A 450,034-nucleotide genomic window follows, 5' to 3' on the forward strand; every position below is an offset into this window, starting at 1 on the left:
ACGTCCGCGCCAACGGCCATGTCACCCAGCACGGCGTCAACAACGCCGCCGGTATCGCCCAGGGCTCCACCGATCAGGCGATCATCCATCAGGAAGGCGCGGGCCACACCGGCACGATCGCGCAACAGGGCGGCAACAACGCCTATGGCCTCTTCCAGTTCGGCCAGAACACCAACGCCGCCGTCGCCCAGAACGGCGGACAAACCGGCCTCACCCTGCAATTCGGCTGGTGAAGGCCAAACGTCAGACGATCAATTTTTCACCCCATGAAAGGACTTATCCCATGCCCCGCATTGCTTCCCTCTCGACCCTCGCCCTGATTGCCGTGGCCCTGACCGGCTCGATGGCCAGCGCCACCACGATCATCACCACCTCAAACACCACCCCGCTTGCCATGACCGCGATGGAAAGTGACGGGCTGGGCAGCGCCCGCGCCACGATGCGTCATACCCTGCGCCATCGCTCGGCCACTGGTGGCAACGTGACGATCATCAGCAGCACCGAGCCCGTCATCGTGACGCGACGCGAAGGTCTGTTCTCGGGCTTCTTTGCCTTCCTCAGCCCGTTGTTCGGGGGCTATCACCGCGACGCGCCGACGCATCATGCCGATGTTGAACCCCTTGTGGCGCATCGTGGTTCGGCCTTGATGCAAGCGGATACGCACGACGACCGCGCCAACAGCTTGATGAGTACGCTCACGCGGCGTCTGTCGCGCTGACCGCAGACTGAGTTGAAAGCGGGGCCCCTCGGGGCCTCGTTTTCATTGCAATAGCAATGATATTGACAGGCGGGCCTGATTCGTGGTTGATGGCCATAACGTTGCAAGTGCAATGAAATGGAGGAGCCCCGATGACCGCACCCGTCCTGAAGATCGACCAGATGCACCACGTCGCCTATCGTTGCCGCGATGCGAAAGAGACAGTGACCTGGTACACCCAAATGCTGAACATGGATTTCGTGCTGGCGATTGCCGAGGATCAGGTGCCCTCAACCCACGAACCCGATCCCTACATGCATATCTTCCTCGATGCCGGGATGGGCAATATTCTGGCGTTCTTCGAGCTGCCGACCAAGCCCGAGATGGGCCGCGATCCCAACACACCCGCCTGGGTGCAGCACATCGCGTTCAAGGTGAAAGACCGTGATACGTTGGTGGCGTTCAAGGCGCATCTCGAAGCGCAGGGCGTCGCGGTGCTGGGCGTGACCGACCACGCCATTTTCCATTCGATCTATTTCTTCGATCCCAACGGCCACCGGGTCGAACTGGCTTGCCCCGATCCTGAGGAAGAGGCGATGCTGGCGCGGCTGGATGCGGTGAAATGGGAGATGCTGGAAGAATGGTCGCGCACCAAACGCGCGCCGCAGCACGCGGCCTGGATGCACGCCAAGGAATTGGGCAAAGAATCAGTCTGACGTCACGCGCCTGTCGCACAGGGCGTGCAGTCTTCCGGTGATTTCAGCACCTAATTGTCTCGGCTCAAAAGGGGAGTAAGCCATGCGCTTGCTCCCCTTCTTTTAAGCGCGCAGCGGCCGTAGCAGAGTCAGCGCAAAGGGGCAGGCATGAGACTTTCTCACATCAGCCTGACGGCGCGCGATGCTGACGCCCTCGCCGCATTCTATCGCCGGGTTTTCGGCTGCACCGAACTGCGGGCGCGGCGGCGTCTGAGAGGCGCGGTGGTCTGGCGCGGGAACGGGTTGCCGGGAACCGCAATCGACTCGCTCTGGCTGGGCCTGCCGGGGGCAGCAGGGGTATTTCTGGAGATCCTGGAATACAGCGAGACTCAGCATGGTGTTGCCCCTGCAGTCAACTCGCCCGGCTATGGCCATCTGTCCTTTGTGGTCGAGGATCTTGAGGCGACGATGGCCGCGATTCTTGCGGCGGGCGGGCAGACGCAGGGCGAGATTACCAATTTCGGCAGCGCTGCGGCCCCGTTCCTGATCGTCTATGTGCGCGACCCCGAGGGCAATGTGATCGAGTTGGAACAGCCTGACTGACCCTTAGTCAGCCACACGCCACCGCTCTTCCAGCACCTCGATCGCCCGTACCCGATCGACCGTCTTGGGGTGCGAGGCAAGCCAGACCGGCGGCGCACCGCGCATGCCGGCCAGCCCCTCGAGCCGCGACAGCAGCGCCTTTTGCGGTTCGGTGCCGATCCCGGCCTTGGTCAGCAGGGCGGCGGCGTATTCGTCGGCCTCGTATTCGTCCTTGCGGCTGAGCCCTGCGGCGAGCATCGACACCAGCGCGTTGGCGATCCAGATGCCGACCCCCGGCAAGAGCCGACCCAGAACAGCCGCCAGCGCCACGCGCACCGCGTTCTGGCCGGAAAAGTCGATCATCCGCCGCCGTGTATGCCCCAGCGCCACATGGCCCAACTCATGGGCGATGACCGAGGCCAGTTCTTCGGCGCTGACCTCTCCGGCGCGGTAGCGGTCCAGAAACCCGCGGGTCAGAAAGATCCGGCCATCGGGGGCGGCAAGGCCGTTGATCGTAGGAATTTCATAGACATACACGCTGATCTTTTGCAGCCCCAAGGCCCGCGCCATGCGGTCCGTCAGCGTTTTCAACCCCGCGTCGGCCAGCGGGGTCGAGTTGCTGTCCAGCTCACGCGCCGTCCGCCAGGCAGAGAAATGCCAGTAGACCAGACCGTAAGCGAGGGCGAGCAGAAGGGGGGCGAGGCGCAGCATCCCTGAGATATGGACGTCCGCGCCGCGCGTGACAAGGTCAGGCGGTCAGTCCCGCCAGATGCGAGGCACAGCCGAGCAGGGCGGCATAGTCATCCTCGACCATTGCGACCGGGAAGGATTGCACCAGCGATGAAAAGCGCCCCATCTCGGAATAGGCCGCGCCCATGCCCAGATCGGCCAGATGCGGCGACATGGCGCGCGCCACGCTGCCGATCAGGAAGATGCCGCCGAACGGCAGATGCACCAGCGCCAGCGTTGCCAGCGTCCGGCCCATGATCGACGCGTAGAGCGCGCCGGTTTCGCGCGCCCGCGGATCGCCGGCGGCGATCGCGGCAGTCAGGTGCGCGCCGGACAGGTCCTGCCCGCTCACCCAGCGGTGCAGCGCTTCCAGCCCGCGCCCGCAGAGCACTTCCTCGACCGTGGCGATACCGTGCAGCGCGGCCAGATGCCGCGCCAGCGCCTCTTCGCGCTCGCCGTGGCGGGGCAGGTGGATATGCCCGCATTCCGAGGCCGCCACCTGCGTCCCGCTGCTGAAATGGTAGACCGGTGCCGCGTTGAACCCGGTTCCGGCCCCCACAACCAGTTGCGTGCCACCGTCAATGGCCGGGCCGGTCGGCAAGAGCTGACGCACATGGCGCGGGTCCAGCGATCTGAGCGCATAGCCCTGCGCCTGAAGATCGTTCAGGATCGCCACCCGGTGGGTGCCGCCCACGTCGGCCAGATCCTCGGCGGTGATCGTCCAGTCCAGATTGGTCATCTGCGCCACGCCGTCACGGACCGGCCCGGCGACGGCGACGCAGACACCCGCGCAGTCGGTGGTCGCCGTCTCACGCAGGTATTGCTGCAAGATTTCGGTCAGCGAGCCGCGTCCCTTGTTGGGAAACTTGCGGATCGAACCCTGCCGTGGCACGCCGCCATCGGCCAGCGCGACGCGGGTGTTGGTGCCGCCGATATCGGCCACCAGATCGGGGGCAGGGGTATAGGGCCAGGATTTGAGCGGTCTGTCGGGCATAGGGCTCTCGTGCTTACCTCACCTTCATAGCGACAAGTGCGGCGCGGCTCCACGCCCTTTCAACACCCCAGCGCGACTCCCTGTCCTCTTGCGCCGGGATGGCTGCGGGCGTTCAGTGCATTACCGCCGCAGGAGGCCGATGATGTCCGACAAACCGCGCCACTTTCCGCCGCCACCGCCGTTGGTGCAAAAGACCCCCGGGCTTTGGCGTCGCACGCCGCCTGCGATCTTTCCCCCCTGATGGGGCTTCTCGGGCTGGGTCTGGCCTGGCGGGTGATTGCGCTGCAGCCGGGGCTGATGCCGCTGCAGCCGGTAGGCGAGGCTGTCTTGGGCGCGGTGCTGCTGCTGACGCTGTTTTCGCTGGTGGCGTGGCTCTCCAAACCGCTGCGCCGCCCGGGCGTTGTGATCGACGAGATCGCCGTCCTGCCGGGCCGCGCCGGGCTCGTCGCTCTGGTGCTGTCGGTGGTTCTGGCAGCCTCGGCGCTGCGGCCCTATGCCCCCGGACCGGCGCTGGGGTTGGCTCTGGGCGGGCTTGTCGCCCTCGCAGCCTTGGGCGCGCTGATCGGCTACAGGCTGCTCACCGGGCCGCAAGAGGGCCGCTCCGTGAACCCTGTCTTCCACCTCACCTATGTCGGCTACATCCTTGCGCCGCAAACGCTGATCCCGCTGGGCTACACCGGGCTTTCCAACGCGATACTCTGGGTCACGATGCCGATTGCGCTGGTGATCTGGCTTGCCAGCCTGCGTCAGCTCCTCACCCGCATTCCGCCCGCGCCGCTACGCCCGCTGATGGCGATCCATGTATCGCCCGCCGCACTGCTTGCATCGGTCAGTGTCCTGCTCGGCTACCCGCTGCTCGGCGCCGCTTTCGCGCTTCTGGCTCTGGCGCTGCTGGCCAGCCTCGCCGCCTCTGTCCGCTGGCTGCTGGCCTCGGGCTTCTCGCCGATGTGGGGTGCATTGACCTTTCCGCTGGCCGCCACCTCGACCGCGGCGATCCTCGCTCTGGGCACCCCCGGCCTGTGGATCGGCGCAGTGCTCCTTCTCGCCGCCACCGCCCTCAACCCCTGGGTCGCCTTCCGCATCTTCAAGAGCTGGGCCAAAGGCGACCTCGCCGCGAAAACCAACGCCGCAACCGCCTGATCATTTTCTGTCGGGAAATATCCACGGGAGGAGTCCAGAGGAGGGGGCGTGCCCCCTCCTCTGGCGGGGGAGCGCGAGGGGCGAGCAGCCCCTCGCACCCCGCTCACCGAAAGTGCTTGGCCAGCTTCAGCCCCTGGCCTTGATAGTTCGACGCAATCCCCGCGCCATAGAGCAGGTCCGGCACCTCGGCCATCCGCTCGTAGACCAGCCGCCCGACGATCTGCCCGTGCTCCAGCACGAAAGGCGCTTCATGGCAGCGCACCTCCAGCACCCCGCGCGCGCCGACACCACCCGCCGCCGCATGGCCGAAACCGGGGTCGAAGAACCCGGCGTAATGCACGCGGAACTCGCCAACCATCGCCAGATAGGGCGCCATTTCAGCGGCATAGCCGGGGGATGCACACGGCCTCGCGGCTCACCAGAATATAGAAGGCACCCGGATCGAGGATCAGCTGGCCATTGCTGGCGTGCAGCTCTTCCCAGAAATCCGCCGGATCATAGGCGCCGATCTTGTCCAGATCGATCACGCCCGCATGGGGCTTGGCGCGGTAGCCCAGCAGATCGCCCGACGCAGGCTTCAGATCGACCGAAAAGCCCAGACCTTGCGAAATCACCGCCGTGCCTGAAACCAGCGGCACCTCGGCATTCAGCGCGATCAGTTCGGCGTCCGACAGCACCGCCTGACCTTGCCGCAGGCGCAGCTGGTTCAGCCGCATGCCGGGCCGCACCAGCACCGAGAACGAGCGCGGGCAGATCTCGGCATAGAGCTTGCCGGTATAGCCTTGCGGCACACGGTCGAATTCCACGCCCTCATCGGTGATCACGCGCACCAGCAGGTCCAGCCGTCCGGTCGAGCTTTTGGCGTTGGTGACGGCGCTCAGGCCCGCAGGCAGGGCCAGCTGCTCCCTCAGTTCGACGACATAGACGCAGCCCTTTTCCAGCACCATGCCGGTGCCCAGATCGAACCGGTGCATCTCGAATTCTGCCAGCCGTTCCGCGACCTTGCGGCCCTTGCCGGGCAGGAACGAGGCGCGCAGGCGCACGGCAGTCGCACCAAGCCTGAGGTCCAGACTGGCAGGCTGCACCTGTTCGGGCAGCACGGCGGGCGTGGCGTGAATGACGCCTTGCTCGATCAGGGAACGCAGTGTCTGTGAGGGGATCACGCCGGGCAGATCGGTCATCTCGCCTCCTGAGTTAAGCAAACGGCCCGCAGCCAAAAAGACTGCGGGCCGTGCATGAAGTGGTCGGGCTGGCGAGATTCGAACTCACGACCTTCCGTCCCCCAGACGGACGCGCTAACCAAGCTGCGCCACAGCCCGACGAGGTGCCTTCTACCGCTTTTCACGCCGGGGGCAAGCGCCAAAATGCGCCATCCGGTGCGAAAGTCGGCCAAGGCGTTCCGACTCACCAGCGACCGGCGCCCGAGGCTTCGGACATACGCTCCAGCAGGCCGTCGATCCGACGCGCCAGCAGCTCGGCATGGTCGCGGTTCGGGCCCAGACCATTGCGCGCCAGCGACCGCAGACGACGCGCGATAAGCGCGCGCTCGGACGGTTCCATGATCTCGGCAAGCTCGGCGGTCGAGCCGGTGTCCTCAGGCACGTCAGGCTGCTGCGCACGCGCTGCTACGGGCTCGGGGTGAGGATCAGCCACGCCGGGCGCGTCATCCTCAGGCTGGGCGGCTGCGGGGGCAGCCGTTTGGGCAGTTTCCGGCTCATCCCACGGTGCCTCGGGGAGCGCGACTTCCGGTTCCTCGACCTGAGCGGGCTCAGCCGGGGGTGAGGCGGCGACAAAAGGCAAGACCACAGACGGCTCTGAGTCAAGGTCAGCGGGGGGCGAGCGCCGGTTCGGGCGCGGTCCAGCTGCCCGCCGACTCGGCATTTTCTTCGGCTTCCTCATCCGGCAGAGCGCCGACAGCGGCGTCGTCCGTCTCGCTCGCGCTGTCCTCGAGCGACTCGTCATAGGCGTCGTCTTCCGGGGCCGAGGCAAGACTCGGCAGGGGCATGCCCAGCCCGGCGACATGCTTGACGCCTTGCTCTTGCAGCACACGCTGCACGCCGCGAATGGTCATGCCCTGATCTTGCAACAGCACCTTGATACCGTTGATCAGCGCAACATCATCGGGCCGGTAATACCGGCGCCCCCCGGCGCGTTTGACCGGTCTGATCTGATAGAATTTGCTTTCCCAGAACCGCAGCACATGGGCCGGGGTTTCAAGGATTTCAGCCACTTCGCTAATGGTGCGAAAGGCCTCGGGCGCCTTTTTCATGCGTTACGCCTTGTTGCGCAGATTCCCGCGCGACACGCGTTCCTTCATCAGATGCGACGGACGGAACGACAGAACACGACGGGGGCTGATGGGCACCTCTTCGCCGGTCTTGGGATTGCGGCCCAGTCGCTCGGACTTGGCGCGCACGCTGAAGGTTCCGAAAGAGGAAATCTTGACCTGTTCGCCCTCAACCAGGGCGTCGGACATGTATTGAATCACGGATTCGACAAGCGCCGCAGATTCGTTCCGCGAGAGGCCAACCTCCCGGAAAACGGCTTCGCTCAGATCCATCCGCGTCAGAGTCTTCTCGCTCATGTCAAACTCCCACTGTTCACACGCCGTGTGTCAGAAGATGCGGCAAGGAAATTCTGCTGTCAACACCGGGGTTTGCGCTGCGTTGTTTGCATGGGCTGCGAAGGTCGCCCCGTAGGCGCTTACCAGCGCAAAACAACCGAGCCCCACGCCAGCCCGCCGCCAATCGCTTCGGTCACGATCAGGTCACCCTGTTTGAGCTTGCCCTGATCCGCGCCGACTGACAGCGCCAGCGGGATCGAGGCCGCCGAGGTATTGCCGTGGTCCTGAACGGTGACGATGACATTGTCCATCGACAGGCCCATTTTCTTGGCCGTGCCCTGAATGATGCGGATATTGGCCTGATGCGGCACGATCCAGTCAACCTGAGCCGAGGTGAGACCGGCGCGTTCCAGCGCGGTTTCCGCCGTCGACGTCAGTTTCTCAACCGCTTGACGAAACAGCGGGTTGCCCTGCATGCGCAGCTTGCCCGAGGTGCCGGTCGAGGACACGCCACCGTCGACGTAGAGCATCTCGCGGAAGCGACCGTCCGAGTTCAGATCCGCCGACAGGATACCGCGATCCGAGGTCTCGCCGGTGCCCGGCTGCCCCTCAAGGATCAGCGCACCGGCGCCGTCACCGAACAGCACGCAGGTCGAGCGGTCGGTCCAGTCCATGATCCGGCTGAACGTTTCTGCGCCGATCACCATGATCCGTTTGGCCTGACCGGCGACGATCAGCGCGTTGGCATTGGCCAGCGCAAAGACGAAACCGGCGCAAACGGCCTGCACGTCAAAGCCGAACGCCCGGTTCGCGCCGATTTCGGCCTGAACCATCGTGGCGACAGAGGGGAAGGTCAGATCGGGCGTCGAGGTCGCAACCAGAATCGCGTCCAGATCGTCAGCCTCGATCCCGGCATTGGCCAGGGCGGACCGGGCGGCGTTGATCGCCAGATGCGAGGTGAACTCGCCCTCAGCCGCGAAATGACGCCGCTCGATTCCCGACCGGCTGACGATCCAGTCATCCGATGTATCCAGCGTCGCCGCAAATTCTGCATTCGGCACCACGCGTTCGGGCAGGTAGTGACCATAGCCGATCACCACGGCGCGCGTGACGGTCTTCTGTGTCATGCCGTGTCTCCGTTGGGCTCTGCAGCTTGGGACGATTGCGCCGCAATCACAAGCCGTTCGGCCATCCGACCCCGATAACCGGACTGTGCCAGCTTGGCAGCCAGTCCGATCGCGGCAGCGATGCCGGTGGCATCCGCCGAGCCGTGCGATTTGACCACGGTGCCGTTCAGCCCCAGAAACACACCACCATTGACCCGGCGCGGATCAATGCGGGTGCTCAACCGTTTGAGAGCACCGCGGGCGAGCAGGGCACCCAGCATGGCCAGCGGGCCGGATTTGAACGATTCGCGCAGGAAATCGCCGACCAGCTTGGCCGTGCCTTCACCGGTTTTCAGCGCGATATTGCCGGTAAAGCCGTCGGTGACGATCACGTCGACGCGGTCCGAGGGAATGTCGGACCCTTCGACGAAGCCAACGTATTCATAGCGGCCGGTTTCCTGATGCCGCGCGATGAGTTCATGCGCGGCTTTGATCTCGGCCCGGCCCTTGTGTTCTTCGGTGCCCACATTGAGCAGGCCGACACGCGGGCGCGGTTCGCCAAAACCATTGCGGAAATAGGTCACGCCCATGATCGCATAGGCAAGAAGGTCCACCGCCTCGGCCTTAATGTCCGCGCCGACATCGAGCATGGTGTTGAACCCATGCCGACCCCGCGCCGGCCACAGACAGGCGATGGCAGGGCGGTTTACCCCGTCCATCCGGCGCAGCTGCAACATCGACACGGCCATCAGCGCCCCGGTATTGCCGCAGCTGACAGCTGCCGAGGCCTCGCCGGATTTCAGCGCGGTGATGGCGGACCACATCGACGTGTCCTTGCCATGACGCATGACATGGCTGGGCTTGTCATCCATGGTCACGGCGCGGTCGGCATGAACTACGGACAAGCGGCCCGCGAGCGCGGGCTCGCGGGCTACGAGCGGCTCAAGAGCCGCCTTGTCGCCATGCAGAATGATATCGACACGCGGGTCGGATTGCACCGAAAGGGCGCATCCCGCAACCACGGCCGCCGGTCCACGATCCCCGCCCATGGCGTCAACCGATATGACCAGACGGTCCGTAGAGGACGTTGCCGAGCTTTGCCCGGCGTGCAGATGTTCCTGCTCGGAAGCCATCATTGCGCCGCCGGACTTATCAATCAGGCCGCGTCGTCGTCCAGGTCGACCTCGGCGCGCGCGATAACCTCGCGGCTGTCGTAGTGGCCGCAGGACGGGCACACATGGTGCGGGCGCTTCAGCTCACCGCAGCTCGGGCATTCATTCGGGTTCCCGGCAACCAGAGCATCGTGCGAACGACGCATGTTACGACGGGAACGGGTCACGCGGTTCTGTTGAACGGCCATGTCAACCTCTGATATTTCGGCGGGAACGACAAAGCGGCCCGTTTAGGTGGAAACTTCTGTGCGATGCGCCTTTACACCGCCTGAGCGGCAGGGGAAAGACCCACCCTGCATGAAGCGCGGAACATAGAAGGTTTTTGCCAGCGCGCAAGGGGGGATTTGGCTTATTCGGGATCCCGTTTTAGCGCAGCCAGTGCGGCAAAGGGATTGGGACGGATGTCTTCCATTTCAGCGACAGCCGAGTCGGGGACTTCGGCACCGTCTGCGCGCGGATAGTCGGGCAGAGCCAGGGCCAGCGCCTCAACCATGATGGCACCCGGGTCGATCACCGGACCCAGCGGTTCGAGCGAGTCGTCCTCGGGGATCTCGTATTCCGCGCCGGTCGGTTCGGGCATGTCGCGCACGAAGTGGCGTGAGACCGGGGTGTCGATCCGCGTCGAGACCGGCTCGGCCGAGACGACGCAGGCCTGCACGACCGTGGCGCCCAGCGTGCCCTCAAGCAGCCAGTCATTGCGGCCATCTGCGCGCAAACTGCCCTGAAAGCTCAGCTTGCGGATCTTGAGGATGCCCAGTTCCTGCGCCAGGGCTGCGCGGACCTCGGGTGTGGGGGTCAGGCGAAAGCTCAGACCGCCGCGGGCCGAAAGATCGCTTACCCGCAACGGCATTGCCGCCGCGTCGGTTTCGCGGACCGGGCCTTGCCCGGATGCGGTCTCGGGTGTGCTCTGTGTCATACTGTGGCCTCCTGCCTGTCTGGCTGCCTGTCTGGCCGCGCGCGCCGCACAATCGTGCGAGCATGGCGGGGTCGGATGTTCCTTCCTTGAACACCGCCCGTGCTTTTAGTAATCCAAAGGCGGTGCAGGGTTCCAGACCTTGTCGTGATGCCGCCCAGCCGATTGGCGGCGCGAACAGGCAAATCAGCCACAATGCAAGCCAGGAGACGGGCATGATGGATCGCGCGAACCAGACGGGCAAGAGCCTTGGACGTTGGGCTTTGGTGCCGGTGATGGCTGTGTTCGTCGCGGCGTGCTCGCCGATGATGGAATATCATGGCTACGCACCGACCGACACCGATCTGGCCGAAGTCACCATTGGTCAGGATACCCGCGAAACCGTTGCGCAAAAGGTCGGTCAGCCCGGCATGGGCGGCGTGATGGAAGGGTCTGGCTGGTTCTACGTGCAGTCCGACTGGCGTCGTCGCGGCTGGCGTGCGCCCGAGGAAACTGACCGCCAGGTCGTGGCGATCAGCTTCGATCTGCGTGATCGGGTCAGCAATATCGAGCGTTTCGGTCTGGAAGACGGCGAAGTCATCAGCCTGTCGCGTCGCGTCACCGATTCCGGCCCGCGGCCCGGCGTTCTCAGCCAGGTGTTCCGCGTGCTGGGTCAGTTCTCGGCCGCCTCGCTCGGCGGCTGAGATCATTCTTCCGGTTTGAAGTCGAGCGCCACGCCGTTGATGCAGTAGCGCAGACCCGTGGGTTGCGGGCCATCGGGGAACACATGCCCCAGATGCGCCTCGCAGCGCGCGCAATGCACCTCGGTGCGGCGCATGAAGAAGCTGCGATCCTCGTGCGTTTCGACCTCGGCATCGTCGGCCGGGGCCCAGAAACTGGGCCAACCCGAACCCGAATCAAATTTCTTCGCGGTGTCGAACAACGGCGCCCCGCAGCACACACAGGTGAACAGACCCGGTTCCTTGGGAAAGTCTTCGTGGGTGAAGGCGCGCTCGGTCCCGTGCTTGCGCGTGACCTTGTAGGCCAGGGGCGAAAGCTGGGCCTGCCATTCGGCGTCTGATTTGGTTACCTTGTCGGTCATCGTGTACCTCTGCTGATCGTCCCAAAGTTAGGAGCTTGCCGCCCCATGTCCAGCCCCCAGCACCGCCCTGAACACTCGATGGTGTTCGGTGCACCGATCTCGGCGGGCGCTTTGCAGGTCCGGCTGGCGGACGCACAGGACATGCCCGCGCTGCTGGACCTGCGCGCGCGGGCGTTCCGGCGCGGGGCGCAGGACGTCGACAGCTATGACGCGGACAGCCTGCATCTGTGGGTAGGTGCGCCCGGTGGCGCGCCGCGCGCAACGTTGCGCCTGCGTCGGCATGGCGACGCAGGCGCGCTTCTGAGCGGGTATGTCGCACAACACTATGACCTACACGCGCTGGCGGCAAAGGGCGGCGAATCGCTGGAACTGGGGCGGCTGTGCACCGAGCCGGGGGCAGGGGACGCCGATCTGCTGCGCCTGCTCTGGGCCGGGGTGGCGCGGCTGGCGTTGCAGACGGGGGCGGCGCGGCTGGTCGGTTGCACGTCATTTCATACCACCGAGGCAGCGACGCTGGATCCGGCATGGGCGTTGCTGGCGTCGCGCAATCTTGGGCCTGCGGACACGCGCCCGGGGCGAATCGCACCGGAACTGCGCGGCTTTGAAGCGGCAACCACCCCGGCCGAGCCGGGTGCGGCGGCCCTGTTGCCGCCGTTGCTGCGCGCATATCTGGCGTTGGGCGGCTGGGTGTCGGATCACGCGGTCATCGACCGTGATCTGGGAACCTGTCATGTCTTTACCTGCGTCGAGATCGACCGCCTGCCCGAAGGCCGCAAGCGGGCGCTGGCCCAGATGGCAGGAACCGCGTTACCCTGACGTCTCATTCCTCTTGCGCCATGCGCCGGGACGCGGTAATGGGCGCGCACTTCACAGGTGGGGCAGGGCCTTTGCGGGGAGACATCCCGTGACGGTCCACCGGTTGGGCGCATGCCCTGAATGTCCCACCCTAGGCGCAAACCGGAAAAGGAAAACGATATGGCGCTTCCCGATTTCTCCATGCGTCAGCTGCTTGAAGCTGGCGTTCACTATGGTCACCAAACCCAGCGCTGGAACCCGCGCATGGGGCCGTATATCTATGGCGACCGCAACGGCATTCACATCGTCGATCTGACGCAAACCGTCCCGATGCTGGACCAGGCGCTCAAGGTCATCCGCGAGACCGTCGCCAAGGGCGGCCGCGTGCTGTTCGTCGGCACCAAGCGTCAGGCTTCCAAGCAGGTCGCTGAAGCCGCTGAAAAATGCGCTCAGTACTACATGAACCACCGCTGGCTGGGTGGCACGCTGACCAACTGGAAAACCGTTTCCCAGTCGATCCAGCGCCTCAAGCAGATCGATGAAGTCATGGAGCGCGGCGCTGCCGGCCTGACCAAAAAAGAGCGCCTGCAGATGGAGCGCGAGCAGACCAAACTGCAAGCCTCGCTCGGTGGGATCCGCGAAATGGGCGGTCTGCCGGACCTGCTGTTCGTGATCGACGTGAACAAAGAAGACCTGGCCATCCTGGAAGCCCGCAAACTGGGTATCCCGGTTGTCGCCGTTGTCGACACCAACTGCTCGCCCGATGGCGTTGATTACGTCATCCCCGGCAACGACGACGCAGCGCGCGCCATCGCTCTCTACTGTGATCTGGTCGCCCGTGCGGCTCTCGACGGCATGTCGGCGCAACTGGGTGCCGCTGGTGTCGACCTTGGCGAGCTGGAAGAAGCTCCTGCCGAGGAAACGATCGCCGAGAACGCCGAGGCCTGATCCAGCGCTGCCCATTTAGGGACGCGACTGACACAGGTTTGACATCGGGCAGGGGCAACCCTGCCCGCATCCCAATCAAGGAGTTTGACCCATGGCGATTACCGCTGCGATGGTGAAGGAACTGCGCGAGACGACTGGCGCTGGCATGATGGACGCCAAGAAGGCTCTGGTCGAGAACGACGGCAACATGGAAGCCTCGATCGACTGGCTGCGCACCAAAGGCCTGGCCAAGGCCGCCAAGAAATCCGACCGTGTTGCCGCTGAAGGCCTGATCGGCGTTGCCGTCGACGGTGGCCGTGGCGTGGCGATCGAGATCAACTCGGAAACCGACTTCGTTGCCAAGAACGAAGACTTCCAGCAACTGGTCCGCGACGTTGCCCGCATCGCCCTGCAAACCGGCGAGTCGGTCGAGGTGGTCAAGGCTGCCGATCTGAACGGCGACACCGTCGAGAACGTCATCAACGGTACCATCGCGCGTATCGGCGAAAACATGACCTTCCGCCGCATGCACCTGCTCGAAGGCACGACCGTTGTGTCCTATGTGCACAACGCAGCTGCCGAAGGCATGGGCAAAATCGGTGTGCTGGTCGCGCTGAACGGCCCGGCTGACAAGGCACAGGAAATCGGCAAGCAGTTCGCGATGCACATCGCTGCAACCGCACCGCTGTCGCTGTCCGAAGCCACCATGGACGCCACCGTCGCCGAACGCGAGCTGCAGGTGCAGACCGCCAAGGCGCTGGAAGAAAACGCAACGGCCGACAAGCCGAAGCCCGATCAGGTGATCCATAACAACATCATCCCGGGCCGCATGAAGCGATTCCTGGCGGAAAACACGCTGTTGGGCCAGGCCTTCGTGATCAATCCCGACCTGACGGTCGAGCAGGCCGCGAAAGAGGCTGGCGTCGAGATCACCGGCTTTGCGCGCGTCGCCGTTGGCGAAGGCGTCGAGAAGAAGGAAGAGGATTTCGCCGCCGAGGTTGCCAAGACCCTCGCTGGCTGAGCCAACATCCATTGTCACATCCAAAGGGGCGGCGCATCAAGCGCCGCCCCTTTTTCGTTGCTCCGGTCCCGGCGGTCGGGCGTCTTTTGTTCGCGATCTCGCGACAGCGCAGCGTGTGGCGGTATCGCTAACGGCGAAAAGCCGCCATTGATCAAGGGAGAGAGTAAGAGGTTATAGTCTCAACAATGGGTCATAATTATCTGATAATAAATAATAATACTCGATCCGGCGATTCTCCGCTCGTCTCGACCCGCGCCATAAAGGCGCTTAATTGTGCGCATTTTTCCTGTGCCGCTCGACATTCCCTGAAAATTCAGACAGCAATTCTCATATGGAAATAAAATGAAGCGGACGAGTGGCATGGAGCACCAAGCGATCAGTCAAACGTCGGGCAGGGCGCCTCTCTCGGACAGTGGAACCAAACCACGCGCCTTGCCGGGAATTGCAACGTTCCTGACGGCGATTCTGACCGCAACTGACCGCGAGATCCTCTGGTCGCTTCTCTGCCGCTTCTTTGCCGACCTCGGTTTTGATCACGTGATCTACGGCTATTCACCGGATCTGCGCGGCCCGGTCATGTCGGCACCCGACGAATACGTCGTTTTATCAACGCTGGCCGATGACGTTATCACCACGCTGATTGAAAAGCAGTATTACCGGATGAATGCCAGCTTTGGCTGGGCGCTGGAGAATGCGGGAATTGCCAGCTGGTCCATGACGGAACAAGAATCGGGGATTGCGCTTGAACGTCAAGTAACCGATGAGGCGCTTGGTTTTTTCGAGCGCAACAATTTGAGTGTCGGTTGCACAATCGGTTTTCCCCAAGAACGCACGCGCGGGCGGGCGGTGATGGGTTTGGCTGCGCGGCGGGGGATCAGTCAGGTCAAGGTCGACGCGCAGCTCGAGGTTAATCGTGACGTGATCTTCACCGCGGCTTCGGTGGCGCATCTGTGCCTTGTCAGCCTGCCGTATCACATCCCGGGCCGCCGCCTTACGGTGCGACAACGTGAGGTTCTGGAATGGGTTGGCAACGGGAAGACAACGGCCGATATCGCGCAGATCATGGGCATCACGCCGCCGACAGTCGAAAAGCACCTGCGGCTTGCGCGCGAGACGTTGGGTGTCGAAACCACAGCTCATGCGTTGATAAAAGCTGCATTTCTGAATCAGGTTTTCCTGCCAGTCCGTTTGCCCGCTGAAAGGAATGGGATCGTTACGCCGCTTCGCCGCTGACGCGCGGCAAGACGTGACTTCTTGATGAAATTTCGTAAAATTGCGTGGCTGCAAGGTATGGTTTAACATACTGCCACAAACTCTGAATCAAACGTATAAATATGTTATTAACGAGTGATCGAACAGCAAGCTCCTGATCCATCCAACCGGGATTGGGGGTCTTTCTCTGCGCGTTCGAAGGGCGTGTTTCTTGCCGTATCTCTACCCAACCCGATGCAGCAAGGATTTCCGGTGCGGTCGCTGCCGCACCGGATTTCTATGCTCTCCAAGACCCTGGGGCTCAGGCCAGCTGCGCGCCCGTCGCCCGTTCCGCGGCCTCGCGGATGGCGCGGATATTGGCACCGTACGGGGCGGGGTTCGCCACCGATCCACCTTTGAACACCGCCGAGCCAGCGACCAGCACATCGGCACCGGCAGCGGCAACCAGCGGCGCGGTTTGCGGCGTTACGCCACCGTCGATCTCGATATGGATGGGGCGGTCACCGATCATCGCCCGCAGGGCGCGGACTTTTGCCGTCATGTCGATAAAGCTCTGCCCGCCAAAACCGGGATTGACCGTCATCACGCAAACCAGATCCGTCAGATCCAGCAGATGCGCCACCGCGTCTGCCGGTGTGCCGGGGTTGAGCGCAACACCAGCCTTTTTTCCTGTCGCGCGAATGGCTTGCAGGGTGCGGTGAATATGCGGCCCGGCTTCGACATGGGCGGTGATGATATCCGCGCCCGCGGTCGCAAAGGCCTCGATATACGGATCAACCGGCGCGATCATCAGATGCACGTCCATCACGGTCTTCACATGTTTGCGAAAGGCGGCGACGGCGGGCGGGCCAAAGGTCAGGTTGGGCACAAAATGCCCGTCCATCACGTCAACATGCACCCAGTCTGCGCCTTGCGCTTCGATGGCTTGAATCTCGCGGCCGAAATCCGCGAAGTCGGCGCTGAGAATCGAAGGAGCGATCTTGATCTGATGAGAAAAAGTCATGTCGCGCGGGGTCCGTCTATGGCAGGGTTTTCGCCTCTGGCCCTAAGCCATCGCTCGGCTTGCGTCCACCAATATTGGAGATCTCGGCGTGTTTGAGACGCTCACCTTTGTCATTGCCCTGTTCGCAGCCGGGTTGGTGTGGCTGGCGCTGCAACGCCTGCGCAGGCTGAGCGATCGGGTTGCGCAGCTTGAGGCGCACCTGGGGCAGGGTGGCGAGCAGCCAACGGCGCCACCGGCCTCCAAAGCACCGTGGCGCCCTGTTCCAGCCGCGAAGGCCCCGACGCCGACGGTCGAAACCGTGCCGAAGCGGGATTTTGCCGCGCCACTGAATTCGTTTGCCGCGTGGATGCGCGCCAACTGGATCTATCCCGTGGCCGGCCTCGCGCTGGTGATGGCCGGGATCTATCTGGTGCAATATTCCATTGACAAAGGTCTGTTGTCCCCCAAGGCCCGCATCGGTTTGACGCTGGCGTCGGGGGCAGCGCTGATACTTGCCGCTGAGGGCCTGCGCCGCCGCTGGGGCGCGCGTGCGCATCAAGTTCCCGCGACGCTGGCAGGGGGCGGTATCGCCGCGCTGCTGGCGGGCGTGCTGGCCGCGCATCACCTGTATGATCTGCTGAGCCCCGAGGCTACGCTGATCGCGCTGTGCCTGATCTCGGCGCTCTCGATGGCGCTGGGTTGGATGCATGGTCCGATACTGGCCGCGATGGGCGTTCTGGCCGGGGCGGCGGCGCCGTTCCTGCTGGGCGAAGGGGCGCGCCGCGCCCGATCCTTTATGGCTATTTCGCGCTCATCGCCACCATGGGGCTGGCCATCGACGGGTTGCGGCGCTGGGGGTGGATCTCGGCACTGGCCGTGGTTGCGCCGCTGGCCGGAGGCGTGCTTATTCATGCGGCAAACGCCCCTGCGGACGGGTTGGCGCTGCTCACGCTCTTTGTGGTGTTTCTGGCACTGGCGCTTCCCGGCGGCGCGCTGATCCCGCGCGCAACGGGGCCGATGGTACAACAGTGGCGCAAAGCGCGCCCGAAACCTGAGGTTCTGGTCGCCGCGCTGGCTGTTGTCGTCGGGGCAGGGATCATCGTGACCCGGATCAAGGCCCCCGAAGGCATCCTCGCCGCAGGGGCACTGGCGCTGCTGGTGCCGCTCTGGACCCGGCGCGCCCCGGCGCTCGACAGCCTGTCGCTGGTCGCCGCTCTGACGCTGCCGTTGGTCGTGGCCAGCAGTCTGACAACGACGCCGCTGCTGCTGGCTTTCGTGCTCAACGCCTATGGATGGCTGCCGCAAACAGCTGTTGCCTTCGCCGCGCTGGCCGGGCTGGCGATGGTCGCACGCAGCGACGCTGCCGAAGCGCCGCGCCGGACATTGTGGGCGCTGCTGGCCGTCGCAACACCCGGCGCGACGGCTATTGCGGTCGAACTGTTCTGGCAGCCGCAAACCTTGCTGGGCTTTGGCTGGCCCGCGACAATCATGGCGCTGGCCGCCGGGTTGACGGCGCTGACACTGTGGTTTGCGCGCCGTGATGACGGGCAGGGCGGCCGTCTGGGCGTTGCCGGGGCAGCGGCCATCACGATGATCGCACTGGCGCTGATGTTGGTGCTGAGTGCGGCGGCGCTGACTGTCGCTCTGGCTGTTCTGATGGTCGCCAGCGCCGCGATGGACCGGCGCTTCAAGATCCCCAGTCTGGGCTGGGTGCTGGGTCTGGGCGCGATGACGATGGGCTGGCGGTTGGTCGTCGATCCGGGGCTGCAACCGTTGATGACGGGCAGCTACGACGCCGTCGACACCGGCCTTACACTGCTGGCGGTTCTGGCGGGGCCTCTGGTTTCAGTGGCGCTGATCCGCGCGATGCCAGCCCATGCCGCGCGCGATTGGGGCCGGATCATCTGCGAAACGGCACTGTCGGGGATCATTCCGATCGTCGTGACCGTGCTGCTGGCACGGATGTTTTCCAACATCACCGACCACGCGACGCTTGGCATTCAAACCGCGACCCTGATTGCGCTGAGCCGGGTGCAGCTTTTGCGGGCACAGCGTTTGCAGGGTAGTGTGGCGATGACCCGTGTGCGCAAACTCCTGGCGCTGTTGCTGGCCTTGGCTGCGGCTGCGTGGAGTGTCGTGCTCTGTACGCTGGTGTCGCCATTGCTTGGCGGCGGCTTGTTCGGCAACGATTTTGTGGTCGGCTGGCCGATCCTGAATGACCTGATGCTGGCCTATGGTCTGCCGGCGCTGATGGTGTGGATCGCGGCACGGCATGGAACCGGACGGCTGGCTAAGGCGGGGCGTGTCATTGCGGTACTTCTGGGCGCGGTCTGGTGCGGCCATATGATCCGCCATCTGTGGCAAGGCGCCAGCGGCATGCAACTGCGGCACGGCTTTGCCCAGGGCGAGATTTATGCCTATACCGTCGCGCTGCTCGTTGCCGGCGCTGTCGTCATGGCGATGGCGCTGTACCATGGCCGCGTGCAGTATCGCCGGCTGGGACTTGTGCTGATCGCTCTTGCCGCGGCCAAAGCCTTCTTGATTGATGCAGCGGGACTGAGCGGATTGATGCGCGCAGGGGCCTTTCTGGGGCTGGGCTTGTCACTGGCCGGTTTGGCGTGGCTCAACGCCTGGATCAGCGCTCGAATGGATGGGCGCGATGCTGCTGAGGGGCCGGAATGATCGGGGCATGCATTAGTCCAATAATCTGTATTATGTAATATATGGACACTTGCAGGCCGAGGTTGTGGCAAGGAAACTGCCATAAATACAAAGCTTTGCCGGAAGATGCTGAGACGCGCTGAAAATACGGCGACTGGCGCTACCGTGGCAACACAAGGACTCGGTCGATCTTGTTGGTTAATTTAGTTTCGAATTCTTTATACGATCGTAATCTGTTTGGACTGTAATTGCCCCAAGCTGTATAATGGCTTGCAAGATATGCCCCGGCAGGAGTTGGTCGGCATGATACACAGCAAAGCCCCTGCGCCGGATAAGTCCGCGCCGGTGGCGTTTTCCGGTGAGTTGGCCGATGCGCGGACGATCCTTGTGGTCGACGCGCAGCAAGCGATGAGTGTCCTCACACCAAACCCGCGACGGCAGAGCGTCATTCTGACGCGCAAATCGATGCTTGGTCACAAGATGCTTGCCTCGGTCCGCCCGGACGTCATCATCGGACCGCTGATGACCCAGGATTGGGACATCGTCGATCTGGCGTTGATGCTTGAGGCACTCGGGTATCGCGGTGACCTTTTTGCGGTCACCAAACCCTTGCCCCGTGCGGAACTGGTGCTGCGCGAGGTCAGCGCAGTCTGCACGCACCTGCGCGTGCGACTGCTGGAACTGCCCTGACTTAAGCGCCGCGCGGAAAGCGCTGGCCATCCTCCAGCACATTCAGGTCCATGTGGTTGCGCATGTAGCGTTCGGCAGCATTGCGGTAAGGCTGATAGTCCCAATCGGTGTACGTGCCTTGGCGCAACGCCTCATACACCACCCAACGGCGTGCCTGGCTGGCGCGAACTTCAGCATCGAAGTCCTTGAGATTCCAGCGCGTTTTGGCCATGGCGCGCAATCTCTCCAGCACCGGCGCATAGGCCGGATCCGTGGCAAGATTGTCGCGTTCGCCCGGATCGCTGTCCAGATTGAACAGCAGTTCCGGGTCCGCTGCACAGGCGATGTATTTCCACGGCCCGTCCACCAGTCCGACCATCGGTGCCACGGTGCCCTCGGCGGCATATTCCATCGGCACCGGCCCCCGTCCGCCAGTGCCATTCATCAGCGGCAACAGGCTTTCACCATCTGTCCAGGGTGCAATCTTCGCCATGTCGATGCCCGCCAGATCACACAGGGTCGGCAGCATATCCAGCGTCGAGACCGGCTGATCCACGCGCCCTGCCCCCAGACCCGGCGCCGCGATATAGAACGGTACCCGGCCCGAGTTCTCGTAGAAGTTCATCTTGAACCACAGCCCCCGGTCGCCCAGCATCTCGCCATGGTCGGACAGGAAAACGATCACCGCCTCCTGTTGCGTGCGTTCAAGCACATCAAGGATCTCGCCGATTTTATCGTCGATATAGGAAATATTTGCGAAATATCCGCGTCTTGCGCGGCGAACTTGTTCTTCGCTCGCCTCGAAGTTCTGGTAATCGAAGCTCTCCAGCAGGCGCTTGCCATGGGCATCCTGCTCCTCCCATGCCAGCCCCTCGGGCGGGTTCAGTTCGGCGCAGCCCTCATACAGATCCCAGTATTTCCGCCGTGCCACAAACGGGTCATGCGGGTGCGTGAAACTGGCCGTCAGGCACCATGGCCGCGCATCATGGCCGCGCGCCAGATCGAACAGCTTCTGACAGGTCAGATGGGCCACGTCATCGTCGTATTCCATCTGGTTGGTGATCTCGGCAACCCCCGCGCCGGTCACCGATCCGAGGTTGTGATACCACCAGTCGATCCGCTCGCCGGGCTTGCGGTAGTCCGGGGTCCAGCCAAAATCGGCGGGGTAGATATCCGTGGTCAGACGCTCCTCAAACCCGTGCAGCTGGTCCGGCCCGACGAAATGCATCTTTCCCGACAGCGTGGTCTGATACCCGGCGCTGCGCAGATGATGGGTGAAGCACGGGATGTCTGAGGCAAAGGGGGCCGCGTTGTCATAAACCCCGGTCCGGCGGGGCAATTGCCCGGCCATGACACTGGCGCGCGCCGGCGAGCACAGCGGGCTGGGGCAATAGGCCCGGGTAAAGCGCTGCGATCGCGCGGCCAGCCGCCTGAGGTTCGGTGCGTGCAAGAACGCCGCAGGGCCATCCGCCATCAGCGTACCGGTCAGCTGGTCGACCATCAGGATCAGGATGTTGGGGGTGCTCATCACGGGCCTTTATTCAAGAGGTTGCGCGGTGATGTTGACCCATGTCAGCCCCGCCTGCCAGCACAATAGCGACCATACCCCACCCGCTTTGCGACGGCTGGCGTCTCGGGACGCCCTGACATAGTCTGCGCTCAGTTTCAGACAAAAGGTGCCCCCATGGACCGCAAACTGCTGCTCATTATCCTCGACGGCGTGCCCTATGCCAACTGGCGGCGCTACTTTGGCTGCCTTGAGGGCTGGGTCGCCAATGGCGACGCGCGCGTCTGGCGCATCCGCGCGATGCTGCCATCGATGTCGGGGCCGTGTTATGCGTCGATCCATTCCGGCGTGGCGCCTCAGGTGCATGGCGTCTTGTCCAACGGGCATATCCAACGCGTCGACATGCCCGATGTGTTCAGCGAAACCCGCAAGGCAGGTGGCGTCACCGGGGCCGTGACGCACAGCTGGTGGAGCGAGTTCTTCAACCGCCACCCCTTTGATTATATTCGCGATATCGAGTATGATGAACCGGAAAGCCCGACCATCAACCACGGGCGCTTTCACACGATGACAGGGTATGATCACATCAACCAGGCGACGCCGTCGGATGTCGATCTCTTCGCCACGTTAAGCTCGCTCTGTCAGCGTTTTTCGCTGAACTACGGCATCCTGCACACCTGCACGCTCGACAGCATGGGGCACCGGTTTGGCCATGACTGCACCGAAATGGACCACGGCTGCGCGTTGCTCGATGCAATGCTGGCCAAGTTCCTGCCGGGCTGGCTGGCAATGGGCTATGAGGTGATCGTTACCGCTGATCACGGCCAGTCACAGCGCGGGCACCATGGCGGCACCGGCGCGGACCAGCAGGACGCGGCGCTGTATTACTTCGGCCCCGCCGACGGACCAGCACCGGACACTCTGATTGACCAGCGCCAGCTCGCGCCGACCATCCTCAGCCGTCTGGGGGCCGCCATCCCCGAGACGATGAAACACCCCGCGTTCCTCAGCTGAAAAGACAAAGCGCGGTTAACACCCTGTTAACCGCACCCCATTTTCTGTCTGGAAATATCCCGGGGGTGAATGCGCGGCACGCGCAGAGGGGGCTGGCCCCCCTGCCCGGTCCACCAATGCGCTCAGATACCCAGCTCGCGCAGCGTCGCAACCAGCGCCGCGGTCGAGCCATCGCGCCCTTCGGCAGACGCGGTCCCGTCGATCATCGGCAACAGCTGCACTGCCAGCTCCTTGCCCAGCTCGACACCCCATTGGTCAAACGAGTTGATGCCCAGCACCACCCCTTCGACAAACACCCGGTGCTCGTACAAGGCGACGATCGCCCCCAGCATCGCCGGGGTCAGCCGGGGGTACAGCAGCAGGGTTGACGGGCGGTTACCCGGGAAGACCCGGTGCAGCGCCTGACGCTCCAGCTCTTTGCCCTTCAGCCCTTTGGCTTTCATTAGCGCCCGCGCCTCATCCAACGAGCGGCCCCGCATCAGCGCCTCGGCCTGCGCCAGACAATTGGCCGCCAGCAAGCGGTGCTGGTGGGCCATGGCGGGTTCTTGTCCCTGACCCGCGAGCAGAAATTCGCACGGCACGACATCGGTGCCTTGGTGGATCAACTGGTAAAACGCGTGCTGGCCATTGGTGCCCGGTTCGCCAAAGACGATGGGTCCGGCGGCTGTGGTCAGCGCGCTGCCATCCATCGCCACGCTCTTGCCGTTCGATTCCATCTCAAGCTGTTGCAGATAGGCCGGCAGCCGCGCAAGACGCTGATCATAGGGCAGCACGGCGCGCGCGCCATAACCGCAGATCTGGCGGTGCCAGACCCCGACCATGGCCAGCATCACCGGCATGTTGTCGACCAGCGGCGCGTCGCGGAAATGCTGATCCATCGCCGCGGCCCCGGCCAGAAAGGCGCGGAAATCCTCGGGGCCGATGGCGATCATCAGGCTCAGGCCGATCGGCCCCCACATCGAATAGCGCCCGCCGACCCAGTCAGCGAAGCCAAAGACGCGGGCGGGATCGATGCCAAAGGCCGAGGTCTTGTCCAGCGCCGTCGACAGCGCGACAAACTGCCGGGTCGGTTCGGCGACGGCGCGCGACATCCAGGCCTTGGCGGTCTGCGCGTTGGTCATCGTCTCGATGGTGGTAAAGGTCTTCGAGGCGACGATCACCAGCGTCGTCTCAGGATTCAGCGCTTCCAGCGTGTCATGGATATGCGCGCCATCGACGTTGGACACGTAATGACAGCGCGGCCCGTCGGCATAGGTCGCCAGCGCCCGCGCCGCCATCGCCGGGCCCAGATCCGAGCCGCCGATGCCGATATTCACCACATCGGTAATGCGCCCGCCGACGCCGCGAATACGCCCGTCGCGCAGATCGCGCGCGAAGGTTTCCATGCGGGCCAGCGTCGCGCGCACCTCAGGCATGACATCCACGCCGTCGACGGCAACGCTGCCCTCAAGGTTGCGCAGCGCGGTGTGCAGCACAGCACGATCTTCGGTTTCGTTGATCTTTTCGCCGGCGAACATGGCATCGCGACGGCCCTCGACATCGCAGCTGCGGGCCAGATCCAGCAGCAGATCCCGGGTTTCGGTATCAAGATTGGTCTTTGAATAATCGAACAGAACTGGACCCGTCGCAGGGGTCTCCAAAGTCACGGAAAACGCCTTGGCGCGGGATTCCGCGTCAAAAAGCGCGGTGATCGGTCGTTGTGCAACGTCGCGCTGGCGATCGCTCAGTGCGGCCCAATAGTTCATCAATACACTTCCAGAGATGTTTCCCTTGCCCTTTCATGCCAAGAACGGAATGCCTTGCCCAGAGCAAAAGCGTTCTGGTTGAGCGTGGCGCCGTTTTCGACTCGGGTGTGACGTGATCATGCAACAGCCGGGGGCTTGCCGCGCCGGTTCTGGCGTGCAGTATACGCCGCATGACACCGCGTATTCTGTTCAGCGACGCCTGTATGGCCGAGGGTGCCGACTGGCTCGCCGCGGCAGAGCCGCGCTTTGCCGCGGTGCTTGATCTGTGCGGCCCGCCGCCGCTGCGCAGGCGCGGCGACGGGTTCGAGGCGCTGGTCAGCGCCATTGTCAGCCAGCAGGTTTCGGTCGCCTCGGCCCGCGCGATCATGGGCAAACTGGAGGCCGCCGCGCTGGTGAGCGCAGAACAGTTCGCCGCCGCCAGCGATGAGACCCTGCGCGCCAACGGCTTGTCGCGGCAAAAGGCGCGCTATATCAAGGCACTGGCCGAGGCGGGGATTGATTTCGACGCGCTGCGCGATGCGCCTGAGGTCCATATCGTCGAGACCCTGACCGCCGTGCCGGGCATTGGTCGCTGGACTGCCGAGATCTACGTGATGTTCAGCCTAGGCCGCGCCGATACCTTCGCGCCCAACGATCTGGCGCTGCAAGAGGCTGCGCGCCTGCTGTTCGATCTGAATGAGCGCCCGCGCGAGAAGCCGATGCGCGCGATGTCCGAGGCCTGGACGCCCTGGCGCACGGTTGCAGCGGGGATGCTGTGGCACTACTACCATCACGCGAAAAGCCGTGAAGGCGTTACCTGAAAGGAGCTGCCATGCCCCCTCGTCCGTTGACCTCTGCCCGCAAGGGCGCGCCCAAGGGCACGGCGACCTCGGTCGTGATCTTCGTGCATGGCTACGGCGCCAATGGGGCCGACCTGCTGGGTCTGGCCGATCCGCTGGCACCGCATCTGCGCAAGACCGCCTTCTATGCCCCCGACGCGCCTGAGAATTGTCAGGGCAATCCGTTCGGCTATCAGTGGTTTCCGATCCCGTGGCTTGATGGCTCCGAGGAAAGCAAGGCGCTGGCGGGACAACAGCAGGCGGCGCATGATCTCAACGCCTTCATCGACAAGGTTCTGGCCGATGAGGGGCTGGAGCCCTCGGCGCTGGCGCTTGTCGGCTTTTCCCAAGGCACGATGATGAGCCTTCACATCGCCCCTCGCCGCCCTGCCCCGCTGGCCGCACTGGTCGGTTTCTCGGGCCGGTTGCTGCAACCGGAAACGCTGGCCGCTGAAACCGTCAGCAAGCTGCCGATCCTGTTGATTCATGGCGATGCCGACCCGATGGTCCCGGTGCAAAGCCTACCCGAAGCTGCCGACGCACTGGTCGCTGCCGGGTTCGAAACCTTTGCCCATGTCTGCAAGGGGCTGGGCCATTCCATCGACAATGAAGGCCTGTCGCTGGCGCTGGGATTCCTGCGCGAAAAGCTGCCGCAATAGGCAGCGCGCGGCCTCGCGTCGCAGAGCTGTCACGCAATCACGTCATCCTGTCCCCGTCCCGCATTTCGCGGGGTTGTCAGGGGTAAAACACCGGATATAGTCGGGGCATCGGCAGCCTCGACGGGTCCCGGACGGGAGAGACGTAAAGATGGACGGCGATTTCAGACAAGCGTTTGTGCATGAGCCAGCGGCACTCAAGCAGTTCCCGGCTTTGGTGCTGAATGCGGATTATAGACCCCTTTCGTACTACCCTCTGTCGCTGTGGCCGTGGCAAGAGGCGGTCAAGGCTGTCTGGATGGACCGCGTGACCATCGCCGCCGAGTATGAGCAGACCGTGCACTCGCAGCGCATGGAGATGCGAATACCCTCGGTCGTGGTGCTGAAAGACTACGTCAAACCCCGAAAGCGCGTGGCCTTCACGCGCTTTAATCTTTTCTTGCGCGATGAATTCGTCTGCCAGTATTGCGGTTCGCGTCACGATCTGACCTTTGACCATGTTGTGCCCCGCGCCCATGGCGGCATCACTAGCTGGGAAAATGTCGTCGCCGCCTGCGCGCCCTGCAACCTGAGCAAAGGCTCCAAAACCCTGCGCAACTCGGGCCTCAAGCTGCAGCGCACGCCGCGTCGCCCCATGGCGTCCGAGCTGATCGAGCGCGGCCGCCGCTTTCCGCCCAACCACTTGCATGAAAGCTGGGCGGATTATCTCTATTGGGACACCGAGCTTGACGCCTGAGACCCGCTGCGCTTGACTCGCGGGCAAGAGGCTGGACTTTGCCGCCAGACACCTCTATCTGCACCCGTAGTTAACGCTAACATCCGCAGGAGCCGACATGGTCGCCCGCGTCATACCCGTCGAGCCTTTCGATCTGGTCATTTTCGGTGCCACCGGCGATCTTGCCCGGCGCAAGATTTTGCCTGCCCTCTGCCGTCGCTATGCCGAGGGGCAAATGCCCCCCGAAGGCCGCATCATTGGTGCCGCCCGTACCGAGCTTTCGCGCGAAGACTTCCACACCATGGTGTCCGAGGCTTTTGACGAGTTCCTCGGCGCTTCGGCCCCCGATGCCGCCCTGCGCGCCGAATTCTTCGAGCGGCTCGATTACATCACCATCGACGCGCTGGGGGATGACGGCTGGAGCGATCTGTCAGGCCGTTTGCGCGATGACGTCGTGCGGGCGTTCTATTTCTCGGTCGGCCCGTCGCTGTTTGGTCCGCTGGCCACCGGCCTTGGCCGCTTTGGTCTGGTGACGCCGGAAACCCGGATCGTGGTCGAAAAGCCCTTCGGCAACGATCTGGAAACCGCGCGTGCGCTGAACCAGACGCTGGCGGCGCATTTCAACGAAACGCAGATCTACCGGATCGACCACTATCTGGGCAAAGAGACCGTGCAGAACCTGATGGCGGTGCGCTTCGCCAACATCCTGTTCGAGCCGCTGTGGAACGCCCGCTTCGTTGACCACGTCCAGATCACGGTGGCCGAAACCGTCGGCGTCGGCGGTCGCGGGGCCTATTACGACAAATCCGGCGCGATGCGCGATATGGTGCAAAACCATATGATGCAACTTCTTTGCCTCATCGCGATGGAACCGCCCTACAGTTTCGAGCCTGACGCCGTGCGCGACGAAAAGCTCAAGGTTATCCATGCCTTGGATCCGGTCGAGCCGCGTCAGGTGGTGCGTGGGCAATATGGCGGCGGTGCCGACACGGCCTCCTATGCGGAGGAAGTCGAGACACCGGATTCGAACACCGAAAGCTATATCGCGCTCAAGGTCGGGATTTCCAACTGGCGCTGGAAGGGCACGCCCTTTTACCTGCGCACCGGCAAACGCCTGCGCGCCCGCACGTCCGAGATCGCCGTCACCTTCCGCGACCCGCCGCATTCGATCTTTGGCGAGGATGCGCCGTGGAAGGCCAATATTCTGGTCATCCGCCTGCAGCCCGATGAAGGCATGACGCTGAAGGTGATGATCAAGGAACCCGGCCCCGGTGGGATGCGTCTGAAGGATGTGGCGCTGGACATGTCCTTTGCCGACGCATTGGGCGAAGACATGCATATTCCCGATGCTTATGAGCGCCTGATCATGGATGTCATTCGCGGCAACCAGACGCTGTTCATGCGTGGCGACGAGGTCGAGGCGGCCTGGGCCTGGACCGATCCGATCATTGCCGCGTGGCAAAAAACGGCTGATACGCCAAAACCCTACGATCCGGGGTCGTCGGGACCCGATGAGGCGCTTAAGTTGATCCATCTGGATGGTAGAAGCTGGCGCGAGATCCGTTGATGGACTTTATCGAATATTCCGACAGCGACATGATGATGTTGTCGCTGGCCCGACAATTATCGCGCGATCTGCGCGAGGCATTGGTGCGGCGCGACCGGGCACTGTTTGCGGTGCCGGGGGGCAACACGCCGGGACCGGTGTTTGACATGCTGGCCGCCGTCGATCTGGACTGGGACCGTGTCGATATTGTGCCCGGCGACGAGCGCTGGCTCCCCGAGGATCACCCCCGCTCGAACGCAGGCCAGATCCGTGCGCGGCTGATGCGCGGCAAGGCCTCGGCGGCGCGGCTGATCTCGCTGTGGCGCGATGTGCCCACCCCCGAGGAAGGCGCGGCCGAGATCGCCGACACACTCGACGCCCTGCTGCCGGTCGATGTGGCTTTGGTCGGAATGGGCGCGGACATGCACACGGCCTCGCTGTTTCCGGGAGCCAACAACCTTGAGGCGGCGCTGGCGGCCCATGCGCCCTCGGTGCTGCCGATCACCGCACCCGGCGCGCCCGAGCCGCGTGTCACGCTCAGCGCGCGGGTGTTGAAAGACGCCTTTGCCCTGCATGTGCTGATTACCGGTGCCGAGAAGCGCGCGGCACTGGAACAGGCGCAGAAATTGTCACCGATGGACGCGCCGATTGCCGCGCTGCTGCACAACGCCACGGTTCACTGGGCGCCGTAAGTCCTTGTCTGAAAAGGTTTAATCGCGCATCACCCCGTCGGGCAACCGCTGGACCAGCGCAGATTTTACAGCAGCCTCGCAATGGCGGGCCAGGTCTTTGCGATTGGGAAAATCCGAGACCTTGACCGGCGGATGGAACACCACCTCGACCCGCCCTTGCCGGGGCTGGGCCGCCACGCGCAGCAGATGCCCAAAGAACGACAGATCGCCCCACCAACCGTAGAACCGCGGATCGCGGTTATTGGGACCGATATAGACCAGCGAAACGGGCTGAACCGATAGAAAGTCGATCAGCTCTTCTGTGAAGAACGCCGCAAAGAGCGTTGGTTTGAAAGGTAAAACCCGTGCGCCGTCCGAGCTGGTTCCTTCGGGGAAGAAGCACAGATGATGCCCCGCACGCAGCCGTGCCTCGAAGACCATCTTCTGCAAGCGGGCATCGCGCGCATCGCGGCGGATGAATACCGTCCCCGTTGCCCGCGCAAGCCAGCCGATCGCCGGCCAGCGCGCGACTTCATGCTTGGCGACAAAGTAGATACGCTGCGGCGCGTTCAGCGTGAAAATATCCAACCATCCTGCATGGTTGGCGACCACAGCGCCACGCTCTTGCATGCGCTTTCCCGCGACCTTCAGCCCGATCCCCAGCACCAAGAGCGCGGCTTTGCAGACGCCCTGCGTCACAAAAGGCGTCACCGGGCGGCGCAGGCCAAAGAACGGCCGCTCGATGAGCCGCAGCAGCAAATGCACGGCCAACCCGCCGAACACGACCGCCACCAACAGCGGCACCCGCCACGCCAGCATCAGCCAGCCCAACGGGCCGATGCGGACCGCGGGCGGCTCGCCTTCTGGCGAGACCCAGGTCAGCTCAGCGGCGGGGCGTTTTGCGGGCGTAGAAGTCAACGGCTCTCTCGGACATGCGGGACGTGTCCATGATCAGACAGACGTCGGTGGTGTTGAAGTCGGTGTCGATATAGGCACCCTCGCCGACGAAACCACCCAGCCGCAGATAGGCGCGGATCAAAGGCGGAATCGCCGCCGTCGCGCGCGCGCGGTCCACCGTGTCCGGGTCCAGCAGATCCATCCGCTGGGCGTGCACGCCGGGCCGCACGGCGACGCGCAAGGCATCTGGCGCCAGATGGTGTGCATGCAGATAGCTCAGCGCTTCGGCATGCCCGGCGGGGTCTGTCCCGTGGAAAGAGGCCACGCCGAACAGGATTTCGATCCCGCGTTCCAGCACATATTCCGCCACGCCGTTCCAAAGCAGCAGCATGACCGGCCCCCGCCGATGCGCGGGATGGACGCAGCTGCGCCCCAGTTCGACCAGTTTGCGGCCCGAGGCGCGCAACGGCGCCAGGTCATATTCGGCATCCGAATAGAACCGCCCCAGTTCCCGCGCGCGTTCTTGCGGCATCAGCCGGTAGACGCCCACCACATGCGCCAGCGTCGTCGGATCGATCGAGCGGTCCACCAGAAGCAGATGGTCGAAATAGGGGTCCAGCGCATCCCTTTCCAGACGCCGCGCGTGATCAGCGCCTGCGCAGACCGCGCCCAACTCGTCGACGAACACATCATAGCGCAGACGCTGAGCGCCCAGCAGATCAGCGTCATCACGGGCCAGCCGCACTTCATAGGCCTGTTCTTTGTGCGTCGCAGAGGTGGTGCGTGCGTCGTTCATCGCTGTCTCGCTTCAGCAAAGAGGCGGGCAATTGACACAGCCGCAAGTTGCGCCCTACCCTTTTGGCAGGGTCTGCCTGCCCGATGCGGGATCACTGGCCCGGCATCCATTCAAGGTCAATTACCCGTGTATCCACCACCACCTTGCCCGCTTCCTCAAAGTTTACCGTCACGCGCGGGCCAACGACGGACTGCACCTGCCCCAGTCCCCAGTCCGGCTGGGTGGGATGGCGGACGAACATACCGGGTTCAAGCAACTGAGACATCGGGTCTTCCCTTTCTGCCGGGGGCACAGTGATGCCCGAGGTGCGCGATCTTGCAGCCTTGGTCAGCTCGCGGCTTTGCCATGATCTCGTAAGCCCTCTCGGCGCGATCGGCAACGGGGTCGAGCTGATGCGGATGATGCAACTCGACTCGCCCGAGCTGGATCTGATCGAACAGGCCGCCAAGGCGGCGCAGGCGCGGGTGCAACTGTTTCGCCTCGCCTTTGGCGTCGCGCAAGACGGGCAAGAGGTTCGCGCTGCCGAACTGACACAGGCGCTGGACGGCATTGCGATACAGGGCCGCATCACGCTGCGCAGCGCCTTCACAGCGCCAGTGCCCCGCCTGCTGGCCAAGCGCCTGACCTTGGCTGCCCTGTGTGCTGACAGCGCCCTGCCCTACGGTGGTGAGATCGTGGTCGAGCCGGGCGGCGTTGTCGCCACGTCCCCGCGCCTGACCCTCGATGCCGCGTTGTGGGATCCGCTCGGTCAAGGGGAGATCCCGGCCGAGCTTTCTGCCAAATCGGTGCATTTCGGACTGCTGGTCACGCTGGGTCCCGTCGAGATCGAACGGGACGAGACCCAGGTGACGCTTCGGCTGTAGTCAGGGCCGGATCGTACCGTCGCCGGTGACCAGATACTTGAAGCTGGTCAATTGCTCGGCCCCGACCGGCCCACGTGCGTGCATCTTGCCGGTCGCGATGCCGATCTCTGCCCCCATGCCGAATTCGCCGCCATCGGCAAACTGGGTTGAGGCATTCTGCATCAGGATCGCGCTGTCCAGCCGGGCGAAAAAACGATCCGCCGTGGTCTGGTTCTCGGTCAGGATCGATTCCGTGTGCTGGCTGCCGTGTTTGCGGATATGCGCAATGGCCCCGTCCACGCCATCGACCAGCTTGGCGGCGATGATCATGTCCAGAAACTCGCGGCCAAAATCCTCGGGCGTGGCTTTCACCGTGCCTTTGACCGTCAGCAACTCACCCTCTGTCCGCACTTCGACCCCGGCCTTGAGCAGATCCTCGATCAGCACCGCGCCGTGCCGGGCGTAGAAGCTGCGATCAATCAGCAGCGTCTCGGCCGAGCCACAGATCCCCGTGCGCCGGGTCTTGGCGTTCAGCACCACGCGGCGCGCCTTGGCCAGATCGGCGTCGCCGTCGGCGTAGACGTGGCAGATGCCTTCAAGATGCGCGAAAACCGGCACGCGTGCCTCGGCCTGCACCAGCCCGACCAGCCCCTTGCCACCGCGCGGCACGATCACGTCGATGTATTTCACCATCCGCAGCATCTCGGCCACGGCCTCGCGGTCGCGGGTCGGCACCATCTGGATCGCGGCCTCGGGCAGACCGGCAGCCTTCAGCCCCGCCACCATGCACCCCAGCAGTGTCATCGAGGAATGATAGCTCTCGCTGCCGCCGCGCAGGATCACCGCATTGCCCGATTTCAGGCACAGCGCGGCGGCGTCGGCGGTCACGTTCGGGCGGCTCTCATAGATCACGCCGATGACACCCAAAGGCGTGCGCACCCGGCGGATATGCAGGCCCGAAGGCATGTCCCATTCCGCCAGCACCGCCCCGACCGGGTCATCCTGCGCCGCCACCGCCCGCAACCCCGCCACGATCGACGCGATCCGCGCGTCGTCCAGTTCCAGCCGGTCCAGCATCGCCGGGCTCAGGCCCTTGTCGCGACCAAACGCCATGTCCTTGGCATTCGCTGCCAGAATCGCCGGGACGCTATCGGCCACCGCGTCTGCCGCCGCCAGCAGCGCGGCCGTCTTGGCCTCGGCACTGGCAAAGCCCAACTCGGCCGAGGCGTCGCGCGCCTGCCTGCCGATGTCTTCCATCATCACCGCGATATCGCTCATCCGTCTCACCCTCATCTGTCCCCAAATATCCACGGGGGTGTCCAGAGGGGGAGCGTGCTCCCCCTCGGCGAGGGGGTCCGGGGGCGAGCAGCCCCCCGGCTTTCCTCTCACAACACCATATCATCGCGATGGACCAGCGCAGCCCGGCCCGAATAGCCCAACACCTGCGCAATCGCATCCGACCGCTTACCTTTGATCTTGCGGGCCTCATCCGCCGTATAGCGGACCAGACCCAGCCCCAGAGCACCCGCAGGCCCCTGAATCGCCACTGGTTCGCCGCGGCCAAATTGGCCAACCACCTCCGTGACTCCTGCGGGCAGCAGGGATTTCCCCTGTCCCAGCGCCTGAGCGGCGCCTGCGTCGATCATCAGCACACCGCGCGGTTTCATCGCTGCGATCCAGCGTTTGCGGGCGGCTTGCGGATCACCCAGCGCGGCGAACCACGTGCAATTCGCGCCGTCCTCGATGGCACTGAGCGGCCGCAACGGGCTGCCCGCCGCGATCACCATCGCGCAGCCACCATGCGTCGCGGTGCGCGCGGCCATGACCTTGGTTTTCATCCCGCCCTTGGACAGGCCCGACACGGGATCGCCCGCCATCGCCTCGATCTCGGGCGTGATGTCATCGACGAACGCGAGCCGACGCGCTGTCGGATCGGTATGCGGATTGCCAGTGTAGAGTCCATCGACGTCCGACAACAGCGCCAGCTGATCCGCGCCGATGGTGATGGCGATCTGCGCGGCAAGGCGGTCGTTGTCGCCGTAGCGGATTTCATCCGTCGCGACTGTGTCATTCTCGTTGACGATGGGCACCACGCCCAAGCCGAGCAGCGTTTCCATCGTCGCGCGGGTGTTCAGGTACCGGCGGCGGTCTTCGGTATCCTCCAGCGTCACCAGCACCTGCGCGGTGGTAATGCCGTGGGGCTGCAAGACCTCTTCATAGGCGCGCGCCAGACGGATCTGACCGACAGCCGCAGCGGCCTGTGACTGCTCCAGCGGCAAGTCGCCCACAGGCAGGCCCAGCACCCGGCGCCCCAGCGCGATCGAGCCGGACGAGACCAGCACAACATCGGCCCCGCGCGCCTTGGCTGCAGCCACGTCCAACGCCAGCGCGGCCAGCCAGTCCGATTTCAGCTGTCCCGACGCCGCATCCACCAGCAGCGCCGAGCCGATCTTGATGACCAGCCGCCGTGCCTGTGTCAGCGAGAGCCGCGTGTCGGTCAGGGTTGCCACGGCGCGTCATCCTCGTCTTCGCGCGCGGCCTCCGCCCGTTGCGCAGTGATCTCGGTCCACAGCGCGCGCAACACTTCGGTCGTGCCCTTGCCGGTCGCTGCCGACAGCACATAGACCCGCCCGCCGCTGGCCACTTCCAGTGCCGCGCGCTTCTCGGCGATCTCTTCGTCGGTCAGCGCATCCGATTTGTTCAGCCCGACGACGCGGGCTTTCTGGTGGACGATCTCGCTGTAATTCTTCAGCTCGTGGTCGATGATGCGGAAATCCTCGGCAACGTCTTCCGCCGTTCCATCAACCAGTTGCAACAGCACCGCGCACCGCTCGATATGGCCCAGAAACTGGTCGCCCAGCCCCCTGCCCTCGCTGGCGCCCTCGATCAGGCCGGGGATATCGGCCAGCACGAATTCGCGCTGGTCGATGCCGACGACGCCCAGATTGGGGTGCAGCGTGGTGAAGGGATAATCGGCAATCTTGGGCCGCGCGTTCGAGGTCGCGGCAAGGAAGGTCGACTTTCCGGCATTGGGCAGACCGGCCAGACCGGCGTCGGCGATCAGCTTCAGGCGCAGCCACAGGATACGCTCGACCCCGTCCTGCCCCGGATTGCCCTTGCGCGGCGACTGGTTGGTCGAGGATTTGAAGCGCAGGTTGCCCCAACCGCCATTGCCGCCCTTTGCCAGCATGATGCGCTGGCCGATGGTGGTCAGGTCGGCAACGACGGTTTCGCCGTCCTCTTCCAGAATCTCGGTCCCGGCGGGCACTTTGAGGATGATGTCATCGCCATCCTTGCCGGTGCGCTGTTTGCCCATGCCCGGGCGGCCATTCTCGGCAAAGAAATGCTGCTGATAGCGGAAATCGATCAGCGTGTTCAGCGCGGGCACGCATTCGACCCACACATCGCCACCGGTGCCGCCATCGCCGCCATCCGGCCCGCCGTATTCGATGAACTTCTCGCGACGGAAGCTGACGCAACCGCCGCCGCCCGAACCCGAGCGAATGGTGACTTTGGCGAGATCGAGGAATTTCATGGCAGTGTCCCGGGGTGGCGCACTGTCAGGCGATAGCCGTTCGCACGCAGAGGATCAAGGCCCGCGCATGAGGCGCGGGCCGGAGGAAGGGCGCGACAGGGGCCGGTCAGGCCAGCTTGCGCAGATAGGTCCAGGTTGGCACGGTGGCGTGGCGCGCCAGCGAGTGCGCCTCGGCATCGCCGATATAGTCAAACCCGGCATTGGTCAGCACCCGGGCAGACACAGGATTGTCCTGGAATACCTCGGCGAAGACCGTTTTGTTGCGGTGCGGATTGGTGTCCAGCAGCGCCTTGACTGCCGACGAGGCAATACCGGCATGCCAGAAATCAGGCGCGACCCAATAGCCGATCTGGCTCTGGTTGCGATCCAGCGACTTGAGCGACACAACCCCCAGAAACGACGGCGCACCCTGCGGTCTGCCGTCAATCGCCCAGACATCCTCGTCCCGGTCCTCGGCCACTGCGGCGTCGATATACGCCTGCGTGGCCGCCGCCGTCAGCGGATGCGGAATCGAACGCGTTCCCTCGGCCACCCGTCGGTCGCTGGTATAGATGTGCAACAGGGCAGCATCCTGACGGCCCAGCGGACGCAGGATCAGATGATCTGCCTCGATGCTGGGTTGAGTCCGGCTGACAGCGGGGGTCTTGGTGAAGCGGATCGTCATAAGGATCGTCCTGGTCTTCTGCCACAAAAACGCACGGCAGACAAAAGAATGGGGGCCGACAGCGTTCTGTCGGCCCCCGTGTAACGTGCAAATGTAAAGCCTTTGCGTTACTCGGCAGCCTCACTCACCACTGGAACGATCGACACAAAGCTGCGCCCCTTGAACCCTTTGGTGAAGGTGACGCGACCATCGGTCGTGGCGAACAGAGTGTGATCACGGCCCATGCCGACGCCGGTACCAGCGAAGTGCTTGGTGCCGCGCTGGCGCACGATGATGTTGCCGGCGATGCAGACTTGGCCGCCGTAGATCTTCACACCAAGGCGGCGACCAGCAGAGTCGCGACCGTTGCGGGATGAACCGCCTGCTTTTTTGTGTGCCATGGGTGTTACTCCTTGTCAGCGGCCAGCGTGGCGGCCTGTTCGAGCCAGTTGTCACGGGCGATACGGCCCTTGAACGACAGCTGGTCATCCATGTACGCGATTTCCGACTCGGTCCAGGCAGCGATCTGGTCGAAGTGGAACACGCCGTTCTGGTGCAGCAGGCCTTCCAGCTTGGGGCCAACGCCCGAGATCTTTTTCAGATCGTCGGCTTTGCCGCCACGGGCTTCGGTCAGCAGGTTTGCCGGACGGGTGCCCGACACCTCGCCTGCCACAGCCGGAGCCGCTGCTGCCATCGATGCGCCCGAAACCGAACCCGAACCGATAGCCGCCTTGACGCCCGACGCATCAGCGCCCGAGGCCAGGATGTCCGTCACGCGGACCAGCGTCAGCTTCTGACGGTGGCCTTTGGTACGCTGCGAGCTGTGCTTGCGGCGACGCTTGACGAAGTGGATGACCTTGTCACCCTTGATCTGGTCGATGACTTCGGCCTGCACGGCAGCGCCCGCGACGAGCGGCGCACCGATGACCGGCGAGTCGCCGCCCAGCATCAGAATGTCATTGAACTGGATTTTCTCGCCGGCATCAGCCGCGAGACGTTCGACGCGCAGCACGTCGCCCGCTTGGACGCGATACTGTTTACCGCCGGTCTTGAGGACTGCGAACATGTCCTGTCTTTCCTTATGCTTCCGCGTTCTGTGGCCGCCCTTGCGGGTGTTGATGGCATTCGCCGCCTCGAACTGCGCCCCCGTTCGGGAGTATGAAAACGAACCGTGCCCCGGTCGGCCTTTGGACCGATACGGGGCACGGGGTGGGCATTACCGCCTTAAGGGGCAGTAAGTCAAGCGCCGGAGGCCCAGACGCGCGCGGAAAAGCGCATCAGACCGTGGCGCAAGACGGGTTTAGGTCGGAAGCGGCGTGCACGTGTAAGAGCCGTGCGTCCGCCGCGACAGGCGGCAGAACTGGTTGAACAGTTCCAGGAAGTTATTGGCATTGCTCACGCCGCTCAGCGGCGAGGCACCCTGGATCTTGATATCCCCGCCACTATAGCCCCACGAGGTCACAGCCATGACCACGTTGCGCGACGGCATTTGCGAGGCCTGCCGGGCCGAGTCGCTGATTTCGCCCATGTTCAGGATGTGGGGCCCACCGCTCGACCCGCCTTCCATGCCCGATCCATACACGTAATCAAGGCCGATCCGACCCCACAGCGGAATGGTTTGTCCGGTGACCTCGAGATGTTGGCCAACGGTCATTTCCTCGCCGTTATAATAGTTGCCGGGATACCCCAGTTGCGTCAGGAAGTTATAGTCCAGACGGCAATTGAGATAGCAGAACGGCAGATACCCAAGCCGAAAGCCGGGCAGCGAGTTGTTGACATAGGTCCACCGTGCGTCTGTCAGGCGACCGCATAACGCCATGCCAACGTCGTAGCCGCCGTTCAGTCCCTCTGACTCGCTGGCGACGTTGCGCCATTGGGTCGTGGTGCCCCAGCGCAGAACCTCGCACGATCCGTACCGCTGGCTGACCCCCATTTCACCCGAATAACCCGGATAGAAGATACCTTGGGTGTTCCAGCCCTCCTCGCCTCCCCGGTCGGGGTTGTAGACGCAGTGCCCCGCCGTCAGCAGGATTGCCCGGTCAATCAGCGTCGCCGTGCACGTGTACCACAAGCCGCCGTTCATGAAATACAGCTTTCCTACCGACCGCTGCGGGGCGAAATACGGTGCCGGATACTGCAGCGCGTCGGAATAATGGTAGATCGTGCCACGATTGCCCGACCCGTAATCCTGTGTGTCAGGCGCGTTGCTGTTCGCCGACGGCGCGCTTTCGCTGAGTTCGCGGTAGAGGCTTTCGTCGATCGTGGCCCGCACGGCGCGACCGGCGGTGCCCGGGCGGATAAGCGGCACACCCGAGCCCATGTCAGCGGCCGGCGGCACGGCCCGAGCCGTCGCCATGGGGCCGCTGCCCTCATAGATCTGTTCCATCGGGATCGCCGTCGCCATGATCTGGGCAAGATCGACATCACCCATGGTCGAGGGCCCCATCGGCGGCGACAGAACCTGTGCCAGTGCGGGCTGGGACATCAGCGCACACACAGCAGCAACTGCCAGCGTGCTCCGAGTGAAAAAGGAATAGGATGTATGTGCAGACGTCACTGAAATCTCCCTGAACCAAGCACCCGAAGGCACCCAAAATCAACACAGCCGCACCCCAGATGCGCGACCCTAATCACGGCAGAGTAAGGCGAATCGATCCGTGCGGCAACTGTCGGTATGCCACGTCTATTTCGGGATGGAACGCTTATCAGGCTTGGACTAGGGTGATCGCGCAGCGCAGCCGCGCGCCGTACAGACAAACGGTTTCAACACAGTATGTCCTCACTTTCTCCTCGCGTTGGTGTGGTGATCCGCACCAAGGATCGACCAGGCTTTGTCACGCGCGCCCTGCGCAGCGTGATGGATCAGACCTATCCCGGCTGGCGCGTCATGCTGGTCAACGACGGCGGCGATCAGCCCGCGCTGGAGGCCGCGATTGCAGCCGACGGCCTGGCGCCCTTGTTCGCCAGCGACGCAATGCAGGCGTTGCACTTGCCGGCGTCAATCGGGCGGTCTGATGCCTTCAACCTCGGGGCGCAAACGCTGGACACCGAGTTTGTGTGCTGCCTGGACGACGACGACACCTGGGCACCGGGCTTTCTGGAGGCTCTGCTCGACCTGCATGACCGCACCCTGCCGCTGGCCCCTGATCTGGGCGGCGTGGCGGCGCTGGTCACGGCGGTGCGCGAGGATCTGGTAACGCTCGACGGAACGGAAACCCTGATCACCCTGGGCGAGGATGAGCTGTCGCACGCGTTCCGGCGCACGGATTTCTTTCTGAACCCCATCGCCTATGCCACCTATCGGCATGACCTTTACCCGGTGCAATGGATGCTCAACCGTCAGGCTGTACTGGCGGCGGGCGGGTTCCCGTCGGCGTTCAACGTGATGGAAGACCGCGCCTTCATGACGCTCTTCCTGCAACGCTGGCGGGTGGCGATCCTTGATCAGAAGCTGGCCTTTCACCACCGGCGCACCCGGCGCAAAGGCGACACACAGCAAAGCATCGTGCTCAACACGCTGGACAACCCGTCCTATGACTGGCGGCTGTTTTCGGATCTGGCCAAGATCCCGCTCAATTCCCTGCCTGATGACGAAGGCGACGGCGCATCGACCAGCGAACGCGCCGGTGCCTTGTTGCGGGCCACGGCGGCCACCATCATCAAAGAGCTGAACGATGAGACCAGCGGGCTGTGGCACAAGATCAACGGCGAGACCGCGACGCTGAAGGCCCGCCTCGAAGCGCTCGATGCGCGGGTCGGCGGCGTGGCGGCGGTGCCCGAGGCCGCGACCCCACCCGAGGCGCAGGTCTGGTCGCTTTGGACCGAACTGGGCGCGCAGGACGCGGGCTTTGGTCTGGGCGTGGATACGCCGTTCCTGTCGCGGCTCTCGCTGTCGATGGCCGATGCGCAACCGGGGCTGATGATGCATGCCTCGCAGGCACAGAACCGCATGGTCGTTCAGATCCCCTGCACGCATGACTGGGCCGCGCTGGAGCTGTCGCTGGACGGGCTTGTCAAACGCGGCCACGGGCTGCGCTGCGAACTGATCGTCAGCCATCCGACCGGCTATCTGTTCGAAACCGCGCTGTCAGTCACCCAGCGCGACCGTCGCGGGCGCGTGTCGCAGGCGCTTGAGGTCGGCCATGTCCACTCGTGCCCGCCCGGTGGCTCGGTCCGTGTGGTGCGCGATTTTCCCGTCGAGGCGTTCGAACGCGACGCGCGGTGCAAATTCTCGGTTGCGTTGCCGCGCCAAGCCAGTGATTTTCGGCTGATCCTGCACGATCTGGTGGTCAGTCTGCTGTGAAGCATCGGTGTGCCCATGTTTGACGACGCCTTGCCCGACTTCGCCCTTCGCGGCGAGGCAGGCATCGACCTGTTCGCGCGCAGCGACGACGATGCCCATCGTCGCGCGCGGTTCCGCTGCGTGGCCACGCTGGGGGATGACGGCACGCTCGTCGATCATATGCCCGATGCCAAGCGCGATCTGACCGCGTTGCGGGCAACGGCCGAGGCGTTGGCCGCGGATCCGCTGTTGACGCCCTTTGTGCTGGCCGACGTGACCAGTTGGCCCAAAGCCTCGGATCTGGGCAATCCGATCCGGTTGTTTCTGTATCTCGACTTTCTGCGCGCCTGGCAGGTTGCCGATATGGCTGCCGCCCGGTTCGAAGCCGGTTTGCGCCGCGCTGCTGGCACCCTGCCCCCCGAGGCGGCCCGCTTGCCGACGGTGATCCTGCCGATCCTCGATTTCAACCAGCTGAGCCGCGGCAGCCGAGTGGCCCGCGCGCTGCTGCCCTTGCTGAATGCACAGCTTGCAGATCCTGCGTTTCGCAAACCCAAGAACGGCGGCGGCACGGGCTATGCCTTGCGCATGCTGGGCGATCTGTGCCTGCGCGGCAAGGATGCCGCTCTGGCGCTGCAATGCTATGAAACCGCTGTCGCATCGGGCGACAACCCGTTTCGCCGCCGCAGGGCGATCGAAGCAGCCCGCGCCGCGAAAGATGCCGAGGCGCTGGCCAGACACCGCGCGGCGTATGCGCAACGCTGGCGGCTACCCGCCGATCTCGCTGAAGACAAGGATACAGAATGACCCGCACCAATGCCGTCGATATTCTATGCATCGGGGCACAACGCGCGATGACCTCGTGGCTGCATCAGGCCGTCTCGGCCCATCCCGGAACCTGGGCCTTTCCCGCCTTTGACCCGCTCACCTCGACCAGCAAGGAAGCGCATTACTGGGACTGGAACCACAAGCGCGGGCGGGACTGGTACCGTGTGCTCACCCGCCCTTTGGACGATGCGCTGCTCAGTCTGGATTTCACGCCGGAATACGCCTTCCTCAACGAGGCGCAGCTGACCGAATGCAAGCACCTGAACCCCCAGGCAAAGGTGATCTACATCCTGCGCGATCCCCTCGCGCGGGCAATCTCGGCGCTGCGCATGCACACGGTCTGGGCAACCAAACACGCGGCAGCCGACGCCGCCAGCCTGACCTATGACAAGACCTTTCTCGAGCGCTGTCGCAAGGCCCGGATCTGGGATCATGGCGCTTATGCCGCCAATCTCGCCCGGTGGCGACGGTACTACCCTGACATGCTGGTGCTGAATTTCGAGGCGCTCGGGGCCGATCCGCTTGCCGGTCTGCGTCAGGTCTACGACCACTGCGGGCTGGACTGGGACGGGCTGGACGACGAAACCCGCGCCGCCCTTTCCGAACGCGCGCAGCGTCACGTCTGGGCAACCCCGCGCTATGCGCTCGACGCCGATTGCGTTAACTTTCTTAGCGGGACGCTCTGGACCGCACGCGCAGAGATCGAGGCCGAAACCGGCTTTGCCTTCACCGAGGCCAACCCCTATCTGGAGGCCGCACGATGACGCGTGAAAACATCACCGATATTCTGTGCATCGGCTGTCAGAAAGGCTCGACCAGCTGGCTGCATTCGGTGCTCAATTCGCACCCGATGACGCATTCCTTCCCCAGCAGCGGACCGCTGACCTCGACCGACAAAGAGGCGCATTTCTGGGACTGGAACCACGAGCGCGGCGTCGACTGGTATCGCACGCTGGTGACGCCGCCGAACCCGGCGAAGCTGTCGATGGATTTCACGCCGGAATACGCTTTCCTGCCCGCCGAGCACATCGCCGAGTGCAAGGCGCTCAACCCTACGGCCAAGGTGATCTATATCCTGCGCGATCCGATGGCGCGGGCCGTTTCGGCGCTGCGGATGCATATGCTTTGGCGCTATGGCAAGGACCATGCCGAACCCCTGCACCACGATGACGAGTTCCTGACGCTGGTGCGCAATTCGCGGATCACCCTGCACGGCGCTTTCTTGCAAAACCTGCGGGCGTGGCAAAAGCACTATCCCGATATGATGGTGCTGAATTACGAGGATTTCCATAACGACCGCGCCGCCAGCGTGGCGCGGATCTTTGCCGCGCTGGGTCTGGATACCAACGAGATGGATGAAGGGTCGCAGCGCCGGGTTGACCGGCTGATTGACGGCGGGCGTGTCTGGGAATCCGAGAAGTTTCCGATGGACCGTTCCGTGCTGATGTTCCTGCAGGGCCTGACATGGCGCGTCCGGCAGGCCTGTGAGAGCGAATTGACCATGCGCTTCGCCGAGGGCGAGCAACTGTTGAACGGCTGAGGATGGCCTCGCTTGCGCGTCAGCTCTGGACCGGGCCGCTTGACGATCCTGCCGCGCCCGGACAGGCGTTTGGCGCGCGGCTTGCAGGGCTGGATTACGGCCCGGCCCTGACCGAGCTGCGCGTGCTGGCGGGTTTCGGTCTGCCCGTCGATTTGCGCGCCGCACAGGCCCGCTGGCCTTGGTCGATTGATCTCGGCCTGCTGATCGCCCAGATCGAAGGCGATACCAGCCCGCTGGCTGCCGCTGTTCGCGCCCAGAACCGCCGGTTTGGCACCTTGGCCTGGACGCTGTGGACACAGGCGCAGCCCGAAGCGGCGCTCGACACGCTGAGTGATCTGGACCCGACATCGGGCAGTTATGCCGATGACTGCACCCGCCGCGCCGAGCTGCTCATCCTGTCGGATCTGCCCGCCGATCCGACTGTCGACCCGATCCCAGGCCCGCGCGGCACGCAGCTGTCCTTGTTACAAACATGGCGGCGTGAGGGGGCAGCGGCGCTTGTCCGCCGCGCCACGCTCGAAGACGCCGCCCTTCCCGCGCATCCGCCCTTGTGGGCGTGGCTGATCGAAACCCTGACGCAAGAGCGCGACTTCGACGCAGCCCGCGCGGCGCTTGGCAGCTTTGCCTTGCGTTGCCCCGATCACCCCGAGCTGACCGCGCAACGCATCCGGCTGGCACTGGAATCCGAGGCGACGGCACAGGCCCGCGCCCTGCTCGACAGTTTGCCCAACCCTGACGCCCCGTGGCGCTGGCCTGCCCGGCGGCATGTCCAGCATCTGCGCTGCCTTGCCGATGAAATCGCCGCCAATCCCTTGCCCGACTACGCACCCTTGCGGTCAGGGGTCGAGGCTGCGCTGCGGCTCTTTCCGCGCAACACGATGCTGCAAACCCTGCACCTGATGGCCCGTGAGTTGACCGAGGATTGGGACAGCTTCGCCCATGACCTTGTCACGCATCCCGACCCTCGTGCCGCCGCCGGTGCGTTCTTGCGGTTGGGCTTGCCCGATCAGGCTTTGGTCGCGCTGGACCGCGCGCCTGCGGCGCTGCCAGACGATGCGTTCCGCCTGCGCCTGCGCCGGGCCGAGGCGCTGATGCGACGGGGCCAGCTCGATGCCGCCCGCACCGCGCTCGGCCCGGTGCCAATCGCCGCGCCCCTCGCTGCCGATCACGCCTATTGGGCCGCCGAAATCGCCAGCGCGGCCCGCGATTTCCCACGGGCTCAGGCAGCGCTCGCCCCGGCGATGGCCACAAGCCCCACGCGCATGGGCCTGCGTCTGACCGCCGCCCGTGTCGCGTTTCTGTCGGGTGATGCGGCTACCGCGCAGGCGCATCTCGACAGGTTTCGCGCCCTGAAGACAGCGCAGCTTGGCCAGACGCCCTCGTTCGATCTGCGCGACCTCATCGTTGCTGATGCCGTCACCGGTCATCCCGGCCCCGCGCAGGCCGCGCGCGCTTTTGCCTGCGCCACGCCCGTGTTCGTACCGGACACCGGCCCGCCGATCCCGCTGACCATCGCGCATTACTGGGAGGGGCCGCGCAGCCCGGCGCTGGAGCGCAGCCTGCGCGCGTGGCGCACGCAGTTCGCGCAGACCGTTTTTGACGCCGCAACCGCCCGCGCGTGGCTTGCTGACCACACCGACCTTGCCCCCCTGTTCGACCGGCTGACCCAGCCCGCCACCCGTGCCGATCTGTTCCGCGTGGCGCTGATTGCGCAAGAGGGCGGGGTTTTCACCGATCTCGACGAATACCCGCGCGCACCGGTCGCGCCCTGGCTCGATCAGGCCGCCGCTGTGCTGGTCATTGAAGAGGGTCATGGAACGCTGGCCAACAATTTCCTTGCCGCCCGCCCCGGACTGGCGCTGTTCACCCGCCTGCAGACGCGGATCGCGCAGACGCTGCACCAAACCGACACGCCCTATGCGTGGTGGGACACCGGCCCTGCGCAACTGAGCTATGTCGCCCACGAGACGCCCACCACAGGCCTGCGCTTTCTGACGCAAGCCGAGTACGACGCCCGTGTCTCGACCAACCTGCCCTTTGCCCATAAGCGCGGTCCGGGCCATTGGCGCTAAGGGGTGGACTCTCGGGCCTTGCCATGGCCCAATCGACCCATGCAGCCCCCTGACCTTTCCAACGCCTACGCCCTCAACGGTGCCGAGGATTGCCAGCGGCTCTATGCCGATTGGGCGCAGAGCTATGACACCGACTTCGCGGCAGGCATGGACTATCGCCTGCCCGCGGAAACCGCCGCCGCCTTCTTGCGGGCAGGCCCGCTTGCCGGGCCGGTGCTGGATGTCGGCGCGGGCACCGGGCTGCTGGCCGCCGCCCTGCGCGCAATGGGGCATGAGGGCGCGATCGACGCGCTGGATCTGTCCGACGCCATGTTGGCGCAGGCCGGATCCAAGGGCCTCTACCGCAGGCTGACCAAGGCCGACGTGACCCAACCCCTGCCCATGTCCGGCTATACCGGGATCGTCAGCTCGGGCACCTTCACCCACGGCCATGTCGGCCCCGAGGCCCTGCCCAACCTGATCGCCGCCGCCCTGCCGGGCGCCGTTTTTGCCCTTTCGATCAACGCTGCCGTCTGGGATGATCTCGGCTTTGACCCCGCGTTTCGCGCGCTGGGCACCATCACCGACCTTGACCGCTCCGAGGTTGCGATCTACGGGCAGGCAGCGCAGGCACGCGACCCTGCGCATGCCACCGATACCGCCCTGATCGTTACCTTCCGGAAATCATGACCTCACCCGACATCCTCTGCATCGGCTCGGTCCTGTGGGACATCATCGGCCGCACCGACACCTCCCTGCGCGCGCGCGGCGATGTCGCCGGGCGCATCACCCGCATTCCGGGCGGCGTGGCCATGAACATCGCCATGACGCTGGCCCGCTTTGGCCTGCGCCCGGCGGTGCTGACCGCGCTGGGCACGGATGGCGAAGGCGATGAGCTGATCGCCGCCGCGCAATCGCTGGGCGTTGCGACCGAGTTCGCGCTGCGCACCCCCGATCTGCCCACCGATTGCTACATGGCGATCGAGGACGCGACCGGGCTGATCGCCGCCATCGCCGACGCTCACTCGCTGGAAGCTGCCGGTGACGCGATCCTTCTGCCGCTGGCCGACGGGCGGCTGGCCACGCCTGCCGCCCCGTGGGCCGGACCCATCGCGCTGGACGGCAACCTGACCGCCGAGCTGCTGACCGAGATCGCCACTTCGCCCCTGTTCACCGCCGCCGATCTGCGCATTGCGCCCGCCAGCCCCGGCAAGGCCGAGCGGCTGATCCCGGTCATGCGCCACCCGCGCGCCACGCTCTACGTCAACCGGCAAGAGGCCGGGCTGATCACCGGCCATACCCACGCCAGCGCCGCCGAGGCTGCCGAGGCACTGGTCGCTGCCGGGGCTGCGCGCGCGCTGGTCACCGATGGCGCGCATCCTGCTGCCGACGCTGCGCGCGCAGCACCCGTCCTTATCCACGCGGCCCGCCCCGTTCAGGCCCGCCGCATCACCGGTGCGGGGGACACGTTCATGGCCGCGCATCTGTTCGCTGAAACCCGCGGTGCCACGCGCGACGAGGCGCTTGCCCGCGCCCAGGCCGCCGCCGCCGCTTATGTCGCCTTCGAGGATTTCCAACCGTGACCCTGCCCCTGATCTATTCTGCTGAAGTTGCCGACGCGCGCGCCCAAGGCCGCCCCATCGTCGCGCTGGAATCGACGATCATCACCCATGGCATGCCCTTCCCGCAGAACGTCGAAACCGCCCGCGCGGTCGAGGCGGAAATCCGCGCCGCCGGGGCTGTTCCTGCCACCATCGCGGTGATGGACGGCCAGATCCTGATCGGACTGGAAGACGCGCAGCTCGACCGGCTGGGCCGGGCTGAGCATGTGATGAAACTCTCGCGCGCCGACCTCGCGGTTTGCGTGGCAACGGGCGGTATCGGCGCGACCACCGTCGCCGCGACGATGATCTGCGCGCATCTGGCCGGGATCAGTGTCTTTGCCACCGGCGGCATCGGCGGCGTGCATCGCGGGGCCGAGCTGAGCTTTGATATCTCGGCTGATCTGCAGGAACTGGCGCAGACCCCGGTGACTGTGGTTGCGGCCGGGGCCAAGGCGATCCTTGATCTGCCCAAGACGCTGGAAGTGCTGGAAACGCTGGGTGTGCCGGTGATTGCGGTGGGACAAGACGACCTTCCCGCCTTCTGGTCGCGCGCCTCGGGGCTGAAAGCGCCCTTGCGGCTGGACAGCGCGGCGGAAATCGCCGCGGCGCACAAGATGCGCGGCACGCTGGGGATCAAGGGCGGTCAGTTGGTCACCAACCCGATCCCGGTCGAGGCGGAAATTCCCCTTGCCGTTATGATGCCGGTGGTCGAGGCCGCTTTGGCGCAGGCCGAGGCACAAAAGATCAGCGCAAAAGAGGTCACGCCCTTCCTGCTGTCGGCGATCTTTGACGCTACCGAAGGCCGTTCGCTGGACGCCAACATCGCGCTGGTGTTGAACAATGCGCGTCTGGCGGCACAGATTGCGGCGGAATTAGTCTGACATTATGACGGCGATTCCGCCCGATTTCTGTCTGACATTTTAGATCCGGGATCAGAGCCCCTTGAGCGCCCCTTGCAAGCGCTCAGGCCTCACCCTAAGTAAATCGACAGTTAATCCCAGCAGGCAGTGCGCCCATGTCGCCGACCCCCGACCGCATCGCCGCGGTTTCTTTGCCGGTCTGCGGGCCTCGTTCCTGACCGGGCTGGTGATCGTCGCCCCGGCTGTGCTGACGATCTGGATGATCCGTGCGGTGGTCGATTTCGTCGATTCCAAGGTCATGCCGCTGATCCCGGCAGATCTGTTGCACGGCATCCTGCCCGACCGGCTCACACAGCTGAATTTGCCCAATATTCCCGGTCTTGGGCTGATCATCGCGCTGATGTTCACGCTGATCGTCGGCTGGCTGGCCAAGGGGTATATCGGGAAATCGCTGATCGGCTGGGGCGAGGATATCGTCGCGCGCATGCCGGTTGTGCGCTCGGTCTACAACGCGCTCAAGCAGATCGCCGAGACCGTCTTCTCGCAAAGCTCGACGTCGTTCAACCGCGCCTGTCTGGTTGAATACCCGCGCCCCGGTCTGTGGGCCGTCGCCTTTGTCTCGACCGAAACCAAGGGAGAGATCGCGCAGAAGCTGGACGGAGAGAAACTGATCTCGGTGTTTTTGCCGACCACGCCGAACCCGACCTCGGGCTTCTTGTTGTTCGTGCCCGAGAGCGACGTCAAATACCTCGACATGACCATCGAGGAAGCCGCCAAGCTGATCATCTCGGCGGGCCTTGTTGCCCCTGACCCCGATCGCCCGGTGCAGAATGGCAACCGGCGGCGCAAGGATCTGCCCAAGCCGCCGGTCGTCGGTTAACTGAACATCTCGACCAGATCGACCGAACCGCGCTCGCCGATACAGTCGCCGTGCTTATCCAGAAACGTGCCCGCAGCCACCCGGCCCGCGTCGAACAGCGTGTCCAGCAGCGTCGGCGTCGGCGCCATCTTGCTGCGCGCCGACAGGCTCTGCATGAGCGGTTCGTCCCCGATCATATGCACCAGCACATCCTTCATCGCGCCCTTCCTGATCGAACCGTCGGCGAGCAGACGCTTGACGAAAGCAATCGCCCGCAGGTCGCGCAACAGCGCGGCGTTGAAGCTTATCTCGTTGATCCGGTTCATGATTTCCTGAGCTGAATCCGGCACCTCGGGCCGATGCTGCGGGTTCAGCGACACGATCACGATGTCGTCGGGCAAATCCTGCGCATAAAGCGGATGCAGCGCCGGGTTGGCCGAATAGCCGCCGTCCCAATAGGATTGGCCGTCAATCTCGACCGCTTGCGCCACCGTGGGCAGGCAGGCGGAGGCCAGAATCGCCTCGCGCGTTACCTCGGCATCGCCGAACACCCGTACCTTGCCGTCATGCACATTGGTCGCAGCCACGAACAGGCGCGGCCCTGCGGCGGCTTGCACATGGTCGATATCCAGAGCCATCACCATCGGCTCCAGCGGGTTGCGCCAGAACGGGCCCCAGTCATAGGGGCTGACCATCTGCGACGCGATCTCGGCTGGCGAGACAGGCATGAAGGCCTCGGTCAGCTTGGCGGCATAGTCGAAGCCCGGCAGAAACGGCTTGAGCCAATCGCTGCCCGGCACACTGTCGAATCCACTGACGCCTTCCCACAGGCTGCGCAGGGCGGCACGGGCGCCTTCGCGGCCGCCCTCACCATAGCCAGACTTGAACGCGGCGCCGTTCAGCGCCCCGGCGGACGTGCCCGAAATCGCGGCGATCTCGAGCCAGTCCTCATCCAGAAGGCGGTCCAGAACGCCCCAGGTAAACGCGCCATGCGCGCCGCCGCCCTGTAGGGCCAGATTGATCCGCCGGGTCTTTTGAGTCACGCGGGGGGTATCCTGTCTCAGAGAACCGCCAAGTCGACGCGGGCGCGGATCACCCGGTCGCCGCTTGGCGCTTGATGAGCCCCAGTGTCGGCCAGGGCAGTGTGCTGCATGCGGAACATAGACTTCGACGATGCGATGGCCAGAACGAAAAAAACGCCCGCGCAAGGCGGGCGTCAGTCGTTGAGGCAGGTTTCATACAGGCAAGAAACCTATCGAGCAGTGAGACACTTATAGCCCTTTGTTCAGATCTATCCAAGCTTAAAGTTTGCAGTGGCTTAGCGGGCGGTTTAGTCAGAAAGCGGGCCCAACAGCCGAAAGGATTGTTTCCGCCATGACCCTGATTCAGTGCTCGTACCGGTCGTTTTTCTCAATACTCACTACTGTAACAGTGATCTGCCTACAGGCCACCGCCGGGGCGCAGACGCCGGTCACGCATGGTATCGCTATGTATGGTGAGCCTGCCCTACCACAAGATTTCGCGTCCCTCCCCTATGTGAACCCCGATGCGCCACAGGGCGGACGAGATCGTTTTGGCCGAAGTCGGCGGCTTCGATTCGCTCAATCCGTTCATCTTGCGCGGCTCGGCCCCCTGGGGCGTCAACTTGCTGACGGTTCAGAGTCTTCTGGGCCGTAGCTATGATGAACCCTTCGCGCTTTATGGCGCACTGGCCGAAACGGTCGAGACCGATTCGGCCCGCTCTTACGTCGACTTTACCCTGCGCGACGGCATCCGATTCTCGGATGGCAGCCCCGTCACGCTCGATGATGTGATGTGGTCCTTCGAGACCATGGGGCTTGAGGGCCACCCCCGCTATCGCAACGCCTGGACCAAGGTCGCCACGATGGAGGCCACCGGTCCCCGAACCCTGCGCCTGACCTTCACCGAACCGGACCGCGAGATGCCGCTGATTCTGGGTCTGCGACCCATCGTGCAGCGGGCTCAATTTGATGTGACCGCCGGTGGGCGAAGCTTTGCCGACAGCTCGCTTCAGCCGGTGATCGGCTCGGGGCCCTATGTTGTCTCGCGGGTCGATCCGGGTCGTTCGATTACCTTTGAGCGCGTGGCAGACTGGTGGGGCAATGACCTGCCGCTGTTTCGGGGGCAGTATAATCTGCAAGAGATCCGCTACGAGTATTACAGCGATCTCTCGGTTGCCTTCGAGGGATTCAAGGCCGGGGTGATCTCGGTCTGGCGCGAGCCGAACGCGGCGCGTTGGCGCGACAGCTATGACTTTCCCGCCATGACCGATGGCCGGATGCAGCAGATCGAGATCCCGCATGAACGCCCCTCGGGAATGTCTGGCTTTTACTTCAACACCCGCCGCCCGATCTTTGCCGACTGGCGCGTCCGTCAGGCGCTGATCTCTGCCTTCGATTTCGAGCAGATCAACACCACCATCAACGACGGCGCCGAACCCCGCATCACATCGTATTTCGGCAACTCGGTCCTGGGCTTGCAACCCGGCCCGGCCGAGGGGCGTGTCGCCGCCCTGCTGGCCCCCTATGCCGACAGCCTGCCCCCCGGTGCGATCGACGGTTATACCCTGCCGGTCAGCGACGGGCGCTCGAACCGGCGCAATCTGCGGGCGGCAGCGCGTCTTCTCAACGACGCCGGTTGGCACGCGGATGCGCAGGGCGTGTTACGCAATGAACAGGGGCAGGCGTTCGACCTCGAGATCCTGCTGTTGCAGGGTCAGACCGAGATCCAGACCGCAGCGGCCAGTTTCATCGGTGCGCTGCACAATCTGGGGATCAATGCCCGCGTGTCGCTGATCGATTCCGCGCAATATGTGCAGCGGACCAACGAATACAACTTCGACATGACCTATACGCAGCGGCTGATGTCGCTGTCGCCGGGCAATGAACAGGTGTTGTACTGGGGCTCGCAGGGGGTGACACAGCCCGGCTCGCGCAATTGGGCGGGGGTGGATCAGCCCGCTGTCGATGCCCTGATCGAGACCATGTTGTCCTCGCAGACCACTGAAGACTTCACTGCTGCCGTGCGCGCGCTGGACCGCGTGCTGATGGCCGGTCGCTATGCGATTCCCTTCTGGTTTTCGCCGGTCAGCCGATTGGCGGCGTCACGAACCTTGCACTTTCCGCAACATTTGCCGATATACGGTGACTGGACCGGCTTCATGCCCGAGGTATGGTGGTATCAGGAATGACCAAGACACTAACACTGGTGCTCGCGCTGCTCACGCTCACCGCCTGCAATACGGTTGAGGGTGTCGGTGCAGACATCTCTGGCGGTGCCAATATCGTGCGCGGCTGGATCGGGCGCTGAGCGCCTGATCTGCGCCGTTCAATCCAGCGATGTGACCCACAGGATTGTTGCATCCTCAGGGCTCAGGCTGACCACATTGTGCCCCATCGACGCGTCGTAATAGGCGCTGTCGCCGCGCTTCATGTCGATGGGCGCGTAGAATTCGGTAAACAGCCGGATCTGACCGGTCAGCACATAGAGAAACTCTTCGCCATCATGGCGCACCCAGCCGTTGAAATCCTCGAACGCGCGGGCATGGACCGTCGCGCGGTAGGGCAGCATCGCCTTGCGCGTCAGCCCGCCCGAGAGCAGCTCGTGCTCATAGGTGGTGGTCACATGCGCTTCGCCCTCACCCGCACGGGTCATGGTCATGCGGCCCCCGGGGGCGGCATGGCGCGGCGGGGTGAACAGCTGCGGGACGGTGATCCCCAGCCCTTCGGCCAGCTTCTTGAGCCCGTCATAGGTCGGCGACATCTGGCCGTTTTCGATCTTGGACAGGGTCGAGCGCGCCAGACCGGCTGCCTGCGCGGCCTGCTCCAGCGTCCAGCCACGGTCCTTGCGCAAATTGCGCACGCGCTCGGCCAGATCGATGGGGGACGCCAGCGCCTCTTCGCCATCGGCGCGGGCGATACGGATGATCGAGGGGTTGGTCAGATCGCTCATGATGGCCTTACCGTTGCGGAGCCGCCTTCTGCGCCAAAATCACGGATTTGTCGAGCCATCGTGATCTGTGTACGCTGCCCCTTGCCCCCGGCGGTTTGCGAGGTTAGCTCGATTTCATGCACGCGTTAATTGATTCAGGTCCTTTCGACCCCTGCCCCGCTCCGTTCAATCTGGCGGCCTATGTGTTGGCCGCAGGGCAACTGACGCCCGACAAGATCGCGTTGCAGATCGTTGGTCTGACCGGGGCCGAACGGTGGTCGTATGACGCGCTGACCAAGGCCGTGCGCGGGATTGGCACGGGACTGCTGGAAAGCGGCTTGCAGCCCGGCGACCGGGTGCTTTTGCGGCTGGGCAACACGGTGGATTTCCCGCTGGCTTTCTTGGGCGCGATTGCCGTTGGCCTGGTGCCGGTGCCGACCTCGTCGCAACTGACGGCCGCCGAGATTACGGTGATGGCCCGCCAGATCACCCCCGCCGCCGTGATTGCCGCGCCCGAAATCGCGCTGCCCGAGGGCGACGCGCTGGTGATCCCCTCCGAGACGCTGCACCACTGGCGGCGCAACGCGCCCTGTGACTGGGCGATGGGCGACCCTGACCGGCTGGCCTATCTGATCTTCACCTCTGGCACCTCGGGCAACCCCCGCGCCGTCATGCATGCGCATCGCGCCGTCTGGGCGCGGCGGATGATGTGGGCGGGGTGGTACGGACTGAAAGCGGACGACCGGTTGATGCACGCCGGTGCGTTCAACTGGACCTATACGCTGGGCACCGGGTTGATGGACCCTTGGGCAATGGGCGCGACGGCGCTGATCCCCAACAAACTGGTCCACGTCCCGCAACTGCCGCTTCTGCTCAAGCGCTTCGATGCCACGATCTTTGCGGCTGCTCCGGGTGTTTACCGGCAGATGCTGCGCGAGAAGATCCTGACGATGCCCAAGCTGCGCCACGGGTTGTCAGCGGGCGAGAAACTGCCCGAGCAGACCCGCCAAAGCTGGACCGAGGCCACCGGTACGCCGATTTTCGAGGCACTGGGGATGTCCGAAGTCTCGACCTATATCTCGGCCTCGCCCGACCGCCCGGCGCTTGACGGTGCCTCGGGTTATCCGCAGCCGGGTCGCAAGGTGGCCGTGCTGGGTGAAGACGGCCAGCCCGTTGCGCGCGATCAGGGGGGCGTCATGGCCGTGGGTCGCGACGACCCCGGGCTGTTTCTGGGCTACTGGGGACAACCCGATGAAACCGCCGCCAAATTTACCGGCGAGTGGTTTGTAACCGGGGATACAGTAAGCATGGATAGTAACGGCGGGATCCACTATCTCGGCCGCGACGATGACATGATGAACGCGGGCGGTTTCCGTGTCTCGCCGCTCGAGGTGGAAAAGGCGATGAACGCCCATCCCGAGATCGTCGAAACGGCTGCGATCGAGGCACAGGTCAGTCCCACGCTCTCGATCATCGTGCTGTATTACGTGCCGACCACGCCCGATCCCGATGTGCAGTCCATCGTCCGTCATGCGCATCACAACCTTGCGCGCTACAAGCAGCCGCACCAGTTCGTCCCGCTCGACGCCCTGCCCAAGGGTGCCAACAACAAGATCAATCGCCGCGCGCTGCGCGAAGGATACACGCCATGAGCACCAAACTCGACATTTTCTCTGATCCCGTCTGCCCGTGGTGCTATATCGGCAAAGCCCGGCTTGAGCGCGCGCTGGAACAGCGCCCTGACCATCCGCTGATCATCGAATGGCACCCGTTCATGCTGAACCCCACCATGCCGCCCGAAGGTATGGACCGGCGCGAATACCTGCAGGCCAAATTCGGCCCGCCCGATGAAGTGGTGCGCGTGCATCTTCCCATCGTGCAGGCCTGCGAAGAACTGGGCCTGCCGCTGGAACTGGAAAAGATGGAGCGCAACCCGTCGACGCTGAACGCGCAGCGGCTGATCCATTGGGCCGGGCTTGAGGGGCACCAGAACGCCGTGGTCAGCGCCCTCTTCCGCGCCAATTTCGCCGAAGGCCGCGACATTGGCGAGCGTGATACCCTGCTCGACATCGCCGAGCGCGCGGGTATGGACCGCGCCGTCACCGCGCGCTTGCTTGACAGCGACGCCGATGCCGATGACATCCGCGCCCGTGACGCCGACATCCGCGCGCGTGGGTTGCAAGGTGTACCAGCCTTCATTCTGGGCCGCCAATACGTGCTGAACGGCGCGCAGCCGGTCGACACCTGGCTCAACATCCTCGATCAATTGGCGGCTGCATGACCCCTCCGACAAAGACGCTACCGTTCCCCGAGTTTATCGGCCTTCTTGCGCTGCTGATGGCCACCGTCGCGTATTCCGTCGACGCCATGCTCCCGCTGCTGACCCCGATCAGCGAGGAGCTTGCCCAAGGCTCGATGGCGCAGGCGCAGCAGGTCATTACCGTTTTCATGATCGGTCTGGGCACGGGCACCTTTATCATGGGGCCGCTGTCAGACCGCCTGGGCCGCAAGACCGTCATCCTGTGCGGGATCGTCCTTTACATGATCGCAGCCGCCATTGCCGCGACTTCGCAAGACATCACCATGCTGCTGGTCGCACGCTTCCTGCAGGGCTTTGGCGCTGCGGCGCCGCGTGTGGTCAGTCAGGCCTTGGTGCGCGATCTCTATTCGGGCCGGATGATGGCGCGGGTCGTGTCTTTCTCGATGACCGTCTTCACGCTGGTTCCCGCCATCGCCCCGTTCATGGGGGCCGAATTGGGCGCGCTGTTCGGCTGGCGCGCGATTTTCTGGAGCTTCATGGCTTTTGGCACGGTGTCCGGCCTCTGGCTTTTGCTGCGCCAACCCGAAACGCTGAGCGCCGAGAACCGCCGCCCGCTGGCCATCGCCCCGCTATGGCTGGCGCTCAAGACGGTGCTGGGCCATTCGCTTGTGCGGCTGTACCTGTTGGCACTGACCTTTGTGTTCACCACGATGCTGTGCTGGATCAGCGGCGTCGCGGCGATCTTCGAGCAGAGCTTTGACCGCACCGCGCAATTCCCCGCGTGGTTCGCCTTTGTTGCGATCCTGTCGGCCCCGGCCAGCCTGATCAACGCGCGGCTGGTGGTCAAGGTCGGGATGCGGCGGATGGTGGCGATTGCGTTGACCTGGCAGATTGCCATCAGCGTGATCGCGCTGATCGGCTTTCAGTACCCGCTGGGGGACTGGGGGTTCGAGCTGTTCATCCTGTTCATGCTGATGCAGTTCTTCTCGATCGGTTTCCTGATCGGCAACCTGAACGCGCTGGTGCTTGAGCCGATGGGCCATGTTGCGGGCATGGCCGCGTCGGTCGTTGGCGGGTTCTCGACGGTGATCTCGGCGCTGCTGGCAGCGACGGCGGCGACCTTCATGAACGGCACACCAGTCCCACTGGCGGTCTCGTCCCTGCTCTGCCTTGTGCTGGCCTCGGCCTGCATGATCTGGGCCCGCCAGCTGCGCGCGGATTAAGCCCCGGCGCGCAGCCGCTCACGGTTCAGCGCGAGCCATTGTGCTGTGATGATCAACGGCCCGTTCGACACCTCACCGCTGTCAATCAGCGCCATGAGACGGTCGAACGGGATGACGTGCGAGCGAATATTCTCGTTCTCGCTGGCCAGCCCGTGCACGCCTTGCACGCTGTCAGGCAGGTCTGCGATGCCGATATACGAAAACAGGTACTCGCTGACCGCGCCCGGGCTGACGTAATATTGCCCGACCTTGTGCATGGCGCGCATCTCCAGATGCGCCTCTTCGACGGATTCGCGGCGTGCGGCCTCTTCAGGCGCTTCGCCCGCGTCGATGCGCCCGGCGATGGGTTCCAGCAGCCAGGGATTCTGATCACCACGAACATAGGGGCCAAAGCGGAATTGTTCGACCAGCATGACGGTGTCGCGAACGGGATCATACGGCATCACGGTCACGGCGTCTGCCATCACAAAGCCTGCCCGGTTGATCGTGTCGCTGAGCGTGCCGTCAAACCGACGGTACTGCATGTCCGCTTCCTCGACGCCGAAAAACCACGTGTAGGGCGTGTGATAGCGCACGATCTTCACGTCGTCTGGGTGCGCGGCTCGACGCAGGGTCGCTTCGGGCGGGGCGGCCTTGGCACGCCTGCGACTGGCAACACGAGCGGCGAGCATGCTGATATGGTGGCGCACCTGAGCGGGTGACGCCTCGCACAGCAGGGCCATCATATCGGCCGCAATCTCAGTTGTGAGCGCGCCGTGCTTCGCGGCCCAGCGATCCAGTGACCAGCCTTCACCGGCTGTAAAGCGACCGGGATGGGGCTGATAAATCAGCGCCTCGACCCTGCCGGAGCTCGCCGCGACGCGGATGGCCGAGGGCACATAGTCGAACAGCTGCTCATACGCATCCAGCCGCGCGCGGGCGGCAGCATCCGGGCGGATCAACAGCCCTTTGGTCACCTGACCCGGCTGGGCCACGCACAGCGGAAACACCTGCACATCGCCATGGGCGTCGACGGCATGGCGCACCGCATGGTCGGCCAGATCGGCGCTTTGGGCAGTCAGCGCCGAGCCGGCAACGGCGGCGTAGAGGGGTTCATGTTGAAGTGTTCCGAACAGGAACAAGGGCTTATCGGTCATTCCGTCGCCTTTCGAGCGCGCTCATCAGTGCATGCAGGACAAGGCCCAAAACGACACCGCCGGCCCCCAACAGGATCAGAAAATCCCGGTCGAGCGCCTTGCCGAACCAGTCGGCCAGAATGTCAAAATACCCGTTGATGGCATCCATGACCTCAGGATAGCGTCGGCGATAGCCTAGGATGAACACCTCACGGACGCCCATCACGGCGCCGATGGTCAGCGCAGCAAGGCCGACCGACTGCACACCGACATAGATCGAAAACCACAAGGCCCGCCCTATCCGGCCACCCAGAAAGACCCAGCCGACAACGAATGCGATCGCCGCCGCCCAGATCGGAAAATTGCCCAGATTGGCGTCTGGCCGGTAGAGCGGTTCATAGACCGTTGCGCAATAGCCCGCGAAAACGGCCAGCAGAAGACCGGCCAAGGGCCTGATAAGCGTGAACATCGCGCCTCCGTCTGTGCGGCGCGCGCTGGGATCAGGCCGGGCGGCGCAGGGTGATCTGGGTCACGCCACAGATACCCGTGTGAAACGCGCCAGCGCAAGAGGTGAGGTAATAGTCCCACATCCGCCGGAAGCGTTCGTCATAGCCCATGGCATGGATCTTGTCCCACGTCTGGGTAAAGGTTTCGTGCCAACGACGCAGTGTCTGGCTGTAACTTTCGCCAAACTCGATGGAGGACAGGAACGCAAGCCCGGCGCGCTGCGCCTCTTGTGTGAAGCGTGCAGGCGAGATCAGCATGCCGCCTGGGAAGATATATTTCTGAATGAAATCAACATTCTTTTTGTAGAGGTTAAAGCGCTCATCCGGCACCGTGATGACCTGAATCGTCGCCTTTGCCCCCGCTTTGAGCCGTCCGCGCACCGCGTCGAAATACGTCGGCCAATAGGCTTCGCCCACCGCTTCGAACATCTCGATCGAGGCGATGCCATCGTACAGGCCTTGTTCGTCGCGGTAGTCCTGCATCTTGATTTCGACCTTGTCGGACAGTCCCGCCCGCTCCATCCGGGCCACGGCGTAATCGTGCTGCGCCTTGCTGATCGTCAGACCCGTGACCTTCAGCCCCCGCTTGCCCGCCGCGTATTCGGCAAACCCGCCCCAGCCGCAGCCGATTTCCAGCACGTGATCGCCGGGCTTCAGCTCGAGCGAGTCCACAAGGGCTGCGTATTTCTGCTCCTGCGCGCGCTCCAGACTTTCCTGCCCGGTTTTGAACAGGGCCGAGGAATAGGTCATGCTGTCATCCAGCCACAGCGAATAAAATTCATTCCCCAAATCATAGTGATGCGCGATGTTCTTGCGTGCCTGCGTCTTCGAGTTTCCGCGCAGCCAGTGCCGCACGCGCTCATAGGCACGCACCAAGGCCATGCCGGTGAATTCGTCCAGCAAGGCCGGATTGTCGGTGAAGATCACGTCCATCAGCGCCTGCAGGTCCGGCGTGGACCACCAGCCTTCCAGATAGGCATCGGCAAAGCCCAGATCGCCTTCGCGGATCAGTCGCGCGAAGGCGTCGGGATTGTGTACCGTGACCTCGACGGCCTGTCCGGCCTTTGGTCCCTGCGCGCGAAAGCGGCGACCGTCGGGCAGGATCACATCCAGCCGTCCATAGGTCATCCGGCCAAGTTGGGCGAAAACCGGTTTGAAATACCGCGGCAAACCGCTTTGCCCTTGTGTCGTGGTCAGGATGTCCATGATCCCCCCTGTGCTAAGTTCTTCCTTTCTTTACGAAAGACTAGCCAAGATGGATGAGCGGTCAAACCAGAATTTTAACCTTTCCGCAACGACTCGTAAGCCGCGAGCGCACGTTCGCGGCCCTTGGACAGGGTGATCAGCGGATCGGGATAGGGTTTTGCCGGGTCCAGACCCCAACTGCGCGGCACGGCATCGAAGTACGACAGAGCAGTCTTGCCGGGCTTTGCACTGAGTTCGGCGATGTACGTTTTGCGATACGTCGCTGATTTATCGAATTTTTCGGCCTGAGTGGCGGGGTTGAAAACGCGAAAATACGGTGCGGCATCGGGGCCGGAACCCGCCACCCATTGCCACCCCATCGCGTTTGACGCAGGGTCCCAGTCGGTCAGACTCTCGGCGAACCAGTCCAGACCGATTTTCCAGTCCGTCATCAGATGTTTGGTCAGATAACTGGCGACAATCATGCGTACGCGGTTGTGCATCGTGCCTGTGACGAACATCTCGCGCAGTCCGGCATCCACGAAGGGCTCGCCGGTCAGGCCGCGGCGCCATCGCTCGGCGCTCGCCGTGTCGCCCTGCCACGCGAACCCGTTCCATTCGTCGCGCCAATTGCTGTCCAGCAAATGCGGCGTGTGGAACATCAGGTGATGGGCAAAGTCGCGCCATGCCAGTTCCTTGCGAAAATGCGTTGCACCCTCGCCGGAAAATCCCTTGGCGGCGTGCCAGATCCGGCGCGGGCCGATCTCGCCATAGGTCAGGTTCTCCGACAGGCCCGAGACCGCCTTCAACGCTGGAAAGTCGCGGTCGCTCCGGTAGCTTTGCACGGTTTCAGCCAGAAAATGGTCCAGCCGATCCCGTGCTGCCGCCTCACCGGCGACGGCATGAGAGGCCAGTACCGGCGCGCCCCGGTTCATGGCCGCACCCAGCCGCCAGCCTGCCAGGTCTTCGCTGCCCGGCCAGTCGGACGGCGCGACAAGGCGTTCGGGCGCTGGCACCGCTTCTGCCACACCCTGTGCATCAAGCGATTTCCAGAACGGGGTATAGACCCTGTAGGGTCCACCGGTCTGCGTGGCCACATCCCAGGGTTCTGCCAAGGTGTGCCCGTGAAAGCTGCGCGCCTCAAGCCCTTGGGATTTCAGGTGATCCTTGATGTCGGTGTCGCGCTCGCGCGCGAACGGATCGTAAAGCCGCGTCCACCAGACGCCGCCCGCACCGCTCTGGCTGATCAGCTCCAGCAGCACCGGCAGTGCCGACCCGCGCCGCAGGATCAGGCGCGAGCCCTGCCCGGCCAGACGCTTGCCGAAACTCTCGACCGCCTCGCCCATCCGCCAGCGCGCCGCGGCACCGATCCCGGTCACCGACCGGTCGGCGATGAACACGGGGATCAGCGGTCGGCCCGTCGCGGCAGCGGCGGCGAGCATCGGGTTGTCATCAAGCCGCAGGTCGCGGCGGAACCAAAGGATCAGGGGCTTCATAGCACCCGATCTAGCGCGCCGATCAATTGGTCAACCTCGGCTGCGGTGGTGTAATGCACAAAGCTCATGCGCAGCACACCCCGGTCCAGATCGACCCCCTGCGCGTGCAGCGCGCGGTCGGCGTAAAACGTGCCGCCGCCCACCATCACGTCCTGCTCGGCCAAGGCCCGTGCCAACTCGTGCCCAGTCTCGCCCGCCTGGACTGAGACCGTCGGCGCGCGCCGCACCGCCGATTTCGGCCCCAGCAAGCGCAGTTCATTTCGGGTGCCAAGGTAATCGAGCAACGGCTGCAGGATTGTCGCCTCATGCGCGCGCATCAGGTCATGCACCATCGCCGCGCGGGCCTTGGGGATCAGATCACCGGCCCCGTGGTGTTCGGCCAGCGCATCGACGTAATCGGCCATGCCAGCGCAAGCGGCGATCTGCGCGTGGTCCGGCCCGGCGGGGGTGAAGCGTTTGTAGAGCACCTCGCCGTTGAAATAATGCCCCTGATTGGGCAGCGCCATGCCCAGCGGGCGGCGGATCACCATGATGCCCTGATGCGGACCATAGGTTTTATAGGCAGAGAACAGATAGATATCGGCCCCCAGCGCCCCGACATCGGCAAAGCCATGCGGCGCGTAGCTGACCCCATCAACGCAGGTTGCGGCGCCCTCTGCCTGCGCCATCGCGCAGATCTCGGCCACCGGGTTGATCTCACCAACCACGTTCGAACAATGCGGGAAGCAGAGCAGCTTTGCCCCTTTGAGCAGCTCAGGCAGCCGGTCCAGCGGCAAATGCCCGGTCGCCGGATCGATCTGCCACTCGCGCACCTCGATCCCCGCGTCAGCCAGCCGCCGCCACGGGCCGGTGTTGGCCTCGTGGTCCTGATTGGTCACGATGATCGCATCGCCGGGCGCCAGATGCTGCCGAAATGCCTGCGCCAGAACATAGGTATTCGCGCTGGTCGAGGGGCCAAAGCTGACCTCGTCCGTGGCCACGCCCAGCATCAGCGCCAGACGCCCGCGCGCTTCGTCCATTTCCTCACCGCCAAGGCGGCTGGCCTCGAACGGATAGTACGGCTGCACCTTGCGTTGATGGTAAAACCGCGTCAGCCGGTCGATCACCGGTTTGCAGGTATAACTGCCGCCCGCATTCTCGAAAAACGCCTGCCCCGCCAGCGATGGCTCGGCAAAAGCCGGGAACTGCGCCCGCACGAAATCCATATCCAGCTGCATAACGAATCCTTTCCGTTTGAGACAGCCTAACTGTGTCGCAAACCGCCCACCAGAGAGCGTTGCACTCGCCTTGCGATTGACAGTGGCAAGCGCCTCTGGCATCCTATTGCCAGACAATAAAAAAGCACCAAAAGCAGTGGGTTGATGGTATGAGCAGCGTTCCGGCCCGTGATGGGCGTGCCCCAGACCGCGCGAGCGCCATCGCGACGCTTTTGCAAGACAACATCGTGTCGGGCCATTACGCCCCCGGCGACCGCCTGCCATCCGAGGCGGATCTGTGTGCCCATTTCAAGGTCTCGCGGCCCACGCTGCGTGAAGCCTTGGGTCGCTTGACCGCGCGCGGGCTGATCACGTCGCGCCGGGGTGCCGGTGGCGGGGCTTTCGTCACCCGCCCCAGCCCCGAGATCGCGGGCGAGCAGATCGCCGCGCTGATCGCGCTGTCCACCCGGGCCGAGGATAACGCGCATCGTCCCCTGCTGACCGAAGCGCGCATCCAGCTGCAACTGGGCTGTGCCGAACTGGCAACGCTGCGCAAGGCCGATATCACCGATCTGCGCGCCGAGATTGACCAGCAGTCGGATTTCGCCATTTCGGATGCCGATTTCATCGCCTCGGTGCGACGGATGAATCTGGCGCTGGCGCTGGCCTCGGGCAATCCGGCACTGGCGATGCTGACCCAAGGGCTGATCGACGCAGAATTCGCGATTACCGCCGACACCGGCTATCCCACCCGCATCCGCGCGCGGTTCCTGTCCTACCATGTGCGCGTTGCCAACGGCATCGCCGGGGGCCGGACCGATGATACCCGCGCGGCCTTGATGGAACTGTGGACCTTTGAGTCCGAGCGCAGCAACGGTACACCCGATGACGCGCAACCTGTCGAACGCCCCCCGGATGCGCGATCTGCGCCTGCCGCCGGTTCAGCGTCTGACCCCGCTGAGCGAGTAACCCCGATACAGCCGGATCACATGACCCGACCCTTGCGCCACCGCATCTCTGCCGCCATCGATCCCGAGATGCGCGAAGGCCCGGGCCTGTCGCTCTTCAACCGTCTCGTTGTCGCCGGCATTCTGCTGCTGATCGTTGCGGCTGTGGTTGAAACCGAGGTCCATGTCATCCGGCGCTACGATTGGGCGATGGGCACGCTCAAGGCTGTGCTCTTTGTCTTCTTTGCCGTCGAGTTTCTGCTACGGGTGTGGGTGGCCACGCTGAATCCGAAGGTGCGCAGCGTCTGGTCGTATCTTGTCTCGGTTTCGGCCCTTGTGGATCTGGCGGTGCTGGTGACCTTTCTTCTGCCGTCTTTCGGATTTGAGGCACTGGTGTTTCGCTTGTTGCAGATCACCCGCATCCTGCGGCTGACGCGGCTGGGGCGCTATAGCCGGGCGCTGAACCTGCTCTTCGATGCTTTTCGCTCGCGCGCGACCGAACTGATGCTTAGCGCCATGCTCGCCCTCGCGCTGATGCTCGCCGCCGCGACGCTGCTTTACGTGGTCGAAGCCGACGCGCAGCCCGAAGCCTTCGGCTCGATCCCGCGCGCGATGTGGTGGGCAGTCGAGACGCTGACAACGGTGGGCTACGGCGATGTTGTGCCGATCACGCCGCTGGGCAGGTGTCTGGCCGCGCTGACGGCGTTGTGTGGCATTGGCATCATCGCCTTGCCGACCGGCGTGCTGGCGGGTGCCTTTTCCGAAGCGATCCGCCGCGCGCGCGATGAGCGTCAGCCGACCAGGAACCGCGACTGACCCGCCCCGACAAAGCCCCCTTGAGATGCCCGGCGCCCGGCCCTATATAGAAGGTGTTCCCGGCAACGGGATCTATGGACATAAACGCGCTCGTAATAATCGGATCGGACCCGGGGGCGGTACCCGGCGGCTCCACCAAACACCCGTATTGGCGGGTCATGGGGCCGAAACAGGATCGACGAACGTCTAAAGGGGTTTGCTTTGTCTCGGTGAGCTACCACCGTTACCGGTGCAAAACGTACAGTTGCCAATGACAACCGTGCTCCGGCAATGGCTCTGGCTGCGTAAGCAGTTCGAGTCGCCGAACTTAAGCCCTTGCGCCTAGCAGCGTAAGGCGGGGTCCGCAGGCACCTGGCAACAGAAGCCTGCACTTCCTCCCCCTCATGCAAGGCCACCGGGACACGTATGGCGTGAATCCGTTTGACTGGCGTCGTGCCGCTGCTAACGTCAGCCTCACTGACCCCTTTTCTCACATTTTCCCATGAGGTTCCCATGGTCTTGCGCGCCCGGCTCGCGGCCTCGTTGTGTGGTCTTTTCGTTGCGCTGTCTTCGCCGGCTGTGGCCGAGGACGCACTGCCCAAACTCGGCCCGAATGCGGTGCCGCTCAGCACAGACAGCGCCTATCTGCGCGAGGCTCCGGCGCCCGATTACTGGGCCTTGTCGCCGTTTGCGCGCGCGCAGTTCACCAGCTCGGCCTGCTCGATCGCTGCCGTGACCGCTGCCGTGAACGGGCTGGCCGGTCTGCCTGCGCTGGCCACCGACACCATCCTGTCGCAGCCGGATTTGCTGGAAGCGACGGGCGTTCCGCTTTGGGCCGAGCTGTCCGCCGAAGGCGGCGATGGGGTGACCTTTGACCAGCTTGCCGACTTTACCGCCGCCGCCTTTACCGCGCGCGAGATGCCTTACAGCGTCACCACGATGCACCCGTCAACCGACGATGCCGCCACCCTCGATGCGCTGCGCGCGGCACTGGCTGCGAATGAGGCCAGCGCCGATGATGCCGTGCTGGTCTATTTCAACCAGGGCGTTGTCACCGGCGACTGGGACGGCCCGCATGTCTCGCCCATCGGAGCCTATGATGCGGCGCGCGACCGGGTGTTGATTCTGGAGGTCGATCAGGACTGGTACACGCCCTACTGGACGCCCGTTCCGGTGCTGTTGCAGGCGATGTTGCGCCCTGCTCCGGCGGATCAGGGCGTGCTTGAAGGACAGACCGGCGGCTTGGTGATCATCCAGCCGCAGGGATAATCACGGCTTCGTGATGTCGGGTGCCAGTGTGCTGTGCCACGCTGGCGTGATGAAAGGGATCCTGTGCTTGACCCTGGCAGCCCTGCTCGCGCATCCGGCGCGGGGCTGCGACATCGCGCTGGTTCTGGCGATGGATGTCTCGGGCTCGGTGGATGCCTATGAATTCCAGCTACAGGCGCAGGGCGTCGCCAATGCCCTGCGCGACCCCGATGTTGCCGACGCGCTGTTGCGCGGGCGTGTGGCTTTGGCAGTGGTGCAATGGTCAGGCGCGCTGGAGCAAAGCGTCTCGGTGCCCTGGACCCGCCTGTCCGAACCGGCCGAGGTCAGCCGACTGGCAGGCCGGATCAGCGGGATGACCCGTGCCCATGCAGGCGGCAACACGGCGGTGGGCGATGCGATGCAGGTCTCGGTCGATCTGTTCGCGCAGGTGCCCGATTGTGCGCATTGGGTCATCGACATGTCCGGCGACGGCGATGAGAACGAGGGGTTCACCGTCGGGCGCGAGCGCAGCGCTGCGTTTGCGCGGGGAATCACCATCAACGGGCTGGCGATCGAGGGCGCGGCAACCGGCCAAAGCATCACCAATTTCTACCGCCGCCACGTCGTCACACCCGGCGGATCTCGTCATAACGGCCCAGCAACACGATGATTTTGAACGCGCCATGCGCGACAAACTGCTGCGCGAGCTGATCCCTCCCGTGGCCTTTGAGGACAGCGTTCACCCAGAGCCTGAGCAGACGCAGCTCGCCGGGCTGCCGGGTTTTCTGCACATGCAAACGCGCTGAAGGCTTTTCATCGCCGACGAAAACCCTATGCTGCGCGTAAGGAACCGAAGGGTAGCGAGGGCTGGCATGGACCGCGGAATCGACTATGGCAATCTGATGCATCAGGCCATGCGCAGCCTGATCCGCGAGGTGCTGACCCGAGTCGGTGCCGACGGGTTGCCCGGCGAGCACCATTTCTTCATCACCCTGACCACCCAGCATCCGGGCGTGACAATGGCCGACTGGCTGCGCGCGCGCTATCCCGATGAGATCACCATCGTGGTGCAGCACTGGTTTGAAAACCTTGAGGTTGACGAAAACGGCTTTGCCATCACGCTCAACTTTGGCAACCAGCCCGAGCCGCTGTATATCCCGTTCGATGCCATCTCGACCTTTGTCGATCCGTCGGTCGAATTCGGTCTCAAGTTCGAGACGCATTCTGATGATGATGACGAGGATGACGACGACGACGAAGAAGCGCCGATGATCCATACCGACACAGACCCCGAGCCGCGCAAGGCCGGTGAGGTTGTCAGCCTGGACCAGTTCCGCAAGTAAGGCGCCGTGCGGCTGCACAAACATCCCGCGCGGGCTTGAGTCCGCGGCCGTCTCTGCCCATCTTGGCCGGGACTGGAGGACGATATGAGCAAATCCCTGGCGCGCGTCGCCAAAGCCATCGACGACATTGGGCTTGTCGCCGAAATCCTGAACCCAGGCGCCAGCCGCACGGCTGAGGACGCTGCCAAGGCCTGTGGCTGTGAACTGGATCAGATTGCCAAGTCCTTGATCTTTCAAGGCGAAAGCGGCGTGATCTATCTGTTCCTCACCGCTGGCGGCAATCGGTTGGACGGCGACAAGGCCGCCGTGGTCGCCGGTGAAACCCTGCACCGCGCCGATGCCGGCACCGTGCGCAAAGTTACCGGCTTCGCCATTGGCGGTGTTTCGCCGCTGGGTCATCTGACCGCGCCGGTAATCTTTGCCGACCCCCGCCTCAAGGATTTCCAGACCGTCTATGCCGCTGCCGGAACGCCCGACCATGTGTTCGCCGTCGCTCCGGGCGCGCTGTTCATGGCCTGCGGCGCACAAGAAGCGGATTTCACCGCATGAGACTGCCCGATCCGGTCGAGAACCCTGACTTCTACGATCACCTCGTCGCCAAGCGCCTGTTGGCATGGGTCATTGACCTCATTGTCACCTTGGGGCTGATGCTGGTGGTGCTGATCGGCACAGCGTTTCTGGCGATCTTCATCTTTCCGCTGGTCTGGAGCGCGATTGCCATCGCCTATCGCACCGTGATGCTGACGCGCTACGGCGCGACGCTGGGGATGATGGTTGCCTCGGTCCAGTTGCGCCAGCTCAATGGTCGCGCCCCAAGCCGTGAAATCGCCCTGACGCATTCGATCCTGTACGCGCTGTCGATGGTCTTCGTGCTGCCGCAGATCGGCTCGGTCGCGATGATGATGCTCACGCCCTACCGGCAGGGGTTGAATGACTGGATCTTGGGAACCACGATCATCAACAAATATATGGAAGACTGATGCCCGCCAAAGCTTTGCAGAACCCTTGCACAAGCTCTTGGCGGATGGCGTTAGCCTTGTTACCTTACCGTCGTGCGGCAACTGACAGTGCCGCCATTTTGTTGATTTGCATGCCAGCCAGAAGGACGGGCGCCCATCATGCGCCATACGCTGCCCATAGCGCCGCAGTTCTACGTAACGGCGCCGCAGCCCTGCCCTTATCTGGCCGGGCAAAGCGAGCGAAAGCTGTTCACGGCTCTGACCGGGGATTCCGCGCGCGCGCTCAATGATACCTTGTCCAAACAGGGCTTCCGGCGCTCGCAGAATGTGCTCTATCGGCCGGCGTGCTCGGAATGCGCCGCCTGCCTGTCGGCGCGCATTCGCGTTGCCGATTTCGAGCCCTCGCGCAGCCAGCGCCGAAACCTCAAGCGCAACGGCCACCTGAACCGCGAGGCGACGAGCCCCTGGGCAACCGACGAACAGTTCAGCCTGTTCCGGCGCTATCTGGACAGCCGCCACGCCGATGGTGGCATGGCGGACATGGACATCTTCGAATTCGCCGCGATGATCGAGGAAACGCCGGTCCGCTCACGCGTGATCGAGTATACCGAGAAGCCGGAAAAGCCCGCGCCCGGCACCAAAGGTTCGGGTCGCACGCTGGCCGCTGTCTGCCTGACCGATGTTCTCGAAGACGGGTTGAGCCTGGTCTATTCCTTTTATGACCCTGACCGGATCAAGGATGGTTTGGGCACGTATATGATCCTCGACCATGTCGCGCTGGCCCGCCAGGTGGGCCTTCCTTACGTCTATCTGGGCTATTGGGTGCCGGGCAGCGTCAAGATGGCTTACAAGGCCAGCTTTGGTGCGCTTGAGGTTTACCGCGATGGCGAATGGCGCGAACTGGGCGATCCGGCGGAATATGGCCGCCAGCCGCACCCGCTGTCCGTGCGCCCGATCACCGAGCAGGTGGCCGCGATCACCTTGCCCCCGACCGAGTCGAAAAACGGGCGCGGGTGACTGGACTCGTCGGAGTGCCCTCCCTGAAATCCGCTCTGATTTCCGAAAATTGCGATAGATCGACTGTTGCGGCAATATTCGCAAAGAAAATCGCCGTTTTGCGACCGGAATCTCTGCCGTTCCCTGTTGACGCTGCTCTGCGGCGCACGTAATGTCCGCTCGGAAGCGAAAGGATCAGCGATGAACGCGGTACTTATCAGTTCTGGGGTTGGTAACGGATCGGTCTGAGACCGGCACCGAACAACCCCCATGGCCCCCCTGACCGGGGGTTTTTTGTTGCCCAATTGGCTGGCCTGGGGCAAAGGCTGGCGCGAGATAGAGGTGGAGAAGATCATGTCCCAGCAGATGACCGGTGCGAAAATGGTCGTTCAGGCGCTTAAGGACCAGGGTGTCGAGGTTGTCTTCGGCTATCCCGGCGGCGCCGTGCTGCCGATTTATGATGAGCTGTTCCAGCAAAACGAGATCCGCCATATCCTCGTGCGGCACGAACAGGGCGCGACGCATATGGCCGAAGGCTATGCGCGCTCGACCGGCAAACCCGGCGTTGTTCTGGTGACCTCGGGCCCCGGCGCGACCAATGCCGTCACCGGCATGACCGACGCGCTGATGGATTCCATCCCGCTGGTCGTGCTGTCGGGTCAGGTGCCGACCTTCCTGATCGGCAATGATGCGTTCCAGGAGGCCGATACCGTCGGCATCACCCGCCCCTGCACCAAGCACAACTGGCTGGTCAAGGATCCCGACAAGCTGGCCGAGACCATCCATCAGGCCTTCCATGTCGCCACCACGGGCCGCCCCGGCCCAGTTCTGGTCGATATCCCCAAGGACGTCCAGTTCGCCGACGGCACCTATACCCCGCCGCAAAAGGCCCGCACGTCGCATTACGCGCCCAAGGTGAAGGGCGATATCGAGGCGATCACCCAGCTGGTCGAAATGCTGGAAGTGGCCGAGCGCCCGGTGTTCTACACCGGCGGCGGCGTGATCAACTCGGGCCCGGCTGCCGGTCAGTTGCTGACCGAACTGGCCGAGGCCACGGGGATTCCCGTCACCTCGACCCTGATGGGTCTGGGGGCCTATCCCGCCAAGGGCAAGATGTGGATCGGCATGCTGGGCATGCACGGTCTTTATGAAGCCAACATGGCAATGCATGATTGTGACCTGATGGTGAACATCGGTGCGCGCTTTGACGACCGGATCACTGGCCGCGTCAACGCCTTCAGCCCCGGCTCGCGCAAGGTGCATATCGACATCGACCCGTCATCAGTGAACAAGGTGATCCGCGTCGATCTGCCGATCATCGGCGATGTCGGCCATGTGCTGGAAGACCTGCTCAAGATCTGGAAATCGCGCGGTCGCAAGACCAACTCCCCGGCGCTGGCCGCGTGGTGGAAACAGATCGAGGAATGGCGCGCGGTTAAGTGTCTGTCCTACCGTCAGGAAGGCCCGATCATCAAACCGCAATACGCGCTGCAACGGCTCGAAGCGCTGACCCGCGACTATGATCGCTACATCACCACCGAGGTGGGCCAACACCAGATGTGGGCCGCGCAATACCTGAACTTCGACGGCCCGAACCGCTGGATGACGTCGGGCGGTCTGGGGACGATGGGCTACGGGTTGCCCGCCTCGATCGGTGTGCAGATCGCGCATCCCGACGCGCTGGTGATCAACGTCGCCGGTGAGGCGTCTTGGCTGATGAACATGCAGGAAATGGGCACGGCGGTTCAGTTCCGCGCGCCGGTCAAGCAGTTCATCCTGAACAACGAGCGTCTGGGGATGGTTCGCCAATGGCAGCAACTGCTGCACGGCGAGCGGTATTCGCAGTCTTGGTCCGAAAGCCTGCCTGACTTCGTCAAGCTGGCCGAGGCCTTTGGCTGCAAGGGTATCCGCGTCGATCACCCTGACGATCTGGACGAGGCAATCAAGGAAATGCTGGCCTACAATGGGCCGGTGATCATGGATTGCATGGTTGAAAAGCACGAGAACTGCCTGCCGATGATCCCCTCGGGCAATGCGCATAACGAGATGCTGCTGCCCGACGGCGATGTCGGCAATGCCATCCAGGGTGCCGGCGGCGCGCTGGTCTGAGGCTGGGCCACGGGGTCGGCGCGGGACACCGCGCTGACCTGCTCGACGTCAAACATCTATCAGGCGCGGCCGATCTGCCCGCCGCACAGAGTGAAGGGTTCCCCATGTCCCCGCTACACATCTCGCAAGGCTCGTCCAAGCATTCCGCCTATGAACTCCGCGATCCCTATGCCGAAGTGATCGAATCCCACACGCTGGCCGTCATCGTCGATAACGAGCCGGGCGTTCTGGCGCGGGTGATCGGGCTGTTTTCCGGGCGCGGTTACAACATCGAAAGTCTCACGGTCGCGGAAACCGACCACAAGGGCCACCGCTCGCGCATCACCATTGTCACGACCGGCACGCCGCAGGTCATCGACCAGATCAAGGCGCAGCTGGGCCGGATTGTCCCGGTGCACGAGGTCCACGACCTGACGGTCGAGGGCTCGGCGGTCGAGCGGGAACTGGCGCTGCTGAAAGTGTCGGGCAAGGGCGATGCGCGGATCGAAGCATTGCGTCTGGCCGAGATTTTCCGCGCCAATGTCGTTGATTCCACACTGGAAAGCTTCGTGTTCGAGATGACCGGCGCGCCGTCCAAGATCGACGCTTTCGCCGAATTGATGCGCCCGCTGGGCCTGAGCGAAATCGCCCGCACCGGCGTGGCGGCGCTGGCGCGCGGGGCCTGAATGGCCCCGACGCTGGCCTCGACTCTGGCCCCATTGACGCGGATCGCAGGCCATGACGTGCTTTTCGTCATGGCCGCCCGCGCCGAATATGGGCCGGCGCTGCAGGCGCGGATCACGCCCCTGATCACCGGCGTCGGGCCGGTTGAGGCGGCGGCTGTCACCGCCGCAGCGCTCACCCGGCTGGCCATCGCCGGTAGCCTGCCCGATCTGGTGGTGTCGCTCGGCTCGGCCGGGTCAGCCCGGCTCGATCATTGCGGGCTGTATCAAGCCAGCCACGTCGCCTGGCGCGACATTGACGCCTCGCCGTTGGGGTTTGCGAAGGGCACAGTGCCCTTCCTTGATCTGCCCGAAACCATCGCCCTGCCCCATACCCTGCCCGGCATTCCCGTCGCGACACTGTCGACCGGCGGCAATATCGTCAGCGGCGCGGCCTATGACCGCATCGCGCAGGATATGGTGGATATGGAGACCTACGCCGTGCTGCGCGCCTGCATGCTGGCGGATGTGCCGCTGGTTGCGCTGCGCGGAATTTCGGACGGCAAGGCGGATCTGACCGGGTTGCACGACTGGACTGGCTACCTGCACATCATCGACGAAAAACTGGCAAGCGCGCTGGACCCGTTGGCCAGCGCGCTTGAGAGGGGTTTGCTGCGTCAGATGTGAATCGCGCGGCCGTAGGCTTCCAGCACGCTTTCGTGCATCATTTCGCTCAGCGTTGGATGCGGGAAGACCGTGTTCATCAGGTCTTCCTCGGTCGTTTCCAGCGTCCGGCCAATCACATAGCCCTGAATCAACTCGGTCACTTCCGCCCCGATCATATGTGCGCCCAACAGCTCGCCGGTCTTGGCGTCGAAAACGGTTTTCACAAAGCCCTCGGCCTCGCCCAAGGCAACCGCCTTGCCGTTGCCGATGAACGGGAAGCGCCCGACCTTCAGCTCATAACCCGCTTCTTTCGCCTTGGCTTCGGTCAGTCCGACCGAGGCGACTTGCGGATGGCAATAGGTGCAGCCGGCAATCGAGTTCGGCTTGATCGCATGCGGATGCCCGCCCGCGATCAGCTCGGCAACCATCACGCCCTCATGGCTGGCCTTGTGCGCAAGCCAGGGTGCCCCGGCGATATCGCCGATGGCAAAGATCCCCTCAACCCCGGTGCGGCAGTATTCGTCGGTCACCACATGGGTGCGGTCGATCTTGATGCCCAGCTCTTCCAGCCCCAGCCCTTCGACATTGCCCACGATGCCGACGGCCGAAATCACCGTGTCGAAATCTTCGGTCGTGGTCTTGCCACCGGCTTCCAGATGCGCGGTGACCTTCCCCTTGGCGCGGTCGAGTTTCTTGACCGTGGTCTTCTCGCGGATCACCATGCCTTGCTTGGTGAATTGCTTCTTGGCGAAGGCCGATACCTCGGCATCCTCGACCGGCAGCACGCGGTCCATGACCTCAACCACCGTGGTCTTGGCCCCCAGTGTGTTGAAGAAGCTGGCAAATTCAATGCCGATCGCGCCCGAGCCGATGACCAGCAGGTTCTTGGGCATCCGTTTGGGGACCAGCGCATCGCGGTAGGTCCAGACCAGATCGCCGTCGCCCTCAAGCCCGGGCAATTCGCGGGCCCGCGCGCCGGTGGCCAGAATGATGTTCTTGGCGCTCAGTTCTTGCGTCCCGGCCTGCGTCTTGACCGAGACCTTGCCCTTGGCCGGGATGCTGGCCGTGCCCATGACGACCTCAACCTTGTTCTTCTTGAGCAGGTGCTTGACCCCGCCCTCCATCTGCTTGGCAACCCCGCGCGAGCGTTTCACCACCGCGTCCAGATCATAGCCGATCTTGTCGGCGCTCAGGCCATAGTCTTTGGCCCGCTCCATCAGATGAAAGACCTCGGCCGAGCGCAGCAGCGCCTTGGTCGGAATGCAGCCCCAGTTCAGGCAAATCCCGCCAAGATTCTCACGCTCGACAATGGCGACTTTCTTGCCCAGCTGCGCGGCGCGGATTGCGGCCACATAGCCACCGGGACCGGCGCCGATAACGACGACGTCAAAGCTCTGATCTGCCATGGAGACCTCCCACTGAAAATATAGTTGAGCACTAAACTACTTTTGGCCGAAACGCAATCACCCAGCCCTTGAATCCCGGTTCAGAGGCTCATCCGCCCAGCGAGCGCACGATCTCACCATAGCCACCGTTCTCAAGGAAGGCGATTTCATCTGGCGAGCTTTCCCGGCTCAGTGCTTCATTGCGGAAAGGAAAGCGGCGGAACTTGCGGATGATGTCGCGGTGCGCGCAGGCATGAAGCACGTTGCTGGCGCCGGTTTCAGGCAGTCGCGAAATCATCAGCGCGACCGCGCGGTCCTGATCGAACGAGCTTTCGGAATGCATCAGCGGCAGGTAGAAAAACTGCCGAACCGGCTCGTCGATGCGCAGGTCAGCCTTGTTCTGCCAGGCGTAATGAGCGACCCGGCGCGCGCGCTTGTCGGTGGCAAAGGCCTTGGCCTTGCCGCGGAACATGTTGCGCGGGAACTGGTCGGTCAGCAGCAGATAGGCAAGGATACCCTCAGGACACGACATCCATTCGATCAGCGCCCCGGCGTCAGCCTTGTCCCAGTCCCCCTCGAACTGATCGCGGATTTCGGCATCCAGCGCCTCGCCGCCGGCATACCAACCTTCGGGGCCAAGATCGTTCCAGTATTGCAAAATGGCGTCGGCGCGGGGGCTGGTTGTCATAGCGGTCTCCTTTCGCTCAAGCCTGCGACGGGTGCTGCGGGTGGGTCAACCCCCACCCGCCCTGCTCAGCTGGATTCCGCGTCGTTTTCATGCCGTTCAAGCGCTGCCTCAACCGTGACCGCCGACGCGGTCGGCGACAAGGCCGTGTAGGTACTGCTCGCATCCGGCGTGACCCGGCGCTGCGTCATCCGCCAGGCGGCATAGCTTGCCAGCACGGCAAAAATGATCGCCATGAACAGGAAGAATCCCGACGGCCCGATCGCGCCCATCATCCAGCCGGTAATGATCGGCCCGGAGATCGCCCCCAACCCGTTGATGAACATCAACCCGGCCGATGCCGAGGCCATGTCGGATTTATCCAGATAGTCGTTCACGTATGCCAGCAGCAGCGAATAGAGCGGGTTGGAAATCCCGCCCATCAGCACGCCGACGACCAGCAAGAACAGGTACGGCACGTCGATCACCACCGGCACCGTCAGCACAACAGCCCCGGCGGCAGACAGCCCCAGGATCAGCTTGCGGCGGTCCATGCGGTCGCTCAACCAGCCGATGGGGAATTGCAGCACCAGCCCGCCGACATAGATCGAGGCAACAAAAACCGACAGGTCGCGGATGTTCAGCTCGGCCTGCGTGCCCCAGACCGCCGCCATGCCGAACTGCGCCGAAAACACCCCGCCCAGCAGGAACATGCCCACGCAGCCCAGCGGCGAGGCGCGGTAAAGCTGCTTGAAGTTCAGCGGCTTGGTCGACTCGAACGCCGGCGCGGGCGAAATCGCCAGCAGGATCGGCGTGAACGCCAGTGACACCAGCACCGAGGGAATGACGAACAGGATATAGCCCGACGGGTCGGCGAAGTTCAGCAAGACCTGCGCGGCAATGATGCCGATCATCTGCACGATCAGGTAGAGCGACAGCGCCTGCCCGCGTGTCTCGTTGGTCGAGGCGTTGTTCAGCCAGCTTTCAGCGGTGATATAGACGCCCGAAAAGGAAAAGCCGATCACCACACGCATCAGCGTCCAGGCCATCCAGTCCGGAACGGCGGCGTACAGGATCAGCACGGCCGAGATCATCGACCCCAGCGCCGCAAACACCCGCACATGCCCGACGCGCCGAATCATCTCAGGCGCAAGGCGCGAGCCGAACAGAAAGCCAAGGAAATAAGCCGACATCACGATCGACATCTGCGTCGTGGTGAAATGCTCTATGGCGCCCCGGATACCCAGCAGCGTGCCCTGCATGCCGTTGCCGAGCATGAGCAGCATGAGACCCAGCAGCAGCGCCCAGGTTGAGGAAAATACTTTAATCATCGGGTCATTCCGCTTAGGTCGGCCATTTGGGCGTGACCTAACACGTACCCGGCTTGGGCAGGTTGCGAAAGCGGCATGTTCGTGTCGGAATAAGCCGTTTGCCGCTCATTCGATAAAACCTGTCGGCAAGGGGCTGCCCCTGCGCTTGGCTCAGGCCATCGTCACGCCTGCCGCCGCCCGGCCTGTCACACAGCGTCACGACCAGGGTCTTGCGGCATTGCAGCATGAATTCTGTGCCGCAGCGGCGGTTTACGTTTTGTTCTTACTTTCGCATTGGAGACTCGAGACAAACGCACTATGTTCTGCGCCAAAGGGCCTTTCGCGCCGGGTGAGAGATATGGCTGAGCAGAAGTTCATCGAGATCAGAGGCGCGCGAGAGCACAACCTCAAGGGCATTGACGTCGATATTCCACGCGACCAGCTGGTTGTGTTGACCGGGCTTTCGGGCTCGGGCAAATCATCGCTGGCGTTCGACACGATCTATGCCGAGGGGCAGCGACGCTACGTCGAAAGTCTGAGCGCCTATGCTCGGCAATTCCTTGATATGATGCAAAAACCCGATGTGGATCATATCGCGGGGCTCAGCCCGGCGATCTCCATCGAGCAAAAGACCACCTCCAAGAACCCGCGCTCGACCGTCGGCACGGCGACCGAAATCCACGACTATCTGCGCCTGCTTTTCGCCCGCGCCGGCACGCCCTACTCCCCTGCAACCGGCCTGCCGATTGAAGCGCAGCAGGTGCAGGATATGGTCGACCGCGTGCTCGCGCTTGAGGAAGGCACGCGTGCTTTCCTGCTCGCCCCCATCGTCCGCGACCGCAAGGGCGAGTACAAGAAAGAGATGCTGGAACTGCGCAAGCAGGGTTTCCAGCGCGTCAAGGTTGACGGCGTGTTCCACGATCTGGATACGCCGCCCGATCTGGACAAGAAATTTCGCCATGACATCGACGTGGTCGTTGACCGCATCGTCGTGCGTCCGGGGACTGAAACGCGCCTTGCCGACAGTTTCCGCACCGCACTGGATCTGGCGGATGGAATTGCGCTGCTGGAAATGGCCTCGGCCCCTGAGGGCGAAGCACCGGAACGGATTACGTTTTCCGAGAAATTCGCCTGCCCGGTCAGCGGCTTCACCATCCCCGAGATTGAACCGCGCCTGTTCTCCTTCAACGCGCCCAACGGTGCCTGCCCGGCCTGCGACGGTCTGGGGGTTGAGCTGTTCTTCGATGAACGCCTCGTCGTCCCCGATGCCATGCTGCGGCTGGAAGACGGGGCCATCGCGCCCTGGCGCAAAGGCAAGACGCCTTATTTCCTGCAAACGATCGAGGCGCTGGCCAAGCACTATAAGTTCAGCGCCAAGAAACCGTGGCGCGACTTGCCGGATACGGTCAAGAACGTCTTGCTGCACGGTTCGGACGGCGAAGAAATCCCCTTCCGTTATGACGATTCCGGCCGCGTCTATTCGGTGACCCGCGCCTTTGAAGGCGTCATCCCGAACATGATGCGCCGTTACAAGGAAACCGACAGCAACTTCATCCGCGAAGAATTCGAGCGCTATCAGAACAACCGTCCCTGCTCGACCTGCGGCGGCGCGCGGCTCAAGCCCGAGGCGCTGGCGGTCAAGATCGGCGGCGACCACATCTCGCATGTGTCGGAACTGTCGATCCGCGATGCCCTTACGTGGATCACGGCGGCACCGGACCATCTGAGTGTGCAGAAAGGCCAGATCGCCGTCGCGATCCTGAAAGAAATCCGCGAACGGCTTGGTTTTCTGGTCAATGTCGGCCTCGACTACCTGACCCTCAGCCGCGCAGCGGGCACGCTTTCGGGCGGCGAAAGCCAGCGGATCAGGCTCGCCTCGCAGATCGGTTCCGGCCTGACCGGCGTGCTCTATGTGCTGGACGAGCCGTCCATCGGCCTGCACCAGCGCGACAATGACCGCCTGCTGGTGACCCTGCGCAACCTGCGCGACCAAGGCAACAGTGTGCTGGTTGTCGAGCATGACGAGGACGCCATCCGCAGCGCCGATTACGTGCTCGACATCGGACCGGGTGCTGGCGTCCACGGCGGGCGCATCGTGTCTCAAGGCACGCCCGACCAGATCGCCGCCGACCCCGGCAGCCTGACCGGCCAATACCTGTCCGGCGCGCGCCGGATCGAGGTTCCCGGCCAGCGGCGTGCGGGCAATGGCAAGACGATCACCATCGTCAAGGCCACCGGCAACAACCTGCAAGACGTCACCGTGGATTTCCCGCTGGGCAAATTCGTCTGCGTGACCGGCGTGTCGGGCGGCGGCAAATCCACGCTGACCATCGAGACGCTGTTCAAGACCGCCTCGATGCGCCTGAATGGCGCGCGCCAGACCCCGGCGCCTTGCGAAACCGTGCAGGGGCTGCAGCACCTCGACAAGGTTATCGACATCGACCAGCGCGCCATCGGCCGAACCCCGCGTTCGAACCCGGCCACCTATACCGGCGCCTTTGGTCCGATCCGCGACTGGTTCGCCGGCCTGCCCGAATCCAAAGCGCGCGGCTATAAGCCGGGTCGCTTCAGCTTCAACGTCAAGGGCGGGCGTTGCGAGGCCTGTCAGGGCGACGGCGTGCTGAAAATCGAGATGAACTTCCTGCCCGACGCCTATGTCACCTGCGAAACCTGCAAGGGCAAACGCTATAACCGCGAAACGCTCGAAGTATTGTTCAAGGGTAAATCAATTTCCGACGTGCTCGACATGACGGTCGAGGAAGCGCAGGGATTCTTCACCGCCGTCCCCTCGATCCGCGAAAAGATGGACGCGCTGATGCATGTCGGGCTCGGCTATATCAAGGTCGGCCAACAGGCGACCACGCTGTCTGGCGGCGAGGCGCAGCGCGTCAAACTCTCCAAGGAACTCGCCCGCCGCTCGACCGGCCGCACGCTCTACATCCTTGATGAGCCAACCACCGGCCTGCATTTCGAGGATGTGCGCAAACTGCTCGACGTGCTGCACGAACTGGTCGATCAGGGCAACACGGTGATCGTCATCGAGCATAACCTCGACGTGGTCAAAACCGCCGACTGGGTGATCGACATCGGGCCCGAGGGTGGCGATGGCGGCGGCAAGGTCGTGGCCGAAGGCACGCCCGAGGACATCGCCAAGGTCGCCGGCTCCCACACCGGCCACTATCTTGCGCCCCTCCTCAAGCGCCGCCGCTCCGCGGCCGAATAGTCCCCTCACCTTGCCTCAAATACGCAACAAAATGGCGCGCCCAGCAGGACGCGCCGTTTTTCATCTTGCCCGAAATACGTACGGGGGGATTTTCAAGGGGGAGCGTGCTCCCCCTTGAAGCAGGGGGCCCGGGGGCGGCAGCCCCCGTTCTAACAGTAATCTTGGGGCGCCTGTCCACCCGTCAGAAAAACGCCTGCAACCCGGTCTGCGCCCGACCTAGGATCAGCGCGTGCACGTCATGCGTGCCTTCATAGGTGTTCACCGTCTCCAGGTTCACCATGTGGCGAATGACCTGAAATTCCTCGGAAATCCCGTTGCCGCCATGCATATCCCGCGACACCCGCGCGATATCCAGCGCTTTGCCACAGTTGTTGCGCTTGATCAGGCTGATCATCTCGGGCGCCGCCTGCGCCTCGTCCATCAGCCGCCCGACCTGCAACGCCGCCTGCAGACCCAGCGTGATCTCAGTCTGCATATCGGCCAGCTTCTTCTGGTACAGTTGCGTCCCGGCCAGCGGCTTGTCGAACTGCTTGCGGTCCAGCCCGTATTGCCGCGCCGCGTGCCAGCAGAATTCAGCCGACCCCATCACGCCCCAGGCAATGCCATAGCGCGCGCGGTTCAGGCAGCCGAAGGGCCCTTTCAGCCCCTCGACATAAGGCAGCAGCGCGTCCTCGCCGACCTCGACGCCGTCCATGACGATCTCACCCGTCGCCGAGGCGCGCAGCGAAAGCTTGCCCTCGATCTTCGGCGCGCTCAGCCCGGGCATGCCCTTATCCAGAACAAAGCCGCGAATGCGCCCGCCATGAGCCTCGGACTTCGCCCAGATGACAAAGACATCGGCGAACGGCGCGTTCGAGATCCACATTTTCGAGCCGGTCAGCCTGTAGCCGGTCTCGGTCTTCGCGGCCCGTGTTTTCATCCCGGCGGGGTCCGAACCGGCATCGGGTTCGGTCAGGCCAAAGCAGCCGATCAGATCGCCCGAGGCCAGCCCCGGCAGATATTTCATCCGCTGCGCTTCCGACCCGTAGGCATAGATTGGATACATCACCAGCGAACTTTGCACCGACATCATGCTGCGATAACCGGAATCGACCCGCTCGATCTCCCGCGCGACCAGCCCATAGGTCACATAGCCCGCGCCCAGCCCACCGTATTCCTCAGGGATCGTCGTGCCCAACAGGCCCGCATCGCCCATCAGCTTGAACACGCCCGGGTCCGACAGTTCTTCGCGGTAGGCCTTGATCACGCGCGGCTGCAGCACCGACTGCGCAAATTCGCGCGCGGCGTCGCGCAGCATGCGCTCGTCTTCGCTCAGCTGGCTGTCCAGACGCAGCGCGTCATCCCATTGGAAACGGCCCAGATCGGGGGCGTCCTTGGCTTTCAGTGTCGGGCGGTCGGTCATGGGCTTCTCCTGTCGTTGCACCCGAAATACCATGCGACAGCGGGGCGAAAAACCGCTATATCGGCATAAAATCATGCGGAAATGGAATGATACAGCGCCGCCTTCTGCCCAACACCCCCGCACTTCTGGCCTTCGATGCGCTGGCCCGAACCGGCAGCTTCACCGCCGCCGCGCGCGATCTCGGCCAGACGCAGGGGGCCATCTCGCGGCAGGTGGCGCAGCTCGAAGGTCAGCTCGGCGTGCCGCTCGTCGACCGCAGCTCCCGCGCCGCCGGCCTGACCGAAGCCGGCACCGCCTATGCCCGCGCTGCGCGCGCCGCCCTCGATGTGCTGGGCCGTGGCGCGATGGAAGCGCTGGGGCGCACGCAGGAACAAGGCCTGCGCCTTGCCATCCTGCCGACCTTCGGCACCCGCTGGCTGATGCCCCGCATCCCCCGCTTCGTGCGCCGCCACCCTGAGGTCACGCTGCATTTCACCACCCGCATCGGCCGCTTCGATCTGCGCGCCGAGGGCATCGACGCCGCCATCCACTCCGGTCGCGGCGACTGGCCCGGTGCGCGCCTCACCTTGCTGATGGCCGAGCACCTGCTTCCCGTCGCCGCCCCCGGCACCCCTGCCGTGCTCGGCCAGCCGCTGCTCGCCCTGACCAGCCGCCCGCAAGCCTGGCCTGACTGGTGGGCGCACGAAACCATGCTCGGCCCCCTGCCCGCGCCCTCGATGCGTCTGGAACATGTGGCGACGCTGGCGCAGGCCGCAGCCTCGGGTATGGGCGTCGCCCTCATGCCCGCATTTCTCATCCGCCCCGAACTCGACAGCGGCGCGCTCATCGCGCTTGGCCCCGAAACGCCGTCAGGTTTCGGCTATTACTTCGCCGAACCCGAACCCACCCTAGGCCACAAACCCAATCCTGCCGTCGCGCAGCTCCGCGACTGGCTGCTCACCGAGACCGACCGCGACACCGTCGCCTGATCCTCACCTTGCCCCAAATACGCAACTTTTTCTGGTGAACGGGGAGGTCCGGAGGGGGAGCCTGCTTCCCCTCCGGGCGGGTGCGGGTGGCAACCCGCGCGGGCGCGAGGGGGGTCAATCCCCCCGAGCGCCCGCCCTGCCCGGGATCAGCAACGACGCATCGCCATAGGAAAAGAACCGGTAGCGCGCTTCGATCGCATGCGCATAGATCGCCCTCACCGTCTCGAACCCCATCAGGGCCGCGACCAGCATCAGCAGCGTCGACTTTGGCAGATGGAAATTGGTCATCAACCCGTCGACCGCGTGGAAGGTGAACCCCGGATAGATGAAAATATCCGTCTCACCCCGCCACGGCTCGACCACGCCCGACCGCGCGGCGCTTTCGATCAGCCGCAGCGCTGTGGTCCCCACGGCGATCACCCGCCCGCCTGCCGCTTTCGTCGCGTTGATCTCGGCGGCGGCCTGTTCTGTCACCTCGCCCCATTCGGCATGCATCCGGTGGGTTGTCACATCCTCGACCTTGACCGGCAGGAACGTCCCCGCGCCGACATGCAGCGTCACTTCGGTGAAGGACACACCCTTGGCGCGCAGCGCTGCCAGCAACGCTCCATCGAAATGCAGGCTGGCCGTGGGGGCCGCGACAGCACCCCGCTCGCGGGCAAAGACCGTCTGGTAATCCTCGGCGTCCTGCGCATCGGCGGGGCGGCGGCTCTCGATATAGGGCGGCAGCGGCATGCGCCCCGCCAGATCGACCGCCGCGTCAAAGTCGGCGCCGGTCAGATCGAAGGCCAGCACCGCCTCGGTCTCTTCCTTGCGCGAAACCGTTGCGTCCAGCCCCTGCCCGAACGACACCCGGTCGCCCACCGCCAGCTTGCGCAGCGGGCGGGCCAGCACGCGCCAGCCGCCGTCGGGCTCGGGGTTGAGCAGTGTCGCCTCGATCCGCGCGCGGCCTGAGCCGTCTTTTGTGTCGCGCACCCGCTCGCCGAACAGGCGCGCGGGGATCACCCGCGTGTTGTTCAGGATCAGCCGGTCACCGGGTTGCAGGATCTCCAGCAGGTCCGACACCTGCCGGTCGTGCATCGCGTCGCCGTCAACATGCAGCAACCGGGCCGTCGGGCGGGGTTTGACCGGCCGCGTTGCGATCAGTTCTTCGGGCAGGTCGAAGTCGAAATCACTGAGTTTCACGCGCGCCACACTCCAAGATTGACCAGATGATCATAAACCGTTTCCGTGCCGCTGCTTTCCAGATGTAGGCTACAGTTTCAACCCGAAGCGACACAGGCTGCACCATGCACCCCACCATCCAAGCCTTCCACGACGCGGTTCTGGCCAAGGACGATACGGGCCTCTTGCCGCTCTTTGCTCAGGATATCCGCTTCTTGCCGCCGACCTACTGGAAGACATGGACCGGTAACCGCGCCGTGGCCGCCGTGCTCGGCCATGTGACTGCGATCTTCACCGATTTCACCTATCGCCGTGTCCTGGGTGACGGGCGCGACTGGATGCTGGAGTTTCACTGCAAGGTTGAGGGGCTCGATGCCGTCGGGGTTGATCTGATCACGCTGAACGATGACGGTTTGATGCAGGAATTCGAGGTGGTCATGCGGCCCTACAAGACAGTCGGCGCGCTGCGCGCGGCGATGATGGCCCGTATCGCAAAAGACCCGGGCTTCGCCGCCTTCCGCGATGCACTGCGCTAGGCGGAAACCCGACGCTTTGCGCTTAAAGTGCGCGGCTACCCCTTTAACCCTGACCCGCAGGCACTAAAATTAAGCCCAAGGCAACAGGAGTTCCCCCATGATTATCGGCGAAACCGCCCCCGACTTTACCGCCCCCACGCAGAATGGCGAGGATCTGACCCTGTCGGATCTGCGCGGCCAGCCTGTGGTGCTTTACTTCTATCCCAAGGACGACACCCCCGGCTGCACCCAGGAAGCCAAGGATTTCACCGAACTGGGCCACCAGTTCGAGGCCGCCGGCGCCAAGGTCATCGGCATCAGCAAGGACACCGTCGCCAAGCACGAGAAGTTCGCGCTGAAATACGATCTGGGCGTCACGCTGGTCTCGGATGCCGAGGGTGAGATCTGCGAGCAATACGGCGTCTGGGGCGAAAAGAAGAACTACGGCAAGACCTATATGGGCATCACCCGCGCCACTTTCCTGATCGACGGCGAAGGGCGCCTCGCGCGTGAGTGGCCCAAGGTCAAGGTTGCGGGCCACGCCGAAGAGGTGCTGGACGCCGTCAAGGAGATGGTCAGCCCCGCCTGATCCCCCTGCCCACCCTTGCCTGCACAGCAAGGGCACGATATCAGACCGAGCAACGTGTGGGGGCCAAATCGGCCCCCTCCGCTTTGAGATACAGGTGACCGAATGCGCGCAGAAACCCAGACCACCATCGAGGCGATCCGCAAGTCTCTGAACCTGCTGGCGCAGCGTATGGACTGGGACACGGCCAAGCACCGGCTTGAAGAATTCGACGCGATGATCGAAGACCCGAACCTGTGGAACGATCAGGAGCGGGCACAAAAGCTGATGCGCGACCGCCAGCAGCTGATGGAGGCGCTTGGCACCTATGAGAGCATCGCCCGTGATCTCAGCGACAACATGGAGCTGATCGAGCTGGGCGAGATGGAGGACGACGACGCGGTCGTCGCCGAGGCCGAGGCGGCGCTCAAGGTTCTGGGTGAGAAAGCGGCGGCAAAAGAGCTGGAAGCCCTGCTCGACGGCGAGGCCGACAGCAACGACACCTTCTTGGAAATCAACGCCGGTGCCGGTGGGACAGAAGCCTGCGACTGGGCCTCGATGCTGCAACGGATGTATGTGCGGTGGGCTGAGAAACGCGGCTACAAGGTCGAACTGCAATCCGAGGAAGCCGGGTCCGAGGCCGGGACAAAATCCTGCGCCTACAAGATTTCCGGGCATAACGCCTATGGCTGGCTGAAATCCGAAAGCGGCGTGCACCGGCTGGTGCGGATCTCGCCCTTTGGCAAAGGCACGCGCGAGACGTCCTTTGCGTCGGTCTGGGTCTATCCGGTGGTCGATGACAACATCGAGATCGAAGTTGCCCCCAACGACATCCGTATCGACACGTATCGCTCATCCGGTGCGGGCGGCCAGCACGTCAACACCACCGACTCGGCGGTGCGGATCACCCACCATCCCACCGGGATTGTCGTTACCAGTTCGGAAAAGTCACAGCACCAGAACCGGGACATCGCCATGAAGGCGCTGAAGTCGCGGCTTTATCAGATGGAGCTGGACAAGCGGAACGCGGCGATCAACGAGGCGCATGAGAGCAAAGGCAGCGCGGGCTGGGGCAACCAGATCCGCAGTTATGTCCTGCAGCCCTATCAGATGGTCAAGGATCTGCGGACCAATCACGAGACGTCGGATACCCAAGGCGTTCTCGATGGCGCTCTGGACGGCTTCATGGCCGCCACGCTGGCGCAGCAGGTCTCAGGCAAAAGCCGGGCCGACGCGCGCGACGCCGACTAAGGCACGCTTACAGCTTGATGCCGGGCAGATGACGGGCAAGGCGCGAGTAGTCTTGCACTTTGGGAGCCTTGCGGCGGTCGCCCAGCGTGATCGTGGCTTCAATGCGGGTGATGGCCATCAGGTCATCATACAGGTCCAAAGCGGGGCGGGCGGTGTCTTGGCGAAACATGGCAGCGTCTCCGATTTTGGCGCCACCAATCTGGCGCTTGTACCGTAAGAACGTTTGAGAACGCCAAAAGGTTCAAAAAAACTGCCCCATCGGCGTCAAGGTCTTGTGCGCCCTGCCCGTCAGACCCCCAACATCCCCCGGATATCCGGCAGTAACGACGCCGCGATAGCACCGATCACCACCCCCAAAATGATCCGCACCATCCCCGAGCGCAGCCTGCCCGCCGCAAAGCTCAAGGCTGCACAGATCGTCGCGTAGTACACGGCGGTGACGGGATCCATCGGCACTCTCCCTGAAACGGTGACGCTGCTCAGCTTGCCACGCCCTGCCCCGTCGGCAAAGCTGATTGCGCCGTCTCGGCGCTGTGGTAGCCTTCTGCCGCGCGCGACTGACCGAGGGAGGCTTCCATGACCGACACCCCACACCCCGACCCCGAGCTGCGGCCTGTCGAGGCGTCCACCATCCCCGACCCCGAACGCATCACGCTGGCCACCCTGCGCGACGTGCTGGCGCTGGGGTGGCGCGATTTCGCCCGTGCGCCGCTGTACGGCCTACTGTTCAGCGCGTTCTATGTGCTGGGCGGGATCATCCTGTACACGATCTTTTACGCCTCGGCGGCGGAATACTGGTTCATCCCTATCGCCGTCGGCTTTCCCATCCTCGCCCCCTTCGCCGCAACGGGGCTCTATGAGGTCAGTCGCAGGCTGGACGCGGGCGAGGCACTCGGCCTGAGCTCGGTCGCGTTGATCGTCTTTGCGCAAAAGGACCGGCAGGTGCCGTCGATGGCAATGTTCATCCTGTTGGTGTTCATGTTCTGGGTGTTCATGGCGCACACGATCTTTGCGCTGTTCTTTGGTCTGTCACCGATCACCGGCTCGACGTTGAGCATGCTGTTCAGCGGCAACGGGTTGATGATGCTGCTGGTCGGGTCGGCCGTCGGCGGGGTGATGGCCTCGCTGTTCTTTGCGCTGACCGTGGTCAGCCTGCCGCTGCTCTTGGACCGCGAGGTGGATTTCATCAGCGCGATGATCGCCAGCTTTGCCTGCGTAACGACCAATCCGCTGGTGATGGCCCTGTGGGCGGCAATCATAGCGGCATCGCTGTTCCTCAGCATGGTGCCGCTGTTCCTGGGCCTGTTCATCGCCCTGCCGGTGTTTGGCCACGCGACGTGGCATCTCTACCGGCGATTGCTGCCGCAAGACGCCTGAACCCATGCAAAACGGGGGGCCACAAGGCCCCCCGCTTCAAATTCTGCATCCGGTAATTACTGGCCCGGTTTGGCATCCATCGGCGCCTTGGGGGCTGCCGGGCGCGACGATTCAGCCGGGGCCTGCGGGCGCGACTGCGGTGCGGCAGCGGGCTGCGGTGCCTGCGCTGCAGGGCGCGGCGCTGCCGATTGCGCGGACGAGGCCGACGACTGCGAGCCTGCGGCCAGCGGATCGTCCTGACGCTGCACGGAACCCTCGAAATGGGCACCCGATTCGATGGCGATGGTCTTGTGGATGATGTCGCCCTCGACCCGAGCAGTCGAGGTCAGACGCACCTTGAGGCCGCGCACGCGGCCAATGACGCGGCCGTTGATCACGATGTCATCGGCGACGATCTCACCGCGGATCGTGGCGCTTTCGCCCACGGTCAGCAGATGGGCGCGGATGTCGCCATCAACGACACCCTCGATAACCACGTCACCCGAGGTGCGCATGTTGCCCGAGATCTGCAAATCAGCCGACAGGACAGACGCCGCGGGCTTGGGTTTCGGTGCAGACGCGCTACCGGCATTGCTGCCCATCTCCATCGAGGGACGCGGAACCGGCGTCGAGGTCGGCGCGGGGCCAGCCTCTGGCGCGCGGGCATTGTCGCTGCGACCCGTGGATTCGTTGATCCTGCTCTTAGAAAACATTCTGTGCTGCCCTTATGTAAGTCATGGGGTTTATGGGGTTGCCGGCAACGCGGATCTCATAGTGCAGGTGCACACCCGTGGATCGGCCCGTGTTTCCCATAGCACCAACCCGCTCCCCGCGCGAGACCCTTTGGCCAACGCTCACGGCGATACTACTCATATGCGCATAGCGCGTCTCAAAACCAAAGTCGTGCTGGACGATGACGATATTGCCGTACCCGCTCTGACGCCCGGCGAAACTGACCGTGCCGTCGGCGGTGCTATGGATCGGCGTCCCGCGCGAGCCCCCGAAATCCTGACCCGCGTGCAACCGGCGACCGCCGGTGATCGGATCACGCCGATAGCCATAGGGCGAGTTGACGCGAACATGGTCCACCGGCAGCGCAAAAGGCGTGCGTCGCAAGGCGATGCGGTAGGTATCAATCTCTTCGAGCGCGGCCAGAACCGAGTTGGCGCGCACCTCATCCGACAGCGGATCCAGCGTTCCCGATGTCGAGATCGAGATCGGCCGCAGCGATGCCGAGCGCGTCTGATAGCCCGCGCGCACCTGCCGCAACAGGGTTTCGGTGGACAGTCCCGCCGCGCTGAACATGCGTTCCAGCGGCTGCATGGATGTCTCGACGGCCTGCTCAAGTTGCGTAAAAATGCGCGTATTACGATCCTGGATCAGGCGGTATTCCATCGCCAGATGCTGGGCTTCGCGCGTAGCATCATCGGCAACCGCGCCCATCGATTCGCGTTCAAGCGCGGTGCGGTCCAGTGCGGCCAGCACGAAGTCGAGCGTCTGCTCGACCTCTTCCAGATGCGCGGTTGTGTCTTCCAGTTCGGAATCCGCATCGCGGGCTTCCAGCTCGGCCAGTTCGGTCGTCGCCGCATCGCGCTGTTCATTCGTCGTGCGCAGGGTCGCTTGCAACGCGTCGATACCGCGTGCCAGTTCCGCATTGCGCTGCTCGCCTTCCAGCAAGCTGGTCTGCATGTGCCCGACGCGGTCCATCGCTTCGCCAAAACGCTGATGGGCCGCCTGCGCTTCGGACAGGGCCCGGTCACGCTGCGCGGCCATATCGTTCAGCCGGGTTTCGAAATAGCTTTGTTCGCGCCGTGCGTTTTCGCGCAGATCGTTCGATCCGACCACTGAATAGAACAAGATCGAGGTCGCGATCAGGCTCCACGCCATATAGCCCGCCGTCCCGGTCAAGATCACGGCCTGGGCGGCGGGTTTCAATCGGACAAAGCGCGTGCTCGTTTCCGAACGCAGGAACAGCCGTTTTTCAGGCAGATACCGCTCCAGCGTGAGGTTAAGACGGTCGATAAAGGCCCTCACGGGTCCCCCTACAGCTTGTTCGCCATTGACAATCCCCCGCAGTCACGGCGCGGGTTATTTCGCGTTTTTGTTAACGACCGCACCACCCGCAGGCAACAACTTAACCCCCGGGTTCCCTGCTCGTCGGCGAATGATCGCCGTATCGGCAAAAAACCGCCGACTTTGAGTCCCTTACGGGCGATCACGCAGGTGTCAGACCTGCACGGTGGTTAACGGGTGAGTCGCGCGGCGTTGGCGGGGTGCTCGTCGGCAAGGGGCCAGTAAAAGTCCGGGGGGATCCCGGCCTCGGCGCGCTTTTCCTCGTTGAACGGCGGCTTCAGCGCGCCGTGGAAATAGCGCCGGACCAGATCATGGAAGGCTTCCTTGGGGTCGATGTCGGCACGGCCGCACAAAAAGTGGAACCACTTTGACCCATAGGCAACGTGGCTGACCTCCTCGGCATAGATGGTTTCCAGCGCGGCAACGGCAGACTCGACACCCGCCTTTCGGAAGATTTCGATCATGCCGGGGGTCACATCCAGACCGCGCGCTTCCAGCACCATCGGCACCACAGCAAGCCGCCCCAGAAAGTCATCCTTGGTATCCGCCGCCGCGCGCCACATGGAAGCATGGGCAGGCAACGCGCCATAATGGCTGCCAAGGCTTTCCAGAACATCACAGACAAGGTTGTAATGCTTTGACTCTTCCGCCGCCGACTTCACCCAGTCATCATAGAACCCCATCGGCATCTTGGTGCCCGTGAAGCGTGCGATGATGTCCCAGTGCAGATCGACCGCGTTCAGCTCGATATGCGCAACCGCATGCAGCAGCGCGATCCGCCCGGCAAGCGAGCCTGTCCGGCGGCGCGGCATGTCGCGCGGGTCCAGCAGTTCGGGCTGCGCGGGCCGCGCCGGGTTGAGCGGCGGGTTGCCCTGCCCAATGGGCATCGGCGTGCCTGCCGCGCGCGCGGCGAACCATGCCTCGGCGCAGCGTTTTGACAGCGCGGTTTTCTCGCGCCCTTCGGCGGTGTTCAGCACCGCATCGGCGCAGGCAGCGAGGGTCTGCGGCAGGTCGGTCATTCTTCGTCGGCCAGCGCGATCAGGGCAGCCCCGGCTTCGACCTGCTGGCCGGCCTTGGCCAGCACTTCGGCCACTGTGCCGTCGCGGCCTGCGGTCAGGGTGTGTTCCATCTTCATCGCCTCCAGAATCGCCAGTCGCGCGCCCTTTTCCACCACATCGCCCGCGTTGACAAACACCGCCTTCACCATGCCCGGCATCGGCGCCAGCACGACGCCGGCCCCTGCCCCGGCGTCGGCATCCACGGCCAGCGGATCAGGCCGGGTGAACTGCACGGTATGAGCGCCAAAGACCGAGACAGCAGGGCCAACCACCTGCGCATCGCTGGCGGCGCGCTGGCCGTTGATCCACCACGCCCCGGCGCGGCGTTCTGCGGTCAGCGTGGCGTCGCCGACGCGCACGGCCCACTCCTTCCCGACGCGCGCCACAGCGCAGTCCCAACGCGCCTCGCCGCGTTCCAGAACGACGGCCTGCCAGAGCGGTGTCCACAGCGCAAAGCCCTGCAGATCGCCCTGCCCCGCGCCCATCGCCGCCAGCGCGGCCAAGGCCACGGTCGCATCGGCAACCGCGGGTTCGGCGGTCAGGGCGTCCAGATCGCGCCCGATCAGCCCGGTATCCACCTCACCCGCGCAGAACCCTTCGTGCCGGGTCAGCGCGCCCAGAAACGCGAGGTTCGTCACGGACCCCGCCACCTGCGTACCCTCCAGCGCCGCACGCAGTTTCGACAAAGCGATGGCCCGCGTCGCGCCATGGGTAATCACCTTGGCGATCATCGGATCGTACCACGGGCTGATCGTATCGCCCTCGCGCACACCGCTGTCGATACGCGCGCCCTCAGGGAAACGCAGATGCGCGAGCGTGCCGGTGGCGGGCAGGAAACCGGCTGGGACGTCTTCGGCATAGAGCCGCGCCTCGAACGCGTGGCCGGTGATCGTCAGATCTTCCTGGGCGCAAGGCAGGCTTTCGCCCGATGCCACCCGCAGCTGCCATTCCACCAGATCGACGCCGGTGATCGCCTCGGTCACCGGATGCTCAACCTGCAGACGGGTGTTCATCTCCATGAACCAGAACCCGTCGGGCCGCAGGCCGTTCGAGCCATCGACGATGAACTCGACCGTGCCCGCGCCCTTGTAGCCAATCGCTTCGGCCGCGCGCACGGCGGCGGTGCCCATGGCCAAGCGCATCTCGGCGGTCATGCTGGGGGCTGGCGCTTCCTCGATCACCTTCTGGTGGCGGCGTTGCAGCGAGCAGTCGCGCTCGAACAGGTGCACCGCGCTTGTGCCGTCGCCAAACACCTGCACCTCGATGTGGCGCGGCTGCTGGATGTATTTCTCGATCAGCACGGCGGAATTGCCGAACGCAGTCGCAGCCTCACCCTGCGCGCTGGCCAGTGCGTCGGCGAAGTCCTTCGACCGCTCGACCAGCCGCATGCCCTTGCCACCACCGCCCGCGACGGCCTTGATCAGCACCGGATAGCCGATCTCATCCGCCGCCGCCTGCAGGTGGGCGGGGTCCTGATTGGCTCCCATATAGCCCGGCACAATCGGCACGCCCGCTTTTTCCATCAGCGCCTTGGCGGCATCCTTGAGCCCCATGGCCCGGATCGCACTGGCCGAGGGGCCAATGAAGACGAGCCCCGCCGCCTCGACCGCGTCGACGAACTCGGGGTTCTCGGACAAGAACCCATAGCCGGGATGGATCGCCTGCGCACCGGTATCGAGTGCGGCCTGAATGATCCGCTCGCCGCGCAGATAGCTGTCAGCCGGGCGCGGCCCGCCGATGAGCACGGCCTGATCGGCCATCGCCACATGCGCGGCCCCGGCGTCGGCCTCGGAATACACGGCGACGCTGCGCAGGCCGAGGGCACGGGCGCTGCGGATCACGCGGCAGGCGATTTCACCCCGGTTGGCGATCAGGATCGTGTCGAACATGGCGTTGCTCCTTGGCGGATACCGGACAAAAGGGCATTGCCCCCCGGCGCTGTGACGCCGTGGTCCGTGCGGGATGTGTCAGGGGAAAAGACGCGCGACGGCGCGGTGCAGCGGCTTAACCCGCGCAGTGATCGCGGGACGTGCGGCGCAGAGCGTGATTGACCGAGTGCCCGTCGACATAGGCGATCGCGACATTGGCATTGGGCCGGATGGTGAAATCCAGATCGTCCGCGAACCAGACGCGCAAGCGCAGCGCCGTTTGGGCGCGAAGCCCCGCCCAGGCCTCGGGCAGGCAGCGTGCGCCCAGAATAGGCGCTGCAGGCACACCCAGAAGCTGGACTGTCATCACGGCATTCGTCAGCTCCTGCGGCTGTTCGCGCGGCGGTGCGACGATGGAGGCAAGGCTGATATCGGTCCGCGTCGCAGGCTCGGGTTCGCCGCATTGCACCAGCAGCGTATTGCCGTTGACCACTGACAGCAGACGGCACTCCCGCCCGGTCGATCCGCGCAGTCCGGCCATGAGGTCCAGCAAGGGCGGTGCCACCAACAGCAACACAGGGACCAGCAGCAACCAGCGTCGCGACGGTCGCCAGCGATGAAAGCGCAGCCTTTGGTCCTGACGGGAGTAGCCTTGTCCTGCTGCACCGCCGCGCGGATCGAAGGGATCGCCCCGCCCGACAAGCCGGGGTTTTGAGCGTTTCCAAAAGAAGCGGGGCACAAGGGTCATGTTCCCCTTGCTGCCGTGAGTCTTCGGCGAAAATACGGCGCAAAGAGCCTGAATTTCCGAATGAGTCACTCTTTGTCGATAAGTCCAGGACAGAGGGCGACCCTTCCGAGGAATTAACCACGTTTGCGCGTGGAACGTGGTCGCGCCACTGTCCGGTGCGCGGCGCGGCAGAGGCGCTTGCAAAGCTATCGGTCCATCGGAAGCGAGGCTGCGCCATGCCCCGTCCCTTACATGCGGAACACGCCAAAGCGCGTCTCCTCGATCGGTGCATTCAGCGCGGCGCTCAGCGACAGCGAAAGCACATCGCGCGTGCGGCGCGGGTCGATGATCCCGTCGTCCCACAACCGGGCCGAGGCATAGAGCGGGTGGCTTTGGCGCTCGAACATCTCGATGGTGGGGCGCTTGAACTCGGCCTCTTCCTCGGCGCTCCAACTGTTGCCCGCGCGCTCGATCCCTTCGCGTCGCACCGTCGCCAACACCCCCGCCGCCTGCTCGCCGCCCATCACCGAAATGCGGCTGTTGGGCCAGCTCCAAAGGAAACGCGGCTGATAGGCGCGCCCGGACATGCCATAGTTCCCCGCCCCGAACGAGCCGCCGACCATCAGCGTGATCTTGGGCACCGAGGTTGTCGCCACTGCCGTCACCAGTTTGGCCCCGTGGCGCGCGATGCCCTCGTTTTCGTATTTCCGGCCGACCATGAAGCCGGTGATGTTCTGCAAGAACACCAAGGGGATCTTGCGCTGCGAGCACAGTTCGACGAAATGCGCACCCTTCACGGCGGCTTCCGAGAACAGCACGCCGTTGTTGGCGATGATGCCGACCGGGCAGCCCTTCACATGGGCAAAGCCGGTGACCAGCGTCTCGCCAAAGCGCGGCTTGAACTCGTCAAAGCGCGAGCCGTCGACCGTGCGGGCAATGATTTCGCGGATGTCATAGGGCGTGCGCAGGTCGGCGGGCACGGCGCCGAGGATCTCGTCAGGATCATAGGCCGGCTCTTCAACGCTCGCCCATTGCACCGTCTCGGGCTTGCGGCGGTTCAGATGGCCGATGGCGCGGCGCGCCAGCGCCAGCGCATGCGCGTCATCCTCGGCCAGATAATCCGCCACGCCCGACAGCCGGGTGTGCACATCGCCACCGCCCAGATCCTCGGCTGTGACCACCTCACCGGTCGCCGCCTTGACCAGCGGCGGCCCGGCCAGAAAGATCGTGCCCTGATTTTTAACGATGATCGTCACGTCCGACATCGCGGGCACATAGGCCCCGCCCGCGGTACACGAGCCCATCACCACCGCGATCTGCGGAATGCCGCGCGCCGACATGTTGGCTTGGTTATAGAAGATGCGGCCAAAATGGTCGCGGTCGGGGAACACCTCGTCCTGATTGGGCAGGTTCGCGCCGCCGCTGTCGACCAGATAGACGCAAGGCAGATTGTTCTCGGCGGCGATCTCCTGTGCACGCAGGTGTTTCTTGACGGTCATCGGGTAATAGGTGCCGCCCTTCACCGTGGCATCGTTGCACACCACCATGACCTCATGGCCCATCACCCGGCCGATCCCGGCGATCACCCCGGCACCGGGGGCAGCCCCATCGTAAAGCCCATGCGCTGCCGTCGCGCCGATCTCAAGGAAGGGCGAGCCGGGGTCAAGCAGGTTGGCCACCCGGTCGCGCGGCAACATCTTGCCCCGGCTGACATGGCGGGCGCGGGCCTTGTCGCCGCCGCCCTGCCCTGCGGCCTCGGCGGCCTGTTGCACCAGCGCCAGCGCGTCGAGATGCGCGGCACGGTTGGATTTAAAGGCATCGGAGCCGGTGAGGATGTGGGATGTGATCTTCATATGTTTGCCCCAGCAATGGACCATGCGCCGAATATTATAGCGAAGAGGCTAAGCAAACCAAAAGCATGAGAAAATACAAACGTGAGTGAGATAAATTTTGAAGCAGCACCATGGTCGCTTGGCGGCAAAACTGTATCATCTCCTTTAATAAAAACTGCTTGATAGTATCGGTGCCGAGCACCTCTTTGCGTCTCGAGACTCCTTATGATGTATTGAAAATTAATATGAGCTAAGTATATCGAAGCACTGGCGAATACCAAGCCGAAAATAAAACACTTTGCAGAGGAAAGAAGAAGTGAAGGTGGAATGGCGGTGATATTGCTAAAAAGTGTTGGAACCAATAGCAAGCCTCCGCCGCTGAATAGGAAAAGATTCCGGTAGATTATCTTTCCGTATTCAATGCTTTCTGAAGTAAATAACGAAATCTGATTTTCGAAAATCTCTCGGTCATCACGAACCGCTTTTTCGAATAATTCCTGCATGTTATTTCGGTCCGGCGTCATTCTCTAATCTCCCTTTCCGCTTGCAACTTCAAGTTCCTGCGGATGATCTTTCCGGTCAGCGTCATTGGCAGTTCATTCACAAACCTAACCTCGCGCGGGACCAGATGGGCGGACAGGCGCGTGCGGATATGGGTTTGCAACTCGACTTCGGTCACCTCGGCCCCCTCGTTGAGCACAACATGCGCACGGATGCGTTCGGTGCGCTCGGGGTCGGGCACGCCGATCACGGCGGCCATGGCAACGGCGGGGTGACGCAGCAGGCAATCCTCGATCTCGGCCGGGCCGATGCGGTAACCGGCCGAGGTGATCACGTCATCCTCGCGCCCGACAAAGCGCAGATAGCCCTGCTCCCAAAGCCCCCGGTCGCCGGTCAGCATCCAGTCGCCGCGGAATTTCTCGGCGGTGGCTTCGGGCCGGTTCCAGTAGCCCAGAAACATCGATGCCGAGCCGCGCTTCACCGCGATATCGCCCTCAACCCCGTCGCCCAACGGGCCGTCCCGCCCCAGCACGGCCAGCGCATGCCCCGGCACCGGTTTGCCGATGCAGCCGGGGCGCGGTGGGAACAAAGACCCGGCGGAGGAGGCAATCATATTGCCCTCGGTCTGGCCGTAGAATTCGTTGATCTGCAAGCCGAACGCCCGCTGGCCCCAGTCCAGCATCTCGGCCCCCAGCGGCTCGCCGCCCGAAGCAACCGAGCGCAGCCCCGGCAACGCCATATCCGCCGAGCGCAGCAGTTTCAGCGCGGTTGGCGGGAAGAACACGTTGCGCACACCGCCCTCGCGGATCACTTCGCGCGCGGCTTGTGCGGTGAATTTGGGCAAGCGCGCAGCGACCACCGGCACCCCCAGCGCCAGCCCCGGCATCAGCACATCGAACAACCCGCCGATCCACGCCCAGTCGGCAGGGGTCCAGAGCACGTCGCCGGGCTGGCCCAGCCGGTCGTGGCTGATCTCGACGCCGGGCAGATGGCCGGACAGCACGCGGTGACCGTGCAGCGCGCCCTTGGGCGCGCCCGTGGTGCCCGAGGTGTAGATCAGCACGGCAGGGTCTTCGGGGCCGGTGTCGACGGGTTCAAGATCGGTGTCGTGCAGCGAAACCAGTTCGGGGATATGCGCGGTGACAGCAAGCGCGCTCAGCAGCGCCGCCCCTTCGCCGTCGGTGATCACATGGGTCACACCCGAATCGCCCAGCCTTGAGTGCAGCGCGTCGGGGCCAAAGAGCTTGAACAGCGGCAGGCTGATCGCGCCCAGCGTCCAGATCGCCAGATGCGCGGCGGCGGTCCACGGGTCTTGCGCGCGCAGCACGCCAACCCGGTCGCCACGCGTGACGCCCCGGTCGGCCAGATAGCCCGCCAGCGCCCGCACCCGCCACGCCAGATCGCCATAGCTGACATCGCGCCGCTCGCCCTGTGACAGGTCAATGATCGCCAGCCGGTTCGGCTGGTCAAGCCAGTCGAAGCACGCCTGCCGCGCCATGTTCAGGCGCGCGGGCAAGGCCCAGTCGAAACCGGCACAAAGGGCGTCATAGCCGCCGACAGCCGGAAGCGTCGGACCCCGGCTCATCCTGCCTGCTCACTCAGCCACGCGGCGCGCATTGCCCTGTCACCCTTCGGTCAGCATCTGGCGAAGGCTGCGCAACTGAATCGTGCGCTCGGCGGTCATCTGCATCTGGCAATCCGCCCCGGAAATCTGGCGCATCGACCCGGCACCATAGACCGCGTAGCTCATCGCGCAATTGGTATCGCGAAAGGCAATCCACGCGCGCTGCGCCTCGCGCAAGCGATCCGCGCGCACGGCGAATTCCGGGCTTTGATCGCGCTCGGCGTCATCCATCGTGGCGGCTGCGGCACGGGCGCTCTGGTATTCGGCGTTCAGCAGCGTGTCCCAGGCGTCTCGCTCGGCGAGAAGGCATGACATCATGCCGACCGTGGTCTCTCCATCGGGTGCGCCTTCAAAACACGCAGCGGCGCCGTTCCCGATGCAGGCGTTGTCACCCGATGCAAGGCACTCGGGGACGCCGTTCATGTAGCTGTCATAGGGGGCCTGCGCGCTGGCGGGTGCAGCCAGCAGGATCAACAGAGCAAACAGTTTCATGGCATTCCCTCTTCAAGTCGCTTGCGTAGCCGCTTGACGACAGTGTCGCGGGCTTTCGCGGTTAGAAATTCGGTCGGAATCCGCGACAGAAAGCTTGCGCGCTCGCCGGTGCGATAGTCCTTCGCAGGCAGGCGTCTCCGGTCGTCACCCTCGATGAACTCTAACAAATCCTCAGCGGTCGAGCGAGACGGTGCCCACAAGGCCTTTCCCCTGTAGTCAATCTGAAAGAAATACTCGGCAGGCAGATCAACAAAACGCGCCTCGACCGTCCCGCAGCGCAAGCAGGTCACCACTGCTTCAGTGGCTTCGCCGGTTGCGGTCTGTCTCGTGTTTGCCCGCCAGGGAGCATGGTTCCACCTGTAGGTCAGCGGCAAGTCCAGATCGTGGATCGACGGCGCGCCGCGTCCCGGCTGATACCGCACCCGAACGTCAGCTTCGGTTTCAGGAATCCGCTGGACCGTCAGCCATGGCTTCTGGTCGAACAAGGAAACATCGTCAGGCTTGATCGGGCAATAATAGGTTGTGTCGTGCAGCGCCGGTCCACGGCACGCGCTGCACGACACAACAGGATCATGACGCCGTGATGAGGTGTCCTGGCCCATGGCTCAGCTCATTGATCCCATCAGTTCACGACCCACCAGCATGCGGCGGATTTCCGACGTGCCCGCACCGATCTCCATCAGCTTGGCATCGCGGAACAAGCGGCTGACGGCGCTGTCATTCATGAACCCCGCCCCACCCATCGCCTGCACCGCCTGATGCGCCTGCACCATCGCCTGTTCGCTGGCGTAAAGGCAGCAGGCGGCGGCATCGGCGCGGGTGACTTCGCCGCGATCGCAGGCCTTGGCGACCTCGTACACATAGGCGCGCGCCGAGTTCAGCGCGGTGTACATATCCGCGATCTTGCCCTGCATCAGCTGGAAATTCCCGATGGGCTGGCCGAATTGCTTGCGCTCGGTCACATAGGGCATGACCTCATCGAGACAGGCCGCCATGATCCCCGGCCCGATGGCGGCCAGCACCACGCGCTCATAGTCCAGCCCCGACATCAGCACGCGCACGCCGCGCCCTTCTTCGCCGAGGATGTTCTCGAACGGCACCTCGACGTCTTCAAACACCAGCTCGGCGGTGTTCGAGCCGCGCATGCCCAGCTTGTCGAAATGCGCGCTGGTCGAGAAGCCCTTCATGGTTTTCTCGATCAGGAAGGCCGTGATCCCCTTGGATCCCGCCGCCGGATCGGTCTTGGCATAGACGACCAGCGTGTCGGCATCGGGGCCGTTGGTGATCCAGTATTTCGTACCGTTCAGCACGAAGCGGTCGTTCTTTTTCTCGGCCCGCAGGGTCATCGAGACCACATCCGACCCCGCCCCCGCTTCAGACATCGCCAAGGCACCGACGTGCTTGCCGCTGACCAGACCGGGCAGGTATTTCGCCTTCTGCTCGTCCGAGCCGTTCAGTTTGATCTGGTTCACACACAGATTGGAATGCGCGCCATAGCTCAAGCTGATCGAAGCCGAGGCACGGGCGATTTCCTCGACCGCGACGGCGTGGGCCAGATAGCCCATACCCGCGCCGCCGTACTCCTCGGACACGGTGATGCCCAGCAGACCCATGTCGCCCAGTTCGGTCCACAGCGCGTTGGGGAAGGCGTTGGTGCGGTCGGTCTCGGCCGCCAGCGGCTTGATGCGGTCTTGCGCGAAACGGTGCACGGCGTCGCGCAGCGCGTTCACATCCTCGCCCAGGTCGAATTTCATTGATGCGGTGAACATGGTCGCTTCCCTCCCCGGAATTGAACGCTTGTTCATTAAATACCGGGATGCCCGGATTCGGTCAAACTAATTCCCGTCGCCCTCGGCGGATGGCACGCCGTGACGTAGCGACGCGCGGCGGCGTCCGGGGCGTTCGCCCTCGCCAATCGGGGTGGCATCAAGCCACGCACGCTCATCCGCGCGATCAGCCCGGCGCACGGCGGCGTTGTCGGTGCCCCATGGGCGGGGCCGGGTTTTCAGACCTTCGGGCTGCAGCGCCGCGTCTTCCGGGGCGAGTGCCAGCGCCGCCTTGTCCAGCCGCCTGAGGCTGCGGTTGCCCGCCGCCTTGATCCGAGGTGCGTTCTTGCGCGAGGCCTTGTCGGACGAATTGGAACAGATCTTGCGCTGGCGGGCGTTGGTCTTGGCCTTTTCGCGGGCCGGATCGCGGGGTTTGTCACGCATTCTTGTGCCTCCTCGCCGCTCAAAAAGCCACGCGCTGCGTGACGGTGCAACCAACGATTGCGTCAGCGGAAGATCAGCAGCGTCGTGACCGCCAGCAACACCGCCATGATGCGCAAGAACACTTTCCACGCCGTGGGTGCGGCCAGAAGCGCGGTCAGCAGCGATCCGGCGGCGGTCCAGAACAGGCAGACCATAAGGTTGAGCGACGAAAACGCCGTGGCAAGGCGCGCGGCCTCGAACCACGCTTCCTGCCCCGCGCCGTAACCGGCTGAAGCGGCGAAGGCGACGGCCCAGACCTTGGGGTTGATCCACTGGAACAGCACCGCCCCAAAGAATGACAGCGGCTTGTCGTCCGGATCAGCGGCCTTGCGCGGCTTGGACGAGGCTTGCCAGAGACCCCAGGCCATCCACAGGATGAAACCGCCTGCCCCCAGTCGCAGCAATAGGTTGAGCAGCGATGACGCCTGCACCGCCGCGCCCACGCCCATCGCCGTGACCCCGGCGGTGATGCCGACGCCGACCACGACACCGAACAGATGCGGCAGCGTGCGCAGGAAACCAAACCGCGCGCCCGAGGCGGTGAGCATGATCACATTCGGCCCCGGCGTGAACAGGCCAAGAAAGACGAAGCCATAGAGCAGCGGATCGAAAAACATGGCAGGCTCCATGGAAAAACGGGCGGCAGGGTCTCTGCCGCCCGGATACTGCGTTCAGTGCCTTAGGTTCTATTCGCCAAGGACGAAACTTGGCAACCACAGAACGATATGCGGGAAGATCACACACAGGATAAGCCCCAGGACCTGAAGCATCACGAAGGGGATGATGCCTTTGTAGATCATCTGGATCTTGACCTCGGGCGGTGCGACACCTTTGAGGTAGAACAGCGCAAAGCCAAACGGTGGTGTCAGGAAGCTGGTCTGCAGGTTCACCGCGACAAGGATCAGGAACCAGATCACGATCGGCTCGGAAATCCCCGGCCACGCACCGACATGCCCGCCGAAATCGAGCAAGGCCACGATGGGCGCAAAGATCGGCAGCACGATCAGCGTGATCTCGATCCAGTCAAAGAAGAACCCCAGTGCAAACACCATGGCCATCAGCACGAAGAGGATCGACCACGGGCCCGCCGACGAGTTCTGGATGAACTCGACGATCAGATGCTCGCCGCCGGTCGCCTTGAACACAAAGCTGAACGCGGTGGCGCCGACGAAGATGCCGAACAGCATCGCCCCGGTCAGGGACGAGCGGTAGCACACATCCTTGAACGTCTCCCAGGTCAGGCGGCGGTTGAACGCGGCCAGCACCACCGACCCTGCCGCGCCCACGCCCGAGGCTTCGGTCGGTGTGGCGAGCCCGGCAAAGATCGAACCCAGCACCGCCGTGATCAACAGGATCGGCGGCAGGAACGAGCGGAAGATCATCTTCCACAGCTCGGCCCGCGTCGAAGGGCCAATGTCATCGGGCATCGGCGGGGCCAGATGCGGCTTCCAGCGGCAGAGCAGAAAGATATAGACGGTGTAGAGCACCGCCAGCATCAACCCCGGCAGGACGGCGGCAATGAACACCGTGCCGACCGGCACCGACAGCAGGTCGGACATGATGACCAGCATGATCGACGGCGGGATCAGGATGCCCAGCGTGCCCGAGGCGGCAATGGTGCCGGTGGCCAGCGGGATCGAGTAATTCGCCTTCATCATCACCGGCAGCGCCATCAGCGTCATCATCACGACCGAAGCCCCGATAATCCCCGTGGTGGCCGCCATGATCGTGCCCATCAGCGTGACCGACAGCGCCAGACCACCCGGCACCCGGCGCAAAAGCACTTGCAGCGCTTCCAGCAGGTCCGCCGCGACGCCGGATTTCTCCAGCATCGTGCCCATGAAGGTGAACATCGGGATCGCCACCAGCACCAGACTGGCCATCGTCCCGCCGTAGATCCTGAGCGGGATCAGCTGGATCTGGTCCAGCCGGAAGACCCCGGCCCAGTCGCCCAGCACCGCAAAGAGCAGGGCGACGCCACCAAGGATGAAGGCGACCGGGTAGCCGCTGAAAAGCACCAGAGCCAGCACGCCGAACATGATCAGCGGCATGAGGTAAATGAGAGTGTCCATGCGTTTCCCCGATCAGGCCTCGGCCGCCTGGCCGTGTTGGGTGTCACCCGCGTATTGCCCCGACTCGGCGCGCATACTGGCCGGGCCGAACAGATAGACCACGCATTTCAGCGCCGCCGACAGGCCCGCGAGAGCCACGAAGACGAAGCCGAGCGGCAGCATCCCCTTGATGATGAAGCGATACGGCAAGCCGGTCAGCGCATCCGACCCCTCGCCGATGTTATAGGCGCGCAGGGCGTTCTCGCTGCCGTATTCGATGACGACATAGCAATAGGGCACCATGAACAAGAGCGCGCCGAACAGCTCGATCCACGCCCGTGTGCGCGGGCGCAGCGTGTCGCGCACCAGCTCGATGCGCACATGCGCGTCATGGACATAGCCATAACCCAACGCCAGCAGGAACAGCGTGGCGTGCAAGTGCCACTCCATTTCCTGCAAACGGGTCGAGGTGAAGGTCTTGTACCAGTCGGTGTTGGTGAAATCCGGGCTCCAGCCCAGATATTTCCGCTGGATGACGTCATAGAGGATGATCAGCATCATCGGCAGGAACAAAAACGCCGCCGCCTTGCCGACGGTCGTGCAGGCCGCTGCCAGCCCGCGCGAGGCGTCCATCATGTAGCGAAACGCGCCCACCGCTGCGCCGCGCAGGGCCAGCACGGCAAGCACCAGAAAGAACACCGTCGCCGCGATCAAGAGCGGTTTGGCATAGGGCACCAGCGGTTCGAAGAAATCGAGCGTGACCTGCGCCTCTTCCCAACCATCGCGCTGTCGGCGCACCAGTCGGGCCAGCTGGTTCAGCTGTGTCGTGGTCAGGGCCAGCGGCGTGGAAAACATGATGGATGACCAGCCCAGCAGCGATGCCGCCATAAACCAGCCCGGTCCCGACTTGAGCAGCCAGGCTCCGATATGCGAAACGATGATCACACCCAGCGCGTAAAACACCAGCATCGGCGTCGGATCGAGGACGACGATGACGGCGGATGCCATCAGGGTAATGATCGACAGTAGCGTGCCCATGGCGTGCCTGCCCCTTCGATGTCTGCAGAACAGTCAGGGCGTCCCGTGACCGGGACGCCCCTTGGTGTCAGATCGTCAGGCGATCAGTCCAGATAGGCCAGATCGCGCCAGCGGACATAGTTCTGGCGGAAGGTGGTGTAGCTCTCGTAGACGCGGGCGAAATCTTCGTCCTCGGCGACCAGCTCGGCGGCAACCTCGTCCCAGGCAGCTTGCAGCCCGGCCAGTTCCTCATCCGTCCAGCGGTGGATCTGCACGCCGTGCTCTTCCTCCAGCTCGCGCAGCGCGTCGACCTGAATCGCTTCGCCCTCGGCCAGACCATAGGCGATGTTGGCGTCGCACACGGTGTTGATCATCAGCTGCGTGCGCTCGTCCAGGCTTTCCCACAGGTCGAGGTTGATCATCAGATCAAAGAAGGTCGACTGCTGGTGCCAGCCCGGGAAGTAGTAGTGCGACGCAACCTGATAGAAGCCGAGGTTAAGGTCGATGGCGGGCATCGAGAACTCGGTCGCATCAATGGTGCCCAGTTCCAGCGCCGGGAAGATGTCGCCACCGGCCAAGAGCTGCGTCGACACGCCCATGCGCTCCATGACCTTGGCGCCAAGGCCAAAGAAACGCATGCTCAGACCGCGCAGATCCTCAAGCGAGGTGATCTCTTCGCGGAACCAGCCCGAGGCTTCGGGCGCGATGACGGCGCAGATGATCGACTTGATGTTGTGGGGCTCGTACAGCTCTTCAAGGAACTGCTCGCCGCCGCCGAACTTCAGCCATGCCAGATATTCCGAGGCGCGCGGACCAAAGGGCACAGCCGCCAAGAGCTGCAGCGCAGGCACACGACCCGCCCAGTAACCGGGGGTGGACCAACCGGCTTCCACCGCGCCCGAACCCACAGCGTCAAACACTTCGAGCGCCGGCACAACGCCGCCCGGATTCTGGAAGGTCACGGTGATGTCGCCGCCGGTGATCGCGGTGATCTGCTCGGCAATGCGGATGCCCAACGTGCCCAGTTGCGGCAGCGAGCCGGGATAGGTGGATTGCAGGTTCCAGGTCTGCTGAGCCTGCGCGCCACCGGCGAACAGGCTGGCGACCAAGGCAGAAGTGGTCAGAATTTTTTTCATGTCTCTCTCCCTGAGAGCGGTCATTGTCCAGGCGGAGTTCCCTTCTCCGTCCCGGCGGCCGCCTTTTTTAACGACTGTGAAGGCAAACCTTGTGTGATCACCGCCGTGCCCCTCCTCAGGGTGCGCCCGCGTCACAGCCGTCCTCCACACTCAAAGAGGTAAAACTTTCTTACCAATCTGTCCAAGAAAAAATTGGCCGCGGTCAGGCTTTCTGACTCAACGGTCGCGTGGCGTCAGCGACAGCCAGATCCCGTCTTGCGAGCGGACGGTCAACTGCGCCACCGGGCGGGGGTTTTGCCCTCGACCGTCGCCACACGCAGCGCCCGCACGATCATTGCCAGCAACAGCGGTCCCTCGACCATGGCGAACCCTGCCCCCGGACAGGCGCGTGGACCCGATGAAAACGGGATGAACCCGTCCCGCGCCGCGGCCCGCCCTTCAGGCGTTTGCCAGCGATGAGGGCAAAACGCGTCGGCATCCTTCCAGATCGTCGGATTTCGCCCCAGATGCCACGGGCTGAGGACCACCTGCGCCCCCGCCTCGACCTTGCGCCCGCGAAATTCAACCGGGCACGCGGCCTCACGCACCATCATCGGGACTGGCGGATACAGGCGGAGCGCCTCGCGGAACACATCACGCGCCAGTTTCAGGCGGCTGACCGCGCTGAAATCTTCGCGGCCGCCCAGCTCTCGCGCTGCTTCCTCGGCCAGACGGTCCTGCAAGCCTGGGTCCAATGCCAGCAGATACAGCGCCCAGCCAAGGGCCGAGGCCGAGGTCTCGTACCCGGCCAGAAAGAACACTGCCACCTGATCGACCATCTCGGCATCATCGAAGGGCTTGCCGTCGACCGGGTCTACGGTGGTCATGATCTTGGTCGCCAGATCATCGGGTGCCACCCCCGCCGCAATCGCGGCGCGGCGGGCCGAGACCAGATCGCGGATCAGCGCGCGGATACGCTGCGCTGCTTTCACCGTCGCACGGCGGTGAAACTTCGGCATCCAGCGCGGCAGGGGCAGAAAGGCCGCAAGGTTCAGCAGCGGCTGCGTGCCCTGATAGGCACGGAACGCCTGAAAGACGGCTGTGGCCGTGGTGTCCTCGATCGGCACCGAAAACAGCGTGCGAAAGACCACATCCGCCGTCGAATGGCTCATCTGCGCTTCGATATCGAGCGGCCCCTGCCCGGCCAGCGCGTGCAACCGCGTCACCGTTGCCGCGCCCGCCGCCCGGATCGCCGGGTAGGTATCGCGCAGCCGACCGCCTTCGAACGCCGGGTCGATGATGCGGCGCTGACGCTGCCACGCGGCTCCGTTGGTCAGAAAGACACCCTGCCCCAGCAACGGCTCCAACCCCGCCACCATGCGCGGCGACTTGGGGAAGTTGAGCGGCTCTTCGCTCAGAACCCGCCGCCACAGGGAGGGCTCGTTTACCAGAAACGTGTGCAGGAACGGGATGCGAAACTCGGCCATCTTGGCGCGGTACAGGCGCTCGGGGTTCGCCGACAGAATATCGCGCCGGAACGAGCGCAGATAGCGCCAGAAGGCAAACCGCCCTTCGCGCGCGGGCGGCTTGGGCGGGATGATCGGGCTCACGCAACGCTCCGATGCGGCGAGAACGCGCGGCGCTCCACCTGTGGCGAGGGTGCGCGGTCCCGGTAACGGTCGGCCAGCAGCACGGGGCCTGCCGTGATCTGGAAATAGTCGTAGTCGCGGGGCCGGTCGAAGGCGGCAAGGTACTGGAAATGCACCTGAAAGAACTTGCGCCGGATGCGGTGCCACTTCTCGGCGCTCAACGCTTCCGAGAACGCGGCCGAGAAGACCAGTGGCTGATGCGTCTGGGCGTTGGCCACGCCGCAAACCCCCGCCGGATCGGTCAGCCAGAAACACACGCCATCGCCTTTGGCACTCACATCGACCCAGGTGATCGCGGAACTTCCGGCCACCTGCTGCACATCCGCCCGCAACCGCTGCGCATCGGGCAGGAAAGCCTGCATCGGGATCGCCTGACCCAGCGTGAGCAGCGCCAGTTTCGCGCCGCTGACGGGAACCCCCCGCCGCTCGACCGCCGCCGCCAGCGTCACCGCCAGCGCGGCACCCGAGGAATGGCCGATGATCAACACCTCCTCCGCGCCGTCGGTCAGCGCCTCGGTGACCAGATCGGCGAAATGGTCGAGCCGGGCCTGCAGTTCCGGGCTGTACGCGCCGTTGTGCGCCGCGACCTCGGCAAAATCATAAAGCAGGTAATAGGCGTAGAATTTGGCATCCAACCGACGGAACGCCGCCAGAAAGCCGCCGACAATCCCCACGCCCAGAACCGCGCCCATAAGATGCGCAGCCCAGCCACCGACAAACGCTGCAAGCCCCCACCACACCATCCCCGCCACAAACAGCGCAAGCAGCAACTGCCCCAGCAACATCCCCACGGGCCAGGCGGCCGTGAGCATCGACAAGGGCCGGAACCGCAGCATCGCCGGGATCGCGCCGGTGCGCAGGAAGGTCCACAAGGTGCGAACGAGCAGCAGGTAGGTCGCAACGATTCCGCGCTCCATGCTGGCACGGACCAGATCGGCCCAGACCAAGACGTCGATCTGCGCCTCGGTTTCGAGACCGTCGATGGCGGTGTGGACCTGCCAGGCATAGCGCCCCTCGGCCTTGGGGGCTGGCTGCAGGGTCAAGGTATAGCCCGAGATTGCCGCCTGCGCCGGCCCCTCGCGGCGATACAGCTCGCGGTAGCGCCGGGGTGGGAACGGGTCGTACCCGGGCACGTAAAACACCCGCCGTCTGCGCACTTGTCCCACCGTGCCGCTCATACTCGCCCCACCGTTTTGACAGCTACGCTACGCCAAAGGCCTGCCGCTGGGAACCCGGAAGCGAAGCGAGGGGGCCAGCCCCCTCTGCGCTGACGCGCATTCACCCCCGGGATATTTCAAGAGCAAAGAGGCGCATGGTTAACAGGTCGCTAATTAGCATTTTCTGTCTGAAAATATCCACGGGAGGAGTCCAGAGGTGGGGGCGTGCCCCCTCCTCTGGCGCGGGGGCGCGGGGGGCGAGCAGCCCCCCGCCTTACCCGATCTGGCCGAGGAACGGGAACACATCCAGCAGCCAGAACGAGAACGAGGCCATCGCGCCGGTAATCAATGCGATCCCGACCACCACCAGCAACACGCCCATGACCTTTTCGATCATCCCCATCCACGGCTTGATCCGGTTCATCAGCCCGATCGCGCGGGTGATGAAGATCGCGGCCAGCAGGAACGGCAGGCCGAGGCCCACCGCATACGCCGCGAGCAGCGCGGTGCCACGGGTGACCGACCCTTCGCTCGCGGCCAGCGAGATGATCATGCCCAGAATCGGCCCGATGCACGGCGTCCAGCCAAACGCGAAGGCCAGGCCCAGCACATAGGCTCCAAAGGCCGATCCCCCGCGATTACCGGCCTCGAGCCGAGCCTCGCGCATCAGGAAGCCGATCCTGAACAGCCCGAGAAAATGCAGCCCCATGACGATCACCACGACCCCGGCGATCTGGGCGAAGGTCTCGCGGTATTCCAGAAACAGCCGGCCAAGGCTGGACGCCGTGAAGCCCAGCAGCAGGAACACCGTGCTCAGGCCCATGACGAAGAACAGCGCGGGCACGGTCGCGGCACTGGGGCCCTTCTTGCCATCGGTCAGCTCGCGCATCGAGATGCCCGACATATAGGCCAGATAAGGCGGCACGATGGGCAGCACGCAGGGGCTGAGAAACGACAACAGCCCGGCCAGCAGCGCGACGATCAGTGAGGGCAACAGGGCCGCGTCGAAAAGGTCGATGCCGAACATGGGCCAGACTCCGCTTGTGGCTTTCACCAATAAAGACGCGCCCCCCATTCGTCACGGGGGGCGCGGCTCACGTTCGTATCAGTGCGTCACCGCGTCGCGGATCAGCTCTTGCGGGCCCACCAGCCCGCACGGCGCGGGCGCGACGGGTCGGTCGCAGGCTCTTCGGCAGCCTCGGCCGGTATCGGCTCGGCGTCGGCTCCCTTGGCGACCGGCGCCTCGACGGCGACTTCCACTGCAGGTGCCTCGACAACTGGCACTTCGACAACGGTCGTTGCCGGTGCCTCAACGGGCGCTTCCGCTGGCACCTCGACCGGCGTTTCCACAGGGGCCTCCGTCGGCGCTTCAACGGGCGCCTCGACGGGCGTTTCGCTGGGCGCTTCAACCGGGGTTTCCACGGGCGTTTCGACCGGTGCTTCAGGCGCTGCGGCTACGGCCTCTGCCGCTTCCGTCTCTGCCTTGGGCTTGCGGCGCGTGCGCGTCCGTTTGCGCGGCGCAGCGGCCTCGGCTTCTGCGGTGACGTCAGCCGGGGCGGCGTCGGCAGCCGGTGCTTCGACCGCGCTCTCGACGGCGGCTTCACCCTCCGCCTCGTCCGCCTTGGGTTTACGGGCCCGCGACCGGCGCTTGCGCACGGGCTTTTCAGCCTCGGCCGGTGCCTCAGCTTCAGCCGGAGCGGCCTCGACGGCCTCTGCCGGTTCCTCAGCCGCTACCGGCTCATCGCCCGTATCGTCCGCGCTCTCGGCGTTGCCCGACTCGTCGTCACCGTTCGACTCATCGTCACCAGTCGACTCGCCGTTCTGACCCCCGCGCCGACGACGCCGACGGCGACGCTTGCGCTTGCTGCCGTCACCCTCGCCCCGGGTATCGCCCGAGTCGTCCGATGCCTCTTCGCGGGTTTCCACGACCGCCTCGGTTTCACCCTCGGCCTCGATCTCGTCTTCGACGTAATCCGCCATGGCGTCATCAACCGAGGACATCGTCTGCGCGTCCAGCGATACCACCGGCGTCGAGGGAACACTCACGATCCGCGTGGCGGTCTTGAACTTCTCGATCGCGTAATCCGGGCTGACCAGCGACGCGTCGCCCTCGATCCGGATCGCCATGCCATAGCGCAGCTCGATCTGCGCCAGATGTTCGCGCTTGGCGTTGAACAGATAGTTCACGATGCCATAGGGCGCCTTGACCAGCACTTCCTTCGAGCGGTTGCGCGTGCCCTCTTCTTCCAGCGCGCGCAGGATCTGCAGCGCCAGAGAATTGTCCGAACGGATCAGGCCGGTGCCGTGGCAATGCGGGCACGGCTGGGTCGTCGCTTCGATCATGCCGGGGCGCAGACGCTGGCGGCTCATCTCCATCAGGCCGAAGCCCGAGATGCGGCCGACCTGAATGCGCGCCCGGTCACTGCGCAGCGCGTCTTTCAGACGCTTCTCGACGGCGGCGTTGTTCTTGCGCTCTTCCATGTCGATGAAATCGATCACGATCAGACCGGCAAGGTCACGCAAACGCAACTGGCGCGCCACTTCGTCCGAGGCTTCGAGGTTGGTCTTCAGCGCGGTATCCTCGATGGACCCTTCACGCGTCGACTTGCCCGAGTTGACGTCGATGGCGACCAGCGCCTCGGTCACGCCGATGACGATGTAACCGCCCGATTTCAGCTGAACCGTCGGATTGAACATCGCCGCCAGATAGCTTTCGACCTGGAAACGCGCAAAGAGCGGCATCGCTTCCTGATAGTGAACGACGCTTTTCGCGTGGGACGGCATGATCATCTGCATGAAGTCCTGCGCGGTGCGGTAGCCCGCCTCGCCTTCAACCAGAACCTCGTCGATGTCCTTGTTATAGAGATCGCGGATCGACCGCTTGATGAGGTTGCCCTCTTCATAGATCGGTGCCGGGGCGATCGAGCGCAGGGTCAGATCGCGGATCTGCTCCCAGACGCGGAACAGGTATTCATAGTCGCGCTTGATCTCGGGCTTGGTGCGGTTGGCACCGGCCGTGCGGATGATCAGGCCCGCGCCCTCGGGCACGTCGAACTCGCCGGCGATTTCCTTGAGCTTCTTGCGATCCGCTGCGTTGGTGATCTTGCGGCTGATGCCACCGCCGCGCGCGGTGTTGGGCATGAGCACGCAATAGCGACCGGCCAGCGACAGATAAGTCGTGAGGGCAGCGCCTTTGTTGCCGCGCTCTTCCTTGACCACCTGGACCAGCATGATCTGCCGGACCTTGATGACTTCCTGGATCTTGTAGCGGCGCGCGCGCGAGCGGCGCTGCGGGCGCACCTCGTCCGAGACATCCTCATCGGCGACCGATTCGATCTGGTCGTCGCGGTCGCTGGCGTTGTCCGCGGCGCGGAACGGCTTCTCGTCGTCGTCGTCGCTGTGGTCTTCGTCGTCGCCGTCGGCCTCTTCTTCCAGCTCGACGATATCCATCGCGCCATAGGTGCGCAGCTCGGTGCCTTCGGCTTGAGCCGCCATCGGTGCCCTGGGCTCTACGTCAGTGGCAGGCGTTTCAGCCGCCGGGGCGTCAACGGCAGCGGGCTCGGCGACCGGGGCCTCTTCAACCACCGGCGCTTGCGCTGCGTCCGCAGTGTTGTCGATGGCAGACCCGGACAGAGCCTCCTGTTGGGCATCCGCGGCGGGCTGATCCTCGGCCTGATCTTCGGTGGTGGCGTCGCTGTTGGCTTCGCCTTTGGCGGGCTTGTCATCGCCACGGCGGCGGCGCGACGAGCGGCGGTTGCCCTCATCGTCTTGATCGCGGGCCATGGCGCGCTCTTCTTCAAGCAGCGCTTTGCGGTCCGCGACGGGGATCTGATAGTAATCCGGGTGGATCTCGGCAAAGGCCAGAAAGCCGTGACGGTTGCCGCCGTAATCGACGAACGCCGCCTGCAACGAGGGTTCGACCCGCGTGACCTTGGCTAGATAGATGTTACCGGCAAGTTGCCGTTTGTGGATGGTTTCAAAATCAAATTCCTCGACTTTGTTGCCGTCCAGAACCACGACGCGGGTTTCTTCCGCGTGCGTGGCGTCGATGAGGAGTTTCTTTCCCATGGTGTCTCGCTGCCCCGCGCGCCACATCGCCCGGTCCGGAGGGACCGCGCGCCTGAGCATCGGGGGGTAAGGTGGGGGCAATGCCATGCGACAGCGGACGGAGGGCGGCGATTTCGCGCGTCCCGTTCACGTTCCAAGCTGATGCACAGTCTGGCATCGCGGTTGCAGGCTCCGACGCTGCCTGTTGCAGGCAGCGCCCTTTAAAGTCCGGGCCGACACGAGGGTCTGACCGGGCAATCCGACGGCTTTGAGGGCCGATCCCGCCCAAATCTCACCTTGCGGGAGAGTTGAGCCATGAATTTCGCGCAACAGTCGCGTGACAGGTTGCTAACTTAGCATAGGGGGGAAGCGGACTACTGTTCAATGGGTAAAATGCGACAGGTCCTGATGAGGCCACGCGTCCCTCGTCACGCCAGCCAAGAAAAAGAAGGGGGGCCAGCCCCCTCTGCGCCAGGGCGCATTCACCCCCGGGATACTTGGAGACAGAAAATGAGCATGGTTAACGAAACGTTAAGCACATTGTCTGTCTGAAAATATCAACGGGGGGGTGTCCAGAGGGGGCGCCATTGGAACGCCATTGATCCGAGAGACAATGGCGACGGGGGCCGGAAGCCCCCCGCCTTACGTGCTCAGACGTAGTCAGCCCGGCTGAGGCCGTATTTCGCCATCTTCTCGTTCAGCGTCCGGCGCGGCAGGCAGAGTTCTTCCATCACCGCGACGATCGAGCCCTTGTGGCGCCGCATCGTGTTGTCGATCAGCGTACGCTCGAACGCTTCCACATAGTCCTTCAGCGGCTTGCCTTCGGTGGTCAGCGCGCCGCCGGATGCCTCGTTCTCGGCCATCACCAAAGACACCACCGAGCCCGACCCACGCCGGTTCTGCAACACCGCCTGTTCGGCGATCGAGATCAGCTGGCGGATGTTTCCCGGCCAGGGTGCCTGCAGCAGATAAGCCGCGTCCTGTGCGCTCAGGTCCGGCGACGGACAGCCGTATTCTTCCGAATAATCCGTGGCATAGCTTTTGAACAGCGCCAGGATATCCTCACCGCGGGTGCGCAGGGGCGGCAGGGTCAGTTTCATCGCGGCCAGCCGGTAGTACAGATCCGGGCGCAGCACGTCTTCCAGCGTTCGTCCCGGCCCGTGGTCGTTACAGATCGCCACGATTCGCGTCGCGGGCGGTGCGGGCTGGTCATTGATGAAGGTCAGAAGCCGCCCTTGCAGCGCCGGGCTCAGCGCCTCGACGTCCTCAAGGCAGAGCGTACCGCCGCGGGCTTCTTCAACCAGCGGCAACCCTCCCAGCGCAACCGGGCCGAACAGCCGCGCGGCCAGCGCGTCATCCTCGACCCCGGCGCAGGAGACGCTGACGAACTTGCGCCCGGCGCGCGGGCCGACAGCGTGCAGCGCATGCGCCACCAGCGTCTTGCCGGTGCCGGTTTCACCGTCGATCAGCACGTGACCATCGGCCTGCCCGTAATCCAGCAGATCTTCACGCAGGCGCACCATTTCCGACGAGTTGCCGACGAGGCGGCGCATCAGCGTGCTGCCATCGGCCAATTCGTTGCGCAGCGCCCGGCTTTCCAGCGCCAGCGCGCGCGCCTTCAGGGCGGCGCGGGCCAGATCGGCCATGCGTTCGGGATCAAAGGGTTTCTCCAGAAAATCCCACGCCCCCAGCCGCATCGCCTCGACCGCCATCGGCACGTCGCCATGCCCGGTGATCAGGATCACCGGCAGCGTCGCGTCCAGCCCCATCAGCCTCTTGAGCAGCGCCATGCCGTCCATGCCGGGCATGCGGATGTCGCTGACCACGATGCCGGGGAAATCCGGCCCCAGAACCGACAGGGCCTCTTCGGCGCTGGCGTAGGTTTCGGGCTGGAATCCCGACAACGACAGCCATTGGCTGATCGAGGCGCGCATGTCCTGTTCGTCGTCGATGATGACAATCCGCGTGGGGCTGCGCAGGGCCTGGGCCGTGGCGGGCGCGACGGCGCTCTCTGGGGCGCTCATGAAAGGTCTCCGTGTGATCTCAAATTCATAGTCTCTCTGTCGGTCAGTGCGTGCAGGGTGCAGCGCACAGGCTGCGTGTATACCACGTCATGCAACGGTTTGTCCGGCGTTCACCAGCACGGGTAACGCAATCTCGAACGCGGCGCCGCCTTCGGGCAGGTTATGAGCGGTCAGCCGACCGCCATGGTCGGCGATAATGCCCGACGAAATGGCCAGCCCAAGGCCGACCCCCTCGCCCGGTTTCTTGGACGTGTAGAAGGGCTCGAAGATCTTTTCGATCTCGGCGATCCCTGCCCCGTTGTCGCGGATGGTCAGCGTGACGGTGTCGCCCTGCGTCAGCAGGATCTCGATCTGCGGCGCATTGGCCTGACGGGTTGCATCGACGGCGTTGCGCATCAGGTTGATGATCACCTGTTCCAGCCGCAGCCGGTCGCCCATCACCATGGTCGGGTCTTTGGGCAGCGTGCGCACCACCAGCACCCGGCGTTCGCGCAGGCGCGGTTCCATCATCGCCAGGGCCTCGGTCACCGAGGACCGCAGGTCCAGGGGCGCAAAGGCGTCGCCCCCCTTGCGCGCAAAGCTTTTCAGCTGGCGGGTGATCGCGCCCATGCGGTCGATCAGGTCATCGATGCGCTGGAAACTGACCAGCGCCTCTTCCGAGCGCCGCCGGGTCAGCAACAGCCGCGCCCCGGCCAGATAGGTCTTCATTGCCGCAAGCGGTTGATTGAGCTCATGGCTGACCGCGGCCGACATCTCGCCCAGCACCGCCAGTTTCGAGGATTGCACCAGCGTCTGTTCCGCAACATGCAGTTCTTCCTGCACCTTTTCGCGCGCCGCAATCTCGCGTTGCAGGCGCAGGTTCAGCTGGCGCAGCTCGACCGATTCCTGCTCGAACCGCGCGGATTGCGACCACGCGCGGCGCGAGAAGATATAGAACACCATCGCCAGCAGCAGTGCGAGATCCCATGATGATCAGCGCCAGAACGCCGTTCACCTTCTCGCGCACGCCGTCATAGGTGGTGAAGCTGATCAGCCGCCAGCCGCGATGCTGCACGCGGCTCTCGGACCGCAGAACCGCTTCGTTCGACAAGAACGCATCCGGCCCGCGCCCGGCCAGATCGGCCGTGTAGCGCAGCGCCCATTCGATGGCCGAAGGCGCGTCGCGCAGCTCAAGGGCTTCGCCCTCGGTCCGGCCGCGCCAGCGCGGCTCGGTTGCCAGAATGATCCGGCCTTCGCTGTCCAGAAGTGCGACGGCATCCGAGAACCCGGCCCACGAGCGTTCGAACTTGGCCAGATCGACCTCGACCGTGACCACGCCCAGCACCTGCCCGTTCGCGCGCAAAGCCCGCGAGTAGCCAAAGCCATAGCCACCGGAATCGCGGGGCTGAACGGCAAAGATCGTGTCATTGGCGCGGCGTGCTTCGATGAACAGCGATTCCGAGGTGCGGGTCACGCCAAGCCGGTTGCGGTCCGTCGCAGCAACAACCCGGCCCGAGATATCGAGAAGTTCGATCGATGCGGCACCAACCTCGGATTGCAGGCCGATCAGCAGCTGCGAGATCGAGGCGTAATTGCCATTCTGCAGGGCTTCGCGCAGGACCGGGTCGCGGGCCAGCAGGATCGGCACGATCTGCGTGCGCTGCATTTCGGCTTCGATGTTGCCTGCGTACAAGACCAGCCGCAATTCGGCCCGGTTGCGCGTGTCGACGGTAAAGCTTTCGCTCAACCAGTCGTCCATGACCCAGACAACGGCGACGGCGATCACCAGCAATACACCAACGACAGCCTTGCCCCATGCTGGCATGCCGCTGCGCAATGCTGCCAAGGGGGCAGATAGTCGGGTCTCGTCCGTCATGGCGCCAATCTATGCGGCGAAACGGGCGGCCTCAAGCCGCGCCGGGGCGCGCGCACGTCAGGTAAGCGCCAAGGCGCCCATCAAGCCGTCAAACATCGCCATGCCATCCGTGCCGCCGTGCTCAGCGCTGATCGCGCGCTCAGGGTGCGGCATCAGGCCCAGCACGCGACGGTTTTCCGACAGAATGCCGGCGATGCTGTCCATGGACCCGTTGATGTTCTGCGCATACCGGAACGCCACGCGATCCTCGCCTGACAGGCGCAGCAGCGTTTCGGGGTCAGCCTGATAGTTGCCGTCATGGTGGGCAACCGGGATCACTGCCGTGTCGCCAAGGCTGTAGCCCCGGGTAAAGGCACTGTCGGTGGTGGTCACCCGCAGCTCTACGGGCTTGCAGATGAACTTGAGCCCGGCATTGCGCATCAGCACACCCGGCAGCAGGCCGGTTTCCACCAGCACCTGAAAGCCGTTGCAGACGCCCAGAACATAGCCGCCACGCTCGGCGTGTTTGATCACGGCCTTGGCGATGGGCGAATGCGCCGCAATCGCACCGCAGCGCAGGTAGTCGCCAAACGAGAAGCCGCCGGGGATGCCGACGATATCGATGCCCTCGGGCAGCGCGGCATCCTTGTGCCAGACCCGCGTGACCTCGGCCCCTGCCGCCTCGAAGGCAACGGCAAGGTCGCGGTCGCAGTTGGAGCCCGGAAAGGTGATGACGGCAGCTTTCATGCGCGCCTCCGCTGGTGTGATGATGGCCTTCCTTACTGCGCCGGGACGCCGGGGGAAAGAGGCTTTGGCCGGCTTTGCTCAGGCACCAGCACACCCTGCCCTGCAGTTTCCCTGTGTGGCAGGCATATCAGTGTGACTGTCACGTTGCGAACGCGTCAGATAGTCCTAAGGTGGCATATCGCCACTTTTTGCAGCGTGCTTACATGCTGCCATCCTAAGGGAGGGATTCATGACCAAGGTTACTTTGACCGTGAACGGCAAGTCGATGTCGGGCGAGGCCGAAGGCCGCACGCTGCTCGCCTCGTTTCTGCGCGACACGCTGGGCCTGACCGGTACCCATATCGGCTGCGACACCAGCCAATGCGGCGCGTGCGTCGTGCATCTGGACGGCAAGGCGGTGAAAAGCTGCACCCTGCTGGCGATGGATGCCGATGGCGGCACTGTCACTACGATCGAGGGCATGGCCAACGCCGATGGCTCGCTGAACACGATCCAGCAGGCGTTTCAGGACCACCACGGCCTGCAATGCGGCTTTTGCACGCCGGGCATGGTGATGTCGGCCTCGGCCCTGCTGGCAGAGAACCCCAAACCGACTGAATCCGAGATCCGTCATTACCTCGAAGGCAACATCTGTCGCTGCACGGGCTACCACAACATCGTCAAGGCGGTGCTAGCAGCGTCAGGACAGGATGCCAACGTCATGGCCGCCGAGTGACCGCCCTGCGCAAACTCGCCCTTGCCGCAGCGCTTGCCTGTCTGCCTGCGCTGGCACAGGCCGATGGGTTTTACACCAGCGACATGGGCGAAGGCGGTGCACCGGACGCCTGCATCGCGCGGGCCGAGCGTTCGTTGAGCGGCTATATCAGGGAAGCGCAGAACGCCGGGGCGACGATGGCCACGGGTTCGTGGTCGGTGGATGCCTACCATCTGCAACCCGGCGACGTGTCGGTGCAGATCGCCTGCCCTTACCGCGATTCGCATGTCTCGGCTGCGCTGGTAACCGCGTTCAGCACCGGGCCGGAATCCGACCGCATCGCAGCCGTTGAGGCCATTGTGCAGCGCTGGAATACGCCCGGTCAGCAAGGCGACGTGCGCGATCCGGGTTCACCGGGCAAATGATCCCGGCCCCGGCTGCGCCCCACGCGGGAAGGCCGGAGCCGACAAGACGTGAACCGTAGGCCGCAGGCCTGCACGCAGAGTTTCAGGGAGGAAACTATGCCCAAAGACGGTGGCATTGGCGCCAGCTCCAAGCGGCGCGAGGATATTCGCTTTTTGACCGGTCGCGGCAACTATACCGACGATCTCAGCCTGCACGGCCAGACCTATGCCGTGTTCTGCCGCTCGACCGTGGCGCATGGGCGTATCGTGTCCATAGACACGAAAGCCACGGCAGAGATGCCCGGCGTGCTCGCAGTCTTCACGGGGGAGGATTTCAAGGACGTCGGCGGGAACCCTGCGGGCTGGCTGATCAACAGCCGCGACGGCACGCCGATGCGCGAGCCCAAGCGCCCGGTTCTGGCCCATGGCAAGGTCCGCCACGTCGGTGACGCCTATGCCGCCGTGATCGCCGAGACCTACGCCCAGGCCAAGGACGCCGCCGAGCAACTGGCCGCCGATACCGAGATCGAAGAACTCTCGCCCATCGTCGACATGGCACGCGCCGTCGCCAATGCGGACAACCGGGTGCATGACGAAATCCCCGACAACCTGTGCTTCGACTGGGGCTGGATCGAGGATAACCGCGCCGCCGTGGACGCTGCCATCAAGGCCGCCCCCCATGTCACCACGCTGGAGCTGATCAACAACCGTCTGGTCCCCAACGCGATGGAGCCGCGCGCCTCGATCGGCGAGTATTTCCCCGGCACCGGCGATTACAAACTGACCACCACGTCGCAGAACCCGCACCTGACGCGGCTTCTGGTCTCGGCCTTTGTCATGGGTATCCCCGAGAACAAGCTGACCGTGATCGCCCCCGATGTGGGCGGTGGTTTTGGGTCCAAGATCTATCACTACGGCGAAGAAGCGCTGGTTCTGGCCGCCGCGCGCAAACTGGCCCGCCCGGTGCGCTGGACAGCGGAACGTTCGGAAAGCTTTCTGTCCGACGCGCATGGCCGCGACCACCTGACCAAGATCGAACTGGCGACGGATCTCGAGGGCAATTTCCTTGCCATCCGCACCGAAACGCTGGCCAATGTCGGCGCGTATCTGTCGAACTTCTCGACCGCCACGCCGACGTTCCTGCATGGCACGCTGATGGCCGGACCCTACACGGTGCCGAATGTCTATGTGAACGTGAAAGCCGTGTTCACCAACACCGCCCCCGTCGACGCCTATCGCGGCGCGGGCCGGCCCGAGGCGACCTACTCGCTGGAGCGCGTCATCGACAAGATGTGCCGCGAGCTGAACCTCAATCCGTTCGAGGTCCGCCGCAAAAATTTCATCACGCCGGACATGTTCCCCTACGCCACCCCGGTCGGGCTGAACTATGACACCGGCAACCACGGCGCGACGCTCGACAAGGCCATGCAGATGGCCAATGTCGCCGGGTTCGAGGCCCGCGTCGCCGACAGCGCCAAACGCGGCAAGCTGCGCGGCATGGGGCTGTCGACCTGGGTCGAGGCCTGCGGACTGGCACCGTCTCATCTGGCGGGTGTGCTGGGATCGCGGGTTGGCCTCTATGAGGCCGCCACTGTGCGCGTCAACGCCACCGGCAACATCAGCGTGATGACCGGTGCCCATAGCCACGGGCAAGGGCATGAGACGGTCTTCGCGCAGCTGGTGTCCGAGCGGCTGGGCATTCCCGAATCGTCGATCGAGATTGTCCACGGCGATACGTCGAAGATCCCGTTCGGCATGGGCTCGTATGGCTCGCGTTCGCTGTCGGTCGGCGGCTCGGCCATCGACCGGGCGGTCGACAAGATCGTCGCCAAGGGCAAGAAGATCGCCGCCCATATGCTCGAAGCCGCCGAGGACGACATCGTCTTTGCCAACGGCAACTTCACCGTGGCGGGCACCGACAAGGCGAAAAGCTTTGGCGAAATCGCCTTCTCGGCCTATGTCCCGCACAACTACCCGCTGGAAACGCTGGAACCGGGGCTGGAAGAGACCGCCTTCTACGATCCGGGCAACTTCACCTATCCTGCCGGGGCCTATCTGTGCGAGGTCGAGGTCGACGCCGATACCGGCCGCGTCGAGGTCGCCGAATTCATCTGCGCCGATGATTTCGGCAATGTGGTCAACCCGATGATCGTTGAAGGTCAGGTGCATGGCGGCGTCGGTCAGGGCATCGGCCAGGCGCTGTGCGAGAACACGACCTATGACGAGAACGGTCAGCTCGTCTCGGCGTCCTATATGGACTACGCCATGCCGCGCGCCGATGATGTGCCGTTCTACACTGTCGATCACAGCTGCCAGACGCCCTGCACCCATAACCCGCTAGGGGTGAAGGGCTGCGGCGAGGCTGGGGCGATCGGATCGCCCCCCGCAGTGGTCAACGCGGTTATCGACGCGCTGCACCGGGGCGGTTACAGTCACGTCAAACACATCGACATGCCCGTGACGCCGTCGCGCGTCTGGGCCGCCATGCAGGCGAAATAAGGGAGCCACGGCATGTATAATTTTGACTTTGTGAAACCATCCAGTGTTGCGGAAGCCGTCAAGGCGCTCAGCGATGACGAGGCGCAGCCGCTCTCGGGCGGGCAAACCCTGCTGCCGTCGATGAAACAGCGCCTCAACGCGCCCGGGACGCTGGTCTCGCTGACCGGCATCGCCGAGCTGAAGGGCGTCAAGCGTGAGGGCGACACGCTGGTGATCGGCGCGGCCACGCTGCACGCCACCGTGGCGAAAGAGGCCGCCGCGCATTACCCGGCGCTGGCGGAACTGGCGGGGCAGATCGGCGACCCGGCCGTGCGCAACCGCGGCACCATCGGCGGCTCGCTGGCCAACAATGACCCCTCGGCCTGCTATCCGGCGGCGGTGCTGGCCTCGGGCGCAACGATTGTCACGTCGAACCGCGAGATTGCGGCGGATGATTATTTTCAGGGCATGTTCACCACGGCGCTGGAACCCGGCGAGATCATCACCGCTGTCCGCTTCCCGATCCCGCAGAAGGCGGCCTATGCCAAGTTCCTGCAACCGGCCTCACGTTTCGCGCTGACCGGGGCGTTCGTCGCGCAATACGCCGATGGCGTGCGCGTCGCGATCACGGGTGCCTCCGAGGGCGGCGTGTTCCGCTGGTCCGAGGGTGAGGCGGCGCTGTCGTCCAACTTCTCGGCCGATGCGCTCAAAGGCATGGCGGGTGAGGCTGACGGCATGATCGGCGACCTGCACGGCACGCCTGCCTACCGCGCGCATCTGGTGGGCGTCATGACGCGCCGGGCAGTGTCGGCGGCGCACTGACCGGCGGGTATCGCACCCTGCAGGTGCGGCGCTCGGGGGCATCGAGCCCCCTCGCGCCGCGTGGGTTGCCACCCACGCCCGCTTCAAGGGGGACGCACGCGCCCCCTTGAAAATCCCCCGTGGATATTTGCAGACAGATGATGAGGCGTGGTTAACGAACCCTTATCATCTGTCCTTAAATATCCTGGGGGGTGAATTGGCCGTCAGGCCAAGAGGGGGGCAAGGCCCCCCTTCCCGGTTTCCATCGGTGCTGGCGACGCAGGCTTTCCGCCACGGCGACGCCTCATTCCGGTCCCTCACTGTCGCTAGTGCAACCATGCAACGCCACCGACTTGGGGAGCGTTAGCGCCCACACGCGCTTGTGAAATAATCTTGCGCGGGGTATGCAGCAACGGCACGAAAACATCGGGCGGCGCCTCGCCCGGCCCTTGCAATGGAGGACCAACGTGAAGATCGGGGCACCGAGAGAAATTTACCCGGGTGAAAACCGGGTCGCCATGACGCCGGATTCGGCGTTACTGCTGCAAAAGCTGGGGCATAGCTGCATCATCGAGGCCGGAGCGGGTGCCGCTTCGGGCTTTGAAGACGCCGCGTATGCTGCCGCCGGGGTTGAGATTGTCCCCACGGCCGAGGCCCTTTTCGAGACCGCGGATGTGGTCGTCAAGGTCCGCGAGGCGAAGATCGAAGAGCTCGGCCGTCTGCGCGCCGACCAGACGCTGATCGCGTTCTTCTGGCCAGCCCAGAACCCTGAAATGCTGGACCTGGCCAAGCAGCGCGGCACCACCGTCGTTGCGATGGACATGGTCCCGCGGATCAGCCGCGCGCAGAAGATGGATGCGCTGTCGTCGATGGCCAATATCGCCGGCTACCGCGCGGTGATCGAGGCGGGCAACAACTTTGGCCGCTTCTTCACCGGTCAGGTGACCGCTGCGGGCAAGGTCCCCCCCGCCAAGGTGCTGATCGTCGGCGCCGGTGTTGCCGGTCTGGCGGCCATCGGTACTGCGACCTCGCTGGGCGCGATCACCATGGCGTTCGACGTTCGCCCCGAAGTGGCCGAGCAGATCGAATCGATGGGTGCGTCCTTCGTCTATCTGGACTTTGAAGAGGCTCAGGACGGCGCTGCGACCGGCGGGTATGCCGCCCCCTCCAGCCCTGAGTTCCGCGAAAAGCAGTTGGCGAAATTTCGCGAACTGGCTCCCGACGTCGACATCGTCATCACCACCGCCCTGATCCCCGGACGCCCGGCCCCCAAGCTGTGGACCGAGGACATGGTGGCGCTGATGAAGCGCGGCTCGGTCGTGGTTGACCTTGCCGCCGAGCGTGGCGGCAACTGCGATCTGACGGTGCCGGACGAGAAGATCGTCAGCGCCAATGGCGTGACGATCATCGGCTACACCGACTTCCCCAGCCGGATGGGCACACAGGCCTCGACGCTTTATTCCAACAATATCCGTCACATGCTGGCTGATCTTACGCCCGGAAAAGACGGCGTCATCGTTCATAACATGGAAGATGACGTGATCCGCGGCGCGACCGTGGCGCATGGGGGTGAGATCACCTTCCCGCCGCCGCCGCCCAAGGTGAAGGCCATCGCGGCGGCCAAGCCCAAGGAGAAGGCCAAGGAGCTGACCGTTGAAGAACGGCGCGCTGCCGAGGTTGCGGCGTTCAAGGCGCAGACCAAGAGCCAGTTCACGCTGCTTGGCGTCGGTGGTGGCCTTCTGCTGCTTGCCGGGTTCTTTGCCCCCGCCAGCTTCATGTCGCACTTCATCGTCTTCGTGCTGGCCTGCTTCGTCGGTTTTCAGGTCATCTGGAATGTCAGTCATTCGCTGCACACGCCGCTGATGGCCGTGACCAATGCGATCTCGTCGATCATCATTCTGGGTGCCCTGATGCAGATCGGTTCGGGCAGCTGGCTGGTGGTGATCCTTGCGGCGCTGGCGGTGTTCATGGCCGGGATCAACATCTTTGGTGGCTTCATGGTCACCCGGCGCATGCTTGCCATGTTCCAGAAATCGTAAGGAGAGGCAGCCATGGAATACGGTTTTACCACGGCAGCCTATGTCGTTGCCGCCGTTCTGTTCATTCTCAGCCTCGGCGGGCTGTCCGGGCAGGAAAGCGCCAAGCGCGCGGTCTGGTACGGGATTGTGGGCATGGGGCTGGCGGTACTCGCCACGCTTTATGGACCCGGTGCCGGAAACTGGCTGATCTCGGTCATCATGATCGCGGTTGGGGGCGGGATCGGCTGGGTCGTTGCGCAGCGCGTGCAGATGACCGAGATGCCGCAGCTTGTGGCCGCGATGCACAGCCTCGTCGGTCTGGCGGCGGTGTTCATCGGCTTCAACGGCCATATCGAGATGGTCCGCGTCGCTGGTCTGCACGACGATCCGGCGGCGCTGGCAGCACTGACCGGGTTTGCGGCGACGGTTGCCCACAAGACGGCAGCCGAGATCGCGGTGCTGAAGATCGAGGTGTTCCTCGGGGTCTTCATTGGCGCGGTGACCTTCACCGGATCGGTCATTGCTTACGGCAAGCTGGCGGGCAAGGTTGACGGCAAGGCGGCCAAGCTGCCCGGCGGGCACATGCTCAACGCCGGTGCGGCGCTGATCTCGGCCATCCTGCTGGTGCTCTACTTCCAGGGCGCGGGCAGCTGGTCGCTCTTGTTGATGACGCTCTTGGCGTTCTTCATCGGCTATCACCTGATCATGGGCATCGGCGGCGCCGATATGCCGGTGGTCGTGTCGATGCTCAACAGCTACTCGGGCTGGGCCGCCGCGGCGATCGGCTTCTCGCTGTCCAACGATCTGCTGATCGTGGTCGGCGCGCTGGTCGGCTCGTCGGGCGCGATCCTGTCCTACATCATGTGCAAGGCGATGAACCGTTCGTTCATCTCGGTGATCCTGGGCGGCTTTGGCGGCACCACGGGCCCGGCGATGGAGATCGAGGGCGAACAGATCGCCATCGACGCCGACGGTGTGGCGGCGGCGCTGAATGAGGCGGACAGCATCATCATCGTGCCGGGCTATGGCATGGCGGTGGCGCAGGCCCAGCAGGCGGTCAGCGAACTGACCCGCAAGCTGCGCGCCAAGGGCAAGAACGTCCGTTTCGCCATCCACCCGGTGGCGGGCCGCCTGCCCGGCCATATGAACGTGCTGCTGGCCGAAGCCAAGGTTCCCTATGACATCGTTCTGGAAATGGACGAGATCAACGAGGACTTCCCGACCACCGACGTGGTGATCGTGATCGGCTCGAACGACATCGTGAACCCCGCCGCGCAGGAAGACCCCAACAGTCCGATCGCCGGGATGCCGGTGCTCGAAGTCTGGCGCGCCAAGCAGGTCTTTGTGTCCAAGCGCGGTCAGGGCACGGGCTATTCGGGCATCGAGAACCCGCTGTTCTATAAAGAGAACACGCGCATGTTCTACGGCGACGCGAAGAAGTCATTGGATGGCCTGATGCCGATGATCGACTGATCTGGCTGACAAACCGAAAAAGGGGGGCAATCGCCCCCCTTTTTTAGGTGCTGTCAGTTGCGGTCAGGCCAGCGTGATCCCCACGATCACCAGCATCAGCCCCAGCACCGACACGAACAGCGACGCCATGTTCCAGACGACACCCTTTTGCAGCGCCTTGCGCAGCGTCGCGTCGTCCAGTCCCGAGCGGCGCACGCGCAGCACGTAGACCACGCAGGCGATCAGCCCGACAACGCCCAGCAGTGTCACCACCGCCCCTGCCCAGATCATCAGATCGCCCATTGCCATCGCCGTCTCCTTTTCGCTCGCCGCCCCTTACCGCGCCCGGCCCGGCCCGGCAAGCATCTTGCCCCGCCTCCGGTGCAAGGCTAGGAACAACGGGTCCAAAGACCGATCCAAAGAGGCAAGACATGAGCAGCTCCGATACCGCCTATGACGTGACCGCCGACGAACTGCGCCAGTTCGTCGAGCGCTACGAACATCTTGAGGCGGAAAAGAAAGACATCACCGAGCAGCAGAAGGAAGTGATGGCCGAGGCCAAGGGCCGTGGCTATGACACCAAGGTGCTGCGCAAGATCATCGCCCTGCGCAAGCGCGAGCCTGACGATATCGCGGAAGAAGAGGCGATTCTGGATCTGTATAAAGCCGCGCTCGGCATGCAGTGAGCTAAGCCGCCGGTGGGTCACGGCTCGAGCAGCGTGACCCCCGGCATCGATCCGATCAGATCGAGGTCATCATCGTATAGCGCGCTCAGCCGGTCGACCGTCTCGACGGTCCAGCCCGGTAGCAGCGCGTCCTGCTCCAGCTCTTCAGGCTTGGCAAAGCGTTCCAGCAACACGCTGAGCATTTTGCGCCGCGCATGGTCATCGGGCGGCGGGTTGGTTTCAAACCAGCGGCGCAGGGCCGCGTGGCCTTTCGGCGTTACCAGATCCCAATACCACGCGAGCCACCCCGCCATCTCGTTCTCTGGCGCATGACCCGAGACGACGCGCAGGACTTCGGGCCAGATGAGCGGCGTATCCTCATAGCTCCACACCGTGATCGGCGCGTCGGGGACGGCTTCGGACAGACGGGCCAGCAGCGATGACCAGCGAAGCGCGCCCGGATCACTGTCCGTGATCTGGGTCAGGATCGACCCCGTCTTGTCGGCCTTGACCATCGCCGGCAGAAAGCTGGCCGGGTTGCGGATCGCCAGAAACAGCTCGATCCGGGCGTCGGGAAACAGGTTGCGCAGCAGCGAGACGCGCTCGGCTGCGGCATGATAGAGCCGACCGTGGCTGACCGCCCATTTCGGCAGGGACAGAAAGCTGTCAGAGGAAAATACCACCCGGCGCACATCGTCGTCGTCCAGAATGCCGTCCAGCAGCATTTCTTGCGTTTCCGCCGTCGTGTCGCGTCCGCGCATCGCAAAGGAAAGCTGCCGCAGTTGCTGGCGGTAGCGCGCCGGACCGGGAATCGCGATACCCTGTTTGCCCAGAACGGCACGGTTGCGCATCAGGCAACGGACCAGATGGTCGTTGTCTGTCTCGTGCACGCCTAGATGCAGGGCAATTTCCATACCAGCGATCTAGCGCGGGGTGCGATCAGGTGGCAAGCCCTGGCGGCATGTGTAGCACGCACAAGGCATTGAGCATGCGGCCTGTTGCCGGGGTTCGTGCTGCGACGGTGACCAAAACCCTTCTCGTGCGCGTCGGAACGCGCTTGAGCGGCGCGCGCAATGACGCTATCACGACGCCACGCCGGTGTAGCTCAGTTGGTAGAGCAACGCTCTTGTAAAGCGAAGGTCGGGGGTTCGAGTCCCTTTACCGGCACCACCCATTCTTCGGGCACTTTGATGTCCCTCAGGACTGGGAACTGAGGCGCGCCTTGCACCGCGCCGGGTGTGCCCGAAACTGATTGCGGTTCGTTGCGCGGCCTTCGGGTCAGTTTCTAGAACTGCCTTGAAATTTACCTCAGTTTCGGCTGGCAGGATGTTCCCGATCGGCTCAAGAAGACGGCGATTGTTGAACCAGTCCACCTCTTTGAGCGTCGCGTATTCCACGGCTTCTAAGCCGCGCCCTGGGCCGCGGCGGTGGTTGACCTCTGCCTTGAACAGGCCATTGATCGTCTCGGCTAGGGCGTTGTCGCACCTGTCGCCGACGCTGCCCTTCGAGGGTTCGATACCGGTTTCCGCCAGGCGCTCGGTGTCGCGCATAGACAGGTATTGCGAGCCCCTGTCGCTGTGGTGAACCAGCCCGATGCCCTTTCCGGGGCGCGATCATGCACCGCCTGTTCCACGGCATCGAGAAGGAACCCCGCATGCGCGGAGCTGCTGACGCGCCAGCCAACGATCCTGCGGGCATACGCATCGATGACGAAGGAGACATAGGTGAAATCCTTCCAGGCGGCGACATACGTGAAATCCGACACCCCCAGCATGTTCGGTGTCGGAACACGGAAATGGCGGTTCACCTTGTCCAGCGGACACGGCGTCTTCTTGTCCGGAATCGTCGTCCGATGCGGCTTGCCCCTGATAATGCCTTGAATACCCATGCTCTTCATTCGCCGTGCCACAGGGCATCGGGCACCATCGAAATCTTCGCGGCCAGGCTGCCGCCAAACCTTCCGGACGCCATGGACTCGCCAGTTCTCTTCGAAGACCCGAAGAATCTACGGGCGCAACGCCTTGTCCCGACGTGACCGATCCGACAGCCGGGACGGATCGGCCCGCTTCGCACGATGATCACAAAAGGGGGACGAGGCGATCGGCCGCATCGAGCCATGGGAACGCCACTGGTCCGCGAGGCCATGGCGAGGGCACAGCGGCTCGACCCCATGCGCATCCCGGTGAGCGTCGATGAAACCCACCATCACTTCGGCCGGCAGTCGAGCTCCGCCATCGCGAAATACGCTGACGCCGCGAAGGATCCCGTTCGCTAAGCGCAACTCGCGGTTCTCGCCTTCCAGCGCCTTCATCGTCTCGACCATCTCGCTGGAGACGCCCGCACGTTTGCCGCTCTCAACCTCGGCCTTCTTGGCCCAATCGTTCAGGGTCTGCGGCGCACAGCCGATCATAGCCGAGATCGACATGACCGCCTGCCACCGAGATCCCTGTTGACCCTCATTATCCAGGACCAGACGCACCCCGCGTTCACGCACTTCCGGGGAGAACTGGTCGCTGACTCGCTCATGAGGCTCCACCTTGCTCAGGAGTTGGAGCCTCCGGCAACCTAGGCGCGGTTCCTATCGCTCAACGTAGACATTCTGGTGCGGTTTCCCGGCATGGATGTGGGTCAGCGCAATGCCCGGCTTCTCGGCCCAGATCATCAGCGTGGAACTGATCTATTCCCGGCCATTGTCCACCCTAATCGCCAGAGGCTTCCCGCGCCACTCGATGATCTGGTTCAGCGACCGGACCACGCGCTTGGCTCGGAGCGAGAAGTCGACCTTGATGCCCAAGCCCTCACATGCGCTGCAGCCCCTTAACCATGGGGAGGATTACGTTTCGGGAGAAAGCGATCCCGTGCCTTCGGGCACTTTGAGTGTCTCTTCGTACTCAAAGTTGCTCCCAGCCAGTTGAGCGTTGCGCAAAGCCCCTGTTTCAGCTGGTCAGGTTTTCAGGTGTCAGCGCCCCTTTATGCGACGGCGCGGCGGGGAACTGGGATCATGCGATCACCGGTGCGCGACCGTGATCCGTTGTCCAGCTGGAACTTGCGCAGGAGATCCGCAAGATCAAGGGATTGCTGGCGCAGCACGTGAATGGCGGCCGTCGTTTCCTGCACCATTGCGGCGTTTTGTTGGGTAACGCTGTCGAGCTGACTGACACCGACATTGATCTCGGTGACGCTATGTGCCTGATCGTCGGCCGCTTGTGCCACAACCGACATCAGACCGGCGATATCATCGACCTCGCTGGCGAACTCGGACAGGACGGCGCCCGACCGGCGGACCAGATCCACCCCGTGATTTACCTGCTCGGTGCTGCCCGTAACCAGTTCCTTGATTTCGCGGGCGGCATCGGACGAGCGCTGGGCAAGCGCGCGCACTTCGGTTGCAACCACGGCAAACCCGCGACCAGACTCGCCGGCGCGCGCCGCCTCAACCCCCGCGTTCAGGGCCAAGAGGTTCGTCTGGAACGAGATGTCGTCAATCAGGGTGATGATCTGCGCGATCTGCGATGATGTTTTTTCCAGCAACGCCATGGCTTCGATGGCCTCGCGCACAATCGGTTCGCTGACCTGCGCCTTTTGCTGTGCTGCGCGGGCTATCTCTTCGGCTTTGCGCGCATTGGTTGCAGTTTCAGTGACGCGCGTGTTGATCTGCTGGATGGCGGCGGCGGTCTGTTCGAGGGTAGCGGCCTGTGTTTCGGTCCGCTGGGACAGGTTGTCGGCCGACCCGGCCATCTCATCTGCGCCTTGGCGCATTTCGCCGACCGAACTGATCACGTTGACAACCGTCTCGTGCAGCGCGGCGACGGTGGCGTTGTAATCCGTGCGCAGCGCTTCGTACTGCGGGTCGAAAGGCGTCATGATACTGTTGGTAAGATCCTGATTGGCGAGCGCCGTAAGCCCGTCACGCAGCGCAGAGACAACACGCATCTGCATCTCGCGGTCGCGTTCGCGCGCGCGTTCTTCCTCATGCGCAATGCGCAATCCTTCGCGCAGATCCCCGATATGGCGGGCGAAGTCGCCGATCTCGTCGCCGCGGCCCAACTCTGGGAGGGGTTGATCGTAGTCGCCGCGTGCGATGTCAGCCAGCGACAGCCCCAAACGCTCCATCGGCCGAGCAATGGTTTGGCGGACGGCGAACACCGAGATCGCCATCATCACGGCCAGAATTGCAGCCGCCGTCGAATAGATCTGCCAGTCGTTGCTATGGGCGCGCGCCAAAGCTTCTTGCGTGGACCAGACCGTGACGACAGCGCCGACGTGATTGTCACGGTTCGATCCGGAATAGATCGGCGTGGCAACTGTCAAAGTCCCGTCATCGCGCAGGTTCATCTGCACCCCGTCGGCGGCAAAGGCAGTTCTGGCGAGTTGATCAAGTTGTGCCTGGGACACAGTGCCCTCGGTCGAGAGAACGTTCCCTTCGGTGTCGGTGACCACGACGACCAGCAGTTCACCGTTTTGCGCCTCACTCATTTCCTCTTCAAACGCTTGAATACTCGCCGTGTCGCCGAAGCGGATCGCGTTGGCGACACCAAAGGCAAAGCTGTTCACACTGGCTTCGGCATTCTGTTGGAGATTGAGCATGCCCAGATGGTTGGTCGTCCGAAAGCCGAACGCAAGGTTCGCGGCGACGACCGTGACGGTCGCCAATGCGATCATCGCCGTAATCTTGATGAAGAGCGAGACACGCAGGTTGCGGACTCCAGCAAGCGAGATTTTAACAGATGAGCGCATTAGGCGACCCCCAGGTTCAGAGATGATCACATCAGAAGTTCAGCATCGACGCCGACGGTCATCGCGCCGACCAGCTCACCGTTTGCGGGATCGACCACGCTGAAAGATATCTGGCCCTGATAGTGACCCGTCGATTCATCAAGCGCGATGTTGCTGAAATGAACGGCGTCTGGGCCGACCTGGAAGGTGGCGGAATATTTTTCCTCATCACCCTGCCAATAGTCCGAGGTGATCGTCGTGACGGCGACATTGAGCCCGATCGCGTCCATCAGAATGACTTCCGTGATCCGATTACGCGACGCTTCGACCTGCTGTCGCAGGAAATCGGCGGTAGCGTTATTGAGCACGGGTTCGACAGTGGGCATGGAGGGAAGGCCCACTTCACTTTGCCAGTTCCGGTCAAGCGCCGCGACCTGATCCGCCGAATAGGTGCTGGTCAGCGCGTTCTGCGCGCGCAGCGCAGCGATGATCACCGGGTCTTGCGTCCAGAGTTGCAGATGCTCCTGATAATACGTGCGCATCGCTTGGTTCAGATCCTGTGCCGCTGCGGGCAGCGCCCAGGTGGCGGCGCAAAGGGCGAGTACGATATGTTTCATGCCGGTAGTTCCTTCCACGCAACGCCCCGCCATCCGGAGCGATTCGCAGCCTAGGACCGAACACTTGCCGAGCCGTTAATTCGCACCATCCTTCTGGGGACACGGCACGATCCTCAGGGCAAGCGCCGCGCATCAGCGCGAGAACAAAGGGGTTAACGGACGAACCGGCACCGCAGCGGAATCGCCCCCGGACACTGGCGCGATTGCCCTTCGGTTCAGCGACAATCGCGAAATTGCGCCGGTCTTTTGCCCTTGGTCAGACGCGCCGCAAGTGCCCACAATACAGGCGGACACTGGTCATTATTCAATCAAAACAAGCTGACTTCGCCTAATTTTCACGCCTTATCCGGCCATTTCGCTTCAGAAATCGCCGCAATGACTAACCATTGCCGCCGACGAAGGATCGTCTAAGGTTATGGGCAAAGGGGACACCGAACATGACAGCCTACTTCAATGAGATGGTGAACCAGGGAACGGTTCGTTTGCCCTATGCGCAGCTGCAAAACTGGGTCGACCAGATGCCGGCAGACCTGCGCAATTTGAAACAAGCCGAGGCCGAGGCGCTGTTTCGACGGATCGGCATCACCTTCGCGGTCTATGGCGAGGGCGGCGATCCCGACCGGTTGATCCCCTTCGACATGTTCCCGCGCGTGTTCAGCGGGCAGGAATGGTCGCGGCTGGAACGCGGCATCAAACAGCGCGCCCGTGCCCTGAACGCCTTTCTGGCGGACGTCTATGACCGGGGCGAAATCGTGCGCGCCGGGCGCATCCCCGCGAAGCTGGTCTATCTGAACGAAGCCTATGAGAAGGCCGTCGCCGGCATCCGTCCGCCCAAGGGGGTTTACAGCCATATCGTCGGCATTGATCTGGTGCGCACGGGGCCAGATGATTTCTTCGTGCTGGAGGACAACTGCCGCACGCCGTCTGGCGTCAGCTATATGCTGGAAAACCGCGAGATCATGATGCGGATGTTCCCTGACCTGTTCGTGGAAAACCGCATTCAGCCGGTCGAGGCCTATCCCGAACTCTTGCGCCGGACGCTGGCCTCGGTCGCGCCGCTGCGCTGCCCGGATGAGCCGAATGTGGTGATCCTGACGCCGGGACATTTCAACTCGGCCTATTACGAGCACAGCTTTCTGGCTGACATGATGGGAGTCGAACTGGTCGAGGGGCAGGATCTGTTCGTCGAGGGCGACTATGTCTGGATGCGCACGACCGAAGGCCCGCGCCGGGTGGATGTGATCTATCGCCGCCTTGATGACGCATATCTGGACCCGCTGTGCTTCAGGCCGGACTCGATGCTGGGCGTGCCCGGACTGATGGATGTCTACCGCTCGGGCGGGGTGGCGATCTGCTCGGCGCCGGGCGCCGGGGTTGCGGATGACAAGGCGGTTTATACCTACGTGCCGGAAATGGTGCGCTTCTACCTCGGCGAGGAGCCGATCTTGCAGAACGTACCGACCTGGCAATGCGCCAAAGAGGACGAGTGCAAATACGTGCTCGAGAACCTTGGCGATCTGGTGGTCAAAGAGGTCCACGGGTCGGGCGGCTATGGCATGCTGGTCGGGCCGAAATCGACCAAGGAACAGATCGAGGTCTTCCGCCACAAGATCATCGACGATCCCGACAACTATATCGCGCAACCGACGCTGGCGCTGTCCACCGTCCCGTCTTTCGTTGAGGAAGGCGTCGCACCAAGGCACGTCGATCTGAGGCCCTATTGTCTGGTCGGTGAACGGATCGAGCTGGTCCCGGGCGGGCTGACCCGCGTGGCGCTGCGCGAAGGCTCGCTGGTGGTCAACTCGTCGCAGGGCGGCGGGGTCAAGGACACCTGGGTGCTGGCGGAATGAGCGGGGGAGTGAACGCATGCTGAGCAGAACCGCTGACAATCTTTTCTGGCTGGCCCGCTACATGGAGCGCGCCGAAACCGCCGCCCGTCTGCTGGAAGTGGGCGCGCGCATCGCGATGCTGCCCAACTCGGAACAAGGGTATCGCAACGAATGGGAAGCGTTGCTGCACGCCGGCGGCACCGCCGACGCCTTCAAGACGAAATACGGCGACCCGGTGCAGCGCAACATCGAGAGCCATCTGTTCTTTGACCACGAGAACCCTTCGTCGGTCGCGTCCTGCATCGTGGCCGCGCGCGAAAACGGCCGCATCGTGCGCACCGCGCTGACCACGCAGGTCTGGGACGCGCTCAACACCGCGTTTCAGGAGCTGCGCCAGATCGAACGCGAGGCGCGCTCGGAACAGTCATTGAGCCGGTTGACCGAATGGACACGCCGCCATTGCGCCCAAGTGCGCGGGGCGATCGAAACGACGCTGCTGCGCAACGATGGCTGGGATTTCCTCAACATCGGCTATTATCTGGAACGGGCGGATTCCACCGCGCGCCTGCTCGACGTGAAGTATTACGTCCTGCTGCCCAGTGTGGGTTTCATCGGCTCGGGTCTGGACAATTACCAGTGGCGCACCCTGTTGCGCGCGATGTCGCTGAACCGCGCCTTCCACTGGGCGTATGGTGGTGAAGTGACCGCCGCCAAGATCGCGCATTTCCTGATCCTGAACCCGCAGACGCCGCGTGGCCTGATCACCTGTGTCGAGGAATTGAACAAGCATCTTGACCGCCTCGCGCGCGCCTACCGGCGCTCGACCCCGGCGCAGACGGCAGCGCGCAACATGCTGGCGCGCATATCCGAGACCAATACCGAAATCATCTTTGACGAGGGACTGCACGAATTCCTGACCCGCTTTATCGGCGAGGCAGGCGATCTGGCACTGAAGGTCCATGAGTCGTATCTGAGCGGGGACACGCGATGAGATTGCTCGTAAACCACGTCACCACCTATCTCTATGACCAGCCGGTCCGCGCCGTCGTGCAAAGCCACCGGCTGCGCCCTACGGTCTGTCTGAACCAGGTCGAGAATGCCTGGAAGGTCGAGGTCAGCGACGGCCTGCGCGGCGGGTGTTTCCGCGACGGTGCGGGCGATGAGATACAGGCCTGGACCGTTCAGGGGCCGGTCGATCAGATCACAGTCACGGTCACCGGCGATATCACCACCACCGACCAGTCCGGCATCCTGCGCGGGCAGCGCGAGATGATCCCGCCGGTCGCGTGGCTGGGCGACACCTTTGCCACCAGCCCGGACTCCGCCCTGCGCGATCTTGCCCGGACAGCCAGCGGCAGCAGCCCGCTGGCCTTGGCGCATGATCTGTCGCGCGTGGTCTCCGAGGCCATCGCCTATACCCCCGGCTCGACCAGCTCCGCGACCACAGCAGCAGAGGCGTTGGCGCTGGGCACGGGCGTGTGTCAGGATCAGGCACATGCGCTGATCACCTGCGCCCGCCTGCGTGACCTGCCAGCGCGCTATGTGTCGGGGTATCTGTTCACCGATGCCAAGGGCGAGAGCCACGAGGCCGCGCATGCCTGGGCCGAGATCTGGGTCGACAGTCTGGGCTGGGTCGGCTTCGATCCGGCCAATGAATGCTGCCCTGATGAACGGTATATCCGGCTGGGCAGCGGCAGTGACGCGGTTATGGCCGCCCCGATCCGGGGCATCGCCCGGGGTCCGGGCACCGAGACAATGGAGATCGCCGTTGCGATTGCGCAAGCGCAGCAGTAAGCACGGCTGACCGCCCCCGGCTGGGGGCGGACTCTCGTCTAGAAGGAACGCGTCGGACACATGACGTATTGCGTCGGATTGCTGCTCAAGGCTGGCATGGTTCTGCTGTCGGACACGCGCACCAACGCGGGGCTCGACAATATCGCGACCTACCGCAAGATGTTCGTGTTCGAAGAACCGGGCGAGCGCTGCATCACCGTGTTGACCGCTGGAAGCCTGTCGGTCACGCAAACCACCATCGCCCGTCTGCGCGAAGCGATCGAGCATCCCGATACCGCCGAGGATGCCTCGATCATGGCCGCGCATACGATGCTGGACGTGGCCGAGATCGTTGGCGCGACGCTGGCCTCGGTCCGGCACGACATCAATTCCAAGATGGAAATGAGCAAGGTCTCGACCGCCGCGTCGATGATCCTGGCCGGGCAGCGCAAGGGCGGCGCGATGCGCATGTTCCTGATCTATCCCGAGGGCAATTTCATCGAAGCGACCGAAGACACGCCCTATCTGCAGATCGGCGAGCATAAATACGGCAAGCCGATTCTGGACCGCGTCGTGACCCCCGACACCACGCTGGAAGACGCCCGCAAGGCGGTGCTGTTGTCGATGGATTCGACTCTGCGCTCGAACCTGTCGGTTGGCATGCCGCTCGACTTCGCCGTGATCGCCAAGGACGCGTGCCGGATCAGCGACCAGCAGCGGATCGAGCCGAATGACGAGGATTTCCGCGCCATGTCGCAGGCATGGTCCAACGCGCTGCGCGACGGGTTCCTCAAGATCACGATCTGAGGCCAGCCTGCCAGACGCTCAATCCGTGTGCGGGGGCGCTCCTGACCTCTGCCGTGTCGGAGATGGCATTGCCCTGCCCCATCTGCCCCGCCTAGGATGCTGAAAACCGATCAGCGAGGGCGCCATGCAGACCGAGCGTTTCTATATCAACGGCGAGTGGATGGTCCCCTTGGGCACGGGCCGCCTGCCGATCGAAAACCCGGCCACTGAAGAGATCCTTGGACAGTTGGCGCTTGGCTCGACTGCCGATGCTGACGCCGCCGTCGCTGCCGCCCGCGCCGCCTTCCCCGCCTGGACCGTCACCCCTGTTGCCGAGCGGATCGCCACCGTTGCGCGCCTGCTTGCCACCTATAACGCGCGCTACGAAGAGATCGCGCTGGCCATGTCGCTGGAAATGGGCGCGCCGATCACCTGGGCGCGCGAGGCGCAGGCCTGGGCAGGTCAGGTCCATCTGGAAAGCACGCTCAAAGCCGCCGAAAGTTTTCCGTGGGAAGAAATGCGCGGCAGCACGCGGATCGTGCACGAAGGGATTGGCGTCTGCGCGCTGATCACCCCGTGGAACTGGCCGATGAACCAGATCGTGTGCAAGGTCGCGCCCGCGCTGATCGCCGGGTGTACGATGGTGCTGAAACCCTCGGAAATCGCGCCGCTGTCCGCGCTGCTGTTCGCCGAACTATGCCACGAGGCAGGCGTTCCCACTGGCGTTTTCAACCTGATCAACGGCTTGGGCACCGATGTTGGCGCGCATCTGTCAGCGCACCCGGATGTCGATATGGTCAGCTTCACCGGCTCGACCCGCGCGGGAACTGCCGTTGCCGCAGCGGCCGCGCCCACCGTCAAACGCGTGGCGCAAGAGCTGGGCGGCAAATCCCCCAACATCATTCTGCCGCATGACAATTTCGACGCCGCCGTGAAAGCCGGGGCCGAGGCCGTCTTTGCCAACACCGGCCAAAGCTGCGACGCGCCGACCCGAATGCTGGTCCCGCGCGCGCTGCACGACCGCGCCGCCGCCATGGCGGCTGAGGCCGCTGCCGAGGTCATCACCGGTAATCCGGGCGACGAGGCCACCACCATGGGCCCGCTGGTCTCGCAGCAGCACTGGGACAAGGTGCAGCGGCTCATTCAGGCGGGCATCGACGAGGGCGCGCAGCTCGCCGCGGGCGGAACGGGCCGCCCGGAAACCCTGAACCGCGGCTGGTTCGTGCGCCCCACGGTCTTTGCGGGCGTCACCAATGACATGACCATCGCGCAAGAGGAAATCTTCGGCCCGGTGCTGTCGATCCTGCCCTATGACGACATTGACCATGCCGTGACCATGGCCAATGACACGCCTTATGGCCTTGCTGCCTATATCTCGGGCCCGCAGGAACCCGCGCGTGGACTGGCGCGTTTGCTCAGGGCTGGCACCGTGAACCTCAACGGGCCTGACTGGGACACTTTTGCCCCCTTTGGCGGATACAAACAGTCGGGCAATGGCCGCGAATACGCCGATTGGGGTATCCGCGACTTTTGTGAGGTGAAGGGTATCGTCGGCTGGGAATGACCCTGTCGGTGCCTCTGCCTGCGGTTGACGATACCGCGCGGCACGGGCATCACTCAGGCGTACAGGCAAAGGAGCAGATCATGGGCTGGAAAACCCTCGACTCACTGAATTTCGCGGGAAAAACCGCGCTGGTGCGCGTCGACATCAACGTGCCGTTCGAGAACGGCGAGGTCAGCGACTTTACCCGCATCGACGCCGTTCTGCCGACCATCCGCGATCTGAGCGAGGCAGGCGCGAAAGTGGTGCTGATGGCGCATTTTGGCCGCCCGAAAGGACAGGTCGTGCCTGAGATGTCGCTGGAAGCCGTCCGCCCCGCTTTGAGCGCGCGACTGGGCAAGCCGGTAAGTTTTGCCAGCGATTGCATCGGAAAACCGGCCAAGGACGCCATTCTGGCGCTGCAGCCGGGCGATGTTTTGCTGCTTGAGAACACCCGCTTCCACGCAGGCGAGGAAAAGAACGACCCGATGATGGCCGCTTCGCTCGCCGCGCTGGGCGACGTCTATGTCAACGACGCCTTTTCCGCCGCGCACCGCGCGCATGCCTCGACCGAAGGCATCGCCAAACTGCTGCCCGCCTTCGCCGGTCGGCTGATGGCGGCTGAACTGAAAGCGCTCGATGCCGCGCTCGGCAATCCGCAACGTCCGGTTGTGGCGGTCGTTGGTGGGGCCAAGGTTTCGACCAAGCTGGAACTGCTGGGCAATCTGGTCAGCAAGGTCGACTATCTGGTGATCGGCGGCGGGATGGCAAACACCTTCCTTGCCGCGCAGGGTCATCCGGTCGGAAGATCGCTGTGCGAACATGATCTGGCCGACACCGCGCGCGAGATCCTTGAGAAAGCCGACGTGGTCGGTTGCCGCATCGTGCTGCCCGTCGATCTGGTCGTCGCGCGCGAATTCAGGGCGAATGCGCCGCATGAGGTCGTCACCCAGTGCCCCGATGACGCGATGATCCTTGACGCCGGTCCCGCCAGTGTCGCGGCCTTGGCCGATATCTTTGCCGACGCGCATACGCTGATCTGGAACGGCCCGCTCGGTGCGTTCGAGATGGAACCCTTTGATGCCGCCACCAACGCCGCCGCGCGCACGGCGGCGGATCTGACCAAGGCGGGCAAGCTCGTATCGGTCGCCGGCGGCGGCGATACAGTGGCCGCGCTGAACCGCGCCGGGGCGGCGGACGACTTCACCTATATCTCAACCGCTGGCGGTGCCTTCCTTGAATGGATGGAAGGCAAAGAACTGCCCGGCGTCAAAGCTCTGGAGGACTGATGGAAAACCGGGATCCCGACGACCCCAAAGGCCTGATCCGTGAAGCCTATAAGATCGACGGGATCTCGGACGGTGAATGCCGGTCGATTCTTGTCGACTGGGCGCTCAGCCTGCCGCCCGAGGCCGACCAGCCTGCGGTCGCGGCGCGTCTGAGCGGGCGGCCTGGCTACCCGGTCGACCACCCGATGAGCATCCTGCTTGCTGCGGCGGCAACGCCCGGTGCGGGCGGCACGGGCAGGCGCGGCGGGCGCGCGGGGCGTCTTGCCTCCTGACAGTGCCGCTCTCAGACTGGAAGCGGGGCGGCCCTGCGCTAAGTGAAACTCGCGGGGCCGATCCTCGTATCAGTCCCGTAGCCCACCGCCAATGTCGAGTTCCTGCATGCCCTTTCCTGCCTCCGTTACGACCGTCACCACGCTTGTCGCCGTCATAGCCCTTGCTGGCTGCGCCGCGCTGGTCGACAACCGCGCCGACCGGCGTGAAAGCGAGTGGATGCAGGAATTCCCGCCGCTGGGCCAGTTTGTCGAGGTTGAGGGGCACCGCATCCATATCCTCGTCACCGGGCGTGCCCGGGGCACGGCGCCGGATCTGGTGCTGATCCACGGTGCGAACGGCAATTTGCGCGATTTCACCTTTGATCTGGTCGCGCTGCTGGAAGATGACTATCGCATCATCGCGGTGGACCGTCCCGGCCTTGGCTGGTCCGACAGTTGGGGGGACGCGGACAGCGACCCGCGCCTTCAGGCCCGCGTGCTGCACGAAGCAGTCGAGCAAATCGGCGTGCGGCGCCCCCTAGTGCTGGGCCATTCCTATGGCGGCGCTGTCGCACTGGCCTGGGCGCTGCAAAATCAGCGCGACACCGCCGGGCTGGTGCTGGTTGCCGCCGCGAGTGAGCCGTGGGAGGGCGGGCTGAGCTTTTGGTACGGGCTGAACGAGACACCGCTTGGCACCCCTGCCCGCGCCATTGTCACCGCATTCGCCACCGAAAGCGCGATCAACGCGGCGCTGGACAAGGTGTTCGAGCCGGACTCCGTCCCTGCCGGGTACAGTGAAGAATTCGGCGTGGGCCTGTCCCTGCGCCGTGAATCGCAGGAAAACAACAACCGTCAGGTCAACGCCTTGCGCGACTATATCGTGCAGATGCAGCCCGACTACCCCTCGCTTACCCTGCCGATCGAGATGCTGCACGGCGATGCCGACACCATCGTCGGCCTCGACATCCACAGCCGCCGTTTTGTCGGCGAGGTCGCCAGCGCCAACCTGACCGTCATCCCCGGCGCAGGCCACATGCTGCACCACACACACCCGCAGGCGGTGATCGACGCCATCAACCGGGTCCGGCGGCGCTCGGGGCGCTGAGGCTCAGCCGCCCAGCAACCCCGCCAGCCCCTCATAAACCAGCTTGATGCCGACCAGCGTGATCATCACATAGGTGAAGGGGTAAAACACTTCCGGCCGCATCCGTTTGATGATCGCCGCGCCGATGCGCACGGTGACCACCGCCAGCGGCAGCATGATCAGCGCCGACCACAGCACGCGCGTCTCAAAAAAGCCCAAAGCGGCATAGGGAACCACCTTGACCGCGTTAAGCACGGCGAAAAAGATCACCGAGGTGCCGGTGTACACCTTGGGGTCCAGCTTTTTGGGCAGCACCTGCACCTGAAACGGCGGCCCCCCGGCATGGGCCACGAACGAGGTAAACCCGGCAACCGTTCCCCACAGCCAGCCGGTGGCTGCCCGGTAGCTTGGCGCGCCGCCGATGAACCGGCCAAACACCGCGCGCGCGACAAAAGCCAGCGCCACGCTGCCCACCAGCAGCCGGACCATCGCATCCGATGTCACCGCCGCCAACGCCCAGGCCGCGCCCACCCCGATCAGCGAGGCCGGGATCATCACCTTGAGCACGCTCCAGTCACGCCAGCCGCGCCATGTCCACAGGCTGACCGCATCCATCATGATCAGGATCGGCAACAAGACCGCCGCCGCCAGAACCGGCGGCATCACCAGCGACATGATCGGCACACCCGCCAGCGCGAAGGCCCCGCCCAGCCCGCCTTTGGACAGGCCCACCAACCCCACGGCCAGCAAGGTTACCCACAGCATCGTCGGCGTTGCAAAAATCGTCCAGTCCGCCACGCTCAGCGCTCCTCGGTCAGGGCCCGCCGGCGATCGTGGCGCTGCGCCTCGGCGCGGGCCAGGGCGCGACCGGCCTCGGTCAGCGACAGGCGCGCGCCGTCGCGGCGGATCACCCCGCGCTCCAGCGCCGTTACCAGCACCGTTTGCGCCTGATCAGGCGACCAGCGCAAGTGCCCAACCAGCGCTTCGGGCGTGCATTCCTCGGCCGCGCGCGCGGTGCCTTCATGCGCGGCCAGATGGGCGAGCAGCACGGCGACCAGCGATTCCTCACGGATTGCCCGTCGCCGGATCAGCGCTGCCACCATGCCCGACCGGGGCGAGGCCACCAGCGCCAGCGCCAGCCCCAATCCCGTCGCCACCGCCATCGAGCCACCCAGCGACACGTCCCAATGCACCGCCCCGACATAGCCGATGCCCACAGCGACCACCCCGCTGAGCACCGCCAATCCCATCATCCCGCCGGTTGAGGCCGCGACCAGCCGTCCGGTCACAGCGGGGACGATCAGGAAGGCCAGAAACAGCACCACGCCGACCGCGTCGAACGAGGCCACTGCCGTCGCCGCCGTCAGCGCCAGCAACCCCAGCCCCAGCAGTGCAGGCCTGAACCCCAGGGCCTGCGCCAGCCCTGGATCGAAAGCCGCCAGTTTCAGCTCTTTCCAGAACAACCCGACGAACAGCAGGTTCACCAGCCCCACGGCTGCCAGCGTCACCCCGGCCACCGGCCAGTCCACGCCCAGCAGCGTCACCGTATCGAGCCAGACAAAGCCGATCTCGCCCAACAGCACGGTGTCGGGGTCCAGATGCAGGTTGCGCGCGTTCAGGTTGATCAGCAGCACGCCCAAGGCGAACATGGCCGGAAACACGATCCCGGTCGCGGCGTCATGGCCCAGCAGCCGGCTGCGCGCCAACAGTTGCGCACCAAACACCGCCGCCACCCCGGCCAAAACCGCGCCGCCCACGGCCAGCGGGCCCGAGCGTGCGCCGGTCAGCATCCAGGCCAGCACGATGCCCAGCACGATGGCATGGCTGATCGCATCGCCCGCCATCGCCTCGCCCCGCAGCACCAGAAACGTGCCCAGCAGCGCACCCGACACCGCCACCAGCGCCCCGGTGCCGAGGATCATCAGCGCCACGGAATCAAGCATGCTGGCCGCCTTCTTCGACACGCAGGCGCCCGGCCTCGGTCAGCTCCCAGCGCCGCGCCGCAGCCTCGGGGGCCAGACGCGCCGCCGGCCGGATCAACCCGTCGCGATAGAGCCGCGCCAGCGCAGGCCCGGCGTCGGTGCCCAGATAGGCCTGCAACATCGCCTCGTCGCTGGCATAATCGGGCGTGGCGTGATCGCCCTCCAACCCGCGCAGCGCCGCCAGCACCTGCCGCCCGCGCAAGGCCTGCCGCGCCGCGCCCTGCCGCCGCCACCGTGCCACGAGGCCCCGCTCAGGCGCCAGCAGCAGCGACAGCGCGGTCAGCGCCACGGCAGCCAGCACCATCACCGGCCCCGTCGCCACACCCTGCCCCATGGCCGAGATCACCGCCCCGCCGCTCCCGGCCAGCGCGCCGATCAGCGCCGCCAGCCAGACCATCGGTGCCAGCCCCCGCACCCATTGGCGCGCCGCCACGGCTGGCGCAATAAGCAACGCCACCATCAGCACAACGCCCGCCAGCGACAGGCCCAGCACGATGGTCACGGCGGTCAGCAGGGTCAGCAGCACCTCCAGCCGTTCCACCGGCAGGCCCTGTGCCCGCGCGGCCTCGCGGTCAAAGGCAACCAGTTGAAATTCCTTCCACAGCAGCACCAGAACCAGCAGAACCGTCCCGCCCACCACCGCCATCGGCAGCAGATCCGCCCGCAGGACCGACGCCGCCTGCCCGAACAAGAACATCGTCAGCCCTGCCGACCCGCCCTGCGACTGTGCCACGGTCAGCAGGACCACCCCCAGCGCAAAGAACAGGCTCAGCACGCTGCCCAAGGCGGCGTCCGACTTCACCCCGGCCCCGCGCCTGAGCAATTGCACCGACAGCCCGGCCAGCGCGCCCGACACCAGCGCCCCGGCCAGAATCGGCACGAACCCCCGCTCGCCCGAGATCAGGAACCCGGCAACCACGCCCGGCAGGGACGCATGCGCGATCACATCCCCCAGCAGGCTCTGCCCGCGCAGCACAAGGAAGGTGCCCAGCACCCCGGCCAAAGCGCCGATCATCGCGGCTGCCAGCGCAACGGTGATCAGCGTCGGGCTAAGCATCCGGGCTCTCCGTGGTGCGCAAGGTGCCGATTAGCGCCAGTTGCCCGCCATAGGCCGCGCGCAGATTGGCCTCGGTATAGACCTCGGCCACCGGGCCTTGCGCGATGATCCGCTGGTTCAGCATCACCAGCCAGTCGAAATACCGCGCAACGGTCTGCAAGTCGTGATGCACCACCACCACCGTGTGCCCGGCATCGCGCTGCGCCTTGAGCAGCGCAACAATCGCCGCCTCGGTCACCGCGTCCACCCCCGCCATCGGCTCGTCCAGAAACAGCAGATCTGCCTCCTGGATCAGGGCCCGCGCGATGAAAACCCGCTGCTGCTGCCCGCCCGACAACTGGCTGATCGGCCGGGCGGCGTAGTCCTGCATGCCGACCTGTTCCAGCGCCGCCATCGCCTTGGCCTTCTCGGCCCGCCCCGGTCGGCGCAGCCAACCGAGCTGACCGTACAGCCCCATCAGCACCACATCGCGCACAGTGGCGGGGAAATCCCAGTCTACCGACTGGCGCTGCGGCACATAGGCAATCCGCCGCCGCGCCTTGGCCACCGGCAGCCCGAAGATCCGCACATGCCCCGCCACCGGCGGCACCAGCCCCAGCACCGCCTTGATCAGCGTCGATTTGCCCGCCCCGTTGGGTCCGACAATCGCCGCCATCACGCCGGGCGGAATATCCAGATCGATATCCCACAGCACCGGCCGCTCGCGGTAGCTGACGGTCAGATCCTCGACATGGCAGGCAATATGGGGTTCGTGCAGATCGGTCATGCGCGCTCCGGGTTCGGCGCGAGGCTAGTCAAGCGCTTGCCGGAAGGAAAGCGGCTAAAGCGCGCGCCTGTCATCTGTCTGAAAATATCCTGGGGGGTGAATTTGCGCAGCAAAGAGGGGGGCAACGCCCCCTTCCCGGTCGCCCGACGGCGTGGCGCTGCAAGCGCTAAAGCCCAAGGGCGAAACCCCTCACCCGCCGGTATGGCTCATGTGGCGGCTCATCTGCCCAACGACGCCCTGACGCGAGTAGTCAAAGTCATGCCCTTTGGGCTTGCGCGCAATCGCGGCGCGGATCGCGCCCTCGATCACCGCCGGATCCTCCGAGGCCCGCAACGGCGCGCGCAGATCGGCCATGTCTTCCTGCCCCAGGCACATGTACAGCTCGCCCGTGCAGGTCAGCCGCACCCGGTTGCAGCTTTCGCAGAAATTATGCGTCAGCGGCGTGATGAAGCCGATCTTCTGCCCCGTCTCTTCCAGCCGCACATAGCGCGCCGGTCCCCCGGTGCGCTCGGCCAGATCGGTCAGGGTGAAGCGCTCGGCCAGCCGCGCGCGCAGATCCTTGAGCGGCCAGTATTGATCGAGCCGGGTTTCCTCGCTCATGTCGCCCATCGGCATGACCTCGATAAAGGTCAGATCGTGCCCTTCGGTCGCGCACCAGTCGACGATCGAGAAAAGCTCGCTCTCGTTGAAGCCCTTCAGCGCCACGACGTTGATCTTCACCCGCAATCCCGCCGCGCGCGCCGCGTCGATCCCGGTCAGCACTTGCGGCAACCGGCCCCAGCGGGTGATCTGCGCGAATTTCGCGTCATCCAGCGTATCGAGCGACACATTCACCCGCCGCACCCCGACATCCGCCAAAGGCTGCGCAAATTTCGCCAGTTGCGAGCCGTTGGTGGTCAGCGTCAGTTCTTTCAGCGCACCGCTTTCCAGATGCCGCGCCATGCCCTCGAAGAAGGTCATGATCCCCTTGCGCACCAAAGGCTCACCGCCCGTGATGCGCAGTTTCTCGACCCCCATGCCGACAAAAGCGGTGCACAGCCGGTCCAGTTCTTCCAGCGTCAGCAGCTCTTTCTTGGGTAGAAAGGTCATGTGTTCCGCCATGCAATAGGTGCAGCGGAAATCGCAGCGGTCGGTGACCGAGACGCGCAAATACTGGATGGCGCGGGCGAAGGGGTCGATGAGGGGGGCTGGCTGTCCATGCGGCAAAGCTAGTGCGCGTCTGCGTGACTGGCAAGGGACGCGCCTTGCCGCAGGCCCCTGTCAGCGCTACTCTTTACCCCATGCGTACCTTGCCCCTGATCCTGTTACTCTCCGCCTGCTCTCTGGCCCGTCCAGACAGCGCAGCCATGCCTGATGTCATGGTCACCGAAGCCCCCGGCGATGAGGTCTTGCGCCCTCAGATGCGCCCCGGCGCAGGCATGACGGATGCCACGGTGGTCGAGGCTCCGGCCCCTGCCGCCGACGGCTTTCTGGGTGAAACCCTTGCCGGCCTCGGCGTAGCCGGCGGTCAGGGCCTTTGGGTCCAGACCGGGCTTGTTGCCAGCGCGCGCGCCGGTCGCGTCGTGGCCACGTCTGGCGCAACGGCAGAGGTCGAGCTGCGCCCCAGCGGGGCCGCCGCCTCGTCGGGCAGCCAGATCTCGCTTCAGGCCATGCAACGTCTGGGTCTGCCGCTCGGCACTTTGGCGACGCTGCGGGTCTACGTCAACTGAACCAACCGGTCCGGCGCGTAGGGATCCAACAGCGGATCGCGCGCGCCGGTCAGCATTTCCGTCGCCAGCATCGCGCCAATCGCCGGGGCCAGCGTCACGCCTGAGTGGCTGAGGGCCAGCCACAACCCCGGCATTGCCAACGCCCCGACCGCAGGCCGCCCGTCTCCGGGTGTGGGGCGTCCGGCAAGGGTAACGTGGTTGAAGACCAGCGTCGGCCCGTGCAGACGCTGCGAGGCCAGCGCCAGCAACGCCCGCCCCTTCTCCTCGGGGTCCATCCCGGGATCGGTGCCGCCGTAATCCTCGCCCAGCACAATCCGGCCTTCATCGGTCTGGCGGATGTGCATGTCGGGCATCATCACCAAGCCGTTGAGCCGGCGCGCGACCGGGCGCGACCATGCCAGCATCCCCAAAGGTGCGTGCATCGACAGCGCCATCCCGAGCGGCGCCAGCAGCGCGGCGCTGGCCGCACCCGCCGCCAGAACCACCGCGTCGAAACTCCGCACGGCCCCGGCCACCCGCAGCGCCGCACGCCCCTTGGCCTCTACCAACGTGACCTCGGACCGCACAACCTCCAAACCCCGGCGCAACGCAGCGGCAGCGGCGACGGGCTCGGCCATCCCCTCGCCCGCCGCATGCACCGCCAGCGCGGGCGGGTGGCGCAAGGCTGGCTCCAGCCCCTGCGCCTCGGCGGCCCCGACCAGACGCAGCGGATAGTTCTCGGCCTCAGCCACATAGGCGCGCAACTCGGCCTCGGGCGCGTCCCACATCAGACCGCCGCAAGCCTGAAAACCGGTGCCTGGCGCGGCCGCGGCCAATCCCGGCCACGCGGCCATCGAAGCCACACGCAACCGGCGATAGGCCGGATCATTGCCCAGACTGGCGTTAATCCAAGCAAACGAGCCCTCGGTCGCACCGGGCGCTGCCGCGTGGAATACCGTCACCCGCGCGCCCCCCTGCGCCAGATGCCAGCCCACCGACGCGCCCAGAATACCGCCGCCGATCACCGCGATTCGCATGACAACCGTCCGTTACCGCCCCCAAGACTTGCACGCCTCGCGCGTGGGGTCTATCAGGCCGCCAAGCCCGCAAAACCGATAAGGATTGCCCATGATCCCCCGCTATTCCCGCCCCGAGATGGTCGCCATCTGGTCACCCGAGACCAAGTTCAAGATCTGGTACGAGATCGAGGCCCATGCCTGCGACGCGCAAGCCGCCATCGGCGTGATCCCCAAGGCCAATGCCGAGGCCGTGTGGAAAGCCAAGGACGTGGAATTCAACGTCGCACGCATCGACGAGATCGAAGCGGTCACCAAGCATGACGTCATCGCTTTCCTGACCCATCTGGCCGAGCATATCGGCGCGGATGACGCGCGCTTCGTGCATCAGGGCATGACCTCGTCGGATGTGCTGGACACCACGCTGAACGTGCAGCTGGTGCGCGCTGCGGACATCCTGCTGAGCGGTATGGACCGCGTGCTGGCCGCGCTGAAAACCCGCGCGTTCGAGCATAAGGACACGGTTCGCATCGGCCGCAGCCACGGCATTCACGCCGAACCGACGACGATGGGCCTGACCTTCGCCCGCTTCTACGCTGAGATGGCGCGCGGCAAGGCGCGGCTGGAAGCGGCGCGGGCGGAAATCGCCACGGGCGCGATTTCCGGCGCTGTGGGGACGTTTGCCAACATTGACCCCTCGGTCGAAGAGCATGTCTGCAAGATGCTGGGCCTGACGCCCGAGCCGATCTCGACCCAAGTGATCCCGCGCGACCGTCACGCGATGTTCTTTGCCACGCTGGGGGTGATCGCGTCGAGCATCGAAAACGTCGCCATCGAGATCCGCCACATGCAGCGGACTGAAGTGCTGGAAGCCGAAGAATTCTTCAGCGCGGGCCAGAAAGGCTCGTCCGCGATGCCGCACAAGCGCAACCCGGTGCTGACCGAGAACCTGACGGGTCTGGCCCGTCTGGTGCGCATGGCGGTCATCCCGGCGATGGAGAACGTGGCGCTGTGGCACGAGCGCGACATCTCGCACTCGTCCGTCGAGCGCGCGATTGGCCCCGACACCACGATCACGCTGGATTTCGCGCTGAACCGTCTGGCGGGCGTGATTGAAAAGCTGGTGATCTATCCCGACAACATGCTGGCCAATATGAACAAGTTCAAGGGCTTGGTCATGTCGCAGCGCGTGCTGCTGGCGCTGACGCAAGCCGGTGTATCGCGTGAGGACAGCTACCGTCTGGTCCAGCGCAACGCGATGAAGGTCTGGGAACAGGGCAAGGATTTCCGCGAGGAACTGCTGGCGGATGCCGAGGTCACGGCAGCGCTGAGCCCCGAGGAGATCAACGAAAAGTTCGACCTTGGCTATCACACCAAGCATGTCGACACGATCTTCAAGCGCGTCTTCGGGTAAACAGATGGCGCGGCTCGGGGGCATCGAGCCCCCTCGCCGCGCGCAGGGGGCGCTGCCCCCTACGGCCTGTCGGCCTACCCCCGGGATATTTATCGAGCAAAGAAAGGTGTCCGCGGTGTGCGGGCCCTTTTGGTTCGGGCCCAGTCTTGTTCAGGCCCAGTCGGGTTTGCGCTTTTCGATGAAGGCGGTGATGCCTTCATCGGTGTCGCGCAAGAGCATGTTCTCGACCATCACGGCACCAGTATGGGCATAGGCCTGATCGAGCGGCAGGGTGATCTGGTCGTAGAAGGCGCGTTTGCCGATGCGCACAGCCGCGCCGAGCTTGGCGGCGACGGTTTGGGCAAGGGTCAGGGTTGCGGCCTCGAGGTCCTCGGGCGGAGCGATGCGGTTGATCAGGCCGAGATCGAGGGCGCGCGGGGCGGTGATGAATTCGCCCGTAGTCAGCATCTCGAGGGCCTGTTTGCGTGGCAGGTTGCGGGTGAGCGCGACCATGGGCGTCGAGCAGAAAAGCCCGATGTTCACGCCGTTCACGCCAAACCGGGTATCCTCAGCCGCGACGGCCATGTCGCAACTGGCGACCAGCTGACAGCCCGCTGCCGTGGCGATGCCATGGACCTGCGCGATGACCGGCTGCGGCAAGGTCGGGATCAGCTGCATCAGCGTGCCGCAGCGGGTGAAGAGATCGGCGAAATAGGCGGCACCCTTGTCGGGTGCGCCGCGGCCCGCCTGCATTTCCTTCAGATCATGCCCGGCGCAGAACGCCTTGCCCGCACCGCGGATCACCACGGCCTTGACGTCCTCGCGGGTGCCAAGCGCCGAGAGCGTCCCGGTCAGCGCCGCCAGCAGCCCGTCCGAAAGCGCGTTCAGCGCCTGAGGGCGGTTCATCGTCACCACCGCCACCTGTTCCGCTACGTCACACAGCACCAGATCATCGCGCATTCTTGCCCTCCTCTTGGCTTTGCCTGACCTTAGGCCCTGCCGAACCGGGAGGAAAGCATGACACCAGTGATGGACGCCGCGTCGCTCAACAGCTTGATGGCCGAGATATTTCCGCAGGTCGCGGCCGATTTCCGCGTTGAGCGTGTCGCCTCGATGGAGGCCGATGTGCGGCTGCTGGTCGGTGACGCGCATCTGCGGCCCGGCGGTACGGTCAGCGGCCCGAGCATGTTCGCGCTGGCCGATCTGGCGATGTATGCCGTGCTGCTGGCAATGATCGGGCCGGTGGCGCTGGCGGTGACGACCAATGCCTCGATCGACTTCATGCGCAAGCCGGAAGCGGGGCGCGACCTGATCGGGCGCGCCCGGCTGCACAAGCTGGGCAAGGTGCTGGCGGTGGGCGATGTGCTGATCACCAACGATGGCGCCGAGGCCGTGCTGGCGCGGTCAAGCATGACCTACGCCATCCCGCCCGAGCGTTAGTCGCGGCGACGCACCTCGACCTGCGCGCCGTTGCGGCGCAACTCATAGCGGCCAGCTTTCTCGACCAGATCCGAGAGTTTGGAGCAGCCGAATGACCGGCTGTCGAAATCGGGATGCGTAGCCTGAATGGTCTGGCCGATCAGACCCAGCTGGAACCATTCACCTTCAGGATCAAGCGCTTGCATGGCGGCATTGATCATAGGCACGGCGGCAGTTGCGTTGGTCGCAGCGCGCGGGGCTTCACGCGGCTCGGGCTCGCGGATCAGGTTTTCGACAAAGATGAACCGCTTGCAGGCCTTGCGGAACGCCTCGGGCGTTTTTTGCTGGCCGATGCCATAGACGTCGAGACCCTGCTCGCGGATGCGGCTGGCCAGACGGGTGAAATCACTGTCCGAGGAGACCAGCACAAAACCGTCAAAGCGACCCGAATGCAGCAGGTCCATCGCGTCGATGACCAGCGCGATATCCGAGGAGTTCTTGCCGACGGTATTGGCCGGCTGGTGGTGCGGGACCAACGCGAGGCCCGGCAGACGCTCTTGCCAGCCCGACATCTGCTGGCGCGAAAAATCGCCGTAGATGCGGCGGACCGAGGCCTCGCCAAGGCTGGCGATCTCTTCGAAAATGGCTTCGGCCCATTTGGGGGACGAATTGTCGGCGTCGACGAGGACGGCGAGGATGGGAGTTCCGTTGCGGGCCATGATGGCTCCTTGTGGTACGGTTGGCAGAGGGGCCTTGCCCCTCTTGGTGCCTGCAACCCGTCAGCGCCGAGTGTCGGACAGGGTGACGGCGCGGGCGAGTGTGGGGTGAGCGCGCCGTTGGCGCAAGAGCTCAGATCGTGGCCTTTTCGGCCAGATCGCGGGCGACAGAGAACGCGCCGCGCAGTTTTTCTTTCTCGTTCGACCAGTCGCGCGGCAGCACAAGCTTGTTGTCGCGGATCTTTGCGCCGGGGCCCTGCGTGTGAAGAAACTCGACCAAGCCTTTGGGGTTGGGGAATTTATCCTGGTGAAACTGAACAGTCGCACCCTTGGGTCCGGCGTCGAGCCGGGCGATATGAGCCTTCTTGCACATCGCCTTGATGCGCACAACGACCAAGAGCGTGTTGACCTCTTTGGGCAACGGGCCGAAGCGGTCGATGAGTTCGGCGGCGAAGCCTTCGAACTCGACCTTGCGCTCCAGCGTGGCGAGGCGGCGGTAAAGGCCGAGACGGACGTCCAGATCGGTGACATAGGCCTCGGGGATGAGCACCGGCACGCCGAGGTTGATTTGCGGCGCCCATTGGCCATCGGTCAGGTCGGCCAGTTCGCCCGAGCGCAGCTTGGCGATGGTGTCTTCGAGCATGGATTGGTAAAGTTCGTAGCCTACCTCGTTGATATGGCCCGATTGTTCCTCACCCAAGATATTGCCCGCGCCGCGCAGGTCCATGTCCTGACTGGCGATGTTGAACCCGGCGCCGAGGCTGTCAATGGACCCCAAGACCTTGAGCCGTCGCTGTGCTTGCGGGGTCAGCGGCATGCGCGGTTTGGTGGTCAGGTAGCAATAGGCGCGGGTTTTCGAGCGCCCGACGCGGCCCCGGATCTGGTAGAGCTGCGACAGGCCGAACATATCGGCGCGGTGCACGATCATCGTATTGGCGCGCGGGATATCCAGACCGGATTCGACAATCGTGGTGGCCAGCAACACGTCGTGCTTGCCGTCGTAGAAGGCGTTCATGCGCTCGTCCAGCTCACCCGCCGCCATCTGGCCATGGGCGACCAGCACGGAAACCTCGGGCACCTGATCGCGCAAGAAGGCTTCAATATCAGGCAGATCCGCGACGCGCGGCACGACAAAGAACGACTGCCCGCCCCGGAACCGCTCGCGCAGCAGGGCCTCGCGGATGGTCACGGTGTCGAATTCCGACACATAGGTGCGGATCGCCAGACGGTCGATCGGCGGGGTCGAGATCAGCGACAGATCGCGCACCCCGGTCAGCGACAACTGCAGCGTGCGCGGGATCGGCGTGGCGGTCAGGGTCAGGACGTGGACGTCCGAGCGCATCTCTTTCAGACGCTCCTTATGCCCCACGCCGAAGTGTTGCTCTTCGTCGATGACCATCAGACCCAGATTGCGGAACTTGATCGATTTGGCCAGCAGCGCATGGGTGCCGACGACAATATCGACCGTGCCATCGGTGATCCCGGCGCGGGTGGCGGTGGCTTCCTTGGCTGGAACAAAGCGCGACAACTGTTTGACGATCAAGGGGAAACCCCGAAACCGCTCGGCAAAGCTGTGGTAGTGCTGGCGCGCCAGCAGCGTGGTCGGGCAGACCACGGCGACCTGAAGGCCGGACATCGCGGCGATGAAGGCAGCGCGCATCGCCACTTCGGTCTTGCCGAAACCCACGTCGCCAACGACCAGCCGGTCCATCGGGCGGCCGCGGTCGAAATCGTCGATGATGTCCTCGATCGCGCGCAGCTGATCGTCTGTCTCGGCATAGGGGAAGCGCGCGGCGAAGGCGTCCCACAACCCCTCGGGCGGGTTCAGCACCGGGGCCTTGCGCAGCTCGCGCTCGGCGGCGATGCGGATCAGCTTGTCGGCCATCTCGCGGATGCGGGCCTTGAGCTTGGACTTCTTGGCCTGCCACGCCCCGCCGCCCAGCTTGTCGAGCAAGCCTTCCTCATGCCCGTAACGGCTGAGAAGTTCGATGTTTTCCACCGGCAGGAACAGCCGGTCACCGCCGGCGTATTCCAGCGCCAGACATTCATGCGGCGCGCCCATCGCGGTAATGGTTTCCAGCCCCGTGTAGCGCCCGACGCCGTGATCGACATGGACCACCAGATCGCCGGGCGAGAGGCTTTGCGCCTCGGACAGGAAATTCTCGGCCTTGCGCTTGCGCTGGGTGCGCACCAGTCGCTCGCCCAGCACGTCCTGTTCCGAGATCACCGTCAGATCGGGGGTGACGAACCCTGCCTCGAGCGGCCAGACCACCAGCGCGACAGTGCCCTTGCCCTTGAGCGCGCGGGCGTCGGCGGCAGGTTTGGCGTCGGTCAGGCCGTGCTCGGCCAGAAGCCCCTCTAGCCGCTCGCGCGCGCCCTCGGACCACGAGGCGATGACGACGCTGCGTTGTTCACGTTCCGTCTGAACATGATCGCGCAGTGATTTGAAGATGTTTACATTTTCCTGCTGGCGCTCCAGCGAGAAACTGCGCCCGGCGCGACCTTGGGCGTCCAGCACCCCCGGTCCGGGCGGCTGCGGCAAGGGCGAGAGCTGGACCACCCGCAGGCGGGCCAGCGCCGCATCCCACGCCGCGTCATCCAGATACAAGAGCTGCGGTGCGGCGGGTTTATAGACCGTATCGACCCGCGCCTTGACCGCCAGCGCCTCGCGCCGGTTGTCGTATTGGTCGGCGATGGTTTCCCAGCGCGCGGCACGGGCGGCGTCGGTCTGGTCGTCCAGCATCACCGACGCACCGGGCAGATAGTCGAAGACGGTTTCCAGATCGGGCTGGAAGAACCCCAGCCAGTGCTCCATCCCCTGATGCTTGCGCCCCGCGCTGACCGCCTCATAGAGCGGATCATCAGTGCCCGCCGCGCCGAACTCGATGCGATAGCTCTGGCGGAACCGGGTGATCGCGGCGTCGTCGAGGATCACTTCGGACGCGGGGGCCAGTTCCAGCCGGGTCAGTTTGCCGGTGGTGCGCTGGGTGCCGGGATCGAAACGGCGCAACCCGTCGAGCACATCGCCGAAAAGATCCAGCCGCACCGGCTCGGTATCGCCGGGCGGGAAGATGTCGATAATGCCGCCGCGAATGGCGAAATCGCCGGGCTCGGTCACTGTCGGGCTGGGCGAATAGCCCATGCGGGTCAGGTAGCTGCGCAGCCCCTCCTCGTTCACCTGCCGCCCGACATCGGCGACAAAGCTGGACCCGGCAATCGTGCTGCGGGCGGGCAGCTTTTGCATCGCCGCGCTCAGCGTGGTCAGCAGGACGAACGGCCCCGGCACGCCCTGCGCCAGCGCGGCCAGCGTGGCCATGCGGCGCGCCAGAATATCGGGGTTGGGCGAGACGCGGTCATAGGGCAGACAATCCCATGCCGGCAGCGTCAGAACCGCCAGATCGGGCGCAAAGAACGCCAGCGCATTGCGCATGGCCTCAAGCCGCTTGTCATCGCGCGCGACATGGATCACCGGCGCGCCGCGCTTGGCGATCTCGCGGCGCAGCAGTTCGGCGTCAAAGCCTTCGGGCGCGCCGCCCAGCAAGATGCGTTCTGCCGCCATGTGCTCAGCCACCCAGAACCCGGACCGACAGGTTTTGCCACATGCCCCACATCGTGGTGACCAGAATGGTCAGCAGGCCAATTGACTGCACCCCGACGCGGTACCAGGTGATTTTCTTGACCAGGGGCAGATCGCTCAGGGTGCCGGTTTCCAGCTTGGCGGCCAGCCGCAAGCCCATCCACGCAGCCAGCGTCAACGGACCCAGCAACAGAACCAGCGCCTGCGCCAGTTGGAAGCCATAATAGAACCCGAGCGAGGCCAGAAACGTGATGATCGAGATCCAGAACGCCAGCAGCCATGGCCCAGAGCTGCGCAGGATCGCCATCCGCCGCCGCGCCTGAATCATCGCCAGCGTGTTCAGATCTTCCATGTCCTGACCGCCCTTGCGCTTGGCGCGCACGACCAGATCAAAGGGCACACCCATGACAAAATGGGTCGCGTTCGACCACGCGACGGCAAGGATGATCCAGAACCAGAGGTTGGAAAAAGACCCCAGATCGATCGTAGAAATTAGCGAGTCCGACAGATTCACCCGCGCGCCCCCTGTTTGACGTCCCTGACTACTGGGGTTTCGCGCCGGGGCCAAGCGTCGAAAAGCCACATGCCCTTGAGCTTGCCCGCAGTGCATGGCACCTAAGCCTCCAGATCTGGGAGATTGCCGATGCCCGTCCACACCCCCGCCGCCTTTCCTGCCGCCCGTTTGCGCCGCCTGCGCCGTACCTCTGCACTGCGCGATCTGGTCGCCGAAACCGCCGTCACCGCCGCTGATCTGATCTGGCCGGTGTTTATCCGTGAGGGTCGCGGCGTTGAGGAACCGATCCCGTCAATGCCCGGTGTCAGCCGGTTGTCACTGGACGTGATGCTGCGCAAGGCGGCTGAGGCGCATGCCGCGGGCGTGGGCGCGATCTGCCTGTTTCCCTATACAGACCAATCCCTGCGCACCGAGGATTGCGCCGAGGCCTGGAACCCCGAGAACCTGACCAACCGCGCGATCCGGTTGCTCAAGGCCGAACTGCCGGACATGGCGGTGATGACGGATATCGCGCTCGACCCGTATAATGCCAACGGCCATGACGGGTTTGTCGTGGGCCAAGAGATCGTCAACGACGAGACGGTCGCGGCGCTGGTCAAGATGGCGCTGGCACAATGCGAGGCCGGGGCGGATATTCTGGGGCCGTCGGACATGATGGATGGTCGCATCGGCGCGATCCGGCACGCGGTGGAAAGTGCCGGATATCAGAAGGTTGCGATCCTGTCTTACGCGGCGAAATTCGCCAGCGGCTTCTATGGCCCGTTCCGCGATGCGGTCGGAGCCTCGGGTCGTCTGGTCGGCGACAAGAAGACCTATCAGGTGAACCCGGCCAACCGGCTTGAGGCCCTGCGCTGCGTTGCGCGCGATCTCGATGAGGGCGCGGATATGGTCATGGTCAAGCCGGGCATGCCCTATCTCGACATCTGCCGCGCGGTGAAGGACGAATTCGGCGTGCCAACCTTCGCCTATCAGGTCAGCGGCGAATACGCGATGCTGGCGGGCGCAATCGAGCGGGGCTGGCTGGGCGAGGCGGTGATGCTGGAAAGCCTTCTGGCCTTCAAACGCGCCGGCTGCGACGGGGTTCTGACCTATTTCGCCCCGGCCGCCGCCAAGGCGTTGCGGGGTTGATGACCGCAAGGGCAAGCTTTCGCGCAACCGGCGGCTGCGGGCGTGACAACGGCCTGTCGCTGTCCTATACTCAACAAACACAGGCTTTTTCGGTGACCGGAGCACAAGACTCTGGACCGCGTATATGAGGATGAGCATGACCCAGATTTCGCGCCTTACGCGCCCCGTTTCGCACAGCATTTCGCGGCGGGGCCTTTTGGTCGGTGGCGCTGCCACCTCGCTCTTGGCAGCCTGCGGCAACCCGGTTGGCAATTTCAACGCCGAACGGCTGGACTCGCGCGTTGATGCGACGCGCGACTTCCTGCGCCAGAACCATCCCGAACTGAACGAACTGTTCGCGAACGCGCAGGGCATGCTTTACATGCCACTGGTGACCGAGGCCGGGTTCTTCCTGGGCGGATCCTTCGGTCAGGGTGCGCTGCGCATCAACGATGCAACGGTCGATTACTACTCGGCCACCCGTGTCAGCGCCGGTCTGCAAATCGGCGCGCAGCAGTATGCGCATGTGCTGTTCTTCATGACGCCGCAAGCGCTCAGCGATTTCCGCGCTGGTGAAGGCTGGGCCGCCTCAGCCGATCTGCGCTATGCCACGCCCGAACAGGGCGGCTCGGCCGGGGTGCAGACCACGACGATGTTCTCGCCGGTGATCGCGGTTGTCTTCGGTCAGGCCGGGCTGATCGCCGGGGCCTCGCTGGCGGGCGTGCGCTATCAGCGCATCATTCCCTGAGCCGCAGAAATCCGGAAAGTTTCCGATGGGCGCACCGCAAGGTGCGCCCTTTTCCGATCCGCGACATGCGCGCGGCAAGGGCCCGCAGATTAAATCGTTTCCATGGAAAATGCCCATGGACGACCCCTGCCCGCCTGCTAGCCTGCCCGCAAGGAAACGCGAGGGAGGAACCGCATGATTATCGTGAGTGGCGAAGGGCTGGGGCTGGACGAGATTGTCGCCGTCTCGAAGGGGGCGAAGATTGCGCTGTCGACAGACGCCGCCGTGCTGGGCCGGATCGAGGCGTCACAGGGCCGGATCGAAGCCGCCGTCAACAAGGGCGAACAAGTTTACGGCGTGACCACGCTCTATGGCGGCATGGCCGACCAGTATGTCCCGGTCGAGCGCATGGTCGAGCTGCAGCATATCGCGCTGTGGCATCACAAGACCGCCACCGGCCCGCGCCTGCCCGCCGAGGATGTGCGCGCCGCGATGCTGTTGCGCATCAACAGCCTGATGAAGGGCTATTCTGGCGTCCGGCTGGAACTGATCGAGCGCTATGTCACCTTCCTGAATGCCGGTGTCACGCCGCACGCCTTCCAGCGCGGCTCGATCGGGGCGTCGGGCGATCTGGTGCCGCTCAGCTATATCGGCGCGTCGGTGATCGGGCTGGACCCGGCGTTTCTGGTCGATTGGGGCGATGAGGTGCTCGATTGCGTCACCGCGCTGAAGCGGCTGGGGCTGGAGCCGCTGACCCTGCGGCCCAAGGAAGGGCTGGCGATGAACAACGGCACCACCGCCTCGACCGGGGTGGCGGCCAATGCGATGGGCCGCGCCACGACCGTTCTGGCGCTGGGGCTGAACGTGCAGGCGCTGCTGGCCGAGGCGCTCTTGGCCACCAACCAGTCCTTCCACGCCACCATTCAGGCGATCAAGCCGCACGCGGGTCAGGTGTTCATCGGCAAGCTGTTCCGCGACCTGCTCGAGGGCTCGTCGCTGATCCGCTCGGAAGCCGCAGGCGAACGCGGTCACCGCAGCGGCAAGCTGATCCAGGACCGCTATTCCCTGCGCTGCCTGCCGCAATACACCGGCCCCATCGTCGACATGATGGCAGTCGCCGCGCAGCAGATCACGGTCGAGGCCAACAGCGCCAACGACAACCCGCTGGTCGATCCCGAGACGGGCGAGGTCTATCACACCGGCAACTTCCTGGCGCAATACACCGGCGTGGCGATGGACACGCTGCGCGCGCAACTGGCGATGTTGCTCAAGCATCTGGATGTGCAGATCGCCATGCTGGTCACGCCCGAGTTCAACAACGGCCTGCCGGCGTCCTTGGTCGGCAACACCGCGCACGGACTGAACATGGGCCTGAAATCGCTGCAGCTGACCTGCAATTCGGTTGCACCCCTGGTGCAGTTCTATGGCCGCTCGATGGTGGATCTGTATCCAAGCCATGCCGAGCAGTTCAACCAGAACATCAACTCTCAGGCGATGAACGCCGCCAATCTGGCGCGGGACTCGGTCGATGCCTGCGAGCATTTCCTTGCCGCCGCCTTGGTCTTCGCCGTGCAAGCGGTCGAGCTGCGCGCCAATACCGTGCGGCCAGGCTTTGACGCCTCGGACATGCTGTCGACGCGCAACCGGGCGGTTTATGCCGCCGCGCGCACGGCGGCTCTGGGCGCGCCGGATGCTGAAAAACCGCTGCTGTGGAACGACACCGAAGGGTTCATTCAGGACAAGGTCGAAGGCATCCTGACCGACCTGCGCAGCGGCAGCCTGATCCGCGACGCGATGGCACCGACGCTGTCTGAGGTCAACGCCTTCCTGAACGGCTGAGACGATTAACCTTGCCTCCGGTGTGCCCACGGCCCAAGCTTTCGCAAGGGTTGTGGGGCCCGGGGGAAGTACCATGAAATCGCTGATCACCGCTGTGGCGGTCGTTGTTGCCTTGGGCGGCAGCGCCGTGGCTGCCGAAACGCCATCGACGGCAAATCTGTGGGGCTATCTGGTTACCCATGGCTCAGAGGCCGTCGTGCAACCGGCGTCATGCTGCCGGGTCTGCCGCACCGGTTACGCCTGCGGAAATTCCTGCATCAGCCGGTCATATCGCTGCCACCAGCCGCGCGGTTGCGCCTGCGACGGCTGACTTATTCCGCTGCCACACCGATCAACCGGCGCAGCCCCACCAGTGCGCCCACCGCGATGGCGGCCAGCGTTACCGGGGCGGACCACGCCAGCGTCGAAAAGGCGCTGACGCCCTGCCCGACCGAGCAGCCCATGGCGATCACCCCGCCGATGCCCATCAGGGCCGCGCCGCCGACCTGACGGCCCAGTTCGCGCGGGTCTTCGCAGGCTTCCCAGCGGAACATCCCGCGCCAGAGCGATCCGGCCAAGGCACCGGCCATGACGCCCAGCACCGAACCGACAGAAAAGTTGATGCCCCCGGCGGTCGAGGTCATCAGAAACACGATGGTCCGGCCGACGGGCGCGGTAAAGGACAGCCCCTCAACCCCGATCTCGCCGAAGCTTTCATGGTTGACCCAACTGGTGCCCCAGAGCGCAAACACCACCGCCAGCCCCGCCACGACGCCCCACGCGATCTCTCCCGGTGCGCGGCGCAGCGGCCCATAGGCCAGCGCCCAGACCAGAAACCCAGCCGCGATGATCAGCGCGGTAACCAGCGGTGGCAGACCGATCAGCGCCTCTAGCGTGGCCGAGATGCCTTGCGGCTCGCGGGCTGGTTCCTGCGCGAAAAGCGCCACGCGCAGGGGTGCCAACGGGCCGGACAGCGTGATGAAGCCAAAAACGCCCATCACCACGACCACCACCAGCGAGCGCAGATCACCGCCGCCAAACCGCACCAGCGCGCCAAAGCCGCAGTTCCCGGCCAACGCCATGCCATAGCCAAAGATCAACCCGCCCGCGACCGAGGCCAGCGGGTTCCAGACGATCTGATGGTAAAACGTCTCGCTCAGGGTGATCTGCCCCAGCGCGACGCCAACAAAGGTGCCAACAATCGCCACCGCCAGCACAATACCCCACAGCCGCAACCGCCGCTGGTCACCGCCATACGCGGCAGATTCCAGCGCCCCAAGCGTGCAGAAATTGCCCAACCGGGCCGACAGCCCCAGCACAACGCCCGCGATCAGGCCAACCAGCGCGGCCATCACACCATAGGAAATGCCATCCATCTTTGCCTCTGGTTTGCTGAAAATTCAGGCGGTGGGTAAACTCGGCCCAGACTCCGGTTTTGCCCTGCAAATTGCAAGCGCGGATTGGCCGGCGATCAAAGCGTCGCGGCGGTGGGGTCTTTGCTTTCTTCGCAAGACCGCCTAAATATGGGGAAGGTCACGGCGTGTTCTCCCACCGCTCGGGCCTGCCACACAGACCCGCCGCTCGGCGGGCGACAGACCATGGGAGCCATCATGACCATCACCAGACGAGCCTTCACCCTTGGCGCAACCGCTTTGACCGCGGGCGGCCTGCTGACACGCCGCGCCCGCGCGCAGACTACGGCCGAATTCGGTGCGATGCGGGTCGAGATGTTGTCCGACGGCAACCTGTCCCTGCCGCGCGATTTCACGCTGGGCACCATGCCGCAGCCCGACGCGGACGCGATCCTTGCGCGCTATGGCCTTGGCGACGGCCCGCTGACCCCGCCCTGCAATGTGACGCTGCTGCGCCATGAAGACCGGGTTATCCTGTTCGATATCGGCGCTGGCCCTGATTTCCAGCCGAGCGCCGGGATGTTGCCCGATACGCTCGACGCTGCCGGGATCTCGCCGGACGAGATCACGCATCTGGTCATCACCCACGGTCACCCCGATCACATCTGGGGTCTGCTGGATGATTTTGATGAGCCCTACCTGCCCAACGCGCAGATCCTGATGGGCCGGGGCGAGTTTGACTACTGGATGGATGACAATACCGTCTCGACCATCGATTCCGGACGCCAGACCTTTGCTGTGGGCGCGCAGCGGCGCTTGGCGACGGTGGCGGATCTGGTGACCTTCTTCGAGGACGGGCAAGAGATCCTGCCGGGCATCGCCGCCCGCGCCACCTATGGCCACACGCCGGGTCACATGGCGTTCGAACTGCGCGACGGATCGGACAGCCTGATGGTCGTCGGCGATCTCGCTGGGTAACCATCATCTGGCGTTCGAGCGGCCGGAATGGGAGTCGGGCTCGGATCAGGATGCGCCGGCGGCGGCGGCAACGCGGGTGCTGCTGCTGGATCAACTGGCGCACGCGCAGATGCTGATCGCCGGGTTCCATTTGCCCGGTGGTCTGGGCCGGGTCGAGCGTGCCGACAGCGGTTATCGCTTCGTTCCCGCCTGAGGTTCAGGCGAGTAGCGGGGCCCTGCGCTGATCGACCAACAGGTCGGTCAGCATCGCGCCCACCCACATGCACAGCAGCGCCAGCCACGCTGTTGCCGCAAAGATCGAGCCGCCCGTGACGCCCGCGCCAATCGCGCAGCCCCCGGCCAGCATCCCGCCGAACCCCATCAGGACAGCGCCCGCCATCGAGCGGCGCATGCTGCGTTCGCCCTCGAACCCCTGAAACCGGAACTCTCTGGCAAAGAGCGACGCCAGAAACGCCCCAAGGAACACGCCGGGCACCAGACCGATGTCGAAATTGAGCACAGGCGCGGAGTCGAGAAAGAACATCAACGTGTTGGCCGAGGGTCCGGTAAAGGTGGCCGAGGTCACATTGACCGGCTCCCACGCCGTTTGCGCCAGCGTCCATGTGCTCACCCAGCCCACCGCCACGGCAAATCCGACGCCCGAGGCAAAGACCAGCACCCGCGCGCCAATCTGCGCGCGCAGCGCCACGATCAGCGCCACCGCCGCCAGTCCCAGCCCAAGCAGCAGCCCGGTGACCTCCGGCAATCCCACCATCGTCAGCAGGTTCAGGTTGCGCCCGTTCGGCGTGACCCACAGCGCCGCCAGCCCGTTGCGCAGTGGGGCCAGCCAGCCGTGCAGGCTCATCTGCGCGACCACCGCAAAGATCAGCCCGGACACCACGCTGCGCAGGTTGCCCGTCGCCGCCAGCACCAAGAGCCGCCCCGAACAGCCGCGCGCCATGACCATGCCGACACCGAACATCAGCCCGCCGATGATCGCGCCGGACCACGAGCCCGCCACCGACATCATCCGCGCGTCGCTGGCATCGAACAGGCCAAGCCGTTGCGCCAGTTGCACCCAGACCACGGCGGTCGAGAAGGTCAGCAACCACACCGCCACCCTGCCGCCGATGATCCCGCGCGCGAATTCCACCGTCGCGGCGCGCAGGCAAAAGGACGAGCGTTGCGCGGCGACGCCAAAGATCGTGCCGGTCAGAAGACCGAGCAACGCTCCGGCGACGGGCTCGCCCATGGCTTCCACGAATACGGTGAACAGATCCAGCAGCCAGTCCATCGACAGCCCTCCTCAGCCTATTGCACAGGGCAATATGCGAGAAATCGAATATGGACCTTGATTCAGATCACGCTTTCACCTTAGCGGCGAAACAGCCGGTGGATCATTTCGACCATCTCGCGCACGCGGTTATCGGCCAGCGAATAGATGATCTGGTTACCGTCACGCCGCGTGGTGACCAGCTTTTCATGCCGCAGCCGGGCAAGCTGCTGGCTGACCGCAGCCTGCCGCGACATGATCAGCTGCTCAAGTTCGGTCACCGTGTGGTCACGCTCGCACAGATGATAGAGCATCATCAGGCGGCCATCATGGCCCAGAGCCTTGAGGAAATCGGCAGCGGCGCGGGCCTCGATTGCCAGCGCTTCGGGCGGGATTGACGATGCATCGCAGCTGCGGTCGCGCATCACCGGCGCGCGCGTCACTGCCCGCCGCTCCGGGTTCGGATCGACTGACCGGTCGGCGTTTTGCCCGTCTGGCGCCATGCGCTCTCCACCCTGCTTCGCGCTCCGACGAAACAGCCCCTGCTTCTTTCACAGAACCCTACCACGCGGCGCTGACCGAATCGAGCACCCGTGCGGGTTTTGCTTCAAGGGTGTGACACCACGTCCTGCGCGCTTAGCCGGTGGTGTCTGCCAGCGCGTTGTCGATCATCTGATTGAGATACGGCCAGAAGAAATCCTGCCCGGGAAAGCCGATCAGCCGGTCAACCTCGGTCCCTGAGGCATCGAGCAGGATGAAAGTGGGCGTCACGAAGGGACGCGAGGTCAGGGTGACCCCCTCAGGCAGTGGACCGCGCAGATCGGCGCGGATCAGGGGCGCGAACTGCGCTTCGGGCGACGCCTCATAGGCCGGGGCGACATCGCGGTTGAAGGCGGCGCAGATGTAGCAGCCGACCTGCTCGATCATCAGCAGGCGCAGCTCTTGCGCCGAAGCCGCGCTGATCGACAGCAGTGACAGGGCCAGCGCGCCAATGCCGCCAAAAACCGCCGTGCGAAATCCAAGTGCCATCGTCGTTTTCCCTTGCGGCCTGTCAGGCCCGATCTGTCGTCAGCTTACGCAGGATTCAACCCCAAGGGTACGAAAACCTGATTGACGACAACTGAGATACATATGAAGATTGTAATGTTTTCGATCCCCGCAAACAAGACCCGCCTTCGGGTCGGTTTGACGGGTACGCCAGGGAGGGCGTCATCTATGCTGGATATCACGTTCGGCGGGGCCGCGTTGGCGGGCATCCTGTCGTTCCTGTCGCCGTGCATCCTGCCGATGGTGCCGTTTTACCTGTGCTACATGGCCGGTCTGTCGATGGCCGAACTGCGCTCGGATCACGGGCTTGCACCGGGTGCACAGCGGCGGCTGGTGCTGTCGTCCATCGCGTTCTCGTTTGGCGTGACCACGATCTTCATGTTGCTGGGCCTTGGGGCCACGGCGCTGGGGCAAGCGTTCATCCAGTGGCAGGACACGCTGCGCTGGATCGCGGCCGCCGTCCTGCTGGTGTTCGGCCTGCATTTTCTGGGGGTCATCAAGATCTCCTTGCTCTACCGCCAGGCGCGGATCGAAAACGCCGGGTCACCCAAATCGGTCCTCGGCAGCTATGTGATGGGTCTGGCCTTTGGCTTTGGCTGGACGCCCTGCGTCGGCCCGGCGCTGGCGGCGATCCTGATGATCGCATCGGGCATGGGCGATCTGACGCGCGGCACGGCGCTGCTGGCGGTCTACGGGCTGGCGATGACCCTGCCCTTCGTGATCGCCGCGCTCTTTGCCCGGCCGTTCCTGAACTGGGTCGCCCGGCACCGCCACAAGCTGCAATACGTCGAGAAAGTCATGGGCGCGATGCTGATCGTCTTTGCGGTCCTGATCGCGACCAATACGCTGAACTATATTGCCCAATGGATGATCGAGACCATGCCCTGGCTGGCCACGATCGGTTGAGATCTGGAGGTTCCGATGATTGCCACCCGCCGTACGCTGCTGACCGGCCTTGCCCTGACGCTGGCCGCCCCTGCCCTGATCCGCCCCGCTCGCGCTGACGAAGCGGTGCCGCCTTTGGGCGAGGACGGGCTGCACAAGCCCGACTGGATCGTCGAAACCTTCCGCGACATGCGCGACGACCTTGACGAAGCGCGCGCCAATGGCAAGCGGCTGCTGATCATGGTCGAGCAGCGCGGCTGCATCTATTGCACCCGGATGCACGAGCATGTCTTTACCGATGACGCCATCGCGCGCACCCTGCGTGAGGATTACATGGTCGTGCAGATGAACCTGTTCGGCGATATTCCCGTCACCGATTTCGACGGCGAGGAACTGGGCGAACGCGACATGATGCGCCGCTGGGGCGTGGTGTTCACGCCGACCATGCTGTTCATGCCCGAAGAGGTGCCCGAGTCGGGCACGGCGGCGCAGAATGCGGTGATGATGATGCCGGGCGCGTTCGAACGCGGCACGACCGGGCTGATGCTGCGCTGGGTTCTTGAGCGTGGGTATGAGGGCGACGAGCATTTCCAGCACTACGTCGCCCGGATGCTGAATGAAGGTTGACCTTGACCTCGGACGTGGCAAAAGCCATTGTTTTACGAAGGTTTGCGACGACAAGCTCACAGCCCCAGGAAACGGGGACCCGTGCGGTCGCAAGCTATATGCAAATAAATGAATTTTCTATTGCTCACCCGGCCCCGCATCGACTATCATGCCTTTGTGATGCGTTTGGGAGAGCGCAAACCCATCTGCTGAATGTCAGGGAGGACATCCATGAAGCTGAAAGCTGTGACCGGCCTTATCGCCGCCGGAATCGCGCTGGCTGGCACCGCCATCGCCGAAGTCGCGCCCGGCGACATCACCTGGGTTGACGACGTGATGATCCCGACCTCGCTGACCGGCATGCCGGGCAGCGTCGACGCAGGTGTCTCGGTTGTGTCGAGCCGTTCGGCGGGCAATTGTGTGGCCTGCCACGGGATCTCGGCCCTGCCCGACGCCGCGTTTCAGGGCAATGTCGGCCCGTCGCTGGACGGTGTCGGCAGCCGCTGGACTGAAGCGGAGCTGCGCGGCATTCTGGTGGATGCCAAGCACATGTTCCCCGACACGCGCATGCCGTCTTTCTACCGCGTCGATGGCTTTACCCGGCCGGGTGACGCCTATACCGGGCGCGCCGCTGACCCCGCCACCTTCGGTCCGCTGCTGAGCGCAGTGCAGATCGAAGACACCATCGCCTATCTCATGACGCTGACCGACTGATCCGGTCCGCCCCGTCCCCTTGATAAGGAGCTTCCCCATGCTGACAAGACGCGACACCCTCGCGATCGGTCTGGGCGCCTCGGCCGTGGCAATGCTGCCCGTAGCCGCCGCCGCGACCCCGGTTGACGACGCGATTGCTGCCTATACCGGCGGCGCTGCCATTGCCGAGGGCGGTGTGACCATCACCGCGCCCGAGATCGCTGAGAACGGCAACACCGTGCCGATCACGATCGAAGCCCCCGGCGCGGTCGAGATCATGCTGATCGCCACCGGCAACCCGACGCCCAACGTGGGCAAGTTCACCTTTGGCCCCGGTTCTGGCGCACCGATGATCGCCACCCGCATGCGTCTGGGCCGGACCCAGGATGTGCTGGCGATTGCCAAGATGGAAGACGGCAGCTTTGCCTCGACCGCGGTCGAAGTGAAAGTCACCATCGGCGGCTGTGGCGGCTGATCCCGTCAGGGTTTCGCCGTTCCATCCAGTTTCAGGAGTTTCATCATGACCGAAGTCAGACCCCGCATCCGCCTTCCCCGCAGCGCCTCGGCCGGCGAGTCGATCGTCGTCAAGACGCTGATCAACCACGACATGGAATCAGGCCAGCGCCGCAATTCGGCCGGCGAGACGATTCCGCGCCAGATCATCAACCGTTTCACCTGTGAATTCAACGGTGTGATGGTTCTGGACGCCGCCCTTGAACCCGCCATTTCGGCAAACCCGTATATGGAATTCGAGGCCGTCGTGCCCGAATCCGGCGAATTCGTCTTCACCTGGTACGACGACAATGGCGAAGTTTATACCGCCACTGAAACGTTCGAAGTCAGCTGAGCATACGGCGCAACAGAAGTCTGGGAGGAGACACTATGCAGCACCTGAAGCCTGCGAAAACGCTGGCGCTGGCCTCGGCCTGCGTCGCGGCGCTGTGGTCCGGCGCGGCCTTGGCCGACCCTGATCTGTCGGCTGACCTGATGATCGATGGCGAATTGCACATCGTGACCCGGGCCCCGGCGGACGACATCGTTCCGAACCTGTCCGAGCGGTATTCGGGCTGGCTGTTCCGCGATCCTGCCACCCGCGACATGCAGGCCGACGACTTCGAGAACCCGGCGATGCTGGCCGTCGATCAGGGCGCCGAACTGTGGGAAACCGCAGAGGGCACCGCTGGCCAGTCGTGCCAGGATTGCCACGGCGATGCCGAGGAAAGCATGGCCGGCGTTCGTGCCCGGATGCCACACGTCAACGCTGACGGTGAGCTGTGGTCGATGGAGAACTACGTCAACAACTGTCGCACCGAACGCATGGGCGCCGAAGAATGGCGTTGGAGCGGTGGCGAGATGACCTCGATGACCGCGTTCCTGTCGATGCAGTCGCGCGGCATGCCGGTGGCGGTGCAGATCGACGGTCCCGCCGCCCCCTATTGGGAGCAGGGCCGCGATATGTACTACACGCGCTATGGCCAGTTGGAGCTGTCGTGCTCCAGCTGCCATGAGGAAAGCACGGGCATGATGATCCGCGCCGACCACCTCAGCCAGGGCCAGATCAGCGGCTTCCCGACCTACCGGTTGAAGAATGCCGGCATCGTGTCGATCCACAACCGCTTCCGCGGCTGTATCCGCGACACGCGCGCCGAAACCTTCGCCGAAGGGTCGGAAGAGTTCCGCGCGCTGGAACTCTATGTCGCCTCGCGCGGCATGGGTCTGGACGTCGAAGGCGTCTCGGTTCGTCCGTAAGCGTTTTGGGGGCACGGTCGTCCGTGCCCCCTTCCCCTACTCCGTTCGGATCATTCGGTGCTGTGCCGAAATTTTTTGTCCGAACAACATTCATTCCTTTGAAGATTGGCATGTAACGCCTCCCCGTCGTGCCCGCTTCAACTGACCGAGTTTCGGCTCCAAGGAGACTGATCATGATTTCCCGGCGCGAATTCCTGCAGGCTTCGGTGGCTGCATCTGCCCTTTACGGTGTGTCCGGCTTTGGCAACTGGTCCAGGCTGGCGGCACAACAGGTGCTGACGCAAGACGATCTGCTGCGCTTTGAGAGCTTCGGCAACGTGTCGCTGATCCACGTCACCGATATTCACGCCCAGCTCAAGCCGATCTGGTTCCGCGAGCCCGAATTCAACTTTGGCGTCGGTGATGTCCGCGGCGTGCCTCCTCACGTCGTAGGGCGTGAGTTCATCGACATGTTCAACCTGACGCCCGGCTCAGCCGATGCCTATGCGCTGACCTATCCCGATTTTGTCGCGCTGGGTCAGGCTTACGGCAAGATGGGCGGCATGGACCGTGTGGCGACCGTGATCAAGGCGATCCGCGCCGAACGGCCCGAGGCGATCCTTCTGGACGGCGGCGATACGTGGCACGGTTCGATGTCGTCGTATCTGTCGCGCGGTCAGGACATGGTCAACGTGATGAACGCGCTGGGCGTCGAGGCGATGACCTCGCACTGGGAATGGACGCTGGGCACCGACCGGGTGCTGGAACTGGTCGATCAGTTGAATTTCCCCTTCCTTGGCCAGAACATCTTTGACGCCGAGTGGAACGAGCCGTCCGAAGATTTCCCCTCCTACACCTGGTTCGAGCGGGGCGGCGCCAAGGTCGCGGTGATCGGTCAGGCCTTCCCCTATACGCCCATCGCCAACCCCGGCTGGATGTTCCCCGAGTTCAGCTTCGGCATCCGCGACGAGCGCATGCAGGAGATGGTCAACGAGGTGAAAGCCCAAGGGGCCGATCTGGTGGTCGTACTGTCGCACAACGGCTTTGATGTGGACCGCAAGATGGCCAGCCGCGTGCAGGGCATCGACGTGATCCTGACCGGCCATACCCATGACGCCCTGCCCGAGCCTGTGCTGGTCGGCACCACGCTGCTGATCGCCTCGGGCAGCCATGGCAAGTTCGTCACCCGTCTGGATCTGGATGTGCGTGACGGTCAGCTGATGGGTTTCCGTCACAAGCTGATCCCGATCTTTGCGGACGTCATCACGCCGGACGCCGAGATGGCCGCCGTCATCGACGCCGAGCGCGCGCCCTATGCCGCGCAGATGGAAGAGGTGATCGGCCACACCGACAGCCTGCTTTACCGCCGGGGCAACTTTGCGGGCACGTGGGACAACCTGATCTGCGACGCCGTGATGTCCGAGCGGGACACTGAAATCGCCCTGTCGCCCGGCGTGCGCTGGGGGGCCAGCCTGATGCCCGGCGACGCGATCACCCGCGAGGATATCCACGCCGTCACCACGATGACCTATGGTCAGGTCTACCGCTCGGAAATGACCGGCGAGACGATCCACGCCATTCTCGAGGATGTCGCCGACAACCTGTTCAACACCGACCCCTACTATCAGCAGGGCGGCGACATGGTGCGTCTGGGCGGCCTTGGCTATGCCATCGACATCACCAAACCCATCGGCGAGCGCATCACCGGATTGACGCTGTTGCGCACCGGCGAGGCGCTGGACCCCGCGCAGACCTATACGGTCGGCGGCTGGGCCTCGGTCAACGAGGGCACCGAGGGGCCGATGATCTGGGATGTCGTCGAGGAACACATTCGCAAACTGGGCCGCGTGAGCGCCGAGCCGAACGGCTCGGTCATCGTGTCCGGCATTTGAGACTATTGAGGGAGCACGCATCATGACCGATCTGTCTGATGACGACACGCACAAGCCCGCCGGCGTCAGCCGCCGTGGCTTTCTGCGCACCGCCAGCCTTGCTGCCGGGGGGCCGCTTTGGGCGGCGCTGCCAGCGCGCAACAAGCCGACCCGCTGATCACGCAAGTGCAGGACTGGGCGTCGATGACCGGCGAAGGCGTCGATGCCACGCCCTACGGCATGCCGATCCGCTTTGAGGATGACGTGGTGCGCCGCACGGTGTCGTGGCTGACCGCCGATCCGATCAGCTCGATCAACTTCACGCCGATTCACGCGCTGGATGGCACCATCACCCCGCAGGGCTGCGCGTTCGAGCGCCACCATTCCGGCGCGATCGAGCTGTCGAAAGACGATTACCGCCTGATGATCACCGGGCTGGTCGACCGCCCGCTGGTGTTCACCTGGGAAGACCTCCAACGCTTCCCGCGCGAAAACCACGTGTATTTCTGCGAATGCGCGGCCAACTCAGGCATGGAATGGGCCGGTGCGCAGCTCAATGGCGCGCAGTTCACCCATGGCATGATCCACAACATGGAATATTCCGGCATCCCACTGCGCTTGCTGCTGGAAGAGGCCGGGGTCCAGGCTGAGGGCCGTTGGGTGTTTGTCGAGGGGGCCGATGCCTCGTCGAACGGGCGCTCGATCCCCTTGGAAAAAGCGATGGATGACGTGCTGGTCGCCTTCAGCGCCAATGGCGAGGCGCTGCGCAAGGAGCACGGCTATCCGGTGCGGCTGGTGGTGCCGGGCTGGGAAGGCAACATGTGGGTCAAGTGGGTGCGCCGGATCGGCGTGAACCACTCGGCGGTCGAGGCGCGCGAGGAGACCTCGAAATACACCGACCTGATGCCTGACGGGCGCGCGCGCAAATGGACGTGGGAGATGGACACGAAATCTGTCATCACCTCGCCCTCGCCGCAAAAGCCGATCACCCACGGCTCTGGCCCCTTGGTGATCACCGGGCTGGCGTGGTCGGGCCGTGGCATGATTGACCGCGTGGACGTGTCGCTGGACGGCGGCGTCAACTGGCAGCCCGCGCGTCTGGGCACGCAGGGCGGGCGCTATGCCCTGTCGCGCTTTTATCTGGAAATCGACTGGGACGGATCGCCGATGCTGCTGCAATCGCGCGCGGTGGATGAGCACGGCTATGTTCAGCCGACCAAGGACGCGCTGCGCGAAATCCGGGGCCTGAATTCGGTCTACCACAATAACGGTATCCAGACCTGGGCCGTCTACGAGAATGGAGCGGTGGAAAATGTCGAAGTCAGTTCTTAAGATCCTCGCGTCCACCGCGTTGGCCGGTCTCATCGCCGCTCCGGCGCTGGCGCAGACGCTTGGTCTGGGCCGCGCGGCGCTGCCTGAGGAGATTGCCGCCTGGGATGTCGCGGTCGAGCCTGACGGCACCGGCCTGCCCGTCGGCTCGGGCGACGTGTTCACCGGTGAAGACCTGTGGGTCGAAAACTGCGCCAGCTGCCATGGTGACTTTGGCGAGGGTGCCGGGGCCTATCCGGTGATCGCAGGCGGCGAAGACACGCTGACCAACCGCCGCCCGGTCAAGACAGTGGGCAGCTACTGGCCGTATCTGTCGACGGTGTTCGACTACGTCCACCGCTCGATGCCCTTTGGCAATGCGCAGATCCTGTCGGCCGACGACACCTACGCCATCGTCGCCTATATCCTGTACTCGAACGCCATCGTTGAGGATGACTTCACCCTGTCGAACGAGAATTTCGCCGACGTCGTGATGCCCAACGCCGACGGCTTCTATGTCGATGACCGGGTTGAAACCGAGTTCCCGATTTTCGTGCACGACGTCTGCATGAGCGACTGCACCGCGCCGGTGCACATCACCCGCCGCGCCACCGATCTACAATCGACGCCCGAGGGCGCGGTGACGGTCTTCGCACCGGATCGGCCCAGCGGCGTCATGGACGGTGCCGGTGCGCCTGAGGGTGGCGAGGGTGCCGCCCCGGCTGAGGCGCCGGTACAGGAAGCCGCAGCCGAGCCTGCAATGCCCGCGCTCGACCCCGAATTGGTCGCTGCCGGTGAAGGTCTGTGGCGTCAGTGCCGCAGCTGTCACCAGATCGGCGAGGGCGCGCGCAATGGCACGGGTCCGTTGCTGACGGATGTGCTGGGTCGCCATGCCGGTGGGGTTGAAGGCTTCCGCTATTCCAACCCGATGACTCAGGCCGGCGAAGAGGGGCTGATCTGGACGCCCGAGACGCTGGACGCCTTCCTTGCCGATCCGCGCGGTTACATGCGCGGCACGCGGATGTCGTTCCGGGGGCTGCGCGACGAGGCTGATCGTCAGGCGATGATCGCCTATCTGCAAAGCCAGTCGCAGTAAGCGACAGTGACAAGGAAATAGGACGGGGCGCAGCGATGCGCCCCGTTTTGCTGCGTCACCCCTCGCCCCGGTCGCTGAGCAGCCGGTCGATGGGCGCGAAATCGTCGGTGAAGGTGACGGGCGTGCGCCCATCGAGGATCGCCTGCAGAGAGCTGGCGGCGATCCGCACCGCCGCCCCGTCCGGCCCGCCGATCTGCGAGCGTGGTGACGGCGCGTCCCCGGCGACCAGCACGAACACCCGGCGGTTCTCGGATGCGTCATGCGCGGGATCGGCCCAGACCTCGACCGAGGGCCAGACCGCACGCGCGGTGGTGACGATCGAGGCCAGCACGTCCAACCGGTCCATGTGGTCGATGACGTTCATCAGGTAGACGCCGCCGGGGTTCAGGCGCGCATCGACCAGCGCGAAGAATTCCCGCGTGATCAGGTGTTGCGGCACGGCGATGTCGCCGAAAGCGTCGCCGATGATCACGTCATAGGCCGCAGGCTCCCACGCCAGCGTGCGGCGCGCGTCGGCATGGATGATCCGGTCCTCGCCCGGGTCGTACCAGAAATAGTCGATGGCGGCACGGGTCACGGCCGGGTCCACCTCGGCCACCGTCACCGCCACCGGTGTGCCCCGCGCATGCCACGCGCGCGGCACGGTATAGGTGCCGCCGCCGATCAGGAACGCCGACCAGCCCTCGCGGCCTTCCATCCGCAGGCGCGGCAGGCCCTCCAGCATCACGCCATGCGGCGTCAGCATCGCGGTGGGGTCCAGCCCGTCCGCCGCGCCATGCACCAGATGGTCCAGCACCATCAGCCGAACCGGCGCCTGCGTGGTGCCCTCGTCAATCACGCGGATGCAGAAATAGTCACTCTCGACCGTGCAGGGGTTCGGCAGAGATAACCCGCCCAGCACCAGCCCGAACGGCACCAGCGCAGCCGCCGCGCCCGCCACGATCCCGCGCAGCCCGCTGGCCGAGGCCAGCGACATCAGCCCCAGCACCGCATAAACCGCCGCCACCACGGCCAGCGTGCCCACCGAGCCCAGCCACGAGATGAACACGAACCCCGCCGCCAGCGTGCCCAGGATCGCGCCCCATGCCCCGGCCGCGAACATCGCGCCCAGGGCCCGGCCCTTGCGCTCGGGATGACGCAGCACGGCGATCATCGACAGAATGGGTGCGGGGATACCGGCAAAGAAGGACGGCAGGAAGAACACCAGCGAAGTCAGCACCACGATGGATGCCACCGGGCTTTGCAGCGCGGGGATCACCGTCCCGGCGACACCGCGCAGGATGAACACCGCCGCCGCCGTGCTGGCCGCCGCGCCCAGCATCGCCCAGCCGTTCCCCTTGAGCGCAGCCTCGGGCGACCATTCCGCCATGCGCCCGCCCGCCCAATGCCCCACCGAAAAGCCGGCCAGCACCACGGCAATCACCGAGGTCCACGTATAAAGCGACATCCCCACATAGGGAGCCAGCATCCGTCCCGCCACAATTTCGACAATCAGGCTTGCCGCGGCGACCGTTGCCTGAATGGTCACCAACCCCCAAAGTCTTTGCATTCCTCGCCTCATTCCTCAGTTTTATTTCCGATAGCACGACAACACGCGCGCATTTCCAGAATCTAACGCAATTCCGGCAACGAAACTGCCATTATTGAACACGATAAGGAAACGACCCTTGCACGCTATTGAAACGGTAACATTTTGTTTTTCTTTGATTTCTTTCAGCGATTGTGGCATGTTTTAGGCAGATTTGGTCATAATTGAGTTCGACAACCCGCCTTCGATCCGGGTCAGTCTCGACGCAAAAGGGGATAGCATGTTTTTCAGATTCGGTGGAACGCTCGGCAATCTTGGGTCCGCTTGCAAAGGTGTGATCAACAACGTGGTAATGAAAAGTCATTTCGGACGGCACGACGACAAGGACGATCACCACGGATGGGGTCGTGGTCATGGCCGCGACAAGGATGACCACGACAAGGATCATCACGGGAACCATGGCGGCCACCACGGCGGCAAGGATTGCGACGACGACAATGATGACGATTGCGGCGGCGCTGCTGACGGCGTTGACATCACCATCCCGGCGAATGCCCATTCCGCCATCTTGGTGATCGAGAACAACGACGACAACGATGACGACTACGACGATTACGTCCGCGTCTACGCGGACGATCTCGAAGATCCCAGCAATGTGGACGACTATGTCGCTGCCGCCGAAGAAGAATACGCAGCCCGCGGCGACGATCTGGACTCGTGCGATGAGGTGCTCAAGGTTGTGGTCGAGGACGCCGATGGCAAGGTCATCAAGGTGCTCTACAAGGACGGCGACGGCAACTACACCGACAAAGACCCGCGTGCGGAAAACGACAGCGATGACGCGGGCGACGACGGTGACAACAGTGACGACGACGACAATAACGATGATGACGACGACAAGGACTGCGGTGGCATCGGCAAGTTCCTGAAGGTCATCCACGGCCGTCACGACCGCGACGACGACCGCAATGATCACAACGACGATGACGACGACCATGGTCACGGCGGCCACCACTACCAGATGGCCTGCTAAGCCTCAGGCGTATCGCAGCGATCAACAAACGGCGGGCCTCAGGCCCGCCGTTTTGCTGTCTCAGGGTCGGGGCAAGCTGCGCTGCACCTTGACCGGACGCAGCACCAGATGGGTCTGCACCTGCGCGATGCCCTCTTGCCGGAAGAGGCTGCGCTCCATGAAGTCGTTGAACGCCTGCAGATCGCGGCACTGCACGCGCAGGTGGTAGTCCATCGCCCCCGTTGTGGCGTAGCAATCCAGCACCTCATCGTGGCGCATCACCTCTTGGGTGAAGCGTTCGACCACCGCGCCCGAATGCCGGGTCAGGGTAATGTGGATGATGGCGTGAAAGCCCAAACCGGCCTTGGCCGCGTCTACCTCGGCCCGGTAGGCACGAATGATCCCGGCCTCCTCCAACGCCTTGACCCGACGCCAGCACGAGCTCGCCGACAGCCCCACCCGCTCGGCCAGTTCCTGATTGGACAGGCGCGCGTCGGCCTGCAGCAGATCCAGCAGTTTCCAGTCGATCTCTTCCAGCATCGGCGCGCACCCTGACAGGATTATCCAGAATTCAGGGTTAGCGCGGAACATCCGTGAAAGAAACCCCCGTCAAAGGGGTAACTCTGGCACCGCTTTTCGTCCGCGCTACGTTATCCTTGTCCAAACAGCATGAGGATAGCCATGAACGCCCCCCTCCGCCCGCTTGACGACTACGCCCTCGATGACCGCTACACCCGCCCCTCGGGCCGGGTCTTTCTGACCGGCACACAGGCGCTGGTGCGCGCGGTGCTGGATCAGGCGCGGCGCGACAAGGCGGCGGGGCTGAACACCGCCGGGCTGGTCAGCGGCTATCGCGGCTCACCCCTGGGCGGTGTCGATCTTGAGATGTGGCGGCAGTCCAGGCGGCTGAAAGCGGCGCAGGTCGAGTTCCTGCCCGCCGTCAACGAAGACCTCGCCGCCACCGCCATTCTGGGCAGCCAGCAGGTGGAAAGCGATCCGCTCAAAGAGGTGCAGGGCGTTTTTGGCCTGTGGTACGGCAAGGGCCCGGGCGTTGACCGCGCCGGTGATGCGCTCAAGCACGGCAATGCTTACGGCTCCAGCCAGCACGGCGGCGTACTGGTCGTGGCGGGTGATGACCACGGCTGCGTCAGCTCGTCGATGTCGCACCAGTCGGATGTGGCTTTCATGGCGTGGTTCATGCCCTGCCTGAACCCGGCCTCGGTCGCGGAATTCCTGCCCTTCGCCGAATGGGGCTATGCCCTGTCGCGCGCCACCGGCATGTGGGTTGGCTTCAAGGCGGTCTCGGACGTGGTGGAAAGTGCCATGTCGGTCGAGCTGCCCGCCGACCGCGTGTTCCGCGCGCCCGAACTGGACGCGTATCCCGGCGGGCTGCACTACCGCTGGCCCGACCTGCCCGGCATGCAGATCGAAGAACGCATGGAAGCCAAGAAACGCGCCGTCGCCGCCTTTGCCGAGGCCAACCCCATCGACCGCGCCGAATACGACCTGCCCGAGGCGCGCTTTGGCTTTGTCACCACCGGCAAGGCGCATCTGGACCTGATCGAGGCGCTGCGCCTGCTGGGTCTGGACGAGGCTGCTTGCCGCCGTCTCGGCATTGATTTGTACAAGGTCGGCATGGTCTGGCCGCTGGCCCGCCGCGACGCCCTGCGCTTTGTCGAGGGCAAGGACGAGGTGATGATCGTCGAGGAAAAGCGCGGCATCATCGAAAGCCAGCTGAAAGAGTATTTCTACGACTGGGACGGCCGCAAACCGCGCCACATGACCGGCAAGAATGACGAGCTGGGCGAGCGGCTGGTGCCCTGGACCAGCGAGCTGACCCCGCGCCTCCTGCTGCCGCTGATCGCCAGGCGCCTGCACCGCCTGTTCCCGGACGAGGGCTTTCCAGCCCGCGCCGATGCCATCCTCGGCCACAAGCCGCAGGTGCTGCAGATCCCCGGCGCCACCCGCACGCCCTATTTCTGCTCGGGCTGCCCGCACAATACCTCGACCCGCGTGCCCGAGGGGTCCAAGGCGTTGGCGGGCATCGGCTGTCACTTCATGGCCAGTTGGATGGGCCGCGAGACGACCAGCCTGATCCAGATGGGCGGCGAAGGGGTGAACCACGCGGCCTCCAGCCGGTTTACCGGGAAAAACCATGTTTTCCAAAATCTTGGCGAGGGAACTTGGTATCATTCGGGCAGCATGGCGATCCGGCAATCCATCGCTGCGGGCGCGAATATCACCTACAAGATCCTCTACAATGATGCCGTCGCCATGACCGGCGGCCAGCCCGTCGACGGCCCGGTCAGCGTGCAGGCCATCGCCGCCGTCTGCCGCGCCGAGGGGGTAACGCGGATCGCGCTGGTCTCGGATGACATCAGCAAGTTCAGTAAATCCGACTATCCCGCCGGCACCAGCTTTCACGACCGCGACGAGATGGACGCCGTGCAGCGCGAGCTGCGCGAGATCGAGGGCGTTACCGTCCTGATCTACGAACAAACCTGCGCCACCGAAAAGCGCCGCCGCCGCAAGCGTGGCACCCTGCCCGATCCGCAGAAATTCGCCGTGATCAACCCGGCGGTCTGCGAAGGCTGCGGCGATTGCTCGGTCGCCTCGAACTGCCTGTCGGTCGAGCCCATTGAAACGGATCTGGGCCCCAAGCGCCGCGTCAACCTGTCGACCTGCAACAAGGATTTCTCCTGCCTCGACGGTTTCTGCCCCTCCTTCGTCACCGTTGAGGGCGCAGACCGCCGCAAACCCGCGCCGCAAGCCCGGCCCGAGGTCGAAGCCGCCCTCGCCACCCTGCCCCTGCCCGCGCTGCCCGAGGCGGACAGCTGGGATCTGCTGGTCACCGGTGTTGGCGGCACCGGCGTGGTCACGGTCGGCCAGATCACCGCCATGGCGGCGCATCTGGAGGGGCGCGGCGTGTCGGTGCTCGATTTCACCGGCTTTGCGCAGAAATTCGGCCCGGTGCTCAGCTACCTGCGGCTGGCCCGTACGCCCGCCCTGCTGACGCAGGTGCGCATCGACAGCGCCAGCGCCGACGCGCTGATCGGCTGCGATATCGTCGTGTCCTCGTCGCCCAAAGCCTCGACCTGCCTGAACCCGCAAACCCGTGCCGTGGTGAACCTCGCCGAGATGCCCACCGGCGACATCGTGCTGAACCGCGACGCTTCGCTCAAGGTGCCCGCCCGGCTGCGCGCTCTGGATGGCGCTGTCGGCGATCTGGGCGCGCTGAACGCCGGACGGGTGGCCGAAGAGCTTCTGGGCGACATGGTCTTCGCCAATATGCTGATGCTGGGCTTTGCCTGGCAACGCGGGCTGGTGCCGGTGGGGCTGGACGCGCTGCTGCGCGCGATCACCCTGAACGGCGTGGCGATTGCCGCCAACACCCGCGCCTTTGCGCTGGGGCGGCTGGCGGCGGTGAACCCGGATCTGTTCCGCGAAAAGACCCCTGAGGTCGAGCCGGTCGAACACCTGATCAACCGACGCGCCGACGCGCTGACCACCTACCAGAACGCCGCCTATGCCGCGCGCTTCCGCAAGGCGCTGGCGCCGGTGATGGGCGATGAGGCGCGCGCGCGTCTGGCCGCCAACTCGCTGTTCAAGCTGATGGCCTACAAGGACGAATACGAGGTCGCCCGTCTGCACCGCGATCCCGCCTTCGCCCAGCAGATCGCCCGGGACTTTGGCGACGGGGCCAAGCTGAGCTATCACCTCGCCCCGCCGATGCTGCCCGGCACCGACGGGCGCGGTCGCCCCAAGAAGCGCCGCTTCCCCGGCTGGGCGATGCGCCCGGCCTATGCGGTGCTGGTGCGCATGAAACCCCTGCGCGGCACGGCGCTGGACCCGTTTGGCCGGACCGAAGAGCGGCGCATGGAGCGCGGGCTGATCGACTGGTTCGAGGGGCTGATCCAGACAGCGGCAACCCGCGACGAAAGCACCGCGCGCGCGCTTTTGTCCGCCCCGATGGGGATTCGCGGCTACGGTCCGGTGAAAGAGGCTGCGGTAGTCAAGGTGAAGGCCGAGGTCGACTCGCTTCTTTCCCAGAAATAACCCACAGCCGCGCCTGTGCATAACTTTTGTGGACAGGCGCGGCTGTGGATTGTCGAAAAATCGCGGGCTGCGGCGCGGAGAAGCGTCCTGGAAAACTTGCGGCGCAGCCCTTTTTCCGCGATGTTATTTTTCAACAAGTTACGACGATTTCTTAAGCGTTTTGGCGTGCTTGGCACGGCCATAAACGCGTCCGGTGCACCGCATCGAGAGCCCCTGTTTTATTGCCTTACATTTACAGACCTGTGGATAGATTCGTGTATGAAATTCGCCGCGAGCACGCTCAATCAGCGTCGATATGCACAGGGTAAACCCGTCTGTCTCCGTAAATGTCTGGCAAATAAGGTGATGCCGCCAGCAGTCACGGCACACCCCGTGTTAGCGGAACCATTTGCTTTTCGGCCCTGAAGCCTCTATCGCAAAAACCACATGTCGAATGAGGCCGCCGATGAATCCTGCCCTGCAAAGTCACGCCACACGCAGCCTGTGCGATCTTGCGCCGGTGATCCCGGTTCTGGTGATCGAGGATGTCGCTCATGCCGAACCGCTCGCGCGGGCGCTCGTCGCGGGCGGTTTGCCCGTGCTCGAAGTCACGCTGCGCACCGACTGCGCGCTTGAAGCCATGGCGGCGATGGCGACCGTGCCGGGCGCTCGGGTCGGTGCGGGAACGGTGCTCAGCGCACATGACGTGAAGCGGGCCAAGGCGGCGGGCGCAACCTTTGCCGTGTCGCCCGGTGCAACGCCCGCGCTGATCGCCGCCTGTGCCGCGCAGGGCCTGCCTTTGCTGCCGGGCGCGGCCACGGCGAGCGAGGTCATGGCGCTCTTGGAACTCGGGTATCGGACAATGAAATTCTTCCCCGCCGGTCCCGCCGGTGGTCCGGCTCTGCTCAAGGGACTCTATGGTCCGCTACCGCAAGCGACCTTCTGCCCGACCGGTGGCGTCAGCCCGCAGAATGCCGCTGACTATCTGTCGCTGCCCAACGTCGCCTGCGTCGGCGGTAGCTGGGTTGCTCCGGCGAAGATGATGGCGGCAGGCGATTGGGACGGCATCACGGCGCTGGCGCGGCAAGCGGCAAGCCTGAGCCGTTAATCGAACGACCCGCCGCGCCCGGCCCCTTGGGCAAAGCGCGTCGCCCCGGCGATACCCTCGGCCAGCACCATTCCGGCGCTCACCCATTCGCGCTTGAGCGCTGCGGCCAGATCCGCCGGGGCCATGCGGGCCGAGAGAAAATCGGCGCGCAGGCAGCCCTGCGGAAACCGCGTGAGGCTTTCGGCCAGCGCCAACGCGGTCTCAAGCGCCGCGCCCGGCGCGGTCACGCGGTCGGCCAATCCGATCCGCGACGCTTCATCCGCCCCCACCGGCCGGCCCGTCAGGATCAGGTCATTCGCCCGGCCTTGGCCCACGACGCGCGGCAGTCGAACCGTACCGCCGTCAATCAACGGCACGCCCCAGCGGCGACAGAACACGCCAAACGTCGCGTCCTGCGCCATGACGCGCAGATCGCACCACAGCGCCAGTTCCATCCCACCCGCGACGGCGGGGCCTTCAACGGCAGCGATCACTGGCTTGGACAGCATCAGCCGCGAAGGCCCCATCGGACCGGGGCGCGGATCGTTCACCGGATCGCGCCAGTCAGCGGGCAAATCCAGCCCGCCGATCCAGTCCGCCCCGTCCCCAGTTGAGGCCGACTTCAGATCAAACCCCGCACAGAACGCCCCGTCCGCGCCGGTCAGGATGGCCACATCGACCGTTTCATCTGCGTCAAACGCCAGCGCCGCGTCGTAAAGCGCACGCGCCAGCGCAGGGTTCACCGCATTGCGGGCCTCGGGCCGTGAAAGGGTCCAGACCCGTATCCGCCCCTGCGTTGTGAGTGTCAGCACATCAGACCTCCTCGATTGCGAGCACGCCCTCAATCGCCCGGACCTGCTGTTTGAGCAGCGGCGTCACCGGGACCTGACGGCCTGCGTCGATCTCGATCTCGCCGCCGGTCAGCGGGTCGGGCACGCAGAACCGCAGCGGGCCGAAGGCCTTGCGCGGCGCGTTGGGCGGCAGGTTGTCGAAGACGTCAAGCAATTCGCTCAGCGCACCGGGGGCTTCCAGCCGCACGCGCAAACCGGCGGCCCCGGCATCGGCGACCACATCGTCAATCGGCGCCGCCCCGCGCGCCAGCAGTTTGAGCGTATCGCCCTCGAGCGTGGCCTCGACCGTCAGCACGACATTCATCCCGGTTTCCAGATGCTGGCGCGATGCTTCCAGCGTTTCGGAGAACACCGTGACCTCAAAAAGCCCGGTCGGATCAGAGAGTTGCACGAAGGCAAAGCGGTTGCCGCGCGCCGATTTACGCTCTTGCCGCGAGCTGACCGAACCCGCGATCCGCGCCACCAGCGCGCCGCCTTGCGCCTTGCGGGTCAGCTCGGCCAGCGTCACCACGTCCTTGCGTTTGAGCGCGCCTGCGTAGTCATCCAGCGGATGACCCGACAGGTAGAAGCCGATCGCCGCGTGTTCATGCGTCAGCTTGTCGGTCGGCAGCCAGTCCCCGGCCTTGCCCAGACGCGGCGGCGGCAGGTCGTCACCGCCCGCGAACAGCGAGTTCTGGCCGGAACTGGCCGCCTCGAACACCGCCGCCGAATAGGCGACCAGCCCGTCGAGGCTGTCGAACACCCGCTTGCGGCTTTTTTCCAGCGTGTCGAACGCCCCGGCACGCGCCAGCATTTCCAAGGGCCGCTTGCCGACTTTCTTCATGTCCACGCGCCGGGCGAAATCGGTCAGATCGCGGAACGGCGTGTCGCCGCGCGCCTCGACCAGCAGGCGCATGACCTCCATCCCGACGTTCTTCAACGCGCCCAAGGCATAGACCAGACGCCCCTCAACCACGCTGAACGTCGCCAGTGAACGGTTGACGCAAGGAGGGACAATCTCGATCCCCATGCGGTCGACTTCGCGTTTATAGACCGCCAGCTTGTCGGTCAGATGGATATCGCAGTTCATCACCGCGGCCATGAATTCGACCGGGTGATTGGCCTTCAGCCAGCCGGTCTGATAGCTGACCACAGCATAGGCGGCGGCGTGGGATTTGTTGAAGCCGTAGTTGGCGAATTTTTCCAGAAGGTCAAAGACTTCCCCGGCTTTCTTCGCGTCGATTCCATGCGTCGCCTTGGCCCCGTCAATGAACTTGGGCCGCTCTTTCGCCATTTCCTCGGCGATCTTCTTACCCATCGCCCGGCGCAGCAGATCCGCCCCGCCCAGCGTGTAGCCGCCCATCACCTGAGCGATCTGCATCACCTGTTCCTGATAGACGATGATGCCTTGGGTTTCGGCCAGAATGGGGTCAATCGTCGGGTGCAGGGACTCCAGTTTCTTGGTGCCGTGCTTGACCTCGCAATAGGTCGGGATGTTCTCCATCGGGCCGGGACGATACAGCGCCACCAGCGCCACGATATCCTCGATACAGGTCGGTTTCATCCGCCGCAGCGCGTCCATCATGCCCGAGGATTCCACCTGGAACACGGCGACGGTCTTGGCTTCAGCGTAGAGGCGATAGGTGCGCGGATCGTCGAGCGGGATCAGGTTGATCTCGTTCTCGGTTCCGGCGGGCGGCTCATACAGCATCTCGCCGTTCGGGGCGATGTGCAGATCGCGGCCCGAGGTGCGGATCAGGTCGATGGCGTTCTGGATCACGGTCAGGGTTTTCAGACCCAGAAAGTCGAACTTGACCAGACCGGCCTGCTCGACCCATTTCATGTTGAACTGCGTGGCCGGCATGTCCGAGCGCGGATCGCGGTAGAGCGGCACCAGCGCATCCAGCGGCCGGTCGCCGATCACCACCCCGGCGGCGTGGGTCGAGGCGTTGCGCAGCAGACCTTCAACCTTTTCGGCAAAATCGAGCAGCCGCCCGACAACCTCTTCCTTGGCCGCTTCGCGCAGGCGCGGCTCATCGGCCAGCGCCTTGGTGATCGAGACCGGCTTGACCCCCTCGACCGGGATCATCTTGGAAAGCTTGTCGACCTGCCCATAGGACATCTGCAACACGCGGCCCACGTCGCGCACCGCCGCCTTGGACAAAAGCGCACCGAAGGTGATGATCTGTCCCACTTTTTCGCGGCCGTATTTCTCTTGCACATAGCGGATCACCTCTTCGCGGCGGTCCATGCAAAAGTCGATGTCGAAGTCGGGCATCGACACCCGTTCAGGGTTCAGGAAGCGCTCGAACAGCAGCGCATAACGCAGCGGGTCAAGATCGGTGATGGTCAGCGCATAAGCCACCAGCGACCCTGCACCCGAGCCCCGGCCCGGTCCGACCGGAATGCCCTGATCCTTGCCCCATTTGATAAAATCGGCAACGATCAGGAAGTAGCCCGGGAACCCCATCTTCTCGATGATCCCCAGCTCGAAATCGAGCCGCGCCTGATATTCCTCAGGCGTCACCGCATGCGGGATCACCTTGAGCCGGTTTTGCAGCCCCTCATTGGCCTGACGACGCAATTCCTGCACCTCGTCATCCGCGAACTTGGGCAGGATCGGGTTGCGTTTGTAGGTCGCAAAGGCGCAGCGTCTGGCAATCTCGACGGTGTTTTCCAGCGCCTCCGGCAGATCGGCGAACAGCGCGGCCATCTCGTCCGGGGTTTTGAGATAATGCTGCGGCGTCAGGTGGCGGCGCGGTTCCTGCTGGTCAACATAGGCGCCTTCCTTGATGCACAAAAGCGCGTCATGGGCCTCGTACATCTTGGCGTCGGGGAAATAGACATCGTTGGTGGCAACGATCGGCAGATCCATCGCATAGGCCATCTCAAGAAACGGGCGCTCGGTGCGCTGCTCGGCCTCGGTCAGCGCGCCCCCTTCGCCGGGGTGGCGCTGGAGTTCGACGTAGAAGCGCTCTGCATAGATCTCGGCAAAGAATGCCATCAACTCACGGGCCCGCGCGCCCTGCCCCTCACGGATCAGCCGCCCGACCACGCCATCCGGGCCGCCCGACAGGCAGATCAGCCCCTCGGCGTGCTGGGCCAGATCGTCAGGGGTGACATGGGGAAGCGAGCCATCCGTGCGCAAATAGAGGCACGAGTTCAGCTTCATCAGGTTCTCATAGCCACGCTCGGTCTGCGCCAGCAGCACCAGCGGCGCGGCAGGCCGGGGTTTTTCGCCCGTTTGCTGCACCGGCAGCTGGACGTCGATCTGACATCCCACAATCGGCTGAATGCCAGCCCCTTTGGCCAGCACGGAAAATTCCAGCGCGGCGAACAGCGCGTTTGTATCGGTAATCGCCACGGCGGGCATGTCGCGCTTGGTGCAGGTCTTGATTAGTGCCTTGACCGGAACCGCGCCTTCCAGCAACGAGTATTCGGTATGCACACGCAGGTGGATGAATCGAGGGTTGGCCATGGTTCCAGCTTATCCGGCAGGCAGTCGCGCGCAAGGGCGGCGCTATTTTCAACAGATGGGCGAAAATGCTTCTCAGGGCCGCAGCAAGTCTGTGCTTGCCTGAAAAGCCCGGTCACTGTTCACTGAACGATAAGAACAAGGGGCACCCCCGGCGCTTTACGCCGCATCGGGCGCAGGGAAAAGCCCTCTCGGGGAGAAAGCGGCGGATCGACGCATGACCAGTATCAGGTTTGTTCTCAACGGAACGGACGTGGAGGTTGCAGGGCAACCGGCCACGCGCACGCTGGTGGACTGGCTGCGCGAAGACCGCGGCCTGAAAGGCACCAAGGAAGGCTGCAACGAGGGCGATTGCGGGGCCTGCACGGTCATGCTGTCGGATGAGCGCGGCAGCCGGGCGGTGAATGCCTGCATCCTGTTCCTCCCGCAACTGCATGGCAAAGTCGTGCATACGGTTGAGGGACTGCGCAGCCCTGACGGCGCGCTGCACCCGGTGCAGACGGCGATGGTGGCCGAGCATGGCAGCCAATGCGGTTTCTGCACCCCCGGTTTCATCATGTCGATGGCGACGGGCCATCTGAACGGCGAGACGGACCACGACACGCATCTGGCGGGCAACCTGTGCCGCTGCACCGGCTATGCGCCCATCGTGCGCGCGGCTGAGGCGGCGGCGAAAGAGCCGGTGCCAGCGTGGTTGGCGGCGCAAGCGGCAGCACTGCCGGACGTTGATGCGCCCGAGGGCGTGGCCCTGCCCCGCAGCTCGGACGAACTGGCGGCGTGGTACAGCGCCAACCCCGAGGGCCGCTTGATCGCCGGGGCTACGGATGTCGGTCTGTGGGTGACCAAGCAGTTGCGCGACCTCGGCCCGGTCGCGTTTCTCGCCGGTGTCGAGGACATGCGCGGCATCGAGATCACCGAGGACGCCATCCACATCGGCGCGGTCACCACGCTGGCCGAGCTTCTCCCCGCCATTGCCCCTTTCTACCCCGGCTTCGCCGCGATGATCCGCCGCTATGGCTCGGCGCAGGTCCGCGCCGCTGCCACGCTGGGCGGCAATATCGCCAACGGTTCCCCCATCGGCGACAGCCCGCCCGCGCTGATCGCGCTGGGGGCCACGCTCTATCTGCGCAAGGGGGATGAACGGCGGTCGATGCCGATCGAGGCGTTCTTCCTTGACTACGGCAAGCAGGACCGCGCGCCGGGCGAATTCGTCGAGGCGGTCAGCATTCCGCGCGGCCCTGACCGGCTGAAATGCTACAAGATCTCCAAGCGGTTTGATCAGGACATCTCGGCTTTGCTTGGGTGCTTCAACCTCACCATTGAGGGCGGCACCGTCACCGCCGCGCGCATCGCCTACGGCGGCATGGCGGGCATTCCCAAACGTGCCGCTGCGGTCGAGGCCGCGCTGATCGGCCAGCCGTGGTCCGAGGCGACGGTGCAAGCTGCCCTGCCCGCGTTCAAACACGATTTCCAGCCGATGTCGGACATGCGTGCCTCGGCGGACTACCGGATGCAGGCCGCGCAGAACCTTCTCTTGCGCTATTTCCTTGAAGATCAGGGCCTTGCCACCGATGTGCTGGAGGTTTCAGCATGAGCGCGATCCACAAACCCGTCCCGCATGACGCGGCCCCTCTGCACGTCACCGGTGAAGCGCGCTATGTCGATGACATCCCCACGCCCGCAGGCACGCTGCATCTGGCCTTTGGCCTGTCGACCGTCGCGCGCGGCGCGATCACCGCGATGGACCTTGCGGCGGTGCGGTCCGCACCCGGCGTTGTGGCGGTGCTCAGCGCCGAGGACATCGGCGATGCCGATTGTTCACCCTCAAACAATGACGAACCGCTGTTGGCCACGGGCACGGTTCACTATGTCGGCCAGCCGGTGTTTCTGGTCATCGCCGACACGCATCTGAACGCCCGCAAGGCGGCGCGCAAAGCGACGATTGCCTACGCCGAGGAACCGGCGATCCTGACGGTCGATCAGGCCCTTGCTGCCGAGTCGTACTTTGAGGGCGGACCGCGCATCTGGGCGCGCGGCGAACCCGCTGACGCCATCGCCAAAGCCCCCCGCACCCTCGAGGGACGGATCGAGATGGGCGGGCAAGAGCATTTCTACCTTGAAGGTCAGGCCGCGCTGGCCAGCCCGCAAGAGGGCGGCGACATGCATGTGGTCTCCTCGACCCAGCACCCGACCGAGATCCAGCACAAGGTCGCCCATGCGCTGCATCTGCCGATGCACGCGGTGCGCGTGGAAACCCGGCGCATGGGCGGCGGGTTTGGCGGCAAGGAGAGCCAGGGCAACGCTTTGGCCGTCGCCTGCGCACTGGCTGCGCGGCACACGGGCAAGGCCTGCAAGATGCGCTATGACCGCGATGACGACATGGTCATCACCGGCAAGCGCCATGATTTCCGCATTGATTACACCGTCGGCGTGGACGGCGAGGGCAAGGTTCTGGGGATCGAGTTTCGCCACTACACCCGCGCGGGCTGGTCACTGGACCTGACCCCGCCGGTTGCCGACCGGGCAATGCTGCACGCCGACAACGCCTATTGGCTGCCGAATGTGCGGATTGAGAGCCACCGTTTGCGCACCAACATGTGCTCGGCAACGGCGTATCGCGGTTTCGGTGGCCCGCAGGGGATGCTGGGCATCGAGCGGGTGATGGACCACATCGCCGCCGAGCTGAAGCTTGAACCGCTCAGCGTGCGCAAGGCCAACTTCTACCGCGCGGCGACGCCGCCCAAGACCGGCCCGGGCACAGCCAAGCGGTTTGGCGGCGCGCATAGCCCCATGCAGCCCGAGGATACCGGCCCGCAGACCACGCCCTACGGCCAGCCGGTCGAGGATTTCATCCTGCACGAACTGGTCGCGCAGCTGGAGAAATCGAGCAATTACGCCGCGCGCAAGGCCAAGGTTGCTGAGTGGAACGCCGCCAATCCCGTGCTGAAAAAGGGCATCGCGCTGACGCCGGTCAAGTTTGGCATCAGCTTCACCCTGACCCATCTCAATCAGGCGGGCGCGCTGGTGCATGTGTATCAGGACGGCTCGATCCACCTGAACCATGGTGGCACGGAAATGGGTCAGGGCCTGTTCCAGAAGGTAGCCCAAGTGGCCGCCGCCGCCTTTGGCGTACCGCTTGAGGCTATCAAGATCACGGCGACGGATACCGCCAAGGTGCCGAATACCTCCGCCACGGCCGCGTCGTCGGGGTCGGATCTGAACGGGATGGCGGTGAAAGCCGCCTGCGACACGATCCGCGACCGCATGGCCGAGCATCTGGCGCACCTGCACCAGACCACGCCCGACGCGGTGGTGTTCGAGGACGGCATCGTCAGGGTCGGTGGCGCCGAGATGAGCTTCGCCGAGGCCGCCACTTCCGCCTATTCCAACCGCGTCAGCCTGTCCTCGACCGGGTTTTACGCCACGCCCAAGCTTTCGTGGGACCGCGTTGCGGGTCAGGGACGCCCGTTTTTCTACTTCGCCTATGGCGCAGCCTGCGTCGAGGTGGTGATCGACACGCTGACCGGTGAGAACCGCATGCTGCGCGCCGATATCCTGCATGACGCGGGGGCCTCGCTGAACCCGGCGCTGGACAAGGGTCAGGTCGAGGGCGGCTTCATTCAGGGCGCGGGCTGGCTGACCACCGAGGAACTGGTCTGGGACGACAAGGGCCGGTTGCGCACCCACGCACCCAGCACCTACAAGATCCCCGCCTGTGGCGACCGTCCGCGCGTGTTCAACGTCGATCTGTGGATCGGCGCGAACCCTGAAGAGACGATCCACAAATCCAAAGCCGTCGGCGAGCCGCCCTTCATGCATGGCATCGCCACGCTGCTGGCGCTCAGCGATGCGGTGGCGGCCTGCGGCGACGGGTCCGAATACGTCAATCTCGACGCGCCCGCGACGGCGGAATGCATTCTGGCCGCGGTGGTTCGCCAGCGGGGCGGGTATGTTTGACCGCGCCGGGCTTGCGCAGGCGGTGGCCAGCCACGGCGCGGTGACGCGGGTGGTGATCTGCGGTCATCAGGGCTCGTCCCCGCGCGAAGCCGGGGCGGCGATGCTGGTCTGGGCGGACGGGCAGTCGGGCACGATTGGCGGCGGCGCGCTGGAGTTTGACGCAACAACGAAGGCGCGGGCGATGCTGGCGGGCGGCGCGGCGCGGGTCGAGAAAACGGCACTGGGCCCGGCCTTGGGGCAATGTTGCGGCGGGGCGGTGACCCTGGGGTTTGAGCGCTTCGATGCGTCGGTATTAAGGGAAGTGCCGGAAACGGGTCTCTTTGCCCGCCCGGTGGCCCGCGATGCGGCAGCAGAGCCCCCGCTGGCCATCCTGCGCGCGCTCAAAGCTACGCGCAATCAAGGCACGGACACCCCCGCCCTGCGCTACCTCAACGGCTGGCTGGCCGAACCCGTCTCACCCCCCGCCCGTGATCTGTGGATCTGGGGCGCGGGCCATGTCGGGCGGGCGCTGGTGAACACGCTGCATCCCCTGCCCGGCCTGCGCCTGACGTGGATCGACACCGACTCGGGCCGTTTCCCCGACACCATCCCCGCAGGCGTCACCGCCCTGACCGCCGCCAACCCCGCCACGTTGACCCCACAAGCGCCGCCCGACGCCGAACACCTGATCCTCACCTTCAGCCACGCGCTCGACCTCGACCTGTGCCACCGCCTGCTGACCCACGGCTTCGCCGCCTGTGGCCTCATCGGCTCGGCCTCGAAATGGGCACGGTTCCGTTCCCGCTTGCAGGCGCTGGGCCATGCGCCCGTGCAAATCGACCGCATCCGCTGCCCCATTGGCGATCCGTCTTTCGGCAAACACCCCCAAGCCATCGCCATTTCCGTCGCCGCCGAGATGCTCGCGCGGCCCCTCGCCCTTGCCCCAGCCAGAGAGATCGCCCGTTGAGCACACCCCTCTTGTCCCTACAGGGCCTGACCAAGGTCTACCCCGGCGTCGTCGCCAACAGTGACGTCAGTTTTGATATTGGCGAGGGCGAGGTCCACGCCCTGTTGGGCGAGAATGGCGCGGGCAAATCCACGCTGGTCAAGGCGATCTACGGGTTGATCCGGCCCAATGAGGGACAGATGCTGTGGCGCGGCGAGGTCTATGCACCGACCGCCCCGGCGCAGGCGCGGGCCACCGGTGTGGCGATGGTGTTCCAGCATTTCAGCCTGTTCGACGCGATGGACGTGGCCGAGAATGTGGCGCTGGGCATGGACAATCCGCCCCCCATCGGCGCGCTGTCGGCCAGGATCACCGAGGTGTCGAACAACTACGGCCTGCCGCTGGACCCGCACCGCATGGTGGGTGATCTGTCCGCCGGTGAGCGTCAGCGGGTCGAGATCATCCGCTGCCTGCTGCAAAACCCGCAACTGCTGATCATGGACGAGCCGACATCGGTGCTGACCCCGCAAGAGGTGGACATCCTGTTCCGCACCCTGCGGCAGCTCAGGTCCGAGGGGAAATCCATCCTTTATATTTCGCATAAACTCGAAGAGATCCGGGCGCTGTGCGAGAATGCCACCGTGCTGCGGCTGGGCAAGGTGGTGGGCCGCGCCGATCCGCGCAAGGAAAGTGCCCGCTCGCTGGCCGAGCTGATGGTCGGGCAAGTGCTGCACACGCCCTCACGCGAAGCGGGCACGCCGGGGAAGATGCTGCTCAAGGTGACGGATCTGTCGGTCGCATCGCCTTCGGCCTTTGGCACCTCGCTCAAAGGCGTCAACCTGTCGGTGCGCGCGGGTGAGGTGCTGGGGATCGGTGGCGTCGCGGGCAATGGACAGGATGAGCTTTTGGGCGCGCTGTCGGGCGAGATCCGCGCGGATAGCGCGGCGGTGCAGATGGACAGCACCCCCGTCGGGCACTTCGGGCCGACGGCCCGCCGCGCCATGGGGCTGCTGTGCGCGCCCGAAGAACGGCTGGGCCACGCCGCCGCGCCTGATATGAGCCTGACCGAGAACGCCCTGCTGACCGGGGCGTACCGTGAGAAACTGGTGAGCCGGGGCTTTGTCCGCTGGAGCAAGGCCAAGACCTTTGCCGAAACGGTGATCAAGCGTTTCGACGTGCGCACCCCCGGCCCGCATGTGGCCGCGCGCGCGCTGTCCGGCGGCAACCTGCAGAAATTCGTCATCGGCCGCGAGATCCTGCAGCGCCCCTCGGTGCTGGTGGTCAACCAGCCGACATGGGGCGTCGATGCCTCGGCCGCCGCGCAGATCCGGCAGGCCATTCTCGATCTGGCCCAAGCCGGGGCCGCCGTGGTGGTGATCAGTCAGGATCTGGATGAATTGCTTGAAGTCGCAGACAATTTCGCTGCCCTCAATGGCGGACGGCTCAGCGCGCCAAAACCTGTGCAAGGCCTGACCATGGACCAGATCGGCCTGATGCTGGGCGGCGCCGAAGGAGAAACCCATGCTGCGGCTTGAAAAACGTCCCTCACCGTCGAAACTGTGGAACTACGCCACGCCCGTGGTGGCCGTCCTGGCAACCATGATCGCGGGCGGCATCCTGTTCATGGCGCTGGGCAAGAACCCGTTCGAGGCGATCAAGCTGATCTTCTGGGATCCGCTGTTCAGCGAACAATTCGCCAGCTATTCGCGCCCGCAACTCTTGATCAAGGCCGGGCCGCTGATCCTGATCGCCGTCGGCCTGTCGGTCGGTTTCCGCGCCGGGATCTGGAACATCGGGGCCGAGGGGCAATACATCATCGGCGCGCTCTGCGCCGCTGCCGTGGCGCTGGCCTTCTATCCGGCGGAAAGCTGGCTGGTGTTCCCGCTGATGATCATCGCGGGTGCCGCGGGCGGCTGGGCCTGGGCGATGGTCCCGGCGATCCTGAAGACGCGGTTCAACACCAACGAGATCCTCGTCTCACTGTTGATGGTCTATATCGCCGAAAAGCTTCTGGCGGCGGCCGCGACGGGCTTCATGCGCAACCCGCAAGGCGCGGGCTTTCCCGGGTCGCGCAACATCCACAACTATGCCTCGGCCTCGAACCAGGAGCTGATCGCCAATACCGGGATGCACTGGGGCGTGGTCGCGGCGCTGATCGCGGTGATCTTTACCTATGTGCTGCTGCAACGGCATATTCTGGGCTTTCACGTGCAGCTTGCCGGTCAGGCCCCGCGCGCGGCGCGCTTTGCGGGTGTGGCACCGGCGCGGCTGGTGCTGATGTGTCTGGGGCTGTCAGGAGCCTTCGCCGGAATGGCGGGCATGTTCGAGGTCGCGGGCCCTGCCCGCCTGATCACCATCGATTTCAACGCAGGCTATGGCTTCACCGCGATCATCGTCGCGTTTCTGGGCCGGTTGCATCCGGTGGGCATCGTGCTGGCCGGGTTGCTTCTGGCACTGACGTATATTGGCGGGGAGCTGGCGCAGTTCATGCTGAACCTGCCTGCCGCGGCCATTCAGGTGTTTCAGGGCATGCTCTTGTTCTTCCTGCTCGCCCTTGACGTCTTGTCCAATTATCGCGTCCGGCTGAGCTTTCCCAGCCGCAGCTCGGAGGCCGTGTGATGGATTTCGGATCAATCAACCCTGTTATCCTAATCGCCTCGCTGATGGTGGCGGCGACCCCGATCCTGCTGGCCGCGATTGGCGAGTTGGTGGTGGAAAAGGCCGGTGTCCTGAACCTTGGGGTTGAGGGCATGATGATCACCGGGGCCGTCGCTGGCTTTGCCATCGCCGTAACCACGCAGAACCCCTATCTGGGGATGCTCGGCGCGGTTGTTGCGGGAGCGCTGGTGTCGATGCTCTTTGCGGTGCTGACGCAGCTGCTGATGGCCAATCAGGTCGCCTCGGGCCTTGCGCTGACGCTGTTCGGGCTGGGGTTCTCGGCCCTGCTGGGACAAAGCTATGTCGGCATCGTGCCGCCCCGGACGCCCAAACTGGATTTCGGCCCGTTGACTGATCTGCCGGTGGTCGGTCCGATCCTGTTCAACCATGACATCCTCGTCTACGTCTCGATCGCGCTGGTCGCGGCGGTCTGGTACTGGCTGAACTATTCGCGCGGCGGACGGGTGCTGCGCGCGGTGGGCGAGAACCACGATTCAGCCCATGCGCTTGGCTACAAGGTCACCCGCGTGCGCATTCTGGCCATCGCGTTCGGCGGGGCCTGCGCGGGCCTTGGCGGTGCGTATCTGAGCCTTGTGCGCGTGCCGCAATGGACCGAAGGCATGACAGCCGGTGCAGGCTGGATCGCCCTCGCTTTGGTCGTTTTTGCATCATGGAGGCCCTGGCGTGCCCTGGCAGGTGCTTATCTTTTCGGCGGAATCATGGTGTTGCAGTTGAATCTGCAGGCAGCGGGCTTCCGTATCCCGGTGGAATATCTTGCCATGTCGCCGTACATCATCACCATCCTTGTGCTTGTGATCATGTCGTCGAATCGGGCACGCCGCAGCATGGCCGCGCCGGGTTCGCTGGGTCGGTCTTTTCACGCCGCCGGATAAACCGGCGCTTTCATTCCGGGCCTTGGGCCCACCAACACGGAGGCTATTTATGAAACGCAGAGAACTTCTTGCCACGTCGGCGGCCGCGCTCGGCCTGGCGGCGATCGGCACCGGCGCACGCGCGCAGAGCCCGCTGAAAGTCGGCTATATCTACATCGGCCCTCCGGGTGACTTTGGCTGGACCTATGCCCATGATCAGGCCCGCCTGACGGCGCAAGAGCATTTCGGCGCGGCGGTCGAGACGTCCTATGTCGAGAACGTCCCCGAAGGCCCGGATGCCGAGCGTATCATGACGCAGATGGCGCTGTCGGGCGCCGACATGATCGTTGCCACCTCGTTCGGCTACGGCCCCTCGATCAACGCCGTGGCGCAACGCTTCCCCAACATCGCCTTCGAGCATGCAACCGGTTACCTGCAGGAAGCGCCGAACGTGTCGCTGTATGGCGCACGCTTCTATGAGGGCCGCGCGGTCATCGGCACGATTGCCGGCCGCATGACGACCAGCAACAAGATCGGCTATATCGCCTCGTTCCCGATCCCCGAGGTCATCCGCGGCATCAACGCGGCGTATATCCATGCCAAGAAGGTCAACCCCGATGTCGAATTCAGCGTCGTCTGGGTGTTCTCGTGGTTCGACCCGGCGCAAGAGGCCGCCGCGGCACAGGCGCTGATCGAACAGGGCTGCGACATCCTCATGCAGCACACCGACTCGACCGCGCCCTTGAGCGTGGCGCAAGAGCGCGGCGCGCTGGCCTTCGGTCAGGCGTCGGACATGACGCAATTCGCCCCCGACGTGCACCTGACCGCGATCATCGACAACTGGGCCCCGTATTACATCGAGCGCATTCAGGCCAAGCTTGACGGCACCTGGGCCGCCGAGAACGTCTGGCTGGGCATCGGGGCAGGCGAAGTCGCCTTTGCGCCCTTCAACGACCGGATCCCGGCCGAGGTACAAGACGAAGCCAATGCCATGATCGAAGCGATCGGCAGCGGCGCGTATCACCCGTTCACCGGCCCGTTGAACAAACAGGACGGCTCGGCCTGGCTGGCCGAGGGCGAGATCGCCGATGACGGCACGCTGCTGGGCATGAGCTTTTACGTAGAAGGCATCACCGGCGAAATCCCGGGCTGATCCCATCGCGACCACGTAAAAGAGAGGGGGCTTTCTGCCCCCCTCTTCGCTTTCAGCGAATTCACCCCCCGAGGATACTTTCAGACAGAAAATGCGCGTTAACCCTTCGTTAACGCCCCTCTTTGCACCTTAAACATCCCGGGGCGGGCCGTGGCCCGGCGGGGGGCAGCGCCCCGAGCGCCTTACCCCGTCTCTAGTCGCCATCGCGCGCCGCCCGCCAATCTGCGAGCGCCGGATTTTCGGAAGCGGCGGTCGGCGTCTCTGTCGGTAATGGTCCGGCGACCGGCTCTGGTGCCACTGTTCGACCGCCGCGCATATAATGCGTCTCGCGCGCGCCGAAGTAAAAGGCCACCACCGCGCCGAGCAGCCACCACAACGGTTCCGGCACCGCCTGTAGACCCTGCATCCGCACAGAAAACCCAGACGGATCAACCATCGCGTAGCCAAACAGTGCCGGGGTCGCCAGCGCCAGGATCGGGCGCGGCAGGCGGTTCAGCCCGTTGACCAACCCGTCGAACCATCCCCCCGGCGCGCGGCGAAACTCGCTGGCATAGGACGCTTGCGCGGCAGCATAAGCGTTATGACCCAGCTCAAGCTGGCGTGTCGCGTTGGGGCGAAAAACCTCGGCCACCTCAACGCCGACACGCCCCAGTTCCGCCGCGCCACCGCGTGAAAACAGCGCGCGCACCAGTCCCATGATCACCCCCATGCTGCCACCCTCGCCTGATGTTGCGCCTCGCTCAGGCGGTAGCGCGGTGAGAGGAACGTTTCGGCCCGCAGGATCCAGCCGCCTTTGCCGCCGTCGCGCCGTCGCGCATAGCGGCGCGAGGCCGGGCGACGGTCGGCCAGCGCGTAGTAATAGTCGCGCCGGGCAATCCCGTAGGCATCGGCGATATGGTCGGGCGCGATCTGTGCCGCCGCCTCGGCCGCGCGGCGGGTCTGCGGCCCGATGGCACCGTCCACCGCCACGTCATAGCCCATCGCCACCAGCAGCCGTTGCAAAATGCGCACCGCGTTGGACCCGGCATTGACATACATGTCGAAGACCGGAGGTTGCAGCACCTCGGGCAAGCCGGCAATGCCGGGGCGCTGGTAGTAGTGTTCAAGGAAGATCTCGACCGCCTGCCCACGGGTCAGCGCGCGGACATCGGTCTCGCTCACCTGCCCGTCGCCGGTCAGATCCAGCCCCATCCGCCGCATTGTGTGGATTGTGACACCGAAATTGGTCGCGCCGCCCGGATCGGACGGATCATTCACAAAGCCACCCTCACGGGCGACGATCTCTTCGGCCAGCTCGCGCACATCGCGCATGGTGCCCTCCGTTCACTGGGAAACGGCGGCAGGATGCTCAGACGGGGTTCAGATCAGGTGTTGGAAGCGGGCGTTGCGTAGTCGCCATGGTATTCGCACTCCGGGTTCTCGCCCGCCGCTGCCGCGTTCGGACTGCCCTCGGCCCCCATTGCAGCGGCAACTTCGCGTGGCATGTAGGTCTCGTCATGCTTGGCGAGGATCTCGCTGGCCTCGAACACATCGCCGACCAGACGCCCCGTCGCGACGGTGCCCTCGTTTTCGCCAAAGAGGTCGGGCAGGATGCCGCGATAGGTCACGGAGACGGTCGCGCAGAAATCGGTAACGGTAAAGCTGATCAGCTCACCCTGCCCGCGCTGGAGCGAGCCTTCGGCGACCATGCCACCCAGCCGGAACACCTCGCTTGGCGACGGCGGATCGGCGCGGACCTGACTGGGCGAGCGGAAATAGTTGATCCCGTCGCGCATCGCATAGCCGATCAACACCGTCGACAGCGCCAGTGCCACCACCGCGACGGTGATGATCTGCACGCGGCGTTGCTTTTTCAGGCTCTTCATGCCGGCCATCGGGTCCTCCTGTGGTCCGTGCCAGACATAGGCAGTGCGGACCCGTCTGGCAATCGGCGCAATTGCCGCATCACGCGGCGCGGAACGGAATGCGGCGGCGCAGGAACAGCGTGGCTTTGTGGCCCACGGCGACGGGTTCGCCGGTGGTGAGGAACGTGCTTTCGGTGCCCGGCCCGATCAGCTCGGGGTGGCGCGCGAGGTAATCGGCGAGGCTGGCGGCGACCAGTTCGGGCTGCGAGTAGACCTGCACATCGGGGCCCAAAGCGGCGCGGAAGGCGTCTTCCATCAGCGGGTAATGCGTGCAGCCCAGCACGGCGGCCTCGGGCTTGGGCATGCGGCGGTGCAACGCCTCGACGTGGCTGTGCACCAGCGCTTCGGCAAGGATCATGTCGCCCTGCTCGATCGCATCGACCACGCCGCCGCAAGGCTGTGCCTCGACATCGACGCCGATCGCGCGGAAGGCCAGTTCGCGCTGGAAGGCGCGGCTGGCGACGGTCGCGGGGGTGGCGAACAGCGCCACATGCTGCACGGCGACTTCGCGCGGCGGCGAGTTGTCGCCCCACTGGCGCTCGGTCAGCGCCTCGATCAGCGGAACGAACACGCCCAGCACGCGCTTGCCCTCAGGGATCCAGCCGTCCTGCATGCGCCGCAGCGCCGCCGCCGAGGCGGTGTTGCACGCAAGGATCACCAGATCGCAGCCCTCATCAAACAGGCGCTGCACGCCCTGCGTGGTCAGATTGTAGATGTCATCGGCATCGCGCACGCCGTAGGGCGTGTTGGCGTTGTCACCGAAATAAACAAAGGGCACGTCGGGCAGCTTGCGCACCAGTGCATCGAGAACGGTCAGACCACCGAGACCCGAATCGAAGACGCCAACTGCCATACATTGCCTCTATCGCCGATATTGCTCCTCGAACTCATACCCCATGCGGGCAGGATCCAAGGCTTTCGGCGACAATTCATACGTCTTGCGCCGCAGGAAATCCATCACCTGTTTGGAGTCTCGCGCCTGTGTGACCAGTTCCTCTGACGGGATCGGCCGCCCTACGGCCAGCCGCACCGGACCGTCCGTCCGGGTGGCAAATTCGCGCACCAGCAGGCCCATGCGCAGGGTATAGCTGAGGTGGCTGGTCAGCTGGAACAGGCGCGAATTCTCCCCCTCGAACCAGATCGGCACGACGGTTGCCCCGGATTTGGCGATCATCTTGGCGGTGAAGCCGCGCCAGACCGGGTCCATCGCGCTTTCAAACGGCTTGGCCCCCGTCGCCACGGTGCCGCCCGGAAAGATCCCCACCGCCCCGCCGCCCTGCAGATAGCGGATGGCCTCGGCGCGGCAGGCGATGTTGGCGGCCTGCGCCGCGCGGGTGCCCGAGAAGTCGATGGGCAGGATCACCCGGTTCACATCCTCGGCGCGCTGAAACACCTGATGCGCGATGATGCGGAAATCGCCGCCCCGCACGGCGGACAGGATATGGCCCATGACCAACCCGTCAAGGATGCCGAACGGGTGGTTGGCGACCAGCACCAGCGGGCCTTTGGACGGTATCTCGCCCAGCGAGCCCTTGATGACATCCAGCCGCAGCCCGAAACGCTCCATCATCACCCGCCAGAAATCCCGGCCCTGCGCGATGTCGTCCTGATACCCCGCCGCGCGGCGCATCAGCGCCAGCCGCCCGGTGGCGTTCTCGATCGAGCGGATCAGAAGTCGGCCCGGCTTGGTGCTGGCCGAATGGGCGTAGGTGATCTCGCGGGTGCCGTCACGCAGCGGCAGCGACGGGCGGCGCAAGGGTTCGGGAGCATCGAGAATCGCAAGGGACATGGGGACAAGCCTGTATCGGTTTGTCCCCCGTCCTAGCGTCTCAGCGTGACAGAACCGCGACGATCATTCAGCGGCCATGCGCGTCGGCGTACCGCCGGCAGCGATGGTTGCCAGCAGTTCCTCACGGCGTTTGGCGGCAGCCTTGGCGGCGGCCTCCTTGACCGGTCCGTAACCACGGATCGACAGCGGCAGCAGCGCAAGCTCCATCACCGCATCGCGGGTCTGCGCAGTCAGCTTGGGCAGAACCGTCGCAAGATCGCCCTCGAACTGCTTGATAAGGCTGCGTTCCATCTTGCGCTCAACCGAATAGCCGAAAGGATCGAGCGGCGTGCCGCGCAGGCCTTTCATCCGGGCCAGCAGCGCAAAGCCATTCAGCATCCACGCGCCGAACTCGCGCTTCTTCGGACGCCCCTGCGCATCCTTGCCGGTCAAAAGCGGCGGGGCCAGATGGAAGGTCATCGCGAAATCGCCGTCAAACGTCTCGCGCGCCTTGGCGGCCGAGGACAGGTGCATGCGCGCGACCTCGTATTCGTCCTTGTAGGCCAGCAGCTTGAAATAGCCCTTGGCCACCGCCTCGCGCAGCGCGCGATCCTCGATGGCATCGACCTGCTTGCGGAAACGTTTGGCCAGCCGCTTGCCCTGATACTCGACCAGCCGGGCCTCACGGTATGCGATCGGATCAACCGGAACCGTGGAAAAACTCTCGGGCTGGATGACCTTGGCCGCCTCGTCGGGGTGCAGCACCGCCCAACGGCCAATGTCAAAGGCGCGCAGGTTGCGGTCCACAGCGGCCTTGTTCAGGCGGATCGCCTCTTGAATGGCCTCAAGGCTGAGCGGGATCAGGCCTTTCTGCCAGGCACCGCCCAACACCATCATGTTGGAATAGATGGAATCCCCCAGCGCCACCCGCGCCAGTTCCGAGGCATCGAACAGCGCCAGCCGGTCGCGCAGCCGCGCCTCAAGAGAGACCTCCAGATCATTGACCGGAATACGGAATTCGGTGTTGCGGGTGAAGTCGCCGGTGACGATATCATGGCTGTTGACCACAGCGCCCGTCTGGCCCGTCGCCATCAGGCCAATCGTCTTGGCCCCCGCCGTCACCACCAGATCGCCGCCAATCACCGCGTGGGCTTCGCCCACGGCGACGCGCACGGCGCTGATATCCTCGGGCTTGTTCGCCAGACGCAGGTGGATGTGCACCGCGCCGCCTTTCTGGGCCAGCCCCGCCATCTCCATCATGCCGGCACCCATGCCGTCGATCTGCGCCGCCTGCGCCAGTACGGCCCCGACGGTCACCACGCCCGTACCACCGACGCCGGTGATGATGACGTTATGCGTGCCCTTGATCACTGGCAGCTCGGCCAGCGGCAGGTCCGGCAGATCCAGCGCGCGGGTCGGCGATTTCTTCACCGTCGCGCCTTGCAGCGTGACAAAGGACGGGCAGAAGCCTTTGACGCAGCTGAAATCCTTGTTGCACGACGACTGGTCGATGCCGCGCTTGCGGCCTAGCTCGGTCTCGACCGGCACGATGGAAACACAGTTCGACTGCACGCCACAATCGCCGCAGCCCTCGCAGACATCGGTGTTGATGAACACGCGCTTGTCGATATCCGGGAACTCGCCGCGCTTGCGACGGCGGCGTTTTTCGGCGGCGCAGGTCTGCACGTAGATGATCGCTGAAACGCCCGGCGTTTCCGCCATGCGCTTTTGCACGGTCGGCAGCTCGGCGCGCTCGAATTTCTCGATCCCGGCCGGAAACTTGGCGAAATCAATGTCTTCCTTGGCGTCGTAGACCAGCACGATCGGCTTTACGCCCATCGCGTGGATCTCATGCGCGATGTGGTCGGCGGTCAGCCCGCCCTCGTTCTTTTGCCCGCCGGTCATGGCGACGGCGTCGTTGAACAGGATCTTGTAGGTGATTGTCGTCTTCGCGGCGATGGCCGCCCGGATCGCCTGCAGGCCCGAGTGGTTATAGGTGCCGTCGCCAAGGTTCTGGAACACATGCTTGCGGGTTGAGAACTGGCTCTCACCGATCCAGTTCGCCCCTTCACCGCCCATATGGGTGAAACCCAGCGTCGAGCGGTCCATCCACTGCACCATGTAGTGACAGCCGATCCCGGCATAGGCACGGCTGCCGTCGGGCACTTTGGTCGACGAGTTATGCGGGCAGCCCGAACAGAAATACGGCACCCGCGCCGCGATATCGCGGGCGTTGTCGGCGCGGCGGGCTTCGCCCAGACGGGTCAGGCCGGTCTTGATCGCGTCGGTATCACGGCCCTCTTCGATCAGGATCTCGCCCAGCTTTTCCGCGATCATCACCGGATCAAGCGCATAGCGCGTCGGGAACAGTTCGACCTGACGGCCATGCTCCCACGTATCGCCCTTGTGCCAGCCATAGACGCGCCGACCGTTGCGGTCATCGAACAGCGTCTCCTTGACCTGCACCTCGATCAGTTTGCGCTTTTCCTCGACCACGATGATCAGATCGAGCCCGTCAGCCCAGTCGTGGAACGTCTCCATGTCCAGCGGCCACGGTTGGCCGACCTTGTAGGTGGTGATGCCCAGCCGCTCGCATTCCTCGGCGTCCAGCCCCAGCAGACCCAGCGCGTGCACCAGATCCAGCCAGTTCTTGCCCGAGGCGACCAGACCGATCTTGGCCCCGGCCCGGCCCCAGACCCGCTTGTCCATCTTGTTCGCGCGCGAGAAGGCCTCGGCGGCAAAGCGCTTGTAGTCGATCATCCGTGCCTCTTGGGCGACGGGCGTGTCCTGCAGGCGGATGTTCAGCCCGCCGTCGGGCATCTTGAAGTCGGGACGCACAAAGCTGAGCCGGTGGGGGTTGGCGTCGACAACAGCCGTGGCTTCAACCGTGTCCTTCATCGTTTTCAGGCCCACCCATAGCCCGGAAAACCGGCTGAGTTCATAGGCATAGTGACCGTAGTCAAGGATCTCCTGCACGCCCGCCGGCGACACGATCGGCATATAGGCATCAACCATCGCCCAATCGGACTGGTGCAGGACGGTCGAGGATTCACCGGTGTGGTCATCGCCCATCGCCATGATCACGCCGCCCTTGGCGCTGCTCCCGGCCATGTTGCCGTGCTTCATCACGTCGCCCGAGCGGTCCACACCGGGGCCCTTGCCGTACCACAGGCAGAAGACACCGTCATATTTGCCCTCGCCGCGCAGCTCGGCCTGCTGGGTGCCCCAGATGGCGGTTGCGGCGAGGTCTTCGTTCAGGCCTTCCTGAAACGTGACATGGGCAGCATCAAGGAAGGGTTTTGCCTTGGCCATCTGCAGATCGACGGCGCCCAGCGGCGAGCCACGGTAGCCCGTCACATAACCAGCCGTGTTCATTCCAGCGGCTTTGTCCCGTGCGGCTTGCTGCAGCATGAGGCGGACCAGCGCCTGGGTGCCGTTCAACAGAACCGGCGACTTTTCGAGGTCAAACCTATCGTTCAGAGATACTGTCTGCTTACCCATCGGGCACCCTCCCAAGTGCTTGCCGTTTCGCTGGCGTTTCGCCGATTATAGGTCAAAAAGACTGACCTTAATAGGGGCGTTCAACAATTCTTTCCTTTTCCGCGTCAGGGTTCTGCCTTACAGACAAAAAGCGCCCTCAACCTTCCCCAAGACACCAGATATAACCACAATGGACTGGGACAAGCTCAGAATCTTCCACGCGGTGGCCGATGCCGGCAGCCTGACCCATGCTGGCGATACGCTGGGGCTGAGCCAGTCGGCTGTCAGCCGCCAGATCCGCGGCCTTGAAGAAGGTTTGGGGTCGACCCTGTTCCACCGCCACGCGCGGGGGTTGATTCTGACCGAACAGGGCGAGCTGCTGTTCGACGCCACCCGCGCGATGACCAAACGGCTGGATACCGCCGCCGCGCGCATCCGCGACAGCGAGGAAGAGGCCTATGGCGAGCTGCGGGTGACCACCACCACGGCCTTTGGGACGCTCTGGCTGGCCCCGCGCCTGCCGACGCTCTATGCCAAGTACCCTGAGATGAAGATCGACCTGATGCTGGAAGAGCGCGTGCTCGACCTGCCCATGCGCGAAGCCGACGTGGCGATCCGCATGAAAGAGCCCAGTCAGGCCGACCTGATCCGCAAGCGGCTGATGTCGGTGCGCATGCGGCTGTACGCATCGACCGAATACCTGCGCCAGAACGGCACGCCGCAAAGCCTGCCCGAGATGTCCGACCACCGGCTCGTCTGCCAGCACGCGAACGCCAATCAGGTCGCCGCGGGCGCGGCATTGGTGCGCGAGCTGATGACCCATGCAATCAGGACAACCTTTACCGTCAATAACTATTTTGGCGTCCTGCAGGCGGTGATCAATCATCTGGGCATCGGCGTGCTGCCGGACTACCTGACCGAAGACTTCCCGCAACTGGTACGCGTCCTGCCCGATGTCGAAAGTGCTGAGGTTCCGGTGTTCCTCGCCTATCCCGAAGAGCTGCGGCACTCCAAGCGCGTCTCGGCCTTTCGGGACTTCGTGCTTGAAGGCGTGATCGCCTATCGGCGCAACCGTTCGAACATTAACAGCGAGTAAAACGCGCCGCGGTTGTGTTGACGTAGGGTGAGGCATGCGCGCAACGCATCACGGTTATGTCGCATGTGCAGCGAAGAATATATTGAACGCGTGCAACGATCTCGACTATTTGGGACGGGAAGATACATGTTTCGTCATGTACCTTCACCTCCCTGTTGGACTTGGGCCGAGCTTTGCTCGGCCTCTTTTTTTGTCAAATCGCCTTCCAGATCCGCTAACCGTGCGCGCAAAAAGGCAGTTTCCGCCTCATTCCCCGACAGATTGATCGCACGCACATACGCTTGTGCCGCTTTTTTCAGGCGTCCGGTGCGCGAAAGCAGCGCAGCATGCGCGGCGTGAAACGGCTGATACGTGGCAAGAACAACCGCCAAAGTCTCAACCTGCGCGAGCGCCGCCTCGGGCGCGCCGACCTCGGACAGCGCCACGGCGCGGTTCAGACGCACCACAGGCGTCGGCTCGAACCGCAAGAGGGACTCATAGAGCAACAGCACCTGCGCCCGGTCGACCGGATCGCCCAGATGCAGCGCGGCGATGGCAGCCTTGATCTGGAACGGCCCCGGCGCGCGCCGGGTCAGCGCCTGTTCGATCAGCGCCTCGCCTTCGCCGATCTGCCCTCGGTCCCACACGCTGCGGTCCTGCGCGTCCAGCGGCACCAGCGCGCCCGCATCAAGCCGCGCGGCGCGGCGCGCATCGGTCAGCAGCATCAGCGCCAGAAGCCCCTGCACCTCGGGCTCGCGGGGGCGTTGCTCATTCAGCATCCTCGCCAGAAAGATCGCCTCGGCACACAGATCCACCCGCACCGGCGCATGACCGGCGGTGACCGCGTAACCTTCGTTGAAAATCAGATAGATAACCGTCAGCACGGACTCAAGCCGCGCCGCCCAATCCGCAGGCCCCGGCACCACGAAGGGAATCCCGGCCCGCGCGATCTTGGCTTTGGTGCGGCTCAGACGCTGGCCCATCGCCGTCTCACTGTCCAGAAACGCGCGGGCGATTTCGACCGTCGCCAGCCCGCCCAGCGTGCGCAGGGTCAGTGCGACACGGCTTTTGGGGTCCAGCGCCGGGTGGCAGCAGGTGAAGATAAGCCGCAGGCGTTCGTCGGGGATCTCGGGCGTGTCGGCGCTGCTGAACTCTTCGGCCAGCAGCGCCACTGTCGGCGACGCCGCCCCGGCACGCTGAACGCGCCGCAAGCGGTCCAGCGCCTTGCGCCGCGCCACGGTGAGCAGCCATGCACGGGGCTGGTCGGGTACGCCCGACCGGCCCCAATGCGTGAGCGCCGCTTCCGTTGCCTCGGACAGCGCCTCTTCGGCAAGATCAAAGTCGCGGAACTGCGCGACGAGGGCGGCCATCAGCCGCCCCCGGTCTTCGGCCAGCACGCGTGCCAGTGCCTCTATTGTCATTCAAACACGACCAGCGGCCGCACCTCGATGGCACCCACCTGCGCCGAGGGGATCTGCGCCGCCCAGGCCAGCGCCGCATCCAGATCCGGACAGTCAAAGATGTAATAACCGCCGAGCTGCTCTTTGGTGTCGGCAAAGGGGCCGTCCATTGTCTCGGTCCGTCCGCCGCGCACGCGCAGCGTGGTGGCCGTGGCGGGCGGGTGCAGCGCGTCCCCGGCGACCAGAACACCGGCCTCGACGGCGCGGCGGTTCAGGTCAAAATACGCGTCGTTCATCGACGCGCCCGATTGCGGAACCTGAGCGGGATCATAATAGATGAGGGCAATGTATTTCATCGGGGTCTCCTGGGTTGGGGTCAGTGTCGCTGCAACAGATCAACCGGGCAAGCCGTCTGCCTGCTGCCGACACCCCAAGGACGCTTGAGCGGGCAGGTTTTCGACACGGCCGCGAAAATTTTTCGCAGGCAGCCCGTGTGGCCTTTCCCTCATCCCCCCTTGCTTCTAAAAGACGCCGCAACCGCCAAGCCCGGGGGACGGAATGCTCGAACCTGAAATCACCGCTGAACTGATCGCTGCGCACGGTCTGAAACCAGACGAGTACGAGCGCATCCTCGAGATCATCGGCCGCGTGCCCAGCTTTACCGAGCTGGGGATCTTCAGCGCGATGTGGAACGAGCATTGCTCGTACAAATCGTCGAAGAAATGGCTGCGTACCCTGCCGACCAGTGGCCCGCAGGTCATCTGCGGCCCCGGCGAAAACGCCGGTGTGGTCGATATCGGCGACGGTCAGGCGCTGATCTTCAAGATGGAGAGCCACAACCACCCGTCCTATATCGAGCCGCATCAAGGTGCGGCGACGGGCGTTGGCGGCATCCTGCGCGACGTCTTCACGATGGGCGCGCGCCCGGTTGCGGCGATGAACGCGCTCAGCTTCGGCCTGCCCTCGCATCCCAAGACCGCGCATATCGTCAAGGGCGTGGTTGAAGGCATCGGCAGCTATGGCAACTGCTTTGGCGTGCCCAATGTCGGCGGCGAAGTGCGCTTTCACGCCAGCTATAACGGCAACTGTCTGGTCAACGCCTTCGCGGCGGGGCTGGCGGATACCGACAAGATTTTCTACTCGGCGGCCTCGGGCGTCGGCATGCCGGTGGTGTATCTGGGCGCCAAGACCGGACGCGACGGGGTTGGCGGCGCGACCATGGCCTCGGCCGAGTTCGACGACACCATCGAGGACAAGCGCCCCACGGTGCAGGTCGGTGACCCCTTCACCGAAAAGCGCCTGATGGAAGCGACGCTGGAGCTGATGCAGACCGGTGCGGTGATCTCCATTCAGGATATGGGGGCGGCGGGTCTGACCTGCTCGGCGGTGGAAATGGGCGACAAGGGCGGCTTGGGCATCAAGCTGCAGCTTGACGATGTGCCGCAGCGCGAAACCAACATGACCGCCTATGAGATGATGCTGTCGGAAAGCCAGGAGCGCATGCTCATGGTCCTGCATCCCGAAAAAGAAGCCGTCGCCCGCGCCGTGTTCGAAAAATGGGATCTCGATTTCGCCATCGTCGGTGAAACCATCCCCGAGGATCGCTTCCTGATCCTGCACGGCAATGACATCAAAGCCGACCTGCCGCTGTCCAAGCTGTCCTCGGAGGCGCCGGAATACGACCGCCCGTGGGTTCCGACCCCCGCCGCAGCGGACATGGAGCCGGTGCCGCAGGTTGATCCGATCGACGCGCTCAAGGCGCTGATCGGCAGCCCGAATTATGCCCATAAATCATGGGTATGGGAGCAATACGACCACATGGTCATGGGCGACACGGTGCGCGTGCCGGGTCTGGGCGCGGGCGTGATCCGCGTCCACGGCACGCCCAAGGCCATCGCCTTTACCAGCGATGTGACCCCGCGCTACGTCAAGGCCAACCCGGTTGAGGGCGGCAAGCAAGCCGTGGCGGAAGCCTATCGCAACCTCACCGCCTGCGGGGCCCTGCCCCTTGCCACCACCGATAACCTGAACTTCGGCAACCCCGAAAAGCCCGAGATCATGGGCCAGCTGGTCGGTGCGATTCAAGGGATCGGCGAGGCTGTGGCGGCGCTGGACATGCCCATCGTGTCGGGCAACGTCTCGCTCTACAACGAGACCGACGGCACCGGCATCCTGCCGACACCGACGATTGGCGCGGTCGGCCTGCTCAACTCGCTTGATGAGCTGATCGCGGGCCAACCCTCGGCGGGTGACTTCGCCATCGTCATCGGCGCGACCGCTGGGCATCTGGGCCAATCCGCCCTGCTGGCCGAAGTCTTCCACCGCGAAGATGGCGACGCGCCGCATGTCGATCTGGTGGCCGAACGCCGCAACGGCGAATTCCTGCGTGCCAACCGCGCGCTGATCAAGGCCGCGACCGATCTGGCCGATGGCGGTCTGGCGCTGGCGGCGTTCGAGATGGCCGAAGCGGCGGGCATGGGCGTCTCGCTCGATGAAGGTGACAGCGCCTTCCTGTTTGGCGAGGATCAGGCGCGCTATCTGGTCGCCTGTAGCTTCGATCAGGCCGAGGCGCTGATGGTCGCCGCGTCCGCCGCCGGTGTGCCGATGAACACGGTCGGCAAATTCGGCGGTGACACGGTGTCGATGGGCGCGTCCTCGGCCCCGTTGGCCGAACTGTCCGCGCGCTATCGCTCGGCCTTTGAAGAGGCGATCGCCTGAGGCCGCTGCCCGAGCTTAAAGCCCGGTGCAGCGCCTGCACGGCGCTGTGCTGCATGGCTCTGCCCTTCGACAAGGGCGACGAGTTCGCGCTCGACAAGCCGGCACTGCACCCCTGCCCCCATCTTGCGGGCCACGCCTGCCAGATCCACGACCGGCTGGAAGCCTCGGGCTTTTCCGGTTGCCGGGGCTATGATTGCCTCGGTGCCGGGCAGCGCCTGATGGCCGAGGTGTTTCCGGGGCAGGACTGGCGGCAAGACGCGACTCTGCGCCGCCCGATGGCCGACGGCTTTGCCGTCCTGCGCCGCATCCACGCCGGGCTGGAGCTTTTGCTTGCCACGCAAAAGCTCGACCTTCCCGACACGCTGGCGCAGGAACGCGCTGCCCTTCTGGACTCCTATCACCCCGCGACCGGCTGGACGCTCGCAACCTTGCAAAGCTTTGACGCACAAGGCCTGCCGCGCCGCTTTTCAACGTTCATGGCGGCACTCAGGCCCTACGTCTGAGCTGCCGCCCCTTGCACCGCGCGGCCCTGCGATTTACATCAAGCTCAGGATCAAGGAGACCCCCAACCATGGCCATCTCGGCGACCGAACTCGAAACCCTGCTGCGCGAGTCCTTCCCGGCGGCCAAGATCACCATCACCGACCTTGCCGGTGACGGCAATCATTATGCGGCCGAGGTGATCGATGCCAGCTTTGCGGGCAAGAACCGTGTGCAGCAACAGCGCGACGTCTATGCCGCCCTCAAAGGCAAGATGGACGGCGCGCAGGGCGATCTGCACGCGCTTGCGCTGACCACCAAAGCCCCCGACTGAACCGGACCACTGCCGTGCGCCCCAGAATCGAACTGTCAAACTGGGCCAGCGCGATGATCATCGCGGCGGCGGCTGTTGTGCTTGGCGTCATCTCGTACCGGCGCGGGCCCGAGCCTGACGCCGGAACCGCGATCACCGCCATGGCCTTCATCTTTCACGCCGTCATTCTGGGGGCGCTGGTGATGATGGCGCTGCGGTTCTCGTCACTGGTTGAAGGGCGCGGTGCGCGCAAAATCGTGACGTTTCTGGCGCTGGCCCTTGGAATTCTGTCGTGCCTGGGCCTTCTCGCGCGCGATTTCGGGATTATCTGACGTAGCAAATACCAGCCAGCCCGACCGGGCGGCGATGACAAAGGGACCAGCGATGAGCGCTCAGGACACGATCCGCCAGACCGTCGAAGCCAATGATGTGGTGCTTTTCATGAAAGGCACCAAGACCATGCCGCAATGCGGATTTTCCAGCCGCGTCGCCGGCGTGCTGAACTTCATGGGCATCGAGTATGCCGATGTGAACGTGCTGGCCGATGCCGAGATCCGTCAAGGGATCAAGGACTTCTCGGACTGGCCGACCATTCCGCAGCTCTACGTGAAGGGCGAGTTCGTCGGCGGCTGCGACATCATCACCGAGATGACCCTGTCGGGTGAGCTGGACCAGTTGTTCGAAGCCAAGGGCGTCGCCTATGACAAGGACGCCGCCGAGAAAATCCGCGAAGCCAACGCCTGATCGCAGGGTTGCTTCGTCACAAAGGCCGGTGCCACGCGCACCGGCCTTTTTTCATGCGCCGACGGATTTCTGTGAACCTTTTGACGGCTCAGCCGACCTATGGCTATCAACGCCACAGGTAATCGCCATGTCCCTGCTCATCGCCGTCCAATTCCTTGCTCTCGTGATCGCCACCGCCACCCTGCGCGCTGTTGTTCAGCGAAACCGCACGGTCAGCGCTCGCCGGCTTGCCGCGCTAGAGGCTTTCGCCGAAGGGCGCGGTCTGGCAGGCTATGTCCGCGGCACCGTGGCCTGACGCGTCGCACAGGGTGATTCAACTTTTGCGCAAGGTGCCTTCATGACCGACGCCCTCCCCGTCTTGTTGTTCATCGCTGCGGTCATGGTCGGCGTCGGTGTTCTGATCTGGCGCAGCCAGCAGATCGAAAAGCGCCGCCGGGCCGCCTATCAGGTCTTTGCGGATCAGCGCGGCCTGACTTACACGCAGAGCAAGGCGCGCGGTGGCCCGACCGTCTTCACCTTCGCTGATGGTGCGCGCGGCCTGACCCTGACCGTCACCCGCAGCTACAGCAAGTCATCGAACGGCAAGAGCCGGTCGTCGCCGGGCCATACCAAGATCCAGATGGCCGACCCGCGCCTTCCCGGTGGCATCGCGCTCTATACGCCCGAAATGGCGGCAGGTGTGGCGGATGCAGCCAGCAAGGTGATGGGGATCTTCGACAATTCGCTGTCAAAGATGCTGCTGGGCAAACTGCTGGGCGACGACATCGGCGCCTATCTGGGCGAGATGCACGACCAGCCAGCCCCTGAGGGCGTGGCGCTGACGATCATGGCAACCGTCAACCCGAACCCCCTGTTCGACGCCCGGTTGATCGAGCATGCCCTGTCGGAAATCCCCGCCGCCCGCAATGCGGAGCGCAAGACCATGGTGCTGATCACCGAAAACGGTCTGCAAATCCGCGCCGGGCGCGACTTCCGCGAGGTGGCCGAGATCGAGCGCTTCCTCGACATCGCCCAGACCCTTCAGGCCGCGCTGCGCCGCTGACGCGGCTCAGCCGCGGGTTTCGAACTGCTCGGCCAGATACTCGGCACGCGCCGCCAGATCCGACATCCGCTCGACCGTGCCCGCCGGGATCGCCGGGGCTGCACTTTGCGCCGGCAGCGCGCGCAGGCGTTCGACCTCGGCCCGCGCAGCACCCAGTTCAGCCTCAAGCTGCTTGACCCGGTCTTCGGCCCCTGCGGTCTTGTCGGCCAGCATCAGACCGGACATCAGCAGCATCTTGGATTCCGGCAGACGGCCGATCTGGCCGATCAGCGTGGTGGCTTCGGCATCCAGCATCGCGGCTGCCGAGCGCAGGTAATGCTCTTCACCCGGAGAGCAGGCGACCTCGAAATTCTTGCCACCGATCGAAACTGTTTCCGTGGGCATCGTCGCCTCCTGTTCAGCGCGATTCAGCCGCAATCAGCGGCTTCAACTCGGCAAGGATTTCTTCCATTTCGGCCATTTCGGCCCGGCGCTCGGCCTGCAACGCTTCCAGCTCGGCCGAGATCGACCGGTTGATCAGCGTCGCATCCGGGAACGCCTCGATCTGCGCATCGCGCAGGCTGGTGTTTGACTCGATCAGCTTCGAATTGGCCCGTTTCAGCCGCAGCATCTCAAGGCTTTGCAGATCGAGCTGCTCGGTCAGCCGCGCCAGACGGCGCTCAAGCTGCGCGATCGTGGTTTCCTGACGCTGCTTGACCTGATGCACCCGCTCGCTCAGTTGGGCATTCGCGGCGCGCTCTTTCTCAAGCGCCTCGCGCAGGCTGGCGATGGTCGCCGTCTGCTCGGGGTCGGGGGCGGCTTCGGCCCGCGCGCCCAAACCAAAGACCGAAGGCTTGGCTGGTTTCGTCGGTGCCCTCTCCAACTGCTGCGAGATCCGCTCGAGCGCGGCCGACAGCCTACGTTCCACCGGGGCCAGATCGCTCATCATACACTCCTCGACTGTGCCCGTCCTCGCGACGCGAATCATGCGCGCATACCCGGAGGGTCATTTTGTTTGTAAGAATACGTTGAAAATCCGCCCTTTCCAACCGATCCGCCGTTGATGCCGCGCCAGTACGCTTGAACTCGAACCGAACCCTGCTATGACGCCCGATAACACCCCCTTTTTATGAGGAACGCTGTCTTGGATATCGCCACGCTCCGCGCCCAGAACCCCGACCACTGGCGTCTCGCCACCGCCATCCGCGTTTTGGCAATGGATGCCGTCGCCGCCGCCAATTCGGGCCACTCCGGCATGCCGATGGGCATGGCTGATGTCGCGACGGTGCTGTTCCAGAACCACCTCAAGTTCGACGCCTCGGCACCCGACTGGGCGGACCGCGACCGGTTCATCCTGTCGGCGGGCCATGGATCGATGCTCATCTACGCGCTGCTGCATCTGACCGGCTATGCCGACATGACGCTCGAGCAGATCAAGAACTTCCGCCAGTGGGGCGCGATCACCGCCGGTCACCCGGAATACGGCCATGTGAAGGGCGTCGAGACCACCACCGGCCCGCTCGGTCAGGGCATCGCCAACTCGGTCGGTTTCGCCATGGCCGAAGAGCATCTGCGCGCCCGCTGGGGTGCCAAGATCCAGAGCCATTACACCTATGTCATCGCCGGGGACGGCTGCCTGATGGAAGGTGTGAGCCAGGAAGCCATCGGCATCGCCGGTCGCCAGAAGCTGTCCCGCCTGATCGTGCTGTGGGATGACAACGGCATCACCATTGACGGCAAGGTCTCGCTGTCGGACGTGACTGACCAGAAGGCCCGCTTCGCCGCCTCGGGTTGGGATGTGTTCGAATGCGACGGCCATGATCCGGCGGATATCGACCGCGCGATCACCGCCGCCAAAGCCTCGCCCCATCCGGCGATGGTCGCCTGCAAGACCCATATCGCCATCGGCTCGTCGGCGCAGGACACCTCCAAGGGCCACGGCGCGCTGACCGACGCCAAACTGATCGCTGACACCCGCGCCGCCTATGGCTGGGAGCATGGCGCCTTCGTCATCCCCGCCGAGATCAAGGCCGCCTGGGAAGCCATCGGTGCCAAGGGCCGCGCCGCGCGCACCGAGTGGGAAGCGCAGATCGCTGCCCTCGCCCCGGCCAAACGCGCCGAGTTCGAGCGGATCTTTGCCCGCGAACTGCCCGCCCGTCTGGCCGCCGCGATCCGCAAGGTCAAGAAAACCGCCGTCGACGAGCCCAAGAAAATGGCCTCGCGCTCAGCCTCTGAAGTGGCGCTCAAGGCGATCAATCCGATCGTCACCGACACCTTCGGTGGCTCGGCCGACCTGACCGGCTCGAACAACACCAAGACCGCCGATCTGGGCGCCTTCGACATCGACAGCCGCAAGGGCCGTTACATGTACTGGGGCATCCGCGAGCACGGCATGTCCTCGGCGATGAACGGCATGGCGCTGCACGGCGGCGTGCGCCCCTACTCGGGCACCTTCATGGCCTTCACCGACTACGCCCGCCCCGCCATGCGGCTGAGCGCGCTGATGGGCATTCCGGTGACCTATGTCATGACCCATGACAGCATCGGTCTGGGCGAAGACGGCCCGACCCACCAGCCGGTCGAGCATCTTGCGATCAGCCGCGCCACCCCCAACACGCTGGTGTTCCGCCCCGCCGATCTGGTCGAAACGGCCGAAGCCTGGGAAGTCGCCCTACAGCAGAAAACCACGCCCTCGGTGATCTCGCTCAGCCGCCAGAACCTGTCGCCCGCGCGCACCACGCACACGGCCAAGAACCTTGTCGCTCAGGGCGGCTATGTGCTGGCCGACTCCGAAGGCAAGCGTCAGGCGATCCTGATCGCCACCGGCTCCGAGGTCGAGATCGCCCTCAAGGCCCGCGAGCTGCTGCAGGCCGAGGGCATCGGCACCCGCGTCGTCTCGCTGCCCTGCATGGAGCTGTTCGCGCAGGCCGATGAAGCCTACCGCAAGCGCGTGCTGCCCGCTGGCCCCGTGCGCATCGGCGTCGAAGCAGGCGTGCGCGCCGGGGGCTGGGATCGCTGGCTGCTGGGCGAGCGCGCCAGAAAGTCCGATTTCGTCGGCATGACCGGTTTCGGTGCCTCGGCCCCGGCCGAGCGGCTCTATCAGGAATTCGGCATCACCGCCGAGGCAATCGTGGCCAAGGTCAAAGCCCTGCTCTGACCCCCCACGCCCCCTGCAAATGTACAACGCCGCCCCTGACCCGGGGCGGCGTTTGTCATTCACCGTGCCTCACATACGCAAAGAGGCTGACAGCACCGGAGGCTTACAGAAAGCTGCGCTCGTCCAAGGCCTTGGCGATCTCGGCCCGCACCAGCTTGCGCACCTGTGCGGTGATCCGCTCGCCCAGTTGCCCATGCAGCTCTTCGCGCACGATCTGCGCAATCATCGCCCGCAGAGCGTCCTCGTCAAGGATACCCTCTTCAAGACCTGCCTCTTCCCTGTCGGAAAGGTCTGGCTGCACGCTCAACGCCTCTGTCGCCACCGGATCGGCCTCGGTTTCGGTCTCGGTCGCAGGCTCGGCCAAGGGCTCGGCTGGCTCTGCCGGTGCAGCCGCAAGGGAGCCGACTGCCGGGACGGGTTCATCCGCCCGCGCAACCTCATCGGCGCGGTGGACGAAACTCAACCGGCCATACAGTTCGGTTACATTCGAGGCTTTCGGATTTTCATCGACCGAGTCGCTCTCCCAACTCCCGCCTGTCGCCGATACCGCCGCCTCAAGCTCGGCGATGGTGGCTTCGAGCTTGCCGAAATCCGGGGCAGGCAGGTCATGCTCCGAGGTCGGCTCATCCCCGTCCAGATCGTCAGCTTTCGCGCCCAGCGTCAGGACCAGCGGCGGTGCCGTGATCCGCTGGGCCTCGGTCAGCACCAGACGCCCGGTGTCGCCACGCGGAGCACCTTCTTGCGCAACCAGACGGCGGATCGACGTCAGAACGTCTTCAATCTCGCGATTGGTCATAGCGTCCGACATGCCTGCACCCCTGCTCATTTTGGGATCAAGGATACCCAAGGATGGCTACGTTAACAACCTTGCATCACATCGCCCGTCAACAGGCGTTCAGCGATAGCGATCCATGATGCGATCCAGCGCCTGACCTTGGGTCGAGGGCGTGACCCGCGCCGGGCCTTGCCGCATGGTGCTGGAATAGGCGCTGACGTCATAGGTCGGGATGCCAAGGTTCAGCGCGGTGACGGTCAACTGACCCATCGAGTTGAGCAAGGCATAGGCCGCCAGCTGCACATTGGCCGCCGCCAGAATGCGCGACGAACGGGCGTCGAGCAGTTCCTGTTCGGCGTTCAGCACATCCAGCGTGGTGCGCGACCCCAGTTCCGCCTCGGCGCTCACGGCGTCATAGGCCGATTGCGCAGCACGGATCTGCTGATCGCCCGCCAGCAAGGTGGCCCGCGCAACGCTCAGCCGTGCCCAGTTCGACGCGACTGACTGCTGCACGGTTGCAACCGTCTGATGCAGCGAGGCGCGCTGCGCCTCGGTCCCGGCAAGTGCCTGACGTTCAACAGAACTCAGCCGCCCGGCCGTGAACAGCGGCACCTGATAGCTGAGCGATGCACTGACCGAATTAGAGTTGCTCGACGGACCCTGCGTTCCCGTCAGTCCGGCGGACAGTGAGCCCGACACCTCACCCAGCCGCTGACGACGGGCGACTTCCATACCGATTTCCGACGACGCGACAAGATGCTGCGCCTGAGTGATCGCCGGGTGATTGCGGCGCGCCAGATCCTGCGCCGCCTCCAGCGAGGCGGGCAGCTGAGGCAGTCGCGGCGGGGCCGAGATCGACGCCGGATAGGCCCCGACGGCGAAATTGTACTGTTCACGCGCGATGGCAACGTCGCCTTCGGCCGACGCCAATGCCGAGCGCGAGGCCGCGAGCCGGGCTTCGGCCAGTGCCACATCGGTACGCGTGGAATCGCCCAGCTCAAAACGTTCGCGTGCAGCGCGCAGTTGTTCGCTGATGACCGAAACGTTGTTGCGCTGCAACTGCACCGTTTGCAGCTGGTTATACAGGTCCAGATAGGCTTGCACTGCCCCCAGAATGACGTTCTGCTCGATGCCGACCAGCGCGGCGCGCGTCGCCAGAACACTCTCGCGCGTCATGTCCAGACTGCGGCGGTTGCGGCCAAAGTCGATCAGCGTCATCGACGCGGTCAGTCCCGCGTTGATGCTGGAATCGGTCAGACCTGTTGTGCCGGCCGTTGCGCTGACCGCGAAACTGACCACCGGATAGAGCGCGGCAATCGCTTGTTGGACGTCTTCATCCGCGGCCCGCAGAAGGGCGCGGTTCTGTTCCAACAGGTTCGAGGTCCGATACGCCCCGACCATGGCATCGGCCAGCGTATCAGCGTTGACCATCAGCGGCGTCGCCAAACCGGCCACCAGCGCAATCCCGGCCACCGCCGAGCGAATCCGTGTCAGTACGCCCATCGCGCCCTCCAAATCTGGTTTCGGCACGCGCCCGCCGGGCGTGGGCCCTGCGCGCCGCCCGCAGGGGCGGCGCACCGCATCAGAGCGCGAAAGCGCGCGTCGCGGCAAAGCCTTCCAGGATCGGCGCCGTTGCGTTGAACGAGTCGCGCCAGCGGATCACGCCGCCATGCTTGACCCCGACACGCACCGTGCCCAAGGCTGCTTCCATGAAAATGGCTGCAACCCGGCCGCCGTCTTTCAGTTGATCGACCAGGGCGGCCGGAAACACTTCAACCCCGCCCTGCACGACAATCGCGTCATAGGGCCCATGGGCCGCAGCACCCGCCGTCGCCACGCCGCGCTCGACAACCACATTGGTGGCACCGATGGATTGCAGCGATGCTTCGGCGTCATCGGCCAGCGACGAATCGGCTTCGAGCGCGACAACCGCCTGCGCCAGATGCGCGATCACGGCTGAGGAATAGCCGGTCCCTGCCGCCACATCGAGCACCAGCTCGTCTTGCTTGATGTCCAGCGCGTCGAGCATTTTGGCCAGCGTACGCGGGTCAAGCAGAACGCGCCCCGCGCCCAGTTGGATATTCTCGCCGACATAGGCGGCTTCGCTCAGCGTTCCGGGCACGAAGCGTTCGCGCGGAATGGCCAGCATGGCCTGAATGATGGTCAGCTTGGTGACGTCGGACGGGCGCACCTGAGTGTCGACCATCATCGTCCTGCGGGTGGCAAAATCGGGCATGGATCAGGCTCCGTCTGGATCTCTGCGCCCCTCTTGCCACAGGGGCCGGGAGCTTGGCAATGCCGCCCCCCTGTCACAGGCGAACTAGGGGGCCATTATGTGGCTTGATGGCACGCAGGCCGAGGGCGTTCAAGCGCAATGTTCAGTTTCGACTGAACATTGCGCCCTGCCCGCGTGCGTGCTCAGGATTCGGGCGGAACGGTGAGGCCGCGCTGGACCGCCGGGCGCGCCAGAAAACGCTCCAGCCAGCCCGGAACGTTGCGCAAGGACTCCCATCCCACCAACGGTTTTGCGTCATAAAACCCGATAACAGTGTTGACCCAGGGGGCGACGGCGATATCGGCGATCGAGTAGTCCCCGACGATCCAGTCACGCCCGTCAAGCTGCTGGTCCAGCACCTTGAGCAGCCGTTCACTTTCCGCGCGATACCGCTCGAAAGGGCGCTTGTCCTCGATATCCTTGCCGGCGAATTTGTGGAAAAACCCTAGCTGGCCGAACATCGGGCCGGCCCCGCCCATCTGCCACATCAGCCATTGCACCGCCTGCCAGCGCAGCGCGGGGTCTTGCGGCAACAGTTTGCCGGTTTTCTCGGCCAGATACATCAGGATCGCGCCACTTTCGAACAGGGCGAGCGGCTGACCGCCCGGCCCGTTCGGGTCGACGATTGCGGGGATCTTGTTGTTGGGGTTCAGCGCCAGAAACTCTGGTGTCATCTGGTCGTTGTCGGCGAAACTGATGCGATGGCCCTCATAGGGCAGCTCCAGCTCTTCCAGCGCCACGCTGACCTTGACGCCATTCGGCGTCGGCAGCGAATACAGCTGCAGGCGATCGGGGTGTTGGGCGGGCCAGCGGCGGGTGACGGGGTGGTCGGCGAGTGTCGGCATGATCGCTCCGGGTGAAAGGGTCAGACAACGGGCTGGTCAAAATACAACTTGATAAGCCGCCATTTGCAGGCATGACTCATACGTCTAATCGAGGTAAACGCCGCAGCGACCCGCTTCAAGATGCAGGGCAAAGGTGAACAAAGGGACAAGAAGGTATGCTTAAAGAATTTCGCGACTTTATCGCCCGCGGTAATGTCATGGACATGGCAGTCGGTATCATTGTCGGCGCCGCGTTTACCGCGATCGTCAGTTCGCTGGTGGCCGATCTGATCAACCCGATCATCGGACTTTTCACCGGTGGCGTCGATTTCACCAACAATTATTTCGTTCTGTCGGGCGAGGTTCCAGCCGACGCCAGCCTGACCGCCGCGCGCGACTCCGGGGCATCGGTCTTTGCCTATGGGTCCTTCATCATGGCGATCATCAATTTCCTGATCATCGCCTGGGTGGTGTTCATGCTGGTCAAGGGCGTCAACAAGGTCAAGGACTCGGCCCTGCGCAAAGAGGCTGAGGCAGCACCTGCCGCCGCCGAACCCGCCGCGCCCCCGCCGCCCTCGCCCGAGGCGCTGCTGACCGAGATCCGCGATCTGCTGGCCGCCCGGGCCTGACCAACACGCCAGCGCTAGCCATGATGGGGCGGGTCTGTCGAGGCCCGCCCTTTTTCAGTGGCACGGCCTGCGGTCACGCGGAGGAACCAAACACCTCATCGCCGGCGCTCCACAGCGCAATCAGGTCGGTCAAGGTGTCGCGGCCATCACCGGCCATCCGCAAGGCCAGTGCATCGGTTCCGATCAGCGCGGCGACGCGCCATGCGTCCTGCGCGGCTGCCAAAGCCGGGGGGCCCGCGCCGAGCATCTCTTCAATCGCATTCGCCGCAAGGGTGAAGGGCAGCGCCAGCGTCAGCGCCGGAATCGTCGGCGATCCGGCGACCAGTTGGTGCGCCAGATCCACAACAACGACTCGCGCCGCTGCCTGCTCGACCAGAAGCCGCGTCACCACGGTTTCGGTCAAGGCGTCGATTACGTCCGTGGTTAACACCCGGAACAGTCCCCACGTCCCCGCGCCGAAACGGCACGCACCCGACGTTTTCATAGCGCAATCGAAAGGATACGCAAACGCCGGGGTTCGGTTAGTCAGGTGTTTTGGTCGGGCTCGGTGTCCGGCAGCGGCGAAAGATCGCGCACACCGCGCGCCGGGCCATCCGCCGTGAAGCTGGCCCACCCCGCCCCGTCGCGCGGCTCGGGCAGCGTATCCGGCCGCTCGTTCAGGTGGATATGAACCTTGGCGATGAACAGCGCGGTAATCGGCGAGGTCAGGAACAAGAACAGCGAAATCAGCAGCTCATGCGCCGAAAACCGCCCTTCGGTGGCAAATACAAAGATCATCGAACCGATCAGCACGCCGCCGACGCCCAGCGTCGTGGCCTTGGTCGGCGCGTGCAGCCGGGTCATGGCATCTGGCAGCCGGATCAGGCCATACGAGCCGACAAGCCCAAAGAAGGCCGCGATCAGCAGGAAAGCCGAGACAGCGATATCGGCCCACAGGGGAAGGTCATAGTCCATGCGCTTGCTCCCTTACTCGATGATATCGCCGCGCAGAAGAAAGCGGCAGTAGCTGACGGTCGAGATAAAGCCGACCAGGGCAAAGAGCATCGACACTTCAAAGAAGATCGACGATCCCAGCGCGATCCCGAGCAGGATCAGCAGGGCGATGGCGTTGATCACCATGGTATCCAGCGCCAGAATCCGGTCGCTGATGTTGGGACCGGTGGCCACGCGCCACAGGTTCAGCAGCAACCCCAGTGAGAAGGCACCGATGGCGATGGTCAGGGCATAACCGATCATTCGAAGATCTCCTTCAGACGGCGTTCATAGCGGGCCTTGATGTCATCCCGCACAGCCGCCGGATCGGGCGCGTGCAGGCAATGCACCAGAATGGCGTGACCATCAGCGGCCAGATCGCACGATACCGTGCCCGGCGTCAGCGTGATCGTCACCCCCAGCACGGTGATCGCTTCGGGCGAGGTGATGTCGAGCGGCACACAGATCCACGCCGGTTGCAGCGACTTGCTGGGCTTGAACAGCACGATCAGCGCGACCTCGGCGTTGGCCTTGACGATGTCATAGAGCACGATCAGGCCGTATTCGATGACAACCAGTGGCCGGCTGAGCCGGGGCATATCAGGCCAATAGGGCCGGATCAGCATCGGCACGAGAAGCCCCAGCAGCACGGCGAAAACAATCGAGTTGATCGCGACGGTATTGACCAGCAAGAGCCAGCAAATCGCCAGAACCACCGACAAAACCGGATGGGGCAGCAAACGCGACAGCATGTCAGTGTCCCTCTTCTTGCGGTGCGTGGCTTTGCGCCGGGGCACCGTGGTCTGCACCGTGCAGCGCGTCGGCAAGCTCTTCTTCCTGCTCGGCGCGCGCGATGCGCTCCTCGGGCGTGCCCAGCACGGCATAGATATACTCGGACGCGTTATAGAGCTGCGCCGCCGTCGCCGTCGTGTAGCGCGACACCGGCCCCGCCGCGACGGTCAGGGCGACAACCAGCGCCAGCAACGCGCCCAGTGCGGCAAGGCCCCAGCCTGAGGTGCTGCCCGGCGCAACCTCGAAGCCGTCGGATGCCGGGGCGACATTGTCGTAGGGCTTCCAGAACAGCTGCGAGCCAGCACGGGAAAAACCCACCACCGCGATCAGCGAGGTGACCAGCACAAACGCCCAGCCCCAGACCCACCAATCCTCGGCCCGAATGGCTTGCAGCACCATCAGCTTGCCCAGAAAACCCGACAGCGGCGGCATACCCGCCGAGGCAATCGCGGCCATGAAGAACAGGGCCGAAATCAACCCGCCCCCGACAATCGGGGCCTGCAGACGCAGCGCCGAATTCCCGCGCCGGGCGCGGACCTGATCGACGACCAGAAACAGCGCAGCCCCGGCGAGGGTCGAGTGAATGAGGTAGTAGAGCGCCGCGCCCGTCGAGGCTTCGGTAAACGCGCCCACCGCCAGAAACAGCGTGCCCATCGAACCAATGGCCGAGAACGATGCCACCCGTGCCAACGTCCCGCCACCCAGCACGCCGATCATGCCGATCGCCAGCGTGACCATCGCCGCAGGCGCAATCACGTCGCTGACCAGCCCGCCCATCGAGGCCAGTGTCGTCGGGAAGATCAGCGTGAACACGCGGATCACCGAATAGGCGCCGACCTTGGTCATCACGGCAAACAACGCAGCCACCGGCGCAGGCGCCAGCGCATAGGTGTTGGGCAGCCAGAAATGCATCGGCAGCAGCGCGCCCTTGAGCACGAAGACCAAGAGCAGCAGCGCCGCCGTCACCCGCACCAGTGCCGCGTCGCCGTCAGGTAACTGCGTGGCGCGCTCAGCCAGATCGGCCATGTTGAGCGAGCCGAAGACGGCATAGAGCGTCCCCAGCGCGAACAGGAACAGCGTCGATCCGGCGAGGTTGTACATCACATACTGAACGCCGCCGCGCAGCCGCATCCGCCCGCCGCCATGGGTCATCAGACCGTACGAGGCGATCAGCAGGATCTCGAAGAACACGAACAGGTTGAAGATGTCACCGGTCAGCATTGCGCCGAACAGGCCCATCAGCTGGAACTGATACAGCGCATGGAAGTTCTTGCCGCGCTGATCCCAGCCGGTGCCCGTCGCATAGGCCAGCACCACCAGCCCCAGCACGGCGGTCAGCGTGACCATCAGCGCGCTCAACCGGTCCAGCACCAGCACGATCCCAAAGGGCGCGGGCCATGAGCCCAACTCGTAGCTTTCCACAGCCCCGCTTTGCGCCGCGACCAGCAGCGCCAGCGTCATGGCGACCATCAGCACAGACGAGGTGAGTCCCGCCACGCGTTGCAGCACGACATCGTGGCGCATCGTGAGAATGATCAGCGCACCGATGAAGGTGGGCAGCAGAATGGGGGCGATAATCCAGTGTTCCATGTCGGCCCCTTAGTTCCCGGTCTCTGGCTGTTCGCCGGGTTTCTCGATGTCGATCGCATCGGTTCCGGCGTTCAGATACGACCCCAGCGCCAGGATCACCACCAGAGCGGTCATCCCGAACGAGATCACGATGGCCGTCAGCACCAGCGCCTGCGGCAGCGGGTCGGTCATCACCTCGGCCGCGCCCAGGATCGCCGGGGCTCCGGCCACCAGGCGGCCCGAGGTGAAGATGAAGACGTTCACCGCATAGGTGAGCATCGACAGCCCAAGAACGACCGGAAAGGTCCGCAGCCGCAGCATCAGATAGATGCCCGCCGCCGTCATCGAGCCGATAGCAATGGCAACCAGTGCTTCCATGTCAGCGGGCCTCTTCAATCTTGGCGACCAGATTGGCGCGCGGGTCAATGTCCATGGGGGTCAGGTTCACCCCCTCGCCGGCCCGCACACCGATCCGGCTGAGGCTGGCCAGCGCCAGCATCACGGCGCCCACGACCGTCAGGAACACGCCCAGATCGAAGGCCGCAGCACTGGCAAGGTGGATCTTGTCCAGCGGCCAGATCTCGACGTAGACGCTGCTCGAGGTCAGGAAATTCCAGCCCAGCACCATGCTGACCAGCCCGGTCACCACAGCGATCAGCACGCCGGTGGCGATCACGCCGTGATAGGCAACCTTCTGACGCTCCTGCGTCCAGGCGAAACCGGACGCCATGTACTGCATCAGCAAGGCGATGGCGACGACCAGACCGGCGATGAACCCGCCGCCCGGCTCGTTATGGCCGCGCAGGAAGATATAGATCCCCACCACCAGCGAAATCGGCAGCGCGACGCGGGTCGCCACCACCATCATCAGCGGGTGGCGGTCCCGCGCCTGTGCCATATCGGGCACCCAGTTCATCAACCGGCGCGAAGCGGGGCCGACAAGGATCACCTCGACCAGCGCATAGATCACCAGCGCGCCGATCCCGAGCACGGTGATCTCGCCCATGGTATCAAAGCCCCGGAAGTCGACGAGGATCACGTTGACCACGTTATTGCCGCCGCCGCCGATATACGAGTTGGCGACATGGTAGTCGGCAATCGTCGGCAGGCTCATGTCGCGGGTCAGGATGGCGAACGCCAGCGCGCCCACACCGCCGCCCGCAACCAGCGCGATAACGCCGTCACGGATCCGGCGCGCGGGTGACGATCTCGCGCGGGGTTTCCTTGGGCAGATAGTTCAGCGCCAACAGCAGCAGGATGACCGTCACCACCTCGACCGTAAGCTGCGTCAGGGCCAGATCGGGGGCCGAGAAGCGCACAAAGGTCATCGACACCACCAGCCCGCAGATCGAAATCACGATCAGCGACACAAAGCGCATCCGGTGGACCGCGACCACACCGATAGACGCGACCATGATCAGCACGAAGAAGATCAGCTCGACCGGACCCACCGGCAGCATCGCCCGCGTCCCCGGCGTGAACGACCCGCCCCAGAACGCCCAGGCGCCATAGGCGACGACGACCACGGTAAAGATCCCCAGATAGCGCGAGATCGCCCCGTCATGCAGCGCCAGCGTCAGCTCATCCGTGCCGCGCGCGGCAGCCTCGACGATGGCGTCAAAGATCGACTTGGCCTCGGGCCGCGGGGCGTTGTCCCAGAAGGGTGCGAGGCCACGCTGGAAGGCCAGCAGCACGATGCCCACGGCAACCGCGATGCCCGACATGATCAGCGCCGGCGTCACGCCATGCCACAGCGCCAGATGCTCGTGCACCGTCTCGCCGGTCACCGCACTGGCGACGACATCAACAAAGCTGCCGACGGTCTGCGCGGGGAAAATGCCGATCACCAGCACCAGCACCGCCAGAATCGCCGGGGATACCCACATGCCGAAGCCCGGATCATGCGGGTGGTGCGGGTAGTCGTTGCGCACCGGGCCAAGGAAGGTGTGGAAGATGAAACGCAGCGAATAGGCGACCGAGAAGATCGCGCCGATCGTGGCAATCACCGCAAACCAGGTGCCGGTGTCATGCGCGGCCTCCAGCATCATTTCCTTGGACAGAAAGCCGTTGAAGAATGGAATCCCGGCCATCGACAGCGCCGCAATCGTGCCGATGGTAAACGTCACCGGCATCAGTTTGCGCAACCCGCCCAGCAGGCGGATGTTGCGGGTATGCGCCTCGTGATCGACGATCCCGGCAGTCATGAACAGCGCGGCCTTGAAGGTCGCGTGGTTGATGATGTGGAACACCGCCGCCGTCGCCGCATACTCGGTGCCCAGCCCCAGAAGCAGCGTGATCAGGCCCAGATGCGAGACCGTCGAGAACGCCAGCAGCGCCTTGAGGTCATCCTTGAAGAGCGCAATCACCGCGCCCAGCACCATGGTGATCAGCCCTGCCCCGGCGACCAGCCAGAACCACTCGGGCGTGCCCGACAGCACCGGCCAGAGCCGCGCCATCAGGAACAGCCCGGCTTTCACCATCGTGGCCGAATGCAGATAGGCCGACACCGGCGTCGGCGCGGCCATGGCATGCGGCAGCCAGAAGTGAAACGGGAATTGCGCCGATTTGGTGAACGCGCCCAGCAGGATCAGGATCAGCGCGGGCAGGTAGTATTCCGACGACCGGATCGCGTCGCCCTGCTGCAGGATTTCGTGGATGTTGTAGCTGCCCGCGATCTGACCCAGAATCAGCATCCCGCCAATCATCGCCAGCCCGCCGAGGCCGGTCACGGCCAGCGCCATCCGGGCGCCTTGGCGACCTTCGGGCAGATGCTTCCAAAAGCCGATCAGCAGGAAAGACGAAAGCGAGGTCAGCTCCCAGAAGATCAGCAAAAGCAGGATGTTATCGGATAGAACGATCCCCACCATCGCGCCCTGAAAGAGCAGCAGATAGGTGAAGAAATTGCCCATCGGGTCGTCTTTGGACAGGTAGAACCGCGCATAGACGATGATCAGCAGACCGATGCCCAGGATCATCGACGCGAACAACAGACCCAGCCCGTCGAGCATGAAGGTCACGTTCAGACCGATGACCGGCAACCAGTCCCAGCCTTGGGTGATCACCTCGCCGCGCATCACCGCAGGGGCGTTCAGCAGCAGGCCGATCAGCGCCAGGGCGGTGACGGAAAAGGTGACGCTGGCGCAGGTGTTGCGACCCGCGCGGATCATCAGACCGGGAAGAAGAGCGCCAAGAAAAGGCAGCGCCGCGATCAGGGCAAGGGACATGCAGGTTCCTTTGTCCGAGGGCAGCCTTGCAGGGCGCCGTTGGGGTGGGACGGGCTCACTCCAACCCGCGGCCTTAACATTGAAATCACAGACAGGAAGTCAAGCAAAACCGACGCGATCACAGGGCCGTGAGGCCCCCTTGAAAATTAAACGGGCGGCCCGTTTCGGGGCCGCCCAACCGCACCGCAAAGGTGCGAAACCGACTTAGGCCAGCGCGAGGTTGGTCGCCGACTGGCGGCCGTCACGGCTGGTTTCCAGATCGAAGGTCACTTTCTGACCGTCGTCCAGGCCACGCAGACCAGCACGCTCCAGCGCGGTGATGTGCACGAAGATGTCTTTCTGACCGCCTTCGGGCTGGATGAAACCAAAACCCTTGGTGGCGTTGAACCATTTCACGGTGCCAGTGGCCATCGTGATACTCCTGTTTAGCGCTGCCCACAGAATGTGACAGCCCGGCTCAGTCAAATCGGGATCGAGCGCAGGGTGCCCGTTGCGGGGCCTAGACAGGTCGATAGAGATAACGTCGCTTGCCTGATTTGCCCTAAAACCGCCCCTGACTCAAGGAAATTCGCGGTGAGAGGCCAAAGAGCGGGCCATGTTCCGCTGCCGGGGGGTCGTGGCAGGCGTCAATCTTTCATCAACCACACGCGGTCTAGGGTGCTCACGGGAGAACCCGGAACCTGCGATGAAAACGCCTCAGCTGCTGCTTGCCCTCATGTGTCTCTATGCCGCACCCCTGCCCGCCCGCGCGGTGCCGGAATTATGCAGAATCCGCCGCCGTCACGGCGGCGAGAGAGGCAAACGTGCCCGTCGATGTGCTGCTCGCCATCGCGTTGACGGAATCAGGGCGGCAGGCTGACGGGCGGATGCGACCCTGGCCCTGGACCGCCAATGCCGAGGGGCGCGGCTACTGGTTTGACACACGGCAAGAGGCGGTGGATTTCGCCCACCGCTTGCTGGCGCGCGGCCAGCGGCTGTTCGATCTGGGCTGCTTTCAGATCAACTGGTACTGGCATGGTGAGCATTTCACCCGCCCTGACGACCTGCTCGATCCCCTGACCGCCGCCCGCTATGCCGCCCGGTTCCTGGCAACGCTCCATGACGAGTTCGGCTCGTGGGAAGGCGCGGCAGGCGCCTATCACTCGCGCAACCCGCAGTTCGCCAACCGCTACCGCGCCCGCTTCAGCACCCTGCGCGCGGGCTTGAGCGTCAGCGCCCCGACCATCCCCGACCCGCCCGCGGTCCGTGTGAACACCTTCCCCCTGTTGGCGGGTGCCCTGACCCAAGGCGCCTCGCTGGTGCCCTTGGCCCTGCCCAACGTCCGCCCGCTGTTCGAGGCCGCTCCATGAACCTTTCGCTCAAGAACTTCTTCCAGCCCACTGTCCTGCTGGCCCTCGCCCTGATGGCGGTGATCGTGATGATGATCCTGCCGATGCCTGCGTGGATGCTCGATATCGGTCTCGCCGCGTCCTTTGCGCTGGCGATCCTGATGTTCACCATCACCCTGTTCATCGAACGCCCGCTGGATTTCTCGATCTTCCCCACCGTCCTGCTCGCGTCCCTCATGTTGCGGCTCTCGCTCAACGTCTCGTCGACCCGGCTGATTATCGGCGAGGGTCACACCGGGCCCCAGGCGGCAGGCAGCGTGATTCAGGGGTTCTCCAGCTTCATCATGGGCGGCAGCGTGTTTCTCGGCGTCGTGGTGTTCTGCGTGCTGTTGATCGTCAATTTCATCGTCATCACCAAAGGCGCGGGGCGCATGGCCGAAGTCGGCGCACGCTTCGCGCTCGACGGGATGCCGGGCAAACAGCTGGCCATCGACAGCGACATGTCCGCCGGGGCCATCACCCATGCCGAGGCCAAGGCGCGGCGCGAGCAGGAACAGGCCGAGACTACCTTCTTCGGCTCGCTCGACGGCGCCTCGAAATTCGTCAAGGGAGACGCCGTCGCCGGGCTGTTGATCACTCTGCTCAACATCGCCGTCGGGCTGATGATGGGCACGCTGATGCACGGCATGCCCCTTGGGGAAGCCTTTGAAACCTATGCGATCCTCACCGTCGGCGACGGTCTTGTCAGCCAGATCCCCGCCGTCATCATCTCCATCGCCGCCGCGTTGCTGCTCGCCCGCGGCGGGGCCAGCGGCGCGACCGACAGCGCGCTGGTGACCCAACTGGGCCGCTACCCTTCGGCCCTGCTCACCGTCGCCTTTCTGATGGGTCTTCTGGCGCTGATCCCCGGCCTGCCCTTTGTCCCCTTCGTCAGCGGGGCCGCCCTGCTCGGCGTGTCGGCCTGGGCTGCCCGCCACGCCGCAGCCGCCAGAAAGACGGCAGCCGAAGCCCCCCTGCGCGCGAAGACCAGGGCACGTCGCTGGGCGATGTGCTGGACCTCGATGAGATCCACGTCACCTTTGCCCCCGATCTGGTGCCGATGGTGCTGGACCCGGCCACCGGCCTCGACGCGCGCATCATGAACATGCGCAACCATGTCGCGCGCAATTTCGGCCTGCTGTTACCTGAGATCCGGCTGACCGATGACCACGGCCTTGCGCCGGGCGAATATGCCATCCTCATTCAAGGCGTCGAACAGGGCCGCGACCGGTTGCGCCCCGACCGCCGCCTTGCCCTGTTGCCCGATGGCGGCGGCGCGCGCGCCCCGGACGGGATCGACGTCAAGGAGCCCGTCTATGCCGCTCCCGCCCGCTGGATCAGTGCCGAGGATGAAGAGACCGCGGCGCTGAGCGGCCTCACCGTCGTTGGCCCGGCCGAAGTGCTGGCGACGCACCTGCTCGAAGTGCTGAAAACCAACTTTGCCCGCCTGCTGACCCTGCGCGGCCTGCGCCGCATGCTCGACGAGATGACCAACCTCACCGACCGTGCCCGCGCCGACTCGAACCGCCGCCTGATCGACGAGCTGATCCCCGACAAGGTGCCTATCGACACCCTGCTCGCCGTGCTGCGTCTTCTGCTGGACGAGCGGGTCTCGATCCGCAACCTGCCGATGATTCTGGAAAGCATCGCCGAACTGCGCGTCCAGCATCTGGGCCCCGAGGCCGTCTGCGAACATGTCCGCCAGCGCATGGGCTTTCAGCTGGTTGCCGGGCTCAAGCGCGCCGACGGCACGCTGCCGCTGGTGCAGCTGGACCCGGCCTGGGAAGAGGTCTTCACCCGCTACCAGATCGACGGCGAGCGTGGCAGCCTGGACATCGCCCTGCCCCCGGCCGATTTTGGCCGCCTCGCCAATGCACTGGCCGAGACCTTCTCGAATCTGGCCGAGATCGGCACCAACGCCGCCCTCGTCTCGCCCGCCCGCCGCCGCCGCTTTTTGCGAACGGTCATGGCGGCGCGCGACGTCGCCGCCCCGGTGCTGGCGTTTGAGGAAATCGGCATGGAAGCGCGCCCCGCTCTGGTCGGTCAGGTCGCCGCATGACCGCCGAGATGTTCAGCGCCCTGATGGCGCTGGTCACGCAGGTGCAGGCCTATCTGGCGGCGGGCGGTCTGGTCTTTGCCCGTATCGGCCCGCTCTTTGCGCTGGTTCCCGCCTTCGGTGAACGCGTGGTCCCCGCCCGTATCCGGCTGATCGCCGCCCTCGCCACCACCGTGGTGATCGCCCCCGCTGTCGTCGACCTGCTCCCGGTCCCGCGCGCCAATCCGGTCTCGGTGGCGCTGTTTCTCGGCTCGGAATCCCTGATCGGGCTGATCCTGGGCATGGCGCTGCGCCTGATGGTCATGGTGCTGCAGATGGCAGGCACCAAGGCGGCGCAGGCCACCTCGCTGGCGCAGGCCTTCGGCGGCGCGGGCGTCGATCCGCAGCCCGCCATTTCGCAGGTTCTTGTCATGGCCGGGCTCTGCGCGGCGGCAATGGCGGGCCTGCCCGAGCGTCTCGTGCAGTATCTGGTCCTGTCCTATGACCTTTTCCCGCCCGGTCAGTGGCCCAGCCCCTCGGCGCTGGCGCAATGGGGCGTGGCGCAGGTCTCGCATGCGTTCGCGCTGGCCTTCTCGCTGGCCGCCCCCTTCGTGATCGGTGCCGGCCTCTACAACCTCGCCCTCGGCGTGATCAACCGCGCCATGCCGCAGCTGATGGTGGCTTTTGTCGGCGCACCCGCCCTCACACTGGGCGGCCTGATCCTGCTGCTCCTCGCCGCCCCCGTCATGCTGCGCTTCTGGCTCCCCGCCTTCCTGACAGTGCTCACGGACCCGCTGAGCATCGCGCCATGAGCGAGGATGACGGCGCCGACCGCCCGCACGAGGCCACCCCGCGAAAGCTCGACGAAGCGCGGCGCAAGGGCGATATGCCCCGCACCACCGACCTCACCGCTGCGGCGGCAGCGGCGGGGTTTCTGGCGCTGGTCCTGCTGCCGGGCGGCTGGGTGCCGCCCCGGATCGGCACGATCGGCGCGAACCTGCTGGACCGCGCCGACAGCATCGCCCCCGTGCTCTTGGGCGGCGGCAGCGCGCTCGGCGGCACGCTGCTTTCCGGCATCGGCGCGGCGATGGCCCCGGCGATGCTGATCCCCGGCCTGTGCGCGCTCGCCGTGCTCTTCGCCCTGCGCGGCATCGTTTTTGCCCCCGAGAAACTCTCGCCCAAGCTGTCGCGCATCTCGCCGCTGTCGAATGCCAAGAACAAGTTCGGCCTTTCGGGTCTGATGGAATTCGCCAAATCCGCCCTCAAGCTGCTTATCTACGCCACACTCCTGTGGCTCTTTCTGACCGCCCGCCTGCCCGAACTGATGCTGACCATCGGCCAAAGCCCCGGACAGGCCACCGTGGCGATGCTGAGCCTGATGGCGGAATTCTGGACGCTTGTGGTGGTGATCATGGTGGCCATCGGCGCGCTGGATCACCTGTGGCAGGTCTTCGACCATTCCCGCAAACAGCGCATGTCGCATCAGGAACTGCGCGAGGATCACAAGCAGGCGGAAGGCGATCCCCATGTCAAACAACAGCGCCGCCAGCGCGCGCATGAAATCGCCACCAACCAGATGCTCGCCGCCGTTCCCACCGCCGCCGTGGTCGTCGTGAACCCGACGCATTACGCCGTCGCGCTGGCCTGGACCCCCGGCAGCACCGGCGCGCCGGTTTGCGTCGCCAAAGGCGTCGACGAAATCGCTGCGCGCATCCGCGAGGCCGCGCAAGAGGCCGGCGTGCCCATCCATTCCGACCCGCCCACCGCCCGCGCGCTGCACGCCACCGTCGAGCTGGGACGAGAGATCAGCCCTGATCACTACCGCCCCGTTGCCGCCGCCATCCGCTTCGCCGACGCCATGCGCAGCAAGGTCCGCGCCCGCCAGGGGTCGCGCTGATGGACCGCCGCCGCGCCCAATCCCTCGCCCGGCTCGCCCAACTCGCTGCGCTCACGCGCGCAGCCGAACTGGCCAAACTCGCCGCCGTCGCCCAGTCGCGCGCCCGGCTGAAAGCCGCGCTCGACACTGTGCGCCAGACCGAGGCCCCGCTCGACCCGGCCGAGGCCATCGCCGATCCCGCGATGATCGGTGCCCGCCTCGCCCATCGCCGCTGGAGCGAGGTCCAGCAACGCCGCCTCAACCAGCAACTCGCGCTGGTTTCCGCCGACTGGCTGCGCCAGAAACCCGCCGCCGCTCGCGCTTTCGGCCGCGCCGCCGTGCTCGAGGAGCTCAGCCAAAAGGCTCACACCGACCTGCACAACGACAAAGAGCGCAAGACGTGAACCCTGCGCCCCTCATCTGTCCCAAAATATCCCGGGGGAGGCCGCCAGGCCGTGGGGGGCAGCGCCCCCCGCGCGCGCTGAGGGGGCTCGATGCCCCCGAAGCGCGCCACCCCTTATGCCGGCATCCGCTGCTCGACGACTTCCGCCCACCACGAACATCCCGCAGGGATCGCATTATCATCGAAATCATAGGCCGGATGGTGCACCATCGCCGTGTCACCATTGCCGACCAGAATATACGCGCCCGGCCGCTCCTCGAGCATGAAGGCGAAATCCTCGCCGCCCATGATCAGCGGCGCAGGCGCGCAGGCTCCGGCGACCTTCTCGGCCACCCGCGCCGCAAATTCGGTCTGCTCGGGGCTGTTCACCATCACCGGGTAGCCCTTGTTATACGTCACATCCGCCTTGGCGCCGAAGCCCGAACAGATCCCCTCGGCCAGCGCCTTGATGCGAACCTCGGCCATCAACCGGGTATCGGCATCCATCGTGCGCACTGTCCCGCGCAACTCGACATGCTGCGGGATCACGTTGAAGGCCTCGGATTCGGTGCGGAACGACGTCACCGACACCACCAGATTCTTCACCGGATCATGGTTGCGGCTGGCGACGGTCTGCAGCGCCGTCACCAGTTGCGCCGCCACCACCGTGGTATCCACCGTCTCATGCGGCTTGGCGGCATGCCCGCCCTTGCCCTCGACATGGATGGTAAACGTATCGGTCCCGGCAAAGAACGCCCCCTCGCGGATCGCGAAGCTGCCCAGCGGCAGGCCGGGCATGTTGTGCATGCCGTAGACCTCCTGAATGCCCCAACGATCCATCAGCCCGTCGTCGCACATCACCTTGCCGCCCGCGCCGCCCTCTTCAGCGGGTTGGAAAATGATCACCGCCGTGCCGTCGAAATTGCGCGTCTCGGCCAGATATTGCGCCGCCCCCAGCAGCATGGCGGTGTGCCCGTCATGGCCGCAGGCGTGCATCTTGCCCGGCGTCTTCGACGCATGCGGCGCGCCCGTCGCCTCAAAGATCGGCAGCGCGTCCATGTCGGCGCGCAGCCCGATCACCTTGCCCGATGCCGTGGCGCGCCCCTTGATCACCGCCACCACGCCGGTGCGCCCGATCCCCTCGACCACCTCGTCGCACCCAAAGCCGCGCAGCTTTTCGGCGACGATCCCGGCGGTGCGGTTCACATCGAACAGCAGCTCCGGGTTTTCATGAAAGTCGCGCCGCCACGCGGTGATTTCGGGCAGCAATTCGGCAAAACGGTTCTTGACCGGCATTCTGTCTCTCCTCGCTCAGGCGTTCAGCGGCATGCGCTGTTCGGCCAGCGTGGCGAACCAACTGCAGCCGGCAGGGATCGCCTCGTCGTTGAATTCATACTCCGGGTGGTGCAGATCGGCCGAGGCCCCGTTGCCCAGCAGGATGAATGCCCCCGGACGCTCGGCCAGCATTTCCGAGAAATCCTCGCCGCCCATCGAGGGCACGACGTCGGTTTTCACCGCCCCCGCCACCAGCTGCGCCGCCGCCATCGCGTGGTCGGTCTGGTCCTCGGCGTTGATCGTCGGCAAGACGCCGTCGACATACAGGAATTCGACCGTCGCACCATATGCCGCCGCCGTCGACTCCGCGATCACCTTCATGCGGTCGCGGATCATTTCCTTGGTCGGCACATCGAAGGTGCGCACGGTGCCGGTCAGCTTGACCGAGGCCGGGATGACGTTATGCGCCATCGTATCGGTGGCAAAGCCGGTAACGGAAACCACCGCCGGTTGCTGCGGGTCGACGTTGCGCGCCACCACCTGCTGCATCGCCATCACGATGGCCGAGGCCGCCAGCGTCGAGATCGTAGCTGACATGCGGCTGCGCGCCATGGCCGCCCTTGCCCTTGACGGTGATCTCGAAGAAATCCGCCGCCGCCAGCAGCGGCCCCGATTTGATCGCGAACTGACCGGCGGGCAGGCCGGGCATGTTGTGCAGCCCGTAAACCTCCTGAATGCCCCAACGGTCCATCAAGCCGTCCTTGAGCATCGCGCGCGCCCCGCCGCCGCCCTCTTCGGCGGGCTGGAAAGCCAGCACAACGGTGCCGTCGAAATTGCGCGTCTCGGCCAGATATTTCGCCGCACCCAGCAGGATCGACGTATGCCCGTCATGCCCGCAGGCGTGCATCTTGCCCGCCTCGGTCGAGGCATGGGCGAGGCCCGTTTGCTCGATGATCGGCAGCGCGTCCATGTCGGCGCGGAACCCCAGCACCTTGCCCGATCCGCTCTGCCGCCCCTTGATCACCGCGACGATGCCCGACTGGCCGACGCCCTCGGTCACCTCATCGACGCCGAAGTCGCGCAGCAGAGCCGCGACCTTGGCCGTTGTGCGGGGAAGATCGAAACGCAGTTCGGGATGGGCATGCAGATCCTGACGCCAACCGGCGATCTCAGGCAGCAGTTCGGCGAAACGGTTCTTGACGGGCATCAGTTGATCTCCAACGGCATACGACGTTCAGCGAGGGTGACGAACCAGCTGCAACCGACCGGAATGATCGCGTCGTCGAACTGATAGGCGGGGTGATGGCACATCGGCGTGTCGCCGTTGCCGAGGAACAGATACGCGCCGGGCCGCGCTTCAAGCATGAAGGCGAAATCCTCGGCCGGCATCACCGGCGCGATATCGCGGATCACCGAGCCCGAGACTTCTTCGGCACAATCGGCAGCGAAATCGGTCTGGTCGGGGTGGTTCACCGTCACCGGATAGCCCAGCCGGTAATCCACCGCCGCCACCGCGCCATAAGCCTGCGCCGTCGCGGGCACCAGCGCCTCGATCCGTTGCTGCGCCAGAATGCGCAGCGCCGGGTCCAGCGTACGCACGGTGCCTTTCAGCGTGACCTCATGCGCGATCACGTTCGACGCGACGGAATCGGTGCGGAAGCTGCCGACGCTGACCACGACGCTGCCCAAGGGGTCGATGTTGCGCGAGACGATGCTCTGCAGCGCGATGACGATATGGCTGGCGACCAGCGTGGTGTCGATGGTCTGATGCGGCATCGCGGCATGGCCGCCCTTGCCGGTCACGGTGATCTCGAATTCATCCGCCGAGGCCATCAGCGGGCCAGTCCGCGTGGCGAATTGCCCGACCGGAAAGCCGGGCATGTTGTGCAGGCCATAGATCTCCTGCACGCCCCAGCGGTCCATCAGCCCGTCATCGACCATCGCCTTGCCCCCCGCGCCGCCCTCTTCGGCGGGCTGAAAGGCCAGCACCACGGTGCCGTTGAAATTGCGCGTCTCGGCAAGGTATTTCGCCGCGCCCAGCAGGATCGAGGTGTGCCCGTCATGCCCGCAGGCGTGCATCTTGCCGGGTGTCTTGCTGGCGAACGCCAGCCCCGTGGCCTCGTTGATCGGCAGCGCGTCCATGTCGGCACGAAAGCCGATCACTTTGCCCGAGTCGGTGCGATTGCCCCGGATCACCCCGACCACGCCGGAAATGCCGATGCCACTGACCACCTCATCGCAGCCAAAGCCCTTGAGTTTGTCGGCGACGATGCCCGAGGTGCGCGGCAGGTCGTACATCAATTCGGGGTTTTCGTGCAGATCATGCCGCCAGGCGGTGATCTCGGGGTGCATCTCAGCGAGACGATTGCGGACGGGCATCGGCGACTCCTTGAGTTTCTTCACCTGTGAACTTGGCGCGGAAAATCGAGGGTAGCAAGGCTTGTCACAGGGCCGGCCCCGGCGTCACCCTGCTACCATCCGAAAACCGCCCAAATCTGAAGCGGCTGAGGTCATGGCCCGGATCATTGCCGGTCACCAGATCGGCCAGCACCCGGCCCACGGCCGGGCCGATGCCAAAGCCGTGCCCGGACAGGCCGGTGCCCAGCACCAGACCGGGCAGCGCCGGGACGTGGTCGAGCACGGGCACCACATCGGGCATGGTGTCGATCATCCCGGCCCAGCTGGCGGCTAGTTCGGGTTTTCCCAAAGCAGGGAACGCCTGCGCAAACGACTCCCGCGCCGCCTCGATCGCCTTCCTGTCCGGCGCGGGGTTGAGCACGCGCATCGCTTCAAACGGGCTGGGCTGATCGGCGGACCAGCGGCGCGGGGTTGTCCAGCCGTCGGGGTAGCCGCGGGGTGCGGCGGGGCGCAGTTTGGTGCGCCGCCAGTCGGCTTTCAGAAGGGTGAGATACGCGCTGAAGTGCCGGAACGCGTCGGGGCCGACAAACATCACCGGCCGGGTGCCGGGGGCCAGCGTATAGCCGCCATCCGCCCGCCGCCGGATCGCGAAGTCCTCATCCGCCGCCGCGCCCGAGGCGATATCGGGCAGCGGCACCGTGGCCGATACCGACGACAGGACCGCCAACTGCGGCAGCGACACCCCTTCTGAGCGCAGCAGGAGCGAGGACCACACGCCCCCGGCCAGCACCACCGCATCGGCCATGATGCGCCCGTGCTCGGTGATCACCCCGGTCACCCGCCCCGCCTGAATATCCAGCGCACGCACCGCGCAGCTTTCGCGGATCACCACGCCGCCCGCCTGCGCCACGGCGCGCGCGATCATCGGCACTGCGACCCAGGGTTCGGCCCGGCAATCCGACGCCGTGTGCATCCCGCCGATCCACGTCCCCGGTGCCGCCTTGATCAGGCGCTCGGTCTCGGCGGCGGTGATCATCCGGCTGTCGAGATCATGGGCACGGGCCTTGGTCAGCCAAGCCTCGTACCCGGCCATCTCGGCCTCGGTCTTGGCCATGTAGGTCACGCCGACACGGCGGTAGCCCAGATCCGGCCCCAGCCGATCAGACCAGCGCTGCCACAGCGCGCGGGCCTCGATCGCCAGCGGGATCTCGGCCGGATCGCGGCCCTGCACCCGGATCCAGCCCCAGTTGCGGCCCGATTGCTCGGCCGCCACCCTGCCCTTTTCGCACACCACCACCGACAGCCCCTTGCCTGCCAGCTCCCACGCCGTGCTGATCCCGGCGATGCCGCCGCCGATCACCACGACATCGGCAGCCTTGGGCAAAGCCGCCTGATGCTCGACGGCCAGAGGCCCGGCGAAGGGGAAGCCAGTCATGCAAAGAACTCCGCCAGAAACCCGTTGAACCAACGATCAATCGCCGGGTCATGCGCGGCCATAAGCGCCTGTTGCTCGGCCAGCGTCTGCGCGCCGGGGGCGCCCCAAGGGGCCATGTCGAGCCCTTGCCAGAAGCGCATCACCTCGGGCGTGACCTCGGGGTGAAACTGGAACCCCCAGGCCGAGCCCAGCCGGTACGCCTGATTGGAGAATAGCTCGCTTGAGGCGAGCAGCTCGGCCCCCTCGGGCAGCACCGCATTGTGCCAGTGCCACTGCGGCATCACCGTAGGCGCATCGCCAAACAGCGCGCGCCCGGCTTCGGTCGGCGCAACCGGGTAGTAGCCGAATTCATAGGCTTCATCCGTGCGCGTCCGGACCTCGGCCCCATGCGCAAAGGCGATGTTCTGAGCGCCCAGACAGATCCCCAGCAGCGGCACATCCGCCGCAACAGCATGGCGGATAAAGGTGTGTTCATCGGCCAGATAGGGGTACAGTTCAGTCTGATACGCCTCTTGCGCGCCGCCGTAGATCACGACGGCGCCGATGTCCGCCAGATCGTCCGGCAGCGTATCCCCGGCAAACGGGCGCAGCACCTCATAGCGCCGCCCGGTCCGGTCCAGAAACAGCCGCACCCGGTCAGGGGGCGGCGTGTCGTCCAGATGCTCGACCAGCAGAATCCGGCTCATTGGCAGAGGTCGTCGATCAGCCGGTCCATGAACTCTTGCCCCGCCGCGAATTGCTCCAGCGTCAGGAATTCGTCGGGCTGGTGCGCCTGCGCGATGTCGCCGGGACCGCAGACGACGGCGGAATAGCCGCGCACCTGAAACTGCCCGCCTTCGGTGCCATAGCTCACCACATGCTCGCCATTGTCGCCGGTCAGACGACGCGAAAGCGTTTCAGCCGGGCCGCCATGCTCGGGTGCCAGCGCGGGCACGCCAAAGGTGCTCGACAGCTCGATCGACGTTTCGGGTCGGATGGCTTTCATCCCGGCTTCGATCTCGCGCGCGGCGGCGATGATCTTGTCACCCCAGCCGGTATCGCCCGGCACCTGACGCACCGAGATCAGGAATTCGCAGTCCTTGGCGGTGATGTTATGCGCCGTGCCCCCGCTGATCATGCCGACATGCAGGGTGGAAAACGGCGGATCGAACGGGGCGGCCAGCGTGCTGGGTTCTGCCAAGGCATTGGCTGCGTTCTGCTGGTTGGCCCAGTCGATCAGCCGCGCCGCCTCCATCACCGCGCTGACGCCGTAGGGCTGCATCGAGGAATGGACCTCAAACCCGTGGATATGCACGTTCAGGCCGACGCCACCCTTGTGGCCGGTGACCACCTTCATCATCGACGGCTCGCCCACGATCACCGATTCGGCGCGCGGCAGGTCGGAACCGACCATCGCCTCGACCAGATCGGCCACGGCCATGCAGCCGACCTCTTCGTCATAGCTGAGCGCCAGTTGCAGCGGCTTTTTCAGCGGTGCTTTCGTCGCGGCAACCATCGCGGCAATCGCCAGCGCATCGAAACCCTTCATGTCGCAGGTGCCGCGCCCGAACAGCGCGCCGTCCTTTTCGGTCAGCACCCAGGGGTCGGTCGTCCAGGCCTGCCCATCCACCGGAACCACATCGGTGTGACCCGACAGAATCACCCCGCCCGCCGCGTCCGGGCCGACCTGCGCATAGAGATGCGCCTTGGTCCCACAGGGCGACAGGATCCGCTCAGAGCTGATTCCCTGCGACGCCAGATAGTCCTGAACCCAGTCAACCAAAGGCAGGTTGGTATCCCGGCTCACCGTGGGAAAGGCGATCAGCCGTTCCAGAATTTCGCGTGCCGTAAGGGTCGTCTGTTGGGGGGTCTGCATCTGTTTCTCCGGGGTGTCGCACAGTCATTTCTCGCCGTGCCTGAATAGAAAGGTCATGCGGCGCATAGCAGCAAGTCTATGGCGCAAGTCCAAGCAAATTCGGCCTCTCTGGGCCGCATAGTGCACAATGTTTGCGCAAACCGGGGGTTAGACACCTGTATAGCTACACGGATTTAGGCTTGCTAGGTCGTTTGAATGTTGCCAAGCTCATCGAAACAACAGCCGATTCAGACCTACTGAACGGGATAATAACAAACAGGGAGATGCGCATGCCCGATGGGGCTACGCCGGTTCTTGACGTCAAGGACCTCAAGACCGTTTTCAGCACACGCTCCGGCGAAGTGCATGCCGTCAACTCCGTCAGCTTCGATCTTCGCCCCGGTGAACTTCTGGGTGTTGTCGGCGAGATCCGGCTCGGGTAAATCCGTGACCATGATGTCCCTGCTGGGGCTTCTCCCTTCCCCTCCGGCAGAAGTGCGTGAAGGCACGGTCATGCTGGGGGACATCGACCTCCTCGCCATCGGTGAAGACAAGCTGCGCGCGATCCGGGGGCGGGATGTGGGGTTTGTGTTTCAAGACCCGATGACCTCGCTCAACCCGGTTTTCACCGTGGGTTTTCAGATCTGCGAGCCGCTGCGCAAGCATATGGGCCTGTCCAAGGCCAAGGCGCGCGACCGGGCGGTGGAACTGCTGGAACTGGTCGGCATCCCCGATGCCCGCCGCCGTCTGAGCGACTATCCGCACCAGTTTTCCGGCGGCATGCGCCAACGCGTGATGATCGCCATCGCGCTGGCCTGTGATCCCAAGGTGCTGATCGCCGACGAGCCGACGACAGCACTGGACGTCACCATTCAGGCGCAAATTCTGGAACTGGTGAAAGAGCTGCGCGAGAAGCTGGGCATGGCGATCATCTGGATCACCCATGATCTGGGCGTCATTGCGGGCATCGCCGACCGGGTGATGGTGATGTACGGCGGACAGGTTGCCGAACACGGCCCGGTGCGCGAGATTTTCGCCGACCCGGCGCACCCCTACACGCGCGCCCTGCTGCGCACGATGCCCAAGCTGACCGGCACGCGCGATGCCAAGCTGCGCGTGATCGAAGGCCAGCCGCCCATTCTGGGCCGCCACCCCACCGCCTGCCCGTTCATGGCGCGCTGCGCGCATGCCTTTGAGCGCTGCGGCACCGAAAACCCGCAGCGCCGTGACATCGGCCATGGCCATGACGTGGCCTGCCACTGGGATCACCAAGGGGTACCGGTATGAGCGAGCGCAAGAAACTGCTGCAAGTCATCGACCTGAAGCTGCATTTCCCGATCTATGGCGGGCTGTTGCGGCGGCAGGTCGGGGCGGTCAAGGCGGTCGATGGCGTGACGTTCGACATCTATGAGGGCGAAACGCTGGGGATCGTTGGCGAATCGGGCTGCGGCAAATCCACCGCCGGGCGCGCCGTTCTGCGGCTGTATGAGACCACGGCGGGCTCGATCCTGATCGACGGCGTCGATATCGCCACCCTGTCGCAGGAAGAGCTGCGCAAGAAACGCCCGGCCATGCAGATGGTGTTTCAGGACCCGCAGGCCAGCCTCAACCCGCGCATGACGGTGGCGGGCATCATTGGTGAACCGCTGGACGAGCACACCAACTGGCCGCGCGCCAAGAAGCTCGAGCGCATCTATGAGCTGATGGATGCCGTGGGCCTGAACCGTGATTTCGCCAACCGCTATCCGCATGCGTTTTCGGGCGGCCAGCGCCAGCGCATCGGCATTGCGCGCGCTCTGGCGCTGAACCCGCGCTTTATCGTCTGTGACGAGCCTATCGCGGCGCTGGATGTGTCGATTCAGGCGCAGGTCGTCAACCTGCTGGAAGAGCTGCAGGAACAGTTCGGCCTGACCTACATGTTCATCAGCCACGATCTGAGCATGGTGCGTCACATCGCCGACCGCGTGGCGGTGATGTATCTGGGCAAGATTGTCGAGCTGGCGCCGGTGTCGCGGCTCTATGACCACCCGGCGCATCCCTATACCGAGGCGCTGCTGTCGGCGGTGCCCGAACCGGACCCCTCATTGGAACGCCGCAAGGATCGCATCGTTCTGCAAGGCGACGTGCCCTCACCGGCCAACCCGCCCAAAGGGTGCAACTTCTGCACCCGCTGCCCAAAGGTGATGGATATCTGCCGCGAGACCGAGCCTGTGACCGTAGAAGTCGCACCCGGTCATTTCGCAGCGTGCCATCTTATACCCCAGACCGCCGGACAAACCGGTGGCACCGAGGTCGAGCACAATCAAACACGAGATCCAACAAGGAGAGGTTGTATGAAACGCAGAATAGCCCTGATGGGGGCGGCTGCCGCAGTTGCGCTGATGCCCCTGGCGGCATCGGCCGATCGCGGAGACAGCGGGCACCTGAACCTGATCTACTGGCAAGCGCCGTCGATCATGAACGTGTACCTGTCGGGCGGCACCAAGGAACAGGAAGCGTCCAGCATCGTGCTGGAGCCTCTGGCGCGCTATGACGCAGAAGGCGTCCTGACGCCGTGGCTGGTTGACGAGATCCCGACCGTTGAAAACGGCGGCGTGTCCGAAGATCTGATGTCGATCACCTGGCGCATCACCCCGGGCCTGCTGTGGTCCGACGGCACGCCGCTGACCTCGGCGGACGTGGCCTTCACCGCCGAATACTGCATGCACCCCGAAGGCGGCTGCGCCCAGCTGCGCAACTTCAACGACATCGAGTCGGTTGAAGTGGTCGACGACCTGACGGTGACTGTGCACTTTACCGTGCCCAAGCCGGTTCCGTATGGTCCGTTCGTGTCGGCAGCCTCGCCGATCATCCAGCGCGCCCAGTTCGAGAACTGCCTCGGCGCCCGTGCGCCGGAATGCACCGAAGCGAACTTCTCGCCCATCGGCACCGGCCCGTTCCGCGTGACGGATTTCCGTCCCAATGACGTGATCCAGCTGGAAGCCAACCCGAACTTCCGCGATCCGATGCTGCCGAACTTCGCGACGGTGACCCTGAAAGGCGGCGGCGACGCAGCCTCGGCCGGTCGTGCCGTCATGGAAACCGGCGAGATGGACTACGCCTGGAACCTGCAGCTGGCCCCCGATGTCATCGCGACGATGGCCCAAGGCGGTCAGGGCGTGCCGGTCTCGGCTTTCGGTACGCTGGTTGAGCGGATCGAAATGAACCTCACCGATCCGTCGCCGAGCCTGGCGCCGGAAATTCGCTCGACCCGCGAAGCACCGCACCCGATCCTGTCGGACATCCGCGTTCGTGAAGCGCTGAGCCGCGCCATCGACCGTGAGCTGCTGGTGGAAATCGGCTATGGCACGGCGGGTCGTCCGGCCTGCAACATCGTTCCGAACCCGCCGGTCTTTGCGTCGGAAGCCAACGACAACTGCATCCCGCAGGATCTGGACCGCGCCCGTGCGCTGCTGGATGAAGCGGGCTGGGTTCCCGGTCCCGACGGCATCCGCGTGAAAGATGGCGTGCGGCTGGTGATGGATTACCAATCCTCGACCAACGCTGTGCGTCAGGACTTCCAGGCGCTGATCCAGCAGTGGTGGCGTGAGATTGGCGTCGAAGCCAACCTGCGCAACGTGAACGCTTCGGTGTTCTTCGGCGGTGATCCGGGTTCGCCCGACACGTTCCAGAAGTTCTATGCCGACGTGGAAATGTACGCCAACAACTTCACCGGCACCGACCCCGAAAGCTATCTGGGCGCCTGGCGTTGTGGTCTGGAACCGCGCCCGTCGACCCAATGGCAGGGTGAGAACATCAACCGCTTCTGCGATCCCGAGTATGATGCCCTGCACCATGAACTGGCGCAGACCGCAGCCATCGAAGATCGCGGTCGCATCGCGCGTGAGCTGAACGACATCCTGGTTCAGAACTTCGTCGTTGTGCCGCTGGTTGACCGTGGTCGCGTCGATGCCCACGCCAACAGCCTTGGCGGCGTGCAGCTGAACGTCTGGGATTCGGGTCTGTGGAACATCGCAGACTGGTACCGCATCCAGTAACGGCCGAACACGTCGGGCCCGCCTCTCGGGCGGGCCCTTCCTTCCTGGAACGCTGAACCAAGGCGCCGCTCCCCATGTTCAACTACACCCTTCGACGATTGCTGCTGGCAATCCCGACGCTTTTGTTCATCGCTCTGACGATCTTCCTGCTGCTCGAGCTGTCGCCGGGCGATCCGATGTCCGACATGCCGCTGACCATCCCGCCCGAAGTGCGCGAGCAGATGCGTATCGCCCTCGGTCTGGGCGAGGCCTGGTACATCCGCTTCTTCAAATGGCTCTACCTGTTCTCGGTCGTCGAACCCAGCCATGTGCTGGCCAACCTGACCGGCATCCAGAGCCTTGCGATCGAGGGGCAACGGATCATCTCGTTCCAGAGCCGCTCGCCCGTCGCCGATATCATCGCGCAGCGCCTGCCGCAGACGCTGTGGGTCGTCGGTCTAAGCTATATCTTCGGTATCCTGCTGGCCCTGCCGATCGGGATCTATTCGGCCTACAAGCAATATTCGTGGTTCGATCAGGCCGGGACGTTCATTTCGATGGTCGGGTTCTCGCTGCCCACCTTCTTCACCGGGCCGCTTCTGATCCTGATCTTCTCGATCTGGCTGGGCTGGTTCCCGATCATCTATGACACCACCCTCGTCGTCGATAGCTGGTATGATTTCGCCTTGCAGCTCAGACAGATGGCGATGCCGGTGTTTGTGCTGACGCTGTACAACGCGGCCCAGATCACCCGCTTCATGCGCGCTTCGATGCTCGACAACATGATGCAGGACTATGTCCGCACAGCCCGCGCCAAGGGCATGACCGAGCGGGTCACCATCCTTGTCCACGTCCTGCGCAACTCGATGATCCCGGTGGTCACGGTCATCGCTCTGGGGATCCCGACGGTATTCACCGGCGCGATCATCACCGAACAGGTGTTCCGCGTGAACGGGCTGGGTCAGCTGTTGATCATTGCCATCTATGCCTCGGACTTTCCGATGGTGCTGACGCTCTCGGTCGTCTTTGCCATCCTGATCGTTCTCTTCAACCTCATCGCCGACATTCTCTATGCCGTGCTTGACCCGAGGATCCGTTATGACTGACGTCGGCACAATCCGCCCGCCCCGCAACCAATGGTGGGACGTCTGGGATCAGTTCAAGACCCACCGCGGCGCCGTTATCGGCAGCATCGTGTTCCTGCTGATCTGCGCGTTCTGCTTTATCGGGCCGTTCCTGTGGGAGTACAGCGCGACCTACATCGACATCCGGTCGCGCAATCAGGGCCCCTCATGGGCGCATCCCTTTGGCACGGATCAGCTGGGCCGGGATATCTTTGCCCGGATGATGAAGGGCGGGCAGGTCTCTCTGGCCGTCGGCATCGCCGCGATGGTGCTGTCGGTCTTCCTTGGCGCGCTGATCGGTGTGCTGGCAGGGTATTTCCGCCGGCTCGATGGCCCGCTGATGCGCCTGACCGACCTGTTCCTCGCCCTGCCCCTGTTGCCGCTCTTGCTGGTCATGTCGATGCTGTTTCGCCAGAAGCTGTCAGCGATGTTCGGGGTTGAGACGGGCATGTTCCTGATGATCGTCACCGCGATTGCGATCACCTCCTGGATGCGCACCGCGCGGGTCGTGAGGGGTGACGTGCTGGCGCTGAAAGAACGCGAATACGTTCTGGCCGCGCGGTCCATCGGCACGCCGAACCGGCGGCTGATCACGCGGCACATCCTGCCCAACGTGCTGTCGCCGGTGATGGTCTCGGCCACGCTGATGATCGCCACCGCCATCATCACCGAAAGCGCGCTCAGCTTTCTGGGCATGGGCTTTCCGCCGGACTTTCCCACCTGGGGCCGGCTGGTGAGCGACGGCATCGACTATCTGCAGCAATACCCTTCGCGGGCGATGCTGCCGGGTGTGTTCATCTCGCTGGTGGTGCTGAGCGTGAACTACATCGGTGACGGGTTGCGCGACGCGCTCGATCCCCGGATCCGGGGGCGCTGAAACGACAAAGGGGGCCGCGAGGCCCCTTTTTCAATCCACTTCCAAAGCGCGGCCCAGTCTGGGCAGATCCGCCTTCTTCATCGCGTTGCGCAGCGCCCGCCCCGACAGGCCCGGCCAGACCCGCGCCACCTCGGCCTCAACCGTCTCGCGCCCCGCCAGCCACAGCTCCATCACCCAATCATCCGGCGACACCGCCCGGATCCCGTGATGCGCCAGCGCCCGGCGGGGAAAGTCGCGCAAGTTCAGCGTCAGCAACACATCCGCCCCCGCCGCAATCGCCGCCGCCAGCACATGCCGGTCGGCGGCATCGGGCAGGTCGAGCAGGCTCAGATCCCCCGCCGCACCCTGCCCCTCTGGCCAGCGCGCGCGCATCCGCGCCAGCGCCTCGGCCGCGCCCGGCTCGCCCTTGCGCGCCGTGACGTGCAGCCATTCCGCCGCGACCCCTTCGGACCACAGCGGCACGAACAGCCCGGCATCGGCAAGCCCCAGCAGCAGATCACGCAGGATCGGCGGAAACAGAACGCAGGTGTCGAGGAAGACCTTAGTCAAGCCGGAACGTCAGCGCCTTCAGGTAACCGCTTTCGGCCAGCTGCGGCAGCATCGGGTGGTCCGGCCCGGCAAAACCGGTGCGGATCAACTGCCCCTGACGCTGGCCCTTGCCGATCCCGCGCGTGCAGGCGGCGCGGAAATTCGCGAGGTCCGCGGCGTGCGAGCACGAGCACAGCACCAGATACCCGCCGGGTGCGACCAGCGGTGCCGCCATGCGCGCCAGCCGCTCATAGGCGCGCAGGCCTGCGTCCAGCGATTTGCGGCTGGGCGCGAAGGCGGGCGGATCGCAGACGACCAGCTCGAATTGCGCGCCGTCGGTGGCCATCGTCTCCAGCGCCTCGAACGCATCGGACTGGCGGGTTTCGAACCGATCCGACGCGCCCATCGCCGCCGCACCCTTGGCGGCCAGCGTCAGCGCAGGCTCGGACCCGTCCACCGCCAGCGCAGAGACAGCGCCACCAGCGAGCGCCGCCAGCCCGAAGCCGCCGACATGGCTGAACACGTCCAGCACCCGGCCACCCTTGGCGAGACGCGCCGCGAAAGCATGGTTGTCGCGCTGATCGTAGAAGATGCCGGTTTTCTGGCCGCCCAGCAGATCCGCCATGTAGACGGCGTTGTTCATGTGCACCGGCACCGGGCCATCCAGCGCGCCGGTCATGGCGACGGTTTCCTCGGACAGACCTTCCAGCGAGCGCGCACGGCCCGTCGCGTTCTTGACCACCGTTTTCACCCCCGTCACCGCCTGAAGCGCGGCAACCAGCGTATCGAGATGGGTCTCGGCCCAGGCCGCGTTCGGCTGGATCACGGCGACATCGCCGAAACGGTCGATGACCACACCGGGGAAGCGGTCGGCCTCGGCATGGATCAGACGGTAGAACGGCTGATCATAGAGCGCCTCGCGCAGCGCCAGCGCGTGCCGGATGCGCTCTTCGAACCACGCGGCGTCAAGCTGCGCCTCGTGGTCGCGGTCGAGCATCCGCGCGACGATCTTGGATTTGGGATTGACGGTGACCAGCCCCATCTCGCGGCGCTCGGCGTCTTCGAGCACGGCCAAAGCGCCGGGCTCAAGCCCTGCGGTGCGGCGGTCGAGCACCAGTTCGTCGGCATAGACCCACGGAAATCCGTGGCGCACGGCGCGGGCTTCGGCCTTGGGGCGCAGGCGGACAATAGGGCGGCTGGGGGGAGCGAGGTCATGGCGGGCTTTCTGAAACGGTTCCCCTCCCATACCTCTGCCGGGCGCGCGGCAAAAGCCAAAACCGACAGTGCATAAACTGACACCGCCCCGTGCCGGAGGGAGCGGCACAGGGCGGGGATTGTCGATCAGATGCTGACGTCTGAGCGATCAGGGCCGGATGACCGGATGATCGCGACCTGTAAGGTCTCAGGCAGTGTGCGCCTGGCCACCGCGAGCGAACAGGGCAACAACGCCGCGACGCAGCGACTTGAACATGTCCGCAACGGCGCGCGCTTGCATGGCGCGGGCTTCACGCTCCAGCGTCAGCAGATCGAATTCTTTGATTTCGTACAGGTTTTGAGTGTTCTCGGTCACGGCCTTGGCTCCTTGCCAGTGCGGGTCCAATCCCGCTTTGCATGAGACATACCTATGCCGCAACGCAGCAAAACACCAGTGATGTATACACAAAGCAGCCTTGCGTTGGATGCAAGGCTGGCCGGACCCCTGCCTGCAATGCGGGCGGGTATGCCCGAAACCTGTGCAGCGATGGTTTCACCGCGCCCCTTGCGGCCCTCACTCTTGCAGCGTTAGCGATAACGAGGTATCAGACGCGCAGATCCCTCCCCCGCATCCAAAGGCAGAGGCATTCTCACAATGACCCTCGACCCCCGCATCCGCACCGTCACCGAGCGTATCATCGAGCGCTCGCGTCCGACCCGCAGCCTGTATCTTGAGCGACTCGCCAAAGCCGCCGAACAAGGCCCGGCCCGCGCGCATCTGGGCTGCTCGAACGCCGCCCATGCCTATGCAGCGATGGGACAGGACAAGGACGCATTGGCAGCGGCGCGTCAGCCCAATCTCGGCATCGTCACCGCGTATAATGACATGCTCAGCGCGCACCAGCCGTTCGAGATGTACCCGCAACTGATCCGCGACGCCGCGCGCGACGCCGGTGCCACCGCGCAGGTCGCGGGCGGTGTGCCGGCGATGTGCGACGGGGTCACGCAGGGTCGCGCGGGCATGGAATTGTCGCTGATGTCGCGCGACACCATCGCGCTGGCGGCGGGCGTGGCGATGAGCCACGACTGTTTCGACGCCGCGCTCTGGCTGGGGGTCTGCGACAAGATCGTGCCGGGTCTGGTGATGGCGGCGGCCAGCTTTGGCCATGTGCCGGCTGTGTTCGTACCCGCCGGGCCAATGGTCTCGGGCCTGCCGAATGACGAGAAAGCCAAGGTTCGTCAGGCCTTTGCACAAGGAAAGGCCACGCGCGAAGAGCTGATGGCGGCCGAGATGGCCAGCTATCACGGGCCGGGCACCTGCACCTTCTACGGCACCGCCAACACCAACCAGATGCTGATGGAGATCATGGGGCTGATGCTGCCGGGTGCCGCCTTCGTCAATCCGGGCACCCAGATGCGCGAGGCGCTGACCAAGGCGGCCGTCGCCCGCGCGGCGGCGATCACCCATCTGGGCAATGACTGGCGGCCTGCCGGGCATGTGCTGGACGAGAAGGCCTTTGTGAACGGCATGGTCGGGCTGATGGCGACCGGCGGGTCCACCAACCTGATCCTGCACCTGCCCGCCATGGCGCGCGCGGCGGGGATCCGGCTGGAGCTGGAAGATTTCGACGCCGTCGCGCAGGCGGTGCCGCTGATGGCCAAGGTCTATCCCAATGGGCTGGCCGACGTGAACCATTTCCACGCGGCGGGCGGCTTGGGCTATATGGTCGGCGATCTGCTGGACGCCGGGCTGTTGCACGAGGATGTCGAGACGGTCGCGGGCACGGGTCTGGCGCGCTATGCGCAAGAGCCCAAGCTGATCGACGGTGCGCTGACCTGGGTCGACGGACCGGGCGAAAGCCTGAACGACCGCATCCTGCGCTCGACCCGCGACCCGTTTCAGGCGACCGGCGGGTTGAAGCAGTTGAGCGGCAATCTGGGGCGTGGCGTGATCAAGATCTCGGCGGTGGACCCGTCGCGCCATGTGATCGAGGCGAAAGCGCGGGTGTTTTCCGATCAGGCGCAGGTCAAGACGGCGTTTCAGGCCGGCGAATTCACCGAGGACACGATTGTCGTCGTGCGCTTTCAGGGGCCGCGCGCCAATGGCATGCCCGAGCTTCACTCGCTGACGCCGGTGCTGGCGGTGCTGCAGGACCGCGGGCTGAAGATGGCTCTGGTGACGGATGGGCGGATGTCGGGGGCTTCGGGCAAGGTTCCGGCGGCGATCCATGTCGCGCCCGAAGCGGCAGCGGGCGGCCCGATCGCCAAGCTGCGCGACGGGGATCTGGTCCGGCTGGACGCGGTAACCGGGGCGCTGGAGGTGCTGGAAGACGGGTTTGCGGCGCGCGAAACGGTCAGCGCCGACCTGAGCGCCAATGACTGGGGTTGCGGGCGCGATCTGTTCGCCCGGCTGCGCGGCGGGGCGACCGATGCGACCGAGGGCGCGTCGATCCTGTTTTGAGGGCTGGGTCTAAAAGGGTGGCGGGTTTCGCCCTCGGCCGAGACGGCTGACGCCGCCGCGCCCTTGGGCGACCCGGCGCGCCGCTTTCGCGGCGCGCAAGAAGGGGGCCTCGGCCCCCTCTGCGGCTGACGCCGCATTCACCCCCTGAGGATATTTCTAGACAGAAAATGTCTCAGCCCTGATGGGCGGCTGCGCGGATTGACAGGGCGCGGGCGGCGAGGAGAGCGAGCGCCAGGACGCCGGCGATCAGCGCGAAAGAGGTGCGCAGCCCGGCAAGTTCGGCGGCGAGGCCGAGGGCGGGCGGGCCGAGGAAATAGCCGCCGTAGCCGATCACCGTCGCGCGGGCGATGGCCCGGCTGCGCGATTGCGGATCCGACAGGCGCCCGGTCATCGCCAGCGCGGTGGGGACCACGACCGACGCCCCAAAACCCAAGACCACAAAGCCCGCATAGGCCATCAGCGGACCAATGGCGACGACCACGATCAGCACACCGCAGACCGACACGATCAGCCCGCCCGACAGCAGGCGACGCTCAGGCAGACGCATCGAGAGCCCCTGCCCGGCCAGCCGCCCCAACCCCATTGTCAACCCCATCAGCGCCGGCGCGAGCGAGCCCGAGCCGACCGCGCCGCCGAGATCGCGTTCGATATAGAGCGCCGACCACGCCTCGACCGCGTTTTCGCTCATCAGGCCTGCGAGGATCAACGCGCCGCCCAGATAAGGCACCAGCCCGAGCACGGCGCGTCCGCCGGGGCTGGAACGGCCGCCAAGCCCCTCGATCCGCCCGTCACGCTCGATGGCGATGAGCGATAACAGCAGCACCAGCCCGGCCGTGACGCTCAGCGTGGTGACCGCCCCCGCCCCGGCGGCGCGGGCCACGCCGGTCAGGGCGGCGGCAGCGGCGAAGGCCAGCGAATAGAGCGCGTGGTTGAGGTTCATCAGGCTTTGGCCGCGCGCCGCCTCGATCGCCGAGAGCCGCGCGTTCATGAACACATCCAGCGCGCCGCTGGCGATGCCCATGGTCATCAGCGCCAACACAAAGCCCAAAGGCGTGCTCATCGCCCCCATAAGCGCCACCGACAGCCCCATCAGCGCCGCAAAGCCGGGCAGCGCCAGGCGCCCCAGCGCGGTGCCGATGCGCGGCGCGAGGGTCATCATGGTGATCGCCGCGACCGAGCCCCAGATCAGCAGCAGACCCAGCGTGCCATCGTCCACGCCCAGCCCCGCCTTGATGTCGGGCATCGCCGCCATGAACGCGCCCCAGACCAGCCCCATGGCGACGAAGCAGGCGGCAGGACCGCGCGAGGCAGAGAGTTGGGCAAAGGAGGGCATGGCTGTCTCGTGGTTGGATCTGCGCGCACCCGATCACGCCCGCGCGGCAAGGTCCAGCGCGACGCGGCGCAAGAATGCGCTTTCCTTTGAGCGGAGCATGGGCTATGGCGGCGCGGCTGCGCATCCACCCTTGGAGGGGCGTGGCGAGTGAAACAGATATTTAGGAGAACCGATATGGCTGGTGAGATCCCTGATCTGATCGCCGAGGTCCGGACGGGGACAGGCAAGGGGGCCGCTCGTCAATCTCGTCGTGACGGCAAAGTTCCGGGTGTGGTCTATGGGGGCGGCGCAGAGCCGATCTCGATCGACTTCAACTATAACTACCTTCTCAAGCGCCTCAAAGAGGGCCGCTTCCTGTCCAAGCTCTGGAACCTCAAAGTCGAGGGCCAGGAAGACGTGCGCGTCATCGCGCGCGCCGTTCAGCGGGACGTTGTGAAGGATCTGCCGACGCACGTCGACCTGATGCGCCTTCGCCGCACCTCGCGGATCAACCTGTTCGTGCATGTCGAATTCGAAAACCACGCGGCGGCCCCCGGCCTGAAGCGTGGCGGCACGATGGTTGTGGTCCGTCCCGAGGTCGAACTGAACGTTCTGGCCGGTGACATCCCCGAGAAGCTGGTGGTCGATCTGACCGGCAAGAACATCGGTGACGTTATCCACATCGAAGACATCACCCTGCCCGAAGGCGCGAAAGCGACCATCGCGCGGAACTTCGTCATCGCCAACATCGCGGCACCCTCGGGTCTGCGGTCGGCCGATGCTGAAGACGGTGACGCAGAAGAAGACGCCGCCGAGGCCTGATCCTCGACCGTGGCACGTTCTTGAAACCCCGCCCTTTCGGGCGGGGTTTTTTGTTGCTGGTCAGAGAGTTGACAGTGCCGTGCCCACTGTTTCCCAGTTTTGATTTGCCACGGCCCTGCATCTTTGCAACCCTTGCGTTACCCGTGTTCGCGCCCGTCCGCGCGACAGACGCGCCCCTGAGTACCGGAGATTTGCGCATGGCATCCCACGCCCGTCTGGCCGCTGCCCTCAAACCCGTGCTGGCGTTTGCCTCTGCGCTCGCCCTCGCCCTGCCCGCTCTGGCGCAAGGCAAGCCCGATCCCGGCCCGCTGGTCTTTCCCAACCCCGGAACCCGTCCGGATGTGCGCGTTGACGGCCCCGAGGCGCTGACCTGTGCGGCGCTGTTCAATTGGATCGAGCGGCGCGGCCCCGAGCTGACCGTGCAGCAAGCCAATCGGCTGGCCGAGATGCTTTCGACCATCACCACCCCCGGCGTCTACGCCGTCCCGCCGCCGGCCGATTGTGATCAGGTCATGCTCAGAATGGCCCGCGAGGGTTTCAGCGTCGGGGACATGACCCTGTTGCCGGTCGCCGGCGTATCCGCCGATTGCGCGACGCTGGTGCCGTTGGTGCAAAGCCGCCTCCCTGGGCTCGAGCCCGAACAACAGCTGAACCTGCGCCGCGTCATGGCCCGCGTTCACATGCCCCAGCAGGGTGCCACCAACGACGTGATGGCCTGCGCCATTGTGCATGGCGCGTTGGAGCGGCTCAACCTGATCGACCAAATGCGATGACGCGGCGCGCCCGAATGGACAGCCCTGCGGCGGCGCGCTAGAACCGCGCGCATGAAACTTATCATCGGCCTTGGCAATCCCGGCGCGCAATACGCGCGCAACCGTCACAACATCGGCTTCATGGCGCTGGACCGTATCGCCGCGGACCACGGCTTTACCTCGTGGAAAGCGCGCTTTCAGGGCCAGATCGCCGAGGGGCGGCTGGGCGGCGACAAGGCGCTGCTGCTCAAGCCGCAGACTTTCATGAACCTGTCGGGCCAGTCCGTCGGCGAGGCGATGCGCTATCTCAAGCTGACGCCCGACGATGTGATCGTGCTGCATGACGAGCTGGACCTTGCACCCGGCAAGCTGCGCCTGAAACAGGGAGGCGGGCATGCCGGGCATAACGGGTTGCGCTCGATCCATCAGCATATCGGCGAAGCTTACGCGCGTGTCCGGCTGGGCATTGGCCATCCGGGGAACAAGGATGCCGTGGCGGGCTATGTGCTGCACGACTTCGCCAAGGCGGATGAGGACTGGCTGGACGATCTGATGCGGGGGATCTCGGACGGGGCGGATCACCTGGCAGCGGGCGACGGGGCCAAGTTCCAGAACGCTGTGGCGCAACGCACCGCGCCGCCGCGCAACGCCGGGCGGCCTGCGCCGGTGGCGAAAACCCCGCCTGCACCCGAAGCGCCGGTTGAGGATACCCGCTCGGCCCTGCAACGCCTCGCGGATCGCTTCAAATGAGTGACCGTCTGCGCCATGCCCTGCGGCAGCAGGCCGACGCCTGCGCGGGCCTCGGCTCGCCTTTCATGGCGCAGCTTTGCACGCTGCTGGCCGAGCGTCTGGAACCAGACACGGCCCTCACCCGGCGCCTGTTCGACTGGCCCGGTGATCTGACGTCGAACGCGGCTTCGGTCTCGCTGCGGTTGGCCGGTGCCCTGCACGCGCTGGTGCTGCAAGGGCATGCGGGGCTGGCGGCGGTGTATCCGCCCAACGCCTGCGACGATGACACGCTCTGGCAGGCCGTGCACGCCGCGTTGGCGTCCGACGCGGCGTTCATCGACGGCTTTATCGACAGCGCGCCGCAAACCAACGAGGTCCGCCGCTCTGCCGTGCTGATCGCCACCGGTCACTGGCTCGCCGCGCGCTATCCGTTGCCGCTTGTGTTCAGCGAGCTGGGGGCCAGCGCCGGGCTCAACCTGAACTGGGACCGTTTCGCGCTCGACCTGGGCACCACGACGCTCGGCCCCACCGATCCGGCTCTCACCCTGACGCCCGACTGGCGCGGCCCGCACCCTGCCCCGTCAACGGTGCGCGTTACCGAGCGCGCCGGCGTCGATCTCAACCCGATCGACCTTACCGACCCGGCGCAGCGCCTCCGCCTGCTGGCTTATCTCTGGCCCGACCAGCCCCACCGCAAGGCGCTGACCGAAGCGGCCATCGCCGCCAGCCCGCCGCGCCCGGCCAAAGCGGACGCCATCGACTGGCTTGAGCCCCGCCTGACCCCGCGCCCCGGCCAGTTGCACCTGATCTGGAGCACCATCGCCTGGCAATACTTCCCCGCCGCCGTGCAGGCGCGCGGTACGGCCCTGATCGCGGCCGCCGGTGCCACAGCCACCCCCGACGCCCCGCTCGCCTGGCTCAGCTACGAGGCCGACGGGCAATCCCTCGGCGCAGGCCTCACCCTGCGCCTCTGGCCCGGCGATCAGACCATCGACCTCGGCCGCGCCGACTTCCACGGCCGGTGGGTCGACTGGCGCGCGCCCTGAGCTTCATCTTGCCCTCAATACGCCCTTCGCCCGCGACCTCCCGGCGCTTCCGCCGGGCATCCGGGCACCCCAAACCATCCCCGACAGGGAGAGCCGCATGACCGATTTCGACACCCGCAAAACTCAGGCCGCCGACTGGTTCCGCAGCCTGCGTGACACGATCACCGCGCGTTTCGAGGCGCTTGAGGACAGCACCGACAGCGACCTGCCACCGGGCCGGTTCGAGGTCACGCCCACCACCCGCGACGAAGGCCGCGGCGGGGGCGGCATCATGTCAGTGATGCGCGGCGGGCGGCTGTTCGAGAAGGTCGGGGTGAACTGGTCCGCCGTGCACGGCACGCTGGGCGAGCGCGCGCAAAAGGCCATGGCGGCGCGCGGCGTGCCGGGGATGGCGGATGATCCGCGCTTCTGGGCCTCGGGGATCAGCCTTGTCGCCCATATGCGCAACCCGCATTGCCCGGCGGTGCATATGAACACGCGGATGTTCTGGACGCCGGGGGCGTGGTGGTTCGGCGGCGGGGCCGACCTGAACCCCTGTCTTGAGTACCCCGACGATACCGCGCATTTCCACGCCGAAATGCACCGCGCCTGCGACGCGCATGACCCGGCCTATTACCCAAGGTTCAAATCCTGGGCGGATGAGTATTTCTTCATCCCCCACCGAGGCCGCGCGCGCGGGGTCGGCGGGATCTTCTATGACGACCTGAATTCGGGCGGCAGCGATCACGACAGCTGGGACGCCGATTTCGCCTTTACCCGCGCGGTGGGCGACGCCTTCCTGCCCGCCTTCGCCCCCTTGTGCGAAAAGCGCCGGACCAGCCCCTGGACCGATGCCGACCGCGAAGCGCAACTGATCCACCGCGGGCTCTATGCCGAGTATAACCTCGTCTACGACAGGGGCACCAAGTTCGGTCTGGAAACCGGCCACGACGCGAACGCCGTGCTGATGAGCCTGCCGCCGCTGGCAAAATGGATCTGAGGATCAAGGCGGCGCGCGCGGGCACGCCCGCGCGCAGGTCTTTGCGTGTGTTTCAGGGGGCCTTCAGCCCCCTCTTCGGCTGACGCCGAATTCACCCCGGAGGATATTTGAAGAGCAAAGAGCGGCATTAACGTTTTGTTAACCGCGCCTCTTTGCTCTTCAAATATCCCGGGGGCGGGCCGGAACGGCCCGGCGGGGGGCAGCGCCCCCTCGACCTGCGGTTTTTTCACCACACCAGAGGTTAGGCGCTCATCACACAGGCACTCACGGAACGCACCGGCACCAAGTCAGGCCGCAGCGCTTTACGGCTGAGGTATAGGCGATAGACTCCTGTGGAAAACCCGAGGAGCAGACCGATCGCCGCCCCCACCGACGCCCCCAGCCTTCGCACCCGTCTCTCAACCCTGTTGCGCGGGCTCTATCCCGGGCAGGATCCGCTGGCCCTGACCCGCGACGTCATCACCGCCTTCTGGCCCGATGCCCGTCCACGCCGTCAGCGTCCGCGCCGCCCGTCCAACAACCTGTGGTCCGAGCGCGATGCGCTGGTCATCACCTATGGCAACTCGATCATCGACGGGCAGCACAAGCCGCTGGATCTGCTGCTGGATTTCGTCGAGGGCAATCTCAAGGGCGCGGTGAACGGCGTGCATATCCTGCCGTTCTTCCCCTATACCTCGGACGATGGCTTTGCCGTCACCGATTACTACAAGGTCGATCCGACGCTGGGCGACTGGCCCGACATCGCGCGGATCGGGTCCGAGTTCATGTTGATGTCGGATATGGTGCTCAACCATGTCTCGTCGCAGGGCACATGGTTCAACGACTACCGGCAGGGCAAGGCCCCCTTCGACCGGTTCTTCATGGAAGCCTCGCCCGAGGATGACCTGAGCGCCGTCGTCCGCCCCCGCACCACCCCGCTGTTGCGGAAGGTCGACACCACCATGGGCCCCCGTCATGTCTGGTGCACCTTCAGCCATGATCAGGTTGACCTCGATTTCCGCAACCCAGCCGTCTTGATGGAGATCCTGCGCATCCTGCGCTTTCACATCGATCAGGGCGTGCGCATCATCCGGCTGGATGCCGTGGCCTTTGTGTGGAAGATACCCGGCTCGCCCTCGATCCACCTGCCGCAGACCCATGCCATCGTCAAACTGATGCGGGTGCTGGCCGATTTCGCCACGGAAAAGGTCATCCTGCTGACCGAAACCAACGTCCCCAAGGCCGAGAACCTCAGCTATTTCGGCCGCCGGGACGAGGCGCATATGGTCTATAATTTCCCGCTGCCGCCCTTGGTGCTGCACGCCGTTCTGGCCAGCAATGTGCGCTATCTGCGCCGCTGGCTGCGCACCATGCCGCCCGCCCCGCTGGGCTGCGCCTATTTCAACTTTTCCGCCAGCCATGATGGCATCGGCATGCGCCCGGTCGAAGGCATTCTGCCGCAGGACGAGATCGGCCAGATGATCACCGCCGTGCAGGACGCAGGCGGTTTGGTATCGATGCGCTCGTTGCCCGGCGGCGCACAGGCCCCCTATGAGATCAACTGCACCTTCTTCGACGCGATGAGCCGCACCTTTGCGGGTGACGAAGCGCTCAAGATCCCGCGCTTTTTGTGCTCGCAAACCGTCGCCATGTCGCTTGAAGGCATCCCGGCTTTCTACCTGCATTCCCTGCTCGCCACGCCCAATGACCATGAGGCCGTCTCAAGGCGCGGCATGAACCGGGCGATCAACCGGCATCGCTGGCACTATCCCGATCTGCGCGCGGCGCTGGCCGATCCGGCCAGCGACCAGGCGCAGGTCTTGGGTGAAATGCGGCGCCGCCTCAAGATCCGCGCGCGGCAGGCGGCGTTCCATCCCAACGCCACGCAGTTGACGTTGCAGATCGACGACCGGTTGCTGGGCGTCTGGCGTCAGTCGCTGGACCGCCGCCAGTCGATCTTTGCGCTGCACAATGTCTCGGCCGAGAATATCGAGCTGGACGCCTATGACCTCAACCTGATCGACGACGAAGACTGGCGCGATCTGCTGAGTGATGAGGCGATCATCGCCGACGGGGTGATCCCGATGGCGCCCTATCAGTGCCGCTGGATAACCAACACCGGTTGAGGCTCTATGCGGGGGCGCTGTCGGCCATGTCCGCTGCCACCGCCGCTTTGAAGTCACTCAGGAAACTCGGGTCCGCCGCGTGGACGAGGTTCCAGTTCGGAATGAACGGCAGCTCTTGCGGGTTTTCCAGAAAGATCTGGCCCGCCTGAATGATATTCTCGGCAAAAAGGGTGATCGAGCGTTCCTCGGCCGGGCGGTCGAAGGTCAGACCGTTCATCTGCGCCTCGTGCGAGTAGACCTCCAGCATATCGAGTGCCCGGCGATAGTATGTCGCCTTGAGCGTGCGGAAGATGTTGGGCGACAGCACCACGCCATCGGCGGCCATCTTGCGGAAGATCGCCTTGCAGATGTCCATCGACATCCGGTTCAGGCCCCCCAGCGCGTCCTCGGCTGACAGATCCTGATGCTTGTGGTCGTAAAGATCGGCGATCTCGACCTGACAGACCGCGCGCGGCCCCAGATTGCGCCAGGCCTCGGACAGCACGCCGATTTCCAGCCCCCAGTCCGAGGGCATGCGCAGATCGGGCAGCGTCGCGGTGCGCACGGCGAATTCGCCTGACAACGGGTAGCGAAAGGCGCGCAAATAGTCGATGTAATCGCTGGGGCCCAGCACCTTGCGCAATGAGATCAGCAAGGGGCTGACGAGGTTGCGCGTCACGCGCCCGCCCAGCCGGTCATTGCCGACGCGGGCATAAAACCCTTTGGACAGGTGATAGGGAAACGCCGGATGCGCCACCGGATACACCAGCCGCGACAGCATCTCGCGGTGATAGGTGACGATGTCGCAATCGTGGATCGCCATCACCGCGCTGTCGGCGCAGGCGATCAGGTAGCCCAGACAGCCCCAGACATTGCGCCCCTTGCCCGGCTCGATCGGCCCCAGCCCGTGCGGCTCCAGCCGCTCCATCAGCGCCTTCATGCGCGGGCCGTCGTTCCAGATCACCACATGGTTCTGCGGCAACCGGGCAAAGAAACGGCGGGCGTGCAGGTATTGCGCGTGGCTGGCGGCGTCCAGACCGATGATGATGCGGTGCAGGTATTTCACCTTTGACAGCTCACCCAGGATGTTCTGCAGCGCATCGCCTTCCAGTTCTGAGAACAGCGACGGCAGAATCAGGCTGATCTTGCGCGTCTGGGCGAAGGTTTCGAGCCGGTATTCCAGCTCTTCCAGCGAGCGGGTGCGCAGGTTGTGGAACTGCGCGATATTGCCGTTCTGGTGAAAGTCAGCCATCGAGCCGGTCTCCTTGTGTCATCACGCCGAGCCCGCGCAGCACGGCCTCCAGCCCTTCGCGCCAGCCCGCAGGCCCCTCGGCTTGGGTGCGCAGAATTCGCCCCGCGTCTTCGCCGGGCAGCGGCGGCAGGCCCGGCCCGTGGGTGTTGCGCACCACGACGCCGTGGTCGGCGGCGCAGAGAAGTTCGGCGTCGTTGGGTGCATCGCCCAACGCAATCGTCACGTCAGGCCGCACCTGCGCTTTGAGGTCAGCCAGACGCCCGGCCTTGGTGCCGCCAAAGGACAGCGTCAGGAACCGCCCGCCGCGCCGGGCGCTGATGCCGCGTGTTTCGAGCGCCGTCAGGAACCCGGCCAACCCGGCGTCATCCCCCAGCCACAACCCCGGCTCGGAATAAGCGCGGGTCTGCGCCAGCGCGGCCTCGGCGGGTGGCAGGCTGGTGACAGCGGACACCTCGGCCACGCTCATATCGCCAAAGCCCTGAAACGGCGCGTCAATCCCGGCCAGTGCCGCGCGCAGCCGCCGGTAGGGCGTGTCGTCGAACCGCCCGTCAAACACCGCCGCGCCATTCTCGACAATCGCCGGCCAGCGCTGCAGGCCCAGCCGCTCTTGCCACATGGCAATCTCGGCCCCGGTCTTGGAGGACGCCAACACCACCGGCACATTATGCGCCGCCAGCCAGTCCAGCATCGGTTGCGCCGGGGCGAAAGAATAGGTCGCGTGATCGAGCAACGTCCCGTCGAGATCACTCACGATCATCAGCCGCATGATTGCTCCTGTCTTTACAGGATCAACCTAGGACCGCTGCCCGGGCTTGGCCATGCAGCAGCGCCTCCCACCCCTCAGCCGTTCGTGAAGTGCCTCATTTGCGGGCAGTGCGTCAGGCCAGCCCGCGCGTGAACCGCCGCTCAAGCCAGCGGAACCCCAGCGCGATCAGCCCGGCGATGATCAGGTAGATCAGCGCCAGCAACAACAGCGGCTCGTAGATCACGAATGTGTCCTGCCGCACCCGGCTGGCGACCGCGTAAATGTCGATCACCGTGATCGTCGCCACCAGCGGCGTCGCTTTCAGCTGCAACACCGTCTCGCCGCCCAAGGTCGGCAGCGCGCGCGCCAGCGCCTGCGGCAACCAGATGCGCCGGAAAACAGCAAAGCGCGACAGGCCATAGGCCCGCGCGGCCTCTAGCTGGCCATGCGGCACCGATTTGAACGCGCCGCGCATCACCTCGCCCTCGTATCCCGCATAGCTGAGCGACAGCGCCAGCAGCGCATAGGGCCAGGCCTGCCGCAGGTAGGGCCACAGCTCGGACTGGCGGATCCACGGGTATTGCGGGAACAGGCTGCCCAGCCCGTAGTAAATCAGCCAGATCTGCAACAAGAGCGGCGTGCCCCGGATCAGCGTGCAGAACCAGCGCGCGGGCGCGGCCAGCCAGAACGGCCCCGCCGCCTGCGCCAGTCCCAGCGGCAGGGCCATGCTGAAGCCGATGAGCAGCGACAGGGCCAGCAGCCAGAGCGTGCGCCACAGGCCCTGCGCGCCCAGCTCGGCATAGCGCGGGATCCAGTCCCAGCGCATCGCCAGCCCGGCCCAGACCATCACCCCCAGCGCAACGGCGATCAGCCCCACGCGATGCGGTTGCAGCCAGTCACGCCTCATGCCCGCGCCCCCGCCTGTCCACGCCGGAACCGCGTCTCAAGCCACCCGAACAGGCGGCCAGACAGCAGCGTCATCAACAGGTACAAAGCCCCGGCGGCAAGGAAAAACGTGAAATACGCGCGGGTTGAGCCGGCAGCCTGCCGCGTCTCCAGCGTCAGCTCGCTGAAGCCGACGATGGCCAGCAACGCCGTGTCCTTGGTCGCAATCAGCCACAGGTTCGACAGCCCCGGCAGCGCCAGCGGCAACATCGCCGGAAAGGTCACCCGCCGGAACGTCTGCACCGGCCCCATGCCATAGGCGCGCGCCGCCTCCAGCTGACCGCGCGGCACCGACTGGATCGCCCCGCGCAGCACCTCGGTCGCATAGGCGCCCTGCACGATGCCCAGCACGCCGATCCCGGCAGCAAGGCCGGAAATCTCGATCGGCCGCTGGCCCAGAAGTTGCAGGAGCTGGTTCAGCAGATCCGTGCCTGCATAATAAAGCAGCAAGATCAGGATGAGCTCGGGCACCGCGCGCACCACGGTCGTATAGACCGCCAGCAGATCGCGCGTCACCGGCCCGCCACCCAGCTTGCCCAAGGCCCCCAGCGTGCCGATGAAGCACCCGACGGCAAAGGCCCCCAGCGCGATGATCAGCGAATTTGCGGCCCCACGCAAAAGGTTGCCCCCCAGCCCGGAGGCTCGAGCGACAAGAGCGTGACCGAGGCTTCAAGCCCCGGCCACACCGAATAAAGCCAGTCAAGCAACGCTTACTGGCCGTAGATCGACGTTGCGAAGTACCGCGCGGTGATCTCGTCATAAACGCCATTCGCCACGATGGCGGCGATCCCGGCGTTGAACTGCTCGCGCAGCGCATCGTCCCCTTTGCGCAGCCCCACGCCAACGCCCGAGCCCAGGATCGCCTCGTCATGCGCCACGGCCCCTTTCAGCTCGCAGCACGCCCCGGCGTCCGAGCTGAGGAATTCGTCCAGCGCCAGACTGTCGGCCTGCGTCGCGTCGATCCGGCCCGAGGCGAGATCCTGATTGGCCTCATCCTGCGTCTGATAGGTGCGGATCTCGGTCTCGCCTTCGAAATACTGCTGCGCATAGGTCTGGTGCACGGTCGAGACCTGAACACCCAGCACCATGCCAGCCATGCCTTCGGGCGACGCGTCCATTTCCATGTCGCGCTGACCGACGATCACGGTCGGCGTGTTGTAGTAAGGGTCCGAAAAATCAATGGTCTGCAGCCGGTCTTCGGTGATCGACATCGAGGCCATGATCGCGTCGATCCGGTTCGAGACCAGCGCGGGGATGATCCCGTCCCACGCGGTCGGGGTGATCTCGCATTCCATCGCGGCGGCTTCGCAGACGGCGTTGATGATATCGACTTCCCAGCCCACCCAGTTGCCCGCCGCATCGGGGGCAGCAAAGGGCGGATAGGGTTCAGCGGCAATGCCAATGCGCACGGGGTCAGCGGCGGCGGCACCGGCAAGCAAAGCCAGAGCGGACGCGGTCAGGAGAATGGATTTCATGGGTACCTCTTCTGTTGCGGCACTGTTGGTCGCGCCTGTGTTTGTTCTTGTAGAAGGCCAAAACTTTGGTAATTGTGCAAGTGTATAATTACTGCACGAAGGGCTCTCGCATGACCTATGGCGCCGAAGACCGCACGAAACCCCTCGCCCGCGTCCTGATGCGTGCGCCCGGTCCGGCCATGGCAGCCGCCAAGGCTGAACAATGGCACTATGGCCTTGGCTTCAATCCACAGCGCGCCGAGTCCCAGCACGCCGAGCTTGCCCGTATCGTCGCCGCATCGGGCGCAGAAATCCACTGGATTCCGTCCGAGGATGACGGGATGTCAGACGCGGTCTTCGTGCAGGATCCGTCTTTCGTCACCCGCGCGGGCGCCGTCGTGCTCAACATGGGCAAGGCCCTGCGCCGTGGCGAACCCGCTCTGCACGTGGCCACCTATGAGGCCCTTGGCGTGCCGGTCATCGGCCAGTTGAGCGGCGACGCGACGGTCGAATCGGGCGATTGCGTCTGGATCGACCCCGACACGCTGGCGATCGGCCGGGGTGCGCGCTCAACCCAGGCCGGCATCGACGCCGTTGCCGCCATCCTTGCGCCGCACGGGATCTCCGTCGCCGCCTATGACCTGCCCTATTGGACCGGCCCCGAGGCCTGCCTGCACCTGATGTCGCTGATCTCGCCGCTCGGGCCCAAGCTGGCACTGATCCATGCGCCGCTTCTGCCCTATGCGCTCTGGGCCGATCTGACCGCGCGCGGCTGGACGCTGCTGCACGCGCCTGCCGATGAATTTGCGGCCTCGAACGGGCTCAGCCTGAATGTGCTGATGCTTAGCCCGCAAGATGTGGTGATGGTCGCGGGCTTTCCCAAAACCCGCAAACTGATGGAGGACGCGGGCTGCCGCGTGCAAACCTTCGACGGCGATGCGCTCTGTATCGCCTGCGAGGGCGGGCCGACCTGCCTGACCCGCCCGGTCCTGCGGCAATGACCGAGCGCCGCTCATTCGTTCGTGCGGGCGAAGAGACCCGCCGCGCCGCGCTGATCGACGCCACGCTCGACCTGATCGCCGAGGGGGGCCGCAAGCCGCCACCGTCCGCGCCATTGCGCTGCGGGCCGGTGTCACCCCGGGACTGATCCGGCATTACTTCGACACCAAAGAAGACCTCGTCGCCGCCGCGCATGAAACCCTGATGAACGGCCTGACCGAGGCCAGTGCAGCGCAGCTCGACGAACTTCCCGACGACCCGCTGGCCCGGCTGGCTGGCTTTGTCGGCAACGCGGTCTCACCCCTGTCACCGACCCGCGCGGCGTGGCGCTCTGGGCGGCGTCGATGCAGCTGGTGCCGCGTGACCCGGCGATGCGCGCGGTTCACGAGGCGACCTATCTGGGCTTTCGCGGACGGCTTGAAGACATGATCTGCGAGGCGCTGCGCGCGGCGGGTCGCCCGACGCAAAGCAGCCGTGCGCTGGCCATCGCGGGAAACGCGTTGCTTGACGGTCTGTGGATCGAGGCCGGCGCCCTGCCCGACCACTTCGCGCCAGGAGAGCTGAAATCCATTGCGATCAATGCCTTCTCGCGCCTTCTTGAACTTGAACTGCCTGAGGGTTGAGATGAAATACGCCACCGTCACCCAAGATCTTGCCGGGCTCGGCTCGGACAAATGGGCCCTTGTCGCCGCCGCCCATGCGCGCGCGAAGGCCGGACACAAGGTCATCAACCTGACCATCGGCGAGCCGGATGTGCCGACGCCCGAGGCCCTGATCGAAACCGCCTGCGCCTCGATGCGCGCGGGGCGGACCGGCTATTCCAACGGGCGTGGCGAGGACGTTCTTTTAACTGCCCTTTCAAAGCGTTACAGCGAAGACCTCAAGCGGCCCTTTGGCAAGGAACGCTTCCTGTGCCTGCCCGGAACGCAGACCTCGCTCTATCTGGTGCTGCGCAGCCTGTGCGATGCAGGCAGCGAAGTGATCATCGGTGATCCGATGTATGCCACGTACGAAGGACTGATCCGCGCCGCGGGTGCCGTTCCTGTGCCCGTTCTCTTGCGGCCGGAAGATAACTTCCGCCTGCAAGCAGCTGATGTTGCCGGGAAAATAACGCCCGCCACGCGCGCGATCTTCCTCAACACGCCCCACAACCCGACCGGCGCGATCTTGCAGCCAGGCGACCTTCGCGCCCTCGGTGAGTTGGCACAAAAGCACGACCTGTGGATCATCTCGGATGAGGTTTACGGCGAACTCACCCATAACGGCCGCCCCTTTACCTCGGCGCTCACCGATCCCGCGTTTGAAGAGCGCACGGTGATTACCGCCTCGATCTCGAAAAGCCACGCTTCGCCGGGTTTCCGCTCTGGCTGGGCCGTTGGTCCCGCCGCTTTCACCGCCCGCGCCCTGCCGCTGTCCGAGACGATGCTGTTTGGCTCGCAGCCCTTCATCGCCGACATGACCGCGCAGGCGGTCAGCGCGCCCTCGGTGCTGGCGCAGGGCATGGCTGCGCGCATGGCCAACCGGGCGCAGATCATCTTTGATGAACTCGATGGCACCGCCGGTCTGCACGTCCACCGGCCCGAGGCCGGGATGTTCGCGCTGATAGACATTCGCACCCTGTCGCGCGACTCGCTTGCTTTTGCGCTGGACCTGCTGGACAACACCGGTGTGGCGATGATGCCCGGCGCCTCGTTCGGCGTGGCGCTTGAAGGCTGGCTGCGCGTTGCGCTGAACGCCTCGGACGCCGACACGCGCGAGGCCTGCAAGCGTCTGGCCGGGTATGCCCAACTGAAGGCCGCATGAAGAGCGTCGCGCAAACCCTTGTAGACTGGCTGAAACTCGAAGGCGTCGAGGTGATCTTTGGTATCCCCGGCGTCCACACCATCGAGCTGTATCGCGCCCTCGCCGGGTCCGGCATCCGCCATGTGACCCCCCGGCACGAGGCCAGCGCGGGCTTCATGGCCGACGGCTATGCGCGCGTTTCGGGCCGCTTTGGCGTGGCGCTGGTGATCACCGGGCCGGGCGTGACCAACATCCTGACGCCCATGGCGCAGGCGCGCGCGGACAGTGTGCCGATCCTTGTCATCTCGGGCGTCAACCGGCGTGACACGCTGGGCAAGGGGCTGGGCTACCTGCACGAGCTGCCCGACCAGCGCGCCGTGACCCGTGTGCTGGGGCCTGCGCTGCATCTTGAAGACCCGCACGCCCTGCCCGGTCTGCTGGCCCATGCCGGGCGTGCCCTGACCACCGGGCGCGGCGGACCGGTGCATCTGGAGATCCCGCTGGATCTGATGGCGGCGAAATCACCCCCCGCGACCGCGCTGGCGATGCCCGTCGTGACGCCGTCCGACCCCGCCAAGGCCCGCGCGCGCCTGCGCCAGTCCAAGCGCCCGCTGATCCTTGCCGGTGGCGGCTGCGCCAAGGCAGGACCGCAGTTGCAGGCGCTGGCCGAAGCTCTTGGCGCGCCCGTCGTGCTGACCGCCAACGCGCGCGGTTTGATGCACGCGCATCCGCTGGCTGTCCCGGCTTCGCCCAGCCTGGGCCCCATCCGCGAGCTGATCCGGGGTGCCGATCAGCTTTTGGTCGTCGGCTCGGAACTGGGGCCCACCGATTACGACATGTACGCCACCGGCCAGATGCCTGACCTGTCTGGCATGATCCGCATCGACATCGACGGCGCGCAACTGGCCCGCCATTTCGCCGCGCTGACCCTGCAGGGCGATGCGGCCACAATCCTGCCCCGGCTGCACCCACTTGCCGCCGCGCCTGACGGTGCCGAGCGCGCCGCCGCCGCCCGGCAGGCCGCCTTCGCCGCGCTCGAGCCCGACTATCAGGACGAAACCCGTCTGCTTCAGGCCCTCCGCGACGCGGTGCCGGAGGCGATCTTTGTCGGCGATTCCACACAGATCGCCTATGCTGGCAACCTCTACTACAGCCACGACCGTGTCGGCGGCTGGTTCAACGCCGCCACTGGCTATGGCGCTTTGGGCTACGGTATCGGCGCTGCCGTCGGCGCTGCACTGGCCGCGCCCGGCACGCGGGTGATCTGCCTGACCGGCGACGGCGGGCTGATGTTCCACCCCGGCGAGTTGCGCACAGCGCGCGATGAAGGGCTGGATGTGACCTTTGTCGTTTTCAACAACGAAGGCTATGGAGAGATCGCGCTGGCAATGAAAGAAGCGGGGGCCGAGGTGATCGGCTGCACGCCGACTGCCCCGGACATGGAGGCATTGGCCACGGCGATGGGTCTGCCGTTTGCGCGCGGCACGGACGCCGATCTGCCCGCGCTGGTGGCCAGTGGAAAAGGTCCGCGGCTGATCGAAATTACGCGCAAGAATGTCAAAGATTTATGAGGGTTGCGAGATCCGTCAAATGACTGACGTTTGAATGTCAGACATCGCATCCCTACCCCAGAACAACCACGCCACCCAAAGAAAAGCGCCCCGAGACATCTCTCGGGGCGCTTTCTATTGCATACGGGAAACGATTAGCCCGCCGATGACGTCGCGGCTTGGGCCTTGGCATCGGTATAGATCAGCAGAGGGCGGGCACCGGCGGTGACAGCCTCATCGTTGACCACAACCTCTTCGACATTCTCCATGCCCGGCAGTTCGAACATGGTGTCGAGCAGGATGTCTTCCATGATCGAGCGAAGCCCGCGCGCGCCGGTTTTGCGCGCGATGGCACGGCGCGAGATCGAGCGCAGAGCATCGTCGGTAAAGGTCAGATCCGCGCCTTCGATCTCGAACAGACGCTGGTATTGCTTGACCAGCGCGTTCTTGGGCTCGGTCAGGATGGTGACCAGCGCGTCTTCGTCCAGATCGGTCAGCGTGGCGATCACCGGCAGACGGCCGACGAATTCCGGGATCAGACCGAACTTGAGCAGATCTTCTGGCTCCAGCTTGACCAGCGCCTCGCCGACGGTGGTCTGGCTTTCGTCCTTGACGTCTGCGCCAAAGCCGATGCCCGTGCCCTTGCTGCGCTGCGCGATGATCCGCTCCAGCCCGGCGAACGCGCCGCCGCAGATGAACAGGATGTTGGTCGTATCCACTTGCAGGAATTCCTGCTGCGGATGCTTGCGGCCACCCTGCGGCGGCACCGAGGCAACGGTGCCTTCCATCAGCTTCAGCAGCGCCTGCTGAACACCCTCACCCGACACGTCGCGGGTGATCGAGGGATTGTCCGACTTGCGGGTGATCTTGTCGACTTCGTCGATATAGACGATGCCGCGCTGCGCCCGCTCGACGTTGTATTCCGACGACTGCAGCAGCTTGAGGATGATGTTTTCCACATCCTCACCCACGTAGCCGGCTTCGGTCAGCGTGGTCGCATCCGCCATCGTGAAGGGCACATCCAGAATGCGCGCCAGCGTCTGCGCCAGCAGCGTCTTGCCGCAGCCCGTCGGGCCGATCAGCAGGATGTTGGATTTGGACAATTCGATCTCGCCGCCCTTGCCGGCTTTGCCCGAATACCCAAGACGTTTGTAATGGTTATGAACCGCGACCGAGAGGACACGCTTGGCGCGCTCCTGCCCGATAACATAGTCATCCAGAACCTGGCAGATCTCGCGCGGCGTCGGAACGCCGTCGGTGGTCTTGAACCCGCTGCCCTTGGTCTCCTCGCGGATGATGTCCATGCACAGCTCGACGCATTCATCACAGATGAAAACGGTCGGGCCCGCGATCAGCTTGCGTACCTCGTGCTGGCTTTTGCCGCAAAAGGAACAATACAGCGTATTTTTGCTGTCATTGCCGGAGGAATGAGCCATTCGACACCTCGTGCTCGTAATCGGTTCTGACCTTCTGACGGGCCTTTATTGCAAGGTTAGGCCAGCCAGCGGGCGGGAACAATGCCAAAGTGCACTGCCCCGCCCGCCCTTCAGGCTTAGGAAGCAGCGGCAGTTGCGTCGCGGCTTTCGAGAATATTGTCGATCAGACCCCAGTCCTTGGCGGCTTCGGGCGTCATGAAGTTGTCACGCTCGAGCGCCGCTTCGACCTTTTTCAGGGTCTGGCCGCAGTGTTTCACATAAATCTGATTCAGACGCTCGCGCAGTTCGAGGATCTCACGCGCGTGGATCGAGATGTCCGAAGCCTGGCCCTGGAACCCGCCCGAGGGCTGGTGCACCATGATCCGGCTGTTGGGCAGCGAGAAGCGCATGTCCTTCTGGCCCGCCGCCAGCAGCAGCGACCCCATCGAGGCCGCCTGACCGATCACCAGCGTCGAAACCTTGGGCTTGATGTATTGCATCGTATCATAGATCGACAGACCCGAGGTCACCACGCCACCGGGCGAGTTGATGTACATCGAGATTTCTTTCGACGGGTTTTCCGCCTCAAGGTGGAGCAGCTGCGCCACGATCAGGGTCGCCATCGAGTCGTGGACGGGTCCGGTGACAAAGATCACCCGCTCTTTGAGAAGGCGCGAGAAGATGTCATAGGCCCGCTCGCCCCGGCTGGTCTGTTCCACGACCATGGGAACGAGGTTCATGTAGGTTTCAATCGGATCGCGCATCGCTCGGGCCTCGCTGCTGGCGTCTGGTGCCACATTAGGGGTCAAATCTTGCCCAAGACTTAGCCTTCCGAACAGACCCCCGCAAGGGCAGGCTCCGGCGCTTTTTCGTCACCTGCGTTTTCACCGCCGCGCCCCGGGCAAGCCGTCACGGGCTTTGCCCGCGCCTTGGACTGACCCGCCAGGCCAAACTGGCACTACCGGGCCGCCGGTTCAGCGGGCTAGAACGGCATGGAATTCCATGCCACAACGTTGGCGAGACAGGTTTTTGGCCAAACACCGCTTTGGCCAGCCCCCCGAGAAAGCCCGCCATGAATCGCCAGCCCATCGTCGATCTGTCGCCTCCCGTCTCGGACGAGATCCGCAAAACCACCTGCTACATGTGCGCCTGCCGTTGCGGCATCAACGTGCATCTCAAGCAGGGTCAGGTCGCGTATATCGAAGGAAACCGTGACCATCCGGTTAACAAGGGTGTGCTCTGCGCCAAGGGCTCGGCGGGGATCATGCAACACCTCAGCCCCGCCCGGCTGCGCAAGCCGCTCAAGCGCGTCGGGCCGCGCGGATCGGGTGAATTCAAGGAAATCGAGTGGGAGGAAGCGCTGTCGCTGGCGACATCGTGGCTCAAGCCGCTGCGCGATACCGCCCCTGAGAAGCTCGCCTTCTTCACGGGACGCGATCAGTCGCAAAGCTTCACCTCATGGTGGGCACAAAGCTATGGCACGCCCAACTACGCCGCGCATGGCGGGTTTTGCAGCGTCAACATGGCGGCGGCGGGCATCTACACCATGGGCGGCGCGTTCTGGGAGTTCGGCCAGCCTGACTGGGACCGCACCAAGCTGTTCATGATTTTCGGCGTGGCCGAGGATCACGATTCCAACCCGATCAAGATGGGTCTGGGCAAACTCAAGGCGCGCGGCGCACGGGTGATCGCGGTCAATCCGGTGCGCACGGGTTACAACGCCATTGCCGATGACTGGCTGGCGGTGACGCCGGGCACCGACGGGCTGCTCATTCTGGCGCTGGTGCACGAGCTGTTCCGATTGGGCAAGATCGACCTCGACTATCTCATCCGCTACACCAACGCGCCGTTTCTGGTGAACGCCGCCGAGGGGGCGGAAAAGGGCCTGTTCCTGCGCGACGGCACCGGCGCGCCGCTGGTGCTGGACCGCCGCACCGGCAAACCGGCCGCGTGGAACGCCCCCGGCGTGCAACCCGACCCCGCCGCCGAATGGCAGGGCCACAAAACCGTCCTGCGCTTGATGGCCGCGCGCTACCTCGACCCCGCCCACGCGCCCGAGGCCGTGGCCGAGCGCTGCGGCATCCCCGCCGGGCGCATCCGCGCCGTCGCGGCCGAGATCGCCCGCGTGGCGTTTGATGAGGAAATCACCCTCAACCAGCCCTGGACCGATTTTCGCGGCCAGCGGCATGAAACCATGGTCGGCCGCCCGGTCAGTTTCCACGCCATGCGCGGTATCAGCGCGCATTCCAACGGTTTCCAGACCTGCCGCGCCCTGCATATGCTGCAAATCCTGCTGGGCAGCGTCGAGACCCCCGGCGGCTACCGCTTCAAGCCGCCCTACCCCAAACCGCCCGAGGCTCACCCCCGCCCGCACGCTGGCGTCACCCCCGGCCAGCCGCTCGACGGCCCGCATCTGGGCTACCCGCTGGGGCCGGAACACTTGCTGATCAATGACGATGGCAGCGCCAAACGCATCGACAAGGCCTTCACCTGGGAAAACCCGCTGTCTGCGCATGGGCTGATGCACATGGTCATCTCGAATGCCCACGCCGGTGACCCCTACAAGATCGACACGCTGTTTCTCTATATGGCGAACATGGCGTGGAACTCGTCGATGAACACGGCGCAGGTGATGCAGATGCTCACCGATACCGACGACAGCGGTGCTTACGTGATCCCGCGGATCATCTATTCCGACAGCTATTCGTCCGAGATGGTCGCCTATGCCGATCTGGTGTTGCCCGACACGACCTATCTTGAGCGCCATGACTGCATCAGCCTGCTCGACCGCCCGATCAGCGAACCCGACGCCATGGCCGACGCGATCCGCTGGCCGGTGGTCGAGCCTGACCGCGACGTGCGCGGCTTCCAGTCGGTGCTGCTGGATCTGGGCGTGCGGCTGGGCCTGCCGGGGATGGTGCGCGAGGATGGCAGCGCACGCTACCGCGACTACGCTGATTACATGACCAACCACGAGCGCCGCCCCGGCGTCGGCCCGCTGGCCGGCTGGCGGGGCGATGGCACCGGCAAGGGTCGCGGCGCGCCCAACCCGGACCAGATCCAGCGCTACATCGACAATGGCGGCTTCTTTACCGCGCATGTCCCGCAGAACGCGCAATTTTTCAAACCGTGGAACGCCGCCTATCAGGAATGGATCGTCGCACGCGGGCTGGTCGATGCGCCGATGCCCTATCTGTTCAACCTCTACGTCGAACCCCTGCGCCGCTTCCAACTGGCCGCCGAAGGCCACGGCGACCGGCAACCGCCCGAGCCTCTGCGCGCGCGCATCAGACAGACCCTCGACCCGCTGCCCCTGTGGTATCCGCCCTTCGAGGACACGCTCAGCGACCCCGCCGAGTACCCGCTGCACGCGCTCACCCAGCGCCCGGCGGCGATGTACCACTCGTGGGGCTCGCAGAACGCGTGGCTGAGGCAGATCCACGGCATGAACCCGCTGTTTGTGCCGCGCAAGCTGTGGGAGGAACACGGGTTTGCCGAGGGCGACTGGGCATGGCTTACCTCACCGCATGGGCGCATCAAGCTGCCCGTGGCGCGGATGGATGCGCTCAACCCGCACACCGTCTGGACCTGGAACGCCATCGGCAAGCGGCGCGGCGCCTGGGCGCTGGACCCCAAGGCACCCGAGGCAGAAAAGGGCTTCCTGCTCAACCACCTGATCAGCGAGCTGCTGCCTGAAAAAGGCGACGGCCAACGCTGGAGCAACTCGGACCCGGTCACCGGTCAGGCGGCATGGTTCGACCTGCGCGTGCGGATCGAAAAAGCCCCGGCGCACGGCCCCGCGGAACCCGCCCTGCCGCCGCAGGCCTCGCCCGTGGGGCGCGGCCCCGCCACTGTCAGCCGTCAGACCGGAGCCAAAGCATGACAGCCCTGCCCCCACCCTCAGCCGTCAAGCTGGGTCTGGTCATCGACCTCGACACCTGCGTGGGCTGCCATGCCTGCGTGGTGTCGTGCAAAGGCTGGAACACCGAGAATTACGGCGCGCCATTGTCGGATACCGACGCGTATGGCGCGGACCCCTCGGGCACCTTCCTGAACCGCGTGCATTCTTATGAAGTGACGCCGGATCTGGGCGCGCCGGTCACCGTGCATTTCCCCAAATCCTGCCTGCATTGCGAGGATGCGCCCTGCGTGCCCGTCTGCCCCACCGGTGCCAGCTACAAACGCGCCGAGGATGGCATCGTGCTGGTGAACGAAGACGCCTGCATCGGCTGTGGTCTCTGCGCCTGGGCCTGCCCCTACGGCGCGCGCGAACTGGATGCGATGGCCGGGGTGATGAAAAAATGCACGCTTTGCGTCGACCGGATCTATAATGACAACCTGCCCGAGGAAGACCGTGAACCCGCCTGCGTGCGGACCTGCCCCGCCGGCGCGCGCCACTTTGGCGATCTGGGCGATCCGGACAGCGATGTGTCGCAACTGGTGCTGGCGCGCGGCGGCATGGACCTGATGCCGGAACTGGGCACGCGCCCGGTCAATAAATACCTGCCGCCCCGGCCCCGCGACACGTTGCAGGAACCGCCCGCCACTCTGGCCGCGCTCTGCGAGCCGACACCTGTCGCCCTGACCGGCTTTCTGGGTTGGGTCGACCGCACCTTGTCGAGGTTCTGATGCATCCCGCCCCCTCGATCATCGCCTTTACCACGCTGTCCGGCCTCGGCCTTGGGCTGCTGGCGTTCCTCGGCTTCGGCGCTGTCGTGCCGCGCGGGCTGGTGGCCTTTCTCTGGTTCGGTCTGGGGTACGGGCTGACCTTGGCCGGGCTCGCCGCCTCGGCCCTTCACCTCGGCCACCCCGAACGCGCGCTCAGGGCCTTCACCCAGTGGCAGACCAGCTGGCTGTCGCGCGAGGCGGTGCTTTCGGCGGCCGCCTTGCTGGTCATGGCACCCTATGCGGCGGGGCTGGTGTTCTGGGGCCACGCGCTGCCGGTCGTCGGCAGCGTGGCGGCGGTGCTGTGCCTGCTGACGGTGCTGGCCACCGCGATGATCTACGCCCAGCTGCGCACCGTGCCGCGCTGGAACCACTGGACGACGCCGCTGGTCTTCCTGACTGCGGCGCTGACCGGCGGCGCGCTGCTCAGCGTGCAGGTGCTGGTGGCGCAACTGCTGCTCCCGTGGCTGGCGGTGGCACTGGCGCTGCACTGGATGCTCGGCGACCGCCAGTTTGCCCGGCGCGGATCGACCCTGGGCACGGCAACCGGACTGGGCGCGCTCGGCAGCCCCCGCCTGCTGGAGCCGCCGCATACCGGCAGCAACTATCTGCTCAGGGAAATGGTCTATGTCGTGGCCCGTCGCCACGCGCTGAAACTGCGGGGGATCGCGCTGGTGCTGGCCTGCATTCTGCCCGCGCTGCTGCTCTGGACGCTGCCGGGCTGGCCCGCCCTGATCGCGGCGCTGCTCTGCCATGGCGCCGGCATGCTCACCGCCCGCTGGCTGTTCTTCGCCGAAGCCGAGCATACCGTTGGGCTCTACTACGGCCAGCGTTGAGCTGAGTGGGTATGACGCAAGGGGGGTCCTCGGACCCCCCTCTGCGCTGACGCGCATTCACCCCCCGAGGATATTTCAAGAGCAAAGAAGGCATAGTTAACAAAAGGTTAACGCGCCCTCTTTGCTCTGTCAAATATCCCGGGGGCGGGCCGGAACGGCCCGGCGGGGGCAGCGCCCCCGTCCGCGTTCAACGCCCCTCGAACTTGGCCGGGCGCTTTTCCAGAAACGCCATGACGCCTTCGCGGAAGTCCCGCGTCGCGCCCATTTCGCCCTGCAGCCGCGCCTCGGTATCGAGCTGGGCGTCCAGATCATTCACCAGGCTTTCGCGCAGCGCGCGTTTCACCGCGCCGTAAGCCAGCGTCGGCCCTTTGGCGAGCTGGGTCGCGCGCTTCTTCCATTCGTCGGCGAACTGATCATCGGGGATCGACGCCCAGATCAGCCCCATCTCGGCTGCCTTGTCCGCGCTCACCGGCTCGGCGAACAGCGCCTGCCCCATCGCCCGCGCAAAGCCCACCAGCCGGGGCAGCCAATAGGTGCCGCCCGCGTCAGGGATAAGGCCGATCCGCGTAAACGCCTGCAGGAACACCGCCGATTGCGTTGCGATCACCACATCCGCGGCCAGCGCCAGATTGGCCCCCGCTCCTGCCGCTGCACCATTGACCGCCGAGATCACCGGCACCGGGCAGTCCTGAATGGCGCGCAGCATCGGCTCGTATTCCTCGCGCAGGATACGCCCCAGATCGAGATCATCGACCGAAGCCCCGTCCCCCAGATCCTGCCCCGAGCAGAAAGCCCGCCCTTCGCCGGTCAGCACCAGCACCCGCATCCGCGCGCCCAGATCGCGCACCGCATGGGTAATTTCGGCGCGCATCTGCGCGTTGAGGGCGTTCATCAACGTCGGGCGGTTCATCGTGATGATGCCGATACCGCCCTCGTCGCTGACACTCAGGGTTTTGTAGATCATAGCCGGCCTCCCTTGGGCATGTTGCGCGCAGACTAGCCGCAGCACGCCCTGCGCGCCTAGCCACAACCTTGCGTCAGTCGCGCAGCAGGTCTTTCAGCCGGGCTTCTTCTTCGGCGCTGAGCACCTCGGTCGCCGGTTTGCGCCGCCGAGATCGCGACAAAGGCGATGCCCAGCCCGGCCAGCAGCAGCACCGGCCCCGAGATCCACAGGATCAGATTCGTCCCGCTGGCGCGCGGGTTCAGCAGGATATACTCGCCGAACCGGTCGACCATGTATTGGATGGCCTCGGGGTTGGTATCGCCCGCCACCAACCGCTCACGCACCATCAGCCGGACGTCGCGCGCGATGTCGGCGGTGGAATCGTCGACGCTCTCGTTGCGGCACACCACGCAGCGCAGTTCCGAGGTGATCTCCCGCGCCCGCGCTTCAAGCACCGGGTCCGAGAGAACCTCATCGGGTTGCACCGCCAGCGCCGGCCCCGCGATCAGCGGAGCCGCCAGTGCCAGCATCACCGTCAGGACAAACGCGCGCATCCCCGTCACTCCGCCGGTGTCGCGGCCAGCGGCGCCTTGCGCGCCCCTGCCGCGATGCGGAACCGGCGGTCTGACAGCGACACCAGCCCGCCCAGCCCCATGATGATCGCCCCGGCCCAGAGCCAGAACGCGAACGGCTTCACATACGTCCGCAGTGCCCAGCCGCCGTTTTCCTGCGGATCCCCCAGCGCGATATACAGATCACGGGTCAGCGACACGTCGATCGCCGCCTCGGTCGTGGGCATGCCCGCTGCCGGATAGACGCGCTTTTCGGGGTCCAGCAGTGTCACCAGCCGGTCGCCGTCGCGGACTTCGACATGGCCGGTGGTCGAGATGTAGTTCGGGCCTGCCACCCGTTCGACGCCGGTCAGCGTGATGGTGTAGCCGCCATGCTCGAAGCTCTCGCCGACATGGGCCACGCGGATATCCTCGCTCGACCAGCCCAGCACTGCAGACACCGCGAAGAAGGTGATCCCCAGCCCGGAATGCGAAATCGCCTTGCCCCAATCGGCGCGCGGCAGGCGCAGCATGCGGCGCACCCGGTCGCCAAAACCCTGTCGCCCGCTGCGCATCCACAGATCGACCAGCGAGCCGGTGACCAGCCAGACACCCAGCGTCAGGCCGATGGGTGCCAGAACGCTGCGCCCGGTCTGCAGGGTGAAGGCGAGCGCACCCAGCGCAATAGCCAGGACCGCAGGGCCGACCATGCTGCGCGCCGCCCGGGCCAGCTTGCCGCGTTTCCACGGCAGGACCGCCCCGATGGGCAGTGCTATGGCCAGCGCCACCATGAAGGGCGTGAAGGCGGCATCGAAGAACGGCGCGCCGACCGAGAGCACGCGGTCAAAGGCCATCTCCGAGATCAGCGGCCACATGGTGCCGACGAAGACGACGAAAGACGCCACCGCCAGCAGCACATTGTTGAGCACCAGCGCGGATTCGCGGCTGACCAGCCCGAAGACGCCCTTGGCCTCAAGCGCCGAGCTGCGGATCGCAAAGAGCGTCAGCGAGCCGCCGACGAAGACGGCGAAGATCAGCAGGATGACAATGCCGCGCTCGGGGTCGCTGGCGAAAGCGTGGACCGAGGTGATCAGGCCCGAGCGGACGATGAACGTGCCCATCAGCGAGAAGCCAAAGCCGAGGATCGCCAGCAATACCGTCCAGGCCTTGAGCGTTTCACGCTTTTCAACCACGATGGCCGAATGCAGCAGCGCGGTGGCGAAAAGCCACGGCATGAAGCTGGCGTTCTCGACCGGGTCCCAGAACCAGAAACCGCCCCAGCCAAGTTCGTAATACGCCCACCACGATCCCAGCGCGATGCCGATGGTCAGGCAGATCCATGCGGCCAGCGTCCATGGCCGCACCCAGCGGCCCCAGGCGGCGTCAACCTTGCCCTCGATCAGCGCGGCAACGGCGAAGGAGAACGCCATGCTCAGGCCGACATAGCCGAGGTAGAGGAACGGCGGGTGAAAGGCGAGGCCGGGGTCCTGCAGCAGCGGGTTCAGATCGTGGCCGTCAAAGGGCGGGAACGGCGTGCGCAGGAACGGGTTCGAGGTGAAGATCATGAAGGCCATGAAGGCCGCGCCGATCGAGCCCTGAACCGCCAGCACCCGCGCTTGCAGGGTCGCGGGAAGATTGCCGCCGAACCACGCCGCACAGGCGCCAAACAGCGCCAGAATCAGCACCCAGAGCAGCAACGAGCCCTCGTGATTGCCCCAAACGCCCGAGATCTTGTAGATCAGGGGTTTGAGCGTGTGCGAATTGTCGACCACCAGCACAACGGAGAAATCCGAGGTGACAAAGGCATAGGTCAGCGCCCCGAAACTGAGCGCGATCAGCACGAATTGCGTGCTGGCGATGGGACTGGCAGCCGCCATCCAATCGGCCCAGCCCCGCTGCGCGCCGACCAGCGGCACCACGGTTTGCAACAGTGACAGGCCAAAGGCCAGGAGGAGGGCGAAGTGTCCGAGTTCTACGATCATGGCTCAGCTATAGCCTGCCCGGAAGGTCTCGCAAAGCACGAAGGCGTGCGGCACCTGCGACACCGGCGCGCGGGGGAGCCGGGCAAGGGGGCCTTCTGCCCCCTCTTTGCTGCGCAAATTCACCCCCGAGGATATTTTCAGAGCAAAGAAGAGGCGGCGTTTACGATCCGTTAACCTTGAGCTTCATCTTGCCCGAAATACGCCGGGGGAGTCGCCGTGGCGACGGGGGGCTGGCCCCCCTGCCCGGTCTCAGGCCGGGTACACCGCCGCCTCGTAGAGCGCGCGGATGCGGTCGGTCATGGCGCCCGGCACGCCCGTGCCGATCACCCGGCCATCGATCCGCGTCACCGGCGTGACGCCGCCCAGCGTGCCGGTGACGAACGCCTCCTCCGCCGCATAGACCTGCGCCAGCGTGTAGTCGCCTTCGCGCACGGTGATGCCCGCGGCGCGGGCGGCGTCGATAACGGCTTGCTGGGTGATGCCCTTGAACGAGTAGCTGCCGGTCGAGGTCCACAGCGCGCCCTTGCGCACAATAAAGAAGTTGGTCGAGTTGCACGATGCCACGAACCCGCGCGGGTCGAGCATCAGCGCCTCGTCCGCGCCCGCATTGATCGCCTGGATCAACGCCTGGATCAGGTTCAGGCGCGAGTGCGAGTTGAGATGCAGGTCGAACACATCGGGCTGCGAGGTGCGGAAGGTCGAGGTAAAGAGCGTCAGGCCTTTGGCTTTGCTCTCGGGCCGGGGGGTCTTGTATTCGGCCGTGATCACCACCGTTGGTCCGCTCAGGATAAAGCGCGGGTCCTGATTGGCCGTCGCCTTGATCCCCCGTGTCACCATCAGCCGCAGATGGGCGCCGTCACTCATCCCGTTCGCCGCGAGCACACCGTCGATGGCGGCGTTGATGCCTTCCCGCCCCTGCGGGATCTCCAGCGCAATCGCGCGCGCGCCCTCGAACAGCCGGTCGAGATGCGCCTCGCGTTGCAGGATGCGTCCGCGCACCAGTCGCAGCCCCTCCCACACCCCATCGCCAAAGCCGAAGCCCGCGTCGAACACGCTGACCATGGCCTGCGCCTTGGGCACAAGGTTACCGTTGACCCAGACGAGCACGGCTTCATTGCGGGGATCGGGGATATACCCTTGGGCGGCAGTGGTGGTTGTATCGGTCATGGCATTCCTCAAAGCTGCCCGATCCGAGCCGGGCGGCGAAGGAATGTCAATCCAGCGAATAGCCCGCGCCGCGCACCGTGCGGATCGGATCGTCGCCGCCCTGCGCCATCAGCGCCTTGCGCAGACGCCCGATATGCACGTCCACCGTGCGGGTGTCGACATAGATGTCACGCCCCCAGACCCGGTCGAGCAGCGCCTCACGCGTCCACACACGCCCCGGCTTTTCCATCAGCGCCGACAGCAGGCGGAACTCGGTCGGGCCCAGATGCAGCTCGGCTTCCGAGCGGTGGACGCGGTGCGCCTCGGGGTCCAGCGTCAGATCGCCGACCGCCAGCACCTGCCCCGCCCGGGCGGGACGCACACGGCGCAGGTTGGCGCGCACGCGGGCCAGCAGCTCGTTCACCGAATAGGGCTTGGTGATATAGTCATCCGCGCCCGTCTCCAGCCCCCGCACCCGGTCGCTTTCATCCGAACGGGCCGAGACCATGATGATCGCCGCATCCGCGCCGCCGCGCTGCGCCTTGAGCTGGCGGCAGACCTCGATCCCCGAGACACGGGGCAGCATCCAGTCGAGCAGGATCACATCGGGCGCCTCTTCCGAGACGACCAGCAAGGCCTCCTCGCCATCCGAGGCTGTGGCAACGCGGAACCCTGCGGCTTCGAGGTTGTACGACAGAAGCGCGCGCTGTGCGGGTTCGTCATCGACGACCAACACCAGCGGGGTATCGCTGCGGCTCATGAGATTTCCTTAGTCGGGTTGAACGTGAATGGTGGCGGTCGAATCGCCCTTGGGACGGTCGCCCGGACGCTCACCGGTCGCCAGGAAGATCACCTGTTCGGCGGCCCCGGTCACCAGATCGCCCATGCGTTCCACGTTCTTGGCAATGAAAGTATAATGCAGGCAGGCCGAGATGTTGCGCGGGTCTTCCATCATGTGGGTGATGAATTCGCGAAACAGCGCGTTGGTCATGTGATCGACTTCCACGTCGCGGTGGATCACATCCTCGGCCAGCGCCACGTCGAGACGGGCAAAGGCGTCGAGCATGTCCTTTAGCATCTGCCCGACCTGACGCGCCTGACGACGGATCGCCGAGCCAGCACCCTCAATGCGGGGATCCGCCGACAGCACCGGCACACGCTTGGCCATGTTCTTGGCATAATCGCCCAGCCGCTCGATATCGGCGGCCATCTTCATCACCGCGATCACCGCGCGCAGATCGCCCGCCTGCGGCTGACGCAGCGCCAGCAGGCGCACAACCTGGCTGTCGATTTCTTCTTCCAGCTTGTCGATGGCGCGGTCGCCGGCGACCACTTGCTGGGCCAGATCCTCGTCGCGCTCATCCAGAGCACGGGCCGAGAGCGTAATCGCTTCCTCGACCCGTCCGCCCATGGCGAGCATCAGGTCGCGGATGCGTTCGAGGTCATCATCAAAGGCTGAGTCGATATGAAGGCGGGTCATGGGCATTCTCGGTTGTTTGCGCGAAGCCTAACGGCATTCTGTGACGGTTCGGTGACGAGGTCCAGCGGGGCGGGCCTCAGCTGATCGGCAGCGAGACAACAAAGGTGCTGCCCTCGCCGCGGGTCGAGCGGATCGACAGGCGTCCGCGGTGACGGTTGACGATATGCTTGCAGATGGCGAGGCCCAGACCGGTCCCCCCCATCGCGCGGCTGCGATGGCCATCGACACGGTAGAACCGCTCGGTCAGGCGCGGCAGGTGGATCGCGTCGATGCCGTCGCCGAAATCGCGGATACAGACCTTGAGCACCGGGCCGGGCAGTCCGGGCAGCGACTCGACCCGGTTCAGGCTGATCTCGATCTTGTCGCCCGAGGCACCGTATTTCAACGCGTTCTCGATCAGGTTGTGGAACACCTGCACAAGCTGATCGCGGTCTCCGGGGATGGTGGGCGCGTCGGGAAGATCCTGAAAGTCGACGGAAAGCCCGGCATCCTCGACCTGCGGGCGCAGCGCGGCCAGCGTCGCCCGCAGCACTTCGGACAGCGAAACCTGCGTCCGGGGGCGCACGCGCTCTTCCGATTCGACACGCGAGAGCGACAACAGGTCGCTCACCAGCCGCGTCATCCGCTGCGCCTCGCGCTCCATGATGTCCAGAAACGTCTCGGTCGCCGCCAGATCGCCCTTGGCCGGGCCTTTCAGCGTCTCGATGAACCCGGCCAGCACGGTCAGCGGCGAGCGCATCTCATGGCTGACATTGGCCACGAAATCGCGGCGCTGCTGCTCGGCCTCTTCGACCTGACTGATATCGCGCAAGGTCACCAGAATCGCCGGCAGGATCCCGGCGGCAAGCAAGGGCGCGACACTCACGCGCAGGATCGTCTCGCCGGTGGGGGTGGTCTGGATCATCCGCGCCTCGATCGGGGCGGCGGGACGGCCGGCGGGTGGTTGCCCTGCACCCATCTGCGCCCAGCCGCGCTCCAGCGCGGCGGCAGGCTCGGGCTGGCGGATATAGCTAAGCGCCGAGGCCCCGACCAACGGCGCCGCAAACAGCTCGCGCGCCGCCGGGTTGGCCATCACGATGCGGCGGTCCGGCCCGACCAGCAGCGCGGGGTCGGGCATCGCGTCAAGCAGCGCGCTGCAAGGGGCAAGGTCTGCGGTCATGGCGGTGCGCGTCGATCTGCTGTCAGGGCTGGGGGTCAAGGTCATCGGCGGGTGTTGCTGGGTTGTCGCAGCGGGTTGTAACAGAACCATGACGCCCCGTCACAGGGCGGGATCACAATCCGGGCAGATCCAGCACCAGCGCTGCATGGTCGCTGGCATGCGGCCGCGCCGCGCCGACATCCGCCAGTCGCGGCTGCGTGCCCCCCGCGTCCCGGCTCATCCCGATGCGGAGCGCCTGCGGCACGGCATCCGGCCAGCGCGCGGCCAGGGCCGGGGACGCGATCATCGCATCCGGGCAGCCACGCCCCCCGGCGCTTGCCACCATGTCCAGCGCTCGGCCTTGGGCATCCGCTCTGTCAGGTCAACGCCAAACGGTGCCAGCAGCGGCGCAACCGCCCGCTCGGGGTCGGTGCGCGGATCGTTCAGATCGCCCAGCACCAGCCACAAGGCCGTGGCCGGGTCATCGAACCGCCGCTCGATCAGCCGCCGCACACCCAGCGCCTCGGCCCGTCGCCGCGCCCAGGCGGTGTCGAGATCGGCCACCGGCGCCTTGAAATGCACGCCGTACAGCGCCACCCTGCCCAACGCGAGTGCCAGACAATCGCGGCTGAACACCGGCAGATCCGCCCGCGTCCCTGCTTCACCCTGCAACCCCAGATCGGCGGGCAACAACTGCGCATGGCTCTGCGCGGCAAACGGCCGCCGCGCCAGCACCGCCAGATCGCGCCCGGCGCCGTCATTGCCGGGCAGACAGGCACGCCAGGGCCAGGGCGCTGCCCCTGCCCTGCGTAACAGATGATCGTGGAAATACGCCAGCGAGGCGCTGTCGAACACCTCTTGCAACAGGCAGAAATCCGCATCCGCCTGCGCCAGGACAGCCGCCGTCAGGCGACGGTCGGCATAGTCCAACGGGTCTTGCGGATCGCCCCCGTCGCGCGCCCCGTCAAGGCGCTCGGCCCCGCCGGGCGTGCGCAGGCGCAGGTTCTGCACGTTGAAGCTCAGAACCCGCATGAGCGTTCAGCGGAACTTGGCCGCAAGGTTGCGCAGCCCCTGCGCCAACAGCACCACATCGATGCCGACAGCGGCAAAATTCGCCCCCTGCGCCATCCAGTCGCGCACCTGCGCCTCATTGCCCGACAGGATGCCCGCCGCCTTGCCCGCCGCGCGGATACGCGCCAAGGCGTCCTTGATCGCCGCCAGAACCTCGGGCGCATCCAGCTGCCCCGGAAAACCCATATCCGCCGACAGATCCGCCGGACCGATGAACACCCCGTCCACCCCCTCGACCGCCAGAATAGCGTCCAGCGCCTCCAGCCCGGCGACCGTCTCGACCTGCACCAGCAGACAGGCCTCGGCATTCGCCTTGGTCGCGTAGCCGGCAATGCCCCCAAACCGCGAGGCCCGCGCCAGCGCCGCCCCCATGCCGCGCATCCCCTCGGGCGGATAGCGCATCGCCCGCGCCAGCTCGGCCGCCTGCGCGCCACTCTCGACCATCGGGATCAGCAGCGTCTGCGCGCCGATATCCATCGCCTGCTTGATCAGCCAGGTCTCGCCCATCGGCAAGCGCACCACCGGGTGCGAGTCCGACCGCCCCAGCGCCGCGATCTGCGCCGAGATCGAGCGGATGTCATTGGGCGCATGCTCCCCGTCGATCAGCAGCCAGTCAAACCCCGCCTCCCCGGCAATCTCCGCCGCATAGGCATCCGCCAGACCGACCCAGCAGCCGATCTGCGTCTGCCCCGCCGCCAGCGCCGCCTTGAACCTGTTCGTCTCCATCGCGTGTCCCTTCCTCATCTGTCCAAAAATATCCCGGGGGTAGGCCGCAAGGCCGTAGGGGGCAGCGCCCCCTGCGCGGCGCGAGGGGCTCGATGCCCCCGAGCGCCGCCCTACCCGGCCAGCTCTTTGAGCACATCCCCGGCCAGCACCACATCCGCCTCGGTGCAGGCAAAACTCCCTACCGTGAAGCGCACCACGATCCGCCCCGCGGTCTTTCCCTGCGTCACATAGATCCGCCCGTCGTCATTGATCCGGTTGACGAAATCGATCATCGCCGCATCATCCGCCCCCTTCAGCGCGAAGGTGAACAGCGACAGCACCGGCTCGGTTACGATCTCGAACCGCGCATCGCCGCGCAGCACCTCGGCCAGCGCCTGCGACCAGGCCACATGACCGCGCAGCACCGCGCGCAGCCCCTCCAGCCCATAGGCTTTAAGCACGAACCACAGTTTGAGCGCCCGGAACCGCCGCCCCAAGGGCACCGACCATTCCGAGTAATTGACGAACCCGTCCTTGCCATGGGTCTTCAGATACTCGGGCTGGATCGCCAGCGTTTTCACCAAGGGTTCGGGGTCGCGCAGGTAATGGGCCGAGAAGTCGAACTGCACCCCCATCCATTTATGCGGGTTCAGCACCACCGAATCCGCCAGTTCCACGCCTTCCCACAGCGTGCGGAACTCGGGGCAGATCATCGCCGCGCCCGCCCAGGCTGCGTCGACATGGCTATACAGCCCCTCGTCACGCGCCACGGCCAAGACCGCGCGCAGATCGTCGCAGGCCCCGGTCCCGGTGCCCCCGGTACAGGCCACCACGCCCGCAGTCAGATAGCCCGCCGCGCGGTCCGCCGCGATGGCCGCTTTCAGCGCAACGGGGTCCATCGCCCGCAACGGCCCCTGCGTCGGAATGCGAACCAGATTCTCGGCCCCGATCCCGGCGACCCAGATCGCCCGGTCGACCGAGGTATGCACCTCATTCGAGGCATAGACCCGCACCCGCGCCTGCCCCGGCAGCCCCTCGCGGTTGCCCGCCCAGTTCAGCGCCCGCTCGCGCATGGTCAGCACCGCTGCCAGCGTGGCCGACGAGGCCGAATCCTGAATGACCCCGTGAAACCCCTGGGGCAGCCCCAGGCCCTGCCGCAACCAGTCCAGCATCAGGGTTTCAACCTCGGTCCCGGCGGGCGAGGTCTGCCAGAGCATGCATTGCTGTGCGACAATCGAGGCGACGAAATCGGCCAGCATCGACGGCGGCGTGGCGTTGGAGGGGAAATAGGCGAAAAAGCGCGGGTGCTGCCAATGGGTCAGGCCGGGGACGATCTTCTCATCAAGCTCGGCCAGTATGCCGTCCAGCCCCTCGCCCTGCTCGGGCGGGGATTGGGGAAACGTGCCGCCACCGCGCCGGGGGTCAGCGGCGCGCGCACCGGGCGCTCGGCCAGACCGCGGTGATACTTGGCCCCCCAGTGCGCAATCTCGGCCCCCAGCCGGGTGAATTCGTCCCAATCGAGCCGTGGCTTCTGATCGCTCATCCGTCGGTTCCTCCTGTCCCCGTGTTGCCGGGACACAACCACAAAATACTGAACAAAGCAATCATTCAGACAGGGAGATCTGCACCGGCAATCCCAGCGCCATGAGCCGTGCAAGCGGCGCAGGCGTCAACAGCGAAACGCGCGCATCGGGGGCTGGTGCGGGGGTGTACCCGTCGAAAGACCAGCGCCACCAACCGGACCCGGCGCGCAACACCGGCACCCCTTCGTGCAGGACCATCGCGCCTTTGGGCACAGTCTCGCTTGCCACCGCGACCAGACGCCGCGCGCGCCCGTGCCGCCGCGCGACATCCAGCCGCGCGTCGATCTCATCTGCCCGGCGCTCGCCATACTCAGCCTCCCACAGCGCCCGAAAACGCAGCCAATCGGCATGGCGACACTCGGCACAGGGCCGGTGCCCCGCCGCATAGGCCGTAGCCTCGTCAAAGAAAAACAACTCGGTATACCGCCCCGGCTGCACCAGAGTCCGCCTGCGCCCTTTGAAGTCGGTCACGCAGGTGATCCAGCGCCTGACCTGATGCGCGCGCCGGATCTTGCCGCCCGCGTCATGCAGACAGCCCCGGTTGCCGAACCACAGCCCCCGCTGGGGCACGGCATGAATCTGGCCCAATGGATCGACGCGGTTCTGATACGGCATCTTTCACGCCCTCGTGAAACCAGCGACGGGCTCTTGCGAAGCGCGCGAAAAAGGCGCTGGGTTTCTGACTGTTCGACTCAACCGGTGTCCCCCATGATGACGCAACTGCTGCGTCTTGTCCCGCTGGCTCTGCTGGTGCTGCTGATGGCAGCGCCCGGACGCTTCGCGCCGGGGTCCGAGGCACAGGCGCTGATCGCACCGCTGACGGCAATCACGGTTGCCGATGCGTCCGACAAACACCCGACACCCTCAACCCCCACGCCGCCCGCGCTTGCGCCGGCCGCGATAACCGCGCCGATCCCGGCCCCTGGCGCACGCCCGAGCCTGCCGCCGCACCCCGCAGAACCCGTTCTCGACATCCCCTACGCGCGCGCCTTTGCCCGTGCGCCACCGCTGCCTGTCCTTCGCCAGACCCCCACTCATTCTCTTGCGAGGACAGCATGTTCAAATACCCCGGACTCACCATCTTCCTGGCGTGTATCGCGCTTTTCATGATCTACGCCGTCACGTCCCTGATCATTCACCCGGCGTGAACCACCCCGCGACGGTGCGCTGAAGCGCACCCTACCGGCACCTCGGGCGTGGCGTTGCAACCGGTGTAGGGTGCGCTTCAGCGCACCCTCGCTCACACCATCCCGGCGATCCGGTCGCGCAGCACCGCAACCCCCGTCTCAACCTCTGGACGCACCACGCCCGCGCGCGGGGCGTCCAGCAGCGTCTCGAACCACGCCCGTGGCGGGTTGCGCCCGGCTGCGCGGCGCGGCCAGACCAGCGCGTCCATCAGCGCCACGGCGTCCGGCGGCAGGCGATCCGGCACGTCGAACCCGTTGAGCGTGGCCCAGACCCCGGTCCAGCAGCGCGCCACCGACCACGGGTTATAACCCCCGCCCCCGGTCACGATCAGCCGGTCCGTCATTCCCTGGACCGCCTTCACCACCGCCAGATGCGCGCCATTTGACAGCGCCAGCCGAGACAGCGGATCTTCCAGCACGGCATCCGCGCCGCATTGCAGCACGATGGCCTCGGGCCGGAACGCTTCAAGCGCTGGCAGGATCAGCCGGTCGCGCACATGCGCCATCTCGCTGTCATTGAACCCACGTGGCACCGGCAGGTTCAGCGCATTGCCGCCGCCGTCATCCTCAAGCGCGCCGGTGAACGGCCAGCGCCCGGCCTCGTGCACCGAGATCAGCAGCATGTCGCGATCCCCGCCCAGTCCGGCCTGCACCCCGTCGCAATGATGCGCGTCGATATCGACATAGGCCAGCCGCCGCAGCCCCAGCCGCCGCAGGTGAAGCAGCGCCAGCACCACGTCATTGAGGTAGCAAAACCCGTTCGCCCGCGCAGCCATCGCATGATGCGTCCCGGCGCCCGGCACATGCACCACACCGCCGCCCCGCACCATCTCGGCCGCCAGCATCGCGCCACCCGCGCTGGTCGCCGGGCGGCGGTACATCAGCGCATGCACGGGGTTCGACAGCGTGCCCAGCCCGTAAGTCACGCGCGTCGGCTCATCCACCACGCCCTCGGCCTCGGCCCTCAGCAGCGCCTGCACATAGTCCGGCGTGTGAAACCCCATCAGCGCCGCTGGGCGCGCGCGCGGGCTGTTGACATAGACCGACCCCGGCAGCCACCCCACCACCCGCGCCAGATCCATCACCGTCGAGACCCGCGGTATCGCCAGCGGATGATGCCCGCCAAAGGGCGCGGCGCGGTAGATCTCGGACCCGATGAAGCGCGGAGCGGTCACTCCGGCAGAGCGGCCTCGATCACCTGCGTCATCCGACCGCTGGTCGGCCGCGTCGTCGCGCCCCAGAAGCCCAACAGTGAGCCGTCCGGCCCAATCAGCGCCTTGTTGAAATTCCACGTCGGTTCAACCCCGTGTTCCTGTGCCAGCCAGCGGTAAAACGGATGCGCCTCCGGCCCGGTCACCGGGGTGATGCGCGTCAGCGGCACGTCCACTCCCAGCTCGACCCGGCAGTATTGCTCGACCGCGTGGTCATCGTCCAGTTCCTGACGAAAATCATCCGAGGGCACCGCCAGCACCACCAACCCGCGCGGGGCATACCTCTCGTGCAGCGCCTGAAGGTCGGCAAATTGCGGCGTGAAGCCGCACAGCGAGGCCGTGTTGACCACCAGCACCGGCTGGCCGCGCCAGTCGTCCAGATCATAGGTGGCACCATCAATGGCGGTGAAGGTGAAGGCCTGCGCCGGAAACCCCAGCAACAGCAGAAAGAAACCCACAAGCAAACGCATGACGAGAACCATTGCAAACCCGGGCCGCACACGTCGCCCGCGGTCAAAGGGTAGAGCGTCGAAGGCCCCGGACAAGCCAGAACCCCGCGCCAGAAGGCCGCCGCAGAAAAAATGGTGAAAAAATTCCCGTCCCTGAAACTTGTGCGGAAATCCTTACGTACCTTCCTCACACGATCGCAAAATGGTCCAAACAAAGGAAGCACCGATGAAACTCTTCACCCTTGCCACCCTCGCCACGACCCTTGCTGCGACCCCCCTGCTGGCCGATGATCACATGGCGCCGATGGTTGAAGCCTCGAACCAGAGCGTTGCCAATGGCGTGGTGAGCGCGACCAAGATCGTCGCACCCGCGAATGGCTGGATGGTCGTGCACCGCACCGATGCCGAAATGCGCCCCGGCCCGGTCGTTGCCTATGCCCCGATCCGCGAAGGCGAGACCACGGATGTCGCCGCGATCCTGACCGAAGCTGTCGCCCCCGGCGATATGCTGATGCTCATGGTCCATGGCGAAGCGGGCGGCATGTCGACCGGCATCTTTGAATACACCCTCGGCGCGTCCGAGGATGGCCCTCTGCGCATTGACGGCAATCTGGTGATGACGGTGATCACCGCCGAATAAAGATTATGACCGCCAGGTCAGCGGCGGTTTGCTTGCGTAACGAGTGATTGATCACGAGTGAATGTCCCGTACCGAGTATCACCGGGCCGCCCCAAAGCGGCCCGGTATTTTCGTGCCCAACCGGGTGCACAACCGCCTCGTTCAGACTGCGACGCGCAGGGCTTGTGGCAACAGCCTTGCCACGCCGATGGTGTCGAAGGCGTCCCACCCGGCATCCGGGCGCACCCCCACCCGCTCGAGCGCAGCATTGATGCTGGCGAGCCCTGCGCTCACCGGCATGGTACGCTCGCAACCGTGATACACCGTTGCCCATTGGGCGCTGTCGTCGTCCAGATCCTCGGTATGGATCAAGGCGACCGGCTCCAGCCCCAGTTCCGACGCAAAGCGCAGCGTGACGGGTTTGTCAGGGGCCATGTCAGACAGCTGACGATCCTCGACCCCCAGCCTGCGCGCGCTGGCGCGTGCCAGATCGGGGTCCAGCGCCACGATCACGAAATCACCCGCCTCGAGCAAGGTGAGACCCAGTTTAGCGGCGGCCACGGCATCGCCGGGTCCGCGCGCAACCAGAGCCGAAAGACTGTGCGCCATGCCGTGTCACTCCCGCCTTGTGCTACCGCTCGATGCTGCACTGCGGCACATCGAGCGGTCAAGCGCGAGACGGGCGTTGCCCCGGCAACGCCGCACAATGAGACAGACGTGCCGAAAGGTTAACCAAATCTGAAACGCAGCGCGGGGTTTACCCGGCGTAGTCCGCGTCGGACACGTGCTCTTGCCAGTCGACGCTGATCCCGTCGATGGCCTCCTGAAACGCGATATGGGTCATCGCCGTGTCCGGCCCTGCCCCGTGCCAATGCCGTTCGCCCGCCGCAAACCACACAACATCGCCCGGGCGGATCTCTTCGATCGGGCCCCCCTCGCGCTGGACACGGCCACAGCCTTCGGTGACGATCAGGGTTTGGCCCGCCGGATGGGTGTGCCACGCCGTGCGCGCGCCCGGCTCGAACGTCACCCGGACGCTGATCACCGTACCCGGAGCGTCGGCGGTGTTCAGGGGATCAAGGCGCACGGCGCCGGTGAAATAACCCTCTGGCCCCGCTTTCGACGGGGCGGTTCCGGCGCGCATGATACGCATGGGGGTCTCCTGCTGATTGGGGCGAGCCTGCCAGCTCACGGCGGCTGCCAGTGTGTGCAAGCCTTGCGCGAATGTCCATCGGCGGCTTCCACCGGCTCGTGAGCCGTTTCAAACCCGTCACCGACCTGCCGGACCATAACCCTGGATCGAGGTCCAAGCCGAGGCCGCGACAGCGTCAGCCTGACCTAACCGCCGCCACCGGGGCAGAGCGCCCGGACGACGGATCAAACCACCAAAACCCGCTTTATGCCTCTTACATTGATATAAGAAAAAACCACCGGCTGCGCCGCAGCCGGTGGTCATTCGGTCCGTGCCGAAGGGTTACATCACCCCGGAAATGGCCAATTTACTGTGGGTCCAGCATTCGCCAGTCCCCACCTTCACCCGCATTTCGAATGCCCGCAGGCGCGGCAGGTCATGCAGCCTTCGATCATCACCAGCTCATAGGCCCCGCAAGACGGGCACGAGGCCGGACGTACGGTGCTGGTCACCGGTCCGGCCTTGGGGTCGGACTTCAGCCCCAAGCCCTGCCCTTCGATAAAGCCGATGGCGATCAGGTGTTCTTCGATCACGCCGCCAATCGCGGCCAGAATCGAGGGGATGTATTTGCCCTGCATCCACGCCCCGCCACGCGGATCGAAAACGGCCTTCAGCTCTTCAACCACAAAGGACACATCGCCCCCACGCCGGAACACCGCACTGATCATCCGCGTCAGGGCGACGGTCCAGGCATAATGCTCCATGTTCTTGGAGTTGATGAACACCTCGAACGGCTGCCTGCGCCCGCCGACGATGATGTCATTGACGGTGATATAGATCGCGTGCTCGCTCACCGGCCATTTCAGCTTGTAGGTCTGGCCCTCCAGCGCCTCGGGGCGGTCCAGCGGCTCGCTGAGATAGATCACCTCGGCCCCGGTATCGGTCTGGGGCGCCTTATCGCTGGTCTCGGAAACGGTCAGCACCGAACCGGTCACGGCATTGGGCCGGTAGGTCGTGCAGCCCTTGCAGCCCATATCCCAGGCCGCCATGTAGACATCCTTGAAGGATTGAAAATCAATGTCTTCCGGGCAGTTGATGGTCTTCGAGATACTCGAATCCACCCATTTCTGCGCTGCGGCCTGCATGCGCACATGGTCCATCGGGGCAAGGGTCTGGGCGCTGACGAAATACTCGGGCAAAGGCGCATCGCCGTTCTTTTCACGCCACAGGGCGACGGCGTAATCGACGACCTCTTCCTCGGTCCGCGAGCCGTCTTTCTGCAAGACCTTGCGGTTATAGGCATAGGCAAACACCGGCTCGATCCCCGAACTGACATTCCCGGCATAGAGACTGATCGTCCCCGTCGGCGCGATCGAGGTCAGCAGCGCGTTGCGGATGCCATGCGCGCGCACGGCTTCGCGCACATCGTCATCCATCGCCTGCATCGTGCCGGAGGCGAGGTATTTCTCGGCGTCAAACAGCGGGAAGGCCCCCTTCTCGCGCGCCAGATCGACCGAGGCGAGATAGGCCGCCCGCGCAATCGCCCGCATCCACGCGTCGGTCTGCACAACGGCGTCATCCGAGCCATAGCGCAACCCCATCATCAGCAGCGCATCGGCCAGACCGGTGACGCCCAGACCGATGCGACGTTTGGCCTCAGCCTCAGCCGCCTGCTGCGGCAGCGGGAATTTCGACGCGTCGACCACGTTATCCATCATCCGCACAGCCGTGCGCACCAGCGCGTCCAGCTCTGCCGCATCAATGCCGGCATCGCGCTCGAACGGTGCCTTGACCAGCCGGGCCAGATTGATCGACCCCAGCAGACACGCGCCGTAAGGCGGCAGGGGCTGCTCTCCGCAGGGGTTGGTGGCGGCAATCGTCTCGACGTAAGCAAGGTTGTTGGCGGTGTTGATCCGGTCGATGAAGATCACACCCGGCTCGGCATAGTCATAGGTCCCGCGCATGATGCGGTTCCACAGATCCAGCGCCTGCACGGTGCGGTAGACGCGGCCATTGAACTGCAGATCCCACGGACCGTCGGCCTTGACCGCCTCCATGAACGGATCGGTCACCAGAACCGACAGGTTGAACATCCGCAGCCGGGCGGAATCCTGCTTGGCGGCGATGAAATCCTCGATATCGGGGTGATCGCAGCGCATCGTCGCCATCATCGCACCCCGGCGGCTGCCCGCCGACATGATCGTCCGGCACATCGCATCCCAGACATCCATGAAGCTCAGCGGCCCCGAGGCATCGGCCGCCACCCCATGCACCACAGCGCCCTTGGGGCGAATGGTGCTGAAATCATACCCGATGCCGCCGCCCTGCTGCATGGTCAGCGCGGCCTCTTTCAGCATCTCGAAAATGCCGCCCATGCTGTCGGGGATCGTGCCCATGACGAAGCAGTTGAACAGGGTGACAGCGCGGCCCGTCCCGGCCCCGGCCAGAATACGCCCGGCGGGCAGAAAACGGAAATCTTCAAGCGCAGCGTAGAAGCGATCCTCCCACAGCGCCGAATCGCTCTCGACCGAGGCCAGATCACGCGCCACGCGCCGCCAGCTGTCTTCCAGCGTGGCATCGAGGGGGGCACCACCGGCATCCTTGAGCCGGTACTTCATGTCCCAGATCTGCTCGGCAATGGGGGCGGAGAAACGGCTCATCGGGCGTCCTGACGGCAAGTGTTTGGCTGTAGGGAGAGCGACGGAAGATAGTCTGCCGCCACGCCGGGGTCAACGCATTGAACCGCGACGGAACGGCGGGATCGCGCCTTGAACTTGCGGGGCTTCGGGGCACATATGGGGTCATGACCGTTCATATCCTCAAACTCTGCGTCGGCTGCAGATCGATTGAGGATCTCGCCGACTGGCAGATCCAGCGCGCCAGCGAGCGGCCCGACGGGCTGCCGCGCCATGTTACCCGCATGTGGCCAAAACGCGCGGATGAGATCACCGATGGCGGCTCGATCTACTGGATCATCAAAGGCCAGGTGTGCGTGCGCCAACGCATTGTCCGGCTGGACGAGGTGGTCGGCGATGACGGCATCCGCCGCTGTGCGCTGGTGCTCGACCCCGAACTGGTGCGCCTCCAACCCGCGCCCCGCCGCCCCTTCCAGGGCTGGCGCTACCTGTCACCGGAAGACGCCCCGCGCGACCTGCCCCAATACCGCGCCGGCGATGATGAACTACCGCCCGAGCTGGCCGAAGCGCTGGCGGAATTCGGCCTGAGGTAGGCGCGGCTCGGACCCCATCGAGGGGTCCTCGCCGCGGCGGGTTGCCACCCGCACCCGCTTCAAGGGACGCACGCGCCCCTTGAAAATCCCCGTGGATATTTGGAGCATAAAGTTGAACAAAAAGCGGCACGCATCCCGGGGACACGCGCCGCCAACTTCATGCACGGTCATCGGCATCCCTGCCTGTACCGTGCGATGACACTCGCCGCAAAGCGTTAACAAAGGCTGAACGCCGCCCCAACTTTATGCCCTAAATATCCTGGGGGGTGAATTTGGCTTTAGCCAAAGAGGGGGGCTAGCCCCCTTACCCGCTCTCAGCCTTGCGCACGCAACAGCAAGGGCATCATCGCTGCCACCAGCGCCCGCGCGCCATTGGGCTCGTAATCCCACCCCAGCCAGCCGCGCTTTTCGGCGGCGGCGATGTTGGCGGCGGTGTCGTCGATGAACAGGATCTCGAAGGGCGCCATGTCCAGCGCTTTCTCCACCGCCTCGAACGCCGCCGGGTTCGGCTTCATCAGCCCCGTCTCGCCCGACGCGAAGAACGCATCCACGCGTTCGGCCCAGCCGGCATCCTGCGCGATCCAGCGGGCGCGGCGGGTTTCATTGTTGGTAAAGATCGCCTGCACGATCCCGCCCTGCGCCAGCATCTCGACGATGCGTTCCAGTTCAGGATCCGGGTCGTGATCGGTCTCGAACCACAGCTCCAGCACATCCTCGGGCGCAAGCTCCACACCCGTGCTTTCTGCCCAGTCCGCCAACCGGTCCATCACGTCGTCCTTGCCGGTGAACAGCGCCGCCTTGTCGCGCCCGAACACCGCCTTGCCCATCGCCGCCGCGTCGATGCCAAGCTCACGACCAACCAGCGCCTGCCACGGGAATATCCCCTGCGCATCGGGCCGCCCGGCGCGGTTGAGCACGCCGTCGAAATCCCAGACCACGGCACGCACGGCCTCGAGTCCCTCGATCACCTCGCTCATGCCAGACGCTCCCGCAGTGCCTGCATCGCGGCGGTTTCGCCCGCATCCAGCGCCGCAGCACGCGTTGCATACAGCGTCGCCTGTGACAGCAGGATCGGCTCGGTATCAAGGATTTTCAAATGGTTGGCGCGCAAGGTCTCCCCGGTCGAGGTGATATCCGCCACCGCCTCGGCCGTCAGATTGCAGAATCGTGCCCTCGGTCGCGCCCTGGCTGTCGACCAGCTGATAATCCGCCACCCCATGCGCGCGCAGGAAGTCGCGCACCAGCCGATGATACTTCGTCGCGATCCGCAGCCGGAACCCGTGATCGGCGCGGAACGCCGAGGCCGCCGCGTCCAGATCATCCAGCGTTTCGACATCGACCCAGCACTCGGGCACCGCAATGATCAGGTCGGCATGGCCAAATCCCATCGGTGCGATTTCCTCGACCACCGCCTGCCAGTCCGCCAGCTTCTCGCGCACCAGATCGGTGCCGGTGACGCCCAGATGGATGCGCCCCGCCGCCAGTTCGCGCGGGATCTCGCTGGCCGAAAGCAGCACCAGCGAGACGCCCTCGACCCCTTCGACAGCGCCCGAATACTCGCGTTCAGCGCCGGTGCGCTTCATGGTGATGCCGCGCTCGGCGAACCACTCGAACGTCTTCTCCATCAACCGGCCCTTCGAGGGCACGCCAATCTTCACGCTCATGCCGGGTCTCCCAGTTCGACCAGCAGCGCGGGCCGGATCACCCCACCCACCGCCGGGATCGAGCGCCCCTGCCCCAGCACCGCCGTCAGCGCGTCATAGCGCCCGCCCGTGGCCACAGGGGCCAGGTCGGGCCGCGCCTCGGCATAGAAGCCAAAGACGAAACCGTCGTAATATTCCAGCGTGGTGCGCCCATAGGCGGCTTCGAAATCCAGATCCTCGACCGCGACACCATGCGCCGACAGCACCACCAGCCGTTGCTCGAACAGGTCGAGCGCCGGGGCGATCCACGGCATCTGCCCGGCCAGCCCGCGCATCGCCACCAGCGCCTTGGGCGCCTTGTCGGCCACCGCCACCAGCGCCTCCAGCGCATCGACCACCGCGCCGGGGATCGCCGGCGTCGCCGCATCCTCGGCCAGTCGCGCCATCCGTGTCTCGATCTCGGCGCGCGAGCGCAGACCGATCTGCGGCGCCAAACTCTCCACCGGATCGCCCGCCGCCAACCGTTCCAGCAGCGCCGCGCGCCCCTTGGGCAGCGGCGCACGGTCCGCAAACCGCTCCAGCAACGCGCGGAACCGTGAAGGCCGCCACAGGTGCCGCATCAGCGCCGCCTTGCGCGTGGCGCTTGTCGGCAACCCCCGCACCGCCGCGATCAGCACGCCAATGTCGCCCGTAGCTGCGCGCAACCCCTTGCCCGCCAACATGCGGGAAAACAACGCGAAAACCTCGGCATCGGCGCGCAGAGGCTGGTCGCGGTCAAAGACCTCGTACCCTACCTGCAGATACTCCGAGGCCCGGCTCCTGCCGCCCTCCTGCTTGCGAAACACCTCGCCGCTGTAGCAATAGCGCGCCGGTTCCGCCCCCAGCGCCATATGCGCCTGCACCACCGGCACGGTAAAATCCGGGCGCAGCATCATCTCGCCCTGCACCGGATCGGTGGTCACATAGGCGCGCGCGCGGATATCCTCGCCATACAGGTCCAGCAGCGTTTCCGCCGGTTGCAGCACCGCCGCCTCGACCGGCACCGCGCCCCAGCTCTGGAACGCGCTGAACAGACGCTGCGCTTCGGCGCGGGCGACGGGTGACGGCGTGCTCACGATGCCTCCAGCATGGCCTTGACGGTGGCCACCAGCTCACTGAGCGGCACCTCGACCTGCGCGGGCCGCTCTTTCCATTCCTCCAGCGTCGCACTCTCGGCGATCTTGGCGCCCAGCACCAGATCCTTGATCTGCACCACCCCGCGCGCCGCCTCATCCGAGCCCTGGATGATTGCCACCGGAGAGTTGCGTTTATCGGCGTATTTCAACTGGTTGCCAAAGTTCTTGGGGTTCCCGAGATAGACCTCGGCCCGAATGCCCGCGCGGCGCAGATCGCGCACCATCGCCTGATAATCGGCCATCCGCGTGCGGTCCATCACCGTCACCACCACCGGCCCCGCCGTATCTGCCACGACGCGCCCCTTGGCGGTCAGTGCGGCCAGCAGACGGTCCACGCCGATGCTGACGCCGGTTGCCGGCACGGCTTGACCCGTGAAGCGCTTGACCAGATCGTCATAGCGCCCGCCCCCGGCCACCGAGCCGAACTGCCGCTTGCGGCCCTTCTCGTCGAGGATCTCGAAGGTCAGCTCGGCCTCATAGACCGGCCCGGTGTAGTAGCCAAGCCCGCGCACAACCGAGGGGTCAATCACCACCCGGTCCGCGCCATAGCCCTGCGCGGCGAGCAGCGCGGCCATCTCTTCCAGTTCGGCCACGCCTTCCGCACCCGTCACCGAGTCCCCGACCAGCCGCCGCAACTCGGCGCAGGTCTCGGCACCGCTGTCGCGGCGGGCAGCGGTGAAGGCCAGCACGATATCCGCCGAGGCGTCCGGCAGCCCCGCCCCCTTGGTGAAATCGCCGCTGTCATCCTTGCGGCCTTCGCCAATCAGCGCGCGCACCCCGGCCTCGCCCAGCCGGTCCAGCTTGTCGATGGCCCGCAGCACAATCCCGCGCTCCTCGGCAAAGCGCTCCGGGTCCGTCGGGTCCAGCACCCCCGCCGCCTCCATCACGCCGTTCAAAACCTTGCGGTTGTTGATGCGCACGATGAAATCGCCGCCCAGCCCCAAATCCTCGAACACATCGGCCAGCATGGCGCAGATCTCGGCATCGGCGGCCACCGTCGAGGCCCCCACCGTATCCGCATCGCATTGATAGAACTGCCGGAACCGCCCCGGACCGGGCTTTTCATTGCGCCAGACCGGGCCCATGGCATAACGCCGGTACGGCGACGGCAGATCATTGCGATACTGCGCCGCAACCCGCGCCAGCGGCGCGGTCAGATCATAGCGCAGCGCCACCCAGTCCTTCTCGTCCTCCTGCCAGGCGAAAACCCCCTCATTCGGGCGGTCCACATCCGGCAGGAACTTGCCCAGGGCTTCGACCGTCTCGACCGCACTGGTCTCCAAAGGATCAAAGCCATAGCGATGATACACCCGGGCAATCCGGTCCAGCATCTCTTTGCGCGCGGTTACCTCGGCGCCGAAATAATCGCGAAATCCCTTGGGCGTTTCGGCCTGGGGGCGGCGTTGCTTGGTCTTGCTCATGGATCACCCGTTCTGCTCGCGCGAGGTCTACCCCAAGGGGCGCGGCACGACAAGAAGGCGGGCACCTGCCCGCGCCCGCACCCGAACACCCGATTGACGCCGCCATGGCTCCCGGCGCATTGTGGGCCATGACCAACACCGACGCTCTTGAAGAACGCATCGCCCACCTGACCCGCGCGGTCGAGGATCTGTCGGATATCGTCCGCGCGCAGGGGCTGCAACTGGACCGCATGACCCACCGCGTCCGCATGCTGACCGAGCGCGAGGCTGAACGCGACGCCGCCGATGGCGTGCAGATCCCTCTGACCGACCAACGGCCACCGCATTACTGAACCGCCTACGCGTCGGCGCAACCAACGTCTCGGCGCCAGCGATCATTGCGACACCTGCTCGCCCCTGTACCGTCGATAACCGGCGAAGCAGCGCGCGCGCCGGGAAGTGCCTTGATCTGGTGCGAACATCCCACCGGCAGGTGTGACATGCGCCCCTGCTCGGCCAATCCCCACGCAGCACCGCGCCCAACAACAAAGATCAGCAGCGGCACGCCGCCAGAACACGGCTAAGGCCCCCGCACAGCCGCGCCGCAAAAGCCGTCCATCGCCCACCGCTCCCGCCCCCTCGGACAGCGGAACGTCTACCGCATAGGTCCGCAAAGCACCACGCGCCAGCACCGCCCGGCCCCTCACCTTGCCCCACATCCGCACCCACCAGTGCCGCATCCCCGCGGCTCACCGGCTGCACCTGCCCTTTCATCTTGCCCCAAATACGCACGCGCCGCTCCCGCAGCACCCCGGCCTGAACCGCGCGCAACAGCCGGGCCGCCCGCGGCACGCGGGCAGGTCCGGGCGGGGGGCGCCGGGGGGCCCTGGCCCTCCGGCGCCCCCCGCCATTCCCGTTCACCAAAGAAAAAGGGCGACCCGAAGGCCGCCCTTTCCCGTCTGTGCGTTTCCGCGGCAGATTACATCATGCCGCCCATGCCGCCCATGCCACCCATGTCGGGCATGCCGCCGCCAGCGCCTTTCGGCTCCGGCTTGTCAGCGATCATGGCTTCGGTGGTGATCAAGAGGCCCGCGATCGAGGCTGCATCTTCCAGCGCGGTGCGAACCACTTTGGCCGGGTCAATGACGCCGAACTTGAACATGTCGCCATATTCTTCGGTCTGCGCGTTGAAGCCAAAGGTCTTGTCGTTCGATTCGCGGATCTTGCCCGCCACGACAGCGCCGTCGACGCCGGCGTTTTCAGCGATCTGACGCATCGGCGCTTCCAGAGCGCGGCGCACGATGGCGATACCGGCTTGCTGGTCGCTGTTCGCACCCACCAGATCGGCCAGGATCTTCGCACCCTGAACCAGCGCCACGCCACCACCGACAACGATGCCTTCTTGCACGGCAGCGCGGGTCGCGTTCAGCGCGTCATCGACGCGGTCCTTGCGCTCTTTGACTTCGATCTCGGTCATGCCGCCGACGCGGATAACGGCAACACCACCGGCCAGTTTGGCCAGACGCTCTTGCAGTTTCTCTTTGTCGTAATCCGACGAGGTCTCTTCGATCTGCTGACGGATCTGGGTGACCCGGGCTTCGATCTCGGCCTTGTCGCCAGCGCCATCAACGATGGTGGTGGTGTCTTTGTTGATGGTGATCTTCTTGGCCACGCCCAGCATGTCCATGCCGACGCTTTCCAGCTTCATGCCCAGATCTTCCGAGATCACCTGACCACCGGTCAGGATCGCGATGTCCTGCAGCATGGCCTTGCGGCGATCGCCAAAGCCCGGGGCTTTGACCGCAGCGATTTTCAGACCGCCGCGCAGCTTGTTGACCACCAGCGTCGCCAGGGCTTCGCCCTCGACGTCTTCGGCGATGATCAAGAGCGGCTTTTGCGACTGGATCACTTGCTCGAGCAGCGGCACCATCGGCTGCAGCGACGAGAGTTTTTTCTCGTGCAGCAGGATGTAGCAATCTTCCAGATCCGCGATCATCTTGTCGGGGTTGGTCACGAAGTACGGCGACAGGAAGCCGCGATCGAACTGCATGCCCTCGACAACTTCGACCTCGGTCTCCATGCCTTTGTTTTCTTCGACGGTGATCACACCCTCGTTGCCGACTTTCTGCATCGCGTCAGCGATGAAGCGGCCGATGTTGGCTTCGCCGTTGGCCGAGATCGTGCCGACCTGCGCCACTTCATCCGAGTCAGCGACCGGACGGGCAGCAGCCTTGATCGACTCGACGACTTTCAGGGTCGCCATGTCGATGCCGCGCTTCAGATCCATCGGGTTCATGCCGGCGGCGACGGCTTTCATGCCCTCGCGCACGATGGCCTGAGCCAGAACCGTCGCGGTCGTCGTGCCGTCACCGGCTTCGTCATTGGTGCGGGAAGCGACTTCCTTCACCATCTGCGCGCCCATGTTCTCGAACTTGTCGCTCAGCTCGATCTCTTTGGCGACCGTCACACCGTCTTTGGTGATGCGCGGGGCGCCGAAGGACTTGTCGATGACCACGTTGCGGCCTTTGGGACCCAGCGTGGTTTTCACAGCGTCGGCCAGGATGTTCACGCCGCGCAGCATGCGGTCGCGGGCGTCGGTGCCGAATTTGACTTCTTTAGCAGCCATGTGTGGTGCTCCAATGTCTGAAGGTGGGTGTAGGGTGCGCGGATCGGCGCACCGTTACCGGAAAGTCGAAATCAGGCGATAACGCCCAGGATGTCGCTTTCTTTCATGATCAGCAGCTCTTCGCCGTCGACCGTCACTTCGGTGCCCGACCATTTGCCGAACAGGACGCGGTCGCCGGTTTTGACAGCCATGGCGATCAGCTCGCCCGAGATCCTTGCGCGCGCCTTCGCCGCAGGAAACGATCTCGCCTTCAGCGGGTTTTTCTTTCGCCGAATCGGGGATGATCAGTCCGCCTTTGGTCTTTTCTTCGCCTTGGACGCGGCGCACCAGCACACGGTCGTGGAGGGGTTTGAAAGCCATCTGTGAACACTCCCTAGGTTCCAGGTTCTATTCTCTTAGCACTCGCCGTTGGTGAGTGCTAACGACCCCGAGATAGGCAACCTGACCCAGCCTGTCAACAGCCGCTTGGCGGGAAATTTTACGCGTCCTGCCCGCGGGCCGATTGCGCGAACTGCCCCCAGACATCGGGCGCCAGCGCCTCGATCTCGGCGCGGCTCAGAACCCCGCCGTCAGGCGCAAAAGCCGCGATGCCGTCCGGCCCGGCGATCAGGATCGCGACAGGGTCCTTGCGGCCCCAACCGACGATCCGCTCGCCCATCATCTGGGCACCCGCCCCGCTGCGTGCAAGGGCGGCGACCCGAAATCCTTTTGCCATCATGACCTTACCCAGCGAAACTTCGCTCATCGCAGCGCCCAGACCAGCCGCGCCGCCAAGGGCAGCAACCGCGCGGGCACCAGCGACACCGCTAGCTCGGCCTCACCCTCCAGCGTCTCGCGGTCAAAAACCGGCACCAGCCGCAGCCAGCGCCCGCCCCCCAGCGCGGCCAGAGGTGCCGCGAGCCGACCGTAAAGCTCGCCCGTCATCGCCGGGTCTTCCAGCCCGAACCACAGCGCCCCCCGGCAGGTCTCAACCCTGATCTTGCCCAAGGCCTCCAGCGCCGCGCCCGGCAACAGCCGCAGGAACTGTTTCGGCGGTCGCCAGCTCCCCGCCTTTGCCTTGGCCTTCGGGGCTTCGCGCCGGGGCTTGCGCGGTCGCGCGCTGTCCAGCAGCGCAAACCGTACCAGCCCCCACAACAGCCCCAGCTCCACCCGGACCCGCGCCGGGGTGCTGTTTACCTCGGCCCGCAGACGGACCGGCGCGACCACGATCACCGCCAGCACCGCGCCCAGCCCCAAGAGCATCCACGCCACAACGGCCAAGCGCTTACTCCGCGTCGGCAGCCTTTTCGGCCGCCTTGCCGCCGCGCGCTTTGATCACCTTGGCCACGGTCGAGCCGATCGCCTCGGCCATCGTCGCCGCATCGCCACGGATCGCCTCGACCCGCGCGCCGCCGTCGTCGATGATGATCGCGCCGACCGGCCGAATCCCACCGCCCGCAGCCGTACCCATGCCGCTGCCCTGCGCAGCAGCCGGGCCGGTGCCGCTGCCCGCACCAAAGCCGAAGCCGTAGCTGACAATCGGGATCACCGTCGCCCCGTCACGGTCTATCGGCGTGCCCAGTACATTCTTGGCGTTCAGCAGTTTATCCAGCTCGTCCACCGTGCTCTGCAGCAGTTTTGCGACGTCATCCATGATCCGACTCCCTTGCGTTTGGGATATCATCGCGCAAAGCGCAGGCCTTCGCCATGACTTGGATCACTTGCGCGAAACCCGGCGCGCGGCTACGCCAATGCCATGCGTTTCACCATCTCCCCCTGCCCCTGCGCCACGGCACGCTGGCCCTCTGCGCCGTGCCCGCCGGAACTGACGCGCGCGCGGCCCTCGCCGCGTTTGCGCCTTCGCTGGTCGTCTCGATGACCGAGCCGGACGAGATGGAAAATTTAGGCGCAGGCGACCTCCCCGACTGGCTCACCGCCCAAGGCATCCTCTGGCGCGGCTTCCCCATCCCCGATTTCGGCACGCCACCGCCGGGGGCTGACTGGGCTGCGCTTGCCCGCGACGCCGCCCGGATCCTCGACGCCAAAGGCCGCGTCTTGCTGCACTGTCGTGGCGGCCTCGGCCGGTCCGGCATGATCGCCCTGCGCCTGATGATCGAGGCGGGCGAAGAACCCGACGCGGCCCTGAAACGGCTGCGCCTCGCGCGCCCTGGCGCGGTCGAGACCGAGGCGCAAGAACACTGGGCGACCGCGGGACAGTGTTAAGATTTCCTGAATAGTACCACCTAAGTGGTTGATTTATATAAATCTGCGAAATGTCCCATCGTGGGACACCCTACTCCGGCAGCGCCCCGTCCCAGTCCGCCAGCCCCTTGCGGCCCGCTGTCGTCAGCCCGTAAACGCCTGTCGAGACCCGCTCGAACCACCCATAGTGATTATCCGCCATGATCCGCGTCGCCACCGGCACACCGGTATCGCGCGCCACCGCCGCCCCCTTGGCCGCCCCGTATTCCGCCAGATACGCCGCACATCTGAGCGCATCCTGCCGATACCCCGTCACCAACCCGTGCCGCGTCGCCCCGCCCGCGTTCGGATCGCCCTGACGGCGGGCAAACTCGGCCTCCAGCTTGCCCCGCTTTACCTTCGACCCGCGCGGCGCATACGGCCCCGGCTCGGCCAGCACCTCGACAAACCCGTCGCGCCCCCGCACCGTGATCAACCCCAGCCCCAGCCTGCGGCACAGCGCCGTGTTCTCCTTGATCATCCGCCGCGCCGCCGCCCCCTCAGGCCGCAACACCGCCAGATAGACCTGCGGGCTCAGCGCCAGCCGCGCGATGCCCTGATGATAGAGCGCCAGCGAGAACTTCAGCTTCATCTCGACGATGACCGGGTCCGCACCCCCCATCGCCACCAGATCCGCAGCCCCGATCTCGCCCTTCACGGTCAGACCGCGGGCCTCGAAATGCGCCTTCAGCGGCGGGTACAGATCAGCTTCGCGGGTGACGGTCATGATCGCTTCTAGCGCGCCCCGGAACCCGGGGGAACCGGCAGCGTCAAGGCTGCGTGCTGATGATCCCGCTCGTCCTCGCGCGTGTCGCCGCCGCCCTGTTGATCGCGGCTGCCTGGAGCCTGCTTGCCCCGCTTCCCGACCGGCTTGAGGGCTTCCTGATCGCGCTGGCGGGCGGTGCGCTGATCGTGTCGATCATGTCCGACCCGGTCGACCGCGCCGCACCCCTCTCCCCTAACTGGTACTGGCCCTGTCCCTGCTGGCGGGTGCTGGCGCCTTCATGCGCCTCGACCGGCTGGTCAAACGCCGGAGGGGGCCGGGTCCGGCACCGCCCTGCTGCTCTCGCTGGCCGCGCCGATCGGCACGCTGACGCTTGCCGAGCTCAGCGGCACAGCCCTTGCCATCATCCGCGTCTTTGCCGCCGGGGTCGTCGCGGCCTCGCTGGCGACCGAGGTCTTTTCCAAGGCCTACAACCAAGACAGCCTCGCCACCGGCTTTGCCATCGCGCTGGGACGGGTCGCGGCGCAAGGGCTGGGGCCGCTGGGGGGATAGGCGCTGCGACCTTGGTGACTAGTGACATCCCTCAGGGCTTTGCCTATAACCCGCGCGAAAATTCGCCGCAGCGCACGGGACACTTCACATGACGATTCAGGTTTTTGGCCACAAATCCCCCGACACCGACTCGACCGGTTCGCCCATCGCCTGGGCCTGGTATCTGAGCGAGATCAAGGGCACCCCCGCCAAGCCCGTGCTGCTGGGCGAGCCGAACACCGAAGCGGCCTTTGTCCTCAAGCATTGGGACCTGCCCAAACCCGAGATCATCGCCGGTATCGAGGCCGGTGCACCGGTAGTGATCGTCGACACCAACAACCCGGCAGAGCTGCCCGAGGGGATCAACAAGGCCGATATCCTTGCCATCATCGACCACCATAAACTGGTCGGCGGTCTGGAAACCAACGGGCCGATCGAGATCACCGTGCGCCCGTTGGCCTGCACGGCGACGATCCTGCATGACCTGATGGGCGACGACCTCGCCCGCGCCCCGCGCGGCATCAAGGGCGCGATGCTGTCGTGCATCCTGTCCGACACGCTGGAATTCCGCTCGCCCACCACGACGGCGCATGACCGCGCGGTGGCAGAGAAGCTGGGCGCGGATCTGGGCGTTAACCTGAATGAGCTGGCGACGGAGATGTTCGAAGCGAAATCGGATGTCTCGGCCTTCTCCGACGCCGCCCTGCTGCGCATGGACAGCAAGGAATACACCGTCGCGGGCAAGGAGCTGCGCATCTCGGTGCTGGAAACCACGGCGCCCAAATTGATCCTTGATCGCAAAGCCAGCCTGATGGCCTCGATGATCGACGTCGCCAAGGAAGACGGCGCGGATCAGGTGCTGCTGTTCGTGATCGACATCCTGAACGAAGAAGCCACGCTGCTGGTGCCCAATGCGCTGGTCAAGGACATGGCCGAGAAAAGCTTCGGTGCGACCGTTACCGGCGATACCGTCGTGCTGCCAGGCATCATGAGCCGCAAGAAACAGATCATCCCCTCGCTGTCGCTGTAAGCGCAGGCAGGTGCGGCGCTCAGGGGCATCGAGCCCCTTCGCGCCGCCGGGGGCGCTGCCCCCCACGCGCTGACGCGCTCCCCCGGGATATTGAGAGAGCAAAGAAACAGGGGGCGGGCGCGAACCGGCCCTTTTTCTTTGCTCTGTCAAATATCCACGGGAGGAGTCCAGAGGAGGGGGCGTGCCCCCTCCTCTGGGCGGGGAGTCCGGGGGCGGCAGCCCCCGGCCCTGCGTCACGCCCATTCGCCCTTGCGCATCACCGGCACGCGCTCGCCGCTTTGGCTGATGCCGTCGATGTCGATCTGACCCGAGCCGATCATCCAGTCGATATGGATCGCCGAGGCATTGCCGCCGCGGCGCGCGACCTCGTCGGTGTCCATCTTGTCGCCGCCGTGGAAACAGGTGGAATAGCACTGCCCCAGCGCGATATGCGAGGCGGCGTTTTCGTCGAAGAGCGTGTTGTAGAACAGCATGCCCGATTGCGAGATCGGCGAGCCATGCGGCACCAGCGCCACCTCGCCCAGACGCCGTGCACCCTCGTCGGTATCGAGCACTTTCTGCAGCACCGCCTCGCCCTTGGTTGCCTTGGCCTCGACGATGCGGCCCTCTTCGAACCGCACGGCGATATTCTCGATCAGCGTGCCCTGATGCGACAGCGGTTTCGTCGCGCAAACCGTGCCGCTCACCCGCAGCCGGTGCGGCGTGGTGAAGACTTCTTCGGTAGGGATATTGGGGTTGCACAGGATGCCGCTGGTGGTCTGCGTCGCGCCAGCCACCCATTTGTGCCCATCGGCCAGACCGATTGTCAGATCGGTCCCCGGCCCGGAATACTGCAGTGCGGAAAAGTTCTGGCCATCCAGCCACGCCGACCGGCGCCCCAGTTCCGCGTTATGGCTCAGCCAGTTCTCCACAGCGCCGTCGTCCTCGACGCGCGACGCAGCAAAGATCGCCTCGGCCAGACGCCGCTGCGCGTCATGCGCGCTCAGCTCGGGCGAGACCAGCCGCGCCCAGGCTGCGTCCGGCCAGGCGACAATCGTCCAGTTCGTCGCAAAGCGGGTGATCCGGTCGCGCGCCCCCGAATAGGCCATCGCCATCGCCCGGTTGGCGCGGGCGACCTTGTCGGGGTCTTGTTCGGACAGCAGCATCGGGTCGCCCCCGGCAATTGCCAGCCGTGCCGCGCCCTTGTCATAGGCCGCAGCCATGCCGTCAAACAGCCAGCCCGCCGCCGCATCAAACGAGTCGTCACGCGCCTGGGCATAGCGCGCCAGAGTCACCTGATCGTCCGACAGGATCGGCGTGACCAGCCCCGCGCCCGCCTTGTAGGCGTGCTCGGCGATGCGCCGCACCAGCGGCAGCGCGCCGACCGGCGCCGTCAGGACCAAATCCTGCCCCGGTTGAAGGTTGAGCCCGACGCGCACGGCCACTTCGGCCAGCCTGTCGAGTTTGACGGGATCTATCGGGTCTTGCATTGCGTTACCTTGTTCCTTGATGGGGCAAAGCTGAGCCGTTGCCCCGATGTGTCGCTGAGGATAAACCCACCCTGCCTGCCGTCAATGCCAGCGCCCGGTGCTCTGCGCCGAAACCGTGAAAGGACTGCCCGTGACTGATGTGATCGCCTCGCTTTCTGAGATTTCGGCACCGTATGATGTGCTTTACTGCGATCTCTGGGGGTGCCTGCACAATGGCAAGGCCTTGTTCCCGCAGGCGGTTTCCGCCCTGCAGACGTTCCGGGCCAAAGGCGGCGCCGTGGTTTTGCTGACCAACGCGCCACGCACCAAGCACGCCGTCAAGCGTCGGCTTGACCAGATGGGCCTGCCCGAGGATGCCTATGACGCCATCGCGGCGTCCGGCGATGCGACGCAGATCGCGATGCTGCAAGGCGCTGCCGGGCGCAAGCTGTGGCATCTGGGGCCGGGCAAGGATGAGGATCTGTTTTCCATCATCCCCGACTGGCTGCAGGACCAGCCTGCCATCGAGCGCGTCCCGTTCGAGGAAGCCGAGGGCATCATCTGCACCGGACCGTTCGACGAATTCAACGACACGCCCGAGGATTACCGCGGTCGCTTCCTTGCCGCCAAGACGCGCGGCCTGAAGATGCTGTGCGCCAACCCCGATCTGGTGGTGGATCTGGGCGAGCAGCGCATCATTTGCGCCGGGGCCCTTGCGCAGCTCTATGAAGAGATGGGCGGCGAGGTTCTGTCCTTCGGCAAGCCGCATCCCCCGGTCTATGACGTCGCGCGCAACGCGCTGGCGGCCAAGGGTATCACCTATGAGAACGACGCGATCCTTGCCATCGGCGACGGGATCCGCACCGATCTGCGCGGCGCACAGGGCGAAGGCATCGACGCGCTCTTCGTCACCGGCGGGCTGGAGGCCGATCGCTTTGGCCCTGATGTCGAGTACCCCGATCCCGCACTGCTGACCGCCTGGCTCAAGGCCGAAGACCTGCACCCGCGCTACACCATCGGGCGTTTGCGCTAAGCACCGCCTGCAGCGCTTGAGACCATACGTAAACGGCCTATCTCGTCCTGTGCAGGCGCTGCTTTTTCAGTGCCTCTGACCTTTTCTGACTCTGGAGCCCCCATGACCCCTACCCTCAAGATCATCCTCGGATCGACCCGCCCCGGCCGCAAAGGCCCCGTCGTGGCGCAATGGTTCGAAACCGTCGCGCGTGCGCATGGCGCGTTTGACGTCAGCCTTGTCGATCTTGCCGACATGGACCTGCCGCTGCTCGATGAGCCCAAGCATCCGGCGATGCAGGACTACCAGCACGACCACACCAAACGCTGGAGCGCGGTGATCGGTGAGGCCGACGCCTTTGTCTTCGTGACGCCGGAATACGATTTCTTTGCCCCTGCCTCGCTGGTCAACGCGATCCAGTGCCTGAGCCGCGAATGGAAGTACAAGGCCGCTGGCGTCGTCAGCTATGGCGGCATCTCGGGCGGCCTGCGCTCGATGGAGGTGCTGCGCGGCCTGCTGGTCAACAAGAGCGTCATGCCGCTGGCCCAAAGCGTTCCGCTTCCCTTGTTCACCAACCACATCACCGATGATGGCCGCTTTGACGCCAACGAAAAGATGGTCGAAGGCGCAAATCTGATGCTGGACGAACTGGCCAAATGGACCGGCGCGCTCAAAACCCTGCGCGGTTAACCCGGAACGTCTGACGGCGGGCGCAAGCGGCCCAGCAGGATGCCGCCCACCGCCGTCAGCGCGCAAAAGCCCATCATCGGCCCCAGCGCAAAGACCCAGTTGCCGCCGCCGAACGACACCGCGGCGGCAACCAGCGGTGCGCCGATGAACTGCCCCATCGACGAGCCCTGCATCAGCATGCCATTGCCCGCACTGATATGGCGCAGGCTGGGCGTATAGCGCGGCACGCAGGTGAACAGGGCGGGCGGGATCAGCCCGCCTGCGAACGAGAACGCCAGACACAGCGCCACCCGCAGGCCCACCGACGGGCCGGGCAGGAAGATCCCCAACGTACTCACCGCCATGACCCCGGTGGCGATCAGGATCATCGGACCGGGTTTCCAGCCCCGGCGGATCAACGCACCGCCGAACAGGCAACCGGGCACGTTGATCAGCACCACCAGCGCGGTCATCAGCGCGGCGAAACCAAGATCGGCGTTGAAGCTCTCGGTCAGGAAGGTCGGCAGCCAGGCCATCAGCGTGACCCACTGGAACGCATAAGCAAAGAATACCAGCGCAATCAGCTGAAAGCCGCGCGTGCGCAGCGCCTCAAGCGCCAGCGGCAGGAACGGCGCGCGGTTGGGCGCGGGCAGGTCCAGCCGCTTCATCTGACGCAGCGCGGCCCAGGCAACGAACGGGCACAGCGCCGCGATCAGCCACCAGACGCCGCGCCAGCCGAAGAGATGCAGCAGGACCGGTGAGGCGAGCATGGTCAGCGCCATGCCGAAGGGGTGGTAAATGCTCCAGATCCCCAGCACCATGCCCTGATCGCGCGGGGCTGCCGCAGAAACCATCGCATAGGGCAGTGATACGGTCACGGCGACAAATCCGACGCCCTCGACCAGACGGCTGACCATCAGCCAGACCAGATTGGGCGATAGCGCGCCCAGAATGCCGCCCGCGACGATGCAGCCAAACCCCAGGGCCACCAGACGCTGCCTGCCTGCCTGCTCGGCCAAGCCGCCAAGAAGCACGGCAATGGTCATGCCCAGCACGTTGAACAGCGACAGCACGAACCCGCCAGCGATCAGCCCGAAACCCATGTCAGACCGCATCAGTGGCAGTGCCGGCGGCAGCTTGCCCACCTGCGCCGAGGCCATGGCCCCGGCCAGCGTGATGATCGCCACGGCGCCCCAGGCTGTCTTGTCTCGGCTGGTCACGGGCCCCTCCCTGCTCGGTCTGCCGGATGGCTAGCGGGAATGACCGGCAAAGGCCACAGGGCGCGGGCTTGCTTCACCTATTAAGTAAAGCGGCCAGAATCGTCGCGCAATTAAATTGCCCTTCTTTCTTTCCATGCGCACTATAATTACCTTAAGACTTGCGCCAACCCGCCAAACCGGCTATGCTGCACTGCAACATCCCCTTTTGAGACCCGGAAATGGGACACAACAACGGAACCCGCGCCATGCTCGACAGTCGTCCCAAGGATAACCTGCCCCGCGGCACGATCTGCATCGAGGATCTTGAGGTCGGCCTGATGCGCTATTTGCGCAAGGAAATCACCGACCGCGACATCGCGCTGTTTGCCGAGGTCTCGACCGACCACAATCCGGTGCATCTGGATGACGCCTACGCCCGCGACACGATTTTCGAGGGACGCATCGCGCATGGCATGCTGACGGCGGGCCTGATTTCAGCGGTGATTGGCGAACAATTGCCGGGACATGGCACCATCTACATGGGCCAGAACCTAAAGTTCCTTGCCCCTGTGCGCCCCGGCGATGTGGTGCTGGCCGAAGTCACGGTGCGCGAGATCGACTACGCCAAGCGCCGGGTTACCCTTGATTGTCGGTGCTCGGTGGGCAATACCACCGTTCTGAAAGGCGACGCGCTGGTTCTGGCGCCAAGCCGCAAATTCGACTGACGCCGCGACCGCGCGGCAAGCGCCGCGGGGCAGCATGAAACACATCACCACCTGGAGCGGATTGGACGCGGCGCTGAAAGGCGCCTCGGTCGCGATGGGCAATTTCGACGGGGTTCACCGGGGCCATCAGGCCGTGATCGACGCCGCCCGCCGCCCTGACATGCCGCTGGGCATCGTGACGTTCGAGCCGCACCCGCGTCAGGTCTTTGCCCCCGATGCGCCCCCCTTCCGGCTGATGAACGCCGAGGCGCGCTCCAACCGGCTGGCCAAGCTGGGGGTCGCCTTCCTGTACGAGCTGCCTTTTACCCGCGCTCTCGCTTCGCTCACGCCCGAGGACTTCGCGCGGTACGTGCTGGCCGAAGGGCTGGGCATCAGGCATGTCGTTGTCGGTGCCGATTTCTGCTTCGGCAAAGGCCGCGCCGGTACTGCCCAAACGCTGCGCGAGGATGGCGAACGCTTTGGCTTCGAGGTGACGATTCAACCGCTGGTCGGCGGGGATGAGGGCGCGATTTCCTCGACCGCGATCCGCGCGGCCCTGGGCGACGGCCGGGTGCGCGACGCCGCCGACATGCTGGGCCATTACCACCGCATCGACGGCGAGGTTCTGCACGGCGAGAAGCGCGGCCGCGCGCTGGGCTATCCGACCGCGAATATGGCCGTCGAGGGCCTGCACCTGCCCAAGCTGGGGGTTTACGCCGTCAAGGTCGAGGTGCTGAGCGGCGACCATCGCGGGTTCTATGACGGCGTGGCCAGTCTGGGCGTGCGCCCGATGTTCGGCGAAAACACGCCGAACTTCGAGGTCCATCTCTTTGATTTCGCCGGGGATCTCTACGGTCAGCACCTGAGCGTCGCGCTGGTCGAATACCTGCGGTCCGAGGCCAAATTCGACGGGCTGGACGCGCTGATCGCCCAGATGGACGCTGACAGCGAACAAGCGCGCGCGATCCTGATCAACGGTTGACAGAAACAGCGCACAAGGGAACACTTGCGGAACATTGCGCAAGAGGTGCCCCTATGTCCAATGCCCTTGTCATCCGCCCGTTGACGCCCAATCTGTCTGACGATTTCAAGACGGTCATGGGCCCCTCGGGGGCCTGTTACGGCTGCTGGTGCACCGCGTTCATGATGCGCCCGAAGGTGCGGCAGGCCAGCACGCCGGATGAACGGCGCGATCTGTTCCTGAACATTGTCGCTGAAGGCCCGCCGCCCGGCCTGATCCTCTACCGTGACGGCGCACCGGTCGGCTGGATGCAGATCGGCCCGCGCGCGCTGGTGCCCGAATGGAACAACCCGCGCCGCAGTTCTACCCCGCTGCCCGACGCGCCCGCCGATGATCCGGGCGTCTGGGCGATCACCTGCTTCTTCCTGCACACCAGGCACCGCGGCCAGGGTCTGTCGCACGCGCTTGTCGCCGCCGGGATCGACCATGCCCGCGACAACGGCGCGCGGGTGCTTGAGGCCAGCCCGATGGATCAGGCGAAGCGGTCCAAAAGCATCGGGCTGTTTGTCGGCTCGACCTCGGTGTTCGAGAAAGCCGGGTTCGAGACCGTCGCGCGGCAAAAACCCAACCGCCCGCTGATGCGCTTCACCCTCTGAGGCCCCCTTTCCTTTCGCGCGTGAAACGTTAGGGTCGCGGCATGAACACGCCCTCTGCCCTGCGCCCCAAATTCTGGGAAACCGAGCCCCTGTCCAAGATGACGCTGCCCGAATGGGAAGCGCTGTGTGATGGCTGTGGCAAATGCTGTCTGAACAAGCTCGAGGACGCCGACACCGGCGAGGTGTTCTTCACCCGCATCGCCTGCCGCCTGTTCGACGACAAAAGCTGCCAATGCGGCAATTACGCGAATCGCAAATCCATCGTGCCGGAATGCGTCATGCTGACCCCCGACACGCTGAAAGACATCAGCTACTGGATGCCGCGGAGCTGCGCCTACCGCCGCCTGAATGAGGGCCGCCCGCTGGAAGCCTGGCATCCGCTGATCAGTGGCGATCCGGAATCGGTTCACCGGGCGGGGATTTCGGTGCGCGAAGAGACGGTCAGCGAATACGACGTCGCCGACGACGATTGGGAAGATTACATCATCGACGAGGAGATCTGATGTTTCTGGCATCCGACAACACTTCGGGCGTGCCCGAGCAGGTTCTGGCCGCTCTGGGTCGCGTTAATGACGGGTTCTCATTGGGCTATGGCGCCGATGATCTGATGCAGCAGGTGCAGGCCAAGATCCGCACGCTGTTTGAAGCGCCCGATGCGGCGGTGTTTCTGGTTGCCACCGGCACCAGCGCCAATTCGCTGGCCATCGCCACCTATGTGCAGCCGTGGAGCGCGGTCTACTGCCACCGCCACGCGCATATCGAGGAAGACGAGTGCAACGCGCCCGAGTTCTACAGCAACGCCAAGCTGTCGCTGCTGGACGGCGATCACGCCAAGATCGACGCACAAGCCCTTGAAACTACACTGACGAACGCCGCCGAAGGGGTGCATCATGTGCAGCCCGGCCTGCTCAGCCTGACCAACCTGACCGAACGCGGCGCGCGCTATACGGTGGCCGAGGTGACGCGGCTGGCCGCTATCGCCAAGGCCAAAGGCCTGCCCGTCCACATGGACGGCGCGCGCTTTGCCAATGCGCTGGTGGCCGAGGGCTGCACGCCTGCCGAGATGACGTGGAAAGCGGGCGTCGACGTGCTCAGCTTCGGCGGCACCAAGAACGGGTTGCTGGGCGTCGAGGCGGTGATCTTTTTCGACCCCGCCAAGGCCTGGGAATTCGAACTGCGGCGCAAGCGCGGCGGGCATCTGTTCTCGAAACACCGCTTCCTGTCGGCGCAGATGGACGCCTATCTGACCGACGATCTGTGGCTGGATCTGGCCCGCACCGCCAACGCGCGGGCCGAGGCGCTGGAAGCCGGTCTAACGAAAGCCGGTGTGCGACTGCTGCACCCGCGCGGCGGCAACATGCTGTTCGCCGAATTCCCGCTCAAGGCGCACGACGCGCTGCGCGCTGCCGGAGCCGTCTATTACGACTGGCCCGCCCCGCCGCCGCAGGGCGCGGGTGGCGATCATCCGCATCAGTGTCGTCTGGTGGCGTCCTGGTCAACGACCGAGGCGGATATTGCCCGCTTCATCGAAGTGCTGACAGCCGCGCTGTAACACCGGCAGGCGCGCCGTCACTCTGGCCGTCACTCAGCCCGCCAGATACGAGATCGAGTAGATCGCGGCCATGGCGACGATCTGGACCGCAAGGATGCCGTTAAGCTGCTGGCGAAACGGCTCTTTGCGGATCTTGTGACGCAGGGCCATCTGGGCGATCTTTGCCCCGATAGAGCCGCCCAGAAACGCCAGCGCCAGCAGCCTGTCCTCGGAAATACGGCGTGCCCCGGCAATCGCCGCGGCCTTGTCGCGCGCGAAGGCGACATAGGCGGCGATGTTGACCACGCATAAATACAATCCGACGAGGATTTCAAACACAGCGCGTCCGTCGCTTCTTTGATTTTCACTTCGTGCGCCGTCTTAGGAGACGCCCGCGCACAATGCAATGCGGTCGCGGTACGGGTGTTGCGGCCGCGCCCGGAAAATCGTTATCGCAAACACCCGCAGATTTGCGATGGTTTGCGCTAACGCCTTGCGAAGTATCGCTTTTCGCCCTTTCTATGACATCTTTGGGCAGGTATACATGGCGCAGCACCATATGCGGACTCGTACCCGGGTTGCCTTTCTGCTCGCGCCTTCGCACCCGGTTCGACACCAGACGGAGACAGATCCATGACCATCACCATCGGCATCAACGGTTTCGGTCGCATTGGCCGTTGCACGCTGGCCCATATTGCCGAAAGTGCGCGCAACGATGTGGAGGTCGTCGCCATCAACGCGACCGGCCCGATCGAGACCAATGCGCATCTGCTGAAGTATGACAGTGTGCATGGCCGCTTCCCCGGCACCGTCCGGGTTGAGGGCAACACGCTGGATCTGGGTCGGGGTCCGATCCGCGTCATGTCGACCTACAATCCGCAAGAGCTGGACTGGGAAGGCGTTGACATCGTTCTGGAATGCACCGGCAATTTCAACGACCGCGATCAGGCCGCCGTGCACATGACCCGGGGCGCCAAGCGCGTGCTGATCTCGGCCCCGGCCAAGAACGCCGACAAGACCATCGTCTACGGCGTCAACCACCGCACCCTGACCAATGAGCATCTGGTGATCTCGAACGGGTCGTGCACGACGAACTGTCTGGCCCCGCTGGCCAAGGTGCTCAACGACGCCGTTGGCATCGAATCGGGCATCATGACCACGATCCACAGCTACACCGGCGATCAGCCGACGCTGGACCGCCGCCACAAGGATCTCTACCGCGCCCGCGCCGCTGCCATGGCGATGATCCCCACCTCGACCGGGGCTGCCAAGGCAATCGGCGAGGTGCTGCCGGAGCTCAAGGGCAAGCTGGACGGCTCGTCGATCCGCGTCCCCACGCCGAACGTCTCGGCGGTGGACCTGACCTTTGTCGCAGGCAAGGATGTGACGGTTGCAGACATCAACGAGATCATGCGCGAAGCGGCTGCCGGCCCGATGGGTGCGGTGCTGTCCTATGATCCCGAGCCGAAAGTCTCCATCGACTTCAACCACACGCCCTATTCGTCGATCTTCGCCCCCGACCAGACCAAGGTTATCGGTGGCCGCACGGTGCGCGTGCTGGCGTGGTATGACAACGAGTGGGGCTTCTCGTGCCGCATGGCCGATGTCGCCGGCGCGATGGGTCGCCTGATCTGACCCGATACCGCTTGCAGACCAGACAGGCCCGTCCCTCACCGGACGGGCCTTTGCCTTTTCGGGTGCAGGGCACTAGGTGTGGGGCCGACCCGCCTTGCCTGTGAGACCGCGATCATGACCATCACCCAAGAAGACGAACTCGACGGCCTGAAGGAAATCGGCCGTATCGTGGCCAACACCATGCACGCCATGGCCAAAGCGATGGAGCCGGGCATGACCACGGCCGAGCTGGACGCCATCGGGCGCGGGCTGCTGGAGCGGGACGGCGCGGTGTCGGCCCCTGAGAGCACCTATGATTTCCCCGGCGCGACCTGCATCAGCGTCAATGAAGAGATCGCGCATGGCATCCCGGGCGAGCGGGTTCTGGTGGCGGGCGATCTGGTGAACATTGACGTCTCGGCCTCGAAGAACGGGTTCTTTGCCGATACCGGCGCGACCTTTCGCCTGCTGCCCGTCAAACCCTCGCTCGACCAGTTGTGCCGCGATGGCAAGCGCGCCATGCAGATCGGCATCGCGCAGGTCGGCAGTGGCAAGCCGCTGGCCGGGATCGGCAATGCCATCGGCAAGTTTGCCGAACAGCGCGGCTATACGCTGATCCGCAACCTTGCCAGCCACGGCGTCGGGCGCAGCCTGCACGAATACCCCGAAGAGATCGCCACCTGGCCCACGCGCGACAAGCGGCGGATCACCAAGGGGCTGGTGCTGACGGTCGAGCCGTTCTTGTCCAAGGGCGGGCTCTGGGCCGAGCAGGGCGATGACGCCTGGACGCTCTACAGCGATCCGCGCGCGCCGGTGGTGCAGTATGAACACACCGTGGTGGCAACGGATCGCGGCGCGATCATCGTCACGCAACCGCGCTGATTTTGCGGGCACCCTGACCTGAGGACCCCGGCTGCGGCCATCATGACCTTGACTTTTGCGGCGTTCTGTGTTGTTAGCGCAAACAAAGGCCCTGGCTTGCTCAACCCCGGGGACCGAGGAGTTGCACCATGACCACCACCCTCGCCATCAACGGTTTCGGCCGCATCGGCCGCCTCGTCCTGCGCGCCCTGATGGACCAGAAGCGCACCGATCTTGAGGTCGTTGCCATCAACGATCTGGGCCCGGTCGAAACCAACGCCCATCTGATCCGCTTTGACAGCGTCCATGGCCGCTATGACGGCGAGATCACCACCGGCGACGACTGGATGGATCTGGGCGCCGGCCCGATCAAGGTCACCGCGATCCGCAACCCGGCCGAACTGCCGTGGAAGCATGTGGATGTCGTGCTTGAATGCACCGGCATTTTCTCGGACGCCGACAAGGCCAAGGTGCACCTTGAGAACGGCGCAACCCGCGTGCTGGTCTCGGCCCCGTCGAAAGGCGCTGACGCCACCATCGTTTACGGCGTCAACCACCTTACGCTGACGGCTGAGCACAAGATCATCTCGAACGCGTCCTGCACCACCAACTGTCTGGCACCCGTGGCCAAGGTGCTCAATGACACCGTCGGCATCACCAAGGGCTTCATGACGACGATCCACAGCTACACCGGCGATCAGCCGACGCTGGACACGATGCACAAGGATCTCTACCGCGCCCGCGCCGCCGCGCTGTCGATGATCCCCACCTCGACCGGTGCGGCCAAAGCCGTCGGGCTGGTCCTGCCCGAGCTGAACGGCAAGCTGGACGGCGTGGCGATCCGCGTGCCGACGCCCAACGTCTCGGCGGTGGATCTGACCTTTGAAGCCGCGCGCGAGACGACGGTCGAGGAAATCAACGCAGCCATCAGCGCCGCGGCCGCCGACGGCCCGCTGAAGGGCATTCTGGGCGTCACAGATTTCAAGAATGTCTCGATCGACTTCAACCATGACCGCCGCTCGTCCATCGTCGCGCTGGACCAGACCAAGGTGATGGGCGGCACCATGGTGCGCATTCTGGCGTGGTACGATAACGAGTGGGGCTTCTCTAACCGGATGCTCGATACGGCGGCAGCGATCGGGAAACTTGCCTGATCCGCAATTGTTGCAGAACTTGTCCTAAATTTGACCCCCCGGCCACTGTGCGCCGGGGGTTTTGCTTTTATCTTAAGGACATGGACCTCGTTGCCGTTGTAGCCCTCACCGCCATTCTTTTTGCGATCATCGGCCTGTCCGAGCCGGTCGCCAACCGTCTGCGCCTGCCCGCCACGGTGGTTCTGGCGCTGATGGGCATTGCCATCGGCGCGGTTTCCGCCTCGGTGCTGGCCCTGCCGGATTCGCCGATGCTCGAGGCCGCGGGCGAGATGATCCAGAACCTGCCGATCCGCTCGAACCTGTTCCTTTATGTCTTCCTGCCGACGCTGATCTTTCAGGTCTCGCTGACCATTGATCTGCGCCGGATGTTGGATGACTGGGTGCCGATCCTGCTGCTGGCCGTCGTCGCCGTGGTGGTCAGCACCATGGCCGTGGGCTGGGCGCTGTTCCCGCTGTCGGGCTTGCCGATCATGGCCTGCCTGATGATCGGCGCGATCGTGTCGACCACGGACCCGTCGGCCGTTGTCGGCATCTTCCGCGCAACACCTGCGCCCCAGCGACTGGCGCGGATCGTCGAGGGCGAAAGCCTGCTCAACGACGCCGCCGCCATTGCGTTGTTCTCCCTGTTCTTTGCCTTTGTCGCCTACGGCATTCCCAACCCGCGCCTCAGCGATGTCGCCGTGCAATTCCCGTGGCTGGTGGTCGGCGGTGCGGTGACCGGCTGGGTCGCGGGGCGGCTGGCACTGGCCGGGCTCGCACCGCTTGATGATCACCCGCTGGGGCAAGTCTCGCTGTCGGTCGCGCTGCCGTATCTGACGTATATCATTGCCGAAACGCTGCTGGGTGTGTCCGGCGTGATCGCCGTGGTGGCTGCCGGGCTGGCGCTGAACTTCCACGCGCCCGGCTCGCTGTCGCCTCCCAGCCGCGCCAAGCTCGAGGATACATGGGATCTGCTCGGCTACTGGTCCGGAGGCCTGATCTTCGTGCTGGCCGCCATCCTGATCCCGCGCCTGTTGTCGGATGTGCGGCCCTTCGATCTGGTGCTGGTCGCCGTCACCGTGCTGGCCTCGCTGGCCGCGCGGGCGCTGATATTGTTCGGCCTGCTGCCGCTGCTGGGCAAGTTGAAACTGTCACCCAAGGTCGAGCGCCGACAACGCGCAGCGATCCTGTGGGGCGGTCTGCGCGGTGCGGTGACGCTGGCGCTGGCCCTGGCGGTGACCGAGAGTTTCCGCATTCCCGTCGATATCAAGCGGCAGGTCGGCATCATCGCCACCGGCTTCACGCTTTATACCCTGATGGTGCAGGGTACGACGCTGCGCTGGGTGATCAACCGGCTGGGGCTGGACAAACTGTCGGCCATCGATGTCGCGCTCTCGGCGCAGGTCGTCGCGGTTGCGCTGCAATCGGTGCGCGAGACGGTCAGCGACACGGCGCGCGATTTCGGACTGGCACCGCAAACGGTGCGTGATGAGGCCAAACGCTTTGCCGAACGCGTGGACGAAGCGGTCAAGGCCGCCGATGCCGGGGCCGAGATCGCCGACCGTGACCGCATCACGCTGGGGCTGGTGGCGCTGGCCGGGCGCGAGCGTGATCTGGTGCTGGAAGGCTTCCGCGACGGGATGCTGCCCGCGCGGCTGGCGACGCAAATGGTGGCCGACGCGGACCGCCTGATCGAAGGCACGCGCACCGGGGGCCGTCTGGGCTATCTGACCACGGCGCGTCTGACCCAACGCTCGGGGCGCGCGCAGGCGCTGGCGACCTTCCTGCACAACCGGCTGCGCATCACCGGCCCGCTGGCCCGCCAGACGGCTGATCGCTTTGAGCATCTCGTCGCCCTTGCCCCGACCCTGCGCGAACTGCACGGCTTCATCGATACCCGCATCCGCCGCATTCACGGCAAGCGCGTGGGCGACCTGCTGCACGATCTGCTCGAACGCCGGATGGACGAAGCGGATCGCGCGCTGGACGGGTTGCGCCTGCAGTTCCCCGGCTACGCCGAGGAACTGGAACGCCGCCTGATCCGTCAGATGGTTCTGGCGCAAGAGGAACGCGAATACGCCGCACTGGTCGATGACGGGCTGGTCGGGCCCGAGCTGCGCCATTCGCTGGCCAATGGCATCGCCAAACGCCGCAGTGCGCAATCGCAGCGGCCCACGCTGGACCTTGCCATTCAGCGCATGGCGCTGGTCGCAACCTTCCCGCTGTTCGCCGAAATGCCGGTGGACCGCCGCAAGATGTTGATGCGCGAGATGCGCACGATCTATGCCGCGCCGGGCACCGTGCTGCTCAAACGCGACGAGATCCCGCGCAAGGTCTGGTTCATCTCATCGGGTGCGGTCGAGCAGGTGCGCGCCGGTCAGGTGCTGCGGCTGGGACCGGGCGAGATGTTCGGGCATCTGGCCATGCTCAAACGCGGCTTGCGGCGCGGTCAGACCACGGCAATCACCCGCTGCACCCTGCTGACGCTGGACGAGGCGCAGTTTATCAAGATGATGAAAGCTGACAAAGGCCTGCGTCAGGCCGTCATCGACAGTGCCGCCAAACGCGGCGTGGCCCTCGACCCCGACGCGCTGACGACAGAGTGATGCCTAGGGTGCAGGGGCGCGTTCGATGGCCGGGCCAAACCGCTCACGCAGGGCGGTATTGACCGGCGCGGGCACGAATTTGCTGACCTCGCCGCCCAGTCGGGCGATTTCCTTGACCAGCTTCGAGGCAATCGCCTGACGGCGGGCGTCGGCCATCAGGAACACGGTCTCGACCTTGTCGTCGAGCGCGCGGTTCATGCCAACCATCTGGAACTCGTACTCAAAATCCGCCACGGCACGCAGTCCGCGGATGATGATTCCCGCGCCCACATCGCGGGCGCAATCGATCAGCAGGTTCTCGAACGGATGCACGACGATCTCGACGCCGGTGCTCTTGATCAGCGCCGCCGTCTCACCCTCGACCATTGCCACCCGCTCATCCAGTGAGAACAGCGGGCTCTTGTCGCGGTTGATCGCCACGCCGATCACCAACCTGTCCACCATAGGGCAAGCACGCGTAATGATGTCCATATGTCCCAAGGTGAGTGGGTCAAATGTCCCCGGATAAAGCCCAATACGCATCGCGTCCCCCTTGCGGATGTGTGTGCGACGCCACGCAACAATATTGCGTGAAAAGATGCAAGCGCAGAAAAACCACCGACGCGCCCGGCGTCACCCTGCCACGGGCGCGTCGGCTAGGGCTCAATTGCCCATGATCATCCCGGTCAGCGCGTCTTTTTCCATTTGCAACTCGCTCAATCGGGCCGCGACCACATCCCCGATCGAGATGAAGCCGACCATCAGGTTGTCCTGCATGACGGGCATATGGCGAAAGCGGCGGGTGGTCATGGTTTCCAGCACGGAATCCGTCGAGATCTGCGGGCGCGCAACCATAGATCGCCCGGGTCATCACCTTGTCGACTTTCTCGTCCAGACAGGCGGGGCCAGAGCGGCCCAGTTCGCGCACGATATCGCGCTCGGACACGATTCCCTTGACCTTTTTGCCATCACTGGACACCACCACCGCGCCGATCCGCCGGGTCGAGAGCAGCTCGACAACCTCGCGCAGCGTGGCATTGGGGGCGACGGTCACGACCCCCTCAGCCTTGGATTTCAGGATTTGACTGACAAGCATGGGGCACCTCCTTGTCCCTGTTTGTCCTTTACAGTCGGCACTTTGCACGGGATTCTGTCAAGACTTGTTTTCCAGCAGAATCTTTTGGACCGGTCAGGATTTAGAGGACGTCATGCGCGCCAAATTTCTGAGCATCGCGGTGCTTGTCGCTTCCTCTGTGCCCGCTCAGGCGCAAGACGTCATGCTGGCGCGCGAACAGCTTTATGGTCAGGTGCTGGAACATCCCCTTGTCTTTGGCGTCGAACCCGCCTTTCACGCCGAGCGCGCTGACGGGTTCTACCTGATGGAATGGGTGCCCGAGGGGCAAAGCGTTGAAGACTGGCAGCAAATGCAGACGATCACCGCGCACCGGGCCGTCGGCTCCAACCATGGGGATGATCAGGCCGCCGCACTGGGTGAAAACATCGCGGTGAATTTCCTGACCGGCTACCGCGACAATTGCGCGACCGAGGTGGACGCCCTGCCCTTGCCGATCACCGGCGCGCAGGGCGCCCGCGCGGCCTTCGCCGCCTATATGGGCTGTTCGCAGGTGCGCGGGACCGACCATGCCGAGGAAATGGTGATCCTTGTGATGGTCGGCGCGTCCGACAGCTACACGCTGCAATGGGCCGAACGCTCGCCCGCGCGCGCTGCCTTCGACCGCGAGGCTTTCTCGCGCTGGCGGCCCCGGATCGAGGCGCTGACGCTAGCCCATCTGTGCACCGTCCCCGACGGCGAAGAGCCGCCCTACCCGTCCTGCAACTGACCTTCCAAAGCCCGCATCTCGGCCCGCATTCCGGCGACCAGCGCAGCGGCGAACCGCTCGATACGCGGCAGTTTGCGGTCATCAGCGTGACGGATCAGCCAGAAAGCGCGGGTCAGGCTGAAGTCTGAGGTCAAAACCCGCCGCACCCCTGCCGCCGCAGGCAGCGCGAAATCATGCGCCACGCCGACGCCAGCACCCTGCCGGATCAGGTTCAGCTGCACCGAGACGGAATTCGACGCCATCGGCGGTTGCTCGACCCCCAGATCGGCCAGATAATCCAGTTCGCGGTCAAAGATCATATCGGGAATATAGCCGATCACCCGATGCGCGCGCAGATCCGCCAGCGTCTTTAGCGGCGGTGCCTCGCGCAGATAGCGGTCCGAGGCCGCCAGATGCAGGTGATAGTCGGTGATCTTGGTGGCGATGACCCGGCCCTGTTCCGGCTTCGACACCGCGATGACCATATCCGCCTCGCGCCGGGACAGGTTGAACACGCGCGGCAGGGCGACGATCTGCACCTCAAGCCCCGGATTTTGCGCGACAATCCCGGCGACCACCTGCGGCAACAGGTAATTGGCGCAGCCATCCGGCGCGCCGATGCGGATCTGGCCGCTGATCCCCTCGGACGGACCCGCCAGCGCCTCGGCCGCGCGTTCCATGGCGGTTTCGATCGCTTCGGCATGCGCAACCAGTCGCCCGCCCTCATCCGTCAGCACATAGCCCTGCGGTGAGCGGGTAAAGAGCCGCGCGTCCAGCGCCTGCTCAAGCCGTGCGACGCGGCGGCCCACGGTGGCGGCGTCAAGCTTGAGTACCCGGCCCGCCCGCGACAGGCTTTCGCCGCGCGCCACGGCCAGAAACACCTTCAGATCGTCCCAGTCGGCCACAGGCGTACTTTCAGAGGGCTTTGCATCCTTGCAAAACGGCTTTTGGGAAACTGCCTCTGTTCAGTTGATTTTTGCAAGCCTATTGTGCGCGCAAAGCCACAGGAGGACGCTATGAAAGAACTCGGACACTGGATCGACGGCAAAATGGTCGCGGGCACGTCGGGCCGCTTCGCCGATGTCTACAACCCGGCGACGGGCGAGGTTCAGGCCAAGGTCGCGCTGGCCTCGAAGGCTGAACTCGACGCCGCCATTGCATCCGCCGCCAAGGCGCAGGTCGCCTGGGGCGCCACCAACCCGCAGCGCCGCGCCCGCGTGATGATGGCGCTGGTTGGCCTTCTGAACCGTGACATGGACAAGCTGGCCGAGGCGCTGTCGTCCGAGCACGGCAAGACCTTCCCCGATGCCAAGGGCGACGTGCAGCGCGGGCTGGAAGTGATCGAATACTGCATCGGCGCGCCGCAGATGCTCAAAGGTGACTACACCGACAACGCCGGCCCCGGCATCGACATGTATTCCATGCGCCAGCCGCTGGGCGTGGTTGCCGGCATCACGCCGTTCAACTTCCCCGCGATGATCCCGCTGTGGAAAATGGGTCCGGCGCTGTCCTCGGGCAACGCGATGATCCTGAAACCGTCCGAGCGCGACCCCTCGGTCCCCTTGATGATCGCGGCGCTGTGCAAGGAAGCCGGTCTGCCCGATGGCATCCTGCAGGTGGTCAACGGCGACAAGGAAGCCGTCGACGGCATTCTGGACAGCGAGATCGTTCAGGCCGTAGGCTTCGTTGGCTCGACCCCGATTGCGCAATACATCTATTCCCGCGCGGCCGCGACCGGCAAGCGCGCGCAGTGCTTCGGCGGTGCCAAGAACCACATGATCATCATGCCGGACGCCGACATGGATCAGGCCGCCGACGCGCTGGTCGGTGCGGGCTTTGGCGCTGCGGGCGAACGCTGCATGGCGATCTCGGTCGCGGTGCCGGTGGGTGAAGGCACGGCGGAAGCCCTGCGCGAACGGCTGGTGCCCAAGATCGAGGCGCTGAAAGTCGGACCCTGGACCGCGGGCAATGATGTGGACTATGGCCCGGTCGTCACCGCGGCTGCCAAGGCCAACATCCTGCGGCTGGTGGAAACCGGCGTGGCACAGGGTGCCGATCTGGTTGTCGACGGGCGCGACTTCAAGCTGCAGGGCTATGAGGACGGCTTCTTCGTCGGCGCGCATCTGTTCGACCACGTGACCACCGACATGGACATCTACAAGACCGAGATCTTCGGCCCGGTCCTGTCGATGGTGCGCGCGCAGACCTATGAAGAGGCGATCCAGATGGCGATCGACCACGAGTATGGCAACGGCACGGCGATCTTCACCCGCGACGGCGACACCGCGCGCGATTTCGCCAACCGGATCAACATCGGCATGGTCGGCATCAACGTGCCGATCCCGGTGCCGCTGGCCTACCACACCTTTGGCGGCTGGAAGAAATCGGGCTTCGGCGATCTGAACCAGCACGGGCCGGACGGGTTCCGCTTTTACACGCGCACCAAGACGATCACCGCGCGCTGGCCGAGCGGGATCAAGGAAGGCGCTGCCTTCAACTTCAAAGCGATGGACTGACATTGCTTTTATCCGGGCCGCTCAATCGGCGGCCCGGATACCCAAGTGAAAGATCCCTGCGCTCAGCGACCGGGAACTTCCACAATCGGGCTGGGCACCTGACCTCGGCTTCGAACGAAAAAGCCGCAGTCCCCCCGCCGGCATCGAACGCGCATATCGTAAGTGGCGTTGTAGATCTCGGCCGCAATGGCCAACAGGCAAAGCACGATGACGTTGATGATAATAGGTACGAGGTTGATGAACTGCGGCGACGGCTCACCCGTCGATGGCGCAGAGGCCGAGCCCTCAATCGTCTGATCGCCATTTCTCAGGCTGAAGCTGACGGTCTGCCCCGATTGCCGCAACGCCACCTCGGCTTCGACGCGTGTTCTGCCCTGCTCGAACGTCACACCAATTCTGCCTTCCTCGACCATCGCCCGCGCCGCGCTATCAGCGCCCGATGGGATCTCGATGAGCTGCCAGACCTCGTCGCGGCCGCGACGGGTCATCACATAGAGCTCATTGGCACTGGGTCCGGCGTAAACCTCGGCCTGCACGCGCCCCCGCGCGTCAGCGAGGCGGTAGCGAGCGGTGTGAGCGCGGCCCGCTCCGCGCGGGCGGGGCGCGGGCTGAGCGTGGTCACGCTCAGGCCGGTGACGCCCAAAGCGGCAGCAAGTGCGTGGGTGGTGAAACTGCGACGGTCCATAAATCCTCCAGGAACAGGGCAAGTCGCGACACGTCGCCACAGTGTTCAGACAGCCGCATCACCCAAACGGTCTAAGCCGCTCAGAACGAGGCGCGGCGCTGGCATCACAACCGCGCAACCCGCATCAAAGTGCCGTGATGGCAGCGGAAATCGCGCCCGTTGCGTTTATATGAGGAGTACTTGATGATGGAGCCACGTGAGCCGACCCGGTAGGGCAAAGAATCTCAGGGCTGTTCCCCGGGGAACTGTAACGACGCCCGTGCTGGCGCAAGATGCATCGACGGCCTGTACAAGGCAGTGCCGTTTCTTCCATGGAGGCTTTCTATGACCACGATGACCCGCCGCTCGACGCTGGCCCTTTTCGCTGCCACGCCGCTGGCTCTTGCCCTTGCCGGACGCGCGCAAGCGGCCACCCATGCCATCGCCATCGAAGGCATGGCGTTTTCACCGGCCGAAATCACCATCGCGCGCGGTGACAGCATCACCTTTACCAACAATGACTCGATGCCGCACACCGCCACGTTCCGTTCCGCCGGCATGGACACCGGGCGTCTGTCGCAGGGCCAGACCGCGTCTTTGACCTTCGCGAATGCCGGTACGTTTGACTATTTCTGCGCCGTTCACCCGTCGATGCGCGCCCGGGTCATCGTTGCCGGTTAAAAACCTGACGTCGCGGTCAAGTTGGCGCTCGCGCCGGGGGATTTTCGCGATACGCTGAGCGAAAGCCACCGGCTGCCGGAGTGCAACTTGTCCGCGACGTATCGTATCCTGCCCGACCGCGCGCTGGTCTATGTGCGCTATGAGGGCTTCGTGACGCTTGACGAAAGCGTCGCGGTGATCGGCGAGTACATCCACGATCCGCAGCGACGTCCCGGACAGATGCAGCTGGTGGACCTTTCGGCGGTGACGGGGTTCGAATTTGACTTTGTCCGTCTGATGGCCCTGCAGGCGCAAAAAGCGGCGATCTTTCGGCCCGCCGACGGTATCCAGACCTTGCTGGTCTACTATGCCCCCCATGATGAAGGCTATGAGATGGCCAAGCTGGTGCTGCGTTCGTGGCAGGGCGTCCCTTCGGTCATGGCCACCATCCAGCGCCACGAATCCGACGCGCTGGATATTCTGGGCCAGCCCGAGCGGCGGATGGACGAGTTGCTCTCGGCGGCGGGCTGACGGGCCACTGCCGGCGGCACTTCTCAACGTGACGCTGCGCCAAAACCTGCCTCCCCTTGCGCTTGTCCCGGTGCGCTGCAAAACTCGTGCAACATTCAAGAATTAAACATGCGTTCAATTCTTGGGGGAGAGAGGACCGCGCATGGATTTTGCACTAAGCGACGAGCAAACCGCCATTTTTGATATGGCCCATGCCTTTGGGCAGGAACACATCGCGCCCTTTGCCCGACAATGGGAAGCCGAGGGCGTAATCCCGCGCGATCTGTGGCCGAAGCTGGCCGAACTGGGTCTGGGCGGGCTTTATGTCAGCGAAGAGAATGGCGGAACCGGGCTGACCCGGCTGGATGCGACGCTGGTGTTTGAAGCGCTGAGCATGGCCTGCCCCTCGGTCGCGTCCTTCCTGTCGATCCACAACATGTGCGCGGCGATGCTGGACAAGTTCGGCTCGGAAGATGTGAAGGCCCGCATCCTGGCCCCCGCCGTGACAATGGAAAAACTGCTGTCGTATTGCCTGACCGAACCCGGCGCGGGCTCGGACGCGGCGGCGCTGAGCACGCGGGCCGAAAAGACCAACGCGGGCTACCGGCTCAACGGCACCAAGGCCTTCATCTCGGGCGGCGGGTATTCCGACGCCTATGTCGTCATGTGCCGCACCGGCGATGCGGGGGCCAAGGGCATCTCGACCGTGGTGGTCGAGCAGGGCACACCCGGGCTCAGCTTTGGCGGGCTTGAGGACAAGATGGGCTGGCGCAGCCAGCCGACCCGACAGGTGCAGTTTGATGATTGCGTGACTTCGCTCGACAACCTCGTCGGGGGCGAGGGCGACGGGTTCAAATACGCGATGATCGGATTGGATGGCGGGCGGCTGAACATCTCGGCCTGCAGCCTTGGCGGCGCGCAGGCGGCGCTGAACCAGACGCTGGCCTATATGGGTGAGCGCAAGGCGTTTGGCAAAAGCATCGACCAGTTTCAGGCGCTGCAATTCCGCCTTGCCGATATGGAGATCGAACTGCAGGCGGCGCGGGTCTTCCTGCGGCAGGCGGCGTGGAAGCTGGACACCAAAGCCCCCGACGCGACCAAGTTCTGCGCCATGGCGAAGAAATTCGTCACCGAAGCCGGCAGCCGCATCGCCGATCAGTGCCTGCAATTGCATGGCGGCTATGGCTATCTGGCCGATTATGGCATCGAAAAGCTTGTGCGGGATCTGCGTGTGCATCAGATCCTCGAAGGCACCAATGAAATCATGCGCCTGATCACCGTCCGGGCGCTGCTGGCCGAACGCGGCTAAGGGAAATCCATGTCTGAACCCGAAGTGATCGTGCGCAAAGAGGGCCGTGCCGGTCGTCTGACGCTGAACCGCCCGCAGGCGCTGAACGCGCTGACGCATGGCATCTGCCTGCAGACCACGCAGGCGCTGCGCGACTGGGCCGATGACCCCGAGGTGTCGGTGATCCTTCTCGACGGCGCCGGCGAGCGGGCGTTTTGCTCGGGCGGCGATATCGCGCAGGTGACGGCGGCGGGCAAGCGCGGCGACTACGCCGCCGGGCGCGATTTCTGGCGTGATGAATACCGCATGAACTGCCTGATGGCCGCCTATGCCAAGCCCGTGGTCAGCTTCATGCACGGCTTCGTCATGGGCGGCGGTGTCGGCTATGGCTGCCACACGCGCAACCGGATCGTCGGCGAGAGCACGCAGATGGCGATGCCCGAATGCGGCATCGGCATGATCCCCGATGTCGGCGGCACCTGGCTGCTGGGTCAGGCCCCCGGCGAGCTGGGGGTGTATCTTGCGCTGACCGCCGCGCGCATGGGACCGGGCGACGCGATCCATGCCGGTTTCGCCGACCGCTTCGTGCCTGAGGCCGCCTGGGACAGCGCCAAGGCCGCGCTGATCGAGACCGGCGATGTCGGCACCCTGCCCCGGCACGCCGATCCGGCCAGCCCGATGGCGGTTGAGCAATCGCGGATCAACCGGCTGTTTGCGCCCTCGACCGTGACCGAGATCATCGACAATCTGCGCAGCGACCCCAGCGCCATCGCGCAAGCGGCGCTCAAGGCGATCGGCCGCAACTCGCCACTGTCGATGGCCAGTACGCTGGCTTTGCTGCGCCCCTCGCCCCGTTCGCTGGAAGAGGCGCTCAAGCAGGAATACCGCTGGACCTGGCGCGCCATGGAAAAATCCGACTTCATCGAGGGCGTGCGCGCGCAGATCATCGACAAGGACCGCACCCCGCACTGGAAGCACGCCGCCCCCGCCGATGTCACCATCGCCGAGGTCGCCGCCCTGCTGGCCACGCTGGGCCGCGACGAGCTGAGTTTTGGCTGAGATCCGGCTGAGCCCACGCTCGGCCCCCCGCTTTTGAGGAGGAGCATCATGAACATCGCCTTTATCGGTCTGGGCAATATGGGCGCGCCCATGGCCGCCAATCTGATCAAGGCCGGGCACAGCGTCACCGGCTTTGACACTCAGGCCACGCCCGCGGGCGTGACGATGGCCGCGTCGGCCGCCGAGGCGGCCACGGGCGCCGATGTGGTCATCACCATGCTGCCCAATGGCGCGATCCTGCGCGCCGTGGCCGACCAGATCATCGCGGCGATGAAACCGGGTGCGGTGCTCTGCGACTGCTCGACCGTCGATGTCGACAGCGCCAAAGCCGTCGCCGCGCAGGCCGAGGCCGCCGGTCTGGGCGCGCTGGATGCGCCGGTCTCGGGCGGCACGGGCGGGGCGACCAACGGCACGCTGACCTTCATGGTCGGCGGCAGCGATGCGGCCTTCGCCACTGTGCAGCCGTTGTTCGAGATCATGGGCCAGAAGGCCGTGCATTGCGGCGCGGCGGGCGCGGGCCAGTCGGCCAAGATCTGCAACAACATGATCCTTGGCGTCACCATGATCGCCACCTGCGAGGCCTTCGCGCTGGCCGACAAGCTGGGGCTGGACCGGCAGAAGATGTTCGATGTGGTCTCGACCTCGTCGGGCTACAGCTGGTCGATGAACGCCTATTGCCCCGCGCCGGGCGTTGGCCCGCAATCGCCCGCCGACAACGGCTACAAACCCGGTTTCGCCGCCGAGCTGATGCTCAAGGACCTGCGCCTGAGCCAGCAAGCGGCGGAAAGCGCCGATGCCGACACGCCTATGGGTCAGCTGGCCGCCGCGCTCTATCAGCAGTTCGTGGAAGCCGAGGACGGCAAAGGCATGGACTTCTCGGCCATGCTCCCCCGCTTTGAGAAGCGCGGGCGCGCCTGATGGGATGGGCAGGCACCGCGCTCCCCGGACTGGATGCCGAGGACCGCGCGCGGCTTGACGCCCTACCCGTTCAGGTGCTGCCAAACGGTGCGCATCTGTTTTCCCCCGGCGACCGTCCGCAGGGCTTTGCCATGGTGCTCTCGGGCCGGATCGAGGTCAGCCTCACCGGCCCCAACGGGCGCGAGATCCTGCTCTACGCCGTCGAGCCGGGCCAGAGCTGCATCCAGACCACGCTGGGGCTTCTGGGCGATGACGCCTATTCCGGCGAAGCGGTCTGTGTCGGCCCGGTGCGCGTCTCGGTGATCCCCGCTGCGCTGTTCCACGCGCTCATGGCCCGGTCCGAGGCGTTTCGCGGCTTCGTCTTCCACGCGCTGGCGACGCGGATGAACGACATGACCCAGCTGCTCGAGCGCGTCGCTTTCACCCGAGTCGAGGCGCGGCTGGCCGGGGCCTTGCTGGATCTGGGCGGGCATGGCGGTATCGTCGAGGCCACCCATGCCGAGCTCGCCGCGCGCATCGGCTCGGCGCGCGAGGTGGTCTCGCGCAGGCTGGAAGCGATGGCCAGACGCGGGATGGTCAGCACGGATCGCGGACGCGTCGCGCTGCTCGATCCCGCTGCGCTGCGCCGTCTTGCTGTGGCGCTTTAAGCGCTCAGCGCGGTGATCAGGTCACAGACCCGCTGCGGTCAGCGGTGCTATTTTCGATGTGGCACAAATCTGGAAAGGGTTTCCCCATGTTCTCGCGCAATGTCGGCACAATCGACCGCGGTCTTCGCATCGTCCTGGGTCTGGCCCTGCTGGCCGGGTTCTTCCTGAACCCCGACGCCAGCCTGCGCTGGCTGTATCTGGTGGGGATCATCCCGCTGGTCACCGGGTTGATGGGCACCTGCCCGCTCTACCGGATATTCGGCGTCTCGACCTGCCCGATTTCGCGCAGCTGACCCACAAAGCGCCGGAGGGGCAAAGCCCCGACACGCCGCGCGAAGGCTCCCCTTGCGGGGGCCTGAGCGCGGCGTTTTCGCGCCCGCTCAGAGCGGGGTGCTCACGCTGACATGCGAGCTGCCCTCATGCGACTGGCGCGCCCACATCGCCGCATAGCGCTGCCCCAGCGCCAGAAGCTGCGCATGGGTGCCCTCTTCGATCACCTCGCCCGCCTCCAGCACCACGATCCGGTCGGCATCGACCACCGTGGACAACCGGTGCGCGATGGTGATCACCGTGCGCCCCTTGCCCATCGCGGCCAGCGCGTCCTGAATGTCATGCTCGGTCTGCGTATCCAGCGCCGAGGTCGCCTCATCCAGCAGCAGGATCGCCGGGTTCTTCAGCAGCGTCCGGGCAATCCCCACCCGCTGCTTTTCGCCGCCCGACAGCTTCAACCCGCGCTCGCCGACCTGCGTTTCATAACCCTGCGGCAAGCTGATGATGAAGTCATGGATCCTGGCCGAGCGCGCCGCCGCCTCGACCTCGTCGCGCGTCGCGTGGTCCTTGCCATAGGCGATGTTGTAATAGATCGTATCGTTGAACAGCACGGTATCCTGCGGCACCACGCCAATCGCCGCGTGCAAGCTGTCCAGCGTCACGTCGCGCACATCCTGCCCGTCGATGGTCAGCGCCCCGCCGCTCACGTCATAAAAGCGGAACAACAGCCGCCCGATGGTCGATTTGCCGCTGCCCGAATGCCCGACCAGCGCGACGGTCTGCCCGGCGGGCACGTCGATGCTCACGCCTTTCAGGATCGCGCGCTCGGTCTCATAGGAAAATGTCACATCGTCCAGCCGCACATGCCCACCGGCCAGCCGCAGCGGTACAGCACCGGGTTTCTCGACCACATCGGGCGCCTGATTGAGCAGCCCGAACATCTGCCCCATATCGACCAGCGCCTGCCGGATCTCGCGGTACACCGTGCCCAGAAAGTTCAGCGGCATGGTGATCTGGATCATGTAGGCGTTGACCATGACGAAATCGCCCACGGTCAGCGTGTTGTTCTGCACCCCGATGGCCGCCATCACCATGACCACCACCAACCCGGTGGTGATCAGCGCGGCCTGCCCGAAGTTGAGCAGCGTCAGCGAATAGGCGGTACGCAAAGCGGCGCTCTCGTACCCTTCCATCGCCCTGTCATAGCGTTGCGCCTCGCGGTTCTCGGCGTTGAAATACTTGACGGTTTCAAAGTTGAGCAGGCTGTCGATGGCCTTCTGGTTGGCGTCGGTATCCTGCTCGTTCATCTCGCGCCGGATCTTCACCCGCCATTCGGTCACCGTGAAGGTGAACCAGACATAGAGCGCGATGGTGACCATGATCACCGTCAGATACCAGGCGTCGAACAGCACCAGCATGACGATGCCGATCATCAGCAGTTCCAGCACCAGCGGTCCGATGGAGAACAGCAGGAAGCGCAGCAGGAAATCGACGCCCTTCACCCCGCGCTCGATCACCCGGCTGAGGCCCCCGGTCTTGCGCGTCAGGTGATAGCGCAGGCTCAGGCGGTGGATATGCGTGAACGTCTCCAGCGCCAGTTGCCGCAGCGCACGTTGACCCACGGCAGCAAAGAACGCGTCGCGCAATTGCTGGAAGCCGTTGGTCATCAGCCGCGCCATGCCGTAGGCGATGGTCAGCCCCACCGCGCCGACGCCCACCAGCCACCCTGCATCGAGCGGGTTTGGCGCCAGCGCATCGACGGCGGCCTTGTAGATCATCGGCGTTCCCACCGCGATCAGCTTGGACGCCATCAGCGCCACCATTGCCAGCACGACGCGGATTTTCAGCCCGTTCTCGCCCTCGGGCCACAGATACGGCGCGACTTTGGCGATGGTCGAACGGCCCGAAGCCTCGGTTTCCAAAGGGTCGGAGGGCAGCGCGGTCGAGCTGGGACGGTTTCGCATACGGGACATTGGGCTCGCTGTCTGGGCTGGCGTGGGAGAGAGACGTAATCCCTTCACGCAGGCTTTACCAGCCTGACACAAGCGCCTTGTGCACCGGGGGCTTATTCCGTCGGCAAGGTAAAGATCTGCCCCGGGTAGATCAGATCGGGATCACGGATCTGGCTGCGGTTGGCGTTGTAGATGATGACATAGCGCTCCCCCTCGCCGTAACGCTCACGCGAGATATGCCACAGCGTGTTGCCCGGCTGCACGGTGATCAGTGACACCTGCGGCGCGGCAACGGTCGGCGGCGCGCTGGCCGGTGCCGTGGCGGTGACGCCCGGCGTCTGGGTTGCCACGACGGCGAGGGATGGCTCGGCAGGTGCCGCCTCAGGGGTTTCCTGCACGAGCGGCGTCGCCACGGGGGGCGTCACATCGGCGGCAGGCGCGTCGGATTCCTGCACACTCGCGGCAGCGGTGCTGGACGTGCTGGCCTCCGGCGCAGTCGTCGCGGCGCTCTCAACCGGGCGCGCGGCTCCGGGGGTCGCGACGGACGCCTCAGGCTCAACCGCCGCCGTCCTTGTCACGGGTTGCTCAACGGGCGCCGCCTGTTGCGCGCGGGCTTGCGCGGCGGCGACGATCTCAGGGGCTTCGCGCTGGAACGGGGTCTCAAAGCGCGAAACCACCCGCCCGTCAGTGCCGACCTGATCGACCCGCAACGTGTAGACGCCCGGATCAATCGACGGCAGGTCCGAAGCCCAATCGCCACTCTCGGCCTGCGCCACGGCGATGGGCCGGTTGTCCAGATAGATGCGCAGATTGGCGTCAGGATTGGCCCGCGCCGCGCGGCCTGCGATCTGCACATCCCCCGCCGAAGAATAGCTGATCGAGTCGATGATCACATTGTCCATCACACTGGGGGCGCGGTCCAGAACCGTGACCTGCCCGTCGCCGCGCAGCAAGAAGGCCGAGGGCATGCGGCTGGACTCGGGCGCACTCTCGGCACTGGCGACCATGGTCGGCTCAGAGGCAGCCTCGGGCGCGGTACGGTCCGGCACCGGCACAGGATCCGCTTGCGCAGGCTCGGCGCTGGCCACGGCCGTTTGAGCGGCCTGCGGCGTGTCAGCACCCGCTTCAGACGGCGCAGCGCCGGTCGGGCGCGTCGCGGCTTCTGCCGAGGCGACCTCTTGCGGCGCGGCCTCGGCCGGGTCAGCGGCAGGCACGCCCGGAACGGGTGCCTGCGCTGCCGGTTGGTCGTTAGTGGATTGATCCGCGTCGGACGCGATGCGCTGACCGTCGATGCCCGGCGCGCTGTCGTCTGGCGTGGCGCTTGCACTCTCGGTCCCTGCGACGGGGCTGCTCTGCAAACTCTCGGGCGCAGGAGTGTCAGTCGCGACCTCGGCCGCCGGTTCATCGCGGGCCGGGGGTGCCGACGGTTCCGCTTCAAGCGCGGAGGCCACCTCGACCGGTGCGGGCTCTGTCGCCGCCTCTTCGGAAACGCCCTGCGCCTGCACTGCCGCGGCACCGGCGCTGGCCGGGTCCGCAGCCTCACCGGAGGTCGCGACGTCTGACAGGGCGGTCAAAGGCTCGGCTTGGGATTCGGTCGTGGGCAGACCGTCAACCGCAGTTTGCTGTCCCACCGCATCCGCTGCCGGCTGATCGACTGCCGCGATCTGCACCGGCATGTCTGCCGGACGCGGGGTCAGGATCACCGTATCCTCGCCGACAATCACCTGCCCCGCAGCATCGAGCATCTCAAGCGTCATGACCTGCGGCACGTCCGACGGCTCCAGCGAAAAGATCGCCACGAACTGCCCGGCTGAATCCGCCGAGGTCTGCGCCCGTTCGACACCATCGACCCGCAGGACCACCGCCGCACCCGGCGCTGCCGATCCGGCCACCAGCGCCGCGCCGTCGCGTGCGACGCGCACGACGCCAAAACCGGGGGGAACGGGGGCGACAACGGGCGGCTCTTCGGCCACCGGCGGCGTGCTTGGCTCGGGCGCAACCGAGGGGGTGGCCGGCGTCGCGTCCGGCGCAACAGCGACCCGATCGTCCTGCATGCCCATGGCCAGCCACACGGCAACCGCGCTGCCTGCGACCAGTGTACCACTGCCCAGGATCCATACCAGGTAACGCGACATCAACCTTGTCTCCCCGTGTCGGGACCGCTCTTGTTCCCTTCATACAACGCCCGTATCTATGGGTGAACACTTATTCTTGCCCCAAGGTCTTGCGAAAGGACACCCATGCCAGCCTTCCCTCCCTCGGTCTGCGTGTTCTGCGGCTCGCGGCCCGGCAACGATCCCGCCATGATGCAGGCCGCCCATGATACCGGCACGATGCTGGCGCGGCGCGGGTGGCGGCTGGTCTATGGCGCGGGCGATATCGGGCTGATGGGCGAGACGGCGCGCACGACGCAAGCGGCGGGCGGCAAGACCTTCGGGGTAATCCCGACGCATCTGATGCAGGGCGAGGTGGCGCGGGCCGATCTGGATACGCTGGTGATCACCGAGACGATGCACGAGCGCAAGAAGGTGATGTTCGCCAACTCGCACGCGATTGTCGTGCTGCCGGGCGGTGCGGGCACGCTGGACGAGTTCTTCGAGGTCGTCACCTGGGCGCAGATCGGGCTGCACAAGAAACCGGTGGTGCTGGTGGATCAGAACGGGTTCTGGCAGCCACTGATGGCGCTGGTCGAGCATGTGATCGCGCAGGGCTTCGCGCCGGATTTTCTGCGCGATCTGATCACCGTGGTGCCGGATGTGGCGATGCTGGAGGTCGCTCTGGCGGCCTATCTGCCTGCGTAACGCCGGGTGTCCCTTGATGGGACATTTTGAAAACTAAGCAAAATCAACGGATAAAGGGCGGGGATTAACCCGCCCTTTACCAATACAGCACCTGACGCGTGGCTTGGCGCGATCAGACCCGCTTGAGCAAGCAGCCGCCCGCCAGCACGACATAGCCCGCAACAACGATCCAGAACGCGGAAACCGGCAAGGCCGGGATGACCGCCAGCGCGACAAGCACGCCGATGAGTGTGAGGGCGAGGGAAATCAGAAAAATGACTTGGGTCGGCGCGCTGAGTTTCATGAGACACCTGTGACTGGGGGAATGGCCCGGAGCCTTGGACTGCGACGGAGCCTGCCTGCGCGATCCATACCGCGCGACACGGAAACGCTAGAGCGGATGCGGTGGGATAACAAGGCAGCGTCGAACGTGGCGGCGCAGCGTCTACAGCTCTATCGAGACAGCCCTCATTGGGTCGAGACGGTCAGGGTTGGCGACCAATCACCCGCCGTCAAAGCCGGGTTACGTTTCACCGCCGGTGAATGACCTGACGCATGCTCAAGCCGTGACGTGTCGGTTCGACAGCGCCATTCGCATGTGTATCGTGTTGATCAGGACGGCTGATGAACGCCGAAAGCTGCCATTTGCGCCAGAGTTTGCCTTTTCATCGCCGAGCAACCAGCAATCCTTCGGCGAGCACGCAGAACGCGAGCTTCGCCTTTGGCAGCGTTTGCGACGGATTTTCACTGGCCGCGACCCAAAGTGCCGCGTTGAGGGCGGCACCGTTGAGCAGCCGCGATGCGGCCTCGATATCGACGGGTCGGATGATACCGTCGGCCAGCAGTTGCGTGACGGCCTCGCGGGTGGCCTCAAGGCAGCGGTTCTGGCTGGGCCATTGGGATGGGTCGCCAAGGAAAGCGGGTCCATCAAGCAACACGATGCGCTGAACCTCGGGATCGAGCGCCATCTCGATATAGGCCGCACCTTCGGCCAGCAATCCGTCCCACAATGTTGCAGACGAGTCGGCCTGACGTCGCGCATGCGCTGCCATTTCCGCGTCGATCTGATCCACGACGGCCGCCAGAAGCCCCCGTTTATCGCCAAAATTGTGATACAGCGCGCCGCGCGTCAGCCCGGCAGCAGCGGTCAGGTCGTCCATCGACGTCGCGGAAAATCCCTTTTCAGCGAAGGCTTTACGCGCCGATTCCATCAGCTTTGTCCGGGTTTCTTCCATCATCGCGGCCCGTGTTCTTGCGGCCATTCGCGCCTCCCTTTGGCATACGGAGCGTATGTGTGTTGACATACGCACCGTATGCCAGCAGAAATAACATACGACTTGTATGTCAGATCTCACCCCTCACGGTAAGCCCAATGCGCCCTGCATTGGCGCTTCTCTCGATCCACGCATGCCCGAAACAATCGGGCAGAAAGGCCTGTCATGGCACAGAGCGAACCCATCTTTCCGAAAAACCGCCACGCACTTTATGAGGCCCACGGGTATTCCGCAGCAATCCGCTCTGGTGATCTGTTGTTCATATCCGGGCAGGTCGGCAGCCGCGAGGACGGCACCCCCGAGCCGAGCTATGCCGCGCAGGTGTCGCGGGCCTTCGCCAATCTCGAAGCCGTGCTGTCGGCGGCCGGGTGCGGCTTTGCGGATATCATCGACGTCACCAGCTTTCACACCGACCCCGACGCACAGTTCGCAGCGTTCATGGCGGAAAAGCAGCGTGTATTTCCGACGGCACCCTATCCGAACTGGACCGCCATAGGCGTCAACTGGCTTGCGGGATTTGACTTTGAGATCAAGGTTATAGCCCGCATTCCCTCGTAAGAGAGCTTGGTCGGGCGTGATCACCTTGCGCCCGGCACTGCGCACAATGCCGGGGGTGACACTGAACCGGCATGAGGCCCGCCGCGCAGGCAGATACAGACAGCGGCGCGCCCCAAAACCGGGGCCTTACAGCCCCAGCTTCGCCATCACCAGCGCGTTGACCGCCGCCGGGTTGGCCTTGCCGCCGGTCGATTTCATCACCTGACCGACGAACCAGCCCGCCAGTTTCGGGTTCTGCTTGGCCTTTTCGACCTGCGCCGGGTTGGCGGCGATGATCTCGTCGACCGCGGCTTCAATCGCGCCGGTGTCGGTGACCTGCTTCATGCCGCGGTCTTCAACGATCTGCGCCGGGTCGCCGCCTTCCGTCCACAGGATCTCGAACAGATCCTTGGCCAGTTTGCCCGAAATGACCTGGCTGCTGATCAGATCGACCACGCCGCCCAGCTGCTGCGCCGAAACGGGGCTGGCGTCGATGCTCAGGCCCTCTTTGTTGAGCCGCCCGAACAGCTCGTTGATCACCCAGTTGGCGGCAATCTTGCCGTCACGGCCCTTGGCCACGGCCTCGAAGAAACCGGCGTGCTCCAGCTCGGCGGTCAGGACATTGGCGTCATAGTCGGTCAGGCCGAAGTCAGCCATGAAACGGGTTTTCTTGGCGTCCGGCAGCTCGGGCATGGTGGCTTCGATATCATCGACCCAGCCCTGTTCGATCTCCAAAGGCAGCAGGTCGGGATCGGGGAAGTAGCGATAATCCTGCGCCTCTTCCTTGGAACGCATCGAGCGCGTCTCGCCCTTGTCGGGATCGTAGAGCCGGGTTTCCTGATCGACTTTGCCGCCATCCTCAAGGATGGCGATCTGGCGACGGGCTTCATAATCAATGGCTTGCTGGATGAAACGCATCGAGTTCATGTTCTTGATCTCGCAGCGCGTGCCCAGATGGCCGAAGTCCTGCGTCGCCTGATATTTCTCATACTGGCCCGGACGGCAGACCGACACGTTCACATCAGCCCGCAGGTTGCCGTTCTGCATGTTGCCGTCGCAGGTGCCCAAGTACCGCAGGATCTGGCGCAGTTTGAGCACATAGGCGGCGGCCTCTTCCGGTCCGCGGATATCGGGGCGCGAGACGATCTCCATCAGCGGCACGCCGGTACGGTTGATGTCGATGAAGGACATGTTCGGGTCCATGTCATGGATCGACTTGCCCGCGTCCTGCTCGACATGGATACGCTCGATGCGCACCAGCCGCGCGACACCCGCGCCCAGCTCGACCAGCACTTCGCCCTCACCGACGATGGGGTGATAGAGCTGGCTGATCTGATAGCCCTGCGGGTTGTCGGGGTAGAAATAGTTCTTGCGGTCAAAGGCCGAGCGCAGGTTGATCTGCGCCTTCAGGCCCAGCCCGGTACGGACCGCCTGCTCAAGGCAGAATTCATTGACCACCGGCAGCATGCCCGGCATCGCCGCATCCACGAAAGACACGTTCGAGTTCGGCTCGGCGCCGAAGGTGGTCGAGGCGCCCGAGAACAGCTTGGCCTGCGTCGAAATCTGCGCGTGGATCTCCATGCCGATGACCAGTTCCCAGTCGCCGGTGGCACCGGAAATCACTTTGGGCTTGGGGGCTTCGTAGCTGAGATCGAGCATGGGGTCCGTCCTTGGCAATCACGGTCCCGGTTCTAGTGCGCCTTGCCCGCAGTGAAAAGCGGTTTTCGGCACGGGCTGCCCGGCTTTGGGCCGAAACGCGGGCCCAGATCACCAACGGCGCTGGCGCGGGTTGTGTCGGTGCGCGCGCTTGACCAAGGCCGGATCAATCAGCGCGGACCGTTCGCCACCGGCCCCGCGTCGAACAGCGGGTCAGACCCAACGGTCTGCAAATTGGCTGTCGGCCGGTAAGGTGGTCGACCCCGCCCTGCGCCCCGAAGGCTGCCAAATCAGCATGCGGCGGATATCCGCCCGGCGCGTTTCCGCGCAGGCGCGGGCGTCAATCCCTGCCATGGATTGCGCAGAATCGGGTGGCGGCGCATGAGAGACGCCAGCAAACACTGGATCCTTTGATGCGCCTCGCCCTTCTCGCCCTGCCTTTTGTCGCCGCGTGCGCTGCACTGCCGGCCGACCAGACCACGCCCGAAGTCGCCGCCCGCTGGAACCACCGCCCTGAGGCGGCCGTATGGAACGCCGCCATGATCGAGGCCCTGTTGACCGATGGCAGCGCCATGGTCGTGTCGGTGCCCGACGACATCGACAGCTTTTGCCCCGGGTATGCCGATGCCACCCCCAGCCAGCGCGCGGGCTTTTATGTCGCGTTCTTCTCGGGACTGGCGCGGTTTGAAAGCACGTGGAACCCGCGTGCCTCGGGCGGCGGCGGCGCGTATCACGGCTTGCTGCAGATCTCACCGGCCACGGCGCGTTATCATGGCTGCGCGTTGCCGGAAGACGGCCTGTATGATGGCGCGGCCAATCTGAGCTGTGCTGTGCGCATTGCCACGTCGGCGGTGTCGCGCGACGGTGTGCTGGTAACGGATCGCGGCGGGGTCGCTGCCGACTGGCCGCCGCTGCGCGATCCCGCGAAACGCCGCGAGATCGCCGAGTTCACCCGCGCCCTGCCCCAATGCGCATCGCAAGAAAGCTGAGCGGCTTACTTGTCGCGTGACGGGGAGTTGGGCGACTGACCGCCGCCCTGGGTGGCGAAGCCGGGCTCGACGACTTCCTCGCGGAACTGCCGCATCACGGTACGCCACCATTGGACGGAATCGTCGAAATTGGCCGCCGGGACACCATGCGCAAGGTTCACGTCCCATTCGATCGTCGCATTGCCGCGACTGTCCAGATAGGCCGATGAAAAGCGCCTGTCCTGGTTCCACCGGTTCATCGCGTCCACGGTATGCGCGCCGTTGGACTCCCACCAGGCGCGAAACTGGACCGAGTTGCAGTTCTGGTTCTGATCGTTGCAGTTCAGAAACGAGATCGAATAAACCGTGTCATCCATCTCGCCGCGCAGCCAGACACCTGCGTCGTCTTCGCGCCGGTCAATCGTGCCGTAGACGGCAGCGATCTGGGTAATCCGGGCAACATCAGAGCCGGTCACGACACCGGTCAGCGGCTGCTGCGCCAACGCAGGCGCGGTCAGAAGAACGGCGAAAACCGCCGAAGCCGTCAAAGCTCGAACAGACATAGTGATAATCCCTCCGCGTAAAATCGCCGGGTCACGCTAGCATCGGCCCGGTTGAGCTGACAATCACATGGCTGTGGCCACGGTGAAATAATCTGCGCAGAGCCCGCGCATCGCTGGTATCACCACGCAGGCCGGGCAAGCGGCGGTCAGCCGGTCCGGTCAGGCGCAGCTTGCAAATCCGACCTGTTTGCCGCACAACGCCCAAAACCTTTCGGAACACCCAATGCTCGAATACAAGGTCGTCCCCGCGCCAGTGCGCGCGGTGAAATCCAAAGGTCTCAAGACCACCGCAGACCGCTTTGCCAACACGCTGGCCGAGCGGATCAATGCCGAGGCCGCCGGTGGCTGGCAGTTTCTGCGCACGGAATCGCTGCCCTGCGAAGAACGCTCGCGCTTTGGCGCGGCGCGGGTCTCGCAACAGGTGGTGATGGTGTTTGCCCGCGAACTGGGCGCTGCCCGGCCCGATGCCGGTGCCGCGCTGGCTGCGGCGCAAGAGGCCGTGCAAAGCGACGAGCCGCGTGAGGCGCCCGCACGCCTCAAACTGGAACCGCGCCGCGAACCGGTGCCGGAACCCGCCGCCCGCCGTCAGGAACCGCTGTTCCGCTCAGGCGCGATGCTGCGCGCTGACGCGGCGCAACGCCCCGAACCTGTGCTGCGCCCGCTCAACACGGCAGACGAGACCGGCACCGCTGACTGAAACGCGGCGCTGGCGATCAGGCGTGCCGATGCGATTGCATGCGATCGGTTTGCCCGCAGCCCTTTCCTTTTGCAGTTGCAAACAGGTACACTAACGCCTCCGACTCGCAGGCCGGTCATTCTGACCCCTGCGGCGGCACCAGACATACCATCGGCAGGCTTATGACTCGCGATCCTTTCAACTTTGATATCCGCGCTTCGACAGACAAGGCCAAGCGCACCAAGGGTCGGCGCGGGATGTCCGGCGCGGTCGAAACCTCGGCCCGGCTGTGTCAGCACCCGGGCTGCGGTCTGCCGGGCAAGTACCGCGCACCACGCTCGCCCGACGCGCTGGATGACTACCTGTGGTTCTGCAAGGACCACGTGCGCGAGTATAACCTGAAGTGGAACTTCTTCTCGGGCCAGACCGAGAGCGAAATGCAAGACACCATGGAACGCGACCGCGTCTGGGGCCGTGCCTCCAAGCCGTTTGACAACGGCGACGCGCGCGACTGGTCGCGTCATGGCATCGACGATCCGTTTCAGGTGCTGGGTGACAAGGCGACCCAGCGCCGGCCCGAAGGCAGCAACCGACCGCACGGGGCGACGCGCAAACTGCCAGCTACAGAACGCAAGGCGCTGGAAGTGCTGGATGCGCGCGACACCTGGAGCCGCGCCGAAATCCGCAAGCAGTACAAGAGCTTGGTCAAGGACCTGCACCCCGACCTCAACGGCGGCAACCGCGCGGATGAGGAACGCCTGCAAGAGGTCGTCTGGGCCTGGGACCAGATCAAGGAAAGCCGCAGCTTCCGCGAGTGAGCGGCGCGCTGGTGGCGACGTAAAAAAGGGGGGCTTTCAGCCCCCTCTTCGCGTGTCGCGAATTCACCCCCCGAGGATATTTAGAGCATAAAGTTGCGGCTTAACGGAGCGTTAACCTTAACCAACTTTATGCCTGAAATATCCCGGGGGCGGGCCGGCACGGCCCGGCGGGGGCAGCGCCCCCGATCGGCGCGAAGGGGCTCGATGCCCCTGAGCGCCGCGCCTACCCGTTCGCCAGCCGGTCGATCAGTTCGCGGAATTGCCCAAGCTGGTAGCCGTATTGCGCAGGCGTCGCGATCAGGTCATTCGTCGGTTGCCGCCCGGCGTTGGCCAACGCCCAGACAACCGACGACCGGTTGCCCGACGCGCAATAGGCCAGCACCTTGCCACCGGCATCGATCGCCTCGCGTTGCGCCTCGACATTCTCCATGGTCAGCGCGCCGCCCACCACCGGGTTGACCACGAACGCCATCCCCGCCGTTTCGACCGCGCGGCGCAGGGCCTCGGCGTGCAGATCGGGCGGGTTCTCGCCATCGGGGCGGTTGCAGATCACCGTGGTGTAGCCGGCGGCGGCAATGACCGGGATATCCTCAGGCAGGATTTGCGGGGTGACGCTGTAGCTGTCGGTCAGCGGACGGATGTCCATAAGGGCGGCTCCTGGCTTGTTAGCGGATCGCTGCGGCGACGGCGGTGACACGCGTGCGCACGGCGGGTGCAAGCAACATACCGGCGAGCATCGCGGCAAGGAAGACCAAACCGCCGATCCCGCCCCAGCTGATCGAGGCAATGGCCGGCCCCGGGCACAGCCCCACCAGCCCCCAGCCCGCGCCGAACATCAGCGAGCCGATCACCAGAGTGCCGTCGATCTCGGTGCCCGGTTTGCCCGGGATCGGGCTGCCCAGCAGCGATTTCGCCCGCCGTGACGCGATATTCCACGCGACAGCCATCGGCAGGATCGCCCCGCCCAGCACAAAGGCCAGCGTCGGGTCCCAGTCACCGAAAATGTCCAGCCAGCCCTGCACCTTGTCGGTGTTGGTCATGCCCGAAATCAGTAGGCCCGTGCCGAACAGCCCGCCTGCGAAGAGAGAAAAGAGATTGCGCATCATGTCAGATCACCGAAAGCCAATGGCGGAAGACGATCACGGACAACCCGCCCGCGATGAGATAGAATACCGTCGCGATGATCCCGCGCATCGACAGGCGCGAGATACCGCAGACCCCGTGTCCTGAGGTACAGCCATTGGCCAGCCGCGTGCCGACGCCGACCAGCAGGCCTGCCGCGACGATGGCCGACAGGTTGGTGGTGATGTTGGTCTGCACAGGCTCGGCTGCGAAGCCGCGCACCAGCATCGGCACCAGTGCCAGACCCGCGATAAAGCTCAGCCGTTCGGCCCAGGTGCTCCAGCCCGAGCGGTCGACCAGACCGCCGATGATGCCCGACGCGCCCATGATCCGGCCGCTGCCCAGCAGATAGAACGACGCCGCAGCGCCGATCATGAGGCCCCCGACGAGGCCCCAGATCCAATCGATATCCATGGTTATCTTCCCGTTTCAGTGCCCGGTTCTTGTGCCGACCGGGCTGATCGTGACGCTCAAAGCCGGTTCATAGGCACCTTGATATAGCTCACACCATTGTCTTCCGGCGGCGGCATCTGCCCGGCGCGCATGTTCACCTGCAGCGACGGAATGATCAGCCGTGGCATCGCCAGCGTGGAATCGCGTTCCGTACGCATGGACACAAACGCCTCGGCGGGTTTGCCCGCGCCGACGTGAATGTTGAACGCCTTCTGTTCGGCAACGGTGGTTTCCCAGGCGTATTCGTCGCGTCCCGGTGCCTTGTAATCATGACCGACAAAGATCCGCGTCGCCTCGGGCAGCGCCAGGATCGTCTGGATCGACTCATAAAGCGTCTCGGCCGAGCCACCGGGGAAGTCACAGCGTGCCGTGCCGAAATCGGGCATGAACAGCGTGTCACCGACAAAGGCCGCATCGCCCACCACATAGGTCAGGCAGGCCGGCGTATGGCCCGGTGTGTGCAGCACATCGCCGCGCATCTGGCCAATGTGGAAACTGTCGCCATTCTTGAACAACCGGTCGAACTGCGAGCCGTCGCGCTGGAACTCGGTCCCCTCATTGAACACCTTGCCGAAGGTGTCCTGCACGACCCTGATGTTCTCACCGATACCGATCTTGCCCCCCAGCGCCTGCTGCAGATAGGGCGCTGCCGAGAGATGATCAGCATGGACATGGCTTTCGAGCAGCCATTCGACCTCGAACCCCTTCTCTTTGACAAAGGCGATCACCGTATCGGCCGAGCGGGTATCGGTCCGCCCCGAGGCATAGTCGAAATCAAGCACGGAATCGACGATGGCGCATTTGGTGCTGGACGGGTCGCGGACGACATAGGTGATGGTGAAGGTCGCTTCGTCGAAAAAGCCGTAAACTTCCGGTTGCATCGCGGTCTCCCTGCTCTGACTGTTGGGGGTAATATAGCAAACAAAAATCACATTGCAAGATTTGAATGTTTATTTTTCCCGGCGTGGCGAACCGACGCAGGGCACCCCGTCCGGGGCCATTTTTCCACGGGCGGGGTTGATATGGATCATGCTCGCCGCTGCCCTCCCCTCTTACACTGGCGTAACCCAGCAAAAGGAGGCCCCCGTGACCCAGTTGCCCGCCGATGACCTGCCGCGCCGCAAAGCCCAACTGATCGCCCGACTGGCCGAACTTGATCAGCGTCTGCATGGGATCGAGGATGAACTGCTCTCGCACCAGTCGCGTGACTGGGAAGAACTGGCCACCGAACGCGAAAACGATGAGGTTCTCACCTCGATCGGGGATGACGGACGCGCCGAGCTGCGCATGATCTTCGCGGCGCTCGCAAGGCTGGACGCAGGCAGCTACGGCGTTTGCGTGACCTGTGCCGCCCCCATCGCCGCCGAGCGGCTGGACCTGTTGCCTGCAACCCCGTTCTGCCGGGACTGCGCGCCCTAAGCCTCAACCAGTGCTGATGATTTTGGTGGCAGAGCCACCACACTATGCCTCAATTTGACCAGCAAGTCTTGTCAGCCTGCGTGCTCTTTCGTCTAATGACGAAACAGTAGCCAGGAGGCGTCGTGAACCGTCAACCCGCGACCGACAGTGATCCGAAGGCGGAACAAGGCCCTGTTGTCGCGCGTCGCAATAGAAACAGCGTCGCGGTGCTGGTCCTGAGCGGACCAGACGGCAATCGCATGGGCCCCGGCCTGATCGCAGCGCTGGACACCGCGGTGGCCGAGGCGCTGGCGGATACCGCCGTTCGCGCCATCGTTCTGACCTCCTCGGATGATTTCTGTCTGGGCCCCCATGACGACCTGCCCCCGCCGGGACCGGGCCGCCACAAGACCCCGGCCAGCCTTGCCGCGCTCGCCGCGCTGTGCACCCTGATCGAACGCGCGCCCAAACCCGTGGTCTGTGCCCTGCGCGGGCGTGTCTCGGGGGGCGGGCTGATTGTCGCGCTGGCGGCGGCGGGGCGCGTGTGCGGTCCCCGGGCGGTGTTCACCTGCCCCGAACTGCGCGCCGGGCGCGTGCCGCCTGCGGGCGGACCGGTACGGCTGGCGTGGCGCGTCGGTGCCGGCCCGGCGCTGCGCCTGATGAACGGCGCGGTGTGGTCGGCGGAGAAGGCACACAAAGCCGGTCTGATCGACGCCGTGCACAAGGAAGGGCTGTTGGCCGCCGCGATCACCCGCGCGCTGGCGCTGGCCGATGGCACCAGCGTTGCAGATCCGCGCCCCGGTCTGGCCGATGCGACCCGCTTCCGCACCGCCGTGGCCGAGGCCCGGGCCGCCCTGCCCGCGCCGTTTCTCAGCGCCTCGATGGCCGATCACTGGCTGGTCGACTGTATCGAAGCGGCGCAATTGCTGCCCCCCGAACAGGCGCTCGACTTTGCCGTCATCCGCGCCGCCGACGCCGCCCGCCGCCCCGAGGCCCGGGCCTTGGCCCATCTCGCACGGGCCGCGCGCCGTGCCCTGCACCCGGTCCCGCGCCCGGCCAGCGGCGCGGTCATCGTTGCGCTGGACAAGGAACAGGCCGCGCGGTGGGTGCCGGTGATGCTGCACGAAGGCGCGCCGGTGATCCTGATGGGACGCGACCGCGCTACCCTGGCCGATGCGCTGGAAACCGTCGCCGAGGCACAGCTGGATCTGGTCGAAGCGGGGCGCCTGACCGAGGCCGAGGCCGAAGCCGACTGGACCCGCGTCTCAGGCCGTCTGGCGCTGGAGCCGGATCAGCCCATCGGCGTGGCGCTGGCCGATGCGGCGCATATCGACTGGCTGGCGGCGCAACTGCCCGACACGGTGCCGCTCGCCTTGTGGTCACCGGCGGGCGAGCGGCACCCCCGCGCGGTCACTGTCGTGCCCGCGCCGACCCGCCCGACCCGGCTGTGCGAGATCGTCAGCAGCAAGGCGGCTGCCGTCGACGTAGTGGCCGGGCTGGCGTTGCAGATGCGGCTCACCCCGTTGCGCGCGCGCGGCGGGCCGCTTCTGGCCCCGTTGATCCGGGCAACGGCGCAGGCTGCCGCGCGTCTGCGGGCCGCCGGGGTCAGTGTGGGCGAGTTGACGGCGACAGGGATTGTCCCGCCGGGTCTGGATCAGGGCGCAGTCGCAGCCGAACGCGAACCCCTGCCGCTGCCCGTCGAGCGGCTGATCCTGCTGGCCGTGGTCAACGCGGCAGCCAGACTGCTGGAAGACGGGCATGCCGCGCGCCCTTCGGATGTGGATCTGGCGCTGGTCCTGGGGGCGGGCTGGCCGAACTGGCGCGGCGGTCCGCTGGCCGAAGCCGACGCGCTGGGGCCGATGGTCTTGCGGCACGAATTGCGCGCGGCGGCGGCGCTGGATGCCGAGCTCTGGACGCCAGAACCGATGCTGGACGAGATGATCCGACGCGGCTGGCGGTTTGAGGATCTAAATGCGGGTTAAGCGGTGTCCCACGATGGGACCGCTGACCGGGTTGATATTTTTCAAGGACTTACGCGCGGACGTTAATCCCTTCACAACAGTTTTCCGGCTGCGAACCAACGGTCGCCCGGCATCGCATCACGCGGGAACAGCGATTCACCTTCGGTAAATGTTTTGGCGGCAGGCTGGAGCGCAGCAGAGGTAAAGTCAGCAGAATCGCGCCATGAATCCCCTGAAGAAGAACACATGCCGGGCTTTTCTGTACGGGTTCCTGCACCGTATTGCGCGGATTCTGATCACAGCCAGCGCTCGCCTCAAAGATCAGAATTCCCTTTCTAACCATCGGCTTGCGCAGGGTTCTTCACTTCGGGTGCTTCGCCTTGCACTCCCACCGCCCGGACTCGCGGCTCCAGTACTCCGCCTCGACCCCCGCGCCGGTCAGGCTGCGCCACTGCGCCCGTGCGCGGACAACGGCGTCTTCGTCCGTGCCGTCAAAGACCACGCAAAGCCGCTCGACGGCCGCCGCCTCGCGTGCCGCCACCTCGGCCCCGTCAAGGGTCACCAGACATCCCGGCGTATTGGGCAACGCTTCGGCCGGGCGCGTATCCCAGACCAACAGGCACGGCTGGTCCGCGTCATGCGGACCGCCTGCCATGCCATGCGGCAGAAATCCGTCGCCCTGCCAGAGCGTGCGGTCCAGCGTCTCCATCCGCGCCTGATCGGTGCCCCGCACCGCAACGCGCAACCCGATCTCGATGGCCTTGCCGACCAGCACCGGCAGCAAGGCTTCAACCGGGTCGCGCGTCAGGTGGTAGAATTTGGCAACCGCCATGCGTCAGCTTTCAAACTTGGCCCGAACCAGAGCGTCCAGCGTGCGCACGCCCCAGCCCGAGGCCCCTTTGGGCGCCAATGTGGTGTCGGTCGACGGATAGGCGACGCCCGCGATGTCGATATGCGCCCAGGGCTGCCCGTCCTTGATAAAGCGTTGCAGGAACTGCGCTGCGGTGATCGCGCCGCCATAGCGTCCGCCGGTGTTCTTCATATCGGCCATGCGGCTCTTGATCAGCGCGTCATACGCCGGACTCAGCGGCATGCGCCACGCGCCTTCGCCTTGCGTTTGCGCGGCTTTCAGCAGATCCGCGCAGAACGGGTCATCGTTCGAGAAAACCGCAGCGTTTTCAAAGCCAAGCGCAACAAGACAGGCCCCCGTCAACGTCGCCAGATCGACGATGGCCCGGGGGGCGAAGCGTTCCTGCGCGTACCAAAGCACATCGGCCAGCACCAGACGGCCTTCGGCGTCGGTGTTGATGATCTCAATGGTATCGCCCTTCATCGAGGTGACGACATCGCCGGGGCGCTGCGCCTTGCCATCGGGCATGTTTTCGACCAGCCCGACCAGCCCGACGACATGCGCCTTGGCCTTGCGCGCCGCCAGCGCGCGCATGGTGCCGGCGACCACCGCCGCGCCGCCCATGTCCATGATCATCTCTTCCATGCCGCCCGCCGGCTTGATCGAGATGCCGCCGGTATCAAACACGACGCCCTTGCCAACCAGTGCCAGCGGCGCGCCTTCGGCGCCTTTCCACTGCATGACGACAACCTTGGTCGGACTTTCCGACCCCTGCCCGACGCCCAGAAGCGCGCGCATGCCCAGTTTTTCCAGCTCGGGCTCGTCGAGCACCTCGACGCTCAGCCCCATCGCTGTCATCGCGAGCAGCCGGTCGGCAAATTCGGTCGTGGTCAGGATATTGGCCGGATCATTGACCAGATCGCGGGTGAAATGCACGGCCTCGGCCCGGCCCAGCACCTCAGCGCAGAGCGTGGCACTCGCCTCGGGTTCGGGATGCGCAATCTGGATGGTGCCCGGCAGTTTGGGCGCTTCGGCCTTGCGCGAATAAAGATAGCTGCGCAGGGCAAGGCCTTCGATCAGCGCGGGCAGCGGCTTGACCAGACGGGCGAGCACCAGCGCACCCTCGGGTTTGAGCCCCTTGGCGATGGTAGCCCCGGCCTTGAGCAGAACCTCGGCTTCAGCCTTGCGCGGCAAACGGACCAGTTGCACGGCGCTGGCCGAAAGCCCCGTCGGAAAGGCCAGCATCAGCCCGTCGCCCGGCTTCACGCTGGACCAGCTGTCAGCGGCAACCGCGCGGGTCAGCGCGCCGCGCATCAACCGATCAACCCGCTTTGCCTCGGCATCGAGGGTGAGATCGGCGAAGACCACGACACGGCCGGTATGCGCGGCAAGCGCGGCGGGATCGGGCGCGGTGAACTGAATGTCGGGAAGGGCCATGCATGTGTCTCCGGTCATTGCGGGCAGAACGTAGCCCCTGCCCGTCCGGATGGCCAGAGGCGAGGCTGGTCGCGTCACATCGCCTGACGCGCGACGGGTGTTGTTGCGGGGCCAGTGATCGGCGGTGAGGATGATCAACGCAGCGCCCGTGTCGATCGGGTCTGGGTCGTGTTTCACAGCGGGACAAAGGCGAACGAAACAAGCCAGGTGCCGAACCGACCGTCGGACCGGGATACTGCTTGGTCAGAGCCGCGATGCTGGTGGGCATCGTGACGCTGCGCGAACTGCCTGACTGTCGGCGGGTCTGCCTGGGCTGTCTGCGTTTCAGTCGCGACTCTGCGCGCTGTGGGCGCGCTGTCGAAACACGCCGTGATCCGCTCGGCCGCGGCAAAAATGACAACCGGCCCGCTGCGCCTGTGTCCGCGCGGCAGGCATGGCCTTTCGCACGCGTGTCGGCATGGAATACCGCGGCCTTGATCCTCCCGACCCGCGTTTTGGTCAGCCAGACCCGAGCGCTTGGCCGCGGTGTCAGCCCGTCGCGGCGACCGCCGCCGACGGTCCCGGGATCCACCGATTGACGGTTTCACAGCGCTGACAAACCGATTAGATTGCCCGCACTTGGGGACTTTGGTGAAGGGTGTCGCGTGGCGCGGCTGGATCGTTACATTCTGGCGCAGCTCTTGTGGGTATTTGGTTTTTTCTCGCTGGTGCTGGTGTCGGTCTATTGGGTGAACCGGGCGGTTCGCCTGTTTGATCAGTTGATCAGCAATGGTCAGCCGATGTCGGTATTTCTGGAGTTCACCGCGCTGAGCCTGCCGATGCTGATCCGCACGGTGCTGCCGATTTCGGCCTTTGTCGCGGCGACCTATGTGACGCTCAGCCTGCTCAGAAGCAGCGAAATCACCGTGTTGCAGGCCGCCGGGATCTCGCCGTTCCGGCTGGCGCGGCCGGTGGTGGCCTTTGGGCTGATCGTCACCGCCTTCCTGATCGTGCTGATGCATTTCCTGATCCCCGAAGCGCGCGCCGAGCTGTCGCGCCGCCAGATGGAGGTTGCGCAGAACCTGACGGCCTCGTTGCTGCAGGACGGGGTCTTTCAGCATCCGGCGAACGGGGTGACGTTCTTCATCACCGAGATCACCGCCGAGGGCACGATGCGCGGCATCTATCTGTCGGACGCGCGCAGCCAGTTGCAGCGGATCGACTACACCGCCCGCACGGCGCTGATCGTGCCCGAGGCCAGCGGGCCGAAGCTGGTGATGATTGACGGGCAGGCACAGATTTTTGACCGGCGGACCGGGCGCTTGTCGGTGACGGGATTTGGCGATTTCACCTATGATCTCAGCACGATGACCGGTCCTGCTGGCCGGGGACGCTCGGTGCAGGAGTTGGGATCGTCGGAACTGCTTGCCGCCACGCCCGCGCTGCTGGAGGAAACCCGCGCCAGCGTCGCGCAGTTCCGGTTTGAGCTGGTGTCGCGCTTTGTCGATGGCTTTGCCGCCGTTGCCGCCGCGCTGATCGGCTTTTCGTCGCTGATCGCGGGCGGGTTCAGCCGGCTGGGGTTCTGGCGCGAGGTGGTCGTGGCGGTGGTGCTGATGGCGCTGGTGCAGACGCTGACGAACGCGCTTGCCGGACCGGCGATGCGCTCGACCGCGCTGGCGTGGCTGGGCATCGTTCCGCTGGGGCTGGCGGTGGCGGTGTCGCTGGGGCTGATCGCCTGGGCGACGCGCAAACGGCGGGTCAGGACATGACGCTGGGCCTGTATCTGGTGCGCCGTCTGGCCGCGAGTTTTGCGCTGATCGGCTCGGTGTTCTTCGGCATGCTGTTGCTGTTCGAGATTGTCGAGATGGTCCGGCGCTTTGGCGGCGGCAGCACCTCGATGACCGAAATCGTCTGGTTGTCGCTGCTGCGCGTGCCCGCGACCTTCTACCAGATCCTGCCGCTGCTCACGATCCTGTCGTCAATGGCGATGACGCTGGGTCTGGCGCGCTCGTCCGAACTGGTGGTGATCCGCTCGGCCGGGCGCAGCGCGATGCGCATGCTGCGCGAGCCGTTTCTGGCGACGATCCTGTTCGGCGCCGTGCTGGTGGCGCTGCTCAACCCGTTGGTGGCGGGTGCGTCGCGCGCGTATCAGCAGCGCCTGCAGGCGATGCACAGCCCCGACCAACAGGCGCAGATCTCGCTTGAGGGATCGGCGCTGTGGCTGCGGCAGGGCGATGCGCTGGGGCAGACGGTGATCCGCGCGCAATCGGTGGACCCTGACGGTCTGGGCTTTGGCGATGTGTCGTTTCAGCTGTTCGAGCGCGATACCGGCCTGCCCCTGCAACGCATCGAGGCGCGCAGCGCCCGGCTGGAGCCGGGGCGCTGGCTGCTGACCGACGCGAAGATCTGGGATCTGGCCGCCGACAACCCCGAACGCGATGCGCGAAGCCAGATCTCGCTGGATGTACCCAGCGACCTGACCGGCGAGCGCATCCGCGAGAGCTTCAACCGGGCGGGCACGCTGTCGATCTGGGATCTGCCCGATTTCATCCGCGCGCTGGACCGGGCGGGCCTGTCGTCACGCCCGCACCGGGCGCAGTTTCAGGCCGAACTGGCGCTGCCGCTGCTGATGGCGGCGATGTTGATGGTGGGGGCGGTGTTGTGTTTCAAACACACGCGCGCCGGCGGTGTGGGCACCCGCATTTTGCTGACGGTTCTGGCCGGTTTTGCCCTGTTCTTTTTGCGCAATTTCGCGCAAGTTCTGGGTGAGAATGGGCAGATCCCGTTGTCGCTGGCCGTATGGACACCACCGATAGCTTCCATGCTGCTGGCGCTTGGGGTATTGCTGCATCTGGAGGACGGATAGACAGTGCCACGCACCACGCACAAGACCGGGACCTTGGGCAGGATCGCGATCGCGACTCTGGTGAAGGTTCATGCCTGCGTGTTGGTGGCCGGTCTGGCCGCGCCGCTGCTTGCCCCCGCCCCCGCCCGTGCGCAAACGACAGCGACGGTGATGGCCGATCAGGTCTATGTTGACGGATCGGGCCGGCTGGTGGCCTCGGGCGCGGTGGAGATCTGGCAGGGGTCGGTGCGCGTCACGGCCGAGCGGGTGATGTTCGACCGGGTCAGTGATGCGCTGGATATTCAGGGGCCGATCACCATCAGCGATGGCCCCGATCAGGTGGTGATGGCCGATGCGGCGCAGCTCAGCCCCAATTTGCGCGCCGGACTGGTGACCTCGGCCCGGGTGGTGCTGAATCAGCAGTTGCAGATTGCCGCCGCGCGGATCGAAGCCGGCGTGAACGGTGTCAGCCAGATGGAAGCCGTCGTTGCGTCGAGCTGCCCGGTCTGTGCCTCGGACCCGACGCCGCTGTGGGAAATCCGCGCCGACCGGGTGATTCATGACGACAATACCGGGCGGATCCAGTTTCAGCGCGCGCAGTTCCGCTTTGCCGGGGTGCCGATCCTGTACGCGCCACGCCTGAACCTGCCCGCCCCGGGCACGACCCGGCTGCGCGGCATGCTGCGGCCCGAGGTCAGTCTGGACAGCGATCTGGGTCTGCAGGCGGGCATCCCCTATTTCATCCCCTTCGGGGACACCAGCGACCTGACGCTGACGCCCCGGGCGTCGTCGCGGGGTATGGTGTCACTGGGCTTTCGCTATCGGTTGGCGCGGCAGAACGGCGGGATCGAGATGGGCGGACAGATCTCGCGCGATGAGCTGCTGCCGGGGCGAACGCGCGGCTATGGCTATGTGCGCGCGCTGTTCCATCTGGCCAATGACTGGGTTTTGTCGGCCGATGTGCTGGCAGCATCCGAGCGCAGCTATCTTGAGACCTATGACATCACCAGTGAAGCCCGGCTGCGTGGTCATGTAACGCTGGAACGTATCCGCCGCGATCAGGCGGTCCGGGCGCGCTTTCTTGGCTTTTATTCGATGCGTCTGGCGGATGACAACGACACGCTGCCCAACGCCGCCACGCAGGTCGATGCCGAGCATCACCACAGCCTTGCCGGGGGCGACCTGACGCTTGGCATGGGGGCGACGGCCTTTGTGCGCCATTCCTCGCTTGACGGGGTTCAGGGGCGTGACGTGGCGCGGGCGCATGTGCGTCTGAGCTGGCGGCGCAGCGCGATCCTGCCGGGCGGCATTGTCGCCACCGGCGCGTTGGCCGGTCGGTTCGATCATGTCCGCGTCGACGACGACAGCGCCTATCCCGACCCGCTGAACCGACAGGCGGCGCAGGCGATGGTCGAACTGCGCTGGCCCTGGGCCACCACCACCGACAGCGGTGCACGCCATGTGATCGAGCCGGTGATGCAGGTGATCGACAGCCGCCGCAACGGCGTGACGCTGCCCAATGACGACAACACCATGCCAGAACTGGACGCGGGCAATCTGTTCGCCCTGACCCGCTCGTCCGCCGAAGGTGCGCCGGATGACGGCGCGCGGATCAACGCCGGTTTGCGGTGGGCCCGGCAGGATGCAAGCAGCTGGTCGACCGAGGCGCTGGTCGGGCGCATCTGGCGCCGCGATACGCTGGCAGGCTTTGATCCGGCGCATGTGCAGCCCCTGGGCGGGGCGCGGTCGGACTGGTTGCTGGCCGGACGGCTGAGCCATTCGGACGGCTATGCGCTGACCCTGCGGATGCTGCTGGACGATGACGCCAATGTGACCCGGGCCGAGACCAATTTCGCCTGGGCCGGGGACCGGACCGAGGTATCAACGAGCTATCTGTACCTGCCCGCCAGCAGCTTCGAGGCGCGCACGGTCACGCTGAGCGAATGGTCACTGGACGTGAAGCACGAGTTGAACAACGGCTGGCGAACCACGGTGGGCTGGGACTATGACGTGGCGCAAAGCATCTTCGCGGCGGCACGGACCGGACTGGCCTATAGCAACGAGTGTCTGGCGGTCAATCTGACGCTGGCGCGGCACTTTGTGACGGCGACGAATCCCTCGGCCTCGACCCGGTTCAACATGCGGGTCGAGCTGTTGGGAATCGGCGGACGCGCGCCCAACAGCAGCGGGCGCACCTGCCGCGCCTGAGCGGACCCTTTTCATCCCGTGCGCGACCGGCTAGGCCGGGGCGAACGGCACGACGAACAGAACGGATTGCTGCAATGCACGCTATGCTTTTCCGCCCCACCCTTTTCAAAACCGCACCGCGTGTGCTGCTGGGCCTGTTCATGGCCGCGGCGGTCGCGCTGGCCGCGCCTGCGGCGCAAGCACAATCGCCCTTTGCCGCGGCGCTTTATGTCAATGACGACGCGGTCACGAATTACGAGATCACGCAGAAGATGCGCTTTCTCGAATTCATCGGGGTTACCAACGCCGACATGCGCCAGCTGGCCATTGAACGGCTGATCGAGGACCGGCTGCAGTTGCAGGAAGCCTCGCGGCTCGGTGGCCGGGTGACGCCCGACATCATGGCAGCCGGGATGAGCGAATTCGCCGCCCGCGCCGAACTGACGACCGAGGAAATGGTCACCCGCATGGGTCAGGCCGGGATCGACCGCGAGACGTTCGAGACGTTCATCCGCTCGGGCGTGTTGTGGCGCGAGCTGATCCAGCAGCTCTATGGTGCGCAGGTGTCGATCACCAACGCGCAGATCGATCAGGCGCTGTCGGTTGAGGGCATACAGCCGTCGACCGAGGTGTTGATCTCGGAGATTTTCCTGCCCTCGGATCCGCAATTCGCCGAGGCTGTGCAGCGCATCATCCCGCAGATCGAACGGATCACCACCGAAGCCGAGTTTGCCAATGCCGCGCGTCAGGTTTCGGCCGCGCCATCCGGCCCGTCGGGCGGGCGCGTGGAACGCTGGATCAACGTGCAGGCCGTCCCCGAACCCGTCGGCCCGGCCATGGCCACGGCCGCCGTGGGCACCGTGTTCGGCCCGCTGGACATGCCGGGTGCCTATGCGTTCTTCCAGCTGCGCGCGCGCCGCGATCTGCGCGCGGTGCCGTCCGAGGCGATCGAGCTTGACTACCGCCGCGCCGATATCCCCGGCGGGCTGAGCGACACCAACCGCGCCGCGGTGGCCCGCATCCGCGACAACGTGGACAGCTGCGTCGATTTCGACGCCGTCGTGTTGCGCACCTTCCCGGAACTGCCGCTGACGGCGGTTCAGACTCTGACCGAGCGTCAAAGCGCCCTGTCCTCGGGCGTGCGCGGCGAGCTGGAGCGGCTGAACGCCGGTGAACTGAGCGCCAGCATGGTCGAGAACGGCCAGCTGGCGGTGATGATGCTCTGCGCGCGCCGGGTGGCCACCGATGCCGCCCCGGCCCGCAGCGCGGTCCGCGCCGGGCTGTTGAATCAGGCGCTTGAAGGTCAGGCGGCGATCTACCTGCAGCGCCTGCGCGCCGAGGCCGACATCCGGTATCCGTGATGTCGCGCGCTTCGCTGAGTGCACCGCTGGCCGTCACCTGTGGCGATCCCTCGGGCGTCGGGCCTGAACTGGCGGCCCGGATTGCCGCGCAGGGTGCGCCCGCGCCGATGGTGTGGATCGGCGATCCCCGCCATCTGCCCGAGGGCACGCGCTGGGAAGCGGTCGAGCATCCCTCGCAACCGGTGGCGCCCGGTGCGCTGGCCGTGTTGCCGCTGACCTTTGCAGGCCCGGCCAGCCCCGGCCGCCCCGATCCCGCCAATGCCGCCGGAACCATCGCCGCCATCGAACGGGCGGTGGCGCTGGTGCAGGACGGGGCCTGTTCGGCGGTGGTTACGGCGCCGATCAACAAGAAGGCGCTGAAAGACGGCGCGGGCTTTGCCTTTCCCGGTCATACCGAGTTTCTGGCCCATCTTGCCGGCGGTGCGGATGTGGTGATGATGCTCGCTTGCCCCGAGTTGCGGGTGGTGCCGGCGACAATCCATATCGCGCTGGCCGATGTCCCGCAGGCGCTGACCGCCGATCTGCTGCGCCGCACCATCACAATCACCCGCGCGGCACTGATCCGCGATTTCGGCCTGACCGCGCCGCGCATCGCCGTCGCCGGGCTGAACCCGCATGCGGGCGAAGGCGGCGCGATGGGGCGTGAAGAGCTGGCGATGATCGCGCCCCTGCTGGCCGAGATGCGGGCCGAGGGGCTCGATCTGCAAGGCCCCCTGCCCGCCGACACGATGTTCCACGCCGCCGCCCGCGCGCGCTATGACGCGGCGGTGTGCATGTACCACGATCAGGCGCTGATCCCGATCAAGACGATTGATTTCTCGGGTGGGGTGAATGTGACGCTGGGGCTGCCGTTTGTGCGCACCTCGCCGGATCACGGCACGGCCTATGACATTGCCGGGCAAGGGGTGGCCGATCCGACCTCGATGCGGGCGGCGATGGTCATGGCCTGGGACATGGCGCAGGCGCGGGGTTAGGGGCGGTGCGGCGTAAGGTGGGGTTGAACCCCACCCTACGGGCGCTTGAAATCAGCGGCGGTCAAGTTTTGTCGCGCGGGCGCGCGTGACGCACCGCGTCCAGCGCCCTTGCCTTGGGCGCGGTTTTGGCGGATTGAGACAGCATGAGCCAGATTGACGGACTTCCCCCTGCGTGACGTGATCGCCCAGCATGATTTGCAGGCGAAAAAGGCGTTGGGGCAGAATTTCCTGCTGGACCTCAACCTGACCGCGCGGATTGCGCGGGCAGCGGGGGATCTGAAAGGCTCGGATATCCTTGAGGTCGGCCCCGGCCCCGGTGGCCTGACGCGCGGCCTGTTGGCCGAAGGCGCGCGCCGGGTGCTGGCGATCGAGAAAGACCCGCGCTGCCTGCCCGCGCTGGCCGAGATCGCGGCGGCCTATCCCGGACGGCTGGAAGTGATCGAGGGCGACGCGCTGCAGATCGACCCGCTGGCGCATCTGACGCCGCCGATCAAGATCTGCGCCAACCTGCCCTATAACGTCGGCACCGAGCTGCTGGTGCGCTGGCTGACGCCCGCGCAATGGCCGCCGGTGTGGTCGTCGCTGACGCTGATGTTCCAGAAGGAAGTTGCCGAGCGGATCGTGGCGAAACCCGGCTCGAAGGCCTACGGCCGGCTGGCGCTGCTGGCGCAATGGCGCTGCGAGGCGCGGATCGTGCTGACATTGCCCCCCAGCGCCTTCACGCCGCCGCCCAAGATCGACAGCGCCGTGGTGCATCTGACCGCCCTGCCCGAGCCGCGCTTTCCGGCCCCGGCGAAGACGCTGGAGCGGGTGGTTGCGGCGGGCTTCAACCAGCGCCGCAAGATGCTGCGCTCGGCGCTCAAGGGGCTGGACCCGCAGATCGAGGCGCGTCTGACCCGGCTGGGAATCGCCCCGACGGCGCGGGCCGAAGAGATCGGGCTCGAGCAATTCTGCGCCCTTGCTCGGGACTTTGGTTAAGCCCTGACCGGCGCGGCGCGGTTGCAGCCGCAGTTTCGCCCAACTTCGCAGGCAGGTCGGGTTCATCGGGCGTTAACCCGATTCGGAAACAATCCTTTTCCCGTTTTCCGGGGCATGCCGTGGATCATGCCGCTTTCTTGCCACATTTCGGCAAGAGAGCGCCGCATTTCGGCCACCGCGTCACCCTAAAAAGACAGGAAGTCGAAGCGCTCTTCCGCGTTTCTCAGGTGACAGGTGACCCTTATGCGCAATGCTCTGATGGCAAAACATCCGGTACGCACACGCCGTCTGGCGGTGCAACTGGCAGCGTTTCGCCGCGCCGACTCTGGCTCGATGGCCGTGCTCAGCGTGTTCATCTTTGTGGCAATGATCCTGTTTGGCGGGCTGGCGGTTGACCTGATGCGCCACGAGAACGAGCGGTTGCGCATGCAAGGGGTTGCCGACCGCGCGGTGCTGGCCGCGACGATGCTGCGCGACAATACCTCGGGCGCGACGCCCGAGCAGATCTTGCACGCCTATTTCGCTGCTGAAGGGCTTGATGAGCAGTTGGGCAACAATTTCAGCGTGGTCGACGGCGAAGACGGCGGGCGCACGGTCACGGTCGCGCCTGCGGCAACGGTTCCGTCGCTGTTCATGCGCCTGGTGGGGGTCAATGACTTTGCTGTGGCGACCCCGGCGCGGGCGCATGAAACGCTGGGGGCCGGGCTGAAGCTGGAAATCGTCATGGTGCTTGACGTGTCAGGCTCGATGAACGGACAGCAGAAGATCGGCATGATGCAGACGGCGGCAACCCAGCTGGTCAATTCGCTGCTGACCGATGATATCCAACCCGGCGATGTGGCGATCACCATGGTGCCCTATGACACATGGGTGCTGCCACCCGCAGGGTTTCTCAATCAGTTCACCAACTTGCAGGGCAGCGGCGCGTGCAATGACTGGACGTTGTGGAATTCGGTGGTCAACGGCCTGACCCAATCCTCGCAACGCCGCAATTGTAACACGGCAAGCTGGCGCACGGTGCGTCCCTATCTGAGCAACGCGGCCACCGCCGGGACCTATATCACCGAACTGCGCGCGTCGGGCACGACCTCGATCGATCTGGGGATCCGTTACGGGGCGCTGTTCTTCGACCCCTCGCTGCGTCCGGCAATCAGCGCGCTGATTGCCAATGGCGACATCGACCCGGTGTTCGAGGGTCGGCCTTATGACTGGAACGAGCCGAACGTGGTGCGCGCGCTGATCCTGCTGACGGATGGCGAGAATTGCTGCGGCGAGCGGTATGCCGACGGGATTCAGGACACCAATTCAACGGCGACCTGCGACGCGCTCAAGGATCAGGGCATCCTGATCTATTCCATCGCCTATCAGGCCCCGCCCGCCGGTGCCGCGCTGATGCAAAGCTGTGCCTCGTCGGCCAGCCATTATTTCAACACCACCGCTGACGGCATCGTCGACGTGTTCCAGGGCATCGCCAACAGCGTGCAGACGCAAGCGCTGAGGTTGACGCTGTGACCGGTCCCCGTTCCCTGTGGCGCCACTTCGCGCGCTCGCAAAGCGGCACCGCGACGATCGAGTTCGTGATCATGGTGCCGCTGGCGCTGGCGTTCCTGTTCTCGGCCATCGACTATGGCGTGGTGATGATCCGGCAGGTGTTTCTGGATCGCGCGGTGGATATCGCCGTGCGGCAGGTGCGGCTGGGCAATGTGTCGGCCACCAGCTACGCCGGGTTTCGCGCGCAGGTCTGCGAAAACACCTTCTTGCTGGCCGATTGTGAAAGCAACATCGCCATCGAATTGCGCCCGGTGAATACCACGACCTGGGCCGGGCTGGATCAGCCTGCCCAATGCGTGAACCGCGCGCAGAACATCAGCCCGGTGCTGTCCTTTGTGCCGTCAAGCGGATCGCAGGTCCTGATGCTGATCCGCGTCTGCGTCGTCGCCGATCCGTTCATCGACCTGACCGGCATCGTTCTGGGCATGCCCGTCGACGAGTCGGGCGGCTTTTATCTGGTGTCGAACGCCGCCTTTGCCAACGAACCCGCGTGAGGACCATCATGAGACATCTCTTTACGCTCCTCTTCGCCCGCCACCGCCTGAGCCGTCTGAAAGACGAGCGCGGATCGGTCGCGGTCGAGTTTGTGATCACCCTGCCCCTGCTCTTGTGGGGGCTGGTGGCGACGGTGGTGTTCTTTGAAGGCTACAAGGCCCGCTACAACGCCCAGATGGCCGCGCAGACCGTGGCCGATATCATGTCGCGTGAAACCGACCTGTTCACCGGCAACTATATCGAAGGCCTGAACAACGTTTTCGACTTTCTGGCGGACAGCGAGTATCCCACGCGCATCCGCGTGTCGTCGGTGATCTGGGACAGCACAACCGAGCGGAACCGCCTGCAATGGTCCTATGCCACGCGCAACATGGCACCGCTGCCGGAAAACACGTTCGAGCTGCTGCAGAACGATGATACCGCGACCTTGCTGGCCGAGTTCGGCGAGGATACGTCGTTCTCCTTCACCGGCGCTGCCGCGCAGATGCCTGTCAGCGATCTCGCCAGCCGCATCCCGCCGGTTCTGCCGGGTGAGGCCCTTCTGCTGGTCGAGACCTTCGCGCTGTGGGAGCCTTTCGCCAGCGTCGGCGTGGGCAATCTGCGCTTTGCCCCGGTGGTCGTTGTGCGCCCGCGCTTCGCGCCATGGATCAATTTCGAAGGCGTCGAGACGATCTATCCCGAGGCCGATTACGAGGTTGCGTGGACCGGCTCGGGCAATGCCTCGCTGCCTGATCCGAACGATCCTGACGAACCGGACGTCGAGCCGCCCGCAGGGACGACCTATGCGTTCGAAAACTCTGTGACCACGGGCTTCTCGTCGACCACCGTAACCGCTGGCGGGCCGACGGGCCGGTATCTGGGGCCGTTCGGGGCCTCGACCTATAACAACCCGGTGACGCTGAGCGTGGCGCTGCCGGCGGCCAACACGAATGCCAGCATCGCTTTCGACCTGTTCATCATCGACACCTGGGACGCGTATAACGCCAGCTGGGCCCCCAGCTATGGCGACAACTTCACGCTGATGTACAACGGTCAGCCGATTTCGCTGGATCTGTTCGACACCGCGTTAAGCGCGCCCTTCAACAACGCGCGCACCAGCGCCGGGTATATCGACGCTGTGACCTATGGTGTCACGATGACCCGCACCTCGTCGGGCACCAATTTCACCGGGTCGGCTGATCATGATTCGGCCTGGCGCGTGGTCGTCACGCTTCAGAACGCGCCGCAAAACTTCACGCTGGGCTTCTCGGCCTCGGTGCAGGAGTCGCTGGCAAACGAAAGCTTCGGCATCGACAACCTGACCATTGCCTCGTCAGGGAGTGGAACGCCGCCAGCGTTCACCGCCAACGCAGGCAGTCTGCAAACCCGCGACCCGCACACGCGCTTTGCGCGCTATTCGGGCTGCCCGGAATATCGGATTTCCGCCCCCTGGCTGACGATGACCCGCTCGGACCTGACCACCGGCATCACCATGCCCCGCGAGGCAGGCGGTCCGACCGATGCCAGCCGCTGCGCCGCCAGCGGCGGGCGCGGGTGGGTCCATGCGTCGCCGCATCTGGTTCTCAACTATGACGCGCAAGGCGTGGTCAACGGCAGTTCGGGCCTGCTGATCCGCACCAATGACTACAACAACGGCGGCACCTGTGACACGACGCTGTTCGTGCGCGACCCCAACGGGCAGTGGTGGTTCAACGACGATGTGTCCAACACGAACTATAGCAGAGACTATAATTCACGGTTGCAGATCGCCGGTGCGACATCCGGCCAGTACGAGATCTGGCTGGGCACCTATGGGTCGAGCCGCTGCACGTCGGATCTGAGCATCAGCCGCTACACCCGCTAAGAATGCCAGCGCCAGCCCGTCCCCGACCGGGGCGGGCTGCATGCGTCAAGCGCGCGCGCCTGCGGCCTTGAGCACCATGTCGACATAGATCTCCTCGACCCGGTCGCGGCTGAGCCGCCCGCCCTCGCGAAACCACGTGTTCACGCCGGTCAGCATGGCGATCAGGGCCATCGCGGCCAGTTTGGTATCGGGCACCGCCAGCGTACCCTCGTCCTGACCGGCGCGCAGGATGGTTTCCAGCTCGGTCTCATAGCGCTTGCGCAAGGCCTCAACGGTGGCGAAATTCGCGGGCGTGAGGTTGCGCAGCTCCATATAGGCGATGAACACGGCGTCGGCGCGGGCGGCGTGGAAACGAATATGGAAGCGCGCGAAATGCTGGAGCCGGGCGCGGGCATCGCCCAAGGGCGGTGTGCTGTCGGCCCAGGCGCCGAGCAGCGCGTCCATGTGATCCTGCATCAGCTGAAACAGCAGGGTCTGCTTGTCGGCGGTGTAAAGATAGATCGCCCCGGCCTGCACGCCGACCTCGGCCGCGATCTGACGCATCGAGACCGCGGCATAGCCGTCGCGCGCAAACAGCCGCAGCGCCGCGTCGCGCAGACGCGGGCCGGTGATCTCGGCGCGGGAACCGGGTTTGCGAGCCATGCGCCATTGTCACTGAACGCTCGTTCAGTTCAACCCCTCTCGGGCCTTTGCCGCTTCACAGCGGGAAGCACGCTTGCTACTCTCGCGCCGTCCAGCCAAAGGCCGCCCTATGCCCCGTTTGCCCGCCCTGCCCCTTTTGTTGCTTGCGCTTGCCGGCTGTGCCGAGGTGGCGGCGGATGCGCCCGCCCTGCTGACACGCGCCGAAATCGCCGACCGGACGATGAACGCGGCGGATACCGCGCGGGGGACACAGGCTGCGGATGAGCTGGGTTACCGCGCCGCGCAACTGCGCGCCCGGGCGGCACAGCTGCGCCACAATGACCGCGATGCCGCCGAACGGGCCGAATTGCTGCGCCGCGCACAGCTGCTGGAAGAACAGCAAACCTGATCGCGCGCATCCGCGCATTGCACCCAAGACGCGCCTCCGCTAATCCTGCGACAACGCCACGCGGCACGGCCCGTGGCCTGATCTTGCGGAGTTACCTATGACCACCCCCTCACATCCCGGCCCGTTGCGTTTGGCGATTGCCGGTCTTGGCACCGTCGGCATCGGTGTGGTCAAGATCGTCCAGACCCATGCCGCGCTGATCGCCCGGCGCGGGGGACGTGCCATCGAGATCGTCGCGGTCAGCGCCAATTCGCGCTCGAAAAAGCGCAGCGCTGATATTTCCGCCTACGCGTGGGAGGATGATCCCGTCGCACTGGGCCGCCGCGACGATGTGGATGTGGTGCTCGAACTGATGGGCGGTGAGAACGGCGCGGCCAAGGCGCTGGTCGAAACCGCGCTGAAGAACGGCAAGGATGTGGTCACCGCCAACAAGGCGCTGCTGGCGCATCACGGCACCGCGCTGGCCCGGCTGGCCGAGGGCAATGGCCGCGCGCTGCGGTTCGAGGCGGCGGTGGCGGGCGGCATCCCGGTGATCAAGGCGCTGACCGAGGGTCTGGCGGGCAACCAGATCAAGCGCGTCATGGGCGTGATGAACGGCACCTGCAACTATATCCTGACGCGGATGGAAAGCGCCGGGCTTCCCTATGACACGGTGTTCGAAGAGGCCCGCAAGCTGGGCTATCTGGAAGCCGATCCCAATCTGGACGTCGGCGGCATTGATGCGGGTCACAAGCTGAGCCTGCTCAGCGCGATTGCCTTTGGCACCGAGGTCGACTTTGACGCGGTGGTGCTGCAGGGCATCGGCTCGATCTCGACCGACGATATCCGTCTGGCGCGCGACATGGGCTATTCGATCAAGCTCTTGGGCGTGGCGCAGATGACCGGGCGCGGGCTGGAACAGCGCATGACCCCCTGTCTGGTCCCCGAAACGCACCCGCTGGGCCAGCTGCAGGGCGGCACCAACATGGTGGTGATCGAAGGCGACATGGTCGGCCAGATCGTCCTGCGCGGCGCGGGCGCGGGCGAAGGCCCGACGGCCAGCGCGGTGATGGGCGACGTGATCGACATCGCGCGCGGCTTCCGCCTGCCGGTGTTTGGCCAGCCGGCGGCGGGTCTGGTCGACGCCCCGCCCGCCGTGGTGAGCACGGGCGCGCCGTGGTATCTGCGCATGACCTTGCTGGACAAGCCGGGCGCACTGGCCAAGATCGCCACGCTTTTGGGCGAAAGCGGCATCTCCATCGACCGGATGCGGCAATATTCGCATGACGGCACCGATGCGCCGGTGCTGATTGTCACACACAAGGCAACCTCGGATGATATCAGTCACGCGCTGGACCGCTTTGCGGCCACCGGGGTGGTGGTCGGCGCGCCGGTCGCGATGCGGATCGAGGAAGTTTAAGACATGGCCTGGATCGACCCCGTAGACATTTATTGCGAGCGGGTGTCGGCGGCCTTCTGGGCCGAGCCGGTGAACGCGCTGACCAACGCCGCCTTTGTTCTGGCGGCGCTTTGGGGCGCGGCCGAGGCGCGCAAGCGGGGCGTGCACTCGCCCATCGTCTGGGTGTTGATTGGTATGGCCGGGCTGATCGGCGTGGGCAGTTTCGCGTTCCACACCTTTGCGACGCGCTGGTCCGAGCTGGCCGATACCCTGCCAATCTGGAGCTTCGTGGCAGCGTTCGTGCTGGCCGCAATGCATTTCATCGGCGGGATGCCGGTCAAGCGCGTGCTGCGGGTGGCGGTGATCATCGTGGTTGCGGCGGTGGGCGCGATCTGGCTGGCCGGTGGCGAGGGTGCCGAGGTGGCGACGGCGGCCCCCGACCCGCTCAACGGCTCGGGGCAATACGCGCCGGCGGTGCTGGCACTGGCGGTGTTCACCGTCATCGCCTTCTGGCGCAACCATCCGGGTGCGCCGTGGATTCTGGCTGCGTTCATCACCTTCCTGATCTCGCTGAGCCTGCGCACGCTGGACCGCGACATCTGCGCCAGCTTCCCGCTGGGCACGCATTTCGCGTGGCATGCGCTGAACGGGTTGATGATCGGCTTGCTGCTGCAAATGTTGATCCGCACCGGGCATTTCGGGAAAATTCCCTCAGACTCAGCCCGTTAGCGGCACCAAAGTTGTTCGCTCCGACGCCAAGGGGTATGCAAGACGCGCAACCCTGTTTCGAATCCGGCCCGACCGCGGCCCTGCCCCTATTCAAGGAATGACCATGTCCGACTCTCCCCTGTTTCACGACCGTCTGCTGTCGCTGGGTCTCGCCCGCGTTTCCGAAGCGGCGGCGCTTGAATCGGCCGCGTGGATCGGCCGTGGCGACGAGAAAGCCGCCGACCAGGCCGCTGTGAACGCCATGCGCAACCAGTTGAACATGCTGGACATCAAGGGCGTCGTGGTCATCGGTGAGGGCGAGCGCGACGAAGCGCCGATGCTGTTCATCGGTGAAGAGGTCGGCACCGGCAACGGCCCCGCCGTGGATATCGCGCTGGACCCGCTGGAAGGCACCACGCTGACCGCCAAGGACATGCCCAACGCGCTGACCGTGATCGCCATGGCCCCGCGCGGCACGATGCTGCACGCACCGGACGTCTATATGGACAAGCTGGCCATCGGGCCGGGTTATGCCGTTGATACCGTGACGCTGGCCATGTCGCCCGCCGAGCGCGTGCACGCGCTGGCCAAGGCCAAGGGCTGCGAGGCGGGCGATATCACCGTGTGCATCCTTGAGCGTCCGCGCCATGAGGATCTGATCGCCGAGGTCCGCTCGACCGGGGCGTCGATCCGCCTGATCACCGATGGCGACGTTGCCGGTGTCATGCACTGCGCCGAGGCTGCGATCACCGGCATCGACATGTATATGGGTTCGGGCGGTGCGCCTGAGGGGGTTCTGGCCGCTGCGGCGCTGAAATGCATGGGCGGGCAGATGTATGGTCGTCTCATGTTCCGCAACGACGACGAGCGGGGCCGCGCTGCCAAGGCCGGGATCACCGATCTGGACCGCATCTATACCCGCGACGAGCTGGTGACGGCGGATGTGATCTTTTCGGCGACCGGCGTGACCACCGGCAATATCGTGCATGGCATCAAGCGCGAGCCGGGCTGGCTGACCACCGAGACGATCTTGATGCGCTCGAAAACCGGGTCGGTGCGGCGCATGAGCTACCGCACGCCCGTCAAGTAAGCCTCAGCGCGCCAGCCGGTACAGCACCGGCATGGCCGCTGTGCGATTGGCGGCGAAATGCGCGAGCACATAGGCGCGAAAGCTGCGCTTGAAGATCAGCGCGGGCAGGATGTCGGACAGCCCCTCCCATCGGCAGTGATTGACGAGGGGCCAGTCCGGCGCCTGCCCCGCTTGCGGTTGCAGGACGGTGGAATTGTCGAGGCCGGTCTGGTCGGTGAACCAGCCGGCCGTGTAATTCCACACCGCGAGGTTCTGGTCGAGGTCTTCGGCGGTGAACCAGTTGAACAGGAACACCCCTTGCCGCGCGTGATCGACCGGGCCGATATGGCGGATGTTGGTCGCGCTGAACGCCGCCTGCCGCCGGGCGAGCGGGGCCGTGGCCGCCAGCAGCGCCTGACAGTCATCGCTGGCTTGCAGGGTTTGCGCCGCCTCGGGCGTTGCAGTTTCCACCAACAGCACCAGATCAAACCGCGCCGGGCGGATCTGCGGGCGCCGGCGCAGGTAGGCACCGCGCCCGGGCGGGATCACCAGCGCGATGAAGACATGGGCGTCGGGCTGGCGGGCCGCGAAGGCGCGTAGGCGTTCGGTCGCCTGACGCTTGGCGGCTGAGGCGAGGCCGAACAGGAACGGCGGCCTGTGGTCGATCTCCAACGCCAGCACCAGATAGCCCGCGCCGGTGACCGGCTGCAGCGTCACTTGTGGGAACTGCCCTGCCCCTTCGAGCAGAACAAGGTCTTGCGAAACGGATTGGGTCATGCGAGCTTCTCCTGTGCTTGTTACACTATGTGCTATCTACACATATAAAGGTCAACCCATGTTCGACTACACCCAGTCCCTCGGCCACTGGATCAACCGCGCCGGTTTCGCCCTGCGCGCCCATCTGCGCGACCGGCTGGCGGCGCAGGGTATCGCGCTGACGCCCGAGGAATGGTCGCTCATGATGGTGCTGTGGCGCGACGGGCCGCGCGGGATGAATGAGCTGGCGGCGATCACCCTGCGCGACCGCACCACGGTGACGCGGCTGGTGGACCGGATGGTCGCCAAGGATCTCCTGCGCCGCGAAACGCCCGAGGGTGACCGCCGCGCCGTGCGCATCGCCCCGACCGAGGCGGGCGCGGCGCTGGAGGGGCCAGTGCTGGCGGTGGTCGGTGGCGTGCTGGCGGAGGCGGCGGGCGGACTGGACCCGGCGCAGCTGGCGGCAACGCGCGACCTGTTGCAACGGTTGGTCGCCAATCTGGATGGCGCGGCGTGAGGGGCTATCCGCTGGTGCTTGGCCGCCCACAGCCCTATCGTGCGCGCAAAAGGACGGCTTTCTGACGATGGACACCCAAACCGACATCGCTGCCTATCTGGGCGTCACCGCCTCGTTCACCGGACGGCGCTGGGTTGGTCCCGGCGTCGAGCTGGAACGGCAGGCCGAAGCCCTCACGCAGGCAACGCGGCTGCCGATGGCGCTGTGTGCGGTGCTGGCGCGGCGCCAGGTCGCGGCGGAAGGCGTCGACGACTACCTCGCCCCCAGCCTGCGCGCGCTGCTGCCCGATCCGCTGCTGATGCGCGATATGGATGTGGCGGCGGACCGGCTGCTGGCGGCGCTGAAAGCGCGCGAAAAGATCGCGGTGTTTGCCGATTATGACGTGGATGGCGGCACCTCGGCGGCGCTGCTGCTGACGTGGCTGCGCGCGTTGGGGCATGACGCGACGCTCTATATCCCGGACCGGATTGATGAAGGCTACGGGCCGAATGAGCCCGCAATGGAGGCACTGGCGCGCGATCATACGCTGATCATCTGCGTCGACTGCGGCACGCTCTCGCACGGGCCGATTGCGGCGGCCAAGGGTGCGGATGTGGTCGTCGTGGATCACCACCTAGGCAGCGAGACCCTGCCGCCGGCGCTGGCCGTTGTGAACCCCAACCGGCAGGACGAATCGGGCGATCTGGGGCATCTGTGCGCGGCGGGCGTGGTGTTCCTGCTGCTGGTCGAGGCGAACCGGCGGCTGCGCAACAACGGCGTGCAAGGCCCTGATCTGATGAGCTATCTCGATCTGGTGGCGCTGGCGACGGTGGCCGATGTGGCACCGCTGATCGGGGTGAACCGCGCCTTTGTGCGTCAGGGGCTCAAGGTCATGGCCAAGCGCGGCCGCCCCGGTCTGGTGGCGCTGTCGGATGTGGGGCGGATCGATTCGGCGCCGACGCCCTATCATCTTGGCTTTGTGCTGGGCCCCCGTGTGAACGCGGGCGGGCGGATTGGGGCGGCGGATCTGGGGGCGCGGCTGTTGTCCACCACCGACCCGATGGAGGCACAGCGCATCGCGGCGCGGCTCGATGCGTTGAACGACGAGCGCCGGGCGATTGAAGCGGCGGTGCGCGAAGAAGCCATGGCGCAGGCCGAGGCGCGCGGCATGGATGGCCCACTGGTCTGGGCTGCGGCCGAAGGCTGGCACCCCGGCGTGATCGGCATCGTCGCGGCGCGGTTGAAAGAGGCCACCAACCGCCCCGCCGTGGTCATCGCGCTGGATGGCGGTAAGGGCAAGGGCTCGGGCCGGTCGGTGGCGGGGGTCGATCTGGGCGCGGCGATCCAGCGGCTGGCGTCCGAGGGGCTGCTGATCAAGGGCGGCGGGCACCGGATGGCCGCCGGGCTGACGCTGGCGCAGGACCAGCTGGAACCGGCGATGGCGCGGCTGGGTGAGTTGCTGGCGCGGCAGGGTGCCGGTGTCGGCGGCGCGGGTGATCTGCGCGTGGATGGGCTGCTGATGCCGGGCGCGGCGACGGTCGAGCTGATCGAGTCGCTGGAACAGGCCGGGCCCTTCGGGCAGGCCGCCCCTGCCCCGCGCTTTGCCTTCCCGTCGATGATGATTCTCGACGCGCGCAAGATCGGCACCAATCATCTGAAGCTGCGCTTTGGCGAGCCTGCCGGGCCTGCGTTGGAAGCGATTGCCTTTGGCGCTTTTGACGGCCCGCTGGGACCGGCGCTTGAACGGCGCGGGCCGGGCCGTGTTCATCTGGCGGGCAAGGTCGAAGTGAACAGCTGGGGCGGGCGCAACCGCGTGCAGCTGCGCCTGGACGACGCTGCAAGTGCTTGAAATGCCTTTGTATCAAGGGCTTTGCGCGTCACGCCGGCTGCGCTGTCATGCAACGGTAAAAAAACACGCGGCGGGGCAAAAAACCCTCTTGCGCCCACCGCAGCGCTGGCCTAAATACCGCCTCACACCGGAGGCAAACAGCTGAAAAGCAACGCAGACGGTGAGACAGTGGCCCGTTCGTCTATCGGTTAGGACGCTAGGTTTTCAACCTAGAAAGAGGGGTTCGACTCCCTACGGGCTGCCACGTCTTCCTCAAAGATCAGCGGAAGTTCAGCGCCTTAGCCCCCGGCTTTGGCGCTTTTTGGTTTGCGTGCGGCGCGGGTTTGCCCGGCGCGGGCACGTCAGGCACACCAAAACGGGCGGCGCTGGGGAAGCGCCGCCCGTGGTCATTCTGCCCGCAGGGTCAGGCGTCGGCGTCTGCCCGGGTGGTGACGAAACCCGGAAAGCCGTTGGCAACCTCGTCGGCGCACATCTCGCGGTATTTGTTCAGCCCGCCCGCAAAGATCGGGAAAAAGCGCGGTTTGCCAGCTATGTTGGTGCCGGTGTACCAGGTGTTGGCCTTGGGCATCAGCGATTGCTCGGCGATGGCGACGACCGTGTGCATATAAGCAGATTCGGCCTCGGGCCGGGGTTCGATGCCGGGCAGCGCGTGGGCGCGCAGGTGGTCGATGCAGTCGCAGATCCAGTCGGCATTCTGCTCGTTCAACAACACGAAATTGGCCAATGCCGAGGGACCGTTGGCCCCGGCGATCATGAAGAGATTGGGAAAGCCCGCCATCATCAACCCCAGATAGGACTGCGCCCCGCCCGCCCATTTCTCGCGCAGGCTGCGCCCGTCGCGGCCGGTGATATCGACGGCCATCATTGCGCCGGTCAGCCCGTCATAGCCGGTCGCGCCGATGATCACGTCCAGGTCGATATGCGCGGTGGCGGTGCGGATACCGGTAGCGGTGATTTCCTGAATCGGATCGGTCAGGCAATCGACAAGGGTGACGTTGTCGCGGTTGAAGGTCTCGTAATAGCCGCTGTCCAGACAGGGGCGGCGGGCAAAGATCGGATAGCCGTGGGGGGTCAGGGTCGCAGCCGTTTCCGGGTCGTGGACGGTTTCCGCGATCTTGCGGCGGACGAAATCGGCAACGATATCATTGGCCTGCTGGTTGAACAGCAGATCCGAGAAGAGGCCGAGGAACTCGAGCCCACCCCGGTCCCACGCGTCTGACATCAAACGCTCGCGCTCGGCCACGGACACGCTGAACAGCGGGCGGCTGGTGATGGCGCGCACGCCCCCGGTGAACGAGTTGCGGGCCAGGGCACGCAGTTGGGGGTAATGTTCCTTGATCTGGGCAACATAACCGGCGTCCAGCTTGCGGTTGCGCATCGGCAGGGTGAAGCTGGGGGTGCGCTGGAACACGGTCAGCGCCTGCGCCTGCTGCGCGACGACCGGCACGATCTGGATCCCCGTCGAGCCGGTGCCGATGACGCCGACGCGCTTGCCTGCGAAATCGACGGTGTGGTGGGGCCAGCGGCCCGAGAGATACAGCTCGCCGCCAAAGCGCTCTGCTCCGGGCACGTCGATGCCCTTGGGGACGGACAGCGGGCCGGTGGCCATGACCAGATAGGTGACCTCGAAGACCTCGCCGCCCTCGGTCTCGACCCGCCACAGCGCGCGGGCGTCATCATAGCGCATCGTCGTGGCGCGGGTGTTGAACAGCACGTCGCGGCGCAGGTCCAGTTTGTCGGCGACATAATTGGCATAGGCCAGAATTTCGGGCTGGGCGGCGAATTGCTCGGACCAGGTCCAGTCCTGCATGATCTCGTTCGAGAAGGAATAGCAGTAGTCGATGCTCATCACGTCGCAGCGCGCGCCCGGATAGCGGTTCCAGTACCACACGCCGCCGACGTTATCGCCCGCCTCGATCGCACGCACCGACAGCCCCATACCGCGTGCCTTGTGCAGCATGTACATGCCGCCAAAGCCCTGCCCGATGATCAGCATGTCGAGCGGCGTTGCGCCCCCGGTTTGCCCGCCTGTGTTGGTCATTGTCCGCCCCTTGATCGCTGTTTCCTCTCTTCGCTAGGGGCTGGGGCGGGTGCGGGCAACACAAGCGGGCTGCGGGCTCGCAACATCACATCCGTGAAGTTGCAGGGGCGGAAAACAATGCGATTTCAGCGCATAAGCCAAGGGCCCCGGCAGGGTTCTCTGCCGGGGCCTTGCTGTGCAAGGGGTCTGCAATCAGCGGCGCGCGCGCAGGCGGATCAGGAGCCCGCGCACAAAGCCCACCACCCCCGTTGGCATGAAGAACACCATGATCAGCAGGAACCCCGCGTAGATCGCCGAGGTGGCGGATTGCGAGACCTGCTCGGCCAGATTGGGCACGAACTGGATGAACACCGCCCCCACCAACGGCCCCAGAATGGTCCCTGCCCCGCCGACCATGACCGCGACCAGAAGCAGGATCGATTTCATCAGATCGAAGCTGTCGGGCGAGACATATTCGGTGATCAGCGTATAGAGCGCGCCTGCCAGCCCGGTGAGCAGGCAGCTGAGCGCGAAGGTGGCCAGCTTGGTGCGCGTGACATTCACCCCCATCGAGGCGGCGGCGATCTGGTTCTCCTTCACCGCGATGATCGCGCGGCCCATGCGGCTGCGAAACAGCGCGGCGGTGCCAAAGAAGGCGGCCAGCACCACGGCAAGCACGAGGTAGAACACGAAGACCTCGCGCGACAGCGGCAGCCAGTCGGGCACGGGCGAGTTGAACACCATCACCCCCTGCACGCCGCCGGTCCATGTCTCGATGCTGCGGTGTTTCAGGATCTGCGGCATGGCCAGTGCCAGCGCGAAGGTGGCCAGCGCCAGATGGTGCCCCTTGAGCCGCAGCGAGGGCCAGCCAAAGAGCACACCGAAGGCCAGACAGACCGCACCCGCGATCACCAGCGCAGGCAACCAAGGCAGCGCAAAGCTGTCCATGCCGACGGCCGCGACATAGGCGCCGATGGCAAAGACCGCGCCGTGGCCAAGCGACAATTGCCCGCCGAAGCCGACGACGATGTTGAGCCCCATCACCGCCAGCGCCATGCACAACACCATGGTCATCTGGAACAGAAAGAAGCCTTTGACCAGCAGCGGCAGGGCGACAAGCAGCGCGATCGCCGCGACGATCAGCAGCGCGCCAAGGCGACGCGAGAAAGAGTTCGGGGTTTGCATCTCAGACCCTCGTTGCGGTTTTGCGGCCGAGCAGGCCCTGTGGCATCAGCATCAGCACGGCCACGATGATCAGCAGCGCCAGCGAAAGTTTCATGTCGTTGCCCACCACATAGGCCCCGGCGAGGTTTTCGATCACGCCGATCACGATGCCGCCGACAATCGCCCCCCAGGGGCTGTCGAGCCCGCCCAGCAGCGCGGCGGCAAAGGCGTAGATCAGCACGCCGATCATCATGTTGGGGTCCAGAAACACGATGGGCGCGACCAGCAGCGCGGCCACCGCACCGACGGCGGCGGCGATGCCCCAGCCCAGCGTCAGCAGCCAGTCGACCGGCACCCCGCTGAGCCGGGCCGAGACCGGATTATCCGCCGTCGCGCGCATGGCAAGGCCAAGGCTGGTGTGCGACAGGAACATGTAGAGCAGGCCTGCGATGACCACGACGGTCAGGATGCTGCCGACTTCATGGGCGCTCAGGAAGGGGACGACCGACGAGCTGCCCGCGCCAAAGATTGACGGGAACGCCTTGAGATCATGGCCAAAGATCCAGCCCGACAGGGAGTTTATGCCGATAAAGAGCGCGATGCAGGCGACGACAAAGGTCGTCGCCGACGCGTTGTGAAAGCGGCGGATCACCACCCGTTCGATCACCATGCCCGACACAAAGGCAAAGAGCACCGCCCCGACAGCGGCCAGCCACAGCGGCAGGCCAAGGCCCACGGCGAACAGCGCGACATAGGCCGAGAAGGTTGCCATTTCGCCTTGGGCGAAATTGACGTGGCGGGTGGTTTTGTAGATCAGCACCAGCGCCACCGCGAGGCAGGCATAGATGCTGCCGATCGCGATGCCCGAGAGTGTCAGTTGGATGACTTGTTGCATGGCGTCTCAGCTCCCCAGATAGGCGCGGCGGATGTCGTCATTGCCGAGGAACTCGGCGCTGGGGCCGCTGCGTGCGACCTGCCCGTGTTCGATCAGGATGGCGCGTTCGGACATCGACAGCGCCTGATGGACGTTCTGCTCGACCAGCAGGATCGACAGGCCTTCGGTGCGGTTGATGTCGGCGATGATGGTGAACAATTCGCGCACGATGAGCGGGGCCAGCCCAAAGGACGGCTCGTCCAGCATCAACAGGCGCGGCCCCTGCATCAGCGCGCGGCCGATGGCCAGCATCTGCTGCTCGCCGCCCGAGAGCGTCCCGGCCTGCTGCTGGCGGCGCTGCTTGAGCTTGGGGAAGTGGCTGTAGATCCGTTCGATCCCGGCGGCCCGGGCGGCGCGGCCGCGTTGCAGATAGCCACCGACCAGAAGATTATCCTCGACGCTCAAGCCCGCCAGCGTGCCGCGCCCGTCGGGCACATGCGCGATGCCGCGCGCGGCGATGCGGTTGGTGGCAAGGCGGGTGATCGGGCTGCCGTCGAACAGGATGTCGCCCGTGGTCGTGCAAAGCCCGCTGATGGCGCGCAGCAAGGTGGTCTTGCCCGCCCCGTTGGCCCCGATCAGCGCAGTGATCTGGCCTTTGGGGATCTGCACCGCAATATCGCGCAGCACGGTAACCGGGCCATAGCCTGCGCCCAGCGCGCGGGTTTCAAGGAGCATGTCAGACATCGGGGGCCCCCAGATAGGCCTGCACGACGGCGTCAGAGCCCTGCACCTGCGCAGGGGTTCCGTCAGCGATCTTGCGGCCAAAGTTGATGGCGACGACCTGCTCGGCCACGCGCATGATCAGGTCGAGATGGTGCTCGACCAGCAGCACGCTGACGCCGAACGCATCGCGCATTGTCAGGATGAAGGCACGCAGATCCTCGACGCCTTCGTGGTTCAGACCGGCGGCGGGTTCATCCAGCAGCAAAAGCTTGGGCTGCATGACCAGCGCACGGGCAAATTCGACCCGCTTTTGCGCGCCGAAATTCAACTGGCTGACCAGCGTGTCGGCCTGATGCGCGATGCCCAGCCGCTCCAGCGTTTCCAGCGCGGCCTTGCGGCCTGCGGCCTCATCGCGGCGCGCGCGCGGCAGGCCCAGCATGGCGGTGACAAAGCCGCTGCGCATGCGGACCTGATTGCCGACCAGCACGTTCTCCAGCACCGACATGCCCGGAAACAGCGCGATGTTCTGGAAGGTGCGCCCGATGCCCAGCGCCGCCATTCGGTGCTGCGGCAGGGACAGGATGTCGGTGCCATCAAAGCGGATGCGCCCCGCGCTGGGGCTGTAGATCCGCGAAAGCACATTGAAAAGCGAGGTCTTGCCCGCCCCGTTCGGCCCGATGATGCCGCAAATCTGGCGCGGGGCGACGCGAAAGGAAATATCGTCGAGGGCTGTGATCCCGCCAAACGTGAGCGAGATCCCCTCGACACTCAGCAAGGCCTCTGGTTTCAGCAGGGCCTCTGGCCGGCTGGTGTCGGTCATGGATTGTCCCCGGGTTTGAAAAACATGCGGGGCGGCATGGCGTTGGTCCGCCGCCCCGCAGGATCAGAATTCGACAACGTCGCCGAAGAGATCGTAGCTCTGGCCGTTGAACCGCTCGAGCTGGATGCCGCGGATCATCTGATAGTTGTCGGGGCTGGTGGCCAGCGGGATACCGGGCAGCATCAGCGGCGCATCGACCGTGGACAGGTTGCGGGCCACATCGAGGATGTTCTGCCGTGTCAGGGTATCGCCCGCCTCGCGCAGGATCTGCAGCAGCACATGGCCGGTGTTATAGCCGCTGATCACCGAGCCGTTGGTGGGTTCGGCATCGGGGTAGTATCCTTCGATCGTGTCCATGTAATCGCGATAGGCCTGCGTCTGCTGGAAGGCTTCGTCCGAAGCATCCTGCTGCGTGGCGCTGGTGATGATCCCGGTCGAGATCTCGACCCCTGCCGGCACCAGCGAGGTCTGGATCACGCTGGCGACCGACCCCATGTAGCGCGCGGGCGTCCAGCCCAGATCGGCGGCCTTGCGGATCGCCTGCGCAACCGCGCGCGGCACGCCGAACAGCATCAGCGTATCGGCCCCCGTCGCCTGCAGGCTGACGATCTGGCCATCGACCGAGGGGTCCACCACTTCAAAGCTGAGCGCGCTGGCGATGGTCGCGCCGGTGCCTTCGATCCCGCGCTCGACCCCGTGCAGGTATTCGCGGCCCAGATCGTCGTTCTGATACAGCACGGCTATCGACGCCGTGGGATTCTCGGCCACGGCGTTCTGCGCGAAGGCATAGCCTTCCAGCCCATAGGGCGACAGCAGGCCTGACACGGTCCACGGGTACGTCTGCGGGTCGTTCCAGCGGGTGCCCCCGGCCAGCAACAACAGATGGGGCACCTCGCGCTGGTTCAGGTAGCGCTGAATGGCAATGTTATGCGCCGATCCGACGGGGGCCGCGATGAACAGCACTTCATCGCGCTCGACCAGACGGCGGGTCTGCTCCATCGTGCGCGCCGGGTTATAGGCGTCATCATAGCTGATGAAGTTGATCTGACGGCCGTTGATCCCGCCCTCGGCATTGGCGCGGGCGATGACGGCGGCAATCATGCGGCCATTGACCGCAAAGACCGAGGCCGGGCCGGAATAGGGCATGGTGTTGCCGATGCGGATCTCGGTGTCCGAGGCACCGGGGCCGTATTGCGCCTGCGCCAGCGCCGGGCTGGCTGCCATGGCGAGCATCGCAAGAGCCCCTAGCGTGTTCTTGATGGTCATGGTCATTTCCTCCCTGTTGTGGCCCGTGCAGGCCGGTCGTTCCGCGCCAGACGCCCAAGCGGCACGGGTCAGCGGGCTGACCGGGGTTGCTGGGGGCTGGTGTCGTCTCCTCGGCCCGGAGTATTGCGACGGCTTGGCGGCTTGCCAATTTGGGGCGGCGACAATCACACTTATGATTGCACCCTGCGTCCGCACCGCTCGGCGCGATATCCCATGCGTGATATGGCGCGGTCCCCGGCCAAAATGCTTGAGTCCCCTGCCCCCGCGGGCCGATCCACACGCAAGCCCCGCTGCGTGGCGGGCGAGACGAGGGAGGCTTCATGACCATCCGTATTGACCTGCATTCGCCGCAAACGGCGTTGCTGGGCGAAAGCCCGCTGTGGGATGTCGCGCGCCAGCGCCTGTGGTGGGTGGATGCGCGCGCGGCCTCGATCCGCTGCGCCGCTGCTGACGGCAGGGTGCTCAGCGACTGGACGATGCCGGGGCAAGTGGGCAGCATCGGGCTCGCGCAGGGCGGGCTGATCGCGGCGCTTGAGGACGGGTTTTACCACATCGACGGTCAGACCGGTGCCGCGCAACGCGTGGCCCGCGTGACGCCCCCCGCGCCGGGCCTGCGCCTGAACGACGGCAAGGCCGACCGCGACGGACGGTTTGTGAGCGGGCACATGCACCCCACCGGCGGCACGGCGGGTGAGCTTTGGCAACTGGGTCTGGACGGGCGCGTGACGCAGCTGGAGACCGGTCTGGGCATCACCAACGCGCTGTGTGTCTCGCCCGATGGCCACCAGCTTTATCTGGCGGATCTCGATGGACGGGGTGATCCGGCGCTATGACTATGACGGCGCGGCCGGGCGGCTGACGAACCGGGTCGATCTGATCGACTGCCGCGCGCAGGGATCGGGACCGGACGGCGCGACGGTGGACAGCGAGGGGCGGCTGTGGGTGGCGCTGGTGCTGGCGCACAAGATCGCCTGCTATGCGCCCGATGGCACCCTGCTGCAGCTGATCGACAGCCCGGTGCAGTATCCCTCGTGCCCGGCCTTCGGCGGCGCGGCGATGGACACGCTCTTTGTCACCACCATCGCGCATTCCGGTCACAGCCTGATCAGCACAAGCGCTCACGCGGGCCGCATCATGGCGATCCGGGGCCTTGGGGCCACGGGTCTGCCCGAAGCGGTCTGGCACCCCACCCCCAAGGAGCCGCGCCATGGAGCTGAGCCTCGACGCCAAAGACACCGCCTTTCGTGACGAAGTGCGGGAGTTCTTCAGCACCGGCGTGCCCGAAAGCTGGCGCGACCGTGTGCGTGCCGGGCTGCGCCTGTCACCTGACGAGCTGACCGGCTACCAGCAACGGCTGGCCGCGCGCGGTTGGGGCGCACCGACTTGGCCGGTTGAATACGGCGGCACCGGCTGGACGCCAACGCAGCTGTGCGTCTTCTGGTCCGAAGCCGCGCGTGCCGATGCGCCGCATCAGTTCCATCAAGGGCTGGAGCTGATCGGGCCGATCATCTTCTCATACGGGTCGGCCGCGCAGAAGGACACCTACCTGCCGCGCATCATTCAGGCGCAGGACTGGTGGTGTCAGGGCTATTCCGAACCCGGTGCCGGGTCGGATCTGGCCAGCCTGCGCGCGCGCGCCGACCGCGACGGCGATGACTATGTGCTCAACGGCCAGAAGACATGGACCAGCTACGCGCATGTCGCCTCGCAAGTGTTCCTGCTGGCGCGCACCTCGCACGAGGCACGGCGACAGCAGGGGATTTCGCTGATCCTCGCGCCGATGGACACCCCCGGTTTCCGTATCAATCCCATCGCCACGATGGATGAGAAATACCACACCAACGAGCTGTTCATGGACAACGCCCGCGTCCCGGTCGCCAACCGTGTCGGGGACGAAGGGCGCGGATGGGAATATGGCAAGGTGCTGCTGGACCGCGAGCGGATGGTGGCGGCGGCGAATGTGATCTTTCTGGGCCAGATCGTGCGCGGCATCACCGACGCGGCGCGGCGGCGGAAGATCCGGGGTCGCGCCCTGGCCGAAGATCCGGGGTTTGCGGCCAAGCTGGCGCAGTTCACGGTCGAACTGACGACACTGCAGGCGATGGTGCTGCGGTTGCTCGACGACATGACACGCGGCGCGGATCTCGGGGCCGCGTGGCTCGATGGTCAAACTGCGCTGGTCGCAGCTCTATCAGGCGGGCACCGCCCTGTGGGTCGAGGCCTTGGGACCCGAGGCCGCGCAGTTCGCCGCGTTGGACGGGGCCACCGTGCCCGCCGACATGCCCGCCGCGCTGCAGGGCGCGCTCTATGCGCGGGTGACGTCGATCTATGGCGGGTCCAGCGAGATCCAGCACAACATCATCGCGCGCCGCGCGCTGGGTCTTTGAGGGGGTGCTATGGAACTGACTTTCAACAGCGAACAGATCATGCTGGCCGACAGCGTGGATCGCTATGGGCTGGACAAATGGCCCGCCATCAACCGCCACAAGCTGCTGGCCGGGGCACAGGACGGCTTCCGGACGCGCTGGCGCGAGATGGCCGAACTTGGCTGGACCCTGTTGCCCATCACCGAGGAAGACGGCGGGCTGGGCGGTAGCGCGGTCGATGTCATGGCGCTGGCCGAGGGGCTGGGCCGTCACCTGATCGCGGTGCCCTATGTCACCAGCTGTATCTCGGTGCCCGCGCTGATCGGTGGGGTGCCCGGGGGCGAGGATCTGCTGGGCGCGCTGGGTGAGGGCAAGGCTTTCGCCGCCGCAGGGGTGCTTGAGGCCGAGGGCGGCGGCGATCCGGCGTGGGTGACGACGCGGGCCGAGAAGGTCGGCGGGGCGTGGCAGCTGACCGGGATGAAGGAACAGGTCGAGGATGGCGGTTGTGCCGATGCGTTTGTGGTCTCGGCCCGTGTGGCGGGCGAGGCGGGCGACGCCGACGGAATCGGGCTGTTTCTGGTCGACCGCGCTGCCCTCGGCGACGGTGTCGCGCGGTTCCGTGCGGTCGACGGGCATCTGCACGCCCGGCTGACGCTGCAGGGCACGCCCGCGCTGGCACTGGGCGAGCCGGGACAAGCCCTGCCCCGGATTACCGCAGCGCTGGACCGTGCGATCTGCGCGCATCTGGCCGAGGCGACCGGCTCGATGGAAGCCGCCAGCGCTGCAACGGTCGCGTATCTGAAAACCCGCGAGCAGTTCGGCCAGCCCATCGGCAGCTTTCAGGCGCTCCAGCACCGCGCGGCGGACATGACCGTCGCCTGCGAGGAAGCGCGCGCGATCACCTGGCACGCGACACTGGCGCTGGACGCCGCCCCCGGCAGCCGCCAACGCGCCGTGTCGGCGGGCAAGGTGCGCGTCGGGCAAAGCGGCGTCTATGTCGGCCAGCAAGCGGTGCAACTGCACGGCGGTGTGGGCTTTTGCGAAGAGCTGATCGTCAGCCACCACCTGCGCCGTCAGATGATGCTGGACATGGCGATGGGCGGGCAAGGCCACCATCTCAGCCGGGTTGCGCAGCTGTCGGTCTGACCCTCCGCGGACCCGAAACGCAGCGCCAAGGCCCCGTCTGGCAGGACGGGGCCTTTCGCCTGCCCGCCTTGGTGCCTGCGACTATCGCGTATGGGATTAAGCGCGTAAAAACAGGTCTTTGCATGCCCTTGGCCGGGGCCGCTGGTAAGCTGACCTCCGAACCATCTGGAGGAAAACCCATGAGCAAGATCCGCCTCGACGTGAAGGATTTCGTCGCCGTCGCCACCCTCGACAACCCGCCGGTCAACGCGCAGCCCATGGAGGTTCTCGAAGAACTGACCGCCGTGTTCGACAGCTTCAACGACCGCGACGATGTCCGCGTCGTGGTGCTGACCGGTGCGGGCAAGATGTTCTCGGCGGGCGCAGACCTGAAGCAGCGCCCCGATCTGAGCATTCCCGGCGCCCGCTGGCGGCGCAACCGCATCGTGCGCGAGGTCTCGTATGCCATCGCCGACAACGCCAAGCCGGTGATCGCCGCCGTCAACGGCCCGGCCTTGGGCGCGGGTCTGGGGCTGGTGGCCAGCTGTGACGTTATCGTCGCGTCGGAAAGCGCCGTGTTCGGTCTGCCCGAGGTGGACGTGGGCCTGATGGGCGGTGGCAAGCACGCCGGCCGGATCTTCCCGCATTCGCTGGTGCGCCGGATGATGCTGACCGGCTACCGCGTGCCCGCCGCCGAGGCCTTCCGCCGTGGGGTGATCGAGGCCTGCCTGCCCGCCGATGACCTGATGCCCTGGGTGATGGACATGGCGACGCAGATTGCGTCGAAAAGCCCGCTGGCGACCAAGATGGCCAAGGACAGCATGCGCACCATCGAGACCATGACGCTGCGCGACGGCTATATCTATGAACAGGGCAACACCGCCAAGCTGTCGACGACGCATGACGCCGCCGAAGCCGTGCGCGCCTTCGTCGAAAAGCGCGCGCCGCAGTTTATCGGATCGTAAGCGCGATGGGCTATCCTTGGAACTTTGGCGATCTGCTGGATGCGACCGCCGCTCAGGTGCCGCCCGACCGCCCTGCCATCGTGCAGGGCGACCGGGTGATCGCGTGGCCCGCCTTTGACCAAGCCACCAACCGGCTGGCCCGCGCGATGATCGCCGCCGGGCTCGAGCCGGGAGCACGGGTGGCAATTCTGGCGCGCAACGTGCCGGAATATATCGAGATATCCGCCGCCTCCTTCAAGGCACGGATGGCCAGCGTCAACGTCAACTACCGCTACACCACGCCCGAAATCGCGCATCTGATGAGCGATTCTCAGGCCGCGATGCTGCTCTATCAGCCCGAGTTCGCGGCCGTTGTCGCCCCCCTGGCCGACAGCCACCCCGACTTGCAACTGGTCGCGATCGACGCGGGCGGCCGGTATGGTGACTGGGTCTCGCAGGGCGATGGTGCGCCCCTGGGCATCGCGCGCTCGGGCGATGACGGGTATCTGATCTACACCGGCGGCACCACCGGCAAGCCCAAGGGCGTCGTCTGGCGCGCTGCCGATGCGCGGACAACGCAGCTGGAATCCCCGGCGGCGAGTTCGGTGCCGCAGTCGCTTGACGACCACATCGCCGCCGTGCGCGCCAATACCGCGCCGCACCGGGTGCTGCCCGCCTGCCCGCTGATGCACGGGGCCGGGATGACCTCGTCGCTGGCGGAACTGGTCAATGGCGGCACGGTGGTCCTGCTGCCGGACGGGCCGTTCGATGCCGGGGTCTTGCTGGACACCGTGCAACAGCACCGCGTCACGCGGATCCTGATCGTCGGCGATGTCTTCGCCCGCCCGATGGTCGAGGCCCTGCAGCGGGAGCCCGGGCGCTGGGACACGTCGCCGCTGCGTATCATCTCGTCCGCTGGGTTGATGTGGAGCCGCGAGATGAAGCAGGCGCTGGTTGCCGCGATCCCGCAAGTGGTGCTGGTGGATATTCTGGGTGCATCCGAAGCGTCGGGGCTGGGCTATGCGGTCACCTCGGCCACGCGCGAAACCCCGACCGGCTGGTTCGAGCCCGGCCCCAGGACGGTGTTGATCGATCCCGAGACGCTGCGCGTTCTGGGGCCTGACGAGCCCGGCACCGGCTGGATCGCGCGACACGGGGCGGTCGGCAGCGGCTATTTCGGTGATCCTGAAAAGACCGCTGCAACCTACCGCGAGATTGACGGCCTTCGCTATGCGATCCCCGGCGATCTGGCGGCGCGTGATACCGACGGGCGGCTGCGTCTGATCGGGCGCGGCAGTCAGGTGATCAACACCGGCGGCGAAAAGGTCTTTGCCGAAGAGGTCGAAGAGGCGCTCAAACGCGCGCCGGGCGTCACGGATGCCATCGTGATCGGCATCCCCGATGAGACGTGGGGCAAGGCTGTGGTGGCGGTGATTGCGGTGCGCGAGGGCTATGACGAGGCGGCGGCGCGGTTGGCGCTGCAGGCGGATCTGGCGCGCTACAAGCTGCCCAAGCGCATCGTCGTGGTCGACACCCTGCCCCGCCATCCCAGCGGCAAGAGCGACTATCGCGCGGCGCTGGACATCGTTCTGGGCGGCGCGGCCTGAGCGCCGCCCGTCAGTTTCCCTGCCCCCTTGAAAGGCCCCCCCGATGGCCCCGTTCGAGCATATCCGTCTGACGCGCGATGGCGCGATTGCCCGGTTGATCCTGAACCGTCCCGCGCGGCTGAATGCGCTGATCCGTCCGATGCAGGCTGAACTCGCCACCGCGCTGGATCTGCTGGAAGCCGAGCCACCACAGGTGCTGATCCTGACCGGCGAAGGGCGCGGGTTCTGCGCGGGACAGGATCTGACCGAACGCTATCCGCAGATCGCGGCCGGTGAGGCTGTGCATCTGGGCGCGTCGCTGACACAGACGTATAACCCCTTGATCCGGCGCCTGAATGCGCTGCCCTGCGTGATCATCGCGGCGGTAAACGGCGTCGCGGCGGGGGCTGGAATCGGGCTGGCGCTGACGGCGGATATCATTCTGGCGGCGCGGCAGGCGCGGTTCCTGATGGCCTTTGGCAAGGTCGGTCTGGGGCCGGATGCCGGCGTCAGCTGGGCGCTCCCTGAGCGGATCGGCAGCCGCCGCGCGCTGGCGCTGGCGCTGACCGGCGGCCGGATCGACGCGCAGACCGCGCTGGACTGGGGGCTGGTCTGGGCGCTGCATGACGCGGACGATCTGGCAGCGGCGACGCAGGAGTTGGCGCTGGCGCTGGTGGCGGGTTCGGCGCAAGCGCAGCGCGCCGCCAAGCAGTTGCTGCGCGAAAAGGCCCCCAGTCTGGACGCTGCCCTTGCGCGCGAGAGTGCGTGTCAGGACGCGCTGGGCCACACCGATTTCTACCGCGCCGCCGTGCTGGCCTTTGCCGCGCCCAAACCTGCCCGCTGACCGGATCACGGACGCCATGCCTTACGCCCACAACGGACCCGTCGCGGTCCATTACGACACGCAGGGCACCGGGGTGCCGGTGGTGATGCTGGCGGGCGCGGGGCGTCCGGCGTCGGATTTCGACGCGGTGTTTTGCGCGCCGCTGCTGGCGCAGGGCTTCATGCCGCTCAGGATCGACAGCCGCGATACCGGGCGCTCGGCCAGCTTTGCCGGGCAGCCCGCGCGGCTGGCGCAGGTCAGGCAGCGCGCGCTGGGACAGGATGGTGCGCCGCCGCCCTACGCACTGGGTGATATGGCCGGGGATGTGCTGGCGGTGCTGGACCACGCCGGGATAGAGCGCGCGCATCTGGTCGGGCGGTCGCTGGGCGCGATGGTGGCGCAGGCCGTGGCGATTGCCGCGCCTGCACGGGTATTGAGCCTGTCGCTGATCATGGCCTCGAGCCGCACCCTGCCCGCGCAGGTGCCCGAGGCGGTGCTGGACCGGCTGGAGGCCGAACAGGTCACGACCGCCGAGGACTATGTCGCGCGTCAGTTGCGCGTGGCGGCGGCGAATGGGCTGGCGCAGGATTATGACGCGGCGCGGATCGCCGGGGAAGCGCGCCTTGCCTGGGCGCATGGCATCGCGCCGGGCGCAACAGCGCGGCATTTCGCGGTCAGTCTGGCGGCGGGCGATCTGCGGCCCGGTCTGGCGGGCCTGCACCTGCCCGCGCTGATTCTTCACGGGCGGCAGGATGCGCTGATCCCGCTGATCCGCGCCGAGGAATGCGCCGCTGCCCTGCCCGGCGCGCAGCTTGAGGTGATCGAGGACATGGCCCATGACGGCCCCCCGCGCCTGCGCCGCCGCTGGGGTGCGCGGATTGCGGCGCATCTGGCCAGCCTGTGACCTGCCATCACATATGTGATTCCCCCTCGCCCCGCGCCGATACTTCGCGCAAGGTCGAAACGCTGCCGTAAGCTCATCCCAGAGGACCGGCCAGCGCCGGGAGAGGCCAGCACCGTGGGAGGAGCATGTGATGCAGGGACTTGCAGTGAAATCGACGTTGCGGACGTTCGAGGTTCTCGAATTCTTTCGCGAACAGCGGCGGCCGCTCAGGCTGAACGAGATCTACAAAGCCCTGAACTATCCGCAGTCGAGCACGACGAACCTGCTCAAGAGCATGGTGATGACGGGCTACCTGAACTACAACCGCAAGACGCGGATGTACCTGCCGACGATGCGGGTAAGCAGTCTGGGCAGCTGGCTGCACAGCGTCATCCACAACGACGGCGATCTGCGCAAACTGGTCGATACGGTTCAGGCGCGCACCGACGAAACCGTCGGCGTCGTGGCGCAGAACGATCTGTTCATCCAGTACATCATGCTCAAGACCCCGACGCATGACTTCAAGATGCCGCCCAGCGAAGGGGATATGCGGCTGCTGATCGACTCGTCTGCGGGGCTGACGATCCTCAGCCGGTTGCGTGACAGCGCCATCGAGAAATTCTACCGCTTCACCAAGTATCACTACCCTCGGCTGGAATACTTCGCCAGCTACGCCGACCTGATGAAAGAGATCCGCTGGGTGCGCTATATCGGCCATTGCTACATGCCGATGCTCCCGACGCCCGAGGTCGCCTCGGTCGCAATTCCGCTTGAGGAAGAGATGTTCGGCATCCCGTTGGCGCTGGGGGTGGGCGGGCTGCAACCGCGCATTGCCGCGCGCAAGGAAGAGCTGCTGGCGATCATGCACGAGGCGGTGGCCGAGTTCCACGAAACCAGCCGCCAGAACAGCAACGGGGCTTTGGCCGCCGAATAGGCGGCCAAAGGGTCAGCGGCGAAAGGCGTGCCCTATGCCGCCATCGACGGCAAGCGACTGGCCGGTGACAAATCCTGAGCGTTCTGACGCCAGCCAGAGCACGGCCTGCGCGATGTCCGCTTCGGTGCCAATGCGACCCAGCGGCGTGCTGGCCGCGCGCGCGGCTAACGTCTCGGCGTCGAGCATGGCGCGCACCGCGTCGGTCGCGATGGTCGAGGGCGCGACGGCGTTGACGCGGATGCCCTGCGGCCCCAGCTCGACCGAGGCCGCGCGGGTCATGCCATCGACCGCTGCCTTGACGCCGGAATAGAGCAGCGTGTTGGCGCTGGCGATCCGCCCGGCCATCGAGCCGATGTTGACCACACTGCCCCCGCCCCGCGCGCGCATCGCCGGCACGGCGGCTTGCAGGCCCCAGACGATGCCCGCCATGCCGACGCCGACCATGCGCGACAGCACGTCGGGTTCGATCTGCTCGATCGGCTCGTAGCGGTTCCACATCGCGTTGTTGACCAGAATATCCAGCCCGCCGAACGTCTCGACGCAGCGCGCCACGGCCCGCTGCATCGCCGCGCGGTCGGACACATCGGCACCGATGCCCATCGCGGTGCCCCCTGTGGCCGTGATCCCCTCGGCAGCGGTCTGCGCCCAGGCGTCTTTGAGATCCACCAGCACCACCGACGCCCCGGCCTCGGCCAGCGTGGTGGCGATGGCACGGCCCAACCCGCGGGACGCACCGGTAACCAGCGCGATTTTGTTGCTCAACTCGGTCATTGCTTTCCCAACCCGGTACATTGGGGCCGACCTTGCCCGTCGCGCGGACCGGCGCAAAGCGCGCAGCCTTTCGGCGCGCCACAATCGCATACGCGATTGCCGGGCGCGGCGGCGGGCGGAAGAAAGGCCCGACGGGGATGCACTTGCCCCGGCGCCCAACCCTATGGGGCCCGGCCGAGAGCTTTACCCCGGCGCGTTGCGATGCTTGCAATGCGCCCGGGACGGCCTTATCCTGTTGCAAAGAGTATGGAGATTTAATGTCCCGTTGAGGTGGGGAGGCAAGGCGCCCTCCCAAAACAAGATCGAACCACGCAAAGCCCCTGCTTGGTGCGGGGGCGCTGGTTTCTTGTAGACCCCTATCGAGTATTTGCGGCACGGATCGGATCCGCTGCCGGGACATGAAAGCCTGACCCCATGACTCGGGATTTTTCCCAATTCCTGCCCCTTGCCACCCCGCCCAAACGCGAGCGCAGCCTGCTCGAACGCTTGGGCTGGACCCCGTTCTTCAGCCAGCAGATCGACCCCGAAGCGCTGATCAACACGCCCCCGGTGCGTGTTACAGCCGTGCACCGCAGCGGCTTGCATGTGATGGGCAATGGCATCGACACGATGATCCCCCCGGGGCCGAATGCCACGGTTGGCGACTGGCTGCTCTATGACGCCGCCCTCCCCGCCAACAGCGAAGTGCTCGAGCGCAAGAGCCTGATCGAGCGGCGCGCGGCGGGGCATGACCGCCGCAAGCAGAAGATCGCGGCCAATCTGGACACGGCGTTTCTGGTCACCTCGTGCAACGATGACTTCAACGTCGCCCGGCTGGAACGCTATATCGCGCTGAGTTTCGAGGCAGGCGTTCAGCCGGTGATCATTCTGACCAAGCCCGACCTGTGCGATGATACCGCGCCCTATGTCGAGCAGGCTGCGGCGATCTCGGACCGGGTGCCGGTCGAGGTGCTCGATGCGCTGGCCGGGGACGTGACGGGGCGGCTGGCGCAATGGTGTCGGCCGGGACAGACGGTGGGGTTTCTGGGCTCGTCCGGCGTGGGGAAATCCACGCTGGTCAACGCGCTGTTCAACGCGCAGGTGGCCGAAACGCAAGGTATCCGCGAGGATGACAGCCGTGGGCGGCACACCACCACCCACCGCCAGCTGCACCTGACGCCCGAGGGGTGCGCGGTGCTGGATACGCCGGGGATGCGGGAAATCCAGCTGACCGACACCGAATCAGGCATCGCCGAGGTGTTTGACGATCTGAGCGAGCTGGCGCTGCGCTGCCGGTTCCGCGACTGCCGCCACGAGTCCGAACCGGGCTGCGCGGTGCAGGCCGCGCTGGCCAGCGGCGAGATCGACAAGGTGCGGCTGGAGCGCTGGAAGAAGCTGGGGACCGAGGATCGCTCGAACACCAAGGCGCTGCACGAGCGCAAGAGCGAGGGCAAGGCCCTGCGCAAGCAGATCAAGGCGGCGTTGAAGTCAAAGCGCGAGTGAACGGGGCAACGCCTTTGGCAATTCGGCCCGGGTTTCGCGCTTGTGGCTTGACCTCGGCCCATTGCCTGCGGTCTTAAGAAGCAATGTTTACACGCCGTAGAGGGCCTTGAATGATGTATAACCGCAGTTTGGCAGTCGCGGCACTGCTGCTCGTTTCCGCCTGTGTCTCGACCCCGGAAAACCCCAACGGCCCCAGCTATCTGGCCGAATTGCCCGAAGGACTGGCCCAGACCGCTGCACCCGGTCAGGATCTGGACCGCGTGCGCATCATGCCCGATGATGGCTGCTACTGGTACGAATACACCAACATCGTCGAAACCACGATGCTGCCGCTGCGCACCAGTGAAGGTCGCCCGATCTGCTCGCGCGCGCAAAGCTGACGCGGGGGCCAACAGGCCCATGAAAAAGCCGGGCACTGCGCAAAGCGGTGCCCGGCTTTTTCATTGCAACACAAGCGCTTACTCGGCGTCGTACAGATGCGCGACAGCGCCCAGTTCAACCTGCTCGAACAGGTCGATGATATGCGCCATCACCATGCGCACGCAGCCCGAGCTGGCGCGCTGGCCAATGGACCACGGCTGCGGCGTGCCATGAATACGCAGATAGGTGTCCCGCTCGCCGACATAGAGATACAGCGCCCGGGCACCCAGCGGGTTCTCGGGACCGCCGGGCATGCCCCCGGCGAATTCCTCATACGACGGCGTGTGGCGGATCATGTTTGCCGTCGGCGTCCAGGACGGCCAGCGCACCTTGCGGCGGATGGTGTAGACGCCCGGCTCATACAGGTCATCGCGCCCGATGGCGACGCCGTAGCGCATCGCCGTGCCGTCGTTCTGGATGTGGTACAGATAGCGCGCCACGGCATCGACATGGATGTCGCCGGCCCGCAAATTCGGGTTCGCCTGCACCCGGCGCGGCAAGAACCGCGAGGCCAGACCCCAGGGGTTGGAGAACGCAGGATCATAGCCTGCGGGAATGACTTGCTCGTCCCAGGCGTCCCACTCGGCCTGATCCGCCTTGGCGCGACGCGGCGCGAGGAACGGAGCGGCGAGCGCCCCGGCGCTGGTCATGATGAAGTGACGTCTAGTCGACACAGATCTTGTTCCTTGCCTGCAAGGGCTACCATTGGCGTTCAATATGCTCAGGACGGGGTCAGAGGCAAACCCTTAGGTCAAAAAGCCTGATCACTGTTGCGCAAACTGGACGCCCTGTGTCGTTGCCGCCGCGACCCGCGCCCTGCCGCGTTCCAAGGCCGGGAAGAAAGTTTAGAACGATTTTAGCCGCTTGCGCGATGGCTTGGCGATTCTCCTCGCAATCATGGTGGATTAAGTCCATACCAATCGAACCCGCGCGGTAGCTCTGCGTGGCGTCAGGAAGGGCCATCATGGGCGCCGAGACGACCGCGATCCGCCGCAGCAGCGCCGATGATTTGGCACTGTCGCCCCAGCAGACACCAAGATCCGAGCGCGCGAGCGCCGAGGTGATCGGCCGCCAATGGTCCGATTTCTTTGCGCGAATCGCCCATGGCCCCGTTGCCGCGCCGGAGCAAGACACCCTGCCACCCCCCGATCGCAAGTGACGGGACCTGCAGTGCGCAAGCGCTGTGGGGTGGGGTTTTCCTGAGCGACACGACCGAAGCGGCGATCTGGCCCCCAAGGCCATTGATCCTGATTCGTGCGGCGACGCCGGGAAGGAAGCGGCGGGGTCAGCTCCGCCGCTTCCGGCAATTTGACCTATGTTCGGAAAGGAACACAGATGGGTATTTCGACACCTAAGAAGCCGTTCGACCTGAAGGAATTCCTCAGCGAGAAGGGCAAGCCGCGCAATGTGCGGCGCAATTTCGCCATGCGCGGTGCGGCCAGTGCCGCCCCCGCCGAGACCGCGGCCGAGCCCGAGGCAGATGTCGACACCGACGCCGAGCCCTCGACCGAGGCAAAGCCGGACGCGACCGAGAAATAACAGGGGCTTGCGATGCCTGTTGGCGGGCCGGTGGCTGGTGCGGGGTAAACCAGCGCTGGCTATTTGCCGCGATACGGTGTATTGAGTGCGGGCATCTCTATTTTCGGACTGTTCCTTTCGGCTCAGCCTTCGATCTTTAGCTCTGCCGAGTCGCTGCGCTGTGTGGGCGACACAAAAGAAGGAATAACACGATGGCTAATGGCACCGTGAAATGGTTCAATCAGACCAAAGGTTTCGGCTTCATCGCTCCGGCTGAAGGCGGCAAAGACGTGTTCGTGCACATCTCGGCTCTGGAGCGCGCTGGCATCCGTCACCTCGACGACGGCCAGGCTGTGACCTACAATGTCGAAAACGGCCGTGACGGCCGTCAGTCGGCCATGGATCTCGCGCTGGCCTGATCGGCCCCGAGACCGCGCCAACCGGCGTAAGACAGTTTGAAGGGCCTGGCACATCGTGCCGGGCCCTTTTGCTTTGCAGCGGTTAGGCGGTAGCATCGCCCTGCCCTTGTGAAAGTTCCCGCATGCCACCCTCCCGCCCCGCCTTGCCGCCGCTCAACGCGCTCAGGGCCTTTGATGCGGTGGTGCGGCTGGGCAGCGTGAGTGCGGCAGCCTCGGCGCTGGATGTTGCGCCCTCGACCATCACCCAGCATCTGCGCAATCTTGAGGATCATCTGGGCGCGTCCCTGTTCGAGCGCTCGGCCAACGCGATCACCCCCAACGCGCGGGCGCTGGCCTATGCCGAAGCGGTGCGCGCCGGGTTCGATCAGCTCTTTGCCGCCAGCGAAGCGATCTCGGCGGGGTTGAGCGAAGCGCCGATCCGTCTGAGCGCCGCGCCGACGCTGGCCGGCGCGTGGCTGGCGCGGCTGATCGCGCAGGTCGAGGCTGAGTTTCCCGGTGTGGCGATCCGGTGCGATTTCTCGCCGCAGCCTGCGGACGTAGACGCCGATCAGGTGGATATCGCCTTGCGCTATGGCGCGGGGCCGTATCCGGGTGCGGTGGTCGAGCCGCTCTATACCGATGTGATGGCTCCGGTTTGCACGCCCCGGGTGGCGGCGGGGTTGGCCGCACCTGAGGATCTGGTGAACGCCCTGCGCATCGACACCGCCGAGACCGCGCCGGATGGCCGGTCGCTGTGGGCCTGGTGGGCGCAGCAGGCAGCAGGCGACAGCCTGGCGCTGGCGCTGGCGCAACCGGGGCGCTGGCAGGTGCAGGGGTCGGCGTTCACGCAGGCGCTGTTGCTGGAGGCTCCGGCTGTGGCGGTGATGGAGCGCGGCCTGATTGCCGGGGCGCTGGCCAGCGGTGCGCTGGTCGCCCCCATTGCCGCGTGGGTGCCTGCGCCGTGCGGTTATGCGCTGGTGACCGCGCGCAGGCGGGTGTTAAGACCGGCGGCGAAGCGGTTGAAAGCGCTGATCAAACGCCACGCGTCGCAAGCGCTGCGCCAGCCAGAATAAGCCCGCCACCGATCACGGTAAGGGGGGAGAGCGTCTCGCCCAGCAACAGCACGCCGCCCAGCAGCGACCAGACCGGCACCAACAGCAGATAGGGCGCGACGCGGTGGATCGGGTGGCGCATGATCAGCGCATACCAGCTGCCGACGCCAAAGGCGGTCATCGCAAGCCCGAGATAGCCCAGCTGCGCCCAGGCGAGCACCGGCGCGGCAGTGGCGGCGGGCACGGGTGCTTCAAGCACCAGCGACGCCAGCAGCAGCTGCGGTGCCGCGACCAGCGACATCGCCCCCAACAGGGCAAAGCCATTGCCCTGCCCGCCCAGTCCCAGCTTGCGCACAAGGATCTGGCCGACGGCCCAGATCAGCATGCTCAGCACCACCAGTCCCACCGCCGCGCCCTGCCCCGCCGCGCCCGGCGGTCCGGCCACCAGCGCGACGCCCGCCAGCGTCAGCGCAATCCCCGCCCATGCGGCGCGCGAGGGGCTCTCGCCCAGCCACAGGGCCGAAAGGATCAGCAACAGCGGTGCTTCCAACTGCACCAGCATGACGGTGGTGGACACATCCAACCGGCTGAGGCCGATGTAGCTGAGGCTGTAAGGCAGCGAGATCGCGCAGGTCGAGGCGATGAAGATCGCCCTGAAAGGCGCGCGGGGCCAGCGGGTCAGCGCGCAGATCGCCAGCCCGGCTATACAGAAGCGCAGGGCGGCGGTGAAAATGGGCGGGAAACTGTCGGTCGCGGTCTTGCCCAGCACCCAGCCCGCGCCCAGGACGAGCGACAGCAACAGGGCCAAGGCGATGTCTTTGCGGTGCATTCTGGTGTCCCCGGTTGATCCGGGGGCAGAATGGCGCGGCCCGGGCCCGCCGACAGCCGCGCAAATACCGGGGCTGTGCAGGGAAAACCGTCAGTGGGCCGAGGGGCGGTCCATCGCGCGGCTGAGCAGCACGACCGGAATGATCCCCAGCGCGACGATCAGCAGGGCCGAGGTCGAGGCCTCGTCCAGCCGCCCGTCGGACGCCAGACGGTAGGTGCGGATCGCCAGCGTATCCAGATTGAACGGACGGACGATCAGCGTGGCGGGCAGTTCCTTCATCACATCGGCAAAGATGAAGATCGCCGCCGACAGCAGCCCGCCGCGCAGCAGCGGGAAATGCACGGTGAACAAGGTGCGCCCCGGCCCCGAGCCTAGACCGCGCGCGGCATCGTCCAGCGACGGCGGGATGCGTTGGAGAGAGGCCTCGATGGTGCTCAGGCTGATCGACAGGAACCGCACCGTATAGGCGAAGATCAGGCCGACGTAAGAGCCGGTCAGCAAGAGCCCGGTCGAGACGTCAAACGTCGCGCGCATCCACGCGTCCAGCGTCTGATCCACCCAGCTGAGCGGCAGCAGGATGCCCACGGCGATCACCGCGCCCGGCATGGCATAGCCGATCCCGGCGACGCCCAATGCGGCCTTGACCAACGGCCCGCCGTCCATCCGGCGCGCGTAGCCCAGAAACAGCCCCAGCGTCAGCAACACCAGCGCGGCCAGCCCGGCCAGCATTAGCGAGTTGCCGGCGAAGGCGTAGAAACGCGCGCCCCACATCGGATCGCCGACCAGCACGGCGCGGCGGATCAGATCCCAGACCGGATACAGAAACCCGGCGAACACCGGAAAGGCACACAGCGCCATGACGATCAGCGCCCGCACGCCGGTCAGCGGTTGACGCGCTGCCGCACTCGCGGATTTTCCCGCCGGATCACCGACATAGCGCCGCGATCCGCGCAAGATACGCTCCAGCACCAGCGCCAGCGCGACAAAGCCGATCAGCAACGCGGCCAGCTGCGCCGCCGCCACCGGCTCACCGCGCGCGAACCACGTGCGGAAGATGCCGCTGGTCAGGGTCTGCACGCCCAGATGCGAAACGGTGCCGAAATCGGCCAGCGTCTCCATCGCCACGAACGCCGCCCCCGCCACCATCGCCGGCCGCGCCATCGGCAGCGCCACGCGAAAGAACGCGCCGCGCGGGGATTGGCCAAGGGCACGCGCGGCCTCCATCAGGTGCAGCGACTGGGTGGCGAAGGCGGCGCGGGTCAACAGGTAAATATAGGGGTAAAGCACCAGCGCCAGCAGCACCGCCGCACCGGGCAGCGAGGCGACCTGCGGGAACCAGTAGTCATGCCGCCCCCAGCCAAAAATCTCGCGCAAGCCGGTCTGCAGCGGCCCGGCATAGGCCAGCCGGTCGTAATACACATAGGCGATGACATAGCCCGGCACGGTCATCGGCAGCATCAGCGCCCATTGCAGCACGCCCCTGCCCTTGAACTGGAATCCGGCGATCAGCCAGCCCGCTCCCACCCCGATGGCCGAGGCCAGCGCGACGGTCAGCACGACCAGCAAAAGCGAATTGCGCAGATAGAGGGGCAGCACGGTCGAGACCAGATGCGACCACGCCCCGCCCGAGGGGATGAACACCTGCGCCACCACGGTAACGATGGGCAGCGCGATCAGGGCGGCGATGAGCAGCGCCCCCAGGCTCCAGGCGCTCAGGGGGCGACGGCGCGTCTTGACGGGCGCGCGAGTGTGCACGGCAGCAGTCTGTGCCATAGGCTTCCTCTACTCTCGCCTTGGCCGTAGCCGATCAGCGGCACAGTGTCCAGTTATCCGATTCTTATTGTCAGAATAGAGCCCGTCGGCTATCCACGACCCGTCGCGCTGACCAAACGCGCGTGCTTGACGCCACCCAACCGCCCCCGTGCGGCACAGGCAGGCAAGACACAACCGGAGATTGCCCCATGTACCGTTCCCTGACCGCCCTCGGTATCGTTCTGCTGGCCTCGGCCCCTGCGATGGCTGATGAGCTGAACCTGTATTCGGCCCGCCATTACGACACCGACCTGCGGATTTACGAGAACTTCACCAATGAGACCGGCATCCAGATCAACCTGATCGAAGGCTCGGGCGAGCAGCTGATGGAGCGCATCCTCACCGAGGGCGACAACAGCCCGGCTGATCTGTACATCACCGTCGATGGCGGCCGCCTGCACCGTGCCGTCGAAGCGGGGATTTTCCAGCCGGTTGAAAGCGCCGTGCTGGACGCGCGTATCCCGGCCAACTTCCGCCACCCGGACAACCTGTGGTTCGGCCTCTCGGCCCGCGCCCGGGTGATCTTTACCCGCACCGGCGAGCGTCCTGACTGGCTGAACGATTACGAAGATCTGGCCGATCCCCGCCTTGAAGGCGAGATCTGCATCCGGTCGTCGGGCAACGTCTATAACGTTTCGCTGATGGCCGAGATGATCGAGGTGATGGGCGCGGAGGCGGCGCAGGACTGGGCGGCAGGCATCAACACCAACCTCGCGCGCGCACCGCAGGGCGGTGACCGCGACCAGCTGCGCGCGCTGGCAGCGGGCGAATGCTCGGTTGCGGTGTCCAACACCTATTACTGGGGCGCGCTGGCAGCCTCGGAGAATCCCGATGACGTGGCGGTGGCCAACGCGGTCGAGTTCTTCTACCCCAACCAGGACGGTCGCGGCGCGCATGTGAACATCTCGGGCGCCGGTGTGGCGGTGAACGCCCCCAACCACGACAACGCCGTGCGCTTCCTGGAATATCTGGTGTCGGATGAAGCGCAGGCGATCTTCGCCGACAGCAACAACGAATTCCCGATCGTGCCGGGCGTCGAGATCCACGGGCCGGTGGCCCCGTTCACCGAGTTCAAGAACTCGGGCGTCAACGTCTCGGTCTACGGGCTGAACGCGGCGCAGGCGACCGAGATCTTCGACCGCGTCGGCTTCCCATAAGCCGCAGCTCGGATCCAGGATTTCAGGCGGGCCGGGGGCAACCCCGGCCCGTTTTTTATGCGCGTGGCATCTTGACCTTTCCCTGCACAGGTTCAGGTTCAGGGAGCCAAGAGAAAAGGAAATCCGATGCCGACTGATACAGCCTACGTGCCGCCCAAGGTCTGGACCTGGGACCAGGAAAGCGGCGGGCGTTTCGCCTCGATCAACCGGCCCGTTTCGGGGCCGACCCATGACAAGGTGCTGCCGGTCGGCGAGCACCCTTTCCAGCTCTACTCGCTGGGCACGCCCAATGGCGTCAAGGTGACGATCATGCTCGAAGAGCTGCTCGCCGCTGGTCATAAGGGCGCGGAATACGACGCCTGGCTGATCAACATCGGCGATGGCGACCAGTTCGGCTCGGGGTTTGTCGAGATCAACCCGAACTCGAAAATCCCGGCGATGATGGACCGCTCGGGCGGCGAACCCGTCCGCCTTTTTGAGAGCGCCTCGATCCTGTTCCATCTGGCCGAGCGGTTCGGTGAGTTCCTGCCCGCCTCGGGCCCGGCGCGCGCCGAGGTGATGAACTGGGTGTTCTGGCAGATGGGTGCGGCCCCCTATCTGGGCGGCGGCTTCGGGCATTTCTACGCCTATGCGCCCGAGAAGATGGAATACCCGATCAACCGCTTCGCGATGGAAGTGAAACGCCAGCTCGACGTGCTGGACCGCACGCTGGCGGACCGGAAATTCATCGCGGGCGACGACTATTCCATCGCCGATATCGCGATCTACCCGTGGTATGGGCGGCTGGTCGAGGGCGGGGCGTATGACTCGGCTGAGTTCCTCGCGGTGCATGAATACACCAACGTGGTCCGCTGGGCTGCCGACGCCGCCGCCCGCCCGGCCGTGCAGCGCGGCAAACGGGTGAACAAACCCGGCGACAGCGCGGATGCGGTGAAAGAACGGCACGCCGCCACTGACCTCGACTGAGGCTGCGACCGGGGAAAGGGGGGCTGTCAGCCCCCTCTTCGCGTGCCGCGAATTCACCCCCCGAGGATATTTGAAGAGCAAAGAGGGCGCGTTAACAAAAGCTTAATGCGCCCTCTTTGCTCTGTTAAATATCCTCCAGGAGGGTCCGGGAGGATGGAAAATCCTCCCGGGCGGGTGCGGGTGGCAACCCGCGCGGGCCGAGGGGGCTCGATGCCCCCGAGGCCCGCCGTCGCCCGCAACGGAAAAGGGCCGGGGTTTCCCCCGGCCCTCTCAAACCTCACCGCCTTGGGTTGCGGATCAGCTGCACCCTGATGTCGACCCGCAGGTGTTGCACTTCATGCAGGTGCCGTTGCGCACCAGCGTGTAGTTGCCGCACTCGCCGCAGGGGTCGCCCTCGTAGCCTTGCATCTTGGCCTTGGTACGCGGGTCCATGCTGACCGCGACGGCCTCGACCGAGGTTTCTACACGCGCAGCGACCGCGAGGTTTCCGGCGACCGCGCTGACCGCTGCGCCGCTGTCCAGCGCGCGCGGCTGCGAGCCGCCTTGCAGCACCAGCAGCTCTTGCGGCAGACGTTTGCGCAGGTAGCCCGTCGAGGAGATCTGGCGCAGCACTTCCAGTCCACGCGTGGCCGCTTCGTCAGAGACTTGCGAGACGTTCTTCTGGCCTTCCTTCTCGCCAGCGCCCAGATCGTCGAAGGCTGCGCCCGTCGGTTTGACATGGGCCAGATCGGTGCGGTCCAGATACGAGATCGCCAGTTCGCGGAAGATATAGTCCAGGATCGAGGTGGCGTTCTTGATCGCCTCGTTGCCCTGCACCATGCCCGCCGGCTCGAACCGGGTGAAGGTGAAGGCGTCGACGAATTCCTCCAGCGGCACGCCGTATTGCAGGCCGACCGACACCGCGATGGCGAAGTTGTTCATCATCGCGCGGAAGCCCGCACCTTCCTTGTGCATGTCGATGAAGATCTCGCCCAGCTTGCCACCGTCGTATTCGCCGGTGCGCAAATAGACCTTGTGACCGCCGACGATGGCTTTCTGGGTATAGCCCTTGCGACGCTCGGGCAGCTTTTCGCGGCCGCGGGCGACTTCCTTGACGATGATCTTCTCGACGATCTTCTCAGCGATCAGCGCGGCTTTTTCCTGGGTCGAGCCGGTGGCGAGGATTTCTTCGGCCTCTTCATCATCCTCGATCAGCGCCGACGCCAGCGGCTGCGACAGTTTCGAGCCGTCGCGGTAGAGCGCGTTGGCCTTGATACCCAGCGACCAGCTGAGCTCATAGGCCGCCAGCGTTTCCTCGATCGAGGCCGAGTTCGGCATGTTGATCGTCTTGGAAATCGCGCCCGAGATGAACGATTGCGCTGCCGCCATCATGCGGATGTGGCTGTCGACGGACAGATAGCGCTTGCCCTTCTTGCCGCAGGCATTGGCGCAGTCGAAGATCGAATAATGCTCGGCCTTCAGATGCGGCGCGCCTTCCAGCGTCATGGTGCCGACGACGTGGTCGTTGGCATCCTCGACCTGGGTTTTCGTGAAGCCGAGGTGGCGCAGCAGGTCGAACGACGGATCGTTCAGCTTGGCCTGCGGGATGCCCAGATTTTCACGGCAGAACTCTTCGCCCAGCGTCCACTGGTTGAACACGAAGCGGATGTCGAAGGCCGTTGCCAGCGCGGTTTCGATCTTCTTGATCTCGGCCGGGCCAAAGCCGTGGCCGATCAGCGCGGTATGGTTGATGCCGGGCGCTTGCCCCAGCGTGCCGTGGCCCACAGCATAGGCGACGATCTCTTCGATCTGCGCGGGTTTGTAGCCCAGCTTGGTCAGCGCGGCCGGGACCGACTGGTTGATGATCTTGAAATAGCCGCCGCCGGCCAGTTTCTTGAACTTCACCAGCGCGAAGTCGGGCTCGATGCCGGTGGTGTCGCAATCCATCACCAGACCGATGGTGCCGGTCGGCGCGATCACGGTGGATTGCGCGTTGCGGTAGCCATGGGCTTCGCCGAGGGTCAGGGCCTCGTCCCAGGCGGTGCGGGCCAGAGCGACAAGGCTGGCATCGGGGCAGTTGGCCGCGTCGAGCACGACGGGGTTCACGTTGACGCCTTCGAAATCGGTCAGGCCTTGTGCGGCGCGGCGGTGGTTGCGGATGACGCGCAGCATGTGCTCGCGGTTGCGACCGTAGCCCGGGAAAGCGCCCAGTTCGGCTGCCATCTCGGCCGAGGTGGCATAGGCAACGCCGGTCATCAGCGCGGTCAGCGCACCGGCCAGCGCGCGGCCCTCATCGCTGTCATAGCCAAAGCCCATGTTCATCAGCAGACCGCCGATGTTGGCATAGCCCAGACCCAGCGTGCGGTAGTCATAGGACCGCTGCGCGATTTCCTTGGACGGGAACTGCGCCATCATCACGCTGATTTCCAGCGTCACGGTCCACAGGCGGGTGGCGTGCATGTAGGTTTCGGCGTCGAACTGGCCGTTGCCGAAGAACTTCAGCAGGTTCATCGAGGCAAGGTTGCAGGCCGTGTCATCGAGGAACATGTATTCCGAGCACGGGTTCGAGCCGCGGATCGGGCCGTCTGCCGGGCAGGTGTGCCACGCGTTGACGGTGTCGTGAAACTGGATGCCGGGATCGGCGCAGGCCCAGGCGGCGTGGCCGACCTGTTCCCACAGATCGCGCGCCTTGACGGTCTTGGCGACCTTGCCATCGGTGCGGCGCAGCAGTTCCCAGTCGGCGTCATTCTTGACGGCGGTCAGGAAGGCGTCGGTGACGCGCACCGAGTTGTTCGAGTTCTGGCCCGAGACGGACACATACGCCTCGGAATCCCAGTCGGTGTCATAGGTCGGGAATTCGATCGAGGTATAGCCCTGCTTGGCGTACTGCAGGATGCGGTTGGTGTAGGTGTCGGGGATCATCGCCTTCTTGGCCGCGCGGATCGCCGTTTTCAGCTCGGCATTCAGCGACGGATCGACCGAGCCTTCGGACGCGCCGTCAAACTCGCGGATCGCGGTGAAGATGGCGTTCAGGCGCTGCTCGTGGGCCTTGGAGCCCGCCACCAGCGAGGCAACTTTCTGTTCTTCGATGACCTTCCAGTTGATGAAGGCTTCGACATCGGGGTGATCCATGTCGCAGATCACCATCTTGGCGGCGCGGCGCGTGGTGCCGCCCGATTTGATGGCACCGGCAGCGCGGTCACCGATCTTGAGGAACCCCATCAGCCCCGAGGACTTGCCGCCACCCGACAGGCTCTCGCCTTCGCCGCGCAGGCTGGAAAAGTTGGTGCCGGTGCCCGAGCCGTATTTGAACAGACGCGCCTCGCGGACCCAGAGGTCCATGATGCCACCTTCATTAACCAAGTCGTCCGACACCGACTGGATAAAGCAGGCATGGGGCTGCGGATGCTCATACGAGGATTTCGATTTCACCAGCTTGTGGGTGAAGGGGTCGACATAGAAGTGGCCTTGGCTCGGGCCGTCGATGCCGTAGGCCCAGTGCAGGCCGGTGTTGAACCATTGCGGCGAGTTGGGGGCGGCCATCTGACGGGCCAGCATCACGCGCATCTCGTCGTAATAGGCCTGAGCGTCGGCTTCGGTGGTGAAATAGCCACCCTTCCAGCCCCAATAGGCCCAGGCACCGGCCAGACGGTCGAACACCTGCCGGGCCGAGGTTTCGCCGACGAAACGCTCGGCTTCGGGCAGCTCGGCCAGCGCCTTGTCATCGGGGATCGAGCGCCACAGGAAGTCGGGGACGTTCTTCTCTGCGACTTTCTTCAGGCGCGCGGGGACGCCGGCCTTGCGAAAATACTTCTGCGCGATCACGTCCGAGGCGACCTGGCTCCAGCCCTGCGGAACCTCGACCGATTCGTTGCGGAAGACGATCTTCCCGTCGGGGTTGCGGATCTCGGATACGGTCGTCGTAAACGCCAGCGCCGCGTAGGCGTCCTGGCCCTCGGTGGTAAGTTTGCGCTCGATCTTCATAATGCCTGTCCCCTTATGTCCCAATGCGTCGTTTCTTGGACCACTGTTGACGGAAAGCAGGCTCGCGGTGGGTGGGGTGCGGTGCATAGATCCGCAGCGGCACGTCTTGCAACGTGTCGAAAACCACGGAAAACCCGTGGCTGCTGCCTGTTCCTGCTACTCTAAACCCTGCCCCAGCGAGCCTTACTATATCTAGTGGCCCTTTTGTCGGCCTACACAATCTGGCGTAGGTAGCGCCCGGTCGCAAGTGGTTTTTGTTAACGTCGGCGGCTGTAAGCGTCTTGACTTGGGCGTGACCAAAGAAGGGGCAAAAGCGACTCAGAATGCTTGTCTGAAGTTTCTTAGAAATCAGCCACACTTGGCGGCATTGCTTAACGGCTAACAAAAAAATCGGAGCGCCGAAGCGCTCCGAGATCTCGTCGTCAAACTGTTGCAGTCAGGCCTCACTGCATCGCAGCATCGGTCACGACATGGGTGAAGGCCCCGGTCGGCTCGGCAGTGATCACCGGGTCCGAGCCACCGCCCAGCAACGTCGCCACGGTGCGGGCATAGGCTTCTTCGTCCAGCGCGCCCGTGGACCCCTGCGTCAGCAGCGCCACTTCGCCCATCATGCGAATCTGGTGGGATTCGGTCTGCGCGCCGGTCTCGTCGTTATCGAGCACGATCATCGCCGCCTCTTCGGGGTTCTCTTCGGCCCAATGCCAGCCGCGCATCGACGCCCGGACGAATCGCGCCATCCGGTCGACAAAGGCCGGGTCATTGAGGTTGTCCTCAAGCACATAAAGCCCGTCTTCCAGTGTCGCGACGCCCTGATCCTCGTATTTGAAGGTCACCAGCTGCTCGGGCGTGATGCCCGCGTCGATGACCTGCCAGTATTCGTTATAGGTCATGGTCGACACGCAATCGGCCTGACGCTGCAACAGCGGATCGACGTTGAAGCCCTGGCGCAGCACTTCGACGCCGTCATCGCCACCCTCGGTCGGGATGCCAAGATGGGCCATCCACGACAGGAACGGGTATTCGTTGCCAAAGAACCAGACGCCCAGCGTACGGCCGGGGAAATCTTCGGGCGAGGTGATGCCCGATTCGGCCAGACAGGTTAGCATCATGCCCGAGCGCACGAAGGGTTGCGCGATGTTGACCACCGGGGCCCCCTGCTCGCGCGCGGCCAGCGCCGAGGGCATCCAGTCGACCATGACATCGGCACCGCCGCCCATCAGCACCTGCACCGGCGCGATGTCGGGGCCACCGGGGCGGATGGTCACGTCGAGGCCTTCCTCGGTGTAATAGCCGTTCTCCAGCGCCACGTAGTAGCCGGCGAATTGCGCCTGCGTGACCCATTTCAGCTGCAGCGTGACCTCGTCATTGGCCTGCGCCATGCCGCCGACCAACGCCAGTGCCGAGGTTACCCCGGCCAGAACTAGTTTAGACATTCATCAACCTCCTTGTTGGCCGACCCCTTTCAGGCGGGGCCGGAATTATCTGCTGCGCTGCGAGGGGTGCCAGAAGGTCACCCGCCGTTCGAGCAGAGCCCAGACACCATAGAACGCTGAACCCAGCAGCGCGGCTACGGCGATTTCTGCCCAGACCATGTCGAGCTGCAAGCGCCCGACCTCGGTGGAAATGCGAAAGCCCATGCCATAGGTGGGCGAGCCAAAGAACTCGGCCACGATAGCCCCGATCAGGGCAAGCGTCGCACAGATTTTCAGCCCGTTGAAGACAAAGGGCATTGCCGCCGGCAGGCGCAGGCGCAGCAGCGTCTGGCCCCAGCTGGCGGAATAGGTGCGCATCAGGTCGCGCTGCATGCTGTCGGTGGCGGTCAGGCCCTGCACGGTGTTGACCAGCATCGGGAAGAACACCATCGCCACCACAACCGCCGCCTTGGACGGCCAGTCAAAACCGAACCACATGACGAAAATCGGCGCGGTGCCGATGATCGGCAGTGCGGCCAGAAAGTTGCCGACCGGCAGCAACCCCTGACGCAGGAAGCGGTAGCGATCGACCACCAGCGCGAACACAAAGGCCGAGCCGCAACCGATGACATAGCCGCTGAGCGCCCCGCGACCAAAGGTCTGCACAAGGTCGATCCACAGGGTGTCGGTGGAGGTGGCCAGCCGCGCAGCAATAGAGGACGGCGCGGGCAGGATCACCCGCGGGACACCCAGCGCGTGCACGACGCATTCCCACGCCCACAGGATCGTCGCGCCAAAGATCAAGGGCGCGATCAGCCCCATCAGCCCGCCCTTGCGCGGCAATTCGGCCACGAAGGCCACCAGCATCCACGCGCCCAGCCAGACGGCGATCATCGCGGCCCAGAAAGCCCCGGCCTCGCCCCCCTGTTGCGCGGCGGCCAGATCGACGGCGGCGAAACCCAGGGCGAGGCCAAGGGCGATCAGCAGCGCAACCCGCTCAGGCGTCCCGCGGAAGGCGTCAAAGGCAAAGCCGAGCGCCACCGCAACGAGCAGCGCCACCAGCACGGCAGTCGTCGGCTGCGCCGCGCCCGCCTTGGGCAGCCAGGCTGCCAGCAGCACGGCGGCGCTCAGCCCCAGCCGCAACCACCCGCCACTCACACGCGTCAGCCCGCTCATTGCGCCATCCCCATCCGCTTGAGCACCCGCCGCTCGATCAGCGCCACAATCCCGACCAGCCCCGCCGCCAGAATCGCCGCGGCAAACAGCGCGGCCCAGATCTGGATGGTCTGGCCGTAATAGCTGCCCGACAGCAGGCGAACGCCAAGGCCCCCCTCCTGCACCGGCAGCTCGCCGACGATGGTGCCGACCAGCGCCGCGGCGATACCGACCTTGAGCGACGCAAAGAGATAGGGCATCGAAGTCGGCAGGCGCAGCTTGGCAAACACATCGTTGCCCGAGGCCGAATAGGTTTTCATCAGATCCAGCTGCATCGCATCAGGGGCGCGCAACCCCTTCACCATGCCAACAACGACCGGGAAGAAGCTGAGATAGGCCGCAATGATCGCCTTGGGCACCAGCCCGGCAATGCCGACGGAATTGAGCACCACGATGATCATCGGTGCCAGCGCGATGATCGGAATCGTCTGGCTGGCAATCGCCCAGGGCATCACGCTGGTATCCATCGCCTTGTTATACACGATGCCGATGGCCAGCAGGATGCCGCCACCGGTGCCGATGACAAAGCCCAGCATCGTGGCGCTCAGTGTGATCAGCCCGTGGTAGATCAGGCTGCGGTTCGACAGCGACCCGCTGCGCCACAGGCCCCGGCGGCCGGTGGCTTCCTCGACCACGGTGGAGTTCCACAGCTCCACCACCACCTGATGCGGCGCGGGCAGCACGGGACGTTCTTGTGCCATCGTATTGGCGACCATCTCGCCGAACGGCAGATCGCGCCCGGCGCGGTTCGCCTGATCGTATTCCCATTGCGCGTTCATCGGAATGACCGCGATGTACCAGAGCGCCAGCAGGGCGGCGACGACGGTGAGGACGGGAAAGCGTGTCATTGTTTCACGGGCCTCCATAGGCACCACAAAACAATGACCGTCGATAACAGGAATAATACTCCGCCGACGAGAGCCACGGACCTTGCGTCGTGGCAATCTCCGGCATCGGGCCATGTGCTGCAGTTCTGATCTCGGTATGCTGCGAACGCGGCCAGGGCCAAGGGCCCCGAAATCACACCGGGGGCAATCAGCATTACAAGCGCGCCAAACTTCAAGATGCGAAGAATCACTCGCCCGCCTCCTCATACCCCGCCCTGAGCCCCTCGCGCACCCGGTGGGCGATGGCGATAAACTCGGGACTGTCGCGGATTTCCAGCGGGCGTTCCTTGGGTAGCGGGCTGTCGATGATGTCGGTGATCCGGCCGGGGCGCGGCGACATCACCACGATCTTCGTGCTGAGATAAACCGCCTCGGGGATCGAGTGGGTGACAAAGCCGATGGTCTTCTGCGTGCGCGCCCAGAGCTTGAGCAACTCCTCATTCAGCCGGTCGCGCACGATCTCGTCGAGCGCGCCGAACGGCTCGTCCATCAGCAGGATATCGGCGTCAAAGGCCAGCGCGCGGGCGATGGACGCGCGCTGCTGCATGCCGCCCGACAACTGCCAGGGAAATTTCTTCTCGAACCCCGACAACTCGACCAGCTCCAGCACCCGCTTGGCGCGCTCGGCCTGATCGGCTTTGGAAAACCCCATGATTTCAAGCGGAAGCCGGACGTTCCCCTCGATCGTGCGCCACGGATACAGCCCCGCCGCCTGAAACACATAGCCGTAAGCGCGCGCCTTGCGGGCCTCGGAGGCGCTCATCCCGTTGACGCTGAGCGTCCCGCCCGTGGGCTGTTCCAGATCGGCAATCGTGCGCAAAAAGGTCGTCTTGCCACAGCCCGACGGGCCGATGAAGCTGACGAATTCGCCTTTGTGGATGCTCAGGTTGATATCCTTGAGCGCATGGACGGGGCCGTCATTCGTGGTGAAGGTCAGGTTCAGACCTTGCGCTTCGATGACAACAGGCGGGACAGCGACATCGCTCACGCAGGGATCTCCCAAAGTTTCGGTTCGGCGAATTCGACGGAATTACCCGCCGGGTCGCGCACGTAAATCGACCGCGCCCCGTTGGGCCAGTGAAAGTCGGCTTCGATGGCCACCCCCGCCGCCCTCAAGTGCGACACCCAGTGGTCAAGCGCCGGCCCCTGTGCGGCAAAGCAGATATGCCCTGCCCCCTCAGCCCCGTGCGGCGGTACGGGCAGCGGCCCCTTCCCCGCTTGCGCGCGGGTAACGCCGGGAAGAAAGGTCAGCACAATCGTGCCGCCACAGCGGAAAAAGACGTGCTGGCCGGGCGTTTTGAGGACAACCTCAAGTCCCAGCACGCCAGCATAAAACGCCTCGGCGGTGTCGAGATCGTCGACATAGACCGCCGTCTCCAGCACCCTGTCCAGCGTCGGGCGCATCACACCCCCGTCGCCGGAATGCCCGCGCGCTGCACCGGGCGGGGCGCGGTCAGCTCTTTCCAGCTCGACAGCGCCTGACTGACCGAACTGTTGGCATCGCGACGCACGAATTTGCCGTGGCCTTCCTCGGTGCGGATTTCGCCGTCATGCACGGCTACCTTGCCCCGCGTCAGGGTAAAGCGCGGCAGGCCTTTGACCGAATGCCCCTCGAACACGTTGTAATCAATCGCGGATTGCTGGTTGCCCGCGCTGATCGTCTTTTCCTTGGCCGGATCCCAGACCACCAGATCGGCATCCGCGCCGACCAGAACCGCGCCCTTTCTGGGGTACATGTTCATGATCTTGGCAATGTTGGTCGAGGTGACGGCGACGAATTCATTCATCGTCAGCCGCCCGGTGTTGACGCCGTAGGTCCACAGCATCGGCAGCCGGTCCTCAAGACCGCCGGTGCCGTTGGGGATCTTGGAGAAGTCACCAACGCCATAGCGCTTCTGCTCGGTGGTAAAGGCGCAATGGTCGGTCGCCACACAGCTCAGGCTGCCCGATTGCAGACCCGCCCACAGGCTGTCCTGATGCTGCTTGTTGCGGAACGGCGGGCTCATCACGCGGCGGGCGGCGTGGTCCCAGTCGGGGTTGAAATATTCGCTCTCGTCCAGCGTCAGATGCTGGATCAAGGGCTCGCCCCAGACGCGTTTGCCCGCCTGTTTGGCGCGGCGGATGGCCTCGTGGCTTTCCTCGCAGCTCGTGTGCACGACGTAAAGCGGGACGCCGGCCATATCGGCGATCATGATCGCGCGGTTGGTCGCCTCGCCCTCGACCTGCGGCGGGCGGGAATAGGCGTGGCCCTCGGGCCCGGTGTTGCCCTGCGCCAGCAGCTTGGTGGTCAGCTCGGCCACCACGTCGCCATTCTCGGCATGCACCATGGCGATCGCGCCCAGCTCGGCCAGCCGCTGGAACGAGGCGAACATCTCGTCATCGTTCACCATCAGCGAGCCCTTATAGGCCATGAAATGCTTGAACGTGTTGATGCCGCGGTCCTGCACCACCGTCTTCATCTCGTCGAAAACCTGCTCCCCCCACCAGGTCACCGCCATGTGGAAGGAATAGTCGCAATTGGCGCGGGTCGATTTGTTGTCCCACATCTGCAACGCATCCAGCAGCCCCTGCCCCGGGCTGGGCAGCGCGAAATCGACCACCATCGTGGTGCCCCCGGCCAGGGCCGCGCGCGTGCCGCTCTCAAAGTCATCGGTGGAATAGGTGCCCATGAAGGGCATCTCCAGATGCGTGTGCGGATCAATACCGCCGGGCATCACATAACACCCCGTCGCGTCCAGCTCGGTGTCGCCTGTCAGGCCCTGCCCGATCTGGGTGATCACACCGCCCTCGACCAATACATCGGCCTTATAGGTCAGATCCGCTGTTACGATGGTGCCGTTCTTGATGACCGTGCTCATTGTCGCTCCCCTGTTCTTCGTCAAACTGATGCAAAGCAGCCCAAGGCCGCGCCATGCACCCCAATGTCCAGCGGACCGAAATCGCTGTCCACGCACAGCGAAAAATAGCCCGCGTCGGGCAGAAAAATCACGCTGTAGCAGCCATCCGACCGGATCACCGTCCAGCAGGTCTGCGTGATCCCGCCCGAGAAATTCACCGTAATCGCCCGGTGCCGCTTTACACGGCGACGCTGGAATGCCTCCAGCGTCAGCGCCCCAACCGGTGAGGACGCATCGAACGCCGCGATCTCGGCGGCCAAGAGCCGCCCGATCCGCCGTTCCATCCCGTCACTCACCGCCTGCTGCGCCATCTTTGCTCTTCAAATATCCTCCAGGAGGGTCCGGGAGGATGGAAAATCCTCCCGGCAGGGGTGTGGGGGCTGGCCCCCACCGGCGCGGCGAGGGGCCACCCGGCCCCGAGCCGCGCCGCACCCGCTCACCCGACCACCACCGCCGTCTCCAGCACTGCGTGCAGCAACACATCCGTACCTGCCGCCGCCCAGTCCTTGGAAATCTCCTCGGCCTCGTTATGCGACAGCCCGTCGACGCAGGGGCACATGATCATCGCCGTCGGGGCCACATCGTTGATCCAGCACGCATCATGCCCGGCGCCCGAGACGATATCCATATGGCTGTAGCCCAGCCGTTCCGCCGCCCGCCGCACGGCCGACACACAGCCCTCATCAAACGCGGGCGGATCGAACTGGCCGACGATCTCGGCCGAGAACTCCACGCCGATCTCGGCGCAAAGCTGCGGCGCGCGGGCCATCAGCTCTTCGACCATGGCATTGAGTTTGCTCAGGATATGCGTGCGCATGTCGATGGTGAACACCACCTTGCCGGGGATGATGTTGCGCGAATTGGGATAGACGTCGATATGCCCGATCGCCCCCACCGCGTTCGGCTGGTTCTTCATCGCGATCTCGTGCACCAGTTCGGTAACCAGCGCCAGACCGCGCCCGGCGTTCTTGCGCATCGCCATCGGGGTCGAGCCTGTGTGGCTTTCCTTGCCGGTCACCGTGCATTCGATCCAGCGCAGGCCCTGCCCATGCGTGACCACACCGATATCCTTGCCCTCGGCCTCCAGAATCGGCCCCTGCTCGATGTGCAGCTCGAACATCGCGTGCATCTTGCGGTCGCCGACTTTCTCGGTGCCCTTCCAGCCAATCCGCTCCAGCTCGTCGCCGAATTTCTTGCCCTTGGCATCGACCCGGTCATTCGCCCATTCCAGCGTGTGCCGCCCCGAAAACACCCCCGAGGCCAGCATCGCCGGCGCAAAGCGCGTGCCCTCTTCGTTGGTCCAGTTGACGATGACGATGGGATGCTTGGTCCGGATGCCCAGATCTTCCATCGTGCGCACCGCTTCCAGCGCGCCCAGCACCCCCAGCACGCCGTCATACTTGCCGCCCGTCGGCTGGGTGTCGAGATGGCTGCCCATATAGACCGGCAGCGCGTCGGGGTCGGTGCCCGGACGGGTGGCGAACATGGTGCCGATCTGGTCGACGCCCATGGTCATTCCGGCGGCCTCGCACCAGCGCTGGAACAATGCACGACCCTCGCCGTCCTCATCGGTCAGCGTCTGACGGTTGTTACCACCGGCGATGCCGGGGCCGATCTTGGCCATGTCCTCCAGACTGTCCCACAGCCGGTCAGGGTTGATGCGCAGGTTTGCGGCGGGGGCGGTCATGGCGTTTCCTTCCTTGCTACGTCTCGCGGACCCTCTGTCAGCGTTTCCGCTGGCCTCTGGCGCTAAATTGAGCAGCGCGCGCGGCACAAGCTGGGGGATGATATTGGCGCATCATTCTCTCCAAAGCACTGCGGCAGGCCGGGTTGTCACGGCGCACGCCCGGGCCTATTCTCAACAAAACTCAGGCATAAAAGGCCGGGTATGGGACGACGCTAGCAGACCTGACCAACCAGTCAAGGTCGTTTAGGGGCGGCGGAAAAACGAGGAGCAGAGCGCGCATGGCTCAGACCGAGGGCGCTGAAAAATCGGGCACCCGCGCCGAAATGCGCGAAGAAACCGAACGGGCCATCCTTGATGCCGCCGAAGGTATTTTCGCCGAGGCCGGGTTCGGCGGGGCCACGATGCAGGCCATCGCCGATTCCTGCGGGTTGCCCAAGGCCAACCTGCATTACTACTTCTCGTCCAAGGAAAAGCTCTACCGCCGCGTGGTTGAGCGGATCTTTACCGTCTGGCTCGAAGCCGCCGACAGCTTCGATACCGATGCCACGCCCGAAGTCGCCCTGCGCCGCTACATCGAGCGCAAGATGCAGCTGTCGCGCGATTACCGCTATGGCTCCAAGGTCTGGGCGAATGAGGTGCTGCACGGCGCGCCGATCATTCAGGACTATCTGGAAACCACACTGCGCAGCTGGACTGAGACCCGCGTTGCCGTGATCCGCCGCTGGATCGCCCAGGGCGCGATCCGTCCGGTCGAGCCGCGCTGGCTGTTGTACATGATCTGGGCCACCACCCAGCATTATGCCGATTTCGCCCATCAGATCGAAACGCTGAACCATGGCCCGCTTGAGGCCGACCAGTGGGACGATGCCACCGAAACCGTGTGCAGCATCATCCTGCGCGGTATCGGCATCGACCCCGGCGCGCCCGCATGACGACCCGCATCCAGCGCCGCAACCGGCGCAAGATCCTCGACGCGGCGCTCGAGGTCTTCTCGGCCCAAGGGTTTCGCGGCGCCACGCTGGATCAGATCGCGGGCGTCGCGGGTCTGTCGAAACCCAATCTGCTGTATTATTTCGACAGCAAGGAAGCGATGCACCGCGCCTTGCTGGACGAACTCCTCGACATCTGGCTTGCCCCGCTGCGCGCGATGAACCCGGCAGGCGATCCGCGTGGCGAGATCATGGGCTACATGCGCCGCAAGCTGCAACTGTCGCGCGACTACCCGCGCGAAAGCCGGCTCTTTGCCAATGAAGTGCTGCAGGGGGCACCGCGCCTGTCGGATGAAATAGCGGGCGATCTGAAAGCCCTTGTCGATGACCGCGCCGCGCTGATCTCGCCGATGGATCGCCGCCGGACAACTGGCCGCCGTTGACCCCTATCACCTGATCTTCTCGATCTGGGCCCTGACCCAGCATTACGCCGATTTCGATGCCCAGATCCGCCTGATCCGCGGCGACAAGGACCCGATGGACGGCGCCGAAGGTTTTCTGGACTCGCTGTTTGACCGCCTCCTGCATCCCTGAGCAGGGAGTGGCGGCGCTCGCCCCCATCGAGGGGGCTCGCGCCGCGCGGGGGCGCTGCCCCCGACCCGGGCCGTTCCGGCCCGCCCCCGGGATATTTCAGGCATAAAGTTGGTTAACAGAATCCTAACGCCCAACTTTATGCTGCAAATATCCTCGGGGGTGAATTCGGCTTTAGCCGAAGAGGGGGCTGAAGGCCCCCCCTACTTTTTAACAGACCCGAAAACAGCCGCCACGCGCGCCGCTTCTTCGCTCAGCCCCCAGGGAGGGTTGATCACAAAGAGGCCCGAGCCGATCATTCCGTGCCCCTCGCGCGCAGGCGGAAAGCGCACTTCGTGACGCAAGGCGCCCTGATGGGCCTCAACCAGCGCCGACAGCATTGGCTTGTGGCGCCCGTCGCTCAGGATCGGATACCAAAGCGCGATAATCCCGACGTTCCATTTACGCGCCACCAGCCCGATATACCGCGCCATGCCGTCGTAATCGCCTGCCGTCTCGAAGCTGGGATCGATCAGCAGCATCCCGCGCCGGGGTGTCGGCGGCGTCAGTTCCTGCACTTTGGTGAACCCGTCTGCCGCGTGCACCCGCACGGCAAAGGGCATCATCGCTTCGGACAGGGCGGCGAACTCCTGCGGGTGACGCTCGGCCAGATGCACCGAATCCGTGGCGCGCAACAGCGTTGCCGCAATCAGCGGCGAGCCGGGATAGGCATTGGGGCCATTTTCCGCGCGCACTGCCGCCAGCACGCGCCGGTAGGGGTGGTCGGGGTCAAAGGCCCGTTCGAGCCGACCGATCCCTTGTGCCGCCTCGCCGGTTTTCAGCGCCTCGGGCGCGCCCAGGTCATACAGGCCCCGGCCGGCGTGGCTTTCGAGATAGGTGAGCGGTTTGTCCTTGGCGGCCAGATAGGCCAGCGTCCAGGACAGCAAGGCGTGCTTATGCACATCCGCCAGATTCCCGGCGTGATACAGGTGCTGGTAGGACAGCATTCAGGTGCTGCGACGCAGGCGGATCACCACATCAACGCGCGAGACCTCGCAGCCCTCGGGCGCTTCGGGCAGGCGCAGGATTTCCAGCTGGTCAGAGGGCGCATCGGTCAGCAATTGCGTGTCTTCCCAGAAATAATGCGGATGATCGTCGATCCGCGTGTCGAAATAGCTGCGCGACGCATCGACGGTGATCTCGTTCAAAAGCCCGGCTGCGCAGAACGCCCGCAAGGTGTTGTACACCGTCGCCAGCGACACCTTCTCATCCGCGTCGAGCGCGGCGGCATAAAGGCTCTCGGCCGTGACGTGCCGGTTCTGGCCATCACCGATCAACAACGCGGCAAGCGTCTGGCGTTGACGGGTCGGACGCAGACCCGCAGCGGTCAGCCAATCGGCAGCGCGGTCCTGGGCCTGGGCGGTCTGGGGAGCGAATTCACGGATCATCCCTTCTTATAAGGCCTACAGACATATAACTTCAATGCCTGAGGCGCGCGCACCCTTCCCCGGCGTCCTGCGCGCGCCGCGAGCCTTGTCACGCCGGAAACTTGGGTGCTAGAGGGGTTGAAACAGACCCGGAGGATCCCGATCAATGTCGCAATACCCCAGCCAGTTCGACAAAGAGGCCCTGCTGGCCTGCGCGCGCGGCGAGTTGTTCGGCCCCGGCAATGCCCAGTTGCCCGCCCCGCCGATGCTGATGATGGACCGCATCACCGAGATTTCGGGCGATGGCGGGTTGCACGGCAAGGGGCATGTGGTCGCCGAGTTCGACATCACCCCGGATCTTTGGTTTTTCGAGTGCCACTTTCCCGGCAATCCGATCATGCCAGGTTGCCTGGGCCTGGACGGCCTGTGGCAGCTGACCGGCTTCAATCTGGGCTGGCGCGGCTGGCTGGGTCGCGGCTATGCGCTGGGTGTCGGCGAGGTCAAACTGACCGGCATGGTGCGCCCGGATCGCAAGATGCTGACCTATAAGGTGGATTTCACCAAGGCCATTCAGACCCGTCGCCTGACGATGGGCGTCGCCGACGGCATCGTCGAGGCGGATGGCGAGGTAATCTATATCGTCAAGGACATGAAGGTCGCGCTGTCCGAGAGCTGAGACCAGACAAAAGCGAGGGGGCTAGCCCCCTCGGGCCGTGCCGGCCCTCACCCCCAGGATATTTAGGGAGCAAAGAGGCGCATGGTTAACCCTCTATTAACGCGCCCTCTTTGCTCTGCAAATATCCCGGGGAGTCGGGCAAGGCCCGACCGGGGGCAGCGCCCCCGTCCGCAGCCGCAACCTCTGGCACCGACCGGCGCTAGGCGCGCCCGCAATAAAGCGGTAGCGTTTTCGGCGCAGGGTTTGTAAACACCCGATGCTAGGAAAACAGGGAGTTCCCATGCGCCGTGTCGTCATTACCGGTATCGGTATCATCTCGCCCATCGGCAACACCGCTGCCGACGTTGAAGCCAGCCTGCGCGCTGGCCGTTCGGGCATTGTCGCGGCACCGGACTATGTCGAGCACGGGTTCCGCAGTCAGATCCACGGCATGCCGCAGATCGATCTGGCCGCCCATATCGACAAGCGTGACCTGCGTTTCATGGGGCCGGGTGCGGCCTATAACTTTCTGGCGATGCAGCAGGCGATCACCGATTCCGGCCTGACCGAGGCCGAAGTGTCCAATGAGCGCTCGGGTCTGGTCATGGGCTCGGGCGGGCCGTCGACGTCGAACCTGTTCGTGGCGCATAACATCGTGATCGAAAAGGGCGCGCCCAAGCGCATGGGCCCCTTCATGGTCACGCGCGGCATGTCCTCGACCAACTCGGCCTGTCTGGCCACGCCGTTCAAGATCAAGGGCGTCAACTATTCCATCACCTCGGCCTGCTCGACCTCGGCGCATTGCATCGGCAACGGTGCCGAGCTGATCCAGATGGGCAAGCAGGACATCGTCTTTGCTGGCGGCGGCGAGGAACTCGACTGGACGCTGTCGTGCCTGTTCGACGCGATGGGGGCCATGTCGTCGAAATACAACGACGCGCCAACCACGGCCTCGCGCCCCTTCGACGCCTCGCGCGACGGGTTCGTGATTGCCGGTGGTGGCGGCGTTGTGGTGCTGGAAGAGCTGAACCACGCGCTGGCCCGCGGTGCCAAGATCTATGCCGAAGTCACCGGCTATGGCGCCACCTCGGATGGTCACGACATGGTCGCCCCCTCCGGTGAGGGCGGCGAGCGTTCGATGAAACTGGCGATCGACACGCTGCCCGAAGGCCGCAAGATCACCTATGTCAACGCGCATGGCACCTCGACGCCGGCGGGCGACGTCACCGAAGTCATGGCCCTGCGCCGCGTCTTCGGCGAAGGCAACGTGCCGCCGATCTCGTCGACCAAGTCGATGACCGGCCATAGCCTTGGGGCGACCGGCGTACACGAGGCGATCTATTCGCTGCTCATGCTGCAAGGCGGCTTCATCGCCCCGTCGATCAACGTCACGACGCTGGACCCGGCGATCAACCCCGGTGAAATCTGCACCGAGTTCCGCGAAGTCGAGCATGATTCGGTCCTGTCCAACAGCTTTGGCTTCGGCGGCACCAACGCCACGCTCGTCATGTCGAAATTCCAGGAGTAAGCGGCATGGCCGATCTGATGAAGGGCAAACGCGGGCTGGTAATGGGCGTCGCGAACGAACGCTCGATCGCCTGGGGTATCGCCTCGGCCCTGCATGCCGAGGGCGCCGAACTTGCCTTCAGCTATCAGGGTGAGGCCTTTGGCAAGCGGGTCGAACCGCTGGCGGCCTCGGTCGGGTCGGATTTCCTGATCGACGTGGATGTCACCAATGACGACAGCCTCGACGGGGCTTTCGCCCAGCTCAAGGACCGCTGGGGCAGCATCGACTTCCTGATCCACGCCATTGCTTTTTCGGATAAATCCGAACTTGCAGGCCGCTTCATCAACACCAGCCGGGCCAATTTCAAGCACTCGCTGGACATCTCCTGCTACTCGTTGATCGACGTGTCGCGCCGCGCGTCCGAGCTGATGCCCGAGGGCGGCTCGATCGTCACGCTGACCTATGGCGGCTCGAACCGGGTGACGCCGTTCTACAACGTGATGGGCGTGGCCAAAGCGGCGCTGGAAGCCTCGGTGCGCTATCTCGCCAATGACCTCGGCCCGCAGGCGATCCGGGTGAATGCGGTCTCGCCCGGCCCGATGAAGACGCTGGCGGGCGCGGCCATCGGCGGCGCGCGAAAAACCTTCCGTCACACTGAGGCCAACGCGCCGCTCAGGCACAACGCCACGCTGGAATCGGTGGGCGGCGCTGCGGTCTTCCTGTGCTCGGACTATGGCAACTGCACCACCGGCGACATCCTGATGGTCGACAGCGGCTATCACGTGCTGGGCATGCCGCAGCCCGAGAATATCTGAGACGGGCGCAGACGGCGTGTCCGCCCGCGCGTCCCCGCGCCTTCTGACCCGTCGGCTGGCGGCGCTGGCGGGCGACCTGCTGATCGCCGGGCTGATCGTCATTGTCCTGATCGCCGCCACGCCGCTTGGTCGTATGGCTGCGCTGCCGCTCCCGCCCGGTCTACTCGGACCGACGACCTGCACGCCGGTGACCGCCGAGACCTTCGCCGACCATGCCGACACGCGCCTGTGGATCGACATCTGGCAGGCAGGCCAGCGCGATCCCGGCGAAAGCCGGTTTTCCCAAGAGACATCGCTCTGTCACGCGCAGATCTTCGGCCTGCTGCCCTATGCGCATTTCAAGCTGACCCACCTGACCCTCCTGGACCTCGACCCGCTGCCGCTCTGGGTCGAGATCCTGCCCGTCGATGCCTCGGGCACAGTGTATCACCCAGCCGACCACACCCTCGCGCTGGTCGCTTGCCTGATGCTGCTTGCGGCCCTGCAGCCCTACGGCAGCCTCGGCAAGCGCCTGCTTGGCCTGCGCGTCACCGGACCACACCGCTTCCGACGCGAAGCGCTGCGCTTGGGCCCGTTCCTGCTCTACGGCCTGCTTTGCGCCCTCGACCCGCTGGTCGTCGCAGGGCTCAGGCCCGACGCGCCACCGTCCGAAAATCCAGCGCTGATCGAAGCCTGGCTCGACACGCATTGGTTCCTCGGCACGCCTTGGCAAAGCGCCGTCGATTGGTCGCTGTTCGCCTATGCCTTGCTGGGTCTGAGCCTGATCGCCGTCCGCCGCCTCGCCCCATGGGACCGCCTCGCCCAAACCACGGTGACCCGCCAATGACCCCGCCCCGCCACCTCGCGCGGCGCCTGCTGGCGCTGGCGGTCGATGCGCTGCTGGCCTCGGCGCTGGCCGTCGTGCTGCTGCTGCCCTTTTCGGACCGAGGCCTGCGGCTGTCGACACCGCTGCTTGCCCTGCGCGGTTTTGACTGCACCGAGGTCGAAACCGCGCCCGACTGGCTGGCGCGGGCGCTGGGCACCGTCCCGCCCTATTCGCTGCGCCATTGCGCCGCCACGCTCTATGGCCTGCCCAACGGCTTTGAGCTACGGATGATTCTCGCCGACACGCGAAACGCCGCGCCGCGCACCACGCGGCGGATCGTGGTGCCGGTCGATGCCGCGATGCAGCCGGTCCCGGCCCGTCTCTGGGTCGACATCTTGCCGCTGGCGCTGCTGGGCCTCGTCTCGGCGCTGCTGACCGCGCGCGGCTGGCGTACGCCGGGCAAGCGTCTGGCCGGGCTGCGGCTGGTGCCCGGCGCCCGTCCCCGGCCCTTCCTGCGCGAGATCCTGCGCCTCGGCCCGCTGCTGGCCCTCGCCTGCGTGCCGCTGATCGCCGGTGACCTCACCGCGCCGGGTCCGGGCGCGGTGATCGCCCTCGCCGCCGCCGGGGCGCTGGGGCTGGTCTGGTATTACCTCTGGCCCTTCGCCGCTTGGCAGGGCCTCTCACGCCATGACCGGCTGGCCAGTTATTCCGTCACCCGGTAGCCTGCGGCGCAAACCCCCGGGACAAAGCTTGCCAAAAGGTTAACGCACGCGCGCAAGCCTTTGAAATCCCACAACCGGCGCCCCTGTCACCGCGTGGGACACGCGGCGACGCAGCCTCTTGCCCCCGTGCCCGCGCCCGCTTAGAGTCATTCCAAACTCCAGATGCGCAGGCCCCCCATGCTCCTCAACTACGGCTCCCGCCGCCGGTTTCGCGATCTTTCCGAACAGGAGATCCTCGCGCTGGCGATCTCGTCCGAGGAAGACGATGCCCGCATCTATCGCACCTATGCCGAGCGCCTGCGCACTGAATACCCGGCCTCGGCTGCGGTGTTCGACGGCATGGCCGAAGAGGAAGACCGCCACCGTCAGCGCCTGATCGCCCTGCACCGCATCCGCTTTGGCGACGTGATCCCCCTGCTTCGCCGCGAGCATGTCGCGGGCTATTACGCGCGCAAGCCGGTCTGGCTGATGGACACCATGTCGCTGGACCAGATCCGCGCCGAGGCCGAAGCGATGGAGCGTCAGGCCCAGCGGTTCTACGAGGCCGCCGCGCAGCGCACCTCGGATGCGGCGACGCGCAAGCTGCTGGGCGACCTCGCCGCCGCCGAAGCCGCGCATGAAGAGGCCGCGCAGGTGCTTGAGGGCCAGTTGCTGGACGGCGAGACGCGCAGTGGCGAGGATGACACCGCCCACCGCCAGTTCATCCTGACCTGGGTGCAGCCGGGGCTGGCCGGGCTGATGGATGGCTCGGTTTCAACCCTGGCGCCGATCTTCGCCACCGCTTTCGCCACGCAGAACACCCACACCACCTTCCTCGTCGGCCTTGCCGCCTCGATCGGGGCGGGGATCTCGATGGGCTTTACCGAGGCTGCCAGCGACGACGGCCAGCTCTCAGGGCGCGGCTCGCCCTACAAGCGCGGCCTTGCCGCCGGGGTGATGACCACGCTGGGCGGGCTGGGGCACGCCCTGCCCTATCTGATCCCGCATTTCTGGACCGCCACGGTGATCGCGATGGTCGTCGTGTTCGTCGAGCTTTGGGTCATCGCCTGGATCCAAAACCGCTATATGGAAACCCCCTTCGTGCGCGCCGCACTGCAGGTGGTTCTCGGGGGCGCGCTGGTCTTTGCCGCTGGCGCAATCATCGGCGGCGGCTGACCGCGCCACACCATCTGTCTGAAAATATCCTCGGGGGTGAATTTGGCGTCAGCCAAAGAGGGGGCTGACAGCCCCCTTCTTCCTTTTACCGCGCCGTCTTGGACTGGCGCATCAGCAACACACCCGCGATGGTCACCGCCACCGCCACGATCACGATGATGATCGTCGCCAGCGCGTTCACATCCGGGCTGACCCCCAGCCGCACCTTCGAGAAGATCACCATCGGCAGGGTCGAGGCGCCGGGGCCGGACACAAAGCTTGCCACCACCAGATCGTCCAGCGACAGCGTGAAGGCCAGCAACCAGCCCGAGATCAGCGCCGGGGTGATCACCGGCAGGGTGATGTCAAAGAACACCCGCACCGGCCCTGCCCCCAGATCGCGGGCCGCTTCCTCAAGGCTCTCGTCCATATCGCGCAGCCGGGACTGGGCGATCACCGCGACATAGGCCGCGCAGAACGTGGCATGGGCGATGACCACCGTGGTCAGCCCGCGCCCGGCGGGCCAGCCCAGCAGCATTTCCATCGACACAAACAGCAAGAGAAGCGACAGGCCGGTGATCACCTCGGGCATCACCAGCGGTGCGGTGATCATCCCGGTCATCAACAGCTTGCCCCGGAACTTGCCGAACCGGGTCAGCACGAAAGCCGCCAGCGTACCGATCACCGTGGCCAGCGTCGCCGCGATGGTGGCCACCTTCAGGCTGATCCACGCCGCGGCCAGCATCTGCCCGTCGTTGAGCAACTCGCCGTACCAGCGCGTCGAGAAGCCGCCCCAGACCGTCACCAACCGGCTCTCGTTGAACGAGAAGACGATCAGCGACACGATTGGCGCATAGAGAAAGCCAAAGCCCAGCGTTGCCACAATCGGCAGGAACCATCCGCGTTTCATGCGTTTTTCTCCTGCCGGTTCTGCACCGCTTGCAGCCACATGATCGGCACCACTACCAGAATCAGCATGACAATCGCCACCGCAGAGGCCACGGGCCAGTCGCGCGACGAGAAGAACTCGTCCCACAGCACCCGCCCGATCATCAGCGTATCGGGTCCGCCCAGCAGCGTCGGGATGACGTATTCGCCAATCGCCGGGATGAACACCAGCATCGAGCCCGCGATGATCCCCGGCAGCGACAGCGGCAGGGTCACGGTCAGGAAGGTCACCGTCGGCGTGGCCCCCAGATCGCTGGCGGCTTCCAGCAGCGCGTCGTCCAGCTTCACCAGCGTCGCATAGAGCGGCAGGATCATGAACGGCAGGTAGGTGTAGACGATGCCGATATAGACCGCGAAATCGGTCTGCATCATCACCAAGGGCTCGTCGATCACGCCCAGCCAGCTGAGGATGTTGTTGATCACCCCATCGCGGCGCAAGAACCCGATCCACGCATAGACGCGCAGCAAGAACGAGGTCCAGAACGGCAGGATCACCATCAACAGCAGGATCGAGCGGCGCGGCTCGGGCGAGCGGGCGATGTAATAGGCGATGGGATAGCCCAGCAGCAGCGCCAGCACGGTCGAGATCGCCGCGATCTTGATCGACGACAGATAGGCGCTGACGTAGAGCGAATCGCTGAGCAGGAACAAATAGTTGTCAAAGCTGGCGATGATCTCCAGCGTACCATCGGGCGCGCGTTCCCACAGCGCGGTATAGGGCGGAATGGCAATCGCCACCTCGGACAGCGAGATCCGGCCCAGCACGAAAAAGGGCACCAGAAAGAAGGTGATGAACCAGACCAGCGGGATGGCGATGACCATCCAGCGGTCGGACCAGCCCATGAAGCGCGTGAAAGCCAGACAGGCGAGCGCCACGGCGACGAGGCTGGTGAGCAGCACGGCGATATTGACCGGCAGCGCCAGCCAGCCGATCAGCGCCACGACGACAAGCCCCGCCAGCCCCATGAGCACCGGGCGCAGCCAGCTGGCCTGCGGGGGGCGTCCAGAGCGCTCATTCGGTCAGCACCCGGATATCGGCGGGCTCGAAGCTGACGGTGACCTGTTCGTCCCAGCTGATCGGGTTCTCGCGGCGGCCCTCATTGGCCTGCGTCACGCGCACCAGCCGGCCATTGGCCAGCCGCACGACGTAAGACGACATATGCCCGACATAGCCCATATCGCGCACCACGCCGGGGACCGAGTTGATCGCCTCGGGCGGGCGCGTCCGCGTCAGCCAGGCGCGTTCGGGGCGGATCGCCAGCCAGACGGTCTGGCCCTGCGTCAGACCCGGCACCGGCAGCACGTTGAGTGGGCCCAGATCTTCGGTCTCGACCCGCATGAAGTCGGGGGCGGCGGGGCCGACCTTGCCTTCGAACAGGTTCACCGAGCCAATGAAATCAGCGACAAACCGCGACCGCGGGGTCTCGTAAATGTCACGCGGTTCGCCGATCTGGGTGATGATGCCCTCGCTCATCACACCGATGCGGGTGGCGAGTGTCATCGCCTCGTCCTGATCATGGGTGACGACGATAAAGGTCACGCCCAGCGTTTCCTGAATGTTGATCAGTTCAAACTGCGTCTCTTCGCGCAGCTTCTTGTCCAGCGCGCCCAAGGGCTCGTCCAGCAGCAAGAGCTTGGGCTGCTTGATCAGTGCGCGGGCCAGTGCGACGCGCTGCCGCTGGCCGCCCGACAGCTGGTGCGGCTTGCGGCGGCCATAGGCCTCCAGCTTGACCAGCTTGAGCATCTCGGCAACGCGGGCATAGGCCTCGGCCTTGGATTTACCTTCGCGCAGAAGGCCATAGGCCACGTTCTTTTCCACGCTCATATGCGGGAACAGCGCGTAGGACTGGAACATCATGTTGGTGGGCCGCTTGTCTGCCGGCACGCGCGCCATGTCCTGACCGTCGATCAGGATCTTGCCCGCCGTCGGCGTCTCGAACCCGGCGAGCATGCGCAGCAGGGTGGACTTGCCACAGCCAGACCCACCCAGCAGGCAGAACAGCTCGCCCTGATAGATGTCCAGACTGACATCGTTCACAGCGGTGAAATCGCCAAAGCGTTTGGTAATATTCTGGATGGAAATAAAGGGCTTGGCAGCTGGATTGGTCCAGGGCCGGGTATTCGCTGCAATCGCGGGATTGCTGGTCATCGCGTCGCCTCCACCAAAAGGGAAACCCCGCCCGCACCTGGGTGCGGACGGGGTGCAGGGCTTATTGGCCGGTGCGCAGCCGCGTCCACAGACGCGAGATCAGCCGGTCAGTGCGCGCGTTATGCGGTTGCAGGGTCCAGAAATTGGCCTGCGCAGCCGCCGAGGGATAGATCGACGGGTTGTCGAGCACTTCGGCGTCGATCATCGGCGTCGAGGCCGCGTTGGCGTTGGGGTATTGCACATAGTTGGTGTTGGCGGCAGCGACTTCGGCGTCCATCATGTAATTGATGAAGGCATGCGCGGCTTCGGGGTGCGGCGCATCGGCGGGGATCGCCATCATGTCGAACCACAGGTTCGCGCCCTCATCGGGAATGGCGTAGCCGATTTCGATGCCATTGCCCGCTTCTTCGGCGCGTGCCGCGGCCTGCAGAATGTCGCCCGACCAGCCAACTGCAACGCAGATCTCACCGTTGGCAAGATCCGAGATATACTGCGACGAGTGGAAATAGCGCAGGCTCGGGCGGACGGTTTCCAGCATCGCCACCGCGGCTTCCAGATCGGCGGGATCGGTGCTCAGCGGGTCGAGGCCCAGATAGCGCAGCGCGGGCGGCAGGATTTCGGTGTGGTCATCAAGGAACGCGATGCCGCAATCGGCCAGTTTCGAGGCGGTCTCGGGATCAAAGACCATCGACCAGCTGTTGACCTCGAAATCATCGCCCAGACGCTCACGCACTGCCGCGAGGTTATAGCCGATGCCCGTGGTGCCCCACAGATAGACCACCGCATGCGCGTTTTCGGGATCGAACGCGGCGGACAACTCCATCAGATGCGGGTCCATGTTGGCCAGATTCGGCAGCAGCTCGCGGTTCAGCGGCTGATAGACGCCCGCTGCGATCTGACGCTGCAGGTAGTTGCCGGTCGGCACCACGACATCGAAGCCCGACGAGCCGGCCAGCATGCGCGCTTCCAGCGTGTCGTTCGAATCATAGACGTCATAGTTGACCTGAATGCCGGTCGCGGCGGTGAAGCCTGCCAGCGTCTCTTCGGCGATATAGTCGGACCAGTTGTAGACGTTCACAACCTCTTGCGCCTGGGCAATGCCAACGTTCGCAGTCAGGGCGACCACAGCGGTCGTCGTCAGAAGTTTGGTCATCCGTTTACTCTCTGTTGGGCCCCTTGCGGGGGAGCGGGGTGTGGACTCTGAAGGTCCCTGCCAAAACACTGCGAAAATGTGATCAAAAGCTCAAGTACGGATTTTCAAACAGGCACTTCTTTGCGGCCCGAACCGGCCGCTACGCAAGCGCCACCCCGTGCAGCCTAGACAGCCCCCGACGCCGCGACAAGCATCTCGCGCCGCAGGCGTACGCCGGTCAGGGATCTCGTCCAGTTCCACGTCGTCCATGCTCAAAATCTGGCCGATTGGAATATCCCGGCGCAGGCGTACTTTATGCGCCAGCCCGATGGGCAGCAGCGCCTGCCGGGCTGAATGGCTGGCCGGACAGGCCTTGCCCCAGACGGTATAGCCGCCCTCGCCATCCAGCATCTCACCGGCCTTGAGGTCTTTCTTGGCCACCGCCACCGCGTCCCCGCGCCATGCCCGCGTGGCCCCGGTCGGCTCGCCGCGCAGCGCAGCCGACAGAACGCTGACCGACAGCTCCATCCCGATCAGGTGGAAGGGCTTGTACATCGCCGCGTAGTGCCCGGTCGCGTCGGTCGGCAGCCCGTATTGCCTGAAACACGCCGCCGCATAGTCGTTCTGCGCCTTGAGGATCACGTAGACACCCCAGCGCAGATCGCGGAACACCGGCCGCCCGTCGCGCTCCAGCGACGAGACCACTTCGACCACCCCCTCGCCGTCCAGCTGCCCGCCGACCGAACGGGGCCGCAGCACCTGCGCTAGATCATCAACACCACAGGGCGGGAACTGCAGGCCCGAGGCCGGGACATCCAGCCCGCAGGCATTGGCGATCGCTGACATCTCGATGGCGGATTTGGTGCCATCGAGAAAAGAGTTGAACATCTGCGGGTTCATCCCGGCGGCGGCGGCTTCCTCGGACGTCAGGCCATAGTGCGGCCAGACGCCATCCGGAGTGACGTGGTGATACGCGGGCAGGTATTTCGTCCCCTTCCCCGCCGCCGCCACGCTGAACCCGGCGGCGCGCGCCCAATCGACCATCTCGGCCACCAGCGCGGGCTGATCGCCGTAGGCCATGGAATAGACCAATCCGGCTGCGCGCGCCTGTGCGGCCAGCACGGGACCGGCCAGCACGTCGGCCTCGACATTCACCATCACCACATGCTGCCCGGCATCCAGCGCGGCGCGGGCGTGATTAAGCCCGGCCTCGGGCGCGCCGGTGGCTTCGATCACCACCTCGGCCCCGCTTTGCGCCACGGCCAGCCCGTCCTCGACGAACACTGTCGCGGCGATACGCTCCTGCGTCCAGCCCACCGCGCGGCAGGCGGCGCGGGCGCGGTCGGGGTCCAGATCCGCGATATGGGTGACCTGCAGCCCCGCGATATGCGGCACCTGCGCCAGAAACATCGAGCCGAACTTGCCCGCGCCGATCAGCGCGGTGCGGACAGGCCGGCCCGCGTCGGCGCGCGCAAGGGCGAGAGAGGACAGGTTCATACCGGGCTCCGTTCTTGGGCAGGGCGCAGCAGGAGCAGCGCCATCAGGCTCAAGGCTGCGGGTATGATGAACACCATGCCCGGCAGGTCAAGGATTGCCTGATCCCCGCTGAAGCGGGCAAAGACCTGCGTATAGACCAGCGGTGCCCCGATCATGCCAATGGCGTGCAACGAAGCCAGCGCGCCTTGCAATTCGCCCTGCTGGTTGGCCGCAACCCGGTCCGACATCTCGGCCCGCAGCGCGGGCGACACCAGCCCGGACAGCGACGACAGCGGGATCAACATCATCGCCACGGTGCCACTGTCGATCACCGCCAGCGCGCTGAACGACACCAGCGCGGCCAGGGCACCGACAAGCATTGCGCCCCTGCGGCCCAGCGACCTGATGGCAACGCGGATCAGCACGCCCTGCACCAGCACCATGCCCAGCCCGTACAGCGCCAGAGACCCGCCGACCTGACTGGGTGTCCAGCCAAAGCGCGCGATGGCGAAATAGGTCCAGATGACGGGATAGACGATGAAGGCGAATTCGAAGGCGGCGTAGATCGTCAGAAAGCGCCCCAGCCCGGGCAGTTTGCCGATGGATTTGAACGCGCCGAACGGGTTGGCCCGGCGCCACGAAAAGCTGCGACGGTTGGTCGGCGTCAGGGATTCGCGCATCACAAGTGCCCCAAAGCCAAGGTTCAGCGCGGCGACGACAGCAGCGGCATAGAACGGCGCGCGGGTGCCGAATTCCGCCAGCATCCCGCCAAGCGCCGGTCCCATGATGAAGCCCGCGCCAAAGGCCGCGCCGATCAGCCCGAAGCGCTGCGCCTTCTGCTCAGGCGTCGAGATATCGGCGATATAGGCCGTCGCCGTGCCATAGGTGGCCGAGGTCACGCCATTGATCAGCCGGGCCAGAAACACCAGCCAGATGGTCCCGGCCAGCGCCAGCACCAGATAGTCCGCCGACAGCACGGCCAGTGACAGCAGGAGCACCGGCTTGCGGCCGAAACGGTCGCTCAGATTGCCGATCATCGGGCCGCACAGCACCTGCATCACGGCGAACCCGCCGGTAAGCACCCCGCCCCAGAGCGCAGCATGGGCCAGATCCTCGCCGGTTACCTCACGCAGCAGATCCGGCATCACCGGCATGATCAGGCCAAAGCCGATGGCATCCAGCGCCAGCGTGATCAGAATGAACAGAACCGGCAGGGTCTGGCGCGCGGCGCGCTCAGGCTGGGCGGACATGCCCGGTCTCGTGCAGGAACTGGGTGAGAGTTTCGGCATAGGCCTGCGGCTGGTCCACACAGGGCAGATGTCCCGCGCCCCGGATCAGCGCAAAACGCGAGCCGGGCACCAGATCGGCGGTTTCGCGCACCAGATCGGGCGGGGTCGAGCCATCCTCAGAACCCGAAATCGCCAGAAGCGGCAGGCGCAGGCCCGAGGTCGGCGTGTAAAAATCCGTCCCCGCAATCGCCGCCGCACAGCCACAATAGCCTTCGACCGGTGTGCTGACGAGCCGCTCGCGGCAGGCCAGCGCCTGCGGCGTCTGGCGGAAACTGCGGGCGAACCAGCGCTCCAGCGTGGCGTCGGCGATGCTGTCCAGACCCTCGGCCTTGATCGCTTCGATCCGTTGCTGCCACATCCCGGCCGTGCCGATCTTGGCGGCGGTGTTCGACAGCACCACCGCACGCACCAGATCCAGCCGCTTGACCGCCAGCCCCTGCGCGATCAGCCCGCCAATGGACAGCCCGACCACCAGCGCATCGCGCATGCCGACATGGTCCATCATCCGCTCGGCATCGCGCACCAGCGCGCCCATGGAATAGGGCGCGGGCGGCACGCTCGACTCGCCATGGCCGCGCAGCGAATAGCGCAGGATCAGCAGGCCCGGCGGCAACAGGGGCACCAGCGCATCCCACAGCCGCAGGTCGGTTCCCAGCGCGTGGATCAGCACCACAGGCGCGCCTTTGGGGTCGCCATCCAGTCGGTAGTTCAGGCGCACATCGCCCAGATCGGCCATCACCATACGGCACCCTCCCTGTTCCCCGCCACCATCCCCAGTTTCGCCACGCTCGGCAAGCGGCCTTGAACTTGCGGGCGTTAGTTGCGATCTGAGAGCCCGGAGGTGCCTTATGAGCCAAACGAACCCCGTGATGGAATTTCTGCTGACGCGCCGGTCGCGCCCGGCAGCCGCGCTCAAGGCCCCCGCGCCTGAGGGCGCTGAGCTTGATCTGCTGCTGACCGCCGCCTCGCGCGTGCCCGATCACGGGGCGCTGGTGCCGTGGCGGTTCCTGATCCTTGAGAACGCGGCGCGCCTGCGCCTTGCCGGACTGATCCGCGAACGCGGGCCGGAACTGGGCATTGACCCCGCCAAGATCGAGAAATCCGCCAAAAGCTGGGAAAACGCGCCGCTGATCGTGGGCGTCGTGTCCGCGCCGGTGCCGTCGGAGAAAGCGCCAGAGCTGGAGCAAGTGCTGACCGCCGGGGCAGTGTGCACCTCGCTGGTCAATGCCGCGCTGTCGTCGGGCTGGGGGGCGGCGTGGATCACCGGCTGGGCGGCGTTCGACCGGGTGTTCATGGAACAAGGCCTTGGCCTGCAAGCGCAGGAAAAGATTGCCGGGTTTGTGCATCTGGGCAGCTGCGAGACCCCGCCCTCCGAGCGGGCGCGCCCGGATCTGTCGGCCCTCATCACCCGGGTTGTGCAATGATCTTTACCGCTTTTTACCGGGCGCTGACGCAAATGGCCGACCCGCGGTTTCGGCGGGTGATCTGGTTCGGGCTGGCTCTGGCGGTGGCGTTGCTGTTTGCGATGTACGCCGCGGTGCTGATGGTGGTGCAGGTCTTCACCCCCGACGCGATTACCCTGCCCTGGGTCGGCGAGGTCACCGGGCTTTCAACCCTGCTCTCGTTCGGGTCGATTGCGGTGATGCTGGTGCTGTCGGTGTTCCTGATGGTGCCCGTCGCCTCGGCGTTTACCGGGCTTTTTCTGGACGACGCCGCCGACGCGGTCGAGGACCGCTATTACCCCAACCTGCCCGACACGCCGCGCACCCCCTTCTGGCCCGCCCTTCTGGACAGCCTGCGGTATTTCTGGCTGCTGGTCGTGCTGAACCTGCTGGGGCTGGTCGTGGTGATCTTCAGCGCCGGACTGGGGATGGTCGTGCTCTGGGCGATCAACGGCTATCTGTTGTCGCGCGAATATTTCGTGATGGTCGCCCTGCGCCGCATGCCGCCTGAAGACGCGCATGCCATGCGGCGGGCAAATGTCATCCGTCTGTGGATCGCGGGGGTGCTGATGGCGATCCCGCTCAGCATCCCGCTGGTCAATCTGCTGGTGCCGGTGGTCGGCGCGGCGGTGTTTACGCATCTCTTTCACCGCATCGCGCTGCGGTGAAAGCGACGCCTCAGGGGGCGCCGTAAACCATCCGGTGAGTCAGGTCATCCAGCGCCTGCACCGTGACGAAACCCGAGATGATCACATAGGCCAGAACCGCCCAGATGCAGACGGCGGCGATGGTCGTGGTGATCATCTTGCGCTTGAGGTTCAGGTTTGCCGGGGCGGATTCAGGCGTGCCGGCGACCACCTGCCCAACGTCGCCCTGCGTTTTCAGGCGCAGCGGCAGCACGACCAGCAAGGTCAGGAACCACACAAAGGCAAAGAGCACGAAGCCGGAAACGGGGTTCATCATCAGACTTGCTCCAGTTCGACCAGACAGCCGTTGAAATCCTTGGGGTGCAAGAAGAGCACCGGCTTGCCATGCGCCCCGATGCGCGGCGCGCCCGAGCCCAGAACCCGCGCGCCCTTGGCCAGCAACTGATCGCGGGCGGCAAGGATATCGTCGACCTCGTAGCAGATATGGTGAATGCCGCCGGCCGGGTTCTTGTCCAGAAAGCCCTGAATCGGGCTGACGTCGCCCAGCGGATACAAAAGTTCGATCTTGGTGTTGGGCAGCGTGATGAAGACCACCGTCACGCCGTGATCGGGTTCATCCTGCGGCGCGCCGACGCCTGCGCCCAGCGTGTCGCGGTATTGGGCGGCAGCGGCCTGCAGGTCGGGCACTGCGATGGCGACGTGATTCAGGCGTCCGATCATGACGATCCTCCTTGGAGTGTTGGGGGCATTCCATAGACCAGAGCGCGCAGAAAGCAAGCGACGCAAGGCCGCAGGGGATTAACCGCGCCTTAGTCTTCCTGCGCCATAGTCGGGAGGTGAATGAGGGAGACGCCGATGCCCAACCCTGTCGAGCCTGACTTTGCCACCCGACCGTCTGACCCGGTTGTCCACGGATCTCGCCTTGCCGCCGCGCACGCTGTTGCTGGTCGAAGACAGCCGTTTCGCCGCCGAAGCCGTCCGCCTGATCTGCCGACGCGCCGGGATCCGGCTCAGGCGGGCCGAATCGCTGGCCGCCGCGCGGTTGCATTTGCGCGTGTACCGGCCCGACATCGTGCTGGTCGATCTGGGACTGCCGGACGGGTCGGGACTGGATCTGATCGCCGGACTGGGGGCCGCCGGGCCGCGCCCGCGGCGCCTGATCGCGGTCAGTGGCGATGCGACACTGGAAGGCGCGGCGCGGGCGGCGGGGGCGGATGCGTTCCTGCTCAAGCCGGTCACGCTGACACAGCATCTGGCGCTGATGACCGGCGACGCCGCCTTGTGCCCGGCACCGGTTGAGGATTGGGAGCCACGCAACCGCAACGCCGGGGCCGACCCCCTGGCGCTGCGCGATGATCTGCGTCTGGTCCATGATCTGCTGAACGGGACGGGCGCGCCGGAACGGTTGCACTATGCCGGGCAATTTCTGGCCTCGGTGGGTCACGCCCTGCACGACAGGTCGCTCGCCACTGCCGCCGAAGCCGCCACCCGCGCCGGGGATCACCGCTCGCTGATGGCGCTCGCGCAGGCAAAAACGGCGCAGGTGCCAATGATCTGAGCGGGCACAGGGGCGGGCTCAGGCGGGGTATCACCCTTGGCCGAGACGGCTGACGCCGCCTAGCCCGCGCGCGACCCGGCGCGCCGCTGGCGCGGCGCGCAAGAAAGGGGGCTTTCCGCCCCCTCTTCGGCTAAAGCCGAATTCACCCCCCGAGGATATTTGAAGAGCAAAGAAAGCGCGGTTAACCAAACGTTAACGCCCCTCTTTGCTCTCTAAATATCCCGGGGGCGGGCCGGAACGGCCCGGCGGGGGCAGCGCCCCCGAGCGGCGCGAGCCCCCTCGATGGGGGCGAGCGCCGCCCCTGCCCTACATCCGCATCCGCGATCCGCTCGGGTCAAACGGTGGCTCCAGCGCGATTACAGCCGGGCGGCGTTCGCCCATGATCTCGACCTCGAACATGCCCGCGCTGCCATCGTCAGCCAGTGCCGCCGGGACATAGCCCTGCGCCATGGATTTCTCGACGTAATGCGCATAGCCGCCCGAGGTGACCCAGCCGACCACCCGCCAGTCGCCATCGCGCGACGGGTCGGGGTTGGGCATCGCCGTGCCTGACGCATCAAAGCGCGGCGCGCCGTAGCCATGGGGCGCGCTGATCGTGCCGTAATCCGTATCCCCGACACGCGCCCAGATCGGCTCGTCGCCCAGCACATCCGCCGTGCCCGCGTCGATGACCAGCGAGATGCGGCGCAGCTTGGGGCCTTCGTCGCGCTCTTTCACCGCCGCCGCGCGCCCGATGAAATCGGGTTTCTGCAGCTTCACGAAACGGTCCATTGCCCCCTCGAACGGCCCGTAGATCGGGCGCAGCTCAGCGAACCAGGTGGGGAAGTTCTTTTCCAGCCGCATCGACAACAGCGCGCGCATGCCGAAATCGACGATGCCGAATTCGGCCCCTGCCGCCTTGATCGCCAGATACACGCGCCGCTGGGCCGCCGGTTTCATCCAGATCTCGTAGCCCAGATCGCCGGAATAGGTGATCCGGTTGACCATGCAGGGCGCGCCCGCGACGTCCAGCTCGCGGAAGTCCATGAAGCGGAAGCCCTCGGCCGAGACATCCTCATCGACCAGCTGCGTGAGCACGTCGCGGGCTTTCGGCCCGCAGACCGACAGGCCGACCAGATCCATGTGGAAGCGTTTCACCGCGACCGAGCCGTCAGCGGGCAGATGCTGTTCAAACCAGCGCATGTGATACTTGGACGCCCCCAACGAGCCCCAGATCACGAAACGCCCCTCGGCGGCCTTGGCGATGGTGAAATCGCCGATCAGCTTGCCGTTGTCATTGAGCATCGGTGTCAGCACCAGACGCCCCACCTTGGGCATGGTGTTGGTCATCAGGTGATCGAGCCAGGCCTCGGCCCCCGCCCCTGTCACCTCATACTTGGCGAAATTGGCGATCTCGGTCACGCCGACGCTCTCGCGCGTGGCTTTCACCTCGCGCGCGATATGGGCGAAGTCGTTCGAGCGGTGGAAGCTGGGCACATCTTGCGCCTCGGCCGCCGACGGGGCGAACCACAGCGGCGTTTCCAGCCCCCAGCTGTCGCCCATCACCGCGTTCTGCGCGACCATCAGGTCATAAAGCGGCGTGGTTTCGGCCGGGCGGGCGGCGGGCAGTTCCTCGTTCGGGAAGCGGATCGAGAAGCGGCGCGAATAGTTTTCGCGCACCTTGGCATTGGTGTAGCGCAGCGTCGCCCATTCGCCGTAGCGCGACACGTCCATGCCGAACACATCGTGACCGGGATCACCCTGCGTCATCCAGTTGGCCAGCACGAGGCCGACACCGCCGCCCTGTGAAAAGCCCGCCATCACCGCGCAGGCGGACCAGTAGTTCGTCAGCCCCTGCACCGGTCCGACCAGCGGGTTGCCATCCGGGGCGAAGGTGAACGGCCCGTTGATGATCTGCTTGATGCCCGCCTGCTCGACCGCCGGGAAGTGACGGAAACCAACCTCGAGCGAGGGCGCGATGCGGTCCAGATCGGGGGCAAGCAATTCGTGCCCGAAATCCCAGGGCGTGTTGACCGGCGACCACGGTTTGCAGGCTTTCTCATAGGTGCCCAGCAGGATGCCTTGGCGTTCCTGGCGGGTATAAATCTCGCCCTTGAAGTCGATGACGCCGACCAGTTCACGACCCGTCGACTGGTTGAACTCGATCACCTCGGGCATGGCGTCGGTGAGCAGATACATATGCTCCATCGCCAGCACCGGCAGTTCCAGTCCGACCATGCGCCCGACTTCGCGCGCCCAGAGACCGCCGGCGTTCACCACATGCTCGCACCGGATGGTGCCGTTGACGGTGTGCAGGGTCCACATGCCATCGGGGTCTTGGGTGATGTCCTTGACCGGGTTGCGCAATTCGATCTCGGCGCCCAGCACTTTGGCTGCCTTGGCATAGGCGTGGGTGGTGCCGGACGGATCAAGGTGGCCCTCGACCGGGTCCCACAACGCGCCGACGAACTGCGTCTCGTCCATCAGCGGGAACATCGCCTTGGCCTCGGACGGGGTGATCAGCTCGGTCTCCATCCCCAGCGCGCGGCCGCGCGCATGGGTCATGCGCAGGAAGTTCATGCGCTCGGGGCTGTCGGCCATCATCACCCCGCCGGTCAGGTGCAGCCCGCAGGACTGGCCGCTGATGCGCTCGAGCTCCTCGTACAGCGACACCGTATAGGCCTGCAGCCGCGCCACATTGGGGTCGCCGTTCAGCGTATGAAATCCGCCCGCCGCGTGCCAGCTGGACCCCGAGGTCAGTTCCGAGCGCTCGATCAGCAGCACGTCCTTCCAGCCGGCCTTGGCCAGATGGAACAGCACCGAGCAGCCGACGACGCCGCCCCCGATCACTACGGCCCGATAGGTTCGCGTCATGCGTCTCTCCCTGCGGCTACCGGGTGGCAGCCCATGCTGAATAGGTGTTGTCTCAGAATGTCCGCCGTCTGCGGATCGGTCGCGCGGCTGGTGACATAGGGCAGGCCCGGGCGCTCGGCCGTCCAGCCGACGACGCGCAGACCGATCGCGTTCACCTCGACCCGCCGCGCCAGATCCCATGAGCGGCAATCGACAGCGGCAACATCGGCGCGGCCCTGTGCCACGGCGATGACCGAGCCGCGATGGCCGCCGGTGTCGAGGACATCCTCGGCCAGCACCAGCGGGTCCGCGCCCAGATCGGCCTCGAGCGCCAGATAGCCCGACAGCGACTCGCGCCCGTTGAGGCCAAAGCGTTGCCCGTCGAGCAGGCCATCGGGCAGCTCGGCATCGGGATGGTCGGGCACGGGCACATCGGCGGTCAGGCCAAGGTCCAGCGCCGTCTCGGCCCGCGCGATCACGGCTGAACGGTAGAACGGCCCGCGTCCCCCCAGAAATGCGGAATAATCCGGCTGCGCCAGTGGCAGCAGATGCGCGATCAGCCCCAGACCCAGCGGCCCCCAGCAGGTCTGGCTGAACACCAGCGCCGGGTCGCGCCAATAGGCGTCGATCGCGCCCCAGTCGGGTGCAGTGATCTCGTCGGGCAACGCAAGGCCGCGCGCACGCGCGCCGTCGCGGATCTGTGCCCAAAGGCCAAGGGTCTCATCGCGAACCTCGGGCCAGTCGTACATTGGCAGGCTGGCGAGCAGGGTCGTCCCGGTCATACCTGCCCCGGCTCGCGGCGCAGCGTGGGATGGGCGACGGGCTCTTTCGCCGTCAGACCCCAGCGACGCCAGAGCGCCAGATAATTGGGAAACACATAGCCTCCGTTGAGCTGCTGCCATTCCTCGCGCCGCTCGGCGTAGAGCCGGGGCAAGGCGTACCACGGGGCCGAGGGCAGTTTATGGTGCACGATATGCAGGTTGTTGTGCAAGTAGAGCCAGGCGAGCGGCGAGCGCTCGACAATGATCGTGCGACCCTCGGGGGTTTCGTGCCAGCGGTGCTCGGCAAAGCTGCGCAGGGCGATCAGCCCCAGACCGGGCCAGCAGACGGCGACGACATAGAGCCAAAGGGGTACGCCCATCGCCCAGACCAGCGCGAGGATCAGCGCGGCGGCAGGCAGATGGATCGCCCAGGCCAGCCGTACGCCATGGGCATCGGCGCGGATCTGGCGCAGCTCATCGGCGTAGAAGCCAACAGCGACAAGCCACGGCCCCAGCGTGACACGGCCCAACAGGGTGTTGTTCAGCCGCAGCAGGTATTGCAGCCAGCCGGGCAAGGCATCGAATTGCCAATGTGCGCGGTAATAGGTCTCGGGGTCGTCGAAAGGATCGGTCAGCCGCGTGTCGTGGTGGTGCGCCAGATGCGAGGCCTTGTAGCGCCGGTACGGATAGGCCAGCGAGAGCGGCAGCGTGACCAGCGCCTCGTTGACCAGGCGTTTGCGGGTGGGATGGCCGTGCAGGCATTCGTGCACCAGCGACGAATGCAGCGCCGCGCCAAGCGCCATCAGGGCCAGCGCGAGGATGGGCACCAAGGGCCAAAGCCAGAACCCGGCAAGCAGCCAGCCGCCATAACACAGGGCGATTAACCCTAAAGTGGGCCATTCCAGACGCATCACGACTCTCATTGTGGACATGGACAGGAGTGTCCACCTTCACCGCCCATCGAACAAGGCGCGTTTGCGCGTCACCGCCGACCCCGATTGACGTTTGCAGTCACGTTTGTTTACTAAAGACAACAGATCAGGACTGTATCATGGGTAAACGAGAGACCGCCGCGCTGTTCCGCACCCGCCTGTCCCAGCTGCAGACGCAGTCGGGGATGACACAATCGGGTTTCGCCGAAGAGATCGGCATTGACCGCTCGGCGCTGTCACAACTGACCTCGGGCCAGAACCCGCGCCTGCCCCGCGCCGAAACGCTGCTGGCGCTGGCCGCGCGGTTTCAGGTCTCGGCGGATTGGCTGCTGGGGCTGACCGATGATCGCGGGATCGCGACGCAGGTGCTCAACACGGTGGAAACCGAACAGGCGCTGGACGAGGAAAACCGCACCGCCATGGAGCGGTGGCATACGGATGCCACCGGTCAGAAGGTGCGCTATGTTCCCGCCTGGCTGCCCGATCTGATGCGCACCCCGGCCGTGATCGCCTTTCAGGCGGCCAGCTCCGAGCAGGAGCGCCGCCGCCTGCAACGCCAGACCGACCGGCGGCTGATGGTGTCGCGGATGCCGGAAAGCGACATCGAAATGTGCATGCCCCTGCAATCCCTGGAGGTTTTCGCACAGGGGCGCGGCAACTGGACCGGCATCAGCGCCGAAACCCGGGCCGAGCAATTGTCCCACATCGCCAACACGCTGGACGAACTCTACCCCGCGTTCCGCATGTATCTTTTCGACGGCCGCAAACGCTTTGCCCCGCCGATGACGATCTTTGGCTACCAGCGCGCGGCGGTCTATGCGGGCGAGACATACCTGCTGGTGCGCTCGAAACCGCTGGTGCGCGATCTGGCGCAGGGGTTTGACGCGCATATCCGCCACGCCGAAGTGCATGCGCATGAAGCCGCCAGCTGGGTCCGGGCATTGCGCGTGACATGAACGGCGCAAGGGGGGCCTTCTGCCCCCCTCTTCGGCTGACGCCGAATTCACCCCCCGAGGATATTTGAAGAGCAAAGAAAGCGCGGTTAACGACTTCTTAATGCGCCCTCTTTGCTCTGAAAATATCCACCAGGGGGTCCGGGGGACGCGTGCGTCCCCCGGGGCTTGCCGCCCCGCGCGGCGCCAACAGTCTTTTGCGCTGCGATTTCGCGCAACGCCGATGCTCACAAGACTGCTCTTGCCCGGCGCCGCGGCGCGGCACTAGGCTGCGCCAGAGGCAGCGGAGATGGCCATGACGGATCAGAGCGCAGGACGCAAAAGCGCAGCGGTGGACGCGAGGGCAATGCCCGGCGCAGCCACGGGTTTCAGCTGGACCAGATGCCGTGGCGCATCCCCAAAAACCCCGACCGTCCGACCGAACCGGTCGATGAGGCAGGCGTGCTGGCGGTCCACAAGGGTGCGATGCGCATCCTGTCGGAAATCGGCATCGAATTCCTGAACGACGAGGCGCTGGCGCTGTTCCGCGAGGCGGGCTGCAAGGTAACCGGCCAGAACGTCCGCATGGATGAAGATTTCGTCATGGAAATGGTGCGCCGCGCGCCTGCCAGCTTCACCATCACCCCGCGCAATCCCGAGCGTCAGGTCATCCTCGGCGACGGGCACATGATTTTTGTCAATGTCTCCAGCCCGCCCAATTCGTGGGATCTGGTGCGGGGCAAGCGCTCGGGCGATTTCGAGACGTTTCGCGATTTCATGAAACTGACGCAGGCCTTCAACTGCATCCATGTCGCCGGGGGTTATCCGGTCGAGCCGATCGACATCCACCCCGCCGTGCGGCACCTCGATTGCCTTTATGAAAAGCTCACGCTGACCGACAAGGTCTGCCACGCCTACAGCCTTGGCCGTGAACGGGTTGAAGACGTGATGGAGATGGTGCGCATCGCTGGCGGCCTGACCCACGAGCAATTCGACGCGAGCCCCAGGATGTATTCCAACATCAACTCGGTCAGCCCGCTGAAGCACGATTTCCCCATGATCGACGGCGCGCTGCGTCTGGCGCGGCGGCGTCAGCCGGTGGTGGTGACGCCCTTCACGCTGGCCGGGGCCATGGCACCGGTGACGATGTCAGGCGCGGTGACCCTGTCGATTGCCGAAGGTCTGGCCGCCGTGGCGCTGCTCCAATACGTTTCGCCCGGCTGTCCGGTTGCCATTGGCACCTTCACCTCGAATGTCGACATGCGCAGCGGGGCGCCCGCGTTCGGCACGCCCGAATACATGCGTGCGACGCAGATCACCGGGCAGCTGGCGCGGTTCTACGGCCTGCCGCTGCGCTCGTCCGGGGTCTGCACTGCGAACGTGCCCGATGGGCAGGCGATGTGGGAGACGTCGAACAGCCTGTGGGCGGCGGTGCAGTCGGGCAGCAACATGGTCTATCACGCCGCCGGTTGGCTGGAGGGCGGGCTGATCGCCTCGCCTGAGAAATTCGTGATGGATTGCGAAGTGTTGCAGATGATCCAACGCTATTTCGAGCCCGCGACCTTTGCCACCGACCCGGAGGCCATCGCTTTCGACGCGGTGAAAGAGGTCGGGCCCGGCGGCCATTACTTCGGCTGCGCCCATACGCAGGCGCGCTACACCGATGCCTTCTACAGCCCCATCGCCAGCGACTGGCGTAACTTCGAGGCCTGGGAGCAGGACGGTGCGGTCGAGGCCCCCGAGCGCGCCCACAAGATCGCGCGCGGCGTCATCGACAGTTTCGAGGCCCCGCCGATGGACGCGGCGATCCGCGAGGAGCTGGCCGCCTTTGTCGCCCGCCGCAAGGAAGAGGGTGGCGCGCCGACGGATTTCTGAAGCTGCGCCGGTCAGCCTGCGCCTTCAGGCACCGTTCTGACGACCAAAGGCATTGAGCAGTTCCTCATCGCATTTGATGTCTTCGTCGCTCACCTGAGGCGCGGCACCGCTTGGTGGTGCCCGCCGCGGGGCCGGTCGTGGTGCGTCGGCAGGCGGTTGTGCCGCCGCAGGATCGGCGGCGGGCAGCGGCAGGGCGAGCGCGGGTTTCTCGCCCGGCACATGCTCGGCCAGAAAATGGCGCATGACATAGTCGACGCCTTCGGCGGTGACTTCGCGCATGCCGGGCTTATAGAAACTGCCCCGGGCGGCGGGGCCGGTAACCATGTCATACGAGGGAAAGTAGTCGATGCTTTCATGCGCATCGAACAATTCCCCGGCCACGGCACGCAGGACGGATTTTGTGTAGACCGTCGCCACCGACACCTGCCGCGGCGTTGCCGTCGCCATCATCGACACCGGCGACACCGTCAGCAGGATTTCCAGCTTGGGATTGATCGCGCGCACCTTGGCCAGAAACTCTTCCATATCGGCGCGAACCTCGGCCGAGCCGAGATTTTGCAGCCGGTGCAGGCTGTCGTCATAGGTGCCGCCCGCGGTGCCCGGGCACAAAGGGTAGCAGGCACCGTCGCGCTTTGACAGCCACGCTTCGGTCAGGCCCATGGTGAACACCAGCACATCGGCGGTGGTGAAAACCTCGGACACGGCCTCGAGATGCTCTTTGCGCAGCGCGCGCATCTCGTCGACCGAGCCGAAGGGCTCGGGTTCGATGGTCGGGCGGAAGGGATCGACGATGCCGCCGTCCTTTTCCCACCAATCCTCGACCGGTGAAAACCGCCCCTCGGCCCGGTCGATCAGCTGGACCAGCTGGCGCGAGGTATAGATGTTGCCATAGCGCGCCGAATACATCGAATAGCCCCAGTCGAGGTGCTCTTCGGCGGGCAAGCCCGCCGGTGGCGGCTCTTTGTCGACATAGGCGAAACCGGCATCGCGCAACTGGCGACCGATGTGTTGGGCAAAGCAGCTGCCCGCCGTCGCGATGACCTTGCCATCGAGCGCGAAACGCTTGGTGTACCAGCCGCCGATCTCATCCGGTGCGCGGTCGCCAATGGCGCGCCGCCAGAAGGCGCTGTCGGGCTGGCTGTTATAGGGATGATCCATGCTGGTCTCCTCAGCCCGCGACCGGGGTTCTTGGGCCCTGCCCCAGAAGGCTTTGCGCCATCGGGACACATTGGTGCAGCATGCGACTGCCAAACGCGGCATTGGCGTGATGGGTATCGGCTGGGTTTTCGTGACCGTAGGCGTCGATCAGAAACCCCTCTGCGTCGGTGGCATCCTGTGGCATCCAGACAACCGGGATGCCTGCGTCGGTCAGCATCGCCAGCTGAACGTCGCGGATCTCTGCCAGCAAGGCAAAAGCGGTTGGCGCACCCAGAAGCGCAGCCATCCGGTAAGAGCGGCGCAGGGTTGGTGGCTCGATGGCAAAGACCGGCAGGCCACGCTCTTTCAGGAAGGTGCCCAGACCCAGCGTATAGCGCAGGTCGGCGCGGATCATATGACGCCAGAGCTTGGGCGACAGGCGTCGGCCCGGCCCGTCATAGCCATAGGGCAGCACGTCGTGTTCCAGCAGCCCACGGATCAGCCGCCCCCACCACAGCGGCATTTGCAAGCCGACGACATCGGTCTGCCCCATCACCGGCGGGATCTTGGCCAGACGTTGGCGGAATCTGCGGTCGAGCACGCGGGCACGCCCGTCCACGATCTCCCAGAACGGCGCGTTCATCGCCGCGCCCATTCCCAGCGGTGCGATGCGCCACGAGACACCCTTGGGCAGCCCGCCCTCCTGCACGAGCTGAACGCGACCACGTTCAAGCGCGCCGGTATGGGAGTCGCCAACGATCAGGATATTCATGCGCACCGCCTTTGTGACGCCCGACTATCCCAAGACGGGCACGCGGGGTCAAGGCAATGGCGTGCCCCATGCTGCGCCTGCGAAATCGGCGATCAGCGGTCCAAGCCGGTCGCCGTCCGCGCCCAGAAACAGCGCGGGCGAGACGTGATTGTGCCCCGCCAGCCAGTGCAACCGGGGCCAGCGCCCGTGGCGGGCCATCATCGCCGTCACCAGAAAGGCGGCCTGTTGCTGGAACTGCGGCGGATCAAGGTCAGAGACGGTGAACATCAGCGGCAGCTGAACGTCCACCAGCGCGCTCAGCGTCGATTGCGGGGCGGGGTTGTCGCCCTGATAGGCGCTTTCATAGCCCATTCGATCTTCATGGGTGAAATCATACCGTCCCGACATCAGCACCGCGCCTTTAAGCTGCGGTGAGACCGCGCCCGCGCGCCCGGCCAGATAATCCGCGACATGCACCGCCCCCGCCGATTGCCCGACCAGCAGGATCTGCGGCGCGTTCAGCGCGCCCCCTGCCCCCGCCGCCAGCCAGTCGACGGCCCGTGCGACATCCTCGGCCCCTGAGGGCCAGCGCGCCTCGGGCACCAGCCGGTAGGTCATCGCCGCCCCGGCCCAGCCCTGCGCCAGCGCGAAGGCCCCGGTGTTGGCGTAAAACGGCGATCCGGGCTTGCCCTTGTCACCGGCAACAAACCCGCCGCCATGGACATAGACCATCACCCGGTCCGGTGTGCCCTTGGGCGGCAGGAACAGGTTGAGCCCCTGACGCGGGTTGTCGCCATAGGACAGATCCCACAGCGCGCGCGCGTCGCCGGGCAGGCGCAGGCGGTGCTCGGTCAGGGCAGCATAGGTGCCGTCGATCATCGCGGGGTTCAGGACAGGCCCGAGCGGGCGCAGGGCGTCGAGAGGGGACATCAGCGAAACTCCGGCATGACGTGTTGGGCGAAAAGCTCGACCGAGCGGATGGTTTCATCGGCGCTCAGATCGCCGAAGGCAAACCACGAGAGCAGATAATTCACCCCGCAGCGCGCCGCCTGATCGCGGGTGAAGGCCAGCACCGTCTCGGGCGATCCGGCGCAGGCGTTGCCGATGGCTTCCAGATCGGCCCAGCGGTCGGGGTACAGGTCCAGCAGCGGCGTGCCAAACCCGCGATCCACCCACAGCTTGCGGAAACTGGCGAGCCAGCGGGCATAGGCGCGCTCGGCCAGCGCGCGGGCCTCGGCGTCGGTGTCGGCCACGACGATATGGCGGCTGACACCGATCAGCGGCAGGTCGGCCAGCGCCTTGCCCTGCGCCACCCATGCCTCGCGGTAGATATCAGTCAGCGCGCGGACCTCGTCGCCCAAGGCGAGCGTGACGGTATTCGCCCCGGCCTGTGCGGCCCAGACAAAGCTCTCGGGCGTGCGGCTGGCGTACCAGAGTTCCGGCGTCGGCTGCTGAACCGGACGCACGACCATGGGGACGTTGTCGAACTGATAGAACGCGCCGTGATGATCAAGCGTGTCGTTCTGCAGCGCCTTCATCAAAACCTCGGTCGCCTCGAAATAGCGCGGCTGCATCTCGGGGCCGGGAATGCCAAAGAACCCCGCTTCGATCGGCGAGGCCCCGCGCCCGATGCCCAGCATCAGCCGCCCCTGCGACAGCGCGTCGAGCAGGCAAACCTCCTCGGCCAGCCGCAGCGGGTGGTAGAGCGGCAGGATGTAGATCAGCGGTCCCAGCCGGATGCGCTGCGTGTGCTGCGCCACCGCCGCCAGCCAGACCGAGGGCGCGCCCGCCACGCCCAGCGGCGTGGCGTGATGCTCGGCGACGTGGTAGCCGCGAAAGCCCAGACGGTCATAGGCCGCGACCACCCGCAGCCGGTCAGCCAGATGCTGCGCCAAGGGCTGCCCCGTGGCATCCATATGATCGAAAACGCCAAATTCCACAGGTTCCTCCCCAGGCCACCGTGCGGCCTGAGGGTGGCGGAATTCTCGGGAAGGCGCAACAGATATCAGGGAGCCGTACTTGTTCGCCCTCAGGCGGCCAGCTGATCCCAAACCTCAAGCGCACGCCCGGCGTTCATCACCACCGGCCCGCCACCCATCTGCAGACACATGCCCAGCACCTCGCAGAATTCCTCACGCGTGGCACCCAGCTTCATCAACACCTCGACATGGAAATTCACGCAATCATCGCAGCCCTGCGTCACGGCGATGCCAACGGCGATATATTCCTTTTCCTTGGTCGACAGCGCGCCCGGCTCCTTGACCGCTGCGCTCAGCTGGCCGAAGCCTTTCATCGGTGCGTTGACCGCCTTGATCAGCGCGCGCGAGCGGTCCTTGATGGCGGCGAGTTCGGCTTTGGCATCCATGATATTCTCCTTGGTGAATATTTGGATCGTGATGCCATGCCTGCCGCCCATGCACCTTGATGCAGGTCAAGCGCCCTGACGTCGCCGGATCTACGGGCGCCGCGTCACCAGCAGCAGATTGCCCGCTGGCATCTGGACCAGCCGGTCGCTCACCAGCCCCGCTGCGTGCAAGCGCCCCTCGACCCAGCCGATGTCCTTGTACCCGATGGCGGGATCCTGCCCCTTGAGCCGCGCGTCAAAGGCGATGTCCCCCTCGGTGACCAGCGCACCGTCGCGGCGAAACGGGCCATACAGGCAAAACACCCCGCCCGGTGCCAGCGCCTGCGCGGCCTCGGCCAGCAGCAGCTCGGCCTCGGGCGTCGAGATCAGGTGCAGCAGGTTGGCCAACAGAACGGCGTCCTGCCCCGCCTGCGCCCTGCCCCAGCCCGCCGCACAGGCGTTCAGCACGACGGGCGGCAGGATGTTCGCCGCCCCCTCGGCCCAGTCGGCAATCGAGGAGAGGTTGTCACCGTTGCCATCTGTCGGCTGCCAGATCAGCGCAGGCCACAGCCGCGCAAAGGCCGCGACGTGCTGGCCCGAGCCACTGGCCAGTTCCAACACCCGCCCCGCCTGCGGCAAGACATCCGCCAGCGCCTCGGCGATCGGCTCGATATTGCGCGCCGCCGAGGGCGAGAAACGGCGACCGTTCTGCTCATGGCTCCACGAGGATGGCAGCGCAGCGGGGCGCAGGTCGGGTTTTGGGGTCATCGGCAGATCCTCACAGGGGACAGAGCGGCACGTCTAGCGCACCAGACGCGGCACATCACTGCCGCAGACCACCTCTAGCAGCTCCAGATCCGCCCGCGCCAGTTGCAGCCCGATGAGATCGGCCAGCAAGGCGTTGGTCAATGTCCCGTCTGCCCCTAACCCGTTGGCGATATTGACCGAGGTGACCAGAACCGACGACGCAATTGAGCTCAATAGCGCCCCGACAGCGTCCACCACATTGCCCAAACACCCCAGAAGCGACGTGCATTGCTGCACCGAGCGCGCATTCTGGATGGTCTCGGCGGTCTGGTCGAGCATGCTGGACAAGCGGTTGGTCAGCAAATCCACCGCCGCCTCTTCCGCCGCGATGCCCGTCGGCCCAAACCGCACCACAGGATCGTCAAGATACTGCTGCCGGGTGAAGGACACCCGCCGCGTTTCGCGGGTGCTCTCGGTCTCGGCATGCATTCCCAGCGCCTGACTGCCCACCGGCAACCCGGTTACCTGCGTCATCAGGTCCAGATCGATCAGGCTGGCATCGACCGGATCGAAAACGGCAATCTCGGCACCACCGTCCATCGCGCAGGTGTCACCCTCATCGCTGAGCGTGGCGCGGGCATTGGCCAGACGCAGGTTCAGGCGCAGGGTGAAGATCCCCAGAATCGACAAGCGATCCAGTTCGACACGGATCTGCGAGGTCTGGGCATAGGCCTCGGGCGATCCGGGGAGAACGTTCATCACGATGCGGCGCGGCTCGCTGACGCGCACGGCCGCCTGAACATTGGCAAAAGGGCCCAGTGTTAGCGTGGTGTCGACACTGACAACGTTCATCGCCAGCAGTTCGGCCGAGGCCAGCACCAGATCGCCGGCCTGCACCTGTGCGGCGTGAACCGGCGTATCGACACGCACGCCCCGCAGGTCGGCGGGTACGACCAGCACGTCGCCCAAACGGATCGCGCGGCCCTGCGCCGGGGGAACCGGAATGCCCGTCAGCGCGGTCAGGATCGAGGCGACGGGCAACTCGGCATCCAGAACCTCGCCATAGGTCACCGGATCGCCCGAGGGGGTCAGCAGATTGGCCGACACCGCCAGATCGCTCAGCATCGGAAACAGATCCACCCGCGTATCGACCCCACGCCCGCTGCACAGCACGTCCACCGCGACGCCGATCAACGGGCGCAGGATCGGGTCCAAAAGCCGCAAGGTGGCCAGACAGTTGGTCAGCGAGAAACTGACACGGGGCGGCTCGACAGCGGCAACGGCGCTGCGGTCGACAATCAGCGCGTCTTCCGACATGAAAAGATTGAGCAGATAGAGCCGCGCAGGCGCTCTTATCCGCACCTGCACCGCCGTGACGCCGACCGTCGAGGTTTGATCGGCGGCGGGCACAAACCGGCCGCGTTGCGGACTGCTGCCAAAAACAATATCGGCGTCGCTTAACGAATATGTGGGATAGACCGCATTCGCCGCCACCGTCTGCCGGGCGGCTGAACGCGCGTCCTCGGCACTGGTCAGATGGTGCGCTGCGGACAGCGCCGCCAAATCGGCACCGGACTGAACATAGCGCCGCTCGGCGTTGATCTGGGCAAGATCAATAGCCGCACCGGCCGCAACCAGCAAAACTGGCAGGATCAGAATAAAAAGAACGGCAACAGCGCCCGAGGTCTCGGCGCGCGCCTGCGATATCATTTGAAAGAGGCCCTGCCTTGAACCCGCGACCACACGGAATCTGAACCTGTGTCTCACCACTGAATAAACGACGATCGCTGGAACGAGTCGAACTGCAACCCGATCGCCGATCCCAGAATCTCGCCCAGCGTGCCGCGCGTATCGTAGAGCACCGTAACGCGCAAAAGGCCCGATGCCTGATCATGGGCGCAATCGACTGCCGAAACCCGTTCGGGGTTCAGTGTCGGCAGGTTTTGCGCCAAGGCTGTCGCCCTTGTGGTGCGCAGATCGTCGCACCAGTTGCCGTTATCGGCCACCGACAAGGATGCGCGCGCCAGTTCATGAGCCAGCTGTTGAACATCGCTGGAAACCGCGAAATACAGACTAGCCGATCCGATCAATCCCAGCATACCAATGAGAAACGGCAACAACACGACAAACTCGACAGTCGACGCCCCGTTTTCGTCACGGGCCCAGGCTTTAATGCCGGTGCCTTGTGATATCTGACGTTTCATGGTCCACCTTCTGATCGACACCGTCTGTTAAAGAAGTACTCCACAAGGGGCACCGCTCAAGGGGCATTGTCTTTCAAGCATAAAATTTGAAGACAAACCGCGAGAGGCCGTTCCTTGGCATTTTAACGGTCGAGCAAACCTTAAGAATTCGTTAAGGATTTGAATTTGATGAAAATGCGTGTGTTTGCGCAGCTTGCAGCCGAGGATTTTTCTGTGACGATCCTCTCTTTCGCGAAAAGACAATGCGACCATAGTCTAGAGGTCAACCTGCGGTAAAGTTGCCCAGAGTTGGCGTCCTGAGACCGGACAAAGCCTGCCCAGCTGCGTCGCCTGACCCGCGTTCTCGTCTTTCGGGGCGGAACCGGGCGCGCGGGCGCGATCAACCGGAGAGCCCCATGCCCCCCTCTTCCTGCTCGCCGCCGCGCTCAGCGCGGGCGTCTTCTGGCTGCGATACGCGGGCGATGATGCGTCCTCGGCCGCGGGCACAGCCGTCAAAACCCTGTCGACCGCTTTGCTCGCGCTGATCGCGCTGCAGAGCGGGGCGCCCGGTTGGGTGGTGGCCGGGCTGGCCTTGGGTTCCTTGGGCGATTGCGCGCTGGCGCGGCCTGGGACAGCGGCGTTTCTGACCGGAATGCTGGCCTTTGCGCTGGGGCATCTGGCCTATGCTGCCGGGTTTGCATCACAGGTGACGGTGTTGCCAGCCGTGGTGTGGCCCTTGCTGGCGGCCATGCTGGGACTGGTGGCGGTGACCGCGCTGTGGATCGCACCGAAAGCCGGTGCTTTGGCGTGGCCTGTGCGGCTTTATGCGGTGATCATCGCCGCGATGGTCGTCACGGCGGCGGCACTGCCCGACTTCGCCGGACGCGGGGCGATCCTGACCGGCGTGGCGCTGTTCGCCGCGTCGGATTTCATTCTGGCGATCCGGCTGTTTGTCCTGACCGACCCCGCCCCCGGCTTCTCGCCGCAAAGCTGCTCTGGCCGCTCTATTGGCTGGGTCAGGCGCTGATCTTGTGGGGCGCGATGGCTGTCTAGCCGATCACCGGCTCGGCCGCCGCATCGAGCACCCGCTGCACCCGCGCCGCCGGCGTGACCGCCAGATCCAGCGCCGCAAGCGGAGACAGGCGGGCGGAAAGGTCCAGCTGCAACGCCGCCAGCGACAGCCCCGGTGCCAACCGCCATGCAGCGCGGTGCGGGCCGCCGGGCCAGTCCGGCGCAAAGGCCGCTGCCCGGTCGCCCAAGGTCACCACGATATCCATTTGCGGCGCGCCCTCGCCCTGCCATGTGCCCAAGGGTTTGGACCACAGCAGGCCCGTGTCATGGTCGCCTTGCGCCAGAAACGTCATCACCTCGGGGGCCGGTTCGTCGACAGCCTCGATCCCGGCTGAGAAGACCTCGAACGCCTCTCCAGCCTGCGTCCGCAGCAAGGCTTCGGCGATCAGGCTGGGACCGGCGTTGCCCACGCCGACAAACAGCAGGTTGCGCACGCGGGCGCCGGGCGAGCCGGTCTCGGGCCAACCACGCCCGCCGCAGACATCGCCCATCCACGCTGCGTTGAGCAGACTGACCCCCTCGACCGACGCCGCATACAGCAATGAGGTCGCGCGGCGCTCTTGCGAGATCAGCCCGGCCTCCATCAGTTGTGCCAGATAGCCCGACAGCGTGCTGGGCCGCAGCCCCAGCACGGTGCCAATCTCGCCGGCCGGGATGCGGCGCGGATAGTGGCGCATCAACAGGCGCATCACCTGCAAACGGTGCGGATGGGCAAGGGCGGCGAAGCCAAGGACAGGGTCATGTTCCATCCGTTCCGAAATACTGCGCCGCAGCATGCGCCACAAGCGACGCGTGTGTCCGGCCCGGACATGGTGGGACATGGTTGCCCGAAGGACACGACGTGCTAGCTTTGCGCGATCCAAGAGGGAGGACCCATATGACCCGCATCGCGACCCGCATCATCGGTGACGCCACCGTCACCATCCTGACCGACGGCGGCACGGAATTCGGCGCCGAGATGTTTCCGAGCACGCCGGAAGCCCATATTACCACGCTGCTTGCGACGCATGACGCGACCAAAGCTGCGACCAATTTCAACGCGGTACTGATCCGCAACGGCGGGCGCACGGTTCTGTGCGACGCCGGGCCGCGCAACCTGTTCGGCCCGACCTGCGGGTTCCTGCCGCAGGCGATGGCGGAAGCCGGTGTCGGCGCCGCCGAGATCGACACGCTGTTTGCCACCCATCTGCACCCCGACCACATCGCCGGGATGATCACGCCCGAGGGCGCGGCAGTGTTCGGGCAGGCCGAGCTGGTGGTAACCCGCGACGAGGTCGATTTCTGGTCGGACGAGGCGCTGACCGACTCGCTGCCCGAGCCCCTGCCCGGCTGGGCCGGACTGGCCCGCGCGGTTCTGGCCGCCTATGGCGACCGGCTGCGGATCATCGAGGCAAACGGCGCGATCGCGCCGGGCCTGACGGCGATGGCCCTGCCCGGTCACACGCCGGGGCACGGTGGCTGGCGGCTGTCGAGCGGGGCGGGTCATCTGATCCATGGCGGCGACATCATCCACGCGCCAGAGCTCCAGGCCGCCGATCCCGACATTGCCATTGTCTTCGACATCGACGCTGACACCGCCCGCGCAACACGCAAGCGGTTGCTTGATGAGCTGGCAACGGACGGGGCGCTGTTTACCGGCGGGCATTTTCTGCACCCGGCGTTTCATGTCGCGGTCCGCGATGGCGCGGGCTATCGGCTGGAGCGACCCTGAAAGCGGGGGGCTGCTCGCCCCCCGCACCCCCTCGCCAAGGGGGGCACGCCCCCTTTGGAAACCCCGTGGATATTTAGGGACAGATGATGTCAGGTGCGGATGGCGTCGATCATTCGTTGCACGTTGTCGGGGTCGGCGTCAGGGGTGATGCCATGGCCGAGGTTGAAGATATGCGGGCCTTTGGAGAAGGCTTTGACGATGCGTCTGGTCTCAGTGACCAGCGCGTCGCCGCCGGTGACCATATGGCTGGAGGCGAGGTTGCCCTGCACGCAGCCGTCGGGCTGGACGTGCTGCGCCGCCCAGTCGGCGCTGACCGAGTTGTCGAGCGCGACGCAATCGGCACCGGTGGCTTTTGCGAAGCCGATGTAGCGCTCGCCCGCTTCGCGCGGGAAGGCGATGATCGGCGTATCGGGGTGGCGCGCCTTGAGGGCAGCGATGATCCGCGCCGTGGGTTTGAGGGCGAAATCGTCGAAATCGGCGCCTTTCAGGCTGCCTGCCCAACTATCGAAGAGTTTGACCACCTCGGCCCCGGCCTCGATCTGGGCGGAAAGGTATTCGACGGTGGCATCGCTCAGCGTGTCGATAAGGGCGGCAAACCCGGCACGGTCACGGGCGATGAAATCATGGGCCGGGGCCTGATCCTTGGTGCCACGGCCAGCGACCATATAGGTGGCGACGGTCCAGGGTGCTCCGGCGAAGCCGATCAGCGTGGTCTCGCGCGGCAGGGCGCGGCTGAGCAGACGCACCGTCTCATAAATCGGCGAGAGGGTCTCGTGGATGTCGGCCACCGGGCGCAGGGCGGCGACCTGCGCGGCATCGGTGACGGTGTGCATGCGCGGGCCTTCACCCTCGGCGAACCACAGCTTCAACCCCAGAGCCTGCGAAATCAGCAGGATATCGGCGAAGAGAATCGCCGCATCAAAGCCATAGCGGCGGATCGGCTGCAAGGTGACCTCGGCCGCAAGTTCGGGGTTGTAGCACAGCGACAGGAAGTCGCCGGCCTGCGACCGGGTGGCGCGGTATTCGGGCAGGTAGCGCCCCGCCTGCCGCATCATCCACACAGGCGGGATGGCCTGAACCTCGCCGGCCAGAGCGCGCAGGATGGTCTTTTGGGGGGCGGATTGGGTCACGGCGGCGTCCTTTTTCAGCTGCGAGACTCGATGCGGTGCGGGGCACAGGATGTCAAGAACTGCCGCCGTGACAGGCCGTCACACCCCTGCCCGATCACGCGCCGCTCACGGATGCGCGATCCTTCGCGCGCCGCGCCTGCGCTTTATGGACGCTTGTGCGCCCCTCGTTTATAGTTGCACACATCCTTAGGACGAGACCCCGCGTGAACACGACCCCGCCCGACTGGCGCCTTTCGGTGGCGCCGATGCTTGATTGGACGGACTCGTCCTGCCGCCAGTTCCACAGGCTGCTGTCGCGGCATGCGCTGCTGTATACGGAAATGGTGACCTCGGCGGCGCTGGTGCGCGGTGGGGCGCGGCATTTGCTGCGTTTTGATCCTTGCGAGCACCCGGTCGCCCTGCAGCTGGGCGGGTCCGATCCGGCCGAGCTGGCGCAGGCGGCGCGGATGGGCGCGGATGAGGGCTACCGCGAGATTAACCTTAACGTCGGCTGTCCCTCGGACCGGGTGCAATCGGGCTGCTTTGGCGCGGTGCTGATGAAGACGCCGCAGCTGGTGGGCGAGTGTCTGGCGGCGATGAAAGCCGCCTGTGATGCGGAGATCACCGTCAAATGCCGCATCGGCGTGGACGATCAGGACGCCGAACAGGCGCTGCCCGCCTTTCTGGAAGCGACGCGGGATGCCGGGATCACCCGGGTCATCGTGCATGCGCGCAAGGCCTGGCTCAAGGGTCTGTCGCCGAAAGAGAATCGCGAAGTGCCGCCGCTGGATTATGATCTGGTCGCGCGGATGCTGACCGCCTTCCCCGAGCTGACCATCAGCCTGAACGGCGGCGTCGGGACGCTGGACGAGGCCGAAGCGCTGCTTGAACGCGGGTTCCACGGCGTGATGATCGGGCGCGCGGCCTATCACCGCCCGGCCGAGATCCTCGCCGCAGCTGACCGCCGCCTGTATGGCGCCACGCAGCCCGATGCGCTGGCCGAGGATATCGCCCGCCAGGTCGAGCCGATCATCGCCGCGCATCTGGAGCGCGGCGGGCGGCTCATCGGCATCACGCGGCACCTGTTGGGCCTTTTCGCCGGACAACCCGGCGCGCGGCACTGGCGACGGGCGTTGTCGGAGCTACCTAATGGCACGCTGAGCGATTACCGCGCGGTCGTCGCGGGTTTGAATGAAAGGCGGGCCGCATGAGGTCGCATCTTCTGGCGCTGTCTCTGGTGGCTCTGGCTGCCTGCACGCCGACGAGCGAGGTTGCGCGCCTGCAGGCCGTGCCGCCCGCGACCACGGCGCTGGCGATTTACCGTCCCGGTGCCGCACGCCCGCTGCCACCCAGCCGCCCCAATGCCGAAATGGCGCGTGATTTCATCGAGTTGGGCTTTGCGATGGAAAGCGGGCGGGCGATCCCGGCGTTCTCGCGCTTCGAGGGGCCGGTTACCATCGTCACGCGCGGCGCGGTGCCCGCGACGGCGATACCGGATCTGGACCACCTGATTTCGCGCCTGCGGGCCGAGGCTGGCATCAATGTCAGCCGCGCCGATGAGGCCGCTGAAGGCGCGAACCTGATCACCGTCGAATTTCTGCCGCGTCGCCAGATGCAGGCCGTGGTCCCCGCCGCCGCCTGCTTTGTGGTGCCCAATGTCTCGACCTGGCAGGATTTTGTTGCCAACCGGCGTAGTGCCGCGATCGACTGGACGCGGGTCGTCACCCGCACACGCGCCGCGGTGTTCATCCCTGATGACACCACTCCGCAAGAGATCCGCGATTGCCTGCATGAGGAAATCGGCCAGGCATTCGGGCCGCTCAACGACCTGTTCCGCCTGTCGGACAGCATCTTCAACGACGATAATTTCCAGACCACGCTGACCGGCTTCGACATGCTGCTGCTGCGCGTCTGGTACGCGCCTGAACTGCAGCCGGGCATGACCCGCGATCAGGTCTCCGCGCGCCTGCCGACGCTGTTCAACCGCCTGAACCCCGCCGGGCGCGGCAGCGCGGGTGCCATCGCCGGGATCACCCCGCGCGCCTGGCAGCTGGCGGTGGAGCAGGCGCTGTCGTCGGACGGCGGGCTGGGCCAGCGCCGCGCGGGCGCTGAACGCGCGCTGGAGATGGCGCGCGCGCAGGGCTGGACCGATGCACGCTATGCGCTCAGCCTGATGCTGAACGCCCGTCTTGCGCCCCGGACGCAGGGGGAAAGCGCGCTCGACTCGCTGCTGGATGCCGCCTCGATCTACCGCCGTTCGCCGGGCGGAGAAGTCCACGCCGCTCATATCGACATGCATCTGGCGGTGCAGGCGCTGGCCACCGGCCAGACGCAGCTGGCGCTGGATCTGACCGCGCAGGCGATGCCGCTGGCCGAGCGGACCGAGAACGCCGCCTTCCTCGCCTCGCTGGGATTCATCCGGGCTGAGGCGCTGGCGCAGGCCGGGCGCGAGAATGAGGCTGAGCGCCTGAGGCTCGACTCGATGCCCGCCGCGCGCTATGGCTTCGGCTCCGAGGACGCGGCGCGCGCCCGGATGGAAGAAATCGCCCGGATCGGCGGCGCGGCCCAGCGGCTCGCGCGCCTCTAGGGCAGGACGCAGGGGCAATCATGGTCATTCTCGCAGGGATTCTGCTGGGCGCAGTCTGGGGCGGCTTTTATGCCCGTCGCAAGGGCGGTTCCGGCCCGGACATGGCGCAATACGCCGGCGTCTGGGGTATCATCGGTGGACTGCTGTTCACCTTCCTCGCCGTGGGTCTCGACAGGTTTATCTGATGTTCCTGCCCTTCCTCGAACAACTCCGCCAGCACAGCGTCCCGGTGACGCTGCGCGAATACCTCGGGTTCCTTGAGGCGCTCAAGGTCGGTCTGGCGCAGTTCGACGCGGAAGGGTTCTACTATCTGGCCCGCACCACGATGGTGAAGGACGAAAAGCACATCGACCGCTTTGACCGCGCCTTTGCGGCGACGTTCAAGGGTCTGGACTCGATCACGCCCGAGTCGATGCTGCAGGCCATCGACCTGCCCGCCGACTGGCTGGAGAAACTGGCCGAAAAGCACCTGAGCGAAGAACAGCGCGCCGAGATCGAGGCGATGGGCGGCTTTGACAAGCTCATGGAGGCGTTGAAGAAACGCCTTGAGGAGCAGAAGGAACGCCATCAGGGCGGGTCCAAGTGGATCGGCACGGCGGGCACCTCACCGTTCGGGGCCTACGGCTACAACCCCGAAGGCGTGCGCATCGGCCAGAAAGAGGGCCGCCATGGCCGCGCGGTCAAGGTCTGGGACAAGCGCGAGTTCAAGAACCTCGACGACTCGGTTGAGTTGGGCACCCGCAACATCAAGGTTGCGCTCAAACGCCTGCGCCGCTGGGCGCGGGACGGCGCGCATGAAGAGCTGGATCTGGACGGCACGATCCGCGCCACCGCCGAACAGGGCTGGCTGGACGTCAAAACCCGGCCCGAGCGGCGCAATGCAGTTAAGGTGCTGCTGTTCTTTGATGTGGGCGGGTCAATGGACCCTTACGTCAAGGTGATGGAGGAGCTGTTCAGCGCCGCGCGGGTCGAGTTCAAGCATCTCGAACATTTCTACTTCCACAACTGCCTCTATGAATTCCTGTGGAAGGACAACGCCCGCCGCTGGAACGCCCGCACCCCTACCTGGGAAGTGTTGCGGACCTATGGCGCTGATTACAAATGTATTTTCGTCGGCGATGCGAACATGTCGCCCTATGAGGTCGCGCATGCGGGCGGCGCGAACGAGCATTGGAACGACGAAAGCGGCGCGACCTGGCTGAGCCGCGCGCGCGAACACTGGCCGCAGAACCTGTGGATCAACCCGACGCCCAAGCAATACTGGCACCACTCGCATTCGATCCGCATGATCGGTGAGATCTTCGAGGACCGCATGGTGCCGATGTCGCTGGAAGGGCTGACCGAGGGTATGAAAATGCTGGGCCGATAAGCCCGGCCCGGCGCGGGCTGCCGATTTCGCTGGCATCGCCCCGGGACCAGGTGCCGCAGCGCGGCAATCGGGCGTTTTGCGGTTGCATCATCACTTGGAATGATTCTAGACCGTAGCCAAGGACGCGACTCGCCAGCCGCCCTTGCGGGCCCTCGCCAATCGCGCCGCGTCCGAGACATGTCTCAAGGATATCAAGATCATGAAAACCGGCTATCGCCTTCCCGAGGTGACCTTCCACACCCGTGTCCGCGACGAGAGCGTGGGCGGCCCGAACCCGTTTCGCTGGCAAGACCTGACCACCGCCGACTATTTTGCCGGCAAGCGCGTGGTGCTGTTCTCGCTGCCCGGCGCCTTCACGCCGACCTGCTCGACCTACCAACTGCCCGGCTTTGAGAACGGCTTTGCCGATTTCGCCGCTGAAGGCATCGACGCGATCTACTGCATGTCGGTAAACGACAGCTTCGTGATGAACAAATGGGCGCTGGATCAGGGCCTCAAGAACGTTCAGGTCATCCCCGACGGTGCCGGCGAATTCACCCGCCGCATGGGCATGCTGGTGCGCAAGGACAATCTGGGCTTCGGCCTGCGCTCGTGGCGCTATGCCGCGATCATCAACGACGGCGTCATCGAAGCCTGGTTCGAAGAGCCGGGCCTGTGCGACAACCACGGCGAAGACCCCTACGGCGTCTCGTCGCCCGAGACCGTGCTGAACTGGCTCAAAGAAGCCAACGCCGAAAAAGCGGCCTGAGTTCTGAGGGCTGGCCTTGCGGGGCCAGCCCTTTTGCCATGCAGATCATGCATGGCGCCAAGGCGCGGCGATTGTTGCCTTTGCAGGGTCGTCGGCCTATGTAAAAGAGACCGAAACGCCTGGGGAGGAACCCGATGCGCGATCTCAAGCTGCCCGATCAGCGCCACCCGGAAAAGGCGCATCGTCCTGACAATGCGCAGCCGAAAAAGCCGTCGTGGATCCGCGTCAAGGCACCGGGCGGTGAGGGCTACAACCAGACCCGCCAGATCATCCGCGAGCACAAGCTGAGCACGGTCTGTGAAGAGGCGGGCTGCCCCAATGTCGGCGAATGCTGGAGCCAGGGCCACGCGACCATGATGATCATGGGCGAGGTCTGCACCCGCGCCTGCACCTTCTGCAACATCGCCACCGGCAAACCGCCCGAGGCGCTGGATGCGTTCGAGCCGGGCCGCGTTGCCGATGCGGTCAAGAAGCTGGGGCTGAACCATGTGGTGATCACCTCGGTTGACCGTGACGACATCGAAGATGGCGGCGCCGAGCATTTCGCCCAGACCATCCGCGCGATCCGCCGTCAGGCACCCGGCACCACGATCGAGATCCTGACGCCCGACTTCATCCGCTGCGACCCGTCGGTGCTGGAGATCGTGGTCAAGGCCAAGCCTGACGTTTTCAACCACAACCTCGAAACCGTGCCGGGCCTTTACCCTGAGGTCCGCCCGGGCGCGCGCTATTTCCATTCGCTGCGGCTGTTGCAGCGGGTCAAGGAAATGGACCCGAGCATCTTTACGAAATCCGGCATCATGGTCGGCCTGGGTGAGAACCGGCAGGCGGTGCTGCAGGTGATGGAAGACATGCGCGCGGCGGATATCGATTTCCTCACCATCGGCCAGTATTTGCAGCCGACGCCGAAGCATCATGCCGTGGACCGCTTCGTGACCCCCGAAGAATTCGCCAGTTATGAGAAGTCGGCCTATGGCAAGGGCTTCCTGATGGTTTCGGCCACACCGCTTACCCGCTCGTCCTATCATGCGGGCGACGATTTCGCCCGGCTGCGGGCCGCGCGTCAGGCGAAGCTCGCGCGCGGCTGACGCGCGTGAGGTTGACTCGCGTGACGTTGACGCGCGTGCGGCTGCGTCAGTAGATGTAGCGGATCTGATCGGTCCAGTACCGTTCCATCCGTTTGAGCGTGGCGTTGATGCCGTCGAGATCGGCATCGGTGATCACCGCCTTGCGCAACAGCCCGTCGGCATGACGCGCAAAGAGATCTGATACCACGTCGCGCACGTCGTGCCCTTGCGGTGTCAACCGGACCCGGACGCTGCGGCGATCAATCGCGCAGCGGGCGTGATGCATATAGCCGTTTTCGACCAGTTTCTTGAGGTTGTACGATACGTTCGAGCCCTGATAATACCCGCGCGTTTTCAACTCCCCTGCTGTCACCTCATTATCGCCGATGTTGAACAACAACAGCGCCTGCACGGCGTTGATGTCCAGAATGGCGAGCCGTTCAAATTCATCCTTGATGACATCCAGAAGCAGCCGATGCAGCCGTTCGACCAGCGAAAGGCTGTCCAGATACCGGGCCAACAGATCTGTGTTAGCGCCTGCATCGCTGCGGGCTGCGGGGGTTCTGACGGGGCTGTGAAAGCTCATGCGTGACCTCGGCAATCAATTCCGGCCTTTAGCATGCGGTGCAAAAAGCAAAGACGAGGTTAAGCGGCGGAATATTTTCTGCAGACGAAGGCAGTTGTTTCATCAAACCACACCGCCCCCTGCATTTTTCACAAAAAAGTCAAACGCTTGAAACCGCATTGACCGAAATATAGGGGTATGGTCTCTGTCGCCCTGTTCTTAATGGAGTTTTCTCATGAACACGTTTTCCAAAGCAGCAGCGGTCGGTCTTTTCGCCCTTGCTGCTCCCGCCGCTGCCTCGGCTGCCTGCCCGACCTACGCGCAACCCGGTGCACCGCTGTCCTACACCGCTGAAACGGTCTGGACCCCGCAATCGTCGACCGTTATTGCCGGCGGCGATCAGGACCTGAGCACCTGCGCCGAAGTTCCCGGCGCGGGCTATGTGATCGAAACGCCGGACTTCACGCTGGCCTACGATGCGCTCAACATGGGTCGGGCGCTGGAATTCCGCGTCACCGGCTCGTGCGACACCGTGCTTTTGGTGAACAGCGCCTCGGGCGAATGGCTGTTCAACGACGACACCAACGAGATGCACCCGGTCGTGCGCATCAACAACGCGCCCAGCGGTCAATATGACCTGTGGGTCGGCACTTTTGGCCCGGAAACCTGCGAAGCAACGCTGACCGTCGAGATCGTTCTGATCCGACGCCATGCCTGATGCAAAGGGCGGCACCGTACCGGGTGCCGCCCACGACGCCCCCGCAACTGCCGCTTGGGTGCGCGTCCTATTTGGACCGCGCCGACAGGCACCCGACCGACACAATGATCGGCGGCGATTTATTTCAAGACTGTCACCAAAAGCTGAGAGTTCGGCGCACTTCTAGGCTCTTGACTGACATCACATATCGTTCCACGCTCGCACAGCATCTTATTTTCAAGGAGGATTCCATGTCGTTTTTCACTCATTTCAAAACCGGATTTCTGATTGCCGCCACCGGGGCAGCCGTCAGCGTTGTCGCCACGGGTTCGGCGATGGCGCAAAGCTGCCCGGACTGGCAGCTTGGCGGCGTTCCGATCACCACCGATGCCGAGACAGCCTGGACAGCGCAGCAATACGCGATGTTCGCGGGCGGCGGTGTGGACCTCAGCCAGTGTTCGGCGTTTCAGGCTTATGGCCGCGTGACCGCCCAGCCGTCGTTCAGCATCAGCTATGATGCCCGCTCGATGGGCCGCGATCTGGAATTCCGCGTGCAGTCCGAGTGCGACACCACGCTGCTGATCAATGATTCCACCGCCCAGTGGCATTACAACGACGACGAAGACGGCACCCTGTCGCCGCGCCTGCGCCTGCCCGCCGCCGCGACCGGTCGCTATGACGTCTGGGTCGGCACCTATGGCGAGCAAGCCTGTCAGGCCACGCTGGTTCTGGAAAGCTTCTCGCCGTCGACCGGCATGCCCACCACCCCGACCCAGCCTGCAACACCGGTCTGCCCCGACTGGCAGCTGGGCGGTGCCGAAGTGACCCTGAATGGCGGTGGTTCGGACACGCGTTCGGTCGTTGCCGGTGGGTCGATCAACCTGCGCGAAACCCAGTGCAACGTCCCGGGCGGTGGCTATGTCGCTCAGGCCCCCGACTTCACGCTGTACTATGATCCGCAAGGCATGGATGCCACGCTCAACATCAGCGTTGACGGCACCTGCGATACCACGCTGCTGATCAACGACCAGTCGGCGCAGTGGCTGTTCGACGACGACACCAACGCCCTGCAACCGGCGCTGTCGATCGCCGGCGCCCCGGCCGGCCGCTATGACATCTGGGTTGGCACCTATGGCGCCTCGACCTGCCAGTCGAACATCTCGTTCTCGGCTGCGGCGCCGATGCCGGTGCAACCGACCGCGCCCAGCAAATAAGCGCGGCGGATCAGCCCCAAGGGAAAGGCCGGGTCATGCGACCCGGCCTTTTCCATTCAGCCCCGTGAAGCCCGCGTGCGGTGCTCCCGCTCAGCGCTCAAGCCGCGCCGCCGCATGCACCGCGATCCGGTCGAGCAGCCCGGCATAGGCCCCCGGCCCCACCGGTTGCGCATTGCCCTTGCCGATCCGGGCGGTGACCCATTGATAGAGATCGTGGTCATTCTCGCCCAGAAGCGCCTCATAGACGTCCAGCGCCGCGTCATCCAGCGTGACCGCCTGTTCATCCGCCCAAGGGCCAAGGATCAGGTCCATCTCCTTGATCCCGCGCCGCCAGGATCGCATCTTCAGGCGCTTCAGCCGGTTCTCGTCACTCACGCGTCACCTCATTGGACATCTGCAACCGCAGCGCTTTCTCCAGCCGCCCCAGCCGTTCGCTCATGCTGAGCATGTCGGCGCGCAGGCTGCGGATCTCGACCAGCGCGGGCTTCAGCGCCACGTCGCCCGGCTCTTCCTGAGTCGGAGGCGTGACGTCATCGCCCTCGCCCGTCAAGAGCCATCGCAGCGACACGCCCAGCATGGCGGCCAGCATCTGCAAGCGGTTGGCGCGCGGCTCGGACACATCGTTCTCCCAGTCGCGCAACGTCTTGGCGCGTACGCCCAGGCGTTGGGCCAATTGGGTCTGTGTCATGGAAGCGGCTTCGCGCGCGGCGGCCAGCCGGTCGCCCAATGTCGCGTGATCGTCGGTGAACCAGGTATCGCTCATCGTCATCTCCTCTGTCTGGGGGGCGCTGCAATGCGGCACCAAGCGCCGCTTCGCCCTTGAACGGGATCGCGGCGCACCCTATGACATGGCTCCGGGAAACACAAACCGGAGGCCCCTGATGCCGTTCCTTTCCGACACCCTTTCGCGCGTCAAACCCTCGGCGACCATCGCCGTCACCAACATGGCCGCCGAGATGAAGGCGGCGGGCAAGGACGTGATCGGCCTCGGCGCTGGCGAACCCGATTTCGACACGCCCCAGAACATCAAGGACGCGGCAAAAGCGGCGATTGATGCGGGCAAGACGAAATACACCGCCGTGGACGGCATTCCCGAGCTGAAAAAGGCCATCTGCGCCAAATTCGCCCGCGAGAACGGCCTGACCTACGCACCCAACCAGATCACCGTCGGCACCGGCGGCAAGCAGACGCTGTACAACGCGCTGATGGCCACCTGTAACCCGGGCGACGAAGTGATCATCCCCGCGCCCTATTGGGTCAGCTACCCCGACATGGTGCTGCTGGCTGGCGGCACGCCGGTGGCCGTGCCTGCCGGGATCGAGACCAATTTCAAACTGACGCCCGCAGCACTTGAAGCGGCGATCACGCCCAAGACCAAGTGGTTCATCTTCAACTCGCCGTCCAACCCGACCGGCGCGGGCTATACCCGCGACGAGCTGAAGGGCCTGACCGACGTGCTGATGCGCCACCCGCATGTCTGGGTGATGGCCGATGACATGTATGAACACCTCGTGTTCGACGATTTCGAGTTCACCTCGCCCGCGCAGGTCGAGCCCGGCCTCTATGACCGCACGCTGACCTGCAACGGGGTCTCCAAGGCCTATGCGATGACCGGCTGGCGCATCGGCTATGCGGCGGGCCCGGTGGCGCTGATCAAGGCGATGGCGACGCTGCAATCGCAATCGACCTCGAACCCCTCGTCGATCTCGCAATACGCAGCACTCGAGGCGCTCAACGGCCCGCAGGACTTCCTCGTCCCCTTCCGCGAGGCCTTCCAGCGCCGCCGCAACCTCGTGGTCGAGATGCTGAACGCCGCCCCCGGCATCACCTGCCCCAAGCCCGAAGGCGCCTTCTACGTCTACCCCGACATCTCGGGCTGCATCGGCAAGACCTCGGCCGGCGGCACGCTGATCGAGAATGACGAAGTCTTCGCCAAGACCCTGCTGCAGGAAACCGGCGTCGCCGTGGTCTTCGGCGCGGCCTTCGGCCTCAGCCCCAACTTCCGCGTCAGCTATGCGACGTCCGACGAAGCCCTGACCGAAGCCTGCACCCGCATCCAGAGCTTCTGCAACGGCCTGCGCTGACGCGCAGCGCACCCAACACCACTCCAGACGCCCGCCCCCTCCGGCGGGCGTCTTGCGTTTCGCCCTCCTTCATCTTGCCCTAAATACGCACTTTTTCTTTCACCCTGTCCCAAAGACTCACACCCACCACCCTCACCCGGCACAGCCTCACCCCTGAGGCACCGCGCGGGGGAACCCCGCGCCGGCGCGAGGGGGCTCGATGCCCCCGAGCGCCGGCCCCCGCTGGACAAGCCCACCCCTGCACCCTAGCCTGACAGCGCATCACCGGGAGGGCTCGATGCCGACAGAGGTTCTGCACGTTGCCGAATGCCCGGCGGACGACCCGCGCGCGGCACAAACCCTCGTGCGCGCCCTGCACCCCACCGGCTTTGCGCTGGTCGTGGTCTTCGTCTCCCCCTCGCCCCCGACCCCGCTGCGCTGATCCGCGATCTCTCGCAACGCCTCGCCCCCGCGCCGGTGATCGGCTGCACGACAGCCGGTGAGATCGGCGCGCAGGGCTATGCCGAGGGGCTGATCGTTGCCATCGGCTTTCCGGCGCAACATTTCGCCGCCGAAACGCTCCTGATCCCCGACCTTGCCCGCCTTGATGCCCAAGCCGCCATCGGCGACCTGATCCGCCTGCGCGGTGCTCTGGCGCAGGCCAACCCGGACCGCGAACATGAATTCGCCTTCCTGCTGGTCGACGGTCTGTCGGCAAAAGAGGACGAACTGGCCTCGGCCCTCGCCCCCGGCCTCGGGGCCACCCAGCTTTTCGGTGGCTCGGCGGCGGACGGGGTTCGGTTTCTTGAGACCTTCGTCTTCCACAACGGCACTGCCCTGCGCAACGCCGCCGTGGTCACCGCCCTGCGCACCGATTGCCCGGTCCGCGTCTTCCGCTTCGACCATTTCCAGCCCAGCGACACGCGCATGGTGGTCACCAGCGCCGATCCCTCGCGCCGCCGCGTGCAAAGCATCAACGCCGCCCCCGCCGCGCAGGAATACGCGCGCCTTCTGGGCAAAGACCCGCACCAGCTGACCCCTTTCACCTTCGCCGCCCATCCCGTCGTGGTGCGTGTCGGCGGGCGGCATCACGTGCGCTCGATCCGGCAGATGGACGAGAACGGCGATCTGATCTTTTTCTCGGCGATCGACGAGGGGCTGGTGCTGACGCTGGCCGAGCCGATGGATATGGTTGACCACCTGTCGCGCTCGCTGGGCAGCCTGACCACTCATGCCGCACCCCGCGCGATCCTCGGCTGCGACTGCATCCTGCGGCGGATCGAGGCACAGGAGAAACAGCTGTCCGGCCAGATCTCGACCCTGCTCCGCCTGCATAACGTCACAGGCTTTTCGACCTATGGCGAACAGCTCAACGCCATGCATGTGAACCAGACGCTCACCGGCGTCGCCCTCTATGCCCCGCCTGCCAAAGCCCGACCATGAGCCCCACCCGCACGGCCCAGACCCTGCTCAACCCCGCCGACCCGGTCGAGCGCCAGAACGAAAAGCTCCTACGCATCGTCGAGGTGCTGATGCGCCGCGTCGAGCAAGGCACCGACCTGTCCGGCGCCGCCTATGCCCAGTTCGAGCGCGCCGCGATGCTGGAAGATCAGGTCCGCGCCCGCACCCGTGAGCTGGAAGCGGCCCTCGATCTGCTCAACGAGTCGAACGCCCGCCTCGCCTTGGCCAGCCGCGAGGCCGAGGCAACCCGGCGCAACCTCTCGGACGCCATCGAGACCGTGCAGGAAGGCTTCGGCCTCTTCGGTCCCGATGACATCCTCGTCATGAGCAATTCGCGCTTTGGCCTGCAGTTGCAGGACATCCGGCCCGGTCTGGTCCCCGGTCTCAGCTTTGCCGGGTATGTGGATCTGGTCAGCAGCTCGGGCCAGCTGTCGCTGCCCGAGGGCGTCAGCCAGCAGGACTGGGCGCTTCACCGCCTGCAACGCCACCGCGAGAACAGCACCGTGTTCATCGTCGCGCTCAAGGGCGACCGCTGGTTGCAGGTGTCCGAGCATCGCACCGGCGACGGCGGCACGGTGATCCTGCAGACCGACGTCACCGACATCATCCGCGCCGAGCGCAAAGCGCGCGGCCAGTTGCTCGACGATCAGGCCCGCGTCATCCGCGCCACGCTGGACCATATCACCCAAGGCGTGTGCATCTTTGATCCCGAAGCCCGGCTGATCGGCTGGAACGCCCGCGCCGCCGAACTGCTCGCCGTCAGCCGCACCCGGTTCCGCCCCGGTCTGGCCTTTGACGACCTGGTCGAGCGCCTCAACGAACGCCTGCGCCCCGGCGAAGAAACCCGCATCATCGGTCTGCGCGACTGGGTTGCCAGCCCCTCGCCCCGCGCCGCTCTGCGGTTCGAGGTCACGCGCAGCGGCGATGTGGTGCTGGATGCCTTCGCGCAGGAAATGCCCGACCGGGGTTTCGTGATCTCCTTCACCGACATCACCACCGAACGCCGCGCCATCGCCGCCCTGAGCCGCGCCAACGAGACGCTGGAGGTCCGCGTCGCCGCGCGCACACTCGAGCTGCGGGACGCGCTGGCGCAGGCCGAACGCGCCAACGCCGCCCGCTCGCGCTTTGTCGCCGCTGCCAGCCATGACCTGTTGCAACCGCTGTCCGCCGCCAAGTTATTTCTGGCGTCGATGGAGGATGAATCCCTCAACCCCCGCGCCATGGACGCGCTGTGCAAAACCCGCTCGGCGTTGCAATCGGTCGAGACCCTGCTCGACGCCCTCCTCGACATCTCGCGCCTCGAAAGTGGCCGCCTCAGCGTGTCGCCACAGCCGGTGATGCTCGCCACGCTGCTGGCCCGTCTGGCAGAAGAATTCGGCCCCATCGCCCAGGAACGCGGCCTGTCCCTGCGGCTGCGGCCGACCGATACGGTGGTGATCTCGGACCCCACGTGGCTGCGCCGTATCCTGCAGAACCTGATCGGCAACGCCCTGCGCTACACCGCGCGCGGCGGCGTGCTGGTCGGCGTGCGGCAGGGCGCGGCGGGCTTGCGGGTCGAGATTACCGATACCGGCCCGGGGATCCCGGAATCCGAGCGCGAGGCGATCTTCCGCGAGTTTCACCGCCTCAACGCCCGCGCGTCGGCATCCGAGGGCATGGGCCTCGGCCTCGCCATTGTCGAACGCGCCGCCGCCCTGCTCGGCCATGCCGTCACGCTGGATTCCCATGTCGGCCAGGGCTCGCGCTTCGTGCTCCACCTTGGCCCCACCGCCGACAGCGCCCCGCCCGGCCCCGTCGCCGACCGCGCCCCCCGCCCCGATCTGCCGCAGGATCTGATCGGCCTTCTCGTCGCCGAAGACGCCGACATGCGGCGCGCGCTGGCGCATCTGCTCGAAGGCTGGGGCGTCAATGTCTTTGATGTCCCCGACGCGGCCGAGGCGCTCTCGCTGCTCGATGAAACCGGCCTCGCCCCCGATTTCGTGCTGATCGACACCCGCCCCGGGGCCGAGGACGCGGGGCTCGCCCTCATCCGCGACCTCACCACCCGCTACGGCCCGCTGCACGCAAGGATGCTCGCCACGTCACGCGCCGAACCCCTGCGCCTGCGCGCCATCCGCGCGGGCGCGCCCCTGCTCTACAAACCCGTCGATACCGGCCTTCTGCAACGCTTCATTGCCGGGGCGCGCCGGTCCGGCTGACCCTGTGCTTTGGTCGCACCCGCCCCTCACAGCGCTTGACCTTGGCCCCACGCCCACCCAGCATGCCCCCGGATCAGCCTGAGAGGAACCGGCGTGAGCCAGACCACGATTGCCAGCATCGACGATGTGCAAACCCTGCTCGCCTCGCAGAACTACGTCTGCGGCCGCCCGCTGGCGACGGTGGGGTTTCTGGCGCTCAAGCTGGGCCGTCCGCTGTTTCTCGAGGGCGAGGCGGGCACCGGCAAGACCGAGATCGCCAAGGCCATCGCCACCGGGCTGGGCCGCCGCCTGATCCGGCTGCAATGCTATGAAGGCCTCGATGCCTCCTCGGCGGTCTATGAATGGAACTTCGCGGCGCAGATGGTCGCCATCCGCACCGCCGAAGCCCACCCAGCCACGTCGGGCACCGCCACCGACCGCGCCGCGCTCAAGGATGAGTTGTTCGGCCCCGACTACCTGATCGAGCGCCCGCTCCTGCAAGCCATGCGCCCGCAACCCGGCGGCGCGCCGGTGCTGCTGATCGACGAGATCGACCGTACCGATGAACCTTTCGAGGCCTTCCTGCTCGAAGCCCTCAGCGATTTTCAGGTCACCATCCCCGAACTCGGCACCATCACCGCGCCCGAGCCGCCCATTGTCATCCTCACCTCGAACCGCACGCGCGAGGTTCACGATGCCCTCAAACGCCGCTGCCTCTATCACTGGGTCGACTATCCCGATTTCGCCCGCGAGATCGCGATCCTGCGCGCCCGCGTGCCGCAAGCCGCCGACAGCCTCAGCCGCGAAATCGTCGCCTTTGTCCAGCGCCTGCGCGGAGAGGATCTGTTCAAGAAACCCGGCGTGGCCGAGACCATCGACTGGGCCAAATGCCTGCTTGCGCTCGACGTGATCAGCCTCAGCCCCGAGGTCATCGCCGACACACTCGGCGCGATCCTCAAATACCAGGACGACATCGCCCGCATTCAGGGCTCCGAGGCGAAGAAAATCCTCGACGAGGCGCGCAAATCGCTCGCCCCGGCATGACCCGCGCCCGACGCGCCCTTTCATCTTGCCCCAAATACGCGACGGGGGTCCGGGGGTGTCAAACCCCCGGCGCGCGCCACGGGCGGGCCGCCCGGTAATGCAGTACCCCGACCTCCCCCTGCCCGAAAACCCCAAGCTGGTCGAAAACCTCACCCATTTCGCCCGCGCCCTGCGCAAGGCCGGGTTGCCGGTGGGACCGGGCCGGGTGATGACCGCGATCGAGGCGGTCGAGGTCGCCGGGTTTACCGCCAAGTCTGATTTCTACTGGACCCTGCACGCCGTCTTCGTCTCCCGGCCCGAGGAACGGCAGGTTTTCAACCAGATCTTCCGCCTCTTCTGGCGCGACCCGCGCTATATGGAGCACATGATGGCGCTCTTGCTGCCCACGGTGCAGGGCGCGCAGGATGACACGCCCGCCGCGCCGGGGACCAAACGCGCGGCGCAGGCGCTGCTGGACGGGGTGATCGAGCCGCCACCCCCGCCCCCCGAGGACGCGGAAACCACCGAGATCGAGATCGACTCGACGCAGACCGCCTCGACCGAGGAACGCCTGCGCCGGCTCGATTTCGAGCAGATGTCAGCCGAGGAAGTCGCACAGGCCAAGCGGATGCTGGCCCGCCTCTCGCTGCCGGTCAAACCGCTGAAAACCCGCCGTCTGGGCGCGGATCCCACCGGCCTGCGCGCCGACTGGCGGCGCACCCTGCGCGCCTCGATCCGCACGGGTGGCGAGATCAACACCATCGTCCGGCGCAGCCCCGGCACGCGTTGGCCCGCCCTGGTGGTGCTGTGCGATATCTCCGGCTCGATGTCGGATTATTCCCGCATGGTCCTGCATTTCGTCCATGCCGTCGCCAACCGTCAGGGTCAGGGCTGGGCCCGCGTCCACGCCTTCACCTTCGGCACCCGCCTGACCAACATCACCCGCCACCTGCGGGCCAAGGATGCCGACGCCGCGCTCAATGCGGCGGGTCACGAGGCGCAGGACTGGCAGGGCGGCACGCGGATCGGCGCCTGCCTGCACGACTTCAACCGCGACTGGTCGCGCCGGGTGCTGGGTCAGGGCGCGGTGGTGCTTTTGATCACCGACGGGCTGGAACGCGACGACCCCGCGCTGCTGGCGCATGAGATGGAGCGCCTGCACCTGTCGGCCAAGCGGTTGATCTGGCTCAACCCGCTCTTGCGTTGGGACGGGTTCGCACCGCGCGCGCAGGGTATCCGCGCGATGCTGCCCCATGTCGACACCTTCCGCGCCAGTCACTCGGTCGCGTCGTTGCAGGCGCTGGCGCAGGCGCTGTCCGACCCGCGCGACCACGGCGAAAAGGCGCGGCTGATGGCCCTGTTGACCCGCTAGGTTTTCGCGCAGTGCCTAAATTGCACGCAGCAGACCGGCACTCTTCAGAGAAATTTCAGACGTTGCGCTAAAGATGTGACGGATTGACACATATTCGTGCGCAGATCTTGGACTTCGCCGGCTAAGCGCATAGGTGAGCGTCAGAGCCGGGATCCTCCCTCCCTGGCTCTCCCCGGGCCCTCCCCCGGGTGGTAGAGTGGCCGCCGCGCGTCCTCCCCGTCGCGGCGGCCCCAAACCCCCAAACACCCGTTTTTCCGCCATTGTGTGGCGCGGTCACGTTAAGATGACCTTGCGCTAAATCTTAGGTATTTCAGTCTGTTAGGCTCCGCCCGGCCCCCTCGTTGGCGGCGCGACTGACGAAACTGCGGAACGTTTCCGACGCAGCGGCCGTTTCCTTTCCAACACAGGATGAGTCGGAGTCCCCATGAAACGCAGTCTGTCCACCACCACCGCCCTCGTCACCAGCTTCGCGCTGGCTGTCCCCATCACCTTTCCGCTGAGCGCGCAGGAAGTCTCTGGCAGTGCCGAGGCCTCCGGCTTTGTGTGTGATGACTCGTTGAGCGCCGAGCAGTGCGCCGCGGCTGAAGCCGACGCGCAGGCGCAGGCTCAAGGCGGTCAGGAAGAGGGTGTGCTGGAATCGATCGGTGACGCGGCCAATGGCGCGCTCGAAAGCGCCAGCGACGCCCTCGGCGGGCTGTTGGGCGGCGCTGAAGAAACCGCCGATGACGCGGTGGATGCGACCGGCGAGGCTGTCGGAAACGCTGCAGAGACCACGGGCGACGCCGTCGATTCCGCGGCTGAAGTCACGCAAGACGCCGCTGAAGCGACTGGCGACGCGGTTGACGAGGCGGCCACAGCCACCGGCGACGCGGTTGAGCCCGCGGTCGACGCGACCGAAAACGCTGCCGAGGGCGCGGTCACCACCGCCGAAGATCTGGCGCAGCAGCTTGAGAACCAGTCGGAAACCGACGGCGCTGAGGCTGACGTAGAGGCCGATGTCGCGGTCCAGCCCGAGGCGCAGCCCGAGACCGCCCCCGCCAGCGGCGATGACACCGTTGTCTCGGCCGAAGGCGATGAAGCTCCGGCCACCACCCCCGCTGAAACGCAAGAGCAAGCCCAGACCGAAGCGCCCCCGGCCGCCGACCCTGCCGCTGAAGCCCAAGGCGATCTGATCGTTGACGGCCCGTCCGAGGCGGCGATGGAAGCCGCGACAGGCCAGGCCGAAGAAAGCATGGCCACGTCGGGCGACGCTACCGTGGCGGATGAGGTGACCGAAACCGTTACCGAAGAAAACGCCCGCAGCTCGGATCAGGATTTCGCCCCGGCGCAATCCAACGCCCAGGCCGATGCGCAGGCGAATGCTGAAGACGACAACGACACCCGCTTCCTGCAAGGCGCGCTGCTGGGCGCTGCCGGGGCGCTGGTGGTCGGTGCGTTGCTCAACGGCAACCGTGAGGTGGTCAGCACCGCCCCCGACCGCGTTGTCGTGCGTGACCAGAACGGCAACCTGCAAGTGCTGCGCGACGATGACGCGATCCTGCGCCAGCCCGGTGCCGAAGTCGTCACGCGCAATTACACGGACGGCTCGGCCCAGACCGTCGTCACCCAGCGTGACGGCAGCCAGATCATCACCGTCCGCAGCGCCGAAGGCCGCGTGATCAAGCGGGTCGTGGTGGCGACCAACGGCACCGAAACGGTGCTGTTCGACGACACCGTGCAATATGACCCGGTTGACGTAAGCGCCCTGCCCGAGCCGGTCCGCAACACCGCCCCGCAGGTTGACCCCAACAACGAGGAGGCCCTGCGCGCCGCGCTGATGCAGCAAAGCGCCGTGGGTCGTCGCTTCTCGCTGAATCAGGTGCGCCAGATCGACCGCGTGCGCTATCTGGCCGCGTCGGTGCAGGTGGAGAACATCACCTTCGCCACCGGCTCGGCTGCCATCTCGCCGACCGAAGCGCAGGATCTGCTGGCCCTGGGTGAGCTGATGACCGGCCTCATTCAGGACAATCCCAACGAGGTCTTCCTGATCGAGGGTCACACCGACGCCATCGGCAGCGCCGTGTCCAACCTGACGCTCAGCGACCGCCGCGCGGAATCGGTTGCCCGGGCGCTGACGGAATACTTCGGCGTCTCGCCTGCCAACATGGTGCTGCAAGGCTATGGCGAAAGCGATCTGCGGGTCACCACGCAAGAGGCCGAGCGCGCCAACCGTCGCGTCGTCGTGCGCCGCATCACGCCGCTGCTGCAGGTCACGCAGGCCAACTGAGCCGCCTGAAACATCCGCCCCGGCACCCCAGCGGTGCCGGGGCTTTTTGCTGCGCTGCGGGGATGTCCCATCAGGGGACAGCATCGTGGATCGTTTGTTTTCAGCGCCTTGATCGCCGCTGTTAACCCATTCTTAACCCCGCCTGCCGTGCTGCGCCCGCCGAACGTCGCACTGGCATTCTGCTGCGCGTGGCCTCATATTACCGGCGGGAGGACCCGCCATGCAGCATGACCGTATCCCTGAAATCGCTCTGGACTGGCATCGTGAGGGCCGCGGCGCCGCGCTGGCCACGGTGATCGAGACCTGGGGCTCGGCCCCGCGCCAACCCGGCTCGCAACTGGCGATTTCCGGCGGGGGTGAGATCATGGGCTCGGTCTCGGGCGGCTGCGTCGAGGGGGCGGTCGTGGTCGAGGCGCTTGAGGCGCTCGCCGATGGCAAACCCCGTCTGCTGACCTTTGGCGTCACCGATGAGACCGCGTTTTCCGTTGGTCTGGCCTGCGGCGGCACGATCCGCGTGCTGGTTGAACCGATCGGCAAGGCGATGCCGGTCGCCATGCTGGAAGACGTGGTCGAGGCCCGCGCGGCACGCAAGCCGCTGGCCTATGGCGTGGCGATCGAGAGCTGGGAACGCCGGCTCCTTGGCCCCGACGACTTGCCCGACCGCTTTCGCAGCGACCGCTCGGGGATGGAGGACTCAGGCGAGTTCATCGCCCTTTTCAACCCGCCCCTGCGCCTGCTGATCGTCGGCGCGGTCCATATCGCCCAAGCGCTTGTTCCGATGGCGAAACTGGCGGGCTACGACCCGGTTCTGATCGACCCCCGCGACGCTTTCGCCAGTGCCGAGCGCTTCCCCGATACCCTGATCCGCCACGACTGGCCCGATGAGGGGCTGCGGACCGAGGGGCTGGACATGCGCACCGCCGTGGTCACGCTGACCCATGACACCAAGCTCGACGATCCGGCGATCATCGAGGCGTTGACGTCGGACGCCTTCTACATCGGCTGCCTCGGCTCGACCCGCACCCATGCCAAACGGCTGGACCGGCTGCGCGACGCCGGGATCACCGACGCGCAGATTGACCGCATCCACGCCCCCGTCGGCCTGAACATCGGCGCGAAATCCCCTGCTGAGATCGCGGTGTCGGTACTGGCGCAGATCACCCAAGTGCTGCGGCAGGCGTAATGGAGTTCGGTCCGGTTCCGCTGGATCAGGCGCTGGGTGCAGTGTTGGCGCATTCCGTGCCGCTGGCGCGCGGACGGCTGAAAAAGGGCAAGGTGCTGGAGGCGGCGGATCTGGTCGCGCTGGCGGAAACCGGGCGCGACAGCGTGATCGCCGCGCGCCTCTCGCCTGCCGACATGGGCGAAGACGCCGCAGCCTTGGCGGTGGCACAGGCGCTGATTGCCGGGGCTGAGGGGCTGACCCTGCAGATCGTCGGCACCGGGCGGGTGAATGTGCTGGCGACCGGGCCGGGACTGGCGCGCATCGCTGCCGATCAGGTCCATGCGGTCAATGCCGCCGACCCGGCGATCACGCTGGCCACGGTGGCCGAGTGGCAGCGCATGGAGCCGGGCGGCATGGTCGCCACCGTTAAGATCATCGCTTATGGGCTTGATAAGGCATCCGTTTCCAAAGCCTGTGCGGTCGGCAGGTCAGCGCTGTCGCTCGCAGCCCCGGCGCTGAAAAACGCCGTGATGATCGAAACCACGGTCGGCAAGGGTCTGGGCGACAAGGGCCACCGCGTGACCGAGGCGCGGCTCGCGCGGCTCGGTGTCA

Annotated in this window: 422 protein-coding genes, 3 tRNA genes, 1 other RNA gene, 22 pseudogenes and 1 other annotated feature (2 of these 449 only partly in view); of the genes and pseudogenes, 228 read left to right on the top strand and 220 right to left on the bottom strand. The window is 65.2% G+C overall.

Annotated elements, in window-relative coordinates; translation table 11 throughout:
• The 4 genes from OKW52_RS13440 to OKW52_RS13455 all read left to right on the top strand — a co-directional run.
• A protein-coding gene (locus tag OKW52_RS13440; RefSeq protein WP_264506174.1) for a hypothetical protein crosses the window boundary here: on the top strand, positions 1 to 233 show its 3' portion. Its footprint begins 169 nt before the window's first position; only the last 233 of its 402 coding nucleotides appear in the window; the start codon falls outside the window, past its left edge; its stop codon occupies positions 231 to 233.
• Positions 234 to 283: 50 nt separating this feature from the next.
• A complete protein-coding gene (locus OKW52_RS13445) occupies positions 284 to 718 on the top strand; it encodes a hypothetical protein (protein WP_264506175.1) in 435 nt (144 codons plus the stop codon).
• A 146-nt stretch (positions 719 to 864) separates the two neighbouring features.
• On the top strand, positions 865 to 1,413 hold the full coding sequence (locus tag OKW52_RS13450; protein WP_264507704.1) for a VOC family protein: 549 nt from the start codon (positions 865 to 867) through the stop codon (positions 1,411 to 1,413).
• Between the two features lie 147 nt (positions 1,414 to 1,560).
• Positions 1,561 to 1,995: a VOC family protein gene (locus OKW52_RS13455; protein WP_264506176.1), complete on the top strand. Its 435-nt coding sequence runs from the start codon at positions 1,561 to 1,563 to the stop codon at positions 1,993 to 1,995.
• A 3-nt stretch (positions 1,996 to 1,998) separates the two neighbouring features.
• Here OKW52_RS13455 and OKW52_RS13460 read toward each other — a convergent pair whose 3' ends face one another.
• Positions 1,999 to 2,685: a M48 family metallopeptidase gene (locus OKW52_RS13460; protein WP_264506177.1), complete on the bottom strand. Its 687-nt coding sequence runs from the start codon at positions 2,683 to 2,685 to the stop codon at positions 1,999 to 2,001.
• Between the two features lie 37 nt (positions 2,686 to 2,722).
• On the bottom strand, positions 2,723 to 3,697 hold the full coding sequence (locus OKW52_RS13465) for a glucokinase (RefSeq protein ID WP_264506178.1): 975 nt from the start codon (positions 3,695 to 3,697) through the stop codon (positions 2,723 to 2,725).
• 204 nt (positions 3,698 to 3,901) lie between these two features.
• On the opposite strand from OKW52_RS13465, the gene OKW52_RS13470 reads away from it, so the two are divergent.
• Positions 3,902 to 4,837 carry an SLAC1 family transporter gene (locus tag OKW52_RS13470; protein WP_264506179.1) on the top strand — a complete coding sequence of 312 codons (936 nt, stop codon included), beginning with the start codon at positions 3,902 to 3,904 and terminating at the stop codon, positions 4,835 to 4,837.
• A gap of 103 nt (positions 4,838 to 4,940) precedes the next feature.
• Here OKW52_RS13470 and OKW52_RS13475 read toward each other — a convergent pair.
• From OKW52_RS13475 to OKW52_RS13515, 9 genes and pseudogenes are all read right to left on the bottom strand, one after another.
• Positions 4,941 to 6,009 (bottom strand): annotated as a pseudogene (locus tag OKW52_RS13475) (2'-deoxycytidine 5'-triphosphate deaminase).
• A gap of 69 nt (positions 6,010 to 6,078) precedes the next feature.
• Positions 6,079 to 6,156, bottom strand: a tRNA-Pro gene (locus OKW52_RS13480).
• 85 nt (positions 6,157 to 6,241) lie between these two features.
• Positions 6,242 to 6,643 carry a hypothetical protein gene (locus OKW52_RS13485; protein ID WP_264506180.1) on the bottom strand — a complete coding sequence of 134 codons (402 nt, stop codon included), beginning with the start codon at positions 6,641 to 6,643 and terminating at the stop codon, positions 6,242 to 6,244.
• A gap of 19 nt (positions 6,644 to 6,662) precedes the next feature.
• On the bottom strand, positions 6,663 to 7,106 hold the full coding sequence (locus OKW52_RS13490) for a MerR family transcriptional regulator (RefSeq protein ID WP_264506181.1): 444 nt from the start codon (positions 7,104 to 7,106) through the stop codon (positions 6,663 to 6,665).
• A 3-nt stretch (positions 7,107 to 7,109) separates the two neighbouring features.
• Positions 7,110 to 7,421 carry an integration host factor subunit alpha gene (ihfA, locus tag OKW52_RS13495; RefSeq protein WP_127109640.1) on the bottom strand — a complete coding sequence of 104 codons (312 nt, stop codon included), beginning with the start codon at positions 7,419 to 7,421 and terminating at the stop codon, positions 7,110 to 7,112.
• 119 nt (positions 7,422 to 7,540) lie between these two features.
• Positions 7,541 to 8,527 (bottom strand): beta-ketoacyl-ACP synthase III, encoded by a 987-nt coding sequence (locus OKW52_RS13500; RefSeq protein WP_264506182.1) that lies wholly within the window; start codon positions 8,525 to 8,527, stop codon positions 7,541 to 7,543.
• Positions 8,524 to 9,639: a phosphate acyltransferase PlsX gene (gene plsX, locus OKW52_RS13505; protein ID WP_264507705.1), complete on the bottom strand. Its 1,116-nt coding sequence runs from the start codon at positions 9,637 to 9,639 to the stop codon at positions 8,524 to 8,526. Before plsX ends, OKW52_RS13500 begins: the two co-directional genes overlap by 4 nt.
• A gap of 23 nt (positions 9,640 to 9,662) precedes the next feature.
• A complete protein-coding gene (gene rpmF, locus OKW52_RS13510) occupies positions 9,663 to 9,866 on the bottom strand; it encodes a 50S ribosomal protein L32 (RefSeq protein WP_127109644.1) in 204 nt (67 codons plus the stop codon).
• A gap of 161 nt (positions 9,867 to 10,027) precedes the next feature.
• Positions 10,028 to 10,594: a YceD family protein gene (locus tag OKW52_RS13515; protein ID WP_264506183.1), complete on the bottom strand. Its 567-nt coding sequence runs from the start codon at positions 10,592 to 10,594 to the stop codon at positions 10,028 to 10,030.
• A 212-nt stretch (positions 10,595 to 10,806) separates the two neighbouring features.
• Between OKW52_RS13515 and OKW52_RS13520 the strand changes: the two genes are divergently transcribed.
• Entirely contained in the window at positions 10,807 to 11,274 is a 468-nt protein-coding gene (locus OKW52_RS13520) for an outer membrane protein assembly factor BamE (protein ID WP_264506184.1), read from the top strand.
• Positions 11,275 to 11,276: 2 nt separating this feature from the next.
• Here OKW52_RS13520 and msrB read toward each other — a convergent pair whose 3' ends face one another.
• Entirely contained in the window at positions 11,277 to 11,672 is a 396-nt protein-coding gene (gene msrB / locus OKW52_RS13525; protein ID WP_127109647.1) for a peptide-methionine (R)-S-oxide reductase MsrB, read from the bottom strand.
• 45 nt (positions 11,673 to 11,717) lie between these two features.
• On the opposite strand from msrB, the gene OKW52_RS13530 reads away from it, so the two are divergent.
• The 4 genes from OKW52_RS13530 (at position 11,718) to OKW52_RS13545 (ending at position 15,648) form a co-directional block, all read left to right on the top strand.
• The gene (locus OKW52_RS13530) at positions 11,718 to 12,488 is read left to right on the top strand and encodes a GNAT family N-acetyltransferase (RefSeq protein ID WP_264506185.1); all 771 of its coding nucleotides are present in this window, start codon (positions 11,718 to 11,720) and stop codon (positions 12,486 to 12,488) included.
• Positions 12,489 to 12,647: 159 nt separating this feature from the next.
• Complete coding sequence (gene rpsB, locus OKW52_RS13535) at positions 12,648 to 13,415, top strand: 30S ribosomal protein S2 (RefSeq protein WP_127109651.1); 768 nt, start codon at positions 12,648 to 12,650, stop codon at positions 13,413 to 13,415.
• A gap of 91 nt (positions 13,416 to 13,506) precedes the next feature.
• The gene (gene tsf, locus OKW52_RS13540) at positions 13,507 to 14,415 is read left to right on the top strand and encodes a translation elongation factor Ts (RefSeq protein ID WP_264506186.1); all 909 of its coding nucleotides are present in this window, start codon (positions 13,507 to 13,509) and stop codon (positions 14,413 to 14,415) included.
• Positions 14,416 to 14,775: 360 nt separating this feature from the next.
• Positions 14,776 to 15,648 carry a helix-turn-helix transcriptional regulator gene (locus OKW52_RS13545; RefSeq protein WP_264506187.1) on the top strand — a complete coding sequence of 291 codons (873 nt, stop codon included), beginning with the start codon at positions 14,776 to 14,778 and terminating at the stop codon, positions 15,646 to 15,648.
• Positions 15,649 to 15,928: 280 nt separating this feature from the next.
• On the opposite strand, the gene rpe is transcribed toward OKW52_RS13545, so the two are convergent.
• A complete protein-coding gene (gene rpe, locus OKW52_RS13550) occupies positions 15,929 to 16,630 on the bottom strand; it encodes a ribulose-phosphate 3-epimerase (RefSeq protein WP_264506188.1) in 702 nt (233 codons plus the stop codon).
• A gap of 88 nt (positions 16,631 to 16,718) precedes the next feature.
• Between rpe and OKW52_RS13555 the strand changes: the two genes are divergently transcribed.
• From OKW52_RS13555 to OKW52_RS13565, 3 genes are all read left to right on the top strand, one after another.
• A complete protein-coding gene (locus OKW52_RS13555) occupies positions 16,719 to 17,606 on the top strand; it encodes a DUF2339 domain-containing protein (protein ID WP_264506189.1) in 888 nt (295 codons plus the stop codon).
• Positions 17,607 to 17,626: 20 nt separating this feature from the next.
• Complete coding sequence (locus OKW52_RS13560; RefSeq protein WP_264507706.1) at positions 17,627 to 19,291, top strand: DUF2339 domain-containing protein; 1,665 nt, start codon at positions 17,627 to 17,629, stop codon at positions 19,289 to 19,291.
• Positions 19,292 to 19,573: 282 nt separating this feature from the next.
• A complete protein-coding gene (locus tag OKW52_RS13565) occupies positions 19,574 to 19,960 on the top strand; it encodes a hypothetical protein (protein ID WP_264506190.1) in 387 nt (128 codons plus the stop codon).
• A gap of 1 nt (position 19,961) precedes the next feature.
• On the opposite strand, the gene betC is transcribed toward OKW52_RS13565, so the two are convergent.
• Positions 19,962 to 21,467, bottom strand: a complete 1,506-nt coding sequence (gene betC / locus OKW52_RS13570; protein ID WP_264506191.1) for a choline-sulfatase — start codon at positions 21,465 to 21,467, stop codon at positions 19,962 to 19,964.
• A 156-nt stretch (positions 21,468 to 21,623) separates the two neighbouring features.
• Between betC and OKW52_RS13575 the strand changes: the two genes are divergently transcribed.
• On the top strand, positions 21,624 to 22,460 hold the full coding sequence (locus OKW52_RS13575; protein WP_264506192.1) for an alkaline phosphatase family protein: 837 nt from the start codon (positions 21,624 to 21,626) through the stop codon (positions 22,458 to 22,460).
• 122 nt (positions 22,461 to 22,582) lie between these two features.
• Here the strand turns inward: OKW52_RS13575 and pgi are convergent, their stop codons facing one another.
• Positions 22,583 to 24,208: a glucose-6-phosphate isomerase gene (gene pgi / locus OKW52_RS13580; protein WP_406622261.1), complete on the bottom strand. Its 1,626-nt coding sequence runs from the start codon at positions 24,206 to 24,208 to the stop codon at positions 22,583 to 22,585.
• 167 nt (positions 24,209 to 24,375) lie between these two features.
• Between pgi and OKW52_RS13585 the strand changes: the two genes are divergently transcribed.
• The 5 genes from OKW52_RS13585 (at position 24,376) to pgl (ending at position 28,632) form a co-directional block, all read left to right on the top strand.
• Positions 24,376 to 25,005 carry a DNA-3-methyladenine glycosylase family protein gene (locus OKW52_RS13585; RefSeq protein WP_264506194.1) on the top strand — a complete coding sequence of 210 codons (630 nt, stop codon included), beginning with the start codon at positions 24,376 to 24,378 and terminating at the stop codon, positions 25,003 to 25,005.
• Between the two features lie 11 nt (positions 25,006 to 25,016).
• Positions 25,017 to 25,682, top strand: a complete 666-nt coding sequence (locus tag OKW52_RS13590) for an alpha/beta hydrolase (protein ID WP_264506195.1) — start codon at positions 25,017 to 25,019, stop codon at positions 25,680 to 25,682.
• A 148-nt stretch (positions 25,683 to 25,830) separates the two neighbouring features.
• Positions 25,831 to 26,415 (top strand): HNH endonuclease, encoded by a 585-nt coding sequence (locus OKW52_RS13595; RefSeq protein ID WP_127109673.1) that lies wholly within the window; start codon positions 25,831 to 25,833, stop codon positions 26,413 to 26,415.
• Between the two features lie 97 nt (positions 26,416 to 26,512).
• Positions 26,513 to 27,961 carry a glucose-6-phosphate dehydrogenase gene (gene zwf / locus OKW52_RS13600; protein ID WP_264506196.1) on the top strand — a complete coding sequence of 483 codons (1,449 nt, stop codon included), beginning with the start codon at positions 26,513 to 26,515 and terminating at the stop codon, positions 27,959 to 27,961.
• Complete coding sequence (gene pgl / locus OKW52_RS13605; RefSeq protein ID WP_264506197.1) at positions 27,961 to 28,632, top strand: 6-phosphogluconolactonase; 672 nt, start codon at positions 27,961 to 27,963, stop codon at positions 28,630 to 28,632. Before zwf ends, pgl begins: the two co-directional genes overlap by 1 nt.
• Positions 28,633 to 28,650: 18 nt before the next feature.
• Here pgl and OKW52_RS13610 read toward each other — a convergent pair whose 3' ends face one another.
• From OKW52_RS13610 to OKW52_RS13620, 3 genes are all read right to left on the bottom strand, one after another.
• Entirely contained in the window at positions 28,651 to 29,430 is a 780-nt protein-coding gene (locus OKW52_RS13610; RefSeq protein ID WP_264507707.1) for a lysophospholipid acyltransferase family protein, read from the bottom strand.
• Positions 29,431 to 29,494: 64 nt separating this feature from the next.
• Complete coding sequence (locus OKW52_RS13615; RefSeq protein WP_264506198.1) at positions 29,495 to 30,304, bottom strand: GNAT family N-acetyltransferase; 810 nt, start codon at positions 30,302 to 30,304, stop codon at positions 29,495 to 29,497.
• Positions 30,305 to 30,395: 91 nt separating this feature from the next.
• The gene (locus OKW52_RS13620; RefSeq protein ID WP_127109681.1) at positions 30,396 to 30,569 is read right to left on the bottom strand and encodes a DUF3553 domain-containing protein; all 174 of its coding nucleotides are present in this window, start codon (positions 30,567 to 30,569) and stop codon (positions 30,396 to 30,398) included.
• Between the two features lie 31 nt (positions 30,570 to 30,600).
• On the opposite strand from OKW52_RS13620, the gene OKW52_RS13625 reads away from it, so the two are divergent.
• Positions 30,601 to 31,167, top strand: coding sequence for a histidine phosphotransferase family protein (locus OKW52_RS13625; RefSeq protein WP_264506199.1), 567 nt, complete (start codon positions 30,601 to 30,603; stop codon positions 31,165 to 31,167).
• Here OKW52_RS13625 and OKW52_RS13630 read toward each other — a convergent pair whose 3' ends face one another.
• The 7 genes from OKW52_RS13630 to OKW52_RS13660 all read right to left on the bottom strand — a co-directional run bounded on the left by OKW52_RS13630 (position 31,168) and on the right by OKW52_RS13660 (position 37,809).
• Positions 31,168 to 32,424, bottom strand: coding sequence for a glutamate-5-semialdehyde dehydrogenase (locus OKW52_RS13630; RefSeq protein WP_264506200.1), 1,257 nt, complete (start codon positions 32,422 to 32,424; stop codon positions 31,168 to 31,170).
• 107 nt (positions 32,425 to 32,531) lie between these two features.
• A complete protein-coding gene (gene proB / locus OKW52_RS13635; RefSeq protein WP_264506201.1) occupies positions 32,532 to 33,656 on the bottom strand; it encodes a glutamate 5-kinase in 1,125 nt (374 codons plus the stop codon).
• Positions 33,644 to 34,681, bottom strand: a complete 1,038-nt coding sequence (gene obgE, locus OKW52_RS13640; RefSeq protein ID WP_264506202.1) for a GTPase ObgE — start codon at positions 34,679 to 34,681, stop codon at positions 33,644 to 33,646. The genes proB and obgE overlap by 13 nt, the downstream gene beginning before the upstream one ends.
• Before the next feature lie 106 nt (positions 34,682 to 34,787).
• Positions 34,788 to 35,345: a GNAT family N-acetyltransferase gene (locus OKW52_RS13645; RefSeq protein WP_264506203.1), complete on the bottom strand. Its 558-nt coding sequence runs from the start codon at positions 35,343 to 35,345 to the stop codon at positions 34,788 to 34,790.
• Positions 35,346 to 35,452: 107 nt separating this feature from the next.
• Positions 35,453 to 35,725, bottom strand: a complete 273-nt coding sequence (gene rpmA / locus OKW52_RS13650) for a 50S ribosomal protein L27 (RefSeq protein ID WP_264506204.1) — start codon at positions 35,723 to 35,725, stop codon at positions 35,453 to 35,455.
• A 5-nt stretch (positions 35,726 to 35,730) separates the two neighbouring features.
• Positions 35,731 to 36,390, bottom strand: coding sequence for a 50S ribosomal protein L21 (locus OKW52_RS13655; RefSeq protein WP_264506205.1), 660 nt, complete (start codon positions 36,388 to 36,390; stop codon positions 35,731 to 35,733).
• A gap of 234 nt (positions 36,391 to 36,624) precedes the next feature.
• Positions 36,625 to 37,809: a trypsin-like serine peptidase gene (locus OKW52_RS13660; protein WP_264506206.1), complete on the bottom strand. Its 1,185-nt coding sequence runs from the start codon at positions 37,807 to 37,809 to the stop codon at positions 36,625 to 36,627.
• A 288-nt stretch (positions 37,810 to 38,097) separates the two neighbouring features.
• Between OKW52_RS13660 and OKW52_RS13665 the strand changes: the two genes are divergently transcribed.
• The 9 genes from OKW52_RS13665 to OKW52_RS13705 all read left to right on the top strand — a co-directional run bounded on the left by OKW52_RS13665 (position 38,098) and on the right by OKW52_RS13705 (position 47,366).
• Positions 38,098 to 39,627, top strand: a complete 1,530-nt coding sequence (locus tag OKW52_RS13665) for a glycosyltransferase family 2 protein (protein WP_264506207.1) — start codon at positions 38,098 to 38,100, stop codon at positions 39,625 to 39,627.
• Between the two features lie 15 nt (positions 39,628 to 39,642).
• Positions 39,643 to 40,410 (top strand): hypothetical protein, encoded by a 768-nt coding sequence (locus OKW52_RS13670; protein WP_264506208.1) that lies wholly within the window; start codon positions 39,643 to 39,645, stop codon positions 40,408 to 40,410.
• The gene (locus OKW52_RS13675) at positions 40,407 to 41,195 is read left to right on the top strand and encodes a sulfotransferase family protein (RefSeq protein WP_264506209.1); all 789 of its coding nucleotides are present in this window, start codon (positions 40,407 to 40,409) and stop codon (positions 41,193 to 41,195) included. Before OKW52_RS13670 ends, OKW52_RS13675 begins: the two co-directional genes overlap by 4 nt.
• Complete coding sequence (locus OKW52_RS13680; protein WP_264506210.1) at positions 41,192 to 41,971, top strand: sulfotransferase domain-containing protein; 780 nt, start codon at positions 41,192 to 41,194, stop codon at positions 41,969 to 41,971. The genes OKW52_RS13675 and OKW52_RS13680 overlap by 4 nt, the downstream gene beginning before the upstream one ends.
• A gap of 2 nt (positions 41,972 to 41,973) precedes the next feature.
• Positions 41,974 to 44,043: a glycosyltransferase gene (locus OKW52_RS13685; protein ID WP_264506211.1), complete on the top strand. Its 2,070-nt coding sequence runs from the start codon at positions 41,974 to 41,976 to the stop codon at positions 44,041 to 44,043.
• 39 nt (positions 44,044 to 44,082) lie between these two features.
• The gene (locus OKW52_RS13690) at positions 44,083 to 44,712 is read left to right on the top strand and encodes a class I SAM-dependent DNA methyltransferase (RefSeq protein WP_264506212.1); all 630 of its coding nucleotides are present in this window, start codon (positions 44,083 to 44,085) and stop codon (positions 44,710 to 44,712) included.
• Positions 44,709 to 45,605, top strand: coding sequence for a PfkB family carbohydrate kinase (locus OKW52_RS13695; protein ID WP_264506213.1), 897 nt, complete (start codon positions 44,709 to 44,711; stop codon positions 45,603 to 45,605). The genes OKW52_RS13690 and OKW52_RS13695 overlap by 4 nt, the downstream gene beginning before the upstream one ends.
• Entirely contained in the window at positions 45,602 to 46,507 is a 906-nt protein-coding gene (locus OKW52_RS13700; RefSeq protein WP_264506214.1) for a pseudouridine-5'-phosphate glycosidase, read from the top strand. The genes OKW52_RS13695 and OKW52_RS13700 overlap by 4 nt, the downstream gene beginning before the upstream one ends.
• 61 nt (positions 46,508 to 46,568) lie before the next feature.
• Positions 46,569 to 47,366 carry a DUF502 domain-containing protein gene (locus OKW52_RS13705; protein ID WP_319800472.1) on the top strand — a complete coding sequence of 266 codons (798 nt, stop codon included), beginning with the start codon at positions 46,569 to 46,571 and terminating at the stop codon, positions 47,364 to 47,366.
• Here the strand turns inward: OKW52_RS13705 and OKW52_RS13710 are convergent.
• The gene (locus OKW52_RS13710) at positions 47,363 to 48,388 is read right to left on the bottom strand and encodes a patatin-like phospholipase family protein (protein ID WP_264506215.1); all 1,026 of its coding nucleotides are present in this window, start codon (positions 48,386 to 48,388) and stop codon (positions 47,363 to 47,365) included. The two genes, OKW52_RS13705 and OKW52_RS13710, sit on opposite strands and share 4 nt — an antisense overlap.
• Positions 48,389 to 48,891: 503 nt before the next feature.
• Here OKW52_RS13710 and OKW52_RS13715 point away from each other — a divergent pair.
• Entirely contained in the window at positions 48,892 to 50,556 is a 1,665-nt protein-coding gene (locus OKW52_RS13715) for an extracellular solute-binding protein (RefSeq protein ID WP_264506216.1), read from the top strand.
• The gene (locus OKW52_RS13720) at positions 50,553 to 50,675 is read left to right on the top strand and encodes an entericidin (protein WP_127109715.1); all 123 of its coding nucleotides are present in this window, start codon (positions 50,553 to 50,555) and stop codon (positions 50,673 to 50,675) included. Before OKW52_RS13715 ends, OKW52_RS13720 begins: the two co-directional genes overlap by 4 nt.
• Before the next feature lie 18 nt (positions 50,676 to 50,693).
• Here the strand turns inward: OKW52_RS13720 and OKW52_RS13725 are convergent, their stop codons facing one another.
• Positions 50,694 to 51,317, bottom strand: a complete 624-nt coding sequence (locus OKW52_RS13725; RefSeq protein WP_127109717.1) for a helix-turn-helix domain-containing protein — start codon at positions 51,315 to 51,317, stop codon at positions 50,694 to 50,696.
• Between the two features lie 116 nt (positions 51,318 to 51,433).
• Between OKW52_RS13725 and OKW52_RS13730 the strand changes: the two genes are divergently transcribed.
• Genes OKW52_RS13730 through OKW52_RS13740 form a run of 3 tightly spaced genes read left to right on the top strand, consistent with a single transcriptional unit; the run spans position 51,434 to position 54,779 of the window.
• Positions 51,434 to 52,948 carry a class I adenylate-forming enzyme family protein gene (locus OKW52_RS13730; RefSeq protein ID WP_264506217.1) on the top strand — a complete coding sequence of 505 codons (1,515 nt, stop codon included), beginning with the start codon at positions 51,434 to 51,436 and terminating at the stop codon, positions 52,946 to 52,948.
• On the top strand, positions 52,945 to 53,577 hold the full coding sequence (locus tag OKW52_RS13735) for a DsbA family oxidoreductase (protein ID WP_264506218.1): 633 nt from the start codon (positions 52,945 to 52,947) through the stop codon (positions 53,575 to 53,577). The genes OKW52_RS13730 and OKW52_RS13735 overlap by 4 nt, the downstream gene beginning before the upstream one ends.
• A complete protein-coding gene (locus OKW52_RS13740) occupies positions 53,574 to 54,779 on the top strand; it encodes a multidrug effflux MFS transporter (RefSeq protein ID WP_264506219.1) in 1,206 nt (401 codons plus the stop codon). The genes OKW52_RS13735 and OKW52_RS13740 overlap by 4 nt, the downstream gene beginning before the upstream one ends.
• Here OKW52_RS13740 and OKW52_RS13745 read toward each other — a convergent pair.
• The 5 genes from OKW52_RS13745 to OKW52_RS13765 form a co-directional block, all read right to left on the bottom strand.
• On the bottom strand, positions 54,776 to 55,915 hold the full coding sequence (locus OKW52_RS13745; RefSeq protein ID WP_264506220.1) for an NUDIX domain-containing protein: 1,140 nt from the start codon (positions 55,913 to 55,915) through the stop codon (positions 54,776 to 54,778). The two genes, OKW52_RS13740 and OKW52_RS13745, sit on opposite strands and share 4 nt — an antisense overlap.
• Positions 55,905 to 56,363: a TrgA family protein gene (locus tag OKW52_RS13750; protein ID WP_264506221.1), complete on the bottom strand. Its 459-nt coding sequence runs from the start codon at positions 56,361 to 56,363 to the stop codon at positions 55,905 to 55,907. The genes OKW52_RS13745 and OKW52_RS13750 overlap by 11 nt, the downstream gene beginning before the upstream one ends.
• 31 nt (positions 56,364 to 56,394) lie before the next feature.
• The gene (locus OKW52_RS13755; RefSeq protein ID WP_264506222.1) at positions 56,395 to 57,606 is read right to left on the bottom strand and encodes an SAM-dependent methyltransferase; all 1,212 of its coding nucleotides are present in this window, start codon (positions 57,604 to 57,606) and stop codon (positions 56,395 to 56,397) included.
• Positions 57,607 to 57,680: 74 nt separating this feature from the next.
• The gene (locus OKW52_RS13760) at positions 57,681 to 59,081 is read right to left on the bottom strand and encodes a cryptochrome/photolyase family protein (RefSeq protein ID WP_264506223.1); all 1,401 of its coding nucleotides are present in this window, start codon (positions 59,079 to 59,081) and stop codon (positions 57,681 to 57,683) included.
• Complete coding sequence (locus OKW52_RS13765; RefSeq protein WP_264506224.1) at positions 59,078 to 60,298, bottom strand: aminotransferase class V-fold PLP-dependent enzyme; 1,221 nt, start codon at positions 60,296 to 60,298, stop codon at positions 59,078 to 59,080. Before OKW52_RS13765 ends, OKW52_RS13760 begins: the two co-directional genes overlap by 4 nt.
• Before the next feature lie 149 nt (positions 60,299 to 60,447).
• On the opposite strand from OKW52_RS13765, the gene OKW52_RS13770 reads away from it, so the two are divergent.
• From OKW52_RS13770 to OKW52_RS13825, 12 genes are all read left to right on the top strand, one after another.
• Positions 60,448 to 62,040, top strand: a complete 1,593-nt coding sequence (locus OKW52_RS13770) for an ion transporter (RefSeq protein WP_264506225.1) — start codon at positions 60,448 to 60,450, stop codon at positions 62,038 to 62,040.
• Between the two features lie 16 nt (positions 62,041 to 62,056).
• Positions 62,057 to 62,412: a transfer-messenger RNA gene (ssrA, locus tag OKW52_RS13775) on the top strand.
• A gap of 120 nt (positions 62,413 to 62,532) precedes the next feature.
• Entirely contained in the window at positions 62,533 to 63,288 is a 756-nt protein-coding gene (locus OKW52_RS13780) for a phytochelatin synthase family protein (protein WP_264506226.1), read from the top strand.
• A 67-nt stretch (positions 63,289 to 63,355) separates the two neighbouring features.
• Positions 63,356 to 63,937, top strand: a complete 582-nt coding sequence (locus tag OKW52_RS13785; RefSeq protein WP_264506227.1) for a DUF1194 domain-containing protein — start codon at positions 63,356 to 63,358, stop codon at positions 63,935 to 63,937.
• Between the two features lie 13 nt (positions 63,938 to 63,950).
• Entirely contained in the window at positions 63,951 to 64,073 is a 123-nt protein-coding gene (locus OKW52_RS13790; protein ID WP_264506228.1) for a hypothetical protein, read from the top strand.
• A gap of 66 nt (positions 64,074 to 64,139) precedes the next feature.
• A complete protein-coding gene (locus tag OKW52_RS13795; RefSeq protein ID WP_264506229.1) occupies positions 64,140 to 64,610 on the top strand; it encodes an SspB family protein in 471 nt (156 codons plus the stop codon).
• A gap of 84 nt (positions 64,611 to 64,694) precedes the next feature.
• Positions 64,695 to 65,159 carry a YbaK/EbsC family protein gene (locus OKW52_RS13800; RefSeq protein WP_264506230.1) on the top strand — a complete coding sequence of 155 codons (465 nt, stop codon included), beginning with the start codon at positions 64,695 to 64,697 and terminating at the stop codon, positions 65,157 to 65,159.
• Positions 65,156 to 65,590: an RDD family protein gene (locus tag OKW52_RS13805; RefSeq protein WP_264506231.1), complete on the top strand. Its 435-nt coding sequence runs from the start codon at positions 65,156 to 65,158 to the stop codon at positions 65,588 to 65,590. Before OKW52_RS13800 ends, OKW52_RS13805 begins: the two co-directional genes overlap by 4 nt.
• A gap of 138 nt (positions 65,591 to 65,728) precedes the next feature.
• Positions 65,729 to 66,586 carry an arginyltransferase gene (locus tag OKW52_RS13810; RefSeq protein ID WP_264506232.1) on the top strand — a complete coding sequence of 286 codons (858 nt, stop codon included), beginning with the start codon at positions 65,729 to 65,731 and terminating at the stop codon, positions 66,584 to 66,586.
• Positions 66,587 to 66,919: 333 nt separating this feature from the next.
• Positions 66,920 to 68,674 carry an acetolactate synthase 3 large subunit gene (locus tag OKW52_RS13815; protein WP_264506233.1) on the top strand — a complete coding sequence of 585 codons (1,755 nt, stop codon included), beginning with the start codon at positions 66,920 to 66,922 and terminating at the stop codon, positions 68,672 to 68,674.
• Between the two features lie 104 nt (positions 68,675 to 68,778).
• Positions 68,779 to 69,339: an acetolactate synthase small subunit gene (gene ilvN, locus OKW52_RS13820; protein WP_127109747.1), complete on the top strand. Its 561-nt coding sequence runs from the start codon at positions 68,779 to 68,781 to the stop codon at positions 69,337 to 69,339.
• Positions 69,340 to 70,002, top strand: a complete 663-nt coding sequence (locus tag OKW52_RS13825) for a 5'-methylthioadenosine/S-adenosylhomocysteine nucleosidase (RefSeq protein ID WP_264506234.1) — start codon at positions 69,340 to 69,342, stop codon at positions 70,000 to 70,002. It abuts the gene before it with no gap.
• On the opposite strand, the gene lpdA is transcribed toward OKW52_RS13825, so the two are convergent.
• From lpdA to OKW52_RS13840, 3 genes are all read right to left on the bottom strand, one after another.
• Positions 69,993 to 71,387, bottom strand: coding sequence for a dihydrolipoyl dehydrogenase (gene lpdA, locus OKW52_RS13830; protein WP_264506235.1), 1,395 nt, complete (start codon positions 71,385 to 71,387; stop codon positions 69,993 to 69,995). The genes OKW52_RS13825 and lpdA overlap by 10 nt on opposite strands.
• Positions 71,388 to 71,475: 88 nt before the next feature.
• The gene (locus OKW52_RS13835; RefSeq protein WP_264506236.1) at positions 71,476 to 72,054 is read right to left on the bottom strand and encodes a DUF924 family protein; all 579 of its coding nucleotides are present in this window, start codon (positions 72,052 to 72,054) and stop codon (positions 71,476 to 71,478) included.
• Positions 72,055 to 72,119: 65 nt separating this feature from the next.
• A complete protein-coding gene (locus OKW52_RS13840; protein ID WP_264506237.1) occupies positions 72,120 to 73,361 on the bottom strand; it encodes an MFS transporter in 1,242 nt (413 codons plus the stop codon).
• A 337-nt stretch (positions 73,362 to 73,698) separates the two neighbouring features.
• Here OKW52_RS13840 and uvrA point away from each other — a divergent pair, with 337 nt between their 5' ends.
• Entirely contained in the window at positions 73,699 to 76,563 is a 2,865-nt protein-coding gene (gene uvrA / locus OKW52_RS13845; protein ID WP_264506238.1) for an excinuclease ABC subunit UvrA, read from the top strand.
• A 181-nt stretch (positions 76,564 to 76,744) separates the two neighbouring features.
• Here uvrA and OKW52_RS13850 read toward each other — a convergent pair whose 3' ends face one another.
• Entirely contained in the window at positions 76,745 to 77,965 is a 1,221-nt protein-coding gene (locus OKW52_RS13850; RefSeq protein ID WP_264506239.1) for an acyl-CoA dehydrogenase, read from the bottom strand.
• A gap of 86 nt (positions 77,966 to 78,051) precedes the next feature.
• Here OKW52_RS13850 and OKW52_RS13855 point away from each other — a divergent pair, with 86 nt between their 5' ends.
• Complete coding sequence (locus tag OKW52_RS13855) at positions 78,052 to 78,933, top strand: LysR family transcriptional regulator (RefSeq protein WP_264506240.1); 882 nt, start codon at positions 78,052 to 78,054, stop codon at positions 78,931 to 78,933.
• 114 nt (positions 78,934 to 79,047) lie between these two features.
• Here OKW52_RS13855 and queA read toward each other — a convergent pair whose 3' ends face one another.
• Positions 79,048 to 80,118 carry a tRNA preQ1(34) S-adenosylmethionine ribosyltransferase-isomerase QueA gene (queA, locus tag OKW52_RS13860; RefSeq protein ID WP_264506241.1) on the bottom strand — a complete coding sequence of 357 codons (1,071 nt, stop codon included), beginning with the start codon at positions 80,116 to 80,118 and terminating at the stop codon, positions 79,048 to 79,050.
• Positions 80,119 to 80,222: 104 nt separating this feature from the next.
• Here queA and OKW52_RS13865 point away from each other — a divergent pair, with 104 nt between their 5' ends.
• From OKW52_RS13865 to prfB, 3 genes are all read left to right on the top strand, one after another.
• Positions 80,223 to 80,633 (top strand): nuclear transport factor 2 family protein, encoded by a 411-nt coding sequence (locus OKW52_RS13865; protein ID WP_264506242.1) that lies wholly within the window; start codon positions 80,223 to 80,225, stop codon positions 80,631 to 80,633.
• Positions 80,634 to 80,730: 97 nt separating this feature from the next.
• A complete protein-coding gene (gene bcp / locus OKW52_RS13870) occupies positions 80,731 to 81,201 on the top strand; it encodes a thioredoxin-dependent thiol peroxidase (protein WP_264506243.1) in 471 nt (156 codons plus the stop codon).
• A 102-nt stretch (positions 81,202 to 81,303) separates the two neighbouring features.
• On the top strand, positions 81,304 to 82,428 hold the full coding sequence (gene prfB / locus OKW52_RS13875; protein WP_264506244.1) for a peptide chain release factor 2: 1,125 nt from the start codon (positions 81,304 to 81,306) through the stop codon (positions 82,426 to 82,428).
• A gap of 7 nt (positions 82,429 to 82,435) precedes the next feature.
• On the opposite strand, the gene OKW52_RS13880 is transcribed toward prfB, so the two are convergent.
• Positions 82,436 to 82,597 carry a hypothetical protein gene (locus tag OKW52_RS13880; protein ID WP_264506245.1) on the bottom strand — a complete coding sequence of 54 codons (162 nt, stop codon included), beginning with the start codon at positions 82,595 to 82,597 and terminating at the stop codon, positions 82,436 to 82,438.
• Positions 82,598 to 82,716: 119 nt separating this feature from the next.
• The gene (locus tag OKW52_RS13885) at positions 82,717 to 82,878 is read right to left on the bottom strand and encodes a hypothetical protein (RefSeq protein ID WP_264506246.1); all 162 of its coding nucleotides are present in this window, start codon (positions 82,876 to 82,878) and stop codon (positions 82,717 to 82,719) included.
• Positions 82,879 to 83,004: 126 nt separating this feature from the next.
• On the opposite strand from OKW52_RS13885, the gene OKW52_RS13890 reads away from it, so the two are divergent.
• On the top strand, positions 83,005 to 83,805 hold the full coding sequence (locus OKW52_RS13890; protein ID WP_264506247.1) for a DUF2189 domain-containing protein: 801 nt from the start codon (positions 83,005 to 83,007) through the stop codon (positions 83,803 to 83,805).
• A gap of 56 nt (positions 83,806 to 83,861) precedes the next feature.
• On the opposite strand, the gene OKW52_RS13895 is transcribed toward OKW52_RS13890, so the two are convergent.
• The 23 genes and pseudogenes from OKW52_RS13895 to purQ form a co-directional block, all read right to left on the bottom strand.
• Positions 83,862 to 84,497, bottom strand: coding sequence for a bactofilin family protein (locus tag OKW52_RS13895; RefSeq protein WP_264506248.1), 636 nt, complete (start codon positions 84,495 to 84,497; stop codon positions 83,862 to 83,864).
• A complete protein-coding gene (locus OKW52_RS13900; protein ID WP_264506249.1) occupies positions 84,487 to 85,818 on the bottom strand; it encodes a DUF5930 domain-containing protein in 1,332 nt (443 codons plus the stop codon). The genes OKW52_RS13895 and OKW52_RS13900 overlap by 11 nt, the downstream gene beginning before the upstream one ends.
• A gap of 209 nt (positions 85,819 to 86,027) precedes the next feature.
• On the bottom strand, positions 86,028 to 86,876 hold the full coding sequence (locus OKW52_RS13905; RefSeq protein WP_264506250.1) for a ferritin-like domain-containing protein: 849 nt from the start codon (positions 86,874 to 86,876) through the stop codon (positions 86,028 to 86,030).
• On the bottom strand, positions 86,873 to 88,804 hold the full coding sequence (locus OKW52_RS13910; RefSeq protein ID WP_264506251.1) for an acetyl/propionyl/methylcrotonyl-CoA carboxylase subunit alpha: 1,932 nt from the start codon (positions 88,802 to 88,804) through the stop codon (positions 86,873 to 86,875). The genes OKW52_RS13905 and OKW52_RS13910 overlap by 4 nt, the downstream gene beginning before the upstream one ends.
• A 115-nt stretch (positions 88,805 to 88,919) precedes the next feature.
• Positions 88,920 to 89,531 carry a hypothetical protein gene (locus tag OKW52_RS13915; RefSeq protein WP_264506252.1) on the bottom strand — a complete coding sequence of 204 codons (612 nt, stop codon included), beginning with the start codon at positions 89,529 to 89,531 and terminating at the stop codon, positions 88,920 to 88,922.
• Positions 89,532 to 89,758: 227 nt separating this feature from the next.
• Entirely contained in the window at positions 89,759 to 91,363 is a 1,605-nt protein-coding gene (locus OKW52_RS13920) for a carboxyl transferase domain-containing protein (RefSeq protein ID WP_264506253.1), read from the bottom strand.
• Entirely contained in the window at positions 91,360 to 91,866 is a 507-nt protein-coding gene (locus OKW52_RS13925; RefSeq protein ID WP_264506254.1) for a hypothetical protein, read from the bottom strand. The genes OKW52_RS13920 and OKW52_RS13925 overlap by 4 nt, the downstream gene beginning before the upstream one ends.
• Positions 91,863 to 93,428, bottom strand: a complete 1,566-nt coding sequence (locus OKW52_RS13930; RefSeq protein WP_264506255.1) for an AMP-binding protein — start codon at positions 93,426 to 93,428, stop codon at positions 91,863 to 91,865. Before OKW52_RS13930 ends, OKW52_RS13925 begins: the two co-directional genes overlap by 4 nt.
• A gap of 39 nt (positions 93,429 to 93,467) precedes the next feature.
• Positions 93,468 to 93,959 carry a lysozyme inhibitor LprI family protein gene (locus tag OKW52_RS13935; RefSeq protein WP_264506256.1) on the bottom strand — a complete coding sequence of 164 codons (492 nt, stop codon included), beginning with the start codon at positions 93,957 to 93,959 and terminating at the stop codon, positions 93,468 to 93,470.
• Entirely contained in the window at positions 93,956 to 94,561 is a 606-nt protein-coding gene (locus OKW52_RS13940) for a hypothetical protein (protein WP_264506257.1), read from the bottom strand. The genes OKW52_RS13935 and OKW52_RS13940 overlap by 4 nt, the downstream gene beginning before the upstream one ends.
• Before the next feature lie 3 nt (positions 94,562 to 94,564).
• Positions 94,565 to 95,728, bottom strand: coding sequence for an isovaleryl-CoA dehydrogenase (locus OKW52_RS13945; RefSeq protein ID WP_264506258.1), 1,164 nt, complete (start codon positions 95,726 to 95,728; stop codon positions 94,565 to 94,567).
• Between the two features lie 66 nt (positions 95,729 to 95,794).
• Entirely contained in the window at positions 95,795 to 96,169 is a 375-nt protein-coding gene (locus tag OKW52_RS13950; RefSeq protein ID WP_264506259.1) for a hypothetical protein, read from the bottom strand.
• A gap of 62 nt (positions 96,170 to 96,231) precedes the next feature.
• Positions 96,232 to 96,825 (bottom strand): LysE family translocator, encoded by a 594-nt coding sequence (locus OKW52_RS13955; protein WP_264506260.1) that lies wholly within the window; start codon positions 96,823 to 96,825, stop codon positions 96,232 to 96,234.
• 69 nt (positions 96,826 to 96,894) lie between these two features.
• A complete protein-coding gene (locus OKW52_RS13960; RefSeq protein ID WP_264506261.1) occupies positions 96,895 to 98,280 on the bottom strand; it encodes a TRAP transporter large permease in 1,386 nt (461 codons plus the stop codon).
• A gap of 12 nt (positions 98,281 to 98,292) precedes the next feature.
• A complete protein-coding gene (locus tag OKW52_RS13965) occupies positions 98,293 to 99,297 on the bottom strand; it encodes a TRAP transporter small permease subunit (RefSeq protein WP_264506262.1) in 1,005 nt (334 codons plus the stop codon).
• An 83-nt stretch (positions 99,298 to 99,380) separates the two neighbouring features.
• Positions 99,381 to 100,412: a TRAP transporter substrate-binding protein gene (locus OKW52_RS13970; protein WP_264506263.1), complete on the bottom strand. Its 1,032-nt coding sequence runs from the start codon at positions 100,410 to 100,412 to the stop codon at positions 99,381 to 99,383.
• Between the two features lie 216 nt (positions 100,413 to 100,628).
• Positions 100,629 to 101,992 (bottom strand): annotated as a pseudogene (locus tag OKW52_RS13975) (cytochrome P450).
• A gap of 5 nt (positions 101,993 to 101,997) precedes the next feature.
• Positions 101,998 to 103,218: a thioesterase domain-containing protein gene (locus tag OKW52_RS13980; protein WP_264506264.1), complete on the bottom strand. Its 1,221-nt coding sequence runs from the start codon at positions 103,216 to 103,218 to the stop codon at positions 101,998 to 102,000.
• Positions 103,219 to 103,471: 253 nt separating this feature from the next.
• Positions 103,472 to 104,224, bottom strand: coding sequence for a cytochrome c biogenesis CcdA family protein (locus OKW52_RS13985; RefSeq protein WP_264506265.1), 753 nt, complete (start codon positions 104,222 to 104,224; stop codon positions 103,472 to 103,474).
• A gap of 101 nt (positions 104,225 to 104,325) precedes the next feature.
• A complete protein-coding gene (locus OKW52_RS13990; RefSeq protein WP_264506266.1) occupies positions 104,326 to 107,265 on the bottom strand; it encodes an Rne/Rng family ribonuclease in 2,940 nt (979 codons plus the stop codon).
• A 629-nt stretch (positions 107,266 to 107,894) separates the two neighbouring features.
• Positions 107,895 to 109,268, bottom strand: a complete 1,374-nt coding sequence (locus OKW52_RS13995; RefSeq protein ID WP_264506267.1) for a sigma-54-dependent transcriptional regulator — start codon at positions 109,266 to 109,268, stop codon at positions 107,895 to 107,897.
• A gap of 87 nt (positions 109,269 to 109,355) precedes the next feature.
• A pseudogene (locus tag OKW52_RS14000) lies at positions 109,356 to 111,072 on the bottom strand (sensor histidine kinase).
• Between the two features lie 108 nt (positions 111,073 to 111,180).
• On the bottom strand, positions 111,181 to 111,849 hold the full coding sequence (gene purQ / locus OKW52_RS14005) for a phosphoribosylformylglycinamidine synthase subunit PurQ (protein WP_264506268.1): 669 nt from the start codon (positions 111,847 to 111,849) through the stop codon (positions 111,181 to 111,183).
• 229 nt (positions 111,850 to 112,078) lie between these two features.
• Here purQ and OKW52_RS14010 point away from each other — a divergent pair, with 229 nt between their 5' ends.
• The 6 genes from OKW52_RS14010 to OKW52_RS14035 all read left to right on the top strand — a co-directional run bounded on the left by OKW52_RS14010 (position 112,079) and on the right by OKW52_RS14035 (position 119,717).
• Positions 112,079 to 112,564: a (2Fe-2S)-binding protein gene (locus OKW52_RS14010; RefSeq protein WP_264506269.1), complete on the top strand. Its 486-nt coding sequence runs from the start codon at positions 112,079 to 112,081 to the stop codon at positions 112,562 to 112,564.
• On the top strand, positions 112,561 to 112,968 hold the full coding sequence (locus OKW52_RS14015; protein ID WP_264506270.1) for a hypothetical protein: 408 nt from the start codon (positions 112,561 to 112,563) through the stop codon (positions 112,966 to 112,968). Before OKW52_RS14010 ends, OKW52_RS14015 begins: the two co-directional genes overlap by 4 nt.
• A 96-nt stretch (positions 112,969 to 113,064) precedes the next feature.
• On the top strand, positions 113,065 to 115,446 hold the full coding sequence (locus tag OKW52_RS14020; RefSeq protein WP_264506271.1) for a xanthine dehydrogenase family protein molybdopterin-binding subunit: 2,382 nt from the start codon (positions 113,065 to 113,067) through the stop codon (positions 115,444 to 115,446).
• A 12-nt stretch (positions 115,447 to 115,458) separates the two neighbouring features.
• Positions 115,459 to 116,247 carry an FAD binding domain-containing protein gene (locus OKW52_RS14025; RefSeq protein WP_264506272.1) on the top strand — a complete coding sequence of 263 codons (789 nt, stop codon included), beginning with the start codon at positions 115,459 to 115,461 and terminating at the stop codon, positions 116,245 to 116,247.
• 446 nt (positions 116,248 to 116,693) lie between these two features.
• Positions 116,694 to 118,265, top strand: coding sequence for a Re/Si-specific NAD(P)(+) transhydrogenase subunit alpha (locus OKW52_RS14030; RefSeq protein ID WP_264506273.1), 1,572 nt, complete (start codon positions 116,694 to 116,696; stop codon positions 118,263 to 118,265).
• A gap of 12 nt (positions 118,266 to 118,277) precedes the next feature.
• A complete protein-coding gene (locus OKW52_RS14035) occupies positions 118,278 to 119,717 on the top strand; it encodes an NAD(P)(+) transhydrogenase (Re/Si-specific) subunit beta (RefSeq protein ID WP_264506274.1) in 1,440 nt (479 codons plus the stop codon).
• 63 nt (positions 119,718 to 119,780) lie between these two features.
• On the opposite strand, the gene OKW52_RS14040 is transcribed toward OKW52_RS14035, so the two are convergent.
• Positions 119,781 to 120,005, bottom strand: coding sequence for a hypothetical protein (locus tag OKW52_RS14040; protein WP_264506275.1), 225 nt, complete (start codon positions 120,003 to 120,005; stop codon positions 119,781 to 119,783).
• Between the two features lie 122 nt (positions 120,006 to 120,127).
• Between OKW52_RS14040 and OKW52_RS14045 the strand changes: the two genes are divergently transcribed.
• A complete protein-coding gene (locus OKW52_RS14045) occupies positions 120,128 to 120,382 on the top strand; it encodes a DUF2312 domain-containing protein (protein WP_127109818.1) in 255 nt (84 codons plus the stop codon).
• 17 nt (positions 120,383 to 120,399) lie between these two features.
• Here the strand turns inward: OKW52_RS14045 and OKW52_RS14050 are convergent, their stop codons facing one another.
• On the bottom strand, positions 120,400 to 121,275 hold the full coding sequence (locus OKW52_RS14050) for a hypothetical protein (protein ID WP_264506276.1): 876 nt from the start codon (positions 121,273 to 121,275) through the stop codon (positions 120,400 to 120,402).
• Positions 121,276 to 121,455: 180 nt separating this feature from the next.
• Between OKW52_RS14050 and OKW52_RS14055 the strand changes: the two genes are divergently transcribed.
• A tRNA-Thr gene (locus OKW52_RS14055) sits at positions 121,456 to 121,531 on the top strand.
• 95 nt (positions 121,532 to 121,626) lie between these two features.
• Here OKW52_RS14055 and OKW52_RS14060 read toward each other — a convergent pair.
• From OKW52_RS14060 to OKW52_RS14075, 4 genes and pseudogenes are all read right to left on the bottom strand, one after another.
• A pseudogene (locus OKW52_RS14060) lies at positions 121,627 to 122,786 on the bottom strand (IS3 family transposase); the annotation flags it as partial.
• Positions 122,454 to 122,609: a sequence feature (AL1L pseudoknot), on the bottom strand. It overlaps the preceding pseudogene by 156 nt.
• A gap of 156 nt (positions 122,787 to 122,942) precedes the next feature.
• Positions 122,943 to 123,161, bottom strand: a pseudogene (locus tag OKW52_RS14065) (IS3 family transposase); the annotation flags it as partial.
• 170 nt (positions 123,162 to 123,331) lie between these two features.
• On the bottom strand, positions 123,332 to 125,128 hold the full coding sequence (locus OKW52_RS14070) for a methyl-accepting chemotaxis protein (protein WP_264506277.1): 1,797 nt from the start codon (positions 125,126 to 125,128) through the stop codon (positions 123,332 to 123,334).
• Positions 125,125 to 125,694, bottom strand: coding sequence for a hypothetical protein (locus OKW52_RS14075; protein ID WP_264506278.1), 570 nt, complete (start codon positions 125,692 to 125,694; stop codon positions 125,125 to 125,127). Before OKW52_RS14075 ends, OKW52_RS14070 begins: the two co-directional genes overlap by 4 nt.
• Before the next feature lie 437 nt (positions 125,695 to 126,131).
• Here OKW52_RS14075 and OKW52_RS14080 point away from each other — a divergent pair, with 437 nt between their 5' ends.
• The 8 genes from OKW52_RS14080 to OKW52_RS14115 all read left to right on the top strand — a co-directional run bounded on the left by OKW52_RS14080 (position 126,132) and on the right by OKW52_RS14115 (position 134,267).
• A complete protein-coding gene (locus OKW52_RS14080; RefSeq protein WP_264506279.1) occupies positions 126,132 to 127,544 on the top strand; it encodes a circularly permuted type 2 ATP-grasp protein in 1,413 nt (470 codons plus the stop codon).
• Positions 127,545 to 127,560: 16 nt separating this feature from the next.
• A complete protein-coding gene (locus OKW52_RS14085) occupies positions 127,561 to 128,514 on the top strand; it encodes an alpha-E domain-containing protein (protein WP_264506280.1) in 954 nt (317 codons plus the stop codon).
• Positions 128,511 to 129,317: a transglutaminase family protein gene (locus OKW52_RS14090; protein ID WP_264506281.1), complete on the top strand. Its 807-nt coding sequence runs from the start codon at positions 128,511 to 128,513 to the stop codon at positions 129,315 to 129,317. Before OKW52_RS14085 ends, OKW52_RS14090 begins: the two co-directional genes overlap by 4 nt.
• Before the next feature lie 60 nt (positions 129,318 to 129,377).
• Positions 129,378 to 130,103: a peptidase gene (locus OKW52_RS14095; protein ID WP_264506282.1), complete on the top strand. Its 726-nt coding sequence runs from the start codon at positions 129,378 to 129,380 to the stop codon at positions 130,101 to 130,103.
• 124 nt (positions 130,104 to 130,227) lie between these two features.
• The gene (locus tag OKW52_RS14100; RefSeq protein WP_264506283.1) at positions 130,228 to 131,646 is read left to right on the top strand and encodes an aldehyde dehydrogenase family protein; all 1,419 of its coding nucleotides are present in this window, start codon (positions 130,228 to 130,230) and stop codon (positions 131,644 to 131,646) included.
• 80 nt (positions 131,647 to 131,726) lie between these two features.
• Positions 131,727 to 132,911, top strand: coding sequence for a phosphoglycerate kinase (locus OKW52_RS14105; RefSeq protein WP_264506284.1), 1,185 nt, complete (start codon positions 131,727 to 131,729; stop codon positions 132,909 to 132,911).
• Positions 132,911 to 133,183 (top strand): hypothetical protein, encoded by a 273-nt coding sequence (locus tag OKW52_RS14110; RefSeq protein ID WP_264506285.1) that lies wholly within the window; start codon positions 132,911 to 132,913, stop codon positions 133,181 to 133,183. Before OKW52_RS14105 ends, OKW52_RS14110 begins: the two co-directional genes overlap by 1 nt.
• Positions 133,184 to 133,289: 106 nt before the next feature.
• Positions 133,290 to 134,267, top strand: a complete 978-nt coding sequence (locus OKW52_RS14115; RefSeq protein WP_264506286.1) for an alpha/beta fold hydrolase — start codon at positions 133,290 to 133,292, stop codon at positions 134,265 to 134,267.
• A 3-nt stretch (positions 134,268 to 134,270) separates the two neighbouring features.
• Here the strand turns inward: OKW52_RS14115 and OKW52_RS14120 are convergent, their stop codons facing one another.
• The 5 genes from OKW52_RS14120 to moaA form a co-directional block, all read right to left on the bottom strand.
• A complete protein-coding gene (locus tag OKW52_RS14120) occupies positions 134,271 to 135,044 on the bottom strand; it encodes a sulfite exporter TauE/SafE family protein (protein ID WP_264506287.1) in 774 nt (257 codons plus the stop codon).
• Positions 135,045 to 135,046: 2 nt separating this feature from the next.
• A complete protein-coding gene (locus OKW52_RS14125) occupies positions 135,047 to 136,189 on the bottom strand; it encodes a metal ABC transporter permease (protein WP_264506288.1) in 1,143 nt (380 codons plus the stop codon).
• Positions 136,182 to 137,285 carry a metal ABC transporter permease gene (locus tag OKW52_RS14130; protein ID WP_264506289.1) on the bottom strand — a complete coding sequence of 368 codons (1,104 nt, stop codon included), beginning with the start codon at positions 137,283 to 137,285 and terminating at the stop codon, positions 136,182 to 136,184. Before OKW52_RS14130 ends, OKW52_RS14125 begins: the two co-directional genes overlap by 8 nt.
• Positions 137,278 to 138,051 (bottom strand): metal ABC transporter ATP-binding protein, encoded by a 774-nt coding sequence (locus OKW52_RS14135; RefSeq protein WP_264506290.1) that lies wholly within the window; start codon positions 138,049 to 138,051, stop codon positions 137,278 to 137,280. Before OKW52_RS14135 ends, OKW52_RS14130 begins: the two co-directional genes overlap by 8 nt.
• A 189-nt stretch (positions 138,052 to 138,240) precedes the next feature.
• Complete coding sequence (gene moaA, locus OKW52_RS14140) at positions 138,241 to 139,257, bottom strand: GTP 3',8-cyclase MoaA (protein WP_264506291.1); 1,017 nt, start codon at positions 139,255 to 139,257, stop codon at positions 138,241 to 138,243.
• A 140-nt stretch (positions 139,258 to 139,397) separates the two neighbouring features.
• Here moaA and OKW52_RS14145 point away from each other — a divergent pair, with 140 nt between their 5' ends.
• Positions 139,398 to 139,760 (top strand): D-galactarate dehydratase, encoded by a 363-nt coding sequence (locus OKW52_RS14145; RefSeq protein ID WP_264506292.1) that lies wholly within the window; start codon positions 139,398 to 139,400, stop codon positions 139,758 to 139,760.
• Here the strand turns inward: OKW52_RS14145 and OKW52_RS14150 are convergent.
• A complete protein-coding gene (locus OKW52_RS14150) occupies positions 139,748 to 140,776 on the bottom strand; it encodes an NAD(P)/FAD-dependent oxidoreductase (RefSeq protein WP_264506293.1) in 1,029 nt (342 codons plus the stop codon). The two genes, OKW52_RS14145 and OKW52_RS14150, sit on opposite strands and share 13 nt — an antisense overlap.
• A gap of 91 nt (positions 140,777 to 140,867) precedes the next feature.
• Here OKW52_RS14150 and purB point away from each other — a divergent pair, with 91 nt between their 5' ends.
• Positions 140,868 to 142,169 (top strand): adenylosuccinate lyase, encoded by a 1,302-nt coding sequence (gene purB, locus OKW52_RS14155; protein WP_264506294.1) that lies wholly within the window; start codon positions 140,868 to 140,870, stop codon positions 142,167 to 142,169.
• Between the two features lie 150 nt (positions 142,170 to 142,319).
• Here purB and OKW52_RS14160 read toward each other — a convergent pair whose 3' ends face one another.
• Positions 142,320 to 143,108: an enoyl-CoA hydratase gene (locus OKW52_RS14160; protein ID WP_264506295.1), complete on the bottom strand. Its 789-nt coding sequence runs from the start codon at positions 143,106 to 143,108 to the stop codon at positions 142,320 to 142,322.
• A gap of 57 nt (positions 143,109 to 143,165) precedes the next feature.
• On the opposite strand from OKW52_RS14160, the gene OKW52_RS14165 reads away from it, so the two are divergent.
• Complete coding sequence (locus OKW52_RS14165; RefSeq protein ID WP_264506296.1) at positions 143,166 to 143,588, top strand: PaaI family thioesterase; 423 nt, start codon at positions 143,166 to 143,168, stop codon at positions 143,586 to 143,588.
• Here OKW52_RS14165 and OKW52_RS14170 read toward each other — a convergent pair.
• The 3 genes from OKW52_RS14170 to OKW52_RS14180 all read right to left on the bottom strand — a co-directional run bounded on the left by OKW52_RS14170 (position 143,585) and on the right by OKW52_RS14180 (position 148,374).
• Positions 143,585 to 144,286 (bottom strand): NYN domain-containing protein, encoded by a 702-nt coding sequence (locus OKW52_RS14170; RefSeq protein WP_264506297.1) that lies wholly within the window; start codon positions 144,284 to 144,286, stop codon positions 143,585 to 143,587. The genes OKW52_RS14165 and OKW52_RS14170 overlap by 4 nt on opposite strands.
• Positions 144,287 to 144,416: 130 nt before the next feature.
• Entirely contained in the window at positions 144,417 to 147,842 is a 3,426-nt protein-coding gene (gene mfd / locus OKW52_RS14175; protein WP_264506298.1) for a transcription-repair coupling factor, read from the bottom strand.
• A 4-nt stretch (positions 147,843 to 147,846) separates the two neighbouring features.
• Positions 147,847 to 148,374: a component of SufBCD complex gene (locus tag OKW52_RS14180; protein WP_127108594.1), complete on the bottom strand. Its 528-nt coding sequence runs from the start codon at positions 148,372 to 148,374 to the stop codon at positions 147,847 to 147,849.
• Between the two features lie 129 nt (positions 148,375 to 148,503).
• Between OKW52_RS14180 and hemB the strand changes: the two genes are divergently transcribed.
• The 4 genes from hemB (at position 148,504) to OKW52_RS14200 (ending at position 152,357) form a co-directional block, all read left to right on the top strand.
• Positions 148,504 to 149,502, top strand: a complete 999-nt coding sequence (gene hemB, locus OKW52_RS14185; protein WP_264506299.1) for a porphobilinogen synthase — start codon at positions 148,504 to 148,506, stop codon at positions 149,500 to 149,502.
• A gap of 136 nt (positions 149,503 to 149,638) precedes the next feature.
• Positions 149,639 to 150,229 carry a lipid-binding SYLF domain-containing protein gene (locus OKW52_RS14190; protein ID WP_127108598.1) on the top strand — a complete coding sequence of 197 codons (591 nt, stop codon included), beginning with the start codon at positions 149,639 to 149,641 and terminating at the stop codon, positions 150,227 to 150,229.
• 174 nt (positions 150,230 to 150,403) lie between these two features.
• Positions 150,404 to 152,047 carry an HAL/PAL/TAL family ammonia-lyase gene (locus tag OKW52_RS14195; RefSeq protein WP_264506300.1) on the top strand — a complete coding sequence of 548 codons (1,644 nt, stop codon included), beginning with the start codon at positions 150,404 to 150,406 and terminating at the stop codon, positions 152,045 to 152,047.
• Positions 152,048 to 152,120: 73 nt separating this feature from the next.
• Complete coding sequence (locus OKW52_RS14200) at positions 152,121 to 152,357, top strand: hypothetical protein (protein WP_264506301.1); 237 nt, start codon at positions 152,121 to 152,123, stop codon at positions 152,355 to 152,357.
• A 1-nt stretch (position 152,358) separates the two neighbouring features.
• Here the strand turns inward: OKW52_RS14200 and OKW52_RS14205 are convergent, their stop codons facing one another.
• Entirely contained in the window at positions 152,359 to 153,402 is a 1,044-nt protein-coding gene (locus OKW52_RS14205; protein ID WP_264506302.1) for a YeeE/YedE family protein, read from the bottom strand.
• 234 nt (positions 153,403 to 153,636) lie between these two features.
• Between OKW52_RS14205 and OKW52_RS14210 the strand changes: the two genes are divergently transcribed.
• Positions 153,637 to 154,356, top strand: a complete 720-nt coding sequence (locus tag OKW52_RS14210) for an MBL fold metallo-hydrolase (RefSeq protein WP_319800473.1) — start codon at positions 153,637 to 153,639, stop codon at positions 154,354 to 154,356.
• Between the two features lie 196 nt (positions 154,357 to 154,552).
• Here the strand turns inward: OKW52_RS14210 and OKW52_RS14215 are convergent, their stop codons facing one another.
• The 3 genes from OKW52_RS14215 to OKW52_RS14225 all read right to left on the bottom strand — a co-directional run bounded on the left by OKW52_RS14215 (position 154,553) and on the right by OKW52_RS14225 (position 156,637).
• A complete protein-coding gene (locus OKW52_RS14215; RefSeq protein ID WP_406622263.1) occupies positions 154,553 to 155,629 on the bottom strand; it encodes a YeeE/YedE family protein in 1,077 nt (358 codons plus the stop codon).
• Between the two features lie 80 nt (positions 155,630 to 155,709).
• Positions 155,710 to 156,111 carry an ArsR/SmtB family transcription factor gene (locus OKW52_RS14220; RefSeq protein ID WP_319800474.1) on the bottom strand — a complete coding sequence of 134 codons (402 nt, stop codon included), beginning with the start codon at positions 156,109 to 156,111 and terminating at the stop codon, positions 155,710 to 155,712.
• A 133-nt stretch (positions 156,112 to 156,244) separates the two neighbouring features.
• Entirely contained in the window at positions 156,245 to 156,637 is a 393-nt protein-coding gene (locus OKW52_RS14225) for a thioredoxin domain-containing protein (RefSeq protein ID WP_264506303.1), read from the bottom strand.
• Between the two features lie 186 nt (positions 156,638 to 156,823).
• On the opposite strand from OKW52_RS14225, the gene OKW52_RS14230 reads away from it, so the two are divergent.
• From OKW52_RS14230 to OKW52_RS14270, 9 genes and pseudogenes are all read left to right on the top strand, one after another.
• On the top strand, positions 156,824 to 157,561 hold the full coding sequence (locus OKW52_RS14230) for a cytochrome c biogenesis CcdA family protein (RefSeq protein ID WP_264506304.1): 738 nt from the start codon (positions 156,824 to 156,826) through the stop codon (positions 157,559 to 157,561).
• A gap of 15 nt (positions 157,562 to 157,576) precedes the next feature.
• Positions 157,577 to 158,167 carry a thioredoxin family protein gene (locus OKW52_RS14235; RefSeq protein WP_264506305.1) on the top strand — a complete coding sequence of 197 codons (591 nt, stop codon included), beginning with the start codon at positions 157,577 to 157,579 and terminating at the stop codon, positions 158,165 to 158,167.
• A 210-nt stretch (positions 158,168 to 158,377) separates the two neighbouring features.
• Positions 158,378 to 158,860 (top strand): sulfur oxidation c-type cytochrome SoxX, encoded by a 483-nt coding sequence (gene soxX, locus OKW52_RS14240; RefSeq protein ID WP_264506306.1) that lies wholly within the window; start codon positions 158,378 to 158,380, stop codon positions 158,858 to 158,860.
• A 37-nt stretch (positions 158,861 to 158,897) separates the two neighbouring features.
• Complete coding sequence (gene soxY / locus OKW52_RS14245) at positions 158,898 to 159,314, top strand: thiosulfate oxidation carrier protein SoxY (RefSeq protein WP_264506307.1); 417 nt, start codon at positions 158,898 to 158,900, stop codon at positions 159,312 to 159,314.
• A 42-nt stretch (positions 159,315 to 159,356) separates the two neighbouring features.
• Positions 159,357 to 159,686, top strand: a complete 330-nt coding sequence (gene soxZ, locus OKW52_RS14250; protein WP_264507710.1) for a thiosulfate oxidation carrier complex protein SoxZ — start codon at positions 159,357 to 159,359, stop codon at positions 159,684 to 159,686.
• A 35-nt stretch (positions 159,687 to 159,721) separates the two neighbouring features.
• The gene (soxA, locus tag OKW52_RS14255) at positions 159,722 to 160,588 is read left to right on the top strand and encodes a sulfur oxidation c-type cytochrome SoxA (RefSeq protein ID WP_264506308.1); all 867 of its coding nucleotides are present in this window, start codon (positions 159,722 to 159,724) and stop codon (positions 160,586 to 160,588) included.
• Between the two features lie 173 nt (positions 160,589 to 160,761).
• Positions 160,762 to 162,459: a thiosulfohydrolase SoxB gene (soxB, locus tag OKW52_RS14260; RefSeq protein ID WP_264506309.1), complete on the top strand. Its 1,698-nt coding sequence runs from the start codon at positions 160,762 to 160,764 to the stop codon at positions 162,457 to 162,459.
• Between the two features lie 22 nt (positions 162,460 to 162,481).
• Positions 162,482 to 163,770 (top strand): annotated as a pseudogene (gene soxC, locus OKW52_RS14265) (sulfite dehydrogenase).
• Positions 163,751 to 164,842 (top strand): c-type cytochrome, encoded by a 1,092-nt coding sequence (locus OKW52_RS14270; protein WP_264506310.1) that lies wholly within the window; start codon positions 163,751 to 163,753, stop codon positions 164,840 to 164,842. Before soxC ends, OKW52_RS14270 begins: the two are co-directional and overlap by 20 nt.
• Before the next feature lie 55 nt (positions 164,843 to 164,897).
• Here OKW52_RS14270 and OKW52_RS14275 read toward each other — a convergent pair whose 3' ends face one another.
• A complete protein-coding gene (locus OKW52_RS14275) occupies positions 164,898 to 166,391 on the bottom strand; it encodes a fused MFS/spermidine synthase (protein ID WP_264506311.1) in 1,494 nt (497 codons plus the stop codon).
• Positions 166,392 to 166,722: 331 nt separating this feature from the next.
• Here OKW52_RS14275 and OKW52_RS14280 point away from each other — a divergent pair, with 331 nt between their 5' ends.
• Complete coding sequence (locus OKW52_RS14280; protein WP_264506312.1) at positions 166,723 to 167,403, top strand: hypothetical protein; 681 nt, start codon at positions 166,723 to 166,725, stop codon at positions 167,401 to 167,403.
• Between the two features lie 60 nt (positions 167,404 to 167,463).
• Here OKW52_RS14280 and OKW52_RS14285 read toward each other — a convergent pair whose 3' ends face one another.
• Positions 167,464 to 167,922, bottom strand: a complete 459-nt coding sequence (locus tag OKW52_RS14285) for an Lrp/AsnC family transcriptional regulator (RefSeq protein ID WP_127108633.1) — start codon at positions 167,920 to 167,922, stop codon at positions 167,464 to 167,466.
• A gap of 141 nt (positions 167,923 to 168,063) precedes the next feature.
• On the opposite strand from OKW52_RS14285, the gene OKW52_RS14290 reads away from it, so the two are divergent.
• A complete protein-coding gene (locus OKW52_RS14290) occupies positions 168,064 to 171,438 on the top strand; it encodes an indolepyruvate ferredoxin oxidoreductase family protein (RefSeq protein WP_264506313.1) in 3,375 nt (1,124 codons plus the stop codon).
• Positions 171,439 to 171,883: 445 nt separating this feature from the next.
• Positions 171,884 to 172,525 (top strand): bifunctional 4-hydroxy-2-oxoglutarate aldolase/2-dehydro-3-deoxy-phosphogluconate aldolase, encoded by a 642-nt coding sequence (locus tag OKW52_RS14295; protein WP_264506314.1) that lies wholly within the window; start codon positions 171,884 to 171,886, stop codon positions 172,523 to 172,525.
• Here OKW52_RS14295 and OKW52_RS14300 read toward each other — a convergent pair.
• Both OKW52_RS14300 and dnaE read right to left on the bottom strand, forming a co-directional pair.
• Positions 172,522 to 173,316 carry a crotonase/enoyl-CoA hydratase family protein gene (locus OKW52_RS14300; protein ID WP_264506315.1) on the bottom strand — a complete coding sequence of 265 codons (795 nt, stop codon included), beginning with the start codon at positions 173,314 to 173,316 and terminating at the stop codon, positions 172,522 to 172,524. The genes OKW52_RS14295 and OKW52_RS14300 overlap by 4 nt on opposite strands.
• 1 nt (position 173,317) lies before the next feature.
• Complete coding sequence (gene dnaE / locus OKW52_RS14305; protein ID WP_264506316.1) at positions 173,318 to 176,812, bottom strand: DNA polymerase III subunit alpha; 3,495 nt, start codon at positions 176,810 to 176,812, stop codon at positions 173,318 to 173,320.
• Between the two features lie 214 nt (positions 176,813 to 177,026).
• On the opposite strand from dnaE, the gene xdhA reads away from it, so the two are divergent.
• Genes xdhA through OKW52_RS14340 form a run of 7 tightly spaced genes read left to right on the top strand, consistent with a single transcriptional unit; the run spans position 177,027 to position 186,374 of the window.
• On the top strand, positions 177,027 to 178,403 hold the full coding sequence (gene xdhA / locus OKW52_RS14310) for a xanthine dehydrogenase small subunit (RefSeq protein ID WP_264506317.1): 1,377 nt from the start codon (positions 177,027 to 177,029) through the stop codon (positions 178,401 to 178,403).
• Positions 178,400 to 180,766, top strand: coding sequence for a xanthine dehydrogenase molybdopterin binding subunit (gene xdhB / locus OKW52_RS14315; RefSeq protein WP_264506318.1), 2,367 nt, complete (start codon positions 178,400 to 178,402; stop codon positions 180,764 to 180,766). Before xdhA ends, xdhB begins: the two co-directional genes overlap by 4 nt.
• Positions 180,759 to 181,712, top strand: a complete 954-nt coding sequence (xdhC, locus tag OKW52_RS14320) for a xanthine dehydrogenase accessory protein XdhC (protein WP_264506319.1) — start codon at positions 180,759 to 180,761, stop codon at positions 181,710 to 181,712. Before xdhB ends, xdhC begins: the two co-directional genes overlap by 8 nt.
• Entirely contained in the window at positions 181,709 to 183,226 is a 1,518-nt protein-coding gene (locus OKW52_RS14325; protein WP_264506320.1) for an ABC transporter ATP-binding protein, read from the top strand. The genes xdhC and OKW52_RS14325 overlap by 4 nt, the downstream gene beginning before the upstream one ends.
• Entirely contained in the window at positions 183,213 to 184,310 is a 1,098-nt protein-coding gene (locus tag OKW52_RS14330) for an ABC transporter permease (RefSeq protein WP_264506321.1), read from the top strand. The genes OKW52_RS14325 and OKW52_RS14330 overlap by 14 nt, the downstream gene beginning before the upstream one ends.
• Entirely contained in the window at positions 184,310 to 185,242 is a 933-nt protein-coding gene (locus tag OKW52_RS14335) for an ABC transporter permease (protein ID WP_264506322.1), read from the top strand. The genes OKW52_RS14330 and OKW52_RS14335 overlap by 1 nt, the downstream gene beginning before the upstream one ends.
• 49 nt (positions 185,243 to 185,291) lie before the next feature.
• Positions 185,292 to 186,374: a BMP family ABC transporter substrate-binding protein gene (locus OKW52_RS14340; RefSeq protein WP_264506323.1), complete on the top strand. Its 1,083-nt coding sequence runs from the start codon at positions 185,292 to 185,294 to the stop codon at positions 186,372 to 186,374.
• A 193-nt stretch (positions 186,375 to 186,567) separates the two neighbouring features.
• On the opposite strand, the gene OKW52_RS14345 is transcribed toward OKW52_RS14340, so the two are convergent.
• The 6 genes from OKW52_RS14345 to OKW52_RS14370 form a co-directional block, all read right to left on the bottom strand.
• A complete protein-coding gene (locus OKW52_RS14345) occupies positions 186,568 to 187,071 on the bottom strand; it encodes a holin family protein (protein ID WP_406622264.1) in 504 nt (167 codons plus the stop codon).
• 2 nt (positions 187,072 to 187,073) lie between these two features.
• On the bottom strand, positions 187,074 to 187,685 hold the full coding sequence (locus OKW52_RS14350; RefSeq protein ID WP_264506325.1) for a holin-associated N-acetylmuramidase: 612 nt from the start codon (positions 187,683 to 187,685) through the stop codon (positions 187,074 to 187,076).
• A 53-nt stretch (positions 187,686 to 187,738) separates the two neighbouring features.
• Positions 187,739 to 188,239 carry a cytochrome c maturation protein CcmE gene (gene ccmE / locus OKW52_RS14355; RefSeq protein ID WP_264507711.1) on the bottom strand — a complete coding sequence of 167 codons (501 nt, stop codon included), beginning with the start codon at positions 188,237 to 188,239 and terminating at the stop codon, positions 187,739 to 187,741.
• Between the two features lie 79 nt (positions 188,240 to 188,318).
• On the bottom strand, positions 188,319 to 189,131 hold the full coding sequence (locus OKW52_RS14360) for a glutamate racemase (RefSeq protein WP_264506326.1): 813 nt from the start codon (positions 189,129 to 189,131) through the stop codon (positions 188,319 to 188,321).
• Between the two features lie 9 nt (positions 189,132 to 189,140).
• A complete protein-coding gene (locus OKW52_RS14365; RefSeq protein WP_264506327.1) occupies positions 189,141 to 190,067 on the bottom strand; it encodes a lysophospholipid acyltransferase family protein in 927 nt (308 codons plus the stop codon).
• Between the two features lie 63 nt (positions 190,068 to 190,130).
• A complete protein-coding gene (locus OKW52_RS14370; protein WP_264506328.1) occupies positions 190,131 to 193,547 on the bottom strand; it encodes an indolepyruvate ferredoxin oxidoreductase family protein in 3,417 nt (1,138 codons plus the stop codon).
• Between the two features lie 169 nt (positions 193,548 to 193,716).
• Here OKW52_RS14370 and OKW52_RS14375 point away from each other — a divergent pair, with 169 nt between their 5' ends.
• Positions 193,717 to 194,622, top strand: a complete 906-nt coding sequence (locus tag OKW52_RS14375; protein WP_127108665.1) for a LysR family transcriptional regulator — start codon at positions 193,717 to 193,719, stop codon at positions 194,620 to 194,622.
• Positions 194,623 to 194,756: 134 nt separating this feature from the next.
• On the opposite strand, the gene OKW52_RS14380 is transcribed toward OKW52_RS14375, so the two are convergent.
• Together OKW52_RS14380 and OKW52_RS14385 are read right to left on the bottom strand one after the other, a co-directional pair.
• Positions 194,757 to 196,022 carry an RNA polymerase sigma factor gene (locus tag OKW52_RS14380; RefSeq protein WP_264506329.1) on the bottom strand — a complete coding sequence of 422 codons (1,266 nt, stop codon included), beginning with the start codon at positions 196,020 to 196,022 and terminating at the stop codon, positions 194,757 to 194,759.
• Positions 196,019 to 196,357, bottom strand: a complete 339-nt coding sequence (locus tag OKW52_RS14385) for a YciI family protein (protein WP_264506330.1) — start codon at positions 196,355 to 196,357, stop codon at positions 196,019 to 196,021. Before OKW52_RS14385 ends, OKW52_RS14380 begins: the two co-directional genes overlap by 4 nt.
• Before the next feature lie 202 nt (positions 196,358 to 196,559).
• On the opposite strand from OKW52_RS14385, the gene purL reads away from it, so the two are divergent.
• The 7 genes from purL to OKW52_RS14420 all read left to right on the top strand — a co-directional run bounded on the left by purL (position 196,560) and on the right by OKW52_RS14420 (position 201,298).
• Positions 196,560 to 198,719 (top strand): phosphoribosylformylglycinamidine synthase subunit PurL, encoded by a 2,160-nt coding sequence (gene purL / locus OKW52_RS14390; RefSeq protein WP_264506331.1) that lies wholly within the window; start codon positions 196,560 to 196,562, stop codon positions 198,717 to 198,719.
• 53 nt (positions 198,720 to 198,772) lie between these two features.
• Positions 198,773 to 199,222 (top strand): hypothetical protein, encoded by a 450-nt coding sequence (locus OKW52_RS14395; protein WP_264506332.1) that lies wholly within the window; start codon positions 198,773 to 198,775, stop codon positions 199,220 to 199,222.
• Positions 199,223 to 199,290: 68 nt separating this feature from the next.
• The gene (locus OKW52_RS14400; RefSeq protein ID WP_127108675.1) at positions 199,291 to 199,533 is read left to right on the top strand and encodes a BolA/IbaG family iron-sulfur metabolism protein; all 243 of its coding nucleotides are present in this window, start codon (positions 199,291 to 199,293) and stop codon (positions 199,531 to 199,533) included.
• Positions 199,534 to 199,547: 14 nt separating this feature from the next.
• A complete protein-coding gene (locus tag OKW52_RS14405; RefSeq protein WP_264506333.1) occupies positions 199,548 to 199,844 on the top strand; it encodes a hypothetical protein in 297 nt (98 codons plus the stop codon).
• A gap of 52 nt (positions 199,845 to 199,896) precedes the next feature.
• Positions 199,897 to 200,256, top strand: a complete 360-nt coding sequence (grxD, locus tag OKW52_RS14410; RefSeq protein ID WP_127108679.1) for a Grx4 family monothiol glutaredoxin — start codon at positions 199,897 to 199,899, stop codon at positions 200,254 to 200,256.
• A gap of 127 nt (positions 200,257 to 200,383) precedes the next feature.
• Positions 200,384 to 200,551: a hypothetical protein gene (locus OKW52_RS14415; protein ID WP_264506334.1), complete on the top strand. Its 168-nt coding sequence runs from the start codon at positions 200,384 to 200,386 to the stop codon at positions 200,549 to 200,551.
• 42 nt (positions 200,552 to 200,593) lie between these two features.
• Entirely contained in the window at positions 200,594 to 201,298 is a 705-nt protein-coding gene (locus OKW52_RS14420; RefSeq protein ID WP_264506335.1) for a hypothetical protein, read from the top strand.
• A 6-nt stretch (positions 201,299 to 201,304) separates the two neighbouring features.
• On the opposite strand, the gene OKW52_RS14425 is transcribed toward OKW52_RS14420, so the two are convergent.
• Positions 201,305 to 201,682: a cell division protein ZapA gene (locus OKW52_RS14425; RefSeq protein ID WP_264506336.1), complete on the bottom strand. Its 378-nt coding sequence runs from the start codon at positions 201,680 to 201,682 to the stop codon at positions 201,305 to 201,307.
• Positions 201,683 to 201,695: 13 nt separating this feature from the next.
• Positions 201,696 to 202,223, bottom strand: a complete 528-nt coding sequence (locus tag OKW52_RS14430; protein WP_264506337.1) for a hypothetical protein — start codon at positions 202,221 to 202,223, stop codon at positions 201,696 to 201,698.
• A 198-nt stretch (positions 202,224 to 202,421) separates the two neighbouring features.
• Between OKW52_RS14430 and tkt the strand changes: the two genes are divergently transcribed.
• Positions 202,422 to 204,434: a transketolase gene (gene tkt / locus OKW52_RS14435; protein ID WP_264506338.1), complete on the top strand. Its 2,013-nt coding sequence runs from the start codon at positions 202,422 to 202,424 to the stop codon at positions 204,432 to 204,434.
• A gap of 103 nt (positions 204,435 to 204,537) precedes the next feature.
• Here the strand turns inward: tkt and OKW52_RS14440 are convergent, their stop codons facing one another.
• The 4 genes from OKW52_RS14440 to OKW52_RS14455 form a co-directional block, all read right to left on the bottom strand.
• On the bottom strand, positions 204,538 to 205,242 hold the full coding sequence (locus OKW52_RS14440; protein ID WP_264506339.1) for a hypothetical protein: 705 nt from the start codon (positions 205,240 to 205,242) through the stop codon (positions 204,538 to 204,540).
• An 87-nt stretch (positions 205,243 to 205,329) separates the two neighbouring features.
• Positions 205,330 to 206,712, bottom strand: a complete 1,383-nt coding sequence (locus OKW52_RS14445; protein ID WP_264506340.1) for a TolC family outer membrane protein — start codon at positions 206,710 to 206,712, stop codon at positions 205,330 to 205,332.
• A 79-nt stretch (positions 206,713 to 206,791) separates the two neighbouring features.
• Positions 206,792 to 207,445: a protein-L-isoaspartate O-methyltransferase family protein gene (locus tag OKW52_RS14450; protein WP_264506341.1), complete on the bottom strand. Its 654-nt coding sequence runs from the start codon at positions 207,443 to 207,445 to the stop codon at positions 206,792 to 206,794.
• 182 nt (positions 207,446 to 207,627) lie between these two features.
• Positions 207,628 to 208,329, bottom strand: coding sequence for a glutathione S-transferase N-terminal domain-containing protein (locus OKW52_RS14455; RefSeq protein WP_264506342.1), 702 nt, complete (start codon positions 208,327 to 208,329; stop codon positions 207,628 to 207,630).
• Positions 208,330 to 208,484: 155 nt separating this feature from the next.
• Between OKW52_RS14455 and mscL the strand changes: the two genes are divergently transcribed.
• On the top strand, positions 208,485 to 208,937 hold the full coding sequence (gene mscL, locus OKW52_RS14460) for a large conductance mechanosensitive channel protein MscL (protein ID WP_264506343.1): 453 nt from the start codon (positions 208,485 to 208,487) through the stop codon (positions 208,935 to 208,937).
• A gap of 73 nt (positions 208,938 to 209,010) precedes the next feature.
• Here mscL and OKW52_RS14465 read toward each other — a convergent pair whose 3' ends face one another.
• The 8 genes and pseudogenes from OKW52_RS14465 to OKW52_RS14500 form a co-directional block, all read right to left on the bottom strand.
• Complete coding sequence (locus OKW52_RS14465) at positions 209,011 to 209,367, bottom strand: hypothetical protein (RefSeq protein WP_264506344.1); 357 nt, start codon at positions 209,365 to 209,367, stop codon at positions 209,011 to 209,013.
• Positions 209,368 to 209,462: 95 nt separating this feature from the next.
• Positions 209,463 to 209,891, bottom strand: a complete 429-nt coding sequence (locus OKW52_RS14470; protein ID WP_264506345.1) for a Na+/H+ antiporter subunit G — start codon at positions 209,889 to 209,891, stop codon at positions 209,463 to 209,465.
• A 12-nt stretch (positions 209,892 to 209,903) separates the two neighbouring features.
• Positions 209,904 to 210,173, bottom strand: a complete 270-nt coding sequence (locus OKW52_RS14475) for a K+/H+ antiporter subunit F (RefSeq protein WP_127108701.1) — start codon at positions 210,171 to 210,173, stop codon at positions 209,904 to 209,906.
• The gene (locus OKW52_RS14480; protein WP_264506346.1) at positions 210,170 to 210,661 is read right to left on the bottom strand and encodes a Na+/H+ antiporter subunit E; all 492 of its coding nucleotides are present in this window, start codon (positions 210,659 to 210,661) and stop codon (positions 210,170 to 210,172) included. The genes OKW52_RS14475 and OKW52_RS14480 overlap by 4 nt, the downstream gene beginning before the upstream one ends.
• A gap of 1 nt (position 210,662) precedes the next feature.
• Entirely contained in the window at positions 210,663 to 212,291 is a 1,629-nt protein-coding gene (locus tag OKW52_RS14485; protein ID WP_264506347.1) for a monovalent cation/H+ antiporter subunit D, read from the bottom strand.
• Positions 212,292 to 212,300: 9 nt separating this feature from the next.
• Positions 212,301 to 212,648: a Na+/H+ antiporter subunit C gene (locus OKW52_RS14490; protein WP_127108707.1), complete on the bottom strand. Its 348-nt coding sequence runs from the start codon at positions 212,646 to 212,648 to the stop codon at positions 212,301 to 212,303.
• A gap of 1 nt (position 212,649) precedes the next feature.
• A pseudogene (locus tag OKW52_RS14495) lies at positions 212,650 to 215,494 on the bottom strand (monovalent cation/H+ antiporter subunit A).
• A 204-nt stretch (positions 215,495 to 215,698) separates the two neighbouring features.
• Entirely contained in the window at positions 215,699 to 215,905 is a 207-nt protein-coding gene (locus OKW52_RS14500; RefSeq protein ID WP_127108711.1) for a cold-shock protein, read from the bottom strand.
• Positions 215,906 to 216,297: 392 nt separating this feature from the next.
• On the opposite strand from OKW52_RS14500, the gene OKW52_RS14505 reads away from it, so the two are divergent.
• From OKW52_RS14505 to OKW52_RS14525, 5 genes and pseudogenes are all read left to right on the top strand, one after another.
• Positions 216,298 to 216,843 (top strand): transglycosylase SLT domain-containing protein, encoded by a 546-nt coding sequence (locus OKW52_RS14505; RefSeq protein ID WP_264506348.1) that lies wholly within the window; start codon positions 216,298 to 216,300, stop codon positions 216,841 to 216,843.
• Positions 216,840 to 218,920, top strand: a pseudogene (gene flhA / locus OKW52_RS14510) (flagellar biosynthesis protein FlhA). The gene OKW52_RS14505 and the pseudogene flhA overlap by 4 nt, the downstream one beginning before the upstream one ends.
• A complete protein-coding gene (locus tag OKW52_RS14515) occupies positions 218,917 to 219,708 on the top strand; it encodes a flagellar biosynthetic protein FliR (protein ID WP_264506349.1) in 792 nt (263 codons plus the stop codon). Before flhA ends, OKW52_RS14515 begins: the two are co-directional and overlap by 4 nt.
• A complete protein-coding gene (locus OKW52_RS14520; RefSeq protein ID WP_264506350.1) occupies positions 219,705 to 220,793 on the top strand; it encodes an EscU/YscU/HrcU family type III secretion system export apparatus switch protein in 1,089 nt (362 codons plus the stop codon). Before OKW52_RS14515 ends, OKW52_RS14520 begins: the two co-directional genes overlap by 4 nt.
• The gene (locus OKW52_RS14525; RefSeq protein WP_264506351.1) at positions 220,793 to 221,176 is read left to right on the top strand and encodes a hypothetical protein; all 384 of its coding nucleotides are present in this window, start codon (positions 220,793 to 220,795) and stop codon (positions 221,174 to 221,176) included. The genes OKW52_RS14520 and OKW52_RS14525 overlap by 1 nt, the downstream gene beginning before the upstream one ends.
• A gap of 113 nt (positions 221,177 to 221,289) precedes the next feature.
• Here OKW52_RS14525 and OKW52_RS14530 read toward each other — a convergent pair whose 3' ends face one another.
• From OKW52_RS14530 to argE, 6 genes and pseudogenes are all read right to left on the bottom strand, one after another.
• Positions 221,290 to 222,450, bottom strand: a complete 1,161-nt coding sequence (locus tag OKW52_RS14530; protein ID WP_264506352.1) for a M20 aminoacylase family protein — start codon at positions 222,448 to 222,450, stop codon at positions 221,290 to 221,292.
• A gap of 15 nt (positions 222,451 to 222,465) precedes the next feature.
• Positions 222,466 to 223,636, bottom strand: a pseudogene (locus OKW52_RS14535) (M20 aminoacylase family protein).
• Positions 223,636 to 224,808, bottom strand: a complete 1,173-nt coding sequence (locus tag OKW52_RS14540) for a M20 aminoacylase family protein (protein WP_264506353.1) — start codon at positions 224,806 to 224,808, stop codon at positions 223,636 to 223,638. Before OKW52_RS14540 ends, OKW52_RS14535 begins: the two are co-directional and overlap by 1 nt.
• Before the next feature lie 64 nt (positions 224,809 to 224,872).
• Positions 224,873 to 226,222, bottom strand: a complete 1,350-nt coding sequence (locus OKW52_RS14545; protein WP_264506354.1) for an NAD(P)/FAD-dependent oxidoreductase — start codon at positions 226,220 to 226,222, stop codon at positions 224,873 to 224,875.
• Positions 226,219 to 226,908 carry a type 1 glutamine amidotransferase gene (locus OKW52_RS14550; RefSeq protein WP_264506355.1) on the bottom strand — a complete coding sequence of 230 codons (690 nt, stop codon included), beginning with the start codon at positions 226,906 to 226,908 and terminating at the stop codon, positions 226,219 to 226,221. Before OKW52_RS14550 ends, OKW52_RS14545 begins: the two co-directional genes overlap by 4 nt.
• Positions 226,905 to 228,077, bottom strand: coding sequence for an acetylornithine deacetylase (gene argE, locus OKW52_RS14555; RefSeq protein WP_264506356.1), 1,173 nt, complete (start codon positions 228,075 to 228,077; stop codon positions 226,905 to 226,907). The genes OKW52_RS14550 and argE overlap by 4 nt, the downstream gene beginning before the upstream one ends.
• Before the next feature lie 269 nt (positions 228,078 to 228,346).
• Between argE and OKW52_RS14560 the strand changes: the two are divergent.
• From OKW52_RS14560 to OKW52_RS14580, 5 genes and pseudogenes are all read left to right on the top strand, one after another.
• A pseudogene (locus tag OKW52_RS14560) lies at positions 228,347 to 229,343 on the top strand (ABC transporter ATP-binding protein).
• Positions 229,340 to 230,335, top strand: a pseudogene (locus OKW52_RS14565) (ABC transporter ATP-binding protein); the annotation flags it as partial. The pseudogenes OKW52_RS14560 and OKW52_RS14565, both read left to right, overlap by 4 nt.
• Positions 230,336 to 230,389: 54 nt before the next feature.
• On the top strand, positions 230,390 to 232,093 hold the full coding sequence (locus OKW52_RS14570; protein ID WP_264507712.1) for a peptide ABC transporter substrate-binding protein: 1,704 nt from the start codon (positions 230,390 to 230,392) through the stop codon (positions 232,091 to 232,093).
• Between the two features lie 74 nt (positions 232,094 to 232,167).
• Positions 232,168 to 233,178, top strand: coding sequence for an ABC transporter permease (locus OKW52_RS14575; RefSeq protein WP_127108738.1), 1,011 nt, complete (start codon positions 232,168 to 232,170; stop codon positions 233,176 to 233,178).
• Complete coding sequence (locus tag OKW52_RS14580) at positions 233,144 to 234,073, top strand: ABC transporter permease (protein ID WP_406622265.1); 930 nt, start codon at positions 233,144 to 233,146, stop codon at positions 234,071 to 234,073. The genes OKW52_RS14575 and OKW52_RS14580 overlap by 35 nt, the downstream gene beginning before the upstream one ends.
• Positions 234,074 to 234,103: 30 nt before the next feature.
• On the opposite strand, the gene OKW52_RS14585 is transcribed toward OKW52_RS14580, so the two are convergent.
• From OKW52_RS14585 to OKW52_RS14595, 3 genes are all read right to left on the bottom strand, one after another.
• Complete coding sequence (locus tag OKW52_RS14585; protein ID WP_264506357.1) at positions 234,104 to 234,622, bottom strand: RSP_2648 family PIN domain-containing protein; 519 nt, start codon at positions 234,620 to 234,622, stop codon at positions 234,104 to 234,106.
• Positions 234,615 to 235,847 carry an RSP_2647 family RNA methyltransferase gene (locus OKW52_RS14590; RefSeq protein ID WP_264506358.1) on the bottom strand — a complete coding sequence of 411 codons (1,233 nt, stop codon included), beginning with the start codon at positions 235,845 to 235,847 and terminating at the stop codon, positions 234,615 to 234,617. Before OKW52_RS14590 ends, OKW52_RS14585 begins: the two co-directional genes overlap by 8 nt.
• Positions 235,848 to 236,003: 156 nt before the next feature.
• Positions 236,004 to 236,171, bottom strand: coding sequence for an RSP_7527 family protein (locus OKW52_RS14595; protein WP_164736692.1), 168 nt, complete (start codon positions 236,169 to 236,171; stop codon positions 236,004 to 236,006).
• A 279-nt stretch (positions 236,172 to 236,450) separates the two neighbouring features.
• Between OKW52_RS14595 and edd the strand changes: the two genes are divergently transcribed.
• On the top strand, positions 236,451 to 238,256 hold the full coding sequence (edd, locus tag OKW52_RS14600; RefSeq protein WP_264506359.1) for a phosphogluconate dehydratase: 1,806 nt from the start codon (positions 236,451 to 236,453) through the stop codon (positions 238,254 to 238,256).
• Between the two features lie 172 nt (positions 238,257 to 238,428).
• On the opposite strand, the gene OKW52_RS14605 is transcribed toward edd, so the two are convergent.
• Positions 238,429 to 239,589 carry an MFS transporter gene (locus OKW52_RS14605; RefSeq protein WP_264506360.1) on the bottom strand — a complete coding sequence of 387 codons (1,161 nt, stop codon included), beginning with the start codon at positions 239,587 to 239,589 and terminating at the stop codon, positions 238,429 to 238,431.
• Between OKW52_RS14605 and OKW52_RS14610 the strand changes: the two genes are divergently transcribed.
• The 7 genes from OKW52_RS14610 (at position 239,588) to OKW52_RS14640 (ending at position 246,001) form a co-directional block, all read left to right on the top strand.
• Positions 239,588 to 239,740 (top strand): hypothetical protein, encoded by a 153-nt coding sequence (locus tag OKW52_RS14610; protein ID WP_264506361.1) that lies wholly within the window; start codon positions 239,588 to 239,590, stop codon positions 239,738 to 239,740. The genes OKW52_RS14605 and OKW52_RS14610 overlap by 2 nt on opposite strands.
• Positions 239,741 to 239,763: 23 nt before the next feature.
• Positions 239,764 to 240,390, top strand: a complete 627-nt coding sequence (locus OKW52_RS14615; protein ID WP_264506362.1) for a 50S ribosomal protein L25/general stress protein Ctc — start codon at positions 239,764 to 239,766, stop codon at positions 240,388 to 240,390.
• 197 nt (positions 240,391 to 240,587) lie between these two features.
• Positions 240,588 to 241,163 carry a hypothetical protein gene (locus tag OKW52_RS14620; protein ID WP_264506363.1) on the top strand — a complete coding sequence of 192 codons (576 nt, stop codon included), beginning with the start codon at positions 240,588 to 240,590 and terminating at the stop codon, positions 241,161 to 241,163.
• A gap of 51 nt (positions 241,164 to 241,214) precedes the next feature.
• On the top strand, positions 241,215 to 241,892 hold the full coding sequence (pth, locus tag OKW52_RS14625) for an aminoacyl-tRNA hydrolase (RefSeq protein WP_264506364.1): 678 nt from the start codon (positions 241,215 to 241,217) through the stop codon (positions 241,890 to 241,892).
• Positions 241,889 to 242,917, top strand: coding sequence for a DUF2332 domain-containing protein (locus OKW52_RS14630; RefSeq protein WP_264506365.1), 1,029 nt, complete (start codon positions 241,889 to 241,891; stop codon positions 242,915 to 242,917). The genes pth and OKW52_RS14630 overlap by 4 nt, the downstream gene beginning before the upstream one ends.
• A gap of 97 nt (positions 242,918 to 243,014) precedes the next feature.
• On the top strand, positions 243,015 to 243,896 hold the full coding sequence (hemF, locus tag OKW52_RS14635) for an oxygen-dependent coproporphyrinogen oxidase (RefSeq protein ID WP_264506366.1): 882 nt from the start codon (positions 243,015 to 243,017) through the stop codon (positions 243,894 to 243,896).
• Positions 243,897 to 244,228: 332 nt separating this feature from the next.
• Positions 244,229 to 246,001 carry a sugar phosphorylase gene (locus OKW52_RS14640; protein WP_406622266.1) on the top strand — a complete coding sequence of 591 codons (1,773 nt, stop codon included), beginning with the start codon at positions 244,229 to 244,231 and terminating at the stop codon, positions 245,999 to 246,001.
• 4 nt (positions 246,002 to 246,005) lie between these two features.
• Here the strand turns inward: OKW52_RS14640 and OKW52_RS14645 are convergent, their stop codons facing one another.
• The 5 genes and pseudogenes from OKW52_RS14645 to OKW52_RS14665 form a co-directional block, all read right to left on the bottom strand.
• The gene (locus OKW52_RS14645; protein ID WP_264506367.1) at positions 246,006 to 247,232 is read right to left on the bottom strand and encodes a glycosyltransferase family protein; all 1,227 of its coding nucleotides are present in this window, start codon (positions 247,230 to 247,232) and stop codon (positions 246,006 to 246,008) included.
• Positions 247,225 to 247,998 carry an HAD-IIB family hydrolase gene (locus OKW52_RS14650; protein ID WP_264506368.1) on the bottom strand — a complete coding sequence of 258 codons (774 nt, stop codon included), beginning with the start codon at positions 247,996 to 247,998 and terminating at the stop codon, positions 247,225 to 247,227. Before OKW52_RS14650 ends, OKW52_RS14645 begins: the two co-directional genes overlap by 8 nt.
• Positions 247,999 to 248,110: 112 nt before the next feature.
• Positions 248,111 to 248,884 carry an ABC transporter permease gene (locus tag OKW52_RS14655; RefSeq protein ID WP_264506369.1) on the bottom strand — a complete coding sequence of 258 codons (774 nt, stop codon included), beginning with the start codon at positions 248,882 to 248,884 and terminating at the stop codon, positions 248,111 to 248,113.
• Positions 248,881 to 249,608, bottom strand: a pseudogene (locus OKW52_RS14660) (ABC transporter permease). The gene OKW52_RS14655 and the pseudogene OKW52_RS14660 overlap by 4 nt, the downstream one beginning before the upstream one ends.
• A 24-nt stretch (positions 249,609 to 249,632) precedes the next feature.
• Complete coding sequence (locus tag OKW52_RS14665) at positions 249,633 to 250,397, bottom strand: transporter substrate-binding domain-containing protein (protein ID WP_264506371.1); 765 nt, start codon at positions 250,395 to 250,397, stop codon at positions 249,633 to 249,635.
• 110 nt (positions 250,398 to 250,507) lie between these two features.
• Between OKW52_RS14665 and OKW52_RS14670 the strand changes: the two genes are divergently transcribed.
• From OKW52_RS14670 to OKW52_RS14695, 6 genes are read left to right on the top strand one after another with little or no spacing between them, the layout of a single operon-like run.
• Positions 250,508 to 251,377: a dimethylarginine dimethylaminohydrolase family protein gene (locus OKW52_RS14670; RefSeq protein WP_264506372.1), complete on the top strand. Its 870-nt coding sequence runs from the start codon at positions 250,508 to 250,510 to the stop codon at positions 251,375 to 251,377.
• Complete coding sequence (locus tag OKW52_RS14675; RefSeq protein WP_264506373.1) at positions 251,374 to 251,523, top strand: hypothetical protein; 150 nt, start codon at positions 251,374 to 251,376, stop codon at positions 251,521 to 251,523. Before OKW52_RS14670 ends, OKW52_RS14675 begins: the two co-directional genes overlap by 4 nt.
• On the top strand, positions 251,496 to 251,804 hold the full coding sequence (locus OKW52_RS14680; protein WP_264507714.1) for a TetR/AcrR family transcriptional regulator: 309 nt from the start codon (positions 251,496 to 251,498) through the stop codon (positions 251,802 to 251,804). Before OKW52_RS14675 ends, OKW52_RS14680 begins: the two co-directional genes overlap by 28 nt.
• On the top strand, positions 251,720 to 251,998 hold the full coding sequence (locus OKW52_RS14685; RefSeq protein WP_264506374.1) for a TetR family transcriptional regulator C-terminal domain-containing protein: 279 nt from the start codon (positions 251,720 to 251,722) through the stop codon (positions 251,996 to 251,998). Before OKW52_RS14680 ends, OKW52_RS14685 begins: the two co-directional genes overlap by 85 nt.
• 1 nt (position 251,999) lies before the next feature.
• Positions 252,000 to 253,178: a pyridoxal phosphate-dependent aminotransferase gene (locus OKW52_RS14690; protein ID WP_264506375.1), complete on the top strand. Its 1,179-nt coding sequence runs from the start codon at positions 252,000 to 252,002 to the stop codon at positions 253,176 to 253,178.
• Positions 253,175 to 254,728 carry a 5-guanidino-2-oxopentanoate decarboxylase gene (locus tag OKW52_RS14695; protein WP_264506376.1) on the top strand — a complete coding sequence of 518 codons (1,554 nt, stop codon included), beginning with the start codon at positions 253,175 to 253,177 and terminating at the stop codon, positions 254,726 to 254,728. Before OKW52_RS14690 ends, OKW52_RS14695 begins: the two co-directional genes overlap by 4 nt.
• 134 nt (positions 254,729 to 254,862) lie before the next feature.
• On the opposite strand, the gene clpX is transcribed toward OKW52_RS14695, so the two are convergent.
• Entirely contained in the window at positions 254,863 to 256,143 is a 1,281-nt protein-coding gene (gene clpX / locus OKW52_RS14700; RefSeq protein ID WP_264506377.1) for an ATP-dependent Clp protease ATP-binding subunit ClpX, read from the bottom strand.
• Positions 256,144 to 256,259: 116 nt separating this feature from the next.
• Complete coding sequence (locus OKW52_RS14705) at positions 256,260 to 256,886, bottom strand: ATP-dependent Clp protease proteolytic subunit (protein ID WP_127108778.1); 627 nt, start codon at positions 256,884 to 256,886, stop codon at positions 256,260 to 256,262.
• 308 nt (positions 256,887 to 257,194) lie between these two features.
• Here OKW52_RS14705 and OKW52_RS14710 point away from each other — a divergent pair, with 308 nt between their 5' ends.
• Genes OKW52_RS14710 through OKW52_RS14720 form a run of 3 tightly spaced genes read left to right on the top strand, consistent with a single transcriptional unit; the run spans position 257,195 to position 261,623 of the window.
• Entirely contained in the window at positions 257,195 to 260,005 is a 2,811-nt protein-coding gene (locus OKW52_RS14710; RefSeq protein WP_264506378.1) for a molybdopterin oxidoreductase family protein, read from the top strand.
• Positions 260,002 to 260,751: a 4Fe-4S dicluster domain-containing protein gene (locus OKW52_RS14715; RefSeq protein ID WP_264506379.1), complete on the top strand. Its 750-nt coding sequence runs from the start codon at positions 260,002 to 260,004 to the stop codon at positions 260,749 to 260,751. Before OKW52_RS14710 ends, OKW52_RS14715 begins: the two co-directional genes overlap by 4 nt.
• Positions 260,751 to 261,623: a dimethyl sulfoxide reductase anchor subunit family protein gene (locus OKW52_RS14720; RefSeq protein ID WP_264506380.1), complete on the top strand. Its 873-nt coding sequence runs from the start codon at positions 260,751 to 260,753 to the stop codon at positions 261,621 to 261,623. Before OKW52_RS14715 ends, OKW52_RS14720 begins: the two co-directional genes overlap by 1 nt.
• A 187-nt stretch (positions 261,624 to 261,810) precedes the next feature.
• Here the strand turns inward: OKW52_RS14720 and OKW52_RS14725 are convergent, their stop codons facing one another.
• The 14 genes and pseudogenes from OKW52_RS14725 to OKW52_RS14790 all read right to left on the bottom strand — a co-directional run bounded on the left by OKW52_RS14725 (position 261,811) and on the right by OKW52_RS14790 (position 275,090).
• Complete coding sequence (locus tag OKW52_RS14725) at positions 261,811 to 262,587, bottom strand: enoyl-CoA hydratase-related protein (RefSeq protein ID WP_264506381.1); 777 nt, start codon at positions 262,585 to 262,587, stop codon at positions 261,811 to 261,813.
• 73 nt (positions 262,588 to 262,660) lie between these two features.
• Positions 262,661 to 263,120 (bottom strand): annotated as a pseudogene (locus OKW52_RS14730) (cytochrome c-type biogenesis protein).
• A gap of 5 nt (positions 263,121 to 263,125) precedes the next feature.
• Positions 263,126 to 265,099: a heme lyase CcmF/NrfE family subunit gene (locus OKW52_RS14735; protein WP_264506382.1), complete on the bottom strand. Its 1,974-nt coding sequence runs from the start codon at positions 265,097 to 265,099 to the stop codon at positions 263,126 to 263,128.
• Positions 265,100 to 265,348: 249 nt separating this feature from the next.
• Positions 265,349 to 266,266, bottom strand: a complete 918-nt coding sequence (locus tag OKW52_RS14740; RefSeq protein WP_264506383.1) for an aminotransferase class IV — start codon at positions 266,264 to 266,266, stop codon at positions 265,349 to 265,351.
• 46 nt (positions 266,267 to 266,312) lie between these two features.
• Positions 266,313 to 267,005 (bottom strand): phosphate regulon transcriptional regulator PhoB, encoded by a 693-nt coding sequence (gene phoB, locus OKW52_RS14745; protein ID WP_264506384.1) that lies wholly within the window; start codon positions 267,003 to 267,005, stop codon positions 266,313 to 266,315.
• A gap of 9 nt (positions 267,006 to 267,014) precedes the next feature.
• Complete coding sequence (gene phoU / locus OKW52_RS14750) at positions 267,015 to 267,725, bottom strand: phosphate signaling complex protein PhoU (protein ID WP_127108796.1); 711 nt, start codon at positions 267,723 to 267,725, stop codon at positions 267,015 to 267,017.
• Between the two features lie 76 nt (positions 267,726 to 267,801).
• Positions 267,802 to 268,884 (bottom strand): sensor histidine kinase, encoded by a 1,083-nt coding sequence (locus OKW52_RS14755; protein WP_264506385.1) that lies wholly within the window; start codon positions 268,882 to 268,884, stop codon positions 267,802 to 267,804.
• Between the two features lie 112 nt (positions 268,885 to 268,996).
• Positions 268,997 to 269,170 carry a hypothetical protein gene (locus OKW52_RS14760; protein WP_264506386.1) on the bottom strand — a complete coding sequence of 58 codons (174 nt, stop codon included), beginning with the start codon at positions 269,168 to 269,170 and terminating at the stop codon, positions 268,997 to 268,999.
• On the bottom strand, positions 269,167 to 269,895 hold the full coding sequence (locus tag OKW52_RS14765; protein ID WP_264506387.1) for an endonuclease/exonuclease/phosphatase family protein: 729 nt from the start codon (positions 269,893 to 269,895) through the stop codon (positions 269,167 to 269,169). Before OKW52_RS14765 ends, OKW52_RS14760 begins: the two co-directional genes overlap by 4 nt.
• Positions 269,896 to 269,901: 6 nt before the next feature.
• On the bottom strand, positions 269,902 to 270,660 hold the full coding sequence (locus OKW52_RS14770) for an HpcH/HpaI aldolase/citrate lyase family protein (RefSeq protein ID WP_264506388.1): 759 nt from the start codon (positions 270,658 to 270,660) through the stop codon (positions 269,902 to 269,904).
• Between the two features lie 110 nt (positions 270,661 to 270,770).
• Positions 270,771 to 272,182 (bottom strand): annotated as a pseudogene (locus OKW52_RS14775) (pyridoxal phosphate-dependent decarboxylase family protein).
• A gap of 61 nt (positions 272,183 to 272,243) precedes the next feature.
• A complete protein-coding gene (locus OKW52_RS14780) occupies positions 272,244 to 272,837 on the bottom strand; it encodes a hypothetical protein (RefSeq protein ID WP_264506389.1) in 594 nt (197 codons plus the stop codon).
• Between the two features lie 625 nt (positions 272,838 to 273,462).
• Complete coding sequence (locus OKW52_RS14785; protein WP_264506390.1) at positions 273,463 to 274,584, bottom strand: arginase family protein; 1,122 nt, start codon at positions 274,582 to 274,584, stop codon at positions 273,463 to 273,465.
• On the bottom strand, positions 274,581 to 275,090 hold the full coding sequence (locus OKW52_RS14790) for a glutathione peroxidase (protein WP_264506391.1): 510 nt from the start codon (positions 275,088 to 275,090) through the stop codon (positions 274,581 to 274,583). Before OKW52_RS14790 ends, OKW52_RS14785 begins: the two co-directional genes overlap by 4 nt.
• Positions 275,091 to 275,295: 205 nt before the next feature.
• On the opposite strand from OKW52_RS14790, the gene OKW52_RS14795 reads away from it, so the two are divergent.
• Positions 275,296 to 275,709 carry a DUF7282 domain-containing protein gene (locus tag OKW52_RS14795; RefSeq protein ID WP_127108810.1) on the top strand — a complete coding sequence of 138 codons (414 nt, stop codon included), beginning with the start codon at positions 275,296 to 275,298 and terminating at the stop codon, positions 275,707 to 275,709.
• Between the two features lie 141 nt (positions 275,710 to 275,850).
• On the opposite strand, the gene OKW52_RS14800 is transcribed toward OKW52_RS14795, so the two are convergent.
• From OKW52_RS14800 to OKW52_RS14810, 3 genes are all read right to left on the bottom strand, one after another.
• Complete coding sequence (locus OKW52_RS14800; protein ID WP_264506392.1) at positions 275,851 to 276,297, bottom strand: hypothetical protein; 447 nt, start codon at positions 276,295 to 276,297, stop codon at positions 275,851 to 275,853.
• Positions 276,298 to 276,445: 148 nt separating this feature from the next.
• Positions 276,446 to 276,841: a (R)-mandelonitrile lyase gene (locus OKW52_RS14805; RefSeq protein ID WP_264506393.1), complete on the bottom strand. Its 396-nt coding sequence runs from the start codon at positions 276,839 to 276,841 to the stop codon at positions 276,446 to 276,448.
• Positions 276,842 to 277,221: 380 nt separating this feature from the next.
• A complete protein-coding gene (locus tag OKW52_RS14810; protein ID WP_264506394.1) occupies positions 277,222 to 279,480 on the bottom strand; it encodes an adenosylcobalamin-dependent ribonucleoside-diphosphate reductase in 2,259 nt (752 codons plus the stop codon).
• A gap of 143 nt (positions 279,481 to 279,623) precedes the next feature.
• On the opposite strand from OKW52_RS14810, the gene OKW52_RS14815 reads away from it, so the two are divergent.
• Positions 279,624 to 280,049, top strand: a complete 426-nt coding sequence (locus OKW52_RS14815; RefSeq protein ID WP_264506395.1) for a DUF1489 family protein — start codon at positions 279,624 to 279,626, stop codon at positions 280,047 to 280,049.
• Between the two features lie 314 nt (positions 280,050 to 280,363).
• Here the strand turns inward: OKW52_RS14815 and OKW52_RS14820 are convergent, their stop codons facing one another.
• The 4 genes and pseudogenes from OKW52_RS14820 to hisS form a co-directional block, all read right to left on the bottom strand.
• Positions 280,364 to 281,026 carry an HAD family hydrolase gene (locus OKW52_RS14820; RefSeq protein ID WP_264506396.1) on the bottom strand — a complete coding sequence of 221 codons (663 nt, stop codon included), beginning with the start codon at positions 281,024 to 281,026 and terminating at the stop codon, positions 280,364 to 280,366.
• Positions 281,023 to 281,713 (bottom strand): annotated as a pseudogene (hisG, locus tag OKW52_RS14825) (ATP phosphoribosyltransferase). Before hisG ends, OKW52_RS14820 begins: the two are co-directional and overlap by 4 nt.
• Positions 281,710 to 282,810: an ATP phosphoribosyltransferase regulatory subunit gene (locus OKW52_RS14830; protein WP_264507715.1), complete on the bottom strand. Its 1,101-nt coding sequence runs from the start codon at positions 282,808 to 282,810 to the stop codon at positions 281,710 to 281,712. The pseudogene hisG and the gene OKW52_RS14830 overlap by 4 nt, the downstream one beginning before the upstream one ends.
• On the bottom strand, positions 282,804 to 284,288 hold the full coding sequence (gene hisS / locus OKW52_RS14835; protein ID WP_264506397.1) for a histidine--tRNA ligase: 1,485 nt from the start codon (positions 284,286 to 284,288) through the stop codon (positions 282,804 to 282,806). Before hisS ends, OKW52_RS14830 begins: the two co-directional genes overlap by 7 nt.
• A gap of 128 nt (positions 284,289 to 284,416) precedes the next feature.
• Here hisS and OKW52_RS14840 point away from each other — a divergent pair, with 128 nt between their 5' ends.
• Positions 284,417 to 284,620, top strand: a complete 204-nt coding sequence (locus OKW52_RS14840; protein WP_127107361.1) for a SlyX family protein — start codon at positions 284,417 to 284,419, stop codon at positions 284,618 to 284,620.
• Between the two features lie 626 nt (positions 284,621 to 285,246).
• On the opposite strand, the gene groL is transcribed toward OKW52_RS14840, so the two are convergent.
• The 5 genes and pseudogenes from groL to OKW52_RS14865 all read right to left on the bottom strand — a co-directional run bounded on the left by groL (position 285,247) and on the right by OKW52_RS14865 (position 288,526).
• On the bottom strand, positions 285,247 to 286,893 hold the full coding sequence (groL, locus tag OKW52_RS14845; protein WP_264506398.1) for a chaperonin GroEL: 1,647 nt from the start codon (positions 286,891 to 286,893) through the stop codon (positions 285,247 to 285,249).
• Positions 286,894 to 286,964: 71 nt separating this feature from the next.
• Positions 286,965 to 287,253, bottom strand: a pseudogene (locus OKW52_RS14850) (co-chaperone GroES).
• A gap of 118 nt (positions 287,254 to 287,371) precedes the next feature.
• Positions 287,372 to 287,638, bottom strand: a complete 267-nt coding sequence (locus OKW52_RS14855) for a hypothetical protein (protein ID WP_264506399.1) — start codon at positions 287,636 to 287,638, stop codon at positions 287,372 to 287,374.
• Positions 287,635 to 288,144, bottom strand: coding sequence for a DUF2953 domain-containing protein (locus OKW52_RS14860; RefSeq protein ID WP_264507716.1), 510 nt, complete (start codon positions 288,142 to 288,144; stop codon positions 287,635 to 287,637). Before OKW52_RS14860 ends, OKW52_RS14855 begins: the two co-directional genes overlap by 4 nt.
• 13 nt (positions 288,145 to 288,157) lie before the next feature.
• Positions 288,158 to 288,526, bottom strand: coding sequence for a GerW family sporulation protein (locus OKW52_RS14865; RefSeq protein WP_164736638.1), 369 nt, complete (start codon positions 288,524 to 288,526; stop codon positions 288,158 to 288,160).
• A gap of 53 nt (positions 288,527 to 288,579) precedes the next feature.
• Between OKW52_RS14865 and OKW52_RS14870 the strand changes: the two genes are divergently transcribed.
• Positions 288,580 to 289,095 carry a phosphatase domain-containing protein gene (locus tag OKW52_RS14870; RefSeq protein ID WP_264506400.1) on the top strand — a complete coding sequence of 172 codons (516 nt, stop codon included), beginning with the start codon at positions 288,580 to 288,582 and terminating at the stop codon, positions 289,093 to 289,095.
• 70 nt (positions 289,096 to 289,165) lie between these two features.
• Here OKW52_RS14870 and OKW52_RS14875 read toward each other — a convergent pair whose 3' ends face one another.
• Both OKW52_RS14875 and OKW52_RS14880 read right to left on the bottom strand, forming a co-directional pair.
• Positions 289,166 to 289,840, bottom strand: a complete 675-nt coding sequence (locus OKW52_RS14875; protein ID WP_264506401.1) for a DUF2161 domain-containing phosphodiesterase — start codon at positions 289,838 to 289,840, stop codon at positions 289,166 to 289,168.
• A gap of 296 nt (positions 289,841 to 290,136) precedes the next feature.
• On the bottom strand, positions 290,137 to 290,301 hold the full coding sequence (locus OKW52_RS14880) for a hypothetical protein (protein WP_264506402.1): 165 nt from the start codon (positions 290,299 to 290,301) through the stop codon (positions 290,137 to 290,139).
• 176 nt (positions 290,302 to 290,477) lie between these two features.
• On the opposite strand from OKW52_RS14880, the gene OKW52_RS14885 reads away from it, so the two are divergent.
• Positions 290,478 to 291,398: a manganese-dependent inorganic pyrophosphatase gene (locus OKW52_RS14885; RefSeq protein ID WP_264506403.1), complete on the top strand. Its 921-nt coding sequence runs from the start codon at positions 290,478 to 290,480 to the stop codon at positions 291,396 to 291,398.
• A 233-nt stretch (positions 291,399 to 291,631) separates the two neighbouring features.
• Here the strand turns inward: OKW52_RS14885 and OKW52_RS14890 are convergent, their stop codons facing one another.
• Positions 291,632 to 292,867 carry an aminopeptidase gene (locus OKW52_RS14890; RefSeq protein WP_264506404.1) on the bottom strand — a complete coding sequence of 412 codons (1,236 nt, stop codon included), beginning with the start codon at positions 292,865 to 292,867 and terminating at the stop codon, positions 291,632 to 291,634.
• 130 nt (positions 292,868 to 292,997) lie between these two features.
• Between OKW52_RS14890 and OKW52_RS14895 the strand changes: the two genes are divergently transcribed.
• Both OKW52_RS14895 and OKW52_RS14900 read left to right on the top strand, forming a co-directional pair.
• Positions 292,998 to 293,879, top strand: a complete 882-nt coding sequence (locus tag OKW52_RS14895; RefSeq protein ID WP_264506405.1) for a TIGR01459 family HAD-type hydrolase — start codon at positions 292,998 to 293,000, stop codon at positions 293,877 to 293,879.
• 102 nt (positions 293,880 to 293,981) lie between these two features.
• Positions 293,982 to 294,548, top strand: coding sequence for an NADPH-dependent FMN reductase (locus OKW52_RS14900; RefSeq protein ID WP_264506406.1), 567 nt, complete (start codon positions 293,982 to 293,984; stop codon positions 294,546 to 294,548).
• Here OKW52_RS14900 and OKW52_RS14905 read toward each other — a convergent pair.
• The gene (locus OKW52_RS14905) at positions 294,545 to 295,747 is read right to left on the bottom strand and encodes an MFS transporter (RefSeq protein WP_264506407.1); all 1,203 of its coding nucleotides are present in this window, start codon (positions 295,745 to 295,747) and stop codon (positions 294,545 to 294,547) included. The genes OKW52_RS14900 and OKW52_RS14905 overlap by 4 nt on opposite strands.
• Before the next feature lie 218 nt (positions 295,748 to 295,965).
• On the opposite strand from OKW52_RS14905, the gene OKW52_RS14910 reads away from it, so the two are divergent.
• The 5 genes from OKW52_RS14910 to OKW52_RS14930 are packed head-to-tail and all read left to right on the top strand — an operon-like array spanning position 295,966 to position 299,599.
• Positions 295,966 to 296,451 (top strand): MaoC family dehydratase, encoded by a 486-nt coding sequence (locus OKW52_RS14910; RefSeq protein ID WP_319800475.1) that lies wholly within the window; start codon positions 295,966 to 295,968, stop codon positions 296,449 to 296,451.
• 34 nt (positions 296,452 to 296,485) lie between these two features.
• Positions 296,486 to 297,412, top strand: a complete 927-nt coding sequence (locus OKW52_RS14915) for a bifunctional riboflavin kinase/FAD synthetase (RefSeq protein WP_264506408.1) — start codon at positions 296,486 to 296,488, stop codon at positions 297,410 to 297,412.
• A gap of 53 nt (positions 297,413 to 297,465) precedes the next feature.
• Entirely contained in the window at positions 297,466 to 298,047 is a 582-nt protein-coding gene (locus tag OKW52_RS14920) for a GNAT family N-acetyltransferase (protein WP_264506409.1), read from the top strand.
• A 41-nt stretch (positions 298,048 to 298,088) separates the two neighbouring features.
• Positions 298,089 to 298,550 carry a YcgN family cysteine cluster protein gene (locus tag OKW52_RS14925; RefSeq protein WP_264506410.1) on the top strand — a complete coding sequence of 154 codons (462 nt, stop codon included), beginning with the start codon at positions 298,089 to 298,091 and terminating at the stop codon, positions 298,548 to 298,550.
• Positions 298,550 to 299,599 carry a threonine aldolase family protein gene (locus OKW52_RS14930; RefSeq protein WP_264506411.1) on the top strand — a complete coding sequence of 350 codons (1,050 nt, stop codon included), beginning with the start codon at positions 298,550 to 298,552 and terminating at the stop codon, positions 299,597 to 299,599. The genes OKW52_RS14925 and OKW52_RS14930 overlap by 1 nt, the downstream gene beginning before the upstream one ends.
• Positions 299,600 to 299,632: 33 nt before the next feature.
• Here the strand turns inward: OKW52_RS14930 and OKW52_RS14935 are convergent, their stop codons facing one another.
• Positions 299,633 to 299,884: a DUF1294 domain-containing protein gene (locus OKW52_RS14935; protein WP_264506412.1), complete on the bottom strand. Its 252-nt coding sequence runs from the start codon at positions 299,882 to 299,884 to the stop codon at positions 299,633 to 299,635.
• Positions 299,885 to 300,211: 327 nt separating this feature from the next.
• Between OKW52_RS14935 and gap (OKW52_RS14940) the strand changes: the two genes are divergently transcribed.
• The 4 genes from gap (OKW52_RS14940) to OKW52_RS14955 all read left to right on the top strand — a co-directional run bounded on the left by gap (OKW52_RS14940) (position 300,212) and on the right by OKW52_RS14955 (position 305,792).
• Positions 300,212 to 301,213 carry a type I glyceraldehyde-3-phosphate dehydrogenase gene (gene gap, locus OKW52_RS14940; RefSeq protein WP_264506413.1) on the top strand — a complete coding sequence of 334 codons (1,002 nt, stop codon included), beginning with the start codon at positions 300,212 to 300,214 and terminating at the stop codon, positions 301,211 to 301,213.
• Positions 301,214 to 301,327: 114 nt separating this feature from the next.
• A complete protein-coding gene (gene map, locus OKW52_RS14945; protein ID WP_264506414.1) occupies positions 301,328 to 302,074 on the top strand; it encodes a type I methionyl aminopeptidase in 747 nt (248 codons plus the stop codon).
• A 128-nt stretch (positions 302,075 to 302,202) separates the two neighbouring features.
• Positions 302,203 to 303,207: a type I glyceraldehyde-3-phosphate dehydrogenase gene (gap, locus tag OKW52_RS14950; RefSeq protein ID WP_264506415.1), complete on the top strand. Its 1,005-nt coding sequence runs from the start codon at positions 302,203 to 302,205 to the stop codon at positions 303,205 to 303,207.
• Positions 303,208 to 303,287: 80 nt separating this feature from the next.
• Positions 303,288 to 305,792 carry a cation:proton antiporter gene (locus OKW52_RS14955; protein WP_264506416.1) on the top strand — a complete coding sequence of 835 codons (2,505 nt, stop codon included), beginning with the start codon at positions 303,288 to 303,290 and terminating at the stop codon, positions 305,790 to 305,792.
• Between the two features lie 3 nt (positions 305,793 to 305,795).
• Here the strand turns inward: OKW52_RS14955 and coaD are convergent, their stop codons facing one another.
• Both coaD and OKW52_RS14965 read right to left on the bottom strand, forming a co-directional pair.
• The gene (gene coaD, locus OKW52_RS14960; RefSeq protein ID WP_127107409.1) at positions 305,796 to 306,314 is read right to left on the bottom strand and encodes a pantetheine-phosphate adenylyltransferase; all 519 of its coding nucleotides are present in this window, start codon (positions 306,312 to 306,314) and stop codon (positions 305,796 to 305,798) included.
• 120 nt (positions 306,315 to 306,434) lie between these two features.
• Positions 306,435 to 306,867: pseudogene (locus OKW52_RS14965) on the bottom strand (CBS domain-containing protein).
• 112 nt (positions 306,868 to 306,979) lie between these two features.
• On the opposite strand from OKW52_RS14965, the gene OKW52_RS14970 reads away from it, so the two are divergent.
• Positions 306,980 to 307,612: a hypothetical protein gene (locus tag OKW52_RS14970; RefSeq protein ID WP_264506417.1), complete on the top strand. Its 633-nt coding sequence runs from the start codon at positions 306,980 to 306,982 to the stop codon at positions 307,610 to 307,612.
• Here the strand turns inward: OKW52_RS14970 and OKW52_RS14975 are convergent.
• Positions 307,594 to 308,496, bottom strand: a complete 903-nt coding sequence (locus OKW52_RS14975) for a LysR family transcriptional regulator (RefSeq protein WP_264506418.1) — start codon at positions 308,494 to 308,496, stop codon at positions 307,594 to 307,596. The genes OKW52_RS14970 and OKW52_RS14975 overlap by 19 nt on opposite strands.
• A 111-nt stretch (positions 308,497 to 308,607) precedes the next feature.
• On the opposite strand from OKW52_RS14975, the gene OKW52_RS14980 reads away from it, so the two are divergent.
• Complete coding sequence (locus OKW52_RS14980) at positions 308,608 to 310,107, top strand: CoA-acylating methylmalonate-semialdehyde dehydrogenase (protein ID WP_264506419.1); 1,500 nt, start codon at positions 308,608 to 308,610, stop codon at positions 310,105 to 310,107.
• A 62-nt stretch (positions 310,108 to 310,169) separates the two neighbouring features.
• Here the strand turns inward: OKW52_RS14980 and OKW52_RS14985 are convergent, their stop codons facing one another.
• Positions 310,170 to 310,595 (bottom strand): hypothetical protein, encoded by a 426-nt coding sequence (locus OKW52_RS14985; protein WP_264506420.1) that lies wholly within the window; start codon positions 310,593 to 310,595, stop codon positions 310,170 to 310,172.
• Positions 310,596 to 311,116: 521 nt separating this feature from the next.
• Between OKW52_RS14985 and OKW52_RS14990 the strand changes: the two genes are divergently transcribed.
• From OKW52_RS14990 to OKW52_RS15020, 7 genes are all read left to right on the top strand, one after another.
• Positions 311,117 to 311,452 carry a cupredoxin domain-containing protein gene (locus tag OKW52_RS14990; protein WP_264506421.1) on the top strand — a complete coding sequence of 112 codons (336 nt, stop codon included), beginning with the start codon at positions 311,117 to 311,119 and terminating at the stop codon, positions 311,450 to 311,452.
• An 87-nt stretch (positions 311,453 to 311,539) separates the two neighbouring features.
• Positions 311,540 to 311,962, top strand: coding sequence for a hypothetical protein (locus tag OKW52_RS14995; protein ID WP_264506422.1), 423 nt, complete (start codon positions 311,540 to 311,542; stop codon positions 311,960 to 311,962).
• Between the two features lie 142 nt (positions 311,963 to 312,104).
• Entirely contained in the window at positions 312,105 to 313,250 is a 1,146-nt protein-coding gene (locus tag OKW52_RS15000; protein WP_264506423.1) for an acyl-CoA dehydrogenase family protein, read from the top strand.
• Positions 313,251 to 313,259: 9 nt separating this feature from the next.
• Positions 313,260 to 314,288, top strand: a complete 1,029-nt coding sequence (locus OKW52_RS15005; protein ID WP_264506424.1) for an enoyl-CoA hydratase/isomerase family protein — start codon at positions 313,260 to 313,262, stop codon at positions 314,286 to 314,288.
• Positions 314,289 to 314,336: 48 nt separating this feature from the next.
• Entirely contained in the window at positions 314,337 to 315,206 is an 870-nt protein-coding gene (mmsB, locus tag OKW52_RS15010; protein ID WP_264506425.1) for a 3-hydroxyisobutyrate dehydrogenase, read from the top strand.
• Positions 315,206 to 315,853 (top strand): Crp/Fnr family transcriptional regulator, encoded by a 648-nt coding sequence (locus OKW52_RS15015; RefSeq protein WP_264506426.1) that lies wholly within the window; start codon positions 315,206 to 315,208, stop codon positions 315,851 to 315,853. Before mmsB ends, OKW52_RS15015 begins: the two co-directional genes overlap by 1 nt.
• Before the next feature lie 86 nt (positions 315,854 to 315,939).
• Positions 315,940 to 316,146 (top strand): YgaP family membrane protein, encoded by a 207-nt coding sequence (locus OKW52_RS15020; RefSeq protein WP_264506427.1) that lies wholly within the window; start codon positions 315,940 to 315,942, stop codon positions 316,144 to 316,146.
• Positions 316,147 to 316,233: 87 nt separating this feature from the next.
• Here the strand turns inward: OKW52_RS15020 and OKW52_RS15025 are convergent, their stop codons facing one another.
• On the bottom strand, positions 316,234 to 318,087 hold the full coding sequence (locus tag OKW52_RS15025) for an ABCB family ABC transporter ATP-binding protein/permease (RefSeq protein ID WP_264507718.1): 1,854 nt from the start codon (positions 318,085 to 318,087) through the stop codon (positions 316,234 to 316,236).
• A 101-nt stretch (positions 318,088 to 318,188) separates the two neighbouring features.
• The gene (locus OKW52_RS15030; RefSeq protein ID WP_264506428.1) at positions 318,189 to 320,210 is read right to left on the bottom strand and encodes a LysM peptidoglycan-binding domain-containing protein; all 2,022 of its coding nucleotides are present in this window, start codon (positions 320,208 to 320,210) and stop codon (positions 318,189 to 318,191) included.
• Between the two features lie 105 nt (positions 320,211 to 320,315).
• Here OKW52_RS15030 and OKW52_RS15035 point away from each other — a divergent pair, with 105 nt between their 5' ends.
• On the top strand, positions 320,316 to 320,876 hold the full coding sequence (locus tag OKW52_RS15035; RefSeq protein ID WP_264506429.1) for an LOG family protein: 561 nt from the start codon (positions 320,316 to 320,318) through the stop codon (positions 320,874 to 320,876).
• 112 nt (positions 320,877 to 320,988) lie between these two features.
• Here the strand turns inward: OKW52_RS15035 and OKW52_RS15040 are convergent, their stop codons facing one another.
• Together OKW52_RS15040 and OKW52_RS15045 are read right to left on the bottom strand one after the other, a co-directional pair.
• Positions 320,989 to 321,159 carry a hypothetical protein gene (locus OKW52_RS15040; RefSeq protein ID WP_264506430.1) on the bottom strand — a complete coding sequence of 57 codons (171 nt, stop codon included), beginning with the start codon at positions 321,157 to 321,159 and terminating at the stop codon, positions 320,989 to 320,991.
• Between the two features lie 361 nt (positions 321,160 to 321,520).
• Positions 321,521 to 322,117: a TetR/AcrR family transcriptional regulator gene (locus OKW52_RS15045; RefSeq protein WP_264506431.1), complete on the bottom strand. Its 597-nt coding sequence runs from the start codon at positions 322,115 to 322,117 to the stop codon at positions 321,521 to 321,523.
• 177 nt (positions 322,118 to 322,294) lie between these two features.
• On the opposite strand from OKW52_RS15045, the gene OKW52_RS15050 reads away from it, so the two are divergent.
• A complete protein-coding gene (locus OKW52_RS15050) occupies positions 322,295 to 322,687 on the top strand; it encodes a RidA family protein (protein WP_264506432.1) in 393 nt (130 codons plus the stop codon).
• A gap of 126 nt (positions 322,688 to 322,813) precedes the next feature.
• On the opposite strand, the gene gatB is transcribed toward OKW52_RS15050, so the two are convergent.
• Positions 322,814 to 324,325, bottom strand: coding sequence for an Asp-tRNA(Asn)/Glu-tRNA(Gln) amidotransferase subunit GatB (gene gatB / locus OKW52_RS15055; protein WP_264506433.1), 1,512 nt, complete (start codon positions 324,323 to 324,325; stop codon positions 322,814 to 322,816).
• Between the two features lie 410 nt (positions 324,326 to 324,735).
• Between gatB and OKW52_RS15060 the strand changes: the two genes are divergently transcribed.
• A complete protein-coding gene (locus OKW52_RS15060; protein WP_127107439.1) occupies positions 324,736 to 325,311 on the top strand; it encodes a lytic transglycosylase domain-containing protein in 576 nt (191 codons plus the stop codon).
• 5 nt (positions 325,312 to 325,316) lie between these two features.
• Here OKW52_RS15060 and OKW52_RS15065 read toward each other — a convergent pair whose 3' ends face one another.
• Positions 325,317 to 325,853, bottom strand: coding sequence for a YbjN domain-containing protein (locus OKW52_RS15065; RefSeq protein WP_264506434.1), 537 nt, complete (start codon positions 325,851 to 325,853; stop codon positions 325,317 to 325,319).
• 223 nt (positions 325,854 to 326,076) lie between these two features.
• Between OKW52_RS15065 and OKW52_RS15070 the strand changes: the two genes are divergently transcribed.
• Together OKW52_RS15070 and OKW52_RS15075 are read left to right on the top strand one after the other, a co-directional pair.
• A complete protein-coding gene (locus tag OKW52_RS15070; RefSeq protein WP_264506435.1) occupies positions 326,077 to 326,550 on the top strand; it encodes a DUF4177 domain-containing protein in 474 nt (157 codons plus the stop codon).
• A gap of 161 nt (positions 326,551 to 326,711) precedes the next feature.
• A complete protein-coding gene (locus tag OKW52_RS15075) occupies positions 326,712 to 327,347 on the top strand; it encodes a J domain-containing protein (RefSeq protein ID WP_264506436.1) in 636 nt (211 codons plus the stop codon).
• Between the two features lie 223 nt (positions 327,348 to 327,570).
• Here OKW52_RS15075 and OKW52_RS15080 read toward each other — a convergent pair whose 3' ends face one another.
• Genes OKW52_RS15080 through OKW52_RS15095 form a run of 4 tightly spaced genes read right to left on the bottom strand, consistent with a single transcriptional unit; the run spans position 327,571 to position 329,803 of the window.
• Complete coding sequence (locus OKW52_RS15080) at positions 327,571 to 327,993, bottom strand: TIGR01244 family sulfur transferase (RefSeq protein ID WP_264506437.1); 423 nt, start codon at positions 327,991 to 327,993, stop codon at positions 327,571 to 327,573.
• A gap of 19 nt (positions 327,994 to 328,012) precedes the next feature.
• A complete protein-coding gene (locus OKW52_RS15085; RefSeq protein ID WP_264506438.1) occupies positions 328,013 to 328,453 on the bottom strand; it encodes a DUF6691 family protein in 441 nt (146 codons plus the stop codon).
• A gap of 1 nt (position 328,454) precedes the next feature.
• Positions 328,455 to 328,883 (bottom strand): YeeE/YedE family protein, encoded by a 429-nt coding sequence (locus OKW52_RS15090; protein WP_264506439.1) that lies wholly within the window; start codon positions 328,881 to 328,883, stop codon positions 328,455 to 328,457.
• A 56-nt stretch (positions 328,884 to 328,939) separates the two neighbouring features.
• Positions 328,940 to 329,803: an MBL fold metallo-hydrolase gene (locus OKW52_RS15095; RefSeq protein WP_264506440.1), complete on the bottom strand. Its 864-nt coding sequence runs from the start codon at positions 329,801 to 329,803 to the stop codon at positions 328,940 to 328,942.
• Positions 329,804 to 330,008: 205 nt separating this feature from the next.
• Between OKW52_RS15095 and OKW52_RS15100 the strand changes: the two genes are divergently transcribed.
• Entirely contained in the window at positions 330,009 to 330,341 is a 333-nt protein-coding gene (locus OKW52_RS15100; RefSeq protein WP_264506441.1) for a TraR/DksA family transcriptional regulator, read from the top strand.
• 122 nt (positions 330,342 to 330,463) lie between these two features.
• Complete coding sequence (locus tag OKW52_RS15105; protein ID WP_264506442.1) at positions 330,464 to 332,302, top strand: enoyl-CoA hydratase-related protein; 1,839 nt, start codon at positions 330,464 to 330,466, stop codon at positions 332,300 to 332,302.
• Positions 332,303 to 332,642: 340 nt separating this feature from the next.
• Here the strand turns inward: OKW52_RS15105 and OKW52_RS15110 are convergent, their stop codons facing one another.
• Positions 332,643 to 333,113: a DNA polymerase III subunit chi gene (locus tag OKW52_RS15110; protein WP_264506443.1), complete on the bottom strand. Its 471-nt coding sequence runs from the start codon at positions 333,111 to 333,113 to the stop codon at positions 332,643 to 332,645.
• Between the two features lie 3 nt (positions 333,114 to 333,116).
• Entirely contained in the window at positions 333,117 to 334,568 is a 1,452-nt protein-coding gene (locus OKW52_RS15115) for a leucyl aminopeptidase (RefSeq protein WP_264506444.1), read from the bottom strand.
• A 644-nt stretch (positions 334,569 to 335,212) separates the two neighbouring features.
• Between OKW52_RS15115 and lptF the strand changes: the two genes are divergently transcribed.
• The 9 genes and pseudogenes from lptF (at position 335,213) to OKW52_RS15160 (ending at position 346,781) form a co-directional block, all read left to right on the top strand.
• A complete protein-coding gene (gene lptF, locus OKW52_RS15120) occupies positions 335,213 to 336,316 on the top strand; it encodes an LPS export ABC transporter permease LptF (RefSeq protein WP_264506445.1) in 1,104 nt (367 codons plus the stop codon).
• A complete protein-coding gene (gene lptG / locus OKW52_RS15125; protein WP_264506446.1) occupies positions 336,313 to 337,413 on the top strand; it encodes an LPS export ABC transporter permease LptG in 1,101 nt (366 codons plus the stop codon). The genes lptF and lptG overlap by 4 nt, the downstream gene beginning before the upstream one ends.
• A gap of 3 nt (positions 337,414 to 337,416) precedes the next feature.
• Positions 337,417 to 339,600, top strand: a complete 2,184-nt coding sequence (locus tag OKW52_RS15130) for an LPS-assembly protein LptD (protein WP_264506447.1) — start codon at positions 337,417 to 337,419, stop codon at positions 339,598 to 339,600.
• A gap of 74 nt (positions 339,601 to 339,674) precedes the next feature.
• Positions 339,675 to 340,940, top strand: coding sequence for a peptidylprolyl isomerase family protein (locus OKW52_RS15135; RefSeq protein WP_264506448.1), 1,266 nt, complete (start codon positions 339,675 to 339,677; stop codon positions 340,938 to 340,940).
• A gap of 14 nt (positions 340,941 to 340,954) precedes the next feature.
• On the top strand, positions 340,955 to 341,914 hold the full coding sequence (gene pdxA / locus OKW52_RS15140; protein ID WP_264507719.1) for a 4-hydroxythreonine-4-phosphate dehydrogenase PdxA: 960 nt from the start codon (positions 340,955 to 340,957) through the stop codon (positions 341,912 to 341,914).
• 143 nt (positions 341,915 to 342,057) lie between these two features.
• Positions 342,058 to 342,892 (top strand): annotated as a pseudogene (gene rsmA, locus OKW52_RS15145) (16S rRNA (adenine(1518)-N(6)/adenine(1519)-N(6))-dimethyltransferase RsmA).
• A 243-nt stretch (positions 342,893 to 343,135) separates the two neighbouring features.
• The gene (locus OKW52_RS15150; protein ID WP_264506449.1) at positions 343,136 to 344,404 is read left to right on the top strand and encodes a TadE/TadG family type IV pilus assembly protein; all 1,269 of its coding nucleotides are present in this window, start codon (positions 343,136 to 343,138) and stop codon (positions 344,402 to 344,404) included.
• Entirely contained in the window at positions 344,401 to 344,937 is a 537-nt protein-coding gene (locus OKW52_RS15155; protein WP_264506450.1) for a TadE/TadG family type IV pilus assembly protein, read from the top strand. The genes OKW52_RS15150 and OKW52_RS15155 overlap by 4 nt, the downstream gene beginning before the upstream one ends.
• Before the next feature lie 8 nt (positions 344,938 to 344,945).
• Positions 344,946 to 346,781 (top strand): TadE/TadG family type IV pilus assembly protein, encoded by a 1,836-nt coding sequence (locus OKW52_RS15160; RefSeq protein ID WP_264506451.1) that lies wholly within the window; start codon positions 344,946 to 344,948, stop codon positions 346,779 to 346,781.
• Positions 346,782 to 346,826: 45 nt separating this feature from the next.
• On the opposite strand, the gene OKW52_RS15165 is transcribed toward OKW52_RS15160, so the two are convergent.
• A complete protein-coding gene (locus OKW52_RS15165) occupies positions 346,827 to 347,423 on the bottom strand; it encodes a TetR/AcrR family transcriptional regulator (protein ID WP_264506452.1) in 597 nt (198 codons plus the stop codon).
• Between the two features lie 109 nt (positions 347,424 to 347,532).
• On the opposite strand from OKW52_RS15165, the gene OKW52_RS15170 reads away from it, so the two are divergent.
• The 4 genes from OKW52_RS15170 (at position 347,533) to glpX (ending at position 350,987) form a co-directional block, all read left to right on the top strand.
• Positions 347,533 to 347,811: a hypothetical protein gene (locus OKW52_RS15170; RefSeq protein WP_264506453.1), complete on the top strand. Its 279-nt coding sequence runs from the start codon at positions 347,533 to 347,535 to the stop codon at positions 347,809 to 347,811.
• A 97-nt stretch (positions 347,812 to 347,908) separates the two neighbouring features.
• A complete protein-coding gene (locus tag OKW52_RS15175) occupies positions 347,909 to 349,210 on the top strand; it encodes a homoserine dehydrogenase (RefSeq protein ID WP_264506454.1) in 1,302 nt (433 codons plus the stop codon).
• A gap of 3 nt (positions 349,211 to 349,213) precedes the next feature.
• The gene (locus OKW52_RS15180; RefSeq protein WP_264506455.1) at positions 349,214 to 349,918 is read left to right on the top strand and encodes a ceramidase; all 705 of its coding nucleotides are present in this window, start codon (positions 349,214 to 349,216) and stop codon (positions 349,916 to 349,918) included.
• A 103-nt stretch (positions 349,919 to 350,021) separates the two neighbouring features.
• Positions 350,022 to 350,987, top strand: a complete 966-nt coding sequence (gene glpX, locus OKW52_RS15185; protein WP_264506456.1) for a class II fructose-bisphosphatase — start codon at positions 350,022 to 350,024, stop codon at positions 350,985 to 350,987.
• Between the two features lie 3 nt (positions 350,988 to 350,990).
• Here glpX and OKW52_RS15190 read toward each other — a convergent pair whose 3' ends face one another.
• A complete protein-coding gene (locus OKW52_RS15190) occupies positions 350,991 to 351,743 on the bottom strand; it encodes a hypothetical protein (RefSeq protein WP_264506457.1) in 753 nt (250 codons plus the stop codon).
• A gap of 58 nt (positions 351,744 to 351,801) precedes the next feature.
• Between OKW52_RS15190 and OKW52_RS15195 the strand changes: the two genes are divergently transcribed.
• The 3 genes from OKW52_RS15195 to OKW52_RS15205 all read left to right on the top strand — a co-directional run bounded on the left by OKW52_RS15195 (position 351,802) and on the right by OKW52_RS15205 (position 354,311).
• Entirely contained in the window at positions 351,802 to 352,239 is a 438-nt protein-coding gene (locus OKW52_RS15195; RefSeq protein ID WP_264506458.1) for a MarR family winged helix-turn-helix transcriptional regulator, read from the top strand.
• Positions 352,240 to 352,306: 67 nt separating this feature from the next.
• Positions 352,307 to 354,067 (top strand): single-stranded-DNA-specific exonuclease RecJ, encoded by a 1,761-nt coding sequence (recJ, locus tag OKW52_RS15200; protein WP_264506459.1) that lies wholly within the window; start codon positions 352,307 to 352,309, stop codon positions 354,065 to 354,067.
• A gap of 170 nt (positions 354,068 to 354,237) precedes the next feature.
• Positions 354,238 to 354,311 (top strand) — tRNA-Glu (locus OKW52_RS15205).
• 159 nt (positions 354,312 to 354,470) lie between these two features.
• On the opposite strand, the gene OKW52_RS15210 is transcribed toward OKW52_RS15205, so the two are convergent.
• The 6 genes from OKW52_RS15210 to OKW52_RS15235 all read right to left on the bottom strand — a co-directional run bounded on the left by OKW52_RS15210 (position 354,471) and on the right by OKW52_RS15235 (position 360,934).
• Positions 354,471 to 356,108 carry a flavin-containing monooxygenase gene (locus OKW52_RS15210; protein WP_264506460.1) on the bottom strand — a complete coding sequence of 546 codons (1,638 nt, stop codon included), beginning with the start codon at positions 356,106 to 356,108 and terminating at the stop codon, positions 354,471 to 354,473.
• Positions 356,109 to 356,300: 192 nt separating this feature from the next.
• Complete coding sequence (locus tag OKW52_RS15215) at positions 356,301 to 357,272, bottom strand: branched-chain amino acid ABC transporter permease (protein WP_264506461.1); 972 nt, start codon at positions 357,270 to 357,272, stop codon at positions 356,301 to 356,303.
• A 1-nt stretch (position 357,273) separates the two neighbouring features.
• Entirely contained in the window at positions 357,274 to 358,146 is an 873-nt protein-coding gene (locus tag OKW52_RS15220; protein WP_264506462.1) for a branched-chain amino acid ABC transporter permease, read from the bottom strand.
• A gap of 6 nt (positions 358,147 to 358,152) precedes the next feature.
• The gene (locus OKW52_RS15225; RefSeq protein ID WP_264506463.1) at positions 358,153 to 358,869 is read right to left on the bottom strand and encodes an ABC transporter ATP-binding protein; all 717 of its coding nucleotides are present in this window, start codon (positions 358,867 to 358,869) and stop codon (positions 358,153 to 358,155) included.
• Positions 358,862 to 359,668, bottom strand: coding sequence for an ABC transporter ATP-binding protein (locus OKW52_RS15230; protein ID WP_264506464.1), 807 nt, complete (start codon positions 359,666 to 359,668; stop codon positions 358,862 to 358,864). Before OKW52_RS15230 ends, OKW52_RS15225 begins: the two co-directional genes overlap by 8 nt.
• Positions 359,669 to 359,731: 63 nt before the next feature.
• On the bottom strand, positions 359,732 to 360,934 hold the full coding sequence (locus tag OKW52_RS15235) for an ABC transporter substrate-binding protein (protein WP_264506465.1): 1,203 nt from the start codon (positions 360,932 to 360,934) through the stop codon (positions 359,732 to 359,734).
• 320 nt (positions 360,935 to 361,254) lie between these two features.
• On the opposite strand from OKW52_RS15235, the gene OKW52_RS15240 reads away from it, so the two are divergent.
• The 9 genes and pseudogenes from OKW52_RS15240 (at position 361,255) to OKW52_RS15280 (ending at position 369,595) form a co-directional block, all read left to right on the top strand.
• Entirely contained in the window at positions 361,255 to 361,767 is a 513-nt protein-coding gene (locus OKW52_RS15240; protein WP_264506466.1) for an SMP-30/gluconolactonase/LRE family protein, read from the top strand.
• A complete protein-coding gene (locus OKW52_RS15245; protein WP_264506467.1) occupies positions 361,712 to 362,182 on the top strand; it encodes an SMP-30/gluconolactonase/LRE family protein in 471 nt (156 codons plus the stop codon). The genes OKW52_RS15240 and OKW52_RS15245 overlap by 56 nt, the downstream gene beginning before the upstream one ends.
• Positions 362,142 to 363,065: pseudogene (locus OKW52_RS15250) on the top strand (acyl-CoA dehydrogenase family protein); the annotation flags it as partial. The gene OKW52_RS15245 and the pseudogene OKW52_RS15250, both read left to right, overlap by 41 nt.
• A gap of 265 nt (positions 363,066 to 363,330) precedes the next feature.
• Positions 363,331 to 364,446 carry an acyl-CoA dehydrogenase family protein gene (locus tag OKW52_RS15255; RefSeq protein ID WP_264506468.1) on the top strand — a complete coding sequence of 372 codons (1,116 nt, stop codon included), beginning with the start codon at positions 363,331 to 363,333 and terminating at the stop codon, positions 364,444 to 364,446.
• A gap of 179 nt (positions 364,447 to 364,625) precedes the next feature.
• Positions 364,626 to 365,390, top strand: a complete 765-nt coding sequence (locus OKW52_RS15260; RefSeq protein WP_264506469.1) for an enoyl-CoA hydratase/isomerase family protein — start codon at positions 364,626 to 364,628, stop codon at positions 365,388 to 365,390.
• A 5-nt stretch (positions 365,391 to 365,395) separates the two neighbouring features.
• Entirely contained in the window at positions 365,396 to 366,976 is a 1,581-nt protein-coding gene (locus tag OKW52_RS15265) for an AMP-binding protein (RefSeq protein WP_264506470.1), read from the top strand.
• Between the two features lie 43 nt (positions 366,977 to 367,019).
• Positions 367,020 to 367,799 carry an enoyl-CoA hydratase-related protein gene (locus OKW52_RS15270; protein ID WP_264506471.1) on the top strand — a complete coding sequence of 260 codons (780 nt, stop codon included), beginning with the start codon at positions 367,020 to 367,022 and terminating at the stop codon, positions 367,797 to 367,799.
• A gap of 16 nt (positions 367,800 to 367,815) precedes the next feature.
• The gene (locus OKW52_RS15275; RefSeq protein WP_264506472.1) at positions 367,816 to 368,682 is read left to right on the top strand and encodes an alpha/beta fold hydrolase; all 867 of its coding nucleotides are present in this window, start codon (positions 367,816 to 367,818) and stop codon (positions 368,680 to 368,682) included.
• Positions 368,683 to 368,812: 130 nt separating this feature from the next.
• Positions 368,813 to 369,595, top strand: coding sequence for a helix-turn-helix domain-containing protein (locus OKW52_RS15280; protein WP_264506473.1), 783 nt, complete (start codon positions 368,813 to 368,815; stop codon positions 369,593 to 369,595).
• A gap of 12 nt (positions 369,596 to 369,607) precedes the next feature.
• On the opposite strand, the gene OKW52_RS15285 is transcribed toward OKW52_RS15280, so the two are convergent.
• Positions 369,608 to 370,366 carry an SDR family NAD(P)-dependent oxidoreductase gene (locus OKW52_RS15285; RefSeq protein WP_264506474.1) on the bottom strand — a complete coding sequence of 253 codons (759 nt, stop codon included), beginning with the start codon at positions 370,364 to 370,366 and terminating at the stop codon, positions 369,608 to 369,610.
• 414 nt (positions 370,367 to 370,780) lie between these two features.
• On the opposite strand from OKW52_RS15285, the gene rsgA reads away from it, so the two are divergent.
• Together rsgA and OKW52_RS15295 are read left to right on the top strand one after the other, a co-directional pair.
• A complete protein-coding gene (rsgA, locus tag OKW52_RS15290) occupies positions 370,781 to 371,848 on the top strand; it encodes a ribosome small subunit-dependent GTPase A (RefSeq protein WP_264506475.1) in 1,068 nt (355 codons plus the stop codon).
• A gap of 110 nt (positions 371,849 to 371,958) precedes the next feature.
• Entirely contained in the window at positions 371,959 to 372,228 is a 270-nt protein-coding gene (locus OKW52_RS15295) for a hypothetical protein (RefSeq protein WP_127107529.1), read from the top strand.
• A 78-nt stretch (positions 372,229 to 372,306) separates the two neighbouring features.
• Here the strand turns inward: OKW52_RS15295 and OKW52_RS15300 are convergent, their stop codons facing one another.
• Positions 372,307 to 372,942 (bottom strand): L,D-transpeptidase, encoded by a 636-nt coding sequence (locus tag OKW52_RS15300; RefSeq protein ID WP_264506476.1) that lies wholly within the window; start codon positions 372,940 to 372,942, stop codon positions 372,307 to 372,309.
• 290 nt (positions 372,943 to 373,232) lie between these two features.
• Between OKW52_RS15300 and OKW52_RS15305 the strand changes: the two genes are divergently transcribed.
• From OKW52_RS15305 to OKW52_RS15320, 4 genes are all read left to right on the top strand, one after another.
• The gene (locus OKW52_RS15305) at positions 373,233 to 373,427 is read left to right on the top strand and encodes a hypothetical protein (RefSeq protein WP_264506477.1); all 195 of its coding nucleotides are present in this window, start codon (positions 373,233 to 373,235) and stop codon (positions 373,425 to 373,427) included.
• A gap of 176 nt (positions 373,428 to 373,603) precedes the next feature.
• Positions 373,604 to 373,807, top strand: a complete 204-nt coding sequence (locus OKW52_RS15310; protein WP_264506478.1) for a hypothetical protein — start codon at positions 373,604 to 373,606, stop codon at positions 373,805 to 373,807.
• 191 nt (positions 373,808 to 373,998) lie between these two features.
• Positions 373,999 to 374,205 carry a cold-shock protein gene (locus tag OKW52_RS15315; protein ID WP_127107537.1) on the top strand — a complete coding sequence of 69 codons (207 nt, stop codon included), beginning with the start codon at positions 373,999 to 374,001 and terminating at the stop codon, positions 374,203 to 374,205.
• 122 nt (positions 374,206 to 374,327) lie between these two features.
• A complete protein-coding gene (locus tag OKW52_RS15320) occupies positions 374,328 to 375,257 on the top strand; it encodes a LysR substrate-binding domain-containing protein (protein WP_264506479.1) in 930 nt (309 codons plus the stop codon).
• On the opposite strand, the gene OKW52_RS15325 is transcribed toward OKW52_RS15320, so the two are convergent.
• Positions 375,217 to 376,065 (bottom strand): DMT family transporter, encoded by an 849-nt coding sequence (locus tag OKW52_RS15325; protein ID WP_264506480.1) that lies wholly within the window; start codon positions 376,063 to 376,065, stop codon positions 375,217 to 375,219. The two genes, OKW52_RS15320 and OKW52_RS15325, sit on opposite strands and share 41 nt — an antisense overlap.
• A gap of 90 nt (positions 376,066 to 376,155) precedes the next feature.
• Entirely contained in the window at positions 376,156 to 377,838 is a 1,683-nt protein-coding gene (locus tag OKW52_RS15330; RefSeq protein WP_264506481.1) for an ABC transporter permease, read from the bottom strand.
• Positions 377,839 to 378,026: 188 nt separating this feature from the next.
• On the opposite strand from OKW52_RS15330, the gene OKW52_RS15335 reads away from it, so the two are divergent.
• Together OKW52_RS15335 and yghU are read left to right on the top strand one after the other, a co-directional pair.
• Positions 378,027 to 379,034 carry an extracellular solute-binding protein gene (locus OKW52_RS15335; RefSeq protein WP_264506482.1) on the top strand — a complete coding sequence of 336 codons (1,008 nt, stop codon included), beginning with the start codon at positions 378,027 to 378,029 and terminating at the stop codon, positions 379,032 to 379,034.
• Positions 379,035 to 379,160: 126 nt separating this feature from the next.
• On the top strand, positions 379,161 to 380,000 hold the full coding sequence (gene yghU, locus OKW52_RS15340; protein ID WP_264506483.1) for a glutathione-dependent disulfide-bond oxidoreductase: 840 nt from the start codon (positions 379,161 to 379,163) through the stop codon (positions 379,998 to 380,000).
• A gap of 297 nt (positions 380,001 to 380,297) precedes the next feature.
• Here the strand turns inward: yghU and OKW52_RS15345 are convergent, their stop codons facing one another.
• The 9 genes from OKW52_RS15345 to OKW52_RS15385 form a co-directional block, all read right to left on the bottom strand.
• Positions 380,298 to 383,963, bottom strand: a complete 3,666-nt coding sequence (locus OKW52_RS15345) for a vitamin B12-dependent ribonucleotide reductase (protein ID WP_264506484.1) — start codon at positions 383,961 to 383,963, stop codon at positions 380,298 to 380,300.
• A 443-nt stretch (positions 383,964 to 384,406) separates the two neighbouring features.
• The gene (locus OKW52_RS15350) at positions 384,407 to 385,396 is read right to left on the bottom strand and encodes an ABC transporter substrate-binding protein (RefSeq protein WP_264506485.1); all 990 of its coding nucleotides are present in this window, start codon (positions 385,394 to 385,396) and stop codon (positions 384,407 to 384,409) included.
• A 45-nt stretch (positions 385,397 to 385,441) separates the two neighbouring features.
• On the bottom strand, positions 385,442 to 386,242 hold the full coding sequence (locus tag OKW52_RS15355; protein WP_264507720.1) for an ABC transporter permease: 801 nt from the start codon (positions 386,240 to 386,242) through the stop codon (positions 385,442 to 385,444).
• A 305-nt stretch (positions 386,243 to 386,547) separates the two neighbouring features.
• A complete protein-coding gene (locus OKW52_RS15360) occupies positions 386,548 to 387,438 on the bottom strand; it encodes an ABC transporter permease (protein WP_264506486.1) in 891 nt (296 codons plus the stop codon).
• 226 nt (positions 387,439 to 387,664) lie between these two features.
• Positions 387,665 to 388,465 (bottom strand): ABC transporter ATP-binding protein, encoded by an 801-nt coding sequence (locus OKW52_RS15365; protein WP_264506487.1) that lies wholly within the window; start codon positions 388,463 to 388,465, stop codon positions 387,665 to 387,667.
• A complete protein-coding gene (locus OKW52_RS15370) occupies positions 388,462 to 388,881 on the bottom strand; it encodes a VOC family protein (protein ID WP_264506488.1) in 420 nt (139 codons plus the stop codon). Before OKW52_RS15370 ends, OKW52_RS15365 begins: the two co-directional genes overlap by 4 nt.
• A complete protein-coding gene (gene hydA, locus OKW52_RS15375; RefSeq protein ID WP_264506489.1) occupies positions 388,881 to 390,335 on the bottom strand; it encodes a dihydropyrimidinase in 1,455 nt (484 codons plus the stop codon). Before hydA ends, OKW52_RS15370 begins: the two co-directional genes overlap by 1 nt.
• Before the next feature lie 20 nt (positions 390,336 to 390,355).
• Positions 390,356 to 390,685: a hypothetical protein gene (locus OKW52_RS15380; protein WP_264506490.1), complete on the bottom strand. Its 330-nt coding sequence runs from the start codon at positions 390,683 to 390,685 to the stop codon at positions 390,356 to 390,358.
• A 125-nt stretch (positions 390,686 to 390,810) separates the two neighbouring features.
• Entirely contained in the window at positions 390,811 to 392,061 is a 1,251-nt protein-coding gene (locus OKW52_RS15385) for a Zn-dependent hydrolase (RefSeq protein WP_264506491.1), read from the bottom strand.
• Positions 392,062 to 392,339: 278 nt separating this feature from the next.
• Here OKW52_RS15385 and OKW52_RS15390 point away from each other — a divergent pair, with 278 nt between their 5' ends.
• Positions 392,340 to 392,993, top strand: coding sequence for a TetR/AcrR family transcriptional regulator (locus tag OKW52_RS15390; RefSeq protein ID WP_127107563.1), 654 nt, complete (start codon positions 392,340 to 392,342; stop codon positions 392,991 to 392,993).
• Positions 392,990 to 393,584 (top strand): annotated as a pseudogene (locus tag OKW52_RS15395) (TetR family transcriptional regulator C-terminal domain-containing protein). The gene OKW52_RS15390 and the pseudogene OKW52_RS15395 overlap by 4 nt, the downstream one beginning before the upstream one ends.
• A gap of 200 nt (positions 393,585 to 393,784) precedes the next feature.
• Here OKW52_RS15395 and OKW52_RS15400 read toward each other — a convergent pair.
• Together OKW52_RS15400 and irr are read right to left on the bottom strand one after the other, a co-directional pair.
• Complete coding sequence (locus tag OKW52_RS15400) at positions 393,785 to 394,567, bottom strand: 23S rRNA (adenine(2030)-N(6))-methyltransferase RlmJ (RefSeq protein WP_264506492.1); 783 nt, start codon at positions 394,565 to 394,567, stop codon at positions 393,785 to 393,787.
• Entirely contained in the window at positions 394,568 to 395,008 is a 441-nt protein-coding gene (gene irr / locus OKW52_RS15405; RefSeq protein WP_127107569.1) for a Fur family transcriptional regulator Irr, read from the bottom strand.
• Between the two features lie 145 nt (positions 395,009 to 395,153).
• Here irr and fabA point away from each other — a divergent pair, with 145 nt between their 5' ends.
• The 6 genes from fabA (at position 395,154) to mbfA (ending at position 400,646) form a co-directional block, all read left to right on the top strand.
• Complete coding sequence (gene fabA / locus OKW52_RS15410; protein ID WP_127107571.1) at positions 395,154 to 395,663, top strand: bifunctional 3-hydroxydecanoyl-ACP dehydratase/trans-2-decenoyl-ACP isomerase; 510 nt, start codon at positions 395,154 to 395,156, stop codon at positions 395,661 to 395,663.
• Between the two features lie 280 nt (positions 395,664 to 395,943).
• Positions 395,944 to 397,170 (top strand): beta-ketoacyl-ACP synthase I, encoded by a 1,227-nt coding sequence (fabB, locus tag OKW52_RS15415; protein WP_264506493.1) that lies wholly within the window; start codon positions 395,944 to 395,946, stop codon positions 397,168 to 397,170.
• Positions 397,171 to 397,175: 5 nt separating this feature from the next.
• Positions 397,176 to 397,964 carry an enoyl-ACP reductase FabI gene (locus OKW52_RS15420; RefSeq protein ID WP_264506494.1) on the top strand — a complete coding sequence of 263 codons (789 nt, stop codon included), beginning with the start codon at positions 397,176 to 397,178 and terminating at the stop codon, positions 397,962 to 397,964.
• A 16-nt stretch (positions 397,965 to 397,980) separates the two neighbouring features.
• On the top strand, positions 397,981 to 398,790 hold the full coding sequence (locus OKW52_RS15425; protein ID WP_264506495.1) for a hypothetical protein: 810 nt from the start codon (positions 397,981 to 397,983) through the stop codon (positions 398,788 to 398,790).
• The gene (locus OKW52_RS15430; protein WP_264506496.1) at positions 398,787 to 399,491 is read left to right on the top strand and encodes a hypothetical protein; all 705 of its coding nucleotides are present in this window, start codon (positions 398,787 to 398,789) and stop codon (positions 399,489 to 399,491) included. Before OKW52_RS15425 ends, OKW52_RS15430 begins: the two co-directional genes overlap by 4 nt.
• A 177-nt stretch (positions 399,492 to 399,668) precedes the next feature.
• Entirely contained in the window at positions 399,669 to 400,646 is a 978-nt protein-coding gene (gene mbfA, locus OKW52_RS15435; RefSeq protein WP_264506497.1) for an iron exporter MbfA, read from the top strand.
• A gap of 85 nt (positions 400,647 to 400,731) precedes the next feature.
• Here the strand turns inward: mbfA and OKW52_RS15440 are convergent, their stop codons facing one another.
• The 7 genes from OKW52_RS15440 to pcaD form a co-directional block, all read right to left on the bottom strand.
• Positions 400,732 to 401,535 carry an ABC transporter permease subunit gene (locus OKW52_RS15440; protein ID WP_127107581.1) on the bottom strand — a complete coding sequence of 268 codons (804 nt, stop codon included), beginning with the start codon at positions 401,533 to 401,535 and terminating at the stop codon, positions 400,732 to 400,734.
• A complete protein-coding gene (locus OKW52_RS15445; RefSeq protein ID WP_264507721.1) occupies positions 401,532 to 402,416 on the bottom strand; it encodes an ABC transporter permease subunit in 885 nt (294 codons plus the stop codon). The genes OKW52_RS15440 and OKW52_RS15445 overlap by 4 nt, the downstream gene beginning before the upstream one ends.
• A gap of 169 nt (positions 402,417 to 402,585) precedes the next feature.
• The gene (locus OKW52_RS15450; protein ID WP_264506498.1) at positions 402,586 to 403,722 is read right to left on the bottom strand and encodes an ABC transporter ATP-binding protein; all 1,137 of its coding nucleotides are present in this window, start codon (positions 403,720 to 403,722) and stop codon (positions 402,586 to 402,588) included.
• Between the two features lie 61 nt (positions 403,723 to 403,783).
• Positions 403,784 to 404,875 carry a polyamine ABC transporter substrate-binding protein gene (locus OKW52_RS15455; RefSeq protein WP_264506499.1) on the bottom strand — a complete coding sequence of 364 codons (1,092 nt, stop codon included), beginning with the start codon at positions 404,873 to 404,875 and terminating at the stop codon, positions 403,784 to 403,786.
• A 90-nt stretch (positions 404,876 to 404,965) separates the two neighbouring features.
• The gene (locus OKW52_RS15460; RefSeq protein ID WP_264506500.1) at positions 404,966 to 406,351 is read right to left on the bottom strand and encodes an NAD(P)H-dependent oxidoreductase; all 1,386 of its coding nucleotides are present in this window, start codon (positions 406,349 to 406,351) and stop codon (positions 404,966 to 404,968) included.
• Positions 406,348 to 407,580, bottom strand: coding sequence for a TCR/Tet family MFS transporter (locus OKW52_RS15465; RefSeq protein WP_264506501.1), 1,233 nt, complete (start codon positions 407,578 to 407,580; stop codon positions 406,348 to 406,350). The genes OKW52_RS15460 and OKW52_RS15465 overlap by 4 nt, the downstream gene beginning before the upstream one ends.
• Positions 407,564 to 408,361 carry a 3-oxoadipate enol-lactonase gene (pcaD, locus tag OKW52_RS15470; protein ID WP_264506502.1) on the bottom strand — a complete coding sequence of 266 codons (798 nt, stop codon included), beginning with the start codon at positions 408,359 to 408,361 and terminating at the stop codon, positions 407,564 to 407,566. The genes OKW52_RS15465 and pcaD overlap by 17 nt, the downstream gene beginning before the upstream one ends.
• Positions 408,362 to 408,467: 106 nt before the next feature.
• Between pcaD and OKW52_RS15475 the strand changes: the two genes are divergently transcribed.
• Complete coding sequence (locus OKW52_RS15475; RefSeq protein ID WP_264506503.1) at positions 408,468 to 409,043, top strand: nitroreductase family protein; 576 nt, start codon at positions 408,468 to 408,470, stop codon at positions 409,041 to 409,043.
• Positions 409,040 to 409,729 (top strand): EI24 domain-containing protein, encoded by a 690-nt coding sequence (locus OKW52_RS15480; protein WP_264506504.1) that lies wholly within the window; start codon positions 409,040 to 409,042, stop codon positions 409,727 to 409,729. Before OKW52_RS15475 ends, OKW52_RS15480 begins: the two co-directional genes overlap by 4 nt.
• A gap of 10 nt (positions 409,730 to 409,739) precedes the next feature.
• Here OKW52_RS15480 and OKW52_RS15485 read toward each other — a convergent pair whose 3' ends face one another.
• A complete protein-coding gene (locus OKW52_RS15485; RefSeq protein WP_319800476.1) occupies positions 409,740 to 410,024 on the bottom strand; it encodes a DUF1467 family protein in 285 nt (94 codons plus the stop codon).
• The gene (mce, locus tag OKW52_RS15490) at positions 410,024 to 410,428 is read right to left on the bottom strand and encodes a methylmalonyl-CoA epimerase (RefSeq protein WP_264506505.1); all 405 of its coding nucleotides are present in this window, start codon (positions 410,426 to 410,428) and stop codon (positions 410,024 to 410,026) included. Before mce ends, OKW52_RS15485 begins: the two co-directional genes overlap by 1 nt.
• Before the next feature lie 160 nt (positions 410,429 to 410,588).
• On the opposite strand from mce, the gene OKW52_RS15495 reads away from it, so the two are divergent.
• On the top strand, positions 410,589 to 411,266 hold the full coding sequence (locus OKW52_RS15495; RefSeq protein ID WP_264506506.1) for a response regulator: 678 nt from the start codon (positions 410,589 to 410,591) through the stop codon (positions 411,264 to 411,266).
• Between the two features lie 306 nt (positions 411,267 to 411,572).
• Here the strand turns inward: OKW52_RS15495 and OKW52_RS15500 are convergent, their stop codons facing one another.
• From OKW52_RS15500 to OKW52_RS15510, 3 genes are read right to left on the bottom strand one after another with little or no spacing between them, the layout of a single operon-like run.
• Complete coding sequence (locus OKW52_RS15500) at positions 411,573 to 414,119, bottom strand: GcvT family protein (RefSeq protein ID WP_264506507.1); 2,547 nt, start codon at positions 414,117 to 414,119, stop codon at positions 411,573 to 411,575.
• Positions 414,116 to 414,880, bottom strand: coding sequence for a phosphate/phosphite/phosphonate ABC transporter substrate-binding protein (locus OKW52_RS15505; protein WP_264506508.1), 765 nt, complete (start codon positions 414,878 to 414,880; stop codon positions 414,116 to 414,118). Before OKW52_RS15505 ends, OKW52_RS15500 begins: the two co-directional genes overlap by 4 nt.
• Positions 414,877 to 415,791, bottom strand: coding sequence for a fatty acid desaturase (locus tag OKW52_RS15510; RefSeq protein ID WP_264506509.1), 915 nt, complete (start codon positions 415,789 to 415,791; stop codon positions 414,877 to 414,879). The genes OKW52_RS15505 and OKW52_RS15510 overlap by 4 nt, the downstream gene beginning before the upstream one ends.
• A 119-nt stretch (positions 415,792 to 415,910) precedes the next feature.
• On the opposite strand from OKW52_RS15510, the gene OKW52_RS15515 reads away from it, so the two are divergent.
• Both OKW52_RS15515 and OKW52_RS15520 read left to right on the top strand, forming a co-directional pair.
• Entirely contained in the window at positions 415,911 to 416,747 is an 837-nt protein-coding gene (locus OKW52_RS15515; protein ID WP_264506510.1) for a helix-turn-helix domain-containing protein, read from the top strand.
• A gap of 315 nt (positions 416,748 to 417,062) precedes the next feature.
• Positions 417,063 to 418,598 (top strand): annotated as a pseudogene (locus OKW52_RS15520) (trimethylamine methyltransferase family protein); the annotation flags it as partial.
• Between the two features lie 24 nt (positions 418,599 to 418,622).
• On the opposite strand, the gene OKW52_RS15525 reads toward OKW52_RS15520, so the two are convergent.
• From OKW52_RS15525 to OKW52_RS15560, 8 genes are all read right to left on the bottom strand, one after another.
• A complete protein-coding gene (locus tag OKW52_RS15525) occupies positions 418,623 to 419,756 on the bottom strand; it encodes a GSCFA domain-containing protein (RefSeq protein ID WP_264506511.1) in 1,134 nt (377 codons plus the stop codon).
• Positions 419,757 to 419,766: 10 nt separating this feature from the next.
• Positions 419,767 to 420,507 (bottom strand): hypothetical protein, encoded by a 741-nt coding sequence (locus OKW52_RS15530; RefSeq protein ID WP_264506512.1) that lies wholly within the window; start codon positions 420,505 to 420,507, stop codon positions 419,767 to 419,769.
• Between the two features lie 48 nt (positions 420,508 to 420,555).
• Entirely contained in the window at positions 420,556 to 421,416 is an 861-nt protein-coding gene (locus OKW52_RS15535) for an alpha/beta hydrolase (RefSeq protein WP_264506513.1), read from the bottom strand.
• A complete protein-coding gene (locus OKW52_RS15540) occupies positions 421,416 to 422,426 on the bottom strand; it encodes an LLM class flavin-dependent oxidoreductase (RefSeq protein WP_264506514.1) in 1,011 nt (336 codons plus the stop codon). Before OKW52_RS15540 ends, OKW52_RS15535 begins: the two co-directional genes overlap by 1 nt.
• Before the next feature lie 89 nt (positions 422,427 to 422,515).
• Positions 422,516 to 422,851: a carboxymuconolactone decarboxylase family protein gene (locus OKW52_RS15545; RefSeq protein WP_127107617.1), complete on the bottom strand. Its 336-nt coding sequence runs from the start codon at positions 422,849 to 422,851 to the stop codon at positions 422,516 to 422,518.
• 90 nt (positions 422,852 to 422,941) lie between these two features.
• Positions 422,942 to 423,598 (bottom strand): class I SAM-dependent methyltransferase, encoded by a 657-nt coding sequence (locus OKW52_RS15550; protein ID WP_264506515.1) that lies wholly within the window; start codon positions 423,596 to 423,598, stop codon positions 422,942 to 422,944.
• A 33-nt stretch (positions 423,599 to 423,631) separates the two neighbouring features.
• Entirely contained in the window at positions 423,632 to 425,287 is a 1,656-nt protein-coding gene (locus OKW52_RS15555; protein WP_264506516.1) for a pilus assembly protein TadG-related protein, read from the bottom strand.
• 53 nt (positions 425,288 to 425,340) lie between these two features.
• Entirely contained in the window at positions 425,341 to 425,781 is a 441-nt protein-coding gene (locus OKW52_RS15560) for a TadE/TadG family type IV pilus assembly protein (RefSeq protein ID WP_264506517.1), read from the bottom strand.
• Between the two features lie 499 nt (positions 425,782 to 426,280).
• On the opposite strand from OKW52_RS15560, the gene OKW52_RS15565 reads away from it, so the two are divergent.
• On the top strand, positions 426,281 to 426,787 hold the full coding sequence (locus OKW52_RS15565; RefSeq protein ID WP_264507723.1) for a lysoplasmalogenase: 507 nt from the start codon (positions 426,281 to 426,283) through the stop codon (positions 426,785 to 426,787).
• Positions 426,788 to 426,809: 22 nt separating this feature from the next.
• Here OKW52_RS15565 and OKW52_RS15570 read toward each other — a convergent pair whose 3' ends face one another.
• Entirely contained in the window at positions 426,810 to 427,580 is a 771-nt protein-coding gene (locus tag OKW52_RS15570; protein ID WP_264506518.1) for an arsenate reductase/protein-tyrosine-phosphatase family protein, read from the bottom strand.
• 128 nt (positions 427,581 to 427,708) lie between these two features.
• Between OKW52_RS15570 and OKW52_RS15575 the strand changes: the two genes are divergently transcribed.
• Positions 427,709 to 428,542: an MBL fold metallo-hydrolase gene (locus tag OKW52_RS15575; protein WP_264506519.1), complete on the top strand. Its 834-nt coding sequence runs from the start codon at positions 427,709 to 427,711 to the stop codon at positions 428,540 to 428,542.
• An 89-nt stretch (positions 428,543 to 428,631) separates the two neighbouring features.
• Here the strand turns inward: OKW52_RS15575 and hemE are convergent, their stop codons facing one another.
• Entirely contained in the window at positions 428,632 to 429,672 is a 1,041-nt protein-coding gene (gene hemE / locus OKW52_RS15580; RefSeq protein WP_264506520.1) for a uroporphyrinogen decarboxylase, read from the bottom strand.
• Positions 429,673 to 429,875: 203 nt separating this feature from the next.
• On the opposite strand from hemE, the gene dusA reads away from it, so the two are divergent.
• From dusA to lipA, 6 genes are all read left to right on the top strand, one after another.
• The gene (gene dusA, locus OKW52_RS15585; RefSeq protein WP_264506521.1) at positions 429,876 to 430,862 is read left to right on the top strand and encodes a tRNA dihydrouridine(20/20a) synthase DusA; all 987 of its coding nucleotides are present in this window, start codon (positions 429,876 to 429,878) and stop codon (positions 430,860 to 430,862) included.
• Entirely contained in the window at positions 430,859 to 432,238 is a 1,380-nt protein-coding gene (locus tag OKW52_RS15590; protein WP_264506522.1) for a DUF2927 domain-containing protein, read from the top strand. Before dusA ends, OKW52_RS15590 begins: the two co-directional genes overlap by 4 nt.
• A gap of 20 nt (positions 432,239 to 432,258) precedes the next feature.
• Positions 432,259 to 432,423: a hypothetical protein gene (locus OKW52_RS15595; RefSeq protein WP_264506523.1), complete on the top strand. Its 165-nt coding sequence runs from the start codon at positions 432,259 to 432,261 to the stop codon at positions 432,421 to 432,423.
• Complete coding sequence (locus OKW52_RS15600; protein WP_264506524.1) at positions 432,423 to 433,607, top strand: vWA domain-containing protein; 1,185 nt, start codon at positions 432,423 to 432,425, stop codon at positions 433,605 to 433,607. The genes OKW52_RS15595 and OKW52_RS15600 overlap by 1 nt, the downstream gene beginning before the upstream one ends.
• A 199-nt stretch (positions 433,608 to 433,806) precedes the next feature.
• Positions 433,807 to 434,355, top strand: a complete 549-nt coding sequence (locus OKW52_RS15605) for a peroxiredoxin (protein WP_264506525.1) — start codon at positions 433,807 to 433,809, stop codon at positions 434,353 to 434,355.
• Between the two features lie 134 nt (positions 434,356 to 434,489).
• On the top strand, positions 434,490 to 435,443 hold the full coding sequence (gene lipA / locus OKW52_RS15610; protein WP_264506526.1) for a lipoyl synthase: 954 nt from the start codon (positions 434,490 to 434,492) through the stop codon (positions 435,441 to 435,443).
• Positions 435,444 to 435,489: 46 nt separating this feature from the next.
• Here the strand turns inward: lipA and OKW52_RS15615 are convergent, their stop codons facing one another.
• A complete protein-coding gene (locus OKW52_RS15615) occupies positions 435,490 to 436,008 on the bottom strand; it encodes a MarR family winged helix-turn-helix transcriptional regulator (RefSeq protein WP_264506527.1) in 519 nt (172 codons plus the stop codon).
• 214 nt (positions 436,009 to 436,222) lie between these two features.
• On the opposite strand from OKW52_RS15615, the gene OKW52_RS15620 reads away from it, so the two are divergent.
• Together OKW52_RS15620 and OKW52_RS15625 are read left to right on the top strand one after the other, a co-directional pair.
• Positions 436,223 to 436,705 carry a hypothetical protein gene (locus tag OKW52_RS15620; protein WP_264506528.1) on the top strand — a complete coding sequence of 161 codons (483 nt, stop codon included), beginning with the start codon at positions 436,223 to 436,225 and terminating at the stop codon, positions 436,703 to 436,705.
• A 230-nt stretch (positions 436,706 to 436,935) separates the two neighbouring features.
• On the top strand, positions 436,936 to 437,898 hold the full coding sequence (locus tag OKW52_RS15625) for a hypothetical protein (protein ID WP_264506529.1): 963 nt from the start codon (positions 436,936 to 436,938) through the stop codon (positions 437,896 to 437,898).
• A gap of 90 nt (positions 437,899 to 437,988) precedes the next feature.
• Here OKW52_RS15625 and OKW52_RS15630 read toward each other — a convergent pair whose 3' ends face one another.
• Together OKW52_RS15630 and OKW52_RS15635 are read right to left on the bottom strand one after the other, a co-directional pair.
• A complete protein-coding gene (locus tag OKW52_RS15630) occupies positions 437,989 to 438,273 on the bottom strand; it encodes an FAD assembly factor SdhE (protein WP_264506530.1) in 285 nt (94 codons plus the stop codon).
• The gene (locus OKW52_RS15635; RefSeq protein WP_319800477.1) at positions 438,266 to 438,661 is read right to left on the bottom strand and encodes a helix-turn-helix domain-containing protein; all 396 of its coding nucleotides are present in this window, start codon (positions 438,659 to 438,661) and stop codon (positions 438,266 to 438,268) included. Before OKW52_RS15635 ends, OKW52_RS15630 begins: the two co-directional genes overlap by 8 nt.
• Positions 438,662 to 438,779: 118 nt before the next feature.
• Between OKW52_RS15635 and OKW52_RS15640 the strand changes: the two genes are divergently transcribed.
• The 8 genes and pseudogenes from OKW52_RS15640 to OKW52_RS15680 all read left to right on the top strand — a co-directional run.
• Entirely contained in the window at positions 438,780 to 439,982 is a 1,203-nt protein-coding gene (locus OKW52_RS15640; RefSeq protein WP_264506532.1) for a pyridoxal phosphate-dependent aminotransferase, read from the top strand.
• A gap of 277 nt (positions 439,983 to 440,259) precedes the next feature.
• A pseudogene (locus tag OKW52_RS15650) lies at positions 440,260 to 441,404 on the top strand (FIST N-terminal domain-containing protein).
• Positions 441,401 to 443,620, top strand: a complete 2,220-nt coding sequence (locus OKW52_RS15655; protein WP_264506535.1) for a hybrid sensor histidine kinase/response regulator — start codon at positions 441,401 to 441,403, stop codon at positions 443,618 to 443,620. Before OKW52_RS15650 ends, OKW52_RS15655 begins: the two are co-directional and overlap by 4 nt.
• 93 nt (positions 443,621 to 443,713) lie before the next feature.
• Positions 443,714 to 444,643 (top strand): AAA family ATPase, encoded by a 930-nt coding sequence (locus tag OKW52_RS15660; protein ID WP_264506536.1) that lies wholly within the window; start codon positions 443,714 to 443,716, stop codon positions 444,641 to 444,643.
• Positions 444,644 to 444,740: 97 nt separating this feature from the next.
• Positions 444,741 to 445,994, top strand: a complete 1,254-nt coding sequence (locus OKW52_RS15665) for a vWA domain-containing protein (RefSeq protein WP_264506537.1) — start codon at positions 444,741 to 444,743, stop codon at positions 445,992 to 445,994.
• Between the two features lie 424 nt (positions 445,995 to 446,418).
• The gene (locus OKW52_RS23250) at positions 446,419 to 448,260 is read left to right on the top strand and encodes an OmpA family protein (protein ID WP_319800478.1); all 1,842 of its coding nucleotides are present in this window, start codon (positions 446,419 to 446,421) and stop codon (positions 448,258 to 448,260) included.
• 220 nt (positions 448,261 to 448,480) lie between these two features.
• Positions 448,481 to 449,443 (top strand): XdhC family protein, encoded by a 963-nt coding sequence (locus OKW52_RS15675; protein ID WP_264506538.1) that lies wholly within the window; start codon positions 448,481 to 448,483, stop codon positions 449,441 to 449,443.
• Positions 449,443 to 450,034, top strand: partial view of a molybdopterin-binding protein gene (locus tag OKW52_RS15680; RefSeq protein ID WP_264506539.1) — the 5' portion only. Its footprint extends 398 nt past the window's final position; only the first 592 of its 990 coding nucleotides appear in the window; it begins with the start codon at positions 449,443 to 449,445; its stop codon lies beyond the right edge, outside the window. Before OKW52_RS15675 ends, OKW52_RS15680 begins: the two co-directional genes overlap by 1 nt.

The sequence above is a fragment of the Pararhodobacter zhoushanensis genome (assembly GCF_025949695.1).
Taxonomy (GTDB): domain Bacteria; phylum Pseudomonadota; class Alphaproteobacteria; order Rhodobacterales; family Rhodobacteraceae; genus Pararhodobacter; species Pararhodobacter zhoushanensis_A.

Excerpts from the sequence above, each read along its gene's own strand:
- OKW52_RS15385 (WP_264506491.1), bottom strand. The coding sequence starts at position 392,061 with ATGACCGCCCCCGCCGCAAACCTGCGCATCAACCCTGACCGGCTGTGG.
- mfd (WP_264506298.1), bottom strand. The coding sequence starts at position 147,842 with ATGGCGGCAGAACGCATCTTGCTGGGCGGCGCGCCCGAAGGCTTTGAC.
- OKW52_RS15040 (WP_264506430.1), bottom strand. The coding sequence starts at position 321,159 with ATGAAACTCAGCGCGCCGACCCAAGTCATTTTTCTGATTTCCCTCGCC.
- OKW52_RS15085 (WP_264506438.1), bottom strand. The coding sequence starts at position 328,453 with ATGATGCGCAATCTCTTTTCTCTCTTCGCAGGCGGGCTGTTCGGCACG.
- xdhA (WP_264506317.1), top strand. The coding sequence starts at position 177,027 with ATGACCAGTATCAGGTTTGTTCTCAACGGAACGGACGTGGAGGTTGCA.
- OKW52_RS13490 (WP_264506181.1), bottom strand. The coding sequence starts at position 7,106 with ATGAAAAAGGCGCCCGAGGCCTTTCGCACCATTAGCGAAGTGGCTGAA.
- OKW52_RS15025 (WP_264507718.1), bottom strand. The coding sequence starts at position 318,087 with ATGCGAAACCGTCCCAGCTCGACCGCGCTGCCCTCCGACCCTTTGGAA.
- OKW52_RS14150 (WP_264506293.1), bottom strand. The coding sequence starts at position 140,776 with ATGCGAATCGCGGTGATCGGCGGCGGTATTCTGGGCGCGTCGGTGGGC.
- OKW52_RS13910 (WP_264506251.1), bottom strand. The coding sequence starts at position 88,804 with ATGTTCGACACGATCCTGATCGCCAACCGGGGTGAAATCGCCTGCCGC.
- OKW52_RS13915 (WP_264506252.1), bottom strand. The coding sequence starts at position 89,531 with ATGACCCTTGTGCCCCGCTTCTTTTGGAAACGCTCAAAACCCCGGCTT.
- OKW52_RS15325 (WP_264506480.1), bottom strand. The coding sequence starts at position 376,065 with ATGCACCGCAAAGACATCGCCTTGGCCCTGTTGCTGTCGCTCGTCCTG.
- lpdA (WP_264506235.1), bottom strand. The coding sequence starts at position 71,387 with ATGGCAGATCAGAGCTTTGACGTCGTCGTTATCGGCGCCGGTCCCGGT.
- OKW52_RS13855 (WP_264506240.1), top strand. The coding sequence starts at position 78,052 with ATGATACAGCGCCGCCTTCTGCCCAACACCCCCGCACTTCTGGCCTTC.
- OKW52_RS14430 (WP_264506337.1), bottom strand. The coding sequence starts at position 202,223 with ATGAGCGATCTGGCCCCGGTGGAACGTAGGCTGTCGGCCGCGCTCGAG.
- purQ (WP_264506268.1), bottom strand. The coding sequence starts at position 111,849 with ATGAAAGCTGCCGTCATCACCTTTCCGGGCTCCAACTGCGACCGCGAC.
- OKW52_RS14235 (WP_264506305.1), top strand. The coding sequence starts at position 157,577 with ATGATTGCCACCCGCCGTACGCTGCTGACCGGCCTTGCCCTGACGCTG.
- OKW52_RS14910 (WP_319800475.1), top strand. The coding sequence starts at position 295,966 with ATGGGACACAACAACGGAACCCGCGCCATGCTCGACAGTCGTCCCAAG.
- OKW52_RS15165 (WP_264506452.1), bottom strand. The coding sequence starts at position 347,423 with ATGGCTCGCAAACCCGGTTCCCGCGCCGAGATCACCGGCCCGCGTCTG.
- OKW52_RS15005 (WP_264506424.1), top strand. The coding sequence starts at position 313,260 with ATGTCTGAACCCGAAGTGATCGTGCGCAAAGAGGGCCGTGCCGGTCGT.
- OKW52_RS14135 (WP_264506290.1), bottom strand. The coding sequence starts at position 138,051 with ATGACCGATCTGCACGAACCCCATATTGCCTGCCATGTCGAGGATCTG.
- OKW52_RS14350 (WP_264506325.1), bottom strand. The coding sequence starts at position 187,685 with ATGCGCGATGTGCGCGAGCTGGCCGAAGAGATCGTCGCCCGTGAGGGT.
- coaD (WP_127107409.1), bottom strand. The coding sequence starts at position 306,314 with ATGCGTATTGGGCTTTATCCGGGGACATTTGACCCACTCACCTTGGGA.
- OKW52_RS14445 (WP_264506340.1), bottom strand. The coding sequence starts at position 206,712 with ATGGGCGTACTGACACGGATTCGCTCGGCGGTGGCCGGGATTGCGCTG.
- OKW52_RS14925 (WP_264506410.1), top strand. The coding sequence starts at position 298,089 with ATGAACACGCCCTCTGCCCTGCGCCCCAAATTCTGGGAAACCGAGCCC.
- OKW52_RS13985 (WP_264506265.1), bottom strand. The coding sequence starts at position 104,224 with ATGTTCGGCATCGACCTTTTCGACGCGGCCCTGTTGCCCTCACTGATC.
- OKW52_RS13520 (WP_264506184.1), top strand. The coding sequence starts at position 10,807 with ATGATGGATCGCGCGAACCAGACGGGCAAGAGCCTTGGACGTTGGGCT.
- OKW52_RS13965 (WP_264506262.1), bottom strand. The coding sequence starts at position 99,297 with ATGGGCACGCTACTGTCGATCATTACCCTGATGGCATCCGCCGTCATC.
- OKW52_RS13680 (WP_264506210.1), top strand. The coding sequence starts at position 41,192 with ATGACGCGTGAAAACATCACCGATATTCTGTGCATCGGCTGTCAGAAA.
- OKW52_RS23250 (WP_319800478.1), top strand. The coding sequence starts at position 446,419 with ATGAAACGCAGTCTGTCCACCACCACCGCCCTCGTCACCAGCTTCGCG.
- OKW52_RS14980 (WP_264506419.1), top strand. The coding sequence starts at position 308,608 with ATGAAAGAACTCGGACACTGGATCGACGGCAAAATGGTCGCGGGCACG.
- OKW52_RS15655 (WP_264506535.1), top strand. The coding sequence starts at position 441,401 with ATGAGCCCCACCCGCACGGCCCAGACCCTGCTCAACCCCGCCGACCCG.
- OKW52_RS14885 (WP_264506403.1), top strand. The coding sequence starts at position 290,478 with ATGACGATTCAGGTTTTTGGCCACAAATCCCCCGACACCGACTCGACC.
- OKW52_RS14990 (WP_264506421.1), top strand. The coding sequence starts at position 311,117 with ATGACCACGATGACCCGCCGCTCGACGCTGGCCCTTTTCGCTGCCACG.
- OKW52_RS15525 (WP_264506511.1), bottom strand. The coding sequence starts at position 419,756 with ATGGATCATCCCTATAACAGCCAGCCCGACAGCGCCTTCTGGCGGCGC.
- gap (WP_264506413.1), top strand. The coding sequence starts at position 300,212 with ATGACCATCACCATCGGCATCAACGGTTTCGGTCGCATTGGCCGTTGC.
- OKW52_RS13920 (WP_264506253.1), bottom strand. The coding sequence starts at position 91,363 with ATGAAGATCACATCCCACATCCTCACCGGCTCCGATGCCTTTAAATCC.
- irr (WP_127107569.1), bottom strand. The coding sequence starts at position 395,008 with ATGATCCGTGAATTCGCTCCCCAGACCGCCCAGGCCCAGGACCGCGCT.
- OKW52_RS13715 (WP_264506216.1), top strand. The coding sequence starts at position 48,892 with ATGCGCCACAGGGCGGACGAGATCGTTTTGGCCGAAGTCGGCGGCTTC.
- lipA (WP_264506526.1), top strand. The coding sequence starts at position 434,490 with ATGCGCGATCTCAAGCTGCCCGATCAGCGCCACCCGGAAAAGGCGCAT.
- OKW52_RS13725 (WP_127109717.1), bottom strand. The coding sequence starts at position 51,317 with ATGAGCGATCTGACCAACCCCTCGATCATCCGTATCGCCCGCGCCGAT.
- rpsB (WP_127109651.1), top strand. The coding sequence starts at position 12,648 with ATGGCGCTTCCCGATTTCTCCATGCGTCAGCTGCTTGAAGCTGGCGTT.
- OKW52_RS14115 (WP_264506286.1), top strand. The coding sequence starts at position 133,290 with ATGCCCTTTCCTGCCTCCGTTACGACCGTCACCACGCTTGTCGCCGTC.
- OKW52_RS14545 (WP_264506354.1), bottom strand. The coding sequence starts at position 226,222 with ATGACTGGCTTCCCCTTCGCCGGGCCTCTGGCCGTCGAGCATCAGGCG.
- OKW52_RS14770 (WP_264506388.1), bottom strand. The coding sequence starts at position 270,660 with ATGGAGACGAACAGGTTCAAGGCGGCGCTGGCGGCGGGGCAGACGCAG.
- OKW52_RS14330 (WP_264506321.1), top strand. The coding sequence starts at position 183,213 with ATGCTGCGGCTTGAAAAACGTCCCTCACCGTCGAAACTGTGGAACTAC.
- OKW52_RS14205 (WP_264506302.1), bottom strand. The coding sequence starts at position 153,402 with ATGGATGGCATTTCCTATGGTGTGATGGCCGCGCTGGTTGGCCTGATC.
- OKW52_RS15020 (WP_264506427.1), top strand. The coding sequence starts at position 315,940 with ATGTTCTCGCGCAATGTCGGCACAATCGACCGCGGTCTTCGCATCGTC.
- OKW52_RS15210 (WP_264506460.1), bottom strand. The coding sequence starts at position 356,108 with ATGACCAACACAGGCGGGCAAACCGGGGGCGCAACGCCGCTCGACATG.
- OKW52_RS13970 (WP_264506263.1), bottom strand. The coding sequence starts at position 100,412 with ATGAAAAAAATTCTGACCACTTCTGCCTTGGTCGCCAGCCTGTTCGCC.
- OKW52_RS13795 (WP_264506229.1), top strand. The coding sequence starts at position 64,140 with ATGGACCGCGGAATCGACTATGGCAATCTGATGCATCAGGCCATGCGC.
- OKW52_RS13940 (WP_264506257.1), bottom strand. The coding sequence starts at position 94,561 with ATGGGCCAGGACACCTCATCACGGCGTCATGATCCTGTTGTGTCGTGC.
- OKW52_RS15175 (WP_264506454.1), top strand. The coding sequence starts at position 347,909 with ATGACCACCCCCTCACATCCCGGCCCGTTGCGTTTGGCGATTGCCGGT.
- OKW52_RS15035 (WP_264506429.1), top strand. The coding sequence starts at position 320,316 with ATGCCAGCCTTCCCTCCCTCGGTCTGCGTGTTCTGCGGCTCGCGGCCC.
- OKW52_RS14400 (WP_127108675.1), top strand. The coding sequence starts at position 199,291 with ATGGCCATCTCGGCGACCGAACTCGAAACCCTGCTGCGCGAGTCCTTC.
- OKW52_RS14025 (WP_264506272.1), top strand. The coding sequence starts at position 115,459 with ATGTATAATTTTGACTTTGTGAAACCATCCAGTGTTGCGGAAGCCGTC.
- OKW52_RS15285 (WP_264506474.1), bottom strand. The coding sequence starts at position 370,366 with ATGACCGAGTTGAGCAACAAAATCGCGCTGGTTACCGGTGCGTCCCGC.
- OKW52_RS14890 (WP_264506404.1), bottom strand. The coding sequence starts at position 292,867 with ATGCAAGACCCGATAGATCCCGTCAAACTCGACAGGCTGGCCGAAGTG.
- OKW52_RS14220 (WP_319800474.1), bottom strand. The coding sequence starts at position 156,111 with ATGGCGCCAGACGGGCAAAACGCCGACCGGTCAGTCGATCCGAACCCG.
- OKW52_RS14930 (WP_264506411.1), top strand. The coding sequence starts at position 298,550 with ATGTTTCTGGCATCCGACAACACTTCGGGCGTGCCCGAGCAGGTTCTG.
- OKW52_RS14075 (WP_264506278.1), bottom strand. The coding sequence starts at position 125,694 with ATGAAACATATCGTACTCGCCCTTTGCGCCGCCACCTGGGCGCTGCCC.
- OKW52_RS15485 (WP_319800476.1), bottom strand. The coding sequence starts at position 410,024 with ATGATGAACCCCGTTTCCGGCTTCGTGCTCTTTGCCTTTGTGTGGTTC.
- OKW52_RS15665 (WP_264506537.1), top strand. The coding sequence starts at position 444,741 with ATGCAGTACCCCGACCTCCCCCTGCCCGAAAACCCCAAGCTGGTCGAA.
- OKW52_RS14145 (WP_264506292.1), top strand. The coding sequence starts at position 139,398 with ATGCCTGATGTCATGGTCACCGAAGCCCCCGGCGATGAGGTCTTGCGC.
- purL (WP_264506331.1), top strand. The coding sequence starts at position 196,560 with ATGCTCGAACCTGAAATCACCGCTGAACTGATCGCTGCGCACGGTCTG.
- gap (WP_264506415.1), top strand. The coding sequence starts at position 302,203 with ATGACCACCACCCTCGCCATCAACGGTTTCGGCCGCATCGGCCGCCTC.
- OKW52_RS15480 (WP_264506504.1), top strand. The coding sequence starts at position 409,040 with ATGATCTTTACCGCTTTTTACCGGGCGCTGACGCAAATGGCCGACCCG.
- OKW52_RS13690 (WP_264506212.1), top strand. The coding sequence starts at position 44,083 with ATGCAGCCCCCTGACCTTTCCAACGCCTACGCCCTCAACGGTGCCGAG.
- OKW52_RS14855 (WP_264506399.1), bottom strand. The coding sequence starts at position 287,638 with ATGAGCGAAGTTTCGCTGGGTAAGGTCATGATGGCAAAAGGATTTCGG.
- mce (WP_264506505.1), bottom strand. The coding sequence starts at position 410,428 with ATGATCGGACGCCTGAATCACGTCGCCATCGCAGTGCCCGACCTGCAG.
- OKW52_RS13990 (WP_264506266.1), bottom strand. The coding sequence starts at position 107,265 with ATGGGAAAGAAACTCCTCATCGACGCCACGCACGCGGAAGAAACCCGC.
- OKW52_RS15235 (WP_264506465.1), bottom strand. The coding sequence starts at position 360,934 with ATGACCATCAAGAACACGCTAGGGGCTCTTGCGATGCTCGCCATGGCA.
- OKW52_RS15160 (WP_264506451.1), top strand. The coding sequence starts at position 344,946 with ATGAGACATCTCTTTACGCTCCTCTTCGCCCGCCACCGCCTGAGCCGT.
- OKW52_RS14170 (WP_264506297.1), bottom strand. The coding sequence starts at position 144,286 with ATGGCCCGCAACGGAACTCCCATCCTCGCCGTCCTCGTCGACGCCGAC.
- OKW52_RS14425 (WP_264506336.1), bottom strand. The coding sequence starts at position 201,682 with ATGCCCACGGAAACAGTTTCGATCGGTGGCAAGAATTTCGAGGTCGCC.
- OKW52_RS15265 (WP_264506470.1), top strand. The coding sequence starts at position 365,396 with ATGGGCTATCCTTGGAACTTTGGCGATCTGCTGGATGCGACCGCCGCT.
- rpmA (WP_264506204.1), bottom strand. The coding sequence starts at position 35,725 with ATGGCACACAAAAAAGCAGGCGGTTCATCCCGCAACGGTCGCGACTCT.
- OKW52_RS15505 (WP_264506508.1), bottom strand. The coding sequence starts at position 414,880 with ATGACCGGGACGACCCTGCTCGCCAGCCTGCCAATGTACGACTGGCCC.
- OKW52_RS14760 (WP_264506386.1), bottom strand. The coding sequence starts at position 269,170 with ATGATCGCGTCCCCGGCCCTGGCCGCGCGCTGGCCGGATGCCGTGCCG.
- OKW52_RS14580 (WP_406622265.1), top strand. The coding sequence starts at position 233,144 with ATGCCGTGCTTGACCCGAGGATCCGTTATGACTGACGTCGGCACAATC.
- OKW52_RS15115 (WP_264506444.1), bottom strand. The coding sequence starts at position 334,568 with ATGGCCCTTCCCGACATTCAGTTCACCGCGCCCGATCCCGCCGCGCTT.
- zwf (WP_264506196.1), top strand. The coding sequence starts at position 26,513 with ATGGTCGCCCGCGTCATACCCGTCGAGCCTTTCGATCTGGTCATTTTC.
- OKW52_RS15620 (WP_264506528.1), top strand. The coding sequence starts at position 436,223 with ATGAACACGTTTTCCAAAGCAGCAGCGGTCGGTCTTTTCGCCCTTGCT.
- OKW52_RS15220 (WP_264506462.1), bottom strand. The coding sequence starts at position 358,146 with ATGCAACAAGTCATCCAACTGACACTCTCGGGCATCGCGATCGGCAGC.
- OKW52_RS15075 (WP_264506436.1), top strand. The coding sequence starts at position 326,712 with ATGACTCGCGATCCTTTCAACTTTGATATCCGCGCTTCGACAGACAAG.
- OKW52_RS15190 (WP_264506457.1), bottom strand. The coding sequence starts at position 351,743 with ATGACCCAATCCGTTTCGCAAGACCTTGTTCTGCTCGAAGGGGCAGGG.
- OKW52_RS14540 (WP_264506353.1), bottom strand. The coding sequence starts at position 224,808 with ATGCCCGTCCGCAATCGTCTCGCTGAGATGCACCCCGAGATCACCGCC.
- OKW52_RS14275 (WP_264506311.1), bottom strand. The coding sequence starts at position 166,391 with ATGCAAAGACTTTGGGGGTTGGTGACCATTCAGGCAACGGTCGCCGCG.
- yghU (WP_264506483.1), top strand. The coding sequence starts at position 379,161 with ATGCCGACTGATACAGCCTACGTGCCGCCCAAGGTCTGGACCTGGGAC.
- uvrA (WP_264506238.1), top strand. The coding sequence starts at position 73,699 with ATGGCTGAGCAGAAGTTCATCGAGATCAGAGGCGCGCGAGAGCACAAC.
- soxA (WP_264506308.1), top strand. The coding sequence starts at position 159,722 with ATGCAGCACCTGAAGCCTGCGAAAACGCTGGCGCTGGCCTCGGCCTGC.
- OKW52_RS15625 (WP_264506529.1), top strand. The coding sequence starts at position 436,936 with ATGTCGTTTTTCACTCATTTCAAAACCGGATTTCTGATTGCCGCCACC.
- OKW52_RS15030 (WP_264506428.1), bottom strand. The coding sequence starts at position 320,210 with ATGTCGCGTTACCTGGTATGGATCCTGGGCAGTGGTACACTGGTCGCA.
- OKW52_RS15280 (WP_264506473.1), top strand. The coding sequence starts at position 368,813 with ATGCAGGGACTTGCAGTGAAATCGACGTTGCGGACGTTCGAGGTTCTC.
- OKW52_RS15590 (WP_264506522.1), top strand. The coding sequence starts at position 430,859 with ATGAGGTCGCATCTTCTGGCGCTGTCTCTGGTGGCTCTGGCTGCCTGC.
- OKW52_RS15570 (WP_264506518.1), bottom strand. The coding sequence starts at position 427,580 with ATGGAACATGACCCTGTCCTTGGCTTCGCCGCCCTTGCCCATCCGCAC.
- OKW52_RS14420 (WP_264506335.1), top strand. The coding sequence starts at position 200,594 with ATGACCGACGCCCTCCCCGTCTTGTTGTTCATCGCTGCGGTCATGGTC.
- groL (WP_264506398.1), bottom strand. The coding sequence starts at position 286,893 with ATGGCTGCTAAAGAAGTCAAATTCGGCACCGACGCCCGCGACCGCATG.
- OKW52_RS14370 (WP_264506328.1), bottom strand. The coding sequence starts at position 193,547 with ATGGGTAAGCAGACAGTATCTCTGAACGATAGGTTTGACCTCGAAAAG.
- OKW52_RS14815 (WP_264506395.1), top strand. The coding sequence starts at position 279,624 with ATGACCGTTCATATCCTCAAACTCTGCGTCGGCTGCAGATCGATTGAG.
- OKW52_RS14395 (WP_264506332.1), top strand. The coding sequence starts at position 198,773 with ATGGCTCTGCCCTTCGACAAGGGCGACGAGTTCGCGCTCGACAAGCCG.
- OKW52_RS13620 (WP_127109681.1), bottom strand. The coding sequence starts at position 30,569 with ATGTCTCAGTTGCTTGAACCCGGTATGTTCGTCCGCCATCCCACCCAG.
- OKW52_RS13995 (WP_264506267.1), bottom strand. The coding sequence starts at position 109,268 with ATGAGCGCCCCAGAGAGCGCCGTCGCGCCCGCCACGGCCCAGGCCCTG.
- OKW52_RS14570 (WP_264507712.1), top strand. The coding sequence starts at position 230,390 with ATGAAACGCAGAATAGCCCTGATGGGGGCGGCTGCCGCAGTTGCGCTG.
- OKW52_RS15180 (WP_264506455.1), top strand. The coding sequence starts at position 349,214 with ATGGCCTGGATCGACCCCGTAGACATTTATTGCGAGCGGGTGTCGGCG.
- hemB (WP_264506299.1), top strand. The coding sequence starts at position 148,504 with ATGCCCGTCCACACCCCCGCCGCCTTTCCTGCCGCCCGTTTGCGCCGC.
- OKW52_RS14010 (WP_264506269.1), top strand. The coding sequence starts at position 112,079 with ATGACCAAGGTTACTTTGACCGTGAACGGCAAGTCGATGTCGGGCGAG.
- OKW52_RS13750 (WP_264506221.1), bottom strand. The coding sequence starts at position 56,363 with ATGTTCACGCTTATCAGGCCCTTGGCCGGTCTTCTGCTGGCCGTTTTC.
- OKW52_RS14100 (WP_264506283.1), top strand. The coding sequence starts at position 130,228 with ATGCAGACCGAGCGTTTCTATATCAACGGCGAGTGGATGGTCCCCTTG.
- OKW52_RS13745 (WP_264506220.1), bottom strand. The coding sequence starts at position 55,915 with ATGACCGATAAGCCCTTGTTCCTGTTCGGAACACTTCAACATGAACCC.
- OKW52_RS14195 (WP_264506300.1), top strand. The coding sequence starts at position 150,404 with ATGATTATCGTGAGTGGCGAAGGGCTGGGGCTGGACGAGATTGTCGCC.
- OKW52_RS14710 (WP_264506378.1), top strand. The coding sequence starts at position 257,195 with ATGAATCGCCAGCCCATCGTCGATCTGTCGCCTCCCGTCTCGGACGAG.
- OKW52_RS14225 (WP_264506303.1), bottom strand. The coding sequence starts at position 156,637 with ATGGCACTTGGATTTCGCACGGCGGTTTTTGGCGGCATTGGCGCGCTG.
- OKW52_RS14125 (WP_264506288.1), bottom strand. The coding sequence starts at position 136,189 with ATGCTTGATTCCGTGGCGCTGATGATCCTCGGCACCGGGGCGCTGGTG.
- OKW52_RS13445 (WP_264506175.1), top strand. The coding sequence starts at position 284 with ATGCCCCGCATTGCTTCCCTCTCGACCCTCGCCCTGATTGCCGTGGCC.
- OKW52_RS14050 (WP_264506276.1), bottom strand. The coding sequence starts at position 121,275 with ATGGAAATTGCCCTGCATCTAGGCGTGCACGAGACAGACAACGACCAT.
- OKW52_RS13790 (WP_264506228.1), top strand. The coding sequence starts at position 63,951 with ATGCGCGACAAACTGCTGCGCGAGCTGATCCCTCCCGTGGCCTTTGAG.
- OKW52_RS15575 (WP_264506519.1), top strand. The coding sequence starts at position 427,709 with ATGACCCGCATCGCGACCCGCATCATCGGTGACGCCACCGTCACCATC.
- OKW52_RS14200 (WP_264506301.1), top strand. The coding sequence starts at position 152,121 with ATGAAATCGCTGATCACCGCTGTGGCGGTCGTTGTTGCCTTGGGCGGC.
- mscL (WP_264506343.1), top strand. The coding sequence starts at position 208,485 with ATGCTTAAAGAATTTCGCGACTTTATCGCCCGCGGTAATGTCATGGAC.
- OKW52_RS13455 (WP_264506176.1), top strand. The coding sequence starts at position 1,561 with ATGAGACTTTCTCACATCAGCCTGACGGCGCGCGATGCTGACGCCCTC.
- OKW52_RS13930 (WP_264506255.1), bottom strand. The coding sequence starts at position 93,428 with ATGAGCCGGGGTCCGACGCTTCCGGCTGTCGGCGGCTATGACGCCCTT.
- OKW52_RS14795 (WP_127108810.1), top strand. The coding sequence starts at position 275,296 with ATGAAACTCTTCACCCTTGCCACCCTCGCCACGACCCTTGCTGCGACC.
- OKW52_RS15330 (WP_264506481.1), bottom strand. The coding sequence starts at position 377,838 with ATGGCACAGACTGCTGCCGTGCACACTCGCGCGCCCGTCAAGACGCGC.
- OKW52_RS13630 (WP_264506200.1), bottom strand. The coding sequence starts at position 32,424 with ATGAGCGATATCGCGGTGATGATGGAAGACATCGGCAGGCAGGCGCGC.
- OKW52_RS13905 (WP_264506250.1), bottom strand. The coding sequence starts at position 86,876 with ATGACCGACCTGCCGCAGACCCTCGCTGCCTGCGCCGATGCGGTGCTG.
- OKW52_RS13610 (WP_264507707.1), bottom strand. The coding sequence starts at position 29,430 with ATGCTGGCGTGGCGGGTGCCGCTGTTGGTGGCGGTCGTGTTCGGCGGG.
- OKW52_RS15110 (WP_264506443.1), bottom strand. The coding sequence starts at position 333,113 with ATGGCGGTTGCCAAATTCTACCACCTGACGCGCGACCCGGTTGAAGCC.
- plsX (WP_264507705.1), bottom strand. The coding sequence starts at position 9,639 with ATGGCTTCCGAGCAGGAACATCTGCACGCCGGGCAAAGCTCGGCAACG.
- purB (WP_264506294.1), top strand. The coding sequence starts at position 140,868 with ATGATCCCCCGCTATTCCCGCCCCGAGATGGTCGCCATCTGGTCACCC.
- soxX (WP_264506306.1), top strand. The coding sequence starts at position 158,378 with ATGAAGCTGAAAGCTGTGACCGGCCTTATCGCCGCCGGAATCGCGCTG.
- OKW52_RS13950 (WP_264506259.1), bottom strand. The coding sequence starts at position 96,169 with ATGCGTGACAAACCCCGCGATCCGGCCCGCGAAAAGGCCAAGACCAAC.
- OKW52_RS14605 (WP_264506360.1), bottom strand. The coding sequence starts at position 239,589 with ATGCCCTCCTTTGCCCAACTCTCTGCCTCGCGCGGTCCTGCCGCCTGC.
- OKW52_RS14020 (WP_264506271.1), top strand. The coding sequence starts at position 113,065 with ATGCCCAAAGACGGTGGCATTGGCGCCAGCTCCAAGCGGCGCGAGGAT.
- OKW52_RS14160 (WP_264506295.1), bottom strand. The coding sequence starts at position 143,108 with ATGCGCGATGATCTGGTGCTGTGTGACGTAGCGGAACAGGTGGCGGTG.
- OKW52_RS13840 (WP_264506237.1), bottom strand. The coding sequence starts at position 73,361 with ATGATTAAAGTATTTTCCTCAACCTGGGCGCTGCTGCTGGGTCTCATG.
- pth (WP_264506364.1), top strand. The coding sequence starts at position 241,215 with ATGAAACTTATCATCGGCCTTGGCAATCCCGGCGCGCAATACGCGCGC.
- OKW52_RS15015 (WP_264506426.1), top strand. The coding sequence starts at position 315,206 with ATGGGATGGGCAGGCACCGCGCTCCCCGGACTGGATGCCGAGGACCGC.
- OKW52_RS14470 (WP_264506345.1), bottom strand. The coding sequence starts at position 209,891 with ATGGACTATGACCTTCCCCTGTGGGCCGATATCGCTGTCTCGGCTTTC.
- OKW52_RS15535 (WP_264506513.1), bottom strand. The coding sequence starts at position 421,416 with ATGTCCCCTCTCGACGCCCTGCGCCCGCTCGGGCCTGTCCTGAACCCC.
- OKW52_RS14450 (WP_264506341.1), bottom strand. The coding sequence starts at position 207,445 with ATGCCCGATTTTGCCACCCGCAGGACGATGATGGTCGACACTCAGGTG.
- OKW52_RS15640 (WP_264506532.1), top strand. The coding sequence starts at position 438,780 with ATGCCGTTCCTTTCCGACACCCTTTCGCGCGTCAAACCCTCGGCGACC.
- OKW52_RS14515 (WP_264506349.1), top strand. The coding sequence starts at position 218,917 with ATGACCGCCGAGATGTTCAGCGCCCTGATGGCGCTGGTCACGCAGGTG.
- OKW52_RS14380 (WP_264506329.1), bottom strand. The coding sequence starts at position 196,022 with ATGACAATAGAGGCACTGGCACGCGTGCTGGCCGAAGACCGGGGGCGG.
- OKW52_RS14485 (WP_264506347.1), bottom strand. The coding sequence starts at position 212,291 with ATGGAACACTGGATTATCGCCCCCATTCTGCTGCCCACCTTCATCGGT.
- bcp (WP_264506243.1), top strand. The coding sequence starts at position 80,731 with ATGATTATCGGCGAAACCGCCCCCGACTTTACCGCCCCCACGCAGAAT.
- OKW52_RS14735 (WP_264506382.1), bottom strand. The coding sequence starts at position 265,099 with ATGATCGTAGAACTCGGACACTTCGCCCTCCTCCTGGCCTTTGGCCTG.
- OKW52_RS15560 (WP_264506517.1), bottom strand. The coding sequence starts at position 425,781 with ATGAAACGTCAGATATCACAAGGCACCGGCATTAAAGCCTGGGCCCGT.
- OKW52_RS14415 (WP_264506334.1), top strand. The coding sequence starts at position 200,384 with ATGTCCCTGCTCATCGCCGTCCAATTCCTTGCTCTCGTGATCGCCACC.
- ilvN (WP_127109747.1), top strand. The coding sequence starts at position 68,779 with ATGTCCCCGCTACACATCTCGCAAGGCTCGTCCAAGCATTCCGCCTAT.
- OKW52_RS13980 (WP_264506264.1), bottom strand. The coding sequence starts at position 103,218 with ATGAGCGGCACGGTGGGACAAGTGCGCAGACGGCGGGTGTTTTACGTG.
- OKW52_RS14335 (WP_264506322.1), top strand. The coding sequence starts at position 184,310 with ATGGATTTCGGATCAATCAACCCTGTTATCCTAATCGCCTCGCTGATG.
- xdhB (WP_264506318.1), top strand. The coding sequence starts at position 178,400 with ATGAGCGCGATCCACAAACCCGTCCCGCATGACGCGGCCCCTCTGCAC.
- OKW52_RS14630 (WP_264506365.1), top strand. The coding sequence starts at position 241,889 with ATGAGTGACCGTCTGCGCCATGCCCTGCGGCAGCAGGCCGACGCCTGC.
- OKW52_RS14090 (WP_264506281.1), top strand. The coding sequence starts at position 128,511 with ATGAGATTGCTCGTAAACCACGTCACCACCTATCTCTATGACCAGCCG.
- OKW52_RS15635 (WP_319800477.1), bottom strand. The coding sequence starts at position 438,661 with ATGAGCGATACCTGGTTCACCGACGATCACGCGACATTGGGCGACCGG.
- soxY (WP_264506307.1), top strand. The coding sequence starts at position 158,898 with ATGCTGACAAGACGCGACACCCTCGCGATCGGTCTGGGCGCCTCGGCC.
- OKW52_RS14865 (WP_164736638.1), bottom strand. The coding sequence starts at position 288,526 with ATGGATGACGTCGCAAAACTGCTGCAGAGCACGGTGGACGAGCTGGAT.
- OKW52_RS14720 (WP_264506380.1), top strand. The coding sequence starts at position 260,751 with ATGCATCCCGCCCCCTCGATCATCGCCTTTACCACGCTGTCCGGCCTC.
- OKW52_RS15045 (WP_264506431.1), bottom strand. The coding sequence starts at position 322,117 with ATGGCCGCAAGAACACGGGCCGCGATGATGGAAGAAACCCGGACAAAG.
- argE (WP_264506356.1), bottom strand. The coding sequence starts at position 228,077 with ATGCAGACCCCCCAACAGACGACCCTTACGGCACGCGAAATTCTGGAA.
- OKW52_RS14285 (WP_127108633.1), bottom strand. The coding sequence starts at position 167,922 with ATGCTGGAAGAGATCGACTGGAAACTGCTGGATCTGCTGCAGGCCGAC.
- OKW52_RS14080 (WP_264506279.1), top strand. The coding sequence starts at position 126,132 with ATGACAGCCTACTTCAATGAGATGGTGAACCAGGGAACGGTTCGTTTG.
- OKW52_RS14385 (WP_264506330.1), bottom strand. The coding sequence starts at position 196,357 with ATGAAATACATTGCCCTCATCTATTATGATCCCGCTCAGGTTCCGCAA.
- OKW52_RS14695 (WP_264506376.1), top strand. The coding sequence starts at position 253,175 with ATGAAGAGCGTCGCGCAAACCCTTGTAGACTGGCTGAAACTCGAAGGC.
- OKW52_RS14615 (WP_264506362.1), top strand. The coding sequence starts at position 239,764 with ATGGCTGGTGAGATCCCTGATCTGATCGCCGAGGTCCGGACGGGGACA.
- OKW52_RS14550 (WP_264506355.1), bottom strand. The coding sequence starts at position 226,908 with ATGAGCCGGATTCTGCTGGTCGAGCATCTGGACGACACGCCGCCCCCT.
- OKW52_RS14035 (WP_264506274.1), top strand. The coding sequence starts at position 118,278 with ATGGAATACGGTTTTACCACGGCAGCCTATGTCGTTGCCGCCGTTCTG.
- OKW52_RS14645 (WP_264506367.1), bottom strand. The coding sequence starts at position 247,232 with ATGGCTGACTTTCACCAGAACGGCAATATCGCGCAGTTCCACAACCTG.
- OKW52_RS14870 (WP_264506400.1), top strand. The coding sequence starts at position 288,580 with ATGACTTGGATCACTTGCGCGAAACCCGGCGCGCGGCTACGCCAATGC.
- hisS (WP_264506397.1), bottom strand. The coding sequence starts at position 284,288 with ATGAGCAAGACCAAGCAACGCCGCCCCCAGGCCGAAACGCCCAAGGGA.
- glpX (WP_264506456.1), top strand. The coding sequence starts at position 350,022 with ATGTCCGACTCTCCCCTGTTTCACGACCGTCTGCTGTCGCTGGGTCTC.
- OKW52_RS13675 (WP_264506209.1), top strand. The coding sequence starts at position 40,407 with ATGACCCGCACCAATGCCGTCGATATTCTATGCATCGGGGCACAACGC.
- OKW52_RS14190 (WP_127108598.1), top strand. The coding sequence starts at position 149,639 with ATGACCCAGATTTCGCGCCTTACGCGCCCCGTTTCGCACAGCATTTCG.
- OKW52_RS15240 (WP_264506466.1), top strand. The coding sequence starts at position 361,255 with ATGACCATCCGTATTGACCTGCATTCGCCGCAAACGGCGTTGCTGGGC.
- OKW52_RS14280 (WP_264506312.1), top strand. The coding sequence starts at position 166,723 with ATGAAAAGTCATTTCGGACGGCACGACGACAAGGACGATCACCACGGA.
- OKW52_RS13755 (WP_264506222.1), bottom strand. The coding sequence starts at position 57,606 with ATGGACATCCTGACCACGACACAAGGGCAAAGCGGTTTGCCGCGGTAT.
- pcaD (WP_264506502.1), bottom strand. The coding sequence starts at position 408,361 with ATGGTGATGGCCGATCTGGGCGATGTGCGCCTGAACTACCGACTGGAT.
- mmsB (WP_264506425.1), top strand. The coding sequence starts at position 314,337 with ATGAACATCGCCTTTATCGGTCTGGGCAATATGGGCGCGCCCATGGCC.
- OKW52_RS14230 (WP_264506304.1), top strand. The coding sequence starts at position 156,824 with ATGCTGGATATCACGTTCGGCGGGGCCGCGTTGGCGGGCATCCTGTCG.
- OKW52_RS13565 (WP_264506190.1), top strand. The coding sequence starts at position 19,574 with ATGATACACAGCAAAGCCCCTGCGCCGGATAAGTCCGCGCCGGTGGCG.
- OKW52_RS15380 (WP_264506490.1), bottom strand. The coding sequence starts at position 390,685 with ATGGCGCAGCAGGCGGTGAGTGACGGGATGGAACGGCGGATCGGGCGG.
- OKW52_RS14755 (WP_264506385.1), bottom strand. The coding sequence starts at position 268,884 with ATGACCGCAGACCTTGCCCCTTGCAGCGCGCTGCTTGACGCGATGCCC.
- OKW52_RS14670 (WP_264506372.1), top strand. The coding sequence starts at position 250,508 with ATGACCTATGGCGCCGAAGACCGCACGAAACCCCTCGCCCGCGTCCTG.
- OKW52_RS13575 (WP_264506192.1), top strand. The coding sequence starts at position 21,624 with ATGGACCGCAAACTGCTGCTCATTATCCTCGACGGCGTGCCCTATGCC.
- OKW52_RS14920 (WP_264506409.1), top strand. The coding sequence starts at position 297,466 with ATGTCCAATGCCCTTGTCATCCGCCCGTTGACGCCCAATCTGTCTGAC.
- OKW52_RS15450 (WP_264506498.1), bottom strand. The coding sequence starts at position 403,722 with ATGACCAGCAATCCCGCGATTGCAGCGAATACCCGGCCCTGGACCAAT.
- OKW52_RS15255 (WP_264506468.1), top strand. The coding sequence starts at position 363,331 with ATGGAACTGACTTTCAACAGCGAACAGATCATGCTGGCCGACAGCGTG.
- OKW52_RS14665 (WP_264506371.1), bottom strand. The coding sequence starts at position 250,397 with ATGAAATCCATTCTCCTGACCGCGTCCGCTCTGGCTTTGCTTGCCGGT.
- OKW52_RS14810 (WP_264506394.1), bottom strand. The coding sequence starts at position 279,480 with ATGAGCCGTTTCTCCGCCCCCATTGCCGAGCAGATCTGGGACATGAAG.
- OKW52_RS14740 (WP_264506383.1), bottom strand. The coding sequence starts at position 266,266 with ATGACCGATACAACCACCACTGCCGCCCAAGGGTATATCCCCGATCCC.
- OKW52_RS14345 (WP_406622264.1), bottom strand. The coding sequence starts at position 187,071 with ATGGGACTGGTGCGCGCGCTGTTTTCACGCGGTGGCGCGGCGGAACTG.
- OKW52_RS15000 (WP_264506423.1), top strand. The coding sequence starts at position 312,105 with ATGGATTTTGCACTAAGCGACGAGCAAACCGCCATTTTTGATATGGCC.
- OKW52_RS15090 (WP_264506439.1), bottom strand. The coding sequence starts at position 328,883 with ATGGATATCGATTGGATCTGGGGCCTCGTCGGGGGCCTCATGATCGGC.
- OKW52_RS15515 (WP_264506510.1), top strand. The coding sequence starts at position 415,911 with ATGGGTAAACGAGAGACCGCCGCGCTGTTCCGCACCCGCCTGTCCCAG.
- tsf (WP_264506186.1), top strand. The coding sequence starts at position 13,507 with ATGGCGATTACCGCTGCGATGGTGAAGGAACTGCGCGAGACGACTGGC.
- OKW52_RS14215 (WP_406622263.1), bottom strand. The coding sequence starts at position 155,629 with ATGGACTGGCTGCTGGATCTGTTCACCGTATTCGTGGAAGCCATGGGC.
- OKW52_RS15215 (WP_264506461.1), bottom strand. The coding sequence starts at position 357,272 with ATGCAAACCCCGAACTCTTTCTCGCGTCGCCTTGGCGCGCTGCTGATC.
- OKW52_RS14900 (WP_264506406.1), top strand. The coding sequence starts at position 293,982 with ATGACCCCTACCCTCAAGATCATCCTCGGATCGACCCGCCCCGGCCGC.
- OKW52_RS14675 (WP_264506373.1), top strand. The coding sequence starts at position 251,374 with ATGACCGAGCGCCGCTCATTCGTTCGTGCGGGCGAAGAGACCCGCCGC.
- OKW52_RS13865 (WP_264506242.1), top strand. The coding sequence starts at position 80,223 with ATGCACCCCACCATCCAAGCCTTCCACGACGCGGTTCTGGCCAAGGAC.
- OKW52_RS14340 (WP_264506323.1), top strand. The coding sequence starts at position 185,292 with ATGAAACGCAGAGAACTTCTTGCCACGTCGGCGGCCGCGCTCGGCCTG.
- dnaE (WP_264506316.1), bottom strand. The coding sequence starts at position 176,812 with ATGGCCAACCCTCGATTCATCCACCTGCGTGTGCATACCGAATACTCG.
- OKW52_RS13685 (WP_264506211.1), top strand. The coding sequence starts at position 41,974 with ATGGCCTCGCTTGCGCGTCAGCTCTGGACCGGGCCGCTTGACGATCCT.
- OKW52_RS13590 (WP_264506195.1), top strand. The coding sequence starts at position 25,017 with ATGCCCCCTCGTCCGTTGACCTCTGCCCGCAAGGGCGCGCCCAAGGGC.
- OKW52_RS15500 (WP_264506507.1), bottom strand. The coding sequence starts at position 414,119 with ATGACGCGAACCTATCGGGCCGTAGTGATCGGGGGCGGCGTCGTCGGC.
- OKW52_RS15430 (WP_264506496.1), top strand. The coding sequence starts at position 398,787 with ATGACCCCGCCCCGCCACCTCGCGCGGCGCCTGCTGGCGCTGGCGGTC.
- OKW52_RS15275 (WP_264506472.1), top strand. The coding sequence starts at position 367,816 with ATGCCTTACGCCCACAACGGACCCGTCGCGGTCCATTACGACACGCAG.
- OKW52_RS15080 (WP_264506437.1), bottom strand. The coding sequence starts at position 327,993 with ATGGACATCCGTCCGCTGACCGACAGCTACAGCGTCACCCCGCAAATC.
- OKW52_RS13655 (WP_264506205.1), bottom strand. The coding sequence starts at position 36,390 with ATGTTCGCAGTCCTCAAGACCGGCGGTAAACAGTATCGCGTCCAAGCG.
- OKW52_RS14105 (WP_264506284.1), top strand. The coding sequence starts at position 131,727 with ATGGGCTGGAAAACCCTCGACTCACTGAATTTCGCGGGAAAAACCGCG.
- OKW52_RS14375 (WP_127108665.1), top strand. The coding sequence starts at position 193,717 with ATGGACTGGGACAAGCTCAGAATCTTCCACGCGGTGGCCGATGCCGGC.
- OKW52_RS14210 (WP_319800473.1), top strand. The coding sequence starts at position 153,637 with ATGACCATCACCAGACGAGCCTTCACCCTTGGCGCAACCGCTTTGACC.
- OKW52_RS13660 (WP_264506206.1), bottom strand. The coding sequence starts at position 37,809 with ATGTCCCAGCCCGCACTGGCACAGGTTCTGTCGCCGCCGATGGGGCCC.
- OKW52_RS15390 (WP_127107563.1), top strand. The coding sequence starts at position 392,340 with ATGGCTCAGACCGAGGGCGCTGAAAAATCGGGCACCCGCGCCGAAATG.
- ihfA (WP_127109640.1), bottom strand. The coding sequence starts at position 7,421 with ATGAGCGAGAAGACTCTGACGCGGATGGATCTGAGCGAAGCCGTTTTC.
- OKW52_RS14915 (WP_264506408.1), top strand. The coding sequence starts at position 296,486 with ATGAAACACATCACCACCTGGAGCGGATTGGACGCGGCGCTGAAAGGC.
- OKW52_RS15545 (WP_127107617.1), bottom strand. The coding sequence starts at position 422,851 with ATGGATGCCAAAGCCGAACTCGCCGCCATCAAGGACCGCTCGCGCGCG.
- map (WP_264506414.1), top strand. The coding sequence starts at position 301,328 with ATGACCATCACCCAAGAAGACGAACTCGACGGCCTGAAGGAAATCGGC.
- rpe (WP_264506188.1), bottom strand. The coding sequence starts at position 16,630 with ATGACTTTTTCTCATCAGATCAAGATCGCTCCTTCGATTCTCAGCGCC.
- OKW52_RS15095 (WP_264506440.1), bottom strand. The coding sequence starts at position 329,803 with ATGCAACCGGAAGTTTACGGCTTTTTCGACGAAGCGACCTTCACCATC.
- OKW52_RS15245 (WP_264506467.1), top strand. The coding sequence starts at position 361,712 with ATGGCCACCAGCTTTATCTGGCGGATCTCGATGGACGGGGTGATCCGG.
- OKW52_RS14365 (WP_264506327.1), bottom strand. The coding sequence starts at position 190,067 with ATGTCCCTTGCGATTCTCGATGCTCCCGAACCCTTGCGCCGCCCGTCG.
- OKW52_RS13770 (WP_264506225.1), top strand. The coding sequence starts at position 60,448 with ATGAGCAGCGTTCCGGCCCGTGATGGGCGTGCCCCAGACCGCGCGAGC.
- OKW52_RS15530 (WP_264506512.1), bottom strand. The coding sequence starts at position 420,507 with ATGAATATCCTGATCGTTGGCGACTCCCATACCGGCGCGCTTGAACGT.
- xdhC (WP_264506319.1), top strand. The coding sequence starts at position 180,759 with ATGTTTGACCGCGCCGGGCTTGCGCAGGCGGTGGCCAGCCACGGCGCG.
- OKW52_RS15305 (WP_264506477.1), top strand. The coding sequence starts at position 373,233 with ATGGGCGCCGAGACGACCGCGATCCGCCGCAGCAGCGCCGATGATTTG.
- lptG (WP_264506446.1), top strand. The coding sequence starts at position 336,313 with ATGACGCTGGGCCTGTATCTGGTGCGCCGTCTGGCCGCGAGTTTTGCG.
- OKW52_RS14780 (WP_264506389.1), bottom strand. The coding sequence starts at position 272,837 with ATGCCGTATCAGAACCGCGTCGATCCATTGGGCCAGATTCATGCCGTG.
- OKW52_RS14085 (WP_264506280.1), top strand. The coding sequence starts at position 127,561 with ATGCTGAGCAGAACCGCTGACAATCTTTTCTGGCTGGCCCGCTACATG.
- fabA (WP_127107571.1), top strand. The coding sequence starts at position 395,154 with ATGTCGCAATACCCCAGCCAGTTCGACAAAGAGGCCCTGCTGGCCTGC.
- OKW52_RS14610 (WP_264506361.1), top strand. The coding sequence starts at position 239,588 with ATGGCTGTCTCGTGGTTGGATCTGCGCGCACCCGATCACGCCCGCGCG.
- OKW52_RS15675 (WP_264506538.1), top strand. The coding sequence starts at position 448,481 with ATGCAGCATGACCGTATCCCTGAAATCGCTCTGGACTGGCATCGTGAG.
- OKW52_RS15345 (WP_264506484.1), bottom strand. The coding sequence starts at position 383,963 with ATGAAGATCGAGCGCAAACTTACCACCGAGGGCCAGGACGCCTACGCG.
- OKW52_RS15615 (WP_264506527.1), bottom strand. The coding sequence starts at position 436,008 with ATGAGCTTTCACAGCCCCGTCAGAACCCCCGCAGCCCGCAGCGATGCA.
- OKW52_RS15550 (WP_264506515.1), bottom strand. The coding sequence starts at position 423,598 with ATGACCCCAAAACCCGACCTGCGCCCCGCTGCGCTGCCATCCTCGTGG.
- OKW52_RS15050 (WP_264506432.1), top strand. The coding sequence starts at position 322,295 with ATGGCACAGAGCGAACCCATCTTTCCGAAAAACCGCCACGCACTTTAT.
- OKW52_RS14110 (WP_264506285.1), top strand. The coding sequence starts at position 132,911 with ATGGAAAACCGGGATCCCGACGACCCCAAAGGCCTGATCCGTGAAGCC.
- grxD (WP_127108679.1), top strand. The coding sequence starts at position 199,897 with ATGAGCGCTCAGGACACGATCCGCCAGACCGTCGAAGCCAATGATGTG.
- OKW52_RS14820 (WP_264506396.1), bottom strand. The coding sequence starts at position 281,026 with ATGAGCGAGGTGATCGAGGGACTCGAGGCCGTGCGTGCCGTGGTCTGG.
- OKW52_RS14650 (WP_264506368.1), bottom strand. The coding sequence starts at position 247,998 with ATGCGGCTGATGATCGTGAGTGATCTCGACGGGACGTTGCTCGATCAC.
- ccmE (WP_264507711.1), bottom strand. The coding sequence starts at position 188,239 with ATGAAGAGCCTGAAAAAGCAACGCCGCGTGCAGATCATCACCGTCGCG.
- OKW52_RS14525 (WP_264506351.1), top strand. The coding sequence starts at position 220,793 with ATGGACCGCCGCCGCGCCCAATCCCTCGCCCGGCTCGCCCAACTCGCT.
- OKW52_RS15270 (WP_264506471.1), top strand. The coding sequence starts at position 367,020 with ATGGCCCCGTTCGAGCATATCCGTCTGACGCGCGATGGCGCGATTGCC.
- OKW52_RS15310 (WP_264506478.1), top strand. The coding sequence starts at position 373,604 with ATGGGTATTTCGACACCTAAGAAGCCGTTCGACCTGAAGGAATTCCTC.
- OKW52_RS13935 (WP_264506256.1), bottom strand. The coding sequence starts at position 93,959 with ATGAAACTGTTTGCTCTGTTGATCCTGCTGGCTGCACCCGCCAGCGCG.
- OKW52_RS13810 (WP_264506232.1), top strand. The coding sequence starts at position 65,729 with ATGCGCCATACGCTGCCCATAGCGCCGCAGTTCTACGTAACGGCGCCG.
- OKW52_RS15260 (WP_264506469.1), top strand. The coding sequence starts at position 364,626 with ATGAGCAAGATCCGCCTCGACGTGAAGGATTTCGTCGCCGTCGCCACC.
- OKW52_RS14955 (WP_264506416.1), top strand. The coding sequence starts at position 303,288 with ATGGACCTCGTTGCCGTTGTAGCCCTCACCGCCATTCTTTTTGCGATC.
- OKW52_RS15440 (WP_127107581.1), bottom strand. The coding sequence starts at position 401,535 with ATGAAACGCGGATGGTTCCTGCCGATTGTGGCAACGCTGGGCTTTGGC.
- OKW52_RS15370 (WP_264506488.1), bottom strand. The coding sequence starts at position 388,881 with ATGCGCCCGACGCTGGACAGGGTGCTGGAGACGGCGGTCTATGTCGAC.
- hydA (WP_264506489.1), bottom strand. The coding sequence starts at position 390,335 with ATGAGCACGGTCATCAAGAACGGCACCATCGTAACAGCGGATCTGACC.
- msrB (WP_127109647.1), bottom strand. The coding sequence starts at position 11,672 with ATGACCGACAAGGTAACCAAATCAGACGCCGAATGGCAGGCCCAGCTT.
- OKW52_RS15320 (WP_264506479.1), top strand. The coding sequence starts at position 374,328 with ATGCCACCCTCCCGCCCCGCCTTGCCGCCGCTCAACGCGCTCAGGGCC.
- rsgA (WP_264506475.1), top strand. The coding sequence starts at position 370,781 with ATGACTCGGGATTTTTCCCAATTCCTGCCCCTTGCCACCCCGCCCAAA.
- OKW52_RS13850 (WP_264506239.1), bottom strand. The coding sequence starts at position 77,965 with ATGACCGACCGCCCGACACTGAAAGCCAAGGACGCCCCCGATCTGGGC.
- OKW52_RS14875 (WP_264506401.1), bottom strand. The coding sequence starts at position 289,840 with ATGACCGTCACCCGCGAAGCTGATCTGTACCCGCCGCTGAAGGCGCAT.
- OKW52_RS13960 (WP_264506261.1), bottom strand. The coding sequence starts at position 98,280 with ATGGACACTCTCATTTACCTCATGCCGCTGATCATGTTCGGCGTGCTG.
- OKW52_RS15230 (WP_264506464.1), bottom strand. The coding sequence starts at position 359,668 with ATGACCGACACCAGCCGGCCAGAGGCCCTGCTGAAACCAGAGGCCTTG.
- OKW52_RS15595 (WP_264506523.1), top strand. The coding sequence starts at position 432,259 with ATGGTCATTCTCGCAGGGATTCTGCTGGGCGCAGTCTGGGGCGGCTTT.
- OKW52_RS15475 (WP_264506503.1), top strand. The coding sequence starts at position 408,468 with ATGAGCCAAACGAACCCCGTGATGGAATTTCTGCTGACGCGCCGGTCG.
- phoU (WP_127108796.1), bottom strand. The coding sequence starts at position 267,725 with ATGACCCGCCTTCATATCGACTCAGCCTTTGATGATGACCTCGAACGC.
- clpX (WP_264506377.1), bottom strand. The coding sequence starts at position 256,143 with ATGGCTCATTCCTCCGGCAATGACAGCAAAAATACGCTGTATTGTTCC.
- OKW52_RS13805 (WP_264506231.1), top strand. The coding sequence starts at position 65,156 with ATGAGACTGCCCGATCCGGTCGAGAACCCTGACTTCTACGATCACCTC.
- fabB (WP_264506493.1), top strand. The coding sequence starts at position 395,944 with ATGCGCCGTGTCGTCATTACCGGTATCGGTATCATCTCGCCCATCGGC.
- OKW52_RS14805 (WP_264506393.1), bottom strand. The coding sequence starts at position 276,841 with ATGCGTATCATGCGCGCCGGAACCGCCCCGTCGAAAGCGGGGCCAGAG.
- OKW52_RS13585 (WP_264506194.1), top strand. The coding sequence starts at position 24,376 with ATGACACCGCGTATTCTGTTCAGCGACGCCTGTATGGCCGAGGGTGCC.
- OKW52_RS14685 (WP_264506374.1), top strand. The coding sequence starts at position 251,720 with ATGCAGCTGGTGCCGCGTGACCCGGCGATGCGCGCGGTTCACGAGGCG.
- OKW52_RS14530 (WP_264506352.1), bottom strand. The coding sequence starts at position 222,450 with ATGCCGGTCAAGAACCGTTTTGCCGAATTGCTGCCCGAAATCACCGCG.
- hemF (WP_264506366.1), top strand. The coding sequence starts at position 243,015 with ATGACCGATTTCGACACCCGCAAAACTCAGGCCGCCGACTGGTTCCGC.
- OKW52_RS14270 (WP_264506310.1), top strand. The coding sequence starts at position 163,751 with ATGTCGAAGTCAGTTCTTAAGATCCTCGCGTCCACCGCGTTGGCCGGT.
- OKW52_RS14360 (WP_264506326.1), bottom strand. The coding sequence starts at position 189,131 with ATGGCAGTTGGCGTCTTCGATTCGGGTCTCGGTGGTCTGACCGTTCTC.
- OKW52_RS15335 (WP_264506482.1), top strand. The coding sequence starts at position 378,027 with ATGTACCGTTCCCTGACCGCCCTCGGTATCGTTCTGCTGGCCTCGGCC.
- OKW52_RS15510 (WP_264506509.1), bottom strand. The coding sequence starts at position 415,791 with ATGTCCACAATGAGAGTCGTGATGCGTCTGGAATGGCCCACTTTAGGG.
- OKW52_RS14840 (WP_127107361.1), top strand. The coding sequence starts at position 284,417 with ATGACCAACACCGACGCTCTTGAAGAACGCATCGCCCACCTGACCCGC.
- OKW52_RS13560 (WP_264507706.1), top strand. The coding sequence starts at position 17,627 with ATGGTACAACAGTGGCGCAAAGCGCGCCCGAAACCTGAGGTTCTGGTC.
- OKW52_RS13835 (WP_264506236.1), bottom strand. The coding sequence starts at position 72,054 with ATGACAACCAGCCCCCGCGCCGACGCCATTTTGCAATACTGGAACGAT.
- OKW52_RS14725 (WP_264506381.1), bottom strand. The coding sequence starts at position 262,587 with ATGATCTACAAAACCCTGAGTGTCAGCGACGAGGGCGGTATCGGCATC.
- OKW52_RS14520 (WP_264506350.1), top strand. The coding sequence starts at position 219,705 with ATGAGCGAGGATGACGGCGCCGACCGCCCGCACGAGGCCACCCCGCGA.
- OKW52_RS15400 (WP_264506492.1), bottom strand. The coding sequence starts at position 394,567 with ATGCTGTCCTACCAGCACCTGTATCACGCCGGGAATCTGGCGGATGTG.
- OKW52_RS14095 (WP_264506282.1), top strand. The coding sequence starts at position 129,378 with ATGACGTATTGCGTCGGATTGCTGCTCAAGGCTGGCATGGTTCTGCTG.
- OKW52_RS15605 (WP_264506525.1), top strand. The coding sequence starts at position 433,807 with ATGAAAACCGGCTATCGCCTTCCCGAGGTGACCTTCCACACCCGTGTC.
- OKW52_RS15150 (WP_264506449.1), top strand. The coding sequence starts at position 343,136 with ATGCGCAATGCTCTGATGGCAAAACATCCGGTACGCACACGCCGTCTG.
- OKW52_RS15355 (WP_264507720.1), bottom strand. The coding sequence starts at position 386,242 with ATGCTGGTGGCCTTCGTGGCCGAATTGCCGCGCAAGGGCGGGCTGATG.
- OKW52_RS13815 (WP_264506233.1), top strand. The coding sequence starts at position 66,920 with ATGTCCCAGCAGATGACCGGTGCGAAAATGGTCGTTCAGGCGCTTAAG.
- mbfA (WP_264506497.1), top strand. The coding sequence starts at position 399,669 with ATGCTCCTCAACTACGGCTCCCGCCGCCGGTTTCGCGATCTTTCCGAA.
- OKW52_RS15465 (WP_264506501.1), bottom strand. The coding sequence starts at position 407,580 with ATGTCCGCCCAGCCTGAGCGCGCCGCGCGCCAGACCCTGCCGGTTCTG.
- OKW52_RS14800 (WP_264506392.1), bottom strand. The coding sequence starts at position 276,297 with ATGGCGCACAGTCTTTCGGCTCTGGTTGCGCGCGGACCCGGCGATGCC.
- OKW52_RS13695 (WP_264506213.1), top strand. The coding sequence starts at position 44,709 with ATGACCTCACCCGACATCCTCTGCATCGGCTCGGTCCTGTGGGACATC.
- OKW52_RS14620 (WP_264506363.1), top strand. The coding sequence starts at position 240,588 with ATGGCATCCCACGCCCGTCTGGCCGCTGCCCTCAAACCCGTGCTGGCG.
- OKW52_RS15170 (WP_264506453.1), top strand. The coding sequence starts at position 347,533 with ATGCCCCGTTTGCCCGCCCTGCCCCTTTTGTTGCTTGCGCTTGCCGGC.
- OKW52_RS15225 (WP_264506463.1), bottom strand. The coding sequence starts at position 358,869 with ATGTCTGACATGCTCCTTGAAACCCGCGCGCTGGGCGCAGGCTATGGC.
- OKW52_RS15195 (WP_264506458.1), top strand. The coding sequence starts at position 351,802 with ATGTTCGACTACACCCAGTCCCTCGGCCACTGGATCAACCGCGCCGGT.
- OKW52_RS14130 (WP_264506289.1), bottom strand. The coding sequence starts at position 137,285 with ATGCTTAGCCCGACGCTGATCACCGTTGCGCTGGCAGCCGCGATGATC.
- OKW52_RS13670 (WP_264506208.1), top strand. The coding sequence starts at position 39,643 with ATGTTTGACGACGCCTTGCCCGACTTCGCCCTTCGCGGCGAGGCAGGC.
- OKW52_RS13765 (WP_264506224.1), bottom strand. The coding sequence starts at position 60,298 with ATGCAGCTGGATATGGATTTCGTGCGGGCGCAGTTCCCGGCTTTTGCC.
- betC (WP_264506191.1), bottom strand. The coding sequence starts at position 21,467 with ATGAGCACCCCCAACATCCTGATCCTGATGGTCGACCAGCTGACCGGT.
- OKW52_RS13615 (WP_264506198.1), bottom strand. The coding sequence starts at position 30,304 with ATGAACGACGCACGCACCACCTCTGCGACGCACAAAGAACAGGCCTAT.
- OKW52_RS14165 (WP_264506296.1), top strand. The coding sequence starts at position 143,166 with ATGACACCAGTGATGGACGCCGCGTCGCTCAACAGCTTGATGGCCGAG.
- OKW52_RS13625 (WP_264506199.1), top strand. The coding sequence starts at position 30,601 with ATGCCCGAGGTGCGCGATCTTGCAGCCTTGGTCAGCTCGCGGCTTTGC.
- OKW52_RS13465 (WP_264506178.1), bottom strand. The coding sequence starts at position 3,697 with ATGCCCGACAGACCGCTCAAATCCTGGCCCTATACCCCTGCCCCCGAT.
- OKW52_RS13515 (WP_264506183.1), bottom strand. The coding sequence starts at position 10,594 with ATGACACAGAGCACACCCGAGACCGCATCCGGGCAAGGCCCGGTCCGC.
- OKW52_RS15315 (WP_127107537.1), top strand. The coding sequence starts at position 373,999 with ATGGCTAATGGCACCGTGAAATGGTTCAATCAGACCAAAGGTTTCGGC.
- recJ (WP_264506459.1), top strand. The coding sequence starts at position 352,307 with ATGGACACCCAAACCGACATCGCTGCCTATCTGGGCGTCACCGCCTCG.
- OKW52_RS15455 (WP_264506499.1), bottom strand. The coding sequence starts at position 404,875 with ATGACCAAACTTCTGACGACGACCGCTGTGGTCGCCCTGACTGCGAAC.
- OKW52_RS13925 (WP_264506254.1), bottom strand. The coding sequence starts at position 91,866 with ATGACGCCGGACCGAAATAACATGCAGGAATTATTCGAAAAAGCGGTT.
- OKW52_RS13880 (WP_264506245.1), bottom strand. The coding sequence starts at position 82,597 with ATGTTTCGCCAAGACACCGCCCGCCCCGCTTTGGACCTGTATGATGAC.
- OKW52_RS13460 (WP_264506177.1), bottom strand. The coding sequence starts at position 2,685 with ATGCTGCGCCTCGCCCCCCTTCTGCTCGCCCTCGCTTACGGTCTGGTC.
- OKW52_RS15070 (WP_264506435.1), top strand. The coding sequence starts at position 326,077 with ATGCTCGAATACAAGGTCGTCCCCGCGCCAGTGCGCGCGGTGAAATCC.
- OKW52_RS14490 (WP_127108707.1), bottom strand. The coding sequence starts at position 212,648 with ATGGAAGCACTGGTTGCCATTGCTATCGGCTCGATGACGGCGGCGGGC.
- prfB (WP_264506244.1), top strand. The coding sequence starts at position 81,304 with ATGCGCGCAGAAACCCAGACCACCATCGAGGCGATCCGCAAGTCTCTG.
- soxB (WP_264506309.1), top strand. The coding sequence starts at position 160,762 with ATGATTTCCCGGCGCGAATTCCTGCAGGCTTCGGTGGCTGCATCTGCC.
- OKW52_RS14590 (WP_264506358.1), bottom strand. The coding sequence starts at position 235,847 with ATGGGAGGGGAACCGTTTCAGAAAGCCCGCCATGACCTCGCTCCCCCC.
- OKW52_RS13530 (WP_264506185.1), top strand. The coding sequence starts at position 11,718 with ATGTCCAGCCCCCAGCACCGCCCTGAACACTCGATGGTGTTCGGTGCA.
- OKW52_RS13595 (WP_127109673.1), top strand. The coding sequence starts at position 25,831 with ATGGACGGCGATTTCAGACAAGCGTTTGTGCATGAGCCAGCGGCACTC.
- OKW52_RS15295 (WP_127107529.1), top strand. The coding sequence starts at position 371,959 with ATGATGTATAACCGCAGTTTGGCAGTCGCGGCACTGCTGCTCGTTTCC.
- obgE (WP_264506202.1), bottom strand. The coding sequence starts at position 34,681 with ATGAAATTCCTCGATCTCGCCAAAGTCACCATTCGCTCGGGTTCGGGC.
- OKW52_RS14475 (WP_127108701.1), bottom strand. The coding sequence starts at position 210,173 with ATGATCGGTTATGCCCTGACCATCGCCATCGGTGCCTTCTCACTGGGG.
- OKW52_RS14290 (WP_264506313.1), top strand. The coding sequence starts at position 168,064 with ATGAACGCCCCCCTCCGCCCGCTTGACGACTACGCCCTCGATGACCGC.
- OKW52_RS13500 (WP_264506182.1), bottom strand. The coding sequence starts at position 8,527 with ATGACACAGAAGACCGTCACGCGCGCCGTGGTGATCGGCTATGGTCAC.
- OKW52_RS14045 (WP_127109818.1), top strand. The coding sequence starts at position 120,128 with ATGAGCAGCTCCGATACCGCCTATGACGTGACCGCCGACGAACTGCGC.
- OKW52_RS14575 (WP_127108738.1), top strand. The coding sequence starts at position 232,168 with ATGTTCAACTACACCCTTCGACGATTGCTGCTGGCAATCCCGACGCTT.
- rpmF (WP_127109644.1), bottom strand. The coding sequence starts at position 9,866 with ATGGCCGTTCAACAGAACCGCGTGACCCGTTCCCGTCGTAACATGCGT.
- OKW52_RS14705 (WP_127108778.1), bottom strand. The coding sequence starts at position 256,886 with ATGCGCGATCCGATTGAAACCTACATGAACCTCGTTCCCATGGTCGTG.
- OKW52_RS14690 (WP_264506375.1), top strand. The coding sequence starts at position 252,000 with ATGAAATACGCCACCGTCACCCAAGATCTTGCCGGGCTCGGCTCGGAC.
- OKW52_RS13825 (WP_264506234.1), top strand. The coding sequence starts at position 69,340 with ATGGCCCCGACGCTGGCCTCGACTCTGGCCCCATTGACGCGGATCGCA.
- OKW52_RS13545 (WP_264506187.1), top strand. The coding sequence starts at position 14,776 with ATGGAGCACCAAGCGATCAGTCAAACGTCGGGCAGGGCGCCTCTCTCG.
- OKW52_RS13760 (WP_264506223.1), bottom strand. The coding sequence starts at position 59,081 with ATGAAGCCCCTGATCCTTTGGTTCCGCCGCGACCTGCGGCTTGATGAC.
- OKW52_RS13780 (WP_264506226.1), top strand. The coding sequence starts at position 62,533 with ATGGTCTTGCGCGCCCGGCTCGCGGCCTCGTTGTGTGGTCTTTTCGTT.
- OKW52_RS13895 (WP_264506248.1), bottom strand. The coding sequence starts at position 84,497 with ATGTTTTCTAAGAGCAGGATCAACGAATCCACGGGTCGCAGCGACAAT.
- OKW52_RS13645 (WP_264506203.1), bottom strand. The coding sequence starts at position 35,345 with ATGACGATCCGCTTCACCAAGACCCCCGCTGTCAGCCGGACTCAACCC.
- OKW52_RS14455 (WP_264506342.1), bottom strand. The coding sequence starts at position 208,329 with ATGCCGACACTCGCCGACCACCCCGTCACCCGCCGCTGGCCCGCCCAA.
- phoB (WP_264506384.1), bottom strand. The coding sequence starts at position 267,005 with ATGAGCCGCAGCGATACCCCGCTGGTGTTGGTCGTCGATGACGAACCC.
- OKW52_RS13885 (WP_264506246.1), bottom strand. The coding sequence starts at position 82,878 with ATGGATCCCGTCACCGCCGTGTACTACGCGACGATCTGTGCAGCCTTG.
- OKW52_RS15445 (WP_264507721.1), bottom strand. The coding sequence starts at position 402,416 with ATGGGCTGGTCCGACCGCTGGATGGTCATCGCCATCCCGCTGGTCTGG.
- OKW52_RS14715 (WP_264506379.1), top strand. The coding sequence starts at position 260,002 with ATGACAGCCCTGCCCCCACCCTCAGCCGTCAAGCTGGGTCTGGTCATC.
- OKW52_RS14970 (WP_264506417.1), top strand. The coding sequence starts at position 306,980 with ATGCGCGCCAAATTTCTGAGCATCGCGGTGCTTGTCGCTTCCTCTGTG.
- OKW52_RS15600 (WP_264506524.1), top strand. The coding sequence starts at position 432,423 with ATGTTCCTGCCCTTCCTCGAACAACTCCGCCAGCACAGCGTCCCGGTG.
- OKW52_RS13740 (WP_264506219.1), top strand. The coding sequence starts at position 53,574 with ATGACCCCTCCGACAAAGACGCTACCGTTCCCCGAGTTTATCGGCCTT.
- OKW52_RS14985 (WP_264506420.1), bottom strand. The coding sequence starts at position 310,595 with ATGACCCGTCGCGGCCGCGACGAGGTCTGGCAGCTCATCGAGATCCCA.
- OKW52_RS15420 (WP_264506494.1), top strand. The coding sequence starts at position 397,176 with ATGGCCGATCTGATGAAGGGCAAACGCGGGCTGGTAATGGGCGTCGCG.
- OKW52_RS14790 (WP_264506391.1), bottom strand. The coding sequence starts at position 275,090 with ATGCGTTTGCTTGTGGGTTTCTTTCTGCTGTTGCTGGGGTTTCCGGCG.
- OKW52_RS13720 (WP_127109715.1), top strand. The coding sequence starts at position 50,553 with ATGACCAAGACACTAACACTGGTGCTCGCGCTGCTCACGCTCACCGCC.
- OKW52_RS15135 (WP_264506448.1), top strand. The coding sequence starts at position 339,675 with ATGCACGCTATGCTTTTCCGCCCCACCCTTTTCAAAACCGCACCGCGT.
- OKW52_RS15065 (WP_264506434.1), bottom strand. The coding sequence starts at position 325,853 with ATGTCTGTTCGAGCTTTGACGGCTTCGGCGGTTTTCGCCGTTCTTCTG.
- OKW52_RS13665 (WP_264506207.1), top strand. The coding sequence starts at position 38,098 with ATGTCCTCACTTTCTCCTCGCGTTGGTGTGGTGATCCGCACCAAGGAT.
- OKW52_RS13735 (WP_264506218.1), top strand. The coding sequence starts at position 52,945 with ATGAGCACCAAACTCGACATTTTCTCTGATCCCGTCTGCCCGTGGTGC.
- pgl (WP_264506197.1), top strand. The coding sequence starts at position 27,961 with ATGGACTTTATCGAATATTCCGACAGCGACATGATGATGTTGTCGCTG.
- OKW52_RS13800 (WP_264506230.1), top strand. The coding sequence starts at position 64,695 with ATGAGCAAATCCCTGGCGCGCGTCGCCAAAGCCATCGACGACATTGGG.
- OKW52_RS14655 (WP_264506369.1), bottom strand. The coding sequence starts at position 248,884 with ATGAGGCGTGACTGGCTGCAACCGCATCGCGTGGGGCTGATCGCCGTT.
- OKW52_RS15460 (WP_264506500.1), bottom strand. The coding sequence starts at position 406,351 with ATGAACCTGTCCTCTCTCGCCCTTGCGCGCGCCGACGCGGGCCGGCCT.
- OKW52_RS13945 (WP_264506258.1), bottom strand. The coding sequence starts at position 95,728 with ATGTTCACCGCATCAATGAAATTCGACCTGGGCGAGGATGTGAACGCG.
- OKW52_RS14295 (WP_264506314.1), top strand. The coding sequence starts at position 171,884 with ATGAATCCTGCCCTGCAAAGTCACGCCACACGCAGCCTGTGCGATCTT.
- OKW52_RS15350 (WP_264506485.1), bottom strand. The coding sequence starts at position 385,396 with ATGTCTAAACTAGTTCTGGCCGGGGTAACCTCGGCACTGGCGTTGGTC.
- OKW52_RS14500 (WP_127108711.1), bottom strand. The coding sequence starts at position 215,905 with ATGGCCACTGGCACCGTGAAATGGTTCAACGCCACCAAGGGTTTTGGT.
- OKW52_RS15555 (WP_264506516.1), bottom strand. The coding sequence starts at position 425,287 with ATGATATCGCAGGCGCGCGCCGAGACCTCGGGCGCTGTTGCCGTTCTT.
- OKW52_RS13955 (WP_264506260.1), bottom strand. The coding sequence starts at position 96,825 with ATGTTTTTCGATCCGCTGCTCTATGGCTTCGTCTTTCTTGGCCTGTTC.
- OKW52_RS14765 (WP_264506387.1), bottom strand. The coding sequence starts at position 269,895 with ATGCGGGTTCTGAGCTTCAACGTGCAGAACCTGCGCCTGCGCACGCCC.
- OKW52_RS14440 (WP_264506339.1), bottom strand. The coding sequence starts at position 205,242 with ATGTCGGACGCTATGACCAATCGCGAGATTGAAGACGTTCTGACGTCG.
- OKW52_RS14040 (WP_264506275.1), bottom strand. The coding sequence starts at position 120,005 with ATGGCAATGGGCGATCTGATGATCTGGGCAGGGGCGGTGGTGACACTG.
- OKW52_RS15360 (WP_264506486.1), bottom strand. The coding sequence starts at position 387,438 with ATGACACGCTTTCCCGTCCTCACCGTCGTCGCCGCCCTGCTGGCGCTC.
- OKW52_RS13890 (WP_264506247.1), top strand. The coding sequence starts at position 83,005 with ATGACCGACACCCCACACCCCGACCCCGAGCTGCGGCCTGTCGAGGCG.
- OKW52_RS13730 (WP_264506217.1), top strand. The coding sequence starts at position 51,434 with ATGCACGCGTTAATTGATTCAGGTCCTTTCGACCCCTGCCCCGCTCCG.
- OKW52_RS14480 (WP_264506346.1), bottom strand. The coding sequence starts at position 210,661 with ATGCTGTCGCGTTTGCTGCCCCATCCGGTTTTGTCGGTGGTTCTGGCG.
- OKW52_RS15060 (WP_127107439.1), top strand. The coding sequence starts at position 324,736 with ATGCGCCTCGCCCTTCTCGCCCTGCCTTTTGTCGCCGCGTGCGCTGCA.
- gatB (WP_264506433.1), bottom strand. The coding sequence starts at position 324,325 with ATGCTCGATCTCAGCTACGAAGCCCCCAAGCCCAAAGTGATTTCCGGT.
- edd (WP_264506359.1), top strand. The coding sequence starts at position 236,451 with ATGACCCTCGACCCCCGCATCCGCACCGTCACCGAGCGTATCATCGAG.